407 protein-coding genes, 17 tRNA genes, 1 other RNA gene and 18 pseudogenes (2 of these 443 running past the window's edge) are annotated in these 457,420 nt (G+C 71.5%); 226 read left to right on the top strand and 217 right to left on the bottom strand.

From position 1 onward, the window contains the following. On the top strand, positions 1–166 hold the 3' portion of the coding sequence (locus QF032_RS21080) for a DUF1326 domain-containing protein (RefSeq protein WP_307044751.1). It extends 491 nt beyond the left edge of the window; 166 of the gene's 657 nt are visible here — the last part of the coding sequence; the start codon falls outside the window, past its left edge; it ends in the stop codon at positions 164–166. Positions 167–205: 39 nt separating this feature from the next. On the opposite strand, the gene QF032_RS21075 is transcribed toward QF032_RS21080, so the two are convergent. Next, a complete protein-coding gene (locus QF032_RS21075) occupies positions 206–1,039 on the bottom strand; it encodes a DUF2182 domain-containing protein (protein ID WP_307057056.1) in 834 nt (277 codons plus the stop codon). A 143-nt stretch (positions 1,040–1,182) separates the two neighbouring features. Between QF032_RS21075 and QF032_RS21070 the strand changes: the two genes are divergently transcribed. Continuing rightward, positions 1,183–1,689 carry a DUF5990 family protein gene (locus QF032_RS21070; protein ID WP_307044747.1) on the top strand — a complete coding sequence of 169 codons (507 nt, stop codon included), beginning with the start codon at positions 1,183–1,185 and terminating at the stop codon, positions 1,687–1,689. Between the two features lie 15 nt (positions 1,690–1,704). Further along, positions 1,705–1,956 (top strand): hypothetical protein, encoded by a 252-nt coding sequence (locus QF032_RS21065; RefSeq protein ID WP_307057054.1) that lies wholly within the window; start codon positions 1,705–1,707, stop codon positions 1,954–1,956. Here QF032_RS21065 and QF032_RS21060 read toward each other — a convergent pair. Genes QF032_RS21060 through QF032_RS21040 form a run of 5 tightly spaced genes read right to left on the bottom strand, consistent with a single transcriptional unit; the run spans position 1,946 to position 7,732 of the window. Further along, positions 1,946–2,554 carry a hypothetical protein gene (locus QF032_RS21060; RefSeq protein ID WP_307057052.1) on the bottom strand — a complete coding sequence of 203 codons (609 nt, stop codon included), beginning with the start codon at positions 2,552–2,554 and terminating at the stop codon, positions 1,946–1,948. The two genes, QF032_RS21065 and QF032_RS21060, sit on opposite strands and share 11 nt — an antisense overlap. Next, positions 2,551–4,104: an ATP-binding protein gene (locus QF032_RS21055; protein WP_373430364.1), complete on the bottom strand. Its 1,554-nt coding sequence runs from the start codon at positions 4,102–4,104 to the stop codon at positions 2,551–2,553. Before QF032_RS21055 ends, QF032_RS21060 begins: the two co-directional genes overlap by 4 nt. Further along, positions 4,101–4,784: a response regulator transcription factor gene (locus QF032_RS21050; protein ID WP_306950711.1), complete on the bottom strand. Its 684-nt coding sequence runs from the start codon at positions 4,782–4,784 to the stop codon at positions 4,101–4,103. The genes QF032_RS21055 and QF032_RS21050 overlap by 4 nt, the downstream gene beginning before the upstream one ends. 33 nt (positions 4,785–4,817) lie before the next feature. Beyond that, complete coding sequence (murJ, locus tag QF032_RS21045; protein WP_307057050.1) at positions 4,818–6,539, bottom strand: murein biosynthesis integral membrane protein MurJ; 1,722 nt, start codon at positions 6,537–6,539, stop codon at positions 4,818–4,820. Next, positions 6,536–7,732 (bottom strand): lipid II:glycine glycyltransferase FemX, encoded by a 1,197-nt coding sequence (locus QF032_RS21040; RefSeq protein WP_307044741.1) that lies wholly within the window; start codon positions 7,730–7,732, stop codon positions 6,536–6,538. The genes murJ (QF032_RS21045) and QF032_RS21040 overlap by 4 nt, the downstream gene beginning before the upstream one ends. Before the next feature lie 218 nt (positions 7,733–7,950). On the opposite strand from QF032_RS21040, the gene QF032_RS21035 reads away from it, so the two are divergent. Then, a complete protein-coding gene (locus tag QF032_RS21035) occupies positions 7,951–9,153 on the top strand; it encodes a L,D-transpeptidase (RefSeq protein ID WP_307057048.1) in 1,203 nt (400 codons plus the stop codon). Positions 9,154–9,207: 54 nt separating this feature from the next. Here QF032_RS21035 and QF032_RS21030 read toward each other — a convergent pair whose 3' ends face one another. Both QF032_RS21030 and QF032_RS21025 read right to left on the bottom strand, forming a co-directional pair. After that, entirely contained in the window at positions 9,208–9,669 is a 462-nt protein-coding gene (locus QF032_RS21030) for a ribosomal maturation YjgA family protein (RefSeq protein ID WP_373430363.1), read from the bottom strand. A gap of 33 nt (positions 9,670–9,702) precedes the next feature. Then, positions 9,703–10,650 (bottom strand): ACP S-malonyltransferase, encoded by a 948-nt coding sequence (locus QF032_RS21025; protein ID WP_307044735.1) that lies wholly within the window; start codon positions 10,648–10,650, stop codon positions 9,703–9,705. Positions 10,651–10,949: 299 nt separating this feature from the next. Between QF032_RS21025 and QF032_RS21020 the strand changes: the two genes are divergently transcribed. The 11 genes from QF032_RS21020 to QF032_RS20970 all read left to right on the top strand — a co-directional run bounded on the left by QF032_RS21020 (position 10,950) and on the right by QF032_RS20970 (position 23,597). Then, a complete protein-coding gene (locus QF032_RS21020; RefSeq protein ID WP_307060324.1) occupies positions 10,950–12,494 on the top strand; it encodes an acyl-CoA carboxylase subunit beta in 1,545 nt (514 codons plus the stop codon). Next, on the top strand, positions 12,491–12,724 hold the full coding sequence (locus QF032_RS21015; protein WP_307044732.1) for an acyl-CoA carboxylase subunit epsilon: 234 nt from the start codon (positions 12,491–12,493) through the stop codon (positions 12,722–12,724). Before QF032_RS21020 ends, QF032_RS21015 begins: the two co-directional genes overlap by 4 nt. A 144-nt stretch (positions 12,725–12,868) precedes the next feature. Then, entirely contained in the window at positions 12,869–13,918 is a 1,050-nt protein-coding gene (locus QF032_RS21010) for an AfsA-related hotdog domain-containing protein (protein ID WP_266723083.1), read from the top strand. Further along, positions 13,915–14,985 (top strand): 3-oxoacyl-ACP synthase, encoded by a 1,071-nt coding sequence (locus tag QF032_RS21005; RefSeq protein WP_307057046.1) that lies wholly within the window; start codon positions 13,915–13,917, stop codon positions 14,983–14,985. Before QF032_RS21010 ends, QF032_RS21005 begins: the two co-directional genes overlap by 4 nt. Positions 14,986–15,087: 102 nt before the next feature. Next, positions 15,088–16,905, top strand: coding sequence for an FAD-dependent monooxygenase (locus QF032_RS21000; RefSeq protein ID WP_307057044.1), 1,818 nt, complete (start codon positions 15,088–15,090; stop codon positions 16,903–16,905). Beyond that, positions 16,902–17,921, top strand: a complete 1,020-nt coding sequence (locus QF032_RS20995; protein WP_307057042.1) for a beta-ketoacyl-ACP synthase III — start codon at positions 16,902–16,904, stop codon at positions 17,919–17,921. Before QF032_RS21000 ends, QF032_RS20995 begins: the two co-directional genes overlap by 4 nt. A gap of 155 nt (positions 17,922–18,076) precedes the next feature. Further along, a complete protein-coding gene (locus QF032_RS20990) occupies positions 18,077–18,340 on the top strand; it encodes an acyl carrier protein (protein ID WP_307044724.1) in 264 nt (87 codons plus the stop codon). After that, a complete protein-coding gene (locus QF032_RS20985; RefSeq protein ID WP_306950686.1) occupies positions 18,337–19,581 on the top strand; it encodes a beta-ketoacyl-[acyl-carrier-protein] synthase family protein in 1,245 nt (414 codons plus the stop codon). Before QF032_RS20990 ends, QF032_RS20985 begins: the two co-directional genes overlap by 4 nt. 60 nt (positions 19,582–19,641) lie before the next feature. Continuing rightward, entirely contained in the window at positions 19,642–20,607 is a 966-nt protein-coding gene (locus QF032_RS20980; RefSeq protein WP_307044722.1) for an aldo/keto reductase, read from the top strand. Positions 20,608–20,767: 160 nt separating this feature from the next. Continuing rightward, positions 20,768–22,516 carry a 3-hydroxyacyl-CoA dehydrogenase family protein gene (locus tag QF032_RS20975; protein WP_307057040.1) on the top strand — a complete coding sequence of 583 codons (1,749 nt, stop codon included), beginning with the start codon at positions 20,768–20,770 and terminating at the stop codon, positions 22,514–22,516. A 328-nt stretch (positions 22,517–22,844) separates the two neighbouring features. After that, positions 22,845–23,597: an HAD family hydrolase gene (locus QF032_RS20970; RefSeq protein WP_307044718.1), complete on the top strand. Its 753-nt coding sequence runs from the start codon at positions 22,845–22,847 to the stop codon at positions 23,595–23,597. Here the strand turns inward: QF032_RS20970 and QF032_RS20965 are convergent. After that, complete coding sequence (locus QF032_RS20965; RefSeq protein ID WP_307057039.1) at positions 23,557–24,489, bottom strand: ScbA/BarX family gamma-butyrolactone biosynthesis protein; 933 nt, start codon at positions 24,487–24,489, stop codon at positions 23,557–23,559. The genes QF032_RS20970 and QF032_RS20965 overlap by 41 nt on opposite strands. A gap of 117 nt (positions 24,490–24,606) precedes the next feature. Between QF032_RS20965 and QF032_RS20960 the strand changes: the two genes are divergently transcribed. Further along, a complete protein-coding gene (locus tag QF032_RS20960; protein WP_307057037.1) occupies positions 24,607–26,025 on the top strand; it encodes a ScbR family autoregulator-binding transcription factor in 1,419 nt (472 codons plus the stop codon). A 179-nt stretch (positions 26,026–26,204) separates the two neighbouring features. On the opposite strand, the gene QF032_RS20955 is transcribed toward QF032_RS20960, so the two are convergent. After that, the gene (locus tag QF032_RS20955) at positions 26,205–26,975 is read right to left on the bottom strand and encodes an SDR family NAD(P)-dependent oxidoreductase (protein ID WP_306950671.1); all 771 of its coding nucleotides are present in this window, start codon (positions 26,973–26,975) and stop codon (positions 26,205–26,207) included. A gap of 181 nt (positions 26,976–27,156) precedes the next feature. Here QF032_RS20955 and QF032_RS20950 point away from each other — a divergent pair, with 181 nt between their 5' ends. The 3 genes from QF032_RS20950 (at position 27,157) to QF032_RS20940 (ending at position 30,280) form a co-directional block, all read left to right on the top strand. Continuing rightward, positions 27,157–27,864: a TetR family transcriptional regulator gene (locus tag QF032_RS20950; protein ID WP_307044712.1), complete on the top strand. Its 708-nt coding sequence runs from the start codon at positions 27,157–27,159 to the stop codon at positions 27,862–27,864. Between the two features lie 288 nt (positions 27,865–28,152). Next, positions 28,153–29,277, top strand: a complete 1,125-nt coding sequence (locus QF032_RS20945) for an IS701 family transposase (RefSeq protein WP_307044709.1) — start codon at positions 28,153–28,155, stop codon at positions 29,275–29,277. 196 nt (positions 29,278–29,473) lie between these two features. Beyond that, the gene (locus QF032_RS20940) at positions 29,474–30,280 is read left to right on the top strand and encodes an AfsR/SARP family transcriptional regulator (protein ID WP_306950666.1); all 807 of its coding nucleotides are present in this window, start codon (positions 29,474–29,476) and stop codon (positions 30,278–30,280) included. A gap of 192 nt (positions 30,281–30,472) precedes the next feature. On the opposite strand, the gene QF032_RS20935 is transcribed toward QF032_RS20940, so the two are convergent. Continuing rightward, positions 30,473–31,417 carry a LysR family transcriptional regulator gene (locus tag QF032_RS20935; RefSeq protein ID WP_307057035.1) on the bottom strand — a complete coding sequence of 315 codons (945 nt, stop codon included), beginning with the start codon at positions 31,415–31,417 and terminating at the stop codon, positions 30,473–30,475. Positions 31,418–31,558: 141 nt separating this feature from the next. Between QF032_RS20935 and QF032_RS20930 the strand changes: the two genes are divergently transcribed. Both QF032_RS20930 and QF032_RS20925 read left to right on the top strand, forming a co-directional pair. Next, a complete protein-coding gene (locus tag QF032_RS20930) occupies positions 31,559–33,031 on the top strand; it encodes an MFS transporter (RefSeq protein WP_307044707.1) in 1,473 nt (490 codons plus the stop codon). Between the two features lie 243 nt (positions 33,032–33,274). Next, on the top strand, positions 33,275–34,108 hold the full coding sequence (locus QF032_RS20925; protein ID WP_307057033.1) for an MBL fold metallo-hydrolase: 834 nt from the start codon (positions 33,275–33,277) through the stop codon (positions 34,106–34,108). 69 nt (positions 34,109–34,177) lie between these two features. Here QF032_RS20925 and QF032_RS20920 read toward each other — a convergent pair whose 3' ends face one another. Continuing rightward, a complete protein-coding gene (locus tag QF032_RS20920; protein ID WP_307057031.1) occupies positions 34,178–35,563 on the bottom strand; it encodes a phosphatase PAP2 family protein in 1,386 nt (461 codons plus the stop codon). Between the two features lie 416 nt (positions 35,564–35,979). Next, positions 35,980–36,240 (bottom strand): hypothetical protein, encoded by a 261-nt coding sequence (locus QF032_RS20915; RefSeq protein ID WP_307057030.1) that lies wholly within the window; start codon positions 36,238–36,240, stop codon positions 35,980–35,982. A 304-nt stretch (positions 36,241–36,544) separates the two neighbouring features. Between QF032_RS20915 and QF032_RS20910 the strand changes: the two genes are divergently transcribed. The 3 genes from QF032_RS20910 to QF032_RS20900 all read left to right on the top strand — a co-directional run bounded on the left by QF032_RS20910 (position 36,545) and on the right by QF032_RS20900 (position 38,910). Continuing rightward, entirely contained in the window at positions 36,545–36,748 is a 204-nt protein-coding gene (locus tag QF032_RS20910; RefSeq protein WP_057577987.1) for a cold-shock protein, read from the top strand. A gap of 179 nt (positions 36,749–36,927) precedes the next feature. After that, entirely contained in the window at positions 36,928–38,403 is a 1,476-nt protein-coding gene (locus QF032_RS20905; RefSeq protein WP_307057028.1) for a DEAD/DEAH box helicase, read from the top strand. A 108-nt stretch (positions 38,404–38,511) separates the two neighbouring features. Beyond that, positions 38,512–38,910, top strand: a complete 399-nt coding sequence (locus tag QF032_RS20900; protein WP_373430362.1) for a CBS domain-containing protein — start codon at positions 38,512–38,514, stop codon at positions 38,908–38,910. A 69-nt stretch (positions 38,911–38,979) separates the two neighbouring features. Here the strand turns inward: QF032_RS20900 and QF032_RS20895 are convergent, their stop codons facing one another. After that, on the bottom strand, positions 38,980–39,351 hold the full coding sequence (locus tag QF032_RS20895) for a hypothetical protein (RefSeq protein ID WP_306950653.1): 372 nt from the start codon (positions 39,349–39,351) through the stop codon (positions 38,980–38,982). Positions 39,352–39,701: 350 nt separating this feature from the next. Between QF032_RS20895 and QF032_RS20890 the strand changes: the two genes are divergently transcribed. Then, a complete protein-coding gene (locus tag QF032_RS20890; protein WP_307044697.1) occupies positions 39,702–40,040 on the top strand; it encodes a helix-turn-helix domain-containing protein in 339 nt (112 codons plus the stop codon). A gap of 118 nt (positions 40,041–40,158) precedes the next feature. Here QF032_RS20890 and QF032_RS20885 read toward each other — a convergent pair whose 3' ends face one another. Together QF032_RS20885 and sigJ are read right to left on the bottom strand one after the other, a co-directional pair. Continuing rightward, positions 40,159–41,484: an NAD(P)/FAD-dependent oxidoreductase gene (locus QF032_RS20885; RefSeq protein WP_307057026.1), complete on the bottom strand. Its 1,326-nt coding sequence runs from the start codon at positions 41,482–41,484 to the stop codon at positions 40,159–40,161. Between the two features lie 105 nt (positions 41,485–41,589). Further along, positions 41,590–42,534, bottom strand: coding sequence for an RNA polymerase sigma factor SigJ (gene sigJ / locus QF032_RS20880; protein ID WP_307044692.1), 945 nt, complete (start codon positions 42,532–42,534; stop codon positions 41,590–41,592). A gap of 323 nt (positions 42,535–42,857) precedes the next feature. On the opposite strand from sigJ, the gene QF032_RS20875 reads away from it, so the two are divergent. Continuing rightward, the gene (locus QF032_RS20875) at positions 42,858–45,305 is read left to right on the top strand and encodes a SpoIIE family protein phosphatase (protein ID WP_307044690.1); all 2,448 of its coding nucleotides are present in this window, start codon (positions 42,858–42,860) and stop codon (positions 45,303–45,305) included. Positions 45,306–45,371: 66 nt separating this feature from the next. On the opposite strand, the gene QF032_RS20870 is transcribed toward QF032_RS20875, so the two are convergent. After that, complete coding sequence (locus QF032_RS20870) at positions 45,372–46,241, bottom strand: polysaccharide deacetylase family protein (RefSeq protein WP_306950643.1); 870 nt, start codon at positions 46,239–46,241, stop codon at positions 45,372–45,374. 284 nt (positions 46,242–46,525) lie between these two features. Between QF032_RS20870 and QF032_RS20865 the strand changes: the two genes are divergently transcribed. Next, positions 46,526–46,990 carry a pentapeptide repeat-containing protein gene (locus QF032_RS20865; protein ID WP_307044686.1) on the top strand — a complete coding sequence of 155 codons (465 nt, stop codon included), beginning with the start codon at positions 46,526–46,528 and terminating at the stop codon, positions 46,988–46,990. Positions 46,991–47,022: 32 nt separating this feature from the next. Here QF032_RS20865 and QF032_RS20860 read toward each other — a convergent pair whose 3' ends face one another. Continuing rightward, the gene (locus QF032_RS20860; RefSeq protein WP_307057024.1) at positions 47,023–48,600 is read right to left on the bottom strand and encodes a carbohydrate-binding protein; all 1,578 of its coding nucleotides are present in this window, start codon (positions 48,598–48,600) and stop codon (positions 47,023–47,025) included. Between the two features lie 374 nt (positions 48,601–48,974). Between QF032_RS20860 and QF032_RS20855 the strand changes: the two genes are divergently transcribed. Next, the gene (locus QF032_RS20855) at positions 48,975–50,006 is read left to right on the top strand and encodes an SCO2400 family protein (RefSeq protein WP_444875852.1); all 1,032 of its coding nucleotides are present in this window, start codon (positions 48,975–48,977) and stop codon (positions 50,004–50,006) included. Positions 50,007–50,114: 108 nt separating this feature from the next. Here QF032_RS20855 and QF032_RS20850 read toward each other — a convergent pair whose 3' ends face one another. Then, positions 50,115–50,477, bottom strand: coding sequence for a DUF952 domain-containing protein (locus QF032_RS20850; protein ID WP_307044679.1), 363 nt, complete (start codon positions 50,475–50,477; stop codon positions 50,115–50,117). Positions 50,478–50,932: 455 nt separating this feature from the next. Between QF032_RS20850 and QF032_RS20845 the strand changes: the two genes are divergently transcribed. Then, complete coding sequence (locus tag QF032_RS20845) at positions 50,933–51,136, top strand: cold-shock protein (protein WP_057577999.1); 204 nt, start codon at positions 50,933–50,935, stop codon at positions 51,134–51,136. 104 nt (positions 51,137–51,240) lie between these two features. Beyond that, positions 51,241–52,800: a DEAD/DEAH box helicase gene (locus QF032_RS20840; RefSeq protein WP_307057020.1), complete on the top strand. Its 1,560-nt coding sequence runs from the start codon at positions 51,241–51,243 to the stop codon at positions 52,798–52,800. Positions 52,801–53,032: 232 nt separating this feature from the next. Here the strand turns inward: QF032_RS20840 and QF032_RS20835 are convergent, their stop codons facing one another. From QF032_RS20835 to QF032_RS20825, 3 genes are all read right to left on the bottom strand, one after another. Continuing rightward, positions 53,033–54,202, bottom strand: coding sequence for a sensor histidine kinase (locus QF032_RS20835; RefSeq protein WP_307057018.1), 1,170 nt, complete (start codon positions 54,200–54,202; stop codon positions 53,033–53,035). 370 nt (positions 54,203–54,572) lie between these two features. Next, positions 54,573–55,952: an LCP family protein gene (locus QF032_RS20830; protein ID WP_444875769.1), complete on the bottom strand. Its 1,380-nt coding sequence runs from the start codon at positions 55,950–55,952 to the stop codon at positions 54,573–54,575. 255 nt (positions 55,953–56,207) lie between these two features. Further along, a complete protein-coding gene (locus QF032_RS20825; RefSeq protein WP_307057016.1) occupies positions 56,208–56,699 on the bottom strand; it encodes a hypothetical protein in 492 nt (163 codons plus the stop codon). Between the two features lie 380 nt (positions 56,700–57,079). On the opposite strand from QF032_RS20825, the gene QF032_RS20820 reads away from it, so the two are divergent. After that, the gene (locus QF032_RS20820) at positions 57,080–58,246 is read left to right on the top strand and encodes a glycoside hydrolase family 26 protein (RefSeq protein WP_307050209.1); all 1,167 of its coding nucleotides are present in this window, start codon (positions 57,080–57,082) and stop codon (positions 58,244–58,246) included. Beyond that, entirely contained in the window at positions 58,159–59,022 is an 864-nt protein-coding gene (locus tag QF032_RS20815) for a M23 family metallopeptidase (RefSeq protein WP_307044671.1), read from the top strand. Before QF032_RS20820 ends, QF032_RS20815 begins: the two co-directional genes overlap by 88 nt. On the opposite strand, the gene QF032_RS20810 is transcribed toward QF032_RS20815, so the two are convergent. Continuing rightward, on the bottom strand, positions 58,982–59,470 hold the full coding sequence (locus QF032_RS20810) for a DUF7144 family membrane protein (RefSeq protein ID WP_307044669.1): 489 nt from the start codon (positions 59,468–59,470) through the stop codon (positions 58,982–58,984). The genes QF032_RS20815 and QF032_RS20810 overlap by 41 nt on opposite strands. A gap of 216 nt (positions 59,471–59,686) precedes the next feature. On the opposite strand from QF032_RS20810, the gene QF032_RS20805 reads away from it, so the two are divergent. Further along, positions 59,687–60,241 carry a hypothetical protein gene (locus QF032_RS20805; protein ID WP_307044667.1) on the top strand — a complete coding sequence of 185 codons (555 nt, stop codon included), beginning with the start codon at positions 59,687–59,689 and terminating at the stop codon, positions 60,239–60,241. Between the two features lie 205 nt (positions 60,242–60,446). On the opposite strand, the gene QF032_RS20800 is transcribed toward QF032_RS20805, so the two are convergent. Then, positions 60,447–61,151, bottom strand: a complete 705-nt coding sequence (locus QF032_RS20800) for a DUF6445 family protein (protein ID WP_306950619.1) — start codon at positions 61,149–61,151, stop codon at positions 60,447–60,449. A 189-nt stretch (positions 61,152–61,340) separates the two neighbouring features. Here QF032_RS20800 and QF032_RS20795 point away from each other — a divergent pair, with 189 nt between their 5' ends. After that, entirely contained in the window at positions 61,341–61,595 is a 255-nt protein-coding gene (locus QF032_RS20795) for a hypothetical protein (RefSeq protein WP_306950617.1), read from the top strand. A 109-nt stretch (positions 61,596–61,704) separates the two neighbouring features. Here the strand turns inward: QF032_RS20795 and QF032_RS20790 are convergent, their stop codons facing one another. Together QF032_RS20790 and QF032_RS20785 are read right to left on the bottom strand one after the other, a co-directional pair. Next, positions 61,705–62,544 (bottom strand): MOSC domain-containing protein, encoded by an 840-nt coding sequence (locus QF032_RS20790; RefSeq protein WP_307057013.1) that lies wholly within the window; start codon positions 62,542–62,544, stop codon positions 61,705–61,707. Positions 62,545–62,572: 28 nt separating this feature from the next. Next, a complete protein-coding gene (locus QF032_RS20785; protein WP_307057011.1) occupies positions 62,573–63,241 on the bottom strand; it encodes an O-methyltransferase in 669 nt (222 codons plus the stop codon). A 204-nt stretch (positions 63,242–63,445) separates the two neighbouring features. Here QF032_RS20785 and QF032_RS20780 point away from each other — a divergent pair, with 204 nt between their 5' ends. After that, entirely contained in the window at positions 63,446–64,258 is an 813-nt protein-coding gene (locus QF032_RS20780) for a DUF4142 domain-containing protein (RefSeq protein WP_307060322.1), read from the top strand. Between the two features lie 100 nt (positions 64,259–64,358). Here the strand turns inward: QF032_RS20780 and QF032_RS20775 are convergent, their stop codons facing one another. Next, positions 64,359–66,005, bottom strand: a complete 1,647-nt coding sequence (locus QF032_RS20775) for a glycoside hydrolase family 13 protein (RefSeq protein WP_307044661.1) — start codon at positions 66,003–66,005, stop codon at positions 64,359–64,361. 373 nt (positions 66,006–66,378) lie between these two features. Here QF032_RS20775 and QF032_RS20770 point away from each other — a divergent pair, with 373 nt between their 5' ends. After that, the gene (locus tag QF032_RS20770; RefSeq protein WP_307044658.1) at positions 66,379–67,320 is read left to right on the top strand and encodes an LAETG motif-containing sortase-dependent surface protein; all 942 of its coding nucleotides are present in this window, start codon (positions 66,379–66,381) and stop codon (positions 67,318–67,320) included. A gap of 128 nt (positions 67,321–67,448) precedes the next feature. Here QF032_RS20770 and QF032_RS20765 read toward each other — a convergent pair whose 3' ends face one another. Then, the gene (locus QF032_RS20765; RefSeq protein WP_307050206.1) at positions 67,449–68,411 is read right to left on the bottom strand and encodes a nucleoside hydrolase; all 963 of its coding nucleotides are present in this window, start codon (positions 68,409–68,411) and stop codon (positions 67,449–67,451) included. A 121-nt stretch (positions 68,412–68,532) separates the two neighbouring features. Beyond that, a complete protein-coding gene (gene thrS / locus QF032_RS20760; RefSeq protein ID WP_307057009.1) occupies positions 68,533–69,906 on the bottom strand; it encodes a threonine--tRNA ligase in 1,374 nt (457 codons plus the stop codon). A gap of 355 nt (positions 69,907–70,261) precedes the next feature. On the opposite strand from thrS, the gene QF032_RS20755 reads away from it, so the two are divergent. Continuing rightward, on the top strand, positions 70,262–71,095 hold the full coding sequence (locus tag QF032_RS20755) for a hypothetical protein (RefSeq protein ID WP_307057007.1): 834 nt from the start codon (positions 70,262–70,264) through the stop codon (positions 71,093–71,095). 133 nt (positions 71,096–71,228) lie between these two features. Here the strand turns inward: QF032_RS20755 and QF032_RS20750 are convergent, their stop codons facing one another. The 3 genes and pseudogenes from QF032_RS20750 to QF032_RS40900 all read right to left on the bottom strand — a co-directional run. Further along, complete coding sequence (locus QF032_RS20750; protein WP_307057005.1) at positions 71,229–71,573, bottom strand: ANTAR domain-containing protein; 345 nt, start codon at positions 71,571–71,573, stop codon at positions 71,229–71,231. Then, the gene (locus QF032_RS20745) at positions 71,548–71,955 is read right to left on the bottom strand and encodes a hypothetical protein (protein WP_307057003.1); all 408 of its coding nucleotides are present in this window, start codon (positions 71,953–71,955) and stop codon (positions 71,548–71,550) included. The genes QF032_RS20750 and QF032_RS20745 overlap by 26 nt, the downstream gene beginning before the upstream one ends. A gap of 1,486 nt (positions 71,956–73,441) precedes the next feature. Then, positions 73,442–74,062: pseudogene (locus QF032_RS40900) on the bottom strand (hypothetical protein); the annotation flags it as partial. Positions 74,063–74,351: 289 nt separating this feature from the next. On the opposite strand from QF032_RS40900, the gene QF032_RS20735 reads away from it, so the two are divergent. Then, positions 74,352–74,798 (top strand): hypothetical protein, encoded by a 447-nt coding sequence (locus QF032_RS20735; RefSeq protein WP_307044649.1) that lies wholly within the window; start codon positions 74,352–74,354, stop codon positions 74,796–74,798. An 80-nt stretch (positions 74,799–74,878) separates the two neighbouring features. Here QF032_RS20735 and QF032_RS20730 read toward each other — a convergent pair whose 3' ends face one another. Next, on the bottom strand, positions 74,879–75,412 hold the full coding sequence (locus QF032_RS20730) for an SH3 domain-containing protein (protein ID WP_307044646.1): 534 nt from the start codon (positions 75,410–75,412) through the stop codon (positions 74,879–74,881). A 133-nt stretch (positions 75,413–75,545) separates the two neighbouring features. Here QF032_RS20730 and QF032_RS20725 point away from each other — a divergent pair, with 133 nt between their 5' ends. Further along, entirely contained in the window at positions 75,546–76,466 is a 921-nt protein-coding gene (locus tag QF032_RS20725) for a hypothetical protein (protein ID WP_307057001.1), read from the top strand. Between the two features lie 149 nt (positions 76,467–76,615). Here the strand turns inward: QF032_RS20725 and QF032_RS20720 are convergent, their stop codons facing one another. Then, entirely contained in the window at positions 76,616–77,959 is a 1,344-nt protein-coding gene (locus tag QF032_RS20720; protein WP_307044642.1) for an aminotransferase-like domain-containing protein, read from the bottom strand. A gap of 95 nt (positions 77,960–78,054) precedes the next feature. Here QF032_RS20720 and QF032_RS20715 point away from each other — a divergent pair, with 95 nt between their 5' ends. From QF032_RS20715 to QF032_RS20695, 5 genes are all read left to right on the top strand, one after another. Then, positions 78,055–78,837 (top strand): alpha/beta fold hydrolase, encoded by a 783-nt coding sequence (locus QF032_RS20715; protein WP_307056999.1) that lies wholly within the window; start codon positions 78,055–78,057, stop codon positions 78,835–78,837. Positions 78,838–78,978: 141 nt separating this feature from the next. After that, a complete protein-coding gene (locus QF032_RS20710) occupies positions 78,979–80,937 on the top strand; it encodes an FUSC family protein (RefSeq protein ID WP_307056997.1) in 1,959 nt (652 codons plus the stop codon). A 197-nt stretch (positions 80,938–81,134) separates the two neighbouring features. Continuing rightward, complete coding sequence (locus tag QF032_RS20705) at positions 81,135–83,063, top strand: VWA domain-containing protein (RefSeq protein WP_307056995.1); 1,929 nt, start codon at positions 81,135–81,137, stop codon at positions 83,061–83,063. Between the two features lie 183 nt (positions 83,064–83,246). Further along, the gene (metG, locus tag QF032_RS20700; protein ID WP_307056993.1) at positions 83,247–84,977 is read left to right on the top strand and encodes a methionine--tRNA ligase; all 1,731 of its coding nucleotides are present in this window, start codon (positions 83,247–83,249) and stop codon (positions 84,975–84,977) included. Positions 84,978–85,118: 141 nt separating this feature from the next. Further along, positions 85,119–85,616, top strand: coding sequence for a hypothetical protein (locus tag QF032_RS20695; RefSeq protein WP_307044632.1), 498 nt, complete (start codon positions 85,119–85,121; stop codon positions 85,614–85,616). A gap of 23 nt (positions 85,617–85,639) precedes the next feature. Here QF032_RS20695 and QF032_RS20690 read toward each other — a convergent pair. Next, a pseudogene (locus tag QF032_RS20690) lies at positions 85,640–85,759 on the bottom strand (DUF397 domain-containing protein); the annotation flags it as partial. A gap of 252 nt (positions 85,760–86,011) precedes the next feature. On the opposite strand from QF032_RS20690, the pseudogene QF032_RS20685 reads away from it, so the two are divergent. The 3 genes and pseudogenes from QF032_RS20685 to QF032_RS20675 all read left to right on the top strand — a co-directional run bounded on the left by QF032_RS20685 (position 86,012) and on the right by QF032_RS20675 (position 87,642). Continuing rightward, a pseudogene (locus QF032_RS20685) lies at positions 86,012–86,951 on the top strand (helix-turn-helix domain-containing protein). Between the two features lie 89 nt (positions 86,952–87,040). Beyond that, positions 87,041–87,388 carry a hypothetical protein gene (locus QF032_RS20680; RefSeq protein ID WP_307044628.1) on the top strand — a complete coding sequence of 116 codons (348 nt, stop codon included), beginning with the start codon at positions 87,041–87,043 and terminating at the stop codon, positions 87,386–87,388. After that, the gene (locus QF032_RS20675) at positions 87,385–87,642 is read left to right on the top strand and encodes a hypothetical protein (RefSeq protein WP_307044626.1); all 258 of its coding nucleotides are present in this window, start codon (positions 87,385–87,387) and stop codon (positions 87,640–87,642) included. The genes QF032_RS20680 and QF032_RS20675 overlap by 4 nt, the downstream gene beginning before the upstream one ends. A 99-nt stretch (positions 87,643–87,741) precedes the next feature. Here QF032_RS20675 and QF032_RS20670 read toward each other — a convergent pair whose 3' ends face one another. Then, on the bottom strand, positions 87,742–89,085 hold the full coding sequence (locus QF032_RS20670) for a pectate lyase family protein (protein ID WP_307056992.1): 1,344 nt from the start codon (positions 89,083–89,085) through the stop codon (positions 87,742–87,744). A gap of 367 nt (positions 89,086–89,452) precedes the next feature. On the opposite strand from QF032_RS20670, the gene QF032_RS20665 reads away from it, so the two are divergent. From QF032_RS20665 to QF032_RS20650, 4 genes and pseudogenes are all read left to right on the top strand, one after another. Further along, on the top strand, positions 89,453–89,818 hold the full coding sequence (locus QF032_RS20665; protein ID WP_306950562.1) for a PH domain-containing protein: 366 nt from the start codon (positions 89,453–89,455) through the stop codon (positions 89,816–89,818). Between the two features lie 102 nt (positions 89,819–89,920). Next, positions 89,921–90,292 (top strand): annotated as a pseudogene (locus QF032_RS40650) (integrin alpha); the annotation flags it as partial. A 112-nt stretch (positions 90,293–90,404) separates the two neighbouring features. Continuing rightward, positions 90,405–90,818: an FG-GAP repeat protein gene (locus tag QF032_RS20655; RefSeq protein WP_307056988.1), complete on the top strand. Its 414-nt coding sequence runs from the start codon at positions 90,405–90,407 to the stop codon at positions 90,816–90,818. Positions 90,819–90,863: 45 nt separating this feature from the next. Next, positions 90,864–91,541, top strand: a complete 678-nt coding sequence (locus QF032_RS20650; protein ID WP_307056986.1) for a hypothetical protein — start codon at positions 90,864–90,866, stop codon at positions 91,539–91,541. A gap of 104 nt (positions 91,542–91,645) precedes the next feature. On the opposite strand, the pseudogene QF032_RS40895 reads toward QF032_RS20650, so the two are convergent. From QF032_RS40895 to aspS, 3 genes and pseudogenes are all read right to left on the bottom strand, one after another. Then, positions 91,646–91,789: pseudogene (locus QF032_RS40895) on the bottom strand (dioxygenase); the annotation flags it as partial. Between the two features lie 50 nt (positions 91,790–91,839). Beyond that, positions 91,840–92,301, bottom strand: a complete 462-nt coding sequence (locus QF032_RS20640) for a hypothetical protein (protein ID WP_307056984.1) — start codon at positions 92,299–92,301, stop codon at positions 91,840–91,842. Positions 92,302–92,580: 279 nt separating this feature from the next. Then, the gene (aspS, locus tag QF032_RS20635; RefSeq protein ID WP_307044618.1) at positions 92,581–94,344 is read right to left on the bottom strand and encodes an aspartate--tRNA ligase; all 1,764 of its coding nucleotides are present in this window, start codon (positions 94,342–94,344) and stop codon (positions 92,581–92,583) included. A gap of 176 nt (positions 94,345–94,520) precedes the next feature. Between aspS and QF032_RS20630 the strand changes: the two genes are divergently transcribed. Further along, complete coding sequence (locus QF032_RS20630) at positions 94,521–96,674, top strand: ATP-binding SpoIIE family protein phosphatase (RefSeq protein ID WP_307056981.1); 2,154 nt, start codon at positions 94,521–94,523, stop codon at positions 96,672–96,674. On the opposite strand, the gene QF032_RS20625 is transcribed toward QF032_RS20630, so the two are convergent. The 3 genes from QF032_RS20625 to QF032_RS20615 form a co-directional block, all read right to left on the bottom strand. Next, on the bottom strand, positions 96,647–97,690 hold the full coding sequence (locus QF032_RS20625; RefSeq protein ID WP_307056979.1) for an AI-2E family transporter: 1,044 nt from the start codon (positions 97,688–97,690) through the stop codon (positions 96,647–96,649). The two genes, QF032_RS20630 and QF032_RS20625, sit on opposite strands and share 28 nt — an antisense overlap. 455 nt (positions 97,691–98,145) lie before the next feature. Then, positions 98,146–99,117, bottom strand: a complete 972-nt coding sequence (locus QF032_RS20620) for a pirin family protein (protein WP_306950547.1) — start codon at positions 99,115–99,117, stop codon at positions 98,146–98,148. A 124-nt stretch (positions 99,118–99,241) separates the two neighbouring features. Next, entirely contained in the window at positions 99,242–99,724 is a 483-nt protein-coding gene (locus QF032_RS20615) for an SseB family protein (RefSeq protein WP_057578035.1), read from the bottom strand. A 189-nt stretch (positions 99,725–99,913) separates the two neighbouring features. On the opposite strand from QF032_RS20615, the gene QF032_RS20610 reads away from it, so the two are divergent. The 3 genes from QF032_RS20610 (at position 99,914) to QF032_RS20600 (ending at position 103,627) form a co-directional block, all read left to right on the top strand. Further along, the gene (locus tag QF032_RS20610) at positions 99,914–101,740 is read left to right on the top strand and encodes an acyl-CoA dehydrogenase (RefSeq protein ID WP_307044611.1); all 1,827 of its coding nucleotides are present in this window, start codon (positions 99,914–99,916) and stop codon (positions 101,738–101,740) included. 219 nt (positions 101,741–101,959) lie between these two features. Continuing rightward, a complete protein-coding gene (locus tag QF032_RS20605; RefSeq protein ID WP_307056977.1) occupies positions 101,960–103,282 on the top strand; it encodes a M18 family aminopeptidase in 1,323 nt (440 codons plus the stop codon). A 105-nt stretch (positions 103,283–103,387) separates the two neighbouring features. Continuing rightward, complete coding sequence (locus QF032_RS20600) at positions 103,388–103,627, top strand: DUF6458 family protein (RefSeq protein WP_307056975.1); 240 nt, start codon at positions 103,388–103,390, stop codon at positions 103,625–103,627. Between the two features lie 33 nt (positions 103,628–103,660). Here QF032_RS20600 and QF032_RS20595 read toward each other — a convergent pair whose 3' ends face one another. Beyond that, complete coding sequence (locus QF032_RS20595; protein WP_307044607.1) at positions 103,661–105,502, bottom strand: NHL domain-containing thioredoxin family protein; 1,842 nt, start codon at positions 105,500–105,502, stop codon at positions 103,661–103,663. 139 nt (positions 105,503–105,641) lie between these two features. Between QF032_RS20595 and QF032_RS20590 the strand changes: the two genes are divergently transcribed. After that, on the top strand, positions 105,642–106,142 hold the full coding sequence (locus QF032_RS20590; protein WP_306950536.1) for an LURP-one-related/scramblase family protein: 501 nt from the start codon (positions 105,642–105,644) through the stop codon (positions 106,140–106,142). A 104-nt stretch (positions 106,143–106,246) separates the two neighbouring features. Here QF032_RS20590 and QF032_RS20585 read toward each other — a convergent pair whose 3' ends face one another. After that, positions 106,247–107,065, bottom strand: a complete 819-nt coding sequence (locus QF032_RS20585) for a carbon-nitrogen family hydrolase (protein WP_307044605.1) — start codon at positions 107,063–107,065, stop codon at positions 106,247–106,249. A 194-nt stretch (positions 107,066–107,259) separates the two neighbouring features. Here QF032_RS20585 and QF032_RS20580 point away from each other — a divergent pair, with 194 nt between their 5' ends. Further along, positions 107,260–108,084 (top strand): maleylpyruvate isomerase family mycothiol-dependent enzyme, encoded by an 825-nt coding sequence (locus QF032_RS20580; RefSeq protein WP_307044602.1) that lies wholly within the window; start codon positions 107,260–107,262, stop codon positions 108,082–108,084. 92 nt (positions 108,085–108,176) lie between these two features. Here the strand turns inward: QF032_RS20580 and QF032_RS20575 are convergent, their stop codons facing one another. Continuing rightward, positions 108,177–109,079, bottom strand: coding sequence for a D-alanyl-D-alanine carboxypeptidase family protein (locus QF032_RS20575; protein WP_306950532.1), 903 nt, complete (start codon positions 109,077–109,079; stop codon positions 108,177–108,179). Positions 109,080–109,300: 221 nt separating this feature from the next. On the opposite strand from QF032_RS20575, the gene QF032_RS20570 reads away from it, so the two are divergent. Both QF032_RS20570 and QF032_RS20565 read left to right on the top strand, forming a co-directional pair. Beyond that, positions 109,301–109,984, top strand: coding sequence for a GntR family transcriptional regulator (locus QF032_RS20570; RefSeq protein ID WP_307044600.1), 684 nt, complete (start codon positions 109,301–109,303; stop codon positions 109,982–109,984). Positions 109,985–110,064: 80 nt separating this feature from the next. Next, on the top strand, positions 110,065–111,312 hold the full coding sequence (locus QF032_RS20565; protein WP_307044597.1) for an MFS transporter: 1,248 nt from the start codon (positions 110,065–110,067) through the stop codon (positions 111,310–111,312). Positions 111,313–111,418: 106 nt separating this feature from the next. Here the strand turns inward: QF032_RS20565 and QF032_RS20560 are convergent, their stop codons facing one another. From QF032_RS20560 to pdhA (QF032_RS20550), 3 genes are read right to left on the bottom strand one after another with little or no spacing between them, the layout of a single operon-like run. After that, positions 111,419–112,912, bottom strand: coding sequence for a dihydrolipoamide acetyltransferase family protein (locus tag QF032_RS20560; RefSeq protein ID WP_307056973.1), 1,494 nt, complete (start codon positions 112,910–112,912; stop codon positions 111,419–111,421). A gap of 10 nt (positions 112,913–112,922) precedes the next feature. Further along, on the bottom strand, positions 112,923–113,915 hold the full coding sequence (locus QF032_RS20555) for an alpha-ketoacid dehydrogenase subunit beta (RefSeq protein ID WP_306950528.1): 993 nt from the start codon (positions 113,913–113,915) through the stop codon (positions 112,923–112,925). Between the two features lies 1 nt (position 113,916). Further along, a complete protein-coding gene (gene pdhA, locus QF032_RS20550) occupies positions 113,917–115,140 on the bottom strand; it encodes a pyruvate dehydrogenase (acetyl-transferring) E1 component subunit alpha (RefSeq protein WP_307044593.1) in 1,224 nt (407 codons plus the stop codon). 558 nt (positions 115,141–115,698) lie between these two features. Here pdhA (QF032_RS20550) and QF032_RS20545 point away from each other — a divergent pair. Further along, a complete protein-coding gene (locus tag QF032_RS20545; RefSeq protein WP_307056971.1) occupies positions 115,699–116,748 on the top strand; it encodes a phosphotransferase in 1,050 nt (349 codons plus the stop codon). Positions 116,749–116,935: 187 nt separating this feature from the next. Here QF032_RS20545 and QF032_RS20540 read toward each other — a convergent pair whose 3' ends face one another. Continuing rightward, complete coding sequence (locus QF032_RS20540) at positions 116,936–118,513, bottom strand: protein kinase domain-containing protein (RefSeq protein WP_307060320.1); 1,578 nt, start codon at positions 118,511–118,513, stop codon at positions 116,936–116,938. 354 nt (positions 118,514–118,867) lie between these two features. Between QF032_RS20540 and QF032_RS20535 the strand changes: the two genes are divergently transcribed. Beyond that, positions 118,868–120,496, top strand: coding sequence for a Stk1 family PASTA domain-containing Ser/Thr kinase (locus QF032_RS20535; RefSeq protein WP_307044588.1), 1,629 nt, complete (start codon positions 118,868–118,870; stop codon positions 120,494–120,496). A 91-nt stretch (positions 120,497–120,587) separates the two neighbouring features. Here the strand turns inward: QF032_RS20535 and QF032_RS20530 are convergent, their stop codons facing one another. Further along, positions 120,588–121,133 carry a bacterial proteasome activator family protein gene (locus QF032_RS20530; protein WP_057578052.1) on the bottom strand — a complete coding sequence of 182 codons (546 nt, stop codon included), beginning with the start codon at positions 121,131–121,133 and terminating at the stop codon, positions 120,588–120,590. 279 nt (positions 121,134–121,412) lie between these two features. Here QF032_RS20530 and QF032_RS20525 point away from each other — a divergent pair, with 279 nt between their 5' ends. Continuing rightward, entirely contained in the window at positions 121,413–121,943 is a 531-nt protein-coding gene (locus QF032_RS20525; RefSeq protein ID WP_307056969.1) for a hypothetical protein, read from the top strand. Positions 121,944–122,022: 79 nt separating this feature from the next. Here the strand turns inward: QF032_RS20525 and QF032_RS20520 are convergent, their stop codons facing one another. Continuing rightward, positions 122,023–123,003 carry an NAD(P)H-quinone oxidoreductase gene (locus tag QF032_RS20520; RefSeq protein WP_307056967.1) on the bottom strand — a complete coding sequence of 327 codons (981 nt, stop codon included), beginning with the start codon at positions 123,001–123,003 and terminating at the stop codon, positions 122,023–122,025. Between the two features lie 155 nt (positions 123,004–123,158). Here QF032_RS20520 and QF032_RS20515 point away from each other — a divergent pair, with 155 nt between their 5' ends. Both QF032_RS20515 and QF032_RS20510 read left to right on the top strand, forming a co-directional pair. Further along, on the top strand, positions 123,159–124,178 hold the full coding sequence (locus QF032_RS20515; RefSeq protein ID WP_307044583.1) for an ATP-binding cassette domain-containing protein: 1,020 nt from the start codon (positions 123,159–123,161) through the stop codon (positions 124,176–124,178). Further along, positions 124,175–125,023, top strand: coding sequence for an ABC transporter permease (locus QF032_RS20510; RefSeq protein WP_307044582.1), 849 nt, complete (start codon positions 124,175–124,177; stop codon positions 125,021–125,023). The genes QF032_RS20515 and QF032_RS20510 overlap by 4 nt, the downstream gene beginning before the upstream one ends. Positions 125,024–125,174: 151 nt before the next feature. Here QF032_RS20510 and QF032_RS20505 read toward each other — a convergent pair. After that, a pseudogene (locus QF032_RS20505) lies at positions 125,175–125,876 on the bottom strand (potassium channel family protein); the annotation flags it as partial. A 117-nt stretch (positions 125,877–125,993) separates the two neighbouring features. On the opposite strand from QF032_RS20505, the gene QF032_RS20500 reads away from it, so the two are divergent. Continuing rightward, complete coding sequence (locus tag QF032_RS20500) at positions 125,994–127,124, top strand: potassium channel family protein (protein ID WP_307044579.1); 1,131 nt, start codon at positions 125,994–125,996, stop codon at positions 127,122–127,124. Positions 127,125–127,137: 13 nt separating this feature from the next. Here the strand turns inward: QF032_RS20500 and QF032_RS20495 are convergent, their stop codons facing one another. From QF032_RS20495 to pdhA (QF032_RS20475), 5 genes are all read right to left on the bottom strand, one after another. Beyond that, the gene (locus tag QF032_RS20495) at positions 127,138–128,538 is read right to left on the bottom strand and encodes a molybdopterin molybdotransferase MoeA (protein WP_307044577.1); all 1,401 of its coding nucleotides are present in this window, start codon (positions 128,536–128,538) and stop codon (positions 127,138–127,140) included. Beyond that, positions 128,535–129,521 (bottom strand): NTP transferase domain-containing protein, encoded by a 987-nt coding sequence (locus QF032_RS20490; RefSeq protein ID WP_307044575.1) that lies wholly within the window; start codon positions 129,519–129,521, stop codon positions 128,535–128,537. Before QF032_RS20490 ends, QF032_RS20495 begins: the two co-directional genes overlap by 4 nt. A gap of 72 nt (positions 129,522–129,593) precedes the next feature. Next, positions 129,594–131,072, bottom strand: a complete 1,479-nt coding sequence (locus QF032_RS20485; protein ID WP_307056965.1) for a dihydrolipoamide acetyltransferase family protein — start codon at positions 131,070–131,072, stop codon at positions 129,594–129,596. Further along, entirely contained in the window at positions 131,072–132,076 is a 1,005-nt protein-coding gene (locus QF032_RS20480) for an alpha-ketoacid dehydrogenase subunit beta (RefSeq protein ID WP_306950518.1), read from the bottom strand. Before QF032_RS20480 ends, QF032_RS20485 begins: the two co-directional genes overlap by 1 nt. Continuing rightward, complete coding sequence (gene pdhA / locus QF032_RS20475) at positions 132,076–133,209, bottom strand: pyruvate dehydrogenase (acetyl-transferring) E1 component subunit alpha (RefSeq protein ID WP_307044570.1); 1,134 nt, start codon at positions 133,207–133,209, stop codon at positions 132,076–132,078. Before pdhA (QF032_RS20475) ends, QF032_RS20480 begins: the two co-directional genes overlap by 1 nt. A 190-nt stretch (positions 133,210–133,399) precedes the next feature. Between pdhA (QF032_RS20475) and QF032_RS20470 the strand changes: the two genes are divergently transcribed. Beyond that, positions 133,400–134,038, top strand: a complete 639-nt coding sequence (locus QF032_RS20470; RefSeq protein WP_307060318.1) for an Lrp/AsnC family transcriptional regulator — start codon at positions 133,400–133,402, stop codon at positions 134,036–134,038. Positions 134,039–134,062: 24 nt separating this feature from the next. Here QF032_RS20470 and QF032_RS20465 read toward each other — a convergent pair whose 3' ends face one another. Both QF032_RS20465 and QF032_RS20460 read right to left on the bottom strand, forming a co-directional pair. Continuing rightward, entirely contained in the window at positions 134,063–134,653 is a 591-nt protein-coding gene (locus QF032_RS20465; protein WP_307056963.1) for a TetR/AcrR family transcriptional regulator, read from the bottom strand. Further along, positions 134,650–136,164, bottom strand: a complete 1,515-nt coding sequence (locus QF032_RS20460) for a 3-hydroxyacyl-CoA dehydrogenase (RefSeq protein ID WP_307056961.1) — start codon at positions 136,162–136,164, stop codon at positions 134,650–134,652. Before QF032_RS20460 ends, QF032_RS20465 begins: the two co-directional genes overlap by 4 nt. Before the next feature lie 159 nt (positions 136,165–136,323). On the opposite strand from QF032_RS20460, the gene paaN reads away from it, so the two are divergent. From paaN to QF032_RS20445, 3 genes and pseudogenes are all read left to right on the top strand, one after another. Beyond that, on the top strand, positions 136,324–138,018 hold the full coding sequence (gene paaN / locus QF032_RS20455; RefSeq protein WP_307044565.1) for a phenylacetic acid degradation protein PaaN: 1,695 nt from the start codon (positions 136,324–136,326) through the stop codon (positions 138,016–138,018). 205 nt (positions 138,019–138,223) lie between these two features. Beyond that, positions 138,224–138,637, top strand: a complete 414-nt coding sequence (locus QF032_RS20450) for an SgcJ/EcaC family oxidoreductase (RefSeq protein WP_373430359.1) — start codon at positions 138,224–138,226, stop codon at positions 138,635–138,637. A 130-nt stretch (positions 138,638–138,767) separates the two neighbouring features. Further along, positions 138,768–139,020 (top strand): annotated as a pseudogene (locus QF032_RS20445) (IS982 family transposase); the annotation flags it as partial. 14 nt (positions 139,021–139,034) lie between these two features. Here the strand turns inward: QF032_RS20445 and QF032_RS20440 are convergent. The 3 genes from QF032_RS20440 to QF032_RS20430 all read right to left on the bottom strand — a co-directional run bounded on the left by QF032_RS20440 (position 139,035) and on the right by QF032_RS20430 (position 142,157). Beyond that, positions 139,035–139,835 (bottom strand): TrmH family RNA methyltransferase, encoded by an 801-nt coding sequence (locus QF032_RS20440; RefSeq protein ID WP_307056958.1) that lies wholly within the window; start codon positions 139,833–139,835, stop codon positions 139,035–139,037. 118 nt (positions 139,836–139,953) lie between these two features. Continuing rightward, positions 139,954–141,240 (bottom strand): HTTM domain-containing protein, encoded by a 1,287-nt coding sequence (locus QF032_RS20435; RefSeq protein ID WP_307056956.1) that lies wholly within the window; start codon positions 141,238–141,240, stop codon positions 139,954–139,956. Next, on the bottom strand, positions 141,237–142,157 hold the full coding sequence (locus QF032_RS20430) for a DUF5819 family protein (protein WP_307056954.1): 921 nt from the start codon (positions 142,155–142,157) through the stop codon (positions 141,237–141,239). The genes QF032_RS20435 and QF032_RS20430 overlap by 4 nt, the downstream gene beginning before the upstream one ends. A 543-nt stretch (positions 142,158–142,700) precedes the next feature. Between QF032_RS20430 and paaA the strand changes: the two genes are divergently transcribed. From paaA to QF032_RS20400, 6 genes are all read left to right on the top strand, one after another. Continuing rightward, positions 142,701–143,729 (top strand): 1,2-phenylacetyl-CoA epoxidase subunit PaaA, encoded by a 1,029-nt coding sequence (paaA, locus tag QF032_RS20425; protein ID WP_307056952.1) that lies wholly within the window; start codon positions 142,701–142,703, stop codon positions 143,727–143,729. Next, entirely contained in the window at positions 143,726–144,013 is a 288-nt protein-coding gene (paaB, locus tag QF032_RS20420) for a 1,2-phenylacetyl-CoA epoxidase subunit PaaB (RefSeq protein ID WP_307044554.1), read from the top strand. The genes paaA and paaB overlap by 4 nt, the downstream gene beginning before the upstream one ends. A 113-nt stretch (positions 144,014–144,126) precedes the next feature. Next, the gene (paaC, locus tag QF032_RS20415) at positions 144,127–144,795 is read left to right on the top strand and encodes a 1,2-phenylacetyl-CoA epoxidase subunit PaaC (protein WP_307050198.1); all 669 of its coding nucleotides are present in this window, start codon (positions 144,127–144,129) and stop codon (positions 144,793–144,795) included. Further along, positions 144,792–145,334, top strand: a complete 543-nt coding sequence (gene paaD, locus QF032_RS20410) for a 1,2-phenylacetyl-CoA epoxidase subunit PaaD (protein WP_307044552.1) — start codon at positions 144,792–144,794, stop codon at positions 145,332–145,334. Before paaC ends, paaD begins: the two co-directional genes overlap by 4 nt. Then, positions 145,334–146,395 (top strand): 2Fe-2S iron-sulfur cluster-binding protein, encoded by a 1,062-nt coding sequence (locus tag QF032_RS20405; RefSeq protein WP_307056950.1) that lies wholly within the window; start codon positions 145,334–145,336, stop codon positions 146,393–146,395. Before paaD ends, QF032_RS20405 begins: the two co-directional genes overlap by 1 nt. Positions 146,396–146,514: 119 nt before the next feature. Next, positions 146,515–147,687 carry an acyl-CoA dehydrogenase family protein gene (locus tag QF032_RS20400; RefSeq protein WP_307056948.1) on the top strand — a complete coding sequence of 391 codons (1,173 nt, stop codon included), beginning with the start codon at positions 146,515–146,517 and terminating at the stop codon, positions 147,685–147,687. 40 nt (positions 147,688–147,727) lie between these two features. On the opposite strand, the gene QF032_RS20395 is transcribed toward QF032_RS20400, so the two are convergent. The 4 genes from QF032_RS20395 to QF032_RS20380 all read right to left on the bottom strand — a co-directional run bounded on the left by QF032_RS20395 (position 147,728) and on the right by QF032_RS20380 (position 151,151). Further along, positions 147,728–148,057: a rhodanese-like domain-containing protein gene (locus QF032_RS20395; RefSeq protein ID WP_306956014.1), complete on the bottom strand. Its 330-nt coding sequence runs from the start codon at positions 148,055–148,057 to the stop codon at positions 147,728–147,730. Positions 148,058–148,100: 43 nt separating this feature from the next. Beyond that, a complete protein-coding gene (locus QF032_RS20390) occupies positions 148,101–148,898 on the bottom strand; it encodes a J domain-containing protein (RefSeq protein WP_057578079.1) in 798 nt (265 codons plus the stop codon). A 158-nt stretch (positions 148,899–149,056) separates the two neighbouring features. Then, entirely contained in the window at positions 149,057–150,508 is a 1,452-nt protein-coding gene (locus QF032_RS20385) for a DUF2252 domain-containing protein (RefSeq protein WP_307056946.1), read from the bottom strand. A gap of 556 nt (positions 150,509–151,064) precedes the next feature. Next, positions 151,065–151,151, bottom strand: a tRNA-Leu gene (locus QF032_RS20380). Between the two features lie 461 nt (positions 151,152–151,612). Here QF032_RS20380 and QF032_RS20375 point away from each other — a divergent pair. The 7 genes from QF032_RS20375 (at position 151,613) to QF032_RS20345 (ending at position 160,619) form a co-directional block, all read left to right on the top strand. Next, on the top strand, positions 151,613–152,500 hold the full coding sequence (locus QF032_RS20375) for an FhaA domain-containing protein (RefSeq protein WP_307044543.1): 888 nt from the start codon (positions 151,613–151,615) through the stop codon (positions 152,498–152,500). Between the two features lie 10 nt (positions 152,501–152,510). Further along, positions 152,511–153,029: an FHA domain-containing protein FhaB/FipA gene (locus tag QF032_RS20370; RefSeq protein ID WP_057576678.1), complete on the top strand. Its 519-nt coding sequence runs from the start codon at positions 152,511–152,513 to the stop codon at positions 153,027–153,029. Positions 153,030–153,169: 140 nt separating this feature from the next. After that, positions 153,170–154,741, top strand: coding sequence for a Stp1/IreP family PP2C-type Ser/Thr phosphatase (locus QF032_RS20365; RefSeq protein ID WP_307060316.1), 1,572 nt, complete (start codon positions 153,170–153,172; stop codon positions 154,739–154,741). A 27-nt stretch (positions 154,742–154,768) separates the two neighbouring features. Then, entirely contained in the window at positions 154,769–156,211 is a 1,443-nt protein-coding gene (locus tag QF032_RS20360) for an FtsW/RodA/SpoVE family cell cycle protein (RefSeq protein WP_307056944.1), read from the top strand. Continuing rightward, on the top strand, positions 156,208–157,674 hold the full coding sequence (locus QF032_RS20355; protein WP_307044537.1) for a peptidoglycan D,D-transpeptidase FtsI family protein: 1,467 nt from the start codon (positions 156,208–156,210) through the stop codon (positions 157,672–157,674). The genes QF032_RS20360 and QF032_RS20355 overlap by 4 nt, the downstream gene beginning before the upstream one ends. Before the next feature lie 169 nt (positions 157,675–157,843). After that, positions 157,844–159,820: a Stk1 family PASTA domain-containing Ser/Thr kinase gene (gene pknB / locus QF032_RS20350; protein WP_307056942.1), complete on the top strand. Its 1,977-nt coding sequence runs from the start codon at positions 157,844–157,846 to the stop codon at positions 159,818–159,820. Positions 159,821–159,959: 139 nt separating this feature from the next. Further along, positions 159,960–160,619, top strand: a complete 660-nt coding sequence (locus tag QF032_RS20345; protein ID WP_307056940.1) for a restriction endonuclease — start codon at positions 159,960–159,962, stop codon at positions 160,617–160,619. Here QF032_RS20345 and QF032_RS20340 read toward each other — a convergent pair. The 6 genes from QF032_RS20340 to QF032_RS20315 form a co-directional block, all read right to left on the bottom strand. After that, a complete protein-coding gene (locus QF032_RS20340) occupies positions 160,612–161,364 on the bottom strand; it encodes a class E sortase (RefSeq protein WP_373430483.1) in 753 nt (250 codons plus the stop codon). The genes QF032_RS20345 and QF032_RS20340 overlap by 8 nt on opposite strands. A 69-nt stretch (positions 161,365–161,433) precedes the next feature. Next, positions 161,434–162,489 (bottom strand): class E sortase, encoded by a 1,056-nt coding sequence (locus tag QF032_RS20335; RefSeq protein WP_307056936.1) that lies wholly within the window; start codon positions 162,487–162,489, stop codon positions 161,434–161,436. Continuing rightward, on the bottom strand, positions 162,486–163,124 hold the full coding sequence (locus QF032_RS20330) for an aminodeoxychorismate/anthranilate synthase component II (protein WP_307056934.1): 639 nt from the start codon (positions 163,122–163,124) through the stop codon (positions 162,486–162,488). Before QF032_RS20330 ends, QF032_RS20335 begins: the two co-directional genes overlap by 4 nt. Then, complete coding sequence (locus QF032_RS20325) at positions 163,121–163,318, bottom strand: hypothetical protein (RefSeq protein ID WP_173985540.1); 198 nt, start codon at positions 163,316–163,318, stop codon at positions 163,121–163,123. Before QF032_RS20325 ends, QF032_RS20330 begins: the two co-directional genes overlap by 4 nt. 16 nt (positions 163,319–163,334) lie before the next feature. Beyond that, positions 163,335–164,018, bottom strand: a complete 684-nt coding sequence (locus QF032_RS20320; RefSeq protein WP_307060314.1) for a class E sortase — start codon at positions 164,016–164,018, stop codon at positions 163,335–163,337. Positions 164,019–164,050: 32 nt separating this feature from the next. Continuing rightward, positions 164,051–164,947 carry a DUF881 domain-containing protein gene (locus QF032_RS20315; protein ID WP_306950495.1) on the bottom strand — a complete coding sequence of 299 codons (897 nt, stop codon included), beginning with the start codon at positions 164,945–164,947 and terminating at the stop codon, positions 164,051–164,053. Between the two features lie 140 nt (positions 164,948–165,087). On the opposite strand from QF032_RS20315, the gene crgA reads away from it, so the two are divergent. Continuing rightward, positions 165,088–165,342, top strand: a complete 255-nt coding sequence (crgA, locus tag QF032_RS20310; RefSeq protein WP_306950494.1) for a cell division protein CrgA — start codon at positions 165,088–165,090, stop codon at positions 165,340–165,342. Between the two features lie 266 nt (positions 165,343–165,608). Here crgA and QF032_RS20305 read toward each other — a convergent pair whose 3' ends face one another. Together QF032_RS20305 and QF032_RS20300 are read right to left on the bottom strand one after the other, a co-directional pair. After that, a complete protein-coding gene (locus QF032_RS20305; RefSeq protein ID WP_307044524.1) occupies positions 165,609–166,502 on the bottom strand; it encodes a rhomboid family intramembrane serine protease in 894 nt (297 codons plus the stop codon). Positions 166,503–166,615: 113 nt separating this feature from the next. Further along, on the bottom strand, positions 166,616–167,149 hold the full coding sequence (locus tag QF032_RS20300; RefSeq protein WP_307056932.1) for a peptidylprolyl isomerase: 534 nt from the start codon (positions 167,147–167,149) through the stop codon (positions 166,616–166,618). Positions 167,150–167,493: 344 nt separating this feature from the next. Between QF032_RS20300 and QF032_RS20295 the strand changes: the two genes are divergently transcribed. Next, the gene (locus tag QF032_RS20295) at positions 167,494–168,201 is read left to right on the top strand and encodes a DUF5324 family protein (protein WP_307044521.1); all 708 of its coding nucleotides are present in this window, start codon (positions 167,494–167,496) and stop codon (positions 168,199–168,201) included. 127 nt (positions 168,202–168,328) lie between these two features. Here QF032_RS20295 and QF032_RS20290 read toward each other — a convergent pair. Then, positions 168,329–168,401, bottom strand: a tRNA-Ala gene (locus tag QF032_RS20290). Between the two features lie 181 nt (positions 168,402–168,582). On the opposite strand from QF032_RS20290, the gene QF032_RS20285 reads away from it, so the two are divergent. Then, positions 168,583–169,131: a helix-turn-helix domain-containing protein gene (locus QF032_RS20285; protein ID WP_306950490.1), complete on the top strand. Its 549-nt coding sequence runs from the start codon at positions 168,583–168,585 to the stop codon at positions 169,129–169,131. Between the two features lie 303 nt (positions 169,132–169,434). Then, on the top strand, positions 169,435–171,036 hold the full coding sequence (locus QF032_RS20280) for a serine/threonine-protein kinase (RefSeq protein WP_307056930.1): 1,602 nt from the start codon (positions 169,435–169,437) through the stop codon (positions 171,034–171,036). Here QF032_RS20280 and QF032_RS20275 read toward each other — a convergent pair. Then, a complete protein-coding gene (locus tag QF032_RS20275; RefSeq protein ID WP_307056928.1) occupies positions 171,000–172,427 on the bottom strand; it encodes a hypothetical protein in 1,428 nt (475 codons plus the stop codon). The genes QF032_RS20280 and QF032_RS20275 overlap by 37 nt on opposite strands. 261 nt (positions 172,428–172,688) lie before the next feature. Beyond that, positions 172,689–172,817: a DLW-39 family protein gene (locus QF032_RS20270; protein ID WP_003999697.1), complete on the bottom strand. Its 129-nt coding sequence runs from the start codon at positions 172,815–172,817 to the stop codon at positions 172,689–172,691. Positions 172,818–173,165: 348 nt separating this feature from the next. On the opposite strand from QF032_RS20270, the gene QF032_RS20265 reads away from it, so the two are divergent. Then, on the top strand, positions 173,166–173,531 hold the full coding sequence (locus tag QF032_RS20265; protein WP_306950487.1) for a DUF6344 domain-containing protein: 366 nt from the start codon (positions 173,166–173,168) through the stop codon (positions 173,529–173,531). 137 nt (positions 173,532–173,668) lie between these two features. Here the strand turns inward: QF032_RS20265 and QF032_RS20260 are convergent. Continuing rightward, positions 173,669–173,914, bottom strand: a pseudogene (locus QF032_RS20260) (glyoxalase/bleomycin resistance/dioxygenase family protein); the annotation flags it as partial. 45 nt (positions 173,915–173,959) lie between these two features. Here QF032_RS20260 and QF032_RS20255 point away from each other — a divergent pair. Further along, on the top strand, positions 173,960–174,427 hold the full coding sequence (locus QF032_RS20255; protein ID WP_307056926.1) for a GNAT family N-acetyltransferase: 468 nt from the start codon (positions 173,960–173,962) through the stop codon (positions 174,425–174,427). 6 nt (positions 174,428–174,433) lie between these two features. Here the strand turns inward: QF032_RS20255 and QF032_RS20250 are convergent, their stop codons facing one another. Continuing rightward, positions 174,434–174,961 (bottom strand): DUF6584 family protein, encoded by a 528-nt coding sequence (locus tag QF032_RS20250; RefSeq protein ID WP_307056924.1) that lies wholly within the window; start codon positions 174,959–174,961, stop codon positions 174,434–174,436. Between the two features lie 593 nt (positions 174,962–175,554). Here QF032_RS20250 and QF032_RS20245 point away from each other — a divergent pair. The 3 genes and pseudogenes from QF032_RS20245 to QF032_RS20235 all read left to right on the top strand — a co-directional run bounded on the left by QF032_RS20245 (position 175,555) and on the right by QF032_RS20235 (position 177,093). Continuing rightward, positions 175,555–176,025, top strand: a complete 471-nt coding sequence (locus tag QF032_RS20245; RefSeq protein ID WP_307056922.1) for an SPW repeat protein — start codon at positions 175,555–175,557, stop codon at positions 176,023–176,025. A gap of 499 nt (positions 176,026–176,524) precedes the next feature. Next, a pseudogene (locus tag QF032_RS20240) lies at positions 176,525–176,770 on the top strand (helix-turn-helix domain-containing protein); the annotation flags it as partial. Positions 176,771–176,892: 122 nt separating this feature from the next. Next, positions 176,893–177,093, top strand: coding sequence for a tyrosine-type recombinase/integrase (locus QF032_RS20235; RefSeq protein ID WP_307056921.1), 201 nt, complete (start codon positions 176,893–176,895; stop codon positions 177,091–177,093). Positions 177,094–177,263: 170 nt separating this feature from the next. Here QF032_RS20235 and QF032_RS20230 read toward each other — a convergent pair. The 9 genes from QF032_RS20230 to dnaA form a co-directional block, all read right to left on the bottom strand. Further along, positions 177,264–177,340 (bottom strand) — tRNA-Ile (locus QF032_RS20230). Between the two features lie 123 nt (positions 177,341–177,463). Further along, complete coding sequence (locus QF032_RS20225) at positions 177,464–178,309, bottom strand: DUF3566 domain-containing protein (protein ID WP_307044507.1); 846 nt, start codon at positions 178,307–178,309, stop codon at positions 177,464–177,466. 18 nt (positions 178,310–178,327) lie between these two features. Beyond that, positions 178,328–180,922 (bottom strand): DNA gyrase subunit A, encoded by a 2,595-nt coding sequence (gene gyrA, locus QF032_RS20220; RefSeq protein WP_306950484.1) that lies wholly within the window; start codon positions 180,920–180,922, stop codon positions 178,328–178,330. Positions 180,923–180,964: 42 nt separating this feature from the next. Beyond that, complete coding sequence (gyrB, locus tag QF032_RS20215) at positions 180,965–183,025, bottom strand: DNA topoisomerase (ATP-hydrolyzing) subunit B (protein ID WP_307044505.1); 2,061 nt, start codon at positions 183,023–183,025, stop codon at positions 180,965–180,967. Positions 183,026–183,435: 410 nt separating this feature from the next. Continuing rightward, on the bottom strand, positions 183,436–183,978 hold the full coding sequence (locus QF032_RS20210; protein ID WP_307044504.1) for a DUF721 domain-containing protein: 543 nt from the start codon (positions 183,976–183,978) through the stop codon (positions 183,436–183,438). Further along, a complete protein-coding gene (recF, locus tag QF032_RS20205; RefSeq protein ID WP_306950481.1) occupies positions 183,975–185,096 on the bottom strand; it encodes a DNA replication/repair protein RecF in 1,122 nt (373 codons plus the stop codon). Before recF ends, QF032_RS20210 begins: the two co-directional genes overlap by 4 nt. 65 nt (positions 185,097–185,161) lie before the next feature. Then, positions 185,162–186,037: a phosphogluconate dehydrogenase (NAD(+)-dependent, decarboxylating) gene (gnd, locus tag QF032_RS20200; RefSeq protein WP_306950480.1), complete on the bottom strand. Its 876-nt coding sequence runs from the start codon at positions 186,035–186,037 to the stop codon at positions 185,162–185,164. 203 nt (positions 186,038–186,240) lie between these two features. After that, positions 186,241–187,371, bottom strand: a complete 1,131-nt coding sequence (gene dnaN, locus QF032_RS20195) for a DNA polymerase III subunit beta (protein WP_057576638.1) — start codon at positions 187,369–187,371, stop codon at positions 186,241–186,243. Between the two features lie 1,069 nt (positions 187,372–188,440). After that, a complete protein-coding gene (gene dnaA, locus QF032_RS20190) occupies positions 188,441–190,438 on the bottom strand; it encodes a chromosomal replication initiator protein DnaA (protein WP_307056919.1) in 1,998 nt (665 codons plus the stop codon). A 377-nt stretch (positions 190,439–190,815) separates the two neighbouring features. Here dnaA and rpmH point away from each other — a divergent pair, with 377 nt between their 5' ends. From rpmH to QF032_RS20145, 9 genes and pseudogenes are all read left to right on the top strand, one after another. After that, complete coding sequence (gene rpmH, locus QF032_RS20185; protein WP_018846094.1) at positions 190,816–190,953, top strand: 50S ribosomal protein L34; 138 nt, start codon at positions 190,816–190,818, stop codon at positions 190,951–190,953. A 21-nt stretch (positions 190,954–190,974) separates the two neighbouring features. Then, complete coding sequence (rnpA, locus tag QF032_RS20180; RefSeq protein WP_306950478.1) at positions 190,975–191,346, top strand: ribonuclease P protein component; 372 nt, start codon at positions 190,975–190,977, stop codon at positions 191,344–191,346. Further along, the gene (gene yidD / locus QF032_RS20175) at positions 191,343–191,696 is read left to right on the top strand and encodes a membrane protein insertion efficiency factor YidD (RefSeq protein ID WP_306950477.1); all 354 of its coding nucleotides are present in this window, start codon (positions 191,343–191,345) and stop codon (positions 191,694–191,696) included. The genes rnpA and yidD overlap by 4 nt, the downstream gene beginning before the upstream one ends. Before the next feature lie 3 nt (positions 191,697–191,699). Beyond that, entirely contained in the window at positions 191,700–192,977 is a 1,278-nt protein-coding gene (gene yidC / locus QF032_RS20170; protein ID WP_307056917.1) for a membrane protein insertase YidC, read from the top strand. Between the two features lie 14 nt (positions 192,978–192,991). Then, positions 192,992–193,504: a Jag family protein gene (locus QF032_RS20165; RefSeq protein ID WP_107443022.1), complete on the top strand. Its 513-nt coding sequence runs from the start codon at positions 192,992–192,994 to the stop codon at positions 193,502–193,504. A 118-nt stretch (positions 193,505–193,622) separates the two neighbouring features. Then, positions 193,623–194,339, top strand: coding sequence for a 16S rRNA (guanine(527)-N(7))-methyltransferase RsmG (gene rsmG, locus QF032_RS20160; protein WP_306950475.1), 717 nt, complete (start codon positions 193,623–193,625; stop codon positions 194,337–194,339). A gap of 249 nt (positions 194,340–194,588) precedes the next feature. Then, a pseudogene (locus tag QF032_RS20155) lies at positions 194,589–195,663 on the top strand (AAA family ATPase). Then, positions 195,660–196,757: a ParB/RepB/Spo0J family partition protein gene (locus QF032_RS20150; RefSeq protein WP_306950474.1), complete on the top strand. Its 1,098-nt coding sequence runs from the start codon at positions 195,660–195,662 to the stop codon at positions 196,755–196,757. The pseudogene QF032_RS20155 and the gene QF032_RS20150 overlap by 4 nt, the downstream one beginning before the upstream one ends. A 327-nt stretch (positions 196,758–197,084) precedes the next feature. Then, positions 197,085–197,702, top strand: a complete 618-nt coding sequence (locus QF032_RS20145) for a GNAT family N-acetyltransferase (protein ID WP_306950473.1) — start codon at positions 197,085–197,087, stop codon at positions 197,700–197,702. 124 nt (positions 197,703–197,826) lie between these two features. On the opposite strand, the gene trxA is transcribed toward QF032_RS20145, so the two are convergent. From trxA to QF032_RS20110, 7 genes are all read right to left on the bottom strand, one after another. Continuing rightward, positions 197,827–198,159 carry a thioredoxin gene (trxA, locus tag QF032_RS20140; RefSeq protein WP_107443018.1) on the bottom strand — a complete coding sequence of 111 codons (333 nt, stop codon included), beginning with the start codon at positions 198,157–198,159 and terminating at the stop codon, positions 197,827–197,829. A 42-nt stretch (positions 198,160–198,201) separates the two neighbouring features. Then, entirely contained in the window at positions 198,202–199,170 is a 969-nt protein-coding gene (gene trxB, locus QF032_RS20135; protein ID WP_306950472.1) for a thioredoxin-disulfide reductase, read from the bottom strand. Between the two features lie 191 nt (positions 199,171–199,361). Then, a complete protein-coding gene (locus QF032_RS20130) occupies positions 199,362–200,291 on the bottom strand; it encodes an anti-sigma factor family protein (RefSeq protein ID WP_307056916.1) in 930 nt (309 codons plus the stop codon). Further along, the gene (gene sigM / locus QF032_RS20125; RefSeq protein ID WP_307044498.1) at positions 200,288–201,034 is read right to left on the bottom strand and encodes an RNA polymerase sigma factor SigM; all 747 of its coding nucleotides are present in this window, start codon (positions 201,032–201,034) and stop codon (positions 200,288–200,290) included. The genes QF032_RS20130 and sigM overlap by 4 nt, the downstream gene beginning before the upstream one ends. A 26-nt stretch (positions 201,035–201,060) precedes the next feature. Next, the gene (locus QF032_RS20120) at positions 201,061–202,776 is read right to left on the bottom strand and encodes a protein kinase family protein (protein ID WP_307056914.1); all 1,716 of its coding nucleotides are present in this window, start codon (positions 202,774–202,776) and stop codon (positions 201,061–201,063) included. 138 nt (positions 202,777–202,914) lie between these two features. Continuing rightward, complete coding sequence (gene murJ / locus QF032_RS20115; RefSeq protein ID WP_307044494.1) at positions 202,915–205,203, bottom strand: murein biosynthesis integral membrane protein MurJ; 2,289 nt, start codon at positions 205,201–205,203, stop codon at positions 202,915–202,917. Between the two features lie 44 nt (positions 205,204–205,247). Continuing rightward, positions 205,248–207,647, bottom strand: a complete 2,400-nt coding sequence (locus QF032_RS20110) for a DUF6049 family protein (protein ID WP_307056911.1) — start codon at positions 207,645–207,647, stop codon at positions 205,248–205,250. Between the two features lie 268 nt (positions 207,648–207,915). Here QF032_RS20110 and QF032_RS20105 point away from each other — a divergent pair, with 268 nt between their 5' ends. Next, positions 207,916–209,382, top strand: a complete 1,467-nt coding sequence (locus QF032_RS20105) for a CCA tRNA nucleotidyltransferase (protein ID WP_307056908.1) — start codon at positions 207,916–207,918, stop codon at positions 209,380–209,382. A gap of 110 nt (positions 209,383–209,492) precedes the next feature. Here the strand turns inward: QF032_RS20105 and QF032_RS20100 are convergent, their stop codons facing one another. The 4 genes from QF032_RS20100 to QF032_RS20085 form a co-directional block, all read right to left on the bottom strand. Beyond that, positions 209,493–210,011: an LppU/SCO3897 family protein gene (locus QF032_RS20100; protein WP_307056906.1), complete on the bottom strand. Its 519-nt coding sequence runs from the start codon at positions 210,009–210,011 to the stop codon at positions 209,493–209,495. Positions 210,012–210,120: 109 nt separating this feature from the next. Continuing rightward, positions 210,121–211,398, bottom strand: a complete 1,278-nt coding sequence (locus tag QF032_RS20095; RefSeq protein ID WP_307056904.1) for an MFS transporter — start codon at positions 211,396–211,398, stop codon at positions 210,121–210,123. Positions 211,399–211,493: 95 nt separating this feature from the next. Beyond that, positions 211,494–212,576: an inositol-3-phosphate synthase gene (locus tag QF032_RS20090; protein ID WP_307044485.1), complete on the bottom strand. Its 1,083-nt coding sequence runs from the start codon at positions 212,574–212,576 to the stop codon at positions 211,494–211,496. Positions 212,577–212,620: 44 nt separating this feature from the next. Further along, positions 212,621–213,304 (bottom strand): PadR family transcriptional regulator, encoded by a 684-nt coding sequence (locus tag QF032_RS20085; RefSeq protein WP_307056903.1) that lies wholly within the window; start codon positions 213,302–213,304, stop codon positions 212,621–212,623. 362 nt (positions 213,305–213,666) lie between these two features. On the opposite strand from QF032_RS20085, the gene QF032_RS20080 reads away from it, so the two are divergent. Then, complete coding sequence (locus tag QF032_RS20080; RefSeq protein ID WP_307044481.1) at positions 213,667–216,348, top strand: transglycosylase domain-containing protein; 2,682 nt, start codon at positions 213,667–213,669, stop codon at positions 216,346–216,348. Between the two features lie 142 nt (positions 216,349–216,490). Further along, a complete protein-coding gene (locus tag QF032_RS20075) occupies positions 216,491–217,990 on the top strand; it encodes a glycosyltransferase family 87 protein (RefSeq protein WP_307044479.1) in 1,500 nt (499 codons plus the stop codon). Positions 217,991–218,070: 80 nt separating this feature from the next. Here QF032_RS20075 and QF032_RS20070 read toward each other — a convergent pair whose 3' ends face one another. The 3 genes from QF032_RS20070 to QF032_RS20060 all read right to left on the bottom strand — a co-directional run bounded on the left by QF032_RS20070 (position 218,071) and on the right by QF032_RS20060 (position 220,851). Next, positions 218,071–219,102, bottom strand: coding sequence for an alanine racemase (locus QF032_RS20070; RefSeq protein ID WP_306950460.1), 1,032 nt, complete (start codon positions 219,100–219,102; stop codon positions 218,071–218,073). Between the two features lie 99 nt (positions 219,103–219,201). After that, complete coding sequence (gene femX / locus QF032_RS20065; RefSeq protein WP_057576592.1) at positions 219,202–220,323, bottom strand: peptidoglycan bridge formation glycyltransferase FemX; 1,122 nt, start codon at positions 220,321–220,323, stop codon at positions 219,202–219,204. Between the two features lie 216 nt (positions 220,324–220,539). Beyond that, entirely contained in the window at positions 220,540–220,851 is a 312-nt protein-coding gene (locus QF032_RS20060; RefSeq protein WP_307044477.1) for a hypothetical protein, read from the bottom strand. A gap of 287 nt (positions 220,852–221,138) precedes the next feature. Here QF032_RS20060 and rpsF point away from each other — a divergent pair, with 287 nt between their 5' ends. The 4 genes from rpsF to rplI all read left to right on the top strand — a co-directional run bounded on the left by rpsF (position 221,139) and on the right by rplI (position 222,898). Continuing rightward, the gene (gene rpsF, locus QF032_RS20055) at positions 221,139–221,429 is read left to right on the top strand and encodes a 30S ribosomal protein S6 (protein WP_006604399.1); all 291 of its coding nucleotides are present in this window, start codon (positions 221,139–221,141) and stop codon (positions 221,427–221,429) included. Between the two features lie 76 nt (positions 221,430–221,505). After that, positions 221,506–222,114 carry a single-stranded DNA-binding protein gene (locus QF032_RS20050; RefSeq protein WP_306950459.1) on the top strand — a complete coding sequence of 203 codons (609 nt, stop codon included), beginning with the start codon at positions 221,506–221,508 and terminating at the stop codon, positions 222,112–222,114. An 82-nt stretch (positions 222,115–222,196) separates the two neighbouring features. Further along, positions 222,197–222,433, top strand: a complete 237-nt coding sequence (gene rpsR, locus QF032_RS20045) for a 30S ribosomal protein S18 (RefSeq protein WP_020130672.1) — start codon at positions 222,197–222,199, stop codon at positions 222,431–222,433. Between the two features lie 18 nt (positions 222,434–222,451). After that, positions 222,452–222,898: a 50S ribosomal protein L9 gene (gene rplI, locus QF032_RS20040; protein WP_107443001.1), complete on the top strand. Its 447-nt coding sequence runs from the start codon at positions 222,452–222,454 to the stop codon at positions 222,896–222,898. Positions 222,899–223,039: 141 nt separating this feature from the next. Here rplI and QF032_RS20035 read toward each other — a convergent pair. Then, positions 223,040–224,378: pseudogene (locus QF032_RS20035) on the bottom strand (MATE family efflux transporter). A 457-nt stretch (positions 224,379–224,835) separates the two neighbouring features. On the opposite strand from QF032_RS20035, the gene dnaB reads away from it, so the two are divergent. Further along, positions 224,836–226,314 (top strand): replicative DNA helicase, encoded by a 1,479-nt coding sequence (gene dnaB / locus QF032_RS20030; RefSeq protein WP_057576581.1) that lies wholly within the window; start codon positions 224,836–224,838, stop codon positions 226,312–226,314. A 113-nt stretch (positions 226,315–226,427) separates the two neighbouring features. Here the strand turns inward: dnaB and QF032_RS20025 are convergent, their stop codons facing one another. Beyond that, positions 226,428–226,994 carry a dihydrofolate reductase family protein gene (locus QF032_RS20025; protein ID WP_307056901.1) on the bottom strand — a complete coding sequence of 189 codons (567 nt, stop codon included), beginning with the start codon at positions 226,992–226,994 and terminating at the stop codon, positions 226,428–226,430. A gap of 320 nt (positions 226,995–227,314) precedes the next feature. On the opposite strand from QF032_RS20025, the gene QF032_RS20020 reads away from it, so the two are divergent. Continuing rightward, a complete protein-coding gene (locus QF032_RS20020; protein ID WP_307056899.1) occupies positions 227,315–228,700 on the top strand; it encodes a serine hydrolase domain-containing protein in 1,386 nt (461 codons plus the stop codon). Between the two features lie 110 nt (positions 228,701–228,810). Here the strand turns inward: QF032_RS20020 and QF032_RS20015 are convergent, their stop codons facing one another. The 8 genes and pseudogenes from QF032_RS20015 to QF032_RS19980 form a co-directional block, all read right to left on the bottom strand. After that, a complete protein-coding gene (locus QF032_RS20015) occupies positions 228,811–229,263 on the bottom strand; it encodes a GNAT family N-acetyltransferase (RefSeq protein ID WP_307044467.1) in 453 nt (150 codons plus the stop codon). 15 nt (positions 229,264–229,278) lie between these two features. After that, positions 229,279–229,389: pseudogene (locus QF032_RS20010) on the bottom strand (MarR family transcriptional regulator); the annotation flags it as partial. Positions 229,390–229,525: 136 nt separating this feature from the next. After that, positions 229,526–230,392 carry a GNAT family N-acetyltransferase gene (locus tag QF032_RS20005; protein WP_307056897.1) on the bottom strand — a complete coding sequence of 289 codons (867 nt, stop codon included), beginning with the start codon at positions 230,390–230,392 and terminating at the stop codon, positions 229,526–229,528. Positions 230,393–230,681: 289 nt separating this feature from the next. Beyond that, positions 230,682–231,164 (bottom strand): NUDIX domain-containing protein, encoded by a 483-nt coding sequence (locus QF032_RS20000; protein ID WP_020130685.1) that lies wholly within the window; start codon positions 231,162–231,164, stop codon positions 230,682–230,684. 88 nt (positions 231,165–231,252) lie between these two features. Beyond that, the gene (locus QF032_RS19995; RefSeq protein ID WP_307056895.1) at positions 231,253–232,158 is read right to left on the bottom strand and encodes a LysR family transcriptional regulator; all 906 of its coding nucleotides are present in this window, start codon (positions 232,156–232,158) and stop codon (positions 231,253–231,255) included. 227 nt (positions 232,159–232,385) lie between these two features. Further along, a complete protein-coding gene (locus QF032_RS19990) occupies positions 232,386–233,543 on the bottom strand; it encodes a cystathionine gamma-lyase (RefSeq protein ID WP_307044461.1) in 1,158 nt (385 codons plus the stop codon). After that, positions 233,540–234,079: a low molecular weight protein-tyrosine-phosphatase gene (locus tag QF032_RS19985; RefSeq protein ID WP_307056892.1), complete on the bottom strand. Its 540-nt coding sequence runs from the start codon at positions 234,077–234,079 to the stop codon at positions 233,540–233,542. The genes QF032_RS19990 and QF032_RS19985 overlap by 4 nt, the downstream gene beginning before the upstream one ends. A 7-nt stretch (positions 234,080–234,086) precedes the next feature. Next, on the bottom strand, positions 234,087–234,464 hold the full coding sequence (locus tag QF032_RS19980; RefSeq protein ID WP_307044459.1) for a phage holin family protein: 378 nt from the start codon (positions 234,462–234,464) through the stop codon (positions 234,087–234,089). Positions 234,465–234,522: 58 nt separating this feature from the next. Between QF032_RS19980 and QF032_RS19975 the strand changes: the two genes are divergently transcribed. The 4 genes from QF032_RS19975 (at position 234,523) to QF032_RS19960 (ending at position 236,842) form a co-directional block, all read left to right on the top strand. Continuing rightward, positions 234,523–234,840 carry a cupin domain-containing protein gene (locus QF032_RS19975; protein ID WP_107442990.1) on the top strand — a complete coding sequence of 106 codons (318 nt, stop codon included), beginning with the start codon at positions 234,523–234,525 and terminating at the stop codon, positions 234,838–234,840. A gap of 183 nt (positions 234,841–235,023) precedes the next feature. Then, positions 235,024–235,236, top strand: a complete 213-nt coding sequence (locus QF032_RS19970; protein ID WP_057576557.1) for a DUF5326 family protein — start codon at positions 235,024–235,026, stop codon at positions 235,234–235,236. Between the two features lie 201 nt (positions 235,237–235,437). Next, entirely contained in the window at positions 235,438–236,295 is an 858-nt protein-coding gene (locus tag QF032_RS19965) for an IclR family transcriptional regulator (protein ID WP_307044457.1), read from the top strand. Positions 236,296–236,395: 100 nt separating this feature from the next. Then, the gene (locus tag QF032_RS19960; RefSeq protein ID WP_306950448.1) at positions 236,396–236,842 is read left to right on the top strand and encodes an SsgA family sporulation/cell division regulator; all 447 of its coding nucleotides are present in this window, start codon (positions 236,396–236,398) and stop codon (positions 236,840–236,842) included. Positions 236,843–237,256: 414 nt separating this feature from the next. Here QF032_RS19960 and QF032_RS19955 read toward each other — a convergent pair whose 3' ends face one another. Further along, positions 237,257–238,984 carry a YibE/F family protein gene (locus QF032_RS19955; RefSeq protein WP_307056890.1) on the bottom strand — a complete coding sequence of 576 codons (1,728 nt, stop codon included), beginning with the start codon at positions 238,982–238,984 and terminating at the stop codon, positions 237,257–237,259. Between the two features lie 658 nt (positions 238,985–239,642). Between QF032_RS19955 and thiC the strand changes: the two genes are divergently transcribed. Together thiC and QF032_RS19945 are read left to right on the top strand one after the other, a co-directional pair. Further along, complete coding sequence (gene thiC, locus QF032_RS19950; protein ID WP_307056889.1) at positions 239,643–241,451, top strand: phosphomethylpyrimidine synthase ThiC; 1,809 nt, start codon at positions 239,643–239,645, stop codon at positions 241,449–241,451. Positions 241,452–241,568: 117 nt separating this feature from the next. Continuing rightward, positions 241,569–243,053, top strand: coding sequence for a VWA domain-containing protein (locus tag QF032_RS19945; RefSeq protein WP_307056887.1), 1,485 nt, complete (start codon positions 241,569–241,571; stop codon positions 243,051–243,053). 290 nt (positions 243,054–243,343) lie between these two features. Here the strand turns inward: QF032_RS19945 and QF032_RS19940 are convergent, their stop codons facing one another. The 3 genes from QF032_RS19940 to QF032_RS19930 form a co-directional block, all read right to left on the bottom strand. After that, positions 243,344–244,237 (bottom strand): hypothetical protein, encoded by an 894-nt coding sequence (locus QF032_RS19940; RefSeq protein ID WP_307056885.1) that lies wholly within the window; start codon positions 244,235–244,237, stop codon positions 243,344–243,346. 203 nt (positions 244,238–244,440) lie between these two features. Next, positions 244,441–245,526 carry a metallophosphoesterase gene (locus QF032_RS19935; protein ID WP_307044447.1) on the bottom strand — a complete coding sequence of 362 codons (1,086 nt, stop codon included), beginning with the start codon at positions 245,524–245,526 and terminating at the stop codon, positions 244,441–244,443. Between the two features lie 668 nt (positions 245,527–246,194). Further along, a complete protein-coding gene (locus QF032_RS19930) occupies positions 246,195–247,307 on the bottom strand; it encodes a LacI family DNA-binding transcriptional regulator (protein ID WP_307044445.1) in 1,113 nt (370 codons plus the stop codon). 447 nt (positions 247,308–247,754) lie between these two features. On the opposite strand from QF032_RS19930, the gene hisC reads away from it, so the two are divergent. From hisC to cydD, 4 genes are all read left to right on the top strand, one after another. Continuing rightward, a complete protein-coding gene (gene hisC, locus QF032_RS19925) occupies positions 247,755–248,834 on the top strand; it encodes a histidinol-phosphate transaminase (RefSeq protein WP_307044443.1) in 1,080 nt (359 codons plus the stop codon). 170 nt (positions 248,835–249,004) lie between these two features. Then, the gene (locus QF032_RS19920) at positions 249,005–250,513 is read left to right on the top strand and encodes a cytochrome ubiquinol oxidase subunit I (RefSeq protein WP_307044441.1); all 1,509 of its coding nucleotides are present in this window, start codon (positions 249,005–249,007) and stop codon (positions 250,511–250,513) included. Between the two features lie 20 nt (positions 250,514–250,533). Further along, positions 250,534–251,538, top strand: a complete 1,005-nt coding sequence (cydB, locus tag QF032_RS19915) for a cytochrome d ubiquinol oxidase subunit II (RefSeq protein ID WP_306950439.1) — start codon at positions 250,534–250,536, stop codon at positions 251,536–251,538. Between the two features lie 60 nt (positions 251,539–251,598). After that, positions 251,599–255,225, top strand: a complete 3,627-nt coding sequence (gene cydD / locus QF032_RS19910; RefSeq protein WP_307056883.1) for a thiol reductant ABC exporter subunit CydD — start codon at positions 251,599–251,601, stop codon at positions 255,223–255,225. A gap of 277 nt (positions 255,226–255,502) precedes the next feature. Here the strand turns inward: cydD and QF032_RS19905 are convergent, their stop codons facing one another. Continuing rightward, positions 255,503–256,372 (bottom strand): Cof-type HAD-IIB family hydrolase, encoded by an 870-nt coding sequence (locus tag QF032_RS19905; RefSeq protein WP_306950437.1) that lies wholly within the window; start codon positions 256,370–256,372, stop codon positions 255,503–255,505. A gap of 572 nt (positions 256,373–256,944) precedes the next feature. On the opposite strand from QF032_RS19905, the gene QF032_RS19900 reads away from it, so the two are divergent. Next, positions 256,945–257,847, top strand: coding sequence for an LLM class flavin-dependent oxidoreductase (locus QF032_RS19900; protein WP_307044437.1), 903 nt, complete (start codon positions 256,945–256,947; stop codon positions 257,845–257,847). Positions 257,848–257,946: 99 nt separating this feature from the next. On the opposite strand, the gene QF032_RS19895 is transcribed toward QF032_RS19900, so the two are convergent. After that, positions 257,947–258,945 (bottom strand): helix-turn-helix transcriptional regulator, encoded by a 999-nt coding sequence (locus tag QF032_RS19895; protein ID WP_307044435.1) that lies wholly within the window; start codon positions 258,943–258,945, stop codon positions 257,947–257,949. A 302-nt stretch (positions 258,946–259,247) separates the two neighbouring features. On the opposite strand from QF032_RS19895, the gene QF032_RS19890 reads away from it, so the two are divergent. The 17 genes from QF032_RS19890 to QF032_RS19810 all read left to right on the top strand — a co-directional run bounded on the left by QF032_RS19890 (position 259,248) and on the right by QF032_RS19810 (position 274,909). Continuing rightward, positions 259,248–259,556 carry a hypothetical protein gene (locus QF032_RS19890; protein WP_307056882.1) on the top strand — a complete coding sequence of 103 codons (309 nt, stop codon included), beginning with the start codon at positions 259,248–259,250 and terminating at the stop codon, positions 259,554–259,556. A gap of 49 nt (positions 259,557–259,605) precedes the next feature. Then, the gene (locus tag QF032_RS19885; RefSeq protein WP_307044431.1) at positions 259,606–260,586 is read left to right on the top strand and encodes an LLM class flavin-dependent oxidoreductase; all 981 of its coding nucleotides are present in this window, start codon (positions 259,606–259,608) and stop codon (positions 260,584–260,586) included. A 195-nt stretch (positions 260,587–260,781) separates the two neighbouring features. After that, on the top strand, positions 260,782–261,816 hold the full coding sequence (gene mpaB / locus QF032_RS19880; protein ID WP_307056879.1) for a daptide biosynthesis RiPP recognition protein: 1,035 nt from the start codon (positions 260,782–260,784) through the stop codon (positions 261,814–261,816). Between the two features lie 11 nt (positions 261,817–261,827). Then, the gene (mpaM, locus tag QF032_RS19875) at positions 261,828–262,673 is read left to right on the top strand and encodes a daptide-type RiPP biosynthesis methyltransferase (protein WP_307056877.1); all 846 of its coding nucleotides are present in this window, start codon (positions 261,828–261,830) and stop codon (positions 262,671–262,673) included. Continuing rightward, positions 262,670–263,935: a daptide-type RiPP biosynthesis aminotransferase gene (gene mpaD, locus QF032_RS19870; protein ID WP_307056876.1), complete on the top strand. Its 1,266-nt coding sequence runs from the start codon at positions 262,670–262,672 to the stop codon at positions 263,933–263,935. The genes mpaM and mpaD overlap by 4 nt, the downstream gene beginning before the upstream one ends. Positions 263,936–263,939: 4 nt before the next feature. Further along, the gene (mpaC, locus tag QF032_RS19865) at positions 263,940–265,139 is read left to right on the top strand and encodes a daptide-type RiPP biosynthesis dehydogenase (RefSeq protein WP_307044423.1); all 1,200 of its coding nucleotides are present in this window, start codon (positions 263,940–263,942) and stop codon (positions 265,137–265,139) included. Between the two features lie 92 nt (positions 265,140–265,231). Next, positions 265,232–265,387: a daptide-type RiPP gene (locus QF032_RS19860; RefSeq protein WP_173985610.1), complete on the top strand. Its 156-nt coding sequence runs from the start codon at positions 265,232–265,234 to the stop codon at positions 265,385–265,387. Positions 265,388–265,560: 173 nt separating this feature from the next. After that, positions 265,561–265,719 carry a daptide-type RiPP gene (locus QF032_RS19855; protein ID WP_266722724.1) on the top strand — a complete coding sequence of 53 codons (159 nt, stop codon included), beginning with the start codon at positions 265,561–265,563 and terminating at the stop codon, positions 265,717–265,719. Between the two features lie 85 nt (positions 265,720–265,804). Beyond that, positions 265,805–265,963, top strand: a complete 159-nt coding sequence (locus tag QF032_RS19850; RefSeq protein ID WP_306950414.1) for a daptide-type RiPP — start codon at positions 265,805–265,807, stop codon at positions 265,961–265,963. Between the two features lie 136 nt (positions 265,964–266,099). Continuing rightward, the gene (locus tag QF032_RS19845; protein ID WP_173985607.1) at positions 266,100–266,252 is read left to right on the top strand and encodes a daptide-type RiPP; all 153 of its coding nucleotides are present in this window, start codon (positions 266,100–266,102) and stop codon (positions 266,250–266,252) included. A gap of 186 nt (positions 266,253–266,438) precedes the next feature. Next, positions 266,439–268,079: a daptide biosynthesis intramembrane metalloprotease gene (gene mpaP / locus QF032_RS19840; protein ID WP_307056874.1), complete on the top strand. Its 1,641-nt coding sequence runs from the start codon at positions 266,439–266,441 to the stop codon at positions 268,077–268,079. Positions 268,080–268,092: 13 nt separating this feature from the next. Next, positions 268,093–270,603, top strand: a complete 2,511-nt coding sequence (gene lanKC / locus QF032_RS19835) for a class III lanthionine synthetase LanKC (RefSeq protein ID WP_307056872.1) — start codon at positions 268,093–268,095, stop codon at positions 270,601–270,603. Beyond that, on the top strand, positions 270,600–271,982 hold the full coding sequence (locus QF032_RS19830) for a YcaO-like family protein (RefSeq protein ID WP_307056870.1): 1,383 nt from the start codon (positions 270,600–270,602) through the stop codon (positions 271,980–271,982). The genes lanKC and QF032_RS19830 overlap by 4 nt, the downstream gene beginning before the upstream one ends. A 73-nt stretch (positions 271,983–272,055) precedes the next feature. Continuing rightward, a complete protein-coding gene (locus tag QF032_RS19825) occupies positions 272,056–272,940 on the top strand; it encodes an ABC transporter ATP-binding protein (protein WP_307044414.1) in 885 nt (294 codons plus the stop codon). Then, complete coding sequence (locus QF032_RS19820; protein WP_306950409.1) at positions 272,937–274,199, top strand: ABC transporter permease; 1,263 nt, start codon at positions 272,937–272,939, stop codon at positions 274,197–274,199. Before QF032_RS19825 ends, QF032_RS19820 begins: the two co-directional genes overlap by 4 nt. A 147-nt stretch (positions 274,200–274,346) precedes the next feature. After that, on the top strand, positions 274,347–274,526 hold the full coding sequence (locus QF032_RS19815; protein ID WP_306950408.1) for a hypothetical protein: 180 nt from the start codon (positions 274,347–274,349) through the stop codon (positions 274,524–274,526). Between the two features lie 140 nt (positions 274,527–274,666). After that, entirely contained in the window at positions 274,667–274,909 is a 243-nt protein-coding gene (locus QF032_RS19810; RefSeq protein WP_307044409.1) for a hypothetical protein, read from the top strand. Positions 274,910–274,960: 51 nt separating this feature from the next. Here QF032_RS19810 and QF032_RS19805 read toward each other — a convergent pair whose 3' ends face one another. The 3 genes from QF032_RS19805 to QF032_RS19795 form a co-directional block, all read right to left on the bottom strand. Continuing rightward, positions 274,961–275,404, bottom strand: a complete 444-nt coding sequence (locus QF032_RS19805; protein ID WP_307056868.1) for a hypothetical protein — start codon at positions 275,402–275,404, stop codon at positions 274,961–274,963. A gap of 48 nt (positions 275,405–275,452) precedes the next feature. Beyond that, positions 275,453–276,031, bottom strand: coding sequence for an RNA 2'-phosphotransferase (locus QF032_RS19800; protein ID WP_307056866.1), 579 nt, complete (start codon positions 276,029–276,031; stop codon positions 275,453–275,455). A gap of 219 nt (positions 276,032–276,250) precedes the next feature. Then, positions 276,251–278,119 (bottom strand): SDR family oxidoreductase, encoded by a 1,869-nt coding sequence (locus QF032_RS19795; RefSeq protein ID WP_307060312.1) that lies wholly within the window; start codon positions 278,117–278,119, stop codon positions 276,251–276,253. Between the two features lie 239 nt (positions 278,120–278,358). On the opposite strand from QF032_RS19795, the gene QF032_RS19790 reads away from it, so the two are divergent. The 6 genes from QF032_RS19790 (at position 278,359) to QF032_RS19765 (ending at position 282,657) form a co-directional block, all read left to right on the top strand. Next, positions 278,359–279,336 carry an ABC transporter ATP-binding protein gene (locus QF032_RS19790; RefSeq protein ID WP_306956011.1) on the top strand — a complete coding sequence of 326 codons (978 nt, stop codon included), beginning with the start codon at positions 278,359–278,361 and terminating at the stop codon, positions 279,334–279,336. Continuing rightward, positions 279,326–280,234, top strand: a complete 909-nt coding sequence (locus tag QF032_RS19785) for an ABC transporter permease (RefSeq protein WP_306950405.1) — start codon at positions 279,326–279,328, stop codon at positions 280,232–280,234. The genes QF032_RS19790 and QF032_RS19785 overlap by 11 nt, the downstream gene beginning before the upstream one ends. Further along, on the top strand, positions 280,231–281,142 hold the full coding sequence (locus tag QF032_RS19780) for an ABC transporter ATP-binding protein (protein WP_057576491.1): 912 nt from the start codon (positions 280,231–280,233) through the stop codon (positions 281,140–281,142). Before QF032_RS19785 ends, QF032_RS19780 begins: the two co-directional genes overlap by 4 nt. 12 nt (positions 281,143–281,154) lie before the next feature. Then, on the top strand, positions 281,155–281,874 hold the full coding sequence (locus QF032_RS19775) for an ABC transporter permease subunit (protein WP_057576489.1): 720 nt from the start codon (positions 281,155–281,157) through the stop codon (positions 281,872–281,874). Between the two features lie 144 nt (positions 281,875–282,018). Beyond that, positions 282,019–282,264 carry an SGM_3592 family protein gene (locus QF032_RS19770; protein ID WP_306950403.1) on the top strand — a complete coding sequence of 82 codons (246 nt, stop codon included), beginning with the start codon at positions 282,019–282,021 and terminating at the stop codon, positions 282,262–282,264. Between the two features lie 307 nt (positions 282,265–282,571). Next, a tRNA-Ser gene (locus QF032_RS19765) sits at positions 282,572–282,657 on the top strand. A gap of 256 nt (positions 282,658–282,913) precedes the next feature. Here QF032_RS19765 and QF032_RS19760 read toward each other — a convergent pair. The 9 genes from QF032_RS19760 to QF032_RS19720 form a co-directional block, all read right to left on the bottom strand. Further along, positions 282,914–283,732 carry an HAD family hydrolase gene (locus QF032_RS19760; protein WP_306950402.1) on the bottom strand — a complete coding sequence of 273 codons (819 nt, stop codon included), beginning with the start codon at positions 283,730–283,732 and terminating at the stop codon, positions 282,914–282,916. Continuing rightward, entirely contained in the window at positions 283,729–285,006 is a 1,278-nt protein-coding gene (serS, locus tag QF032_RS19755) for a serine--tRNA ligase (RefSeq protein ID WP_307056864.1), read from the bottom strand. Before serS ends, QF032_RS19760 begins: the two co-directional genes overlap by 4 nt. A 538-nt stretch (positions 285,007–285,544) precedes the next feature. Then, on the bottom strand, positions 285,545–286,477 hold the full coding sequence (gene pheA, locus QF032_RS19750; RefSeq protein WP_307056862.1) for a prephenate dehydratase: 933 nt from the start codon (positions 286,475–286,477) through the stop codon (positions 285,545–285,547). A 183-nt stretch (positions 286,478–286,660) separates the two neighbouring features. Further along, positions 286,661–288,016 (bottom strand): iron uptake transporter deferrochelatase/peroxidase subunit, encoded by a 1,356-nt coding sequence (efeB, locus tag QF032_RS19745; RefSeq protein ID WP_307056860.1) that lies wholly within the window; start codon positions 288,014–288,016, stop codon positions 286,661–286,663. A gap of 7 nt (positions 288,017–288,023) precedes the next feature. Further along, the gene (locus tag QF032_RS19740; protein ID WP_307056858.1) at positions 288,024–290,126 is read right to left on the bottom strand and encodes a copper resistance CopC/CopD family protein; all 2,103 of its coding nucleotides are present in this window, start codon (positions 290,124–290,126) and stop codon (positions 288,024–288,026) included. Between the two features lie 13 nt (positions 290,127–290,139). Continuing rightward, on the bottom strand, positions 290,140–290,631 hold the full coding sequence (locus tag QF032_RS19735) for a copper chaperone PCu(A)C (protein ID WP_307056857.1): 492 nt from the start codon (positions 290,629–290,631) through the stop codon (positions 290,140–290,142). Between the two features lie 65 nt (positions 290,632–290,696). Further along, positions 290,697–291,341: an SCO family protein gene (locus QF032_RS19730; protein ID WP_307044393.1), complete on the bottom strand. Its 645-nt coding sequence runs from the start codon at positions 291,339–291,341 to the stop codon at positions 290,697–290,699. A 139-nt stretch (positions 291,342–291,480) separates the two neighbouring features. Further along, complete coding sequence (locus QF032_RS19725; RefSeq protein WP_307056855.1) at positions 291,481–292,251, bottom strand: YcnI family copper-binding membrane protein; 771 nt, start codon at positions 292,249–292,251, stop codon at positions 291,481–291,483. 118 nt (positions 292,252–292,369) lie between these two features. Then, positions 292,370–293,269 (bottom strand): hypothetical protein, encoded by a 900-nt coding sequence (locus QF032_RS19720; protein ID WP_307056853.1) that lies wholly within the window; start codon positions 293,267–293,269, stop codon positions 292,370–292,372. 241 nt (positions 293,270–293,510) lie between these two features. On the opposite strand from QF032_RS19720, the gene QF032_RS19715 reads away from it, so the two are divergent. The 3 genes from QF032_RS19715 to QF032_RS19705 all read left to right on the top strand — a co-directional run bounded on the left by QF032_RS19715 (position 293,511) and on the right by QF032_RS19705 (position 295,981). Then, on the top strand, positions 293,511–293,966 hold the full coding sequence (locus tag QF032_RS19715; protein WP_307056851.1) for an ATP-binding protein: 456 nt from the start codon (positions 293,511–293,513) through the stop codon (positions 293,964–293,966). 210 nt (positions 293,967–294,176) lie between these two features. Continuing rightward, the gene (locus tag QF032_RS19710) at positions 294,177–295,139 is read left to right on the top strand and encodes an intradiol ring-cleavage dioxygenase (RefSeq protein WP_307056849.1); all 963 of its coding nucleotides are present in this window, start codon (positions 294,177–294,179) and stop codon (positions 295,137–295,139) included. Between the two features lie 8 nt (positions 295,140–295,147). Beyond that, positions 295,148–295,981: a triphosphoribosyl-dephospho-CoA synthase gene (locus QF032_RS19705; protein WP_307056847.1), complete on the top strand. Its 834-nt coding sequence runs from the start codon at positions 295,148–295,150 to the stop codon at positions 295,979–295,981. 63 nt (positions 295,982–296,044) lie between these two features. Here QF032_RS19705 and QF032_RS19700 read toward each other — a convergent pair whose 3' ends face one another. The 4 genes from QF032_RS19700 to QF032_RS19685 all read right to left on the bottom strand — a co-directional run bounded on the left by QF032_RS19700 (position 296,045) and on the right by QF032_RS19685 (position 302,064). After that, positions 296,045–297,355 (bottom strand): MFS transporter, encoded by a 1,311-nt coding sequence (locus QF032_RS19700; protein WP_307056844.1) that lies wholly within the window; start codon positions 297,353–297,355, stop codon positions 296,045–296,047. Between the two features lie 67 nt (positions 297,356–297,422). Continuing rightward, the gene (pdxR, locus tag QF032_RS19695; RefSeq protein ID WP_307056842.1) at positions 297,423–298,790 is read right to left on the bottom strand and encodes a MocR-like pyridoxine biosynthesis transcription factor PdxR; all 1,368 of its coding nucleotides are present in this window, start codon (positions 298,788–298,790) and stop codon (positions 297,423–297,425) included. A gap of 130 nt (positions 298,791–298,920) precedes the next feature. Next, positions 298,921–300,414, bottom strand: coding sequence for an aminopeptidase P family protein (locus tag QF032_RS19690; RefSeq protein ID WP_306950389.1), 1,494 nt, complete (start codon positions 300,412–300,414; stop codon positions 298,921–298,923). Positions 300,415–300,507: 93 nt separating this feature from the next. Beyond that, on the bottom strand, positions 300,508–302,064 hold the full coding sequence (locus QF032_RS19685) for a PP2C family protein-serine/threonine phosphatase (protein ID WP_307050192.1): 1,557 nt from the start codon (positions 302,062–302,064) through the stop codon (positions 300,508–300,510). A 523-nt stretch (positions 302,065–302,587) separates the two neighbouring features. Between QF032_RS19685 and QF032_RS19680 the strand changes: the two genes are divergently transcribed. Both QF032_RS19680 and QF032_RS19675 read left to right on the top strand, forming a co-directional pair. Then, on the top strand, positions 302,588–303,253 hold the full coding sequence (locus tag QF032_RS19680; RefSeq protein WP_307044378.1) for a bifunctional DNA primase/polymerase: 666 nt from the start codon (positions 302,588–302,590) through the stop codon (positions 303,251–303,253). A 56-nt stretch (positions 303,254–303,309) separates the two neighbouring features. Continuing rightward, positions 303,310–304,044, top strand: a complete 735-nt coding sequence (locus QF032_RS19675) for a hypothetical protein (protein ID WP_307056840.1) — start codon at positions 303,310–303,312, stop codon at positions 304,042–304,044. 277 nt (positions 304,045–304,321) lie between these two features. On the opposite strand, the gene QF032_RS19670 is transcribed toward QF032_RS19675, so the two are convergent. The 3 genes from QF032_RS19670 to QF032_RS19660 all read right to left on the bottom strand — a co-directional run bounded on the left by QF032_RS19670 (position 304,322) and on the right by QF032_RS19660 (position 307,292). After that, complete coding sequence (locus QF032_RS19670) at positions 304,322–305,287, bottom strand: DUF5926 family protein (RefSeq protein ID WP_307056839.1); 966 nt, start codon at positions 305,285–305,287, stop codon at positions 304,322–304,324. Between the two features lie 178 nt (positions 305,288–305,465). Next, positions 305,466–306,104 (bottom strand): ATP-binding protein, encoded by a 639-nt coding sequence (locus QF032_RS19665; RefSeq protein ID WP_307044374.1) that lies wholly within the window; start codon positions 306,102–306,104, stop codon positions 305,466–305,468. A gap of 351 nt (positions 306,105–306,455) precedes the next feature. Further along, positions 306,456–307,292 carry a glycerophosphodiester phosphodiesterase gene (locus QF032_RS19660; RefSeq protein WP_307044372.1) on the bottom strand — a complete coding sequence of 279 codons (837 nt, stop codon included), beginning with the start codon at positions 307,290–307,292 and terminating at the stop codon, positions 306,456–306,458. Between the two features lie 245 nt (positions 307,293–307,537). Here QF032_RS19660 and QF032_RS19655 point away from each other — a divergent pair, with 245 nt between their 5' ends. Further along, entirely contained in the window at positions 307,538–309,196 is a 1,659-nt protein-coding gene (locus QF032_RS19655; RefSeq protein WP_307056838.1) for a S1C family serine protease, read from the top strand. Between the two features lie 106 nt (positions 309,197–309,302). Here QF032_RS19655 and QF032_RS19650 read toward each other — a convergent pair whose 3' ends face one another. Together QF032_RS19650 and QF032_RS19645 are read right to left on the bottom strand one after the other, a co-directional pair. Further along, complete coding sequence (locus QF032_RS19650; protein WP_307056836.1) at positions 309,303–309,809, bottom strand: DinB family protein; 507 nt, start codon at positions 309,807–309,809, stop codon at positions 309,303–309,305. Positions 309,810–310,396: 587 nt separating this feature from the next. Next, entirely contained in the window at positions 310,397–311,887 is a 1,491-nt protein-coding gene (locus tag QF032_RS19645; protein WP_307056834.1) for an ice-binding family protein, read from the bottom strand. 986 nt (positions 311,888–312,873) lie between these two features. Between QF032_RS19645 and QF032_RS19640 the strand changes: the two genes are divergently transcribed. Then, positions 312,874–312,960 (top strand) — tRNA-Ser (locus QF032_RS19640). Between the two features lie 118 nt (positions 312,961–313,078). On the opposite strand, the gene QF032_RS19635 is transcribed toward QF032_RS19640, so the two are convergent. Then, the gene (locus QF032_RS19635) at positions 313,079–313,411 is read right to left on the bottom strand and encodes a hypothetical protein (protein WP_307044368.1); all 333 of its coding nucleotides are present in this window, start codon (positions 313,409–313,411) and stop codon (positions 313,079–313,081) included. 285 nt (positions 313,412–313,696) lie between these two features. Between QF032_RS19635 and QF032_RS19630 the strand changes: the two genes are divergently transcribed. After that, positions 313,697–313,867, top strand: coding sequence for a hypothetical protein (locus QF032_RS19630; RefSeq protein WP_307044365.1), 171 nt, complete (start codon positions 313,697–313,699; stop codon positions 313,865–313,867). A gap of 28 nt (positions 313,868–313,895) precedes the next feature. On the opposite strand, the pseudogene QF032_RS19625 reads toward QF032_RS19630, so the two are convergent. Then, a pseudogene (locus QF032_RS19625) lies at positions 313,896–314,818 on the bottom strand (bifunctional DNA primase/polymerase). A 252-nt stretch (positions 314,819–315,070) separates the two neighbouring features. Between QF032_RS19625 and QF032_RS19620 the strand changes: the two are divergent. From QF032_RS19620 to QF032_RS19600, 5 genes are all read left to right on the top strand, one after another. Then, on the top strand, positions 315,071–315,976 hold the full coding sequence (locus QF032_RS19620) for a bifunctional MaoC family dehydratase N-terminal/OB-fold nucleic acid binding domain-containing protein (RefSeq protein ID WP_307056832.1): 906 nt from the start codon (positions 315,071–315,073) through the stop codon (positions 315,974–315,976). Continuing rightward, complete coding sequence (locus QF032_RS19615; protein ID WP_307044358.1) at positions 315,973–316,404, top strand: MaoC family dehydratase; 432 nt, start codon at positions 315,973–315,975, stop codon at positions 316,402–316,404. Before QF032_RS19620 ends, QF032_RS19615 begins: the two co-directional genes overlap by 4 nt. Then, positions 316,401–317,570, top strand: a complete 1,170-nt coding sequence (locus QF032_RS19610; RefSeq protein ID WP_307044355.1) for a lipid-transfer protein — start codon at positions 316,401–316,403, stop codon at positions 317,568–317,570. Before QF032_RS19615 ends, QF032_RS19610 begins: the two co-directional genes overlap by 4 nt. 368 nt (positions 317,571–317,938) lie before the next feature. Next, positions 317,939–318,487 carry a SigE family RNA polymerase sigma factor gene (locus QF032_RS19605; protein ID WP_306950374.1) on the top strand — a complete coding sequence of 183 codons (549 nt, stop codon included), beginning with the start codon at positions 317,939–317,941 and terminating at the stop codon, positions 318,485–318,487. Between the two features lie 118 nt (positions 318,488–318,605). Next, a complete protein-coding gene (locus QF032_RS19600; protein WP_307056831.1) occupies positions 318,606–320,288 on the top strand; it encodes a long-chain fatty acid--CoA ligase in 1,683 nt (560 codons plus the stop codon). Positions 320,289–321,062: 774 nt separating this feature from the next. On the opposite strand, the gene QF032_RS19595 is transcribed toward QF032_RS19600, so the two are convergent. The 7 genes from QF032_RS19595 to QF032_RS19565 form a co-directional block, all read right to left on the bottom strand. Next, entirely contained in the window at positions 321,063–321,566 is a 504-nt protein-coding gene (locus QF032_RS19595) for a winged helix-turn-helix domain-containing protein (RefSeq protein ID WP_307056829.1), read from the bottom strand. Between the two features lie 481 nt (positions 321,567–322,047). Further along, positions 322,048–323,478 (bottom strand): recombinase family protein, encoded by a 1,431-nt coding sequence (locus QF032_RS19590; protein ID WP_307044350.1) that lies wholly within the window; start codon positions 323,476–323,478, stop codon positions 322,048–322,050. A gap of 245 nt (positions 323,479–323,723) precedes the next feature. Then, positions 323,724–325,754, bottom strand: coding sequence for an N-6 DNA methylase (locus QF032_RS19585; protein ID WP_307056827.1), 2,031 nt, complete (start codon positions 325,752–325,754; stop codon positions 323,724–323,726). Between the two features lie 13 nt (positions 325,755–325,767). Continuing rightward, positions 325,768–326,388, bottom strand: coding sequence for a restriction endonuclease subunit S (locus QF032_RS19580; protein WP_306950372.1), 621 nt, complete (start codon positions 326,386–326,388; stop codon positions 325,768–325,770). A gap of 51 nt (positions 326,389–326,439) precedes the next feature. Then, positions 326,440–326,655, bottom strand: coding sequence for a hypothetical protein (locus QF032_RS19575; protein ID WP_307056825.1), 216 nt, complete (start codon positions 326,653–326,655; stop codon positions 326,440–326,442). A gap of 523 nt (positions 326,656–327,178) precedes the next feature. Continuing rightward, complete coding sequence (locus tag QF032_RS19570) at positions 327,179–331,813, bottom strand: response regulator (protein ID WP_307056823.1); 4,635 nt, start codon at positions 331,811–331,813, stop codon at positions 327,179–327,181. A 250-nt stretch (positions 331,814–332,063) separates the two neighbouring features. After that, the gene (locus tag QF032_RS19565) at positions 332,064–332,666 is read right to left on the bottom strand and encodes an SSI family serine proteinase inhibitor (RefSeq protein WP_307056820.1); all 603 of its coding nucleotides are present in this window, start codon (positions 332,664–332,666) and stop codon (positions 332,064–332,066) included. 156 nt (positions 332,667–332,822) lie between these two features. On the opposite strand from QF032_RS19565, the gene QF032_RS19560 reads away from it, so the two are divergent. Both QF032_RS19560 and QF032_RS19555 read left to right on the top strand, forming a co-directional pair. Further along, positions 332,823–332,913, top strand: a tRNA-Ser gene (locus tag QF032_RS19560). A gap of 203 nt (positions 332,914–333,116) precedes the next feature. Next, a tRNA-Arg gene (locus QF032_RS19555) sits at positions 333,117–333,189 on the top strand. An 80-nt stretch (positions 333,190–333,269) separates the two neighbouring features. Here the strand turns inward: QF032_RS19555 and QF032_RS19550 are convergent. Both QF032_RS19550 and QF032_RS19545 read right to left on the bottom strand, forming a co-directional pair. Further along, positions 333,270–333,434, bottom strand: a complete 165-nt coding sequence (locus QF032_RS19550; protein WP_307044313.1) for a hypothetical protein — start codon at positions 333,432–333,434, stop codon at positions 333,270–333,272. Between the two features lie 219 nt (positions 333,435–333,653). Next, positions 333,654–333,790 (bottom strand): annotated as a pseudogene (locus tag QF032_RS19545) (DUF3631 domain-containing protein); the annotation flags it as partial. 207 nt (positions 333,791–333,997) lie between these two features. Between QF032_RS19545 and QF032_RS19540 the strand changes: the two are divergent. Beyond that, positions 333,998–334,870: a helix-turn-helix domain-containing protein gene (locus QF032_RS19540; protein WP_307056819.1), complete on the top strand. Its 873-nt coding sequence runs from the start codon at positions 333,998–334,000 to the stop codon at positions 334,868–334,870. Between the two features lie 69 nt (positions 334,871–334,939). On the opposite strand, the gene QF032_RS19535 is transcribed toward QF032_RS19540, so the two are convergent. Together QF032_RS19535 and QF032_RS19530 are read right to left on the bottom strand one after the other, a co-directional pair. Further along, entirely contained in the window at positions 334,940–336,181 is a 1,242-nt protein-coding gene (locus QF032_RS19535) for a PP2C family protein-serine/threonine phosphatase (protein WP_307044309.1), read from the bottom strand. 612 nt (positions 336,182–336,793) lie between these two features. After that, complete coding sequence (locus QF032_RS19530; RefSeq protein ID WP_307060310.1) at positions 336,794–337,057, bottom strand: hypothetical protein; 264 nt, start codon at positions 337,055–337,057, stop codon at positions 336,794–336,796. Between the two features lie 803 nt (positions 337,058–337,860). On the opposite strand from QF032_RS19530, the gene QF032_RS19525 reads away from it, so the two are divergent. The 8 genes from QF032_RS19525 to QF032_RS19490 all read left to right on the top strand — a co-directional run bounded on the left by QF032_RS19525 (position 337,861) and on the right by QF032_RS19490 (position 344,204). After that, positions 337,861–338,490 (top strand): DUF5994 family protein, encoded by a 630-nt coding sequence (locus tag QF032_RS19525; protein WP_307056818.1) that lies wholly within the window; start codon positions 337,861–337,863, stop codon positions 338,488–338,490. A 5-nt stretch (positions 338,491–338,495) separates the two neighbouring features. After that, a complete protein-coding gene (locus QF032_RS19520) occupies positions 338,496–338,681 on the top strand; it encodes a hypothetical protein (RefSeq protein WP_307056816.1) in 186 nt (61 codons plus the stop codon). Between the two features lie 6 nt (positions 338,682–338,687). Then, positions 338,688–339,197, top strand: a complete 510-nt coding sequence (locus QF032_RS19515; RefSeq protein ID WP_307056814.1) for a DUF5994 family protein — start codon at positions 338,688–338,690, stop codon at positions 339,195–339,197. A 436-nt stretch (positions 339,198–339,633) separates the two neighbouring features. Beyond that, the gene (locus QF032_RS19510; RefSeq protein ID WP_307056811.1) at positions 339,634–340,887 is read left to right on the top strand and encodes an ice-binding family protein; all 1,254 of its coding nucleotides are present in this window, start codon (positions 339,634–339,636) and stop codon (positions 340,885–340,887) included. A gap of 163 nt (positions 340,888–341,050) precedes the next feature. Beyond that, positions 341,051–341,740: a DUF5819 family protein gene (locus tag QF032_RS19505; RefSeq protein WP_307044298.1), complete on the top strand. Its 690-nt coding sequence runs from the start codon at positions 341,051–341,053 to the stop codon at positions 341,738–341,740. After that, a complete protein-coding gene (locus QF032_RS19500; protein ID WP_307056809.1) occupies positions 341,730–342,896 on the top strand; it encodes an HTTM domain-containing protein in 1,167 nt (388 codons plus the stop codon). The genes QF032_RS19505 and QF032_RS19500 overlap by 11 nt, the downstream gene beginning before the upstream one ends. 235 nt (positions 342,897–343,131) lie before the next feature. Beyond that, positions 343,132–343,404 carry a hypothetical protein gene (locus tag QF032_RS19495; protein WP_307044293.1) on the top strand — a complete coding sequence of 91 codons (273 nt, stop codon included), beginning with the start codon at positions 343,132–343,134 and terminating at the stop codon, positions 343,402–343,404. A 44-nt stretch (positions 343,405–343,448) separates the two neighbouring features. Further along, on the top strand, positions 343,449–344,204 hold the full coding sequence (locus tag QF032_RS19490) for a DUF2637 domain-containing protein (RefSeq protein ID WP_307044292.1): 756 nt from the start codon (positions 343,449–343,451) through the stop codon (positions 344,202–344,204). Between the two features lie 71 nt (positions 344,205–344,275). Here QF032_RS19490 and QF032_RS19485 read toward each other — a convergent pair whose 3' ends face one another. The 3 genes from QF032_RS19485 to QF032_RS19475 form a co-directional block, all read right to left on the bottom strand. Continuing rightward, entirely contained in the window at positions 344,276–345,094 is an 819-nt protein-coding gene (locus QF032_RS19485) for an SGNH/GDSL hydrolase family protein (RefSeq protein WP_307044290.1), read from the bottom strand. Continuing rightward, a complete protein-coding gene (locus QF032_RS19480; RefSeq protein ID WP_306950358.1) occupies positions 345,081–345,650 on the bottom strand; it encodes a PadR family transcriptional regulator in 570 nt (189 codons plus the stop codon). The genes QF032_RS19485 and QF032_RS19480 overlap by 14 nt, the downstream gene beginning before the upstream one ends. A gap of 94 nt (positions 345,651–345,744) precedes the next feature. Further along, positions 345,745–346,272: a MarR family winged helix-turn-helix transcriptional regulator gene (locus tag QF032_RS19475; protein ID WP_307044288.1), complete on the bottom strand. Its 528-nt coding sequence runs from the start codon at positions 346,270–346,272 to the stop codon at positions 345,745–345,747. A 226-nt stretch (positions 346,273–346,498) separates the two neighbouring features. Between QF032_RS19475 and QF032_RS19470 the strand changes: the two genes are divergently transcribed. The 7 genes from QF032_RS19470 to QF032_RS19440 all read left to right on the top strand — a co-directional run bounded on the left by QF032_RS19470 (position 346,499) and on the right by QF032_RS19440 (position 355,396). After that, positions 346,499–346,927 (top strand): HGxxPAAW family protein, encoded by a 429-nt coding sequence (locus QF032_RS19470; protein ID WP_307056807.1) that lies wholly within the window; start codon positions 346,499–346,501, stop codon positions 346,925–346,927. After that, positions 346,845–347,846 carry a DUF2797 domain-containing protein gene (locus QF032_RS19465; RefSeq protein ID WP_307056805.1) on the top strand — a complete coding sequence of 334 codons (1,002 nt, stop codon included), beginning with the start codon at positions 346,845–346,847 and terminating at the stop codon, positions 347,844–347,846. The genes QF032_RS19470 and QF032_RS19465 overlap by 83 nt, the downstream gene beginning before the upstream one ends. Positions 347,847–348,126: 280 nt before the next feature. Further along, entirely contained in the window at positions 348,127–348,867 is a 741-nt protein-coding gene (locus QF032_RS19460) for a response regulator transcription factor (protein WP_307044282.1), read from the top strand. Further along, positions 348,864–350,489 (top strand): sensor histidine kinase, encoded by a 1,626-nt coding sequence (locus tag QF032_RS19455; protein WP_307044280.1) that lies wholly within the window; start codon positions 348,864–348,866, stop codon positions 350,487–350,489. The genes QF032_RS19460 and QF032_RS19455 overlap by 4 nt, the downstream gene beginning before the upstream one ends. A 14-nt stretch (positions 350,490–350,503) precedes the next feature. Beyond that, complete coding sequence (locus tag QF032_RS19450; RefSeq protein ID WP_307044279.1) at positions 350,504–352,168, top strand: bifunctional glycosyltransferase family 2/GtrA family protein; 1,665 nt, start codon at positions 350,504–350,506, stop codon at positions 352,166–352,168. Continuing rightward, a complete protein-coding gene (locus tag QF032_RS19445) occupies positions 352,165–354,435 on the top strand; it encodes an ArnT family glycosyltransferase (RefSeq protein WP_307056804.1) in 2,271 nt (756 codons plus the stop codon). Before QF032_RS19450 ends, QF032_RS19445 begins: the two co-directional genes overlap by 4 nt. A gap of 190 nt (positions 354,436–354,625) precedes the next feature. Further along, positions 354,626–355,396: a TetR/AcrR family transcriptional regulator gene (locus QF032_RS19440; protein WP_307056802.1), complete on the top strand. Its 771-nt coding sequence runs from the start codon at positions 354,626–354,628 to the stop codon at positions 355,394–355,396. Between the two features lie 97 nt (positions 355,397–355,493). Here QF032_RS19440 and QF032_RS19435 read toward each other — a convergent pair whose 3' ends face one another. The 4 genes from QF032_RS19435 to QF032_RS19420 form a co-directional block, all read right to left on the bottom strand. Continuing rightward, on the bottom strand, positions 355,494–355,970 hold the full coding sequence (locus QF032_RS19435) for a PPOX class F420-dependent oxidoreductase (protein WP_307044273.1): 477 nt from the start codon (positions 355,968–355,970) through the stop codon (positions 355,494–355,496). A gap of 106 nt (positions 355,971–356,076) precedes the next feature. Beyond that, positions 356,077–356,904: a YceI family protein gene (locus QF032_RS19430; RefSeq protein ID WP_307056801.1), complete on the bottom strand. Its 828-nt coding sequence runs from the start codon at positions 356,902–356,904 to the stop codon at positions 356,077–356,079. Positions 356,905–357,258: 354 nt separating this feature from the next. After that, positions 357,259–359,829 (bottom strand): MFS transporter, encoded by a 2,571-nt coding sequence (locus QF032_RS19425; protein ID WP_307056798.1) that lies wholly within the window; start codon positions 359,827–359,829, stop codon positions 357,259–357,261. 13 nt (positions 359,830–359,842) lie between these two features. Then, entirely contained in the window at positions 359,843–360,412 is a 570-nt protein-coding gene (locus tag QF032_RS19420) for a MarR family winged helix-turn-helix transcriptional regulator (RefSeq protein WP_307044267.1), read from the bottom strand. A gap of 448 nt (positions 360,413–360,860) precedes the next feature. On the opposite strand from QF032_RS19420, the gene QF032_RS19415 reads away from it, so the two are divergent. Then, a complete protein-coding gene (locus QF032_RS19415; protein ID WP_307044265.1) occupies positions 360,861–361,058 on the top strand; it encodes a hypothetical protein in 198 nt (65 codons plus the stop codon). Between the two features lie 541 nt (positions 361,059–361,599). On the opposite strand, the gene QF032_RS19410 is transcribed toward QF032_RS19415, so the two are convergent. From QF032_RS19410 to QF032_RS19370, 9 genes are all read right to left on the bottom strand, one after another. Further along, on the bottom strand, positions 361,600–361,842 hold the full coding sequence (locus tag QF032_RS19410; RefSeq protein ID WP_307044263.1) for a hypothetical protein: 243 nt from the start codon (positions 361,840–361,842) through the stop codon (positions 361,600–361,602). 656 nt (positions 361,843–362,498) lie between these two features. Beyond that, the gene (locus QF032_RS19405; RefSeq protein WP_306950342.1) at positions 362,499–363,407 is read right to left on the bottom strand and encodes an RNA polymerase sigma factor SigF; all 909 of its coding nucleotides are present in this window, start codon (positions 363,405–363,407) and stop codon (positions 362,499–362,501) included. Positions 363,408–363,889: 482 nt separating this feature from the next. Continuing rightward, entirely contained in the window at positions 363,890–364,927 is a 1,038-nt protein-coding gene (locus tag QF032_RS19400) for an RNA polymerase sigma factor SigF (RefSeq protein WP_373430356.1), read from the bottom strand. Positions 364,928–365,121: 194 nt separating this feature from the next. Then, positions 365,122–365,415, bottom strand: coding sequence for a Dabb family protein (locus tag QF032_RS19395; RefSeq protein ID WP_306950340.1), 294 nt, complete (start codon positions 365,413–365,415; stop codon positions 365,122–365,124). 30 nt (positions 365,416–365,445) lie between these two features. Further along, positions 365,446–365,622 (bottom strand): hypothetical protein, encoded by a 177-nt coding sequence (locus QF032_RS19390; RefSeq protein WP_173985603.1) that lies wholly within the window; start codon positions 365,620–365,622, stop codon positions 365,446–365,448. A 443-nt stretch (positions 365,623–366,065) separates the two neighbouring features. Beyond that, positions 366,066–366,150, bottom strand: a tRNA-Ser gene (locus QF032_RS19385). Between the two features lie 57 nt (positions 366,151–366,207). Further along, the gene (tadA, locus tag QF032_RS19380; protein WP_307056797.1) at positions 366,208–366,639 is read right to left on the bottom strand and encodes a tRNA adenosine(34) deaminase TadA; all 432 of its coding nucleotides are present in this window, start codon (positions 366,637–366,639) and stop codon (positions 366,208–366,210) included. A gap of 50 nt (positions 366,640–366,689) precedes the next feature. After that, the gene (locus QF032_RS19375) at positions 366,690–367,220 is read right to left on the bottom strand and encodes a tRNA adenosine deaminase-associated protein (RefSeq protein WP_307056795.1); all 531 of its coding nucleotides are present in this window, start codon (positions 367,218–367,220) and stop codon (positions 366,690–366,692) included. Positions 367,221–367,568: 348 nt separating this feature from the next. Next, positions 367,569–367,766 carry a hypothetical protein gene (locus QF032_RS19370; protein WP_107105143.1) on the bottom strand — a complete coding sequence of 66 codons (198 nt, stop codon included), beginning with the start codon at positions 367,764–367,766 and terminating at the stop codon, positions 367,569–367,571. Between the two features lie 196 nt (positions 367,767–367,962). On the opposite strand from QF032_RS19370, the gene upp reads away from it, so the two are divergent. After that, entirely contained in the window at positions 367,963–368,598 is a 636-nt protein-coding gene (gene upp, locus QF032_RS19365; protein WP_307044257.1) for a uracil phosphoribosyltransferase, read from the top strand. A 55-nt stretch (positions 368,599–368,653) separates the two neighbouring features. Here the strand turns inward: upp and QF032_RS19360 are convergent, their stop codons facing one another. Both QF032_RS19360 and QF032_RS19355 read right to left on the bottom strand, forming a co-directional pair. Continuing rightward, positions 368,654–369,337 carry a LytR C-terminal domain-containing protein gene (locus QF032_RS19360; RefSeq protein WP_307050181.1) on the bottom strand — a complete coding sequence of 228 codons (684 nt, stop codon included), beginning with the start codon at positions 369,335–369,337 and terminating at the stop codon, positions 368,654–368,656. Between the two features lie 253 nt (positions 369,338–369,590). Further along, on the bottom strand, positions 369,591–369,887 hold the full coding sequence (locus QF032_RS19355; protein WP_004943146.1) for a type II toxin-antitoxin system VapB family antitoxin: 297 nt from the start codon (positions 369,885–369,887) through the stop codon (positions 369,591–369,593). Between the two features lie 71 nt (positions 369,888–369,958). On the opposite strand from QF032_RS19355, the pseudogene QF032_RS19350 reads away from it, so the two are divergent. Together QF032_RS19350 and QF032_RS19345 are read left to right on the top strand one after the other, a co-directional pair. Further along, positions 369,959–370,475: pseudogene (locus QF032_RS19350) on the top strand (helicase HerA-like domain-containing protein); the annotation flags it as partial. A gap of 31 nt (positions 370,476–370,506) precedes the next feature. Continuing rightward, a complete protein-coding gene (locus tag QF032_RS19345; protein WP_307056794.1) occupies positions 370,507–370,770 on the top strand; it encodes a helicase HerA-like domain-containing protein in 264 nt (87 codons plus the stop codon). Positions 370,771–370,911: 141 nt separating this feature from the next. Here the strand turns inward: QF032_RS19345 and QF032_RS19340 are convergent, their stop codons facing one another. From QF032_RS19340 to QF032_RS19325, 4 genes are all read right to left on the bottom strand, one after another. Then, positions 370,912–371,037, bottom strand: a complete 126-nt coding sequence (locus QF032_RS19340; RefSeq protein WP_307044255.1) for a hypothetical protein — start codon at positions 371,035–371,037, stop codon at positions 370,912–370,914. A gap of 57 nt (positions 371,038–371,094) precedes the next feature. After that, positions 371,095–371,424 (bottom strand): hypothetical protein, encoded by a 330-nt coding sequence (locus QF032_RS19335; RefSeq protein WP_307044253.1) that lies wholly within the window; start codon positions 371,422–371,424, stop codon positions 371,095–371,097. A 188-nt stretch (positions 371,425–371,612) separates the two neighbouring features. Continuing rightward, the gene (locus QF032_RS19330) at positions 371,613–372,257 is read right to left on the bottom strand and encodes an HhH-GPD-type base excision DNA repair protein (protein ID WP_307056793.1); all 645 of its coding nucleotides are present in this window, start codon (positions 372,255–372,257) and stop codon (positions 371,613–371,615) included. Between the two features lie 24 nt (positions 372,258–372,281). Further along, on the bottom strand, positions 372,282–373,016 hold the full coding sequence (locus tag QF032_RS19325) for a siderophore-interacting protein (protein ID WP_307044250.1): 735 nt from the start codon (positions 373,014–373,016) through the stop codon (positions 372,282–372,284). Positions 373,017–373,093: 77 nt separating this feature from the next. Here QF032_RS19325 and QF032_RS19320 point away from each other — a divergent pair, with 77 nt between their 5' ends. The 3 genes from QF032_RS19320 (at position 373,094) to QF032_RS19310 (ending at position 378,345) form a co-directional block, all read left to right on the top strand. Beyond that, positions 373,094–375,274, top strand: coding sequence for a penicillin acylase family protein (locus QF032_RS19320; protein WP_307056791.1), 2,181 nt, complete (start codon positions 373,094–373,096; stop codon positions 375,272–375,274). After that, entirely contained in the window at positions 375,267–375,980 is a 714-nt protein-coding gene (locus tag QF032_RS19315; RefSeq protein WP_307056789.1) for a GNAT family N-acetyltransferase, read from the top strand. Before QF032_RS19320 ends, QF032_RS19315 begins: the two co-directional genes overlap by 8 nt. 115 nt (positions 375,981–376,095) lie before the next feature. Then, entirely contained in the window at positions 376,096–378,345 is a 2,250-nt protein-coding gene (locus QF032_RS19310; RefSeq protein WP_444875851.1) for a copper resistance CopC/CopD family protein, read from the top strand. 51 nt (positions 378,346–378,396) lie between these two features. Here QF032_RS19310 and QF032_RS19305 read toward each other — a convergent pair whose 3' ends face one another. Beyond that, positions 378,397–378,882, bottom strand: coding sequence for an acyl-CoA thioesterase (locus QF032_RS19305; RefSeq protein ID WP_307044244.1), 486 nt, complete (start codon positions 378,880–378,882; stop codon positions 378,397–378,399). A gap of 161 nt (positions 378,883–379,043) precedes the next feature. Further along, complete coding sequence (locus QF032_RS19300; protein ID WP_307056787.1) at positions 379,044–380,207, bottom strand: macrolide family glycosyltransferase; 1,164 nt, start codon at positions 380,205–380,207, stop codon at positions 379,044–379,046. Positions 380,208–380,505: 298 nt separating this feature from the next. Here QF032_RS19300 and QF032_RS19295 point away from each other — a divergent pair, with 298 nt between their 5' ends. Then, positions 380,506–381,867 (top strand): wax ester/triacylglycerol synthase domain-containing protein, encoded by a 1,362-nt coding sequence (locus tag QF032_RS19295; protein WP_307056785.1) that lies wholly within the window; start codon positions 380,506–380,508, stop codon positions 381,865–381,867. A gap of 73 nt (positions 381,868–381,940) precedes the next feature. On the opposite strand, the gene QF032_RS19290 is transcribed toward QF032_RS19295, so the two are convergent. Then, positions 381,941–384,469 carry an ABC transporter permease gene (locus QF032_RS19290; RefSeq protein ID WP_307056784.1) on the bottom strand — a complete coding sequence of 843 codons (2,529 nt, stop codon included), beginning with the start codon at positions 384,467–384,469 and terminating at the stop codon, positions 381,941–381,943. Between the two features lie 285 nt (positions 384,470–384,754). Between QF032_RS19290 and QF032_RS19285 the strand changes: the two genes are divergently transcribed. Continuing rightward, positions 384,755–384,883 carry a hypothetical protein gene (locus QF032_RS19285; RefSeq protein WP_307044236.1) on the top strand — a complete coding sequence of 43 codons (129 nt, stop codon included), beginning with the start codon at positions 384,755–384,757 and terminating at the stop codon, positions 384,881–384,883. Positions 384,884–384,971: 88 nt separating this feature from the next. Here the strand turns inward: QF032_RS19285 and QF032_RS19280 are convergent, their stop codons facing one another. Both QF032_RS19280 and QF032_RS19275 read right to left on the bottom strand, forming a co-directional pair. After that, positions 384,972–385,427, bottom strand: a complete 456-nt coding sequence (locus tag QF032_RS19280) for an ArsI/CadI family heavy metal resistance metalloenzyme (RefSeq protein WP_307044234.1) — start codon at positions 385,425–385,427, stop codon at positions 384,972–384,974. A 27-nt stretch (positions 385,428–385,454) separates the two neighbouring features. Next, entirely contained in the window at positions 385,455–386,819 is a 1,365-nt protein-coding gene (locus tag QF032_RS19275; RefSeq protein ID WP_307044232.1) for an FAD-dependent oxidoreductase, read from the bottom strand. Between the two features lie 137 nt (positions 386,820–386,956). Here QF032_RS19275 and QF032_RS19270 point away from each other — a divergent pair, with 137 nt between their 5' ends. Further along, positions 386,957–387,331: an ArsR/SmtB family transcription factor gene (locus QF032_RS19270; RefSeq protein ID WP_307044231.1), complete on the top strand. Its 375-nt coding sequence runs from the start codon at positions 386,957–386,959 to the stop codon at positions 387,329–387,331. Between the two features lie 97 nt (positions 387,332–387,428). On the opposite strand, the pseudogene QF032_RS19265 reads toward QF032_RS19270, so the two are convergent. Continuing rightward, positions 387,429–387,617, bottom strand: a pseudogene (locus tag QF032_RS19265) (aquaporin family protein); the annotation flags it as partial. 78 nt (positions 387,618–387,695) lie between these two features. Further along, on the bottom strand, positions 387,696–389,117 hold the full coding sequence (locus QF032_RS19260) for an ATP-binding protein (protein WP_307056782.1): 1,422 nt from the start codon (positions 389,115–389,117) through the stop codon (positions 387,696–387,698). A gap of 186 nt (positions 389,118–389,303) precedes the next feature. On the opposite strand from QF032_RS19260, the gene QF032_RS19255 reads away from it, so the two are divergent. Further along, positions 389,304–389,729 (top strand): tyrosine-type recombinase/integrase, encoded by a 426-nt coding sequence (locus QF032_RS19255; protein ID WP_307044228.1) that lies wholly within the window; start codon positions 389,304–389,306, stop codon positions 389,727–389,729. A gap of 174 nt (positions 389,730–389,903) precedes the next feature. Here the strand turns inward: QF032_RS19255 and QF032_RS19250 are convergent. Further along, positions 389,904–389,991, bottom strand: a tRNA-Ser gene (locus QF032_RS19250). Positions 389,992–390,062: 71 nt separating this feature from the next. Here QF032_RS19250 and ffs point away from each other — a divergent pair. From ffs to QF032_RS19220, 6 genes are all read left to right on the top strand, one after another. Continuing rightward, positions 390,063–390,161: signal recognition particle sRNA small type (gene ffs, locus QF032_RS19245), an RNA gene on the top strand. Positions 390,162–390,251: 90 nt separating this feature from the next. After that, positions 390,252–392,669 carry a DNA polymerase III subunit gamma and tau gene (locus QF032_RS19240; RefSeq protein WP_307056779.1) on the top strand — a complete coding sequence of 806 codons (2,418 nt, stop codon included), beginning with the start codon at positions 390,252–390,254 and terminating at the stop codon, positions 392,667–392,669. A gap of 92 nt (positions 392,670–392,761) precedes the next feature. Further along, on the top strand, positions 392,762–394,012 hold the full coding sequence (gene purD / locus QF032_RS19235) for a phosphoribosylamine--glycine ligase (protein WP_307056777.1): 1,251 nt from the start codon (positions 392,762–392,764) through the stop codon (positions 394,010–394,012). A gap of 352 nt (positions 394,013–394,364) precedes the next feature. Beyond that, positions 394,365–396,347 carry a hypothetical protein gene (locus QF032_RS19230; protein ID WP_307056775.1) on the top strand — a complete coding sequence of 661 codons (1,983 nt, stop codon included), beginning with the start codon at positions 394,365–394,367 and terminating at the stop codon, positions 396,345–396,347. Between the two features lie 349 nt (positions 396,348–396,696). Then, the gene (locus QF032_RS19225) at positions 396,697–398,220 is read left to right on the top strand and encodes a N,N-dimethylformamidase beta subunit family domain-containing protein (protein WP_307056773.1); all 1,524 of its coding nucleotides are present in this window, start codon (positions 396,697–396,699) and stop codon (positions 398,218–398,220) included. Between the two features lie 114 nt (positions 398,221–398,334). Further along, entirely contained in the window at positions 398,335–399,234 is a 900-nt protein-coding gene (locus QF032_RS19220) for a phosphoribosylaminoimidazolesuccinocarboxamide synthase (RefSeq protein ID WP_307056772.1), read from the top strand. 36 nt (positions 399,235–399,270) lie between these two features. Here the strand turns inward: QF032_RS19220 and QF032_RS19215 are convergent. The 8 genes and pseudogenes from QF032_RS19215 to QF032_RS19180 all read right to left on the bottom strand — a co-directional run bounded on the left by QF032_RS19215 (position 399,271) and on the right by QF032_RS19180 (position 404,179). After that, positions 399,271–399,346: transfer RNA gene (locus QF032_RS19215), tRNA-Gly, on the bottom strand. A 37-nt stretch (positions 399,347–399,383) separates the two neighbouring features. After that, on the bottom strand, positions 399,384–399,992 hold the full coding sequence (locus QF032_RS19210; RefSeq protein WP_307044216.1) for a response regulator transcription factor: 609 nt from the start codon (positions 399,990–399,992) through the stop codon (positions 399,384–399,386). 630 nt (positions 399,993–400,622) lie between these two features. Further along, positions 400,623–400,730: pseudogene (locus QF032_RS40645) on the bottom strand (hypothetical protein); the annotation flags it as partial. Between the two features lie 704 nt (positions 400,731–401,434). Further along, the gene (locus QF032_RS19200; RefSeq protein ID WP_307060307.1) at positions 401,435–402,178 is read right to left on the bottom strand and encodes an ABC transporter permease; all 744 of its coding nucleotides are present in this window, start codon (positions 402,176–402,178) and stop codon (positions 401,435–401,437) included. A gap of 86 nt (positions 402,179–402,264) precedes the next feature. Further along, entirely contained in the window at positions 402,265–403,299 is a 1,035-nt protein-coding gene (locus QF032_RS19195; RefSeq protein ID WP_307056769.1) for an ABC transporter ATP-binding protein, read from the bottom strand. Between the two features lie 197 nt (positions 403,300–403,496). Continuing rightward, positions 403,497–403,572: transfer RNA gene (locus tag QF032_RS19190), tRNA-Gly, on the bottom strand. An 80-nt stretch (positions 403,573–403,652) separates the two neighbouring features. Then, positions 403,653–403,724: transfer RNA gene (locus QF032_RS19185), tRNA-Gly, on the bottom strand. Between the two features lie 137 nt (positions 403,725–403,861). Beyond that, positions 403,862–404,179, bottom strand: a complete 318-nt coding sequence (locus QF032_RS19180; protein WP_107443208.1) for a histone-like nucleoid-structuring protein Lsr2 — start codon at positions 404,177–404,179, stop codon at positions 403,862–403,864. A 363-nt stretch (positions 404,180–404,542) separates the two neighbouring features. Between QF032_RS19180 and purS the strand changes: the two genes are divergently transcribed. From purS to purM, 7 genes are all read left to right on the top strand, one after another. Next, positions 404,543–404,815: a phosphoribosylformylglycinamidine synthase subunit PurS gene (gene purS, locus QF032_RS19175; RefSeq protein ID WP_057576348.1), complete on the top strand. Its 273-nt coding sequence runs from the start codon at positions 404,543–404,545 to the stop codon at positions 404,813–404,815. Next, positions 404,812–405,492, top strand: a complete 681-nt coding sequence (gene purQ / locus QF032_RS19170; RefSeq protein WP_306950843.1) for a phosphoribosylformylglycinamidine synthase subunit PurQ — start codon at positions 404,812–404,814, stop codon at positions 405,490–405,492. The genes purS and purQ overlap by 4 nt, the downstream gene beginning before the upstream one ends. Further along, on the top strand, positions 405,489–407,747 hold the full coding sequence (purL, locus tag QF032_RS19165; RefSeq protein WP_307044210.1) for a phosphoribosylformylglycinamidine synthase subunit PurL: 2,259 nt from the start codon (positions 405,489–405,491) through the stop codon (positions 407,745–407,747). Before purQ ends, purL begins: the two co-directional genes overlap by 4 nt. A gap of 135 nt (positions 407,748–407,882) precedes the next feature. Then, entirely contained in the window at positions 407,883–408,680 is a 798-nt protein-coding gene (locus tag QF032_RS19160; RefSeq protein WP_307044208.1) for a maleylpyruvate isomerase family mycothiol-dependent enzyme, read from the top strand. A 98-nt stretch (positions 408,681–408,778) separates the two neighbouring features. Continuing rightward, positions 408,779–409,267, top strand: coding sequence for an META domain-containing protein (locus QF032_RS19155; RefSeq protein ID WP_307044207.1), 489 nt, complete (start codon positions 408,779–408,781; stop codon positions 409,265–409,267). Positions 409,268–409,500: 233 nt separating this feature from the next. Next, positions 409,501–411,027 (top strand): amidophosphoribosyltransferase, encoded by a 1,527-nt coding sequence (gene purF, locus QF032_RS19150; protein WP_306950849.1) that lies wholly within the window; start codon positions 409,501–409,503, stop codon positions 411,025–411,027. Between the two features lie 75 nt (positions 411,028–411,102). Continuing rightward, positions 411,103–412,170: a phosphoribosylformylglycinamidine cyclo-ligase gene (purM, locus tag QF032_RS19145; RefSeq protein WP_307056767.1), complete on the top strand. Its 1,068-nt coding sequence runs from the start codon at positions 411,103–411,105 to the stop codon at positions 412,168–412,170. An 87-nt stretch (positions 412,171–412,257) separates the two neighbouring features. Here the strand turns inward: purM and QF032_RS19140 are convergent, their stop codons facing one another. After that, the gene (locus QF032_RS19140) at positions 412,258–412,512 is read right to left on the bottom strand and encodes a DUF3073 domain-containing protein (RefSeq protein ID WP_306950854.1); all 255 of its coding nucleotides are present in this window, start codon (positions 412,510–412,512) and stop codon (positions 412,258–412,260) included. Positions 412,513–412,822: 310 nt separating this feature from the next. After that, entirely contained in the window at positions 412,823–413,926 is a 1,104-nt protein-coding gene (locus QF032_RS19135; RefSeq protein ID WP_307056765.1) for a Leu/Phe/Val dehydrogenase, read from the bottom strand. Positions 413,927–414,115: 189 nt separating this feature from the next. On the opposite strand from QF032_RS19135, the gene QF032_RS19130 reads away from it, so the two are divergent. Together QF032_RS19130 and bldC are read left to right on the top strand one after the other, a co-directional pair. Further along, on the top strand, positions 414,116–414,958 hold the full coding sequence (locus tag QF032_RS19130; RefSeq protein ID WP_306950859.1) for a hypothetical protein: 843 nt from the start codon (positions 414,116–414,118) through the stop codon (positions 414,956–414,958). A gap of 631 nt (positions 414,959–415,589) precedes the next feature. Then, positions 415,590–415,796 (top strand): developmental transcriptional regulator BldC, encoded by a 207-nt coding sequence (bldC, locus tag QF032_RS19125; RefSeq protein ID WP_003949541.1) that lies wholly within the window; start codon positions 415,590–415,592, stop codon positions 415,794–415,796. Positions 415,797–416,255: 459 nt separating this feature from the next. On the opposite strand, the gene QF032_RS19120 is transcribed toward bldC, so the two are convergent. The 7 genes from QF032_RS19120 to QF032_RS19090 form a co-directional block, all read right to left on the bottom strand. After that, positions 416,256–416,543, bottom strand: coding sequence for a DUF6274 family protein (locus QF032_RS19120; protein ID WP_307056763.1), 288 nt, complete (start codon positions 416,541–416,543; stop codon positions 416,256–416,258). A 311-nt stretch (positions 416,544–416,854) separates the two neighbouring features. Next, positions 416,855–416,929, bottom strand: a tRNA-Asp gene (locus tag QF032_RS19115). A gap of 95 nt (positions 416,930–417,024) precedes the next feature. Beyond that, positions 417,025–421,035: an ATP-dependent RNA helicase HrpA gene (gene hrpA / locus QF032_RS19110; RefSeq protein ID WP_307056762.1), complete on the bottom strand. Its 4,011-nt coding sequence runs from the start codon at positions 421,033–421,035 to the stop codon at positions 417,025–417,027. 112 nt (positions 421,036–421,147) lie between these two features. Then, positions 421,148–421,224: transfer RNA gene (locus tag QF032_RS19105), tRNA-Phe, on the bottom strand. 24 nt (positions 421,225–421,248) lie between these two features. Further along, positions 421,249–421,323 (bottom strand) — tRNA-Asp (locus tag QF032_RS19100). 38 nt (positions 421,324–421,361) lie between these two features. Beyond that, positions 421,362–421,434: transfer RNA gene (locus QF032_RS19095), tRNA-Glu, on the bottom strand. A gap of 80 nt (positions 421,435–421,514) precedes the next feature. After that, positions 421,515–423,110, bottom strand: coding sequence for a metallophosphoesterase (locus QF032_RS19090; RefSeq protein WP_307056759.1), 1,596 nt, complete (start codon positions 423,108–423,110; stop codon positions 421,515–421,517). Positions 423,111–423,194: 84 nt separating this feature from the next. Here QF032_RS19090 and QF032_RS19085 point away from each other — a divergent pair, with 84 nt between their 5' ends. The 5 genes from QF032_RS19085 to QF032_RS19065 all read left to right on the top strand — a co-directional run bounded on the left by QF032_RS19085 (position 423,195) and on the right by QF032_RS19065 (position 428,695). Then, positions 423,195–423,545 carry a metallopeptidase family protein gene (locus tag QF032_RS19085; RefSeq protein WP_210582374.1) on the top strand — a complete coding sequence of 117 codons (351 nt, stop codon included), beginning with the start codon at positions 423,195–423,197 and terminating at the stop codon, positions 423,543–423,545. Positions 423,546–423,644: 99 nt separating this feature from the next. Beyond that, positions 423,645–424,187 (top strand): hypothetical protein, encoded by a 543-nt coding sequence (locus QF032_RS19080; RefSeq protein ID WP_307044199.1) that lies wholly within the window; start codon positions 423,645–423,647, stop codon positions 424,185–424,187. Positions 424,188–424,488: 301 nt separating this feature from the next. Continuing rightward, a complete protein-coding gene (locus tag QF032_RS19075) occupies positions 424,489–426,735 on the top strand; it encodes a DEAD/DEAH box helicase (protein WP_306950870.1) in 2,247 nt (748 codons plus the stop codon). 181 nt (positions 426,736–426,916) lie between these two features. Further along, entirely contained in the window at positions 426,917–428,470 is a 1,554-nt protein-coding gene (locus QF032_RS19070) for an amino acid permease (RefSeq protein ID WP_307056756.1), read from the top strand. Positions 428,471–428,622: 152 nt separating this feature from the next. Then, a tRNA-Lys gene (locus QF032_RS19065) sits at positions 428,623–428,695 on the top strand. Between the two features lie 257 nt (positions 428,696–428,952). Here QF032_RS19065 and QF032_RS40640 read toward each other — a convergent pair. Beyond that, positions 428,953–429,945, bottom strand: a pseudogene (locus tag QF032_RS40640) (site-specific integrase); the annotation flags it as partial. 392 nt (positions 429,946–430,337) lie between these two features. Next, on the bottom strand, positions 430,338–431,105 hold the full coding sequence (locus QF032_RS19055; protein ID WP_307056752.1) for a helix-turn-helix domain-containing protein: 768 nt from the start codon (positions 431,103–431,105) through the stop codon (positions 430,338–430,340). A gap of 124 nt (positions 431,106–431,229) precedes the next feature. Between QF032_RS19055 and QF032_RS19050 the strand changes: the two genes are divergently transcribed. The 14 genes from QF032_RS19050 (at position 431,230) to QF032_RS18985 (ending at position 441,497) form a co-directional block, all read left to right on the top strand. Next, on the top strand, positions 431,230–431,445 hold the full coding sequence (locus tag QF032_RS19050) for a hypothetical protein (RefSeq protein WP_373430482.1): 216 nt from the start codon (positions 431,230–431,232) through the stop codon (positions 431,443–431,445). 417 nt (positions 431,446–431,862) lie between these two features. Next, positions 431,863–432,057, top strand: coding sequence for a hypothetical protein (locus QF032_RS19045; protein ID WP_307056747.1), 195 nt, complete (start codon positions 431,863–431,865; stop codon positions 432,055–432,057). Further along, positions 432,054–432,491: a hypothetical protein gene (locus QF032_RS19040; RefSeq protein ID WP_307056745.1), complete on the top strand. Its 438-nt coding sequence runs from the start codon at positions 432,054–432,056 to the stop codon at positions 432,489–432,491. The genes QF032_RS19045 and QF032_RS19040 overlap by 4 nt, the downstream gene beginning before the upstream one ends. Next, entirely contained in the window at positions 432,488–433,825 is a 1,338-nt protein-coding gene (locus tag QF032_RS19035) for an AAA family ATPase (protein WP_307056744.1), read from the top strand. The genes QF032_RS19040 and QF032_RS19035 overlap by 4 nt, the downstream gene beginning before the upstream one ends. 170 nt (positions 433,826–433,995) lie before the next feature. Then, a complete protein-coding gene (locus QF032_RS19030; RefSeq protein WP_307056742.1) occupies positions 433,996–434,622 on the top strand; it encodes an SEC-C metal-binding domain-containing protein in 627 nt (208 codons plus the stop codon). After that, positions 434,619–434,927, top strand: a complete 309-nt coding sequence (locus tag QF032_RS19025; RefSeq protein WP_307056740.1) for a hypothetical protein — start codon at positions 434,619–434,621, stop codon at positions 434,925–434,927. Before QF032_RS19030 ends, QF032_RS19025 begins: the two co-directional genes overlap by 4 nt. 53 nt (positions 434,928–434,980) lie before the next feature. Beyond that, the gene (locus QF032_RS19020; protein ID WP_307056739.1) at positions 434,981–435,289 is read left to right on the top strand and encodes a hypothetical protein; all 309 of its coding nucleotides are present in this window, start codon (positions 434,981–434,983) and stop codon (positions 435,287–435,289) included. Positions 435,290–435,362: 73 nt separating this feature from the next. Then, positions 435,363–435,797 (top strand): DUF4326 domain-containing protein, encoded by a 435-nt coding sequence (locus QF032_RS19015; RefSeq protein ID WP_307056736.1) that lies wholly within the window; start codon positions 435,363–435,365, stop codon positions 435,795–435,797. A 56-nt stretch (positions 435,798–435,853) separates the two neighbouring features. Next, complete coding sequence (locus QF032_RS19010; RefSeq protein ID WP_307056734.1) at positions 435,854–436,189, top strand: hypothetical protein; 336 nt, start codon at positions 435,854–435,856, stop codon at positions 436,187–436,189. Positions 436,190–436,270: 81 nt separating this feature from the next. Continuing rightward, complete coding sequence (locus QF032_RS19005) at positions 436,271–436,903, top strand: hypothetical protein (RefSeq protein WP_307056732.1); 633 nt, start codon at positions 436,271–436,273, stop codon at positions 436,901–436,903. Further along, positions 436,896–437,258, top strand: coding sequence for a hypothetical protein (locus QF032_RS19000; protein ID WP_307056730.1), 363 nt, complete (start codon positions 436,896–436,898; stop codon positions 437,256–437,258). Before QF032_RS19005 ends, QF032_RS19000 begins: the two co-directional genes overlap by 8 nt. A gap of 221 nt (positions 437,259–437,479) precedes the next feature. After that, positions 437,480–438,358, top strand: coding sequence for a helix-turn-helix domain-containing protein (locus QF032_RS18995; protein WP_307056729.1), 879 nt, complete (start codon positions 437,480–437,482; stop codon positions 438,356–438,358). Continuing rightward, on the top strand, positions 438,355–438,702 hold the full coding sequence (locus tag QF032_RS18990; protein WP_307056726.1) for a hypothetical protein: 348 nt from the start codon (positions 438,355–438,357) through the stop codon (positions 438,700–438,702). The genes QF032_RS18995 and QF032_RS18990 overlap by 4 nt, the downstream gene beginning before the upstream one ends. Further along, positions 438,699–441,497 carry a hypothetical protein gene (locus tag QF032_RS18985; RefSeq protein WP_307056724.1) on the top strand — a complete coding sequence of 933 codons (2,799 nt, stop codon included), beginning with the start codon at positions 438,699–438,701 and terminating at the stop codon, positions 441,495–441,497. The genes QF032_RS18990 and QF032_RS18985 overlap by 4 nt, the downstream gene beginning before the upstream one ends. A 7-nt stretch (positions 441,498–441,504) precedes the next feature. On the opposite strand, the gene QF032_RS18980 is transcribed toward QF032_RS18985, so the two are convergent. Beyond that, on the bottom strand, positions 441,505–441,708 hold the full coding sequence (locus tag QF032_RS18980; RefSeq protein ID WP_307056722.1) for a hypothetical protein: 204 nt from the start codon (positions 441,706–441,708) through the stop codon (positions 441,505–441,507). Positions 441,709–441,733: 25 nt separating this feature from the next. Continuing rightward, positions 441,734–441,976: a winged helix-turn-helix domain-containing protein gene (locus tag QF032_RS18975; protein ID WP_307056719.1), complete on the bottom strand. Its 243-nt coding sequence runs from the start codon at positions 441,974–441,976 to the stop codon at positions 441,734–441,736. 167 nt (positions 441,977–442,143) lie between these two features. Here QF032_RS18975 and QF032_RS18970 point away from each other — a divergent pair, with 167 nt between their 5' ends. Then, the gene (locus QF032_RS18970) at positions 442,144–442,341 is read left to right on the top strand and encodes a hypothetical protein (protein WP_307056717.1); all 198 of its coding nucleotides are present in this window, start codon (positions 442,144–442,146) and stop codon (positions 442,339–442,341) included. Positions 442,342–442,719: 378 nt separating this feature from the next. Here QF032_RS18970 and QF032_RS18965 read toward each other — a convergent pair whose 3' ends face one another. The 12 genes from QF032_RS18965 to QF032_RS18910 all read right to left on the bottom strand — a co-directional run bounded on the left by QF032_RS18965 (position 442,720) and on the right by QF032_RS18910 (position 448,851). Beyond that, the gene (locus QF032_RS18965; RefSeq protein ID WP_307056715.1) at positions 442,720–442,944 is read right to left on the bottom strand and encodes a hypothetical protein; all 225 of its coding nucleotides are present in this window, start codon (positions 442,942–442,944) and stop codon (positions 442,720–442,722) included. 150 nt (positions 442,945–443,094) lie between these two features. Further along, positions 443,095–445,176: a cell division protein FtsK gene (locus QF032_RS18960; protein ID WP_307056713.1), complete on the bottom strand. Its 2,082-nt coding sequence runs from the start codon at positions 445,174–445,176 to the stop codon at positions 443,095–443,097. A gap of 84 nt (positions 445,177–445,260) precedes the next feature. Continuing rightward, complete coding sequence (locus tag QF032_RS18955) at positions 445,261–445,437, bottom strand: DUF6257 family protein (protein ID WP_307056711.1); 177 nt, start codon at positions 445,435–445,437, stop codon at positions 445,261–445,263. A gap of 15 nt (positions 445,438–445,452) precedes the next feature. Then, a complete protein-coding gene (locus tag QF032_RS18950; RefSeq protein ID WP_307056709.1) occupies positions 445,453–445,638 on the bottom strand; it encodes a hypothetical protein in 186 nt (61 codons plus the stop codon). Positions 445,639–445,721: 83 nt separating this feature from the next. Further along, complete coding sequence (locus QF032_RS18945; protein WP_307056707.1) at positions 445,722–446,054, bottom strand: hypothetical protein; 333 nt, start codon at positions 446,052–446,054, stop codon at positions 445,722–445,724. Next, a complete protein-coding gene (locus QF032_RS18940; protein ID WP_307056705.1) occupies positions 446,051–446,221 on the bottom strand; it encodes a hypothetical protein in 171 nt (56 codons plus the stop codon). The genes QF032_RS18945 and QF032_RS18940 overlap by 4 nt, the downstream gene beginning before the upstream one ends. Continuing rightward, positions 446,218–446,970 carry a hypothetical protein gene (locus QF032_RS18935; RefSeq protein WP_307056703.1) on the bottom strand — a complete coding sequence of 251 codons (753 nt, stop codon included), beginning with the start codon at positions 446,968–446,970 and terminating at the stop codon, positions 446,218–446,220. The genes QF032_RS18940 and QF032_RS18935 overlap by 4 nt, the downstream gene beginning before the upstream one ends. After that, complete coding sequence (locus QF032_RS18930; protein ID WP_307056701.1) at positions 446,967–447,164, bottom strand: hypothetical protein; 198 nt, start codon at positions 447,162–447,164, stop codon at positions 446,967–446,969. Before QF032_RS18930 ends, QF032_RS18935 begins: the two co-directional genes overlap by 4 nt. 70 nt (positions 447,165–447,234) lie before the next feature. Next, positions 447,235–447,615 (bottom strand): DUF6907 domain-containing protein, encoded by a 381-nt coding sequence (locus QF032_RS18925; protein ID WP_307056698.1) that lies wholly within the window; start codon positions 447,613–447,615, stop codon positions 447,235–447,237. Beyond that, a complete protein-coding gene (locus QF032_RS18920) occupies positions 447,612–447,884 on the bottom strand; it encodes a hypothetical protein (protein ID WP_307056696.1) in 273 nt (90 codons plus the stop codon). The genes QF032_RS18925 and QF032_RS18920 overlap by 4 nt, the downstream gene beginning before the upstream one ends. Continuing rightward, the gene (locus QF032_RS18915) at positions 447,881–448,378 is read right to left on the bottom strand and encodes a hypothetical protein (RefSeq protein ID WP_307056695.1); all 498 of its coding nucleotides are present in this window, start codon (positions 448,376–448,378) and stop codon (positions 447,881–447,883) included. The genes QF032_RS18920 and QF032_RS18915 overlap by 4 nt, the downstream gene beginning before the upstream one ends. Further along, entirely contained in the window at positions 448,378–448,851 is a 474-nt protein-coding gene (locus QF032_RS18910) for a hypothetical protein (protein ID WP_307056693.1), read from the bottom strand. The genes QF032_RS18915 and QF032_RS18910 overlap by 1 nt, the downstream gene beginning before the upstream one ends. Positions 448,852–448,999: 148 nt before the next feature. Between QF032_RS18910 and QF032_RS18905 the strand changes: the two genes are divergently transcribed. The 5 genes from QF032_RS18905 to QF032_RS18885 all read left to right on the top strand — a co-directional run bounded on the left by QF032_RS18905 (position 449,000) and on the right by QF032_RS18885 (position 454,883). Continuing rightward, positions 449,000–449,290, top strand: a complete 291-nt coding sequence (locus QF032_RS18905; RefSeq protein ID WP_307056691.1) for a helix-turn-helix transcriptional regulator — start codon at positions 449,000–449,002, stop codon at positions 449,288–449,290. 483 nt (positions 449,291–449,773) lie between these two features. Then, positions 449,774–450,721 (top strand): hypothetical protein, encoded by a 948-nt coding sequence (locus QF032_RS18900; protein ID WP_307056689.1) that lies wholly within the window; start codon positions 449,774–449,776, stop codon positions 450,719–450,721. A gap of 427 nt (positions 450,722–451,148) precedes the next feature. Continuing rightward, positions 451,149–453,383, top strand: a complete 2,235-nt coding sequence (locus tag QF032_RS18895) for a glycoside hydrolase domain-containing protein (RefSeq protein ID WP_307060305.1) — start codon at positions 451,149–451,151, stop codon at positions 453,381–453,383. A 38-nt stretch (positions 453,384–453,421) separates the two neighbouring features. After that, on the top strand, positions 453,422–454,243 hold the full coding sequence (locus QF032_RS18890) for a hypothetical protein (protein WP_373430355.1): 822 nt from the start codon (positions 453,422–453,424) through the stop codon (positions 454,241–454,243). A 190-nt stretch (positions 454,244–454,433) separates the two neighbouring features. Continuing rightward, positions 454,434–454,883 carry an HIT family protein gene (locus QF032_RS18885; protein ID WP_307056687.1) on the top strand — a complete coding sequence of 150 codons (450 nt, stop codon included), beginning with the start codon at positions 454,434–454,436 and terminating at the stop codon, positions 454,881–454,883. Between the two features lie 192 nt (positions 454,884–455,075). On the opposite strand, the gene QF032_RS18880 is transcribed toward QF032_RS18885, so the two are convergent. Both QF032_RS18880 and QF032_RS18875 read right to left on the bottom strand, forming a co-directional pair. After that, a complete protein-coding gene (locus QF032_RS18880) occupies positions 455,076–455,717 on the bottom strand; it encodes a GTP cyclohydrolase II (RefSeq protein ID WP_307044188.1) in 642 nt (213 codons plus the stop codon). 213 nt (positions 455,718–455,930) lie between these two features. Then, complete coding sequence (locus tag QF032_RS18875; RefSeq protein ID WP_307044186.1) at positions 455,931–456,485, bottom strand: MarR family winged helix-turn-helix transcriptional regulator; 555 nt, start codon at positions 456,483–456,485, stop codon at positions 455,931–455,933. Positions 456,486–456,555: 70 nt separating this feature from the next. On the opposite strand from QF032_RS18875, the gene QF032_RS18870 reads away from it, so the two are divergent. Then, positions 456,556–457,420 carry the 5' portion of a dihydrofolate reductase family protein gene (locus tag QF032_RS18870; RefSeq protein ID WP_307044184.1) on the top strand. 263 nt of this gene lie beyond the right edge of the window, so 865 of the gene's 1,128 nt are visible here — the first part of the coding sequence; its start codon is at positions 456,556–456,558; its stop codon lies off the right edge, out of view.

The following is a 457,420-nucleotide window of genomic DNA, read 5'->3' as shown; positions in this document are numbered from 1 at the left end:
CGCTCGGGTCCAGGTCCGCAACGCCCCGGGCGCCGAGGTCGGCCCCGGCCAGGTCGCCACCTGGGGACGGGCCACGGCCGACCGCGCCGACGCGTTCGGCTTCTCCTGGGAACGCTCGGGGAAGTCGAGCAAACACTTCACCTTCGACTGGAGCGGTCCTGACTGACGAGCAGCCGTCGCGCGCTCCCGGAGAGAGCCGAGCACGTCACATGTCGTCCATCGGCGGCGACCCCTGCAACCCCGGCAGGAGCCAGTCCTGGAACGGTGCGAGCACGGCGAGGACGAGGAACGCGACGCCCACGACCCGGCCGAGCAGCGCGCCACGGGGCCACAGCTTCTCCACGAAGATCACCACGGCCAGCAGGGCCATCGCCGCCACGTTCATCATGCCGAGCGGGACCAGGACGACCATCAGTCCCGCGCAGCAGCCGACACAGTAGGCGCCGTGGTGGCAGCCGACCCGAAGATCGCGCGCCGGCCGCCGGAACCCCGCGTAGCGCACGAGGTGACCCATGGGATCGCGGCAGTGCCGCAGACAGACGTACTTGAGGGGGCCCAGCTGGTACAGGCCCGCCAGCAGGAAGGCGATGGCGCCGATCCAGCGTCCGGCGGTCGGACGGTCGTCCACCAGGCCGCCGGTGAAGGCGAGGGCCGCATAGGCGAGCAGTCCGAAAGCGGTCCACACCAGCAGGTACCCGCAGACGAACTCGGCGGTGCGCACGGTCCGCGTCCAGCCGGAGGACTGCCGCCCGATCCCTCGCACCCACGTGAGGGCCACCGGCGCCATGGACGGCAGCATCATGGCCGCCATCATCGTCACCCACAGCAGCAGGAACAGCGGCAGCGCCGTCCCCATCGTGCCGGCCTCGACCCCCATGTCCCGTGCCTGCGCGATCGTGAGCGCCCAGGCGGGCACCGCGATCAGGACGACCAGGAACCAGGCAGCCGCGAGATCCCGCGCCGGCAACAGGCCTCCGCCCGCTCCGGTCGGCGCGGGCGACCGGGCGGGTACGAAGACGGAACTGCGGATATGGCGCATCGGCGTGTACTCCTGCGGACAGTTCCAGCACAGCACGCATCCCTGCGCGACGCGACCTGTTCACCCGGTCGGCGCGCCGGGCGGTGGCGCCGTCGCCGGGGGCGGCCTCGCCCCGCGGGGACGAGGGCGGGAGGATGGCCGGCATGCGCATCCGCATCGACGCCGTCGACCTGCCCGGACTGACCCGCCCCGCCTCCGCCGACGGCAGAACGCCCGCCTACGGCAACCTCCACGTCGCCGTGCAGCGCAGGGACCGTCCGGCCGAACTGCTCGACCCGCAGCCCGGCGACGCGGCGTCCGCGACCTGGACCCTGGAGTGCACGACGAGCGCCACGCCGGCCGGGACCGAGGTCGCGGGGCCCTATGTGCAGCACCGGCTGGGCCGGCGGTTCGTGTACCTGTCGTGGGGGACGGTCGACGAGGCGGGCGTCTTCACCATGTTCCGCCGCGCCAAGCTCATGCTCGACGTCGTCCCCGCCGACGTGCTCGCCGCCGCGGCACGCGAAGGGCTGCTGGTCGGACGGCTCGGCCTGACCGACGCGCAGGGCGGTCCCCTGTGCGCACGGGTCGAGCCCCCGCACATCACCTGGACCGCCGCACCCGACCCGTCCCGCAAACCCCACGCACCCGAGGGCCGGGACGCCCCCTAGCCAGCCGGCTGGGCGTTGTCCTCGTCGACGCGCATCCACCCGCTGCCCGTCGGCGGCGACGGCGGTGTACGCCTTCTCCCAGCCCGGCACGCCCTGTCCCGTCACCGACGGGCAAGACCTCGCCGGACGGCCGGTCGATCAAAGGCCTTCCGCGACGAGGTCAGCAGGCTGGCCGCCGCCGACCCCCGGCCGGCCCGGATCGTGATCGCGGCGGAGCTCACGACCGACGTGGACACCACCGCCGCGGGCGCGCTCGTCAGCGGGTGACGGCATCCGCGCCGGCGCTGCCGGGGGCGAGTCCGCAGGTGCCGGACGTCGTCGCGCCGTCCTGTCCCGTCAGCTCGACGACGGTCCGGCCGTCGGCGTCCATGCTGTAGGCGATCGTGCAGGTCAGCTGGCGCAGGGCGGTGGCGTCCAGGGCGTCCAGGGCGAGGGGCATGCGGGCCGTGGCCCTGCCGGCCGTCGGGCGCCCGATCCGGACCGGCACGCCGGGGAGCGCGGCGGGGAGGGCGGTGTCCAGGCCGGCGGCCCGGTCCTCCTCGCGCGGGCCGGCGAGCAGCATCATGACGACCGTCTCCGTCCGGATCGGTGCCGCCTCCGTGCCGGAGCCCTCGCGGCCGGGGCCCGCCCCGGCGGTCACGGTCGAGATCCTCACCGTTTGTATCACCGGCCGCACCCTGCCGTCGGGGGAGCGGAAGAAGAGCAGCACGTCGGTGTCGCGGGTGAGGAAGGCCTGGACGGTGGCGGGACCGCCCGCCTCGATGACGTCGGTCTCCGGGATGCCGCAGCCGCCGAGCATCGGAGCACCGAGCACGAGAGCCACCGCGACGGCCGCGGCACGCCGGCGCATCCGCGCACGCGTCATCCGCCGGCCTCCTCCGCCTGGAGCGGTATCTCGACGGTGAAGACGGCGCCGCCGCCCGGCAGGTTCCCCGCGTGGATCGTTCCGCCGTGCAGCTTCACGTTCTCCTGGGTGATCGCCAGTCCCAGGCCGCTGCCGGCCGAGCGGGTACGGGCCGCGTCGGCCTTGTAGAAGCGGTCGAAGATGTGCGGGAGGGACTCGGGGCGGATGCCGGGCCCGCTGTCCACGACCTCGGTGACCAGCACGGGCGGGCCCGGCGGACGCTCCTCGGTGCGCAGGCGCACCATGACGGGCGCGCCGCCGTGCCGCAGGGCGTTGCCGACGAGGTTGGCGACCACCACGTCGAAGCGGCGCGGGTCGAGGCGGGCCCGGATGCCGCCGGGCAGTTCGACGCGGACCCGGCCGTCGGTCCAGTGCCGGTGCTGCAGCGTCTTGCCGATGGCCTCGGCGACGTCGACCTCGTCGGTGTTCAGTTCGGCCGCGCGGGCGTCGAAGCGGGAGATCTCCATCAGGTCCTCGACGAGCACGGCGAGCTTTCCGGTCTCCGCGCTGACCAGCCGTACAGCCCGCGCGGTGTCGGCGTCCAGGTCGTCCGCGTCCTCGTCGAGGACCTCGGTGACGGCGAGCATCCCGGCGAGCGGGGTGCGCAGTTCGTGCGAGACGTCGGAGGCGAACCGGCGGGCGCGTTCCTCTGCCTCACGCAATTCCCTTACGGAACGCTCAAGTTGGGCCGCCGACTCGTTGAACGTGCGTGCCAGGTCCGCCAGTTCGTCGCTGCCGCGCACCGGGATGCGGGTGTCGAGTCTGCCGCTGCCCATGCTGCGGGCCGCCCGGCTCAGTTCCCGCACCGGGCGCAGCACGCTGCGGGCGGCGAGCAGGGCGGGGATCAGCGCGACGACGAGGCCGGGCAGGGCGCCGTCCCGGGCGGCGGTGAGGAGCGCGTCGACGTTGAGCTGCTCGTCGGTCATCCGCATGACGGCGTACAGGACGAGACCGCTGGGCAGCACGGTCGACGCGCTCGCCCTGAAGACGGTGGGCATGGCGATGGTGAGGTAGGGGACGCCGTCCTTGACGACCCGCTCGAAGCTGCCGTGCGGGTCGGCCGTCGCGGCGCGCCGCAGTTCGGGCGTGATGACGGTGGAGACGGGGTTCTCTCCCGAGGAGGCGCGCAGCGAGCCGTACTCGGCGAACACCACCCAGGGGTGCGGCTTGCCCTTGCGGGCGATGTCCCGCAGGACCTCTTCCAGGCCCTCCCTCCGCACGGGCAGCGAGAAGCCCGTCTGCTGGACCTGGTCGCGGAACGACGTGACCGCCGTGTCCTGGGCGGTCTCCAGCAGCGCGTTGCGGGCCTCACGGTAGGTCAGCGCGGCCGTCGTGCCGGCGCTGACGGCCGCGACCAGCAGGAAGGCGAGCAGCAGGCGCGTGCGCAGGCCGAACGCCCTGACCCGCGACCGCGAACGCTCTTCGGCGGGCGTGCCGCCATGTCGCTCGTCGCCGTCACCGTTGCCGTCGTCGTGGCGGCGCGGCCGGCCGCGCCGGGGGCCGGTGATCACAGCGGTCCGAAGCGGTACCCGAAGCCCCGCAGCGTCTGCACGTAACGCGGGCTGCCGGGCTCGTCCTCGATCTTGCCGCGCAGCCGTGCCACGCACGCGTCGACCAGCCGGGCGTCGGCGTGGTAGCTGTGCTCCCAGACGTGCTCCAGCAGTTGCTGCCTGCTGAAGACCTGCTCGGGGGCGGCGCACAGGTGCAGCAGGAGCTTGAGCTCCGAGGGGGCGAGGGCGAGCGGCCGGCCGGCTTTGGCGACGGTCAGTCCGACCCGGTCGACGGTGAGCGCGCCGTACACCTCGATGGCCGGGCGGCCCGGGTTGCCGTCGTCCAGGCGGCGCAGCACAGCCCGGATCCGGGCCTCGATCACCTCGGTGCGGGCGGGCTTGACGATGTAGTCGTCGGCGCCGGCCTCCAGGCCGATGACCACGTCGAAGTCGTCGCCGCGCGCGGTGAGCATGATGATCGGCAGCTGGCTGCGCTCGCGGACCTGCCGGCAGACCTGCACGCCGTTCATCCCGGGCAGCATCAGGTCCAGCAGCAGCAGGTCGGGGCGGAACTCGGCGAGCGCGGCGAGGCCGGCCTCGCCGGTCGCGGCCGCCCGTACCTCGTGGCCGCGGCGGCGCAGACCGAGTTCGACCCCCTCGCGTACGGCGGGGTCGTCCTCGATGAGGAGCACGCGGGGCATCGGTGGTTCTCCCTCGGTGGTGGTCGGTCGTGCTCAGGTCCGGCCCGGTCGCCGGCGCAGTCCGCGCAGCAGCGTGTCGAGTTCGGCGAGCCGCAGCGGACGGGCGAGCAGGGCGAAGGTGAGGACGACGACGACCGCGCCGGCAGTTGCGGCGGCCAGGGCGCCCGCCGCCGCCGCGCCGAGGGCGGCCAGGTAGCCGAGGGCGGTGGCGGGGACGGCGGCGAGCAGCAGCCGTCCGTGCGCGCCGACGGCGGACGAGCGCAGGGGGTGGGCGACGGCGAGCCGGCGGCTCAGCACCCGGCCGGTCACCACCCAGCCCGCGCACAGCGCCAGCGAGTACGCCGCCGCCATGCCGGTCACCGCCCAGCGGGCCGGCAGCAGGTGTGCGGCGGCCACGGACAGCGCCGCGTTGAGGGCGACGATCACGAGGTTGAGCAGGAACGGCGTCCGGGTGTCGGAGAGCGCGTAGAAGGTGCGGGACAGCACGTACTGGCCCGACAGGGCGACGAGCCCCGGCGCGAAGGCCATCAGGATCCCCGCCATGGCGACCGTGTCCTCGGCGCTGGTCCTGCCGTACCCGAAGACGAGGGCCATCACCGGCTGGGCCAGCGCGAACAGCGCGCAGGCGGCGGGTACGACGGCCGACGCGCTGACGCGCAGGGCGTGCGAGACGTCGCGCCGCACGGCGGCGGTGTCCCCGTCGGCGGCGGCCGCGCTCATCCGGGGCATCAGCGCGGTCACCACCGAGACGGTGACGATGCCGTGCGGGACGACCCACAGCACATAGGCGTTGTTGTACGCGCCGTAGCCGGGGTCGCCGTCGAGGCCCGCAGTCGTGGCCAGCCGGGTGGTGACCCAGTACGCGGCCTGGTTGGCCAGCACCAGCAGCACCAGCCAGCCGGCCGAGCGCAGCGGGCGGGTCAGTCCGCTGCCGCGCCAGTCGAAGCGGGGCCGCCAGCGGAAACGGGCCGCGCGCAGCGCGGGGACGAGGGCGAGTGCCTGGACGGCGATGCCGGCGGTGGTGCCCCAGCCGAGCACGGCGGTCTCGGTCGCGGTGAGCGTGTCGCCGCCGCCGAGGGCCAGCGCCAGATACCCGCCGAAGACGGCCATGACGACGACGTTGTTCAGGACCGGCGCCCACATCATCGCGCCGAACCGGCCCCGTGCGTTGAGGACTTGACCGAGCAGCGTGAACAGTCCGAGGAAGAAGATCTGCGGCAGGCAGTAGCGGGCGAACGCGGTGGTCATGGCCGCCTGCGGGCCGGTGTAGTCGGTGTACGCGTCGACGATCGCGGGAGCCGCCCACACCCCTGCCGCGGTGATCGCCAGCAGGGCGACGACGCAGACGGTGACCAGCCGGTCGGTGTAGGCCGCGCCCCCGTCGTCGTGCTCCTTGGCGGCCTTGACCAGTTCGGGCACGAAGACGGCGTTCAGCGCGCCACCGAGGAGCAGCATGTAGACGATGGTGGGCAGGGCGTTGCCGACGGCGTAACCGTCGGCGGTCGGCCCGATGGTGCCCACCGCCGCCGCGACCACGGCGGACCGGACGAAGCCGGTGGCCCGGGAGACGACGGACCCGGCGGCCATCACGGCGCTGCTGCGTCCCGCGGAGGCCGTCTCCGACCCCGTCGCCTTCGTCGTCTCCGTCGCCTTCGTCGTCTCCGGTGCCTTCGTCGCCTCCGGCGCGTCTGTGGTCTCAGGCGCTTCAGCGCTCCCCGCATCGGCCGCGTCGGCCGGTATCGGCGTCCGCTTCATCGGCGGTTCAGGTATGCCTGGAAGGCGCGGTGGAGCGCGTGGTTGGCGCTGCCGGTCATTGGTGTCTCCCATTCCCCGAGCGTCTCGACGACCTGTCCCCCGGTGCCGAGCTTCCAGCGCAGCAGTCCGTACGCACGTTCGTCAGGATCGAGAGTGGAGGGTACCCCTCGCATGTCGTAGACGTCGGCGCCGAGAGCGTGGGCGTCCAACAGCATGCGCCACTGCAGGGCGTTGGAGGGCCGGACCTCGCGACGGTGGTCGGCGGAGGCGCCGGTCTGGTACCAGGCCCGCCGGCCGACCGTGATCAGCGTGTGGGCGGCCAGGATTTCTCCCCGGTGACGGGCGAGGTACAGCCGCATGCGGCCCGGTTCCTCGGCGTTGAGCGCCGCGTACTGACGCTCGTAGTAGGCGAGCGAGCGGCCCAGCCGGAAGCCGTCGCGCCGCTCCGTGACGCCGAGCAGCCGGTGGAACTCGGGGAGGTCCGCCGCGCTGCCGACCACCACCTCCACGCCCTCCTTCCGGGCCCGGCGCACATTGCGCCGCCACTCCTGGTTGAGCCCGGACCACAGGTCCTGCGGGGTGCGTCCGGCGAGCGGCACCTGGAAGACGTGCCGGGGCTGGGCGTCGCCGTCCCCGCCGCTCCCGTCGCCGCCGCAGCGGCGCCAGCCCCGGGCCCGCAGCCGCTCGGCGACGGCGGTGCCGAGCGGGTCGACCTCGCTGGCGAGGACGTCGCCCAGGCGCCGGCCCGGGCCGGTGAGCGGCTTGAGCAGGGCGGCGTCCCAGCGCCGGTAGGCGGGTGACGGGCCGATGCGCACGGCGAACGCGCCCGCGCGGCGCAGGTGTTCGAGGAGCGGGTCGAGCCAGCCGTCGACGTCGGGGTCGTTCCAGTCGGCGACCGGCCCCTCGGGAAGGTACGCGAAGTACTTGCGGGTGCCGGGGAACTGCCGCAGCAGTACCAGGGCGACGCCGGTCAGCGCGCCCGCCTCCGGATCCGGTCCCCAGCCGAGGAGCCGGGCGCGCCAGCCCTCCTTGACGTCGGCCCAGGACGGGCACTGGAGGAAGCCGGCGCCGAGGGCCGCGCCGTCGGGGGTCGCGAGGAAGGCGCGGTAGGTCTCGGCGGTGATGGGGCGCAACGGCACGCCCCGGTCCCGGGCTTGGCACACACGGCTGGGCGGCACGAGCAGCGCTGACACGGTCTGAGCCTCTCCTTCTCCCCGGACCTGTGCGGGGACACCGCAGAGGCTCACAGCGGCCCATGACCGCTCCGCACGGTGAATGTGACCGGACCATGACCATTCCTCACCAGTCGCCGTCACATTGCTCCTGCGCCGCTGACCTCGGGTTTTCCGGCTCTACAGTCACGTTCATCGCCGACTCACCGACGCCGTTCGCGTCCTTCTCGGAGGTCCCGTTGCCTCGTATACGCGTACTCACCCAGGCTTGTGTCCGGGCCGCCGTCGTGGCCGCCCTGCTGGCACCGCTCGCCGCCTGCTCGTCGAGCGGCGACCCGGGCGGCCCCGACGCCAAGGGGCCGTCGGGCGCCGCCGGCCGTCCGGTCACGGTCACCGTCACGCCGACGGGAACGAAGGTCCAGGCGGGCCGGACCGTGACGGTCACGGCCTCGGGCGGCCGGCTCACCTCGGTGACCGTCGTCGACGCCGAGGGCCACCGGCTCGCCGGCAAGGTCGCCGCCGACGGCCGCTCGTGGGTCTCCGACCGCAAGGCCGTGCCCGGCGCGGCGTACACGGTGACGGCGGCGACCCGCAGCGAGGGCGGCACCGCCGGGAGCGCCAGGTCCGCCTTCACCACGGCCGCGGCGGACAAGGTCAACAAGGTCGACTGGCGGCCGGGCGCCGCCGCCACCGTCGGCGTCGCCCAGCCCGTCTCCCTGGTCTTCGACCGCCCGGTCAAGAACCGCGCCGAGGTCGAGAAGCAGCTGAGGATCACCACCTCGGACGGCACCAAGGGCTCCTGGGGGTGGCTGCGCGACTGGTCGGGCGGGGACAGGGTGGACTGGCGGCCCGAGGCGTACTGGAAGCCCGGGACCAAGGTCACGCTGAACGCCGAGCTGAACGGCACCGACGCGGGCCCGGACGGCGGCTGGTTCGTACGTGACTACACGACGAGCTTCACCGTCGGCGCCCGGCAGATCGTCAAGGTCGACCTCGACAGCCACCAGCTCACCCTGGAGCGGAACGGCGAGACGGTGCGGCGCATACCGGTCTCCGGCGGGACGCCCGGCGGCGACAAGCGCTCCTGGCGCGGCACCGCCGTGCTCATGGCGAAGGAGGGCACGATCAACATGAACTCCGAGACGGTGGGCCTGGGCAACGCCTACGACAAGATGGTCGACTACTCGATGCGGCTGACCTGGTCGGGCATGTACGCGCACGCCGCGCCGTGGAACGCCCGCTTCTTCGGCTCCGCCAACCACAGTTCGGGATGCATCGGGATGAGCGACGCGAACGCGGCCTGGCTGTACGGGCAGGTGCGGCCGGGCGACCCGTTCGAGATCACCGGCAAGGACACCAAGGGCGTGGTCGCGCCCGGCAACGGCTTCGGCGCGTGGAACCTCTCGTGGGCCGAATGGCAGCAGAAGAGCGCCCTGCGCTGAGAAGCGGCCGATCGCCCCGGCCTCGCCGGCGGGGCGGCCGCTGCGACGGACGCCTCAGCCGGGCCGGGGTCCGGGTCCGGGCCTCGGTCCGGGGTCACCGCCCGCGCGGCCGGCCCGCAGCGCGGTGTGGACGCCCCAGCCCGCCACCGCGCCGACCGCGTACCACAGCAGGTCCGGGGGATTGAAGGTGGAGCCGAGCACCAGGCGGGCGACGGCGCTGCGCCGGGAGAGGTCCGCCGGCACGGGGCTGAGCTGGAGGAACTCGACGGCCCAGCTGACCGCCAGCGCGCTGCCGGCGGCCGCCGGGGGAGACGCCCGGGGCGCGAGGGCGACGACGAGCGTGAGCAGCAGGACGGTGTACAGCGCGTCCCCGCCGTACTTGGCCACGTCGCCTGCCGCCACGGCCCGCAGCCCGAGCCCCGCGCCGACGGTCGCCGCCGCGGCGCAGGCCGCCGCCAGCCGGGTCCGCAGCGGGTCGGCGGCGGCGGTGCCGCGGGTCTCGGATATGCCGGTCACAGGGCCTCATACTGCCGGACGCCCGTGCGGTCGTCAGGCCGCCTGCGGGACCGGGACCTCGAAGCGGGGGGACGGCACCTTCGGCAGGGTCCGCTTCGCCAGGCCGGCGAGGGTGGCGCCGGGACCGATGTCCAGGAACGCCGTGGCGTCCAGCTCCTCGTGGAGGACGTGCAGGGTGTCCGCCCAGCGGACCGGGCCGACCAGCTGGCGGGCGCACAGGTCGCGCCAGTGGTCGCCGCCCCGGTGTGCCCGGGCGTCGACGTTGGCCACCACGGGGATCGTCCCGGACGCGAAGGGCGTCCGGTCGAGGGCGCTGCGCAGCGCCGTGCCGGCCGGCTCCATGTAGGGGCTGTGGCAGGCGGCGGTGACCGGCAGGACGGCGTAGCGCAGACCGGCTCCGGCCGCCCGGGCGGCGGTGGCCGCCACGGCCGTGCGGCTGCCGGCGACCACCGTCTGCCGGGGGCTGTTGTGGTTGGCCACCCACAGCTCGGCGCCGTCCCGGCGAGCCTCCTCCACCAGGGCCGTGACCTGCTCCGGGCCGCCGCCCATCACGGCGGCCATCGCTCCGGGCCGTTGCCGCGCCGCCGCCGCCATGGCCCGGCCGCGCTCGCCCACCAGCCAGGCGCCGTCGGCCGGCGACAGCACCCCGGCGGCCACGAGGGCCGAGTACTCCCCGAGGCTGTGCCCGGCGACGGCCGCCACGTGCGCGGACGGATCGTGCCGGCGGAACTCCGACCAGGCCAGCAAAGACGCGGTGAACACCGAGATCTGGGCGTGGTCGGTGCGCGACAGCGTTTCCTGGTCCGCCGTCAGCAGCAGCTCGGCGACGTCGAACCCGCTGGCCCGGGAGACGGTTTCGACGAGTTCCCAGGACGGCGTGGCCCGCCACGGCTCGCCCATGCCGGGGCGCTGCACCCCCTGGCCCGGGAAAAGGACGGCGTACCGCGGCTCGGCGGTGAATGCGTGAACGTGCGCGACCATGATCTGCCCTCTCGATGCTTCCGACAACGGCCGGAAACATCGTCCGGTGCCGCCGCTCAAGTTCCGGACCGTGTTTTCCTCACGCCCCGGCCTGCGCTTCGCTCAAGGCCGGGAAAAGGATTCGGCGGCTGTTTCAGGGCTTGAGTCAGGCATTGTCCGTGACCCCGAACCCTTCTTTCGGGCGGCCTCGGTCCAGAGGCGTCCGGATGGGAGGACAAGGCATGACGACCCTGGTCGAGAACCCCGTGGCGCACAGCCCGGCGCCGCCTGCCGCGCCGGAACCCGAGCGGCCCGACAGCATGCATGTGCGGGTGGAGGAGCTGCGGCGGCTGCGTGCGGAGGTGCACGCGGGTCCCGGACAGCGGGCCACCGAGGCACAGCACGCGAGAGGCAAGCTCACCGCCCGCGAGCGCATCGGGCTTCTGCTGGACGAGGGCTCGTTCACCGAGCTGGAGCCGCTGCGCCGGCATCGCGCGACCGGCTTCGGCCTGGAGCGCCGCAGGCCGCACACCGACGGTGTGGTCACCGGCTGGGGCACCGTCGAGGGCCGTCAGGTCTTCGTCTACGCGCACGACTTCCGCATCTTCGGCGGTGCGCTCGGCGAGTCCCACGCGGCGAAGATCCACAAGCTGATGGACCTCGCGGAGGCGTCCGGCGCCCCGCTGGTGAGCCTGTGCGACGGTGCGGGCGCCCGCATCCAGGAAGGGGTGACCGCGCTCGCCGGGTACGGCGGCATCTTCAGCCGCAACGCGCGCGCCTCCGGCGTCGTCCCGCAGATCAGCGTGATCCTCGGCCCGTGCGCGGGAGGCGCGGCCTACTCGCCGGCGCTCACCGACTTCACCTTCATGGTCCGCGGCGTGGCCCAGATGTTCATCACCGGACCGGACGTCGTGCGGGCGGTCACCGGCGAGCAGGTGAGCATGGACGAGCTGGGCGGCGCCGACGTGCACGCGTCGGTGTCGGGGGTGGCCGCGTTCGCGTACGACGACGAGGCGAGCTGCCTGGAGGACGTGCGCTACCTGCTGTCGTACCTGCCGTCCAACAACCGGCAGTCCGCGCCCGTGCTGCCCTGCGACGACCCGGCGGACCGGCGCACCGACCGGCTCGCGGGCCTGGTCCCCGCCGACCCCTCGCGCGGCTACGACGTGCGGGAGGTCATCGAGGAGATCGTCGACCACGGCGAGTACTTCGAGACGCACCCGACCTGGGCGCCCAACGTCGTGTGCGCCCTGTCCCGGATCGACGGCCACGTGGTGGGCATCGTCGCCAACCAGCCCCTCGCCAGCGCCGGGGTGCTGGACATCAAGGCGAGCGAGAAGGCCGCGCGGTTCGTCTCCCTGTGCGACGCCTTCAACATCCCGCTGATCACCATGCTGGACGTGCCCGGCTTCCTGCCCGGCGTGGACCAGGAGCACAACGGGATCATCCGGCACGGCGCGAAGCTGCTGTACGCGTACTGCAACGCCACCGTCCCCCGCATCCAGCTGATCCTGCGCAAGGCGTACGGCGGTGCCTACATAGTCATGGACTCCCGGTCGGTCGGCGCGGACCTGTCGTTCGCCTGGCCCACCAACGAGGTGGCGGTGATGGGCGCCGAGGGCGCCGCGAACGTCATCTTCCGCCGGCAGATCGCCGACGCCGACGACCCCGCGGCGATGCGGGCGGGGATGGTCGAGGAGTACCGGTCCGAGCTGATGCACCCGTACTACGCGGCCGAACGCGGTCTGGTCGACGACGTCGTCGAACCGGGCGAGACCCGCGCGGTGCTGGCGCGTTCCCTGGCCATGCTGCGGACCAAGCACCGGGCGCTGCCGCAGCGCAAGCACGGGATCACCCCGCTGTGAGCGCCGATCCCGGCGTGCCGTCGCCGTCCGACGCGCCGCGCGAGGCCGTGTTCCGCGTCGTCCGCGGCAACCCCGACCCCGCCGAACTGGCCGCGCTGGCCTGCGTGCTGACCGTGCTGCGGGCGCGCGCCGAGAGCGGCGCCGGTGAAGCGGCCGAGCCCGCGGCCGCCCGCGCGAACTGGGACCGGGCCGGCCACGGCTACCGCGGTCCGCTCGCCTGGGTGGGCTGACCGCCGGCCTCCGGGGCGGCGGACGCACTGCCCGCCCTTTGAGTCCGCTTTTAGTGAGCGCTTTGCCACCCCCCTCGACAATGAAATCAAGCGAGAGAAAAGGGAATCGACCCCCGCTCGCGCCGCATCAGGAGGACGAAGGAAATGACCTCTGAAGAAAAGAAGACCTGCCTGCCGGGTGCCGCCAACCTCGAATTCATGCGCACCGTGGACCGTTCTCTTCTGCACCGCTGGGCGCTTTCCGAGGTGTTCCTCACCGACGCCCGCAAAACCGGCGAGGAGGAATACCTCGCGGCCGCCCAACTGCCGCCGCTGCACGCCTACTACACCGAGCACACCTCGCGGCTCGGCACCCCGGACCCGATGCTGCTGCTGGAGTGCTGCCGGCAGGCCGAGACCTACGGCGGCCACGAGTACGCCGGGGTCTCGCGCAGCAGCAAGTTCCTGCTGCGGTCCTGGTCGATGGAGCTGCCGGGGCTGCTGACCCTCCCGCGGCAGGAGCGACCGGGCGAGCTGCGCATCTCGGTGCGCACGAGCAACCGCCGCGGCACCCCGGGCGACGTGCGCCGGCTGTCCTTCGGCGTCGACATGAAGCTGGCGCAGCGCTGCCTCGGCTTCGTGCGCATGGACGTCGGCTACATCCCCTCCGAGGTCTACGACACGGTCCGGCTGCAGGGCCGCGGCCGGCCGCTGGTGCCGTTCCAGGACCTGCCCCGGCAGACCGCGTACGTCGCCCCGCACCTGGTGGGCCGCAGCGACCCGGCGAACGTCGTCCTCAGCTCCGTCACCGTGGGCAGTGACAACGCCTCCGCGTCCGTGCGGGTCCCGCTGGACAACCGCAGCATGTTCGACCACGGCCAGGACCACGTGCCCGGCATGGTGCTCATGGAGGCCGCCCGCCAGCTGTGCATGCTCGGCGTGTCCGACCTGTGGGGCGCCTCGGTCAGCCGCAGCACGGTCGCCGGCTTCGAGTTCTCCTTCACCCGGTACGCCGAACTGGACGTGCCGACGACGGTGCACATCCGCAAGACCGAGCCGTACGCGCACGAGGACAACCTCAGCCTGATGCTGCCGGACCTGCGGACCTTCCACATCGACTTCGAGCAGGACGGCGACGTCATCGCCTCCGGGCGGATGCACACCACCACCGCCTCCACGGGCGTCCCGCTGCTCGACGGCGAGGAGTGCATATGACCTCCAATGGCACCCCCGACCGCGCCCCCGACGGCACACCCGACGGCATCTGGCTCGCGCCCGCCGAGTGGCTGCCGCCCACCGCGGAGAAGACGGTGGACGCGCTGGCCGCCGGCCGGGTCACCGCCGAGGAGGCGGACGCCATGGGGTACGGGCAACTGCCCGTCTCCCCCGACCTGTCCGCCCCCCGCATGGCGGTGCGCGCCGCCCGGCTCGCCCTGACCCGGGCCGGTGTCCCCGCCGGGGACCTCTCCGCCGTTCTGCACGCCTGGACGTACTACCAGGGCCACGACTTCTGGTCTCCGGCCCACTACGTGGCCGCCGGGGCCGGCGCGCTGAAGGCCGTCCCGACCGGCGTCCAGCAGATGTGCAACGGCTCGGCCGCCGCCCTGCGCGCCGCGGTGCACCAGCTCGTGGCGCGGCCCGGCGACGGTCCGCTCCTGGTGACCACCGCCGACCGCTTCGCACCGCCGGGCTTCGACCGGTGGGGCGGCGACTACGGCGTCTGGTACGGCGACGGCGCCACCGCGGCCGTGGTCGGCACCGGGGCCGCCCCGAGGGGAACGCTCGCCCTGCGCGCCCTGTGCACGCGGGCGGCGCCGGAGCTGGAGAGCGCCCACCGGGACACCGACGGCTTCCACCCGGCGCCGCACACCCGCGGTGCGGTCGTGGACGTCCGCCGGACCAAGAAGGCGTTTCTCGCCGAACAGGGCAAGCCGCGCTTCCTCGGCCGGCTGCGCCGGGAGACGACGGCCGTCCTGGCCGCCGCGCTGGCCGAGGCGGGCGTCGGCTCCGGCGGGGAGCGGCTGAGCGTCGTGCTGCTGCCGCGGCTCGGCCGGGCCACGGCACGGGACGTGTACGGCCCCGCCGTCGCCGAGGTCACCGACGCGCCGACCGCCGACCTGGGCGAGTACACCGGCCACCTGGGCGCCGGCGACCTGCTGTCGAACCTGGCCGCCCTGGCCTCGGACAGCGGCCCGCACCGCCTCGAACGCGGCGCGTACGCGGCCGTGCTGAGCGCGGGCGCCGGGTTCACGTGGAGCGCCGCCGTGGTGCGGCGGACCTGACCCGGCGGACTTCACCCGCCCCCCTCGCGGTGAACTCCGCTCCACCCCTTCGCACTTGCTGAACCTCTCCGCACCTAGCTGAACTTCGTCGAAAGGACTGTCATGGCGTTCCCCCAGCGCGAGGACCCCGGTGAGCGGCGTCCCGTCCTCGTCGTGGGCGCCGGCCCCGTGGGCCTGGTACTCGCCACCGAACTGCTCGCGCAGGGCGTCGCGGTCCGGCTGGTCGACCACTCGGCCGCCGGCCCCGCCCAGCACTCCCGGGCCAGCGTCGTGTGGCCGCGCAGCCTGGAACTCCTCGGCCGCATCGGCGCCTCCGAGCCGCTGATCGAGCTGGGCAACCGGCTGGACTCGGTGCAGTACTACTCCGACAAGCGGCACCTCGGCGCCGTCGAGATGAGCCGGCTCACCGACACCCCGTACCCCTTCGGCGTGGTCGTCCCGCAGGACACCACGGAGGAGGTGATCCGCACCCGGCTGGCCGCGTACGGCGGCGAGATCGAGTCCGGCTCCCTCACCGGGCTCGACACCTCGGGGCCCCGGCCGGTCGCGGAGGTGCGTCGGGCCGACGGGCGCACCGAGCGGATCGAGGCGGACTGGGTGATCGGCGCGGACGGCGCGCACAGCGCGGTGCGCCGCTTCGCCGGGATCGAGCTGCTGGGCGCCGGCGACGACGTGCTGTTCGCGATCGGCGACGGTCCCGTGGCCGGCGACCTGGACCAGCACGCGCTGGTGTACTGCTACTCCCGCTCCGGCGCCCTGGGGATCGCCCCCTTCGGCGACGGCCAGTACCGGCTCGCCATCAGCGTGCCGGACTGGCGGGGCGAGCAGGGGCCGCCGCCGGAGCTGTTCCAGCGGTTCCTGGACGAGCGTTCCCCGCGGCCCGGCGTCGTCGGCCAGCTCGACTGGTCCACCATCTTCCGGGCCCGGCGCCGGGTGGCGGAGACCATGCGCGCGGGCCGGGTCTTCCTCGCGGGCGACGCCGCCCACGTGTTCAGCGCCGCCGGCGCGCAGGGCATGAACACCGGCATCCAGGACGCCGTCAACCTCGCCTGGAAGCTGGCCGGCGTGGTCCGGGGCGCCTTCGAACCGGGCATCCTCGACACCTACGACAGCGACCGACGCCTGGCCGCGGAGCGCATCGTGCTGACCACCGCCAAGCAGACCGGCTGGGGGCTGTTCAAGCGGCGCCACGAGCTCGCCCTGCGCGACGTCACCGTACGGCTGGCGCACCGGACCGGGGTGCTGCAGCGGTTCGGCGGCCCGCTGATGGCGCAGCACGACGTCAGCTACCGCCCGGCCGAGTCCCTGCGCGACACGCTGCCGGGGCTGACCCGCAGGATCCGCGTCGGCGACCGGCTCCCCGTGTTCGCCGCGCACGACGACCCACAGCCGGGCGCAGAACGCTGGCCCTCGATCGACCCGGCCCGTCTGACGCTGCTGCTCTGGGCCGGCGACCGCCAGGACTCCACCTGGCTGGCCGCCCGTGCGTCCGTCTCGGCGGCCGCCCCCGACGGTGTTCCGGTACGGGACATCTCCGCCTGGCCGGGCTTCACCCCCCTGCTCGGCACCGCCCCGAGGGCCCTCGTGGTCCGCCCCGACGGCCATGTGGCGGCGATCGTCCCCCCTGAGCCGACAGCGGTCCGTACGGCACTGCGCAGGGCGGGAAGCAGCTTCCGGGCGGGGCACGACATCCGCGCGGGGGGCGGTCTCCGGGCGGGGAGCGCCTTGCGGGCGGGCAGTGCCCCTGAGCCTGCCGCCGAGGGCACGCCGGACGCCGGGGACACGCCCGGCGCCTCGGTCGCCGCGACGGCGACGGCTGCGGGTGCGGCGGTCCCGCGGACTCCGGCCGCGCGGCTCACGGCCCTGGCGGCGCACGCCGGCCGTTCGGGCGGCCACGAGCCGGGGGAGCTGGCCTCATGAGCCGCGTCGCGGTCCTGTGCGGCCTGGGGGGCGCCCTGCCGGCGACGGCCGTCTCCAACGAGAAGCTGGCGGAGCAGCTCGACACCTCCGACCGGTGGATCCGTACCCGGACCGGGATCGGCCGGCGTCATGTCGTCGCCCCGGGCGAGGCCACCTCCGACCTCGCCGTGGCGGCCGGCCGGGACGCACTCGCCTCGGCCCGCCGGACCGGTGGGGAGGACGCGGCCGGAGTGGACCTGGTGGTGCTGGCCACCAGCACGCCGGACCGACCGTGCCCGGCCACCGCGCCGGACGTCGCCCACCGGCTCGGCCTGGGGACGGTTCCCGCGTTCGACGTGTCCGCCGTCTGCACCGGGTTCGTGTACGCGCTGGCCGCAGCCGCCTCCATGATCACCGCGGGGGTCGCCGAACGGGCCCTGGTGATCGGCGCGGACACCTTCTCGACCATCCTCGACCCGGCCGACCGCACCACCCGGGCCATCTTCGGCGACGGAGCCGGAGCCGTGGTCCTGCGGGCGGGCGGGGCGGACGAGCCGGGTGCGCTGCTCGGCTTCGACCTGGGCAGCGACGGCTCGGGCGCCGACCTGATCACCGTGCGCGCCGGAGGCTCCCGGCAGCGCTCCACGCCCGGCCCCCCGGGCGACGGGGACCACTTCTTCACCATGGACGGCCGTCCCGTGTTCACCCGGGCCGTGCTGGACATGAGCCGGTCCTCGCAGGCCCTCCTCGACCGGATCGGCTGGACGCCCGCCGAGGTGGACAAGGTCGTGGCCCACCAGGCCAACATCCGCATCCTCAACGCCGTGGGCGAGCAACTCGGCCTGGAGGAGAAGCAGATCGTGGCCAACCTGGACCGGGTCGGCAACACCGTGGCCGCCTCGATCCCGCTCGCCCTGCGCGACGCCGCCGCCGACGGCGAGCTGCGGCCCGGCCACCGCGTGCTCCTCACCGGGTTCGGCGGCGGCCTCACCTGGGGCTCGGCCGCACTGGTCTGGCCGGCCCTGGAAACCGGCTGACCCCACCGGCGACACCGAGAGCCACCGGCCGCACCGAGGACCCCACGGCCCAGAACCCCACGCCCCCACAACCCCACAGCCCCACCGCTCCCACAAAACCGACAAGACCGACAGCACCCACAACACCGAGAAAAGCACCACGAGAGGAAACCACCATGAGCACTCCCGTCATCCAGGTCCAGGAGTCCCTCAAGCACCGCGTCTCCATCCTGATCAGCGAGAAGTTCGGCCTCGACGAGGCGGAACTGCTCTCCGGCGCCACCTTCGACGAGCTGGAGATCGACTCCCTGATCCTCGTGGAGCTGAGCCTGATCCTGCGCAAGGAAATGGGCATCGTCCTCCAGGAGGGCGAGCTGAAGTCCGCCTTCACCCTGGACGAGGCCGTCAACGTGATCCGCGCGAAGGCGGATCAGGCATGAGCGGCGTGGCCCGGGGCCGCGGAGTCGCGGTCACCGGAATGGGCCTGGTCACCCCGGCCGGCATCGGGGTGGCGGAGAACTGGCGGCGCGTGCTGTCCGGCGTCTCCGCCGGGGCCACCGACCCCGAGCTCAAGGGTGAGAGGGTCGACATCTCCTGCCGGGTCCCCGGCTTCGACCCCACGGCCGAGCTGGGCCGGCGCACCGCCTGGAAGCTGGACCGCTTCACCCAGCTCGCCGTGGTCGGCGCCCGGCAGGCGGTCGCGGACTCCGGTCTGGACACCGGATCCTGGGACTGCACGCGGGTGGGTGTGGTCATCGGCAACTCGCTGGGCGGCGCGGCCACCCTGGAGAAGCAACTGCGCACGTACTCCGAGGGCACCCCCGAGGACGTGTCCGCGCTGATGATCCCCATGAGCATGGTCAACATGGTCGCCGGATACGTCGCCATGGACCTGCGCATCCACGGTCCCAGCCTGGTCACCGCGACCGCGTGCGCGTCGGGGGCGTCCGCGATCGGCACGGCCCGCGAATGGCTGCTGTCCGGACTGTGCGACGTCGTCCTGGCCGGCGGCACCGAGTCGGCGATCAGCCCCGGCACGCTCAACGGGCTCTCCCGGATGGGCGCGTTGTCGGGCCGTACCGACGAACCCGGGGCGGCCTCACGGCCGTTCGCGGCGGACCGGGACGGCTTCGTGGCCGGCGAGGGCGCGGCGATCCTGGTGCTGGAGCGGTGCGCGGACGCCACCGCCCGGGGCGCCCGGCGCTATGCGGACATCGCCGGTTTCAGCGCCACGTCCGACGCGCACCACGCCACCGCCCCGCACCCGCGGGGCGAGGGCCTGGCCCGGGCGCTGCGGGCCGCCCTGGACGACGCCGGAGTGCTGCCCGACGAAGTGGAGCACGTCAACGCGCACGGCACCTCCACCCCGATGAACGACCTCACGGAGGCCCGTGCCCTGCACTCGGTGCTCGGCGACCGCGCGGCGGTCTCCTCCACCAAGGGCGTCACCGGCCACACCCTCGCCGCGGCGGGCGCCGTCGAGGCGGCGTACACGGCACTGGCGCTGTACCACGGCGCGGTGCCGCCCACCGCCAACGTGCGGTCGCTGGACCCGGCGATCGACGTCGACATCGACGTCGTCACCGGCTCGGCGCGGCACCGGCGGATGAGCGTCGCCGCGAGCACGTCCCTGGGGTTCGGGGGGCACAACGCCGCCCTGGTCCTCACCGCCGCGGCCTGACGGGCCGGGGTGTCCGCACCCCGGCCCCGGCCCACCCCACTCACAGGAAGGAACGTGCCCTTGAGCACGCGCAGCCTCGGTCCGACCGGATTCGACGTCCGTCCCGTCGGCCTCGGATGCATGGGAATGAGCTGGGGCTATGCCGAGTCCCAGCGCGACGACACGGTGTCGGTCTCGGTGATCCGGCAGGCGCTGGACGCCGGTCCGGTCCTGCTGGACACGGCCGACGCCTACGGCGAGGGCCACAACGAGACCCTCGTCGGCCGTGCCCTCGCCGGGCGTCGCGGCGACGCCGTGGTGGCGACCAAGACCGGCATCGTCGTGGACGACCTGGCCACCCGGGCACTGAGCCGCGACGGCTCCCCCGAGCACATCCGTCGCTCGGCCGACGCCTCCCTGCGGCGGCTCGGCGTCGACGTCATCGACCTGTACTACCTGCACCGCGTCGACCCCGCCGTACCGCTGGAGGAGTCGTGGGGCGCGCTGGCCGAACTGGTGCGCGCGGGCAAGGTGCGCCACCTCGGGCTGTCGGAGGTGACCCGGGAGCAGGCCGACACCGCGCACCGCGTCCATCCGGTGGCGGCGGTGCAGTCCGAACTGTCCCTGTGGACCCGCGAACCGCTCGACCCGGGTACCGGGATCTCCGGCTGGTGCGCCGCGCACGGCGCCGCCTTCGTGCCGTTCGCACCGCTCGGCCGGGGCTTCCTCACCGGCCGCTACACCCGGCCGGAGGATTTCGAGGCCGGCGACTTCCGGGCCGCGAACCCCCGTTTCACCGGGGCGGCGTTCACCGCCAACCTGCGCATCACGCACACCGTGGAGAAGGTGGCCGCCCGGCACGGCGCGACCGCCGCCCAGGTCGCCCTGGCCTGGACCCTCGCGCAGGGCGACCACGTCGTCCCCGTCCCCGGGACCAAACAGCCCCGCTATCTGACGGACAACCTGGCCGCGGCCGCCCTGCGCCTGACCTCGCAGGACCTACGGGACCTCGACACCGCCCCCGCCCCCACCGGCAGCCGCTACTGACGGCACACCCACTCCCCGGCAGCCGCTGCTGACCGCACGCCCACCCGCCGGCACACCCCCGGCCGACCCGCCCCGGACCCGCCGGCGGTCTCCGACCGTCCTCGACCGCCCTGGACGGCCGTCGGCAACCCCCGACCGCCTCGACAAGCAGGAGCACACCATGCCCGATCAGCCGGACGGCGTCCCCGCGCCGTCTCCGTACACCGTCGCCGTCGTCGGTCTGGGCGGCACCGGACTGGCCCTGGTGCGCCGACTCGCCGGCGCGGGGCTCACCGTCGTCGGCGTCGACGCCGACCCGGCGGCGCTGGGCCGCGTCCGGGACCTGAGCCCGTCCGAGCGCCCCCGCACCCTGACCCGCTTCCCGGCCGGGGTCGCCACGGCCGACCTGGTCATCGAGTCGGTGCCGGAACCGGCCGCGCTGAAGCGGCTGGTGCTCGCCAAGGTACGCCGTCACCTGCGTCCGGGCACCCCGGTGCTCACCACGGCGTTGACGACGTCCCTCGCCGACCTCGAGGAGGCCGCGGGCCCCGACCTGTTCGCGCTGCGCTTCCTGCGCGCCGACGACCTCGACGCCGTGGAGGTCGCCCGCGCCGCCCGCGCCGGGGATGCCGCCGCCGAGCGGGTGGACCGGATCCTGACGGCGGCCGGGATCACCGCGCACCGGGTCGTCGACCGACCCGGCTCGCTCGCCCCGGGTCTGCTGCTCGGCCTGCTGAACCGGGCCGCGTGGATGGTCCACGACGGGTACGCCACCGCCGAGGACGTCGACACCGCGATGCGGCTCGGCTGCGGCTGGCGCGAGGGGCCGCTGGCCGTGCTCGACGCGATCGGCCTGGACACCGCCCGTGACCTGCTCTCCCGCCTCGCCGAGACGGCCGACGGGCACACGTCGCCGGCCCCGGTGCTCGACGAGCTGATCGCCCGGGGCGCGCTCGGCCGCAAGACGGGCCGCGGCTTCCACCGCCACGACCGGGGCGCGGCGCCGGGCCGTCCGGCGGAGCCGACCGCCCCGCCCGGACGCCGGGTGGTGGTCGTCGGCTCCGGGACGATGGCCACCGGCATCGCGGAGTCCTTCGTGCGCGGCGGCTTCGACACCACGCTGCTGGCGCGGACCGAGGAGAAGGCGCGAGCGGCCGCCGAACGCGTGGAGTTCGCACTCCAGCGCACGCGCACGACCGTGGAAGCGGGCACGGGCGCGGACACCGGCGAGGAGCCGGGGGAGAGCCGTTTCACGGCGACCGCGGACCGCTCGGTGCTGGTCGCGGTGGACCTCGTCGTCGAGGCGGTGGTGGAGGACCTGGAGGTCAAGCGAGCGCTGTTCGCCGAGCTGGGCGAGGTCTGCGCGCCGCGCACCCTGCTGGCCACGTCCACCTCGAGTCTGTCGGTCGCCGACTGCACCGAGCCGGCGGGCCGGCCGGCGGACGTGCTGGGCCTGCACTTCTTCAACCCGGCCCCGGTGATGCGCCTGGTGGAGCTGGTCCCGGCGGAGGGAACCAGCGCGCACAACCTGGCCCGTGCCCGCGCGGTGGCCGAACGGCTCGGCAAGCAGGCCGTGCGGTGCGGCGACCGGGCCGGCTTCATCGTCAACGCGCTGCTCTTCCCGTATCTGAACCAGGCTCTCGAGCTGCTGGACGCGCAGGAGACGACGACCGCCGCGCTGGACGCGGCCGCACGCGGCGTGGGCGGCCAGCCGCTGGGTCCGGTACGGCTGCTCGACACGGTCGGCGCCGATGTGGCCCTGGAGGTGCAGCGCCGTCTCCATGCCGACCCGCGCTGCCGGGCGCCGCGGTCGGCCCCGCTGCTGGAGCAGCTGGTGGCCGCGCGCCACCTGGGCCGCAAGACGCCCGGCAAGAGCGCCCGCACCTACCTGGCCTCCCGAGCCGCCGCGCCGGTCCCCGCAACCGTCTGATCCCGCCGGCCCCGCCGGTTCTGGCGGCCCCGGCGGTTCTGGCGGCCCCGGCGGACCCCTCCGGTCCTGGCGGCCCCGCCGGCCCCGCCGGCCCCGGCTGTCCCGGTCCGACCCGGCCGCTCCCGGCGTCGTCCGGGACGCGGCGCCGCCGGCCCGCGCGCCCCGGGCCGGCCCGCCGGCTCCGCGTCCGGGCCGGCCCCGTCGGTGCGGCGGGCCCACCCGTGCCCGCCCAGACCGTGGGGGCCGCAGTACCGGCGCCGGCCGCCCCTCCCCCGTCACCCCTCCCCCGTCACCCGTCACCCGTCACCCGCACGGAAGGCCGTACCCCATGTCCGCTGTGTCCGATGTCCCCGGCGCACCGAGCGACGCCCCCGTCGAGATCGCCTTCTTCGACGTCGACGAGACGCTGATCACCGTCAAGAGCATGTTCCGCTTCCTCGAGTTCCACTACCGCGAGCGCGGTCTGCCGCCGTCCGCGTACGAGGAAGCGGCGGACACGCTGCGGCGCAGGTCGGCGGCGGGCGTCTCACGGCTGGTCACCAACCGCGAGTACTACCGCCTGTTCGCGGACCGGCCGCGCGAGGAGCTGTTCGCGCACGGCCGCGCCTGGTTCGAGGCGGAGCTCGCCGGCGGCGCGCTGCTGCACCAGCCGGTGGTGTCCGCCCTGCGCGGGCACCGGGCGCGGGGGGCGCTGATCGTGCTGGTGTCGGGTTCGTTCCGGCCCTGTCTGGAGCCGGTCGCGGAGTTGCTCGGCGCCGACGAGATCCTGTGCAGCGAGCCGGAGTACGTCGGCGGCCACTGCACGGGGCTGGTGGAACGCCCGGTCATCGGCGTCGAGAAGGGCCGGCTGGCGCGCGCGCTGATGCGGCGGCGCGCGGTGTCCCCCTCGCACGCCGCCGCCTACGGCGATCACGCCTCCGACCTCGACCTCCTGCGCTCCGTGGGCCGTCCCGTCGCCGTCGGCGACGACATGGTGCTGGGCGCCCATGTCGCCCGGGTGGGCGGAGACACGCTGCCGGGGGCCGGGCGGGACGCGAACGTCAGCCGGACTGCTCCTTGGCGACCGACACCAGCGCCGTGAAGCACAGCTGTCCTTCCTGATGCATCGTCACCAGGAAGCGGGCGCGGCCGAGTTGGTCGTCGGGCAGATGACGGGCTTCCACCCAGCAGGGGGAGTCGAGCTCGACGTAGCGGTGGAAGACGGTCTCCATCGCCTCGGCGAGGCCGACCCTGGGGTGCCGGACGGTGCGCACGGCCTGCTTGGCCGCCTCCAGCAGCAGGATGCCCGGGGCGTGGTCGGCGGGGTGGTCGAAGTACATCGGGTGGTAGGTGTCGATCCGCAGCTGCCAGCGGTCCGTCGCGTCGGTGGGGGAGAGCACCACGTCCCGGAACTCCTCGCCGGCGCCGGAGACCGGCGGCGGCAGCGGGCGGCTGCGGGCCAGTTCCAGCATGCGGTGGGCGTCGCCGTGGGAGCCGCGCAGCCGCTCGTAGATGGCGGGCGGCTGGATGGTGAACCGGGTGTGCGCGGTGGCCAACTGCTCGCCGTCGCGCAGCACGGTGACGTCCAGGGACAGGGCGCAGACCCGGCCGCGGCGGCGGACCACGTCGTGGCAGCGGATGTGCAGGTCGGGCCGGCCGCCGACGCCGTCCTCGCGCAGTGTCCCGAGGTTCAGCGTGTAGCGGTACTCGCTCCACAGCAGACGGTGGTCGAACGGGACGTCGTAACCGGCGTGCGACAGCAGCGGAAAGGTCTGCCGAATCGTTTCCGTGAGCAGTACGGCGCTGCCCTCCCCCCGGTCGCCGGCGGCCACGAGACGGCCCGCGTCCGTCCAGTCCGCCGCGACCAGGAACTCGTCCTCCGCCAGGCGCTTCAGGCCCGAGAGAAGCACCTGGCCGCCGTCGTGCTTGTGGACGAGATCCTTCGCGACCCGGACCGTTCTCGACACCGCGGCAGCCGTCACCGTCTCATTCATGTGGAACCCCCCTGGTTGTCCAGCGTCGACATGCGCTGCCCCCGCACGGTGGCGGAGGCGCGCCACGGCCAGTAACATAGAGGACGTTCTTTTTCTTGTCGAGACCGGGATGACGCCATGGCACAAGCGAACACGAATCGCGCGCCCAAACAGGAGCGCGCGATTCACACCCGAGAACAGCTGCTGCGGGCGGCCGCCGAGGTCTTCGACGAGTACGGCTACGCCGGCGCCGGGATCAACAAGATCCTGCAGCGCGCGGGGGTGACCGCGGGGGCCCTGTACTTCCACTTCAAGGACAAGCAGAACCTCGCGATGGAGGTGATGAACGCCCAGCGCGGCACGATCGAGCCGCATGTGCCCACGACCGGACTGCAGCGCCTGGTGGACATCACCCTCATCTGGTCGCACTCGCTGCAGGCCGACCCGATGCTGCGCGCCGGCGTCCGGCTCACCGGCGAGCAGGCCGCCTTCGGCCTACAGGACGCCACGCCGTACGCGGTGTGGGCCCGCAGCTTCGAGGAGTGTCTCGAAGCGGCGCGCGCGCAGGGCGAGTTGCGCGAGCACGTGCGCATCGGCGAGCTGGCCGAGTTCGTCGTCGGCGCGTGCACCGGCATGCAGGAGTACGCGCAGGTCGTCTCCCGGCGGGGCCGACCTGCCGCGCCGGACGGCGAACATGTGGCGCCTGCTGCTGCCCGGCGTCGCCACCGACGCGGCGCTCGGCGGGATCGAGAACAGCGAGGAGCGCGCTCTGTCCCTGTGGACGTCCGTGAGCGCGCCCGCCCAAGGGGAGGGACCCGCATCATGACCGACCGACCGCACCGCCCGCATCGCCTGCGCCTCGCCGCCGTCAACATCGACGGCGTGCTGCTCGCCGACACGTTCAGCCCGCTCATCCACCGGTTCGTCACCCGCCGCGGCGGCGTGTACTCGGCCGACGTCGAACGCAGTGTCTTCTCCCAGCGGCAGGCCGACGCCGGCCGCGCCATGGCGGCGGCGGTGCCGCAGCCGATGACCGGCGAGGAGGCCCTGGCCGCCTACTTCGAGGAGCGCGCCGCCCACCTCGCCGAGCACCCCGTGGAGGTCACCGAGGGAGCCGAGGCACTGCTGCGGCGGCTGCGCGCCGCCGGGCTCGAGGTGGTCTGCTACGGCGGCCTGGCCAAGACCCACTTCGACGAGCATCTCGGGGCGTACGCCGACCTGTTCACGCCGCCCCACTACATCTGCACCAACGACGTGCGCCCCGGGCTGCGGGAGATCACCGCCCGCTTCGGTCTGGAGCACGGCCAGGTGCTCTTCATCGACGACGTGGCCCGGGTCGCCGAGGCGGCGAGAGCGCTCGGGGCGCCGTTCATCGGCCGGCCCAGCCGGTTCGCACACAGCCACCAGGCCGAACTGATGCGAGAGGCCGGGGCACGCCATCTCGTGGACGGGCTCGACGAGATCGACCACACGCTGCTGCGCGCCCTGGACGAGGAGGCGGCCGCCGGCACGCTGTGGCCGGCCGGCACCGGCGAACGGGTGCCGACGGCACGCTAGGGCGTGGTTCCGGGCCGGAAGGGTTCCCCCGCTCGCCAAGCCTCTCCGGTCACGGGACGCGTGCCGTGACCGAGAAGTCCCGCCCAGACGGCGTCCGTTCGCTCCCGGGGCCGTCCGGGCGCCGCGATGAAGCGGGGTCCCGGACGGCCGTCGGGCCGCACCGACCGCGGTGCGGCGTCTCAGACGGCCAGCGTGCCGCCGTCCACCGGGACGGTCGCGCCGGTCACGAACGACGCCGCGTCGCTGCACAGCCACAGCGCCGCCTGCGCCACCTCGACGGGGGCGGCGAACCGCTTCTGCACGGCACGCGCGAAGAACGTCTGCTCCACGCCGGGCATCTGCGCTATGGCTGATTCCATCATCTCGGTGAGCGTGCTGCCCACCGCCAGGGCGTTGACCCGGATGCCCCGGTCCCCGTACGAGGCCGCCGCGGCCTTGGTCAGGCCGATCACCGCGTGTTTGGCGGCCACATAGGGCGCGCCCACCCCGGTGGCGATCAGGCCGGCCACGCTCGCGGTGTTCACGATGGCCCCGCCGCCGGTGCCCAGCATGGCGCGGATCTGGTGGCGCATGCAGTTCCAGACACCTCGGACGTTGACGTCCATGACGGCGTCGTAGTCGTCGTCCGACATCTCGTGCAGTTCGGTGCCGAGCGTGCCGTAGCCGGCGTTGTTGAAGGCGGCGTCCAGGCGGCCGAAGCGGCGCAGCGCGGTCTCCACGACCCGTTCGACGTCCTCGCCGCTGCGGATGTCCCCGGGGACGTACGCCGCCCGGCCTCCCTTGGCCTCGATCTCCTCGGCCACGGAGGCGAGTTGTTCCCGGCGGCGGGCCGTGAGCACGACCGCCGCGCCGTGCTCGGCGAAGAGCCGGGCCGCGGCGGCGCCGATGCCCGACGACGCTCCGGTGATCATGACGACCCGGTCACTCATCACGTACGGTTGTTCGATCATGGCACTCAGTCAAACAGGTGCCCGCCGGACCGTCAGCCGGATCGTGCAGCCCTTACCGGCCAACCTGCCAAGAACGTTCCGAGCTGCTGCTTCTCCCGATCTCTTGGTAATTCCTTGACCTAGGGTGGTCTCGTCGCGGGCCGGCCGCGACACACGGGGGCGGGAGGAGGTGCGCACACAGGTGGCGAGACAGGAGAGGGCCGAGCAGACCCGGCAGCGGATCGTCAGGGCCGCGTCCGCCGAATTCGCCGAGCACGGCTACGACGGCACCTCCCTGCACCGGATCGTCAGATCGGCCGGTGTCACGATGGGCGCGCTGACCTTCCACTTCCCCAGCAAGTCGGCGCTGGCGGACGCCGTCCAGGAGGCCGGCACGACCGCCACCCGCGAGGTGATGCGGGGCACCGCCGCCGCGCCGGGACTGCGGGCCGTGCTCGACGAGGTGCTGACCCTGGCCGACGCGCTGCGCGGCACCCAGAGCATCCGCGCGGCCGCCAGGCTCACCCGCGAGGGGCACGCCGCCGATCACGGCTGGTACGACTCCTGGGTCCCCGGCCTGCGCGAGGCACTGGAGCGGGCCTGGTACGAGGAGCGCCTGGACGCCGGACTGACCCCGGTGGCGGCCGCCTCCCTGCTCTCCCACATCCTGCTCGGCGTCGAAGCCGCGGCCACCGCCCCGGACGCACTGCGCACGGCCACCGGCGACGGTCCCGAGGAAAGCCTGGCGCAGGCCCTGAAGGCACTGGGCGCCCTGCTCGCCCCCTCGGCCGCTCCCTCACCCCCGGCCGCCCCCTCCCCCTCGGCCGCCCCGGTCCCCTCCCCCTCGGCCGCCCCCGCTCCCTCGGGCGCTCCCGCTCCCTCGGCCGCCGCCGGCCCGGCCACCGACTGACGGCCCTCGGCCCGGGGTGGAATCCCCTTCAGGACCACCTCCGGTGACGGAATGAACCGTTCCACACACGGGCCGTGTCACCCGGGCCGGGCCCGCATGCCGCCTCGTGTGCCGCGCACGGAATTTTCCGCGCCGGTCCGCCGCCCGGCACACCGCCTCCTGCCGCAGCTCAGAGGCCCCGGGCACCTCTCCGCGCACCCCTTCCGCACACCGCCGGTCCGATCACCGGCCTAGAAACATAGAGAATGTTCTGTATATTTGCCGCTGCCGGGAGAGAGGAGTCCGTCCATGCATCCGGCCACCGAGCGCGTTCCGCCGCCGGCCCAGCGGCTCTTCGCCCATCTGCCGCGGGCCGACCAACGACGGTGGGCCGGCGTCTACTTGCGGGGACTGCTGACCACCCAGGGCAAGAAGTCACTGCGGCGCATAGCGGCCTCGGTGACGCCGTCCCCGACGGCGCCCCAGTCGCTGCAGCAGTTCGTCAACGACAGCGCCTGGCCCTGGCGGCCGGTCCGCGCCGAACTCGCCCGTTGGGTCGCCGAGCACACCGCCCCGCACGCCTGGACGCTCGCCCCCGTGGTCATCCCCAAGCGCGGCGCGCTGTCCGCCGGCGTCCACCGGCGCTTCGTCCCCGCCGTCGGACGCACCGTCAACTGCCAGCTCGCCGTGGGCGCGTTCCTCTCCGGCGACCTCGGCGACCTGTCCGTGGACTGGCGGCTGTACCTGCCCCGGCGCTGGACCGAGGACGCCGCGCTGCGCCACCAGGCCCGTATCCCCGAGGTCACCGGCCACGCCACCGCGACCGAGCTGTGCCTCGCCCTGGCCGACCGACTGGCGCGTACCACGCCCGAGATGCCGCCGGTCGTCGTCCACACGGACGGACACATCGACGCCGCTGCCGTGATCGAGGGCCTCGACGCCCGCGGCCTGGACTGGATCGTGGCCCTCCCCGACACCCTGCCCCTGGCGCCCGCCCCGGTCACCGACCCCCACCCGGCCGACACGACCGGAGCGCACACGGTTCCGGAGCCGGCGGACGACCTGCTGCGGCGGCACGCCCGGCCCTCCGTGACCACCCCCCTCGCCCCCGGGCGGCCCCGGTTCGGCACCCTGCGGGTGCACCTGCCGGCGCACCACCGGCCGGCCCTGCTGGTCGGCGTCTGGACCACTCCCCGCCCACGGCCCGACCGGGTCTGGCTGACCAACCTGCCCCCGGCGTGGCAGAGCCGGGCCCTCGCGGTCATCGGCTCCGCCACGGCCGCGCGGGTCGGGGTCGCCGAGGCCGAACTGGGCCTGCACGACTTCGCGGGCCGGTCGTACCCCGGCTGGCACCGGCACGCCACGCTGGTGTCCGTCGCCTCGGCCCACCGCAGGCTCGGGCACGAGGTGTGCCTCGCCCCGGGCGGCGGCTGACCGCCGCACGCAGCAGGGGCCCGACCGCCGTCCGCGGTACGGCCGACGCCCTTCCCCCCACACGGCACCACACGCCCTGCCCTCCCCCACACACAGCACCACGGGAATCCCGCAGCGACGCGGAGTTCCTGCCGACCCGTTCGCCCGCACAGCGCCCGCCGTGCCGGGCGGTGACACCCGACCTTGAGGAGGGGCTGTGGAGTTCCGTGTCCTCGGACCGATCGACATCCGCGAGCAGGGGCGTGACGTCACCCCCAGCGCACCCAAGCAACGGCAGGTGCTCGCCCTGCTCATGGCGAAGGCCAACCACCGCGTCTCCGTGCCGGCGCTGCTGAGCGAGGTGTGGGACGGCGAGCCGCCCCGCACCGCGACCACCGCCCTGCAGACGTACATCGGGGCGATACGCAAGGCGCTGGCAGCCGGCGCCGGCGCCAGCGCCCGTGAGATCGCCGACCACCGGCTGGTCACCGACGGCAACGGCTATGTGCTGCGGCTGCGGCCCGACGAATGGGACCGGCCCCGCTTCGAGCGGCTGGTCCTGGAGGCCCGGGGCCTGCTGGACGGGCGCGAGGCGCACGCCGCCGCCGAGATGCTCGGCGAGGCCCTCGCGATCTGGCGCGGGGCGCCCTTCGGCAACGTCCGGCTCGGCAGCCGGCTCACCGTGCAGGCCCGGGTGCTGAACGAGGCGCACCTCGCCGCCTGCGAGGCACGGATCGACGCGCTGCTGCTGTGCCGGCGCTTCCAGGAGGCCGTAGGGGAGGCCGTCGCCCTGGTCGACGAACACCCGTACCACGAGAACCTGCACACCCAGCTGATGCGGGCGCTCTACGCCTCGGGCCGCCGGGCCGCCGCGCTGGAGGTCTACCAGTCACTGCACCGCCGGATGACCGACGACCTCGGCATCCCCCCGTCGCCCTCCACCACGACGCTCCACCACGTGATGCTCCAGGACAGCCCCGACCAGCGCTATCTCGCCGCCGCGGGCGCGGGAAGCCTCCAGTGAACCCCGCTCGCCGCACGCTCGGCCGATGACCTCGGCCACCGGTCACCCGCCCGCCGGCCGACGGCGACCTCGGACGCCGTTCCCCCGGTCGCCGCACGCTCGGCCGACGGCCTCGGACGCCGTCCCCCGCTCGCCGCGCTCGACCGGCGGCCTCAGACGCCCGTCCCCGCTCGCCGCGCTCGGCCGGCGGCCTCAGACGCCCTTCTCCCCCTCCGTCCACAGGCTCTCCACGGCGCGCGAGGGGCCGCCCACCGCGCGGACCCGCTCCATGGCCACCTGGACGAAGGCCCGTAGCCGCGCCGTCTCGTGGCCGGTGGGCCAGACGAAGGCGTAGTCGATGTCCGGGGCGTCCGAGAACGGCCTGAAGACCAGGCCGGGACGGCTGTAGTAGTGCGCGCCGGCCGCCGCCACCGGCGTCACGCCCTTGCCGGCGAGAACCAGGGAGAGCGCGTCCTCCCAGTGCGTCATCGCCTGCCCGTGCGGGATGGGCCGTCCCGACGGCGTCTGCCGCGGGAAGTGGTGGTCCAGCCAGTGCGTCGGCACGTTCCCGGCGACCGTCAGCAGCGTCGCCTCCGCCAGGTCCTCCACGCTCACCGACGCCCGCCGCGTGAACGGGTGCCCGGACGCCATCAGCAGCACCCTCTGCTGCGACACCAGCACCGGACCCAGCGTCAGATCCGGCTCCGACACCGGGGGTTCGGTGACCTGGAGCTCGACGTCCCCGGTGCGCAGCGGACCGTACGGGTCCGAGATCTGCACCTGCCGGATCTGCACGTCCACACCCGGGTACCGGCGCCCGAACCCCTCGGCGATGCTGTGCAGCAGATGGCCCGTGAACGCGCCGGAGAACCCGATGCGCAGCGAGCCGGTGATGCCCCGCCCGGCCGCCATGGCCCGGGCGACCGCTTCCTCGACCCCGCGCCACGCGGGCGCGAGATCGTCCCCGAGCTGCTCCCCGATGGGCGTGAGGACGACCTGACGGCTGGTGCGGTCGAACAGCTTGGCGCCGATACGGCGCTCCAGCCGGGCGATGGTCTGGCTGACCCGACTCTGCGAGACGCCCACCCGCTCGGCGGTCCTCCCGAAGTGCAGTTCCTCCGCGAGGGTCAGGAAAATCTCGATCTCCTGGCGTTCCATGACCGGTTCTCCCGCACCCCCTCACTCCTGCGACCTCGAACGATGAGCCCGGCGAATCGATCGTTGCACAGATCGTCCTTGTTGCGCAGGTCCGCCGATTCGAAGCTGGGACAGCCAGCGAGACACCAGGAAGGACCCCTCATGGCCGTCACCGAATCCTCACCCCCCGTCCACTCCGTCCAGGAGGCCGCCGCACCGCCCGCACCCGCCGCCGACGGCGCCGTCTTCGGCACACACGAGTGGCTGGTGCTGATCACCCTGTGCTGCGCCACCTTCATGTGCGGCCTGGACTTCTCCATCGTCACCGTCGCCCTGCCCGACATCGGCACCGCCCTCGGCTTCTCCTCCGCGGGCACCCTGGGTTGGGTGGCCACCGCCAGCCTGCTGCCGTCGGCGAGCCTGCTGCCGCTGTTCGCCCGGGTCGCCGACCTGATCGGCCGCAAGCGGCTGTTCACCCTCGGCGTCGCCGTCTTCACCCTGTTCTCCCTCGGCGCCGCCCTCGCGAACAGCCCCGGCATGCTGATCGCCGCCCGCATCGGCCAGGGCACCGCCGCCGCGATGATCGCCCCGTCCGCCATCGCCCTGATGACCGGCTACTTCCAGGAGGGCCCCAAGCGCGCCCGCGCCCTGGGTCTCAACGGCGCCGTCATGTCGCTCGGCTTCGTGTTCGGCGCGCTCGGCGGCGGTGTCATCACCAACGGCTTCAGCTGGCGCTGGACCATGGTCGCGCTGTGCGTGATGGGGGCGCTGGCCCTGGCCGGCGCGCTGGCCCTGCCGGCGATCCACGAGTCCGGCGCCGCCCGCCGCATGGACATCCCCGGCGCGATCCTGGCCACGCTCGGTCTGTTCGGCCTGGTCTACGGCATCTCCACCGGCGGCGACGAGGGCTGGACGCAGCCCGCGGCGCTCGGCCCGATCGTCGGCGGCCTGGTGCTGCTGGTCGCGTTCCTGCTGGTCGAGCGGCGCCACCCGGAGCCGCTGGTGCCGCTGTCCGTGCTGAACCGGCCGTCCGTGAAGTGGTCGGGGCTGTTCGGCGTCATCACCTTCGGCATGTGCGCCGGCACGACCGTCCTGCTGAGCCTGTACATGCAGGACGTGCTGGGCTTCACCGCCCTCCAGGCCGGTCTGAGCTATCTCGGCGAGGGCGCCGCCGCCACCCTCGGGGGCATGTACGTCGCCCGGCTGCTCGGCCGGTTCGGCGGGGTGAGGGTGCTGGCCGCGGGCCTGCTCATCCAGGGCGCCGGCACGGTGGCGATGTTCGCCCTGCCCCAGGACGTGAACCTGGCCGCCCTGCTCGCCACCTCCTCCGTCATGGGACTCGGCCACGTCTTCAGCGTCGTCTCCTTCATCACCGTGATGACCACCGGCGTCACCGAGGAGGACCAGGGCGTCGTCGGCGGACTGTCGCAGCTGCCGCAGTACGTGGCCGCGATCGGCGTCTCGGGTCTGAGCGCGATCGCCGCCGCCCGCACCAACGCCCTCTCGTCGGGCGCCGTCCCGTCCCGCGCCGACATCCTGGGCGGCCTGCACGCGGGCATGGTCACCGCCGGTGTCGTCGCCCTCGCCGGCGCCCTCCTCGTCGGCGTCGTACTCCGCAAGCGGACCACGGTCTAGGCCCGTCCCGTGTCCGGCACACGGCACCGCCCGCCGGAACCGTCCGCGCACCCGGCGCGGCCGTCCCCCGCCCCACGGCGGACGGCCGCGCCGCCCGCGTATCCGAGCCACCCGCCCGTCCGCCCCGCCCCGTGCCCGACCTGTGTCCGAGCCGCCCGCGTGACCGAGCCGCGCCCCTTTTCCCGGCCCGCGCCCGCATCCGGGCGCGGCCGGGTGCCATCGCCGCCCGCGAGGAGATCCTCCGTGAACGACAGCCGCCTGCGCAGGCCCTCCGCCGTGCGCACCCTGCGCGTGGGGGAGATGAAGGTCAGCTACGTGCCCGACGGGGCGATGCTGCTGAAGCCGGCCGGCATTCCGCCCGCCGCCGTCGACCGGCACTGGAGCAGGTACGGCGCCTATCTCAACGACACGCGCCGCCTCGTCGCCAACACCGGCGGTCTGCTCGTCGAGCACGGGGCCCGGGCTCTGCTGATCGACGCCGGGTTCGGGCCGCGCGCGGTACCGGAGGACCCCGCTCACCCCGACCGGGGCGCGGTGCACGGCGGGTCGCTGCCCGGCAACCTGGCCCTGCTCGGCCGGTCGCCCGACGACATCGAGACGGTGGCCTTCACCCACCTGCACCCCGACCACGTCGGCTGGGCCTGCGTCGACCCGCCCCTGTTCACCCGGGCGGCCTTCGTGATCCCCAAGGCCGAGTGGGACCACCGCGATCCGGCGCTCACCGCTCTCGAACCCCGGACCACGCCGGTGGTCCCCGGCGAGGAGATCTTCCCCGGGGTCCAGGCCCTGGCCCTGCCCGGCCACCCCGCCGGGCACACCGGCTTCGTCATCGCCTCGCACGGCGCCCGCCTGCTCGCCTTCGGCGACGCCCTGCTCTCCTCGCTCCAGATCCGGCACCCCGAGTGGTCCGCGGTGTCCGACGCCGACCCCGCCGGGTCCGAGCGCCACCGCCGCAGCCTGATCGCCGAACTCCTGCGCCCGGACACCCTCGGCTTCGGCATCCACTTCGCGGACGTGGTCTTCGGCCGGGTACGACCGCACGGCGACGGCGACGGCGCGGTCTGGCACCCGCTGTGACCCCAGGGCCCCGGCGCCCGCCGGGTCGCCGGCCGCGGACACGACGCGCCGACGCGCCGGCGACCCGGGCTACAGCGGTTTCACCGCGGACGCGTGTTGCTGCGGCTCCGCCTGGCGGGGCAGCACCGGCTTCGGTTCCCACGCCGCTGTGGTCCGCAGATAGGCGTAGACGACGGAGACCGTCGCCAGGACGAGGAGCGGTCCGTAGAACCACGGATGCCCGGCCATCTCCAGCGGCAGGTAGCGGTACGACAGCAGGAGCGCGGCGAACACCGTCGTGCCGTACGCGACCAGCCGGACGCCGGACGGCGACCAACCGCGATCGTGCGCGCGCAGGGCTCCCTCGATCGTGAGCGTGAACACCACGCCGGCGAGGATGTCCGCGCCGTAGTGGAAGCCGAACCCCAGCGTCGCCGCGAGCGTGGCGACCAGCCAGAACGCACCGGCGTAACGCAGCGCCCGCGGGCCCCTGCGGGTGTGTATGAAGATCGCGGTGGCCCACGCCGTGTGCAGGCTGGGCATGCAGTTGCGCGGGGTGACCCCGTCGAACGACATCGGGTGCGGGGGGCTGATCGGCGGCGGCGTCGTCGGCCACAGATCGGCCACCGCCCACTGCACGCTGGAGTGCGACTCCTGCCACAGGCTGACCGCGGCCCAGTGTTCGCTGCCGTCGCCGTAGGCGAAGACCGGCCCGACCACCGGGAAGATCATGTAGATGCCCGGGCCGAGGAGCCCGATCGCCAGGAACGTGCGCACCAGGTGATGGCGCGGAAAGCGGCGTTCGGCCGCCACGTTGCGGAGTTGGTACAGCGCGACCAGGACCGCCGCCACCGGCAGTTGACCGTAGACGAAGTCGAGGACGTTGAAGCCGATCGCGCCGGTGGCCGTGACGGCCCGGCCCACGAGCCACGACGGGTTGCCCAGCGCGTGATCGGCGATCGCCACGTACTGGTCGAGCACCGTCGGGCGGGTCGTGGAGGTGATCAGCAGCCAGGTGTCCCCGGTCTTGCGGCCGGCCATCAGCAGCAGGGCCAGCCCGGCGCCCTTCAGCAGCAGGGCGCGATCACGGCCGGTGCGGCGCGTGAGGGCGACGACCGCGCAGCCGAGGGTCACCCACAGCGCCCCGTTGCCGAAGGGATGGCCCTCCGTCACCTTGATGTCGGCCGCCCACCGGACCAGCAGGAAGCCGACGTCTATGGCGATCGCGGCGCCGACCGCGATGAACCGCTGCCGCCAGTCCACCACCACCAGCATCAACGCCATGCTGGCGTACAGCAGGCCGCCCGATTTGGGAGGGAATATCACCTCGCGCGCCTGGCTGGTGATCGGCCCCGGCAGGCCGTAGTGACGCGCGACGATCTCCAGCGCGACGAAGAGCCCGAGCGCCGCCACGCCGACCGCCGCCCACAGGACGGCCTGCGGCCCCTTGGTTCGCGAGAACACCCGTGACTGCATAGATATCAATTGTCTGACCAGTGTGTGAGATGCGGGCTGAACAGGTACTTTTTCGCGCTGGACGGCAGGCCCTCCCGGTAGGGGACGGACGAGGAGGGGCGTTCGTCGCGAGTTTCGAACATGTTATCGGAGCAGTGCGGGGACTTCGCCGGAATGTGTTTCGGTCCTCATTTCGGTCGTCATTTCGGTCGCGATATCGCCCGGCCCCGAGGCCGACCGCGCGCACGGCGCAGGTGCCGGACACGGCCCCGGACGGGGCCCGTGACACGGTCCGGACGGGGTCCCTGACACGGCCTCGGACACGGTCCCGGACGCGGTCCGCCCCGGTCAGGACGCAACCGGCCAGGGACGCTTGCGTCCAGCCCATCTCTCCCACCCCCCTTGCCCGCGGCGAGAGTCGCTTCTGCCCCCGGGCGTCACACCCACGAGAACCCGTCACAGCTGTACCTGCCGGGCAGCCGCTCGGGCCAGGGATGCGCCTTCGTCCGCTCGACTTCCCTGCCGCAGGAGAATCCCATGAAGCCGGGCAACGCCGTCCGCCGTACGTCCGCCGCCCTCGCCGTAGGAGCGATGTCCCCCGGGATCGTCACCGTGACCGGCGGAGCGGCGCCGCGGCCGACGACCTCGTGCCCGGCGACACCGACGGCCGTGACCTCCGCGCGGACCCCGGCGGACACCCACAGCCTGCGGCGGAGGCCATGGGGCGGCGGGCGGAACGGGGACGGCCGGGCCGGCAACGTCACGGCCCGGGAGAGCAATATCTGTTTTCGCGAAATGAGAAATGGGCGCAGCGCCCGAGGAACATTTCTGGGGCCACGAACGGCTCGAAGTTATTAGCCGCACAGGGTCGATCACGACGTGCTACTGTCGTTGTCAGTTGCAGGTGTGGTTGCCAGAAGGTTTTTCCGACGGCTGATCATCACGGCGACACGGAATCCGCACAGGGCGCATTCCTGACACCGTCTCCGAAGGAGAAACACAATGGCTACTGGCACCGTGAAGTGGTTCAACGCCGAAAAGGGCTTCGGCTTCATCGAGCAGGACGGCGGCGGCGCCGACGTCTTCGCCCACTACTCCAACATCTCTGCCCAGGGCTTCCGTGAGCTGCTCGAGGGCCAGAAGGTGTCGTTCGACATCGCCCAGGGCCAGAAGGGCCCGACGGCCGAGAACATCGTCATCGCCTGACACCGGCACAGACGCGTTCTTCGCAGCTGGGGCCCGCACCTGGGGGTGCGGGCCCCAGCTCGTTTTGTTTTTCCAGGGCGATTCAGCCCTGTCATCACCGGCTCGTTCTCGCGATTTTCAGCGTCGTTCACTTTGCTGCGGAAATCCCTTGATACGTGCCCGCATCGAGGAGATCCCGCATGAATCGCGACCGCACGAACCGCACATACGACCGCTCCGGAGGAAGCCGTGCCACCGGCCGTTCCGGTGTTTCGCGCCGCTCCCACGGCTACGGAAACCGGTCGACCGCGTCGGCCGAGTTCGCCCCGCCGAAGACGATCACGCCCGCGCTGCCGGCCGTCGAGTCGTTCGCCGAACTCGCGCTGCCCCAGCCGTTGCTGGACGCGCTCGCCAAGGAGGGCATGAGCGCGCCGTTCCCGATCCAGGGGGCGACGCTGCCGAACTCGCTGGCCGGCCGGGACGTCCTGGGCCGTGGCCGCACCGGCTCCGGAAAGACCCTCGCCTTCGGCCTCGCCCTGCTCGCCCGCACCGCGGGACAGCGCGCCGAACCCCGCGCGCCGCTGGCCCTCGTCCTCGTCCCCACCCGGGAACTGGCCCAGCAGGTCACCGATGCCCTCACCCCCTACGCCCGCGCCCTGCGCCTGCGCAGCGCCACCGTCGTCGGCGGCATGCCGATCGGCCGGCAGGCGAACGCCCTGCGCGGCGGCGCCGAAGTCGTCGTCGCCACCCCCGGACGCCTCAAGGACCTCATCGACCGCGGTGACTGCCGGCTCGACCAGGTCGCCGTCACCGTCCTCGACGAGGCCGACCAGATGACCGACATGGGCTTCATGCCGCAGGTCACCGCCCTGCTCGACCAGGTACGCCCCGACGGGCAGCGGATGCTGTTCTCGGCCACCCTGGACCGCAACGTCGACCTGCTGGTCCGCCGCTACCTGACCGACCCGGTCGTCCACTCGGTCGACCCGTCGGCCGGCGCCGTCACCACGATGGATCACCACGTGCTGCACGTCCACGACGCGGACAAGAACCGGGCGACGACCGAGATCGCGGCGCGGGACGGCAAGGTGATCATGTTCCTGGACACCAAGCACGCGGTGGACCGGCTGACCGGCCATCTGCTCGGCAACGGCGTCAGCGCCGCCGCCCTGCACGGCGGCAAGTCCCAGTCGCAGCGCAACCGCACCCTGGCCCAGTTCAAGGACGGGCACGTCACGGTGCTGGTCGCCACCAACGTGGCCGCCCGCGGCATCCACGTCGACAACCTCGACCTCGTCGTCAACGTCGACCCGCCCGGCGACCACAAGGACTACCTGCACCGCGGCGGCCGCACCGCCCGCGCCGGCGAGTCCGGCACCGTCGTCACCCTCGTCCTGCCGCACCAGCGCCGCGGTATGACCCGCCTGATGGCCGACGCCGGCATCAACGCGCGCGTCACCCCGGTCCGGTCGGGCGAGGCGGAGCTGAGCCGTATCACGGGGGCGCGGACCCCGTCCGGCGTCCCGGTCGTCATCACCGCGCCGGTCGTGGAACGCCCCCGGCGCGCGTCGTCGGCCTCCCGGGGACGCCGGGGCCGCGCCGGCCAGGGCCGGCCGGTCGTCGCCGCGGTGCGCCGCCGGACACCGGGCCGGGGCGACCTCGACTCGGCCGCCTGAGACCTGTTCCGCACCGGGGCCCAGGGAGCGCACTGCCTCCCTGGGCCCCGGCGTGCCCACGGCACTCGCCCGGCACAAGACCCGAACCCCTCATCGCAGGAGGCACCTTTGACGCCGGCTCAGACGCAGTACCGCACCACCGCACACCCCGCCCCCGCGACCATGGCCCTGACCGTGGCCCTGACCACCACCACGGCCATGGGGGACGGCGTAGACGCGCACGCGCCCCGGGTCAGTGACGACATGACCGTCGAGGTCGCCCTGGCCGTCATGGCGGGCGCCCGTGTCGGGTACCTGACCGTGTGCGACGGTGACGACCAGAGCACGGGCGTGGTCACCCTGGCCCGGCTCGCCGCCCTCCGCGGCAGTTCCGCGTACACGGACCGGATCCGTCTGCGGGACGTCCTGGACGGATCGCCGCGCTCGCGCGGGATCCGGGCCGGCGCCCGGCCCGGCGACGCCGGCGAGCACGCCCGGACCCCGGGCGGACTCGCCCTCTCCCACTGATCCGGTGCCTGGTTCACGTGACCGCCGGCCGCCGCCGCGTTCCTCGGGACGCGCGGACGGACCGGCGTCTCACCGGTCGAAGTAGCTGAAGTCGCCCACGGTCCACGCGCCCACGTCCTTGATGGCGACCCGGTACATGCCGCCCGCCTCGGGGATCCCCAGGTTGCCCTGCAGGATGCGGGCCAGATGGAAGTGCAGGTGCGTGGGCGCCTCGCCGCCGGTCCTGCTCTCGCGCGGGTCACGGGCGAAGATCTCGGAGAACGGGCCGAGCCGGTCGGAGTCCTTCAGGACCTCCGCCACCCGTTCCCTCCACACGGCCTCCGGCGCCAGCCGGCCGGTGATGACGGCGCCGCCCACGACCACGGTCAGCGACATCTGATTGCTCGGCTCGGACTCCACCGCGGCGGAGATGGCGACGAGCAGCTCATCGGGGTTCGACATGAGAGCACATTTTATGCAGTCGCCGGCCTCCCCACCGCCCCACGGTCGTGAACCCGTGGCCCGGGCGGCGCGGCCGACGCCGGTCGGCTCCTGATCGGAGCGCCGCGGGCCGGGCCGCCACCCGCCGCGCCCGCCCACCCGGCCACCGCTCCCGTCGCAGGTCGGCGGGGGTCCCGGGGCGCTTCAGAAGTGACGCCGACCGACGGCCCGCCGAGCTTCCCGCGCCGGGCCGACCGGCGGTAACCGAAGGTCGGCACAGCGGCAAGGCCGACAGATGGTGTTGAATTTCCCTCGGGGCCCTGGTGCCGTACGGCGCCGGGGCCCCTCGACGCGTTGCACAGCGAGGTGACATGACAACGGACAACCCTCTCGGTGATCGTCTGGACGACGACGACTACCCCGCATACACGATGGGCCGGGCGGCCGAGATGATCGGAGCCACCCCGGGGTTCCTGCGAGCCCTCGGTGAGGCGCGGCTGATCACCCCGCTCCGCTCGGAGGGGGGACATCGCCGGTACTCCCGGTACCAGCTGCGGATCGCCGCCCGCGCCCGCGAACTCGTCGACCGGGGGACGCCGATCGAGGCCGCCTGCCGCATCGTCATCCTCGAGGACCAGCTCGAGGAGGCCCAGCGCATCAACGCCGAGTACCACCGGGCCGCGAACGGGGCCTCCGGCGGTACCGGCTGAACGCTCGGGCGGGAGCCGGCGAGGGGACACACGTCCCGGAAACCGCCGCGACGCCCACGCGTGGGCCGCTCCGCGGGGGCGCCGCCCGGATGTCGACGGCGCCCGGTCCGGGTGCGCGTCACGCCGTCGCCTTGATCCCCGGGTCCGTCGAGTCCACCGGGCCGTCCGGGACGAGTGAACCGGTCGGGACGCGTACACCGGCCGCACCGGCCTCATCGGCCACCCCGCTCGGAGCCGCCTGCTCCCGCGCGGCCTCCCGCGCGGCCTCCCGCTCGGCGTCGCGCACGGCGTCCCGTACGACGGGCCGGCGGCGGGACGGCCCGAGCACCGGGTTGGCGACACCCCAGGCCGCGCCCTTGCAGACCAGTTCCTTGTAGACGGCGGCGAGCCGTCCCGTCAGGGCCGCCCGCACGGCGCGGTCGTCGCCGGTGACGTACTGGATCAGGCCCTCGCTGCGCCCCAGCGAGATGCACTGGTTGAAGTAGCGCAGCGGCGTGTTCGGGAGTTTCCCGCCGGTCAGGCGTGCCGCGACGGCGTCGGCGGCCTGCCAGGCCATGGGGACGCCCGAGGCGCACGACATCCGCAGCGGCTTGTCGCCGACGCCCTTCGCCAGGGCCGCGTCGCCGACTGCGTACACGTCCGGGTGCGAGACCGAGCGCATGGTGCCGTCGACCACGATCCGGCCGGTGTCGGTGACCTCCAGGGCGGTGGCCTGCGCGATCGGGTGGACGGCGAAGCCGGTCGTCCACACCGTGACCGCGGCCGGGACCGACCCTCCGTCGGCGGTGGTGACGCGGTCGGCCTCGACGCCGGTGACGGCGGCGTGCTCGTGCACGGTGATGCCGAGCCGGTCGCAGACCTTCCGCAGATGTCCGCGCCCCTTGGGCGACAGCCAGTCGCCGAGGCCCGCGCGGGCGACGAGGGCCACGTCGAGGTCCGGGCGGGCCTCGGCGATCTCGGTGACCGCCTCCACGCCGGTGAGACCGCCGCCGACCACGACCACGGGCTGCCCCGCGGGGAGCCCGGCCAGGCGCTCACGCAGCCGGAGCGCCCCGGGGCGGCCGGCGATCTGATGGGCGTGCTCGGCGACGCCGGGGACGCCCTGGTCGTTCCAGCCGCTGCCGAGGGCGTACACGAGGGTGTCGTAGGCGAGTTCCCCGGCGCCGTTCGCGTCGACGACGGTCACGGCCCTGCGGTCGACGTCGACGCCGGTGACCCTCGCGACCCTCAGCTCGACGCCGGTGCCCGCGAACATCTCGTCGAGCGGCCGGGGCGGAAGATCCTGGCCCACCGCGAGCTGGTGCATACGGACGCGCTCGACGAAGTCGGCCTCGGCGTTGACGAGGGTGACGGCGACGTCTTCCGGGCGCAGCCGCCTGGCGAGGCGGCCCGCGACGATGGCTCCGGCGTATCCGGCTCCGAGGACGATGATGCGGTGCTGCATATCCCTGCTCCTGTCTTGCGCGGATTCGCCTCCTGAACCGGACGGCCCGCCGTTTCCTGACAGGTACGGAGTGTGAAGCACCTCACATCGGCGCGCGGAAGGGGGTCAGAAGGGGACGACCAGGGGTTCGCCGTGATCGGCGGCCGCCCACCGCTCGGTCGCGCGTTGGAGCTTGTCGGGGTTGACCTGGTTGCGGAACGCGGCGATGCCCTCTTCGGTGACCTCCAGGCACATGACGCCGATGACCCGTCCGTCGACGACCGCCACGACCGCGGGGCCGCCGTTGGCGGTCGCGGCGTACATCTCGGCCGACTCACCGATCAGGGCGCGCTTGGCCTTGCCGGGCTTGAACAGGCCCCGCATGAACTTCGCGACGGCGAGGGCGCCCTCGAACGCCGTGGCGCGCGCCGGGACCTTTCCGCCGCCGTCGCCGACCGAGACGGCGTCCTGGGTCAGCAGCCGCACCAGCGGCTCGGTACGGCCGCTGGTCGCGGCCTCCAGGAACTCGTCGATGATGCGCCGGGCGGCGGCCTCGTCGATCTCGGTGCGGGTCCTGCCGTCCGCGACGTGCTTCTTGGCGCGGTGGAAGATCTGCTGGCTGCCCGACTCGGTGAGGTCGAGGATCGCGGCGATCTCCCGGTGCGGGTAGTCGAACGCCTCCCGCAGCACGTACACCGCCCGCTCGTTGGGGGAGAGGCGCTCCAGCAGGGCGAGCACCGCGTACGACACCGACTCGCGCTGTTCGGCCGTGTCGGCCGGGCCGAGCATCGGGTCCCCGGCGATCAGGGGCTCGGGGAGCCACTGGCCCACATAGGTCTCACGCCGTGCGCGGGCCGAGGTGAGCTGGTTGAGGCACAGGTTGGTGAGCACCTTCGTCAGCCAGGCCTCGGGGACCTCGACGCGTTCGACGTCGGCGGCCTGCCAGCGCAGGAAGGTCTCCTGTACCGCGTCCTCGGCCTCGCTCGCCGAGCCGAGAAGGCGGTAGGCGATGGCCCCCAGCCGGGGTCGTGCCGCCTCGAACCGGTCCACGTCGCTCATGGTCAGGGCCATGACCGGAATTCTAGGCGGAACCGGCGACGGGGACAGCGAGTTCGCCGCCGGACCGGCAACCAGGACAGCGGGTTCGCCGCCGGGGCACGGCAGGGCCCGCGCCGCACGCCCAAGATCCACCGAGCCGCCCGCAGAGTCGCCGTGCCGCTGCCAGACTGGACGCGGACGGACGCGTCAGGAAGTTCGGACTCCGGACGGGTGTTCCCCGGGCCGTGTGCGGAACACGGCCCGGTGGGGCGGCGGGCGCGGCCGCCCGGCACGCCGGGGCGCGGTCCCGGCGACCCGGCCCGCGACGGCCGGGCGAGAGCGAGGCGGAGTGGCCCATGAACGGTAGAGGTGTCACATCCCGGGGCACGGCGCCGGAACGCGTGCCGGAGGACTTCGCGGTCGTCGTCGACGACCGTGGGGCGATCACGGCGTGGAGCGCGGGAGCCGAGCAGCTGCTGGGGTACGGGGCCGCCGAGGTCGTGGGCCGGCCGGCCGCCGATCTGCTCGCCGCGCGGCTGCCCGAGTCGGCGCGGCGCCATGTCGCCGCCGGCCGCCGGACGGCCAGTGAGGTGGCGCTGCGGCACCGCGGCGGAGACCGTGTGGTGCTGCGGCTGCAGGCGATGCCGATGGCGGACGCGGGCCCCGGGCGGCTCTGGCTGGTGACGGGCGCCGGGCCGGTCAGCGAGCCCGGGCGGGCCGAGCCGGTCACGGCGGCGCTGTGGGACCTCACGCTCGCGCAGCTCCCCGTGCCGGTGGCGGTCTACGACCGTGCGGCACGGCTGGTGTCGGCCAACGCGTCGATGGCCCACGTGATGGGCCTGACCGTCGACGAGATGCGGGGCCGGACCCTGTGGGAGATCGAGCCCACGAAGCCGTTCGACGAGTACGACCGTCTGCAGCGGCAGGTGCTGCGCACCGGCGAGACGGTGTTCCACGAGGCGCACGGCAGGGCCCCCGGCGAAACCCGGGAGCACGCCTGGTCGATGTTCATCTCACCGCTGAAGGACGAGGCCGGCCGGGTGCTCGGGGTCTCGGCGGCCGTCTTCGACACCACCGAGGAGCACTGGGCGCGCCGCCGCCTCGCGGTCCTCAACGACGCCGGCGTGCGCATCGGCAGCGCCCTGGACGTGACCCGCACGGTGGAGGAACTGGCCGACGTCGCCGTCGAAGGGTTCGCCGACTTCGTCACCGTGGATCTGCTGGAGTCCGTCGTGCTGGGCGACGAGCCGGAGCCGCTGCGGCCGGACCGGCCCGTCGTGGTGCGCCGCGCGGCGCAGCGGTCGGTGCTGGAGGGCTGCCCGGAGTCGGTCGCGGCCCCGGGCGACGCCGTGCGCTACCCGGTCACAACACCGCCGATGCGCACGCTGATCGCCGGCCGGGGCACCCGGCACACGGCCGGCGAGCCGGGGATACAGGAATGGATCAGGTCCTCCCGGGCCCGCGCCGAGACCGTCTCGAAGTACATGATCCACTCGCTGATGCTGGTGCCGCTGCGCGCCCGCGGGGTGACCCTCGGTCTGGTGCACTTCCTGCGGCACCGCACGGGGGACGCCTTCAGCGAGGACGACCTGCTGCTCGCCGAGGAGATCGTCGCCCGGGCGGCGGTGAGCGTGGACAACGCCCGCCGCTACACGCGGGAACGCCGCACGGCGCTGGCGCTCCAGCGCAGCCTGCTTCCCGTGCGGCCCCGGGAGCTGACGGCGACGGAGGTGGCGTACCGCTATCTGCCCGCCGGGTCCGGCGCCGACGTGGGCGGCGACTGGTTCGACGTCATCCCGCTGTCCGGCGCCCGGGTCGCCCTGGTCGTGGGCGACGTGGTGGGCCACGGCATCCACGCCTCGGCCACGATGGGCCGGCTGCGCACCGCCGTGCGGACCCTCGCGGACGTCGACCTCGCCCCCGACGAACTGCTCACCCAGCTCGACGACCTCGTCCTCAGGCTGGACCGGGAGGAGGGCCCGGAGGCCCGCGGGCGCGCGCAGGACGCTTCGGGGGAGGTCGGGGCGACCTGTGTGTACGCCGTGTACGACCCGGTGTCCCGGCGCTGCACCATGGCCCGCGCCGGACATCCGCCACCCGCGGTGGTCACCCCCGACGGCGGCGTGCGCTTCCTGGACCTGCCGGCCGGGCCGCCGCTCGGGCTCGGCGGGCTGCCGTTCGAGTCCGTCGAGGTGGAGCTCGCGGAGGGCAGCCTGCTCGCCTTCTACACCGACGGCCTGGTCGAGGCCGCCGACCGCGACATCGACGCCGGCCTCGCCCTGCTGCACCGGGCGCTGAGCGCCCCGGCCGCACCGCTGGCGCCGCTGGAGGAGACCTGCGACGACGTGCTGCGCACGGTGCTGAGCGACCGTCCCGGCGACGACGTCGTGCTGATGCTGGCGCGCACCGCCGCGCTGGACGCCGGGAAGGTGCGCACCTGGCAGGTGGCGCGGGATCCCGCGGCGGTGGCCGGGGCGCGCAAGCTGGCGGGCGAACAGCTGGCCGCGTGGGGGCTGACGGAGGCGGCGTTCGCCACCGAACTGATCGTCAGCGAACTCGTCACGAACGCCTTGCGGTACGGCGGCGACCCGATCGTGCTGCGGCTCATCCGCGACACGTCGCTCATCTGCGAGGTCTCCGACGGCAGCAGCACCGCCCCGCATCTGCGGCGGGCCCGGGTCTTCGACGAGGGCGGGCGCGGGCTGCTGCTCGTCGCCCAGATCGCGGAGCGCTGGGGCACCCGTCAGACGCCCGCCGGCAAGACCATCTGGGCGGAGCAGTCCCTGCCGGCCGCCCCGGCCTGAGCCGGCCCAGGACAGCCGGGCCGCCCCGGGCCGAGTCGTCGGGGTGGGCCCTGAGCGGTCCCGGTCCTACAGGTAGTCCTCGAGGCGGGCGACGGTGAAGCCCTGTTCCTGGATGTGGCGCAGCAGGTTGGCCGTCATCTCGGTCATCGTCGTGCCCTTGAGCTCGGACGGTCCGCGGAAGTGGGCCAGGATGATGTCGCCCGGGTGGAGTTTCTTGTCGCCGCGCTGGTACTGCATGTTCGTGATCTGCATGGACTCGCGCCACAGCACGATCGCCTCGAGGCCGCAGGACGCCGCCGCGGCCCGGGTGTCCTCGTTCCAGTTGCCGTAGGGCGGGCGCAGCAGCCTGGGCGTGGTGCCGTACTCGGCCTTGAGCTTGGTCTGCTGGCCGCAGATCTCCCGCTTCTGGGCGCTCGCGCCCAGGGTGCGCAGGTTCGGGTGGGTCAGGGTGTGGTTCTGGACGCCGTCGCCGAGGTGCTGGAGCGGCTTGAAGTAGCCGTAGTCGGCGCGGATGGCGGCGTCCGTCAGGAACATCGTGAAGGGGATCTTCAGTTCCCGCATCATCGTCACGAACTTCGGGTCCTTCTCGGCCCCGTCGTCGAACGTGAGGAAGACGATCTTCTGCTGGGTGGGTATCTCGCTGATCACCGGTACCCCGCCGCCCTCGGCCGTCGGCCGGGACGGCTTGGTCGCGGGGGGCGCGGGCGGCGCGGCGAGCGGCTTCAGCCCCCACTTGCGGTAGGCGGCGGCGGTGGCCGACTTCGTGTCCGCCCGCGCGCCCGCCTCGCCCCGGCCGGCCCGCTCGGACGATGCCGAGGCGTCCGGGGCGGCGGAGGAGGACGAGGAGTCCGCGCGGGATTCGGTCGTGCAGCCCGTCGCCAGGCCCGCCGTCAAAAGGAGGCAGGCCAGCGCCGCCCCCCTGATCCGCCTGTCCACCGCGCGCCCACCCCATGTCGTTCCGTGCGTTCACCTGTTCGCGTGCTTCGCCCTTCTTGACGACGAACAGATGTCCGGGGTTCCGCCGTCCCCTCGGATGTCACGCACCTCACCGGAAGGGGCTTCGACCGTCCCCGCCCCGCTCTTCGCAGCGGAACCGGCCGTCCTGGCGACTGCGTCCCCGGCGCCGGCCCGGTCGGACGCCGCAACGACCGCCGCCCCTTCGGCCGGCTCACGGCATATCGGCGTGCCCGCCCGCCCCCGCGTCCGGCACGCTGGCCTCCATGACCACCCGCCCCAGCGCGAGGAACCGACTCGCGGCACTGCCTCGCTCCACGTCCCTCACCGCCGAGGACTTCGCCGGTCAGGACCTGGTCTCCGCCCTCCTGGCCCCCCTGCGGTTCACCCGCTGCTCGTTCGCGGGAGCCGACCTGCGCCACGCAGACCTGGACCGCTGCAGTCTGAAGTTCTGCGATCTACGCCACGCGGACCTGCGCGGCGCCTCCTTGCGCGGGACGCGCCTGGCCGGCTGCGACCTGAGGCACGCCGACCTCCGCGACGCCGATCTCACCGGCGCCGTGCTCGGATCGGTGAACACCGGCATTCCCCCGCACGGCCTCACCGACCTCACCGGAGCGCGTTTCGAGCGCGCGGTCCTGCGCGACGTCCGGCTGGAGGGGGTCACGGGAGAGCCCTCCTGGTTTCCGGGACAGCGGAGCAGGCCCGGGTCCTCCTCGACCGGGGCCTGATCCGTGCGCGGAGACGGCGTCGGCCGTGCCCGTTACAACGTCACCTGCCTGCCTCCCAGCGTCACGACCAGGCGGCCGTCCGAGGCGAAGGACCAGCCGAGGGCGCCCGAGTACGAGGCGCACCGGCTGCCGTTGGAGCCCGTCCAGAACTGGTTGGAGCCGTCCGCGTCGCCGACGGTCTTGTCGTTCGAGCCGCTCACCGCGAACCGGCAGGAGGTGTTGCCGCGGAAGACCGAGGTCCCGGCGTCCCACGAGTAGTTGCGCTGGGCGTTGTCGACGCTCAGGTTGTTCGACACCGCCATGGAGCCCGGGTTGCTGTTGTAGGTGAACCCGTGCTTGCCGTTGTGGAAGGCGATGCTGCGCCGCACGACGTGGTTCACGGCGATGTCGTCGCCGCCGAGCTTGTAACCGTTGCGGTCGCCGTTGGAGTTCACGGTCCCGTCGGAGAGGGTGCCGTTGTTGTAGGAGAGGGAGTCCTCGACGGTCACCGGGCCGATGGCTCCGGTGTCGGTCTTGGTGTAGAGGTCCCAGCCGTCGTCGATGTTGTTGTGCGAGACGGCGTACCGGAACACGTTTCCGGTGCCGGTGGTGAGCTTCGCGGCGAAGCCGTCGGCGTCCTCGCCGTCGGCGTCGGCGTTGTCGTGCGACTCGGCGCTCAGGATCAGGTTGCGGGCCGGCCACTGGGCGGCGGGCGTGGTGGAGGCGATCCGGCCGAGCTGGAGTCCCGTGTCGCGGTTGTAGCGGGTCACCGTGCGCTCGATGACGTTGTCGCTGCCGCCGACGTAGATCCCGTTGTCCCCGGCGCGTTCCACGACGAGACCCTTGACGTGCCAGTACGACCCGAACAGCTGAAGCCCGCGGTTGCTCGAACTCTCGCTCTGCGCCGAGAAGTTCAGCACCGGCGTCTCACCCGGGTAGGCGGCCAGCGTGGTGCGGGCGGACGCGGTGCCGTTGCTGGTGGCCGGGACGGTCACCGTCGACCCGTAGGCGTACGTGCCGCCGCGCAGGTAGATGGTCCCGCCGGCGGCGACCCGGCTGATCGCCGAGGTGAGGGTGGTCGGCGCGGACTGGGTGCCGGCCGCGCCGTCGGTGCCGCCCGGGGCGACGTAGAGCGCGGAGCCGGCCGGCGGTGTCGTGGTGCCCGACACGTCGGCGTCGAGACGGTCGACGTTGGGCAGTCCGGCGGACGTGGTGGGGCTGAGCCGGACCGTGTTGGCGCCGGCGTTCAGCGACACGGTGAGCGTCTTGGTGGCCCACGTCGACCAGGCGCCGGTGGCCTCGAAGGACGGCGTCTGCACGGTGGTGCCGTTGACGACCAGCGAGGCCGGGCGGGCGGCCGTGGCGCCGTTGGCGAAGCGGACGCTCAGCGTCGCCGTGCCGGCCGTGGCCGCGTTGACGGTGAACTGGGCGTATCCGCCGGTCGAGTTGGCCCCGTTGCAGAATCCGCTGCCCGAGTACCCGGTCCAGTCGGAGTCGATGGTGCCGGAGCAGAGCGCCGGGGAGGCCTCGGCCTCGTAGCGGGTGGTGGCGGCCTGGGCGGTGGTGCCGGACAACGCGACGAGCGCGCCTGCCACCAGGCCGGCGCAGGCGATGACGGGTCTCACAAGCATGTCGTTCTCTCCATCTCCAGGACGGTGCGGGTCGTCTGCCAGAGGTACGGAAAGCGCTTTCTCCGGGAAGCTAGGGCGTTGCCCTGAGCACGTCAATAGACGCGTACATGATTTCTGTTCACATGGATGTACAGGCGGGCGGCGGGGACGCCGCAAAAGCCCGATGCGGACCCGGGGTGGACCCGGGGTGGACCACGACCCGGGCGCGCGCGCACCGCATGCCGACATCCCTCAACACATTCGCGCAGGAGCATCACACAGGCTGCACACAGTCCTCCGCACGACTCGTTAGCGTGGCCGTTCGACCTCCCGTGCGAACGTGATCAGGTCGCGGCCAGGGCGGAGCGACGGCACGGCAAACAGGAAGACCGCAGATGGACTACTGCTCCTCGTGTCGTCGGCATCTCAACGGAGCCCTGGTGTGTCCAGGGTGTGGCGCCTACGCCCCGGACATCGCCCCCGTCCCGACCCACGGACACGCCGTCGGGGCCGGGACCGCAGGGACGACGTCGCCGTACGCGGCCACCGCGCACTTCACCCCCGCGTCTTCCACCCCCGCGCCCGTCACCGCCGCCCCCCTGGCCGGGCCGCTCCCCGAACGCGTTCCGGCGCGCGTTCCCGACCGGGCTCTCGACGTCGCCCTCGGTCTCGACGCCGACGCCTACCCCGACGTCGACCTCACGAGCGAGACGGCCTCGTCGGCCGTCGCGGCGGTGTCCGCGGCGCCGCAGGGCCGGGCGGCACGGCGGCGGCAGCTGGCCCGCTGGAAGAAGAACCAGCGGCGGGCCGTGGTCGTCACAGCCGTCACGCTCGTCAGCGGGCTGGCGGTCGCCGCGCTGGAGCGGCAGAACGGCGACCGGACCCAGGCGGCCTCGGCGCCGGAGACCCCCACCGCCGCCGGCGGCGAGGAACCGACCCTGGAGCACACCGTCCCCACGGTGAGCCGGTCCGACGGCCACCGCAACGCGCCGTCGGCCGCCTCCCCCCGGCAGTCGCCGGCCACCGGGCACGCCCGGAAGCAGGACACCCCGGCGGACAGCCGCCCGGACTCCGCCGCGGCACCCGCCGGCACGACGGCGCTGTCCACGCCGGAGACCTCGGGACAGCAGCGGGGACACGGATCGTCGGCCTACAGCTCGACGGTCGGCGCCCTGACCGGCACGGCCGGGCAGCAGTCCTCCGACTCGGCCACGACCGGCGGTTCGGGCTCCTCGACGTCGGGCTCGGGTTCGGGCTCGGGCTCCGACGCGGGCACCGCCTCCGGCACGGGCTCGAACTCGTCGTCCTCGTCCGCCTCTTCGGGTGCGTCGTCCTCGTCGTCCGGGACAGGTTCCGGCACGGGGTCCGGCACGGCGGTCACCTCGCCGTCCGACGTCTGCCTGCTGGGCCTGATCTGCCTCAGCTGACCTCGTTCGCCGCGGAGGGCCCGCGCCGGAGCCGGAACCCGCGGCCGGTGTCGGGTGGGGCGACGTCGACCGGCGTCCGTCGGGCGGCCGGTGTCGGGTGAGGCGACGTCAGCCGAGGTCCGCCAGGCCCGTCGCGCGGCCGTCCGCGTCCCAGCGGACCTCCAGGACGCGCACCACGGCGTCCCGGTCGAGCGGTCCGAACACGTGCGGGAACAGGGTGCCGGGGGAGACCCCGGGCGGCGGAGCGGGGTCGGCCGCCTCCCACGCACACCTCGCGGAGAGCCGTTCCTCGTCGAGGACCAGCGCCAGCAGGGGCCGGGAGCCGCTCCGGTAGAACGCGTTGACGACCGCGAGCGTGGTCTCCACGTCGGGCGAGCAGTGCACGAACCCGTCCTCGGCGAGCGAAGCGGGCGCGTAGGGCCGGCCGGCTTCGGCGTTCCACTCGTCCGGGTGCACTACGTGATAAATCATCATCCGTTTATACAACGGCGCCCGCCACGACACCCGCACAGCACCGGTACAGCACTCGTCGAGCACTCCTAGGGCGCACGGAGACCCCCTCCCGGCCTATTCGTCCTCCCCGACTCGATCGAACGCGCACTCGAATCCCGGTCTTCTCCGCGGTGGGCTCCTCCGACGGCCGAAGGTCTGGCTGCCGGTGCGGTCGGCCTGCCGCGAGAAGGGCCCTCGCCTCCTGAGTACGGGTACTCGACACGACGCGTACCGGAACCCGGAAAACCGTCCCGGCCCCCCATCCCGACCTGTGCTACCGTGAGAAAAGTGGCAGTTTCGGTTACCAGAGGCTTCAGAGTGCTCTTTCGACCTTCCGTCGACGGGCACTCTTTTTGTTTTTGGGGCTTTTCTGATGCTGCGACACCGGTTCCGCAAGGTGCGGGCACCGGGCATTGCCCCAAAGGAGATACAGCATGGCATCTGGCACCGTGAAGTGGTTCAACTCGGAAAAGGGCTTCGGCTTCATCGAGCAGGAGGGTGGCGGCCCGGACGTCTTCGCCCACTACTCGAACATCGCCACGTCCGGCTTCCGTGAGCTTCAGGAAGGCCAGAAGGTCACCTTCGACGTGACGCAGGGCCAGAAGGGCCCGCAGGCGGAGAACATCCTCCCCGCCTGAACCGTCGTCTGAGTCTGTTTCAAGCGGACGACACGACCGGGGCCCGCACTCCTGAGTGCGGGCCCCGGTTCATGGCGTCCGGCAGTTTTCGAGAAAGGCACCGGATGAACCGCAACAGCTCGGTCCGCTCCCGTACGGACCGGCGCCAGGGCGCGCCCTCCCGTACGGCCAAAGCCGGGCGGAGCGGACGCGGGAGCCGACCCGCCGCGTCCGGCGGCGAGTTCGCGGTGCCGGTGACCGTCACCCCGGCGCTGCCGCCGGTCGAGGCGTTCGCCGAACTCGACATGCCCGAGCGGCTGCTGGCCGCGCTCGACACCGAGGGCGTCACCACGCCGTTCCCGATCCAGGGCGCGACGCTGCCGAACTCGCTGGCCGGCCGGGACGTCCTGGGCCGTGGCCGCACCGGCTCCGGAAAGACCCTCGCCTTCGGCCTCGCCCTGCTCGCCCGCACCGCGGGACAGCGCGCCGAGCCCCGCCAGCCGCTGGCCCTCGTCCTCGTCCCCACCCGGGAACTGGCCCAGCAGGTCGACGACGCCCTCACCCCCTACGCCCGCGCGCTGCGCCTGCGCATCGCCACCGTCGTGGGCGGACTGTCCATCGGCCGGCAGGCGAACGCCCTGCGCGGCGGCGCCGAAGTCGTCGTCGCCACCCCCGGACGCCTCAAGGACCTCATCGACCGCGGTGACTGCCGGCTCGACCAGGTCGCCGTCACCGTCCTCGACGAGGCCGACCAGATGGCCGACATGGGCTTCATGCCGCAGGTGACGCGACTGCTCGACCTGGTGCGCCCCGACGGGCAGCGGCTGCTGTTCTCGGCGACGCTGGACCGCAACGTCGACCGCCTGGTGCGCAACTACCTGCACGACCCCGTCGTCCACTCCGTCGACCCGTCCGCGGGCGCGGTGACCACGATGGACCACCACCTGCTGCACGTCGAGGACGAGGACAAGCACGCCACGACGACCGAGATCGCCGCCCGCGACGGCCGGACGATCATGTTCCTGGACACCAAGCACGCGGCGGACCGGCTCGCCAAGAAGCTGCTGGCGGTCGGCGTCCGGGCGGCGTCCCTGCACGGCGGCAAGTCCCAGTCGCAGCGCACCCGCACGCTGACCCAGTTCAAGGACGGGCACGTCCGGGTGCTGGTCGCCACCAACGTGGCCGCCCGCGGCATCCACGTCGACAACCTCGACCTCGTCGTCAACGTCGACCCGCCCGGCGACCACAAGGACTACCTGCACCGCGGCGGCCGCACCGCCCGCGCCGGCGAGTCCGGCACCGTCGTCACCCTCGTCCTGCCGCACCAGCGCCGTGAGATGACCCGCCTGATGGCCGACGCCGGCATCACCCCGCAGACCACCCAGGTCCGCTCCGGGGGCACCGAGCTGAACCGGATCACCGGCGCGCAGACGCCGTCCGGCGTGCCCGTCGTGCTCACCCCGCCGCCCACCGCGCAAGCCCGGCCCGCCCGCAAGAACACGGCCCGTGGGGGCGGTTCCGAACGCGGCGGCTCCGAGCGCGGCGGTGCCCAGCGCGGCACCTCCGAGCGCGGCGGTGCCCAGCGCGGCACCTCCGAGCGCGGCGGGTCGGCCTCCCGCCCCCGCCGGCCCGCACAGGGTCGCCGGCGCTCCCCCGCCAAGGGCAGCGGCACGGGCGGACGCTGAGGGCACGGCCGGGCCCGGCCGGCGCCGGGGCCCGCCGGGCTCACGCCCTGGCGTCCTCCGCCAGGGTGTGCGCGACCAGCGCGTTGGCGTGACCGTGGCCCATGGCGTGACCGTGGCCCATGGCGTGCTCCGTCTTCAGCCAGTGATCGCGGCGCGGACGCGCGCGAACATGACTTACGTCACCCCCGCCTGTTCCCCGCGCGTACGACCGCCGGGACCGCCCCGCCCGTGTTCAGCGGGCCGGAAAGAGGGCGCGGACCTGCCATCCGTGGCCGGCCGGCAGCGGGCCGGTGCTCAGGTCGCCGCCCAGCGCCGTGACCCGCTCCCGCAGACCCACCAGGCCGAAGCCGCCACCGCGGGCCTCGGCGGGCAGGGGAGCGCCGCCGCGGCCGTCGTCGACCACGGTGACGTCGAGCCGCTCGCCGTCGAGCCCGAGGCGGACGGTGACGGCGGAGGCGTCCGCGGCGTGCCGCCGCACGTTCGTCAGCGCCTCCTGGACGACGCGGAAGGCGGCGGCCTGCACCTCGTGCGGGAGGTTGTCGGGGACGGCGGGGGAACGGTGGAGGACGACCCGTCGGCCGGGATCTCCCCCGAAGTTCTCGACGAGGCCGGTGATGCCGGCCAGGTCGCCGACGGGCCGCCGGTCGGCCTCGGGGGTGTCCCGCAGGACGCCGACCGTGCGCCGCATGGAGGCGAGCGCCTCGGTGGCCGCGCGTTCGATGCCGGCGAGGACCGGGTCGAGCTGTTCGGCCCGCTCGGGCCCCACGCTCGTCATCATGCGCGCCACCTGCGTCTGCACGAGGATCCCGGTGACGTGGTGGGCCACGAAGTCGTGCAGGTCGGCGGCGATGGCGAGGCGTTCCTCGCGGCGGGTGTCGTCGACGGCGACGGTGCGGCGGTAGTCGAGCGAGCGCAGGTAGGCGGCGAGCGAGCCGACGAGCAGGACGAACACCAGCCCCACGACGATGTACGCGAGCCCCGCGCCGTCCTGGGACCACAGCGGCCAGAACTGGCGGCACGGCGTGGCGAGGAAGGCGAGCGCGTCCAGCGCGGCGCACGCGACGAGCCGGTTCGGCGGGCAGTGCCGTACGGCGACGAAGAGCAGGCACAGCAGGATCACGAGCTCACCCGGCCCGAAGGGGGCCGTACGGTCCCGGACGACCGCGGCGGCCGTGTACAGGGCGGACAGCAGGGCGGGCACGGCGGTGCGCAGCTGCGGGGTGAGCCACGCGGGGCGGCGCGAGGCGGGCCACAGCACCGCGGTCAGGCCGACGGCGAGGAGGACCGCCTGACCCCACGGGCTGCCCTCCTCGCCGGCGATCATCAGGTCCAGGACGCAGGCCGCCAGCAGCGCGCCGACGGCCGCGCCCCGTGCACTGCCTCGTAGCCAGGCTGATCTCATGCCGTTCACGGTAGGCGCAGACACGGCGGGCGGTATCGGCCGAACGGTCGAGGCGGCGGGGCCGGGGCCGCGGATACCGGCGCGCCGACAGGTCCCGCTGTTCGTGCACACGTGCCGCGCGCCGGCAGGTCCCCGTGCCGTACCCGGCGGGGGAACGCGAACGAGCCCCACCCCGTGGAACACGGGATGGGGCTCGTTCCGATGGAGCGCCGGGCAGGCCTTGCACCTGCATTTCCCCGCAGGAAGCGGGGCGTCTTTCCTTGGACCACCAACGCAGAGGTCGTTCACCGTTTTTGTTTCCGGTGACCGGCTCAAGATCAACCTTACCCCATTTCCGGAGCCTTGTTGACCAAGAAGAGCCGAGAAGCGGTCAGGCGACGTCCTCGACCTTCAGTTCCGGTCCGACGACCAGGGTGACGACGCCTGCGGCGGCCGAACCGTCCGCCGTGGGGCGCAGGTTGGGCAGCCGGGACGCGAGGACGGCGGCCTTGCTCTCGAGCCCCGACGGATAGGTGACGGTCGTCCTGGCCACCGTCCCGGGGGCGTTGCCCGTGCCGGTGACGGTGTAGCCGGCCTTCCTCAGCTTCTCCGCGACGGCCGCCGCGCGACCCGGGACGCCGGTGCCGTTCAGTACCTGGACCCGCACGCTGGAGGCGTACACCACGTTCTTCTTCGACGCGTCCAACCGCGCCTTGGTGACCTCCTGGTCCTTGGCCAGGGAGGTGAACAGGTCGGCGGCCTGCGGGTACTGCCACACGACGTTGGCCTTGTCGGTGGGCTGGTCGGCGACGCGCCCGTAGTTGGGCACGGTGAGGAAGCTCAGACGGTCGCTCGGGATGCCCTTGAGCTCGTCCGCGAGCCCGTACAGCGGCTTGATGCCGGCCATGTCGGGGTCGGTGGTGAGGGACTTGGTGACCGACTGGAGGAAGCCGTACATCGCGTCGGGGCTGGTGAGCTTGGACTTGGCCTTCCTGGCCAGGGCGTCCATGAACTCCTGCTGCCGCCCGATGCGTCCGATGTCGGAGCCGTCGCCGACGCTGTAGCGGGTGCGGACGTATCCCAGCGCCTTCTCACCCTTGACGGTCTGACACCCCGCCTCCAGGTCCAGATGGGCCTTCTCGTCGTGGATGGCCTGCTTCGGGCAGACCTCGATGCCCTCCAGCGCGTCGACCATGCCCTTGAAGCCGGAGAAGTCGACCGACATGAAGTGGTCGATGCGCAGACCGGTGTTGGCCTCGACGGTCTTGATGGTGCACGCGGCGGCCTCGCCGACCTTGCCGTTGCTGCCGCCGATGGCGAAGGCCTCGTTGATCTTGAAGTGGTGCGGGGAGGACGACGTGCCGTCGCCCTTCTCGCACCCGGGTATCTCCACCCACGAGTCACGCGGGAACGACACGACCGAGGCCCACTTACGGTCGGCCGGTATGTGCAGCACCATCAGCGTGTCGGACTGCATGGTGGTCAGGTCCTTGCCGTACTTGGCGTTGGCGCCGTCACGGCTGTCGGACCCGACGACCATGATGTTCTTCGAGCCGGGGCTGAGGTTCTGCGGCCGGTCGCCGCCCAGCTTGTCGTCCACCTCGGCGGCGGTGATGTTGTCGTTGAGGTCGTACCAGATCCACGCGGCGGTCCCGCCGGCCCCGAGGAGGAGGACGGCGCTCACCCCCGCGCCCCAGGCGACGACGCGCCCGCGCCGGGTCAGCCGCGTCCCGCCGGACCGGCCCGCCGGCCCGCTTCCTCGCACCGGCACCTGCCCACGCCTTCTCGTTCCGCTCACCGGCGCTCGCCCCTCCCCCTCGACCGTTCCACCCCGTACACCGTGCTCGGATCGCCGGCGTCGATCGCCGCCCAACGTCGGAACCCTACACACGTGCAGGAATACGTCCGAGAAGGCACTGTCGCCTCACAAGACCCCCAACTCCCCACTTCCGGTTGCCTCACCCACCCCACCGCCGGGGCGACGGCGACGTCCTCGACGCCGACAGCATGGCCGACGGGGCACCGGTCAAGGGGCCGGACGGCTCGGCTCCAGGCACGTGTGACCGTCGTCCGGCAGGCCCAGCACGTGCAGCGTCGGCTCGCCGTCCTCGGGGACGACGAAGGTGAAGGCGGCCCGCGTCGACGGGACCCGCAGGGTGCGCTGGTCACGGAAGGTGAGGCCGGGGTCCAGCTCCCAGGGGCAGGCCGCGCGGTCCAGGGCGGCCACGACCTCCGCGTGGGTCGGCTCGCCGGGGAACGTGCCCGCGTGGCCGGGCAGGACGACCGTGTCGGTCCAGGTCTGCACGGACACCATCCGCACCTCACGGCACGGGCAGACGAACACCTCCAGGTCGCCGTAGCCGAAGAGGCGGGACCGGCGGCGGCTGCGGCGGCTCATCGGGACCACCTCGCGCGGCTCGCCCAGGGCCGCCGTCACGTCGTCCCAGGAGGCGCCGATGTGCACCGGGCCCAGGCGGGCGGTCAGGGCGACGGCGGCGAGGAGGTCGGCGAGCGTCATCGGCGGAGCGTCGCAGCAGGTCGGGGCCGCTGTCCAGCCGATTGTCCGCCTGCCGGTCCGCCGGTCCGCCTCGGCGGGCGCCTCCGTGGCCGCAACGGGCCGGTGCGACCGGTGACGTCGGTGCCACGGTGGGCCGCGCTCGGAGTGGTTGCGCCGTCGGTTGCGCCGTCGGTTGCTCCGTCGGTTGCGCCGTCGGTTGTTCTGGTCGGCCGTTCGTTCGTGGGTTGCCGTGGGGAGGGGCGAGGTTGGCCGGGAGGGGGGTCCCGTCCGGGTGGTTGTGGGGCGAGTTCGGGGTGAGGAGGGGGCGGGGGCGTCATCCTGTGCCGGTGTTCCGCTCCCCGCGCGCCCTCCATGTCCTGAGCACGCTGCTCGCCGCCCTCGTGCTGCTGGCCGGGCCCGCGTGCGTGCCCGTCGGGCGGGGGACCGGGGCGGCACCCGGGGCGTTCGGGGCGTACGTCGGGTACGACGACGCCGGGGTGCGGCGGATCGCCGGGCTGGACGAGTGGCTGGGCGTCGCCACGCCCCGGGTCGGGCACGCGTATCTGCCCGGCGACCGGTGGAGCAACATCGAGGGGGCGCCCGGCTACCTGGAGTACTGGGCACGGTGGCGGCAGGAGCGCGCCGACCGGATGTTCGTGCTCAACGTGCCGATGCTGGAGGGGACCGAGGACCACGTGTCCGACGCGGCCGTGCGGGAGGAGCTGCGCAGGGGGGCGCGCGGCGACTACGACGGCCACTTCCGGGCGCTGGCCCGGCGGCTCGTCGGGCTCGGGCTGCCGGACACGGTGCTGGTGGTGGGCTGGGAGATGAACGGGACCACGTACACCCATCGGTGCGGGCCCGATCCGCAGGCCTGGAAGCGGTACTGGGTGAGGATCGCGGAGGCCGTGCGATCGGTGCCGGGCGGGCGGCGGTTCCGGTTCGAGTTCACGCCCAGCCGGGGACGCGACGCCGTCCCCTGGACCGCGTGCTATCCGGGCGACGCGCACGTCGACGTCGTCGGCATGGACGCCTACGACCAGCCCGCCGGCATGTCCTTCGCGGAGCAGGTCGCCGAGCCCTACGGCCTGGCCGCGCACGTCCGGTTCGCGCGGGCGCACGGCAAGCCGGTGTCGTATCCCGAGTGGGGGCTGTTCCGCAACGGCGACGACCCGAAGTACATGCGCGGCATGCTCGACTGGTTCGCCGAGCACCGGCCGCTGTACCAGACCATCAGCGACTACTGTCCGCACGGCGTGTGGCGGTGCGCCGACAACCCCCGCTCCTCGGCCGTCTACCGCTCCCTGGTGGGCGCGGGGGCCGGACCGGCCGCGAGCGCGAGGACGGGGGCGGAGGCGGGGGCGAGGACGCGGCCGGAGGCAGGGCCGGGGGCGGGGCGGCGGGGCCGTTCGGCTGAACCTGGGGAGCCCGTCCGGCCGGGTGCCGCCCTCGGACGCGTCGCCGGTCCGATGATCCGGAAATGGGACGAGAACATCATGCGCGCTTCCCGCGGACGCGGGCGCGCCTCAGCGCCGCGACCGGGGCCGCCCTCCTCGCCCTCCTGGTGACGGCGCTCGCCGCCCTGCCCGCCGCGGCGGGGGGCGACGGAGACCGCCACCGGGCCGTCCGTGCCGTCCGCGTCCACGAGCAGGCGCGTGAGCGGGTCGACCGGCTGCGCGAGGCCGACGCCCTGCCCGCGGCCCTCGAAGAGGCCGAAGAGCGCCGAAAAGCCGTCCGCGACGACCTGTGGGACCTGCTGTGGGCGGGGGCCAGGGAGACCGGCGACCCGGTCGCCGTCGACCCCTCCGGGCGCGCGGGCCACTGTCCGTTCGGGGAGCGCAGCCGCGCGCCCGAGCGGCGCTCCTCCGCCTGGACGGCCCCGACCCGCCGCTACTGGCTCTCCGCCGGCTACGCCGCGAAGGGCTCCCGCTGGGCCCGCCGCCACACCGGCCAGGACTTCGCGGTGGACTCCGGCACCCCGGTGTACGCCGTCGGCTCCGGCGTCGTACGCGTCACCACCTGCGGGGACGGCTTCGGCAACCAGGTCCTGGTGCGGCATCAGGACGGCTACTTCACGCAGTACGCCCATCTGTCCCGCATCGACGTGCGCCGGGGCCAGCGGGTGGCGGCCGGCCAGCGCCTCGGACTGTCCGGCGCGTCCGGCAACGTCACCGGCCCGCATCTGCACTTCGAGGTGCGGATCACCCCGTACCTGGGGTCCCAGGTGCCGCCCCTGCCGTGGCTGCGCCGCAAGGCCGTGCGGGTGTCCGGAGCACCGGCGCTCCCCTGGCTTCCGGACCGGCCTAGGCCTGGAGAGGGCGGTAGGAGGCCAGGGCCCAGATGACGAAGACGTCGATGGCGATCTGGATGACCGCCCACACCGGTGCGTACGGCAGGAACAGGAACTGCAGGATCAGGCTCAGCGACGCCAGCACGATGCCGCTGATCCGGGCCCACTCCGCCTTCTCCACCCCCATCAGCAGCCCCCAGCCGGTCGCCGTGGCCACGATGCCCACGATCAGCAGGACCCAGCCCCAGCCGGTGAGGTTCATCTCGTAGACGTAGCTCCCGACCCGGGAGTAGACGTCGTCCTCGGCGATCGCGGCGATGCCCTGGAAGACGGCGAGGACTCCGCTGACGAACATCAGCACGCCGCCGAAGACGACCCCGCCGGCGGCCAGTCCGCCGCCGGCCGGGGGCGAGGTCCAGGCCGGCGTGCCGGTGCCCTGGTGGGACGGGTCCCACACCGGGGACCCGTGCGACGACGGCTGGGAGTGCGGCTGGTCGCTCATGGGGTTACCCCGTCTCTGTCTCGGCGACTGTCCCTCGACCATCCGTCCGGGTGGGAGCCGCCACCACGGGTGGTGCGCCGTTCGGGTGGGCCGGCATGCGGGCGGGACGGTCCGCGCCTTCACTGGAGATCCCGCGGACCGCGCACGACCCCCGACCCACCCGTGACCCGACCCGTGAACGACCCGCGACAGACCCGCGAGCGATCTGGAGGCGTGATGGCAGCGAACCGCAGGAGCCGGAAGAGGGGGCCCCGTCCGGCGGCGGTGCGGGGCGGCGCGGCCCTGCTGACGGGGCTCGCCGCAGTCAGCGCGCTCACCGCGCTCACCGGCTGCTCGGGGGACGACAGCCCGTCCTCCGTGGCCAGCAAGGCGGCCTCCGCCGCGCAGTCGGTGGGCGCTCAGGCCACCGCCGCCGCCTCCTCGCTCGCCTCGGAGGCCTCGGAGGCGTTCTCGTCGGCGACCGCGGAGGTGGGCCGCAAGCTCGACGGGATCGAGGGCGGCGTCGACGCCAAGGGCGACGTGAAGCTCGGCACGCCGACCGCCGACGGCGACCGCAGCGCGGTCGAGGTGACGGTCGAGAACAGCGTCGACTCGACGAAGTCCTTCGCCGTCGAGGTGGACTTCAAGGACTCCGGCGGCAAGCTGCTCGACTCCGTGCTCGTCACCGTCACCGACGTCCCGGCCGGCAAGACCGCCAAGGCCATCGCCCGCAGCCACCGCGCACTCTCCGGCGAGGTGAAGGCGGAGGCGGCCCGGGCGGTGCGGTACTGACGCGGTCCGGGGAGACGTCCGGCCCGCCCGCCGAACCGCTCCTGCTCGGTCCGCTGCCGCGCGAGATCGCCGCGGACCCGCGCCATCTCCCCGAGCTGCGCCGACGCGGTGTCCACGCCCGCGCCGTTGTGGCGCAGGGCCGTCCTGTGCGCCCTGGTCATGCGCGTGGCCCGGCTGCTCGGTCTCCGGCGGGAGGGCGGGCGCGTCAGGCCATCCAGAAGAAGACGGCCGTCATGCGCTTCTCCTCGAGCGTGGTGCCGGAGTAACCGGTCGCGCTGTGCACGAGGTTGGCGTTGTAGAGGAGCAGGCGGTTGTGCCGGTGCGGCACCCGTACGTCCTCCTCGAAGGCGTCCGGCGCGACGAACCGGGTGCCGAGGGCCTCGACGAGGTTGTTGTGCGGGGCCTGGACGACGTTGCCGCCGAGCCGCCCGCCCGGCAGTGACTGCCGGTAGAAGCTGGTGCCGCAGTCCTTGGGGACGGCCGGGTTGAGGTACAGCACGGCCGCGTACCGGCACAGCGCCCGCGAGTCGGAGTGCGGGCGCGGGGCGCTCTCCCCCTCACCCACGACCTGGACGCAGTTGTGGTTGAGGGTGCCGCCGCCCGGCGCCTGCTGCACCCACAGTTTCCGCGCCCCCGTCGCCCCGCGCACCAACCGCTCCACCCGGTCGAGTTCACCGGGTTCGAGACCGGGCATGGTGCGCAGTCCGGGCCAGCTCTCCGAGGTGTACGGATGGCCCATGACCCAGTCGTCCTTGGCGAGACAGCGCGCACGGATCGCGGCGGCGTCCGGCTCGGGGAAGACGTCGTCGATCACCCAGTAGTCCCGCCCCTTGGTGGGTTTGCGGTAGGGGAGGACCGGGAGCGTGGCGGCAGCCCTCGCGGGCTGATGGGGCCGCTGTGGCATGGACATGCAGCGAATCTAGGTCGGGGCATCCTCATGACTCGCCCTCCCGTTCGTCCGGACTCCGCCGTGAAGCGGTCAACGTTTCACCGGGGCGGTCAACGGTTGGCCAATTGCCTTCACATCACGCACACATGAACTCCCGGAATTGTGGCGTCCGTCACAGCAGGTGCGGGCCGGGGGTGCTGAAGTAGCCGGATGATCGGTCTCGTCATCCGCGTGCTCCCGTTCTGGGTGCGCGAACCCCTGCTCGTCGCCTTCGGCGTCCTCTTCAGCGGCTTCCTCTTCTATGCGGCCGTCCGGGACGGCGAGTGGCAGATGGCCGCCATCGGAGCGGCCGTCGTCCTCTTCACCGCGATCCGCGTGCACACCATCAACCGCGCCCTCCAGGAACGCCGCCAGACGAAGGCCATGGACGGTACGAAGCACGTCCGGCACGCCGAGGGCGTCTAGGAAGTCCGGGTGCCCCGGGCGTACGGGGCGTCCGCCGCGTACGGGGCTTCCGCCGCGTTCCAGGCATCCCCGGGTACGTGACGTCAGCGGCGTCCCGGATGCGCTCGGGTCAGGGTCCGACGGCCGGCCCGGAACGCACCGCCACCTCGTCGCCCACCGCTATCCTCCCCGGCCGACGGACCTGGAAGTAGGCGCCGAAGGCGATGCCGCCGGCGTCCGCCCGGCGGTAGTCCCCCAGGGTGCGCAGGGGTTCCGGACCGGCGCGGCGGCCGGTGCGCTGGTCGACCATGGTGATGGCGCAGCGGATCGTGTCCTCGGTGAAGGCCAGTTCCGTGCCGGCGACGGCGAGGCGGGCGGCGCGGTCCTCGGTGTGGGGGTCGTCCCAGCCGTCCACGACGAGGTTGGGGCGGAAGCGGTTCATCGGCAGCGGGGCGGCTCCCCGGGCGGCGAGGCGGCGGTTCAGGGCGTCCAGGCTGGCGCGCGAGACGACGTGCAGACGGTGGGCGTTGCCCGCCGGCGACGGGACGAGGGTGCTCGGGACGCCCAGGAACTCCGTGAGCCAGGCGTGCACGTTCGGACTGTCGGCCCGCACCGGGTCCCGGCCCGGGGCGCGCAGCGTCACCTCGCCGTCGCTCGACTCCGGGGAGATCAGCGCCATCCGGGGGTCCCCCCACTGCCAGCGCAGCTCGCCCTTCTCGTCGGCGATCGCGTAGGCGCGGTCGTGCGGCAGACCGGTCGACGTCAGCGTCGCCTCGGTGAGCGACGTCCCCGCGCAGCCCTTCACCGGGTAGTACGTGATCTCCGTCAGCCGTACGGTGCTCATCCCCATGTCCCCGCCCTCCATGTCCCCGCTCCCCATGTCCCCGCCCTCCATGTCCCCGCTCCCCATGTCCCCGCCCTCCGTGTCCCCGCTCCCCATGTCCCCGCCCTCCGTGTCCCCGCTCCCCATGTCCCCGCCCTCCGTGTCCCGTCGCGTCTCAGTCCGTCACCAGTGCCAGCACGAAACCGTCGTACCCCTTCTCGCCCACCGTCTGCACCGCGGTGGCCGTCAACTTCGGGTGCCGCGAGATCAGTTCGGTAAAGGTGCGGACACCCTGGACGCGCGGGTCGCTGCTCGCCGCGTCCGTCACCGCGCCCTCGCGCACCACGTTGTCGCCGACGATGACGCTGCCGGGGCGGGTCAGTCGCAGCGCCCACTCCAGGTAGAGCGGGTTGGACGGCTTGTCCGCGTCGATGAAGACCAGGTCGAACCCCTCGTCGCCGAGCTCCGCCGCGAGGAGCGGCAGCGTGTCCGACGCCTTGCCCACCCGCAGGTCCACCACGCCCCCGCATCCCGCCCTCGCGATGTTCGCCGCCGCCGTTCGCGCGTGCCGTTCGTCCGACTCCAGCGTCACCAGACGGCCGTCCTCGGGCAGGGCGCGGGCGAGCCAGAGGGTGCTGTAGCCGCCGAGGGTGCCGATCTCCAGGATCGTGCGGGCGCCCCGGAGGCGGGCGATCAGGTGCAGCAGCTTGCCCTGGTTCGGCGCCACCTGATGGGGCGGCAGACCGGCGGCCTCACTGCCTTCCCCGGCCGCGCGCAAGGCGTCGTCCTCCTCCACCAGCAGGTCGTTGAAGTAGGCGTCGACGGCGGTCCAGGTCTGCTGCACGGCAGGGTCCCCTCTCGATCCGGTGAGTTCCTTTTGGGAACTTACTCGCTCGCCCTGTGCACGGTCCATCAACTTTCTGGCGGACCGGATGAGTCCGAACGGCACCGCGTGCGTACTTCTCTACGTCCGGGTCCCCACCGGGCGACGACACGACGGCGGATTCCCCGACGGGCAGGAGGAACGGTGGCACTTTCGCGCAACATGATGGGAACTATTTTCGTGGGGGGCGCGCTCACCCTGACCCTCAGCGCCCTCGCGTACCCGTCGATGCTCGGCCTGGACACCGTGTCGACCTCGGGTGACCGGATCATCGCCAACACGCAGTGGGGACCGTTGACCGAGGGCGACAGAGACTTCGTGGTGAAGGTCCGGGCCGCCGGACTGTGGGAGTACCCACTGGGCCAGCTCGGGCTCCAGAAGAGCCAGACCCCGGCCATCCGCACCGCCAGCAACCACCTGATCGACGGTCACGGCGCGCTGGACACCAGCTGCCGCAAGATCGCGCCGATGCTGAACATCCAGCTGCCCAACGTGGCCAGCCCGCAGCAGGAGGGCTTCGTCACCCAGCTGAAGGCGGAGAGCGGCAAGCAGTTCGACACCGACTTCGCCAACATCCTGCGCATGACGCACGGTTCGATCTTCAACACGATCGCCAAGATCCGGTCGACGACGAAGAACACGCTCGTCCGCGCCCTCGCCGACCAGGCCAACGACACGGTGCTGGACCACATCACGGTGATGGAGAAGACCGGTCTGGTCGACTTCGACACCACGCTGTTCAACCAGACCACGCCGCCCAAGCTGCCCCAGTCGGACATGACCCCTCCGGTCCCGCCGGCCGGCCAGCCCATGGTCGTCCTCAATCCGCCCCCGACCGCCACCTCCACCCCGCTGGACCTCAGTGGCGTCGTGAACGGCAACCCCCAGCCCGGAAACGGCCAACCCGGAAACGGCCAGCCTGGCAACGGCCAACCCGGCAACGGCCAACCCGCCGGCCAGCCCGGCACCAGCCAGTAGCCGCGCCGGCGGCGTGGGCCGGCGGCCCACGCCGTCAGGGCGGCCGAGGCGAGCGTGCGTGCCAGGCGTCGCCGGGCAGCCGGGGCTTCTGAAAGACGCCCTAGGCAAGCCAGACCGTCGTGTCCGGGCCCAGCCGGCCGTCGCCGGACAGGGGCGTGCTGCTCAGCAGCACCTCCCCCGGCGGCAGCGGCACGGGCGCGTCCGACAGGTTGGCCACGCAACGCCAGCCGTCGCGGCGGGTGAAGGACAGCACGCCCGGCGGGGTCTCCCGCGCCCAGCCGAGCTCTTCGCCCTCCAGCAGCTTGCGGCGCAGGCGCAGCGCCGTGCGGTAGAGCTCCAGAGTGGAGCCCGCCACGCCGTCCTGCGCCTCCACCGAGTGATGCGCGAAGGACGGCGGCTGCGGCAGCCACGCGCCGGACGCGCCGAAGCCGTACGACGGACCCGTCGTCGTCCACGGCAACGGCACCCGGCAGCCGTCGCGCCCCTTGCGGGCCCGGCCGGTCTGCTCCCACACCGGGTCCTGGAGGACCTCCGTGGGCAGGTCGGCCACCTCGGGCAGGCCCAGCTCCTCCCCCTGGTAGAGATACGACGATCCGGGCAGCGCCAGCATCAGCAGCGTCGCCGCCCGGGCCCGGCGCAGCCCTGCCCGCTCGTCGACGCGTGGGGAGCGGCCGCCGGACAGCAGCCAGGCGTCGTGGTCCGTGCCCGGCGCGAGCATGAGGCGGGAGGCGTGGCGCACGACGTCGTGGTTGGACAGCACCCAGGTGGCCGAGGCGCCGACGGCCCGGGCGGCGGCGAGCGAGTCCATGACGACCGCGCGGATCTCCTCCGCGTCCCAGCCGGCCTGCAGGTACTCGAAGTTGAACGCCTGGTCGAGTTCGTCCGGACGGGCGTACAGGGCACGGCGGTCGCCCGGGACCCACGCCTCGGCGACGGCCGTGCGCGGCGGGGTGTACGCGTCGAGGACACGACGCCAGTCGCGGTAGATCTCGTGGACCTCGTCGCGATCGAAGAAGGGGTGGGTGCCCGGAGCCAGCCGGGCGAGGCCGGCGTCGCCGCTGAGCTCGGGCGCGCCCAGGTCGCGCAGGGGCTCGGCGAGGTCCTTGGCGAGGGCGTGGGCCACGTCGACGCGGAAGCCGTCGACGCCCCGGTCCGACCAGAAGCGCAGCGTGGTGCGGAAGTCCTCGCGGACCTCCTCGCGGTCCCAGTTCAGGTCGGGCTGCTCACGGGCGAAGAGGTGGAGGTACCACTGGCCGTCGGGGACGCGCTGCCACGCGCTGCCGCCGAACACGGACTGCCAGTCGGTGGGCGGCAGTTCGCCGCCCGGGCCGCGGCCGTCGCGGAACACGTAGCGGTCGCGGGCGGGGGCGCCGGGGCCGGCGGCCAGGGCCTCCCGGAACCAGGGGTGCCGGTGGGAGGTGTGGTTCGGCACGAGGTCGACGATCACCTTCAGGCCGAGCCGGTGGGCCTCGGCGACGAGGGCGTCGAAGTCGGCCAGGGAGCCCAGGCGCGGGTCGACGTCCCGGTGGTCGGCGACGTCGTAGCCGCCGTCGGCGAGCTCGGACGGATAGAACGGGGAGAGCCAGAGGGCGTCCACGCCGAGGGCGGCGAGATGGGGGAGCCGGCCGGTGACGCCCCGCAGGTCCCCGAGGCCGTCCCCGTCGGCGTCGGCGAAGCTGCGCGGATAGACCTGGTAGACGACGGCCTGACGCCACCAGTCGGGGCGGTGGGGGGAGAAATCGGTCATGCACGCAGTCTGTCCACTGTGCCCGAAAAGTGAACGTCGGACTCTTCGGAACAGATCATTCCGTACATGGGGAACATGTGGCGGAAACTTGAACTCCCCAAGGTTTGACGCAGGTTGACAGGCATCCGGCATGCACACGACGATGGACACACGCTGTGGCCTCTGTGACACGTGTGGCCTTCGTGGCAGCCGTGACCGATGAGCCCGGCAATCCTCTCCGCCGCTCTTCTCCGCTGTCCTTTCTCTCCGCTGTTGTTCTTCTGCTCCGCTGCTCTTCTGCTCTGCCGCTCCGCTGCTCTTCTGACGCCTCGGGCTGATGCCGTCTTCTGATCCGACCGGTCAGCCCCGGCGACTCGCCAAGAACGGGATCCCTATGTCCATAGCGAGAACTGTCACCGTGCGCCGCCTGCTGGGGGCGGGCGCCGTTTCGCTCACCCTGTGCGCCGCCTCCGTCGCCGCCGCCTCCATCGCCTTCGCGGACACCGGGACTCCCGGCGGCGACGGCTGGAAGTCCGGCGGCCACTACCGGCCGGGGACGGGCGCGGGCACCGAGACCCAGACCGACCGCTGCCAGTTCTCGCTCGACGGAACGCACTTCTTCGACTCGGTGCGCGTCGACGACCAGAACCTCAAGCCGACCGAGGACGGCAAGATCCACGTCAAGGTCCGCGCCGCCGGCGACGCGACGACGTGCACCGCCTCCCTGGCCTCCTACCTCGCCCACGGCTCCAGCTTCGGTACCTCCGGTGAGCAGGTCTTCGTCGACTTCGACACCGTGACGGTGAAGCCCGGCCAGACCGAGAGCCTCGACATCGCCGTGCCCGACGCGGGCTGTTTCGCCCAGATCGACCTCTACCGGGGCGCGGTCAAGTTCGACGGCAAGCTCGACGCGAAGGACGGCCTCGTCCACGGCGACCTGCCCAAGGGGCCGAACCGTCCCGTCATCAAGGACAAGCTGATCGCGGCCTGGAACGGCGGCACGAAGGACTGCACGGTCACGGAGCAGCCGCCGGTCACCCCGCCGACCACGCCGTCGGGCAGTGCGTCCGGCACCCCGTCCGGCACGCCGTCGACCCCGTCCGGGAGCGACTCCACGCCGCCGTCCGCGTCGCCCTCCGACAGCGGTTCGCCGACCCCGTCCGCCTCCGAGTCGACCACCGCGCCCGCCCCCACGCCCAACGGCGGCGGCGGCGACCTCGCGGAGACCGGCGCGAGCAGCGACACGCCCCTGATCGCGGGCGGCGCGGCTGCGCTGCTGGCGGGCGGCGCGGCGATCGTCGTCGCCACGCGGCGCCGCAAGGCCACGCGCGCCTGACGCGGAGGCCGGCGCGGGCCTGGCGTCGACGTCGGTGAAAACCCGGCGCCGGTGTCGGCCCGCGCCGGGTGACGGGACGGCCGTACCGGGTGACCGGACGGCCGTCGCGCTGTTCCTGGACGCTGTTCCTAGACGCCCTCCACCGCGGTCAGCCACAGCTTCACGTACCGCTCCACGTCCACGTCCAACGCCACATCCACGAGGGTCTGTTCGCGTACGCCCTCATGGATCTCGGACTCGCCGGGGCGCGGCCTGCGGTCGACGACCGTCTGGCCTCGGGCCGGGCCGGGGGCGAGGGAGACCTCGACCGGGAGGAGCTCGGTGGTCAGGCCCGCCGGGTCGGCCACCGCGCAGAGCGCGCCCGCGTCGCCCAGGCCCCCGGTGGGCGTGGGGTCGCCGGAGCTCGCCGGGTCACGGTGCGCGAGCAGCGCGCCCGCGAGCTTCAGACGCGGCTCCGTGCTCGCCCGCAGCCGCGCCACGTCCGCCGCCGGGACCAGGACCCGCTGGAAGACGTCCAGGCCGTACATCGTGATCGGCACGCCCGCGGTCAGCAGGACCGCCGCGGCCTCCGGGTCGTGCCACACGTTGAACTCCGCGACCGGCGTGGCGTTCCCCGTGGTCACCGCACCGCCCATGAAAACGATCCGCTCGATGTTGCGGGTCACCTCCGGGTGGGTGCGCAGCAGCAGGGCGATGTTCGTCAGCGGCGCGGTGGGGACGAGGGTGACCGGGCGCGGGGAGGCCAGGATCTCCCGGCGCAGCAGGGTCACCGCGTCCACGTCGACCGGACGGCGGGTGGGGACGGGCAGGCCCAGGTCGCCCATGCCGTCCTGGCCGTGCACGTGCGACGCCGTGCGGACGGGCTCGATCAGCGGCCGCTCGGCGCCCCGGGCGACCGGGATGTCCCTCGCGCCCGCGTGCTCCAGCACGGTCAGCGTGTTGCGGACCACCCCGTCCACGTCGGTGTTCCCGGCCACACAGGTCACCGCCCGCAGGTCCAGGCCGGGATGGCGTACCGCGAACAGCAGGGCGAGGGCGTCGTCGACGCCGGTGTCGCAGTCGATGATCACGGGAATGGGCTGCTCGGACAGTTCACTCGCCTCGTTCGCCTTGTTCGCCTCGGTCGCCTTGTTCGCCTCGGTCGCCTTGTTCGGCTCGGTCACCAGGGACTCCTTCCGCGCCACGGTCGTCCACGACCCTATGCGGGCGCGCTCACTCCCACAGGGCGGTACCGCGCGCCGCCGCCCGCTCGGCGATCCGCCCGACCAGGTCGCCGACGGTCAGCTCACCGGGCCGGCGGCCGTCGCGCAGCCGCAGGGCGGCCCGCTCCGCGCGGGCCTCCCGCTCCCCGATCACCGCCTGGTACGGCGCGAGCCGCGCCGCCCGCACCCGCGCGCCGAGGCTGCCCTGCTCCGGACCCGCGAGCTCCGCCCGCAACCCGGCGGCCGACGCCCGGCCCACCAGCTCCGCCGCCGCCTCCCGCTGCGCCTCCGACACCGGCAGCACGACCAGCTGCACCGGTGCCAGCCAGACCGGGAACGCCCCGCCGTGCTCCTCGATCAGGTGGGCGACAACCCGCTCCACACTGCCGACGACGCTGCGGTGCACCATCACCGGGCGGTGCTTCGCCCCGTCGGCGCCGACGTAGTGCAGGTCGAAGCGTGCGGGTTGGTGGAAGTCGATCTGCACGGTGGAGAGGGTCGCCTCGCGTCCGGCGCGGTCGGTGATCTGCACGTCGATCTTCGGGCCGTAGAAGGCGGCCTCGCCCTCCGCCTCCTCGTAGGCGACGCCGGCGCCGTCCAGGACCTCCCTGAGCAGCGCGGTGGCCCGCCGCCACAGCTCCGGGTCGGCCACGTACTTGCCGCCCTCGCCGGGCAGCGAGAGCCGGTGACGGGAGGCGCGGACGCCCAGGTCGGCGTAGGCGCGGGCGATCAGGCCGAGCGCCGCGCGGGCCTCGTCGACCGCCTGCTCCAGGGTGCAGAACACGTGCGCGTCGTTGAGCTGGATGGCCCGCACGCGGGTCAGGCCGCCCAGCACCCCGGACGGCTCGGAACGGTACATCCCGCCCAACTCGGCGATACGCAGGGGCAGTTCACGGTAGCTACGGGAGCGCGAGCGGTAGATGAGCGCATGGTGCGGACAGAGGCTGGGCCGTAGGACGACCTCCTCGGCGCCCAGTTCCATCGGCGGGAACATGTCCTCGCTGTAGTGCGCCCAGTGGCCGGAGATCTCGTACAGCTCGCGTTTGCCGAGGACCGGCGAGTACACGTGCCGGTAGCCGGCGGCCCGTTCGGTCTCCCGGACGTACTCCTCCAGGGTGTGCCGGACGATCGCCCCGTCCGGCAGCCAGTACGGCAGGCCGGCGCCGATCAGGGGGTCGGTGTCGAACAGGCCGAGCGCGCGGCCGAGACGGCGGTGGTCCCGCTCCTGACCCGAGTCGGGGCACGCGCCGTCCCCTTCCGGTCCGTGACCGGGGTCGAGGCGGTGGCCCGGGGCGGGGCGGTGGCCGGGGGCGGGGTGGTGGCCGGGGGCGGGGTGGTGGCCGGAGGCGGGGTGGTGGCCGGAGGCGGGGTGGTGGTCGTTCACGGGGGGCTCCCTCGCTCGGGGCGGGGCGAGGAACCGGGGACGCAGAAGCCCCGGGGCGCTCACCCCGGGGCTTCGGACATCCAGTCGTGGATCAGCGCGCCGGGACGGTCTCCGGCGTCGTCGTGAGGGACGACTGGGCGCGCTTCATGCCGACCACGCTAACAACGGCGGATCACGGCACGCCACCCTTTTCCCGCGGCCGCCCACCCGCCCGCACCAACGCCGGTAACCCGTACGGACCGCCGCGCTGGTCACCCCGCCGCACCGGTGCTGACGTGGGAGAAAGCACCCCGGTTCGCCGACGCGGACGCCGTCGCCGGCCCGGCGCCCGCGCCCACCCCTGGAGGCACCCCCGATGACCCGCCGTCCTCTCCTGGCCTCCACGCTCCTCCTCACCGCCGTCACCGCCCTCACCTCGGGCTGCGCCACCCTCGGCCTGGAGCATCCGCCGACCGCCGCTCCGGCCACCCCCACCGTGGAGCGGTCGTCGGCGAAGCCGTCCGCGCCGGCCGCCTCGAAGGGACTGACCAAGGCTCAGGCGCAGGCCGCCCTCATCACCGAGCGGGACCTCGGCGCGCCCTGGACCCCGACCCGCGGCGCCGCGACCTGGCGGGACGGGATGCTGAAGGCGACGGCCTCGCCCGCCGACTGCCAGCGGCTCCTCGACGACCTCTACGCCGACGAGCTGCTCGGCGGACCGGCCCGCGCGGTCGTCGCACTCGACGATCCGGACTCCGGCGCCCAGCTCCGCTACCAGCTCACCGCCAGCCGCCCGGCAGACGTGGACCGCAGCCTGGCCCGGCTGAGGACGCTGCCGCAGACATGCGCCCGGTTCACCGCCAAGGCGGCCGGCGACGCCGTGCTGGACGTGCAGGTCTCCGAGCTGCCCCTGCCGGAGGTGGGCGACGTGCGGCAGGGCCTGCGGGTCACGCTGACGCGCTGGGCGGGCGCAGCCGACAACGCAGCCGAGAACGCAGGCGAGAACGCCGGGGAGAACGCCGGGGAGAACCTCGGCGGCAACCCGACGATCCTCACCCTGGACGTCGCCGCCGTACGGGCCGGCGAGGACGCCTTCACCCTCACCAACGGCGGTCTCGACGACGCCCCCAACGCCGCGACCCAGGCGGCCGTGCAGCTGGGCGTGCGCCGGCTGGAGGACGTCAGGAAGCAGGGGCAGGTACAGATCTGAGCAGGCCGAGAGCAGACGGAGAACAAGCGGGCGGAGAGCAGGCGGGAAGGCAGGCGGGGAGAGAGGCTGCGGTCAGGCGGAGAGCAAGCGGGGGCAGACTGGACGCCGGGGGCGCTTCGGGGCGGTCACCCGCTCAGAAGTCCGGGTCGTCGTCGAACCGTGTGCGGTGCTCGACGACGTCGTGCGCGAGTTCCAGCACCGTGCGGTCCCCCGCGAAGGCGTGCCCCCGCAGGAGCGCCAGCGCCTCGTCCGCGGCGACGCCGAGTTGGGCCATCAGCATGCCGACGGCCTGGTACACCTCGCCGTGGTCGGTGGCCAGCGGGCTGAGCCAGAGGCCGGCGCCGTCCGGGCCGGCCTGATCGTCCCGGGGCAGCGCCAGCAGCGCCGCCGTCACGACGTCGGCCACCACCCGCGCGGTGCGCACCTCCTCGACGGCGAGCTCACCGGGAACGTCACGGTAGAGGTCGAGCGTGCCCACGCACACCGCGCGGTCGCCCAGCGGCAGCGCGTACACCGACCGGACCCCGGCGGCCGCCGCCCTGCTGCGCGAACACCGGCCAGCGGCCGGCGTCCCGGCTCGAGGTCAGGTCGGGGGCGACGACCACGGCGCCCGTCTCGGCGGCCTCCAGACCCGGCCCGTCCCCCAGGGTGACCTCCATCTCCAGCACGTACGCCGCGCTCTCCCCGCTCGCTCCCAGCGGCACCGGCATCCCCTCGCCGCGCAGCGACACGCTCGCGCCGCTCACCGGCAGCAGCTTCAGCACGGCGTCGCACAGCCGCTGCGGCACGTCCTGGGCGACGGCGTCGCCCGTCTCCCGGGCGACGACGCCGACGATCCGGTCCCATTCCTGGTCGCTCACGCCGTCACCTCCGTCCGCCGGGCCGCCCGCCCGGCCGCCCGGCGTGTGCTCCGCCCGCCGAGTACCCCGGGCACACGGCGAAAACCGGAGCCGCGGGGGTGGGCCGGCGGGGGAGGTGAGAGGTGGCGGGGCGGGGTGCGCATGAGCGGGGCGGTACGCGTCGGGCGCCGCCTTCACCCGCCCCGCCCGCCCCTCCGCGCCCTGTGCGAGAGCCCCTGCGGCGGCACTCCTGACCGTCGCGGCCCTGGTCACCGCCGCCAACGCGGGCCCGGCCGCCACCACCGACACGGCTCCGCCCCCGTCGACGGCCCAGCAGTACACGGCCGACCACCGCTGACACCGGGGCCGGGCGAGAACCGGTTCACCCCGGGGACGTCTGCAGCTGCCGCAACTGCCGCTGGACATGGTCCAGCGCACCCTCGCGCCGGCCCGGCACCCGGGCCCGCAACTCCGCGATAGCCCGCCCCAGCGCCCGGGCCCGCGCCACGTCGGGGATCCGCCCCCACTGGTGGTGCGCCCGGTCGGCCGCCGCCTCCACGGCGGGCGCGTCGACCGGCTGCCCGGCGTCCAGCCGGGCGAAGGCGACCGTCATCCAGGTACGGCAGCTGCGCTCGGCGTCCCCCGCGAACATCGCCAGGTCCGCCCGCACCTCGGCCCAGTGCAACGCCTCCTCGGACCCGGGCCCGTACGACGCGGCAGCGGCCTGCTCCAGCCCCGCGGCGAGAACGTCTGCGTCGGCGTGCCGTCCGGACCGGACGGCGGTGGAGATGGCGGCGTGCGGATCGAGGTCGCGCCTCTCCCGCCCACCCCTGGGCTCCCCCTCCCCGCCGGACGCCGGGGAGGGGATCCGGGGGCGGAGGGTCGAGGAGGTCGCGGGGGTCGCGTGCCCGACATGCGCGACGGGGGCGGGGGCAATGGCAGAGGCGGGGGCGGGGGATACGGCCGGCGGCGCAGGGGCGACGGCAGGCACCGCGGGCGCGGGCGGCCCGGCGTAGGCCGAGCGGGCGGGTGCGGGCACGCCGGAGGCGGAGACAGCGGGACCAGCCGGGTCGGCGGGCGTGCCGGACGCGGAAGCGGAAACGTCGGGCACCGGGTGTGCCGCCGGTCCGGCCGAGGCATTGGCCACAGCCGAGTCGGCGGGCGTGCCGGAGACGGCTGGCGCGGCAGAACCGACGGGCGTGCCGGAGACGGCCGGCGCGGCAGAACCGACGGGCAGACCCGGAGCGCCCGGACCCACCGGAACGGCGGGCGCGGCGGGCGCGCCGGAGCCGGCGGTTATGACGGAAGCGACCGGGGCGACCGGAACGGCGGAACCGGCCGGTACGCGGGGCCCGACGGGGACAGCGGCGCCTGTGGGGAACCCGGAGGCCGACGGCACGACGAAGGACGTGGGCCGGGCCCCGCCCTCCGGGGCAACCGGGGCAACGGGGCCCCCCGGGAAGGCCGGGGTGACCGGGAAGACCGGGGTGACCGGGGAGGCCGAGCCGGAGAGCACCAGGTCGCCGACCTCACCGTCCCCGGCGATCCGGGTCAGCGCCGCCTGGTGCAGCCGCTCGACGGCCGGACGGCCCCCGCTGCGCAGTATCGTCGCGACCGCCTTCATGTACGTCGGCGCGGCGACCTCCCGCCGGCCCGGCGGCGGCGCGATCCGCCCGTAGACGGCGGTGGCGGGCCCGCAGTCCAGCGGGTTGGCGCGCAGCCACTGCCAGGTCTCCGGGTCCGCGCGCAGATCGAGCACGGCCGTCGTGGACCCGGCCGCCCGCAGCCGCAGCTCCTCCCGGAACCAGTGCCAGGGGAACCCGGTGTAACGCACCGTGGAGGGCGTCGTCCGGGCGAGCGCCAGGTGCGGCAGTCGCTGCCGCCGGTCGAGCTGCAGCTGCCCCGCGACGAACAGGGTCAGCGGGCCGGGCGCGGCCGCGGCGGCCCGCAGCCGGGTGAGCACGGCCTGCGGCTCCAGCGGATCGGCGAGCTCGACGACGTTCGCGGTGTCGGCGCCGGCCAGCACGGGAGGCGGCACGGCCGCCAGCACGGGGAGCACGGAGGCGGCGTCGACCAGACACCCCTTGCCCCTGGGCGAGGCCGCGAGCAGCAGCACGGTTCCGGGCATGGTCCCCTCCCGCATGTCCCCTCCCCTGTCGATCACGTACCTCAGCACCGTAACCGCTGCTGCTGCGAAGGGGAGCCTCAGGACTGCAAACCTCCCCTTACGGGGCCTTCGTCGCCCGCCGCGGACCGGCAGGCCCGGCCCGGCACGAGGGATGACGCAGGGGCCGACACGGGGCCCGGGGCAGTGGCCCGGCACACGGCCCGTCGCACGCACTTCGTGCATCCGACTTGCCACCCCTCCCGCCCAGGTGTGCCCTGGAAGGCAGGGGCGAGGAGAGAGGAGTCCTCTCATGGCTCATGCGGCACCCGCGTCAGGCGTACGGACCCGGTCGGCACCGACCCGTACACCCGACGTCTTCAGCGAACGGACCCACCGGGCCGCGGAGTGGACGACAGCCGTGGGACTGGGCCTCGTCTACGGCTACTGGGTCGCGGCCAACAACCGCGCCGGAGGCCCCATCACCGGCTGGAACCTCCTGCTCGGCTTCGTGAGCGCGTTCGTGTTCGCGGTGCTCTGGCTGGGCGTGCACGCCGTCGCCCCGCGGCTGCGGCGCGAACTGCACTCCGTGCTGTGGGCGGTGTTCGCCGGCTGCGCCTTCGGCTTCCTGTACAGCGAGACCGGCGCGAGCGTGCTGCGGTCGACCGGCTGGGCGCTGGCGGTCGCGGCGTCCACCTTCGCGGCGCTGTTCTTCCGCTTCTACACGCGTGAGGACGCGGACGGACACCGCATCCGCTAGGACCCAGGAGGGACGGACGCATCCGCGCCCGGGCCCCGGCGGTGTTCCGCCGGGGCCCGGGTCTTCCCTCATCCCTCCACTCACCGGCCGGCCGGTACCCACTCCCAGCCGTCCGACGAGGCTTGTGACGATCCGGAGGCGCTGAAGCTCCAGGTGCCGGAGAAGCTGAACGACCCGGAGCCCGACACGGTGAACGAACTGTCGGTGAACGGGTCGTCCCAGTTCGTCCAGTCGCCGTCCTTCCAGCGCGGGCACGGGTCGGCGCAGTCGGGCACGTGTGCGCGGCCGACGTCCACGAAGGCGGCGCTCGCCCAGCCCTGCGCGCCGTAGAGCCAGTACCAGTCCGGGTCGCCGTTCACGCTCTGGCCCTTGACCCCGCACTGCACCAGGTCATGGCTGCCGGGCGCGAGCGCCGCCACGACCGGCGCGTGGGTCGTGGGTTCCTGTCGCACGTTCAGCTCGGTGCGGGAGACGACGGTGCCCCGGACCGGGTCGTCACCGCCGCCGCTGGTGGGCAGGGCCGGCGCGGCGGTGGCGCCGCTCGCCGCGACGGCGAGGGAGCCGCCGGCGAGCAGGGCCGCGGCCAGGGTCCGCAGGGCCACAGTGGTGCGCATGTCGGGCCTCCTTCTCCCCAGAACCAGGAAACACCCGTTCGGGTGAACCCTCCACCGGAGGGCATGACCCGGACGCCACCCGTTCGGCCGTCATGGGCTCGCGCTCCCCGCCCCGGAGCCATTGCCTGGAGGCGTGTCCCGAAGCCTGCGGACCGCTCTCTCGGCCGCCCTCATCGCCCTGTGCTGCCTGCTGGTGCCGTTCGGCGCACTCGCGGCCTGGGCCGCGTACGGCCTCACCGACACGCGCAGTTACGTCACCACGATGGCGCCGCTCGCCGCCGACCCCGACGTCCGGAACGCCGTCGCCGACACGGTGGGGGAGGGGGTGGCGCGCGAGGCCGGGATGAATGCGCTCTTCCTGCGCGACGCGTTCCGCTCGTTCACCGCGACCCGCGCCTACCGCACCGCGTGGGACGCGGGCAACGAGGCGGCGCACACCGCGGTCATGCGGGCGCTCCGGGACGACCGGGCCGGCCGCGACGGACGTCCCGTCACCGTGGACCTGGCGACCGTCACCACGCCCCTCAAGCAGCAGCTGACGGTGGATCACGTGCCGTTCGCCGCACGCATCCCCATCGAGCACACGCAGGTGGCGCTGCTCCCGTCCGACGACCTGGCCGCACTCCGGAAGGGCTACCACGTGCTCGACGTCGCAGGCTTCTGGCTGCCTCTGGCCGCCGTCGTGTTCGGGGTGGCGGGCATCGCGGTGGCGTCCTGCCGCCGCCGGGCCGTCACCGCGACCGCCCTCGGCACCGCGCTCGGCGGCGCGTTCCTGGGCCTCGCGGTCGCCCTCGGCCGCCGTCTGACCCTCGACGACCTCCCCGACGAGGCTCACCGGCCGGCCGCCGGCGCGGTCTACGACGCCCTCACCACCACCCTGCGCACGGCCTCCTGGCTGCTGCTGGCGCTGGGCCTGACGGTGGCGGCGGCGACCTGGCTCAGCAGCCCCGACTCGCCCCTGGCCCGCCTGCTGCGCCACCGGCGACACCCCGCGGCCCCCGCCGCGCCGCCCGTCCCGGCACCCCCTCCGGAGCCGACACACGTCAGTGCCTGACCACCCGGGGCGTGGCGGGCCCTGCCCCGACCGGAGCCCGACGCATCTCAAGACGCCACGCACGCACGCAAACGCGCCCCGGTGCGACACGGCGCAAGGCGACATGGCGCAAGGCGACACGGCTCGCGGCCGGTCCGGTCCGGTCCGGTTCAGCCCATCCCGCTCGCCGCGGGTCCGGCCGCCGCGACGGCGGCCAGCACCCGCAGCGCCCGTGCGAGTTCCCGCTCCGGGGCCGAGGCGAGTCCGAGCCGGACGGCGTCCGGGGTGCGGTGCGGGTCCACGGCGAAGGCGGCGCCGGGGGTGACGGCGATGCCGTGGGCGGCGGCCGCGGCCGTGAAGGCGTCCGCCCGCCACGGCGCGGGCAGTTCCCACCAGGCGTAGTAGGCGCGCGGATCGGTGCGGACGACGAACCCGTCGAGGTGCTCGGCGAGGATCGCCTGCCGACGTGCGGCATCCGCCCGCTTGTGCTCGACGAGCTGCCGCACCACGCCCTCCTGCGTCCACCGCACGGCCGCCTCCACGGCGAACCGTCCCGCGCTCCACCCGCCGGACCGGACCGCGGCCGCCGCCTCCCGGGTCCGGTGCTCCGGCACGACGAGGAAGCCGACGGCCAGTCCCGGCGCGACCCGTTTGGACAGCCCGTCCACCACGTGGACGAGCCCGGGGGCGTGGACGGCGAGCGGCACGGCGTCCGGGTGCAGAAAGGACCAGATGCGGTCCTCGACGACAGGCAGCCCCAACCCGACTACGAACAGCCCGAGTTCGCGCCGCCGGTCCTCGCCCGTGGTCACGGACGTCGGATTGTGGAGCGTCGGCTGGAGATAGAGCGCCGAGAGGGGAGCCGCGCGGTGGGCGGCGGCGATCGCGTCGGGCCGCACGCCTTCCGCGTCGCCGGCGAGCGGCACGAGCACCACGCCCAGCCGCGCGGCGATCTCCTTGACCAGCGGATACGTCAGCTCCTCCACCCCGACCCGGCCGCCCGGCCGGACCAGCGAGGCGAGCGCGGCGGCGATGGCCTGGCGGGCGTTGCCGGTGAAGAGGAACCGGTCCGGCTCCGGCCGCCAGCCGGGGACGGCGAGCAGCCGGGCGGCGGCCTCGCGGGCGGCCGGCGTGCCGTCGGCGGCGCCCGGACGCAGTGCCTCGGTCAGCACGTCGGGCCGCAACAGCGGCGCGAGAACCGGGGCGAGCAGCTCCGACTGGCCCGGCGCGGAAGGGTAGTTGAGCTCGAGGTTGACGGGTGCGACGGTGGCGGTCTCGACCAGCGCCCGCCCCTGCGCGGCGGGCGGCGCGGCCCGCACGAAGGTGCCCCGCCCCACCTCGCCCACCACCAGCCCACGCCGCACGAGTTCGCCGTACACCCGCCCGGCCGTCGACGGCGCGACGCGGTGCCGTCGGGCGAACCACCGCTGCGGGGGCAGCCGTTGGCCGGGACGCAACCGTCCGGCGGCGATGTCGTCGGCGATGCGGTCGGCGATCGACCGGAAGTCGGCCATCGGAACACGAACCTTCCTCGAGGGGCGCCGGCGTCATTGCACCGAGGGCAAAGATCTTATTGCACCGAGCAGCGATACCGGCCTACCGTCGCCGCATGGCACCCTTCCTCGCATACGAGGACAAAGGAGCGGATACGCCTCAGGCGCTCCCCCTCGTCCTCGTCCACGGCCACCCCTTCGACCGCACCATGTGGGCCCCGCAGATCGAGGCGTTCTCCGCCACCCGCCGGGTGATCGCCCCCGACCTGCGCGGTTACGGCGCGTCCCCGGTCGTCCCCGGCGTCACCCCGCTCTCCCGCTTCGCCGAGGACCTGGAGGAACTGCTCGACGGCCTGAAGGCGGAGGCGTTCGTCCTGGCCGGTCTGTCGATGGGGGGCCAGATCGCGATGGAGTGCTGCGCCCGCTTCGGCGACCGCGTCCGCGGCCTGGTCCTCGCCGACACCTCCCCCGACCCGGAGACCACCGACGGCCGGACGGCGCGCAACGACATGGCGGACCGTCTGCTCGCCGAGGGCATGCGCGGCTACGCCGACGAGGTGCTGGAGAAGATGGTCGCGCCCACCGCGCACCCCGAGGTCAAGGCGCACGTCCACCGCATGATGACGTCCACCGCCCCGGAGGGCGCCGCGGCGGCCCTGCGCGGCCGGGCCGAACGCCCCGACTACCGTCCCCTGCTGACCCGGCTCGCCGTCCCCGCCCTGGTCGTGGTCGGCGAGGACGACGCGTACACCCCGGTGTCCGACGCGGAGGCCATGCACGCCCTGCTCCCGCACTCCACGCTGCACATCGTCCGAAGCGCCGCCCATCTGCCGAACCTGGAACAGCCGACGGATTTCAACAAGGCCCTGGCCCGCTTCCTGACGACGATCGACGCATAGCCTCCGCCGGGACGAGGGGACGAGGGGACGAGGGGAGGAGGGGAGGACGGGACGAGGCCGAGAGGTCCAGGACGAGACGGTCCCGACCGACAGCCGAGACGGACTGTTCACGAACCGAGACAGGGTGCCCATAATGAGCGCATGTCCCGCGAGTTCCCCATCGGCCTCACTCCTCCCGACTGGCTGGTGCGGAACCTCCGGCCGCAGCGGGCGGCCCCCGTCAACCGGCCCGCCGTCGCCCGCGCCGCGCTCGCGATGACCCTGCCGCTGGCGATCGGCCTCGCCGTGGGACAGCCCGCGTACGGCGTGCTCGCCTCCATGGGCGCCCTCTCCGGAGTCATCGGCGACACAGCCGACGCCTACCGCATGCGGATCCTGAACATCGCGATCCCGCAGCTGTTCGGCGCGGTCGGCGTGACCCTGGGATCCGCCGTGTACGGGCTCGGCTGGCCCGCGGTGGCCACCGTCACCGGCGTCGCCCTGGTCTCCGGGATGATCTCGACGATCGGGGCCGTGGCGTCCGTGTCCGGACTGCTGCTCCTGCTCAACTGCGTCGTCGGGGCCGGGCTGCCCATGCCCGGCCCCTGGTGGCTTGCGCCCCTGCTGATGACCGGCGGCGGACTGCTCGTGCTCCTGCTCGCCCTGCTGGCCTGGCCGCTGCGCTCCGGGGTTCCCGAACGCAGCGCGGTCGCCGCCGCCTACCGCGCCGTCGCCGACCTGCTGGCGGCCTGCGGCAGCGACGTCCCCGACGCCTACGAGGACGCGCGGCACACCGTCACCCAGTCGCTGAACCAGTCGTACGACCTCATCCTGGCCCGCCGCACCCGCCACCACGGCCGCAGCCCCGAACTGACCCGGCTGGTCGCCCAGCTGAACGCCGTCACCCCGGTCGTGGAGGCGGCTCCCGCGGCCCATCAGGCCGGCCGCCCGCTTCCCCGGGAGGTCCCCGAGGCGGTGCTGCACCTCGCGCGGGCGGTGGAGACCGGCTTCACCGGCCCGATAGACCTGCGGCTGCCCGCCCCCGACTCGGAGACCTCGCGCGCCGTCGACCACGCCCTGCGGCACGCCGCCGAGGTGGTCGCCGCCCCCGACGTCGAACCCGGCGGCGCCGGCGCGACGGACGACCGGCTCGGCCGTCCGGCGGGGCTGCGGACACGGGCCGCCCGCGCCACCAGGGACGTCGCCCTGTCCGCCGCGTCCTGGCGCTACGGCCTGCGCCTCGCCCTGTGCATCGGGCTGGCCCAGGTCCTCGTCTCCACGGTCCCGGTGGCCCGGTCCTACTGGGTCGCCCTCACCATCACCTTCGTCCTGAAGCCCGACTTCGGTTCGGTGTTCTCCCGGGCGCTGCTGCGGGCACTGGGCACGGTGGCCGGACTGGTGGTCGCGGCGGCCGTGCTCTCCCAGGTGCCGAGGGGATGGTGGGACGTGCCGGTGATGCTCGTGCTCGCCCCGCTCATCCCCGCGCTCACCCCCCGCGGCTACGGCTACCAGACCGCCGCGATCACCCCGGTGATCCTGCTCCTGTCGGACACCCTCAACCACCAGGGCGCCGCCCTCCTGCTGCCCCGCCTCGCGGACTCCCTCATCGGCTGCGGCATCGCGCTCGTCGCCGGCTATCTGCTCTGGCCGGAGAGCTGGCACACCAGGGTCGGCGACAAGCTGGCCGACGCGGTCGCCGACACCGCCCGCTACGCGGACGCGGCCTTCGGACCGGACATCGACCCCGCCGCCCGCGCCCGCATGCGCCGCCGCCTCTACCGCGACCTGTCGGTCGTCCGCACGGAGTTCCAGCGCGCGCTGACCGAGCCGCCGCCGACCGGACGGCGGGCGGCCGCCTGGTGGCCGCTGGTCGTCGCGGTGGAGCGGATCGTGGACGCGACGACCGCGGCCCGGGTCCGCGTGAAGCACGGGGCCGAACCGCCGTCGGGGCAGGAGGTCGCCCAGGTCACGCTGCAACTGGACGAGCTGGCCGAGGGCCTGCGGGACACGGAGGTCCTGTATCCGGTCCGCACCGACCTCACCGGACCGCCGGACAGCGTCCTGCAGCCGCTGCGCCAGGAGATCGCGGCGGCACGGGCCATCGCCTCACCCACCGCGTGACGGCGGGACAGCGGGACAGGGGGACAGGGGGACAGGGGGACGGTGGGACGGTGGGACGGCGGGCTTTCGAGGCGGTGTTGACACACCGGGATTCCGCACACTCACCCCTGCCCAAGATCACCACCAGGGGCCGCTAACCTTACGTGTCCGTCCTGGCCAGGGATTGACGGCTACAACTCATGCGAAGGGTTGCGCAAATGGGCATTCTCACTCTCCTGCGGAATGCATTCGGCAGGTCCCGCAAGGGGCGCACGGCCGAGGCAGAGGGTGCGGAACAGGTTCCTTCGCAGGAACAGACCGCCGCCGCGGAGCCGTCCGCGCCGACGTCGACACCGACGCGGGCGCAGGAACCGACACTCCCCTCCCCCTCTTCCGAGCCCACTCCGACGGCCCAGGTCCCGGAACCCCGCACGGAGTCCCCGAACGAGCACGACCTGGTGGCGGCGGCCTTCGACAACGTCACGGTCCCCAAGCCGACGAGGTCCGAGGAGAACACCGCCACGGAGGCCGCCCCCGAGCCGGAGGCGTCCACCGACACCGAGGCAGAGCCCGAGGCATCCGCCGACACGAAGCCCGGGGCCGGCGGCACGCCCGAGGCGCCTGCCGAGTCCGAAGCCGTGAGTACGCCCGAGGCACCTGCCGAGGCCGCCGACACGACCGGGGCCGAAGCGACCACCGACGCCGAGACCGACACCCCTGCCGACGTGAACGCCGAGGCCGAAGCCCCGGCGGAGCAGACGGCGGAGGCAGAGGCCGAGCCGCAGGCAGAGGCCGAGCCGCAGGCGCAGGCGGACGAAGCCGAGGCCGAGCCGCAGGCGCAGGCGGACGAAGCCGAGGCCGATGCCTCCGCCGAGGAGCCTTCGGCGGACGCCGCCGTGGAGCCCGAGGCCGAGCCGCAGCCCCAGACCCAGACCCAGACCGAGGCGCAGAACACCGCCGCCACCCCGGCCGAGGCGGACGCGTCCGCCGAGGAGCCCGAGGTGGCGACGCCGTCCGCCGCGGACGAGGCCGAGGCCGAGCCGAAGGCCGAGGCCCCGACGGAGAACGCGACCGAGGAAGCCGAGGTGCCGGCGGAGCCGACGTCCGAGGTGCCGGCGGAGCCGACGTCCGAGGTCCCCGCCGAGGCCCCCGCCGAGCCGGAGGCAGTGGCGGACGAACCCGCCGCCGAGGTCCCCGCCGAGGCGGAGCCCGAGGCTGCCGCGGATGCCGAGCGGGCCGAGGCGGAGCCGGCGGCCGAGGTCGCGCCCGTCGAGGAGCCGGCGGCGGACACAGCCCCGGAGAAGCACGCCACCCCGGACAAGGACGCCGCACCGGAGACGGACGCCGAGCCCGCCCCCGAGCCCGCCGCGGCGGCAGCCGCACCCGCCCCCGAGCCTGCGGCCGCCGACGGCGAGGACGCCCCGCAGGAGTCACCCGCACCCGACGACGAGAGCCGCACGGATGGTGCGGGTGGGGACGACGAGGCCGAAGGCGAGGCCGAGGCCGGCGCCGCCGAGGTCCCCGCAACCCTCCGCACCGCGTTCACCGCCGCCGCCAGCGCCCTCGGGAACGTCGGCCTCGCCGACGCCCGCGCCAAGGTCTACCTCGTGCTCGACCGCTCCGCGAGCATGCGCGCGTACTACAAGGACGGTTCCGCCCAGGCGCTCGCCGAGCAGACCCTCGCGCTCGCCGCCCACCTGGACCCGGCGGCGACGGTCCCCGTGGTCTTCTTCTCCACGGAGCTGGACGGCACCGGCGAGCTGACCCTCGCCGACCACGAGAACAGGATCGACGAGCTGCACGCCGGCCTCGGCCGCATGGGCCGTACCAGCTATCACGCGGCCGTGGAGGAGGTCCTCGCCCGCCACGGGAAGGAAGCCCCGGGCACCCCCGCCCTGGTGGTCTTCCAGACGGACGGCGCCCCGGACGCGAAGACCCCGGCGACCCAGTCCCTCACGGACGCCGCGAAGAACCACCCGGCGGTCTTCTTCTCCTTCGTCGCGTTCGGCGAGCACGACAACAAGGCCTTCGACTACCTCCGCAAGCTGAAGACGCCCAACACGTCCTTCTTCCACGCGGGCCCGACCCCGCGCGAGCTGACGGACGCCGAGCTGTACGAGGGCGTCCTGGCCACCTGGCGCCCCTGACCCGCCCGCCCCGCCCGACCGGCCCGCCCGACCAGGGGCCGACCGGGCCGCCGTACCCCCGGCCGCCCGCCTCCCACCCCGTAAAACGGGAGGCGGGCGGCCCACCCGTGTCGGCTACGATTTCAAGTTCACGGCCATAAGACGACCGACCGCCGAAGAACGACCGACTGGGAGCAGCCTCCGATGGCTCGACACCTCATCACCAGCGCCCTTCCGTACATCAACGGAATCAAGCACCTGGGCAACATGGTGGGGTCCATGCTCCCGGCGGACGTGTACGCCCGGTACCTCCGCCAGCGCGGCCACGACGTCCTCTACATCTGCGCGACGGACGAGCACGGCACCCCCGCCGAGCTGGCCGCCAAGGCGCAGGGCATTCCCGTGGCCGACTTCTGCGCGCAGGCGCACGACGCCCAGAAGGCCGTCTACGACGGCTTCGCGCTGGCCTTCGACTACTTCGGCCGCAGCTCCTCCCCGCAGAACGCCGAGATCACCCAGCACTTCGCCCGCCGCCTCAACGAGAACGGCTTCATCGAAGAGCGGGCGATCCGCCAGGTGTACAGCCCGGCCGACGGCCGCTTCCTCCCGGACCGGTATGTCGAGGGAACCTGCCCGCACTGCGGCTACGACAAGGCCCGTGGCGACCAGTGCGAGAACTGCACCCGGGTCCTGGACCCGACGGACCTGATCGACCCGCGCTCGGCGATCTCCGGCTCCACGGACCTAGAGGTCCGTGAGACGAAGCACCTGTTCCTCCTCCAGTCCAAGCTGCAGCACGAGGTCGAGGAGTGGGTCTCCCGCCACGAGGCGGACTGGCCCCAGCTGGCCTCCTCCATCGCCCGCAAGTGGCTGACCGAGGGCCTGCACGACCGCGCCATCACCCGCGACCTGGACTGGGGCGTGCCGGTCCCGGCCGACACATGGCCGGAGCTGGCCGCCGAGGGCAAGGTCTTCTACGTCTGGTTCGACGCCCCGATCGAGTACATCGCCGCGACGAAGGAGTGGTCGGACGCGGCCCCCGCCGGTGAGACCCGCGACTGGAAGTCGTGGTGGTACGAGGTCGACGGCGGCGAGAACCCGGTCCGTTACACGGAGTTCATGGCCAAGGACAACGTCCCGTTCCACACGGTGATGTTCCCGGCCACCGAGCTGGGCGTGCGCGAGCCGTGGAAGAAGGTCGACTACGTCAAGGCCTTCAACTGGCTGACGTACTACGGCGGCAAGTTCTCCACGTCCCAGAAGCGCGGCGTCTTCACCGACCAGGCGCTCGACGTCCTCCCGGCCGACTACTGGCGCTACTTCCTGATCGCCAACGCCCCCGAGTCGGACGACTCCTCCTTCACCTGGGAGCACTTCACGGCCACGGTGAACAAGGACCTCGCCGACACCCTGGGCAACTTCGTCAACCGCGTCCTGTCCTTCTCGAAGAAGCGCTTCGGCGACGAGGTCCCGGCGGGCAACGCGCCCGGCGAGGCGGAGGCGAAGCTCGGGGAGCAGATCGCCGAGCTGCTCGGCGAGTACGAGTCGCAGATGGAGGCGCTCCAGTTCCGCAAGGCGGCCGCCGCGCTGCGCGCGCTGTGGTCGGCGGGCAACTCCTACCTGGAGGAGAAGGCCCCGTGGCTGGAGATCAAGACGGACAAGGACGGCGCGGCCCTCACTCTGCGCACGGCGATGAACCTGATCCACCTCTACGCCGTGGTCTCCGAGCCGTTCATCCCGGCGACGGCGAAGATCATGCGTGAGGCCTTCTCCCTCGCCGACGACACGGCGACCTGGGTGACGGCCGACGAGGCCCGCACCCTCGCCTCCGTCCCCGCCGGCACCCCCTTCACCGTCCCGCCGGTCCTGTTCGCCAAGCTCCAGGACGAGGACCTGGCGGCGTACAAGGAGCGCTTCGGCGGCACCGAGGAGTGACACACCGCGCGGGGGGAGGGACGTTCGCGCCGCTCCCCCCGCGTCGGGAAGAGAAGCCGTGGCGGAGAAGATGTAGAGGAAAAGGCGGACGGCGACTTCCCCCTCTTCGGCATGTTCTCGCCAAGCCGTATGGTTTCCGCCATGGCAGTCCCAGTCCCCGAGGTCATTCCGATCGCCTACGAACCGAGGCACCGCACCGAGTCCATCGGGCGGTACGCGGACGGTCAGTTCCTCGCGTCGGTCACCTACGCCTTCCCCCAGGGCTTCCGGCTCGACGACGGCTGGGAAGAGCACAAACGCCTCTACACCGTGCTGCACACCTTCGACGCCGGGGGCCACTACCGCGACTCGGACATCTGGTGCGCCGGCACCTGGGCCGAGCAGCAGCGCAACCCGGACGGCGACGACTCGGTCCTCACCCGTGCCCGCGTCCGCCTCGCCACCCTCCTGCGCAGCCTGCCCCGCCGCTCCTACACGGACATCGCCGTCCGCCCCTTCCGACTCACGTACGAGAACGTCCTGTTCGGCCTGGTGATCCGCGAGGACGAGGACGAGGACGGCGAACCGGAGACCTGGGCGGAGCTCTACCCGGACCGCCTCGCCTTCGCCGCCCCCTGGGACGGCGCCTACGACACCTGACCGCCCCCCGCGAGCCGTTCTCCTCAGTCCTGCGACGCGCGCGCCACGAAGTCCGCCCACGCGCCCGGCGTGAGCGCCAGGCGAGGTCCTTCGATGTTCTTGGAGTCGCGAACATGGACGGTGCCGGGGGTAACGGCAAGCTTCGGTGGCTCGGGCGACCTTCCCCAAGGAACACGAGGGGGAAAGAAACCTCACCAAGCCCCACCCCTCCCGCCCACGGCACACGCTCACTCTCGCGAGTGAACATCGCCAACTCAGCTGGATTCGGTACCGGTTGCCTGCTCTACGCTCAGCGCGACACAGCACAACGCACAACCCCCGAACATACGACGGCCCTCGCAGGGACTGGCATCCCGTTGCGAGGGCCTGACCACCAAGGAAGCAACACCTTCCCGATGGACACCCAAAACCCTAGCGCGCCCTCGCCCGCCGAGTCCCGTACCGGCGGAAAAAACCACCCGCCCCGTCACGCCTCCACGGAAGCGCACTCCGGCGGCGTCGTCCACGACAACACCCGCCACACCACCCGCTTCACGGTGATCGGCAACCACCTCGCGCAGCACCCCGACCTCTCGGGACTCGCCATCGGGCTGGCCGTGCACATCCAGTCCCTCCCCGCCGGCGCCCGCGTCGACATCAAGACCCTCGCCGCCCGCTTCCCCGAAGGCACGACCCGTATCGCCGCCGCCCTGCGCGAACTGGAGACCCACGGCTACCTGCGCCGCCCCCGCGAGCGCACCGAGAGCGGGCGCATCGTCACCCGCACCGTCTCCTGCAACCAGCCGGGCCGCCACGGCGGCGCACCAGCCGAGGCACCCAGACCCCCGGCCCGCCGAGCAGCGGCGGCCTCGCAGCAGAAACCCGCACGCCGCGCCCTCGCCGCCGTACCGCAGCCCGCATACACCTCTCCCACCCTCCTCCAGACCGCCACGGACGTCCTCGCCGGCCTCCGCCGCCACGACCCCCGCCTCCTCCTCTCCGCCACCGACGCCGAGCACCTCGCCCCCGGTGTCGCCGCCCTGGCTGGAGCGCGACCTCAGCCCCACCGCCGTACGCCATGCCCTCACCAGCGACCTGCCCCTGGAACCCCTGGTCCGGCCCGCCGCCTTCCTGGCCCACCGCCTGGCGGCCAAGCTGCCGCCTCTCCCACCGTTCCGCGCCCCGGAGCCGCCACCGCCCGTCCGGTACCCCATGCGGAACTGCGACACCTGCGACCTCGGCTACCGCGGCCCCGACCCCCGCCATTGCCAGGGCTGCGCGTCAGCGGGCGGTGGGTGCAGTGCCCCCGACGCCGGCATCGAGGAGTCTTCCTCCGCCGAACAGCGCCGACCGTGACAGGCCTCTCCCGGCCCGCCCAGCTCCCAGTCCGGCTCCTCCGCGGCCCCGTCTGGATACCCTGGCCAGGGCACCCTGTGGAGGACACCATGAGCACTCAGGCCGATCACGGACACGAGCTGATCCCGCGTCCCGAGCAGACTCCCGACGCCCTGCGCACGGCTCTCGCCGTCGTCGATCCCGGCCGCCTGGACGAGATGCAGGCCACGAAGGACGACGCCTTCGCCAAAGCCGTGGAGTGGCAGACCCTCAGTCCGGTGCGGAGCTGGGTTCTCACCTGGGCCAGGGACATCGAGATCGCCCGGCGCCCCGACCTGTCCTCCCGCTTCGCGCGGGCACGGAGCAAGCTGGAGCACGAAGATCCCGCCATGGCTCAGGAGGCTCTGCGGGAGCTGCGCGCCGTCCTGGACGAAGCCATGAAGGCAGTACGCGGTTGAGCTGGAAGTGGGAGTACGCCTTCGGTGCGGAGGAAAGCGCCGGCACCGCACCCGCCGGCTTCCTCGCCGCTGTGGAGCGAAAGGCGGACGAGCTGGTCAGAGCCGCCGAAGCCCTCCACATTCACGGCCGGGTCCATAACGGCGTCGACCCGAAGGGCGGCGACGTCATCGTCCCCGGCGGCATGTTCAGATACCAGGTCGTCGTACGCAGCGAACGTGTCCACGTCGTCCAGATCACCTACCTGGGGTACTGAAAGCTGTCCCCGAAGCGAGCCGCGCGTGTGAACCACCCGGCGGCATGGGGACGCGAGGGCCGGGGGCTCGTGGTCTCCCGGCCCTCGCGCGTACGGGGGTTACTTCAGGACGCCCGCGCCCGTCGTGGTCGCCAGGGAGGTCGGCAGGTTCTTCGCCGACGTCTCCAGGCCCGCCGTCAGGGTCGGGGTCCAGTTGACCGTCGTCTTGAGGTCCTTCGAGGACGCGGCGTTATAGGCGGCGACGACGTCGGTCACCGTGCCGTTGACGAGGTTGCCGGAGCCCTTGACCGCGCCGGTGCCGTCACCGCTGAGGAGCTTGGAGACCTTGCCGCCGGACGGCAGCTTCCAGTAGTTGTTCTCCGCGACGACCTGCGCCTTCGCGCGGGAGTTGATGCTGTACTGCGTCGTGTAGCCGTTGAGGGGCGTCACGTCGTAGAGGTTGTTGTAGATGTGCACCTGGCCGACGCGGGCCAGCGGGGCGCGCTGGACGATGCCCTTCCACACGTTGTGGTGGATCGAGACGCGCAGCTTGCCGGCCGGCTCGCTGTCGCTGCTGCCGATCAGCATGGTCTTGTCGTGGTTGGTGAACTGGTTGCGCGAGACGGTCACCAGGTCGGAGCTCTTGGTGATGTCGAGGGAGCCGTCGTGGATCTGGAACTCGCGGCCGTAGTACTTCGGGTTGACGCTGTCCAGGTGGGGCGCGTCGGTGAACGTGTTGTGGTCGGCCCAGACGTGGGTGGCGCCGCGCAGGGTGACGGAGTCGTAGTTGGAGTTCCAGTTGCCGGTGGAACCGTCGGTCGGGTCCCACTGCGGGAAGCAGTCCTCGGTGGCGGAGAAGTTCAGGTTGCGGACGATGACGTTGTCCACGTTCTGGATCTGGAGCATGCCGCCGGATATCCCGGCCGCCGTGCCCGGCACGCCGACCACGCTCGTGTTCGTGGGCACCTTGAAGACGATGTTCTTCGCCTGCTTGGACTGGGCGGCGGCGCGGGCTTTCTCCTGGGTGCCGGAGGGCAGCTTCGACCTGCCGTAGGACGAGGGGTCGTACGCCTTCAGGTACGCCGAGAGCGAGTACCCCGTGCCGGACGCGTAGCTCGCACAGGTCAGCTTCTTGCCCGAGTCGTCGGTGTTGGCGTCGATCGTGCCCTTGACCTTGATGATCCGGGGGGCGGTGTCGGACGCCGAGCCCAGCGCCTTCACCAGCTGTGCGCGGGTGGAGACGGTGAAGGTGTGCGCGGCGTCGGCCTTGGCGCCGCCGGTGGTGCCCGCGCCCGAGGCGGCCCAGCCGTCCTTGGCCGCGAGCGTCTGGTGGTACAGGTCGACGGGCGAGGCGTTCGCGTTCATCACGACGACACCGGCGCCGACGCCGGCGGCCACCGCGGCGGCGGTGACGACGAGGACGCGGCGCGAGCGGAGGGACCTGCGGTGGGAGGCAGCTGCCACGGGGGATCCTTACGGGGAGGAGCGGGCTTACGACCGGTCAGTGGTCGCCGTACGGTGAAGAGTTGCCGCTGATCGAGAATTTTTTGGGCGGGCCCGCACGCCGCGCGATCAAACGCCTTCACGATTCCCTCACCACCCCCTTAAGGTGCGCATCGGGGGCGAACAGCCCCCACGGGGGAGGGATCACCGCAGATCGGCGGTCCGGATCGGATGGGACGGGACCGGTCGGGACCGGCCCGGCTCGGACCGGCCCCGGGACAAGGGGCGTACGCGATACGGCGGCACGCCCACACACCGACGCGCTCACACGGGCACGCTCACACAGCGGTGCTCTCACACACCGGCACACATCACCTGGGGGACCCACATGGCACTCTTCGGCAACGCGCACCCCATCGACCCCGCACAGGCCCAGCAGGACTACGCGCGACTGCTGGGGCAGGGAGAGCAGGTGCAGGCCGCGTTCCTGCTGATCCGCGACACCATCCTGTTCACGGACCGCCGTCTGATCCTCGTCGACAAGCAGGGCATCACCGGCAAGAAGACGGAGTACCACTCCATCCCGTACCGCAGCATCACCCACTTCGCCGTGGAGACCGCCGGCACCTTCGACCTCGACGCCGAGCTGAAGATCTGGGTCTCCGGCTCGTCCATGCCGATCGAGAAGACCTTCACCAAGGGCGTCGACATCTACGAAGTCCAGGCGATCCTCACGCAGTTCGTGGCCAGATAGCGTCCTCGCCCCCGGCCGCCGCGCGGGGCGCGCCCGCGTCCCCCCTACACCCACCGGCGGGGCGCGGACGCATCGACGGTGCGCGCGGGACGGGGGATTCGCATGAACAAGCCTGCTCTCAAACGGACTTGGCGGACGGCCGTGGTGCTGCCGGCCGGGCTTCTGGGTGCGGCGGCGCTGCCCGCCGCACCCGCCACCGCCGTGCACGGCGCGGTGCCCGGCGATTTCAACGGGGACGGCTACCGCGACGCCGTGCTGCCCGCGCCGGGCGCCGACGTGGCGGGCAAGGAGCGGGCGGGGGCCGTCGTCGTGCTGTACGGGGCGAAGAAGGGGCCGACGGCGACCCGGCGGGCGCTCATCACGCGGAACACCGCGGGCGTCCCGGACACCGCGGAGACGGGCGACGGCTTCGGCTCGGCCACCGCCACGGCCGACCTCGACCGGGCCGGCTACGCGGACCTGATCGTCGGAGCGCCCTTCGACAGCACGGCGAGGGGCGAGGACGCCGGGTCCGTGACCGTGCTGTGGGGCAGCCGCAGCGGCCTCACCACGGGCACCGACCTGCCCCCCCTCGGCCGCGCCGGGCATGGACCCCTACCACTACGGTGCGGACATCGCCGCGATCCGCGGGGCCTCGGCCGCGCGGTCGGAGATCCTGGTCGCGAGCTGGGGCGGCGCCGTCCGCTTCACCGGCCCGTTCACCCGTACCGGCGGCCACGGCCCCGCCGCGGTCGCCCAGGACAGCGTCCCGGACGCCTCCGAGACCGAGGACCGGTTCGGCACCACGGTCGCGGTCGGGGACGTGACCCGCGACGGCAGGCCGGAGCTGTTCGTCGGCGCGCCCGGCGAGAACGACTACACGGGCGCCGTCTGGACCTTCCCCGGCTTCACCGCCGGCCCCGTCGCCGCCCGCAGCCAGGTCTTCACCGCCGCCTCGGTCGGACTCACCCAGCAGAGCCTCACCCTGCTGGGCGGGTACGGACTGGGCTGGGTGATCTGAGCCCAGGTCCCCCGCCGCGCCCCGCCCGCCTGGTACGACTACGCGGTGGACCTTCTCCGACCCCACCTCCGTCTCCTCGCCGAGGTCTTCGCCCCGGCCGCCCCCGGCGCCCCCTGGGCGCTGGCGGGCGGCTACGCCCTCCAGGCGCACGACCTGATCCAACGCCCGCACGCCAACGTGGACTTGGCGACGGAGAGCGCGGCGCCGATGCCCGGGCTCGCCGAGTCGCTGAGCGCGGCGCTCACCGCCGCGGGCCGTCACGGGGTGACGCTCGAGGACACGGACCCGCTGTCCGCGCACCTGTCCGTGCCGGACCGCGACGCGGACACGGTCCTCCGGTTGGCCCTGCACAAGGAGACGTTCTGGAGCCCGCCCGTCGCGACCCCGTACGGGCCGGCTCTCGCACTGGGAGACGCGGTCGGCACGAAGATCCGTGCGCTCTACGACCGGGGGCTGGCCGTCGACCTGATCGACGCGAGGGCGGCGTCCGCCCGCTTCACCCACCCCGAGCTGGAGGAACTGGCCCGCCGTCACGCCCGGGACGACTTCGACCTGCCCGCCCTGCGGACCCGGCTGGAAGGCACCGACCACTTCCCGGACTCGGCGTTCGAGGCGTACGGCCTGTCCGAGGACCAGCTCACGGACCTGAAGGCGTGGGCCCAGGCCTGGTCGACGGACATCGCGGAACGGCTGCTGGAGGAGGGGGCGTCACCGGACGAATGACCGGGACGCCCCCTGGAGCCCGGCCGCCGGTCAGCCGGACGAGGCCGACACGGCCGACACGGCCGGCTTCGAACGAGGCCGACGCTGACTACGAGGACGACGAAGCCGGTGTGGCAGGCGTGCCCGTCCTCGTACCCGGCGTCGGTCCACTTCCCGTCCACGTGCACCTTGGTGTGGATGTGGACGGTACGGCCCCGGTACCAGCCCGGGAACACCGTCTTGAAGGCGACGCGGCCCTGCCGCTCGGTCACCGGCACCGGTGCGGATGAGTTCCGCCGTGCTCGGCCCGCCACGCCGTTCAGGCCCACCGCGCGCCGGGCCGGGCAGCCGTGCAGTCGGGCAGCCGAGCCGGCCCCTGCTTGGCCGCCAGCGCCGACGCCCTGCGCGGTGCCGGTGCGGCCCGGCCCGGTCCCAGACCCGCGCGCGCCGCCGCGAGGTGCTCGAGACCGGCCTTCGCCAGCCGGGTCGCCTCCTCGTACTCCTCGGCGGTTCGGGCCGTGGCCAGTCGGGTCCGCGCCGCCCGGTGGCATTCCGCCGCGCGCGTCATCGAGCGCTCCGCCGCCGCGTCCGCCCCGGCCCAGGCCCGCACGTCCGGCGGGACGAGCCCTCCGGCCAGCCGGACCAGCCAGTGGTTGGCCTCGGCCTCCGCGTCCAGGCCGGACGGGGGACGCCGCCGGTCGCGGCGCTGGACCACCACGCACACCAGCGCGCCGACGATCAGCAGCGCCGACAGCGTGATCGCGGACCCCGTGGAATCCATCGCCGGCTCCTTTCCCGTCCCGGCCCTCGCCGGCCCCTGGTCTGGTCTCTTCTCCTCCATGATCCGGCGGCCCGCTGTGCCCGCCCCGGGGGATTCCTGTGGGACCCCGGTGAGGTCTGCAGAAGGGGGCGGGTGTCGGGCGCCCGAATGGCGAGTACCCCGGACGCGACCTGTCCAGTCCGCGGCCGTCGGCGCACACGGGAGTGGCCCGGAACCGATGTCGGTTCCGGGCCACTCCCGTTGGTTCCGCCCGCCCTGGCTGCTCGGGCCGGCCACCGCCTACTTCGGCTGCGGCTTGCGCACCGACAGGTGCAGCTCCCTCAGCCGGGCCTCCTCCAGCTCCGTCGGCGCGCCCATCATCAGGTCCTGGGCGTTGCCGTTGAGCGGGAAGGAGATGGTCTCGCGGATGTTCGGCTCGTCGGCCAGCAGCATGACGATGCGGTCGACGCCCGGGGCGATCCCGCCGTGCGGCGGGGCGCCGAAGCGGAACGCGCGCAGCATGCCGGCGAACTTGTCCTCGACCGTCTCCCGGTCGTAGCCCGCGATCTCGAACGCCTTGAGCATGATCTCCGGCTCGTGGTTACGGATCGCGCCGGAGGACAGCTCGACGCCGTTGCAGACGATGTCGTACTGCCAGCCGAGGATGTCCAGCGGGTCCTGGGTCTCCAGGGCCTCCAGACCGCCCTGCGGCATCGAGAACGGGTTGTGCGAGAAGTCGATCTTGCCGGTCTCCTCGTCCTTCTCGTACATCGGGAAGTCGACGATCCAGCAGAAGCGGAAGACGTTCTCCTCGAAGTGACCGGCGCGCTTGGCGGCCTCGACGCGCACCGCGCCCATGATCTTGGAGACCTCGTCGAACTCGCCCGCGCCGAAGAAGACGGCGTGACCGGCGGCCAGCGACAGGCGCTTGGTCAGCTCGGCGACGTTCTCCTCGGTCAGGAACTTCGCGATCGGGCCGGACAGGGAGCCGTCCTCGGCCACCCGCACCCAGGCCAGGCCCCTCGCGCCCTGCGAGACCGCGAAGTCGCCCAACTGGTCGAAGAACTTCCGGGGCTGCGCGGAGACGTCGGGCACCGCCAGCGCGCGCACGTGCTTGCCGGCGAACGCCTTGAACTCCGAGCCCTCGAAGACGTCGGTGATGTCGACGAGCTCCAGCCGGGCCCGCAGGTCCGGCTTGTCGGAGCCGTACTTCAGCATCGACTCGCGGAACGGGATGCGCGGGAAGGGCGAGGTGACATGGCGGCCGCCGCCGAACTCCTCGAACAGCTCGGTCATGAGCTTCTCGATCGGCTGGAAGACGTCCTCCTGCTCGACGAAGCTCATCTCGACGTCGAGCTGGTAGAACTCGCCCGGCGAACGGTCCGCGCGGGCGTCCTCGTCACGGAAACAGGGCGCGATCTGGAAGTAGCGGTCGAAGCCCGAGATCATCAGCAGCTGCTTGAACTGCTGCGGGGCCTGCGGCAGCGCGTAGAAACGGCCCGCGTGCAGCCGGGACGGGACGACGAAGTCGCGGGCGCCCTCGGGGGAGGTCGCGGACAGGATCGGCGTCGCCATCTCGTTGAAGCCCAGCGCCGTCATCTTGTGCCGCATCGCCGAGATGACCGACGTGCGCAGCATGATGTTGCGGTGCATGCGCTCCCGGCGCAGGTCGAGGAAGCGGTACTCCAGACGCCGCTCCTCGTTGACCCCGTCCTCGGCGTTGATCGTGAAGGGCAGCGGGGCGGCCGCACCCAGCAGCTCGACCTCGCCGACCTCGACCTCGACCTCACCGGTCGGCAGGTCCGCGTTGACGTTCTCGGCGCCCCGGGAGACGACCTTGCCGTCGATGCGGACCGTCGACTCCTTGGTCAGCTTGTCGAGGGCCTCGTACGCGGGCGTGCCCGGACGGGCGACGAGCTGCGTGATGCCGTAGTGGTCGCGCAGATCGATGAAGAGGATGCCGCCCAGGTCGCGCCGATTGTGCAGCCAGCCGCTCAGCCGGACGTCGGTGCCGACGTCAGAGGCGCGGAGCTCGCCGCAGGTGTGGGACCTGTACCGATGCATCGTCGTTCATCCAGTCTTCGCGGATCGGGGGCGTGTTTCACGTGAAACAACCCCCAGGGTACCGGGCACGCCACGCGCGCCTCCCCGCATTACCGGGCACCCGCGACGGGTCGGGCGCGGCAGGAACAGCCGGGGATCAGTGGCACTCTTCGTTCCGGTCTTCTTAAAGTGGGGCAATGCGCACTGGCGAGCCGCTGCCCGCCGTGGGGGATGTCCTCACCGCCCTCGCGACCGGCCTGTGGCACTGGGACACCGCCACCGGGCTGGTCACGGTCGACGCCGAGGCAGCCCGGCTGCTCGGTCTGCCCCGGGAGGAGACCGTCCTCACCGAGGCCCAGACCCGGGCCCGACTGCACCCCGTCGACTGGAACGAGATCACCGGGGTGATCCAGCTCGCCGTCGCCGAGGGCACCCTCGCCGAGGTGCGGATCCGCATCATGGACGACCGCGGACGGGTCGTCCGGGTCGTCCGCAGCCGTTCCAAGCCGTCCTTCGACCCGGTGAAGAAGGCGTACGAACTGATCGGCACCCTCCAGGAGGTGACCGAGCCGACCCCGGGCACCGCAGCCGGCCGGACCGCCGTCACCGGCGACTGGCGCCGCTCCCGGGAGGCCTTCCTGCTGGACGCGGGGCGGGCACTCGCGGAGGCGAGGTCCACGGCGGAGGTGCTGCGGGTCGCCGCCGGACTGTCGATGCCGGGCTTCTCACCGGACGGACTCGCCGTCTTCGGCGTGGAGGGCGACCGGCTGACGATCATCGGCCACCACGGACATCAGTCGGGCGACGACGACCCCTTCACCCAGATGTCCATCCATACGGACTATCCGGCCGCCGAGGTCGTGCGCACCGGGCGCGCCGTGTACCTGTCCTCGCCCGAGCGGTACAAGGAGCGCTATCCGCTCACCTGGCCGCTGGCCGCGCCCTTCGGCCGGCACTCCTGGGCGTTTCTGCCGCTGACGGTGGCCGGCCGCACGATGGGCGCCTGGATGGCCGGCTTCGCCTACCCGGTGGCGTTCACCCCCGACGAACGGTCCGTGCTCACGACGGTCGCCAGGATGCTCGCCCAGGCCCTCACCCGCGCGGGCGCGGCGGAGACGCAGCGCGAGCTGACCGACGGCCTGCAACGCTCCATGCTCCCCACCCTCGGCCCCGAGATACCGGGCATGACCCTCGCCGCCCGCTACATACCGACCGGCGGCGGCCTCCAGGTCGGCGGCGACTGGTACGACATGATCCCGCTGCCCGGCGGCGCCTCCGGGACGAACCGCGGCGGCGGCCGCTTCGCCCTGGTCATCGGGGACGTCCAGGGCCACGACGTCCGCGCGGCGGGTCTCATGGGGCAGCTGCGCATCGCGCTCAGGGCGTACGCCGCCGAGGGCCACCGCCCGGACGCGGTCCTCTCCCGCGCCTCCGGATTCCTGCACGGCCTCGCCGACGCGGACGGCGGCGCCGATCTGCGCTTCGCCACCTGCCTGTACATCGAGGTCGATCCGGTGACCGGGGTGCTGGAGGCCGCCCGGGCCGGTCACCTGGACCCGGCGGTCCGGATGGCCGACGGCACGGTACTGGTCCGCGCCACCGCGGGCGGACTGCCCCTGGGCATCGACCCGGACGCCGACTACCCCACCACCCGGCTCGTCCTGGAACCCGGCGAGGCGCTGATGCTGTGCACCGACGGCCTGCTCGAGACCGGCGGCCACGACCTCGACACCGGCTGGCGGCGCGTCCGCAAGATCCTGGAGGCGCACGAGGGCGACCTCGAGGAACTGGCCGACGCCCTGGTCCAGGCGGTGCACGGTCCCTCCTCGCACCACACCACGGGTCCGCTGGCCGACCGCCGCGAGGACGACATCGCCGTACTGCTGCTCTGCCGCCAGGGCGAGGGCGGCTGCGGTCCGAGCGCCGCGCCGCTGCCCGCCCGGCAGCCCGTGCGCCGCTCGATGCTGACGGTCGCGCAGGCCGAACCGGAGCGCATCGCCGTGGCCCGTCAGCAAGTGCGTGAACTGCTGCACGACTGGACCTGCGAGGACCAGGTCGACTCGGCCGTCCTGCTCGTCTCCGAGACCCTGACGAACGTCCTCGTCCACACCGACGCCGACGCGCTGCTGGTCGCCGAGGTCACCGGCGCGCCCGGGGAACGCCGGCTCCGCATCGAGGTCACCGACACCAGCGACGACCTCCCGCACATGCGCCGCCCCGGCGAGCTGGCCTCCTCCGGCCGCGGTCTGGTCCTCATCGAGCTGCTCGCGGACACCTGGGGGGTGGCGCCGCGGGGCGAGGGCAAGAGCATCTGGTTCGAACTCTACGAACCGTCGGCGACAGCCTCGTAACGCGTGCGCAGTTCGTGCAGGATCCCGAAGCCGGCCGCGGTCACGGGCACCGCGAGCAGCATGCCGAGGACCCCGGCCACGGACGCCCCGGCCGTGATCGCGACCATGACCACCGCCGGGTGCATCTGCACGGTCCTGCTCTGGATCATCGGCTGCAGCACATGCCCCTCCAGCACCTGCACCGCGAGCACCACGCCGAGCGCCCACAGCGCGATGACGACCCCCCGGTCGGCGAGCGCGACCAGCACCGCGACCGCTCCGGAGAGGAACGCGCCGAGATACGGGATGTACGCCCCGACGAAGACGAGGGCGCCCAGCCCGACCGCGCCCGGCACATCGAGGACGAGCAGCCCGACGGTGATGCACACGGCGTCGATGAAGGCGATGAACGTCGTCCCCCGCATGAACCCCTCGACCGCGCGGAAGGCCCGCCGGGCCATGGCCTCGAGGGTGTCGGCGCTGCCCCCCGGAGCGACGGACCGCAGGATGCCGACGGCCCGGTAGGAGTCCCGCAGGAAGAAGAAGACCAGCAGCAGCGCCAGCACGGCCATGGCGATGGTCTCGCCGACGACGCTCACCCCGCTGATGACATTGGAGGCGGCCGTACCCCCGAACTTGGTGAGCAGCTCTTTCGCGTTGGCGGCGAGGTCGTCGAGCGAGGTCCCGGCCGCCCCGAAGTGGTCGGCGATGCTCCGCGCCGCCGACCGGAGCGCGGCGACGATCTGGTCCCCGCTGTCGATCAGCGCGGCGACGACGATGTACACGGCCCCGCCGACCACGGCGACGACGGCGACACAGGTGATCCCGGCCGACAGCGACCGCGGCACCCCGGCCGCCACCATCCGCCGGTGCAACGGCCGCAGCAGCGCGGTCCCGAGCAGCGCGAGCAGCACGGGGGTGACGGCGGTGCGCAACTCCGCGCACAGCCGGATCCCGACGTACCCGACGCCCGACGCGAGCAGCACCACAGCGCACCAGGCCGCGAAGCGGCGGGCGGGAAGCGGGAGCAGGTGCACGGCCCCAGCGGATCACGACCCCGCCGACTTGTCCTGACCTGACGGCCGCCCGGGTGAACGGGACATGACTGGAACTCAGAATTCGAACGTCCGCGCCTGAAGGGTGAACATCCTTGCCAGCGCGGCCCTTTGCCCCGGCATATGCCGACCGTCCGAGACGGAGGTGATGCTTACGTGGCCCCAGCGCTGCTGCACGGCGGGGCCACGTATCGCGTGGAAGAGATCAGCGCCGACACGGGCCTCTCCCACAAGCGCGTACACGACAGCTTGGACCTGCTGTTCGAACGGGGTGTGTGCGGCATGCGGGTCCCACACCGGACGGCAGCCCGATCTGCGTACTGCCGTAGCGGCCAGGTGACATGAGACAGGCCCGAAGTCGCAAACCGATGTTGCGGGCTTCGGGCCTTGTCGTATCGTACCGGGGTTCCGGCGGGCCGGAGGGCTGAACGCGAGGGCTAGATGCCCTCCTCCGTCATCCCGTGCACGGCCGGGATCGTGCCCAGGCGGCCCTTCTGGAAGTCGTCGAAGGCCTGCTGGAGCTCGTCCTTGGTGTTCATGACGAACGGGCCGTAGTGCGCCATCGGCTCACGGATCGGCTGTCCGCCGAGCAGCACGACCTCCATGTCCGGCGTGTTCGCGTCCTGCTTCTCGTCCGCGCGGACCGTCAGCGAGGAGCCCGCGCCGAAGACCGCGGTCTGGCCCAGGTGGATCGGGCGTCGCTCCGCGCCGACCGCGCCCTTGCCCGCGAGGACGTACGCCAGGCCGTTGAAGTCCTCCCGCCACGGAAGAGTGAGCTCCGCGCCGGGCGCGAGGGTCGCGTGGACCATGGTGATCGGGGTGTGGGTGATGCCGGGCCCCGCGTGCCCGTCCAGCTCGCCGGCGATGACGCGCAGCAGCGCGCCGCCGTCGGGGGTGGTGAGGAGCTGTACGTGCCCGCCGCGGATGTCCTGGTAGCGCGGGGCCATCATCTTGTCCTTGGCCGGCAGGTTCACCCAGAGCTGGAGGCCGTGGAAGAGACCGCCGGACATGACCAGCGACTCCGGCGGCGCCTCGATGTGGAGCAGGCCCGAGCCGGCCGTCATCCACTGGGTGTCGCCGTTGGTGATGGTGCCGCCGCCGCCCTGGCTGTCCTGGTGGTCGAAGATGCCGTCGATGATGTAGGTGACGGTCTCGAAGCCGCGGTGCGGGTGCCAGGGGGTGCCCTTCGGCTCCCCGGGCGCGTAGTCCACCTCGCCCATCTGGTCCATCATGATGAACGGGTCGAGGTGACGGTAGTTGATCCCGGCGAACGCGCGGCGCACCGGGAAGCCCTCGCCCTCGTAACCGCTGGGCGCGGTCGTGACGGCGAGCACAGGGCGTGCCACGGCCTCGGCCGACGCGGTGACGCGCGGCAGGGTCAGCGGGTTCTCGACGGTCACTGCGGGCATGTCCGTACCTCCTTGGGCGGCGTACGTATCATTTTAGTTGAGCATTGAACTTTCTGCCACCCATAACCGCGAAAGCCCGGAGGGCATTCCCTCCGGGCCGCATCGCACCGCACGGGTGACCGTCTCAGCCGTACATCCGGCGCATCGCGAACTCGACCATCTGCTCCACGGCCTTCGCGTCGAAGACCATCCGGTGCTCGCCCTCCATGTCCAGGACGAAGCCGTAGCCGGTGGGGAGCAGGTCGATCACCTCCGCACCGGTGATCACGAAGTACTTGGACTCCTTGCCGGCGTACCGGCGCAGCTCCTTGAGACTGGTGAACATCGGGATCACCGGCTGCTGGGTGTTGTGCAGGGCGAGGAAGCCGGGGTTGTCGCCGCGCGGGCAGTAGACCTTGGAGGTGGCGAAGACCTGCTGGAAGTCCTCTGCGGCCAGCTGCCCCGTGGTGAACGCCCGGACCGCGTCCGCGAGGGACGGCGGGGACGGCTCCGGATAGAGGGGCGGCTGCTGGCCGTACCCGCCATGGCCGCCGGGCATCTGCTGCTGCGGCGACGCGTACTGCTGCTGGGCAGCACCGCCGTCCATGGGCTGGCCGTATCCGTACATGGGCGCAAGAGTACCGAGGCGCGCCGACGGCGGAGCGAGGTAGACCCTTCTCACACTTGCCCGACTGGGGGTTGCAACTTATTACCGACGGGTAGCATCATCGTAGGTACTTGCTACTTGTCGGTATGTGAACAGCGCGAGGATCCAGTGCCTCGCCCATCTCTCCAACGGATTCCGGGAGCCGTCGCCATGGGGCACTACAAGTCGAATCTTCGCGACATCGAGTTCAACCTCTTCGAGGTGCTCGGGCGCGACAAGCTGTACGGCACCGGCCCGTTCGAGGAGATGGACACCGAGACCGCGAAGAGCATCCTCGGCGAGCTGACCCGCCTCTCGGAGAACGAGCTGGCGGAGTCCTTCGTGGACGCCGACCGCAACCCGCCGGTCTTCGACCCGGAGACCAACACCGCGCCGGTCCCCGCCAGCTTCAAGAAGAGCTACCAGGCCTTCATGGACTCCGAGTACTGGCGGCTCGGCCTGCCCGAGGAGATCGGCGGCACCACCGCCCCGCCGTCGCTGATCTGGGGCTTCGCCGAGCTGATCCTCGGCGCGAACCCGGCCGTGTGGATGTACTCCTCCGGCCCGGCCTTCGCGGGCATCCTCTTCGACGAGGGCAACGACGTCCAGAAGAAGATCGCGCAGATCGCCGTCGAGAAGCAGTGGGGCTCGACGATGGTCCTCACCGAGCCCGACGCGGGTTCCGACGTGGGCGCCGGCCGCACCAAGGCCGTGCAGCAGGAGGACGGCTCCTGGCACATCGAGGGCGTCAAGCGCTTCATCACGTCCGGCGAGCACGACATGTCGGAGAACATCATCCACTACGTCCTCGCCCGTCCGGAGGGCGCCGGACCCGGCACCAAGGGCCTGTCCCTCTTCATGGTCCCGAAGACGCTCTTCGACTTCGAGACCGGCGAGCTGGGCGAGCGCAACGGCGTCTACGCCACGAACGTCGAGCACAAGATGGGCCTCAAGGCGTCCAACACCTGCGAGATGACCTTCGGCGACCGGCACCCCGCCAAGGGCTGGCTGATCGGCGACAAGCACGACGGCATCCGCCAGATGTTCCGCATCATCGAGTTCGCCCGCATGATGGTCGGCACGAAGGCGATCTCCACGCTCTCCACCGGCTACCTCAACGCGCTCGAGTACGCCAAGGAGCGCGTCCAGGGTCCCGACCTGGCGAACTTCATGGACAAGGCCGCGCCCAAGGTCACCATCACCCACCACCCCGACGTGCGCCGCTCGCTGATCACGCAGAAGGCGTACGCGGAGGGCATGCGCGCCCTCGTGCTCTACACGGCCTCGATCCAGGACGCCATCGCGGTCAAGGAGGCGGCCGGCGAGGACAGCAAGACCGAGCACGCGCTCAACGACCTGCTCCTGCCGATCGTCAAGGGCTACGGCTCCGAGAAGGGCTACGAGCAGCTCGCCCAGTCGCTGCAGACCTTCGGAGGCTCCGGCTTCCTCCAGGAGTACCCGATCGAGCAGTACATCCGCGACGCCAAGATCGACACCCTCTACGAGGGCACCACCGCGATCCAGGGCCAGGACTTCTTCTTCCGGAAGATCGTCCGCAACCAGGGCGCGGCGCTGAACTCCCTCGCCGAGGACATCAAGAAGTTCCTCGCGCTCGGCACCGGCGGCGAGCAGCTGGCCGGCGCCCGCGAGCACCTGGCCAAGGCGGCCGTCGAGCTGGAGGCCATCGTCGGCCTGATGCTGACCGACCTCGCGGCCACCGAGCAGGACGTCAAGAACATCTACAAGGTGGGCCTGAACACCACCCGCCTGCTGCTCGCCTCCGGTGACGTGATCGTCGGCTACCTGCTCCTCAAGGGCGCGGCGATCGCCGCCGAGAAGCTGGAGACGGCCTCCGCCAAGGACCGGCCGTTCTACACCGGCAAGATCGCGGCGGCGAAGTTCTTCGCGGCCAACGTCCTGCCGGGCGTCACCCTGGCCCGCAAGGTCGCCGCCGACGTCGAGCTGGACCTGATGGAGCTGGACGAGGCCGCGTTCTAGGACGCCCTCGGGTCCGACCCCAGCCCTGGTAGCGCGTTCCGGGTCACCTCCGGGACGCGTTCCGGCTCCTCTCCGGATCCGCCGCCGCGGGGCCGCTCCAGGACGCAATCGGACTCACCCGGACTCACCAGGACAACCGCGCCGCACTCCACACGGTCCTCACGAGGGCCCGCTCCCATCCCCGGGGGCGGGCCCTCGTACGTCGTTAAGGTGAACACCATGAGCGAACCCTCCCGCTTCGACCGCGGCCACACCGACGACCTCATGACGTATCTGACGGCGAGCCCGTCGCCGTATCACGCCGTGGCGAACGCGGCCGAGCGGCTCGAGAAGGCCGGATTCCGCCAGGTCTCGGAGACGGACGCCTGGGACGCCGAGACGCACGGCGTCTCCGCCTCCGGCAGCGGCGGCCGGTATGTGCTGCGCGGGGGCGCGATCGTGGCCTGGTACGTGCCCGAGGGCGCGGCGCCGCACACGCCGTTCCGGATCATCGGCGCGCACACCGACTCCCCGAACCTGCGCGTCAAGCCGCTGCCCGACACCGGCACGCAGGGCTGGCGGCAGGTGGCCGTGGAGATCTACGGCGGCCCGCTGCTCAACTCCTGGCTCGACCGCGACCTCGGCCTGGCGGGCCGGCTGACCCTGCGGGACGGCTCGACGCGCCTCGTCGACGTCGGACGCCCGCTGCTGCGCGTGCCCCAACTCGCCATCCACCTCGACCGGTCGGTCAACGCCGACGGCCTCAAGCTCGACAAGCAGCGGCACCTCCAGCCCGTCTGGGGCCTCGGCGGCGACGTGCGCGACGGCGACCTGATCGCCTTCCTGGAGGACGACGCCGGGCTCGCCCCGGGCCAGGTCACCGGCTGGGACCTGATGGTGCACCCCGTGGAGCCGCCCGCCTACCTGGGCCGCGACCAGGAGCTGGTGGCCGGCCCGCGCATGGACAACCTGCTGTCCGTGCACGCCGGCACCGCGGCGCTGGCAGCCGTGGCGACGAGCGGCGCGGAGCCGCCGTACATCCCGGTGCTGGCCGCCTTCGACCACGAGGAGAACGGCTCGCAGTCCGACACCGGCGCGGACGGCCCGCTGCTCGGCAGCGTGCTGGAACGTTCGGTCTTCGCGCGCGGAGGCTCGTACGAGGACCGCGCGAGAGCCTTCGCGGGCACCGTCTGCCTCTCCTCCGACACCGGGCACGCCGTGCACCCCAACTACGCGGAGCGGCACGACCCGACGCACCACCCGCGGGTCAACGGCGGGCCGATCCTCAAGGTCAACGTCAACAACCGCTACGCGACGGACGGCAGCGGCCGGGCGGTGTTCGCCGCGGCCTGCGAGAAGGCGGGCGTGCCGTTCCAGAACTTCGTCTCCAACAACTCCATGCCGTGCGGCACGACCATCGGCCCCATCACCGCGGCCCGGCACGGCATCCGCACCGTCGACATCGGCGTCGCCATCCTGTCGATGCACAGCGCACGGGAGTTGTGCGGCGACGCCGACCCGTACCTGCTGGCCAACGCGCTCACGGCGTTCCTGCGGGGATAGCGGCCGGTCGGCGGGCACGCCCTGGACGCATGGGAGTTGACCGCCCGGGTACCCGGAGTCCGGTGGTGACCGGAACGGCCGGTACACCGGACAGGAGGCAACACCATGGGCCTCGGCGGATGCATCATCCTCATCGCCGTGGGAGCCATCCTCACGTTCGCGACCGACTGGGACATGCAGGGCGTCAACCTCGACCTGGTCGGCGTCATCCTGATGATCGTCGGCCTGATCGGCGTGACGACCTTCAGCAGCATCGCCCGGCGCCGCCGCGTGATGGTGCCTCCCGCCTCGACCACCGTGGTCGAGACCGAGCGGCACCACCACCGCGACGGCTACGGCGCCTGACCGCGGTCGCCGTGACGTCGGCCGGACCGCAGGTCAGGCCTGCGGGTCCAGGCCGGCGAGAATCAGTGGCAGCCGGTCCGCCGCGCCTTCGGTGAGGCGGACCGGGACACCCCAGTCCTGCTGGTGGACATGGCAGGCCGGGTACTCGTTGGCCGGGTCGTCGTCGCACGAGGCCGCCATCGCGGAGACGTGCAGGACACCTTCCGGCACCGCCGGATCGAGCTCCAGCGCGCGGGTCAGGTCCGTGCCCGCGCCCTCACCCTTGAGCAGCAGCTCGGGCGGGGTGGCGGAGACCAGCAGCCGTGTCGACGGACCGTACCGCGTGTCCAGCTTCTGCCCGGCCGGCGCCTGGAAGATCACGTCCAGCCGCAGCGAGCCCGGCGCGACCTCGGTCGCCGCGCGCCGGGTGCGGTGGGCCACCGCGTCCACCGTGACGGCCTCCTCCGGCAGCCGCAGCCGGGTCAGCCGGTGCCGGGCCGACTCCACGACCACGATGTCCTCGCCGGCCAGGACGGCGTCGCTGGGCTCCCTCAGGTCCGTCGCCAGCGTGCTGACCTCCCCCGTCGCCGGATCGTAGCGGCGCAGGGCGTGGTTGTAGGTGTCGCTGACGGCGACCGAGCCGTCCGGCAGGACGGTGACGCCCAGCGGGTGCTGGAGCAGGGCCTGGCCGGCCGCGCCGTCGCGGTGCCCGAAGTCGAACAGCCCGGTGCCGACGGCCGTGCGCACGACACCCGCCCGGTCGACCCAGCGCAGCGCCGACGTCTCGGAGTCGGCGAGCCACAGCCGCTCCCCGTCCGGCGCGGCGGCCAGACCCGACGGCTGGGCGAACCAGGCCTCGGCGCCCGGTCCGTCGACGAGCCCCTCGTTGGTCGTGCCCGCCACGACGTCCACCGTGCCGTCGGCCGGGTCGTACGCCCACAGCTGGTGCACGCCGGCCATGGCGATCCACACCCGGCCGCCGAAGAGCGCCACGTCCCACGGCGAGGAGAGGTCGACCTCGCGCGCCGGGCCGGACGTCGGCGACCCCTGCCACCACTGCCTGCCGGTCCCGGCCAGGGTCGTCACGGCACCCGAGCCGAGGTCGAGGCGGCGCAGGGCGTGGTTGACGGTGTCGGCGACGACCACGGCGGAGTCGTCGAGCAGGGCGAGGCCCTGCGGTTCGTTGAAGGCGGCGGTGTGCGCCGTGCCGTCGGCGAAGCCGCGCACACCGGACCCGATCCGGCGCACCACCGTCTCCCCGTCCTCCGCGAGTTCCACGAGTTGGTGCCGCGTGGTGTCGCTGACCAGGATGCTCCCGCCGGGCAGCACCAGAGCCTTGCCCGGGAAGCGCAGGGTGGTCGGCTCGGGCTCCGGCGCCACGTACGGCCCGTCGCCGCGCCGCAGCGTGCCCTTCGCCGCGTGCTCGGCCTCCAGCTCCGCCACCAGCCGCTCGATGGCGTGCACATGCCCCTCACCGGCGTGCTGCGCGACGACGTACCCCTCCGGGTCGATGACGACGAGCGTCGGCCACGCGCGCACCGCGTACTGCTTCCACGTCGCCAGCTCGGGGTCGTCGAGCACCGGATGCTCGACTCCGTACCGCTCCACGGCGTCGACGACCGCCTGGTGTTCGGCCTCGTGCACGAACTTCGGCGAGTGCACGCCGACCACGACCACCGTGTCCCGGTGCTTCTCCTCCAACTCCCGCAACTCGTCCAGAACATGCAGGCAGTTCACACAGCAGAACGTCCAGAAATCGAGAACGACGATGCGTCCGCGCAGGTCGGCGAGGGTGTATTGCTGCCCGCCCGTGTTCAGCCAGCCGCCCTTGCCGATCAGCTCGGGGGCACGGACACGGACGCGACGGGGGGCCGGGGCCGGTGAGGAGTCGGTCATCCCTCAAGAGTGCCACCGGCCACCGACAGTCAGGTCGCGGCCCCCTTTCCGGCCGGTCGCTGCCGCAGTCGGGTCATTCCTCGCGGCATTTCCCGCCCGGGCCGGGAAGGTCCCGCCCGGCCGGGGAAGCGGTAGCGGTATGAGATTTCTCGTGCGTGACCGGCTGCTCGGGCTCGGAGACGACTACTGGATCGAGGACGACCGCGGCGAAAAGGTCTACCTCGTCGACGGCAAGGCGATGCGGCTGCGGGACACCTTCGAGCTGAAGGACACCCGCGGGCGGATCCTGATCGACATCCACCAGAAGATGTTCGCCCTGCGGGACACCATGGTGATCGAGCGGGACGGCGAGCCGCTGGCCACGATCCGGCGCAAGCGGCTGTCGCTGCTGCGCAACCACTACCGGGTGGCTCTGGCGGACGGCCGCACCGAGCTGGACGTCAGCGGCAGGATCCTCGACCGGGAGTTCGCGGTCGAGTACGACGGCGAGCTCCTGGCCGTCGTGTCACGGCGGTGGCTGCACGTGCGGGAGACGTACGGCGTCGACGTCGTGCGCGAGGACGCGGATCCGGCGCTGCTGATCGCCGTGGCGGTGTGCGTGATCCACCTCGCGGACAAGGAGCGGCACGACGACGACTGAGGCGCCGGCGCCCGTCGAGGCGGACTGCCGCGTCGGCGGGACAGCGGGCCATCGGGCCGGCGGATCGGCAGCTCTGCGGGTCGGCGGGCCGGCGGATCGGCGGGTCAGCGGGGCGGGGTGGGGAGGCCGAGGACGCGGTCCTTGAGGGCGGGGAACAGATCGCGGGTCGTGGCGACCGCGCCCGGGTCGAAGTCGACGGTCAGGATCTCCTCGCCGGGGCCGGCCTCGGCCAGCACCTCGCCCCACGGATCGACCACGATCGAGTGACCCGCCTGCGGAACTCCGGCGTGCGTCCCGGCCGTTCCACACGCGAGCACGAACGCCTGGTTCTCGACCGCCCGCGCCCGGGCCAGCAGAGTCCAGTGCGCCCTGCGGCGCTCCGGCCAGCCCGCGGAGAGCACGAAGGTCTCGGCGCCGGCGTCCACGAGGGCGCGGAAGAGTTCGGGGAAACGGAGGTCGTAACAGGTGGCGACGCCGACGGTCGTCCCGGGGAGGCGTACCGTCACCGGCTCCTCGCCCGCGCTCATCAGCACGGCCTCGCCCTTGTCGAAGCCGAAGCGGTGGATCTTGCGGTAGGCGGCGGCGAGCTCACCGGAGGGGGAGAAGACGAGCGACGTGTTGTAGAGGGGCCCCTCCTCCCCGGCGGAGCCGCTCGCGGCCGGCGCCCGCTCCGGGATCGAGCCGGCGTGCAGCCACACGCCCGCGTCGCTCGCCGCCTGCGCCATCGCCTCGTAGGTCGGGCCCTTCAACGGCTCGGCCTCGTCGGCGAACCGCTCGTAGGCGAACGCCCCCGTCGTCCACAGCTCCGGCAGCACCACGAGGTCGGCGGTGGCCTGTTCTCTTACCAGCGCGGCGGCCCGCAACCGTCGCACTTCGACCGATTCATCCTCATCTACGGCGATCTGGAGGAGAGAGGCGCGCACACTACCACCGTCCTGGCATTCGAGTAGTCCACACGGGCCTACGATCGTCACACGAAAGCACTGCCGGGGTGCCTCACAGCAGCGTAACTTAGCGTTTCGTAGAGACCCGCCGACACCTGCCGACACCCGCCACCTCCCGCTGGCAACGCCGCCACAGCCCACCCGAGTACCGACCGCCGAGGGGTCCCGTTTCCGTGAGTCTGCATCCCACCCTCCAGCCCTACGCCGACGCCTGGACCCACTCCATCGAAGCGATATCCGAGCTGGTGCAGCCTCTGGTGGAGGCGGACTGGAACCGCCGGACGCCGTGCCCCGGCTGGTCGGTCCGCGACATCGTGTCGCACGTCATCGGGCTGGACTGCGAGATGTACGGCGACCCGCGCCCCATCCACACCCTCCCGCGCGACCTGTTCCACGTGACCAACGACTTCCAGCGCTACATGGAGATGCAGGTCGACGTCCGCCGTCACCACACGGCGCCCGAGATGACGTCCGAGCTGGAGTACACGGTCATCCGCCGCAACCGGCAGCTGCGCAACGAGACGCGGCAGCCGCACCACGTGGTGCGCGGTCCGCTCGGCACCGAGCTCACGCTCGAGGAGTCGATGCGGCTCCACGCGTTCAACGTCTGGGTGCACGAGCAGGACCTGCGCACCGCCCTCGGCCGGCCGGGCAACCTCGACTCCCCCGGCGCGCACATCGCCCGTGACGCGCTGCTGGCCGAACTGCCGGCGGTCGTCGCCGAGAAGGCCGACGCCCCGCGCAGTTCCGCGGTCGTCTTCGACGTGCACGGCCCGATCGAGTTCCTGCGCACCATCCGCGTCGACATCCAGGGCCGCGGCACCCTGGAGACCGCGCCGGCGCTCGGCCCCGCCGCCGCGTTCACCCTCGACTGGGAGACGTTCGTCCGTCTGGCCTGCGGCCGGGTCACGGCGGACGCGGTCGCCGACCGGGTGAAGGCGGAGGGCGAACCGGAGCTGACGGCGGCCGTCCTGCGGAACTTCGCGGTCACCCGGTAGCCGGCCCCGCCCGGCAGCGGCGCCCGACGAGAACGGGCCCGTCGTGACGATCACGACGGGCCCGTTCTGCGTGCTCAGCGGTCGACCGGAGGTCAGCCCAGCCGGGCGAAGCCGTAGTTCAGCAGCTTCGTCGCGTCGGTGGCGCGCACCGTCGTGCTGGTGGAGGCCAGCACCGTGCCCACGACGGTCTTGCCGTTACGGGTGGCGGCGAAGACGAGGCAGTACTTCGCCTCCGGGCCGGAGCCCGTCTTCACGCCGATGGCGCCGCTGTAGCTGCTCAGCAGCGTGTTGGTGTTGATCCAGGCGCCCATGGTGCGGACGGACCCGGTCTTGGTGATCGTCTTGGCGGTGTACGACTTGGTCTTGACGACCGCGCGGAAGTTCGCGTTCTTCAGCGAGTTGCTGGCGAGCTTCGTCAGGTCCTTGGCGGTCGAGTAGTTCGACCCGTTGCCGATGCCGTCGAACGAGTCGAAGTGCGTCTTCGTCATGCCGAGCGTCTTCGCCTTGCTGTTCATCTTGGCGATGAAGCTCTTCACGCGGGCGGCGCGCGTCGTGCCCGTGCCGAACTTGTCGGCCAGCGCGTACGCGGCGTCGCAGCCGGACGGCAGCATCAGCCCGTAGAGCAGCTGACGGACGGTCACCTTGTCGCCCACGATCAGGCGGGCGGAGGACGCGGTGTTCGCGACGATGTAGTCGCTGTACGCCTTCTGGATGGTGACCTTGGCGTCCAGGTTCAGGTTCGCCTGCGACAGCACGACGTTGGCCGTCATGATCTTCGTGGTGGAGCCGGTGGACAGCTTGGTGTCCATGCCCTTGTTGTAGAGCGCCGCACCGTTCGCGTTGTTCATCACGAAGCCGGTCTTGGCGGCGATGGTGGGCGTGGCGACAGCCTGCGCGGGTGCCGCGGTGAGGGCTCCGGTCGCGAGCACTGCGCCGGCGGTGACGGCAACGGCGGCGGCCCTGCGGACTCGAATGCCCTTGATAGCGGTTATCAACTGAAATACCCCGATTACGTCGAATGCCCCTGCGGTGCGGCCAAGTTCAAGGGGGAAAGAGATGGGCCGCACATGTGTGACACGTAAGTAGCACACAAAGTTGTGCGTCTGCCGGGCAGAATTTCCGATTACTTGATCCATTCCTTACCCGGGCCCGCGCAGCGGGGTCCGCATCCTGGACCGGCCCCCCGTTGCGTACGTGTTGTATCTATCCTGTGGGCATGCAGTCCACCGCTCCGCCCGCCTCCCTCCCCGCCCCCGCCCCCGTCAAGCAGCCACCCGCCGCCGACCGTGTGTACGCCCACGTCAAACAGGGTGTCCTGAACCGCCGTTACCAGGGCGGCGCCCTCCTCACCGAGGGAGAGCTGGCCGAGGCCGTGGGCGTCTCGCGCACTCCGGTGCGGGAGGCGCTGCTCCGCCTGGAGGTGGAGGGGCTGATCAAGCTCTACCCCAAGAAGGGGGCCCTGGTGCTGCCGGTCTCCGCGCAGGAGATCGCGGACGTGGTGGAGACCCGGCTGCTGGTGGAGGAGCACGCGGCGCGCAAGGTCGTGCCCGCGCCGGCCGCACTGATCGAGCGCCTGGAGGAACTGCTCGAGAGACAGCGGGAGCAGACGGCGGCGGGCGACCTGGCCGCGGCCGCCGTGACGGACCGCTGTTTCCACGCCGAGATCGTCCGCAGCGGCGGCAACGAGATCCTGTCGCGGCTGTACGACCAGCTCCGCGACCGCCAGCTGCGGATGGGCGTCGCCGTGCTGCACTCGCATCCGGACAGGATCGCCAAGTCCCTCGCCGAGCACGAGGAGCTGCTCCGGGCGCTGCGCGCCGGCGACGCCGACGCGGCGGTGCGGATCGTGCACCGGCACATCGGCTGGTTCTCCCACCTGGCCCGCGGGGAGGTCCGATGAGCTCCGCGGCCCGCGGCCCGAATTCCACTCTTCCGGGTGACCCTCCCCCGGAGGGGGCACCCCCAGGTGGACGGCGCGCCATGGCCGTCTGGGGGATCGGCGTCTCGGTCTACTTCGTCGCCGTCATCTTCCGTACGTCGCTGGGGGTGGCCGGCCTCGACGCCGCCGACCGCTTCCAGGTGAACGCCTCGGCCCTGTCCACCTTCTCGATCCTCCAGCTCCTCGTGTACGCGGGCATGCAGATACCGGTGGGCCTGCTGGTGGACCGGCTCGGCACTCGGAAGGTGCTGGCCATCGGCACCGTGCTGTTCACCGCCGGCCAGCTCGGCTTCGCCTTCTCCCCGTCCTACGGCACGGCGCTCGCCTCGCGCGCGCTGCTCGGCTGCGGGGACGCGATGACGTTCATCAGTGTGCTGCGGCTGGGCAGCAGGTGGTTCCCGGCGCGCCGCGGGCCGATGGTGGCACAGCTCGCCGGCCTGGTGGGGATGGCGGGCAACCTCGTCTCCACCCTGGTGCTGGCCCGCCTCCTGCACGGCGTCGGCTGGACGGCGGCCTTCGCGGGCAGCGCACTGGCGGGTGTGGTGGTCCTGGTCCTTCTGCTGCTCTTCCTGAAGGACCATCCCGAGGGCCACGAGCCGGAGCCCTTCCCCCACCGGGGCGCCGCGTACGTGCGCCGTCAGATCGCCGCCTCCTGGCGCGAGCCGGGCACCCGCCTGGGCCTGTGGGTGCACTTCACCACCCAGTTCCCGGCGATGGTGTTCCTGCTGCTGTGGGGCATGCCGTTCCTGGTGCGGGCGCAGGGGCTGTCGCGGGCGACGGCCGGCGAACTCCTCACGCTGGTGGTCCTGTCCAACATGGCCGTCGGCCTGGTGTACGGGCAGATCGTCGCCCGGCATCACGGGGCGCGGCTGCCGCTGGCCCTGGGCACGGTGGGCGCGACGGCGGTGATGTGGGCGAGCACGCTGGCCTACCCGGGCGACCGGGCGCCGATGTGGCTGCTCGTCGTGCTCTGCACGGTGCTCGGCGCGTGCGGCCCCGCGTCCATGCTCGGCTTCGACTTCGCGCGCCCCGCGAACCCGCCCGAGCGGCAGGGCACCGCGTCCGGCATCACGAACATGGGCGGCTTCGTGGCCTCGATGACGACGCTCTTCGCGGTCGGCGTGCTGCTGGACGCGACAGGTGACGACTACCGGATCGCCTTCTCCTTCGTCTTCGTCCTGCAGGCCCTGGGCGTCAGCCAGATCCTGCGGCTGCGCGGTCGAGCGCACCGGCGGGAGCGGGAGCGGCTGGTGGCGAGCCGGGTCGAGGCGGTGCACGTGCCGGCCTGAGGACGGCTCGGCCGCCCTTCCCGCCTGTCGCGCGGGCAGCCGCGCCCCGGGTGTCCGGGGCGCGGCTGCCTGCGTCGGACCGGCCCATCGGCCGGGGGCCGGCCACTCAGCCCCAGGTGATCAGTTTCTTCGGCTGCTCCAGGATCGCCGCCAGATCGGCCAGCACCTTGGAGCCCAGCTCGCCGTCGACCAGGCGGTGGTCGAAGCTGAGCGCCAGCGTCGTGACCTGGCGGGGCTTCACCTTGCCCTTGTGGACCCACGGCTGGAGCTTGATCGCGCCGACGGCGAGGATCGCGGACTCGCCGGGGTTCAGGATCGGCGTGCCGGTGTCGACGCCGAAGACACCGACGTTGGTGATGGTCACCGTGCCGCCCTGCATGGCGGCGGGGGAGGTCTTCCCCTCCCGCGCCGTCGACACGAGGTCGCCCAGCGACTCCGCCAGCTGCGGCAGGGTCTTGGCGTGGGCGTCCTTGATGTTCGGGACCAGCAGGCCCCGCGGTGTGGCGGCCGCGATGCCCAGGTTGACGTAGTGCTTGACCACGATCTCCTGAGCCGCCTCGTCCCACGAGGCGTTGATCTCCGGGTTGCGCCTGATCGCGACCAGCAGGGCCTTGGCGACGAGGAGGAGCGGGTTGACCCGGAGGCCCTGCAGGTCCTTGTCCTGCTTGAGCTCCTCGACGAGCTTCAGGGTGCGCGTCACGTCGATCGTCACGAACTCTGTGACGTGCGGCGCGGTGAACGCCGAGCCGACCATCGCCGCCGCCGTCGCCTTGCGGACGCCCTTGACCGGAATCCGGGTCTCCCGAGCCGTGTCGTACGACGGCGCGGGCGCGGCCGTCGGCGCGGCGGCAGGGGCGGTGATCTGGGCCTGCGTCGGGGGCGACGCGGGCTCGGCCGCCGGTGCGGCCGGGGCCGTGGGAGTTGTCGGGGCCGCCGCGGCGTGGACGTCCTCACGGGTGATGACGCCGTCCGGGCCGGACGGGACCACCGTGGCGAGGTCGACGCCCAGGTCCTTGGCGAGCTTGCGGACCGGCGGCTTGGCGAGCGGCCGCTCCTTCACGCCCGACGCCGCGCCGTGGCCGTTCAGCTCGGCCTGGAGCGTGTCCGGGACGCGCGCGACCGTGATCTCCGGGCCCTTGCGCGGGCGGCGCTTGGTGGAGGACGCGGCCACGCCGTACCCCACGAGCACCGGCTGACGGCCCGAGCCGGCCGGCTTCGGCGCCGGCTGCGCCTCGGGCCGCTCCTCCGGGGCCGCCGGCGTCTGCACGGCGGCCTGCGCCGGCACCTCGGCGACCGCGGCGGCGGCCGGGGCGGCCGGCGATCCGGCGCCGCCCGTCCCGCCCGCCACGTCGACCGCGATGATCGACATGCCCACGTCGACCGTGGCGCCCTCGGGGAAGCGCAGCTCGCGCACCACCCCGTCGTAGGGGATGGGCAGTTCGACGGCGGCCTTGGCCGTCTCGACCTCGCACACCACCTGTCCGTCCGTCACCGTGTCGCCGGGCTGGACGTACCACTTGAGGATCTCGGCCTCGGTGAGCCCCTCGCCCACGTCGGGCATCTTGAACTCGCGTACGGACGCTTCCGTCATCGTCGTCACGACCCTCTCCTCAGTACGCCAGGGCACGGTCGACGGCGTCGAGCACCCGGTCCAGGCCAGGCAGGTACTCCTCCTCCAGGCGCGCCGGCGGGTACGGGGCGTGATAGCCGCCGACCCGCAGGACCGGGGCCTCCAGGTGGTAGAAGCAGCGCTCCGTGATCCGGGCGGCGATCTCCGCGCCCGATCCGAAGAACACCGGCGCCTCGTGGACCACGACCAGGCGGCGGGTCTTCTCCACCGACGTCTGGATCGAGTCGAAGTCCATCGGGGAGACCGAACGCAGGTCCAGGACCTCGAGGTTCTTGCCCTCCTCGGCGGCCGCGGCGGCGACCTCCTGGCAGAGCTTCACCATCGGGCCGTAGGCGACCAGTGTCAGGTCCGTGCCCTCGCGGACGACCTGGGCCTTGTGCAGCGGGCCGGGGATCGCCTCGGTGTTCACCTCGCCCTTGTCCCAGTAGCGGCGCTTCGGCTCGAAGAAGATCACCGGGTCGTCGCTCTGAATGGCCTGCTGCATCATCCAGTACGCGTCCGAGGCGTTGGACGGGGAGACGATCTTCAGGCCCGACACGTGCGCGAAGAGCGCCTCGGGGGACTCCGAGTGGTGCTCGACCGCGCCGATGCCGCCGCCGTAGGGGATGCGGACGACGACCGGCATCTTGACCTTGCCCAGCGAGCGCGCGTGCATCTTCGCGAGCTGGGTGACGATCTGGTCGTAGGCCGGGAAGACGAAGCCGTCGAACTGGATCTCCACGACCGGGCGGTAACCGCGCAGGGCCATGCCGATCGCGGTGCCGACGATGCCCGACTCGGCGAGCGGGGTGTCGATGACGCGGCTCTCGCCGAAGTCCTTCTGCAGGCCGTCCGTGACGCGGAAGACGCCGCCGAGCTTGCCGACGTCCTCGCCCATGACGAGGACCTTGGGGTCCGTCTCGAGAGCGCGGCGCAGCGACTCGTTGATCGCCTTGGCCAGGGCCAGGTTCTTGGTGGTCACGTTGTCCGCCATGTCAGTTTCCCCCCGTACCCGCGGCGAAGCCGCTGTCGGACTCCGTCGCGAACGACTCCTGGTACGCCGCGAACTGGGCGCGCTCCTCGTCGACGAGCGCGTGTCCGTCCGCGTACACGTTCTCGAAGATGGCGAAGTGGTCCGGGTCCGGCATGGCGCGGACCGCTTCGCGCACTCGCCTTCCCAACGCCTCGCTCTCCGCCTCGAGTTCCGCGAAGAATCCCTCGTCCGTGTGGTTTGACGCCTCGAGGTGGCGGCGCAGGCGCAGGATCGGGTCCTTCGCCTCCCAGGACTCGCGCTCCTCGTCGGCCCGGTACTTGGTGGGGTCGTCGGAGGTGGTGTGCGCGCCCATGCGGTACGTGTACGCCTCGACGAGGGTGGGGCCCTCGCCGTTGCGGGCACGCTCCAGCGCCCACCTGGTGACAGCGAGGCAGGCGAGGACGTCGTTGCCGTCGACGCGGACGCCCGGGAAGCCGTAGCCCTGCGCGCGCTGGTAGAGCGGGACACGGGTCTGCTTCTCGGTGGGCTCGGAGATCGCCCACTGGTTGTTCTGGCAGAAGAACACGACCGGGGCGTTGTAGACGGCGGAGAAGGTGAAGGACTCCGCCACGTCGCCTTGGCTGGAGGCGCCGTCGCCGAAGTAGGCGATCACCGCGCTGTCCGCGCCGTCCATGGCGACGCCCATCGCGTACCCGGTCGCGTGCAGCGTCTGGGATCCGATGACGATCGTGTAGAGGTGGAAGTTGTTGCCGTTGGGGTCCCAGCCGCCGTTGTTCACGCCGCGGAACATGCCGAGCAGGTTGGTCGGGTCGACGCCGCGGCACCAGGCGACGCCGTGCTCGCGGTAGGTCGGGAAGACGTAGTCGTCGTCGCGCAGGGCCCGGCCGGAGCCGATCTGGGCGGCCTCCTGGCCGAGCAGCGAGGCCCACAGGCCCAGCTCGCCCTGCCGCTGCAGGGAGGTGGCCTCGGCGTCGAAGCGACGAGTGAGCACCATGTCGCGGTACAGGCCGCGGAGGTCTTCGGGGGTGACGCCGGCGACGTACTGAACGAACTCGGCGTTCTTCGCGTTCTTGACCCGCTTGCCCTCCGGCGTCAGCAGCTGCACGAGCTCGGGCTCGGCGCTCTTCCCGGCGCCGGCGCGAGTGGTGCGCCCGGTGCCGGTGCCGCCGGCCTTGCTTCCGGCGCTGCGTCGCGGCTTGCGCGCGGCAGTGCTCTCCACGGTCACGTGTGCTCCTCCGTCGTTCCGGCCCCCGGGGTTGCCGGGTGGCTGGGGGTCCCCCGGCTCGTTGGGAGCCTGGGGAGCGGCTCACCTGGTTCCGACACCCGTGCACGGGGTGGGTGCCGCTCGGCCGGAACAGGCGTGACAGGTGCCCCGGCGAGCGCCCTGCAGTCATCACGTTACCCAGTGCTCCACATACTTGTGAAACACCTCCTGACCTGCGTTTTTGCTTGGATTTCCAAGTAAATCGGCAAAGTCGGGAAGGACCCTGGTCACAGCCTTGCAGGAGGCCGGAGCAACGGCACGTTAACCCGGCCACCCAGGCCACGGGAAGAGTCAGTATGTGAGACCGGGCGGGGGGACGGGCTCCACCGGGCGCTTCCGGGCGCCGCCGAACACCGCCGGACGCCACCCGCGGGCGGCCCGACGTGATCATCGGCGACCACCTGTGACCCGCGTTGACCTCGGGTGACAGCTCGTGACTTTCTGTGACAATGCCCAGCTCACGGGACCGCTCCGTGCCCTAGCATCGGGCGCGTGCCGCGCTCATGTGTACCACCGTCCATGCCTCACGCGCCCCCTTTGAGCGCTCTGCTCCGCCGATACGCCGCCGGTACGGCGCTCGCCTGCGAACCCGTTGACGAAGGTCTGCTCAACCGCGGATACCGGCTGCGCACCACCCGCGGCCGCTATTTCCTCAAGCACCATTTCGACCCCGACACCGCCGACCCCGTCTGCGTCGCCCGACAGCACCGGGCCACCGAGCGGCTGGCCGACCTCGGCGTCCCGGTCGCTCCCCCGCTGCCCGCACACGACGGACGCACGGTCGCCGTCGTCGGCGGCCGCGTCTACGCCCTGCACCCCTGGGTCGAGGGCCGGCACCGCCACGGCGCCCAGCTCACCGCGGGCCAGTGCGGCCGTCTGGGGGCGCTGCTGGGGGTGGTGCACGCCAGCCTGGAGCACGTGATGCGCACGGCGCGCGAGCCGGAGCGCACTCCCTGCGCCGCGCAACGCGCTCCGGCGCGCGGTCCCCAGGCGTCCGCCCAGCCGAGCGCGGACCCCGCCGACACCTTCGTCCTCATCGACGACCTCCTCGCGCGCGTGCGCCGCCGTCGCCCCGCCGACGCCTTCGACGAGCTCGCCCGCCACCGCCTCCTGGAGCGCCGCACGCTGCTGGAGCGGCACGCGGACCGACGGCCGCCGCACACCGGGCCGGTCGGCTGGGTGCACGGGGACTTCCACCCCTTCAACCTGCTCTACCGCGGGGACGCCCCCGCCGCCATCGTCGACTGGGACCGGCTCGGCGTGCAGCCCCGCGCCGAGGAGGCCGTCCGCGCCGCCGCGATCTTCTTCGTCCGGCCCGACGGCACGCTCGACCTGCCGAAGGCGAGGGCGTACGCACGCGCGTACCGGCGCACGGCAGGCGCCGCGCCCTGCGAACTCGCGGCGGCCGTGCACCGCGTGTGGTGGGAGCGTCTCAACGACTTCTGGATGCTGCGCTGGCACTACGAGCGCGGCGACACACGCGCGGACCCGCAGTTCCCGGCGGCCTCCGCGCTGGCCGTCTGGTGGACCCGGGAGTACCACGCGGTCTGCGGCGCGTTCACCGGCTGACCGGGACACCCGCGCGGCCCGCCGGCCGACGCCCCGCGCCGGACGGGCACGCGCGCGGAGCCCGTCAGGGGCCCACCCGTGCGGGGCGCAGGACGGCACGGGCCTGCGCGGCGGCCACCGGAAACCGCGGCGGCGCCACGGACGCGCCGCCCCGGGCCGTTCCGCGCGGGCCGAGCGTCCGGGGCGTTCAGTTGCCGAGGTTGCCGAGGGTGGTGGTGCCCTGGTCCGCGCCGCCCGTCGGGTCCGGCGAGGCCGGGGGACTCGGGTCGGTCGCCGGGTCGGACGGCTTGTCCGACGGCTGGGTGGCCGTCTCGTCGTCCGTCGGTTCGTCGCTGACGGACGGGGACGGCGAGGAGGACGCCGTGTGCGACGGCTTGTACGACGGCGAGTAGTTCTGGTTGTCGTTGGATCCCGTGCCGTCGTCCGTGCTGTCGCCCGTGGACGTGCCGGTCTCCTCGTCGCTCGGCTCCGTGCTCGGGGAAACGTTCGAGGCGGTCGGTGAGACCGAGGGCGCCGGGCTGGTCCCGCCGCCGCCGGTGCCGTCCCCCTTGTTGTTCAGTGCGAGCGCGACGCCCGCGGCGATGGCGATCACCGCGAAGACGGCGAGGATCCACAGCTTGCCGCGGCCGCTGCCCCTGTTGCCGTGGCCCTCGAAGCCGCCGTCGTCACCGCCGCCGTAGCCGGTGGGCAGGATCGGCTGCGGGATCTGCGAAGTGTGGGAGCCGTCCGCGCCGTGCGGCAGCACGGTGGTGCTCGCGAAGCCGCCGGGGGGCGTGCCGCGGCCGTCGGCGATGCCCACGGGTCCGGTGTTCCAGGTGCCGGTGTGCCCGCCCTGGTCGTACAGCATCTGCAGCCCGTACTGGACGAGGCCGCGCATCTCCTCCGCCGTCTGGAAACGGTCGTCGGGGTCCTTCGCCAGAGAGCGCATGACGAGCCCGTCGAGTTCCGGCGGGCACTCGCCGCCCGAGGTCTGCGACGGCGGCACCGGGATGTCCTGGACGTGCTGGTAGACCACCGACAGCGGCGTCTCACCGGTGAAGGGGGGCCGCAGTGCGAGCAGTTCGTACAGCAGGCAGCCCGTCGCGTACAGGTCGGAGCGGTGGTCGACGGCCTTGCCGAGCGCCTGCTCCGGGGAGAGGTACTGCGGGGTGCCCATGACCATGCCGGTCTGCGTCATCGTCGTGGACGCGCCGTGCAGGGCGCGCGCGATGCCGAAGTCCATCACCTTGACCGCGCCGTTGTGCGTGATGATCACGTTCGCCGGCTTGATGTCACGGTGCACGATGCCGTGCTGGTGCGAATAGGCGAGCGCCTCGAGCACGCCGGAGGTGATGATCAGGGCCTGCTCGGGCCCGGGCGCCTCGGCGTTGAGGAGGAGGTCGCGGATGGTGCGTCCCTCGACGATCTCCATCACGATGTACGGCACGCTCTGGCCGCCCACGAAGTCCTCGCCGGAGTCGTACACGGCGACGATCGCGTGGTGGTTGAGACCGGCCACCGACTGGGCCTCACGCGTGAAGCGGGCCTTGGACACCGGGTCCTCGGCCAGATCGGCGCGCAGCAGCTTGACCGCGACGGTGCGTCCCAGACGCACGTCCTCGGCTGCGAACACCTCGGCCATGCCGCCCCGGCCGAGTCTGCGGGTCAGCCGGTACCGGCCGTCCCCGACGAGCCCTCCGTTGCCCCAGTTCTCCGGCGCATCTGACATACCGCCGCCAGTCGCCTCGGGGTCGGACGGGCCCTGAGCGCGCTGCTGTGCCATCAGTCCTCGCCGTCGTTTCTGCCCGCGGTGCGCGCGGTGTTGTCACGGTCTCCGTCGGCCACGCTACAGCCTCCGCGCAATCCTCCGGTCCGGGACGATCGCCATGATGACGACCCGGACGGCCCCGGGCGCGGGTCCGGGACGGACGGGTCATGCAACCTCCACCCCGTGCCGGCGTGCAAATCCTGTGTACCTGCCGTACGGCAGCTGTAACGCTTCCGCGACGCTTCTTTCTCGTAGGGTCACGGAACGGGCACCGAACTTGACGTGTCGGTGCCCTGCGGCAGACTTGGCCGGGAATAGCACTTTGGATCAACGGCAGTCAACGGTGCCGAAGGCCTACGGGGGACGCAGAAGATGAGCCACGACGGCGGGCAAGGCCGGTACGCGGGGCGGGCGCTCGCCGCCGGCCGCTATCAGCTGCGCGACCTGCTCGGCGAGGGCGGCATGGCCTCGGTGCACCTCGCGTACGACGCCGTGCTCGACCGGCAGGTCGCGGTCAAGACGCTGCACACCGAGCTGGGCCGTGAGCAGGCCTTCCGCGAGCGGTTCCGTCGCGAGGCCCAGGCCGTGGCCAAGCTCACGCACACCAACATCGTCTCCGTCTTCGACACCGGAGAGGACGAGGTCGAGGGGCTGACGACCCCGTACATCGTCATGGAGTACGTCGAGGGCCGCCCGCTCGGCTCGGTGCTCGACGAGGACGTGCGGCAGCAGGGCGCGATGCCCGCCGACAAGGCGCTGAAGATCACCGCGGACGTGCTGGCGGCGCTGGAGATCAGCCACGAGATGGGGCTGGTCCACCGCGACATCAAGCCCGGCAACGTGATGATGACCAAGCGCGGCGTGGTCAAGGTGATGGACTTCGGCATCGCACGCGCGATGCAGTCCGGCGTCACCTCGATGACGCAGACCGGCATGGTGGTCGGCACCCCGCAGTACCTCTCGCCCGAACAGGCCCTGGGGCGTGGCGTGGACGCCCGCTCCGACCTGTACTCGGTCGGCATCATGCTGTTCCAACTGGTCACCGGTCGGCTGCCGTTCGAGGCGGATTCGCCGCTTGCGATCGCGTACGCGCACGTGCAGGAGGAGCCGGTGGCTCCCTCGTCGATCAACCGGGCGCTGCCGCCGGCCGTCGACGCGCTCGTCGCCCGCGCGCTGAAGAAGAACCCGAACGAGCGTTTTCCGACTGCGGTCGCCATGCGCGACGAGTGCCTGCGCGTCGCCGCGTCCTTCCAGCCGGCCCCGCCGAGCATCGTCCCGGGCGCGCAGACGGCGAGCGGCGCGGGCGTCGGCTCCGCGGTGTTCCCGCCGGTCGGCCAGGGCACCCCGGCGCCGCAGGGAAACGTCCAGACGCCCTACCAGCCCGCGCCGAACCCGAACCCGTACGGCACCCCGACGCCCGCCCCCTCCTACGGCTACCCGCAGCAGGGCGGCTATCAGACGCCCGCGCCGGCGTACAACCACCAGCAGCCGCCCACCCCGCCCGGATACCACCTGAGCCCGCAGACGTCGGCCGCGGTGACCCCGGGCAGCGCCCGCCGGAGCAAAACGGTGCTGATCTGCTCGGCCGTGGTCGCCGTGGTGGCGGTCGGCGGCCTCATCGGCAGCCTCGCCACGAACGCGGACGGTGACGACGCCAAGGGCGGCGGCGGGAGCAGCGCCTCGCCCTCGGCGACCAAGGCGGCGGGCTACCGCGCACCGGACCCCAGCAAGACGATCGAGGCGACGGAGTGCTCCGAGCCGAAGGAGTCGTACAACGACCCCGACAAGATCCAGGTCCCGAACTTCAGGTTCAAGTACATCGGCTCGGTCAAGCAGTGCTTCCAGGCCGCCAGCTGGAACTACAAGATCATCAAGGTGGACGAGAACACCTACGGCGACGGCGCGATCATGGACCAGTTCCCCGCCGCGGGTACGGACGTCGACCCGGACGACATGCCCGAGATCCAGTTGCGGGTGTCCTCGGGCAACCCGGCGTCCTGACACACGGGGCGCGGCAACCGATACGGGGAGGGGCCCGGCGTCCTGGACGCCGGGCCCCTCCCCGTATCGGGTCGGTTCGGGTGGTCGGGCTCTACAGGTACGGTCCGCCGGTGCGGCCGCCCGCGCGCGGGTCGTCGCCGCCCTCGTGGCCGACGCCCGGCGGCAGGGCGCGACGCATCTGCTCCAGCTGGGCGCGCGCGGCCATCTGCTGCGCGAAGAGGGTGGTCTGGATGCCGTGGAAGAGGCCCTCGAGCCAGCCGACCAACTGGGCCTGCGCGATGCGCAGCTCCGCGTCGCTCGGGGTCGACTCCTCGTTGAACGGCAGAGAGAGCCGCTCCAGTTCCTCGACCAGTTCCGGCGCCAGGCCGTCCTCCAGCTCCTTCACCGAGCTCGAGTGGATCTCCTTCAGCCGTGCCCGGCTCGCCTCGTCCAGAGGAGCCGCGCGCACCTCCTCGAGCAGTTGCTTGATCATGCTGCCGATGCGCATCACCTTCGCGGGCTGCTCGACCTGTTCCGTCACCGGGATCTCACGGGAGTCCTCGTCGGCGTCGATGCCGCCCAGCGCCATGCCGTCCTGGCCGACGACCAGGATCTTCTGGGCGTTCTCCGGCGACCTTTCGTTCCTCGACATCTCCATGCGGCCATTCTCGCGCACGCTCCGCCCCGCCATGGTCCTGCCCCCGTGACAGACGCCCGGCGATCCCGTTCGGCGGAGTCCGGAATGCGGCCCCATTTCACGAATGTGAGGCTTGTCGCGTCCTTTCTTGGCGACTAGGTCTCCTCCTCGGCGACCGGGTACTGGGAGGGGGTCACGGACGTGACTCCATGGCAGCGGACGTCGGGCGCGACGCGTACCGGCGATCGAGGGCGCGCGGCGGCGCGCGTACGGAAGCGGGCGCGGCGCACGGCCACGCCCGTGCGGACGCCGGCGGCAGGGGCGGTGGCCCTGGCGGGTGTGCTCCTGCTGCTGCCGGGCGGCGGCGTGTCGTACGCGGCCGCCCCGGCGCACTCCGGCGCACCGCGGTCCGCCGGCCCGTCCGCGTCTACCGCGCCCCCGTCGTCCCCGTCGTCCCCCTCGTCCCGTGAACCGGACCGGGCGGGCAGCCGGGCGGGCGAAGGCCGGCAGCGGCCCGGGCGGGCGCCCGACGAGACCGAGGCGGCGGACGACCCGTCCGGCGTGGGCGCGCTGCCCGACGAACCGGAGGAAGCGAGCGACGGCGACGCGGAGGCCGGGGACGGCGATCCCGACGACACCGCGTCCGCGTCGGCGGAAGCCGCCGTTCCCGCGACCCCGGCCGCGCCGCGGGACGACGTACGGCAGGCGGCCGCCCCGGGGGAGCGGGCCGACGGTCCCGTGCTGCAGATCCTGCCGCTCGGCAGCGGCCTCGTCCTCATCGGCCTGGGCATCGCCCTCGCCCTCGCGGCGCTGCGTCTGCGGCGCGGATAGCCACGGCTCCGCGGGGGCGGGTCGCCCCCGCGGTGTCGGGTTCGGGGCGTCCTCGGTTCGGGGCGTCCTGAAGGGGGCCTCAGGGGGCGATCAGCAGCACCTTGCCGACATGGCCGCTCTCCTCGACGACGCGGTGGGCGGCGGCCGCCTCACTCATCGGCAGTTCGCGGTCGACGACGGGACGGACATGGCCGCCCGCGACCAGCGGCCAGACGTGTTCACGCACGGCGGCCACGATGGCGGCCTTCTCCTCCAGCGGCCGGCCCCGCAGCGAGGTCGCGCTGACCGCGGCCCGCTTGCCGAGGAGCATGCCGATGTTCAGCTCCGCCTTGACGCCGCCCTGCATGCCGATGATCGCGAGCCGGCCGTTGACGGCGAGGGCCCGCACGTTGCGGTCCAGGTACTTCGCGCCCATGTTGTCGAGGATGACGTCGGCGCCGGCGCCGTCGGTGGCCTTCTTCAGCTCGTCGACGAAGTCCTGCTCGCGGTAGTCGATCAGGATGTCGGCGCCCAGCTCGGCGCACCGGTCCAGCTTCCCGGCCGTCCCCGCGGTGACGGCGACTCTCGCGCCGACGGCCTTGGCCAGCTGGATCGCCATGGTGCCGATGCCGCTGGACCCGCCGTGCACCAGCAGTGTCTCGCCCGGCCGGAGCTGAGCGATCATGAAGACGTTCGACCAGACCGTGCTGGTGACCTCGGGGAGGGCGGCGGCCTGCCGCAGGTCGACGCCCTGCGGCACGGGCAGCAGCTGGCCGGCCGGCACGGCGACCCGCTGCGCGTATCCGCCGCCCGCGAGCAGCGCGCACACCTCGTCGCCGACGTTCCAGCCGGACACCCCCGGGCCCAGCGCGGCGATTCTGCCGGAGCACTCCAGGCCCGGATGGCGGGAGGCCCCGGGCGGCGGTTCGTAGAAGCCCTGCCGCTGCAGGATGTCGGCCCGGTTGACGGCGCTGGCCACCACCTCGACCAGGACCTCGCCCTCGCCGGGTACGGGATCGGGGGCCTCGTCCCAGACCAGCGCCTCGGGACCACCGGGTTCGGGAATCGTGATCGCATGCATGCGGGCGACGCTACTCCTCCCCCGTCCGCCCCTCCGATCATGGTCCGCGGCCTGCGGACAGGGGGCTCCGGCGAAAAACCCACATGCGATCAGCGATGAGTTCCGGCGAAGGTAAAGGTCTCCCCATGCGTAGCCGAGTACGCGGAAGGAACCCCATGAGCGATCACACCGCCGGCCTGGCGATCGAGACCGCGGGCCTGGTGAAGACGTTCGGCGAGACCAGGGCGGTGGACGGCGTCGACCTCGCCGTGCCCACCGGCACGGTCTACGGCGTCCTCGGCCCGAACGGCGCCGGCAAGACCACCACCGTCAAGATGCTGGCCACCCTGCTGCGGCCCGACGGCGGTGAGGCCCGGATCTTCGGCCACGACGTCGTCCGGGAGGCCGACGAGGTACGTGGCCGGGTCAGCCTCACCGGCCAGTACGCCTCCGTCGACGAGGACCTCACCGGCACCGAGAACCTGGTGCTCCTCGGGCGGCTCCTCGGACACGGCAAGAAGGCGGCCCGGGAACGGTCCGCCCAGCTCCTGGCGGCCTTCGGGCTCGCGGAGGCCGCCGCGAAGCAGGTCAAGCACTACTCGGGCGGCATGCGGCGGCGCATCGACATCGCCGCCTCCATCCTCAGCACGCCCGACCTGCTCTTCCTCGACGAGCCGACCACCGGACTCGACCCGCGCAGCCGCAACCAGGTCTGGGACATCGTGCGGGCGGTGGTCGCCCAGGGCACCACCGTGCTGCTGACCACGCAGTACCTCGACGAGGCCGACCAGCTGGCGTCCCGGATCGCCGTCATCGACCGGGGCCGGGTCATCGCCGAGGGCACCAAGGGCGAACTGAAGGCGTCCGTCGGCGCCGGCTCCGTCCATCTGCGGCTGCGGGACGCCGGCCAGCGGGCGACGGCCGAGCAGGTGCTGCGGCTGACCCTGGACGCCGACGTCCAGCCCGAGCCGGACCCCGTGGCGCTGACCGCCCGGCTGAGCGCCGCCGCACAGGACGGCGCCGCCGAACAGGCCGCCCGGGCCCTCGGCGAACTCGCCCGGGCCGGCGTCACCGTCGACAACTTCTCACTGGGCCAGCCCAGCCTGGACGAGGTGTTCCTCGCCCTCACCGGACACGACACACAGGCCGACGACACCGACAGCCGGGCGGCCCGGGAAGGCGAGGAGGCGGCATGAGCACCACGACCACCACGGACGTCCAGGACCTCGCGCCGGTCAGCGCCGAGTCGCTGGCCGCCCTGCTCGTGATGAAGGAGCGGCCGCCGCGCCCGAGCGCCCTGTCCGCCTCCCTGACCTTCGGCTGGCGGGCCGTCCTCAAGATCAAACACGTCCCGGAACAACTCTTCGACGTGACCGCGTTCCCGATCATGATGGTGCTGATGTACACGTACCTCTTCGGGGGCGCCCTGGCCGGCTCCCCGGAGGAGTACATCCAGTTCCTGCTGCCGGGCATCCTGGTGATGTCGGTCGTGATGATCACGATGTACACAGGCGTCTCGGTGAACACCGACATCGAGAAGGGCGTCTTCGACCGGTTCCGGTCGCTGCCGATCTGGCGGCCGTCGACGATGGTCGGCTATCTGCTCGGCGACGCCCTGCGCTACGCGATCGCCTCCGTGGTGATGCTCACCGTGGGCATCGTGCTCGGCTACCGGCCGAACGGCGGGGTCGCGGGGGTCGTCGCCGGGATCGCCCTGCTGATCGTCTTCTCGTTCGCGTTCTCGTGGATCTGGACGATGTTCGGGCTGCTGCTGCGCACCGAGAAGTCGGTGATGGGCGTCAGCATGATGGTGATCTTCCCGCTCACCTTCCTGTCCAACGTGTTCGTCGACCCGCACACCATGCCGGGATGGCTGCAGGCGTTCGTCAACAACAGCCCGGTCACCCATCTCGCCTCGGCGGTGCGCGGCCTGATGGCGGGTGACTGGCCGGGCGCCGAGATCGCCTGGACGCTGGGCTGGGCAGGACTGTTCGTGCTGGTCTTCGGGCCGGTCACGATGCGGCTCTACAACCGCAAGTAGCGCGACCTACCCGGAGCCGGTCGCAGCGCCGGCCCCGGCGCCGGGGCGTCCCGCCGCACCGAAGCCGGCGACCCCTGGACCCCGCGGCCCCGCCCCCCCTGGGCCCCGCAGCCCACAGCCGCGCGACCGCCGCGCCTCCCGCCGGCCCGCCTCAGGCCGGCGGGAGCGGCGGGACGCCCGGCATGCCCGGCGTCCCGAGCGGGGCCCGGTCCGGGCCCGGGCCGATCCGCACGATCGCGACCAGCCGGTCCGTCGGCTCCAGCACCCCGATCGCCGGATCGTCGTAGGCGAGCACCCGGTGGCCGCGGACGACGCTCACCACCAGGTCGGCCGTCTCCCGCGGACCCCGGCCGACCTCGGCCTTGGTCACGGGCCGTTCCACGAGGTCGAGCCCGTCGCCCTGCCGGATGAGGTCCTCCATGACGCTGCCCGCCGCCGGGCTGAGCACGGACAGGCCGAGCAGCCGACCGGCCGCGCCGGCACTGGTGATGACCTCGTCCGCGCCGGACTGCCGGAGCAGCGGCGCGTTCTCCTCCTCGCGGACCGCCGCCACGATCTTCGCCCCGGGATTGAGCTGCCGGGCCGTCAGCGCCACCAGCACGGCCGTGTCGTCGCGCTGGGTCGCGATGACGATGCGCCCCGCCCGCTGCACCTCCGCCCGCCGCAGCACGTCGCTGCGCGTGGCGTCGCCGACGACGCCCTCGTAGCCCTCGGCCCGGGCCGCGTCGATCGCCTTCGCGCTCGGGTCGATCACCACGACCTGCTCCTTGCGCAGCCCGGAGGCGCAGGCCGTCCGGATCGCGGACCGCCCCTTCGTTCCGAAGCCGACGACGACAGTGTGGTCGCGCAAGGAGACCTCCGGGATCATGGACATCTGCGGGCTCATGGACACGTGTTGCAGCATGACGGGCACCGGCCCGCCGGGAACCATGGTGCCCACCGTTCGGATCACCATCACAGGGGGCACGGGTTGAAGGACCACGAACGACCGCCGGCACGTCCGGTCAGACTGTCCCTCTTCAGGTCCCTCTGGTACCGCTCACACACCGAAGCCCGGGACGACGCCGAGGCGGGCCGCTCCATCACGATGCCCGTACGGATCGGCGCACCCCCGCTGCTGCAGGTGCTGCGCCGCCTCAGCATCGCCCTGCTGGTGCTCGCGATCACCACCCTGATCGTCTACGCCGACCACGACGGCTACAACGACAACTCGGACGGCTCCGTAAGCCTCCTGGACGCCGCGTACTACGCCACCGTCACGCTCTCCACCACCGGCTACGGCGACATCACCCCGGTCAGCGACACGGCCCGGCTCATCAACATCCTCCTCATCACCCCGCTGCGCGTCCTGTTCCTGATCATCCTGGTCGGCACCACCCTGGAGGTGCTCACCGAACGCACCCGGCAGCAGGTCCGCATCCACCGCTGGCGGGTCCGCACCAGCGGCCACATCGTGGTCGTCGGCTATGGCACCAAGGGCCGTCACGCGGTGCAGACGCTGGTCGGGAAAGGCATCTCCAAGGACCAGATCGTGATCGTGGACGCACAGCGCAAGTCCGCGCTCGCGGCCGGCGACGACGGACTGGTGTCGGTGACGGGGGACGCCACCCGCTCGGAGACCTTGGTGAAGGCCGAGGTCCAGAACGCCTCCCGGGTGATCGTGGCCCCCCAGCGCGACGAGACCGCGGCCCTCGTCACCCTGACCGCCCGCCAGCTCAACCGGCGCGCCACGATCGTCGTCGCCGCCCGCGAGGACGAGAACGTGCCGCTGCTCAAGCAGAGCGGCGCGGACACCGTGGTCACCAGCTCCAGCTCCGCCGGCCGACTGCTCGGCGTGTCGATCGTCAGCCCGACCGTGGCTCAGACGCTGGAGAACCTGATGACCCTCGGCAGCGGCCTGGACCTCATCGAGCGCCCGGTCTCCAGGGCAGAGGTGGGAGAGGAGCCGCGCTCCTGCGCGGACCTGATCGTGGCCGTCGTCCGGGGCAAGCAGTTCCTGGACTACGCCGACCCCCGGCTGGCCCGTCTCCAGTCGGGAGACCGTGTGATCACCGTCAGCCGGGCCGCCCCGGCCGCCGACGAACAGGAGAGTTTCACGTGAAACACCGCCTGTTTCACGTGAAACAGGCACCGACCCCGGCCGTTGCCCACGGCAGGTCGAGGAGTTCGGCCTCCTGACCTGCCCGCGCACCCCCCGGCGGCACGACGGCGAGGGCATCGGCCGCCGCGATGCCGCGCAGCATGGCCGGCCCGTTGTAGTGCAGCGGCACGGCGTGGTCGCCCCGCAGGGACACCGGCACGAGCCGGGTGTCATGCGGATGCCCGTGCACCGTGTCCCGCAACGGCAGTGCGTACGGCTCGGGCGCAGGGCGGGCGGCCAGGGCCCGCAACAGCGGCTCCGCCAGCGTGAGCAGGCCGGAAACGGCGGCGAGGGGGTTGCCGGGCAGACCGACGAGGTGCTGGTCGTCCTTGGTGCGGGCCAGCAGCATGGGGTGGCCGGGGCGCACCTTAACGCCGTCGACGAGGAGTTCGGCGTCGATTCGGCGCAGTGTGGGGTGCACATGGTCGACGGGTCCCGCGGCGGTGCCTCCGGTGGTGACGATCAGGTCGGCGCCCGAGCCGGTGACCGCCTTGTGCAGGGCTTTCGCGTCGTCGCCGAGTCTGCGCACGGCGATGACGTCGGCGCCGAGCCCCCGCAGCCACGGGGGCAGCATCGGGCCGAGCGCGTCCCGGATGAGTCCGTCGCGCGGGCGGCCCTCGGCAAGCAGTTCGTCGCCGAGGACGAGCACCTCGACCCGGGGCCGGGGGACGGCGGTCAGCGTGTCGTATCCGGCGGCCGCGGCGAGACCGAGCACGGCCGGCGTCACCACCGCTCCGGCGAGCAGCAGCTGGTCCCCGCTGCGGCACTCCTGGCCCCGCGGCCGGATGTCCTGGCCGTGCTGCATCTCGCGGGTCGGGTGCAGCCGGTCGTTGGCGTCGGTGCGGCCGTGCTCGCTGCGCAGCACCGCGGTGGTGTCCGGGGGGATCCGGGCACCGGTGGCGATCCGGACGGCCTCGCCGTCGGCGAGGGGCGCGGGGGACGCGCTTCCGGCCAGCACGCCCTCGTCCCGGACGTGCCAGGGACCGGGACCGGCGACCGCCCACCCGTCCATCGCCGAGGTGTCGAACGAGGGCAGGTCGGTGAGGGCGGTCAGCGGGGCGGCGAGGACGAGGCCGAGGGCGTCGCCGAGGGTCACCGAGACGGGGGCGCGGCGGGCAGCCCGGGACCGTGCCGCCCGGGCGGCGATCGCGCGGGCCTCGGGCCAGGCGGTCGCCCGGTGACGGTGCTCCTGCGCGGCGGCCCGACGGCCCGTCTCCGGGGTGTGCGACGGCGGGGCGGCCTCGCTCGCACGCCGTCCCGGACCGTGGTCGCCGGTCGGGCGGGCGGGGCTGTTGCCGTCTTTCACGAGGGCGAGCGCCTCCTCGACGTCGAGGTCCTCGGCGTCGAGTCCCTGTCCCGTGCCGCCGGGGGTCATCCGGCGTCCGGTCGGGAGCGGGCGGGTTCCGTGCCCGTGGTGTCGGCGCCGGTGGTTTCCGTGCCGGTGGTTTCCGTGCCGGCGGGTTCTGTGCCGGAGGGTTCTGTGCTGGTCGGTTCGGCGGTTCGGTCCTGCTCGGCCTCCGCCTCCTGGGCCCAGCGCAGCGCGAGCGCGGCGGCCTTGCGGGCGGCTTCGGCGACGGCCTCGGGTCCCCCCTGGGCCCGCGCGGCCGCGTAGCCGACCAGGAAGGTGGTCAGCGGGGCCGCGGGCCGGGCCACCCCGTGCGCGGCGTCCCGCGCGAGGTCGAGCAGGAGGCCGGTGTCGACGTCGAGGTCGATGCCCAGTTCGTCCTTGACTGCGGAGATCCATTCGTCCAACACGTGGCCATGCTCCCTGATCCGTGCCCTGGCGGAGGCGATGTCGTCCCAGGTGTCGCAGTCGAACGACGCGACGGGGTCGGGGACGCGGGTGAGTTCGAGCCCGGCGGTCAGCCGGCGCAGGGGCAGCCCGGTGAGGCCGCCCCGGTCCGCGGTGAGCACCGCCAGTTCGCGGCGCAGCGCCGCCGTACGGTACGCGGCGACGAGCGGCTGGTCACGGCCGTCGCCGTCGGTGAGCAGCACGCCCTCGCCCGGTCCGGCGCGCAGGGCGGCCAGCAGCCGCCGCACGGTGTCCGCGGTGAGGAACGGCAGATCGGCGGAGAGGACGAGGACGTCGTCCGCCGCGGTGTGGCGCAGCCCGGCGTCGAGCGCGGCGACGGGACCCGCCCCGGGCGGGTCCTCGCGCGCCCAACGCACCGGCCGGGCGGTGGGGCGGGGCTCGGCGACGACGACGGTGGCGCGCGCGTCGGCACAGGCTCCGAGCACCCGGTCCAGCAGCGCGCGCCCACCCACCCGCACACCCGGTTTGTCGGCGCCGCCCAGCCTGCGGGCGCCGCCGCCGGCCAGCACGACGGCGTCGTAGACGGCGGACTCGTTCGAGGTCACCCCACGAGTATGCGGTCCGCTCCGGGCATCCGGTCCCTCTGGATCACCGGGAGCGCACGGGCCCGTCCGGGCTCACAGCTTGCGCAGCAGCACCGCCGGCTGCTCCACGCAGTCCGCCACGTGGCGCAGGAAACCGCCCGCCGTGCCTCCGTCGCACACCCGGTGGTCGAAGGTGAGCGAGAGCTGGACGACCTGACGCACGGCCAGTTCGCCCTCGTGCACCCATGGCTTGGGCACGATCCGGCCGACGCCGAGCATGGCCGCCTCGGGGTGGTTCACGATCGGCGTGGATCCGTCGACGCCGAACACGCCGTAGTTGTTCAGCGTGAAGGTGCCGCCGGTCAGGTCGCCCGGAGTCAGACGTCCGGCACGGCCGGCCTCGGTGAGCCGGGCGAACTCCGCGGTGAGGCCCTCGGCGTCGCGGGCGTGCGCGTCGCGGACGACCGGGACGACGAGTCCGCGCTCGGTCTGCGCGGCGAATCCGAGATGGACGTGGTCGAACCGGACGATCTCGCGGGCCTCCGTGTCGACGCTGGAGTTGAGCTCGGGGAACCGGGCCAGGGCCGCGGTGCAGATCCGGGCGAGCAGCGCGAGGAGCGAGATCTTCGGTCCGCCGGCCGCGTTCATGGCGGCGCGGGCGCGCATCAGTTCCGTCGCGTCGGCGTCCACCCAGCAGGTGGCGTCGGGGATCTCGCGCCGGCTGCGGGAGAGTTTGTCGGCGACGGCGCCCCGGACGCCCTTGAGGGGGATGCGGCGGCCGTCGGCGGCGGCGCCCGGAACGGGCGTCACGACGGTGTCCGGCTCGGGCCGCGCGGCCCGGGAGCCGACCGGTGCGGCAGAAGCGCGCAGGGCGTTCTCCACATCGGCCCGCAGGATCAGCCCCTCGGGTCCGGAACCGGTGAGCTGTCGCAGATCCAGGCCGTTCTCCCGCGCGAGGCGCCGCACCAGCGGAGAGATCACGGGGACGGGGCCGTCGGACGCCGTGTGCGGTGCGCCGACGGCACCGGCCTCGACCGGCGCGCCCGCGGGAGCCGGAGCGGCGTCGGTCAGGGCGCGCGGCACCGCCGCCGGAACCCTATCCGTCGCGGCCCGGGCGGGGGCGTGCGCCGCCTCCGCGGCGGCGGCCGGCCCGGTCGCCGCGGACGCGGTCGGCGAAGCCGGCTGGACCGGCCGTACCCGCCTGCGCCGTGCCGGGGCCTCGGACGTGCCGTACCCCACCAGCACGTTGCCCGAGCCCTCGGCCGGCCCGTCCGGCCCACCCCGTCCGGCCGGGCCGGCGGGTCCGAGCGCGTCGCCGGACGCGGGGGCGCCGACCGCGACCGTGATCAGCGGCGCGCCGACGGGCAGTTCCGTGCCCTCCTCGCCGAAGCGGGCCGTGACCACGCCGCCGTAGGGGCAGGGCACCTCGACCATCGCCTTGGCCGTCTCGACCTCGACGACCGGCTGGTCGACGGCGACCACGTCGCCGACCTGGACCAGCCAACGGACGATCTCCGCCTCGGTGAGCCCTTCTCCGAGGTCGGGCAGCTTGAACTCCAGCACCTGTGCCATCAGTTCCCGGCCTCCCACTGCAGCCGCGCCACGGCGTCCAGGATGCGGTCGACGCCGGGCAGGTGGTGGCGCTCCAGCATCGGCGGCGGATACGGCAGGTCGAACCCGGCGACGCGCAGCACCGGCGCCTCCAGGTGGTGGAAGCAGCGCTCGGTGACGCGGGCCGCGATCTCTCCGCCCGGGCCGCCGAAGGAGCCCGACTCGTGGACGACGACCGCGCGGCCGGTGCGCCGCACCGACGCGGCGACCGTCTCGTCGTCGAAGGGCACCAGGGAGCGCAGATCGACGACCTCGAGGTCCCAGCCCTCGGCCCGCGCCGCCTCGGCGGCCTCGAGGCAGACCGGCACCGACGGCCCGTACGTGATCAGGGTCGCGCTGCGGCCCGGCCGCCGTACGACCGCGCGGCCGATCGGCTCGACGGACTGCGGTTCCTGCGGGTTCCAGGAGTCCTTGGACCAGTACAGGCGCTTGGGTTCGAGGAAGACGACCGGGTCGTCGGAGGCGATGGCGGCGCGCAGCAGACCGTAGGCGTCGGCGACCGTGGCGGGCGTGACGACGTGCAGGCCCGGGGTCGCGATGTAGTACGCCTCGGAGGAGTCGCTGTGGTGCTCGACGCCGCCGATGCCGCCGCCGTAGGGCACGCGGACGGTGATCGGCAGCGGCATCCGGCCGCGGGTGCGGTTGCGCATGCGCGCGACATGGCTGATGAGCTGCTCGAACGCCGGATAGGCGAAGGCGTCGAACTGCATCTCCACGACCGGGCGCAGCCCGTACATGGCCATGCCGACGGCGGTGCCGAGGATGCCGGCCTCGGCGAGCGGGGTGTCCGTGCAGCGGTCCTCGCCGAACTCCTTCGCGAGCCCGTCGGTGACCCGGAAGACCCCGCCGAGGGCGCCCACGTCCTCGCCCAGGACGTGCACGGTCGGGTCGGCGGCCATCGCGTCACGGAGCGCACGCGTCAGGGCCTGCGCCATGGTGGCGGGCTTGAGGGCGACCGTCGTCATCAGTGCGCGCCTTCCTGCTCGGCCTCGAGCTCGGCCCGCAGGAGCGCCTGCTGCTCGCGCAGCTGCGGGGTGGGTTCGGCGTACACGTGGGAGAACAGGTCCATCGGGTCGAGGACCGCGTCCTGGTTCATCCGGGCGCGCAGGTCGGCGGCCATCTCCTCGGCGGCCTCCCGCACGGTGCGCCGCGTGTCCTCGTCGAGCAGCCCGCGCGCGTTCATTTCACGCTCGAGCAGCTCGATCGGGTCGTGCTCACGCCAGGTCTCGACCTCGGCGTCGGCGCGGTAGCGGGTGGCGTCGTCGGCGTTGGTGTGCGCGTCGATGCGGTACGTCACCGCCTCCACGAGGGTCGGGCCGCCGCCTTCGCGCGCGCGGCGCACGGCGTCGGCCAGCACCTCGTGCACGGCTGCCGCGTCGTTGCCGTCGACCAGCCGGCCCGGCATGCCGTATCCGACGGCCTTGTGGGCCAGCGACGGGGCGGCGGTCTGCTTGGCGAGCGGCACGGAGATCGCGAAGCCGTTGTTCTGCACGAGGAAGACGACCGGCGCCTGCCAGACGGCGGCGAAGTTCAGCGCCTCGTGGAAGTCGCCCTCGCTGGTGCCGCCGTCGCCCACCAGGGCGAGCGCGACCACGTCGTCGCCCTTGAGGCGGGCGGCGTGCGCGAGGCCCACGGCGTGCGGGAGCTGGGTGGCGAGCGGGGTGCACAGCGGCGCCACCCGGTGCTCGTGGGGGTCGTAGCCGGTGTGCCAGTCGCCGCGCAGCAGGGTGAGGGCCTCGACGGGGTCCACCCCGCGTGCGACGACGGCGAGGGTGTCGCGGTAGCTGGGGAAGAGCCAGTCCCGCTCCTGCAGGACGAGCGCGGCGGCGACCTCGCACGCCTCCTGGCCGGTGCTGGACGGGTAGACGGCGAGCCTGCCCTGCTTGGTGAGGGCGGTGGCCTGGACGTTGTACCGGCGACCACGCACCAGCTGCGCGTACAGCCGGCGCAGCAGCTCCGGGTCGGCCTGTGCGGCCGCCTCGGTGCCGAGAACGCGGTACGGCTCCGCGTCGGGCAGCAGCGGCGCGGGATCGGTACGGGGCTGCCAGGCCGGCGGCGGAGTCGGCCGGTACGCGCCCCGCTGCTCCATGACCGTCATGACGGCACCTCCTCGGAGGAGTGGCTACGGGCGGCGCGTCGGTTGTGATGCGCCTCACCTACCGATTGTTCGGTCGTCGGCACATTTTGGCTACAGGGCCCCTCAGGCTGTGGACAAACGGTTCTCCACAGCCTGAGATGGGTGCAGTACGTCCATACGGGAGAGGCGGGGGGACATGGCACCTGAACAAATGGCCGAAGGGCCGGATCCCGGTGCCGCGCTTCCGCCGGGCGGTTCCGGGTCGGGCAGCCCTCAGCCGCCGGGCGGTTCCGCACCGGGCAGCCCCCAGGCGTCGGCCGGCCCCCAGGCGTCGGCCGGCCCCCAGCCGTCCGTCGGCGCCGGTTCTCCGCCGTCGGCCGGGGCCGGGGTCCCGCTGCCGCCGCCGCGTCCGCTCGACGCCATCGACCAGGACATCCTGCAGATGCTCCAGGCGGACGGCCGCGCCTCCATACGCTCGGTCGCCGAACGGGTCCACGTCTCCCGGGCCAACGCCTACGCGCGGATCAACCGGCTCATCGAGGACGGTGTCATCCGCGGCTTCGGCGCCCGCGTCGACCACGAGCGAGCGGGCCAGGGCACGAGCGCCTACATCACCCTGACGATCGTGCAGAACTCCTGGCGGACCGTGCGCGAGCAGCTCAGACGGCTGCCCGGCGCCTCTCACATCGCGCTCGTCGGGGGCGACTTCGACGTCCTGCTCCTGGTGCACACACCCGACAACCGGGCGCTGCGCGAGGTGGTCCTCACCCGTCTCCAGGCCATCCCCGAGGTGCTCAGCACACGCACCCTGCTGGTGTTCGAGGAGGAGGACCTGGAGCCCCAGGGCTGAGGCCTGGCCAGGACTGAGCCCGCCCTAGCGGGCCGTGCGCAGCCCCTCGAAGACGAGCCGCACCACCGCGTCCGCCACCTCGCTCTCGACCATCCCCCGGCCGCCGGGCCGGTACCACTCGACGATCGAGTTGATCATCCCGAAGACCAGGCGGGTCGCGAGCCGCACCTCCATGTCGCCGCGCACGTCGCCCTCGGCCGCGGCCGCCCTCAGCAGCTCGGCGACCCGGTGGTCGAAGTCCCGGCGCCGCTCCAGGGCCCACCGCTCGGTGTCGGTGTTGCCGCGCACCCGCAGCAGCAGCGTCACGTACGGCAGTTCGCCGATGAGCACCTCGACCATGCGCCGCACGACGTACTCGAGGCGCTCCGAGGCGTGCCCCCCGCGCGCGTGCTCCTCGTCGAGGATCCCGAACAGTCCGTCCAGCGCGCGGCTGACGGCACGCCGCAGCAGTTCCTCCTTGCCGGCGACGTGATGGTAGATCGACGACTTGGAGATGCCGGCCGCTCTGGAGAGGTGCTCCATGGAGGTGCCGTCGTAGCCGCGCTCGTTGAAGACCTGGACGGCGACGGAGAGCAGGCTCTCCGGGGTGTACGTGTCGCGCTTGGCGGTGGTCACGAGGCGCCCTCCCGCTTCTCGGTGGCATAGGAGTGCCGGTAGAGCGCGAGGGACGGCGCGTAACGCCCGGAGGGGTCGCGTTCGTGGAGGTCGTCGAGGAGGGCGCAGGCCCAGGTGCGGCCGAGCCGGCGGCTCCACTCGAAGGGGCCGAGGGGGTAGTTCACGCCGAGGCGCATCGCGGTGTCGACGTCCTCCTCGGTGGCGACGCCCTTGGCGACCGCGTCGTGCGCGAGGTCGACGATCCGGGCGACCGTACGGGCGACGATCATGCCGGGGACGTCCCCGATGACGCTGACGTCCTTGCCGAGCGCCTGGAACAGGCCGACGGCCTCGTTCATGGTCTGCGGAGAGGTGTCCTGGGAGGAGGCCAGGGCGACGCGGGTGGCCTTGCGGTAGTCCAGGGCGAGGTCGAAGTAGACGACGTCGCGGAACTCCACGGAGGTCTGGCCGTCGGCGAGGGCGAGCTGGCCGCCGCCGGGCAGCACCAGGCGGGTGCCGTGGTCCTCGTCCTCCTCGCGGACCTGGATGCCCGCCTCCCGGATCAGCGCGAGCAGCTCCGACGCGGGGCCCAGGTTGCCCTCGGCGACGACGTACGCGGGCGGCCGGGCCTTCTCCGCGGTGTGCGGCTCGGCCGGCTCGGCGCCCTCCCGGTAGTCGTACCAGCCCTGGCCGCTCTTGCGGCCGAGGCGGCCCGACTCGACCAGGCGCCGCTGGGCCAGCGAGGGCGTGAAGCGCACGTCCTGGAAGAAGGACTGCCACACGGAGTGCGTGACCGACTCGTTGACGTCCTGGCCGATCAGGTCGGTCAGTTCGAAAGCGCCCATCCGGAAGCCGCCCGACTCGCGCAGGACCGCGTCGATGGTGGCCGGGTCGGCGCCCTGCGCCTCGTAGACGGCGAACGCCTCGGCGTAGAAGGGCCGGGCGATGCGGTTGACGATGAACCCGGGGGTGTCGGCGCAGGCCACCGGCGTCTTCCCCCAGGCGCGGGCGGTCTCGTACGCGCGCGTGGCGGAGGTGACGTCGGTGGCGTACCCGGAGACGACCTCGACCAGCGGCAGCAGCGGCGCCGGGTTGAAGAAGTGCAGCCCGACGAAGCGCCCCGGGTTGCGCAGGGCGCCCGCGACCGCGGTCACCGACAGGGAGGAGGTGTTGGTGGCGAGCAGGCAGTCCTCGCCGACCACGTCCTCCAGCTGGCGGAACAGCTCCTGCTTGACGTCCAGCCGCTCGACGACGGCCTCCACGACGAGGGAGCAGTCCGCGAGGTCGGCGACGCCCTCCGCGGGCCGCAGCCGGGCGCGTGCCTCGTCCCGGTCCGCGGCGGCTAGACGGTCCTTCTCGACGAGCCGGTCCAGGCGGGCGGCGATCGCGGCGGCCGCCTCGCGGGCACGGCCGGGAACGGCGTCGTACAGCCGCACGGGGTGTCCCGCGACCAGGGCGACCTGGGCGATGCCCTGGCCCATGGTGCCGGTGCCGACGACGGCGACGGCGCTGCTGGGGTCGAGTCCTGTCATGTGCGCGATCCTCCCGCACGGGGATTTCCACAGATGCGGCAGGCCCCCTTGTCCCGACCGATCGTTCGGTTACTCTAGCCGTGACTGGCTGTTCCTGCCCAGGTTTCCGCCAGGTCATGAGCTCGACGGAGAGTTCTCAAGACGAGGAGTTGGTCCCGCATGGCCGCCGCCGAACCGACCGCGCACGCTCTGATCGCCCAGCACCGGCCCACCCTCGACCAGGCCCTGGAAGCGATCCGCACACGCGCGTACTGGTCCCCCCACCCGGAACACCCCAAGGCCTACGGGGAGAACGGCAGCCTGGACGCGGCAGCCGGAAAGGCCGCCTTCGACGCCGTCCTGAACACCCGCCTCGACCTCGGCCAGCCCGGCACCGACGGCTGGGTGGGCGGCGAGGTCTCGCCGTACGGCCCCGAACTCGGCGTGTCCTACCCGCACGCGGACGTGGACACGCTGCTGCCCGCGATGCGCGCCGGACAGCGCGCCTGGCGGGACGCGGGCGCGGAGATCCGCGCGGTGGTCTGCCTGGAGATCCTCAAGCGGATCAGCGACCGCACCCACGAGTTCGCGCACGCCGTCATGCACACGTCCGGACAGGCCTTCATGATGGCTTTCCAGGCCGGCGGCCCGCACGCCCAGGACCGCGGCCTGGAAGCCGTGGCCTACGCCTACGCCGAGCAGGTCCGCACCCCCGGCACGGCGGAGTGGAGCAAGCCCCAGGGCAAGCGCGACCCGCTCGCGATGACCAAGAGCTTCACCCCCGTCCCGCGCGGGGTCGCCCTGCTCATCGGCTGCAACACCTTCCCGACGTGGAACGGCTACCCGGGCCTGTTCGCCTCGCTGGCCACCGGCAACGCGGTCCTGGTCAAGCCCCACCCGCGCGCGGTGCTGCCGCTCGCGCTGACCGTGGGCGTCGCGCGCGAGGTGCTCGCCGCGGCCGGCTTCGACCCGAACCTGGTCGCGCTGGCCGCCGAGCGCCCCGGCGAGGGCATCGCCAAGACACTGGCCACCCGCCCCGAGATCCGGATCGTCGACTACACCGGCTCGACCGCCTTCGGCGACTGGCTGGAGGCCAACGCCCGCCAGGCGCAGGTCTACACCGAGAAGGCCGGCGTCAACACGGTGCTCGTGGAGTCCACCGCGAACTACCGGGGCATGCTCGCCAACCTGGCGTTCTCGCTGTCCCTGTACAGCGGCCAGATGTGCACCACCCCGCAGAACCTGCTGATCCCCCGGGACGGCATCCGCACCGACGAGGGCCCGAAGACCTACGACGAGGTCGTCGCCGACCTCGCCCGCTCGGTCGACGGTCTCCTCGGCGACGACGCACGCGCGAACGCCCTGCTCGGCGCGATCGTCAACCCCGACGTCAAGGCCCGTCTGGAAGCCGCGGCGGGCCTCGGCGAGGTCGCCCTCGCCTCCCGCGAGATCGCCAACCCGGAGTTCCCGGACGCGATCGTGCGCACCCCGGTGATCGTCAAGCTGGACGGAGCCAAGCCGGACGACGAGGCCGCCTACATGAGCGAGTGCTTCGGCCCCGTCTCCTTCGCCGTCGCGGTCGACTCCGCGGCCGACGCGGTGGACCTGCTGCGGCGCACCGTGCGGGAGAAGGGCGCGATGACGGTCGGCGCGTACACCACCGACGACCAGGTCGAGCAGGCGGTCCAGGAGGTCTGTCTGGACGAGGCCGCCCAGCTCTCCCTGAACCTCACCGGCGGCGTCTACGTCAACCAGACGGCCGCGTTCTCCGACTTCCACGGCTCGGGCGGCAACCCGGCGGCCAACGCGGCCCTCACCGACGGCGCCTTCGTCGCGAACCGCTTCCGCGTCGTCGAGGTCCGCCGGGACGCCTAGAAGCCCGGACGGGAAACCAGGACCTGCCCTGGCAGGCGCTCGGGGCGCCCCCTGGCAACACCGGGGGCGCTACGGGGCCGAGGCTCCCTGGATGATCGATTCCAAGGGGGTCGGTGGACGTCAAGTGGACACCCTCACCGAATGCGCGCAGCCGATCCCTTGGACCGATAACTCTCTTGATCTCAACTGTGCTTGAGGTTGCAGCATGGTCCACATGACCACGGAATCCACGGCGTACGCCGCAGACATCGAAGCCGTCAAGCAGGTCGTTGCCACCGTTGAGCACTCTCAGCAGCACAAGGACCCCGACGAATTCCTCGCCCTCTTCCACCCCGACGCGGTCTGGACGACGGCCCACGGCAAGGTCCTCATCGGTCTCGACGCGATCTCGGAGTTCACCCGCAAGGTGCTCCCCGCGGCCAACTGGGACGGCAAGGTCAGCTATGAGGTGGTCCATGTGCTCTTCATCCGCCCCGATGTCGCGGCGGTCAAGGTTCGTCAGCGCTACCTGAGTTCGGACGACGAGAGCGAGGGCGCCCCGCTGTATGTGATGACCAAGCAGGACGACGGCCGCTGGCTGCTGACCGCCTGCCAGAACACCGGGGTCGTCGCCGACTGATCAATTCGGACGGATTGGCTGCGCGCACGCGGCGAGGGTGTCCAACGTCGGTGTGTGAAGCCAGAGTCGGACACCTCGCAACCGCACACCATGTGAAGACCGACGACCTGCTGAAGGCGTCTCCGTATCTCGCCCAATGCGGCCGGCCCACAAAGGGGGGCCGGAACGGCCCGGAGCCCCCCTGTTCAAACCGTTGCGACAGGTCATCGAGTCGGTCAACGAGACCTTCAAGGGCCAACTCGACCTCGCACAGCACCGAGGGCGCACGCCCGGCGGCGTGATGGCCCGCGTCATGCAGCGCATCCTCGCGCTGACCGCCGCGATCTGCACAACGACCACACCGACAGCCCGTCCTACGCTCACTGACCGCCCACGACCACTGAGCCCCTGGAATCGATCATCTAGGGGATCCCTGGAGGTAGTGCGATGCGCCCCCGGCGGCGCTCCAGTGGTACAGCGTCATGGCCACACTGGTCGCGAGGTTGTAGCTGGAGACCTGGGGGCGCATCGGCAGGGCGAGCAGACGGCCGGCCCGCGCGCGCAGTTCGGGGGAGAGTCCGCTGCGCTCCGAGCCGAACGCGAGGAGGGCGTCGTCCGGGAGCTCCACGCCCCGGATGTCGTCCCCCTCCGGGTCGAGCGCGAACACCGGGCCGGCCGGCAGCTCGTCGACCGTCAGCCGCTCCACGGCCGTCGCGAAGTGCAGCCCCGCGCCGCCGCGCACGACGGTCGGATGCCACGGGTCGAGCGTGCCGGTGGTGACCACCCCGGTCGCCCCGAATCCGGCCGCGAGCCGGATCACCGCCCCCGCGTTGCCCAGGTTGCGCGGGTTGTCCAGCACCACGACCGGGGTGGTGCGGGACGCCTGCCGGAGCCGGTCCAGATGGGCCTCGCGCGAGGGCCGGACGGCCAGGGCGGCGACCGCGGTCGGATGCGGACGCGGCACCAGGGAGGCGTACGTCGCCTCCGTGACCTCCGTCAGCAGCCCGTCCAGCGCCGCACGCACGTCGGGAGCGAGTTCCCCGGCCAGGGCGAGCGCGGCCCGCCGGTCGACGGCGACCGCCACCGGGACCTCCGCGCCGAAGCGCACGGCGTGCTTGAGGGCGTGGAAGCCGTCGAGCAGCACAGCGCCGTCGGCGAGCCGGCGCCACCTGCCGAGCGGGTCGAGCGGGTCGAGACCTGCGGTCACGGGGTCGGGCATGCGGTGAACCCTACGTGGGCCCACACGGCGCAAGACCTGCGCCGCAACCACCTGGCGCGCCCCCTGCCGTGCCACGTGGCCAACGCGTGGGCCCCTGCGCGCCGCGCCCGTGTGGGCCCTACGCGCGCGTGCCCGGCGTGGAAGCCGATGGTGCGTGCTCGGAGTCCGGGCCGTCCGGTTGGTCCAGGGCGTCCGGTCGGCCCGGGTCCCCCGACGCCCGCGGCTCGGCCTCCTCCGTCCGCGCGCCGTCGGCGCCCGGCTGCCCGCGGTCCGGGAGCAGCGCCTCACGCGCGCGTGCCGCCCATCCGCCGACCCGGTGCAGAAACGGCGTCGGCAGGAAGACGGAGTCCGTCGCGATCATCGCAAGCGAGAAGAACGGCAGGCCGAGCAGGACCGCGATCACCGTGTGCTCCGCGATCATCAGCGCCAGCAGCACGTTCTTCAGCCGCCGGTTGAACAGGGTGAACGGGAAGGCCACCTGCACGATGACGGTCCCGTACGTCGCGAGCAGGACCATCGTGCCGCTGGCGGCCAGCAGATCGGCGAGCGCGGGCCAGGGCGAGAAGTAGTCCAGGTGCAGGGGGTAGTAGGCGGCGGTGCCGTCCTGCCAGCGCGAGCCCTGGATCTTGTACCAGCCGGCCGTCGCGTAGATCAGACAGGCCTCGACCATGATCACGACCAGGGCGCCGTTGTGCAGGACGTTGCCGATCACGTCGAGCAGGATCCGCGGCTGCGCCGACCTCCCGAAGCGTCCGGCGACCCACCACAGACCCTGCGCGGCCCACGCCGCCCACAGCAGCGCGGGAATGGTCCACTCACTGTGGAATCGGTCCGCCACCGTCACCGTGACCAGCACGATCCCCGACGCCGCCCACAGGACGGGACCGACCCGGTCCGTGACCCGTTCACCCCGCGCGCGTGCCTCCTGCTCACGCGGCGCCCGCCGGGCGTCCAGCGACCACACCTGACCGCAGCGCATGAACATCAGGTAGATCGACATCAGGTGCAGGACGTTGTCGCCGCCGTCGCCCATGAAGACGCTGCGGTTCTGCAGCGAGAGCACGCCGACCATGAACAGCACCGACATCGCGCGCGTCCGCCAGCCCAGCAGCAGCAGCGCGGCGGCGACCAGCGCGAGCGCGTACACGGCCTCGAACCAGGCCTGGCCTGGCGACCACATCAGGACGGTGAACGCGCCGTTGCTGTCGATCAGCTGCCGGGCGAGCTCCCAGTCCCACGGACCGTCGGGGCCGTACAGCTCCTGGCGGTGCGGGAACTCCCGCAGCAGGAACAGCAGCCAGGTACCGCTGAAGCCGATCCGGACCACGGCGCTCTGATACGGCCCGAGCGCCGACTCGGTGAGACGGGCGATGGCGGCGGACACCGAGAGGGAGAACCGGTTCACCTCGTGCCTCCCCCGGTCGCGCCGTCCGGCACGGACCACCAGGACAGCACGCGGTACACCGGACTCGTCGACACCTTGTCGGTGCTCCACTTCGGAGGGGGCACATTGGTGGTCCGCGAGCGGACCTGCACCCGCTCCACGACACCGCCTTCGTCGACCGCGCCGCGCTCCAGCCGCATCACCACGATCCGGCGCAGATACGTCTCGGCGAGGGCGCCGCGCAGGCCGACCGGCCGGGCGGAGCTGTCGTGCGTGGCGGTGAAGAAGTCCCAGGCGCGGCGCAACTCGTTCTGCTGCGTATGACTCGGCACCAGGTTGCCGTCGATGTTCCGGCCGTCCTGCGCGGACAGGTCGTACCAGCCCGTGGTCCGCGACCCGCCGTCCCCGCCGCGGATCTGGGCCCGCACCTGGACGGCGATGTTCTGCTGCAACGGATTCGGCGCGAACAGCTTCCAGTTCTGTTCGAACTCCGGGTAGATCCAGTCGTCGATCGCCTCGCCGTGCGCCTTCGTGACGGTGTTCGACGGCGCGACGTGCAGGAACACCATCCCGACGTGCACGCACACGGCGACCGCGACGACGGCCAGCGCCAGCGCGGCGCCCACCTGGTAACGCGGCGAAAGCGCGGCCACACCGGTACGGGGCGGGAGGTGACGGAACGCTGTCGCGGAGTCGAGCTCCGGGCCGGGTTCCGGTCCGGGGCCGGGTCCGGGGCCGGGGCCGGGGCCGGGGCCCGTGGGAAGGCCTGGGTCCGGGCTGGATTCGGAGTCCCGGTCGGCGTCCGGGCCGAGGTCGGGGTCAGCGTCCGGGCCTAGGTCGGGGTCGGCGTCGGCACCGAGGCCGGAGGTCGGCTCGTCGGCGGCCGCCGCACTTCGGACCGACTCGGAGCCCCGGAGTTCGGCGCGCGGCGCGGGCACGGCGCCTTTGACCAGCGACGACTCCGCCTCCGGCCCGCCTGACGAAGTCGCCCCGCCCGAGGGGTCCGCCCCGCCCGGCGTGTGCCGGAGGCCGGAAGGGTCCGCCCCGCCCGATGTGTACGGCCCGGCTGAGGAACCAGGGCCGTCCGGCAGGGCCGCCGCACCCTCCGACAGGCCCGGTCCCTCCGCCGAGGTCGGTCCGCCTGACGTGTCCGCCCGCCGTGGAGCGCCTGAGCCTCCGTCGTACGCGTCCATTCCGCCCCGTTCCCCGATACCGGTCCTCTTCGCGCGCTGCGTCGCGCAATCGCGAACGGTACCCAGCCTCACCCGTCCGGCCCAGCCCTCCCCCGCAGTGCCCGGACCCCGGCCGGGCGGCGGGGCGGATCCTCCGCAGAGAACGCCCGCAGGTTATCCACAGCGGTTGACACCATACGACGGCCGTCCCACCATGGAATCGCACGGACCGAACGATCGGTCGGGAGAAGGCTCGGGCAGAGCCGAGGCCACGGCGCGCAGCCGAGGCCCGAGGTCAAGGGGGACCGCATGGCGACAGCAGCCGCCCACCAGACGGCCCGCACGGAGGAAGACGCCTCGCGGCAAGGCGGCGGGGCGTCCGACGACACGGCGCTCGAGGCGTACGAGCGCCTCTTCGACGCCACCGTGGCCGCGGACGAACGCATCGAGCCACGCGACTGGATGCCCGACGCCTACCGGGCGACGCTGGTACGTCAGATCGCCCAGCACGCCCACTCCGAGATCATCGGCATGCAGCCGGAGGCCAACTGGATCACCCGCGCCCCCTCCCTGCGCCGCAAGGCCATCCTCATGGCGAAGGTCCAGGACGAGGCGGGCCACGGGCTCTACCTCTACAGCGCGGCCGAAACCCTCGGCGCCAGCCGCGACGACCTCCTCGACAAACTCCACACCGGCCGCCAGAAGTACTCGTCGATCTTCAACTACCCCACGCTGACCTGGGCGGACGTCGGCGCGATCGGCTGGCTGGTGGACGGCGCGGCGATCACCAACCAGGTCCCCCTGTGCCGCTGCTCCTACGGCCCGTACGCGCGCGCGATGGTCCGCGTGTGCAAGGAGGAGTCCTTCCACCAGCGCCAGGGGTACGAGCTGCTGCTCGCCCTGAGCCGCGGCACCGAGGAGCAGCACGCGATGGCGCAGGACGCCGTCGACCGCTGGTGGTGGCCGTCGCTCATGATGTTCGGCCCGCCCGACGACGAGTCCGCGCACTCCGCGCAGTCGATGGCCTGGAAGATCAAACGCCACTCCAACGACGAACTGCGCCGGCGCTTCGTCGACATCTGCGTCCCCCAGGCCGAGTCGCTCGGCCTCACCCTCCCGGACCCGGACCTGAAGTGGAACGAGGAACGCGGGCACTACGACTTCGGTCCCATCGACTGGACCGAGTTCAAGGAAGTCCTCAAGGGCAACGGCCCCTGCAACGAGCAGCGCATCACCCAACGCAGGCGCGCCCACGACGAGGGCGCGTGGGTACGGGAGGCGGCCGCGGCCCACGCGGCCAAACGCCTTCCCCGGACGACGGAAGCGGAGCAGGCATGACCCACACCGACTGGCCCCTGTGGGAGGTCTTCGTGCGCTCCCGGCGCGGCCTCTCCCACACCCACGCCGGCAGCCTGCACGCGCCGGACGCGGAGTTCGCCCTGCGCAACGCCCGCGACCTGTACACCCGGCGCGGTGAGGGCGTCTCGATCTGGGTCGTGCCGTCCTCGGCGGTCACCGCGTCCTCGCCCGACGAGAAGGACCCGTTCTTCGAACCGTCCGCCGACAAGCCGTACCGGCACCCGACGTTCTACGAGATCCCGGAGGGGGTGAAGCACCTGTGACCACGTCCGAAACCACGACCGCGCACGTCCACGGCGACGTCGGCACCCGCAACGACACCGCCGCCACCGACGCCGACACGCGCACCGCCGCCCTCGCCCTCGGGGACGACGCCCTGGTGCTCTCCCACCGCCTGGGGGAGTGGATGGGCCACGCGCCCGTACTGGAGGAGGAGGTCGCCCTCGCCAACATCGCGCTCGACCTGCTCGGCCAGGCCAGGATCCTGCTCTCGATGGCCGGCGACGAGGACGAGCTGGCCTACCTGCGCGAGGAACGCGCCTTCCGCAACGTCCAGTTGGTCGAACAGCCCAACGGCGACTTCGCCCACACCATCGCCCGCCAGCTGTACTTCTCCACCTACCAGCATCTGCTGTACGCGCAACTGGCAGCCGGGACCAGCCCGTTCGCCGGCCTCGCGGCGAAGGCCGTCAAGGAGGTCGCCTACCACCGCGACCACGCCGAACAGTGGACCCTGCGCCTCGGCGACGGCACCGACGTCAGCCACGAACGGATGCAGCGTGCGTGCACGGCGCTGTGGCGTTTCACCGGAGAGATGTTCCACCCCGTGCACGGCCTCGAGCTCGACCGGGCAGGCCTGGAATCGGCCTGGCTGGAGTCGGTGCGGGAGGTACTGGGGCGGGCCGGCCTGAGCGTCCCGGAGGGGGCGCGCACCGGTGCCTGGAGCGCCGGCGCCGGCCGCGAGGGACTGCACACCGAGCCCTTCGGGCCGATGCTCGCCGAGATGCAGCACCTGCACCGCAGCCACCCGGGGGCGTCGTGGTGACGACGGCCACCGCGCTGGAGGCGGAACTCCTCGAGATCGCCGGTTCGGTCCCCGACCCCGAGCTCCCGGTGCTCACCCTCCAGGAGCTGGGCGTCGTACGCGCCGTCCACGTCCACGGCGCGGGCACCGTCGAGGTCGAACTGACCCCCACGTACACCGGCTGTCCGGCCGTCGAGGCCATGGCCCTGGACATCCGACGCACGCTGCACGAACACGGCATGCGTGAGGTGACGGTGCGCACCGTCCTCACGCCCGCCTGGTCCACCGACGACATCACCGCCGAAGGACGTCGCAAACTCCGGGAGTTCGGCATAGCCCCGCCCCGCGCCGTGCGCGAGCAGGGACCCGTACCCCTGGCGCTCGGGCCGACCCGTGCCCTCCGGGCTCCGGCCGCGACCTCCGAACCGGAACCGGTGCACTGCCCCCACTGCGGCTCCGCCGACACCGAACTGCTCAGCCGGTTCTCCTCCACCGCGTGCAAGGCGCTGCGCCGCTGCCTGGCCTGCCGCGAACCCTTCGACCACTTCAAGGAGTTGTGATGGCCCGCTTCCACCGGCTCCCCGTGGCCGCGGTGGACCGGCTGACCGACGACTCCGTCGCCCTCACGCTCTCCGTCCCCGACGAGCTGCGCGAGGAGTACCGGCACACGCCCGGACAGCACCTCGCCCTGCGCCGCCTGGCCGACGGAGCCGAGATCCGGCGGACGTACTCGATCTGCTCGCCCGCGCCCGACGCCGCCGGCGAGGGACCGGCCACGCTCCGCGTGGGCGTGCGACTGGTCGAGGGCGGAGCGTTCTCCACCTATGCGCTGAAAGAGATCAACGTCGGGGACGAACTCGAGGTGATGACGCCGGCCGGGCGGTTCACCCTCGCCCCGGCCCCCGGCCTCTACGCCGCGATCGTCGGCGGCAGCGGCATCACACCGGTCCTGTCGATCGTCTCCACCCTGCTGGCCCGCGAGCCCCGCGCCCGGTTCTGCCTGATCCGCAGCGACCGCACGGCCGCCTCGACGATGTTCCTGGAGGAGGTCGCCGACCTGAAGGACCGGTACCCGGAGCGACTGCACCTGGTCACGGTTCTCTCCCGCGAGGAACAGCAGGCGGGGCTGCCCTCCGGACGACTGGACCAGGACCGGCTGACCACCCTGCTGCCGGCGCTGCTGCCGGTGACGGACGTGGCGGGATGGTTCCTGTGCGGCCCGTACGGACTGGTGCAGGGCGCCGAACGGACACTGAGAGAGCTCGGGGTCGGCCGCACCCGGATCCACGAGGAGATCTTCCACGTGGACGGCGCGGCGCCCACCGTGCACCCGACCGCGCCCGCGCACGCCACCGTGACCGCCCGTCTCGACGGCCGGGGCGGCAACTGGCCGGTGCGCGACGGCGAGTCGGTCCTGGAGACCGTGCTGCGCAACCGGCCCGACGCGCCCTACGCCTGCAAGGGCGGAGTGTGCGGGACCTGCCGGGCCTTCCTCGTCGGCGGCGAGGTGCGCATGGACCGCAACTTCGCACTGGAGCCGGAGGAGACGGAGGCCGGCTATGTGCTGGCGTGCCAGTCGCATCCGCTGACCGAGGCGGTGGAGGTGGACTTCGACCGCTGAGCCGCGGGGCCTCTCGGGCCCCGGCTGCTGTTCCCTTCTCCTGGAACCTGTTCTATCTTGACGCTCCGTCAGATCTGGCAGCCCCTGTCAGATCGGCTGACCCGTCGGGAGGACCGGCCGTGGACTTCACCTTGACCGAGGAGCAGCAGGCCGCGGCCGAGGCGGCCCGCGGGGTCTTCGCCGGGGTCGCCCCCGACGGCGTGCCGAGCCCCGCGCTCACCCAGGGCGCCGCCGTCGCCGACGACCTCGACCGCGACCTGTGGAACAAGCTCGCCGCGGCAGGCCTGCTGAGCCTGCTGCTCGACGAGACGTCCGGCGGGGCAGGCCTGGACGCGGTCGCCCTGTGCCTGGTTCTGCGCGAGGCGGGCGCAGTGCTCGCGCGAGTACCGCTGCTCGAGAACAGCGCGGCCGCCGCGACCGTACAGGCCTACGGTGGACCGGAGCTGAGGGCCGCCCTGCTCGCCCGCGCCGGCCGGGGCGAGACCGTGCTGACCGTCGCCGCGAGCGGCCGCACCGGCCACGACGCCGCCGAACTCGCCGTCACCGCCCGCCAGGACGACCCGGACGGCGCGCCCGCCAACGACGCCGGAAGCGGCGGAACCTGGGTGCTGGACGGCGTACAGACAGCCGTGCCCTGGGCCTACGAGGCCGACCACATCCTCGTACCGGCACACACCGCCGACGGGCGCAGCGTCCTCGCCGTGGTCGCTCGCGGACAGGAGGGCGTCGCACTCGCCCCGCAGTTCTCCACCACCGGCGAGCGGCTCGCGCAACTGCGGCTGGAGTCCGCGCGGATCCCGGGCCGCGACGTCATCACCGCCGACGGCGCCTGGGACTGGCTTCGGTCGCTGCTGGCCACCGGCACCTGCGCGCTGGCCCTCGGCCTCGGCGACCGCGTCCTGGCCATGACCAGCGACTACGCCGGCAAACGCGAGCAGTTCGGGCACCCGATCGCCAGCTTCCAGGCGGTCGCCGTCCAGGCTGCCGACCGCTACATCGACCTGCGCGCGATGGAGGTCACCCTGTGGCAGGCCGCCTGGCGGATCGCCTCGGGAACACCCGGCGCACTGCCCGCCTCCGGAGACGTCGCCCTGGCCAAGATCTGGGCCTCGGAGGGCGTACGCCGGATCGTGCAGACCGCCCAGCACCTGCACGGAGGCTTCGGCGCCGACGTCGACTACCCCCTGCACCGCTACCACGCCTGGGCGAAACACCTGGAGCTCTCACTCGGCCCGGCCGCGGCCCACGAGGAGGCCCTGGGCGACCTCCTGGCCGCCCACCCTCTCGCCTGACCGCTACACGACGAGTGCGCCGAGAGCCCGGAAACGCCGGCTACAGGACGAAACCCTGCTCGCCCTCGTCGGTGACGACCGGACGTCCCACGGCCGCCCACACCTGCATGCCGCCGTCCACGTTCACCGCGTCGATGCCCTGCTGCACGAGATACATGGTCACCTGCGCCGAACGGCCGCCGGAACGGCAGATGACATGCACCCGCCCATCCTGGGGGGCGGCCTCGGTCAGCTCGCCGTAACGGGCCACGAACTCGCTGATGGGAATGTGCAGCGCCCCCTCGGCATGACCCGCCTGCCACTCGTCGTCCTCCCGGACGTCCACCAGGAAGTCGTCGTCCTTGAGGTCCCCGACCTCGACCGTGGGCACACCAGCTCCGAAACTCATGCCCCGACGCTACCCGCAACCGGATCTAGCCGACCAGCTCGGCCAGCTCGTCCTCACGGGCGGCGACATCGGCGAGCAGCTTCTCGGCGATCTCGTCCAGAAGGGTGTCGGGGTCGTCCGGAGCCATCCGCAGCATCGAGCCGATCGCACTGTCCTCCAGCTCCCTGGCCACCAGCGTCAGCATCTCCTTGCGCTGGGCCAGCCACTCGAGACGGGCGTAGAGCTCCTCGCTGGGGCTCGGGCTGCGCTCGGCCGGCGCCGGGCCGGCCGCCCACTCCTCCGCCAGCTCACGCAACAGCACCTCGTCACCACGGGCGTACGCCGCGTTCACGCGAGTGATGAACTCCTCACGCCGGGCCCGCTCCGCGTCCTCCTGCGCCAGATCCGGGTGCGCCTTGCGAGCCAGCTCGCGGTACAGCTTGCGGGCCTCCTCGCTGGGCCGCACCCGCTCCGGAGGCCGGACCGACCGGTCCGTCAGCATCGCCGCGGCCTCCGGGAACAGTCCCTCGCCGTCCATCCAGCCGTGGAACAGTTCCTCGACCCCCGGCATCGGCAGCACCCGGGCGCGGGCCTCTGCGGCCTTGCGCAGATCCTCGGGGTCGCCGGTACGGGCGGCACGGGCCTCGGCGATCTGCGCGTCCAACTCGTCGAGCCGGGCGTACATCGGGCCGAGTTTCTGGTGGTGGAGCCGCGAGAAGTTCTCGACCTCGACGCGGAAGGTCTCCACCGCGATCTCGAACTCGATCAACGCCTGCTCGGCGGCCCGCACGGCCTGCTCCAGCCGCGCCTCGGGCCGGGGCTGCTCAGCTTCGGGGGTCGTCACCCGACCAGCCTAGGCCAAGCCCCACGGAGCGTCGGCGCACACCGACCACGAAGAACCACCGCCGGCGTCCTGGCGGGGTCCCCTCCCCCGAAGCACTAAGCACGAAGCACGAAACACGAAACACTCCACGATGCCGTGCCCCACCGCACTGTGCCGTGTCACACCCCCGTCTCGGCCGCGATCCGCCCCGCCCGTACCGCCGCGACGAGTTCCGTGTGGTCCGCCTCGGTTCGGTCGGCGTAGGCGAGGGCGAACCCGGCGATCGCCTCGTCGAGCTCCTCGTTCTTGCCGCAGTAGCCGGCGACGACGCGCGGGTCGGCACTGTGGGAGTGGGCGCGGGCCAGCAGCGCGCCGGTCATGCGGCCGTAGTCGTCGATCTGGTCGGCGGCGAGGGCGGCCGGGTCCACGCTCCCCTTGCGGTTGCGGAACTGCCGTACCTGGAAGGGGCGTTCCTCGACGGTCGTCCAGCCCAGCAGGACATCGCTGACGACCTGCATGCGCTTCTGGCCGATCACCACCCGGCGGCCCTCGTGGTCCACCTCCGGCGTCTCGAAGCCGGCGGTCCGCAGGTGCGGAACGAGCGCCGAGGCGCGGGCCTCCTTCACCTGGAGGACCAGGGGCTCGCCGCGGTGATCGAGCAGCAGCACCACGTAGGACCTCGTCCCCACGCTGCCCGTGCCCACGATGCGGAAGGCCACGTCGTGGATCGAGTGACGAGCGAGGAGAGGATGGCGGTCCTCGGACAGGGTGGTCAGGTAGTGCTCCAGGGACGCGGCCACCGCCGCGGCCTCGGCGTCCGGGACCCGGCGCAGCACCGGCGCCGCGTCGACGAAGCGCCGGCCGCCGTCCTCCGTCGGTTCGGTCGACTTGGCGGCGAACCGCCCGCTGGTGTTGGCCCGCGCCTTCTCCGACACCCGTTCCAGGGTGCCCAGCAGGTCGTGGGCATCGGCGTGCGAGACGAGCTCTTCGTCGGCGATGGCGTTCCAGGCGTCCAGCACGGGCAGCTTGGCCAGGAGCCGCATGGTGCGGCGGTAGGAACCGGCCGCGCCGTGCGCCGCCCTGCGGCAGGTGTCCTCGTCCGCGCCGGCCTCACGGCCCGCCAGCACGAGGGAGGCGGCGAGGCGCTTGAGGTCCCACTCCCAGGGGCCGTCGACGGTCTCGTCGAAGTCGTTCAGGTCGATGACCAGTCCGCCCCGTGCGTCGCCGTACAGACCGAAGTTGGCGGCGTGGGCGTCTCCGCAGATCTGAGCGCGGATCCCGGTCATCGGGGTGCGGGCCAGGTCGTACGCCATGAGTCCCGCGGAGCCCCGCAGGAACGCGAACGGTGTGGCGGCCATCCGACCGACTCTTATGGGCGTCAGCTCGGCGATGCGGCCTCGGTTGGACTCCTCGACCGCGGCCACGGCGTCCGGCCGGGCGGCGTCCAGGTCGAGCCCGGCGTGCGCCGACCGCGGCACCATGCCGCGCAGTGCCCTGCCCGACTCCTTGGGGCCTTCCCCTTCGCCGGGCCGTACGTCGGACCGCTCGCCTCGGCGCACACCGGCCCATTCGGCGAACCCACGCACCCGGGGGATCCTGCGTGCTCCGACCGTTTCACTCGTCGGGGTCATCCCGGTCCTCCCGGTCGTCCCGCTTGCCCCGGTCCTGCCGCGCGTCCCGCTCGTTCCGGTCTCTGCACCACCGGTCCCGGTCATCATGACCGCCTCCCCCGCACCCATACGCCCAGCAGCTCTGTGACGAGCCCGACGAGGCGAACATCAACTTGTGCAGACCGTACAGCCGCTGGCTGAAAGTCGTCAGACCTTGTGGACAACTTCGAGATTGTGGACAACTGCCCTGCGACGGACACCGGGGGACACCCGCCGACAACCGGCACGTTTCACGTGAAACACTCTCCGCTTTTCGCCCGCGGCTGTGCCCGAGACCGCGCCCGCGGCTGTGCCCGAGACCGCGCCGCGAGGAGCCTGCGGAGACCGGCGGAGGCCTTCGGAGAGACCGGCGGAGCCGGCTCCCGCCCCACTCCCCACCCGCCGCACCCCTGAGACGTTCATCACACACGGTGAGCGGCCACTGACTCGCCCCGCAGTCTCCGGCTCGACCCTCTCAACCGTCGGGCCCGGAGAAACGCGAAAGTCCCGCAGGTCTGAGACCTGCGGGACTTTCGGCTGGTGCGCGAGGGGGGAGTTGAACCCCCACGCCCTTGCGGGCACTGGAACCTGAATCCAGCGCGTCTGCCTATTCCGCCACCCGCGCATTGGGTGTGTCTTCGGGTTTGTGGGCTTTTCGGCCTGTCGCCTTCCGACATGCAGAACATTAGCACGCGCGCCAGGGTGCGTTCACATCCCTTCCGGGCGGGCAGGGAGCAGGTGGGAGACCGTCGGGCGACCCCGTGCGATCGCGTACGTCTCCGCAAGGACTGGTTCACGTATCAACCTCGTACCTATGGCGGCCGTCTCCCCAGGAGCCGGACGAGGAGCACAGTCAGGTGCGGGACACTGGTCCCGGGCCGCCTCTACGATCCTGGACAGAAGCGAGCCTGTGCAGCAGGTGCGGAAGCGGGCCCTCGACACCTGTCGACGGGGCCGACAGGGGGAACCAGCCGATTCACCGGCGCGTGGATACGATCAGTAAGCAGTACAGGTAAGCAGCACCAGGCGAACAAACCAGGCAAGCAGTACGGCACGGGACAGCAGCCACGACGGAGGAGGTGCCCCATGGGAGTTCTGAAGAAGTTCGAGCAGCGTCTCGAGGGTCTGGTCAACGGCACCTTCGCCAAGGTCTTCAAGTCCGAGGTCCAGCCCGTCGAGATCGCCGGCGCTCTCCAGCGCGAGTGCGACAACAACGCCACGATCTGGAACCGGGACCGCACGGTCGTCCCCAACGACTTCATCGTGGAGCTGAGCACGCCGGACTACGAGCGGCTCAGCCCCTACTCCGGCCAGCTCGGCGACGAGCTGGCCGGCATGGTGCGCGACTACGCCAAGCAGCAGCGCTACACCTTCATGGGGCCGATCAAGGTCAACCTGGAGAAGGCGGACGACCTCGACACGGGTCTGTACCGGGTGCGCAGCCGTACGCTCGCCTCGTCCAGCAGCCAGGCGCCGGCAGAGCCGGCCGCCGGCGGCCGACAGCGCTCCGGCGGACCGGGCGGCGCCGCCTATCCCGGCGCCGGCGCGGCAGGCGCTCCGCCGATGCCCTCCGCACCGCCGCCCGGCGCTCCCGGAGCCCGTCCCGGCGGCTACGGCTACCCGCCCGCCGCCGGCGCACAGCGTCCCGGCGCGGCAGGCGGCGGCCTGGCCGGGGCTCCGCAGCCCGGGTCACGCACCCGCCACTGGATCGAGATCAACGGCGCACGCCACCAGATCTCCCGCGCGACGCTCGTGCTGGGCCGCAGCACCGAGGCCGACGTGCGGATCGACGACCCCGGCGTCTCCCGCCGGCACTGCGAGATCCGGACCGGTTCGCCCTCGACGATCCAGGATCTCGGCTCCACCAACGGCATCGTGGTGGACGGGCAGCACACCACCCGCGCTACGCTCCGCGACGGCTCGCGGATCGTCGTGGGCAGCACCACCATCATTTACCGGCAAGCCGAAGGGTGAAGCGGGGGCAATGTCAGAGCTGACCCTCACGGTCATGCGGCTGGGTTTCCTGGCCGTACTGTGGCTGTTCGTGATCGTGGCCGTGCAGGTCATCCGCAGCGACCTGTTCGGTACGCGTGTCACCCAGCGCGGTTCGCGCCGGGAGGCCGGGCGGGCGCAACAGCAGGCCCAGCGCCAGCAGGCGCCACCGCAGCAGCGCCAGCAGCCCGCCGCCGCGGGCCGCACGCGTCGCAACGCACCGACGAAGCTGGTGGTGTCCGAGGGCATCCTCACCGGCACGACCGTCGCGCTCCAGGGCCAGACCATCACGCTGGGCCGGGCGCACGACAGCACGATCGTGCTGGACGACGACTACGCCTCCAGCCGCCATGCCAGGATCTATCCGGACCGCGACGGCCAGTGGATCGTCGAGGACCTGGGCTCCACCAACGGCACGTACCTCGACCGATCGCGGCTGACGACTCCCACACCGATTCCGCTGGGCGCGCCGATCCGTATCGGCAAGACCGTCATCGAGCTTCGGAAGTAGTGCTGCATCATGAGTGAGCGCGAGCGGAGCGAGCACACGGCGGCGGCCGGCACTCAGGGCCCCGGTGTGCTCCCGACCGGAGGGTGGGCAGTGTGGCTCGACACGACCGGCTGTACCCGGAGCCGACGGGCGAGGTGCGCATGAGTCTGTCACTGCGTTTCGCCGCCGGATCGCACAAGGGCATGATCCGGGAGGGCAACGAGGACTCCGGTTACGCCGGTCCGCGACTGCTCGCCATCGCCGACGGCATGGGCGGCGCCGCCGCCGGTGAGGTCGCCTCCTCTGAGGCCATCTCCACCATCGTCGCCCTCGACGACGACGTGCCCGGCTCCGACGTCCTGACCTCGCTCGGCACGGCCGTCCAGCGGGCCAACGACCAGCTGCGCTCGCTGGTCGAGGAGGACCCCCAGCTCGAGGGCATGGGCACCACGCTCACCGCCCTGCTGTGGACCGGTCAGCGTCTCGGTCTCGTCCACGTCGGCGACTCGCGCGCGTACCTGCTGCGGGACGGCGTGCTGACGCAGATCACGCAAGACCACACCTGGGTGCAGCGTCTGGTCGACGAGGGCCGCATCACGGAGGAAGAGGCCACCACCCACCCCCAGCGTTCGCTGCTGATGCGGGCGCTGGGCAGCGGTGAGCACGTGGAGCCGGACCTGTCGATCCGCGAGGTGCGGGCCGGCGACCGCTATCTGATCTGCTCCGACGGCCTGTCCGGCGTGGTGTCCCACCAGACGCTCGAGGACACCCTCGCCAGCTACCAGGGCCCGCAGGAGACCGTGCAGGAGCTGATCCAGCTCGCGCTGCGCGGCGGGGGCCCCGACAACATCACGGTGATCGTCGCCGACGTCCTCGACCTGGACACCGGGGACACGCTCGCCGGGCAGCTGTCCGACACCCCGGTCGTGGTCGGCGCGGTCGCAGAGAACCAGCTCCAGCTGCACGACAACGGCATCATGCAGACCCCGGCAGGCCGCGCCTCGGGGCTCGGCCGCAGGCAGCAGGGCCACGGCGGGGGCGGCCAGTTCGGCCCGCCCGGCTCCGGCGGCGACATCACGGGCTTCATCCCCACCGACGGCTTCGGCGACTACACCGACGACGACTTCGTCAAGCCGCGCAAGGGCCGCCGGTGGCTGAAGAGATCCTTCTACGGGGTGCTCGCGCTCGCCGTCATCGGCGGCGGTCTGTACGGCGGCTACCGCTGGACGCAGACGCAGTACTACGTCGGCACCAGCGGCGAGCACGTCGCCCTGTACCGCGGCATCAGCCAGGATCTGGCGTGGGTGTCGTTGTCGAAGGTGGAGAAGGAACACCCCGAGATCGAACTCAAGTACCTCCCGCAGTACCAGCAGAAGCTGGTCGAGGCGACGATCGCCGAGGGCAGTCTGCCGAACGCCCAGAAGAAGATCGACGAGCTGGCCGTCCAGGCTTCCGCGTGCAAGAAGCAGGCGGGCGGCACCGCCGCGGGCGCCACCGGTTCACAGACCGCCTCGAAGCCCGGTTCCAAGACCGGTTCGAAGACCGGTTCGAAGACCGCCGAGGGCCAGGGGGGCGCCACCACGGGAACCGCCTCCGTCTCCCTCACGTCCAAGGCATCGCCGAGCCCCTCGGCAACCGCGTCCCCGTCCGCACCCGCGACCCCCACTCCCACCCCCGGTCCGAGCCTTTCGGAGGAGGAGCAGAAGGTCGTCTCGCGGTGCGGTGAGCAGTAGGCAAGCCGTGAGAGGCCCCGTCACACGATGAGCAGTACTACCAACTCGCCGACGCATCACACGTCCACGATCGGCTCGATCGGCACACCGAGCCGGCGCAACACCGAGCTCGCGCTGCTGGTGTTCGCCGTCGTCATCCCGGTGTTCGCCTATGCCAACGTGGGCCTGGCGATCAACGAGCAGGTGCCGTCCGGGCTGCTGAGCTACGGGCTCGGGCTCGGTCTGCTGGCCGGCGTCGCGCATCTCGTCGTCCGCAAGTTCGCGCCGTACGCCGACCCGCTGCTGCTGCCGCTGGCGACGCTGCTGAACGGGCTGGGGCTGGTCGCCATCTGGCGGCTCGACCAGTCCAAGCTGCTGAAGCGGATCGAGCAGGCGGGCACGGCCGCGCCGCGGCAGCTGCTGTACACGGCGATGGGCATCGCACTGTTCGTCGTGGTGCTGATCTTCCTCAAGGACCACCGCGTCCTCCAGCGCTACACCTACATCTCCATGGTCGGCGCGATCTTCCTGCTGCTGCTGCCGCTCGTGCCGGGCCTCGGGCAGAACATCTACGGCGCCAAGATCTGGATCTCGGTGGCCGGTTTCTCCATCCAGCCCGGTGAGTTCGCCAAGATCGTGCTGGCGATCTTCTTCGCCGGTTATCTGATGGTGAAACGCGACGCGCTGGCCCTCGCCAGCCGCCGCGTCCTCGGCCTGTACCTGCCGCGCGGCCGCGACCTCGGCCCGATCATCGTCGTCTGGATCATCTCGATCCTGATCCTGGTCTTCGAGACGGACCTCGGCACCTCGCTGCTGTTCTTCGGAATGTTCGTCATCATGCTGTACGTCGCCACGGAGCGGACCAGCTGGATCGTCTTCGGTCTACTGATGTCCGCGGCCGGCGCGGTCGGCGTGGCCAGCTTCGAGAGCCACGTCCAGCAGCGTGTGCAGGCCTGGCTCGACCCGATGCGCGAGTACAAGCTCAGTCAGTCCAACGCTCCCGGCATCCACTCCGAGCAGGCCATGCAGGCCCTGTGGGCGTTCGGCTCCGGCGGCACGCTGGGCACCGGCTGGGGCCAGGGCCACTCTGAGCTGATCCGGTTCGCGGCCAACTCCGACTTCATCCTCGCCACCTTCGGCGAGGAGCTCGGCCTGGCCGGCATCATGGCGCTGCTGCTGCTGTACGGGCTGATCGTCGAGCGCGGCGTGCGCACCGCCCTCGCCGCCCGTGACCCCTTCGGCAAGCTGCTCGCCATCGGCCTCTCCGGCGCGTTCGCCCTGCAGGTGTTCGTCGTCGCCGGCGGTGTGATGGGGCTCATCCCGCTGACCGGTATGACGATGCCGTTCCTCGCGTACGGCGGTTCGTCCGTCATCGCCAACTGGGCCCTGATCGGCATCCTGATCAGGATCAGCGACACCGCGCGCCGTCCGGCGCCCGCCCCCGCCTCCACCCCCGACGCCGAGATGACCCAGGTGGTTCGCCCGTCATGAACAAGCCCCTGCGCCGGATCGCGATCTTCTGCGGCCTCCTGGTCCTCACCCTGCTGCTGCGGGACAACTACCTGCAGTACGTCAAGGCGGACAGCCTCGCGAGCGACACCAAGAACCGCCGCGTCAACATCACGCGGTACGCCACCCCGCGCGGCGACATCATCGTCGACGGCAAGGCGATCACCGGTTCGGTGGAGACCACCGGCGACTACAAGTACAAGCGCACCTGGACCAACGGCGCGATGTGGGCGCCGGTCACCGGGTACTCCTCGCAGGCCTTCGGCGCCAACCAGCTGGAGAAGCTGGAGGACGGCATCCTCAGCGGCAACGACGACCGGCTGTTCTTCCGCAACACCCTGGACATGATCACGGGCAAGGAGAAGGAGGGCGGCAGCGTCGTCACCACCCTCAACGCCGCCGCGCAGAAGGCCGCCTACCAGGGCCTGGGCGACAAGAAGGGCGCGGTCGCCGCGATCGAGCCGTCCACCGGCAAGATCCTGGCGCTGGTCTCGACGCCGTCGTACGACCCCTCGAAGTTCGCCGGGTCCTCCGACAAGGACGCCGAGGAGTGGAAAAAGGTCCAGAAGAAGAACAACCCCGACGACCCGATGCTCAACCGCGCGCTGCGGGAGACCTACCCGCCCGGTTCCACGTTCAAGGTGGTCACGGCCGCCGCGGCGCTGGAGAACGGCGAGGTCGCGGACATCGACGACAAGACCGACACCCCGGACCCGTTCAAGCTGCCGCAGTCCTCGAGCAAGCTCACCAACGAGCACGGCGAGTGCAAGAACGCCACCCTGCGCTACGCGCTCATGGTGTCCTGCAACACCGTCTTCGCGAAGATGTCCGACAACGTCGGCAACGAGAAGATGATCGAGCAGGCGGCCAAGTTCGGCTTCAACGAGGCCGAGCTGGACACCCCGGTGCGCGCCGCCGAGTCGATCTACCCCAAGGACAACCCCCCGCAGAACGCGCTGGACGGCATCGGCCAGGGCTCCAACCGGGCCACCCCGCTGCAGATGGCCATGGTCGCCTCGGCGGTCGCCAACGACGGCAAGCTGATGAAGCCGTACATGGTGGACCAGATCTGGGCGAAACTGGACCCGCTGGAGACCACGAAGCCCCAGCAGCTGTCGCAGGCCGTCTCGGCGAAGACCGCGCAGGCCCTCCAGAAGATGATGGAGACGGTCGTCGAGGACGCGAACGGCACCGGCGGCAAGGCCAAGATCGACGGCGTGAAGGTCGGCGGCAAGACCGGTACCGCCCAGCACGGCCTCAACAACAGTGAGAAGCCGTACGCCTGGTTCATCTCGTACGCCAAGCTGTCCGACGGCAGCGCGCCGGTCGCCGTCGCCGTCGTCGTCGAGGACGGCGCGGCCGACCGCGGCGACATCACCGGCGGCGGTCTCGCCGGCCCGATCGCAAGGGACGTGATGAAGGCAGTCATCGGCAACAAGAAGTGACCCCCATCACGTCGCCTACACATCGGTGCACGTTGCGATACCGGTCTCGTATCGGGTGACGGGCTTGGCCAGGTCACACAGCTCCGTCCGGGTACGGTATGCCCGGACGGCAGCCTCCGTCCGCACATGTGTGCCGGGCGGGACCGACGGAGAGGGCTGGTAGGTAGCTATGGAAGAGCCGCGTCGCCTCGGCGGCCGGTACGAGCTGGGCCACGTGCTCGGCCGTGGTGGCATGGCCGAGGTCTACCTCGCGCATGACACCCGCCTCGGCCGCACCGTGGCGGTGAAGACGCTGCGCGCGGACCTCGCGCGCGACCCTTCCTTCCAGGCCCGGTTCCGCCGGGAGGCCCAGTCTGCCGCCTCGCTCAACCACCCCGCGATCGTGGCGGTGTACGACACGGGCGAGGACTACATCGGCGAGGTGTCCATCCCGTACATCGTCATGGAGTACGTCGACGGGTCCACGCTCCGCGAGCTGCTCCACTCCGGCCGCAAGCTGCTGCCGGAGCGGACGCTGGAGATGACCATCGGCATCCTCCAGGCGCTGGAGTACTCGCACAGAGCCGGCATCGTCCACCGTGACATCAAGCCGGCGAACGTCATGCTGACGCGCAACGGCCAGGTCAAGGTCATGGACTTCGGCATCGCCCGCGCCATGGGCGACTCCGGCATGACGATGACGCAGACGTCGGCGGTCATCGGCACGGCGCAGTACCTCTCGCCGGAGCAGGCCAAGGGCGAGCAGGTCGACGCCCGCTCCGACCTGTACTCCACCGGCTGTCTGCTCTACGAGCTGCTGACGGTGCGGCCGCCGTTCGTCGGGGACTCCCCGGTCGCGGTGGCCTACCAGCACGTCCGGGAGGAGCCGCAGCCGCCGAGCGTCTTCGACCCCGAGATCACCCCCGAGATGGACGCGATCGTCCTGCGGGCGCTGGTCAAGGACCCGAACTACCGCTACCAGTCCGCCGACGAGATGCGCCTGGACATCGAGGCCTGCCTCGACGGCCAGCCGGTCGCCGCCACGGCCGCGATGGGCTCGGTCGGCTACGGCGGGTACGGCGACGGCCACGCGACGACGGCGATGCGCCCGGCGGACGCCGGCGCCACGTCGATGCTGCCGCCCATGAACCCGGACGACGGCGGCTACGGCTACGACGACCGGCCCGACCGGCGCCGCCAGAAGAAGTCGAACACCTCGACGATCCTGCTGGTCGTCGCCGCGGTGCTGGTGCTGGTGGGCGCGGTCCTGATCGGCAAGTGGGTGGTCAGCGACGGCGCCGCGGACAAACCGTTCGCGGTCCCGAACTTCGTCGGACAGACCCTGGACCGCGCCAAGACGATGGCCGGCAACGTGGAACTGACGGTGCAGAGCACCGAAGCCGCCTGCGAGAACCAGCCCAAGGGCAGCATCTGCACGCAGGACCCGGTGGTCGGCAAGAACGTCAACAAGGGCGACACCGTCAAGCTCGTCGTCTCCACCGGCGCTCCGAAGGTGGTCGTCCCGACCGTCCTCGGCAAGAGCGTGGACGAGGCGAAGAAGATCCTGGACAGCGACCAGTACCAGTTCAACGTCGAGACGAAGGAAGAGGTGTCCACCGAGGAGGCGGGCACCGTCACGGAACAAAACCCCAGGCTCGGCGCGCAGGTGGAGAAGGGCGCCACCATCACCCTCACCATCGCCAAGGCCGAGGAGAAGTCCACCGTCCCCGACGTCTCCAACAAGAGCTGTGACGAGGCCAAGGCCCAGATGGAGCAGAACGGCCTCAAGGGCGACTGCGTGGAGGTCGACACCCAGGACCAGAACCAGGTCGGCAAGGTCATCCAGACCGTGCCGTCGATCGGCTCCCAGGCCGACAAGGGCTCCAAGGTCCAGATCCAGATCGGCAAGAGCACCCAGACCCAGGTGCCGGGCAACCTCCAGGGCATGTCCCTGAAGGACGCCAAGAAGGCGCTGCGGGACGCCGGCCTGAACGTCGGCAACATCGCCGGTTCCCAGGACGACGACGCCCAGGTCATCAACTCCGACCCGGCCCCCGGCAGCACGGTCAACAGGGGGCAGACGGTCAACCTGGTCGCCTTCAAGAACGGCAACAACAACGGCGGCAACAACGACGGCGGCGGCTTCTTCGGCGGAGCCGGCGGCTAGCCGAACGGAGAAACGCAGAGCGCGGGCCCCGCCGGTCGAGTTCCGGCGGGGCCCGCGCTCGGTTCTCCGACGGTCGAACGCTCGAACTCACGCTCATCAAACGATCGTGTCTTCACTTATGCCGACTCGTTTACCGGGCATGATCAACGAAACGGTGCTGCTGGAATCCAAGTCCCTGCGCGCGAGCGTGCGGGAGCGGACCGAGGTCCTGGACCGGGTGAAGGCCCTGTCGCTGCTGCCGGACGGGACGCATGTGACGACGGCGATGGTGGCGGCGTATTTTCAGGTGGGCATCAAAGCCGTCGAGTCCTTGGTTCTCGACCACCGGGACGAACTGACCGCCAGTGGCTACCGCGTTTTGACAGGTACGGAACTGACCTCCTTCAAGGAGGTCTGTCAGATCCAGTCCCGGTCACGAGCTTTCGCCCTCTTCCCCCGCCGGGCCGTCCTCAACGTCGCGATGCTGCTCAGGGACAGCGAAGTCGCACGTCAGGTGCGTGTGTACCTGCTGGACATGGAGGCCCAGGTCCGCGCACACCCTGTGGAAAACTCCGTCAGGAAGAGCGGCACCTCGCTGGACAGCCTCATCGACGACCGTATCGACGAGCGCATCGCCCACATTCTCGGCAAGACCGTCGTCCCTCTGTTCAACGCCCTGATCGAGGCGTCGGGCGAGCACCGCGGAGAGTTGATCGCCCTGCGCGCGGACGTGCAGGGTGTGGAGAACCGGCTGCGTCAGCACCGTGCCCGGCTGCGGAGGCTGGAGATCCGCAGCCCTCGGGGGGCCTCGGTCAGGTGAGTTCCTTCGGGGGGGTCCGGTTCGCGTCGACCTTCTCGACCCGCACCAGCTCCCCCCACACCACGTACCGGTACCGGGACGTGTACACGGGCGTGCAGGTCGTCAGAGTGATGTAGTGGCCCGCCTTCGTCTTGCCGGACTCCTTGGGGACCTGGGCGAGGACCTGCACGTTGAACTTCGAGGTTTCGTCGAGGATGTCGTACACCTTGTAGACGTACCACTTGTCCTTCGTCTCGAAGACGATCGGGTCGCCCTTCTCCAGCTTGTCGATGTTGTGGAACTTCGCGCCGTGGCCGTCGCGGTGGGCGGCGAGGGTGAAGTTGCCCTTCTTGCCCGTCATCGGCAGCGTCGCCTTGCTCGGGTCCGTGTAGTAGCCGGCGACGCCCTCGTTGAGGATCTTCGACGAGGTGCCCTTGGCCACCAGCACCTCCCCGTTCCGCATCGCCGGGACGTGCAGGAAGCCGATGCCGTCCTTGGTGTCGAGCGCCCCGGGGCCGGTGTCCTCCTGTGCCCAGGTGTCGCGCACCCTGTCGCCCTGCCGGTCCGCGTGCCGGTCGGCGACGACGTTGGTCCACCAAAGGGAGTAGACGACGAACAGGCCGAGCACCAGCCCGACCGTGATGAGGAGTTCCCCGAAGACGCTGACGGCCAGGGCGACGCGTCCGCCTCTGCGTCGCGGCGGGGGCCCGGACGCGTCCCCGCGCGCGTGCTGTTCGTGCTCGGTGTCGCCGGTGGTCGCTGCCACGTTCATCTGCCCCTACTCGCTGCACACCTGAGGACCGCACCCGGGGCGCACGCCTACCGGACCGCACGTCTATTCGACGAGTGCGTCCGGCTTGCCCTTGCTGCGCGGCCGTTCCTCGACCATCTTGCCCCAGACGATCAAGCGGTACTTGCTGGTGAACTCCGGCGTGCAGGTGGTGAGGGTGATGTACCGGCCCGGCCCGGTGAGCCCGGAGCCCGGCGGCACCGGATCGAGGACGCTGGTGTTGCTCGGCGCGGTCACCGGCAGCGTCGACGTCATCTTGTAGACGAAGTACTCGTTCTGCGTCTCCACGACGATGGCGTCACCCGCCTGCAGCCTGTTGATGTACCGGAACGGCTCGCCGTGCGTGTTGCGGTGGCCCGCGAGCCCGAAGTTCCCGGTCTTCGCGTCGGGCATCGCCGTCGCCAGCGGAGCCTCGCCGTAGTGGCCGACCATGCCCTTGTCGAGGACCTTCTTGTTGCTGACGCCCTCGGCGATCGGCACCACGACGTCCAGCTTGGGGATGTGCAGGATGGCGAAGCCCTGTCCCGGCGAGAACGCGCCGGGAGCGCGCTTGCCGCTGGCCCAGTCGTCCTGGAGGCTGCTCGCCTCCCGGTCCGCCTGCGCGTGGGCCCGCACGTTCGTCCACCACAGCTGGTAGGTCACGAAGAGCAGCATCAGCACGCCCGTGGTGATGAACACCTCGCCGACCGCCCGGCTGGCGACCACCGCCGGGCTGGGCTTGCGTGCCCGCTCCCGGCGGCGCGCCTCGACGCGTGACAGCGGCCGCTCGTCCTGCGCGGGCGCGTCGGACCCGTTGTGCGACTCGGAGGCCTCACCCGGACCGCCATGACGCCCACGGCGCCCCTTGGCGGCCTTCCTGCGGGCCGCTCGGCCGCCCGCAGGGGTTCCGGGGGGCGGAGGGCCGGCCGGGCCGCCAGAGGCGGGTACGGGCCCGCGGCCGAACGCGGCCGGCGGCGGTATCCGCAGCGCCACCGTCTCCTCGTCGGCGGGCGGCGGGTACGCCTGCTCCGCGTAGGGGTCGCCGCCGTACGGATCACCGCCGAAGGACTCGTACGACGCGGCGCCGTACGAGTCCTCGCGCTCGGGCCGCAGCGCGGTCACGCCGTGGCCCTGCCCACCACCGGGGCGAGCCCCGCCGACCTCGCCACCGCGCCCTCGTCGCCGCACTCCACCAGCCAGTTGGCGAGCATCCGGTGCCCGTGCTCGGTCAGCACCGACTCCGGGTGGAACTGCACGCCCTCGACGGACAGTTCCCGGTGACGCAGACCCATGATGATGCCGTCGTGGGTGCGGGCGGTGACCTCGAGCTCGGCGGGCACCGTCCCCGGCTCGGCGGCCAGCGAGTGGTAGCGGGTCGCGGTGAACGGCGACGGCAGACCGGCGAAGACACCCCTGCCCTCGTGCTCCACCGGCGAGGTCTTGCCGTGCAGCAGCTCCGGGGCACGGTTCACGACCCCGCCGTACGCCACCTGCATCGACTGCATGCCCAGGCAGACGCCGAAGACGGGGACGCCGGTGTCCGCACAGTGGCGGACCATCTCGACGCAGACACCCGCCTCCTCGGGCGTGCCGGGCCCGGGGGACAGCAGGACGCCGTCGAAGCCGTCCTGGGCGTGGGCCGTGGAGACGTCGTCGTTGCGCAGGACCTCGCACTCGGCGCCCAGCTGGTACAGGTACTGGACCAGGTTGAAGACGAAGCTGTCGTAGTTGTCGACGACGAGAATGCGCGCGCTCACTGGTTGTCCACCGTCACATCGTTGAAGGGAAGCAGCGGTTCGGCCCACGGAAAGACGTACTGGAAGAGCGCGTACACCACGGCCGTCACCAGCACGATCGAGATCAGCGCCTTCAGCCACGCGTTTCCCGGCAGATGCCGCCAGATCCAGCCGTACATGCCGTCCCTTCCGTCGCACCACGGCACCTGACTCACGCCGTACACCACCAGACTAACGGCGCAGAGCCCTCGGTTCGCCTGCCTCCACGGGCTGGGTGGAGTCCAGGTGCGCCCAGACGATCAGCCGGTGACTGTGGCCCCATTCGGGATCGCACGTGGTCAACGTCAGGTACCGGCCCGGACGCGTGTACCCCGACTTACGTGGCACAGCGTCGATCACCTCGACGTCCGAGGGCACTGTTTTGTAGGGCCCTTTGTCGATCCGATACGTGAACCAGGTCGTCCCGTCCGTCAGCACGACGGCGTCACCCGGTCTGAGCTCGGGAAAGTCCCTGAACGGGTCACCGTAGGTGCGGCGGTGGCCGGCGACGGAGAAGTTCCCGGTCTGCCCGAGCCGGGCCGTGCCCGCGTAGTGGCCCAGCCCCTTCTTGAGGGTGCCGGTCGACGTCCCCTCGAGCACCGGCTTGTTCCACGTGAAACCGAGACGCGGGATGTACATCACCGCGAAGGGGCGGCCGCCGCGGTAGGACGGCTGCGGCGCGGCGCCGGTGTGGCTCGCGCTCGGAGCGGGCGCCGCGGCCTGCCGGGCCCACTGATCGTGCAGGGCGTCCATCTGGTCGTCCATGGCCCGGTCGGCCCGCACCCCGGTCCAGAACAGTACATAGACCACGAACAGGACGATGACGGCGCCCACGGTGACGCACAGCTCGCTGAACGTCCTGACGATCACCCGCACCGACACAGGCGCCCCCCGGGGCCGCTGCTCCGCTACTTCACAGGCTTGGCGTAGTGCAGATCCACTGTGCCCGAGTAGCCCGGCAGAGTCACCGTCCCGTCCTCGGTGACTTTCCAGCCGAGGCCGTAGACGTTCACGTAGACCATGTAGTTCTGGATCGCCGGGGAGTCCGCGAGCGCCTGCTGCATCTTCTCCGGGTCCCCCACCGCCTGGATCTTGTACGGCGGGGAGTAGACGCGGCCCTGGAGGATCAGGGTGTTGCCGACGCAGCGGACGGCGCTGGTGGAGATCAGCCGCTGGTCCATGACCTTGATGCCCTGGGCGCCGCCCTGCCAGAGCGCGTTCACGACGGCCTGGAGGTCCTGCTGGTGGATGACCAGGTAGTCCGGCTGCGGTTCCGGGTAGCCGGGGAGCTTGGCGGTGGCGTTCGGCGGGGCGTCGTTGAGTGTGACGGTGACCGCCCGGCCCTTGAGTTTCTGGGTGCCGGCGCTCTTCTCCAGAGCGGCGAGCTTGTCGTCCTGGGCCTGGGTGCTGCCGTCGTCCGCCTCGGCCAGCGATTCCACGTCGTCCCGCAGGGCCCCGTTGGTCTCGTCCAGCTCGCCGTTCTTCTGGCTGCGCTCCTGGATGAGGTCGGACAGCTTCAGCAGGGAGGCGTCCGTGCGGATGTTGGTGCCCTTGGCGGTGGTGAAGCTGGTGAAGAAGAGGAGGCCGGCGAGGGCGAAGACACCCATCGTGAGCAGCCGCACCGGCCGGAAGCGGCCGAAGCCGCCCCTGCGGCCGGGTGAGGGAGCGGGCGGGGCGGGCGGGGCGGGCGAGGCAAGCGGAGTGGCCGCGTCCGGGGCCGCCGGGGAATTCGATGGAGAATCGTGTCCGGGATCGGGCGCGGAACCCGTTGATCCCGTCCGGGGGGAGTCGGCAGAATTGCTCAACGTACCCTTATCTCCTTCAGCGCCGTAGAAGCACTACGCTAACGGACGCCCGGGGGAGCCCAGCAGCCCCCTAGTACGCAGCCCCCGAGCCCGACCCAGCACCTGCGCGGCCACGCAGCGCATCGACAGGAGAGACCCTCGTGCCGAAGTCACGTATCCGCAAGAAGGCCGACTACACGCCGCCTCCGGCGAAGCAGGCGACCGCGATCAAGCTGAACAGTCGCGCCTGGGTCGCACCGGTGATGCTGGCCATGTTCATCATCGGGCTCGCCTGGATCGTGGTCTTCTACGTCACCGACGGCACCCTGCCCATCGACCAGCTGGACAACTGGAACATCGTGGTCGGCTTCGGGTTCATCGCAGCGGGGTTCGGCGTCTCCACACAGTGGAAGTGACGGGCCCCCCAAGGCCCGGACCAGCTCTGCCCATGGCTCTCCACAGAGTTATCCACAGCGGTTTCCACACTTGGGGAAAGAACGAAGATCTGTGGATAACCTCTCCGAGGTTGACGCCGGTGTGACGTAACTACCGACTGTCACCTTTACTCGAAAGACTGTTCGCCCCCTACCTGACCTGCGGAAACGCGGGTCGGCGGTAGGGGGCACAGCTGTTCCCGCACTTTGTGCACAAGATTCGCCACAGACTGTGGACAACACCGCGCTCAGGTGAGCTGGGCGGTCCTCAGGAGGGTGACGACGAGGACCACGCCCAGCATCAGCGCGCAGGTCCCGAACTGGACGAGAGCGCGGCGCTCACGCGGCGCGTAGACCATGGCGGCGCCGATGACGAGGCCGGCGACCAGGCCGCCGACGTGCCCCTGCCAGGAGATGTTCAAGCCAGGGCTGAAGGTGAAGATCAGGTTGATCACGAGCAGCGCGATGATCGGCCGCATGTCGTACCGCAGGTGACGCATCAGGACCGCGGTGGCTCCGAAGAGGCCGTAGATGGCTCCGGAAGCGCCGTACGTGGCAGTACCGGGCGAGGCGAGAAGGTAGGCCAGGGCGCTGCCGGCAAGCCCGGAGACGAAGTAGAGCGCCAGGTATCGCGACCGCCCCATAGCCCGTTCGAGGGGGCCGCCGAGCCACCACAGGCTAAGCATGTTGAAGGCGAAATGCCAGACCGCCTCATGCGTGAACATGGAGGTGACGAGGCGGTACCACTCGCCCTCGGCCACGCCTTCGGTCGGGTGGAAGGGTGCGGGCGGCCATTGGCCGATGATCGCAAGGCTCTCCAGCACCGAAGGACGCACCTGCACGAGCAGGAACACCGCCAGGTTGAGGCCGATGAGGATCTTCGTGACCAGGTGCGGGTCCTCGGCCACCGCGCCGCCCGCGATCGTGCGGGGCTGCGAGGCGCTCGGGGCGTGACCGGTGCCGGAGCCCTCCCGGACGCAAACCGGGCACTGGAAGCCTACGGAGGCGCTGACCATGCACTCGGGGCAGATCGGGCGGTCGCAGCGGGTGCAGCGCACGCCGGTCTCCCGGTCGGGGTGCCGGTAGCAGACGGGCAGGCCGCTGTGTGCGTCGTCCTGCCGGCTGCCGGACGCCTGGTCCATGTGGGCTCCCAGTGGGTGGTCTGAAGTCGTCGGAGCAGGTGAAGGAACCGCCCTGCTCATCCTTACGGACCAGCAGGGCGTTTGGTTCCCGAAGGCCCGCCGCGTATCCGGACTCAGGTCGTGCGGCGCTCCACGACGACCGACTCGAGGACGATGTCCTCCAGTGGACGCTCCGTGCGCGGGTTGGTCCGGACCGTCGCGATGGCGTCGACGACCTTCTGGCTCGCCGCGTCGGTGACCTCGCCGAAGATGGTGTGCTTGCGGGTCAGCCAGGCCGTCGGGGAGACGGTGATGAAGAACTGCGAGCCGTTGGTGCCTGGGCCGGAGTTGGCCATGGCCAGCAGGTAGGGCCTGTCGAATCGCAGTTCCGGGTGGAACTCGTCCGCGAACTGGTAGCCGGGGTCACCGGTGCCGTTGGACAGCGGGTCGCCGCCCTGGATCATGAATCCGCTGATCACCCGGTGGAAGACGGTGCCGTCGTAGAGCCTGGCCGTGGACCTCACGCCCGTCTTGGGATTGACCCACTCGCGCTCGCCCGTCGCAAGCTCGACGAAGTTCCTGACCGTCTTGGGGGCGTGGTCCGGGAAGAGCCGGATCTCGACGTCGCCAAGCGTGGTCTTCAGGGTGGCGTACAGGTGCTCGGCCACGATCTTGATCTGCCTTCCGTCGTCTTCCTGTGACTCCTCGATCCTCGCACGGTACGGGGCAGCGGAACCCGAACCGCCGGTTACGGGTCCAACGCTTCCGGCAGGGAAAACGCGCCGGACTCCTCCGGGTCGGGGGCGAGCGGGGCCGATCCGTGGCATCGTCGGTTTTGTCGCCCTGTCCGACCTCTGTTGCCATTGCCCTGAATGTGTCCCGGATACGTCCGCTATCGCACGTGATCGGCACCCGTATGCCCGCCCGCACATGCCGCGACCGCACTCGGCAGGCATGATCCGTAAAAGGGTGGAAAGTCGAAATACCGTACGCCACCGAGGAGGAGGAACCCGTGACCCGCATCGACAGCGTGCGCGCCGCGACCGGCTCGGCGAAGGGAAGCGTGCTGCACGCCGCGGAAGTGGTGGCGCCCTACGCCGACACGGCCAAGGAACGGGCCGCGCTCTACGCGCACGAGGCCCGTGTACGGCTCGCGCCCAAGGTGTCGCTGGCCGCCGAACAGGCCCGCGTCCAGTACGGCGCCCACGTCGCCCCGCGCCTGGAGCAGGCCCTGACGCACGTCCCGCCGAAGGTCGACCTGGCCGCGCACGAAGCGGCCGTCCGCACCCGCCTTGTCGCCCGGCAGGCGGCCGACTATTCCCGGCCGAAGATCGAACAGGCAGTGGCCGCGGCCGGCCCCGTGAAGGACGAAGCCGCCGCCCGTGGCGTCGCCGCGCTGGCCGCCCTGCGCGGTCAGGTGACGCCGAAGGAGATCGAGAAGCTGGTGCGCAAGCACCGGCGGCGTGCCAAGGCGGGCAAGCTCGCCAAGGCGCTGGCCGTGCTGGGCGCCGTCGCAGGCGGCGCGTACGCGGCCTACCGGTGGTGGGACAAGCAGGCCAACCCGGACTGGCTGGTCGAGCCGCCGGCGGCCACGGAGGTGCCTGCCTCGGGTGCCACCCTGACCTCGGTCGACGGCAGCGTCGATCCGGCCGTTCTGGACCCCGAGGTCCAGGCCAAGCAGGCCGAGGAAGAGGCCGCGCACCGCGACGACCGCGGCTGAGCGGGCCGTCGGCCGGTGGCCCGGCCGGTGGCCGCCCGACGGCCGCCGACCGGCTTCACCACCGCGCCCCAGCACGTCAAAAGACCCCTCCCATCTGCGTCTCCGCAGGTAGGAGGGGTCTTTGGTGTGGAGCCTAGGGGAGTCGAACCCCTGACATCTGCCATGCAAAGACAGCGCTCTACCAACTGAGCTAAGGCCCCGGAAGGTGACGTCCGGCCGGATCGAGCTCGTCCCGGCTGGCGTCGCAGACCAGAGTACCGGGTCACCGGGGGTATCTCGCAAAAAGATTGGGGTCCCCGAGGATGACCACTCTCCGTAGGATGCTCGGACGTGGTTCGCTACAGCGAACCGCGGTTTCTGGGGAAGCGATGGGGAGACGCAATGGACGCCGCACAGCAGGAAGCGACCGCGAGAGCGCGGGAACTGCAGCGGAACTGGTACGGGGAGCCGCTGGGGGCGCTCTTCCGTAAGCTCATCGACGATCTTGGCCTCAACCAGGCTCGTCTCGCGGGGGTGCTGGGACTGTCGGCGCCGATGCTGTCGCAGCTGATGAGCGGTCAGCGGGCGAAGATCGGCAATCCGGCCGTGGTGCAGCGGGTGCAGCTGCTCCAGGACTTGGCCGCACAGGTCGCGGACGGCAGCGTCAGCGCCGCCGAGGCGACCGAGCGCATGGACGAGATCAAACGGTCGCAGGGGGGATCGGTGCTCAGCAACGCCACACAGTCGACGACCAGTTCGGGGGCGCCCACGGTCAAGCGGGTCGTCCGCGAGATCCAGTCACTGCTGCGCTCGGTGTCCGCCGCCGGCGACATCATCGACGCCGCCGACACGCTCGCCCCGACCCACCCCGAACTGGCGGAGTTCCTGCGGGTGTACGGCGCCGGCCGCACCTCCGACGCCGTGACGCACTACCAGTCCCACCAGAGCTGAGCGCGGGCCCCGGTAGCCGAAGGGGGTTCGGCAGCCGGGAGGTCGGCAGCCCGCGGGGGCGGCAGCCGACACACTGAGGATCAGCACCGGGAAGCACCGGGAACGGCACCGCGTGACGGGGGACACGGGGGCCACCAGGGCCAGCGGGGACACGGGGGATACGGGGGCCACGGGGGATACGAGGCGTTCACGGGACGCATGGGGTTCGTGAAGTCCGCGGGGGACACGGGGGTCGTATCGCCCGCCACGGGGGTAGCAACGGGGAGAACCCGCAGGGGCGAGGGGGAGGAGCGACGCACTGCCATGGGTGAGGTCTTCGCCGCACGGTACGAACTGGCCGACCCGATCGGCCGCGGAGGGGTGGGCGCGGTCTGGCGCGCCTGGGACCATCGCCGCCGCCGTTACGTCGCCGCCAAGGTGCTCCAGCAGAGCGACGCGCACGCGCTGCTGCGCTTCGTGCGCGAGCAGGCGCTGCGGATCGACCATCCTCATGTGCTCGCGCCCGCCAGCTGGGCGGCCGACGACGACAAGGTCCTGTTCACCATGGACCTGGTGGCCGGCGGTTCGCTGGCCCATCTCGTCGGCGACTACGGGCCGCTGCCGCCCGTGTTCGTGTGCACGCTGCTCGACCAGCTGCTCTCCGGGCTCGCCGCGGTCCACGCGGAAGGCGTCGTGCACCGCGACATCAAGCCCGCCAACATCCTGCTGGAGGCCACCGGGACGGCCCGCCCGCGCCTCAGGCTCTCCGACTTCGGCATCGCGATGCGGCTGGGCGAGCCCCGGCTGACCGACACCGACCTCGTGGTGGGGACGCCGGGTTACCTCGCACCCGAACAGATGCTGGGCGCCGACCCAGACTTCCCGGCCGACCTGTTCGCGGTCGGACTGGTCGCCCTGTACCTGCTCGAGGGGGCCAAGCCCGACACCAAGGCCTTGGTCGAGTACTTCGCGGACCACGGAACGCCGGGCGCGCCCACGAACGTCCCCGAGCCCCTGTGGCAGGTCGTGGCCACTCTCCTGCAGCCGGACCCGCAGGCCCGCTTCCGTACGGCGACGGGGGCGCGAAAGGCCCTCGCGGCGGCCGCCGAACTCCTTCCGGAGCCGGGGCCGGACGACGAGCTGATCGAGATATTCGACCAACTCGGGCCGCTGCCCAAGGGGTTCGGTCCCGACGGCCCCGCGCCCCGGCCCGGTGACTCGACCACGCGTCCCGGAAACCCCGCGTCCCGGCCCGCCGGCCCACCGGGTCCCGCCCGCCCGAACGCCGCGTCCGTGCCGTCCCGGCCGTCCACCGCGCCTGCCCAGGCGCCGCCCCGGCCCGCCGCCCCTCCGCCCGGCCCCGCCCACGTTCCGGCTCCCGCTCCCGCTCCCGCTTCCGCTCCCGCTCCCGCTCCCACCCCGACTCCCTCGGCCGCCCCGTCGATGTCGGACACGGGCAGCTTCTCTCTGCCGCCGCCGCAGCCGACGACCGGCTCGTTCCCCTCCGCGCAGTCCCCCGCTCAGGCGTCCGCGCAGCCCCCCGCGTACCGTCCTCCCGGCCACACGCCACCGCCCGTCTCCCCCGCGCCCTCGTACCACCAGCCCGCGTACGAGCCGTCGTACCAGCCCACGTACCGGCCCGCGTACGAGTCCACGTTCGCCCTGCCCACCCGTCAGCCGGGAGCCGACACCTCCTCGACCGCCTCGTACACCGCCCGGGACCCCCGGCCTTCGCAGCCCCCGCAGCACGCGCAGAACCCCCTGCCCGCACCCGCGGTGCCGGCGGCTTCGTCGCAGACCGGCCGCCGGGGGCATCGCGCCGCCCGCCGGGGCCGCCCGGGGCCGCCGGTGAAGGTCGCGTTGCCCCTGCTGCTGCTCGCGCTCGCCTGTTACGCGGTGGGGTTCTGGGCGCTGGCCCGCATCTGAGCCGCGGCCCGGCGCCGCGCGGTCAGGGTCCAGACCCCGAGCACCGTGAGCAGCAGACTGCCGGCGCCGATGCCGCCCACCGCCACCGCCTTCATCGCGGGGTCACCGCCGCCCGGCGTCCCGCTGCTCGACGCGTCCACGGTGCCCGCTCTCCCGGCCGCCTCCGGCTCCGGATCCGGGGCGCCGACGTCGAAGATCCCGCGCGGCGCCGACCGCGCCGCGTACCCCGGCCCGTCCTGTGTCCGGCCGCCGACCCGGATCCGCAGGGTCAGCCCGTAGGGGCCGTTGCCGAACCGGTCGCCCACCTGGGCCGCGAGGTGCACCACGAGGTAGTACGCGCCGGCGAACCGCAGGGACTTGGTGGAGGTCGCGGAGGCGTAGCGGTTGGCGTAGCGGTTGGCGTAGCCGACCGGCGGAAGCGGGGGCAGCGCCGTCGACTTCTGGGTGCCGCCGTACCCCACGGCGGTGCCCTTGACCTCGGCTCGCACCGGGTTGTAGAGCGTCATGTCCAGGGCGTCGACCACATAACCGGAGTCCTTGTCGGCGCTCCCCAGGTCGACCGCGGCGGACACCTGGCGGCCCCAGTCGACGGGCACCTCGTAGAACAGGGTCTGGCCGGGGACGATCTTGTCGCTCCAGACGCCCTGCCGCACGGCCGTTGCGCCGGTGAAACCGGCTCCGCCCCGCACGGCCACCGGCTCGGTGACGGGGGGCGTGGGCGTCGCGGAGTCCCACGCCTCGGGCCCGCGCGTAGCGGCCGCCTTCCGCAGGGCGGGCTCGGAGACGGGGGCGAGCTCCAGCTCCCAGGGCTCGGCGGAGGGAGCCCTCTCCTCGCCACCGGTGCCCGAGCCGACACCGCTGTCACCGTCTCCGCGGCCGCTGCCCGCGTGGACGCCGGTGCGCTCCACGACCACGTAGTACGTCCCGGCCTTCTGGCACAGCCCCCTGCCGGGGAGAAGTTCACGCGCGCCCCACGCGGTGATCGGCTGCGGGCTCTTGGACGCCCCGACGGTCGCCGTGTCTCGGGAGCAGGACGCGCCGTCGGTGTTCTGCACGGAGACGCTGATGCCGTCGCCGACGGACAGCACGGTGTCCGCGCTGGGCACGGCCGTGACGGCGACGTACGCGTTCGACGTGCCGTCGAGTTCGAGGCGGTAGTAGGCCTTCCCCTCGCGCGCGAGGGAACTGCGGTAGGTCGCGCCGGGATCCAGGCTCACGGCGCCGGTGGTGACCGTCGCCGCAGGTGCGGGACGGACGTCGTCCGCGAAGGCGTAGGTCGGGGCGTCCGGCGCGTCAGGCGCGTTCGTCGCAGCCCGCGCAGTCGTCGCAGCCGGTCCGGGAAGCGCCGCCGGGGCCGCGCACAGCACCGCTCCCACGACGGCGGTCCGCACGGCGGTCCGCCACCCGGCCGTCCTCGCCCTCCCGAGCCCCGCACTCCAACGCCCCGCACGCCGGGTCATCAACGCCGTCCCCTCCCCTTGGACCGAACGTGGGCCATCCTGCCCGGCACGCGCGCGTGGCACCCGCGCATTGCGTACGGGCGTCCGAAAAGCCCGTCTCCCGCCGCCGGTATCGGCAGTCCGGGGGTTCCGCAACACAAGACCCCGACCGCGTGCTGCGGCCGGGGTCTGCTCAGTCTTCGGTATCGGTACTCACGAACCCGTGGGCACGGAGTCGGTCGCCTCCGTCCACAGATCCTGCTCGGCGCGGTCCGCCTGGATCTGGCGGTACACGAGGAGCCCGCCGATGGCGGCCAGTGCGACCAGGAGAAGCTTCTTCACCGCGCTACCTCGTCTTTCCTTGGCGTAGGGGATCTCTGGCGCCCGACTATACACACCGACCGAGACCGATCGGTGACCTGCGCCCACCCCCAACTCCCGCCTTCGGCAGCGCAGTAGAAGCGGATCGGACCACTCCGATCGGAGGGTGATCACATCTCCACAGCGGATGACTTTTGCCCCTGCTGGTACCGGTTGGCTGCTTTTCCTGGCTCTTTCTTCGCTCTTGCACCCATCCGAGTGGTGTTCATCAGAACAACGCCACGCCGCGAGCGTCGGTCCACCACTTCGCGGCCCCCATACACATCATGAGGAAAGTACGCAAATCGCCCAACCTGAAAGTGAGGGGCCATGACCGACAACCGCGTCATGAAACTGTGGACCGCCATCGTCACCGCCTTCCTCGCGCTGTGCACGGCGCTCGGACTCATCACGACGACCGCCGCGACGGCCGCGGCCCAGACAGGGCCGGCACGCAGCGCGGAGAGCTTCGGCGCCCCACAGGAGCCGGCCCGGCCGACGGCGTCGTCGTCGACCTGGCTCTGGTCCCAGGCCCGCTCCCTGCCCCCCACGATGAAGCAGCGCATCCGCGCCGAGGCACACGGCAAGTCCCCCAGCTGCCGCCACCACGGCCTGCCGGACACGGAAGCGGCCGAGCACCCGACGTCCTGCACGCCCGAGGACCCCGCCGAACCGGCCGTCCCCCAGCAGAACTGAGCCCCCGCCCCTCCCCGACGTGACGGCGAACTTGCGTACAGCCCGCACGAGCAGGCCCGGCAGCTCCCCAGGAGCCACCGGGCCTTCGCCGTGCCCCCACCCGTCTCCCCCTGCGCGCCACACCTGCGCGGCGGGGTTCAGCGGCAGGCGCACCCTGCGCTCGCCGGGGCCTCCTCGGCGACCTGGCCGGTGCAGCAGCCGTCGCCGGCGCCGTCGGGGTCGACGCCCTTGTCGAGCGTGTCGGCGTCGGCCTTGACCACGTAGACCTCCCAGGGTTCCCGCCCCGGACCGTGGACCCACACCGTGTCCTGGGGGGCGTAACAGCAGGAGGTGTCGTTCTCCTCGAAGGTGGCGAGGCCGGCGTCCTTGAGCCGCGCGGTGGCGAATCTTCTCACCGGGGCCGCCCTCGATCAGCACGAGCCACCGCCATGAACCCCGAGCACGCGAAGGGGATCCTGACGATCTACCGACTCGGCATCGACGAGGGCAACGCCACCTTTCGAGACCACCGCCCCCACCTGACAGAGTTCGACGCCGCCAAGCTGCCCCGGCATCGGTTCGTCGCTCTCGACGACTCCGGCGAGGTGCTGGGCTGGATCGCGGCGGCGCCGGTCTCGGACCGGTGCGTCCATGCCGTCGTCGAACACTCGGTGTACGTCCACCCTGCGGCACGCGGCCGCCGCTTCGGTGGGGCCCTGCTCCGTCGACTGATCACGTCGACCGAGGCCGCGGGCGTCTGGACCATCCAGTGCGGCGTCTTCCCCGGGAACACCGCCAGCCTCGCCCTCCACGCACGGGCGGGTTTCCGGGTCGTCGGAACAGGTGAGCGCGTGGGCCGGCACCACGGCGTGTGGCGTGACGTCGTCTTGATCGGACGTCGAAGCCCAGCCATCTGACCTGGGTCAGTCGAAGAGGGCCAGGACTCCGATCACCCAGACCCCGAGGAACGCGAGGGCCCCCACCAAGCAGCCGACGCCTGCCAGCACATCGCTGACCGACCAGGGTCCGGAAGGCTCCTCGCACTTCTCTTCCAGGTCCTCCCGGAAGGAGGCGAGGTCGTCCCAGTCGACGGGGCGCCCGAACGCCTCGGCGCAGGCGGCCCGCACCGCGACCAGCTGCCCCTTCGCGAAGGACGTGGCGGCCATCGCCTCCGGGCCGCGCCAGGCCAGGGCCTTCATCCGCCGCCCGGGGGACCCGTACCGCACCTCGAAGGCGGCGGTCTCGTCGGCGTCGCGGTCCTCTTCGAGGTACATCCATCGTCCAGCCTCGGCGGCATCGCCGTAGAGCCGGTACACCTCGGCCAGACGCCGACGGAGCGTCAGGTCGTACGGGAAGGACGAGACGAGACCACGCAAACGCTGGCGCGCGACGGGAACCCGGCCGGCGGCCAGGTCCGCCTCGACTCGGGCAAGGGTCTCTCGAAGGGGCATGAACGCATGATCGAATACCGCGGCGGCCGGTGTCGACCCGGTTTTCCCGCTCAGCACCCACTCGCCCCGACAGTGCCGACCGAGCCCCACTCCTGCGGCGGCCACGACAAGACCCGCTCATCGGCTGACCGCAGCCGTTCACCGCCGCGGATGGCGGACGTCGATGTCAGCCGCAGATGTCAAAGACCCCCCACCATGATCGGTTGGGGGTCTTCGTGCTGGGGGTCTTCGTGCTGGTGGGGCTAACAGGATTTGAACCTGTGGCCTCATCCTTACCAGGTCGATCACACGAGGTCGGCAACGTCGACCCACCTGCCCAGCGCCTCGGTCGATCGTGCACCGCCGTCCGGCGCCGACCGCCGCTGTTCGTCCTTGTTGGTGTCAGTCGCTGGTGTCAGTCGCCGTACGCGGTCTTGACACAGGCTCCCCTTTCGGCCCCAGCGCCACAACGAGACCTCAGGCGCTGGTGAAGTCCCGCAGGCCACCTCCTCCGCAGCATCTTCGGACTCGGACAGCTCAAGGACGATTACCCCGCCGTCGCGGGGTACTCGATTTCACGTAGTACATATAACGGGCAAATCGGAGGTACCGGAATGACGACACAGCCCGGGTCGGACATGGCAACGCATCCCGACATCCTCGCCATGCGGAATCGACACGAGATGGCCGAGCGTGTCGCGACCACTCCGAGGGCACAGGCCGTCGAGGCCATGGCCCTGATCACAGGCCTCTACCTGGCGGCCTCACCGTGGATCGCGGGTTTCAACGAGTTCTCCACCCTGGCGGTCAACAATCTGATCGTCGGCATCGCATACGCCGTGATCATGAGCGGTGGCTTCGGCCGGGCATACGAGCGCTCGCACAGCATGGCGTGGGCCGCTTGCGCGCTCAGCGTGTGGACGATCTTCGCGCCCTGGGTGGTAGCAGGCGACGTCAGCACCACCAGGACCATCGTCAACAACATCATCGTCGGCGTGATCGCGCTGTTGCTGGCCCTCATGGCCGCCGCAGCCGCCCGCCCGGTGGATCAGTCGTCCGGCGACCGCTCGTCCCCGCACCGGTGATCGTCCCCCACCCTTGGAAAGTCGTGGCACTCATCACGGTGCCACCGGCCCCGCGGTTGGGACTGCCTCGCGCCGACGGAACACCGATCTGCGTTGAGCCGGTAGCGGCACAACGCAGAGAGGAATAGCGATGGAAGCCTCTGAACTGGAAACCAAGGTCCAAACGCGGGACCTGGGCAGTGATGGGCGTCGGTAGCGTCGCACTGCCGGCGGGCATCTTCCTCGGCATGGGGATCGCCAAGCATTGACGGGCTTTCGCCTCTTACCGGGGCCGCCCTTTGGCGGTGCCCGGCCTGCCCCCGCTGGGCTATGGCCCGGCCCGGGTGGGTCGCGCGTGCGGCAGCTCCGAAAGGCCGCCACCGCGGCCGCACGGGGGTGTCCGGTCCCGGGAGGTGCCTGACACTTCGATCCCAGCTGATGGTTGACGGTGGCCGTGATCGGCTTTGCTGTGCACGTCGTGGTGGCGTGTGGCAGGAGGCCGGGATTTGCTCTGGTGGAGTTGTCGGTCGTCGAGCAGAGATACCGGGCTGTGCTTGCGGTCCTGGCGGGTGCGACGGTGACCGAGGTCGCCGCTCAGCTTGGGGTGTCACGGCAGACGGTCAGCGGGTGGAAGTCACGGTATGAAGCCTCGGGTCTGGCCGGGCCGGCGGACCGGTCTCGTAGGCCGGCTTCGTGTCCGCATCAGGCTTCTGCCGAGGCGGAGTCGGCGGTGTGTGAGCTGCGTCGGGAGCATCCTCGGTGGGGATCCACGGCGGATCCCGTCCGGCCGCATCAGGCCCTGGACATGGTGCTCCGCGTCTCCGTGACGCACTCAACCGGGCTGTCCGTGAGGAGCTGCTGACGCGCAACGTCGCCCTCCTGGTCGACATGCCCAAGGTCTCCAAGGACAAGGGCACGGCGTGGAACGCGCGCGAGGCGATCCCCTTCCTTCGCTCCGTCCGGGCTCACCGCCTCTACGCGGCCTGCGTCCTGGTCCTGGTGCTCGGTCTCCGCCGCAGTGAGGTCCTCGGGCTCCGCTGGCAGGACATCGACTTCGAGGCCGGCCGGTTCACAGTCAGATCAGCATGACCATGGACGTCTATACGCACGTCGTGGGGGACAGTGAGAGGGAGGCTGTGACGCTGCTCGCAGAGCTGCTGGGAGACCCACTGATCGGCTGACCGCAGCCGTTCGCCGCCCTTGGTGTCAACCACTGGTGTCAAAAGACCCCCGGACCGATGGTCCGGGGGTCTTTTCGCTGGTGGGGCTAACAGGATTTGAACCTGTGGCCTCATCCTTATCAGGGATGCGCTCTAACCAACTGAGCTATAGCCCCGCCGCGCTCTGCGGTGTGTGTCCCGCGCGCTGACTCCTGAAGATTAGCGCACGACGCGGGCAGTCCCAAAATCGATACGCACGGGGCCTCGGCCGGGATGCGCGACCGTGCCGACGGGCGAGGTCACTCGTCCTCGGCGAGGGTCAGTTCGACGCCTCCGACGAAGCCCGCGGAGAGGTTGTAGATGAACGCTCCGAGCGTCGCGAGGGCCGTCGCGAGGACGACGTCGATGACCGCGATGATCGACGTGAACATCAGAACGTGGGGGAGCGACAGGAACGACTGCAGGTCGAAGCCGTTCGACTCGTTCGAGCCGGTCGCCTCGGAGATCGTGCCGCCCACCGTCGAGAACACGCCCATGGCGTCCATGACCATCCACAGCATGGCCGCAGCGACGATCGTGCAGATGCCCAGCGCGATGGAGAGCAGGAAGCTCACCTTCATCACCGACCACGGGTCGGCCTTCGCCACGCGCAGCCGCGCCTTGCGCACGCGGGGCGTGGTGCGGGCGCCCGTCCGCGGCCGGCGTACCGTGTCGGCCGCCGTGGGCGCCTGGGTGGGATAGGCCTGCGGCGGGTGGTAGGGCCCCGCGGGCTGCTGGGACTGCCGTTCGCCGGGCAGCGGCGACGCCTCCCGCTTGCCCTGCGCGCCTCGGGTGTCCGTCACGGTTCCCCCCTGGGTCCCCTGAGGGCCCTTGGATCCTGCCTGAGAGGTCTGGGCGGCCCGCGCGCCGGAGGATCCCGGGGATCCCTTGGGCGGCTGCGGGCCGGTGGAGGGCGAAGGCGAGTCGGCGGCGGGGGCCTTGATGGCCTTCAGCTGGGTGGTGTGGGTGTCGGCCACACGCCCCTCGGCGCCCCCGGCGCCCCGCGCGTCGGTCGTCCGCGCGTCCCCCGCCGATGCGGCGGAGCCACGGCCGCCGCCGTTCTTGCCCGTGCCGGCAGACGTACCGGCGCCCGTGGCTCCGCTCACGATGACTCTCTCCTCGTGCTACTCGGCCGAGGGCGACTCACCCTCGTCCGTGCCGGCGGCCGTGGTCGCCTCGGCGGTGTCGTCCACGGCGATCCCGCCGTCGACCTCTTCCGCCTCGCGCCCCGCCTCGGCGTTACGGGCGATGCCGACGACGGCATCGCGCTTGCCCAGGTTGATCAGTTGGACGCCCATGGTGTCACGGCCCGTCTCCCTGATCTCGTTGACTCGCGTACGAATCACACCGCCGCCCAGCGTGATGGCGAGGATCTCGTCGGTCTCCTCGACCACCAGCGCGCCGACGAGGGAGCCACGGTCCTCGACGATCTTGGCGGCCTTGATGCCGAGGCCGCCGCGACCCTGGACGCGGTACTCGTCGACGGCGGTGCGCTTCGCGTACCCGCCGTCTGTGGCAGTGAACACGAACGTACCGGGTCGAACAACATTCATCGAGAGGAGCTGGTCTCCCTCGCGGAAGCTCATGCCCTTGACACCCGAGGTGGCACGGCCCATGGGCCGCAGACTTTCGTCCGTGGCGGTGAACCTGATCGACTGTGCCTTCTTGCTGATCAGAAGCAGATCGTCGTCCGCCGAGACGAGTTCGGCTCCGATCAGTTCGTCGTCGGAACCGTCCTCCGTCTCACGGAGGTTGATCGCGATGACGCCACCGGAACGCGGCGAATCGTAATCCTTCAGAGGCGTCTTCTTCACCAAGCCGCCCTTGGTGGCCAGGATCAGATAGGGCGCCACCTCGTAGGTGCGGATCGCGAGGATCTCGGCGATCGCCTCGTCCGGCTGGAAGGCCAGCAGGTTCGCGACGTGCTGACCACGCGCGTCCCGCCCGGCGTCCGGCAGTTCGTACGCTTTCGCCCGGTACACGCGGCCCTTGTTGGTGAAGAAGAGCAGCCAGTGGTGCGTGGTGGAGACGAAGAAGTGGTCGACGATGTCGTCTTCCTTCAGCTTCGCGCCGCGCACGCCCTTGCCGCCGCGCTTCTGGGCGCGGTAGTCGTCCGTCTTGGTGCGCTTGACGTAGCCCCCGCGCGTGACGGTGACGACGATGTCCTCCTCGGCGATCAGGTCCTCGATGGACATGTCGCCGTCGTAGGGCACCAGCATCGTCTTGCGGTCGTCGCCGTACTTCTCGACGATCGCGGCGAGTTCGGCGCTGACGATGCCGCGCTGGCGGACCGGCGAGGCGAGGATCGCGTTGTACTCGGTGATCTTCGCCTGGAGCTCGTCGTGCTCCTGGATGATCTTCTGGCGCTCCAGGGCGGCCAGTCGGCGCAGCTGCATCTCGAGGATGGCGTTGGCCTGGATCTCGTCGATCTCCAGCAGCTGCATCAGGCCCGTGCGCGCGATGTCGACGGTGTCGCTGCGCCGGATCAGCGCGATGACCTCGTCGATGGCGTCCAGGGCCTTCAGCAGGCCTCGCAGGATGTGCGCCCGCTCCTCGGCCTTGCGCAGCCGGAACTTCGTCCGGCGGACGACGACCTCGATCTGGTGCGCCACCCAGTGGCGGATGAACGCGTCCAGGGACAGCGTGCGCGGGACGCCGTCGACGAGCGCCAGCATGTTCGCGCCGAAGTTCGTCTGCAGGTCGGTGTGCTTGTAGAGGTTGTTCAGCACGACCTTGGCGACCGCGTCCCGCTTGAGCACGATGACCAGGCGCTGGCCCGTGCGCGAGGACGTCTCGTCGCGGACGTCCGCGATGCCGCCGATCTTGCCGTCCTTCACCAGGTCGGCGATCTTCTGCGCGAGGTTGTCCGGGTTGACCTGGTAGGGCAGCTCCGTGACCACCAGGCACTGGCGGTTCTGGATCTCCTCGACCTCGACGACCGCCCGCATGGTGATCGAGCCGCGGCCCGTGCGGTACGCCTCCTCGATGCCCTTGCGGCCCACCACCAGGGCGCCGGTCGGGAAGTCGGGGCCCTTGATGCGCTCCATCAGCGCGTCCAGGAGCTCCTCGTGCGAGGCCTCCGGGTTCTCCAGGCACCACTGGGCGCCGGCCGCGACCTCGCGCAGGTTGTGCGAGGGGATGTTGGTCGCCATGCCGACCGCGATGCCGGCCGAGCCGTTGATCAGCAGGTTGGGGAAGCGGGCCGGCAGGACGGTCGGCTCCTGGGAGCGGCCGTCGTAGTTGTCCGTGAAGTCGACGGTCTCCTCGTCGATGTCACGGACCATCTCCATCGACAGCGGCGCCATCTTGCACTCGGTGTACCGCATGGCCGCCGCCGGGTCGTTGCCCGGGGAGCCGAAGTTGCCGTTGGAGTCCACCAGCGGCATGCGCATCGACCACGGCTGCGCAAGGCGCACCAGCGCGTCGTAGATCGAACTGTCGCCGTGCGGGTGGTAGTTGCCCATGACGTCGCCGACCACGCGGGCACACTTGTAGAAGCCGCGCTCGGGCCGGTAGCCGCCGTCGTACATGGCGTACAGGACGCGGCGGTGGACGGGCTTGAGGCCGTCGCGGACGTCCGGCAGCGCACGCGAGACGATGACGGACATCGCGTAGTCGAGGTACGAGCGCTGCATCTCCGTCTCGAGCCCCACGGGCTCGATGCGCATGACGATGTCGCCGCCCTCTTCAGGGCTGACGGGAGTGTTCTCGTCGGTCATTGCTGGGGGGAATCCTTTCTGACGCGGTCAGCTGAGACCGACTCAGATGTCGAGGAAGCGGACGTCCTTGGCGTTGCGCTGGATGAAGGCGCGGCGCGCCTCGACGTCCTCGCCCATGAGGACCGAGAACAGGTCGTCGGCCTGCGCGGCGTCGTCGAGGGTGACCTGGCCGAGGACGCGGTGCTCCTGGTCCATCGTCGTGACGCGCAGCTCCTCGGCGTTCATCTCGCCGAGGCCCTTGAAGCGCTGGATGGAGTCCTCGCGCACCCGCTTGCCGCGCTGGCGGCCCATCTCGATCAGCGCGTCGCGCTCGCGGTCGGAGTACGCGTACTCGATGTCGTCCCGGCCCCACTTGATCTTGTAGAGGGGCGGGCGGGAGAGGTACACGTGCCCGGCCTCGACCAGCGGCCGCATGAAGCGGAACAGGAAGGTCAGCAGCAGGGTGCTGATGTGCTGGCCGTCCACGTCGGCGTCCGCCATCAGGATGATCTTGTGATAGCGGAGCTTCTCGATGTCGAAGTCCTCGTGGACCCCGGTGCCGAAGGCGGAGATCAGCGCCTGGATCTCCTGGTTCTGCAGGATCTTGTCGATCCGCGCCTTCTCGACGTTGAGGATCTTGCCGCGGATCGGGAGGATCGCCTGGTACTGCGGGTTGCGACCGGACTTGGCCGAGCCGCCGGCCGAGTCGCCCTCGACGATGAAGATCTCGCACTTGGTGGGGTCGTTCGACTGGCAGTCGGACAGCTTGCCCGGCAGGGACGCCGACTCCAGCAGGCCCTTGCGGCGCGTCAGGTCGCGCGCCTTGCGGGCCGCCACGCGCGCGGTGGCCGCCTGGATGCCCTTGCGGACGATGTCCGCCGCCTCGACCGGGTTGCGGTCCAACCAGTCGTTGAGGTGCTCGTAGACCGCCTTCTGGACGAAGGTCTTGGCCTCCGTGTTGCCCAGTTTGGTCTTGGTCTGGCCCTCGAACTGCGGCTCGCTCAGCTTGACCGAGATGATCGCCGTCAGACCCTCGCGGATGTCGTCACCCGTGAGGTTGTCGTCCTTCTCGCGCAACAGCTTCTTGTCGCGCGCGTACTTGTTGACCAGGTTGGTCAGCGCCGCGCGGAAGCCCTCCTCGTGCGTACCGCCCTCATGCGTGTGGATGATGTTGGCGAAGGAGTACACGCCCTCGCTGTAACCGCTGTTCCACTGCATGGCGACCTCGAGGGACAGGCTCTTGTCCTTGTCCTCCGCCTCCAGGTCGATCACCGTCGGGTGCACCGCCTCCCCCTTGCGGGAGTTGAGGTACTTCACGAAGTCGACGATGCCGCCCTCGTAGTGGTACGTGACGGTCTTGACCTCGTCCTTCTCGTCCGCACCCGCCTCGTCCGCCCCGGCGGTGGCCTTCGCCGACTCGCGCTCGTCGGTGAGCTTGATCGTCAGGCCCTTGTTGAGGAACGCCATCTCCTGGAAGCGCCGCGACAGCGTCTCGAAGGAGTACTCGGTGGTCTCGAAGATGTCGGCGTCGGCCCAGAAGGTGACCGACGTGCCCGTCTCCTCGATGGCCTCGTGCTGGGCCAGCGGCGCCGTGGGGACGCCCATCTTGTAGTCCTGCGTCCAGCGGTGGCCGTCGGTGCGGACCTCGACGGCGACCTTGCTCGACAGGGCGTTGACGACGGAGACGCCGACGCCGTGCAGACCGCCGGAGACCGCGTAGCCGCCGCCGCCGAACTTGCCGCCCGCGTGCAGCACGGTCAGCACGACCTCGAGGGCCGGCTTGCCCTCGGAGGCCACGATGCCCACCGGGATGCCTCGGCCGTTGTCGGTGACCCGCACGCCGCCGTCGGCGAGGATCGTCACGTCGATGGTGTCCGCGTGGCCGGCCAGGGCCTCGTCGACCGAGTTGTCGACGACCTCGTAGACGAGGTGGTGCAGACCGCGCTCGCCGGTCGAGCCGATGTACATACCGGGTCGCTTGCGGACCGCGTCCAGACCCTCGAGGACGGTGATGGCGCTGGCGTCGTACGAGGCGGTGACCTCGTGGCTCGAGGTGCTCGCCTCGCTGTTCACGCCGGCGTCGGTGGACGGGATGTTCTCGTTGGGGTTGCCGGAATCGGCCACGAAGCGCCCTTTCTGGCACAGCACTAGCCAGGCTCTGGGGACCCCTCCGGGGAGGGTTGCCGGAGCGGCTGCGGCATGTTGCGTTGGTCAGCCTTGATCAGCGTTGCTCGACTTCTCCCGGGCGGTCCCCACGTTCGGGGCGGGATTGGCTTCCAGTCTACCGGTAGCACTGACACTGATGGGGGTTTGCCGGTACCTGAGTCCGCATGTGCCGCCCTCAACCGGCGTCTTCCGGGTCCCGATATACGGAAGGGGGCTCCAAGAGGCTCACAGCGGCACTCAGCGCTTTCAGGTGTCAACCCTTGGCTACTTGGGAGTCAGGTCGCCGCGCGCACCCGTGCGCGGGCGCGCGAAACGGAGGCCGGGCGATCACGACAGAACCGCCCGGCCTTACGAAGACGTGACGCACCTCACCCGTAGGTGTCGCCCGGACCGGTGCTTCCCGGGGCCCTCAGAGGGCCGTAACGGCGCACCGGGCCGCCCGGGCCCAGCACCTTGATCAACCGCACCGCGCCGTGCCCCAGATCCTCGTTGAGACGCGCCACCAGCGTCGGGGCGAGCAGCCGCAGGTTCGTCGCCCAGGCCGTCGAGTCACAGCGCACGACCAGCGTCCGCTCCTCGTCGTCGTACCTCTCGGGCACACAGTGCTTCGCCACGTCCTCGCCGACGATCTGCGGCCACCGGCCCATCACGCCGCCCACCGCGGCCGGCGCCTCCCAGCCGCGCTCGTTGAGCAGCCGGTTGATCGCGGCGCCCAGCGCCATCGGGTCGCGGCCGTCCGCGCGCGCCCCGGAGCGCAACCCGGCCCCGCGCCGGACCTGCTTCCTCTGCTGCGCCGCGTCCCCGCGCGCGCGTGCCTGCTCCCGCGCCGCCCTGAGCGCCACGCGCGCGAGGTCGACTCCGGACGGCTCGGGCGCCCGCTTCTTCGGGGCGGGCTCGTCGGCGCCGCTCATACGCGCTCCACCGTCCCCTCGGACACCGTGTACCGCGCTCCGGCGAGCACATGCGGCACGTCGTCGTCGACCGCGGCCGTCACCAGCACCTGCTCGCCGGGCGCGACCAGCTCCGCCAGCCGCTCCCGCCGGCGGGCGTCCAGTTCGGCGAAGACGTCGTCCAGGACCAGGACCGGCTCGTTGCCCTCCGCCCGCAGCAGGTCGTACGAGGCCAGCCGCAGCGCCAGCGCGTACGACCAGGACTCGCCGTGCGAGGCGTACCCCTTCGCGGGCAGCTGTCCGAGCTTGAGCAGGAGGTCGTCCCGGTGCGGCCCGACGAGGGTGACGCCCCGCTCGATCTCCTGCTTGCGGGTCTCCGCGAGGGCGGCCGTCAGCTGTTCGTAGAGGTCGTCACGCGTGTGCGCCTCGCCCGGCGCCGACGGCCTGTACTCCAGGGCCACGGGCCCGCCGCCGGGCGCAAGCTGCTCGTACGCCTTGTCGGCGAGCGGCTGGAGGGCGGCGACCAGGTCGAGGCGCCGGGCGAGCAGCTCGGCGCCCACGCGCGCGAGGTGCTGGTCCCACACGTCGAGCGTCGACAGGTCCATGGAACGGCCGCCGTGCCGGCGCGCGAGCGCGGCGGACTTCAACAGCGTGTTGCGCTGCTTGAGCACCCGCTCGTAGTCCGAGCGCACCCCCGCCATCCGCGGGGAGCGCGCGGTGATCAGCTCGTCGAGGAAACGGCGGCGCTCGCCCGGGTCGCCCTTCACCAGCGCGAGATCCTCCGGCGCGAACAGCACGGTCCGTACGATGCCCAGCACGTCACGCGGTCTGACCTGCGACGACCTGTTGATGCGGGCCCGATTGGCCTTGCCGGGGTTCAGCTCCAGTTCGATCAGCTGCTGCCGCTCGCCCTGTCTGACCTGCGCCCGTACGATCGCGCGGTCGGCGCCCATGCGGACCAGGGGGGCGTCCGAGGAGACCCGGTGGCTGCCGAGGGTGGCGAGGTAGCCGACGGCCTCGACGAGGTTGGTCTTGCCCTGCCCGTTGGGGCCCACGAAAGCGGTGACGCCCGGGTCGAGCGGAACTTCGACCCGGGCGTACGAGCGGAAGTCGGCCAGCGACAGATGCGTGACGTGCATGGTCGTTCGCCGACCTCCCCAGGGTGGTGAATCGCGGTGGTGGATCGCGGGGGCGACCCTGTGGATTACTTCTTCTCGACGGCGTGGCCGCCGAACTGGTTGCGCAACGCGGCGATCATCTTCATCTGCGGCGAGTCGTCCTGCCGGGAGGCGAACCGCGCGAACAGCGAGGCCGTGATCGCGGGCAGCGGCACGGCGTTGTCGATGGCCGCCTCGACCGTCCACCGGCCCTCGCCCGAGTCCTGGGCGAAGCCGCGCAGCTTGTCGAGGTGCTCGTCCTCGTCGAGGGCGTTGACGGCCAGGTCCAGCAGCCAGGACCGGATGACCGTGCCCTCCTGCCAGGACCGGAAGACCTCGCGCACGTCCGTGACCGAGTCGACCTTCTCGAGCAGTTCCCAGCCCTCGGCGTAGGCCTGCATCATGGCGTACTCGATGCCGTTGTGGACCATCTTGGCGAAGTGGCCGGCGCCGACCTTGCCGGCGTGCACCGCGCCGAAGGCGCCCTCGGGCTTGAGCGCGTCGAAGACCGGCTGCACCTTGGCGACGTTCGCCGCCTCGCCGCCGTACATCAGCGCGTAGCCGTTCTCCAGGCCCCAGACGCCGCCGGAGACACCGCAGTCGACGAACCCGATGCCCTTGGCGGCGAGCTCCTCTGCGTGCTTCTCGTCGTCCGTCCAGCGGGAGTTGCCGCCGTCCACCACGACGTCGCCGGGCTCCAGCAGCTCGGCGAGCTCGTCGACGGTCGACTGGGTGGCGGCGCCGGCCGGAACCATCACCCAGACCACGCGCGGGCCCTTGAGCTTGCCCACCAGCTCTTCGAGGCTGTGGACGTCGGCGAGGTCCGGGTTGCGGTCGAATCCGACGACGGTGTGGCCGGCGCGGCGGATCCGCTCGCGCATGTTGCCGCCCATCTTGCCGAGGCCGACGAGACCGAGCTCCATCAGTTGTTCCTTAGGTCGCTGTGTGGCGTGTGAGGCACCTCGTGCCCCAGTCCGAGCCTAGACCCGGACCCTCACGCACACCTGTGGGCATACGCGCTCAGACGTACCACCCATCCCGCCGCTCACCTGCGGCTTCGTCCACAGTCCGTGGACCGTTCGGCCACAGCCTGTGGACGACCTCGGGCGACCGGGCCGCCGACCGCTCAGCCGCTCAGCCGCACCGGCATGATCAGGTACTTGTAGGCGTCGTCCGCCTCCGCGTCCAGCGCGGGCTTGCCGCTGAGCAGCGCGGGCTTGGTGGACGTCGTGAAGGACAGCTGGGCGACCGGGGAGTCGATGGCACTCAGGCCGTCCAGCAGGAAGGTCGGGTTGAAGGCGATCGAGATGTCGTCGCCCTCGAGCTGGGCGTCGACCCGCTCCACAGCCTGTGCGTCGTCGCTGGAACCGGCCTCCAGGATGAGCACGCCCTGCTCGAAGCTGAGCCGCACCGGGGTGTTGCGCTCCGCGACCAGCGCCACGCGCTTGACGGCCTCCACGAAGGGGGCGGTCTCGATCACGGCGACGGAGTTGAACTCGGTCGGGAACAGCGTGCGGTACTTCGGGAGGTCGCCCTCCAGCAGGCGCGTCGTGGTGCGCCGGCCCGCGCCCTCGAAGCCGATCAGGCCTTCGCCCGAGCCGCCGCCCGACAGCGCCAGGGTGACGCTGTCGCCGCTCGTGAGGGCCTTGGCGGTGTCCAGGAGCGTCTTGGCGGGCACCAGGGCGACCGCGGAGGCCTCGGGGTTCTCCGGCTTCCACAGGAACTCGCGGACGGCGAAGCGATAGCGGTCGGTGGAGGCGAGCGTGACGGTGTCGCCCTCGATCTCGATGCGCACGCCGGTCAGCACCGGCAGCGTGTCGTCGCGCCCGGCGGCGATGGCGACCTGGGCGGCCGCGGAGGCGAAGACCTCGCCGGGGACCGTGCCCGTCGCGTTCGGCATCTGCGGCAGCGACGGGTACTCCTCCACCGGCAGCGTGTGGAGGGTGAACCGCGAGGAACCGCAGACCACCGTCGCCCGTACACCGTCTGTGGAGATCTCCACCGGGCGGTTGGGCAGAGCGCGGCAGATGTCGGCGAGGAGCCGGCCGGAGACGAGGACCGTGCCCTCCTCCTCGGTCTCGGCGTCCACCGAGACCCGGGCGGAGACCTCGTAGTCGAAGCTGGACAGGCTCAGCTGCCCGTCCTCCGCCTTCAGCAGCAGGCCGGCGAGGACCGGCGCCGGCGGGCGGGCCGGGAGGCTGCGCGCCGCCCAGGCCACGGCCTCCGCGAGTACGTCGCGTTCCACCCGGATCTTCACTCTTGCCGCCTCCTGCTGTTGCCGGCGCTTCTCGCCCTGCCTGGCTTCCGTCGCTGTCTCGGTGTGGTCGGCCCCGGTGAGGGGCAGGACCAACGGGGACCAGTCTGACGCACCGCACTGACAGTAGGTGCCCCTCGGGGTCAAGTCGTGACGAGGGGCGGCCGGGCACCGAAGAGCGAGTTGTGCACAGGACCCCCTTCTAAACGGATTTCTCGCTCTCTCTAGTCGGGAGTAGTAGTAGGGGCTGTGGATACAGTGGATAACCGCGTTTCCGCAGCTCAGGGGCAATATTTTGTCCACCGACCCTGTGGGTGGAGCCGGTGGACAACCGGGCCCTTCTGTGGAGAACAGAAAGTTCTGCACACACCGTGCACAGGGAGGGCCGAGTTCTCCCCAGCCTCGTCCCCAGGTTTGGCGCCGTTTCCCACAGGGCGCTCCGGCACCTTCGTGTGACGCCTTTCACTCGAGCCGGTGAGAACGCGCGGCGAGTTGCCGAACAGTGGACAGACATGTGGAGAAGCACAAGATCGCTGGGGACAACCGGCCGCAGCCTGTGGGCAGTCGGTGGACAACTCCGTGCACAGGCTGTGGACCGATTCCTTGTCCACAGCCTGTGGACAACCTTTGTCCACGAATCCACAGCCAGGTGACCTGGTGAGATCCTCCCGCACCCCGTTCACCTGTGGACACAGTCTGAACAACTTCCCGGTCCCCAGGGTGTGGACGGGAGAAAGTCACCGAATCTGTGGAGGGAGGCCGTAACCCTGGCTCGTATTCGAACAGCGGGTGAGCGGTGTACGGCCGGCGTACGACCGGCGGATGTGCCGGGGGGACGGCGGGCGGCCCGCGAGCGACCCGCGAAGGGGCTGCGGACGGTCGCCATGGGGCCTCGGAGGGGCCGCGGACGGTCGCGGGGCGCGGGGCGCGCCTCGGAGAGAGACGGCCCGGCGATTCCCGCGCGACCCGCGGAACGACGAGAAGCGCCCCCGGAAGCCTCTCCAGGGGCGCTCTAGGCGAGTAGGCGACGCCGCTCTCCCGGCGCGAGCACGCGATGGTGCCCTGCGCCGTGTCAGCCGTTCTTGATGCGGTTCGTCAGCTCGGTCACCTGGTTGTAGATGGAGCGCCGCTCGGCCATCAGATTGCGGATCTTGCGGTCCGCGTGCATCACGGTCGTGTGGTCGCGGCCGCCGAACAGCGCGCCGATCTTCGGCAGCGACAGGTCCGTCAGTTCGCGGCACAGGTACATGGCGATCTGCCGGGCCGTGACCAGCGCGCGCCCGCGCGAGGTGCCGCAGAGATCCTCGATGGTGAGGCCGAAGTAGTCGGCGGTCGCGCCCATGATGGCCGTCGAGGTGATCTCGGGGGCCGAGTCCTCGCCGCCGGGGATCAGGTCCTTGAGGACGATCTCCGTCAGGCCAAGGTCCACCGGCTGCCGGTTGAGCGACGCGAACGCCGTCACCCGGATCAGCGCGCCCTCCAGCTCACGGATGTTGCGGGAGATCCGCGAGGCGATGAACTCCAGCACCTCCGGCGGGGCGTTCAGCTGCTCCTGCACCGCCTTCTTGCGCAGGATCGCGATGCGCGTCTCCAGCTCCGGCGGCTGGACGTCGGTGGTCAGGCCCCACTCGAAGCGGTTGCGCAACCGGTCCTCGAGGGTCACCAGCTGCCGGGGCGGCCGGTCGCTGGAGAGCACGATCTGCTTGTTGGCGTTGTGGAGGGTGTTGAACGTGTGGAAGAACTCCTCCTGCGTCGACTCCTTGTCCGCGAGGAACTGGATGTCGTCGACGAGCAGGATGTCCATCTCGCGGTACCGCTTGCGGAAGCTGTCGCCCTTGCCGTCCCGGATGGAGTTGATGAACTCGTTGGTGAACTCCTCCGAGCTCACGTACCGCACGCGCGTCCCCGGGTACAGGCTCCGCGCGTAGTGCCCGATGGCGTGCAGGAGGTGCGTCTTGCCGAGGCCCGACTCCCCGTAGATGAACAGGGGGTTGTAGGCCTTCGCGGGCGCCTCGGCGACGGCGACGGCGGCCGCGTGTGCGAACCGGTTGGAGGCGCCGATGACGAACGTGTCGAAGAGGTACTTCGGGTTCAGCCGCGCGGTCGGCTCCCCGGGACCGGCCGTCGCCGGCGACTGCGAGGACGGCCCTGCGGACCCGCCCGCGCCGCCCTGGCCGGGGCCTGCCGGACCGCCGCGGTGCGGGCGCCCGGGACCGGCCTGCGGCTCGGACAGCTCACGCCGGCCGGGGTCGCGCTGGTCGTAGTCGGAGCGCGACGGCTCGTACTCCGAGCGCTTGCGGTCGTACGGCGGACGGTCCACAGGCTGGGGGCGGTAGTCCTGGGACGTCGGGCCGTAGGAGTCCTGCGAGGGCGAGCCGTACGGGTCCTGGGCCGGGGGCCCGCCGTAGGAGTCGTGGGACGAGGGCGACGCGTAGGGGTCGCGCTCCGGGAAGCCGAGCCGCTGCTGCTGCCAGCCGTACTCGTCCTGCTGCGGCCGCGGCCAGGCGCCCGGCTCGGGGCGCTGGTACTCCGACGGGTACGCCGGGCGCGCGGTGGGCAGCTGGTCCGGGCGGGAGCCGGGCGGCTGGTCGGCGCGTGAACCGGGCAGCTGGTCGCCCGGCCCCGGGGGCAGCTGGTCGGCGCGGTGGCGGCCGTAGCCCTCGTAGCGGCCGTCGTACGCGGACTGGTTCCCGGATTCGTACCGGCCGTCCTGACCGTCGTAGGGCCCGGCGGGGAGCTCGGGCTCGTCGTAGCGCGCGTGCTGGGCGGGCGGTGCCGGCGGCGAGGGTTCGCCGACCGAGTCGTCGACGGTGATCGCGATGCGGATGGGGCGGCCGCACTCGCGGCTCAGCGTCTCACTGACGATCGGCGCGAGCCGGCCTTCCAGCACGGTCTTGGCGAACTCGTTCGGCACGGCCAGCAGGGCGGTGTCGGCGACCAGCGCGAGCGGCTGGCAGCGGCGGATCCAGCGTTCGTCCTTCCCCTCGACGCCCTGGGCGCGTCCCTCCCCGAGGAGCTGCTCCAGTACTCGTGGCCACACTGCGGCAAGATCGGCAGGCACGTCAGCCACAGGGCACGCTCTCTCGTGGGTCCCACGAACGTGTGAGTGTGGGACGGTCGGGATTCATATCGGGCGGGGGCAGGGACAAAGGAACGAATCGGAGTTCAGCCACGGTAGTCAGGGCGACGGGTACGGTTCAAGTTGTTGTCCCCAGGCTGTGGACAGTGTCTCCCTGTGACCGCCCGTTTGACCGGATGGCGTAGCCGCGCGTACCGTAACCAGGTCGAGTTGTCGATGGCTGCTGCCGCCTGCCTCCGATGGGCACAGATCGCGTCAGGTGATCGGGAAGCGGTGCACTCGGGCGTTGACCGCGAGCTACCTCGTGGGCGCACGGTGACAGCCAGGACGGCACCCCGCCACCACCGATTGATTTCTGGAGCCCCCGAGTGAGCAAGCGCACCTTCCAGCCGAACAACCGCCGTCGTGCCAAGACCCACGGCTTCCGCCTGCGGATGCGCACCCGTGCCGGTCGCGCGATTCTCGCGAACCGCCGCAGCAAGGGTCGCGCGAACCTGTCCGCCTGAGCCTGATCAGGTCATGACGTCGTGCTGCCTACCGAGCATCGGCTGAGGCGGCGCGAGGACTTCGCGACCGCGGTACGACGAGGTCGTCGGGCCGGCCGCCCGACCCTCGTGGTCCATTTTCGAAGCGGTGCCACGGACCCGCACGCGCCTGGGGAGAGCGCTCCCCCGACGCGTGCGGGTTTCGTCGTGAGCAAGGCTGTGGGCGGCGCGGTCGTGCGCAACAAGGTCAAGCGCAGACTGCGTCACCTGATGCGCGAGAGAGTCACCCGGTTTCCCCCCGGTAGCCTGGTAGTCGTACGGGCGTTGCCCGGGGCGGGCGACGCCGACCACGCACAGCTGGCCCAAGACCTGGATGCCGCCCTCGAACGGCTACTGGGAGGGGGCGCGCGATGAAGTACCCGCTGCTGGCTCTGATCAAGCTCTACCAGTGGACGATCAGTCCGCTGCTCGGGCCGGTGTGCAAGTACTACCCGTCGTGCTCCCACTACGGCTACACGGCCATCGACCGACACGGTGCGATCAAGGGAACGGCACTCACCGCCTGGCGCATCCTGCGGTGCAACCCGTGGTCGCTCGGCGGCGTGGACCATGTTCCGCCGCGCAAGCGCCCGCGGTGGCACGAAATGTTGCGTGACGCCTGGCGTGCACGCAGGGGCGGGACCTCCGCCGCCGAAACGGCCACCGAGGGCCCGACTGCTTCGAGCCCGGCCGCAGAGACACCGTCCCATGCCCAAGGAGCATGATTAGTGGACACGATTGCCAGCCTCTTCAGCTTCATCACGACACCTGTCTCCTGGGTCATCGTCCAGTTCCACAAGGTGTACGGGTCCATTTTCGGCCCCGACACCGGGTGGGCCTGGGGCCTGTCGATCGTGTCCCTGGTGATCCTGATCCGTATCTGCCTGATCCCGCTCTTCGTGAAGCAGATCAAGTCGACGCGGGCCATGCAGACGCTCCAGCCCGAGATGAAGAAGATCCAGGAGCGCTACAAGAACGACAAGCAGCGTCAGTCCGAAGAGATGATGAAGCTGTACAAGGAGACGGGCACCAACCCGCTCTCCTCGTGCCTTCCCATCCTGGCGCAGTCCCCGTTCTTCTTCGCCCTGTACCACGTGCTCAACGGCATCGCGACGGGCGACACCATCGGCGTGATCAACCAGAGCCTCCTGGAGAGCGCGCAGAAGGCGCACATCTTCGGTGCTCCGTTGGCCGCGAAGTTCACCGACGGCGCGGCGAAGGTGGAGTCGCTCGGCGCCTCGCTGACCGACGTCCGCGTAGTCACCGCGATCATGATCGTCCTGATGTCGGCCTCGCAGTTCTTCACGCAGCGCCAGCTGATGACGAAGAACGTCGACACCTCGGTGAAGACGCCGTTCATGCAGCAGCAGAAGATGCTGATGTACGTCTTCCCGGTCATGTTCGCCGTCTTCGGCATCAACTTCCCCGTCGGTGTCCTCGTCTACTGGCTGACCACCAACGTGTGGACCATGGGCCAGCAGATGTACGTGATCCGCAACAACCCGACGCCGGGTTCCAAGGCTCAGGCCGCGTACCTGGAGCGCCTGTACAAGCACGTCACGCACCACGGCAAGACCCGCAGCCGCAGCGAGAAGGCCATCGTCAAGGCCATCGTGGCCAAGGGCCGCGACCGCAACGACGCCGAGCGCAAGTTCATCAACGGTCTGACCAAGGTGGGCTTCGCCGCCCAGGCCGACGGCACCGTGATCAAGAACGAGGCTCAGGCCGCCGCGCAGGCCGAGGACGGCGCGCAGACGAGCACGGCCGCCAAGCGGCAGCAGCCCAAGCGGCAGTCCAAGTCCCAGCGCCAGTCCACCGCCCCCAAGGCGGCCGGCGAGACCACCTCGCTGACCAAGTCCGACGAGCCGGAGGACGTCAAGCCCTCCCAAGCCGCCGGCGACCCCAAGCAGGCCACGCCCAAGCCCGGTAGCGCCGGCCGCAGCAAGGCCCAGTCCGGGCAGCGCAAGGGCGGCCCGCAGCGCCCCAAGTCCCCGTCCAAGAAGTAGAAGGAGCCCATCCCGTGACGGAAGGCACCACCTCCGCCGCCGCCGAGGGTGCAGACACCCTGACCCGCCTGGAGAACGAGGGCGAGATCGCGGCGGACTACCTCGAGGGTCTGCTGGACATCGCCGATCTGGACGGCGACATCGACATGGACGTCGAGGCCGACCGCGCTTCTGTGTCCATCATCAGCGACGCCGGTACCCGCGACCTGCAGAAACTGGTCGGCCGTGACGGCGAGGTGCTGGAGGCGCTGCAGGAGCTGACGCGCCTGGCCGTGCACCGGGAGACCGGCGACCGCAGTCGGCTGATGCTGGACATCGCGGGCTACCGCGCCAACAAGCGCGCCGAGCTCTCCGAACTGGGCGCCAAGGCTGCCGCCGACGCGAAGAACAACGGCGAGCCGGTGAGGCTGAAGCCGATGACGCCCTTCGAGCGCAAGGTCGTCCACGACGCGGTCAAGGCCGCCGGCCTGCGCAGCGAGTCCGAGGGCGAGGAGCCGCAGCGCTTCGTCGTCGTGCTGCCCAACTGATTCGGTACGAACATCACCCCGGCCCCGTCTGTTGTGCAGACGGGGCCGGTCTTTGTCAGCCTGGTAGTTCTGGTGGTCGGCGCTCGAAGCGCTGATGCGGTACGGAAGGACGGTCCCCGTGACGGAGGCAGCGGAGCTCCCCTCTGCGCCCGATGTGGCACGCGAGGTATTCGGCGATCGCTTCGATGATGCGGTCCGATACGCCGAGCTGCTGGCCGAGGCAGGCGTACAGCGTGGGCTCATCGGCCCGCGTGAGGTGCCTCGCCTGTGGGAGAGGCACCTGTTGAACTGCGCGGTGCTCTCCGAGGTCGTGCCGGAAGGCGTGACGGTGTGCGACGTGGGCTCGGGGGCCGGGCTGCCCGGTATCCCCCTGGCGCTCGTACGGGAGGATCTGAAGATCACCCTGCTCGAGCCACTGCTGCGCCGCACCAACTTTCTCACCGAGGTCGTCGAACTTCTGGGCCTGGACCATGTGACCGTCGCCCGCGGTCGCGCCGAGGAGGTCATGGGCTCGATGCCACCCGTCCATGTGGTGACGGCCCGGGCTGTGGCGCCCCTGGACCGGCTTGCCACCTGGGGCATCCCGCTGCTGCGGCCCTACGGTGAGATGCTCGCCCTCAAGGGCGACACCGCGGAGGAGGAGCTGAAGAGTGCGGCCACCGCCCTGAGCAAGCTGGGCGCGGTGGGCACCTCCATCCTGCAGGTCGGTGAGGGAGTGGTCGACCCGCTGTCTACGGTGGTGCGGGTCGAGGTCGGGGAGAGCCCGGGCGGCGTACGGTTCGCGGCCAAGCGGGCCAAGGCGGCGCGGACCGGCCGGACGCGCCGACGCCGCTGAGGCGTACTCCACACAAGCTGCCCATCCTCCTTGTCGCGGAGTGTCGCAGGGGTCCGGCCGCAGGCGCTGTGCATCGTGTTTCACGTGAAACGTCGCTCACTGCTCCACGGCATCATCAGTCGCGGTCGCGCCGCAGCCGAACCCCGCGATCGCAAGCCTCTCGGTTCACTCGATGAGGTGCGCGAGTTGTCCACAGAGGCGGATTTCTCCACAGAAGACCAGGCCTCACTGGTTCACGACCCCGAAGGCATGGGAGGCTCTGTGCAGTGCGAGCCTGAAGTCGAGGAGAGTGAAGCCTTGCGGTCCGACGCCAACATCGCGGGACCGATGACCGATCCGGTCCCCGGTCCCCGTACCGAGTCGTTCGGGGAGGATGTTTCACGTGAAACACCGCCCCCGATGGACGACACTCCGATCGGTCGTGCTGCCCAGCTCGCGGTGGAGGCTCTGGGCCGCGCCGGCGAGGGTCTGCCACGCCCTGAGCAGACCCGTGTGATCGTCGTCGCCAACCAAAAGGGCGGTGTGGGCAAGACGACGACGACCGTCAACCTTGCCGCATCTCTGGCCCTGCACGGCGGCCGCGTCCTCGTGGTCGACCTCGACCCGCAAGGCAACGCGTCCACTGCGCTGGGGATCGATCACCACGCCGAGGTCCCGTCCATCTATGACGTACTGGTGGACAGCCGCCCGTTGGCGGAGGTTGTCCAGCCCGTCCCCGATGTAGAAGGCCTCTTCTGCGCCCCGGCCACCATCGACCTGGCCGGCGCGGAGATCGAGCTGGTCTCCCTGGTGGCCCGTGAGAGCCGACTGCAGAGAGCAATTCAGGCGTACGAGCAGCCGCTGGACTACATCCTCATCGACTGCCCGCCCTCCCTCGGCCTGCTGACGGTCAACGCGCTGGTGGCCGGTGCCGAGGTCCTGATCCCGATCCAGTGCGAGTACTACGCACTGGAGGGACTGGGGCAGTTGCTGCGCAACGTCGACCTGGTGCGGGGGCACCTCAACCCCACCCTGCATGTGTCGACCATCCTGCTCACCATGTACGACGGCCGGACGCGCCTCGCGTCACAGGTCGCGGAAGAGGTGCGCACCCACTTCGGTGAGGAGGTGCTGCGGACGAGCATTCCCCGCTCGGTCCGTATCTCCGAAGCGCCGAGCTACGGACAGACGGTGCTGACTTACGATCCCGGATCGAGCGGCGCCCTCTCCTACCTTGAGGCAGCACGAGAGCTCGCGCTGAAGGGCGTCGGGGTCAGTTATGACGCCACGCACGCCCATATCGGCGCTCAGAACAAACCCGAACATGGCGGAGGGCGTCCAGTGAGTGAGCGACGGAGGGGGTTGGGCCGTGGCCTCGGTGCGCTGATCCCCGCTGCCCCGACAGAGAAGACGCCGGCTCAAGCCGCGATCGGCGGAGGGTCCACCTCCCCCGCGGCGATGCCGGTGCTGACGACCGACCGGGGGGTGGCCGCTGCGAAGGTGGCCACACTGCCGGCGGTTTCACGTGAAACAGAGGACTCGTCAGCGAGTGGCGTCCTCGAGACACCTGCGCCGCCCATCGGCGCACACTTCGCGGAGATCCCCCTCGACCACATCACGCCGAACCCGCGCCAGCCGCGTGAGGTCTTCGACGAGGATGCCCTGCATGAGCTCATCACCTCCATCCAGGAGGTCGGGCTCCTCCAGCCGGTCGTGGTGCGTCAGCTCGGCCCCGGGCGCTACGAGCTCATCATGGGCGAGCGGCGCTGGCGGGCCTGCCGCGAGGCCGGCCTGGAGGCGATCCCGGCGATCGTGCGGGCCACGGACGACGAGAAGCTGCTCCTGGACGCTCTCCTGGAGAACCTCCACCGGGCTCAGCTGAATCCGCTGGAAGAGGCGGCCGCCTACGACCAGCTGCTCAAGGACTTCAACTGCACGCATGACCAGCTGGCGGACCGGATCGGGCGGTCCCGTCCGCAGGTCTCCAACACCCTGCGCCTGCTGAAGCTCTCGCCGGCGGTTCAGCGCCGGGTCGCAGCCGGGGTGCTCTCCGCGGGTCACGCCCGGGCGCTGCTCTCGGTCGACGACTCGGAGGAGCAGGACCGGCTGGCCCATCGCATCGTTGCCGAGGGGCTCTCGGTGCGAGCGGTCGAGGAGATCGTGACCCTGATGGGCTCGCGTCCGCAGACGGCTCAGCGGGCCAAGGGACCGCGGGCCGGCGGCCGGTTGTCGCCGGCACTGACCAACCTCGCAACGCGGCTCTCGGACCGCTTCGAGACGCGGGTGAAGGTCGATCTCGGACAGAAGAAAGGCAAGATCACCGTGGAGTTCGCCTCCATGGAGGACCTCGAGCGCATCCTCGGCACGCTTGCTCCCGGCGAGGGGCCCGTGCTGCAGAAGGGGGTCGTGGACGGCGGCGCGGAGGAGACGGAAGACTGAGCGGTCACTCGGCCCGGCACTGCCGGGCCGAGGAGCCGGTGAGCGAGCCGTGTCCGGTTGTGTACCGGAACACGGCTCGCTCTTTGCTTGCGGGCAGTGCCGATGGTCTCGCATGGTGGATACGATGCGGAGGGGTTGGGGCCCATCCACCTGGCAGTACCTCGGAGCGGGAGGCGAGGGCATGCGAACGATGAGCCGGACCGGACTGGTGAGCGCGGGACTGGGACTGGGGGCGGTCGGCGGATTCGTCGGCAGTCTGCTCAGAGAACGGGGCGCTCTGACAGCCGCTCGCGAAGCCGCGGGCGTAGGAAGCGAGGAACAGCCTTCATGGGGCGTCGGCTCGTACCGCTCACGCTGGACAACCTTCAGGACCTTCCCAGACGCTGTCGCTCGTGTGTCTTCTGGGAGCTGGACCCCGTCAGGGGTGAGGCCGCGGTAAAGGCGGGGACATCCGCCCTCGAGAAGGAGTCCTGGATCTCCGCCGTCCTGCTGGATTGGGGATCGTGCGGCAGGGTCGTCTATGTGGACGACGTCCCTGTGGGCTTTGTTCTCTATGCTCCGCCCGCTTATGTGCCCCGCTCGACGGCTTTTCCCACCAGCCCCGTCTCGCCGGACGCCGTGCAGTTGATGACAGCGTTCATCATGCCGGGATACCAAGGACAGGGACTGGGCCGTGTGATGGTCCAGACGGTCGCCAAGGATCTACTGCGACGGGGCTTCAAGGCGATCGAGGCGTTCGGCGATGCCCACTGGTCGGGGCCGGCCTGTGTGCTTCCTGCCGATCATCTGCTGGCGGTGGGCTTCAAGACGATGCGCTCGCATCCCTCGCATCCCCGCTTGAGGCTGGAGCTGCGGACGACGCTCTCCTGGAAGGAAGACGTGGAGATGGCGCTCGACCGGCTACTGGGGGCGGTCCAGAAGGAGCCCGCGTTGCGGCCTTTGTAGAAGCCCGTCGAGACGCCGGCTCTTTTCTGCGGATCGATGTTTCACGTGAAACACGTGTGGGCCGACCCTCCCGGGCCGGCCCACACGCACGTCGTGTAGCTCGCGAGACGTCACTCGCCATGCGTCACTCGGAGATGAAGGTCTCCAGGTCGCGCACGAGCGCGGCCTTCGGCTTGGCGCCGACGATGGTCTTGGCGACCTCGCCGTCCTGGTAGACGTTCAGGGTCGGGATCGACATGACGCCGTACTTGGCAGCCGTGGCCGGGTTCTCGTCGATGTTGAGCTTGACGATCTCGATCTTCTCACCGTGCTCGGCGGCGATCGCCTCGAGGGAGGGAGCGATCTGGCGGCACGGACCGCACCACTCGGCCCAGAAGTCCACCAGGACGGGCTTGTCGCTCTTGAGGACGACCTCTTCGAAGTCGGCGTCGGTCACATTCTTCAGGGTGCCGGCCACAGGGGGCTCCTTACTTCTCTGTGCAGGGGGGCGGGGAGGGGGTCAGACGGTGGTCTTCTCGGGCTCGGCCTGCTCCTCGTCCGCGAGCGCGGCGAGGTAGCGCTCAGCGTCGAGAGCGGAGGAGCAGCCGGTGCCGGCTGCGGTGATCGCCTGGCGGTAGGTGTGGTCCACGACGTCGCCGGCGGCGAAGACACCGGTGAGGTTGGTGCGGGTGGACGGCGCGGCGACCTTCAGGTAGCCCTCTTCGTCGAGGTCGAGCTGGCCCTTGAAGAGCTCGGTGCGCGGGTCGTGGCCGATGGCGATGAACAGACCGGTCACGGCGAGGTCCGACAGTTCGCCGGTCTTGAGGTTGCGCAGCTTCAGCCCCGCCAGCTTCGGGTCACCGTGGATCTCCGCGACCTCGCTGTCCCAGATGAACTTGATCTTCGGGTCGGCGAAGGCGCGCTCCTGCATCGCCTTGGAGGCGCGCAGCGTGTCCCGGCGGTGGACGATCGTCACGGACTTGGCGAAGCGCGAGAGGAAGGTGGCCTCCTCCATCGCGGTGTCGCCGCCGCCGATCACGGCGATGTCCTGGTCCTTGAAGAAGAAGCCGTCACAGGTGGCGCACCAGGAGACGCCGCGGCCGGACAGGGCGTCCTCGTTGGGCAGGCCGAGCTTGCGGTGCTGGGAGCCGGTGGTCACGATGACGGCCTTGGCGCGGTGGATCGTGCCCGCGGTGTCCGTGACGGTCTTGATCTCACCCGTGAGGTCCACGGAGACGATGTCGTCGGGGATCAGCTCGGCACCGAAGCGCTCCGCCTGGGCGCGCATGTTGTCCATGAGCTCGGGACCCATGATGCCGTCCTGGAAGCCGGGAAAGTTCTCGACCTCGGTGGTGTTCATCAGCGCACCGCCCGCGGTGACGGCGCCTTCGAAGACCAGCGGCTTCAGCGATGCGCGCGCGGTGTAGAGCGCGGCGGTGTAGCCGGCAGGACCGGAGCCGATGATGATCACGTTACGGACGTCGCTCACGGCTGGATTCCTCGTCTCTGGGGACTGCATCGGTCGAGCGGTGGGAGCTACTTGGACTCTCACCCCACCCAACGGATCCTAAGGGGCGCGCATTCCCGGTGTGTCCGGGCACACGGAGGGACGAGACCGCAGGGAACGCAGAAGGAGAGACGATGCAGGACGGCGGGTGTCGGTGACGCGGGAGATCCGCGTCAGTGACGAGGGTAAGAGGTCGTCAGGAGAACGTCGGCCGGACTCGTCGACGGGTGATTCACACAGGTGCTGTCCACGATGTAGGCGTCGACCCGTGTGCTGTCCGAGGTGTCGGGAAGGATGACGAGCAGAGCTGCCTTCCCCTGATACGTGCCCTCTTCGGTGGCGAGAGCCGAGTCTCTGCGTCCGATTCCCTGCTGTACGCACGATGGGACCGTGGGCTGGCGCAGGACCCGGGGCGATCCGTTGCCGGTCTCGCTGCCGGTCTCTCCCAGGATGCCCTTGCTCTGCGGAGTGCGAGAGCCTCCGGCCTTGGTCAGGAGAGCGGCGACCTGGCCCTCGAGCTTGCTCGTGGAGAAGGTGTCCGGCACGGCGGTCTGATGCGCCGAGGTGCCCGGACTCCCGCCGCCCGCGAGGGACGACACCAGGACCGAGCCGAGGCCCAGCGCCGCCACGGTGAAGACCGCGCCGAGGACAGCTACCCGACGACGACCGAGCCGCGTGCGGTCCCTGCCGCCCTTGTGGTCCTTCCGGCCCGGCCCCGTGGTGGCGCTGCGGGCATGCCCCGAGGGGCGGCCCGATGCCGCCGCTGTTTCACGTGAAACACCGGCCGCTTCCGCGTCGGCGCCGACCGGGATGGATGGCGCGTGGGTATCGCCGCCACTGGGAGCTGCGGCGCTCAGCAGGGCCTCGGCGGCGAGGGCGGCGTCGATACGGCGGGCGACGTCGTCCGGCATGCGCGGTGGTTCGGGCTGACTGCCGAGGAGGTGTTGGATCTCCTCCAGCGAGGCATGCACGTCCGCGCAGAGTGTGCAGGTGTCCAGGTGCCGACGGACCGCAGCGCTCCGGGCGGGATCGAGCAGGCCCTCGGTGAGGTCGGAGATCTCTGCGACGTCCGGGTGTCCGGTCGTGTCCGTCGTCGATGTCACGCCCGCCCACCTCCGCCCTTCACAACAGCTGAATCGCCTGTGCCGGCGCTGTCCGGACCCTCGACGTGAGTTTCCGCTGCCGGTGGGACGGATGCCCCCTGCGCCCGGTTCCGTCCCGGGCCGCTTTCCCTTCCGCCGGCGTCGGGGTTCTTGTCGGTGCCACCGCCGTCCGGCCGTAGATGGGTGAGCAGGGGCAGGAGTCTCGCTCTGCCACGGGCGCAGCGGCTCTTGATCGTTCCGGTCGGCACATCGAGCACGCGGGCGGCTTCGGCGACGGGGTAGCCCTGCATGTCCACGAGGACCAAGGCGGCCCGCTGGTCGGGCGGGAGGGTGCCCAGCGCCTCGATGAGCTGGCGGTGCAGGTCGTTGCGTTCCGCGGGGGCGGACGCGGACTCGTGCGGCTCGAGCAACTGCTCCAGCCGCTCGGCGTCGTCGACCGGCGAGGTCTTGCGGGAAGCGGCCTTGCGCGCCCGGTCCAGGCACGCGTTCACCGTGATGCGGTGCAGCCAGGTCGTGACGGCGGACTGGCCGCGAAAGGTGTGGGCGGCCCGGTAGGCGGACACGAGGGCGTCCTGGACGGCGTCAGCGGCTTCCTCACGGTCTCCCAGCGTCCGCAGTGCCACCGCCCAGAGGCGGTCACGATGACGCCGTACGAGCTCACCGAAGGCATCGGGGTCGCCCTCGACATGGCGGGCGAGGAGGTCCATGTCGCTCATCGCGTCGTGTGCGGCGTCGTCCGCCATGGGCCTCCTCCCCCTCCGGTGAGACGTCAGCCCGTGAACTTCACGTCGGTGATGGCCTGCTTGTAGCCGGCGCCGGTCCACTGGTCGCCGGCGTTGTTGGGCGCGGCGGTGATCCATACGAGAACGTACCGCGTCTTCACCGCCGTCTTGGCGGGAATCTTCAGTTCCCGGCCGGACGTCCGGGCTTCGGCGATTTTCTTCATGGACGACAGAGGAGCCGACGACGAGAGCGAATCGGCCGCGTACAGGCCGGCGGCGGTGTAGTCGCCGCTGTAGAGAAGCCCTATGGAGACCGCCGAGACGTCCTTCTCCGAGCCGAGGTCGTAGACGATGCCCACCCCCTTCTTGTACGGAGCGAGCACGGGCCCTGCGTCGAAGGAGCGCGACCGCCAGTACGTGGAACTGTCGCCGTCGTAGGTGAGCTTCGCGTCGTTGGCGTGCTGCGGGGTGCCGTCCGGGTAGTACTCGGCGGCGTCGTGGATCTTGAGCGCCGTGACCGGCTTGGGCGCCGTGCTGCTCTTGTCGCCCTCGTCCGTCGTCTGGGTCTGATTGGTGTCGTCGGGCTTGCTCCGGTCCATCAGGGCGTCCGCGAGCTGCCAGCTGCCGAGTCCGAGGGCGGCGATGAGGAGGGCGGAGACCGCCCACTTCAGGGCCTTGCCGGTGCGGCTCTGCAACGGAGGCGGCGGCACCGGCACACGCTGTGTGGCGCCGGGGTGCGGCGCGGGGCGGCCGTAGGTGCCCTGCTGGTACGTCGTGCGCTGGTACTCGGGCGGTGCGGTGAACGCCGGCTCCGGCGGGCGGATGCGGGGCAGCTCACCGATTGCCTTCACCAGCTCCTCCGGCGTGGTGCAGGCGGCCTCGTGCCGGGAGGCGGTCGCGCCGTCGTTGACGAGCGCGCGCATGGAAAGCTCCGACAGCCCGCGATGGACGCCGGCGCGTACCTGGTCGGGTGCGATCAGTCCGACGTCCTTCGGCAGGCCCGACAGCCCGTAGGCGTCGTTCTCGTAGGGCCAGCGCTGCGTGAGCGCCGCGTAGAGCAGGGCGCCGATCGCCTCGGTGTCGGTGCGCTGGGGGGTGTCGGTGGCGACGCCGCGCAGGGCGGCGTTCACCGCGAGGCCGCGGATGCGCCACTGCCCCGAGGAGGTGCGCAGCACGGCGTTGGGGTTCAGCCGCAGGTGCGACAGGCCTTCGCGGTGTGCCGCGGCCATCGCGGAGGCGATCTGACTGACCATCTGGTAGGCGTCGTGCGGTTCCAGCGGACCGGCCGCGAGCAACGCGGTCAGTTCGGTGGCGTCGGGAAGCCATTCGTGGACGACGTAGACGAGGTCGTTCTCCTCGACGGCGTCCAGCACCTGGACGAAGCGGGGATCGCCGAGCAGGGCGGAGGAGCGGGCCGCGGCCAGCACCGAACGCGCCCGTGAGTGGTCCGCGGGCAGGATGTGGACGCCCACGGCCCGGCGGAGTTTCTCGTCGACCGCACGCCAACTGCTGAAACCGTCCAGACGGGTGACGCACTCTTCGAGGCGGTAGCGTCTGGCGAGCTTGTGACCGCTGTGCAGTTCTGGCGGTGAGGCCTTTCCGGGACGTTCCGTCCCGCCGCTCCCCTGTGCCTCGTCGCTGTCCGTGTCCTGCTCCCGGTTCTTGACCACCCCGTCGGCCGTGGACTGGTCCGCTTGTGCGGTCAGCGGCTCGTCACCGCTGTTGTCTGCCACGTCGACGGCAGCTGTGCTCCGTTCCGCCACCGTCGTTCCTGCCTCCCCATCCATTGCGCGCCGTCCGACCCCGTGCGCGCCGTCCGACGCCGAACCCAATTGTGCCCACAGTCCGCCGCTATGCACGACACGCGGCGGGGGGCGATGGTTGTGCGCCTACCCCTTGTCTCAGCGACCCAGGCGTCCGCGCACCATACCGACGAGCGAGTTGAGCTCCTCGATGCGCATGCGGCGGGCGGCGACGAAGAAGACACCGAGCAGCAGCGCCCCGCCCGCCAGCAGCGCGGCGAACGATCCCAGGACGCCCTGACCGAGGCTGTGGCCGATGCCGTAGCAGGCCGCGCCGCTGATGAGGGCGGCCGGCACGGAGGCGATGCACAGACGGGCGTACGTGCGCAGGACGTGGGAGCCGTCGAGGTCGCCGCCGAGCCGCTTGCGCAGCCGGTTCCAGGCGACGCCGACGCCGATCGCATAGGCCAGGCCGTAGGAGGCCGCCATGCCGACCACCGCCCAGCGGGCGGGCAGGACGAAGTAGCAGAGCGCCGAGGCGCTCGCGTTGACCGCGGCCACGATGACCGTGTTGTAGAAGGGGGTGCGGGTGTCTTCGTAGGCGTAGAAGGCGCGCAGGACCACGTACTGCACGGAGTAGGGGATCAGGCCGAGGCCGAAGGCCATCAGCATGAAGCCCATGTTGGTGGCCTCACTGGTGCCCGAGGAGCCGAAGATCAGCGTGCACATCGGGATGCCGAGCGCGAGGAACCCGAAGGCGATCGGCACGATCGCGACCGCGGTGGTGCGCAGGCCCTGCGAGATGTCGTCGCGGACCGCGCCGCCGTCGCCCTCGGCGGCCGAGCGGGAGATGCGGGGCAGCAGGGCGGCCATCAGGGAGACGGTGATGATGGCCTGCGGCAGGCCCCAGATGAGCTGGGCGTTGGCGTAGGCCGCGAAGCCGGTGCCGTCGACCGGCGAGCCCTCGCCGGCCGACGTGGACAGCTGGGAGACGACGAGCGCGCCGGCCTGGTTGGCCAGGACGAACAGGACGGTCCACTTGGCGAGGGTCGCGGCCTTGCCGAGGCCGTGGCCCTTCCAGTCGAAGCGCAGCCGCAGCCGGAAACCGGTCTCCCGCAGGTACGGGATCATCGCGAGGGCCTGCACGACCAGGCCGAGCAGGATCCCTACGCCGAGGAGCCGCTCGGCCTCCGGCGGGATGGTCGTGACCTTCATGCCCGAGTCGGCGGAGGTGCCGTAGACATAGATGAACATGCCCAGCGTCACGATGATGACGACGTTGTTGAGGACCGGCGTCCACATCATCGCGCCGAACTTCCCGCGCGCGTTGAGGATCTGACCCATCACCACGTGGACGCCCATGAAGAAGATCGAGGGCAGGAAGTAGCGGACGAAGGTGACGCCGACCTCGTTGGCCGCCGGGTTGCTGGCGACCGAGTCGGACAAAAGGCGGATCAGGACGGGGGCCGCGGCGATCGCGGCGACCGTGAGCAGGCCCAGCGCCACCATGACCAGGGTGAGCAGCCGGTTGGCGAAGGCCTCGCCGCCGTCCTCGTCCTCCTTCATGGCGCGCACGAGCTGCGGCACGAAGACGGAGTTGAGGCCGCCGCCGACGGTCAGGATGTAGATCATCGTCGGCAGCTGGTAGGCGACCTGGAAGGTGTCGCCGAGAACACCGACGCCCAGTGCCGAGACGATCAGCGCGGAACGGACGAAGCCGGTGAGGCGGGAGACCATCGTGCCCGCCGCCATGACGGCGCTGGACTTCAGCAGACCCGCCGCCCGTCCGCCCTTCTTCGGGGCGGCCGCGGCGTCGGGCACGGGAGCGGCGTCGGGCGTGGCGGTGAGGTTCATCGTCTGGTCCACCGCGGGGGGAGGGGACGCCGCGGCCTGATAGCGGGCAGCCCCCACCGGTCCGCCGGGAGCCTGGGCCGGGCCCGGTACAGCCGGGGGCTCCGCCGAGCCGGCCTGCTGCGGGTGACCGCTGTGCTGCTGGTCCCGGAAGAGGTGGGCGAAGGCGTCGGGCTGGTGCTGCTGCTCGCCGGAGTGCGTCACCAGGTCGTCGACGCCGACGAACTGGGTGGTGCGCGGGTCGTCGCCGTAGGGCAGGTACTGGGTGGGGCCCTCCGGCTCGGGCGCCGGGGTCTGGGCCCACATGCGCGGGTCGGGGGCGTACGGGGACTGCGGAGGCGTGCCGTAGAGCGGCTGCGGCGGCTGGTGGGCGCCGGGGGGCGGCGGGGGGTGCGCGGCACGGTCGTAGAGCGCCTCGGCGACCGGGTCCTGCGCGGTGAGGTCCTGGGACCGGTAGGGGTCCTGGTCGTAGGCGTCCTGGAGGTACATGTCCGCGGGGTGCTGCGGCGGCACCTGCCCCTTCTCGGGCGGCATGCCCTCGGGAGGGCCCGAGCCGCCCGCGGCCTGGCCGCGGTCACCCTCGTACGGCGCGTTCATGGTTACCCCACCTCATCGTCCCGGGCCCACCGGCCACGACATCCTCAACGGTCCACTCTCTCACCCGTGCCGGACGGGTCCGCGCTTTCCGCTGCGGTGTCCGGTGTCCCGTCACTCGGCTGCTGCGGGGCGTCCGGTCCGGTCGGGACGCCGGACTTCTCACCGGTGTGATCCTCGGCATCCCCGGGATTCTCCTGCCCGGCGGCGGGCTCGCCCGCAGCGCCGGAGCCGGCCTCACCGGTCTCCCGGGCCTCGTCCGGTTCCTCGGTCGCCCGGGCCGCGGCGCGCTTGCGCTGGGTGTACATACGGAAGCCTGCCAGCACGAGGAGCAGGACGCCGCCGCCGATGACCAGCATCACGGTGGCCGTGATCTCGGTGACCTTCACCTCGAAGGCGACCGCCTGGCCGTATTTCTGGCCGTCCTCGGTGTACAGCTGCGCGATCACCCGTGTCTGGCCGTTGACGTTGGCGGACGTGGGGAACTTCACCGTCGACGTGTGTCCGCCGGAGACGGTGATCCGCTGCTCGGCGTAGTCGTCGCCGTCGATCTCCAGACGGGTCGGGTTCGTCGAGGTGAGCCGCAGAATCAGGTGGTCGACGCCCTGCACCAGGTTGTTCTGCACCGTCACCGGGATCGTGGCGCTGCGCCCGGAGAGCTTCGTGTCCGACTTGTCGATCAGCTTGACCTGGCCGGTGAGCGTGTCGAGGTAGGCCCGCACGCTCTGGCGGAACGTGCTCGCCGCAGTGCCGTGGCCTCGCCAGGACGTGGACATCTCGCGGTTTATGGCCCGCCCGAAGGGGGTCACCACGCGGGCCTCCCGGGCGAGGATCACCTTGAAGTTGTCGAGTTCGTCCTGGGTCTCGGCCATCTGCTCGAAGGCCGACCGGGGCAGTTGCTGCTTGCGCAGCGCGGTGGGGTACGACTTGTTCGACGGCACCCTGGTGCTGGCGCGCGGATCGGGCTTGGCCTTGGCGGCCGCTGTGAGCGGTTGGGACTGCGACCAGGTGCCGGTCTGGAGCGTCGTGAGGGCCTGTGACAGTGCCCGGGCCTGGGAGGCGGTCTGCATGCGCTGCGGGGCGACGACGATGCTGCGCTGCTTGTCCGTCTGCAGGTTCAGCTCGAGACTCTGCGCGAGGAACTCCTGCACGGCGAGCGTGGTCGCGGAGGCCCTCGTCAGATCGCCCTGGAACGCCGTCGACAGCCGCGCGTCCGCCACCACCGCCGTGGTGCCGCCACCGATCGGCCGGGCTGCGGACGGGGTGTAGGAGAGGTCGCCGTCGGTCAGGCTGTCGCTGCGCGCGATCACCTTGTCGGCGCCGGCAGAGGTGGCGACCTTCACGATCGAGGGGTCGACGGCGCCTTCCACCGGCCAGGCGAAGTCGGTGTTCGGGGTGACGTGGAGCACCGTCTCCACGGTGGTGGCGGCGACGTCGGTGGCGGCCTTGAGCTGGTTGAGCGAGCCGGTGACGCCGGTGCCGTTGTGTGCGAGCGAGGCCAGGTCGGGGTCGGCGAAGGGCAGTGCCACGACTTCCTTGCCGGTCACCGCGCTCTGCAGATCGGCGAGCCACTGCTTGGCGACCGCCTGCCGGGTGCCGGCCGTGGGGGTGTCGCCCTCGCCGCGGATCCGGTAGCTGCCAGTCATGGCGTCGACGGATGCCAGCAGGTCCGGGTCGATCACCCAGGTGACGTCGAGTGCCCTGCCGAGGCTCAGGAGCTGGTCGAGGCGGCCGCCGGGAGCGATCTCATGGGCCAGGTCGTCGTTGAGGAAGACGGGCGTCTGCTGGGCGTTCGAGCCGGTCTCCGCCGTCATGTGGACGCCGGAGGTCAGCGGCCACAGCACGGTCGTCCGGGTGCGGGTGTCCGCGGTGTCGGGCTGCCACGGCAGGAACGTCCGCTGGACGCCGAGCACCTGCTCCCACTGCCTGGCCGACGTCTCGCCGGACAGGGTGACGCTCAGTGGGTAGACGCCGTCCTTGTCGAGGTCCAGCTTGTCGACCGGGACGGCGATGGTGAAGTGCTCGGCGACGCCCGGCGTGAGCGTGGTGAACTCGGCGACGTACTTGCCGCCCACCTCGGTGCCGTCGGCGGGAAGGGCGTCCGCGTGGTCGGCGGCACTGTCGATCGCCGAGCGGGTGGTGAGCGGGGAGCCCACGCTCAGGCCCACATGGGCGTCGGTGACCGCCTGCTTGCCGTTGTTGGTGACCGTGCCGGAGACGGTCACGGTGTCACCGTCGCCGGGTGCGGCGGGAGTGAGCGAGTCGACGGCGACGGCCACGGTTCCCGCGTCGGAGGAGTCCTTGGCGTCGGACGGGCCGGCGGCCTGCGCGGGCAGCTGAAGGAGACCGGCCAGCAAGGGCGCCCCGGCGAGCAGTGCGCCGGTGCGCCGCAGCCACCGGCGGGCAGGTGAGGGATGCATCCCCGGGAAGTCTGCCGCCTCGGCCACGCGTTCGCCCGTCCCTCGTCGTCGTCAGTGGTCGTCGGAATGTGCGTCCACGCATGGTAACGATGCGCGCTGAGGGGAAGTGCCGCGGAGTGCGCCACAAGATCGTGAAAGAACGGTGGGCCGTCCGCTGCGTGCCGGTATGCGGTCGGACGTTCTTATCAGGCCTTATGAGCTGCAAAGCCCGGGTCTGAACCCTTACCCCAGGGTACGTCCGGCGGTCGCGAAACAGGGCGGCCTCGGCTCGCCGGGCCACGTACCCTCTTTTGTTGTGCCGAACGCCAACGAAGACAATCTCAGCGCCCTGAGTCAGGTGCAGCACCGCGCGGTGAGCGAGCTCCTGCGGGTCGCCCCGGTCGCCGACGACCTCGCCCGCCGATTTCAGGAGGCCGGGTTCTCCCTCGCCCTGGTCGGCGGCTCGGTACGGGACGCTTTGCTCGGCCGGCTCGGCAACGACCTGGACTTCACGACCGACGCCCGGCCCGAGGACGTCCTGAAGATCGTGCGGCCCTGGGCGGACTCCGTGTGGGAGGTCGGGATCGCCTTCGGCACCGTGGGGCTCCAGAAGGAGGCCCGCGTCGAAGGCGTCGACCGGTGCTTCCAGATCGAGGTCACCACCTACCGCTCGGAGGCGTACGACCGCACCTCGCGCAAGCCCGAGGTGTCCTACGGCGACTCCATCGAGCAGGACCTCGTCCGGCGTGACTTCACGGTGAATGCCATGGCCGTGGCGCTGCCCGAGAAGACGTTCATCGACCCGCACGGCGGTCTCGGCGACCTCGCGGAGCGGGTGCTGCGTACCCCGGGCACGCCGGAGGAGTCCTTCTCGGACGACCCGCTGCGCATGATGCGCGCCGCCCGTTTCGCCGCTCAGCTCGACTTCGAGGTCGCTGCCGACGTCGTCACGGCGATGACGGAGATGGCCGGCCGCATCGAGATCGTCTCGGCGGAGCGGGTACGGGACGAATTGAACAAGCTGATCCTCTCGGCGCACCCGCGCAAGGGGCTGGCCCTGCTGGCCGACACCGGCATCGCCGGCTATGTGCTGCCCGAGCTGCCCGCCCTGCGGCTGGAGAGCGACGAGCACCACCGGCACAAGGACGTCTACGAGCACACGTTGATCGTCCTCGAGCAGGCGATCGACCTGGAGGAGGACGGCCCCGATCTCGTGCTGCGGCTCGCGGCGCTGCTGCATGACATCGGAAAGCCGCGCACCCGCCGCTTCGAGAAGGACGGTCGCGTCTCGTTCCACCACCACGAGGTGGTCGGAGCGAAGATGACCAAGAAGCGCATGACGGCCCTGAAATACTCCAACGAGCTGGTGAAGGACGTCTCACGGCTGGTCGAACTCCACCTGCGCTTCCACGGGTACGGCATGGGCGAGTGGACGGACTCCGCGGTCCGTCGCTACGTCCGGGACGCCGGGCCGCTCCTGGAGCGCCTCCACAAGCTGACCCGCTCGGACTGCACCACGCGGAACAAGCGCAAGGCGGCGTCGCTCTCGCGGGCGTACGACGGGCTTGAGGAGCGCATCGCCCAGCTGAAGGAGAAGGAACAGCTGGACGCGATCCGCCCCGACCTCGACGGCAACCAGATCATGGAGATCCTGGGCATCGGCCCGGGTCCCGCCATCGGCAACGCGTACAAGCATCTGCTGGAGCTGCGCCTGGAACACGGGCCGATGGAGCACGACGCCGCGGTGACAGCCCTCAAGCAGTGGTGGTCCGAGCAGGGCTGAGGTCGGGGCAAGGGTCATGTTTCACGTGAAACATGACCCAGCGCGGTCCGGCCGCACAACGTGAGAAGGGGCGGTGTTTCACGTGAAACACCGCCCCTCCGTGCGCTGCCCTACTTCTTCGTGTAGTCCTTCAGGCAGAGCAGGAAGTTGCTGCCGTCGCCGGTCTCGGTGTACGAGTACTGGAAGTCCTTGGCCTCTGCCTTGCACTTGCTGTCGGCCGTGAGCTCCGTGTACGTGCCCTTGACCTTCGCGAGCACGATGTACTGCGCCTGCGAGGAGTCGCACTTGACGACCTCGAGGTCGGGGTCGTTGTCGCTGCTGCTGCCGCGGTGCATGCAGTCGCCGACCGCTGCCGTGTTGGCGTCGTCCTGGCTCGATATGTAGGCGAAGATGGCCGCACTGATGACCGCGACGACGATGACGATGTTCTTGATCAGCTTGAAGCTGACCTTGCGGCGCGGCGGCTCCGGCGGAACCGCGCCGTAGGGGGCGGTGGGGTAGCCGGGCTGGCCGGGCTGCTGGGGGTAGCCGCTCTGCGGCGGGTAGGGCGCCTGGCCCTGGGGCTGGCCGTAGGGCTGCTGGCCCTGCTGCGCAAACGGGTTCTGGCCCTGGGGCGGCGGAGTCGACACTTGGGGGTCCCCCTAGAAACTTAGGTGTGGCGCGAAATCACTCGCGAAGTAAGACGCACGTAAGTTACCGGGCCCCACTGACAACGCCGTACCGGAGGGGGAGTCTGTGTCATTGATGTGACACGCGGCGACGTACAAAGCGGGCTATAGCGCAAGCATTTGCTCCGTAGATAACGGCGATCGTGACCACCAACGCAGCGGATCGGCCGTCAGGCGGCAGCATCAGGGCGGAGATTGCGGCGGCGCCGACGAACGCGACGTTGAACAGAACGTCGTAGAGAGAGAAGATCCGGCCGCGGAAGTCGTCCTCCACACGGGACTGGACGACGGTGTCGGTGGCGATCTTCGCGCCCTGGGTGACCAGCCCCAGCGCGAACGCGGCGACGAACGCGGCGGTCCGGGCGAAGGAGAGCATCAGCAGGGGCTCAAGGACGGCGGCCGTCGCGGAGCAGACGATGATCCAGCGGAGCGGGCCCAGCCGTCCCACCGCCGCGGGCGTCACCACCGCCGCGACGAAGAAGCCGGCTCCGGAGACGCCCACCGCGACTCCCAACAGGGCGAGCCCGTCGTCCGGGTCGGACGACCAGGCGTACCGGCACAGCATCAGCACCATGACGGTCAGGGCGCCGTAGCAGAACCGCGTCAGTGAGATCGAGACGAGCGCCCAGGCGGCCTCTCTGCGGCGCGGCTCGGAAAGATGCCGCACACCGGCCGAGAGGCCGCGGGCGGTGCCCCTGAGCGCGGTCACCAGCAGGGGGCGAGCCGGCGCACGGTCGGGCCCGAGCAGATCCGCCGCCATGGACAGGGACATGAGCGCGGCGCACAGATACAGCGCGCACGCCAGCAGGACCACCGCAGCGTCGGAGTCCGCGATCACCAGCCGTACGGCGAAGGCGAGACCACCGCCCGCGACCGCGGCCAGCGTGCCGGCCGTCGGCGAAAGGGAGTTGGCCATCACCAGCCGCTCGCCGTCGACCACGCGCGGAAGGGCCGCGGACAGGCCGGCGAGGACGAAGCGGTTGACTGCGGTGACGCACAGCGCGGAGACGTAGAAGAGCCAGTCGGGCACCTGGCTGACCATCAGGGCGGCCGTCGCGCAGGCCAGCAGGGCGCGCAACAGGTTGCCGTGGAGGAAGACCTGCCGGCGGCGCCAGCGGTCCAGGAGGACACCGGCGAAGGGACCGACCAGCGAGTAGGGCAGCAGCAGGACCGCCATGGCGGAGGCGATCGCGGTGGCCGAAGCCTGCTTCTCCGGGGAGAACACGACGTAGGTGGCGAGCGCGAGCTGGTAGACACCGTCCGCGCACTGGGAGAGCAGCCGCACGGCGAGCAGGCGACGGAAGTTCCCGAAGCGCAGCAGGACGCGCAGATCACGGACGACGGCCATGGGCACAGCCTCACACAAGGGAAAGGGTCCCCGGGTCGGATGACCCGGGGACCCTTCTCAGCCCTGGCAGGAGCGAATTTCCGTTCGGGGTCGGGCTAGCGCTCGACCTCGCCGCGGATGAACTTCTCGACGTTGGCGTAGGCCTCGTCGTCGAAGTACTGGACCGGCGGGGACTTCATGAAGTAGCTCGACGCCGACAGGATCGGGCCGCCGATGCCGCGGTCCTTCGCGATCTTCGCGGCGCGCAGGGCGTCGATGATGACACCCGCGGAGTTCGGGGAGTCCCACACCTCGAGCTTGTACTCGAGGTTCAGGGGGACGTCGCCGAAGGCACGGCCCTCGAGGCGGACGTACGCCCACTTGCGGTCGTCCAGCCAGGCCACGTAGTCCGAGGGACCGATGTGGACGTTCTTCTCGCCCAGCTCGCGGTCGGGGATCTGCGAGGTGACGGCCTGCGTCTTCGAGATCTTCTTGGACTCGAGGCGGTCGCGCTCCAGCATGTTCTTGAAGTCCATGTTGCCGCCGACGTTGAGCTGCATGGTGCGCTCGAGTCGGACACCGCGGTCCTCGAACAGCTTCGCCATCACGCGGTGCGTGATGGTGGCGCCGACCTGGGACTTGATGTCGTCGCCGACGATCGGGACGCCCGCCTCGGTGAACTTGTCCGCCCACTCCTTGGTGCCGGCGATGAAAACCGGGAGGGCGTTGACGAACGCGACCTTGGCGTCGATGGCGCACTGGGCGTAGAACTTCGCCGCGGCCTCGGAGCCGACGGGCAGGTAGCAGACGAGGACGTCCACCTGCCGGTCCTTGAGGATCTGGACCACATCGACCGGGGCCTCGGAGGACTCCTCGATGGTCTCGCGGTAGTACTTGCCGAGACCGTCCAAGGTGTGGCCGCGCTGGACCGTGATGCCCTTGTTCGGGACGTCGCAGATCTTGATGGTGTTGTTCTCGCTGGCGCCGATGGCGTCCGAGAGGTCGAGGCCGACCTTCTTCGCGTCGACGTCGAAAGCCGCGACGAATTCGACGTCACCGACGTGGTAGTCCCCGAACTGCACGTGCATCAGGCCCGGCACCTTGGTCGCCGGGTCGGCGTCCTTGTAGTACTCGACGCCCTGCACCAGCGATGCCGCGCAGTTGCCCACGCCGACGATGGCTACGCGAACCGAACCCATTCCGGTTGCTCCCTGTGTGTACGAGTGAGGCCCTGAGTGGGCGCTCACGTGGCGGTGTCGTCGGGCGAATCCGTCCCGGGGGTGTCCCCGGGACGGGGCAGGACGCCCGTCGATCCAGATGTGATGTTCTGCTGAGCGGGCCCCCCGGAGTCGGAACCCTTCAGGTCCCGTCCGGCCCGCTCGCTCTCGATGAGCTCGTTCAGCCAGCGCACTTCGCGCTCCACGGACTCCATTCCGTGGCGCTGGAGCTCGAGCGTGTAGTCGTCGAGGCGCTCCCGCGTGCGCACCAGGGAGGCGCGCATCTTCTCGAGGCGCTCCTCCAGCCGGCTGCGGCGGCCCTCCAGCACGCGCATGCGCACATCGCGCGACGTCTGCCCGAAGAAGGCGAAACGAGCGGCGAAGGTCTCGTCCTCATACGCGTCGGGGCCGGTCTGCGACAGCAGTTCCTCGAAGTGCTCCTTACCCTCCGCCGTCAGACGGTAGACGATCTTGGCGCGCCGCCCGGTGAGGGGAGCGGCAAGGGCGTCCTCGGAGGTGTGCCCCGGCTCTTCGATCAACCAGCCGTTGGCGACCAGCGTCTTGAGGCAGGGGTAGAGCGTGCCGTAGCTGAAAGCACGGAACACGCCCAGTGACGTATTGAGTCGTTTGCGCAGCTCATAGCCGTGCATCGGGGACTCGCGGAGCAGCCCGAGGACGGCGAACTCGAGGATCCCGGAACGCCGGCTCATCGTCGCCTCCCCTCGGTTCGTCTCTGAGTATCTCGCGCTGATGTATCGACTCGATACATCTCGACGATAGAACGGCCTTCCGGATGCGACAAGAGGGGAAACGGTGAACGGGATCACATCGCGGATTAGTTGGAGGCAGGTTGTCTGATTTGGGATGAACTTCGGGGCTAGGCGGGTTTTGGCGGTGCGTAGTCTGTGCGCCATGCACACCACCGGGACCCATGAGACGCCGGGGGGCGTCGAGGTCCTCGGTGCAGTACGGGTGAATGCGCGACCGACCGCGTCCGTACTTTGGGGGGACAGGAAACCAGCCGCCTTTTCCAGGCGCGCACGGATGCGCCTGCCCGAGGAGTAATCGTTCGATGAGCGAGCACCGTCGCAAACCGCCGCAGCCGCAGGGAGGCGGACGTGCCGCGGCCCGACGCGGCCAGTCCGGTCCGTCCTCCGGCCGCCGCGCGGCACCGCGAGGCGCCACCGGATCTCCCTCCGACTACGGGTTGGGGCAAGGGGCCGGAGGCGAGGAGCAGCCGCTCGGCAGCCGCGCCGACGCCCGACGCACGTCCCAGAGGAACGCGGGCGGACGGCGTAGAGCGGCCGAGCCCGCGGGGGGCCGCCGTGGCGGCTCCACCGGCCCGGGCCGGGGCAGAGGGCGTGCCACGCCCGACCGGAAGCGTCTGATCGACTATCCGCGCGCCGGGAGAGACGGCTGGCAGCGCTGGGTGCCGTCCTGGAAGCTCGTCGCCGGCCTGTTCGTCGGTTTCGTCGGCAGCCTGGTGGCCGTGGCGGGCATCGGTTACGCGATGGTGGGCATCCCGGACATCGCCAAGACGGCGACGGCGCAGAACAACGTCTACTACTGGAAGGACGGCAGCCAGATGGTTGCCACCGGTGGGGAGACGAACCGGCAGAACATCGACCTCTCGCAGATCCCGGAGGAGATGCGCTGGGCGGTGATCTCGCAGGAGAACAAGACCTTCTACGACGACAGCGGCATCGACCCCAAGGGCATCGCCCGCGCCGTGTTCAACATGGCGCGGGGCGGACAGACGCAGGGCGGATCGACGATCACCCAGCAGTACGTCAAGAACGCGATGCTCAACGACCAGTCGCAGACGATTTCCCGGAAGTTCAAGGAGATCTTCGTGTCCATCAAGGTGGGCGCCGAGGTCGACAAGAACCAGATCATGGCCGGCTACCTGAACTCGGCGTACTACGGGCGCAACGCCTACGGCATCCAAGCCGCCGCGCGCGCCTATTTCGACAAGGACGCGATCAAGCTCAACCCGGGTGAGTGCGCCTTCCTGGCCGCCATGCTGAAGGGCGCCACGTACTACGACCCGGCCGGCGCGACCTCCGTCGACCCGGTCGGCGCCACGCCCGCCGCCAACAGCAAGCGGGCCCTGCGCCAGATGCAGGACACGCTCGACAAGATGGTCGAGTACGGCCATCTGGACGCCTCGGTGCGGGCCAAGTTCACAACCCTCCCCAAGTGGGAGAACCCCCGGTCGAACACCGACCTCAAGGGTCAGGTGGGCTATCTCGTCGACCTCGCCAACGGTTACCTGGTCACCAACAGCAAGAAGACCGGGATCACCCAGGAGTCGCTGCAGCAGGGCGGTTACTCGATCTACACGACCTTCGACCATGACAAGGTCACGAAGCTCGAGGAGTCGGTCAAGAAGGTCCAGAAGGCCAACATCAAGCCGAAGCAGAGGCCGGATACGGACACCCACGTGCAGTTCGGCGGGGCGTCCGTTGAACCGTCCACCGGTGCCATCCGGGCCATCTACGGCGGTGAGGACGCCACCAAGCACTTCACCGACAACGCCGACCAGACCGGCGCGCAGGTCGGTTCGACGTTCAAGCCGTTCGTGCTGGCGGCCGCGATGACCTGGGGTGTGCGCGACAAGGATCTAGGGTCGTCGCAGGCGCAGGACGAGCGCACCATCGTCTCGCCGAAGAGCCTGTTCAGCGGCCAGAACAAGCTCAAGATCAGGAACTATGACGGTTCGGTCTGGAAGAACGAGAAGGGCGAGGAGTGGCTGCAGACGAATGACGGAAACGTCTCGCTCGGCACCCCGCCCAAGTTCAAGATCGACCTGCGTGAGGCGATGCGCGAGTCGGTGAACTCCGCCTTCGTGCAGCTGGGCATGGACGTCGGGCTGGACAAGGTGAAGGACTCCGCCACGAGTGCGGGTCTGAAGCCGTCCAGCCTGACCAACAGCGGCTTCCCGTCGTTCTCGATCGGTATCTCCGACCCGAGCGCGATCCGGATGGCGGGCGCGTACGCCACCTTCGCCGCCAGCGGCAAGCAGCGCGACCCGTACTCCGTGGAGAAGGTCACGAGCGAGAAGGGCCAGATCTTCACGCACGAGAACGAGACGAAGCAGGCGTTCACCGAGAAGGTCGCCGACAACGTCACGGACGTGCTGAGGACCGTGGTCGAGAAGGGCACCGGTACCAACGCCCAGCTTCCCGGCCGTCAGGTCGCGGGCAAGACCGGTACCACCGACGGCAACAAGTCGGCCTGGTTCGTGGGCTACACCCCGCAGCTGTCGACCGCGGTGAGCATGTTCCGCTACGACGACGACGAGTCGAACAAGAACCGTACCTTCCTGAAGATGTTCGGCACGGGTGGCCAGAAGAAGATCCACGGCGCCTCGTTCCCGGCGCAGATCTGGCACGACTACATGGCCGAAGCGTTGGAGGGCACCCCGGCGAAGGACTTCCCGGAGCCCGAGCCCATTGGTGAGGTGGTCAACGCGGATCCGTCGCCGTCGCCGTCGCCGTCGGCTTCCGAAACCGAGGAAGAGAAGCCGTCGCCGTCCCCGACGCCCAGTCAGCCACAGGTCGAACCCTCGCCCTCCGTGTCGGAGACCTGCAACCGCTTCTTCGGGTGCGACGACGAAAGCAACGGCGGGACGAACAACGGCAACGGCAACGGCGGCAATGGCGGTAATGGCGGCAGCAGCCCGTCGCCGAGTACGTCGGATCCCGAAGGCGATAGCAGAGGTACCGGGTTCTTCGGGGGGCCAGCCGGTTAGCCGTAGACCGGCCGGCTCGTCGTCCGGCTTGGGTGTTTCACGTGAAACATGCGCATGTTTCACGTGAAACGAGGGCCGGTCCACCGCACCAGGTGGGGCGGCCCTCGGCGTTTACCTAGGTCTGTACGGCAGGATGTCGCCCATGCCCAGTGCAGAATCGACGCCGGCCCGCGTGAATGAGCCGGATCCGGTAAAGCCGACGAGCGACGACCCGGTGGCCGCGGCCGGCAGTGAGCTGATCGGCGGTCCCCTCGGCCGACGAGCCCTGCTGGGGACGTCCTGGTGGACCCCCGTACGGATCATCGCGCTCGTGGCGATCGGGATGTTCGCCCTAGGACTGATCCAGAAGGCGCCCTGCTACAACGGCGGCTGGTTCTTCGGCGCCAGTTCCCAGTACACGCACGCCTGCTACTCGGACATCCCGCACCTCTACCAGGGGCGCGGCTTCGCCGACGGACTCGTGCCGTACTTCGACAAGCTCCCCGGCGACATGGACTACCTCGAGTATCCGGTGCTGACCGGCGTGTTCATGGAGGTGGCCAACTGGCTCACGCCGGGCAGCGGCAGCATCCAGCACCAGGAGCAGTGGTACTGGATGGTCAACGCCGGGATGCTGATGGCGTGCGCCGCCGTCATCGCCGTCTGTGTGACCCGCACGCACGCCCGGCGGCCGTGGGACGGTCTGCTGGTCGCCCTGGCACCCGCCGTCGCGCTAACCGCGACCATCAACTGGGACCTGCTGGCGGTCGCTCTGACGGCCCTGGCCATGCTCATGTGGTCCAGGGGGCGGGCGCTGGCGTTCGGTCTCCTGCTGGGGCTTGCCACAGCCGCAAAGCTCTATCCGGTCTTCCTGCTCGGTCCGCTGTTCGTGCTGTGCTGGCGTGCCGGGAAGTGGCGGGACTTCGGCAAGGCGCTGGGGGGTGCGGCCGTGGCCTGGCTCGTGGTGAACCTGCCGGTCATGCTCTTCGCCTTCGACGGATGGTCCAAGTTCTACCGGTTCAGCCAGGAGCGGGGCGTCGACTTCGGCTCTTTCTGGCTGATCCTGGCCCAGAACTCCAGCGACCCGCTCACCACCGGCAGCGTCAACACGCTCGCCACGCTGCTGGTCGTGCTGTGCGCCGTGGGTATCGCGGCGCTCACGCTGACCGCGCCGCGCCGTCCCCGCTTCGCTCAGCTGGCCTTCCTGATCGTCGCGGCCTTCATCCTGACCAACAAGGTCTACTCGCCGCAGTACGTTCTGTGGCTGGTGCCGCTGGCGGTGCTCGCCCGGCCGAAGTGGCGGGACTTCCTGATCTGGCAGGCCTGCGAGGTCGCGTACTTCCTGGGCATCTGGATGTACCTCGCGTACACGACCAGTGGCGACGCCCACAAGGGCCTGCCGACCGACGGCTACCACTGGGCCATCGGCGTCCACCTGCTGGGGACGCTCTACCTGTGCGGCGTGGTGGTGCGCGACATCCTGATGCCGGAACGGGACGTGGTGCGTCTGGGCGGCGACGACGATCCCTCGGGCGGGGTGCTCGACGGAGCGGAGGACGTCTTCGTCCTGGGCTCGGCCGCCCATCCGCCCCGGCACGCCTCACACTTCGACGGCCCCCAGGTGGACTGGGGCAAGCAGGACGTCATCGAGGGTTCGCCGTGAGCGAACACCACACCGGACGGACCTGACAGAGGCCGTACGCGGAGGTTCCGCGTACGGCCTCTGTTCCGTCCGTCAGCCGCTCAGCGGTCCACGAGCCGGTCGAACTGGGTGGTCGTGTGCCGCAGATGGGCCACCAGCTCGTCGCCGACGTGCGGCTCCGGCGCGTCCGACGGCACGAACAGGATGGAGACCTGCATGTGCGGCGGCTCGGCGAACCAGCGCTGCTTGCCGCCCCAGACGAACGGCGAGAGGTTCCGGTTCACGGTGGCGAGACCGGCGCGTGCGACGCCCTTGGCGCGCGGCATGACGCCGTGCAGGGCCTTGGGGGCCTCCAGGCCCACCCCGTGCGACGTACCGCCCGCCACGACCACCAGGAAACCGTCCGAGGCGGCTTTCTGCTGCCGGTAGCCGAAGCGGTCCCCCTTGGCGACCTTGGTGACGTCCAGGACGGCGCCGCGGTACTCGGTGGCGTCGTGGTCCCCGAGCCACAGCCGCGTGCCGATCCGGGCGCGGAAGCGGGTCTGCGGGAACTGCTGCTGCAACCGGGCGAGTTCGTCCGCCTTGAGGTGGCTGACGAACATCGTGTGCAGCGGCAGGCGGGCCGCCCGCAGCCGGTCCATCCAGCCGATGACCTCCTCGACGGCGTCGGAGCCATCGGTGCGGTCCAGCGGCAGGTGGATGGCGAAGCCCTCCAGCCGGACGTTCTCGATGGCCGCGTGCAACTGCGGCAGGTCCTGCTCGCTGATGCCGTGCCGCTTCATCGACGACATCACCTCGATGACCACACGGGCCCCCACGAGCCCGTACACGCCGTCGACCGACGACACCGAGCGCACGACCCGGTCGGGCAGCGGCACGGGCTCCTCACCACGCCGGTAGGGCGTCAGCACCAGGAGGTCGCCGCCGAAGAAGTCCTTGATGCGCGCGGCCTCGTACGTCGTGCCGACGGCGAGGACGTCCGAACCCAGCCGGGTGGCCTCCTCCGCCAGCCGGTCGTGCCCGAAGCCGTAGCCGTTGCCCTTGCAGACCGGTACGAGCCCCGGGAACTGCTCCTGCACGTGCTTGTGGTGCGCCCGCCAGCGCGCGGTGTCGACGTAGAGCGTGAGCGCCATGGCCGGACCTGGGACCTTTCTCGTGGCTGCGGTTGTGGGGGAGGTGCGTCAGAGATGTCGGAGGTGTCAGAGACATGCAAGCACTGAACGTGACTGACGTCAGCGGCGCGACATGTAGATGTCGAGCGCCTTGTGGAGCAGCTTGTTCAGCGGGAAGTCCCACTCACCGAGGTACTCGGCGGCCTGGCCGCCCGTACCGACCTTGAACTGGATCAGGCCGAAGAGGTGGTCGGTCTCGTCCAGCGAGTCGGAGATGCCCCGCAGGTCGTAGACGGTGGCGCCGAGCGCGTAGGCGTCGCGCAGCATGCGCCACTGCATGGCGTTCGACGGACGGAACTCACGGCCGATGTTGTCGGAGGCGCCGTAGGAGTACCAGACGTGTCCGCCGACGATCAGCATGGTGGCCGCCGAGAGGTTCACGCCGTTGTGGCGGGCGAAGTACAGCCGCATCCGGTTGGGGTCCTCGGAGTTGAGGGCCGTCCACATGCGCTGGAAGTACGACAGCGGGCGCGGCCGGAAGTGGTCGCGCACGGCCGTGATCTCGTACAGCCGCTGCCATTCCTCGAGGTCGTGGTAGCCACCCTGGACGACCTCGACGCCGGCCTTCTCGGCCTTCTTGATGTTGCGGCGCCACAGCTGGTTGAAGTTCTTGTGGACCTCTTCAAGGGAACGGTTCGCCAGCGGCACCTGGTAGACGTAGCGCGGCTGGACGTCGCCGAAGCCGGCTCCGCCGTCCTCTCCCTGCTGCCAGCCCATGCGGCGCAGTTTGTCGGCCACCTCGAAGGCGCGCGGCTCGATGAAATCGGCCTCGATGTCGCGCAGCCGCTTCACGTCCGGGCTCTGGATGCCGGCCTTGATGGAGGTGGCCTCCCAGCGGCGGATGATCACCGGCGGACCCATCTTCACCGAGAACGCGCCCTGCTGCTTGAGGTGCGCCAGCATCGGTTCCAGCCACTCGGTGAGATTCGGCGCGTACCAGTTGATGACCGGGCCCTCGGGCAGATAGGCGAGGTAGCGCTTGATCTTGGGCAGCTGGCGGTAGAGGACGAGACCCGCGCCGACCAGTTCCCCGGTCCGCTCGTCGAACCAGCCGAGGCTCTCCGACCGCCACTCGGCCTTGACGTCGGCCCAGGCCGGAACCTGCATGTGGCTCGCCGACGGCAGGCTCTGGATGTATGCCAGATGCTGCTCGCGGCTGATCGTCCTCAGGGTCAGGCTCATTCGGGGCGCTCCTCGGGCTGGTGTGTCCCCATGGGTTCAGGGGCTCCGGCTCTCGCGCCGAAGCCTACTGCGCCTTTCGAGCGGCCTGACTGGGCGTAGGGAACCTGCGCCCCGGCCCGTGCGCGGCCGGGGCGTTCCGTCTGGGTTCGTGGGTGTTCCGGGTGTCCTACGGGACGCGGGAGACCCGGGGCGCCGCGGCCGGCGGCGCCGGCCGGGTCACCAGAGTCCGCCGAAGAGTCCGCCGTGCGCCATGCCGATGAAGAAGCCGAAGCCCGCGGCGCCTAGCCCCAGGATCAGACCGAAGCGTTCACGGGTGGTCTCGGAGACCCACTGCCCGTACGCGCCCGTCAGGATCCCGACCAGGCCGGTCCAGGAGCTGAGCAGATGCAGGCTGTGGAAGAACGACGTGATGAAGGCCGTCAGTCCGAGCACCAGCGTCACCGCGAGCAGCGCGTCCTGGAGCGGATGGGGTCTGTCGTCGGTGGCGAAGAGAGATCCGGCGGTATTGGGTCGCAATGCCTGTGCCATACGGCACCTCCTGCGGAAGGCGGCGCATCGTAGCGCCATACACACCCGACGTGTACAGATTGACGGTCCCCCACGCCGGATTTCAACCGGAAGCGTGTGTGCAGGTACTCTGTACCCTCTGCACCGGTGTCTGCCCAGGCCATGCCAGGGAGTCCGCCCAGCTCAGATCGAGGATGTCGCCAGCCGACCCCCGATTGTCAGTGGCGGCCGATACCGTTGCGAACGCATCACAACCCTCCTGCCACGGATCGACCGTGGCCGCTGAGTCCAAAGGAGGTGGGTTCCACATGCGTCACTACGAGGTGATGGTCATCCTCGACCCCGATCTCGAGGAGCGCGCTGTCTCCCCGCTGATCGAGAACTTCCTCTCCGTCGTCCGTGAGGGCAACGGAAAGGTCGAGAAGGTCGACACCTGGGGCCGTCGTCGTCTCTCGTACGAGATCAAGAAGAAGCCCGAGGGCATCTACTCGGTCATCGACCTGCAGGCCGAGCCTGCGGTCGTCAAGGAGCTCGACCGCCAGATGAACCTGAACGAGTCGGTCCTCCGGACCAAGGTCCTCCGCCCCGAGACCCACTGAGCTCACGCTCAGCTGATCTCGGGATTCCGAGTAGCAGCACCAGCAGCCAGCAGCAAACCCGCCGAGAGGTTCCCCCATGGCAGGCGAGACCGTCATCACGGTCGTCGGCAATCTTGTCGACGACCCCGAGCTGCGCTTCACCCCCTCCGGTGCGGCGGTCGCGAAGTTCCGTGTCGCGTCCACTCCCCGCACCTTCGACCGCCAGACGAACGAGTGGAAGGACGGCGAGAGCCTGTTCCTGACCTGCTCGGTCTGGCGTCAGGCGGCGGAGAACGTCGCGGAGTCGCTCCAGCGAGGCATGCGCGTCATCGTGCAGGGCCGGCTGAAGCAGCGGTCCTACGAGGACCGTGAGGGCGTCAAGCGCACGGTCTACGAGCTGGACGTCGAGGAAGTCGGCGCCAGCCTGCGCAGTGCCACGGCCAAGGTCACCAAGGCCTCCGGCCGCAGTGGCCAGGGTGGCCAGGGTGGTTACGGCGGCGGTGGCGGTGGCGGCCAGGGTGGCGGCGGCTGGGGTGGCAACTCCGGCGGCGGCCAGCAGGGCGGCGGCGCTCCGGCCGACGACCCCTGGGCGACCGGCGCTCCCGCCGGCGGCCAGCAGGGCGGCAGCGGTGGCGGTGGCGGCGGCTGGGGTGGCAACTCCGGCGGTGCCAGCGGCGGCGGCTACTCGGACGAACCCCCCTTCTAGGCCTTCGGGCCCGGCTTGTCCGGGCCCGACCGGGTCGAAGGCGGGTCGTATCCCCACTTCTTGATCACACAGGAGAAACACCATGGCGAAGCCGCCTGTGCGCAAGCCTAAGAAGAAGGTCTGCGCTTTTTGCAAGGACAAGGTCACGTACGTGGACTACAAGGACACGAACATGCTGCGGAAGTTCATTTCCGACCGCGGCAAGATCCGTGCCCGCCGCGTGACCGGCAACTGCACGCAGCACCAGCGTGACGTCGCCACGGCCGTCAAGAACAGCCGTGAGATGGCGCTGCTGCCCTACACCGCCCAGGCGCGATAAGGGAAGGGTGACCGACAAATGAAGATCATCCTCACTCACGAGGTCTCCGGCCTCGGCGCCGCGGGTGACGTCGTCGACGTCAAGGACGGCTACGCTCGCAACTACCTGATCCCGCGGAACTTCGCGATCCGTTGGACCAAGGGTGGCGAGAAGGACGTCGAGCAGATCCGTCGCGCTCGCAAGATCCACGAGATCCAGACCATCGAGCAGGCCAACGCTGTGAAGGCCCAGCTCGAGGGCGTCAGGGTTCGTCTGGCCGTCCGCTCCGGCGACGCCGGTCGTCTCTTCGGTTCCGTCACCCCGGCCGACGTCGCCTCGGCGATCAAGGCTTCCGGTGGCCCCGAGGTCGACAAGCGCCGCATCGAGCTCGGCTCGCCGATCAAGACCCTGGGCGCTCACGAGACTTCCGTGCGTCTGCACCCCGAGGTTGCCGCCAAGGTCAACATCGAGGTCGTCGCGGCCTGATCGCTGCGCTCGCCCGGCTCGCAGAGCCGGGAATCGGCTTGAGAGCTGAGGAGGGGCCGTACCCATAGGGGTGCGGCCCCTTCCGCTTGCCTGTTTCACGTGAAACGCCGACCGGGCGACCCGCGGTTTCACGTCAAACAGTCAACGGGCCGCACCAGTGATGACCCAGCGCCCCGAGCGGGCCCGCAGCCAGAGGGTGACCATCCGCACGGTCATCATCAACGTCATCGCTCCCCATACCGCGGTCAGGCCGCCGCCGAGGACCGGAACCAGCAGTGCCACGGGAGTGAAGACGGCCAGCGTGGCCACCATCGCCCAAGCCAGATAGGGGCCGTCTCCCGCACCCATCAGCACACCGTCCAGTACGAAGACGATGCCGCAGAGGGGCTGGGAGAGCGCCACCAGGAGCAGAGCGGGCAACGCGGCGTCCTTCACCGCCTGGTCGCTGGTGAACAGTGGCAGGAACAGCGGCCGGGCGACGACGACCAGCAGGCCGAGGGCCACACCCACGGCGATGCCCCACTCGACCATACGACGGCAGACATCCCGCGCGCCCTGGGCGTCATCGGCCCCCAGGTACCGCCCGATGATGGCTTGGCCGGCGATGGCGATGGCATCGAGGGCGAAAGCGAGCAGGCTCCACAGCCCCAGAGCGATCTGATGGGCTGCGATGTCGTCGTCCCCGAGACGGGCGGCCACGGCGGTGGCGATCATCAGAATCGCTCGCAGGGACAGCGTGCGGACCAGCAGGGGGGCCCCGGCCTGGGCCGACGCCCTGATGCCGACGGCATCAGGCCGCAGTGACGCACCGTGACGGCGGGCTCCCCGGACCACCACCGCGAGATAGACCACGGCCATGGCCCACTGGGCGATGACGGTGCCCCAGGCGGATCCTGCGATGCCGAGATCCGCACCATAGACGAGTGCGGCGTTCAGTGCGCCGTTGGCGATGAATCCGCCGACGGCGACGTAGAGGGGTGTCCTCGTGTCCTGGAGTCCGCGCAGAACTCCGGTCGCCGCCAGGACGACGAGCATGGCCGGGATGCCGAGGGCCGAGATGCGCAGATAGGTCGTGGCGTATGGCGCGGCCGTGTCTGATGCGCCGAAGAGGTCAACGAGAGACGGGGCGCCGGGAAGGACGGCGATGATCACGGCGGCGCCCAGCAGCAGCGCCAGCCAGATGCCGTCCATGCCCTGCCGGATGGCAGCCGGAAGGTCGCCGGAGCCGACGCGGCGGGGCAACGGCTGCGGTGGTGGCGTAGGCGAGGAAGACGAAGACGCTGACGGCGGTCGTCAGGAGGGCGGAGGCGATGCCGAGCCCGGCCAGTTGGGCGGTGCCGAGATGGCCGACGATCGCGCTGTCGGCCATGACGAAGAGCGGCTCGGCGACGAGTGCGCCGAACGCCGGCACGGCCAGTGCGAGGATCTCGCGATCGTGTCGGCGCCGGGGGGCCTTGGCGGGCGCGGGAGCCTGTGTCATGAGCACTAATCTAATCGTCCACAGGTAAGAGATGCAATTGTTCAGTGACCCTTACTCGGCGTTGTGTTCCGCTCCTTCTCGCGCGCCGTTCGAAGGGATCTTGGTCCGACCGGGCAACTTTTTCTTCTGCACAGCCCGTGGACGGGGAAAGCGCAGGCCAGGGGTGTTGGCCGAGAAAAATCGAGGGCTTGTTCACAGGCCTGTCCACCGGGTCGTGCACAGGTTTGGCGGGGTTCTCCACAGCATCAGGGCCGTCGTCCACATGGCCTGTGGATAACCAGATTGGCTGACGGTGCCCGCGGGCCTACCGTGGTCCGGCGCCCGCTCCGTCCGTCGGCCGATGAAAGCTCACAAAACCGACGCACCACAACCGGAGTTGGGCCTCTCAATTGTCAGTGTCGTGCCGTAGAACAGATGCACGGCGAGGTCCGCTCGGCGGACGGGAGGAGGTGGCTCGGTGAGCATTTCCGAGCCCTTGGACGACCCGTGGGCCGACAGCGGTCCCAGTGATCGTCTGCCCGCCTCCCGCCGACGAGGGGACGGAGGCCGTGGACGCGAGGAGCAGCACGAGCGGGGCCGGGACAGCGGCGACTGGGAAGGCGGCGGGACGCCTTTCGAGCGGGTGCCGCCGCAGGACCTCGACGCCGAGCAGTCCGTCCTCGGCGGCATGCTCCTGTCGAAGGACGCCATCGCGGACGTGGTGGAGGTCCTCAAGGGCCATGACTTCTACAAGCCGGCCCACGAGACGATCTACCAGGCGATTCTCGACGTCTACGCCAAGGGCGAGCCGGCCGACCCGATCACCATTGCGGCCGAGCTGACCAAACGCGGCGAGATCAACAAGGTCGGCGGGGCCTCCTATCTGCACACCCTCGTCCAGACGGTGCCGACGGCCGCCAACGCCGAGTACTACGCGGAGATCGTCCACGAGCGGGCGGTACTGCGCCGCCTGGTCGAGGCAGGCACCCGCATCACCCAGATGGGATACGCGGCCGACGACGACGTCGACGAGATCGTCAACCGGGCCCAGGCGGAGATCTACGCCGTCACCGAGCAGCGCACCAGTGAGGACTACCTGCCCCTCGGCGACATCATGGAGGGCGCTCTCGACGAGATCGAGGCGATCGGCTCGCGCAGCGGTGAGATGACAGGCGTGCCCACCGGGTTCACGGACCTCGACTCGCTCACCAACGGCCTGCACCCGGGCCAGATGATCGTCATCGCGGCCCGTCCCGCCATGGGAAAGTCCACGCTGGCGCTGGACTTCGCGCGAGCGGCGTCGATCAAGCACAACCTGCCGAGCGTCATCTTCTCCCTCGAAATGGGCCGCAACGAGATCGCGATGCGTCTGCTGTCCGCCGAGGCCCGCGTCGCCCTGCACCACATGCGCTCCGGCACCATGACCGACGACGACTGGACCCGGCTGGCCCGCCGCATGCCCGAGGTCTCCTCCGCGCCGCTCTACATCGACGACTCCCCCAACCTGTCGATGATGGAGATCCGCGCCAAGTGCCGTCGGCTGAAGCAGCGCAGCGACATCAAGCTAGTGATCATCGACTATCTGCAGCTGATGCAGGCGGGTGGCTCCAAGCGCTCCGAGAGCCGTCAGCAGGAGGTCTCGGACATGTCCCGTAACCTCAAGCTGCTGGCCAAGGAGCTGGAGGTGCCGGTGATCGCGCTCTCGCAGCTCAACCGTGGCCCGGAGCAGCGCACGGACAAGAAGCCGATGGTGTCCGACCTGCGTGAGTCCGGCTCCATCGAGCAGGACGCCGACATGGTGATCCTGCTGCACCGCGAGGACGCGTACGAGAAGGAGTCCCCGCGCGCGGGTGAGGCCGACATCATCGTGGGCAAGCACCGTAACGGCCCGACGGCCACGATCACGGTCGCCTTCCAGGGCCACTACTCCCGGTTCGTGGACATGGCCCAGACCTGACCCGCGCTGTGGTGCAGGATCTCGCGGCTGATGTCCGTCGTCTCATGGGCCGTGTCGTACCGACCGATGTCGTTTACGGCGTCACCGTGAGCCCAGCGCGTGGGTGCTGCTGTTCAGCGCCTCGTCTCGTACCTGGTCAGGACCACGCCGCCGGGAAGCGTCCGCGTCTCCACCAGGTTCAGGTTCACCCAGCTGTCCAGCGCGGTGAAGAACGGCGTGCCGTCGCCCACCAGGACCGGATGGGTGACGATCGCGTATTCGTCGATCAGCCCGGCACGCATGGCCGCCCCGGCGAGCGTTGCGCCGCCGATGTTCATGGGGCCGCCGTCCTCGGCCTTGAGCCGGGTGATCTCGGCGATCGCGTCGCCGGTGACCAGGCGGGTGTTCCAGTCGACCTTGTCGATCGTCGAGGAGAACACCACCTTCGGCGTGTCCCGCCAGTTCCGCGCGAACTCGATCTCCGCCGGGGTGGCGTCGGGCCGCTGGTCGCCGGTCGGCCAATAGGAGCTCATCGCCTCCCACAGCTTGCGCCCGTACAGCGACAGGCCGCTCTCCCGGTCGTGGTCGAGCCACCACTGGAACAGCTCGTGGCTCGGCGGTCCGCTCCAGCCGATGTCGTCACCGGCCGCGGCGATATAGCCGTCCAACGTCAGGTTCATGCCGTAGATCAGTTTCCGCATGGCCGGCCTTCCGTCCGTGGGTGCCTGGCGTATGGACCAGCCCGGTGCGGGAAACTCATCGGTGCGCGATCCGGGCTCGCCGGTAGTCCTCGTGCTGAGGGCTCAGCGTGGTGCACTCGGTCGACTCGGGCAAGCCGCCTGATCTCGATCTCGACCTCGCGGGGAAATGCCGCCGACTGGGACTGATCATGGGCGACAGGGCCGTGAGACGGCCAAGAACGCCCAGGTCACGCGAGAGCGACATGTCACGAGCGGAGAGACCCCGCAGCCCCGGATGAAATGAACTCGACGTCGAGGGTTCCGGCGGGTGGACTGAGGCCATGACGACATCTCAGGAAGGCCTGCTGGCCGGCACCCGGCGGGCGCTGCTCCACCGGATCGCCGTGGCCCAGGCGGAAGGCCGGGCCCCGTCGCTCGTCGCCGCGGTCGTACGGGACGGGCGGGCCGTGTGGCACGGGGCGCGGACCTCGGTCGAGGGACACGCACCGGACGAGAACGTGCAGTACCGGATCGGCTCGATCACCAAGACCTTCACCGCCGTCCTCGTACTGCGGCTGCGTGACGAGGGACTGCTGGGCCTCGACGACCCGCTGGAGAAGCACCTGCCCGGCACCGGCGCGGGCGAGGCCACGGTGGCCGAACTGCTGTCCCACACCGCCGGGTTGGCTGCCGAGTCGCCGAGCCCGTGGTGGGAGCGCACCCCGGGCTCACTGCGTCCCGAGCTCGCTGACGTCCTGGGCGACCAGGGCGCTCCCTGCGCGGCCGGACGGCGGCATCACTACTCGAACGTCGGCTACACCCTCCTGGGCGCCCTTGTGGAGAAGCTCCGCGGCGTGCCCTGGGAAGAAGCGGTGCGGTGTGAGGTGATCGAACCCCTGGGGCTGGAACGCACGGGCGTCCGGCCCGGGGTGCCGGCCGCGGGCGGCTGGGCCGTGCATCCCTGGGCCGACGTCATGCTGCCCGAGCCCGCCGAGGACTTCGGGCGGATGGCCTGCGCGGGACAGCTCTGGTCCACGACCGGCGATCTCGCACGCTTCGCCACCTTTCTGACGCACGGCGACGACCGGGTGCTCGGTGTAGAGACCCTGCGCGAGATGCGGACGCCGTCCGCGCCCGCCGGGCCGGGAGATCTGGCCGAGGGAGCCACCTACGGTCTCGGGCTGCAGATCCAGCAACGGGACGGCCGCCTGCTCATGGGTCACTCCGGGTCGGTGCCGGGCTTCCTGGCGTCCCTCACCATCGGGGTGGCGGACGACGTGGCCGCGGTGGTGCTCGCCAACTGCACCTCCGGCCTCATGGTGTCCCAGGTGGCGTCCGATCTCGTGCGCATCGTCGCCGACGCCGAGCCGCGGATCCCCCAGCCGTGGCGTCCGCTGACGGAAGTCGACTCGGCCGTGCTGGAGTTGGTGGGGCCGTGGTACTGGGGTACGAGCGCTTTCGCCCTTCGCCTCACGGCCGACGGGCTCGTCTCCCTGGGGCCGCTGTCCGGCGGCGGCCGGCGTTCCCGGTTCCGGCCGAACGGGGACGGTACCTGGACCGGCCTGGAGGGCTACTACGCCGGAGAGCTCCTGAAGGCCGTACGGCGGCCTGACGGGAGTGTGGACCACCTGGACCTGGGGTCGTTCGTGTTCACGCGCCAGCCGTACGACGAGGGAGCCGCAGTGCCCGGTGGAGTCGACCCCGAGGGATGGCGGGGGATCGCCTGACCCCCCTGCGAGCGGAACGGGCGGGTGACGGCCGACGAAGAGGAGGTGCCCTGTTTCACGTGAAACAGGGCACCTCCCCGACGTGGTGTTCCGCTTCCGAAGCCCAGGTCTCAGAGGTTCATTTTGAAACCGACGTGTGAGGCCGTGAAGCCGAGTCGTTCGTAGAACCGGTGGGCGTCGGTGCGGGTGCTGTCCGACGTCAACTGCACGAGTTGGCAGTTCTCCCTGCGGGACTCCTCGATCGCCCACTCGATGAACCGTGTCCCCAGACCGCTGCCGCGCTCGTCGGCGTGTACGCGCACTCCTTCGATGATCGACCTCGTCGCGCCGCGCCGGGACAGACCCGGAACGATCGTCAGCTGCAGGGTGCCGACGACGCGTCCCTCGCGTACGGCGACGACCAACCGCTGGTTCGGATCGGCGGTCAACCGTTCCAGAGCGGCCAGATAGGGGCTCAGATCGTCCGGTGACTCGCGCTGGGCACCCAGGGGGTCGTCCGCGAGCATGCCGACGATCGCGGGAACGTCCTCAGCGACGGCGGCTCGTATTTCAAGATCTCCCATGGCGTCACCCTAGATTCATGCGGCGGCAGCGGGTGCCTTGAGCGACTCCACGACCCGGACCAGGGGGGCCAACTCCGGGGTCTCGGCGGCTTCGGCGAGGGCCTCACGCAGGGCGGCGTCGTTGGTGCAAAGCGCCGGGGGAGCGGCTCCGGGCGACCGTGCGTCGTGGTCGCCGAGGGCGCCGGCGACGGACGGCAGGCTGCTGTCCGTCACTGACCGGGCGGTGGACGCCCGGCTCTCCTCCCGGCCGCGCTCCGCTTCGTCAGCCGGCGGCCACGGTCAGTGGAGCGAAACGCCGGCGCCAGTCCCCCGGCAACTCCGGGATGCCGTAGGTCATCACGGAGTTGAAGGCGATCGGCTCCAGGCCCCGTGCTTTCGCCCACGCCAGCAGTTCCTCGTGCCGTACATCGATGTCCGTGCGCAGGGGCCGGTCGGTGCTGTCCGCGAGGGAGGCCAGAAGGGACTGGGCGGTCGTCGTGTCCCGGGCGATCAGCGGGCCGACGACCTGCGTGTCCATGTTGGGCCAGGCCGCGGCGTAGCCGATGATCCGGCCGGCTTCCTCGGCGACCCGGAACTGGTCGGCGAAGGCGGGCAGGCGGGTGATCACGTGCGTGCGGTCGGCTCCGAAGACCTCCTCGTCGAGGCGGAGGATCGAAGGGAGGTCCTCGGCCGTGGCGGCACGGGTGGCGACGCCCGTAGCCGTCACGCCCGGCGTGAAACACCCGCGCAGCATCTCCGCCCGGCCGGTGGCCTTGAAGCCCAGCTCCTCGTAGAGCGGCCGGCCGTTCGGTGTCGCGTGCAGGGTCAGTGGTGTGGTGCCCATCAGGGAGACGATGTGCCGCATCAGGCGCCGACCGATGCCTCGCCGGGCGTGTCGCTCGGCGACCAGCACCATGCCGACGGCCCCGAAGGAGGGGTTGCCGTACGGGCCGTATTCGGTGACGACGCAGGCACTGACGAGGCCTCCGTCGGGGTCGTCGATGCCGTAACCCGTCCCGGCTGACAGGAGAAGACCCCACTTGTGCTCCTCGCGTGGCCACCCCCGATCCTCGGACAAGTCGGCGCAGGCGGCGAGATCGCGGTGCGTCAGACGGCGGATGGGCAGATCAGAGAGGGAAGGAGTCGGCACGCCGTTCAGGCTGTCCGACCAGCGCTGTCGGCGTCCACCCGTTTCCTCTCGAGCGCAGGTGCTTTTGGCCATACCCTGCCCGGGAGCGGGAAGCGACGACATGTTTCACGTGAAACGTGGAACGGCACCCGCGGTGTTCTACGGGTCCCGGTGCCACGTGATCTCAGTGACGGCGATGCGAAGCCGAGTACGACGCTCCTCGGACCGGACCGGACCGGGCCGGGCCGGACCGCTGACGCCCGGTCCCGCACGCCCTGTACCCCGCGTCGCGCGGTGCAGGGTCCGGACGTCAGCCGAGGTCGGGTGCGTGCATGGCGCGGACGCCCTCGATGTTGCCGTCGAGATAGTGCCGCAGTGACAGCGGAACCAGGTGGACGGAGGCGATCCCGACGCGGGTGAACGGCACGCGGACGATCTCGTACTCGCCGGCGGGTTCCTCGATCTCGGGGCCGTGCCGCTGTGCCGGGTCCATGGACTCCAGGCGGCAGACGAAGAAGTGCTGCACCTTCACACCGGTCGCACCGCCGTCGTCGCCGATGTGCTCGACGGTGTCCACGAAACAGGGGACCACATCGGTGATCTTGGCGCCCAGTTCCTCGTGGACTTCGCGGTGCAGGGCGTCCACGACGGTGGCGTCGTCCGGCTCGACCCCGCCACCGGGCGTGACCCAGTAAGGATCCACACCGGGCTTGGTGCGTTTGATCAAGATCAGGTTGTCGCCGTCAAGCAGAACGGCTCGTGCGGTGCGCTTGACCACGGGTCGGACGGTCATGGGAGAAATGTGGCCCGGCTGGTTCCACGTGAAACATCGTGATGCGTGACCGGACCGAGCCGGACTGTGACATCGCACGGAAAAGGCGTCAGCACCACTCGGCAGCGGCCGTCAGCAAGCGCTCGTGTGCCCTTGCCACCTGGGGCACCGCGAGCGTTCCGGTGCGCACGACCAGGACGTAGGTTCGCAGCGGAGGCACCGCCGGCTCATGCAGCGCGACGACCTCACCGCGTTCGAGAGCGGCCGCGCACAGATAGCGCGGCAGCACCGCCAGGCCCGCCCCGGCGATCGCGCAGGCGAGCACCGCGCGGAGGTCGGGAACGATGACGGCGCCCGAGGCCGCCGCGCGGGAGTCGAAGACCGCGGCCCAGTAGCGGGACACCAGGGGAAGCGACTCATGAACCTCGACGACGGGCAGGTTTTCCAGCGCGGACGCGCCCTTGCGGCACAGCTTTCCGGCGTCGATCAGCTCGTCCCACTGGGGCGCGGCAACCAGGACGTGTTCCTCGTCGCACAGCGGGGTGGCCGTGAGGAGCCCTCCGCGTGGTCGGGCCGTACTGATGGCGAGGTCATGGTGCCCGGCGGCCAGGCCCTCCAGGACCTCCTCGGCATTGCCGAAGGAGGCGCGCACGGTGAACCCCTGTCCGTCGTCGAGGGACGGCCCGGTGAGCGCGGGCAGGGCTCGCTCGGCGGTGAACTCGGGAGGTCCGGCGAGGTGCAGCGTGCGCTCGGCGGACTCGTCGTCCAGGCCGGTCTGAGCGATCTCCGCGAGGGCGTCCAGATGTGGAGCGGCCTTGTGGGCGAGCTCGTCGCCGATGCTGGTCGGGGTGACGCCACGAGCCTGGCGCAGGAACAGCGGTCGACCCAACTGCCGCTCCAGAGTCCGGATCTGAGAGGTGACGGCCGGCTGGGACAGGCCCAGCAGAGCGGCGGCGCGGGTGAAGGAGCCGGCCCGGTGCACGGTCACCAATGTGCGCAACAAGGCCAGATCCATGGCGCTTCCTCCTCTTTTCCGACTCCCTCCCGGCTTTGAGGCAGGGCTCAACTATAAATAAGTCGATAGGTCTCTGTCGCCAGAGTGATTGGACACTGACACAGAGTCAACTAGCCTTGTGGACGCGGTTCTTGCCGCGCAGAACCGCGGGCGGTCCGAGCCACGAGGGGGGAGGCTCGGACCGTCCGTCGTGACCGGAGGGCGCGCGGAGGGGGTTCGTAAGCCGGTCATCGCGCCGACTCCGCGAGCGCACGCAGCACGTCCGCCACCAGGTCATCGGCGTCCTCGGCACCCACGGACAGCCGGATGAACCCCTCCGGTACCGCGTCCCCGCCCCAGCGTCCACGCCGTTCCGCGGTGGAGCGGACACCGCCGAAGCTCGTCGCCTCGTCCACCAGGCGCAGGACATCGAGGAAACGCTCGGCACGCGCGCGCGTGGGCAGCGCGAAGGAGACCACGCAGCCATAGCGCCGCATCTGCTGCGAGGCGACCTTGTGAGAGGGGTCGTCCGGCAGTCCCGGATATCGCAGCCCGCTCACCTCCGGCCTCCCCCGCAGCGCCTCGGCCACGGCCAGTGCGCCGGCGCTCTGCCGGTCGACGCGCAGCTGCAAGGTGGCGATCGACCGGTGCGCGAGCCACGCCTCCATGGGCCCGGGAATCGCCCCGACGATCTTGCGCCAGCGCCGTACGGCAGCCATCGGCTCGCCGCTGCGCCCGGTGACGTAGCCGAGGAGGACGTCGCCGTGTCCCGTGAGCTGCTTGGTGCCGCTGGCCACCGAGAAGTCGGCGCCCAGCGCCAGCGGACGCTGGCCGAGCGGGGTGGCCAGTGTGTTGTCGACAGCCACCAGCACGCCGCGCGCGTGTGCCGCCTCGACCAGTCGGCCGATGTCGCACACGTCCAGCCCGGGGTTCGACGGGGACTCGATCCACAGCAGCTTCGCGCCGTCGAGGAGGGCGAGTTGCGCGTCGCCGGCCGTCGGCGCGGTGCGGACCTCGATGCCGAACGCCTCCAGCTGTGCGCGTGCCAGGGGCAGCGCCTGGTAGCCGTCATCGGGCAGCACGACGGAGTCGCCGGCGCGCAGCTGGGAGAAGAGCACCGAGGAGATCGCCGCCATGCCGGAGGCGAAGACGAGCGTCTCGACCCCGTCCTGCCCCGGCGCCTCGAGCTCGCCGATCGCGTGCTCGAGGAGGGTCCACGTCGGGTTCTCGTCGCGTCCGTAGGTATAGGGACCCGTGGGCTCGCCCGGCAGGTGGAAGTGGGCTGCGAACACCGGCCCGGGGAGGGTCGGCTCGTACTTCACGGGCTCGGGCAGCCCGGCCCGCACCGAGCGGGTCCCCTCGCCGTCGCCAGCCGGAGGGCCCCCGCTCGCAGCGGAATCGTTCATGCCACTCGTCCTTCCACCTCGTCCCGTACGGCGGCGAGCAGACCGTCGCTCGCCTCCTCCACCATCTCAAGACACTCCTCGAAGCCGGCCCGGCCCCCGTAGTAGGGGTCGGGGACGTCGAGGCCGGCGTGGGCCGGGCCGGAGGAAGCGGGCGAGGCGGCCCCTGGGTGACGGCCGGCCTCCTGGCGGGCGTAGGACCGCAGCAGCCGTACCTTCGCCGCGTCCTCCTGAGTGGGGGCGAGCCCGCGCAGCGCCCTGAGGTGGCCGGAGTCCAGCGCGATCACCAGGTCGAGGCGGGCGAACCAGGACGGCTCGAACCTCCGGGCCGTGTGGTCGAGGGTGTACCCGTGCCCCGCCAGGACGGCGAGGGCACGCGGGTCGGCGTCCTCGCCCTCGTGCCAGTCACCCGTGCCGGCGCTGTCGACCTCGACCAGAGCGTCGAGGCCGGCCTCCGCCACGCGCGCGCGGAAGACCGACTCGGCCATCGGCGAGCGGCAGATGTTGCCGGTGCAGACGAAACAGACGCGGTAGGTCATCGACCGGTCAGTCCCCGTCCGGCAGGACGACGTTGAGCGCCCAGGACACGACCGAGATGATCAGACCGCCCAGGACCGCGGTCCAGAAACCCTCGACGTGGAAACTCAGGTCGAACGTGTCGGCCAGCCATGAGGTGAGCAGCAGCATCAGCGCGTTGACCACCAGAGTGATCAGACCGAGCGTGAGGATGAACAGGGGGAAGGTCAGCACCTTCACTATCGGCTTGACCAGGGAGTTCACCAGGCCGAAGAGCAGGGCGACAAGGATGAGGGTGCCGATCTTCTTGCCCGTGCTGTCACCGGTCAGGGTGATCTTGTCGAGCAGCCAGACGGCGATCGCCAGGGCGCCTGCGTTGGCGATCGTCTTGACTACGAAATTCTTCATGTGTCTGATCGTGGCAGAGAGATCGGCAACGAGCACCGGACGAGGGCGGACTAGGTCGATGAAGGCATTCCGGTTGGATGAACTGGAGGCGGAACGCGCCGCCAACGATGGGGCCTACCTGCAGTTTCTGCGTGAACGGAACATGTCGGTCGGACTGTACGCGCTCGATGCCGGCACGCATGATCCACAGAACCCGCACAATCAGGACGAGGTGTACTTCGTCGTGAGCGGGCGGGCGTCGATCACCGTCGGCCTGGAGACCACGCAGGTGGCGCGCGGCAGCGTGGTGTACGTTCCGGCGGGCGTCGCCCACAAGTTCCATCACATCAGCGAGGACCTGAGGGTCCTCGTCGTCTTCTCGCCGCCGGAGGGTTGACCGCCTCCGCCTCGCAGCCGAGTCCCGGCCTCGGGGTTCCCTAGGGGATCGGTCAGGGGAGGACAAGGGGTGCGAGGCCCCCGCCGGCACCCCCCTCGGCCCTAGCATCGACGGCAGGACATCGAAATGATCCGGCCCGACAGGGGTGCCGGACTTCGACCGAAGAGGATGAGGGTCAGGGCGATGCAAGAGATTTTCTCGGGACTGCCGTGGTGGGTGAAGTGGGTTGCGGTGCCGGTCATCGCCCTGGTCGTGTTCGGCGGGCTGATAGCCAGCGTCGTCGGGTTCGTGATCGGCCTGCTCTTCAAGCTGCTGGTCTTCGTGGCGCTGGTCGGCGGACTGATCTACGTCGTCCGGAAGTTCCTGTCGAGTTCCTCCTCGCGCAGCGACTGGTGAGCGGTGCGGGAGACCGGTGAGCGGTAACACGAGTCGCCGGTTCCCTCGCCCGGGGGAAGTTTTCCTGACAGCCCGTCTGCATGCGGTGGCAGCCGGTTAAAGTCCGGAACTCGACGCGGGACGACCCCGCGAGAGGCGTACACCCCCACCCGTGTTCCCCGCACGGACCACCCCCTCGCCCTTCGAGAGTGATCCTTGGCCATGGCTGACACCGCATCCGCAGAGCCGCACGCGCCTCCCGACCAGCCGCGCTCCCCGGCGCCTCCCCTCCAACGCCCGCCGAACACCGGGGTTCCCGGCCCGCCGCATCCGGCGGGCACCCTGATCGGCTCGGTGCAGCGCGCCATGCGGCTGCTGGAATCCGTCGCCGAGCACGCCTACGGAGCTCCGGCCAAGCAACTGGCGCGGGAGACCGGCCTGGCACTGCCCACTGCCTACCACCTGCTCCGCACCCTGGTGCACGAGGGCTATCTGCGCCGGGACAAGGGACTGTTCTTCCTCGGCGAGGCCGCCGAGCGGCTCGGCAGCAGCGGAGCGGCGCAGAAACGTCGCAGCACGGTCGCCGACACCCTCGCACAATGGCGCGATTCGATCGGTGTGCCCGTGTACTACGCCCGCTACCGCGAGGGCGAGATCGAGATCATGTGCGTCTCGGACACCCCGGGAAACCCGGCGGTGGAGGAATGGGCCGACTTCCGCGAGACCGCGCACGCGCACGCCATCGGCCAGTGCCTTCTGTCCCAGCTGGACGAGGACACGCGCCGCGACCATCTGGGCCGCTACCCGGCGCAGTCGATCACCCCATACACCGTGCGGGACAACCACGCCCTACTGCGGCGCCTGGAACGCATGCGGCGCATGGACCCCGTCCTGGAGCGGCAGGAGTACGCGCTGGGCACGGTCTGCGCCGCGATTCCGATCACCGTGGGTACCACGGCCGCCACCATGGCGATCTCTCTTCCCGCTCATCACGCCGACCGGTTGCTGCCCGCGGCCCGGGAGCTGCAGAACGAGGTGGGGCGGCTCCTGGGGTCGCTCGCCATCTCTATCAGCATCTGAAAACTCACTCCTTGTGATCTGTTGTGTACTTTCTGCAAGATGCGTGCAGTGTCAGATGGTCCATTCCCGGCCAGTCGAAGGCAAATGACGGGGTAAGGCGATGCGCGAGTCCGTGCAGGCAGTACAGGCAGAGGTCATGATGAGCTTCCTCGTCTCCGAGGAGCTCTCGTTCCGCATCCCCGTGGAGCTGGAATACGAGTCGTGCGATCCCTATGCCGTGCGGCTCACTTTCCATCTGCCCGGCGACGCCCCGGTGACCTGGGCTTTCGGGCGCGAGCTGCTCATCGACGGAGTGGGCAGGCCGTGTGGGGAGGGAGATGTCCGGGTGTCGCCCGTGGAACCCGACGTGCTGGGCGAAGTTCTGATCCGGCTTCAGGTCGGCGGCGACCAGGCGTTGTTCCGCTCCTCGGCGGCCCCGCTCGTGGCCTTCCTCGACCGCACCGACAAAGTGGTCCCGCTCGGCCAGGAGGGTGCGCTCGCCGACTTCGACGCGCATCTGGACGAGGCGCTGAACCGCATCCTGGCGGAGGAGCAGAACGCCGGCTGAGGTGACGGTGACGGAGGGTGCCGGATCGGGATGCCCCGCTGCGGACGGCGTTGCGCAGGAACGGTTCTTCGTCTCCTGGCGGGCGTGGCAGGGTGGGCGTCGCCGGTTCCATGGCAGCCCGCACCGCCCTGCTTGCGCGCCGGACCGCGTCGGCCGTGTCGTTGAGGCCTGCGGGGCGGCCGCAACGCAGGGCGCGCCCGCGCTGTTCGTGCCATCCACGCTGCTCGCACTGCGCGTGCTGCCGGGCTGCCCCCCGTCCGGTTGCCTCCGGTCCGGTTTCCTCCGGTCCGGCCGCTCCGCGGTCCGGCCGCCAGCGGGCCGCCGCCCGGACGACGGACCGCCCGGCCGCGGAACGTCGTCCGGGCGAGGTCTGCGCAGTCGGTGCCGAGGAGGCTTCCCGGTCCGGCGGTTCGATCAGTGCTTGCGTCGTCTGCCCCGGCTGCCCCGGGCCGGGGACGAACCGGCGGGCGCCGCCCCGGCGGAAGCCGTCGATGCCCCTGGAGGCGCACTCTGAGCCGTCGTCGGCGCCGCGGCCGAGGAGGGGCGGTCCGAGGCGACCACGAGGGCCGCCAGGGCCGTCGTGACGGGCACGGAGGCGACGAGGCCGATCGAGCCCACCAGCGTCCGCACGATCTCCTCGGCGACCAACTCGCTGTTGGCGACCGTCCCCACGCTGCTCTGCGCGATCGAGAAGAGCAGCAGCAGGGGCAGCGCCGCACCCGCGTAGGCGAGGACGAGCGTGTTCACCACGGAGGCGATGTGGTCCCGGCCGATGCGGATGCCGGCGCGGTAGAGAGCACGCCAGCCCATCGACGGGTTGGCCTCGTGCAGTTCCCAGACCGCCGATGTCTGGGTGACGGTCACGTCGTCGAGGACACCGAGCGAGCCGATGATGATGCCGGCGAGCAGTAGACCGCTCATGTCGATGGACGGGTACAGGCCGTGGATCAGGCCGGTGTTGTCGTCCGTGTTGCCGGTCAGGAAGGCCCAGTCGATGAACAGCGAACCGAGGACGCCGATCAGCAGCAGCGAGATGAGCGTGCCGAGCACCGCGACGGAGGTGCGGGCCGACAGGCCGTGACAGAGATACAACGCGATCAGCATGATGGCGCTCGACCCCACCACCGCCACGATCAGTGGGTTGGATCCCTGCAGGATCGCGGGGAGAACGAAGAAGTTCAGCACCATGAAGCTGATGGCCAGCGCGATCAGCGCCATGACGCCGCGGAGCCGCCCGACGACCACGACGGCGACCGCGAAGATGATGGCCAGCAACGCCATCGGCACACGGCGGTTCACGTCGGCGACCGAGTACTGGAGGTCCTTCGGCGCGGAGGGCTCATAGGCGACCACGACCTTCTCGCCCTGCTCCAACTGCCGTGACTGGTCGGGCTGGACGATCTCGGTGAACGTGCGGCCCTTGTCGTCACCGGTGTCCACCCGGATCGTGGCCTTCTTGCAGGTGCCGCTCGCCTGCTGTTGGGCGGAGGATCCTTCGGCCGTGGAGGTGTCCCCGGTGGGGGCGTCGCCGGAGGCGTTCACCGACGCGCAGCTCACGCGCAGCACCTTGGTGACCGTGGCCTGCTGGGTCTGCCGGTCGAAGCCGACGCCGGTGCGCTCGTGCGCGGGGGCTCCGCCGGGCCACAGCACCACGAGCCCGACCAGTACCGCGGCTCCGAACGGGATGAGGATGGCCGCGATGACCTTGCGCAGGTGCTGGGAGACGGGGGCGGCGGGACCGTGGCTGTGGCTGTGACCGTGCGTATGCCCGGGCCCGTGTCCGCCGCTCCCGCTCCCACCGCTGCCGTCGCCGTCGGAGCCCAGTCCGGCAACGGCATCGTGACCGTGGTCGGCATCGTGACCGTGCCGGGAGGCATGGCCGTGACCGTGGCCGGACCCTTGCGCGTCGCCGTGGCCGGCCCTTTGAGCGTCGTCGTGGCGGTGCGCGTGGCCGCTGTCGTGCCGCTCGGCGGGGCTGTTTTCCCAACCGCTGTGACGAGGTGGGGCGGGGAAGGGTTCGTGACCGTTGCCTGGATTCTGTCCCCGCCCGTACCCGGACGGCTGCCCCGGCGGGTTTCCCCGCTCGGGTGGGACGTGTCCGTACCCGGCCACGTGTGCGCGGTCCTGGTCGTAGCCGCTCATGGGACCGGGGCCGGTGGGCTGGCCGGAACCCGCCCCGGCCCGCTCTGCCGGGCGGTTTCCCTGCCCGTCCCCGCGACCCTGCGCAGGAGCTCCACCGGGACTTCCGTCCTGGTCGCCCGGAGCCGCACCACGACCCCGACGGCGCAGACCGCTCAGGCCCCCCGACCCGCGGGCGTATCCCGGTGGCTGATCAGGGCCGGAGCCGTGGGGGCGCTCGTGAAGGTGACCGCTGCCGACACCGGTGTCCATGCCGCTGTCGACACTGCGGTCATCTCCGGGGCCGCGTCCGGGGCCTGGTTCGAAGCCGTTGGCGGCACCGGTGCCCGGGCCACCGCCGGGACCGTTTCCGGCGGCAGGCCGGCGGGGCGGCTCAGGCGGTGGGTACGGGGGCTGGTGTGTCGTCACCGCCCGATCATCGCAAGAACGAAAGAGGCCCACTGTTCACCGCGCCACATAAACCGCTAGCGTGGAGCCACCTTTTGCACACGCGGGAGCTCGGAGCACCGGGCTGAGAGGACGCTGACCTCCGTCTTCGCGATGTTTCACGTGAAACGTCTCTCGAATCGAGTGATGTTTTCCATGGGCGTCGGGAGACGGTAGCCGCTGCGTCGACCGCCGAACCTGTTACCGGGTAATGCCGGCGTAGGGAGTAGGTCTCATGACCAACAAGGACGCACGCACGCCTGCCTCCATGCAGGACGTCACCAGCGACAACGCGGTCGACGTCGACGATGTGGAGGGCGGGAGGTCCATCGGCTGGCACAAGGGATACGTCGAGGGCGATCGCCCTGACCTCCGGGTGCCGGTCCGACAGGTGCACCTCACCAACGGCCGGTCGGTCACGCTGTACGACACGTCCGGCCCGTACACCGATCCGCTCGTCGAGACGGACGTGCGCAGGGGACTGCTGCCGCTGCGCGAGAACTGGATCATCTCGCGTGGCGACACCGAGGAGTACGCAGGCCGTCCCGTTCGTCCGGAGGACGACGGCATCAAGCACACCTCGCCCCGTGGAGGGCTGCGCAACCTCGACGCGGTGTTCCCGGGCCGGCCGCGTCTGCCGCGCCGTGGACGGGACGGCAAGGCTGTCACCCAGCTCGCGTACGCGCGCCGTGGGGAGATCACCCCCGAGATGGAGTTCGTGGCCATCCGGGAGAACGTTTCTCCCGAGGTGGTGCGCGAGGAGATTGCGGCGGGCCGGGCCGTGCTGCCGGCCAACGTCAACCACCCGGAGATCGAGCCGATGATCATTGGCAAACGGTTCCTGGTGAAGGTCAACGCCAACATCGGCAACTCGGCGGTGACGTCCTCCATCGAGGAGGAGGTCGAGAAGATGACCTGGGCGACCCGCTGGGGCGCCGACACGGTCATGGATCTGTCCACCGGGCGCAACATCCACACCACTCGCGAATGGGTGCTGCGCAACTCCCCCGTCCCCATCGGCACGGTGCCGCTGTATCAGGCGCTGGAGAAGGTCGACGGCCGCGCCGAGGAGCTGACCTGGGACATCTACAAGGACACGGTCATCGAGCAGGCCGAGCAGGGCGTGGACTACATGACGGTCCACGCGGGCGTCCGTCTCCCGTACGTCCCGCTCACCGCCAACCGCAAGACCGGCATCGTGTCGCGCGGCGGCTCGATCATGGCCGCCTGGTGTCTCGCCCATCACAAGGAGTCGTTCCTCTACGAGAACTTCGAGGAACTCTGCGAGATCCTCGCCGCCTACGACGTCACCTACTCGCTGGGCGACGGGCTGCGGCCGGGATCCATCGCGGACGCCAACGACGAGGCGCAGTTCGCCGAGTTGAGGACGCTCGGGGAACTCAACAGGATCGCCAAGCGTTTCCATGTACAGACGATGATCGAAGGCCCGGGGCATGTCCCGATGCACAAGATCAAGGAGAACATCGACCTTCAGCAGGAGATCTGTGATGAAGCTCCGTTCTATACCCTCGGCCCGCTGACGACCGACGTCGCGCCCGCGTACGACCACATCACCTCCGGCATCGGCGCCGCGATGATCGCCTGGTGGGGCACGGCGATGCTCTGCTACGTCACGCCCAAGGAACACCTCGGTCTGCCCAATCGCGATGACGTCAAGACCGGTGTCATCACCTACAAGATCGCCGCCCACGCCGCCGACCTCGCCAAGGGACACCCCGGCGCGCAGGAATGGGACGACGCGCTGTCCGACGCACGCTTCGAGTTCCGTTGGGAGGACCAGTTCAATCTCGCCCTCGACCCGGACACGGCACGGGAGTTCCACGACGAGACCCTCCCGGCCGAGCCCGCGAAGACGGCGCACTTCTGCTCGATGTGCGGGCCGAAGTTCTGCTCGATGAAGATCTCCCAAGACATCCGTCGGGCTCACGGCGGCAGCAGGGCGGAGATCGAGGAGGGCATGGCGCAGAAGTCCAAGGAGTTCGCGGAGGGCGGGAACCGGGTGTATCTGCCCCTGGCCACCTGACGGCGGGGGTCGACGTACGACCCGGGCCGTCCTGAGGCCCGGGTGCGGTTCACCGAAGTGCCCGGCCGGGGAGGCTCACCCGGCCGGGGACCGGGGTCGCGGTGCTTCACTGGGCTCATGACTGCGCGATCCATGAGCAAAGGCGCCAACCTGGCGGTCGACTCGCACGCCGTTCGTGTGGAACTCAGCTGGTCCGAGGGGGCCGCAGGGCCGGACGTGGACGCCTCGGCGCTGCTGCTGACCGCCGACGGACGGGTGCGGGACGACGGTGACTTCGTCTTCTACAACCAGCCCCGCCATGCATCCGGCGCCGTGCGGCACCTCGGCAAGCAGCGCGCCGGCGGCTTCACGACCGACACGATGGAGGTGGACTTCGGTGCGCTGGAGGGCGTCATCACGCGGGTGGTGCTGTGTGCGTCGGCCGACGGCGGCGTCTTCGGACAGGTCAGCGGTCTGACACTGCGGGTGCTGCACACGGACGGGGGATCCGAACTGGCTCGCTTCGAGATGCAGGCCGATACCGAGACGGCGTTCATCGGCGGTGAGCTCTACCGGCGTGAGGGCCGCTGGAAGTTCCGGGCGGTCGGGCAGGGGTACGCGTCCGGGCTCGCGGGGCTGGCCACCGACTTCGGGATCACGGTGGACGAGGAGCAGGAAGAGGCGCCCGCTCAGTCGACGGCGCCGCCTCAGGTCGGCAGCCCGGGCACGCCGCGGGTCGGCAGTCCGGATGCGCCCAGGGTCGGCAGCGCGGGTGTGCCCCCGGCCGGTCCGCCGGCCCCGCGGGCACCCGTTCACCCGGGCCTGCCGGAGGCGGTCGCCGGGTCCTCGGGTCCCCGGCTGTCCAAGGGTGAGGAGCGGCTTCCCGTGGACATGCGCAAGCGCCTGTCGCTGCGCAAGGAGCAGGTCGCCGTCAGCCTGAGCAAGCGGGGGGCGGCCGGGATCAGTGCCCGGGTCGTGCTCGTCCTCGACGCCTCCGGTTCCATGGCGTTCCTGTACTCCCGGGGGGTGGTGGCGGACGTCGTGGAGCGGATGGCGGCGGTGGTGGCGCAACTCGACGACGACGGCGAGATGCAGGCCTGGACGTTCGCCAGCGAAGCCGCTCGCCTCCCCGACCTGCGTCTGGGGGAACTGCCCGAGTGGCTGCGGCTGCATGTGCGCGGGGGAGAGATGAGCCTGTTCCGGCGCGGCAAGAAGCCCCGCAAGGGGATGGAGCCGGGCCAGGTCGACATGCGCTCGGTCGGCATCCAGAACGAGGAGCAGAAGGCGATCGCGCAGGTCAGGTCCTACGTTCGGGAGAATCCGGCGCCTGTTCCGACGCTGGTGCTGTTCTTCTCCGACGGAGGGGTCTACCGGGACGCAGCGATCGAGCGGGAGCTGCGGGCCGCGGTCGAGGAGCCGATCTTCTGGCAGTTCGTGGGACTCGGGCGGTCCAACTACGGGGTCCTGGAGCGGTTCGACACGCTGCCCGGGCGCCGTGTGGACAACGTGGGCTTCTTCGCCGTCGACGACATCGCCGGCGTCCCCGACCAGGAGCTGTACGACCGGCTTCTCTCCGAGTTCCCCAGCTGGATCACGGCTGCGGGGCAGGCCGGCATCCTCTGACTGCCTTTGACCGCCCTCCGGTCATGGGACGCGCCCCTCCCATCACCGTCCGCGCCTGGGGCCGGGCAGAGGACACCCGAGCCCCCGCCCGGGCGCGGCATCAGAACCTCGGCGCCCCTGACCCGGGCGGTCCCTGGTACCGCCTGAGCCGGTGTCAGTGGGGCCGGCGCTGTCCCGGTTCCGGCCGTCCCGGCCCTCGGGCGTCGCACCGTCCTCGGCCCGCGCTCCCGGCATCGGGTGGCGGACCTGACGGCGCGGCGGCCGGGTCGCCGGGGCGTGAACCGGACGCCCTACTCCGGCTGGTGGTCCGGTCCGCCGAAGTCCGGGCTGGAGTAGTCCGGGCTGCTGAAACTGGGCCGTGAGCCGGCCGAGCGGCCGTCGTCGGGGCTGCTGAAGCCCGGGCGGTCGTAGCCGATCTTCGGGAGGCGGCTGACGGGCGCGGGCGGAACCGGGTCGCTGTGCACGGGGGTCACCGCACCGGGAGCGGCGAGCGCCTCCCGGAGGAACGGCAGGATGCCGCGTTCCAGCAGGGCTTCCCGCCAGGCCTCTCTGGCCTGGTCCACCTCTTCGCTCAGTTCGCTGTACGGTCCGGCCTCCAGGGAGGGCCGGTTGCGCAGGGCGGTGAGCAGCAGCGCGACGGTGGCGACCAGGATCGCGGCCGCGGCGACGGCCCCGAAGGCCCAGCCCGCCGTGAGCATCGTCCGGGCGAACGCCTGTTGGGGGTCGAGCACTCTGAGGATGTAGCCGACGAGGAGGAATATCGCCGCGGCGGTCCCGGCGAGGACGGGGGTGAGGACGGCGGCGACCGCGCCGGCGCCGGCGGCTTCGGCGGCCTGGGCCGCCTCCCCCATGCTGGTGGCGATGCCCATGGCGGTCGCGCCCGGCTCCGCGGGGCCGGTCCCTGCGGAGGACGAGGGGCCCGACACGGTCGTCGGGTTCGTCGGCGCGGGGTGGCGCAGTTCCTCGCGGATCTTCACGTAGTGCTGGTATTCGGCCGCCGCGGCCACCGCGATGAGCGCGGAGGCGTTGAGGGCCATGGTGCGCAGTTGTTCGGGGTTGAGCCGCTGTCCGACAGCAGCCAGTTCCGGGTGGTGTGGGGCGGAGCGCAGCGCCTCGTCGAGGACCCGCTCGTACTCCTGGCGGTCCTCGCTGTGCAGGTGCTGCGGAACGCTGTTCATGTGCATCCCCCGATGCTCCGTAGGGCTTGGGGCTCGCATGCCAACGAGCCGTCGGGCAGAAACGGAGGGGAGCCTGCTACGGATGAACCGATGGTAGAGCGGCGACGGCATGGCGTGACAGGGGGTTTGCCGAAATTGGCCCCTGACCTGCGGCCCTGCCGACGGGTCGACAGCGGCATGGGTGACGCACCGCGAGCATCCCGTAACGCTCAGATACCCAAGGGCAATTGCTGGACCAGGAGTTTCCCGGCCATCGTCACGCCGCCGTCCATCGCGATGGCCAGCCCGTCGGCGTAGACGTGCGGTCCTTCGACATGCGGCCCGCTGTTGTCCTCGCCCTCCTCGGAGCCGACTTCGCCGAGCAGGTAGGGAATCGGGCTGTGGCCGTGAACGATGCGGGTGCCGCCGTACGTATCGAGGAGGGAGCGCACGGCGTCGGCGCCGCCCTCGTCGCGGAAGGAGAAACGCTTCGTGAACTTGCGGAACAGATCCCACACCTCGTCCGCGTCGTTACGCGTGATCGTTTCGCGGACGGTGTCGTTGACCGCCTCGATCGAGTCGCCGTAGTCGAGGTAGGCGGTGGTGTCGGAGTGGACGAGCAGATGACCGTCGACCTCCTCCATGGCGTCCAGACGGGACATCCACTGCAGGTGGTGGTCCTGGAGCCGGTCCATGTCGTACTTCTGGCCGCCGTTGAGCAGCCAGGCCGCCTGGAAGGTGGCGGTGCCCGCGCCGGAGTTGACCGGGGTGTCGCCGAACCGCTTGGCACCGAGCAGCAGCAGTTCGTGGTTGCCCATGAGCGCCTTGCAGTACCCCCCGGCCGCGGCGGCTTCGGCGGACAGCCGCATGACGAGGTCGATGACGCCGATGCCGTCCGGACCGCGGTCGGTGAAGTCGCCGAGGAACCAGAGGCGGGCCGTGCCCGCGCACCAGTTGCCGGCGGCGTCGACCAGGCCCTTCTCCCGCAGAGCGGCCATCAGGTCGTCGAGGTAGCCGTGCACGTCGCCGACGACGAACAGCGGGCCCGGGCCGGTCGCGGTCACCGAGGCCTGCACGGCCGTCGGGTCCACGCTCACCTGGAGGGTGTCGCCGCGACGGTTGATGACGGGCAGGTCGCGCTGGGTCGGCGTGTAGCCGTCCGGGTGCTCGAGCGGCTCCTCGAGAGGCGGTGCGGCGTTCCCGGGATGGATGTCGTGGTCGTACGGACCGGTCTCGTTGACGTACGCGGGCACCCGGAAGTCACGCAACGTCGCCGTCCGCTCCACCTCGGGTCCCTGACCGGCCCCCTGAGTCATCAGACCCCTCCACCATCGCGCCGCATCTGCACCCTTCGGGCTGCCTGGTCGCAGCGGCCCGCGGTGCCGTGCGCCCATCATAGGAATGCGGATCGCGCCGTGTGATGACCCAGGGGTGGGGAATCGAGACGCGGCTCCGGTTCGTCGCGGCTTTCGCCCCGATTGGCCCGGGCTTCGGCAGTCCCCGCCCATCCCACGCACACCGTGTCCGCACCACGGCACCACCGGATGGCTCCGCCGGTCGGCGGGGTCGGCGCCCGATGGGGGACCGGTGAGGCGCAGTGCGTCGGCCGGGGCGCATGTGACTTCGGTGACTGCTGAGGACGGGTGGCCACAGAGGACGAAGTGAAGCAACGTGACAAGTGAAGAGCGGGAGAGCTGCCCGGGTCTGCCGCACCGGCCGGCCGGGACCATGGTCCCTGTCTGACGGGCCGTCGGGCACTCCGTCGTCCGAGGCGTTGCCCGCCCGCCGGAAAACGCCCGTACGTGCTGCGCGCTCACCGGCGTTGACGCGACGCGGCCCACCCCGGGACCGAGTCCCGCGCCCCGGGTTCACCCGCTCGGCACGCATCCGCTCGGCACGCACCCGCTCGGCACGCACCCGCTCGGCACGCACCCACTCGGCACGCACCCACTCGGCACGCACGCCCCCCGGCGGGTCGTCCCGCTCACCCCTTCTCGGGTGCCCGGGGCGGGCTGACCGTCGTGCGGGGCGGGCGGCGCTGGGACGACGTGCGCACCATCAGCTCGGTCGGTATCACCTGCTCGACCGTCCGTTCCGACTCCACGCCCTCGATCGCGTCGATGAGGAGCTGCACCACCGCCGTCCCGATGCGTCGCGGCTTGAGGGAGAGGGTGGTCACGGGCGGCTCGGTGTTGGCGTACACCGTGGACTCGCTGCAGCAGACGATCAGCAGCTCCTCCGGGACGCGCAGCCCGTAGCGGCGGGCGGCGGCGAGGAGGTCGGTGCCGTTGGGGTCGAACAGGCCGTAGACGGCGTCGGGGCGGTCCGGGCGGGCCAGCAGTCGGTCGGCGGCCACGGCGCCCGCGCACGGGTCGTGGGCGGGGTAGGCCTCGTAGACGGGGTCCTGGCCCACCCGCTCGCACCACTGGAGGTAGGCGCTGGTCGACAGGTGCGTGTAGGTGTCGGTCGTGGTGCCGGTGAGCAGGCCGATGCGGCGGGCGCCGGCGTCGGCCAGGTGGTCGAGGATGTCGAGGACGGCCGCCTCGTGGTCGTTGTCCACCCACGCGGTGACCGGGAGCGTGCCGGCCGGGCGGCCGTCGGAGACGACCGGTAAACCCTGCCGGACCAGCTCGCTGACCACCGGATCCTGGTCGGAGGGGTCGATGACGACCGTGCCGTCCAGGGCGACGTTCGACCACACGTCGTGGCGCGAGGTCGCGGGGAGGATGACGAGTGCGTAGCCGCGGGCCAGCGCGGCCGACGTGGCGGCCCGCGCCATCTCCGCGAAGTACGCGAACTCGGTGAAGGTGAAAGGTTCATCCCCGTACGTGGTCACGGTCAGGCCGATGAGGCCCGACTTGCCGGTACGGAGGGTTCGGGCGGCCGCGGAGGGGCGGTAGCCCAGTCGGTCGGCGACCTCGCGGACATGGCGTCGGGTGGCGTCGGGGAGCCTGCCCTTGCCGTTGAGGGCGTCCGAGACGGTCGTGATGGACACTCCGGCGGCGGCGGCCACGTCCCTGATGCCCGCCCGGCCCGGCCGGCTGCCTCGGCGTGAGGTTTCCGCGCGGCTCACCTGGTGCTTCCCTGCTGCTGTCATGGCGAGCCGATAGTAGGGCTCATTCGGTGGGGTAGGGCGGACGCATATGCACGCATTGACAGGCACGTTTCTGCAAGGCGATAGGGGGTCAAGTGCGCTAGAAACAAAGTCAGTTGGCGGTTTCAACCCCAGGACGTGACGTGTCGGCGCGGATGAGCCTGCCAACGCACCGATGTTTCGAAGAGGTCTCAACTCACCTGCACGAGGGATGCGCGCCACGGCGTGAGCCACCGGCGCATAGATATATGCACGGCGCGCCCCCGGGTGTCCACCCCTTCGTCCGCCTTCGTCCCCAGAAGTCGCGGAGGTCCTGGCGTCCCGAGGGGACCGGACGGGCCGCTCGCTCCTGTCCGTCCTCCGTCACCGGCTCCTCGGCTGTTCGCACCGGGGCCGAATCCTCATAAGGTGAGCAGTATTGAAGCCGGTGGTGTCACGAGGAGGACTGCGGTGAGCGAGACGAGCCCCAAGCTGCGCGCCGAGCTGGAGGGTATCCCCACCTACAAGCCGGGCAGGCCGGCTGCGGCGGGCGGTCCCGTGGCCTACAAGCTGTCCTCCAACGAGAACCCCTATCCGCCGCTGCCCGGGGTGATGGAGAGCGTGACGGCCGCGGCCGCCGCCTTCAACCGCTACCCGGACCTGGCCTGCACGGCGCTGGTGAACGAGATCTCCGAGCGCTTCGGTGTGCCGGCCGCGCATCTGGCCACCGGCACCGGCTCGGTCGGCGTCGCCCAGCAGCTCGTCCAGGCGACCTCCGGCCCCGGCGACGAGGTGATCTACGCCTGGCGGTCCTTCGAGGCGTACCCGATCATCACGCGGATCAGCGGCGCGCGTGCCGTGCAGGTGCCGCTGACGCCGGGGGACGTCCACGACCTGGACGCCATGGCCGACGCGATCACCGACCGGACGCGGCTGATCTTCGTCTGCAACCCCAACAACCCCACGGGCACCGTCGTCGGGCGGGCCGAGCTGGAACGTTTCCTGGACCGAGTGCCGCGGGACGTGCTGGTCGTGCTCGACGAGGCCTACCGCGAGTTCATCCGCGACCCCGAGGTGCCGGACGGCGTCGAGCTGTACCGCAAGCGGCCCAACGTGTGCGTGCTGCGGACCTTCTCCAAGGCGTACGGCCTGGCCGGTCTGCGGGTGGGCTTCGCCATCGCCCACGAGCCGGTCGCGGAGGCGCTGCGCAAGACGGCGGTGCCGTTCGGCGTCAGCCAGCTCGCGCAGGAGGCCGCGATCGCCTCCCTGCGCGCCGAGGACGCGCTGCTCGGCCGCGTCGGCACCCTGGTGTGCGAGCGTCTGCGCGTGGTCGAGGCCCTGCGCGCGCAGGGCTGGACGGTGCCCGAGACGCAGGCCAACTTCGTGTGGCTGCGGCTGGGCGACCAGACGGCGGCCTTCGCTGGGGCGTGCGAACAGGCCGGCGTCGTGGTGCGGCCGTTCCCGGGCGAGGGTGTGCGGGTGACGATCGGCGAGACCGAGGCGAACGACATCTTCCTGAAAGCGGCGGAGGGCTTCCGTAAGGAGCTGTAGCGCCCGGTACGGGTGTTCAGCGCCTGTCGGCAGTACGTTTCGGCTGTTCAGGTGGGGTGTGGGGGGTTTCCGCGACAGGGCGGGGACCCCCCTTCTCATGTCGAAAGTCCGTGCGGCATAATGGCTTGTGAATGTGAACGCATTCACAAGCGTGAGTAAGGAGCGGCGACGTGGACCTGGCTTTGGCGCCGGAGACCCTGGCGCGCTGGCAGTTCGGCATCACCACCGTCTACCACTTCCTCTTCGTCCCCCTGACGATCTCCCTGGCGGCCCTGACCGCCGGACTGCAGACCGCGTGGGTGCGCACGGAGAACGAGAAGTACCTCAGGGCGACGAAGTTCTGGGGCAAACTCTTCCTGATCAACATAGCGATGGGCGTCGTCACCGGCATCGTGCAGGAGTTCCAGTTCGGCATGAACTGGTCCGACTACTCGCGCTTCGTCGGCGACGTCTTCGGCGCCCCGCTCGCCTTCGAGGCCCTGATCGCCTTCTTCTTCGAGTCCACCTTCATCGGTCTGTGGATCTTCGGCTGGGACAAGCTGCCGAAGAAGATCCACCTGGCCTGCATCTGGATGGTCTCGATCGGCACGATCCTGTCGGCCTACTTCATCCTCGCGGCCAACTCGTGGATGCAGCACCCCGTGGGCTACCGGATCAACGAGAAGAAGGGCCGGGCCGAGCTGACCGACTTCTGGGCCGTGCTCACCCAGAACACCGCGCTCGCCCAGGTCTTTCACACGCTGTCCGCGGCCTTCCTCACCGGTGGCGCGTTCATGGTCGGCATCGCCGCCTTCCACCTGTACCGCAGGAAGCACATCCCGGTGATGAAGACCTCGCTGCGGCTGGGCCTGGTCACCGTGGTCATCGCCGGTCTGCTCACGGCGGTCAGCGGCGACGTCCTCGGCAAGGTGATGTTCAAGCAGCAGCCGATGAAGATGGCGGCTGCCGAGGCACTGTGGGACGGCGAGGCGCCCGCTCCCTTCTCCGTCTTCGCCTACGGCGACGTCGAGAAGGGCCACAACACGGTCGCCGTCGAGATCCCGGGTCTGCTGTCCTTCCTCGCGAACGACGACTTCAGCTCGTACGTCCCCGGCATCAACGACGTGAACAAGGCCGAGCAGGAGAAGTTCGGGCCCGGCGACTACCGGCCCAACATCCCCGTCGCCTACTGGGGCTTCCGCTGGATGATCGGCTTCGGCATGGCCTCCTTCACCATCGGGCTGGCCGGGCTCTGGCTCACCCGCCGCAAGTTCCTGCTGCCGCAGCACCTGAGGGTCGGCGAGGACGAGGTGCCGCACGTGGTGCTGTTCCGGAAGAAGGCGCTCGGCCCCAAGCTCACCAGGCTCTACTGGCTGGTGGCGATCTGGACCCTGGGCTTCCCGCTGATCGCCAACTCCTGGGGCTGGATCTTCACCGAGATGGGACGCCAGCCCTGGGTGGTCTACGGCGTCCTGCAGACCCGGGACGCGGTCTCCCCCGGAGTCTCCCAGGGCGAGGTCCTCCTCTCGATGACCGTCTTCACCGCGCTGTACGCCGTCCTCGCCGTCGTCGAGGTCAAGCTGCTGGCCAAGTACGTGAAGGCCGGCCCGCCCGAGCTCACCGAGGCCGACCTCAACCCGCCCACGAAGATCGGCGGCGACCCCCAGGACGCCGACAAGCCGATGGCCTTCTCCTACTAGGCCGAGGGAGCTGCACAGTCATGGAACTGCACGACGTCTGGTTCGTCCTCATCGCCGTCCTGTGGACCGGCTACTTCTTCCTGGAGGGCTTCGACTTCGGGGTCGGGATCCTCACCAGGCTGCTCGCCCGCGACCGGCCCGAGCGGAGGGTGCTCATCAACACCATCGGGCCGGTCTGGGACGGCAACGAGGTGTGGCTGCTGACGGCGGGCGGCGCGACGTTCGCCGCCTTTCCCGAGTGGTACGCCACGCTCTTCTCCGGCTTCTACCTGCCCCTGCTGCTCATCCTGGTCTGCCTGATCGTGCGCGGTGTCGCCTTCGAGTACCGGGCCAAGCGGCCCGAGGAGAACTGGCAGCGCAACTGGGAGACCGCGATCTTCTGGACCTCGCTCCTCCCGGCGTTCCTGTGGGGTGTTGCCTTCGGCAACATCGTGGGAGGCGTCAAGATCGACCGGAACTTCGAGTACGTGGGCGGCTTCTGGGACCTGCTCAACCCGTACGCGCTGCTCGGCGGGCTGGTGACGCTGACGCTGTTCACCTTCCACGGGGCGGTGTTCACCGCCCTCAAGACGGTGGGCGACATCCGGGAGCGGGCCCGGAAGCTGGCGTCGAAGGTCGGAGTGGTGACCGCCGTCCTCGCGCTGGTCTTCCTGGCCTGGACGCAGATCGACAGCGGTGACGCCAAGAGCCTGGTAGCCCTCGTCGTGGCGGTCGCCGCGCTGACCGCGGCCCTCGTGGCGAACCAGGCGGGGCGGGAGGGCTGGTCGTTCGCCCTCTCCGGCGTGACCATCGTGGCCGCCGTGGCGATGCTCTTCCTGTCGCTCTTCCCGAACGTCATGCCGTCCTCGCTCAACGAGGACTGGAGCCTGACGGTGACCAACGCCTCGTCAAGTCCGTACACCCTGAAGATCATGACCTGGTGCGCAGGCGTCGCCACCCCGCTCGTCCTGCTCTACCAGGGCTGGACGTACTGGGTGTTCCGCAAGCGGATCGGCACCCAGCACCTCGCCGAGCCGGTGCACTGAGTCCGAGGACTGAGGGTGTGTTTCACGTGAAACGCATCCGTCGAGGAGAGGGTGTTTCACGTGAAACCGATCGACCCGCGTCTCCTGCGATACGCCCGGGCCACCCGCCTCTTCCTGGTGGCGGTCGTCGTCTTGGGCGCTGTCGGGGCGGCGCTGGTCATCGCGCAGGCGATGCTGATTGCCGAGGCGGTGGTCGGCGCCTTCCAGCACGGTATGGCGGTCGCCGAACTGCGCACCCCGCTGGTGCTGTTGGTGGCGGTGGCGGCAGGCCGTGCGCTGGTCGCCTGGCTCACCGAACTCGCCGCGCACCGCGCCAGCGCCGCCGTGAAGTCCGAGCTGCGAGGTCGGCTGCTGGAGCGGGCCACCGCCTTGGGACCCGGCTGGCTCACCGGGCAGCGCACGGGGTCCTTGGTCGCCCTCGCCACGCGTGGCGTGGACGCTCTCGACGACTACTTCTCGCGCTATCTGCCGCAGTTGGGTCTCGCGGTGGTCGTGCCGGTCGCGGTGCTCGCGCGGATCGTGACCGAGGACTGGGTGTCCGCCGCGATCATCGTCGGGACCCTGCCGCTGATCCCGGTCTTCATGATGCTGATCGGCTGGGCCACGCAGTCGCGGATGGACCGGCAGTGGCGGCTGCTGTCCCGACTGTCGGGACATTTCCTGGACGTCGTCGCCGGCCTGCCCACGCTGAAGGTGTTCGGGCGGGCCAAGGCACAGGCCGAGTCGATCCGCCGCATCACCGGTGAGTACCGGCAGGCGACCATGCGGACGCTGCGGATCGCCTTCATCTCGTCGTTCGCGCTGGAGTTGCTGTCGACGCTCTCCGTGGCCCTGGTCGCCGTGACGATCGGCATGCGGCTCGTGCACGGTGAGATGGACCTGTACGTCGGGCTGGTGATCCTCGTGCTCGCCCCCGAGGCGTATCTCCCGCTGCGGCAGGTCGGAGCGCAGTACCACGCGGCGGCCGAGGGCCTCGCGGCCGCCGAGGAGATCTTCGAGGTACTGGAGACGGCGGTGCCGGCGGCGGGCACGGGCGCGGTGACCGGAGGCGGCCTGGCCTTCGAGGAGGTGAGCGTCCGCTACCCCGGGCGGACCACCGACGCCGTCTCGCACGCGTCCTTCACCGTCCGGCCCGGTGAGACCGTCGCGCTCGTCGGTCCGAGCGGCGCGGGCAAGTCGACCCTGCTGAACACGCTGCTAGGTTTCGTGCGGCCGGCCGAGGGCCGCGTACTCGCCGGGGGAGTCGACCTGGCAGAGGCCGACCTGGAGCAGTGGCGGTCGCGGATCGCCTGGGTGCCCCAGCGCCCGCACCTTTTCGCAGGGACGATCGCCGAGAACGTCCGGCTGGCGCGTCCCGGTGCCGACGACGCGGACGTGCAGCGGGCGCTGGCGGACGCGGGGGCGCGGGAGTTCGTCGACGCCCTGCCCGCGGGGGCCGGCACCGTGCTCGGTGAGGACGGCGCCGGGCTGTCCGCCGGGCAGCGGCAGCGGCTCGCGCTGGCCCGGGCGTTCCTCGCGGACCGACCTGTGCTGTTGCTGGACGAGCCGACAGCGGCGCTCGACGGGGAGACCGAGGCGGAGGTCGTGGCGGCCGTGCGGCGGCTGGCGGCCGACCGGACGGTGCTGCTGGTCGTGCACCGGCCCGCGCTGCTCGCGGTGGCGGACCGTGTGGTGCGGCTGGAGCCGGCCGGAGGCGGGGCCGACATCACAGCCGAGACCGAGACCGAGGCCGGCCCCGGAGCCGGGCCGGACGCGGCGGCCGGGGAGGTGGCGCGCCATTCCCTGAAGACCGCCCTCGCGGACGATCAAGCCCCTTCGGCGGAGACGGCGGTCGCGGCCGTCCCGGGTCCGCTCGGGACGCACCGCGACGGGAACTGCGGCGGGAACGGCGACGGGAGCGATGGCGGGAACTGCGGCAGGAGCGGCGGCGGGAACGGCGGCGGCGTCCTCGCCCGGGTTCGTGCCATGGCCGGGGCGAGGCGCGGGCGGCTCGCCCTCGCGCTGCTGCTGGGCAGCCTGGCTCTCGGCAGCGCGGTGGGCCTCATGGCCACGTCCGGCTGGCTCATCTCACGGGCTTCGCAGCAGCCGCCCGTGCTGTACCTGATGGTGGCCGTGACGGCGACCCGCGCCTTCGGTATCGGGCGGGCGGTCTTCCGGTACGCCGAGCGGCTCGTGTCGCACGACGCCGTGCTGCGGATGCTGGCCGACACCCGGGTGGCCGTCTACAGGCGGCTGGAGCGGCTGGCGCCCGCCGGGCTGCGCACGACGCGCCGCGGCGACCTGCTGTCGCGACTCGTCGCCGACGTGGACGCCCTCCAGGACTACTGGCTGCGCTGGCTGCTGCCCGTCGGCGCCGCCGTCGTCGTGTCGACGGGGTCCGTCGCCTTCACGGCGTGGCTGCTGCCGGAGGCCGGGGCCGTCCTCGCCGCCGGGCTGCTGGCGGCCGGGGTGGGGGTCCCGCTGGTCACCGGCGCGGTGGCGCGCCGCGCGGAGCGCCGGCTGGCCCCTGCCCGGGGCACGCTCGCCGCCCGCACGGCCGACCTGCTCACGGGCACGGCCGAGCTGACCGTGGCGGGCGCCCTGCCCTCCCGTATCGCCGGGGTGCGCGTGGCGGACTCCGTGCTCACCCGGATCGCCTCACGCACCGCGACCGCCACCGCGCTCGGCGACGGACTGACCGCGCTGGTGTCCGGGCTCACCGTGACGGCCGCGGCACTCGTGGGGGCCCGGGCGGTCGCGGACGGGCGGCTGGCCGGTGTGATCATGGCGGTGGTGGTCCTGACCCCGCTGGCCGCCTTCGAGGCCGTGCTCGGACTGCCCGCGGCCGTGCGGTACCGCCAGCGGGTGCGCCGGAGCGCGGAGCGGGTGTTCGAGGTGCTGGACTCCCCCGAACCGGTGCGTGAACCCGCGCGGCCCGTCGAGACGCCCGCGTCGCCGTTCCCGCTCGTGGTCCAGGGGCTGGCGGCCCGCCACGCCGGGCAGGACCGGGACGCGCTCAACGGCGTCGACCTCACGCTGACACGGGGGCGCAGGATCGCCGTCGTGGGCGTCTCAGGCTCCGGCAAGACCACGCTCGCGCAGGTGCTGCTGCGGTTCCTGGACCCAGGCGCCGGCTCGTACACGCTGGCCGGGGTGGACGCGCGCTCACTGGACGGCGACGACGTGCGCCGGTTCGTCGGGCTGTGCGCCCAGGACGCGCACCTCTTCGACAGCTCGGTCCGCGAGAACCTGCTGCTGGCGCGGAAGGAGGCGAGCGAGGCGGAGCTGAGGGACGCGCTGGCGCGGGCCCGGCTGCTGGAGTGGGCCGACGGTCTGCCCGACGGGCTCGACACCCTGGTGGGCGAGCACGGGGCCCGGCTGTCCGGCGGCCAACGGCAGCGGCTGGCGCTGGCCCGGGCACTGCTCGCCGACTTCCCGGTCCTGGTGCTCGACGAGCCCGCCGAGCATCTGGACCTGCCGACCGCCGACGCGCTCACCCACGACCTGCTGGCCGCCACCGAGGGCCGCACGACCCTGATCGTCACCCATCGGCTGGCCGGCCTCGAGGCGGTGGACGAGGTGGTCGTCCTGGACGGGGGCCGGGTGGTGCAGCGCGGCCGGTACGCGGAGCTGACCGCCGTGGCGGGCCCGCTGCGCCGCATGACCGAGCGGGAGGAAGCCGCGGAGCTCCTGGCTGCGGCACCGTGAGCGGACGTCCGTGGCCGGACGGCCCGTCCGGCCACAGCCGCCGTCGGCACGGGCGTACCGCACGGCGACGGCCATGGCCGTCGGGACGGCGAGCGGCACGGCTGTCGGGACGGTCCGTCGGGACGGTCATCGGGACGGCGGTCGGCGGCGCACGGGCTGCCCGGGAGGGGAGCCGCGTCCGCGAGTGACCGAGCCGGTCGAGTCGGTCGAGCCGTCCGGGCCGATCGCGCCGGCCGAGCCTTCCGCGCCGACCGAGGCGGCTGCTCGCCGGGCCGGGCTAGCTCCGCTCGGCGAGGAGCCGCTCGATGACGACGGCGACCCCGTCCTCGTTGTTGGCGACGGTGTGTCCCGAGGCGGCCGCGAGCACGTCCGGGTGGGCGTTGCCCATCGCGTACGACCGGCCGGCCCAGGTGAGCATCTCGACGTCGTTCGGCATGTCCCCGAACGCGACGACCTCCTCGTGGGAAATGCCGCGCTCCGCGCAGCACAGGGCGAGCGTGCTGGCCTTGGAGACCTCGGGGCCGCTGATCTCCAGCAGGGCGCTGGGGCTGGAGCGGGTGACGTTGGCACGGTCGCCGATGGCCAGCCGGGCGGCGGTGAGGAAGGCGTCGGGGTCGATCGTGGGGTGGAACGCGAGGATCTTCAGCACCGGCTCACCGGCCCCCGGCGCGTCCGGGGCGAGCAGCTGCTCGGCCGGAGCGAGGTGGTCGGGGATCTCCATGTGCATCTTGGGATACTCCGGCTCCTGGTAGAAGCCGTACGTCTGCTCGACGGCGTACATGGTCCCGGGCGCGGCCTCGCGCAGCAGCCGGACCGCGTCCAGCGCGTTCTCCCGTGCCAGTTCGCGCACCTTGACGAAGCGGTGGGCGCCGGGGCCGCCGTGCAGGTCGACCACGGCGGCGCCGTTGCCGCAGATGGCGAGGCCGTGCCCGTGGACGTGGTCGCTGACGACGTCCATCCAGCGGGCCGGGCGGCCGGTGACGAAGAAGACCTCGATGCCCGCCTCCTCGGCCGCGGCGAGGGCGGCCACCGTGCGCGGGGACACGGACTGGTCGTCGCGCAGCAGTGTGCCGTCGAGATCGGTGGCGATGAGCCGCGGCGGGAGGGCGGCGGCCGGGGTCTCGGGCTGTCGGGTCGCTGAGGTCACCGGGCCATTCTCCCGCAGTCGCCCCGCACGACCGTGCGAGGGTCCGCACACCAGCGGGACCGCCGCGGCCTGGTCGGCCCGATGCCGGGGGCCGCGCGGTCGCTCCGAGGCCCTGCCGGGCGTGCCGCGGTGACCCTCCGGTGGCTCGGCCGGGTGCGCGGCCATTGGCGCTCCGGGGCTGTGATCGGGCGTGGGGCCGTGGCGCTGCGGGGCCCTGCCGGGTGGGCGGCCCTGCCGTTCCGTGGCCGGGCGGCTGTTGGCGCTCCCGGGTTTCGACCGGGCGTAGGGCCGTGCCGTTGCGGGACCCTGCCGGGCGTGCCGCGGTGGCCGGTGGCCCTGCCGGGTGGGCGGCCCTGCCGTTGCGGTGGCGCTGCCGGGTGTGGGGCCGTGCTGCCCCGGGGCCCTGCCGGCGTGCTGCGGTGACCTTCTGGTGGCCCTGCCGGGCGTGGGGCCGTGGCGCTGCGGGGCCCTGCCGGCGTGCGCTGTCGTGCTGTTCCGGTCGGCCCGGTGCGTGGCCGTGGGGTTTCGGGGGTGGGGGGAGGCACTTTCGGACCCGACGTAGGCTCGGGGGCATGAACCTGCGGCTGAGTACCGTGATCCTGCCCGTCGACCGCTGGCACGAGGGGGGCCGGGCCAAGTGGCGGCGCGCCGAGGAGCTCGGCTTCCACGCCGCGTACACCTACGACCACCTGTCCTGGCGGTCCTTCCGGGACGGCCCCTGGTTCGGGGCCCTGCCCACCCTCACCGCCGCCGCCACGGCCACGGACCGCCTGCGTCTGGGCACGCTGGTGACGTCACCGAACTTCCGCCACCCGGTGACCCTCGCCAAGGAGCTGATCTCGCTCGACGACATCTCGGGCGGCCGGGTCACACTGGGCATCGGCGCGGGCGGCAACGGCTTCGACGCCGAGGTGCTGGGCCGGGAGGCATGGACGCCGCGGGAACGCGCGGACCGCTTCGGTGAGTTCGTTCCGCTGCTCGACCGTCTGCTCACCGAGGACGCGGTGAGCGACCGGGGCACGCACTACTCCGCCGAGGAGGCCCGCAACATCCCCGGCTGCGTCCAGCGGCCCCGGCTCCCCTTCGCGGTGGCCGCGACCGGGCCGCGCGGGTTGAAGCTGGCGGCCCGGTACGGGCAGGCGTGGGTGACGACCGGCGACCCCAAGCTGTACGAGGCGGGAACCCCGGAGCAGTCGGATGCGGCCCTGCGCGGCCAGCTCGACAAGCTCGCCAAGGCGTGTGCCGACGCCGGGCGGGACGGGGCGGAGCTGGAGAGGATCCTGCTGACCGGGTTCACGCCGGACCGGAGCCGGCCGCTGGAGTCCGTGGAGGCCTTCGTCGACTTCGCGGGGCGCCACCGCGAGCTCGGCTTCACCGAGATCGTGGTCCACTGGCCGATCGCGGACTCCGACTTCGCCGCGGACCAGGCCGTCTTCGAGGACATCGCGACCGAGGCGCTCACCCGGCTGGGCTGAGGGGCGGACGCGGCCCGGCCGGAGACCGCGGACCGGTGAACGGGGTGCCGGTCCACGGGCCTCGGCAGCCGGGCGCTCTCGCGCGCTGGGGACCTCGGGTCAGTTCAGCCAGCCCTTTTCGAGGGCGATGAGCGCCGCCTCCACCCGGTTCGCGGCGCCGAGACGGCGCATGATGACCGCCAGATGCTTGCGGTAGGTGCGCACGGACACGCCGAGGCGGCGCGCCGCCGTCTCGTCCTTGTCGGCTTCTCTGAGCATGACGAGGATCTCGCGTTCGATGTCCGACGGCAGGTCCGTGTCCTCACCGGGGAGTTCCTCCGCGGCCGCCCACATGCGCTCGAAGAGTGTGACCAGGGTGGCCACCAGGCCGGGCTCGCGCACGAGCAGCGCTCCCACCGAGGTGTGGGCCGGGTCGATGGGGGTCAGCGCGGCCGACCGGTCGACGATGATCACGCGCTCGATCGGGTGGTGGGAGATCCGCACCTCGGCCCCGTGCGAGACCAGGTCACGCATGTAGGTGAGGGTGGTGTCGTGCTGCAGGATCGCCGACCCCATGATCATGCGCATGCGCACGCCACGGCGCAGCAGCCGCATGTTGATCGGGTGTGACACGGCGATCGACTCCTCGGTGAGGCGGCCGGTCGGCTCCGTGGTCAGGTCCTCGGTCCGGGCGAAGAAGGTCAGCTCGTCGATGGCCTCCCGGACCGCCTCGATCCCGTGCAGCTGAGTGATCATCCGGCTGTGGTCGTCCGTGTCCGCGCGGGGCGACGGAGCGGCGGTCAGTCGCTCCCGGAACAGGGACTCGATGACCGAGTGCCGGGCGGCCTCGCTCTCCAGGTCCTCCCGCAGTCGGCGCAGGCGGCCGTCGATCAGGGTGTCCACGGCCCGGGGCGGCGGGACCGGGCGTATCGCGCCGTGGGTGTTCCGGGTGGCGAGCCCCAGCGCCACCAGGCCGTCCAGGGCCGACTGCTCGGACGACGTGGGCTCGTCCCGACCGGACTCCTCGGACCCGGACGCGGACGAGTCACGACGCAGCAGAGCGCGGTACAACCGCTCCTCTTCGTCGTTCACGCCTAGGAACGCGAGCAGATTGCCCATGTTTTTCCCCCTGTTGATGATCGATCACACCGCGGTCCCTGGAATCCTGAGACGCCCGTACTCGACTGTCAACGACGGATTGACGTCATACGTCCCCTGGTTGCGCATCCGATGCGGACTCGGGCCGGGGTGAGCCCGGTGGGGCGGGGGAGCCGCTGCAGCTTGAGGAATCCGCGGGTGCAGCAAGCTGCGCGCAGATGGCCTCGTGGCGGCCCCCGCCAGACGGCAGAGTCGTTCTCGCAAGGAAGCACGAACACCGCAGAACGAACCAACGCCGCATCGACCATCCGAGGAGACATCCTGTGAACCGTTCCACGTCCCGCAGCGCGCTGTCGTCCCGTCGTCGTGGACACGTCGTCGCCGGTCTGCTGACCGCGGTGACGATCGCCCTGGCCGGCCAGGGAACGGCCGCCGCCGCCGAACAGCCGGCGCAGAGCCGGACGGCGACGGAGACCGTGGCGGCGCACGGGACCGGGAACGGGACGGCGAACGGGACCGGGAACGGGACGGCGCACGCCGCCGGGTTCGGCCCCCTCGGGTTGCTCCACGTCCTCGGCGGTCTGCTGCCCGACGGAGTGACGCTGCCGAAGAACAACAACGACTGGCAGTAGTCCGCGGCCGAGGCCGGCCCGACCCGACGACCGAGGAGAACCCGAAGCCATGACCGACTACTCCGTGCTCCTCCCCTGCGTCCCCCGCCGCCTGGAGCAGGCCCTCCCCTTCGCCGGACTCGTCCGGTGGACCGGGGCGACCCGCCTCTGGCAGGGACAGGCCATGGTGATGGAGCCTCATCAGACCTTCACCGGTCTGGCCGGGGCCGGGTTCCGGGTCCCGACCGGCTTCGGCGTCACGCTGATGCCTCTGCGCCACCCGTACGAGGCCGCTCTGCAGGCGCGGTCGGTGGCGCTGGCCACCGGGGAACCGGTGATCGCGGGCTTCGGGCCGGGATCGACGGCCTTCCAGGAGAACATCCTCGGAGCCCCGTACGAGAAACCGCTCCAGGTGGCACGGCAGTACGTGACGGCGGTGCGCCGTCTGCTCGACGGCGAGACGGTCGTCATGGACGGTCCGCACCTGACCTTCCGGGGACAGCTGGCCCCCGTCGCGGCGCCCCGGGTCGACGTGGGTCTGGGAGTGCTGCGGCCGGCGATGGCCCGGCTGGCGGGCGAGGTGGCCGACGTGGTGATCACGTGGCTGACGCCGCCCGGATATCTGCGGGACGTCATCCTGCCCGCGGTGGCCGAGGGCGCCGAACGCGCGGGGCGGACGTCACTGCCCCGGATCGTCGCCATGGTCCCGACGGGACTGGAGAAGGAGGGGCGGGAGGGGGCCGGGCCCGCGCGGCTGGCGCTGGCCGGCAACGCGGCGCACATGCAGGCCCCGCACTACCTCGACATGCTCGGCCGGGCGGGAGTCGACGTGGGCTCCGGGCGGCTCGAGGACGTGGCGCGCGGTGTCGTGGAGACCGGTGCGTTCGCGGGCGGTGATCTGCCGCAGGTGGTCAAGGCGCTTCGGGTCTACGAAGACGTGGGAGTGGACGAGATCGTCCTGAACACCACCGCCGTGTGCAAGCTCTTCGGCGCCCAGGAGTCGCTCGCGGACCTGTCGGCGATCCTGCGGTCCGTCGCGGCGCCGCACTGACCGACCGTTCGCCGTCGGCTGCGCAGGCCGCCGACCGTTCGCCGTCGGCCGTCCCGGCCGACCGTGCGTCGACAAGTGCTCGTCGCCGGCTGTCGCCGTCGGCCGGTCGCGTCGTGACCGGCACCCCCGCGCCGCACCCGATTCCCTGCTGCCCCAAGGCAGAGGGGGAAGCAGACCAGTAAAGGATCACCTGGCATGGACATGACTGAACGTGGGCGTCTGAAGCAGCACCTCATCTCCTGGGCCACCGCCTCCCCGCTCGCCGGGCCCCCCGGCGCAGGCGTCGGCACGCTCGTCCTGGCCGACGCGGCGCACCTTCCCGCCGTCACGGCCGCCGGACTCGTCGGCCCCCGCACCCTTCTCCTGGCACCGGACGACGGCACCCGCGACCTCGCCCCCGCGGTCGGCTACCAGGGCAGCCTCACGGAGCCCGGCGACGAGTTCTCCAACGGCCAGGACTTCTTCCTGCAGACCCACGCCTACGCCGCCAGCCCCTTCATGACCGTCTTCGGACCGACCGTCGTCCGCGTCTTCGACCACAACGACTTCGAGGTCTTCCTCGCCGACGCCGACCGGGCGCTCACCGAAGGCGTCTTCCCCGAGTTCCTCCTCACCTCCTCGGTGCTGCTGGCCGACCCGGCCGCCCTGAGCGGTGCTGACGACCCGGCGGACGGACCGGCCCTGCGCCTGTACGCCGACCGGAACGGGCAGGTGTCCACCAGCCCCACGGGAGCGGTGCTCGGCACGGTCGAGGACAGCCTCGACGTCCTCGCCGAGAGCTTCGCCCGGGCCGGGAACCGCGCCGCCGCGCTGGACGCGGCACTGCCGGCGCCGATCCGGGCCGAAGCCCTGCGCAGCCGCCCGTTCCTGGCCCGCTACCTCGCGGCGGTCGCCGCGCTGCGCAGCCTCATGGCACGCGGAGCCACCGGCCTGAAGGTCTCCGGGTTCGGCTCCCGGCTGACACCCGGACTCGCCGTGGCGGGCGACGACCTGGCGGACCCCTCGCTGCCGATCGTGCTGTACGGCGACGAGGACTCCTACGTCGTGGCCGGCAGCCGGCTGTTCGCCGTCGACCGGCGGGCCGCCCGGACCCTGGAGTGCCTGCTCGCCACCTCCGGAGCGGTGGACGACCGCGTCCCCGCCGACCACGTGGACCAACTGGCCGACCTGCTCGCCTCGCACGGCCTGGAGCTGCCCGTACCGGTGCGCGTCCCGGCGGCCGCCCGATGAGCGCCCCGGCCATGCCCCTCACGACGACCGCGGCAACCACGACGGTGAACGCGGCCACGACGACCGCAGGGGGCGTCCTCGCCGCCCGCCGGACGGCGGAGCTCGGCGACAGGGTCCGCGTCTGCGGCCTGTACGACGCCCTGGGCGCCCCGCTCTACCACGACCTCGCCACCTACGACGACCCGGAGACCCGGGCCCTGCTGACCGCCGTGCGGACGACGCCCGGCCCCCTGCTCGACCTCGCGGCCGGCTCGGGACGGTTCACCCTGCCGCTGCTCGCCACCGGCCGGGAGGTCACCGCCCTCGACCTGTCCACCGACATGCTGGCGCTGCTGAGGACCCAGCTGGACCGGGCCCCGGCGTCGATGCGGGCCCGCTGCACCGTGGTGCAGGGCGACATGTCCCGGTTCGACCTGGGGCGGACCTTCCCGCACATCCTGCTCGGCACCACCTCGCTCTCGCTCCTGGACGAGGACGGCCGCGCGGGTCTGTACCGCAGCGTCCTGGCACACCTGGCCGAAGGCGGCCGGTTCCTGCTGACCGTCCTGGAACGGGGCGACGCCGACGGCCCCGACGAGACCGTCGTCCGGGCCACCGGAGCCGGCGGCACCGTGTACGAGCTGTACGAGCACTGGCCCGCCGGCGCCGACAGCCGCACCGTCACCCTGTTCCCCGCCGACCCGCCGCAGGACGACAGCCCCGTCACCGTCTGCACGGACCGCGTGGCCGTCCTCGACCTGCCCCGCCTGGAGGAGGAACTCGCCGCGTCCGGCCTGACGGTCACCTCCCGCCGGCTCCTCTCGCCGCCCGACGAGCGTCACCGCGTGACACTCCTGACCACGGAAGCCTCCCGATGACCGCGCTCTGGCCCTACCTCATACCGCCCTCCAGCCACGGCGACGACAGCCTCTGCGCCGTCGGCGCGGCCGGACACCGCGTCACCTTCGCGGACGGCAGCACCGCCCTCGACGCCGACAGCGGGCTCTGGAACGTGAACCTCGGCTACGGCAACGCGGCGATCGCCGAGGCCGTCGCCGAAGCCGCCGCGCACGCCTCCTACCTCGGGGCCTTCCGCTTCGAGAACAGCTACGCCCGCCGCGCCGCCGAGGACCTGCTGCGGGTCTGCGGGCCCGACCACTACGCCCGGGTGCTCTTCTCCACCGGCGGCGGCGTCGCCAACGACGCGGTCATGAAACTGGCGCGGATCCACCACGCCGTACAGGGCAGGCCCGGACGGAACCTCGTGGTCGCCCTGCGGGGCAGCTTCCACGGACTGACCTTCGGCGGCTTCGCCCTGACCGGGGAGGACCTCGGGCAGCGGGTCTACGGAGTGGACCAGCGGCTGATCCGCCACGTCACCCCGAACGACACGGCCGAGCTGGGCCGGCTGATGACCGCCCTCGGCGGCCAGGTCGCCGCCGTCGTGGTGGAACCCGTCGTCGGCACCGGCACCGTCCCGCTCGACGAGTCGTTCGTGGCCGAACTGGGCCGTCTGCGCGACGAGTACGGCTTCCTCCTGGTCGCCGACGAGGTCGCCACCGGCTTCGGCCGCACCGGAAGCTACTTCGCCTCCGAGAGCTGGCCCGGCCTGCCCGACGTGCTCGTCACGTCCAAGGGCCTGACCAACGGGGCCTGCCCCGCCGCCGCCCTGGTGATGTCCCACCGGGTGACCCGGGCCCTCGTCGAGCACGACACGGTGTTCGCCCACGCCGAGACCCAGGGCGCGACCGCGATCGCCTGCGCCGCGATCAGCGCCACGATCGCCGAGATGGAGCGCCTCGACGCGGTGAACGCGGGCCGAGACGTCGCCTCCTGGCTCCAGCAGGGGCTGGCGGAACTGGTCGAGCGGCACCCGCTCGCCAGGCACGCCACCGGCGTCGGCTGCTTCCGCACCCTGCACCTGACACACCCCGACGGCCGCGCCCTGACCGGAACGGACGTCGCCGACCTCATCACCCGGATCCGGCACGCGGGCGCCCTCGTCCACCCCGGTCCCTCCGGCATCCAGCTCGTGCCCTCCCTGACATACAGCCGCGCCGAGATCGCCGAGCTCATGACCTGCGTAGAAGAGGGCCTCGCCAGCCTGCTGCCGGCGACCTCCCTGGCCGCGAGGAGCTGACCCCATGCCCGTCTCTCTCGATGCCTACGACCGGATTCCCCCACTGCTGCGGGAACTTCGCCCCACCGGCGTGACCGTGCTGGCCGACCCGGCCGTGGCCGACCACGCCGTCACCCGGAACGTCACCGCCGAGATCGTCCGCGCCGGGTTCACGCCCACCGTGGCGGTCACGCCGGCGGACGGAGGGATGCGGGCCGTGGAGGCGCGCGCCTCCCGGTTCTCTCCCGGTGAGCTGGTCGTCGGCGTCGGCGGGGGCAGCACCCTCGACTTCGCGAAGCTCTCGGCCGCCGTCGGCCGTCGCCCCGGACTCCTGCGCTACCTGACCTCCGCGCAGCGCAGCGGCCTCGTGGCGCTCCCGCTCACCGAGGGAGAGCACGCCGAGGTCCTCGCGGTCCCCACCACCCTGGGCACCGGCAGCGAGGCGGGACCCGTGGCCTGCTTCCCGCACGAGGACGGCAAACGCATCGCGATGGGGGAGTGCCTGCGCCCCCGTGCCGCGCTCCGGGTGCCCGAGGCCACCGAGACCCTCCCGGGGCCGCTCGTCCTGGACGGCGTCCTCGAAGCGATCTTCAGGACCGTCATCCCGTACAGCAGCGACACCCTCGACCTTCCGGAACAGGACGCCGCTGTCGAGGAGTTGGCGGGCGAACTGCTGACGGCCGGCGACGCACTGGCCCGGCGTCTCGCCGCCGGCCTGCCGGCCCCCGCACCGGAGCGGCTGCGGGTCGCCCGGCTCAGCGCCGAGAGCCAGCGCGGAGCCATCAACGTCGGCCGCAGCCCGTACGCGGTGAAGTGCTGGGCCCTCGCCAACGAGCTCTCCACCACGCTGGGTCTGGCCAAGATGCGCGCGGTCGCCGCCCTGTGGCCGATCGTGTGGCGGCAGGCCCTGCGGGGGGACACCCGCTTCGGCAGCGCCGACCGCGTCCACCGGCTGTGGGAGCGCCTGGGGCAGCGGGCCCCGTGGCTCGCGCCACGGCCCGACGACGGCCTCGAGCAGCTGATGCGCCGCTGGCGGATCGACCGCACCGTGCACCTCGCCCCGCACCTGCGCCACCACGTCGCCCTGCGCAGCGTGCGCGCCTGGGGCGCCGGACTTCCCACCCTCGCCGGGTTGAGCGCCGACGACGTCGTCGCGCTCCTCGCCGAGGCCACCGAGCCGACCGCCTTCCCGGCCGGCTCCCCCGAACCCCTCCCGGCGGCCTGAGCGCCGACCGGGAGGAGCACAGCACCACCCGCACCACCCCACCGGACAGCACCCCGGAGAAACCGGGGCGCACCGAACACGAGGAGAACGTCATGGCGAAGCACACGCTGGTCGAGCAGGAGCTGCAGGAGCTCGGCACCGAGCTGGAGATGCAGGAGCTCGAGGCCGTGCAGGCTCCGGGCTGGGCCACCAGCGTCGGCGTCAGCGTCGGCATCTCGATCGTCTCCGTCGCCTGGAGCCTCACCTGATCGAGCCGGCTCCGGCCGTCCGATCCACCGTGCCGTGCCCCGCGTACGGCCGGACGCCCCCCGACGGCTGCCGCACGGTCCCGTAGGCCGCGTGGCAGCCGGGGGAACCCCGGAACCCCGGGTCAGCACGCAACGCAGCACGTCCGCCGCAACAGCCGAGAGAGGCAACTGACATGAGCGAGAACCCGGGCACCGTCGAGAGCTTCGACAACGCCGACCTGGTCGAGCTGGAGATGCAGGAGCTGGAGGCGCTGGAGGCCCCGGGCTGGGGCACCATCAGCGCCGTCTTCTCCGCCGGTGTCTCGGTCGGTGTCTCGATCACGCTGACCTGATCCGTTCCGCACCACACCGCACAGTTCCACACCGCACCGCACCACCCACCCGACACCCGTCGAACCACCGAGAGAGGCAACCGACATGAACGAGAACCCGGGCACCGTCGAGAACTTCGACAAGGCCGACCTGGTCGAGCTGGAGATGCAGGAGCTGGAGGCGCTGGAGGCTCCGGGCTGGGGCACCATCAGCACCGCCTTCTCCGTCGGCGTCTCCGTCGGCGTCTCCGTCACCCTCACCTGAGCCGCACCACCGGCACCACCTGCTCCACCGGCACCACCTGCTCCACCGCATCACCTGCTCCACCGCATCACCTGCTCCACCGCATCACCCGCACCACCCACATCAACCCGTAGAACACCTCGGAGAGGACACCACCATGGCTGAGAACCTGGGCGCCATCGAGAACGCCGAGCTCGTCGAGCTGGAGATGCAGGAGCTCGAGACCCTCGAGGCCCCCGGCTTCTGGACCGGCGTCTCCATCGGCACGGCCATCAGCGCCTCCGTCGCCACCTCGATCACCCTCACCTGAGAGCGACACCGGCGAGCGCGCTGACGCGGTGGGAGACGGAGTGACCGGATTCCCTCCGCACCTCGGAACCCGACCCGGGTGAGACCGAGGATCTGCGGTGGTCCGGCCGGCTGCGGCCGGCCGGACCACCGAAAGGGTGCCGCGCGCTCTCCCACTCCCCGCCGCCGTCCCGCAAAGGAAACGCCAGTGAGCGCTGTCACGAGCCCCCCGCCTCCCACCGTCCCGGCCCACACGAGGCGCCCCCGCCTCGCCCCGAGCGCCGAGGTCCACTCGCCCGCCGACGGACAGGGCGACTGGGTTCTCCAGCACGGCGCCCGCTACGTACGGATCACCGAACACGTCGCGGATCTCGTCCAGGAGCTGGACGGGGAGCGCGACCACGAGACCCTCGCCGCCCGGCTGGGCGGCGCCTGGAGCACCGAGCGGGTGGGCAGCGCGATCTCGCGGCTCGACTCCCTCAGGCTGCTCGACGACGGCGAGACCCCGGCGCCCGCCGTCGCCCCCCGCTTCCAGATCGTCCCCCCGATGACGCTCCAGCTCACGCTGCTGCGGCCGGGACGCACGATGCAGGCCCTGCGCCCCGTGTTCGCCCGCCTCTTCTCCCGGGGGGTGGTCGCGGCCGGGATGCTCTGCGTCCTGCTCGGCGCCGGCGCCCTGATCGCCCAGCGGGACGCGGTCGCGGTCACCCTGAACAGCCCGCTCTCCGCGGTCTCGTTCACCGGAGTGCTCGTCGCGCTGCTGCTCGGCGTCTCACTCCACGAGCTGGGTCACGCCGCCGTCCTCATCCGCTACGGGGGCCGGCCCTCGCGCATCGGCGTCATGCTCTTCTACCTGATGCCGGCGTTCTTCTGCGACGTCTCGGACGCCTGGCGGCTCCCCGACCGCCGGCAGCGGGTGCACACCGCCCTCGCCGGGCCCGCGGTCCAGACGTCCCTGGCGGCCGCCTCGGCCCTCGCCGCCTGGCCCCTCGCGGACGGCACCGCCAAGACCTGCCTGCTGTTCTTCGCCGTCACCAGCTACGGAACGGCCCTGCTCAACCTGACGCCGTTCATCAAACTCGACGGCTACATCGCCCTGATGAGCCACGTGGACGTCCCCTACCTGCGCGACCGCGCCATGTCCGACGCCCGCCGCGCCCTCGCCCGCTTCCTGTTCGGCGGCACGTACCAGCGCGAACTGCCCACCCGGTGGACCGTCGTGTACGGCTTCGCCTGCCTCGCCTTCCCCGTGTACTTCCTGAGCACCGCCCTGCAGACCTGGCTCGACACCCTCCAGCGGGTCGGCTGGGTCGGACTCCTCCTGGCCGCCTCCGGCCTCTCGTACATCGTGTGGATGCTGGTCCGCGGCGCCCTGCGGCTGTCCGCCGAGGTCAAGGCCGCCGGAGTCCGCCGGGTCCGGGCCCGGGCCGTCTGCGCCACGCTCGCCGCCGCCGGCTGCGCCGCGCTGTTCCTGCCCGTCCAGCAGACGGTGGCCGCCGCCTACGTCACCGACGCCTCCGGCACCCGGCTCGTCCTGCCGCAGGGCTCCTCGGCCGAACTGATCCACGCCGGGCAGCGCGTGACGCTGAAGACGAACGGCCTGGTGCTCCAGGACGACGTCGCGACCGCCCGGGTGGGATCCGCTCCGGCCGCGCGGACCGAGGTCCCGGTCTCCACCTACTTCCCCGTCGACCTCGGAAGCGCCGTGGGCATGGACTCGACGGCCTTCTCCCTGGACCTCGACCGCACCCCGACGCCGGCCACCGGCACCGCAGAGGTCGAGCTGGGCGACGTGCCCCTGTGGAAGTCCCTCCACCGCACCTACGTGCTCCCGTTCCTGCCCTTCTGACTCTGGAGACACCGTGCTCGACACCCGGTTCATCAACTTCTGCCGCGCGGACTCGCTCTTCTACGACGCCCCCGCCGCCGAATCCACCGGCGCGGACTTCCACGAGGGCCGGACCCTGCCCGAGGGCTGGACCGCCACCCGAGGACGGGAGTGGACGGTCTGCGTCCCGCCGGACTCCCGGATCCCCGACCAGGGCTGGAAGATCCACGTCGCGGCCTCCCCCGGCAACGCCGCCGAACTCCTCGACGCCGTCGTCCCGTACTGCGTCGAGCACGGGCTGATGTTCAAGTACATCTCCGACCTGGAGACGCTCGGCCGGCGCGGCAGCAAGTACGGGGACCGCACCGCGAGCGGGAAGTTCATCACCGTCTACCCCGTCGACGAGGCGGCTCTGCGCACCGCCCTGGACGACCTCGACGCCCTCGTGGGGGGGACGCCCGCACCGTCCGTGCTGAGCGATCTCCGTTGGAAGCAGGGGCCGTTGTACGTGCGTTACGGTGGCTTCGTGCTGAAGACCACCCGCCTCAAGGATGGCACCCTGGCACCCGCGATCACCGCGCCGGACGGCGAACTCGTCCCCGACGAGCGGCGCCCCGGCTTCCGTCCCCCGGCATGGGTCACCCTCCCCTCCTTCCTGCAGGAGGCGGCCGACGAGCGGCGCCGCGGCACCCTCACCGACTTCCCCTTCCGCGTCTACAAGGCCCTCCACTTCTCCAACGGAGGCGGCGTCTACCGCGCCGTCGACAAGCGCGACGGAACCGAGGTCCTGCTCAAGGAGGCCCGCCCGCTCGCCGGTCTCGACGCGGCCGGCGACGACGCCGTCACCCGCCTCGAGCGCGAGCACTGGGCGCTCTCCCGGCTCTCCGGTCTCCCGTCCGTGCCCACCCTGAGGGACGTGCGCAAGGGCAACGAACACCTCTTCCTGGCCCGCGACTACGTGGACGGCACCCCGCTCACGGAGCTCGTCCGCCTGCGCCACCCCTACGGCACCACCGACAACACGGCGCGGGCGCGGGCGGAGTACACGGCCTGGACGCTGCACATCCTCGAGCAGGTCGCCGAGGGTGTGGCCGCCATGCACGAGCGCGGGGTCGTCTTCGGCGACCTGCACCCGGGCAACGTCCTCGTCCGCCCCGACGACACCGTCGCCTTCATCGACATGGAGACCGCCACCCCCGCCGAGGAGATGCGCGCGCAGGCCATGGGCTCGCTCGGATTCCGGGCCCCCGACCACCTCCGGGGCCCCGACGTCGACCTGTTCGCGCTCGACGTGCTCCGGCTGACCATGTTCGTCCCCATGCCGCACGTCGTGCCGTGGGGCACCGAGAAGATCCGCACCCTGATCGACGTGGCCGCCCGCGACTTCCCCCTCCCCGAGTCCTTCGTCCGGCAGCTCGAGCGCGGCCTCGGTGACGACGTCCTGGGCGCGCGGACGGAGTACGGCGTGCGCTGGCCCGCCGCCGGCGAGGACACCGGGGGCCTGATCGCGGACATCGCCGGCTCCATCGTCGAGGCGGCCACCCCCGAGCGGACCGACCGCCTCTACCCGGGCGACGTCTCGCAGTTCATGGTCGACGACGGGGGCGTGACCTTCGCGTACGGGGCGGCGGGCGTGCTCTGGGCGCTGCACCGCGCCGGCGCCGAGGCGCCCGCCGAACACGTCCGGTGGTTCCTCGACCAGGCCGAGCGGGTCACCGGCGACGGCCCGGGCTTCCTGACCGGCCTCGCCGGCGTCGCGTACACCCTGGAGGAGCTCGGCCATCCCGACGCCGCGGACGCGGTCCTGGACCGCGCCTTCGCCGGTTGCGACGCCAACGTGGGGTCCACCCTGGCGACCGGTCTCTCCGGCCTAGGCCTGACCGCGCTGCACCTGGCCGGCCGGCGCGGCGACGACCGGCGTCTGCGCCAGGCGCTCGAACTCGCCGACCGGCTGCCCGACACGCCGGCGCCCCAGCGCGTGGGACTGCTGCACGGTCGCTGCGGCCGCGCTCTCCTTCTGCTGCGCCTGTACGAACACACCGGCCGCACCGACCTGTTGGAGCGGGCCCTTGCCGAACTCCACGCCGAACTGGAACGCCTCGGGGGCGACGACTTCGACGACCGTTTCCTCAGCGCCGGACTCGAAGGCTCCGCGGGCATCCTGATCACCCTGCGCGCCGCACTGCGGCACACCCCCGAGGACGCACGGATACGTGCCGCCGTGGACCGGCTGCGGACCTTGCGGCGCGGCGGGTTCGCCACCTCGTGCGGCCTCCTGCACGGCCGTAGCGGTGAGCTGCTCGCCCTCGAGGACGGCGGCAGCGAGATCGAGCGGGACGTCCTGCGCTTCCACCTGGACGCCCTCGGCTGGGAGGCGATAGCCGCCGAGCCCGGCCGCATCGACTTCCTCGGCAACTACGGCTACCGCCTCTCCACCGACCTGGGCACCGGTTCGGCCGGGGTCCTGCTGGCCCTCGCCGCGCTGCGGGACGGCGCCCCGGCCCTGTCCTTCCTCGCCCCCTCGGCCGCCGGGGTGCGACGGTGATCGACATCCCGGCCACCCTCGACCCGGATTCGGGCATCGCCCTGCGGTACGCGGTCACACCGCCGCACGACGGCGATCCGCTGTGGAGCAGCGCGGTCGAACTCCACCCGGTGGAGGGGTTCGAGGGCATCGTCGGCTCCCCCGCCGCCGCGGGCTCCGCGGGCGCGGGGGGTGCCGCGGACGCCGGGGCCGCTCGCGCGGGCGGCCCCGCTTCGGCCGGCACCGCCACCGCCCCCGACACCGCCGGGCCGGGCACCGACGTCTGCGACCTCCCGCTGTCCGCCCGGTTCGCCGGAGCCAGCGGCGCGTCCCGGGTCGACGCGCTGCTGCGCGGAGCCGGTGAGGCCGTCGAGCGGCGCGCCCTGCACCCCTCGGCCGCCCACCCCGCCCGCTTCGGCGCCGCCGCCGGCCTGGCCGCCACGACGCTGTACGCGCACCACCCGGACCACGCCCTGTCGCACCCGGACGCCGAGACGGCCGCCCTGTCCTGGTACGAGGCCCGCGACCTGGACACCGGCGTGCCCGTCCTGGTCCCTGCGGACCTCGTCGACTGGCCCGCGCGCCGGGCCGACCTGTTCGACCCGAGCCCGTCCGGGGCGGCGGCCGGCGCGAGCCACGAGACCGCTCTCGCCGCGGCGATGATCGAGGTGACGGAGCGGGACGCCCTCACCGTCGCCTGGGGCCGCCTGCTGCGCCTGCCGACGTATGTCCCGTCGCCCGCCGACACCGGGCTGTCGGCGATGTGGCGGCGGGCGCGCGCGGAGGGACTGGACCCCGTGCTCGCCCGCATTCCCACCGCCGTGCCCGGCCTCTGGTGCATGACCGGCTTCCTGATCGATCCGGAGGGTCCGGGCGCGCTGGCCGCCGTCGGCATGAAGGCGTCGACCAGGCCGGCCGAGGCCGCCGCCAAGGCGTTCCAGGAAGCGTGGCAGGTACGGGCCGCGCTGCGGGCGCTGCGCGGCCAGGGCGAGACCGGGCGCGTCGCCCCGATCGTGACCGAGCACGACCGGCTCAGCCACATGCTGACCCGCCCCGCCTACGACAGCGTGCGCGACTGGGTCGCCGGCTTCCGGGAGCCGGACCCGCTGCCGGCTCCGTCGCCGGCGCGGGACCTCGGGGCGGAGGAGATCCGGCGGGCCCTCACCGCCGACGGCGCGGGTCTCCTCGCCGTGGACCTCACGCCGCGTCTCCCGTCGGCCGTCGCCGCCATGGGCTGGCACGTCGTCAAGGTGCTGGCGCCCGGCTACCAGAGCCTGCGGATGGACGAGACGCACCGGTGGAGCTGGCACCTGCCCCGCCTGGCGTCGGCGCCCGAGCGCACCGGCTGCGCCGCGGGCCTGGACGACCCGCGCGAAGCGGCGCCGCACCCGCTGCCCTGACCCGACGGTGGTCCGCCACCGCTCGATTCCCCCCACCAGAGCAACCGATCAACCGAGCTGAGAGAAGACACAGATGTTGGAACTGGAAGAACTCGTACGAGACTTCGGCGATCACCGTGCCGTCGACCGGGTCTCCTTCCGGGTGTCCAGAGGCCGGTTGACCGGGTTCGTCGGCGGGAACGGCGCGGGCAAGACCACCACCATGCGCATGATCATGGGCGTACTGGCCGCGAACGGCGGCGAGATCCGCTGGGACGGCGTCCCCGTCACGGCCGCCGACCGCAGGGACTTCGGCTACATGCCGGAGGAGCGGGGCCTCTACCCGAAGCAGACGGTCCTCAGCCAGCTCGTCTATCTGGCCCGGCTCCGGGGCCAGAGCGCCGCCGACGCCCGCAGCCACATCCTCGAACTGCTCGACCGTCTCGGTCTCGCGGAGAAGAGCCAGGCCCGGCTTGAGTCACTGTCCCTGGGTAACCAGCAGCGTGTGCAGATCGCGGCCGCCCTGCTCGGCTCCCCCAAGCTGCTCGTCCTCGACGAGCCCTTCTCCGGGCTCGACCCGCACGCCGTCGACACGATGGCCGAGCTGCTGCGCGAGTACGCCGCCGCGGGCATCCCCGTGCTGTTCTCCTCCCACCAGCTCGACCTGGTCGAGCGGCTCTGCGACGACCTGGTGATCATGGCCACCGGTCACGTCGTCGGCAAGGGCACCGCGGACGAGCTCCGGCACCGCGACAGGCTCCGGTACCGCCTGGTCACCGGTGCGCCGGCCGGCTGGGCGGGCGACGTCCCCGGCGTGACCGACGTCGAGGAACTGCCCGACGGAGCGAGTGTCGAGCTCGCCGCCGACGCCGATCCCGGCGCGCTCCTGACGGAGGCTCTGCGACGCGGACCCGTCCACGCCTTCACCCCTGTCGTTCCCAGCATCGCCGACGTCTACCGGGAGATGACCTCCGCATGAGCACCGTGACCTCGAACCCCGCACACCGGTCCGAGACGGCGCCCGATCCGCAGGGCACGCCCGCGGCCTCCGGTACCCCGCCCCGTACGGCCACCGCGTCCGCCTGGCGGATCGTCGCCGCCCGCGAGATCTCGGTGAAGCTCACCAACCGCGGCTTCCTGCTGTCGACGCTGGTCACTCTCGCCCTGATCGTGGGCGCGATCGGACTGCAGCTCTACCTGGCCGACTCGATGGGCAAGATCACCGTCGCGGTGGCCGACCAGCAGGCCGGCCGGATCGCCGGCCAGGCCGAGCAGCTGGCCGTCCGGGCGGACCAGGACGTCGAGATCACGGTCCGGCAGGAGTCGTCCGCCGATCTGGTCCGCGAGGCCGTGCGGTCCGGCGACGCCGAGGCCGGGCTCCTGCTCGAAGGCGGCCGCTGGGTCCTGCTGGGCGACACCGGTCAGAACGACATCGCCGCCACCTGGATCGGCGCCGCCGTGCAGTCGAACGCCCTCGCCGAGAACGCGCGGGCCGCCGGAACCAGCCTGACGGCCCTCAGCCAGGGGGCGGAGGTCAAGCACGTCCTGCTGTCGGCCGACAAGACGCCCGAGGGCGCGGTCCAGATGACGACGTACTTCTTCGGCTTCCTCTTCTACCTGGCCGCGGTCCTGCTCGGCGCCGCGCTGGCGACCAGCGTCGTGGAGGAGAAGCAGAACCGCATCGTCGAGCTCATCGCCAGTTCCGTGCCGCTGCGGTCGCTGCTCGTCGGCAAGATCGTCGGTTCCACGCTGCTGGCGCTCGCCCAGATGGCGCTGTTCTGCCTGGTCGGCATCGGCGGCCTGGTGGCCACGGGCGAGCAGGACTTCCTCGCCGACATCAGCTCGGGACTGGGCTGGTTCCTCGTCTTCTACGTCGTGGGCATCGCCGTCCTGGCCTGCCTGTTCGCCGCCGCCGGAGCGCTCGCGACCCGCAGCGAGGACATCCAGTCCACCACGACGCCGGTGAACGCGATCACCGCGCTCGTGTTCATCGTCGGCGTGACGGTGTCCGGCAATGTGCGCGAGATCCTCTCCTTCATCCCGCTGACCTCGACCGTCACCATGCCGGCCCGCGTCTTGGCGGGAGAGACCGCCTGGTGGGAGCCGGCCGCCGCGCTCGGCCTGTCGATCGCCGCCGCGGTGCTCATCGTGGGGGCGAGCAGCCGGGTATACCGCCGGGCGCTCCTGCAGACCGACCGCAAGCTCTCGTTCCGCCAGGCCATGAAGCTGACGGACTGACCGCCCGGCGCCACCCACGCCACCGCGTCACCACCGCGTCATCCGTGGCATCCGCCGGTGGCACCGCATGACCTGCATACCCGCATCACCTGCTCAGACCCGCCCGTACAGCGAGACCCCCATCCACCTCATCCGGAAGGAACCCCGATGACCGCCTCCCGTTCCCGTGCCACCCTCGCCGCGCTCCTGGCCGTGCTCGCCTGCGTCGAGGTGGTGCTGATCAGCAGTGACACCTCCGACGGCGTCCGTTACGGCGTCGGCGCGGCGCTCGCCGTCGGCATCCTCGTGCTGGTCGGCCGGCTCGCCAAGGGCGGGTCGTCCGACTGACCGCTGATGCGACTCCTCGTCCGGGGCCGGCCGTACCCAGGTGGCCGACCCCGGATCACGGTCGGCGCACGGACCCCGGGGGTGGGGGACGGCAGCCTGCCCCACCACCCTCCTTCTCACTTCGTCATGCGGAGCCGTCCATGAGCTTCTCCCATCAGGTGTCGATCACCGGTCCGTCCGGGGCGCCACCAGAGACCGCAGTGATCCGTTTCGTGGCTCTCCTCCCGGAGGGCTGGCATGCCGAGGTCGGCGAGTTCCAGGGCGACCTCGCCCGTCTCCGGATCACGGCCCCGCCCGGAACCACCCCGTCCGAAGCCACTCGGATGGCCGCCGACATCCTGTCCCGGCCGGGCCTCCAGGGCTGGCGTCTGGCCGACCACTGACGCACGCCCGGTTTCACGTGAAACCATCCGCGCCGGTTTCACGTGAAACCGTCAGCGTGCGTGCCCGCCGAGCCACGGGCTGAGCCCGACCAGGATGAACTCCTTGTGCACCCGGTCCTGCGGCAGCGGCACCATCAGGAAGTGGGCAGGGGGAAAGCGCCGGGTCTTCACCCAGGCGTGGCCGTCGTAGAGGGCGCGGAGGAAGGCCGGGACGTCGTCACGGCCGACGTCGGGGCACTCGACGCCGTCGACGGTGATCAGGGCGTCGTCGTCGGGGTAGAGCCGTACGCTCACGTTCGGCCGGCCGCCCAGCTCCACGTAGGCCTCGTGCGGCAGCGAGCCGTCGGGGTCGGCGGTGACGCCCACGCCGGCGGCGCTGCGGCGGGAGGTCTGGTCGGCGCCGATGTCATGGGTGACCTCGATCTCCAGCGCATACTCGGCGGCCAGGGCACGCAGGACGGTGACAGCCGCTTCGGTGGTGGGCAAGTGGTCCATACCAGTAATCATGTCAAGTACCGTCCGGCGCGGCGGCCGGAACGCGCTTCAGTGGCGCTCGGGAAACCGCAGGTACTGCGGGGGCACGGCCTTCGTCAGCCACACGCCGTTGGCACTGAGATGGAAGACATGACCGTCCTGGTGCATGGCGCCCGCGTCGACCGAGAGCACCACGGGGCGGCCCCGGCGGGCGCCGACCCTGGTCGCGGTCTCCCGGTCGGCCGAGAGGTGCACGTCGTGCCGGTTCATAGGCCGCAGCCCCTCGGCCCGGATGGCGTCCAGTGAGCGGGCCACGGTGCCGTGGTAGAGGTACGACGGCGGCACGGCCGGCTCCAGCCCGAGGTCGACCTCGACGCTGTGGCCCTGGCTGGCGCGGATCCGGGTGCCGTCGATCGCGAAGCGCTTCTTGTCGTTGGCCGCGACGACGTGGTCCAGCTCTTCACGGGTGAAGCGGAAGCCGTGGGCGGAGCACGCCGAGATGAGCTCGTCGATCTCGACCCAGCCGGCCTCGTCGAGAGTGAGACCGATGCGCTCGGGCTGGTGACGCAGGTGCTTCGAGAGGTACTTCGACACCTTCACGGTGCGTCTGTCGTCCCTGCCGTTGTCAGGTCCGTCCTTTTCGTTCATCCGGTCAGCATGGCGGGAGAGACGCGCATCACGCATTCTGTTTTGACGTCGAGGTTTGATCCACAACCAACTGTGGTTATCCACAGGCTATTTGACGTTTCTGTGGACAACTGGACTCCCTCACACCGGACTTCCCCAACCAGGCGGTGACGCCCCCTCACTTGGGGACGCACCGACCACCGCACCTGTGAACGCATCCTGTTCGGACGGGCAACCTTGTCACCGGGGCGGGCCCACCCGCGCCAGCGCCCTCAACACCCTGGGGAAGAAGCGGGACAAGGCGTGCGCGGTCCTCGCCTCCGGAGTGACCGCGACCATCGCCTCGTCGTGCACGACCGCGCGCAGGATCGCCTGCGCGACCTTCTCCGGCGGATAGTTGCGCATTCCGTACAGGCGCGCGGCACGCTTCTGCCGACGCCGTTCCTCCGCAGCGTCCACTCCCACGAAGGACGCCGTCGACGTGATGCCGGTGTTCACCAGACCGGGGCAGATCGCCGTCACCCCGATGCCCCGGCCCGCCAGTTCGGCACGCAGGCACTCGCTCAGCATCAGCACCGCGGCCTTGGAGGTGCTGTAGGCCGGCAGTGCCCTGGAGGGCTGGAAAGCCGCCGCCGACGCGATGTTGACGATGTGGCCGCCCTGCCCGCGCTCGGCCATCGGCCGGCCGAGAAGACGGCAACCATGAATGACACCCCACAGGTTGACGTCCAGCACCCGGCGCCAGTCGTCGGACGTCGTGTCGAAGAAGGAGCCCGACAGGCCGATGCCGGCGTTGTTCACCAGCACGTCCAGCACTCCGTGGTCGGTGTGCACCTTCACGGCGAGCTTCTCCATCGCCTGCTCGTCGGAGACGTCAACCGCCTCCGCCCAGGCATCCGGTGCGCCGACCCGGCGGGACAGCTCGGCGGTGCGGGCCGCGCTGTCCGCATCCCGGTCGACGGCGATGACGCGTGCGCCCGCCTCGGCGAACGCGAGCGCCGTGGCCCGTCCTATGCCGCTGCCGGCGCCGGTGACGAGCACCAACTGCCCGGCGAATCGCTCGGCATACCGTTCGGCGGCACGCCTGCCCCTAGGTGTGCCGCCGTTCCTCCGGCGCCTTCCGACCGCCTCGAGAGCCCCGGCGGTCGCGCCGACCCCGCCGCCCTCGTCGTGTCCGGTCCCGGGTCCGCCTCCCGCAACGCTTGCGGGCCGCTCGGTGTCGACCGACATCACGAAGTCGTCGATCCAGGACGCGAGTCGGTCGGGGCGGGTGCGCGGGATCCAGTGCCCGGCCGGCAGGGTGCGCCGCGTCAACCGGGGGACCCAGTCCTCGAGTTCGTCGTACAGCCGCTCCGACAGGAACCGGTCGCCGAGGGGCGTGATGAGCTGCACGGGCACATGCGCGTGCGCGTCGGCGCGCGGACGGCGCAGCCGGTTCCTGACGTTGTCCCGGTAGAGCCAGGCGCCGTTGGCCGCGTCCGACGGCAGCGACGGCGTCGGATAGTCGTCGGCGGGAACCTTCTCCATCCGACGCAGGATGCCCGGCCAGCGCTTGCCGAGCGGCCCGCGCCAGGCGAGTTCGGGCAGCGCGGGGGTGTGCAGCAGGTACACGTACCAGGACTTGGCCCCCTGACCGAGGAGTTGGCCGACCCGGCGCGGGGTCGGCCGGTTCACGCGCGCGGCGATCCAGTGGCCGAAGTGGTCGAGGGACGGCCCGGACAGGGAGGTGAAGGACGCGATACGGCCCTCGGTGCGCCGGACGGTCGCGAACTCCCAGGCCTGCACCGAACCCCAGTCGTGCCCCACCAGGTGCACCGGCCCGTCCGGGCTGACCGCGTCCGCGACCGCCAGGAAGTCGTCGGTCAGCTTCTCCAGGGTGAACCCGCCCCGCAGCGGCTTGGGCGCCTCGGACCGCCCGTGGCCCCGGACGTCGTACAGCACCACGTGGAAGCGGCCGGCCAGCCGGGACGCGACCTCGGACCACACCTCCTTGCTGTCCGGGTAGCCGTGCACCAGCACGACCGTCGGCAGCCGCGGATCGCCCAGTTCGACGACGCACAGCTCGATCCCGCCGGTTCGCACCCGGCGCTCGCGCGCGCCCTCCAGCATCGTCACTTCTCCTCCGCCCCGGCCGACGCCGACCGCAGTACGCGCCCGTATCCCGACCAGGCTGAATCTGGCACTTGTTAGAGAAGTCGTCAACAGGGCGGGCGCGCTGCGACGAACACGTTCCGTAGCTCTCAGGCATGGGATCCCCTACGGGCCCGTACATCTGAGGTCTGAGGCGAAGACGGCTCTGAAGTCTGACGAAATTCGTGGCGTGCGTCACTAATTTTGTGGACGTGACTGTGATCGCGACCGAAAGCCTGAGCAAGCGGTTCCCCCGGGTGACCGCTCTTGACCGGCTCTCCGTGGACGTCGGGCCCGGTGTGACCGGGCTCGTCGGAGCCAACGGAGCCGGCAAGTCCACACTGATCAAGATCCTGCTGGGTCTGTCGCCCGCCACGGAGGGCCGCGCCGAGGTGCTCGGCCTCGACGTCGCGACCAAGGGCGCCGACATCCGCGAGCGGGTCGGCTACATGCCGGAGCACGACTGCCTGCCGCCCGACGTCTCGGCCACCGAGTTCGTCGTGCACATGGCGCGCATGTCCGGCCTGCCGCCCACCGCCGCGCGCGAGCGCACCGCGGACACCCTGCGCCACGTCGGTCTGTACGAGGAGCGCTACCGCCCCATCGGCGGCTACTCGACCGGGATGAAGCAGCGCGTGAAACTGGCGCAGGCCCTCGTCCACGACCCGCAGCTGGTCTTCCTCGACGAACCGACCAACGGCCTCGACCCGGTCGGCCGCGACGAGATGCTGGGCCTGATCCGCCGCATCCACACCGACTTCGGCATCTCGGTCCTCGTCACCTCCCACCTGCTGGGCGAACTCGAGCGCACCTGCGACCACGTCGTCGTCGTGGACGGCGGCAAACTCCTGCGCTCCAGCTCCACCACCGACTTCACCCAGACCACCACCACCCTCGCCATCGAGGTCACCGACACCGACGACCACCCGGACGGCACCCGCGCGGTCCGCGAAGCGCTCCACGCGCGCGGGGTGGAGGTCGCCGAGGCCGGCAGCGGCCTGCCGGGCGCCGGTCACATCCTGCTGCTGACCGCGCAGGGCGAGGAGACCTACGACGTCGTCCGCGACACGGTCGCCGATCTCGGACTCGGCCTGGTGCGCATGGAACAGCGCAGGCACCACATCTCCGAGGTCTTCAAGGACAGCGACGCGAGCAGCGACCAGCAGCGGAAGGAGGCCGTCGGCCATGGCAGCTGAGCACTCGGTCACCGCCCCCTCGGGCGACCAGACCCGTATCCACAACATCGGCTACCGCAGCTACGACGGCCCCCGCCTCGGCCGCGCCTATGCCCGCCGCTCCCTGTACTCGCAGTCCCTGCGCGGCGCCTACGGCCTCGGCCGCTCGGTGAAGTCCAAGGTGCTGCCGATGCTGCTGTTCGTGGTGATCTGCGTGCCCGCGGCCATCATGGTCGCCGTGGCCGTCGCCACCAAAGCCAAGGAACTGCCGGTCGACTACACGCGGTACGCGATCATCATGCAGGCCGTCATCAGCCTGTACGTCGCCTCGCAGGCGCCCCAGTCCGTCTCCCGCGACCTGCGCTTCAAGACCGTGCCGCTGTACTTCTCGCGGCCCATCGAGACCGCGGACTACGTGCGCGCCAAGTTCGCCGCACTGGCCTCGGCACTGTTCGTCCTCACCGCGGCCCCGCTGCTCGTGCTGTACGTCGGCGCGCTGCTGGCCAAGCTCGACTTCGCCGACCAGACCGAGGGATTCGGTCAGGGACTCGTCTCCGTGGCACTGCTCTCCCTGCTCTTCGCCGGCATCGGCCTGGTCATCGCCTCGGCGACCCCGCGACGCGGCTTCGGCATCGCCGCCGTCATCGCCGTCCTGACCATCTCCTACGGCGCCGTCTCCACACTCCAGGCCATCGCCGAGGCCCAGAACAGCACCGGCTCCATCGCCTGGATCGGCCTCTTCTCGCCGGTCACGCTGATCGACGGCGTGCAGTCGGCGTTCCTCGGCGCCACCTCCGCCTTCCCGGGCGGGGTCGGTCCCACGAACGGAGAGGGCGTGGTCTACGTCCTCGTCCTCCTCGGCCTGATCGCCGCGAGCTACGGCCTCCTGATCCGCCGCTACCGGAAGGTGGGCCTGTGACCACGCTCAGCATCGACCACGTCTCCCGCTGGTTCGGCAACGTGGTCGCCGTCAACGACGTCACCATGACCATCGGCCCCGGCGTCACCGGCCTGCTCGGACCCAACGGCGCCGGCAAGTCCACCCTCATCAACATGATGGGCGGCTTCCTGGCGCCCTCCACCGGCACGGTCACCCTCGACGGACAGCCCGTCTGGCGCAACGAGGACATCTACCGGCACATCGGCGTCGTCCCCGAGCGCGAGGCGATGTACGACTTCCTCACCGGCCGCGAGTTCGTGGTCGCCAACGCCGAGCTGCACGGCCTGGGGGCCAAGGCGGCCCAGAAGGCGCTGGCCACGGTCGAGATGGAGTACGCGCAGGACCGCAAGATCGCCACGTACTCCAAGGGCATGCGCCAGCGCGTGAAGATGGCGAGCGCCCTCGTCCACGACCCGTCGCTGCTGCTCCTCGACGAGCCGTTCAACGGCATGGACCCGCGCCAGCGCATGCAGCTGATGGACCTGCTGCGGCGCATGGGCGACGAAGGCCGCACCGTGCTGTTCTCGTCGCACATCCTCGAAGAGGTCGAGCAACTCGCCTGGCACATCGAGGTGGTCGTCGCGGGCCGGCACGCGGCCAGCGGCGACTTCCGCAAGATCCGCCGCCTGATGACCGACCGGCCGCACCGCTACCTGGTGCGCTCCAGCGACGACCGCGCCCTCGCGGCCGCGCTGATCGCGGACCCGTCGACCTCCGGCATCGAGGTCGACCTGGCGGAGGGCGCGTTGCGCGTCCAGGCCGTCGACTTCGGCCGCTTCACCACGCTGCTGCCGAAGGTCGCCAGGGACCACGGCATCCGGCTCCTCACGGTCTCGCCGTCCGACGAGTCCCTCGAGTCCGTGTTCTCGTACCTGGTCGCGGCGTAGGAGGCCTTGGAGATGTACGACCCCACAGTCGCCCGGCTCACATACCGGGCTCTGCTCGGCAAGCGCCGGGCCCTCATCCTGGGCGCCCTGCCCCTGCTGCTCATCGCGATCTCCGTGGTCGTGCGCGGCCTGGCCGGAGCCGACGACCAGACGGCGTCGGACCTGCTCGGCGGGCTCGCGCTCGCCACGATGGTCCCGATCATCGGCGTCATCGCGGGCACGGGCGCGATCGGCCCGGAGATCGACGACGGTTCCGTGGTCTATCTGCTGTCCAAGCCGCTGAAGCGGCCCACGATCATCTTCACCAAGCTGATCGTGGCGATCGCCGTCACGATGGTCTTCTCGGCCCTGCCCACGCTGATCGCCGGGTTCATCCTCAACGGCAACGGCCAGCAGATCGCGGTGGCCTACACGGTGGCCGCGCTGGTCTCCTCCATCGCCTACGCCGCCCTGTTCCTGCTGCTGGGCACGGTGTCCCGGCACGCGGTGGTCTTCGGTCTGGTCTACGCCCTCGTCTGGGAGGCCCTGTTCGGCTCCCTGGTGCCGGGAGCCCGCACGCTCAGCGTCCAGCAGTGGTCGCTGGCCGTCGCCCACAAGGTGGCCGGCGGGGACCTGGTCACCTCGGACGTCGGACTGACCACGGCCACGGTGCTGCTGGTCGCGGTGACCGTGCTGGCCACCTGGTACGCCGGCCAGAAGCTGCGGACGCTGACGCTCGCGGGGGAGGAGTGAGCGGCCCCTGCCGGGGGTGCCGCGGTCGTTCCTGACGGTGGCTTCACCGGCGTCTGCGCACACTGGGCCGAGCGAACACCGCCCGGCCCAGCTCGGCTCGACATGACACGGCAGGACACGGCAGGACACGGCGAGGAGGACGGAATGGCGGACGACATAGCGGCGGACGACGGCCGTGGACGGTCCGGGGAGGGCGAGGTCTGGGACGACCTCGTCCTGGACGAGGACTTCGTACGGGCCGCCGGGACCTCCGAGCCGTCCGCCCGGGCCCGGATGCTCGCCGCACGGTGGCGCGCCGAGGAGCCGGAGCCGCAGCCCTGGCGGTCGGACGAGCCACCCGCCGGCTGGTTCTTCAGCAAGGCGCGCCGGCGCAGGTGGCGCCGCCGGTAGGGCCGGGTCCGACCCGCTTTTCGCACGACTGTTTTATTCGGTGGCGTCCGACTCGCCTCCCGGGCACAGTGGTTGTACGCGCCGGGCGCAAGGCGTGCGGCGCGGACGGCCGGAGGGGATCCGGCGTCACCAGACCGGGAGAGGAGTTCGGCGATGTCCATGCACGGCAGTGCGTCGAACTCCCTTCAGGGCAGCCCGCGGCGGGTTCCGGAGTAGTTACCCCTCCGACGAACCGCACCGCATACGGGAACTGCCCGGGGCGGCCGCTTCGAGCACGCGATGTCGCTCTCGCGTGGGCCGCCCACCCGGAGGATTGGCCGAGAGGCAAGGCACCGGCTTGCTAAGCCGTGGTCGGGGTGACCCCCCGCGCACGTTCGATCCGTGCATCCTCCGCGAGACGTTGTCACTGGGACTGAGTGGGTTCCCGCGGCCGGTGGGGGCTGGTCGCGCAGTTCCCCGCGCCCCTGATCGCCTGCGGCGGTCGCTGCGCAGTTCCCCGCGCCCCTGTGTGCGCCCCTGATCGCCTGCGGCGGTCGCTACGCAGTTCCCCGCGCCCCGGCCTGCGCCCCTCGCCGCGGCGGTCTTCGCAGTTCCCCGTGCCCCCAGCCGCGCCCCCTGGCCGCGCCTCGCTCCGGGTGCTCCTGGGGGGTCAGGGGAGGAGGGCTTCCAGGGTGGTGGCGATGCCGTCGGCGTCGTTGGAGGCGGTGATCTCGTCCGCCACCGCCTTCAGTTCCTCGTGGGCGTTGGCCATGGCCACGCCGCGGGCGGACCAGGCGAACATCGGGACGTCGTTGGGCATGTCGCCGAAGGCGATCGTGTCGGCGGCCTTGAGACCCAGGCGGCGGGCGGCCAGCGAGAGGCCGGTGGCCTTGGAGAGACCCAGCGGGAGCAGCTCCACGATCCCCGCACCGGCCACGGCCACCGTGACGAAACCTCCCGCGGCTCTGCGGGCCGCCTCGGCCAGCGCGTCGTCCGAGAGCTCGGGATGCTGAATGAAGATCTTGTTCAGCGGTGCCGACCACAGGTCGGACGCGTCCGTCAGCGGGGTCGACCGCAGGGCGCCCCTGAGCGCGTAACCCGGCCCCACCAGCACTTCCCCGTCCAGACCGCCCCGGCTGGCCGCCAGGTGCAGCGGGCCGACCTCCGCCTCGATCTTGGCGAGCGCCACGCCGGCCAGCTGCCGGTCCAGGGTCACCGACGTCAGCAGACGGTGCTCGCCCGCGTGGTACACCTGGGCGCCCTGTCCGCAGACCGCGAGGCCGTCGTAGCCGAGGTCGTCGAGGATGTGCCGGGTCCATGGGACCGCTCGGCCGGTCACGACGATGTGCACGGCCCCCGCCGCGGTGGCCGCGGCGAGGGCGTCACGAGTGCGCTGCGAGACCGTGTCGTCGGAGCGCAGGAGCGTCCCGTCGAGGTCGGTCGCGATCAGGCGGTGGGGGAACTGTCCGGCGGCAGGCTCGGTGCTCACTTGGCGACCGGCTCCAGGACCTCCCGGCCGCCGAGGTACGGGCGCAGCACTTCGGGCACGTACACGGAGCCGTCGGCCTGCTGGTGGTTCTCCAGGATGGCGACGATCGTGCGCGGGACGGCGCACAGCGTGCCGTTCAGCGTGGCCAGCGGGCGGACCTGCTTGCCCTCGCGGACGCGGATCGACAGGCGACGGGACTGGAACTCGGTGCAGTCCGACGTCGAGGTCAGCTCGCGGTACTTGCCCTGCGTCGGGATCCAGGCCTCGCAGTCGAACTTGCGGGCGGCCGAGGAGCCGAGGTCACCGGAGGCGACGTCGATGACGCGGAACGGCAGCTCCAGCGCCGACAGCCACTGCTTCTCCCACGCGAGCAGCCGCTGATGCTCGGCCTGCGAGTCCTCGGGCGTGACGTACGAGAACATCTCGACCTTGTCGAACTGGTGGACGCGGAAGATGCCCTTGGTGTCCTTGCCGTGCGAGCCGGCCTCGCGGCGGAAGCAGGGCGAGAAGCCCGCGTACCGCAGCGGCAGCCTGTCCGCGTCGATGATCTCGTCCATGTGGTACGCGGCGAGCGGGACCTCGGAGGTGCCGACCAGGTAGAGGTCGTCCTTGTCGAGGTGGTAGACGTCCTGGGCGGCCTGGCCGAGGAAGCCGGTGCCGGCCATCGACTGCGGGCGCACCAGCGCGGGAGTGAGCATGGGCGTGAAGCCGGCCGCCGTGGCCTGCGCGATCGCCGCGTTCACCAGGGCCAGCTCCAGCAGGGCGCCGACGCCGGTGAGGAAGTAGAAGCGGGAGCCGGAGACCTTGGCGCCGCGCTCGACGTCGATCGCGCCGAGGATCTGGCCGAGTTCCAGGTGGTCCTTGGGCTCGAAGCCCTCGGCGCCGAAGTCGCGGATCGTGCCGTGCGTCTCGAGGGTGACGAAGTCCTCCTCGCCGCCCACGGGCACGTCGGGGTGCACGAGGTTGCCGAGCCGCTGCAGGAGCTCCTGGGTCTCGGCGTCGGCGGCGTCGCGCTCGGCGTCGGCCGCCTTGACGTCGGCGGCGAGCCGGCTCGCCTTCTTCAGCAGCTCGGCCTTCTCGTCCGCGGAGGCCTTGGGGATGAGCTTGCCGAGCGACTTCTGCTCGTTGCGCAGCTCGTCGAAGCGGACGCCGGACGACCTGCGCCGCTCGTCGGCGGAGAGGAGGGAGTCGACGAGCGCGACGTCCTCTCCACGGGCACGCTGGGAGGCGCGCGCACGGTCGGGGTCCTCACGGAGCAGACGAAGGTCAATCACGCGGTCAAGGCTACCCGTGCGGGGTCGGCGCTCACGACTCCCATTCCGAGTCGCCGTCCGGTCTTCCGAATCACTCCTTACGTTGCGTTATGGGTGAATTGCCCAACGTGTCAATAAATCGCGTCTCACTCCCTGGGACGGATTATGTGACGGGCGTCTCATTGACCCGATTTCCTTGCGGTGTACGGGATTTGAGGGCCGGGTTGTCCACAGGGGTTCGCGCCTCGTGTGAGTTATCCACAGGGTGTGCGAAAGGTCTGTGGACATCGGAATGGATCATTCCGAAGCCCGTGGGTTCCGCGTCGAATTCCTTGCCCGAACGCCGCCCGCAGCCACTTTCGGGTGGAATTGGGTCGCCCCAAAGGATTGATCGAAGGAAACAGGTGGACGAAGGGTGACGTGCGGGTTGCGAGTCGGCTTGAGGGGACACAGGCCGATTTGTCGACTGCGTGATACTTCGTTGTCGACTTGTCCCCAGGTCGAGAAGCCCGCCTGTGGATAACTTCTGTGGATAACGAAGATATGCAGGTAGGACTGGCTAGAAACGGCCGTCCTGGCAGCGCGCCACCCAGTCCGAGGCCGCCATGAACTCCCCGTCCGAGGTCCCCGGCAGGGGCGCCGGGACGTCCGCCGCGCTCATCTCCGCACGCGGGTAGGAGCCCAGGAAGCGCACCTCGCGGCAGATCCTCTTCAACCCCATGAGAGCCTCGGCCATCCGGCGGTCGGTGATGTGCCCCTCGGCGTCGATGCAGAAGCAGTAGTTGCCGATGCCGGCGCCCGTCGGCCGGGACTGCAGCAACATGAGGTTGACGCCCCGGGTGGCGAACTCGCCCAGCAGGTCGCGCAGACCGCCGGGATGGTCGTCCCGCTGCCACAGCACCACGGACGTCTTGTCCGCACCGGTCGGCGCGGCGGGCCGGGCGGGCCGGCCCACCAGCACGAACCGGGTCTGCGCGTTCTCGGCGTCGTGGATGCCCGTCTCCAGGGCGGTGAGCCCGTACCGGGCGGCCGCGAACTCGCCGGCGAAAGCGGCGTCGTAACGCCCCTCCTGGACCAGCCGGGCGGCGTCCGCGTTCGAGGCGGCCGACTCCCACACGGCGTCCGGCAGGTTCGCCTTCAGCCAGTTGCGCACCTGCGGCTGCGCCGCCGGGTGGGCGGAGACCGTCTTGATGTCCGACAGCTCCGTGCCGGGCCGGGCGAGCAGCGCGAAGGTGATCGACAAGAGCACCTCGCGGTAGATCATCAGCGGTGTGCCCGCGACCAGCGCGTCCAGCGTGGTGGTGATGCCGCCCTCGACGCTGTTCTCGATGGGCACGAACGCGGCCTCGGCCTCGCCGGCGCGCACCGCGTCGAGCGCGGACTGCACCGACACGTAAGGGATCAGCTGTCGGGTGGCCGCCTCCGGAAGCGTGCGCAGGGCGACCTCCGTGAAGGTGCCCTCGGGGCCGAGATACGCATAGCTCGCTGGCATGACCTCACCCTAATGGCCCTTGCGTATCGGGGCGCAGGCGTCTCACCACTCCCCCTCGCAGGAATGAATCCGCCCGCGAAGGCGTAACCTCCCGCGACCGCCGCGACCGCCGCGACCGCCGCGACCGCCGCGACCGCCGCGACCGCCGGTCTTCCTCGTCGAGCCGGGTGCGGACCGCCCGGCTCACGCCTCCAGCAGTCGCTGCCCCACGTACTCGCCCTTCGCCGCCCCGCCCGGCACCGCGAACAGTCCGCTCGACTCATGGCGGATGTACTGCGACAGGGCGTCCCCGCGGTCGAGCTTGCGCTGCACGGTGACGAAACCGCGCACCGGGTCCGCCTGCCAGCAGACGAACAGCAGGCCGGCGTCCGGAGTGCCGTCCGGGTCGATGCCGTCGTGGTAGGAGAAGGGGCGCCGCAGCATCGCCGCGCCGCCGTTCTGGTCGGGGCGGGTGATGCGAGCGTGCGCGTTGAGCGGCACGACCAGATCCCCGTTCGCGTCCGTCTTCTCCAGGTCCATCTCGGTCGTCTCGGTGCCCCCCGACAGCGCCGCTCCGTCAGCCTTCCGGCGTCCGATGACCTGCTCCTGCGCCTTCAGCGACAGCTTCTCCCAGTCGTCGAGGAGCATCCGGATCCGGCGGACGACGGCGTAGGAGCCGTTCGCCATCCACGCCGGGTCCTTCCCGCTGTCCGCCGGGACGAAGATGCGCTCGTCGAAGTCGGACTCGGACGGCTTGGGGTTGCGGGTCCCGTCCATCTGCCCCATCAGGTTGCGGGCCGTCATGGGGTGGGCGGTCGCACCCGGCGTCCGGTTGAAGCCGTTCATCTGCCAGCGGACCTTCGCCGCGCTCCCCGCGTCCTTCTGGATCGCCCGGAGGGCGTGGAAGGCGACCAGGGCGTCGTCCGCGCCGATCTGCACCCAGAGGTCGCCGTTGCTGCGGGTCGCGTCGAGATGGTCGGAGGAGAAGGCGGGAAGCGGGTCCAGAGCGACCGGGCGTTGTTTCTCCAGCCCGGTGCGGGTGAAGAAGCTGTTGCCGAAACCGAAGGTGACCGTCAGCGAGGACGGTCCGGCGTCCCGGGCCACATCCGTGTCGTCGTGTGCGGTCGCCTCGCCCGCCATCAGCCGCCGGGCCGTCTCCGACCAGCGGCGCAACAGCGCGGCCGCCTCCTTGCGCCCGGCGCCGGCCGCGAGGTCGAAGGCGACGAGGTGGCCGCGGGCTTGGAGGCCCTGGGTGATGCCGGGCTGATGTTTCACGTGGAACATCGCCTGCCCCGCCCCGACCGACGACAACGGCGTAGCCCGGGCGGGAGCCGTCGCGTATCCCGCGGCCGCGCCTGCCGCGCCGAGGACGAGTCCGGAGGCGCCGGCCGCGCCGAGCAGTCGGCGTCGCGTCAGGTCCTTGGCGGGGGACTCCGCCGAGGCGGGCCGCTGGGCGCTCTCGCCGTCCGGGCCGGCGGCGGGGGCAGGGGATTCCGGCGCGCGGGCCCGGGTGGAACGGGTCGCGGGGGTGGGCGCCTCGGGGAGGGACTGGTCGGGCATGTGGGGGTCAGCCGATCTGCGCGTTCTTGGAGACGGTCACCTGGTCGATGTCGGAGGTCCGCACGGTCACGGCGATCTTCCATTCGCCGGCCAAGGGGATCTGCACGCCGTTCGCCGACCAGTGGCCGGTGGTGATGTGGTCGGGGGCGACGGGCAGCGGCCCGATGCTCTTGGCCTCGAGGGTGAAGGCGACCTTCACCTCGGGCACGTCGAAGGCACGGCCGTTGGGCCGCGTCACGTACACGTGCATCTCGTTTGCCCCGGCGCGTGCGGGATCGAGGTCCACACTCACCACGCCCTTGCCGTCGGTGCCGCCGGTGTCGAACGGCATGTCCAGGGTCAGGGCGCCCGAGGAGGAGTCCGCCGCGGAGGCCGAGGACGAGGCGGACCGGGTGGCCCTGGCGGCGTCCTGCTCCGTACGGCCCGGCTCGGTCGACGTCAGGACGGTGGTGACGGCGAGCAGGACGACGGCGACGGCGGTCTCGGCGAGCACCGAGCGGCGCAGGCCGAATCGTTCGCCGTCCGCGTCCCGCAGCCGCTTCTGCCGTGCCGTGTCCACGGCTGCCCGCTGACGGGCCAGCTGTGCGGCCCGCTCCCCGCTTTCGGATCCGGCCGTCCCGGCGTCCCCGGAACCGTTCTTCTCCTTGCCCTGTGAGCCCTGTGAGCCCTTGGCGGGCTTGGGGCTCTCGACGCTTCCGGCGGTGTCGCCCGAGGCCGCCGCGGCCGCACCGCCGCTTCCCCCGGCAGCCGCCGGGACACGCTCTTTCCCGCGCGCGGACTGTCTGGACCCGGATTGTCCGGACGCGGGCTTCCCGGACGCGGGCTCCCCGGCGGCCGAGGTCCCGGGGGCGGACTTGCGAACCGCCGTCTCGGTGGCCGTCGGAACCGCCAGTCGAGCCGTCCACCGACGGGAGATCCAGGCGATGCCGACGAGCAGCGCCACGAGCCCGATCTTGACGAGCAGCAGCTGCCCGTAGCGGGTGTCGGTGAACGCGGACCAGGAGCCGAGCTGACGCCAGGACTGGTAGACGCCGGTGGCGACCACGACGAGGACGCTGCCGAAGGCGACCTGGGAGAAGCGCCGCACGGCGGCGGCGTCGACGGGACGGTCGGCGGGCGCGCGGTACAGCGCGACGAGCAGGGCGGCGAGCCCGCCGAGCCAGGTCGCGACCGCCAGCAGGTGCAGCACGTCGACCGGCATCGCGATGCCCGGCTGCAGTCCGGTCGAGGCGTGCTCGGCCATGGCCCAGCTCGCCGCGAGTCCGGCTGCCACGACGGTTCCGCCGATGGCGAGCCCGAAGGTCAGGTCCCGCTTCTCCTCGTCCTCCCGCTTGTCGTAGGCGCCGAAGAGCACGGCGATGAACAGGGCGGCCGCGGCGAGCAGCAGCAGCCGGGAGACCAGGGCGGCGCCGGTCTTGGTCTGCAGGGCCTCCCCCAGGAGGTCGAGGTCGAAGACGTCGCCGAGCGTGCCCGAGCGGCTGTAGGAACCGCGCAGGAGCAGCAGGAACAGGGTGGCCGCGGTCATCGCGAGCCAGCCGGAGACGACGAGCCGCTGCAGGGACCGCAATCCGGTGCCGCGCTGCCAGCAGGCCAGCACGAAGGCGGCCCCGCCGACCATCACGAGGAACCCGGCGTACGACACGTACCGGCCGAAGCCGTACAGGCGGCCGACGACACCGCCGCCGGCCCCCTGGTCGGACACCGAGACGCTGGTCTCGGAGGGGGAGCCGATGGAGAAGGTGTAGGCGCCGGCGACGGGATGGCTGTCGGCGGAGACCACCTGGTAGGTCACGGTGTACGTGCCGTCGGGCAGCCCCGAGTGCAGCTGGACGGCGTAGGTGGTGCCGCTGACCTCGGAGGGCTTGCCGTCGTCGACCCGGGCGCCCTTGGGGTCCAGGACGCGCAGGGAGTCGTCGTTCATCGAGACGGTCTCGGAGAAGGTCAGCGTCACCTGCGTGGGAGCCTTGTCGACCACCACCCCCTGCGCGGGGTCGCTGCCGGTCAGCGCGGCGTGCGCGGAGGCGGGTCCGGCGCCGGCGAGGAGCACGCCGGCGACCGCCAGGAACAGCAGCACGAGCATCCGGACGCGCGGGGCGATGGTCTGCGTCAAGGTGGTCCCTCCCTCAGTGGCCGGTCGTCGGGTCGTACGTGGCGGATTTCACCGGGATCTCGACCTCGAGAGGGTCGGACGAGGCGAAGTGGAGTTCGACGGTCACCTTCGCGCCCTGCACCGGCTTGCTCTTCAGCATCTCGAACATCAGGTGGTTTCCGCCGCTCTTGAACACGAGTTGACCGTGCGCGGGGACGTCGAGGGAGGCGACCTCCTCCATCGACGTCCCGACGGTCTCGTGGAGGGTGACGCTGCCCGCCGCGGTGCTGGTGACGGACGTCAGCTCGTCCTTCGCGTCGCCCTTGTTGACGACGGTCAGGAAACCGGCCGCCATGGTGGCGGAGACGGGCTGCGGAATGTAGGCGTCACGGACGGACAGTTCCGCCCGGCCGTCCGCGTCCGATCCGCACCCCGCCAGCAGCAGCGTCCCGGCGACGACCGCGCAGGACGCGGCGAGCGACCGCGCCCGCCCCGCCCGGCCGGACCTTGTCCGGCCGACCCTCATCCTGCCGGACCCCACCCGACCGGACCCCACCCGACCGGACCTCTCCCGGCCCGGGGGTGCCGGACTCACGGGTTCTCGCCCTTGATGATCTTGGGTAGGTCCTTGATGTAGTCGTCGACCTTGGCGTTCTCGCCGTACAGCAGGTAGCCGCCGTTCGTCTTCGGGGAGAAGGCGACGACCTGGGTGCCGTGGGTGGAGACGATCTTGCCGTTCTTGTCCTTGTGCGGCGCCTCGACGGAGATGCCGAGCGAGCGGGCGGCGGCCTGGATCGTCGCGAACTTCCCGGTGAGACCGACGACCTGGGGATCGATGCCCTTCAGCCAGGCGCCGAGCGCGGCCGGGGTGTCGCGGTCCGGGTCCGTGGTGACGAACACGACGCGCAGCTCGTCCTGCTCCGCCTTGGGCAGCTGCTTCTTGGCGACGGCGATGTTGCTCATCGTCAGCGGGCAGACGTCCGGGCAGTTGGTGTAGCCGAAGTAGACCAGCGTCGGGTGGCCGTCCGTCTCCTTGCGGAGGTCGTACGCTGCGCCCCGGGTGTCGGTGAGGACCAGGGCGGGCTTGGCGAAGGGCTGGTCGAGCACGGTCGCGGCCTGCTGCTTGCCCTCCTCGGAGACCACGGCCACGGGGCTCGTGCCGTCGTCGCTGCCGCAGGCGGAAAGGGTGAGGGTGGCGGCGAACAGCGCGGCCACGGCGAATGTCTTCTTGCGCATAGAAAAATGTCCCAGATGTGTGAAATCGGGCGGGCGCCGGGTGTACGGAGAGAGCGCCGGCCGAGCCGTGCACCCCGGTCGCACGCCGTCGAGGAGCCGGCGCGGGCGGTGGTGGTGGCCGCCCGCGCCGACCGGGGGCTCAGGCCTGGGTCGTGGTCCGGCGGCGGCCGGCGAGCACGCCGTACGCCACACCGGCGATGCCGACGACGATGCCGACCACGCCGAGGACGCGGGCCGTGGTGTCGCTGGCGTCCCCGTCGGAGGCGGCCGCGGTCGTCTTGGCGGCGGCCTTGGCGTCGTCGGACTCCTCAGCGGCGTCCGAGGCGGTCGTGCCGTGGTGGCCCTTCTCGGACGCGGCGGTCAGGGCGAGCACCGGGGCCGGGTTCTCCGGCTCTTCCGCGCCGTCCCCCTGGACCTCGATCCAGCGCACGACCTCCTTGTTGGAGTACGTCTGGATCGCCTTGAAGACCAGTTCGTCGGCGTCCTCGGGCAGCGCGCCCACGGAGACCGGGAACTTCTGGAAGAAGCCCGGCTTGACGCCGTCGCCGGTGGCGGTCCAGGTGATCTTGGAGACCGCCTCGGAGATCTGCTTGCCGTGCAGCTCGATGGGCTTGGCGAGCTTGGCCTTGGTGACCTGGATCGTCCAGCCGTTGATCGGCTCCGGCATCGCGGAGGCCAGCGGGTGGTCGGTCGGGAAGGCGACCTCGAGCTTGGTGGTCGAGGCGTTGTCCCGCTCGTTGGGAACCTTGAAGTCGACGACCGCGTAGCCGCCCTTCGCGGCGGCGCCCTCGGCGGCGACGCTGACGTGCGCGAAGGCGGGCGAGGACAGGACGAGCACGGCGCAACCGGCGGCAGCGCCGGCGGCGGCGACCCGGCAGGCGGTACGGGAAGCGAAACGTGAGGCCTTCATGACAGCGAGCACTCCACTCTGAGTGAGTCCGAGGGTGAGGCGCGGGCACGCGGGTGCGTACGCGCGGGTGCCGCGCGACGGCGGCCGCCCCCGGGTGTGGAGTGCTGGTCGTGTCGCGTCAGGCAGTGAGGACGAGTACGGACCCGTCCGGCGGACCTCGTCTGATCACCGAGTGCTGGAGTGCGATGGTCCGGGGTGAGTCCGGCGTGAGGAGAGCGGTGCGCGGGAGGCGCACTCCCGTGCCCGGCGCGGCGGGCAGCCCCGCGAGCAGGGCACGCACCAGCGCGAGCGCTCCGCGCAGGGACCGCACGAGCGCCCCCTCGGCGACTCCGTGGGCGGACAGGGCGAGCAGGCGCAGCAGAGCCGTGTCGCCGCGCCGCAGCAGCCACCCGGCGGCGACGGCCGCGAGGACGTGGCCGAGCACCATGGGCAGCGACGGCAGCGGCGACATCGTCGAGCCGGCGGTGGCGAGGGCGTCCGCGGGATGCCGCATCGAGCCCATCCCGCTCATCCCGTGCATGCCGCTCATACCCGTGCCGCCCGTGCCGCCGCCGGGGGAGTAGAGCCGCGCGTCGACGAGCATCTTCTGGGCCTGGGCCGGACTGATCGGCGCCGCCGTGGCCCCGCACACCAGCCGGGCCGCCCGTTCGACGAGCGAGGCGTCGGACGCGGACAGTGCGGCGGAGGCGGAAGCGGAGGAAACGGAACGAGTAACAGACGTCGACGCGTCGGCGGAGACGGAGGCGGCGTGCTGCCCGAGCCCGAACAGGGCGTGCAGCACGGTCTGTCCGACCGCGAGAAGCGCGGCGATGCCCGGCAGCGAGCGTGCGCGTCCCGCGAGCGGCGCCGCCACCGCGAGCACGGCCAGGAAGCCGGCGCCCAGGGTCCACAGCGGAACGGCGGCGCAGGAGGCCGTCGTGTGCCCGACCGCGGCCAGCACGACGCAGACCGCGGCGAACACCGCGGCCCGCAGCAGCCGGAGATCGCGACCGGAGCGCGCGCTGGAGGGGGCAGTCATGGCGGGCTCATCATCGCACTGGCCGCACCGCCGCCCTACGGCAGGTCCACACGATCCACACGATACGGAAGATCATCTTCTGTGGTGAGTGGTGTGACTGATGCCGCTGCGTCCCACATACACCGATTCCCTGCCTGCGGGCATCCCCCATATGGGCGGCATCACGCGGAATTCACGCTTACATACGGCTGCGGGCGGCAATACGTATCGGTATGTCGAGCCGCAGCCAGGAGGCTGGAGCATGAGCATCTGGTGGTCACTCCATCTGCGGCGCGAAGCCGCGAGCGTGCCGCTCGCCCGCCGCCTGCTGCTCGGCACGATGGAGACGGCGGGCGTCGATCCCGACGTCAGCTACGACCTCTCCATCGCCCTCAGCGAGGCCTGCGCCAACGCCGTCGAGCACGGCGGGGACACCGCGATCGGCGGCTGTTCCGAGGCGTACCGGGTGACGGCCTACCTCGACGGCGAGACGTGCCGCATCGAGGTCGCCGACTCGGGCCCCGGATTCGTCGGCGAGCGCCCCGCTCCCGCGCCGGTGCGCACGAACGCCGACGCCGAGCAGGGCCGGGGCCTGTTCCTCATCCAGGAGCTCGCCGACCACGTCCACATCGGCAACAAGCCGGGCCTCGGCGGGGCGGTCGTGAGTTTCGACAAGATCCTGAAGTGGCGCAAGGACGCCCCGCTGATGGCCGTGTGAGCCCACAGCGCGGTGCGAGTGGGCAGGGCGGTGCGAGCCGACGCCGTGTGCCGGCGGCACCCGTGTGCGCGCCCTTGTGCGTGGGCGGCGTCCACTCTTCGGACCGTCAGACCCGCCAGGCGGACCGGTACTTGAGGTCTCCCGGCGCTCACAGGTTCCTCTCAGCGGGCTTTCAGCCCACTGACGGGCGGCGTTCCTACCTTCATGCCCATGACGGGACTTCACCAGGACACCTCCATCACCCGGCGGCGCGCCCTCGCGGTCACCGGCGGCACGGTCGCGGCCGGCGGACTCGCCGCCGCCGGCTACCAGGCCGCCTTCGCCGACACCGGCACGACGACCGGCACCACGGCCGGCACCACGGCCGGCACGACTGCCGGGGCGAGCGCGTCGGCCTCCGCCGGTTCGACCGCCGGCGCCTGCATGACCCTGATGACGAGCGTCACGGAGGGGCCCTACTACCTGGACGGCGCCCTGGTGCGCAAGGACATCACCGAGGGCAAGAGCGGAGTGCCGCTGACCCTGCGGCTCACCGTCGTCGACGCCACCGACGGCTGCACCCCGGTCGCGGGCGCGGCCGTCGAGATCTGGCACTGCGACGCCTGGGGCTACTACTCCGGCTACACCACCGCCAACCCCGGCGGTTCCGCGCCGGCGGAGAGCGAGGACGGTTCCACCGCGAACGACGGCACGTATCTGCGCGGCTATCAGATCGCCAACGCCAACGGGGTCGTCAAGTTCGAGACGATCTTCCCCGGCTGGTACACGCCCCGCACCTGCCACATCCACCTCAAGGTGCACACCGGCGGCCAGAAGGAGGACGGCACCTACGAGGGCGGCAAGGTCAACCACACCGGCCAGTTGTTCTTCCCCGACGACGTCGCCGAGGAGATCTTCGCCCTGGAGCCGTACGCCAAGCACACCGGCAGCTACACCGTGCTCGCCGACGACATGGTCTACGACGGCGGCGGCGCGTCCAGCGGGCTGCTGACGCTCAAGTCCGTCCACAAGGCCGACCCGGCCAAGGGCTACAAGGGGTCCCTCACCCTGGGCGTGGACCCCGACGCCGAGAACACCGGCGCGGGCGGTGGCGGCGGAGGCGGCACGCCCCCGGGCGGCGCCCCCACGGGAGCCCCGCCGAGCGGCGTCCCGACGGCGTCCGCGTCCTCCTGAGGCGGGTCATGCCCAGCCGTGAGGACGAGGCGCTCGCGCGGGCCGCGGTGGCCGCGCTGACGAGCCAGCTGGCACTGGCCCCCAAACCCGGCCTTCCCGATCCCCGCGACCTGGCCGCCCGGGCCACCCGCAGGGACCACCGCGGGCTGCGCTGGTCGGCCAAGGCGCTCGCACCCGGACTCGCGGCGATGGCCGCGGCCGCCCGCCGCACCGGCGAGCCGACGCCCCGCCTCCGCGCGGAGCTGGGCGCGATCGGACGGTGCACCGAGCACTCGGTGGGCCTCGCCGGCGGCGGCCACCGGGGCGCCCTGTGGACGCTCGGCCTGCTGGTGGCGGCGGCCGCCCTCGCCCCCCGGGCGCGGGGCGCCGAGGTCACCGCGACCGCCAAGCGGATCGCCGCGCACCCCGACCGGGCGGCCCCGCGACGGCCCTCACGGGGCGCGACGGTCTCGGCGACGTACGGCGCGGCCGGCGCCCGCGGTGAGGCCCGTGCCGGATTCCCGCATGTGCGCCGGGCGTTGGACGCCCTTGCGAGGGCGCGCACGGCCGGCGCCGGCGAGGCCGAGGCCCGCCTCGACGCGCTGCTCACCGTGATGTCGACCCTCCAGGACACCGAACTCCTGCACACCGCCGGCCCCTTGGGGCTGCGGCACGTCCAGGCGGGCGCCCGCGCGGTCCTCGACGCCGGCGGGACGTCGGCGGAAGCGGGCGCGAAGGCCCTGGTCGCCTTCGACACCGACCTCCACGCGCGCGCGTGGAGCCCCCGCGGCAGCGCGGGTCTCCTGTCGGGCGTCCTGTTCGTCGACTCCCTCCCGGCCGCCGCGGCGACGGGAGCCGCGTGAGGCGGTCACGGCACGTCCGGCCACCCCGTCCAACCCCCGTTGCCTCATCACCCCGTCACCCCGTCACCCTGTTGCCGGTGCCGGTGCCGGCACCCCGGCCGTCTCCGCGCACCGTCCTGCGGCGTCCCGTCCCGCCGCCGCCCTGCGTGCCGCCGGGCCCATGGCGTACGACGCCGCCACCGTCGCCGCGCCCAGCAGCAGCCAGCCCGGCGTGCCCCACTCGACCAACAGCCAGGTCAGGACCAGCGGGCCGAGGGTGCGGGCCACGGTGACACCCGTGCCGAACAGGCCCTGGTACTCGCCGACGCGGTCGGCCGGGGCCAGGTCGAAGGAGAGCTGCCAGGAACCCGCGGACTGCCCCATCTCCGCCGCCACCTGCAACACCGACCCCAGCACCAGCACGCCCGCCGCCACCCACGGGGACGCCCCCGCGGACAGGGCGAACACCGCGCAGGCGGCGCACATCACCCAGCCCGCGCGGCGCACCGCGCGCGTGGCGCTCTCCAGCCCGGTCACCCCGCGCGCCGCCCGTACCTGGAACACCGTCACCGCGGCCGTGTTGAGGACGAACAGCGCGGAGACCAGCCAGGCGGGCGCCCCGGTCCGCTCGGTGATCCACAGCGGCAGCACGAGGCTCAGCAGCGGCATCCGCAGCAGCAGCACGGTGTTGAGGAGCGCCACCAGCGCATAGGGACGGTCCCGGAGCACCCCCAGGCCGCTCCCGCGCCTCCCGCGCGGGCGGACCGGCCGAGGCTCCACCCGGGGCAGTGAGGCGAGCAGCAGCGCGCACACCAGGAAGCTCGCCGCGTCGACGGCGAACACGCCGAGGTACGCCTCCCGGGTGCCGGCGTGCAGCGCGAGACCGCCGAGCCCGGCGCCCACGGCCAGCCCCGCGTTCAGCGTCGCCTGCAGGCGCGCCAGCAGCCCCGTCCGCTCCGCGGCCGGCACCAGCCCGGCCAGGAGGGCCTGCCGGGCCGCCGCGAGCCCCGACTGGGCGGCCGCGTAGCCGCACGCCACGAGGACGAACGGCACGAACCCGCGCACCAGGGTGAAGGACGCCACCGCCAGCCCGGTCGCCAGCGCCAGCAGCACCGCCGTCCCCCGTGCCCCGTGCCGGTCGGCCAGCCGGCCCAGGGGCATCCCGGCCAGCGAGCCGACCGCCCACCCGAGGGTGAGACCGAGCCCCACGCGCGCGGGGGCGAGCCCGATCATCTGGGTGAAGTACAGGGCCGACGTCGTGTAGTACGCCCCGTCCCCGACCGAGTTGCTCAGCTGGGCGAGCGCGAGCAGGCGCCTGGGTCCGGTCCGCCGGGGGCGGGTCCGCTGGTGACCGGTCCGGTGAGGGCGAGTCGGCTGGTGGCGATTCTTCGGCATACCCATGACGCTAGAACCCGGGTGGGCCGCTCGACAGCACCAATCACGGCCCGGGAAAGTGGTCCAATCACTCCCCGTCCAGCACCTTCACCAGCACGTCCAGCGCCTGCGGGTAGACCCGCTCCCGGGGGGTGCCGTACCCGACGACCAGCCCCTGCGCGGGCCCGGCGCCGGGGGTGTGCCAGTGATCGCCGAGACGGCCCACCGCCAGCCCTTCGGCCTCCGCCCGGGCGATCGTCGCCGCCTCGTCGCCGACGTCCACCAGCGCGTGCAGTCCGGCCGCGATCCCGCGGACGCCCCGGCGTTTTCCCAGCCGTTCCAGCAGCATGTCCCGGCGGCGCCGGTAGCGCAGCCGGGAAGCGCGGACGTGCCGGTCGTAGGCGTGGCTGGCGATCAGCTCGGTGAGCGCCAGCTGGCCGATCGACTCGGTGTGGTGGTCGCTGTGCAGCTTGGCGTCCGCGACCGCGTCGACCAGGTGCGGCGGCAGCACCATCCAGCCGAGCCGCAGCGCGGGCCCGAGGGTCTTGGAGGCGGTGCCCAGATAGGCGACCTGTGCCGGCGCCATGCCCTGGAGCGCGCCCACCGGCTGCCGGTCGTAGCGGAACTCCCCGTCGTAGTCGTCCTCCACGATCAGCGCGTCGTGCGCGCGTGCCCACGCGGTGAGGGCGCGCCGCCGTCCCGGGGCCAGCGTCACGCCTGTGGGGTACTGGTGGGCGGGCGTGACGACCACGGCCCGGGCGTCGCCCAGGCCGGCGACGCGCACCCCCTGCTCGTCGACCGGCGCCGGCGTCACGGTTCCGCCGTTGCGCGTGACGACCTCGCGGTGGAAGGGCAGCCCCGGGTCCTCCATCGCGACCCGGCCGCCGTCCAGCACGCGCGTGAGGAGCGCGAGGCCCTGCACGTAGCCGGAGGTGACCACGATCCGCTCGGGCGGCGCGATGACGCCCCGCGCCCGCCCCAGGTACTCCGACAGCGCGGTGCGCAGCTCGATGCGGCCGCGCGGGTCGCCGTAGTCGTACGCGAGCGAGGGCGCCGTCGCGATGGCGCGGCGCAGCGCGCGCAGCCAGGCCGCCGCCGGGAACGTCCCGACGTCGGGGCTGCCGGGGCGCAGGTCGAAACGCGGCTCACGCGCGCGCGTGGCGGCGTCCAGTGGGTCGGGCGCGGCGGTCGGGAGGGCGGCGACCCGGGTCCCCGAGCCCTGCCGCGCCGTCAGATAGCCCTCGGCGACCAGCTGGTCATAGGCGGCCTTCACGGTGTTGCGGGAGATACCGGTCTCGGCCGCGAGCCGCCGGGTGGCCGGCAGCCGGCTCCCCGGCGCCAGCCGCCCCTCCCGCACGGCGTCCCGCAGCGCCCGCTCCAGCCCGCTCCGCCGCCCCTCGCCGCCGTCGGGCTCGAGATGCAGGTCGACGCCGACCCCGGACCAGAAATCGTTCACCAAGTCCCCCCTGGACCCTGGACGTGAAACCCCGGACGGTGCGGTCGCCCGGACACGGGAAGGGCCGGACACGGGAAGGGCCGGGCACTCACCGGTACCCGGCCCCGCTGCCCGGCCGTCGTCCGGACGGTCAGCCCTTCAGTGAAGCCATCCAGGCCTCGACCTCACCGGAGCGGCGCGGCAGGCCGTCCGACAGGTTCCGGTAGCCGTCCCGCGTGACGAGGATGTCGTCCTCGATGCGGACCCCGATCCCCCGGTACTCCTCCGGCACCGTCAGGTCGTCGGCCTGGAAGTACAGACCGGGCTCGACCGTGAGCACCATGCCGGGCTCCAGCGTGCCGTCGACGTACGACTCCACGCGCGCGGCGGCGCAGTCGTGGACGTCCATGCCGAGCATGTGACCGGTGCCGTGCAGCGTCCAGCGGCGCTGCAGACCGAGCTCGAGGACGCGCTCCACCGGGCCCTCGACCAGGCCCCACTCGACGAGCTTCGCGGTGAGCACGCGCTGTGCGGCGTCGTGGAAGTCGCGGTACTTGGCACCCGGCCGGACGGCCTCGATGCCGGCCTCCTGGGCCTCGTACACCGCGTCGTAGATCTTCTTCTGAATCTCGGTGAAGCGGCCGTCGACGGGCAGAGTGCGCGTGACGTCGGCGGTGTAGTACGTGTGCGTCTCGACGCCGGCGTCGAGCAGCAGCAGGTCGCCGGAGCGGACCGGGCCGTCGTTGCGCACCCAGTGCAGGGTGCAGGCGTGCGGGCCGGCCGCGGCGATCGTGCCGTAGCCGACGTCGTTGCCCTCCACGCGCGCGCGGAGGAAGAACGTGCCCTCGATGTACCGCTCGCTCGTGGCCCGGGCGGTGTCGAGGACCTTCACGACGTCCTCGAAGCCGCGGACGGTGGAGTCGACGGCCTTCTGCAGCTCGCCGATCTCGAAGTCGTCCTTGACCAGACGGGCCTCGGAGAGGAAGACGCGCAGCTCCTCGTCGCGTTCGGCGGTGACCTTGTCGGTCAGGGCCGCCTCGACGCCCGCGTCGTGACCGCGCACGACGCGCACCGGGCCGGTGGCCTCGCGCAGCCGGTCGGCCAGCTCGCGCACGTCGGAGGCCGGGATGCCGTACAGCTTCTCGGCCTCGGTGAGCGAGTGCCGGCGGCCGACCCACAGCTCGCCGTGGCCGGACAGCCAGAACTCGCCGTTCTCGCGGTCGGAACGCGGCAGCAGGTAGATCGTGGCCGTGTGGCCGTCGTCGACCGGCTCCAGCACCAGGACGCCGTCCTCGGTCTGGTTGCCGGTGAGGTACGCGTACTCGACGGAGGCGCGGAAGGCGTACTCGGTGTCGTTGGAACGGGTCTTCAGGTTGCCCGCCGGGATCACGAGTCGCTCGCCCGGGAAACGCGCGGAGAGGGCGGCGCGGCGGGCGGCGGTCTCGCCGGCCTGGGCGATCGGCTCCAGGTCGCGCAGCTCGGTGTCCGCCCAGCCGGACTTCATGTTCTCGGCCAGCTCGTCGGAGACGCCCGGGTACAGGCCGTTCTTCCGCTGCTTGACGGGCTCCTCGGGCTCAGTCTCCGGGCCCGCTGCGGTGGCAGCGTCATCCGGCGCAGCCGGGGTGGGCTCGTCGGCCATGGTCATCCTCCTAGATACGGCACTGGACCCCCTCCATCGTACGGTCGTACGGAAGGGGGCCCAGGCCCGAATGACCTCTTACCGGCTGTCGCCGCGGCCCTACTCGAAACGGGCCGCGAGCAGCACCACGTCCTCGTCGCTGTCCTGCTCGTACAGGCCGTCCGGCAGCATCGTGCGCAGTACGTGGTCGGCGACCGCCCCGGGGTCCTGGCGCAGCGGCTTGGGCACCCCGGCGGCCGCCGCGTGCAGCCGGGCGAAGGCGCGGTCGGCGGGGTCGCCGGTGCGGTGCAGCAGTCCGTCGGTGTAGAGCAGGACCGTCTCGCCCGGTTCGGCCTCGAGCTCGACGCTCGGCGCCTCCCAGCAGGCCAGCATGCCCAACGGCGCGGAGACGGAGGTCTCCACGAATTCCGTGCGCCGCTCCCCGACCAGCAGCGGCGGGCAGTGCCCCGCGCCGGCCAGGGTGATCTTGCGCAGGGCGGGTTCGCAGTACGCGAACAGCGCGGTGGCCGACCGCGCGGGCTCGGTCAGCCGCAGCAGCAGTTCCAGGTCGGACAGGACGGCGACGGGGTCCTCGCCCTCCATCACCGCGTACGCCCGCAGGGAGGCGCGCAGCCTGCCCATCGCGGCGACGGCGCTCGGCCCGGACCCGGTGACGGAACCGACGGCCAGACCCAGTGCGGCGTCCGGCAGCGGCAGCGCGTCGTACCAGTCGCCGCCCCCGCGCGGGCCGGTGCGGTGCCGGGCGGCGAGCTGGACGCCGGGCACGCGCGGCAGCCGGGACGGCAGCAGCTCCTCGGACATGGTCTTCATACACGCGCGTGTGCGCTCGAGCTCCACCAGCCGCGCCAGGTGCTCGGCGGCGTACCGGACGTACAGGCCGATCAGGTGGCGCTGGCGTTCGCCCGGCTCGGCGGGCTCGTCGTAGAGCCACACGGCCGCGCCCAGCCGGCCGGAGGCGTCGTCCGCCTCCAGCGGCAGCGCGTAGCTGGCGGCGTAGCCGAGGCGGGCGGCCACCTCGCGGTGACGGGGGTCGAGGCCGTCCCCGGAGAGGAGGTCGGGCTCGGTGATCTCCCCTTCGCCGCCGGGCAGCCCGTCGAGGATGCGGCCGTAAGACAGGGCGCTGCGCGGGACGGTCTCGATGTGGCCGAGGTCGGCACGGCCGAGGCCCAGCCCGATGGTGGTGTCGGGGCCCAGCCGGTCGGCCGGTTCGAGGACGACGAGACCGCGGCGGGCGCCCACGAGGGCGGCTCCGGCGTGCAGCAGCTCCTGGAGGGCGTCGTGCAGCACGGCCGTACGGGCCAGGCGTTCGGTGAGTTCGTGCAGCGTGGTGAGGTCCGAGACCCAGCCGGCCAGCCGGTCCGTCAGCAGGGCCCCCGCTCCCGGCATGCCGGGAGCGCCGGACGACGGATCCGGGGGGACGGAGGCGGCCACGGGGACGGCGGAACCGCCCGGGACGGCGGGCGCGGGCGGGACAGTGTGTGCGGGCGAAGGAACCGTGGGATCGATTCCGGCCACTTTCGGAGGGTGAGGGGCGTTCATGGCGTCCGGCTCTCGGACCGGAGCGTATTGCTCAAAAGCATCGCAAACCCCCATGTCATTCTGCGCCGCTAGCGGTGTCTCCACATGTACACGCACTCGTGAGGGGATGTCCAGCATTGTCCTGCCGGGGTCGCTGGTGTCCACGGGGTCTTTGGGAGAATCGCGCACGGTTCTTCCGGCTCCCTTGCGAAATTGCAAGATTGGCTTAAAACTGCCTCGGGTAACGGTTGATTGCGGTCGACTGGCCTTGCTCAACGGAGCGTCACAGCGGTCGTGATGGGTACGTACTCGGTAAGGGCCAGGGGTCGTCGGGAGCTCGTGAGGAGCCTCCGGAACCTGGTGACCGCACCGGGCGTCATAGTCATCGACGACCGTGCCCCATCCTCCCGTGGCGGAGGCGGAGAGAAATACGTGCGACGTTAAACGCCAGACTTCGCCACCCCACGCCACGCCCGGCATTTAGATGGACGCGAGTCGGATCGAGTGGCCGCGCGAGCAGCCACCGCTCGACCCTGAGGGGTTCCCCTTGTCCAGTACAGGGGTGTGATGCGCCAAAAGGTACGCACAGTGAAGTGATCGACACATGGTGTGATGTGGCCCACGGTGTTGCCAGCGGTGCAACGGAAAGGAACGAGCGCTCATGCGCGAGATCCTCGGAAAGCGACGCAGGCTCCTGTCCCAGTCCGGCGACGCGGGACCTGAGTTGATCGACTCGGCACTGACGTTCGCGGAGGACTGGCAGTGGCCCGTCCTCCCGGGAGCGGCGGCCGACCAGCGGAGCACCTCCCGCTGCACCTGCCCCGACCCGGAGTGCACGGTCCCCGGTGCTCACCCCTTCGACCCCGGCCTCCTCGCCGCCACCTGCGACGCGCGCATGGTGCGCTGGTGGTGGGGCAACCGGCCGGCCGCACCGATCATCCTGGCCACCGGGGGCGCCGCCCCCTGCGCGGTCAGCCTCCCCGCCCTCGCGGCGTCGCGCGCGCTCGTGGCGCTCGACGAGCAGGGCATGCGCCTCGGGCCGGTCGTCGCCTCGCCCACGCGCTGGTTCATCCTCGTCCGGCCGTACTCGATGGAGCAGCTGGGTGAGCTGCTCTACGCCAAGGACTTCGTGCCGGGCTCCCTGCGCTTCCACGGCGAGGGCGGCTATCTCGCCCTGCCCCCGTCGGTGACGGGGAACGGGGACATCCGGTGGGAGCGGGCTCCCCTGCCCGGCTCGGCCTCGCCCTGGGTGCCCGACGTCGAGGCCGTGGTGGACGCCGTCGTGGACGCCCTCACTCGTACGGGTGTGAGCGCTCCCGAGTTGTAGGGGTGTCGGGTGCGCGCCGGCCGGGACGCCCGTGTCCGCCCTCTATCTTCCGCTACATGAACCTTCGTCTGCTCGCCCTCGGGGGCGTCGTGACCGGCGCGATCGCCCTGCCCCTGGCCATGGCGTCCGCGGGGCCGGCCGGCGAAGACGGACGCGCGTCCGACCGGGCCGACGTGCATGCCGCCGGCCCGCGCTCTTCCGGCACGGCCGCCGAGCGGGCCGTCGGCGCGGCGGACCGGCGCACGGGCGCTGCCGGCGCAGTGGGCGAGCCGCGTGCGGTCGAAGGGGCTGTCGGGGCCGAGCGGCGTGCGACCGACGGGACCGATGCGACTGCCGGGACCGATGGGACTCGTGGGACCGACGGGGCTGCCGGGCGCGGTGCCGACACCGATGGGCCTTCCGGCGGCCCCTCCAGGTCGCCGCTGCTGCTGGGGATCGGCCTGGCGACCGCCGCCCGCTGCGGTCCAGAGCTGACCTCCCCCGACGGGGTCGAGGCGCAGACCTGTGTGCTCTCCCGGGGCGAGGACACCTGGGCGCGCACCTACTACCGCAACGCCACGGGGCGCGCCCTGGACGCCTTCCTGAGCCTCATGGGCCCCGCGGGCCGCACCGTGCGGACGCGGTGCACGGTGGCCGCCGAGGACGAGCCGCAGTCCTGTGAGACGCCCCATGAGCCGAGCCGCGGCGAGCCGGCCGCGTACACGGCGGTCACGGAGTTCGCCGAAGCGATCGGAGACAGTCCGCTGCTACTCCGCTCCGGCAGCAACTTCCCCTCGGACACGGGCAGTTGACGTGCGGTGTCGGCGCGTGAGCGGGGCCGGAAACAGAAGAACCCGGTTGCTGGCGACGGGGGATGCACCAGCAACCGGGCTCCTCGAACGGTAACAAGAGATCGGCGCTACGCAAATTCGATCTCTTGTTTTCATCGGCTTTCCGGACACCGGCGAATCGGCGCTCGAGGCGCCGACTCGCCTTGTTCCGGGGGCAGTTGTGAGCGGGCTCACGCCGGCCGCCGGCGTCCGGGCCGCTGGCCGGCCGGTCAGCGCGGCCGTCTCCCGTACCTGTGTGTCAGCTGAGCGTCACCTGTCGGTTGGTCAGGCCGCCACGCGCGCGACGCTCGTCGGCGGTGAGCGGCGCGTCCGAGGCCAGCGCCCCGGCGAGGCGCTCGGCGAACTCGGCGGCGGGCTTCTCCACGTCGTCCGCGGTGACCGCGCTCGGCAGGTCCCAGACCGGCACCGTCACGCCGTGCGCCCGGAACGAGCCCACCAGACGCGTGCCCTCGCCGAGGCCGGAGCGGCCCGCCGCGTGCAGCCGCGCGAGGGCGTCCAGAAGCTGCTCCTCCGGGTGCGGCATGACCCAGCGCAGGTGGTTCTTGTCCGGGGTCTCGCACCAGTACGCGGCGTCGACGCCGGTCAGCTTCACGGTCGGGATCGCCGCGGCGTTGGCGCGCTCCAGGGAGGCGGCCACCTCCGGCGCGGCGTTCTCCGGGTCCGGGACCCAGAACTCGAAGCCACTGTGCACAACTGGCTCGAACGCGCCTTCGGCGTCGAGCAGATCCTGCATCCGCGGACCGTCCGCCGGGGCGCGGCGCGCCTGCACCGGAGTGCCGGGGTCCGACTCCAGCGCCCGCTGCAGGGTGTCCGCCAGGTCACGGCTGAGGTCGCCCGACGGCGTGTCGTTCTGCAGGCCGAGCAGCACCGAGCCGTCGTCGCGGCGCAGGGCGGGCCAGGCCATCGGCAGGACGGTGGCGAGCGTGACGGACGGAACGCCCTCGGGCAGACCGCCCTTCAGCGCCAGCTCCACCGTGGCGGCCGGCACCAGTTCGCGCAGCGCCACCCAGTCGCACTCGCCCGGCAGGCCCTCGAAGGGACGCTGCACCAGCTCGGTCACCGCGTGCGCGGCGGCCCGGCCGTGGCAGGCCTTGTAGCGGCGACCGCTGCCGCACGGGCAGGGCTCCCGCGCGCCGACGACCGGGATGTCCGCGTCGGTGGGCTGCGGCCGCTTTGCGGTCGTCTGGAGTCGCTTCTTGGCCATCTGGGTGTCTCCCGGTTACGGCTCGTCTGGTACGGCGGGAGCCTAGCCGTTCGTACGCTCCGTCACGGGAACCTGTGGACGACGTGGACGACGCGGCAGTCGTGCGCGACGTTCCCCGCGACGCCCCGCGTGCCCGTTCTTCACGTACCGGTTCGTCAAGTCCCGGACCTTCGCGTCCCTAGTCCAGGTCGTCGAAGGCGTCCGCGAAGTCGAGGCCGGGGATCGAGGCCACCGACGGGGCGGCGACCCGGCTCGCGAAGTCGTCGCGTCGACAGCCGGCGTCCGGGTCGTACACGTCCGCGTGGACGACGGCCCACACCGTCACCTCACCGCGGGCGTCGTCCCGTACGCCCCAGTCGTCGGAGAGCGCCGTGATGATGTTGAGCCCGCGACCGCCGTGGGCGGTGACGGAAGGAGTGGCCGGGGCCGGGCGGGTCGGGCCGCCGCCGTCGGTCACCTCGACCACCAGCCGGCCACCCGGGTCGACCCGCCACGCGGCCCGGACGTCGCCGTCCCCGGCCAGGGCGTCGCCCAGCGGTCTGCCGTGCTTGCAGGCATTGCTCAGGAGTTCGGAAAGGATCAGTACGGCGTCGTCGATGACCGATTCCGACACTCCGCCCCTGCGCAAGTGATCGCGCATGCGGTGTCTCGCGTTTCCCACGCCCGCAGGGCCATGGGATACGGCCATGCTCGACGACGCGGGCACCTCCTGTGCCACCACCAACGCCACCCCCGAGACCTCCTTCGCCCCACGCCACGGAGTGGATGCCCCATTGGCCTGTACCGGAAACCGGCCAATGCAGGTCCGGCGACGCATTCGGAACGACCGAATACGCAGCGAACGCGCCGGAGCACTCCCTGTGAGCGCCTGTTCAGTGCGTGGCTGAATTTGGACGGTATGGCTGGAACGGAGAATGCTGTAGACGCACGGTGTGGTCAAGAGGTGTGGATGGGACACGTGGGACTTCTGTGACTTTCTCCGAACGGACTCAGGCCCCCTCTCGGGGCTTCGGGCCGGGCGCGCGGGCCGAAGGAGGCACGGGTGAAGGAGGCAGGGGCCGAAGAGGGCAGGGGTTGAGGCAGGCACGGGTCAAGGCAGGCACGGCTCAAGGCAGGCACGGGCCGAAGGGGGTGCGGGCTCAAGAGTCATGGGCCCGCGTCCCCTGGGTCAGCGGCCGAGTCGTCCGAGCACCGCGCGCGGGCGGTTGGTGATGATGGCGTCGACGCCCAGTTCGACGCAGAGGTCGACGTCGCCGGGCTCGTTCACCGTCCACACGTGCACCTGGTGCCCGGCTCGTTTCAGCCGCTGGACGTAGGCGGGATGGCTGCGCACGATCCGCATGGACGGGCCCGCGATCCCGACGCCCGCGGGCAGTCGGCCGTCGCGCAGCCGGGGCGAGACGAACTGCATCAGGTACACGGTCGGCATCGTGGGAGCGGCGGCGCGCACCCGGTGCAGCGAGCGGGCAGAGAAGCTCATGATCCGCACCGGGGACTCGGCCGCCGAGGCCGGCGCGTCCAGGCCGAACTTCTTCAGCAGCGCCAGCAGTCGCTCCTCCACCTGCCCGGCCCACCGCGTCGGATGCTTGGTCTCGATGGCCAGTTCCACCCGGCGTCCCGCGTCGGAGACGAGTTCCAGCAGACGCTCCAGGGTCAGGACGGAGGTCTCCTCGCGGTCCTCGGGCCGGACCTCCCAGTCCGGGTCCTCCTCGCGCGTCTGCCAGGCGTCGCGGGCCTCCTTCGTCTTCCAGGAGCCGAAGTCCAGCGCCGCGAGGTCGGCGAGCTCCAGGGCGGAGACCGCGCCGCGTCCGTTGGACGTACGGTTGACGCGACGGTCGTGCACGCAGACGAGATGACCGTCCGCGGTCAGCCGTACGTCGCACTCGAGGGCGTCCGCCCCATCCTCGATCGCCTTCTTGTACGCGGCCAGGGTGTGCTCGGGGGCCTCCTCGGAAGCGCCTCGGTGAGCGACGACTTGAATGTGGTGCTGCCGTGCGTGAGTCACCGCGTCATCGTGCCACCGGCACGCAGTCGTCTGAGAACCCTCTGAGATGTTTCGAAGATGCGCGCTTATTGTGCGTAATACCCCTTATAAAGAATGGTCAAGGACCCACAGCCACCGCTTATGGTGCTCTGACGGCCCGTGGGAAAAGCTGAGACGTACACAGGAACACCTGTACTGCTTCAGCGCGCGACGAGCGTGACCTGAGTACGACCGACGACAACAGCCGTGGATCGAGGAGAAGAGCTGTGAACACCGAGAACGAGGGCAAGAACGAGGGCACCCAGGTTCCCCCGGCCCCGTCCGCACCCCCCGTGCCGGTGGATTCTCCCTCGGCCTCCGCGCAGCAGTCCGCGCCGGACGCGGGTGCGCCCACCACCGAGCTCCCGGCGACGCACGTCCAGGCGCCGGGAGCGCCCGCCCACGCGGCGGGCGCTCCCGAGGCAGGCTGGCCGCCGCCCACCGCGCCGCAGGGCGCACCGGCGCCGACGGACGGCGACTGGCCGCCGCCGGCCCCGTCGCAGGCCCCCTCGGCGCCGCACACGGGCACGGCCCCGCCCCCCGTCGCCCCGCACGGCTCTCCGGCCGCCCCCGAAGGCGACTGGCCCGGCCCGGCCCCGGTCACGCCGGTGTACGCCGACGCGGGCAGGCACGCGTACGGCGACGGCGGTGCGGGCACGCACGCGTACGGCGACGGCGGCTCCGCGGCCGCCGGCGGGGCCGGTGGTGCAGGCGGCGCCGGTGGGACCGTCTGGGGCGCGTCCTATCAGCAGCCCGCCCCGAAGTCCGGCAAGGGCCGTGGCGGGCTCGTCGCCGCGATCCTGATCGCCGCGCTGGTCGCGGGCGGCCTGGGCGGCGGCCTCGGCTACACGCTCGCCAAGAACGACGACGACACCGGCTCGACCACCGTCTCCTCCTCCACCAACGGCGGCGAGGTCAAACGCGACCCGGGCACCGTCGCCGGCGTCGCCGCCAAGGCCCTGCCCAGCACGGTGACCATCCAGGCCGAGTCCAGCAGCGGCGAGGGCGGCACCGGCACCGGCTTCGTGTTCGACACCCAGGGCCACATCGTCACCAACAACCACGTGGTCGCGGAAGCGGTCGACGGCGGCAAGGTGACGGCCACCTTCCCGGACGGCAAGAAGTACAACGCCGAGGTCGTGGGGCACGCCCAGGGCTACGACGTCGCCGTCATCAAGCTCAAGAACGCCCCCTCGAACCTCAAGCCGCTCACTCTCGGCAACTCCGACAAGGTGGCGGTCGGCGACTCGACCATCGCGATCGGCGCGCCCTTCGGCCTGTCCAACACGGTCACCACGGGCATCATCAGCGCGAAGAACCGCCCGGTGGCCTCCAGTGACAGCACCGGCAGCTCGGCCTCCTACATGAGCGCCCTGCAGACGGACGCCTCCATCAACCCCGGCAACTCGGGCGGCCCGCTGCTGGACGCCTCGGGCAACGTCATCGGCATCAACTCCGCGATCCAGTCCACCGGTGGCGGCGGTCTGGGCGGCACCAGCCAGTCCGGCTCGATCGGCCTCGGCTTCGCCATCCCGATCAACCAGGCCAGGTACGTCGCCCAGCAGCTGATCAAGACCGGCGAGCCCGTCTACGCCAAGATCGGGGCGTCGGTCTCCCTGCAGGACTCCTCGGGCGGCGCGACGATCACGCCCACGGCCAAGGGCGGAGCGTCCGCGGTCGAGGCGGGCGGCCCGGCGGCCAAGGCCGGCCTGAAGCCCGGCGACGTCATCACCAAGCTCGACGACATGGTGATCGACAGCGGCCCGACCCTCATCGGCGAGATCTGGACCCACCAGCCCGGCGACAAGGTCACGATCACCTACGAGCGGGACGGCAAGTCCCACACCGTCGACCTGACCCTCGGCTCCCGCAAGGGCGACAACTGATCGTCCCCCCCCCGCCCCCCGTCCCCCCGTCCCGGACGCACGCGCGCGTGACACCCCGGCCTCAGCGCCGACGGCCCCGCGCGCGTGCGGCTCATCACCAAGACGCCTAGACGCCCGTCCGGCCGTCGATCAGTTCGCGCAGGACGTCGAGGTGGCCGTTGTGCCGCGCCGTCTCCTCGACCAGGTGCAGAAGGATCCAGCGCAGGTCCACATGACGGCCGTCGCGCGTCGCCCGCTGTGCCGTGGCATCGAGGCCGTGCCCGGCGACCAGCGCGCGGTGCTGCTCGGCGTGCCGGGCGTACTCCTCGAGCAACCGCGCGAGCGGAAGGTCCACGGCGACGCGCATCTCGCGGTCGGGGTCCTCGTCGGTCCACGGCCCCTCGTCCTCCTCGCCGAGGAACACCACCCGGAACCAGTAGTACTCCACCCAGCGCAGGTGGCTGATCAGGCCGCTCGGCGTCATCAGCGGTGACCCCGGCAGGGGCGCCTCGCGGGCCTGCGCGTCGGAGAGGTCCTCGCACTTGGCGCGAGCGGTGTCGCGGGCGTAGTCGAGGAAGGTGGTGAGCTGGGTCCGCTCGTCCCACGCGGAAGGCATGTCGTCAGTTCTGGTCATCACGCCGAGCATCCCGGCCCACCGCCGGACGTGTCGAGGCATTTCCGCCGCCCCCGGACCACCCCCGAGCACCGCCCGCCGGGAACTCCGTACCCGCGAGAGAAGGCAGCGCGGAGGGAGGACGGAATCGACCATTGCCGCGCGGATCTGTCAGGTCCTCCTCGAACTGCTTGGCTGTCGAGGTGACCAGCTCATGCAGATCGCTCGTGTCGTCCACTCCGACGTAGATGGTTATCAACTTGCGGCTCCTAGCCGAGAGGCGAGAGTCGGGATAAGGCTCGTACCTCTAGGCGCGGGCGCCCGGCCTACCGGCAAAAAATCTTGAGGGCGATGGTGTGGCGATCGTCACGCCACTGCTTCCTGCCGCGGTGCACATGGCCGACGGGTCCTATCTCGGCCTCCAAGGCCCGCTCGATCTGTTCGTTCGAGCGCTGTTGGCTGCGGTGAATGGCCTTGGTGTACAAGCGGAACAGGACTGCGATGCAGCCGTCAGATTGGCTCGTCAACGTCTGTAAGGGGCGCCTTCCTGGAAGGCGCCCCTTACTCGTCTCGACCGTCGCCTCAAGGAGATGCGGACGAGGTTTCGCTTAGTCCCTGCACGCCGCCGGGGACGTCAGCGACACGCGCTTCCCGTCGTGCCTCCAGGGCTGTTTGCCTTGGTGCTCTTGGCAGTTGGGCTTGTGGTTACCGTGGTCGCCGTGGTCGCCGTGGTCGCCGTGGTCGTTGTGGTGCCCGTGATCACCTTCACCACCAGGTCCCGCGGGACCCTGGGGTCCTTTAGGGCCTTTAGGGCCTTTAGGGCCGACCGGGCCGGTGTCCCCCTTAGGGCCCTTGGGTCCGGCAGGTCCGGTGTCCCCCTTAGGACCCTTAGGGCCTTGAGGTCCGGCAGGTCCGGTGTCCCCCTTGGGTCCGGCAGGTCCGGCAGGTCCGGTGTCTCCCGTGGATCCAGCAGGTCCGGCGGGTCCCTGGGACCCTTCAGGGCCTTGAGGTCCGGCAGGTCCGGTGTCTCCCGTGGGTCCGGCAGGTCCGGTGTCCCCCTTGGGCCCGGCAGGTCCGGCAGGTCCGGTGTCTCCCGTGGATCCAGCAGGTCCGGCGGGTCCCTGGGACCCTTCAGGGCCTTGAGGTCCGGCAGGTCCGGTGTCTCCCGTGGGTCCGGCAGGTCCGGTGTCCCCCTTGGGCCCGGCAGGTCCGGCAGGTCCGGCGGGTCCAGCGGGTCCAGCGGGTCCAGCGGGTCCAGCGGGACCCGTGGGTCCAGCGGGACCCGTGGGTCCAGCGGGACCCGTGGGGCCGGTGGGGCCGGTCGCGCAGATCGGCGTTGTGATGACGTTGTCGTCCAGCGTTACCGCGCCGATCCTCGCAAGGGCACGGCCCTGGATCTTGGCGCCCGTTGTTACGGTGATCGACTGGTCGGCCATGATGGTGCCCACGAAGGTGGAATTGGTCCCGAGAGTAGCGGAACTGCCCACCTTCCAGAACACGTTGCAGGGCTGTGCACCGTTGACGAGGATGACGCTGCTGGCCGAAGCGGTGGTCAGTGTCGATCCGGCCTGGAAGATGAAGACGGCGTTGGGGTCACCCTTGGCGTTGAGGGTGAGGGCTCCGGTGAGTCCCATTGACGTCGAGGCCGTGTAGACGCCGGGGACCAGTACCTGTCCGCCCAGATCGGCCGTAATAGCGGCTCCAGGGCCTCGGCCGGCCGCATCGTTGTAGGCGGTGGTCAGATCCGTCTTTGCCTGAGCGGCCTCGGCGTCGGCCACATGCAGGTCGCCGAAGATCTGCCCGGGGCCGGAGGGCGTCGACGATGAGAAGCCCGTCACCGAAGAGCCCGGACTCAGTCCCACGTCGCCGTTGATGACGGTGGGGCCGGTGTTGGTGATCGTGGAACCGGCCAGGACCGAGTAACTCGTGGCCGTCCCCAGTTCGACGGGGGCTTCTGCGGCGTGCGCGACGCCTGAAGTGAGCGCGACCGTGGCCGTGGCCAGCAGCGCTACACCCGGCAAGAGTGAAAGACGGGTCTTGAGGCGATGGAGTATGCGGATTTTGCCTGGCGAACGGGACGAGTTGGCAACCACTGCCATGGGGGTGACCTTTCTTGTCGCCGTTGAGCTCATCGCCCCGGCAAAGGGGTTCCGAGCTCCGTAGTGAGTTCCGGTCAGGCCAGAAGTCGTGTCTCGTGTCGAGGTTCTGCGGCCTCGGCCGTAAATGGACGTCCGCGGCGCGAGTGCTTGCAGATGGGGTGATGAATCATCACTTACCGATCGAAAACTAGCAATAAGCTTATGAAAGTACATAAAGATAAGAGGCTGAAGGGGGGTAGGGGGTGCGCTTTTTCACCCTGTCGGTGGTGTCGGTGCTTGATTCCGAGCCATCGGCTTGGTCTCGGGAGGCCGGGGCGTCGGCCGGATCAAAGCCGCACCGACCGGCTCGGACGGGCCGTTCCGGGTTCGGCCCTTTCCCGTTCGGCGTAGGTGGTATCGGCTCAGATGCGAACGAGCAAGGTTGCCGTGAGTGCGAGCAAGGCCGGTGTAGCGGCTTGGGCTGGAGCTGCTTCGGCAGGAGTGACAGGCCCCTTAAGCCTCCGGCGCGTTGGGAGCCTGTGGGCTTGCCAGGTGAGCACGACGCTGGGGCCGTGATCTTCGAGACTCGCGCCCAGTGGGTGCGTAGGGCCTTGGAGCCGACAGCCCCAGCCACGGCATATCCCTTCTCCAGCATCAGGCGGCCGATTGCTGAGCGTGCGGCCCGGACGCCGGCAGGGCTGGAGCGGGGCGGAGACCTGAGCGCAGGTCGACCGGGGGGCCGGGCCGCGGGCGCGGAGCGAGCCACCATGAATCAGTAGGCAAAGTCGTAACTCGGTAGACACGGACGCTCTGGGGATGCAAACAAGGCCAGCACAGCCTCTGGCTCGCCCGCGTCGGCTGGGTGACGCGGAGGCCGGGTGCTGGTGATCGGCGCATTGGGCATGGGGTGTGGACAGAGCCAGTGGACCCCGTGTGGGCCACGCCCCCCGAGCGGCCCCCGCGCCGGGTACTCTGTACCCGCTCCGCCCCAGGTGGGCCGGGGCATGGGTGGGTTGCCCGAGCGGCCTAAGGGAACGGTCTTGAAAACCGTCGTGGCAGCGATGTCACCGTGGGTTCAAATCCCACACCCACCGCAGGTGAACGGCCCCTGACCAGGAAATACGGACGGGGGCCGTCGTCGTGTGGGTTGCCTGCTGGTGACCGCCGTTCCCCGTGAGTCCCCGGTCTGTCGGGCACGGATGGGGCACGACGCTAGGGCGTGATCCAATCTGCCCAACCAAAGGTGAACTTGTATGCGGTGCGTACGGCGTACTGCCCTCGGCGACCGACCAGGAGTGTTACAGCCAGGGCGACGACGAACAGTGCGGCAAAGGCACCAGCGATGATCCCGCCTGTCCTCGGCGACCAGACCACTCCCACAAAGACGCTTGCGATGATCGTGATCGCCAAGCCCATGTGGGCAACGGGCACTTCCACACGAAACAGATTCCGCACCGCACGTCGTGAAGCCCGCATGTCTGCGTTGTAGCGCTCTCTGGCCGCATCGGGATCAGCGTTCGGTCCTTCCGGCCACTGCTGGTTCAAGCGTCCTCCCCCATTGCCGCCGGCCGGGAGCCCAAACCTCGGCCGTGGCTCCCCGCGCACGCCACCCATAGGCCTGCACTAGCGAACGGTTCCCCCGCCATCCTGGACCGTGAGTGTGTCCTGAGGGGCACCCCTTCCCCTGCTTGTCCGCGTGTCGGTCGCACGCGGCGTCGGCCTCGGCGTCGGAGTCGTTCCTCCGCGTCTCCGTCGGCTTCGGCTTCTGCCTCGGAGTCCGCCGCGCCCTCCGACGAGGGGTCCTCGGAGTCCTCGGCCTCGGCCGCTCCCGTGGCCGCCGCGTCGCCGGCGGGCGGCGGCGTCCGGCTTGCCGAGACCGGTGGGGGCGGCGGGAGCACGGTGATCGCCGGTATCGCCGCAGGTCTCGTCGGGGTCGGCGGTGGCATCGCCCTCGCCGTGCGCCGACGGGCGGCCGTCCGGGGGCAGCGCTCCGGGGACTGACGACCGCTGCGCCGGCGGGCGGGCGCGTTCACGGGGCCGGGCGGTGTGCCGTCATCCGGGCCGCCGACGCGATCGTCCCCCGGCCTCCCGGGCCGTCAGGCCGGTGTGGACGGCCGCGGTGATCAGGTCCTCGGTCAGTTCCGTGCCGATGCCGTTCTCGTGCGCCCGGCAGGCCGCCCAGAACAGCCGGGTGTTGCGCTGCCCCTCGTGGGCGGCCAGGACGAACTGGATCAGGCCCCGGCCGTGCGCGCCGCCCGCCGGCGGCTGCCTGCCCGGGCGGGCGGAGCGCGGCGGGGGGACCAGCAGACGCAGCAGGGAGGGCGGGCAGGGCGCCGGCGGGAGGTGGGCGCTGCCCGGGTCGGCGGCGTAGACGCCGTGTGCGGTGCGGGATCCGGGGCCGACCAGGTAACCGCCGGCGCCGCGGATGTCGATGCCGGGGGCGAGCCGGCCGGCCGAGTTGGGGACGACGACGTCCGGCGGACCGGTGAGCCAGAGGTGCCGTCCGCCGGACGGAGTGAGGACGACGACCGTCGGCGGGATCGTGAAGAGGTGCCGCAGGGCCAGTTCGCGCAGGGCCGCCGAGGAGTCCGTGTCGGACTTGGTGTCCAGGTCGACGCCGATGAGGTGGTGCGGGGGCAGCCCGCAGGCGATGCCGTATCCGGTGGCCCAGGGGGCGGCGGCGAAGAGCGCGCGGATGCGGACGGGGTCGGTGGTGGCGTCGTACACGCCGTGGCCGGGGCGGCCGCATTCGCCGTGGCAGGGCGGGGCGGCGGGGTCGTCCGCGTGGCCGTCCCGGAGGTTGTCGCGGTGTTCGTCGCGGTGGGGGGAGCGCAGGGCCGGGAGCTTGGTCCTGGACAGGGGGATGACGGCCAGGCCGCGTTCGGCGGCCGACAGGGCGTGGGCGAGGGCCAGCGTGGTGGCCTGCCGGGGGAACCGGTCGGTAGTGGCCATGCCTCCATTGTCGTACACTTGTTCGAAATAAGGAAGGGGGGAGCGCGCCAGGCGAGTCGGGGGCGCGCCGTTCCCCCCAGCTTCGACAGAGGCCGCGCCGCCCCCGGCCTTGGCGAAGGCCGCGCCGCCCGACCTCGAAGGAGGCTCGGCAGAGGCTTGACAGAGGGACCGTATCTGACGGACAGTCAGAAACCGTTCTGTCACCGGCAGTCCGCCCGCTTCGCCCGTCCCGGTCCCGGAAGGAGTGCGGTCGTGGACGACGACGATCTCCACGCGCGGCTCAAGGCCTACGAGGGCCGCCCCGCCGCGGTCGCCGGCGCCGGCCGGGACCCCGTCAACGCGCCCATGATCCGGCACTGGTGCGAGGCGATGGGCGACCGCAACCCCGCGTACACCGGCCCCGGCGCGATCGCCCCGCCCACCATGCTGCAGGCGTGGATCATGGGCGGCCTGAGCGGTCACCAGGGGCGCGCGCAGGCCTACGACGAGCTGCTCACCCTGCTCGACGACGCGGGCTGCACCTCGGTCGTGGCCACCGACTGCGAGCAGGAGTACCTGCGGCCGCTGCGGCCCGGCGACGAGGTCGCCTTCGACACGGTGATCGAGTCGGTGTCGCCGCGCAAGACCACCAAGCTGGGCGCCGGGCACTTCGTCACGACGCGGACGGACGTGCGCGTGGCCGGGACGCTCGTCGGCACGCACCGCTTCCGCGTCCTCAAGTACGCCCCGGCGGGGCGCACTCCGCGGCCCCGCGAGCGCCGTCCGCGCCCCGTCGTGAACCGCGACAACGCCGGTTTCTGGGAGGGCGTCCGCGACCGGCGCTTCCTCATCCAGCGCTGCGCCGCCTGCGACACCCTCCGCTTCCCGTGGCTGCCCGGCTGCAACGCGTGCGGCGGGCCCGAGTGGGACGTCGTCGAGGCCGGCGGCGAGGGGACGGTCTTCTCGTACGTGGTGATGCACCACCCGCCCTTCCCGGCGTTCTCCCCGCCCTACGCGGTGGGCCTGATCGAGCTCGCCGAGGGCGTCCGCGTCATCAGCGACGTGGTGGACGTCCCCTACGACAAGGTGCGGGTCGGCATGCCCGTGGAGCTGGAGTTCCGCACGTACGACGACGAGTTGACGCTGCCCGTGTTCCGCGCGCGGGAGGGAGCCGTATGAAGGCCGGTGACGTGCTGCCCCCGTTGGAGATCGAGGTCACCCGGACCCTGATCGTGGCCGGCGCCCTCGCCTCGCGCGACTACCAGGACGTCCACCACGACCCCGAACTCGCCCGGCAGAAGGGGTCGCCCGACATCTTCATGAACATCCTCACCACCAACGGCCTGGTAGGCCGCTACCTCACGGACTGGTTCGGCCCGACGACCGTGCTGCGCAAGGTGGCCATCCGGCTCGGGGCGCCCAACTACCCGGGCGACACGATGGTGTTGCGGGGCCGGGTCGAGAAGGTCGACGGGGACACCGCCGTGGTGCGGGTCACCGGGGACAACGGCGTCGGCCGCCATGTCACCGGCACCGTCACACTCACCGTCCCGGGGCCAGGGTCGGGGTCGGGGCCTGGGTCGAGTTCGGGGTCGGGGGTTCGATGAGCGTGCGGGAGCGCGATCGGCTCGGGGGGCGGGCCGCCGTCGTGGGGATCGGTGCGACGGAGTTCTCCAAGGACTCGGGGCGCAGCGAACTGCGGCTGGCGGCGGAGGCCGTACGGGCCGCACTGGACGACGCGGGGCTCGTGCCGGCCGACGTGGACGGCATGGTGACGTTCACGATGGACACCAGCCCGGAGATCACCGTGGCGCAGGCCTGCGGGATGGGCGAGCTGTCCTTCTTCTCGCGGGTCCACTACGGCGGCGGGGCGGCCTGCGCGACCGTGCAGCAGGCGGCGCTGGCGGTGGCGGCGGGCGTGGCCGACGTCGTCGTCTGCTACCGCGCCTTCAACGAGCGTTCGGGACGCCGCTTCGGCTCGGGGGTGCAGCGCCGGGAGCCGTCGGCGGAGGGGGCGGCGCTCGGCTGGTCGCTGCCGTTCGGGCTGCTCACCCCCGCGTCCTGGGTGGCGATGGCGGCCCAGCGGTACCTGTACGCCTACGGGCTGACCGCGCAGGAGGCCTTCGGTCCGGTGGCCGTCACGGCCCGTCGGCACGCGGCGGGCAATCCGGCCGCCTACTTCCACGGCCGGCCGATCACCCTCGCCGACCACGCGGCCTCCCGCTGGATCGCCGAACCCCTGCGGCTGCTGGACTGCTGCCAGGAGACCGACGGCGGTCAGGCCCTGGTCGTGACCTCCGTGGAGCGGGCCCGCGACCTGCCGCACCCGCCCGCTGTGATCGCCGCGGCGGCGCAGGGGGCGGGCCGGGCCCAGGAGCAGATGACCAGCTTCTACCGCGACGACCTGACGGGCCTGCCGGAGATGTCCGTGGTCGCCCGTCAGCTGTGGCGGACCTCCGGGCTGGCGCCGGCCGACGTCGACGTGGGAATTCTGTACGACCACTTCACCCCGTTCGTGCTGATGCAGCTGGAGGAGTTCGGCTTCTGTGCGCCGGGCGAGGCCGCGGGCTTCGTGGCGGAGGACCGGCTGCCGCTGAACACCCATGGTGGCCAGCTCGGCGAGGCGTACCTGCACGGGATGAACGGCATCGCGGAGGCCGTACGGCAGCTGCGGGGCACCTCCGTGAACCAGGTCCCGGACGCCGCACGGGCGCTGGTGACGGCGGGAACCGGCGTGCCGACCTCGGGCCTGGTACTGGTCGCGGACGGCTGAGAGCCCGGGACGCCCCGGGAGTCCACACCCCACTCACGCCCCGGGAGTCCACGCCCCGTGCACGCCCCGGAGTACACGCCCCGTCACGGGCTGAGGACGGCCTGCGCACGCGGGGGACGGCGTACGCACGGCCCGGGGGCGGCCTACGCACGGCCCGGGGGGCCACGGCCGGGAGGACAAGGGCCCGGGGACGTACGGCTGAGAGTGCGGGACGGCTGCCCGGGCCCCAGGGGCATCCCCGACGGGCGGTGAGGGCTCGTCCACCTGTAGGAGGTGGAGCAGGCACCACCCCTACAACCTGAGAGGGACGCGTCTTAGGGACCTGCGGCCGATCCGCCCGCCCGGCAGGCGAACCTAGCGTGGGAGCCATGACCACACTCGTCTGCACCAGCGCGTCGAACGGCAGGACGCGGCCCGCACCGTATCCGTCCTTCGCGTCGTACGTCAGAGCCCGTCAGCCGGTGCTGCTGCGCACCGCCAGGTCGCTGACGGCGAACCCGAACGACGCGGAGGACCTGTTGCAGACCGCCCTCGCCAAGACGTACGTCGCGTGGGAGCGGATCGAGGACCACCGGGCGCTGGACGGCTACGTCCGCCGCGCCCTGGTGAACACGCGCACGTCGCAGTGGCGCAAGCGCAAGGTCGACGAGTACATGTGCGACGAGCTGCCGGAGCCGGAGCCGGTCACCGGCGGGAACGACCCGGCCGAGCAGCAGGCGCTGCACGACGCGATGTGGCAGGCGATCATGAAGCTGCCCGCGCGGCAGCGCGCGATGGTCGTCCTCAGGTACTACGAGGACCTCAGCGAGGCCCAGACGGCCGAGGTGCTCGGCGTCTCGGTGGGTACCGTGAAGTCGGCCGTGTCACGGGCGCTCGGCAAGCTGCGCGAGGACCCTGAACTGGGGCTTGTGCGATAGCGGGCCGACATGGTGTTTTGACCGGGGCTTGAACGTGACCTGATCGATCACCGCCTCCTAGTGACATACCGCGCGGTATGTGCGCAGAATCAGCACAACCGTTACCACCGCGCAGGCAATGTCGCCGCCCTGGGAGGACGCCGTGCTGAGCACCATGCAGGACGTACCGCTGCTGATCTCGAGGATCCTGACGCACGGGGCCACGATCCACGGCTCGTCACAGGTGACCACCTGGACCGGCGAGGGCGAGCCGCACCGCCGCTCCTTCGCCGAGATCGGCGACCGCGCCGCCCAGCTGGCGCACGCCCTGCGCGACGACCTCGGGGTGTCCAGCGACGACCGGGTCGCCACGCTCATGTGGAACAACGCCGAGCACGTCGAGGCCTACTTCGCGATCCCCGCGATGGGCGCCGTGCTGCACACCCTCAACCTGCGCCTGCCTCCCGAGCAGCTGGTCTGGATCGTCAACCACGCGGCCGACAAGGTGGTCATAGCCAACGGATCGCTGCTGCCGCTGCTCGCCCCGCTGCTCCCGCACCTCAGGACGGTCGAGCACGTCGTCGTCTCCGGACCCGGCGACCGCTCCCTCCTCGACGGCTCCCACGCGCGCGTGCACGAGTACGAGGACCTCGTCGCGGGCAAGCCGGCCGCCTACGACTGGCCCGAGCTGGACGAACGCCAGGCCGCCTCCATGTGCTACACCTCGGGCACCACGGGCGACCCCAAGGGCGTCGTCTACAGCCACCGGTCGATCTACCTGCACTCCATGCAGGTCAACATGGCCCAGTCGATGGGCCTGACCGACCAGGACACCTCGCTCGTCGTCGTCCCGCAGTTCCACGTCAACGCCTGGGGCCTGCCGCACGCCACCTTCATGACCGGCGTGAACATGCTGATGCCGGACCGCTTCCTGCAGCCCGCGCCGCTCGCCGAGATGATCGAGAGCGAGAAGCCGACGCACGCGGCCGCCGTGCCCACCATCTGGCAGGGCCTGCTGGCCGAGCTCACCGCCAAGCCGCGGGACGTCTCCGGCCTCACCCAGGTCACCATCGGCGGCTCGGCCTGCCCGCCGTCCCTCATGACCGCCTTCGACGGGCTGGGCATGCGGGTCTGCCACGCCTGGGGCATGACGGAGACCTCCCCGCTCGGCACCATCGCCCGTCCGCCGGCCCACGCGGTCGGCACCGACGAGGAGTTCGGCTACCGCCTCACCCAGGGCCGCTTCCCGGCCGGCGTCGAGGCCCGCCTCACCGGCCCCGGCGGCGAACGCCTGCCCTGGGACGGCGAGTCGGCGGGCGAGCTGGAAGTGCGCGGCGCGTGGATCGCGGGCGCCTACTACAACGGCCCCGACGCCGAACCCCTGCGCCCCGCCGACAAGTTCAGCGAGGACGGCTGGCTCAAGACGGGTGACGTCGGCACGATCTCCCCCGACGGCTTCCTCACCCTCACCGACCGTGCGAAGGACGTCATCAAGTCCGGCGGCGAGTGGATCTCGTCAGTGGACCTCGAGAACGCGCTGATGTCCCACCCGGACGTCACCGAGGCCGCCGTCGTGGCCGTCCCCGACGAGAAGTGGGGCGAGCGCCCGCTGGCCACGGTCGTCCTCAGGGAGGGCTCCACCGCCGACTTCACGTCCCTGCGCGCCTTCCTCGGCGCCGAGGGCGGCATCGCCAAGTGGCAGCTCCCCGAGCGCTGGACGATCATCGAGGCCGTCCCGAAGACGAGCGTCGGCAAGTTCGACAAGAAGAAGATTCGCGAATCACTCAGATTGGGTCAGTTGGACGTGACCAAGCTGGACTGAGCCAGCAGAGGCCCCAGAGCCCCCAGAGCGCGACACTGGGGGCTCTGTCGCTCCCCTCGGCCGCGAGGGCGCGACAGGCGGCCGCGCGGCCCCTCCTGACACCGGTTTATGCGACAACGCGCATAGTCGCGTGAACGCATAGACGCTCCGACACGCCCCCTCGTACCGTCGTGCATGACGGCCCAACCGGGGCCATGTAGCAGGGGGTTTCGCTATGGCGCGCGAAGAACTGACTCGGCTCACGGGAAACGGGAACGGCGAGTGCGGTGAAGACGACTGCCCGAACGTGTACGCCACGAAGCGGGGGACGTTCGTCCGGGCGAAGGTTCTCAAGGTCGTTCGTTTCACCTCGGCTAAGCGGAACAATTCGATCGGCCGTCGCAGCCGGCCAAGTAGAGCCATTCAGCCGCTGCCGAAGACGGCTGAATGCTCGTCTGGCGTTCCGGGTTCCGGCTCCTCTTGCGGAGTCGTTCACTCTGCCTTGGCGGTTAGAGACTCCGAGGGTGACAAGCCGAAGGGGTCGTGTTCTCTCTGCTCTCAGCTTTGCTTCGCAGCTTCGAGCTTTCGGCCTAGGCCAGAGACAGGCTCCGTCAGGATGCCTGTCGGTCTCTCACTTCGTTCGGCCAAGGCTAGGTGTACCCGAGGGGGTACACCTTCTTTATGAGCTATTAGCTATGGGATCTCTAATGAGATCCCTATGAGATTGTGTACCCGTAGGGGTACATCCCCTGTACCGCCTGGGGGATAGCCCGTGTACCCGTACGGGTACACGGGCTAGGAAGTCGCCTTACCGGTGTACGACCGGTAGGCATCTTCGGCTACGGCGTAGGGAATATCCGTCCACGGCCAGGACTGCTGATTCTCTCCGCCAAGGAACCAAGTCTTCTGCTCAAGGGTGAGTTCGATCGGCCCTACGGGTGCCGTAGAAGGTCGATCTCCGGCCGAGGGGGCCGAGTGGTCGAGGCTTGCCGTAGCGGCCTTCGAAGGGCCGTTCGGGGGCTTCCTGCGGGTGCGGGTTTCTCGTCCGGCCTTGACGGCTGCAACAACCTCAGCCGGGGCAGTGAGACGGTAGACAACCGTGTCGGCGGACGAATGCGCGCCGGTGTCGGTGAGATAGCCGTACTCGACCAGCTTCTTACGGTGCGGGTGAACCTTCGTCGCGCTGGATAGGCCGACCATCTCGGCAATGGTCGCCATGGACGGAAAGACATCGGTTCCGTCTGTGTAGTCGCCGAACATGGCAAACGCCATGGCGACGGCATACGTGTTCTGCTTCACCCTCGGGTCATGCGATATAGACCGCCGCCACAAGTCATGGTCGACGCGAGAAGTCTGAGGCACGGGTACTCCGGTCGGGGTTGGGCAAAAGAAAGCCCGGCTATCGCCGGGACTGGCTAAACACGGTATGCAGTTCTAACCCGCCCAGGGTGGCGGTTTCAAGTAAGGGCGTTTAAACAGGCCGATCGTTGAGCGTTTAAACGCTGCCTTTGACTTCGCCAGGGGGTTGCGATGCAACCTGTCTCCATCAGTCGATAGGATGAATGGAGACGGCCAGTATTGAGCCGCTATACGCCCGCTGAAGAGCGCACGCCGGAAATGAGCGCGTGGATTGAACGACAGCTATCGGCTGCCCCGGTGAGGGGCGAAGATTGGACGAGGGAGCTGTACCGCACCTACGGATGCGAAGTGCAGCCGAAGTGACAAGCAAAGCAAGAGGCCCCGCTCTGAGAGCGGGGCCTCTTTGGGTTCACTGAGACGGCTACGCGGCCCACACAACGTCTAGCAAATCGGGGTTGAACTTGCGGGCACCTCGGCCCGCCGAGTGCACCACGATTGCCCGTACGTGCTTCAGGATTACTGCGCGCTGCCGCTCAATGGGTAGGCGCTCAAATTCCTCTGACAGGTCCACAGTGGCGGCAGTTGCTTTGATCTTCTCGACCGTGTGCTTGTTGCGCTCGTATTCCAATTCGTCGCGTTCGCGCTCCAAGGGTTCCAGCATGGCGATAGCCGTAGTGGCGGAGATTCGCTTAGTGTTCATGGCGGCGATCAGTTCGCTGATTTCTTGGGTTACCTCGGCGAGTCGGACAGCTCCGGACCATTCGGCCGCCTCGCTTTTAGGTGCCTTCAACTTCGCCTCGGCGTCGTGAATCAGATTGATGACGTGCCTGTCGATCGGTTCACCGGCGCGGGACACCTTCCCGCACCCCCCATCACTGACGGCAGGGCATCGGTAGAAGAAGCGGCTTCCCTTGCTCCCCTCTTTCCACGAAGAACGCATGTTGGCAAGCATTCGCGTACCGCATTCGGCGCAGCGCAGAATGCCGCTCAATAGGTACTTGTGGTTGTTGCTCTGGTTGCTCGTCGTGTACTGCGTCCGGACACCTTCCAGAACGGCAATCACGGCATCAAGCTTCTCCGGGGTGCAGATCGGTTCCCAAATGCCCATGACGGGCTTGCCGTCCGCCCCGATGTGCTTTTGGTGCTTGACGGCACGGAAACCGGCCAGGCGCGGATTTTTGAGGATGCCCTTTACGGCGACGCGGGTAATCGGCTTTCCGGTATTGCGAGACGTCTGCACGTTCTTGGCTTGCCACTCCGTCACAATCGTAGAAAGCCGCGTACCCGCCAACAGATCGTCATGAGCCTTAGTAATCAGGGCCGCCTGGTCCGGGTCAATCGTCACCCGATCCTCTTTCCAGCCGAACGGCGGGAAGCCTCCGCCGTTCTTGCCAGCGTCCGCAAGCTCACGATGCTTACGGGCTACGCGCCTGCCGGTGTCGGCGCTGGACTTGTTGGCGAAGGCGACCATGACTCGCGCCATCGTGCGCCCGTCCGACGTCGACAGGTCAATGTCGTTCGTGACCGTGCAGAAGACCAGTTCCGGCCGCTCCTCGAATACGTCGATCAGCCGTTCAAGATCGCGCGGTTGCCGGGCCAACCGGTCAAGGTCATAGGCGATCACACCGTCTATGACACGCGACTGGAGATCCACCAGCAGCCGTTCGAACTCGGGGCGAACCACGTTGCGCTTGAAGGCGCTTACGTCGTTGTCGACGTAGTCGCGCGCGACCTCCCAGCCGGGCCGCACCCCGGCAACCTGCCTGTAGTCCCGGCGCTGCCGCTCCACGCCCAGTTCCTCGCCGTTCTTGTCGAGGCTGATCCGGGCGTACCCCCCGAGTCTCACGACCACCGTGACCCCTCTCCCCACCCCTGCGGGCGCACACTTGGCACGCTAGGTGCCTGACCTGCACTGTTCGTTGATCTTGAGACTAGCGCAGAACTAGTGTGATCAGTGAAGGTTCTTGAAGAAGGTGCTCCGCAGGCAGTACGCCGAGGGCGACCTGGACGTCACGCGCCTCTGAGGTCGGGTACGGCGATCCGGCCGTCTGGCCGTACGGCGGAGTGTCTGCCGCCGTACGGCCGTCGTCATGTCCCTCAGAAGTAGCCGAGACCGGTCATGCGATCACGTAGCCGGTCGGCGGCGGTCTGGTACCGACGCTCGAGGTCTGCCATGGAGACCGCGTACCGCTCGCCCCACCGCAGGTACGCGTCGACCAGCTTCTGACGCTCCCCCGCGACGAGTTCCTCGGTGTGGGCCCGCAGGTCGGCGCCCAGCCAGTCGAGCACGAAAGCCGCCTCCTCTCCCCGCGGAGGCGGGGGCGGCTTACGGTAGACGCGTCCCGGCGCGTCCTTCGGAGACGACCGCACACGCCGGACCACCCCGTGGTAGCCGAACGCGGTGAGTGCCCTGAAATCGTCCTCGTGGGACGACCACCATGCGGCCAGGGCGCCGAGCAGTTGGTAGCGGTCCAGGATCTCCATCGGGATCAGCCTGCGACAGAACGTCTCCTCGAGGTGTGACCGCGCTTCGGCGAGGCACGCCTCGCCGCCGGTCACCTTCCTGAAGAGCGGGCGCTGATCCGCCCACCAGGAGCGGACTTCGCGCAGGAAACCCTCTTCCGCCGCAGAGGCGAGGCCGGGGATGCGGAGCGCCGCCGCCTCGTGGCCCTCGGGCGGGAACCTCCAGTAACCCGGGCGAAAGGGGTGCAGGAGGTCGTCCGGGGCGATACGGAAGGCATGGAAGCGGCGGGCCTCGGCCTGGACCTCCCGTCGGGGCACACCACCCGTGAGCGCCGCGCCGATGTCCAACAACGGCTCGGCGGGCGGGGCGCTGTCCACGTACCGGCCGATGTTCAGGTTGTAGTCGTGTTCCCTGATCTCCGCCAGGGAGACGGCCCGGGAGAAACCGGGCACGTCCCGCCAGCCGAGATAGACGTCCGCGATCTTCGCGACATGCTGGGCGTCGAGCCTGTTCTGTGAGCGTCCGGTGGTCACCTCACGCTCCGCGTCGACGAACAGCACGCGGTTGCGGCGCTCCTCGGGCGGATCACCCGTACCGCGCAGCACCAGGATGCATGCGGGGATGCCGGTGTTGTAGAAGACGTTCGCTCCGATGCCGATCACGGCCTCGAGCCGATTGTCCTCGACCATGCCCCGGCGGATCTCGCCTTCCGCTCCCCCTCGGAAGAGCACGCCGTGAGGCGTGACGACGGCGCCCAGGCCCTGAGGCCGCAGAGCGGCGAGGACGTGCTGCACGAACATGAGGTCAGCCTTCTTGCCGCCTTCCGGGACCCAGCCGTACCTCATGCGTTCGGGGTGGCCGACCTCGTTCTGTTTGTAGCTCGTGGAGAAGGGCGGCGCGGTGAGCACACGGTCGAAACGCATGAGCCCAGATCCGTCGATCAGCGGGTCGGTGAGCGAGTCGCTGTTGTCCATGGTCGCGTCGACGATGCCGTGCAGCAGGAGGTTGAGCCGTCCGGTGCGCCAGGTCGAACCGTTCTTCTCCTGGCCGTACAACGACAGGTGCGCTCCGCTGCCGCCGTGCTCAGCGAGGTGGTGTACAGCGCTCAGCAGCATTCCGCCCGAACCGGCGTGGGGGTCGGCGACGGATTGCCCGCCCTGGGGGCGGACGAGCTCTGCCATCAGCCGGCACACGGCCCGGGGCGTGAAGAACTGGGACGAGCCCTTGCCCGCCGAGGAGGCGATGCGGGTGAGGAAACGGTCGAAAGCCCGGCCCACCTCGTCACCGAACTCGAGATCGTCGTCGCTCAGGGGCAGTTGGTCGAAGTGACGCAGAAGTCGTACGGCGATCCGTTCGGCCGACGGGCTGTTGAAGTCGACGGGGTCGAAGAGATCGGCCAGGAGTCGGGGGTTGTTCTGTTCCAGCGCCGCGAGCGCCCTGTTCAGGGTGTCTCCGGCGGAGAGCCGGGCGTGGTCCACCACGTACTCCCAGCGCGCGACGTCTGGGACGCGGAGGAGGCCCGGCTGGTCGGAGACGCGTTTGAGCAGCAGGAGCGGTCCGATGAACTGGGTGAGCTCCGAGGTGTTGACCTCGCCGCGCAGGAGATCGGCGGCCTGCATGAGGTGGAAGTCCAGGCTGTCCACCGTGAGCGGCCTGGAGAACATCGCGTCCACCGAATCATTCTCCCTTGGTGAGCTGCTCGAAGACCGACGGCCGCAGGGCGACCAGGCGGTCCAGCATCATTCTCTGTACGGTGATCTGTTCGTCGATGTCCGCGAGCGCCGCGACGACGTCGTGCTGCCGGTCCATCGGGGGAACCTCGACGGGGAACTCCGTCAGCATGGTCGAGTTGAGCGAAGGGACCGTACCGGACTGCGCCTGGGCGATCAGCTCCCGTTGCACCGGGGGGTGGGTCAGATAGGCGGCCAGGTACGCCGGGAGGACCAGGCTCTGGTCCACGCGGATCCTCAGGCACGACGAGCTGTACAGCCAACCGGCCTGCTCGTCCTTCACCAGTGCCAGCCGGCCGAGGGTGCCCTGCCGTACCAGGAGCACGTCCCCCGCCCTCAGCTCGAACCGGGCGAGCCGTTCTGCCTGGGGGTGGGACACCCGGCGCAGGCGCCGGGTGTCCACGGTGAAGTGCTCGGTGAGGTCGGGGGGTGCGATGACCGGAACCCCGTTGGGGCCTTCCTGGAGGTTGTCGAGCAGCGAGCCGGACGGACCGGCCGTGACACGACAGAAACGCCCCAGGGGGATGCGGCCGTCCCCGGAGGTGGGCCAGGCCTGCTCAGGAGCCATGGATGTGCGACCTTCCCACGTGGAGAGCCCGTCCTTCCTCGGCGACGTCGCTCAGGCGACGCGCAACCAGTACTTCAGAGCCGCGCGCAGCAGCTCCTCCACGGCCACGGTCAGGGCGGCGAGAGCGATCGCTCCGACCACCGCTGTTCCGTGACCGGTCAGCGTGGCCGCGACCACGGCCACGACGACGATGACCACCAGTGTGACTGTGGCCTTCCTGGTCTCCTTGGGCCAGGGCCAGGCATCATGGGTGTGGGTGATTCTCACGGGAATCCTCCTTCTGCCCCTTCTGGGGGGTGGTCGGGCCGCACCGCCCTGCTTGGATTGAGCCCCGGGTCGGGTGGTGCGGCAGTTTTTGATGATGGCTACAGCCTACCAGGGGATGGGTGCGAAGTCACCTTCGCATGTCGCGTGGAGTTCTTCGCACGGAGCCTACGGTGTCCGGTGTCGCCCCTCGAGACGTGTCGAACGAGGGGCACATCGGTCTCTGTGACGCACCGCTGGTGAATGAATGAATCAATACGGGTCGGGCACAGCGCCATGGGGGAAGGATGCGGGCCGGGAGCGGAAAGGGTGACCCCCTCTGCGCCCGGCCCGCGACCTGCTCCTTCTGCTGATCACACTCGCCGACCGAGCCACCGTCGTCCCTCAGATGAGCCGCATCCCCGCGGGCGACCCGCGCCGAAGGCCTGAACGGGCTCAGGGCCTTTCTTTCGGATCAGGCCGGCCTCGATCGGCGGCACGTTCTGGTGCCCCCGCGACCCCGCAAGATCCGAAAGCGAGGGCCTAGCTAGTTCGTGCCGATCCGTGCCAGCAGGTCCACGATCCTGCTCTGCACCTCCGGGCTGGTCGACCGCTCGGCGAGGAAGAGGACCGTCTCCCCCGACGCAAGCCGCGGCAGGTCCGCCTGGTCGACGGCGGCCGTGTACACGACGAGCGGGGTGCGGTTGAGCTGCCCGTTCGCCCGCAGCCAGTCCAGGATCCCGGCCTGCCGACGATGCACCTGCATCAGGTCCATCACCACCAGGTTCGGCCGCAGCTGTCCGGCGAGCGCGACGGCGTCCGCGTCGCTCGCCGCACGCGCCACCTGCATTCCGCGCCGCTCCAGCGTCGAGGTCAGCGCGAGCGCGATCTCGGCGTGCTCCTCGATGAGCAGCACCCGTGGCGGGTGCTGCTCGCTGTCGCGCGGCGCGAGCGCCTTCAACAGGACGGCGGGATCGGCGCCGTACGCCGCCTCGCGCGTCGCCTGCCCGAGCCCGGCCGTGACCAGCACCGGCACCTCGGCGGCGACGGCGGCGGTGCGCAGCGACTGCAGCGCGGTGCGGGTGATCGGCCCGGTCAGCGGATCCACGAACAGCGCCGCCGGGAACGCGGCGATCTGCGCGTCGACCTCCTCGCGCGAGTGCACGATGACGGGACGGTAGCCGCGGTCGCTGAGCGCCTGCTGGGTGCTGACGTCGGGCGCCGGCCACACCAGCAGCCGACGCGGGTTGTCCAGCGGCTCCGGCGGCAACTCGTCGTCCAGCGGCTGCGGTCGCGGCGGATCCGCCACCTCGACGGCCCCGCCGGGACCGTCCAGCGGTTCGGGGCCCTCGGCGGCGTTCTCGTCCGGGGCTCCTATGGCGTACGACCGTCCGGCCCCCTCGGTGCCCGTCCCACCGGCCACGAGCCGCGACTGACCCGCGAGGGACGGCTGCGGCTGCTGGGACTGCTGTGCCGACTGCGTCGACGGGACGGGAGCGGGGGCGGGCGCCGGTGAGGGCATGGGCGCAGCGACGGCATGCGGTGCCGGAGCCGCCGCGGCCTGCGGTGCCCCGGCCGGCTGCGGCAGGCCGGGCTGAGCGACGGCGCTCTGCGGGACGGCGGGCTGAGGAACGGTGGGCTGAGCGACGGCGCTCTGCTCGGCCGACGGATGCGGCCGGGCCGTCTGCTCCGGACGCGTCGCCGGGTCGGGCGGGGTCCCCAGCTTGCGGCGACGTCCGGACCCGCCCGGGGTGTGCGGGGCGGGGGTGGCGGTCGGCTGAGGGGACGGCAGGCCGGGCTGGGGGCGCTGCACCGGCTGAGCCTGATGGGCGTGCTGAACCTGGTGGGCGTGCTGGACCTGCTGGACCTGCTGTACCTGGGCGGCCTGCCGGGTGAAGGGCACACCTTGCCCCAGCGTCCGCACGCTGATCGCCCGTCCCTGTGTCGAGTTGGGGTCGATGGGCGGGACCGCGGCGGCCTCGGCGGGCAACGGCTGTGCCGCCCGCGGCTGTCCGGCGACGGCTTCGGGCGGAAGCGGCGTGCCGGTGCCGGGGGTCGACACGGCGGGTACGGCCGGGGACGCCGCGGCAGGCGCCTCGGCGGGGAGCGGCAGTCCCTGCCCGGGCAGCGCCGGCGCGACGGGACCGGGCTGCACACCCTGTGCCTGTGCCTGTGCCTGTGCCTGGGCTTGTGCCTGGGGTGGGGTCTGGAGCTGGGCCGGGACGGCTTCCGCGGGCTGCCCGACGGCCCGTCGCCGGCGACCGGTGGGCGCGCTGGTCGGGTGCGGCTGCGGCGGAGTGTGGTCGTCGGCCTGGTCGTGCGGGACGGCGTCGTGACGCCCGTGGTCGGCTCCCGGGTCCGCGAAGGGGCCGGAACCCGGTGCGGGCGCCTGGGCCTGCGCGGGAACCGGGGCCTGCGCCGCACCCGGGGCCTGTGCGGCCCTCGGTGCCTGCCCGGGTGCCTGGGCCATGCCCGGAGCCTGCATCACGCCCGGAACCGGGACCGGAACGGGACCACCGGGCTGCACCTGTGCCTGCCCGTGGGCCTGCCCTTGTCCCGCGACCTGCCCCTGCGCCGGCACCTGCCCCTGGGCCTGCGCCGGCGCGGCCGCGTGCGTCATACCGGAACCGTCGGCGAGGCCGTCGCCGGACCCACCGGAAACGGGACCGCCGGAAACGGGAGCGGCAACGGAACCGGAACCGGAGCCCGGGTCCATACCGGGAACGGGGCCGGTAACAGGGCCGGGAACGTTGCCGGCCACGTCCGTCGTCCGGTCCGCCTCGGCGGGCGGCAGGGCGAAGACCGTGCGGGGCCCCGCCTCCTGCGCGGCGGCACGCTCGTTCGCGGCGGCCAGGGCACGCCGACGGCGCCCGGTCGGCTGTCCGCCCTCCGCCTCGGCGTCACCCTGGGAGCCCGTACCCGTACCCGTAGCGCTACCCATGTCCGCGCCGGTGGTCCCGGGGGTCGCCTCGGCCGGCGGGCCCGCGAGGGCCGGCAGCGCGGGCGGCAGGGCGTTCTGCGGCTGCTGACCGTCGGGCGCCTGCAGGGCCCGTCGTCCGTCCGGAGCCGGCACGCCCTGCGGCGGAACGGTGCCGCCGAGTCCCGTCCCCGAAGCCGCCGTCCCGGACGCGTGCTCCGCGGCCATGACGACGGCGCCCTCGCTCACCCCGGAGTCGGCCCCCGCCACGGCGAGCTCGGCGGAACGCCCGCGCCGCCGTCCGGTGCCGCCGGAGCCCTCCGGCCCCTCGGCCTCGGCCACCGCCGACGGCGACTCGCCCGGCGTCTCCGCGGCGGGCGCGCCACGCCTGCGCCGGCGTCCGGTCGGAACCGCCGCATCGGCGTCGGCGACGCCCTCCGCCTCGGGGACGTCGCTCTCCAGGAAGGCGTCCACGGAGGACCGCCGGGCCCGCCGCCGTCCACCGGCGTTCGGCTCGCCCGGGACCTCGTGCCGCACGGCTCCGTCGCCCGTCGGCAGGGCGGGCAGCGCGGCGGCCGGCGGAGCCGCGACGGCCCCCGCCCCGCCGCCCAACGGCACCTCGAGCACATACGCGCTGCCGCTCATGCCCGGCACCTCGTGCGTCTGCAGCACGCCCCCGTGGGCCCGGACGATCCCCCGCACGATCGGCTCGTGCACGGGGTCGCCGCCGGCGTACGGACCGCGCACCTCGATGCGCACGACCTCGCCGCGCTGAGCGGCCGCCACCACGACCGTGTTGTCCATGTAACCGCCCGCAGAGACGGGCGCGTTGCCGGTGGCGTCGACGCCGGCGACGTCCGCGACGAGATGCGCGAGCGCGGTCGCGAGGAGCCGCACGTCGACCTCGGCCTCGATGGGAGGCGCGTGCACGGCGAACTGGACCCGGCCGGGCCCGATGAGCTCCACCGCGCCGTCGACGCCCGCGGCGACGACCGCGTCGAGCATCACCTTCGTCCGGACGACGGTCTCCGCGCCGGTGTCGAGCCGCTGGTATCCGAGCACGTTGTCGATCAGGGTGGTGATCCGCGAATAGCCGGCGGACAGGTGGTGCAGCACCTGGTTGGCCTCCGGCCAGAGCTGTCCGGCGTCGTCCGCGGCGAGCGCGGCCAGCTCCCGGCGCAGCTCGTCCAGGGGTCCGCGCAGGGAGCCCCCGAGCAGGGTGAGCAGCTGTTCGTGCCGCCCGGCGAGCGCCTCGTACCGGTCCTTCTCCCGCTCGCCGAGCGCGGCGTAGCGCTCCTCGGCGGCCGCGATCTCCTCCTCGTGCAGCTCGCGCAGCTCCTCGAGCTCGGCCACGTGCTGCTGGCGCAGTGCGGTGAGGTCGGAGGCGTGCTCCTCGGAGAGCTTCTCCAGCTCCTTGGCGTGCCGCTGCTCGACGGACTCCTTCTCCTCCGCCAGGGCGTCGTAGGGCCGGCGGTCCGTGAAGGTCATGACGGCGCCGACGAGTTGGTCGCCGTCGCGCACGGGCGCGGTCGTCAGGTCGACCGAGACCCGGTCACCGCCCTTGGACCACAGCACCTGCCCGCGTACCCGGTGCTTGCGCCCGGAGCGCAGGGTGTCGGCGAGCGGCGACTCGTCGTACGGGAACGGTGAGCCGTCCCCGCGCGAATGCAGCACCAGGGTGTGCAGCTCCTTGCCGCCGAGATCGCTCGCCCGATATCCCAGTATCTGGGCGGCGGCCGGGTTGACGAGGACGATCCGCCCGTCGGTGTCGGTGCCGACGACGCCCTCGGCCGCAGCCCTCAGGATCATCTCGGTCTGCCGCTGCGAGCGCGCCAGCTCGGCCTCGGTGTCGACGGTGCCGGAGAGGTCGCGCACGACCAGCATCAGCAGCTCGTCGGAGGCGGAGGAGTATCCGTAGCCGTCGTAGGCCTGCTGGCCGTTCTCCAGGTTGGCGCTGGTGACCTCGACCGGGAACTCGGTGCCGTCGGTGCGGCGCGCGACCATCCGGGTCGGCTTGGTCCGGCCGCGCGGGTCCATGTGGTCGGGGCGCCGCATGGAGCCCGGGATGAGCTTGGAGTCGAACTGCGGCAGCAGATCGAGCAGCCCCCGCCCCACCAGAGCCGTACCCGGCGTCTCGAACGCCTCGAGCGCGATGGTGTTCGCGTTGACGACCGTCCCGTTCGCGTTGACCAGCACCAACGCGTCGGGCAGCGCGTCGAGTATGGCTGCGAGGCGAGCAGCGCCTCGGGATGGCCTGCTGCTCACGAGTCGCTTCCTCCCTGTTACCGCACTCTGCCGACCGCTCGGGCCATATTGCCAACCGGTCCGCAGCGTGTCACGCGAGGGAGTCTAAGGGCTGGGGTCGCGCCGGTGACGCCGGATGAGAGCGAGCTCGCACGACGAGGTGACCCAGAACGTATGTCCCGGCCCGCCCTGACCGGTCCCCGCGCACGTCGGCCCGCTCCGAGTCCCGTGCCCGGGGCCGCCCCGACTTCGCGGTACCTCCGCGCGACCTTTACGGAACCGGTGCTTCCGCCATGCCCGCCACGCCCGCCATGTACGCCATGCCCGCCGAGCTCGCCGCGCTCGCCGGACGCGGGCCGGGCAGGAGCGGCACGAACCGGTCCCACCGCTCGATCTGGCAGCCGTTGCTGCGGTCGAACGTCGCGTCGACGGGACGTCCGGCCCAGCGGCCGGTGACGTGGGCGGTGGCCGGCCCGCCGTATCGCATCGTGCAGAGCTCGCCGCCCGGTACGGGTGCGAAGGCGTCCCGGCCCCACCGGGTGTTGCGGTCCACGGCCCCGCAGGCGCCGCCCGGGTCCGGGTGGCTGCCGCGGTCGGGGTGGCAGTACACCTCGAACGTCCCGTCCGTCCGCCCGCCGCTGTGCCGGACGGTGACCGTGAGGTGATCGCCGCTCGTCCGGTCCTCCTCCCGGACCGGCGGCGGCGCGAGCGGCGCCCGTCCGCCGGCGGTGGCGGGGGCGCCCGCCGTCGTCCCGGCGCTCCCGGGACGTGCGGCGTACGCGCTGACGGGGCCCGCGGCCGACGAGGCGATCACGGCGGCGCAGACGGCAAGGGCGGTGACGGCGAGGCGTCGGAGCGGGGTGACCTGGACCATGCCGGGACTAACGCCGCGCCGTCGGTGACGTTGCGCCCGGGGAAGTGCTTTGCCCGCGACCCGAGTGCCTAGTACCGTGGACGTCGATTGGTGACACGACGCTCGACTGTGTCATCATCTGCACGCACCACTCGCACGCACGCGAGCGGTTGTGCTGGAGGCGTCGCCTAGTCCGGTCTATGGCGCCGCACTGCTAATGCGGTTTGGGTCTTAAAGCCCATCGAGGGTTCAAATCCCTCCGCCTCCGCTCGATCACCGAAGCCCCGGTCCCCGCGATCGGGGCTTCGTCGTTCCCGACCTCGCCCAGAGGCCCGTTCGGGCCGTTTCTGCAGGTCACAAGGGGTACGACTAACGGATTTCACATGTCGGCGGCAGTCATGTAATGTTCTTCCTGTCGCCGCGAGCGGGCCGGAAGGGCCGGGAAGCGAAGACAGAAAAACCGAATAACAAGCACTCGTAGCTTAACGGATAGAGCATCTGACTACGGATCAGAAGGTTGCAGGTTCGAATCCTGCCGAGTGCACACAGGCCAAAGGCCCCGCCGGTTCATCCGGCGGGGCCTTTGGCATCAACGCCTGACATCAACACCCCGGAACGGGCTGTTCAGCCGCCGAGGATGCCGTTAGGCAAAAGCGTGCTGATGGCGTTACCGCTCTGGACGCCCGACAGGATGTTGCTGACCTGCGGGAGCAGGCTCTCAAGAAGACCGGAGCCAGCGGACGGGGCCAGAGCGTCGGCAGCTTGGGCGCCCACGACGCCGATGATCAAGAGTCCCGCTGTGAGACCGGCGACTGTCGTTGTGCGTACCGCGGTCCGCCGAGCGGTGGTAGGGGTGGCCATTTTTCCTCCATGTGGTTGCAGGTCGGCGGGCGTCGCCCGGCCCACCTGATCAACCTGACAACTGTGGGGCGCGCCATGGGTTACTCCGGACTTCGGCCGACTCTCAGACACGGGTTCAGGCGTGGCCCTGATCCGGGTGCCCCGGGGCAGGCTGCCACTTTGGTCGGCGCGGGAGGCTTTGACCAGGGTCAGGCAGGCTTCGCGGGCCCGGCGGCGCCGGTCGCCCCGGCTGCGTCCGCGACGGCGAGCAGGGGTTTCCACACGTCCGCCGGACAGTCGGTGACCCGTCGGAGTGTCCGCCTTTCGGTTCCTCCTCGCCGGCAGGAGACGCCGGCTGCTCATCGCGGGGATCTTGCGGCCAAGGCAATTGCCAACGTAAGAGTCCGTTTCGGCTGCTGGCGATCACGGCGGCATTGCGCATCGCCGCCAACCCCCGTGCCATGGCAACCTGCGTGCCCACACACCCATTTGGATCCGGAGGTACACCGCGCGTGGCGGCGAAGACCAATCCCACTGTCAGGAGACGCCGTCTCGGCGCCGAGCTGCGTCGGCTCCGTGTGCTTCGTGGGTTGAAGAGCACAGAAGTGGCCGAGCGGCTCATGGTCTCGCAGCCCAAGATCAGCCATCTGGAGAACGGCAACCGTGCCATCAGCCCCCGTGATGTGCGCGATCTGTGCGTGATCTACGAAGTGACGGACCAGCAGGTCATCGACTCCCTGATGGAGATGGCCAGGGAATCCGGTGAGCGGGGATGGTGGCACCCCTATGGCGAACTCTCCGGCAGCGTCTACATCGGCCTGGAGACGGACGCCGCTTCCCTGCACATCTACGCGCCCATGATGGTGCCCGATCTGCTGCAGACCCCTGGCTACGCCCAGGCTGTCATCGGAGAGACCATCCCTCGGCTCTCTGCCGAACAATCCGCCACGCAGCTCAAGGTGCGGCTGCGCCGCCAGCATCGGATCTACGACCTTGCCTGCCCGCTGCGCCTGTGGGTGGTCATCGACGAATCGGCCCTGCGCCGAGTCGTCGGCGGCCCGGACGTCATGCGTGAACAGCTGGAGCACCTGAAGGCACTCAGCGCGGAGTCGCACATCACGGTGCAGGTCCTTCCGTACACGGCCGGCGCTCATCCGGGTCTGTCAGGGCAGTTCTCCATCCTGCGGTTCGCCGACAGTCCCGAGGCGGGGGTGGTGTACGTGGAGCGGTTCGCCAGCGATCTCTGCCTGGAGAAGCCGTCCGACGTGCGGCACTACAACGTGAGGTACGGCCACCTCCAGGCGCAGGCCCTCACCCCGGACAGCAGCCGCGCGTTCATCACCGACATCGCCAGGACGTACGTCGACGCGCCGATCCCGTCCTGAGCGACCTCGCGTACGGACCACGGGGCAGCGGCAGGCTTCGGCGAGAGAGCCGGTGGATCGTCGGCGGGCTCAATCGAGGGTGGTGAGGTGATGGGCGTCGCCGCCTCGCCACTCGATGAGGAAGATGGTCGCGTCGTCGGTCGTGGTGCCGCCGCGTTCCTGTTTCAGGGCGTGGGAGAGCGCTCGTACCACCGCCCGTACCTGGGGGCGGTCGCGGAGGACCCGATTGGTCCACTCGATCAACTGCTCCTCACCGAACTGTTCTCCACCGGCCTGGTGCTCCTCGAACAGGCCGTCGGTGAAGCACAGCAACCGGTCCCCGGGTTCCAGCATCTGCTCGCTGACCACCGGCTCCTCACCGCCGAAGCCGACCGGCAGCGTGGTCGGGCTCTCCAGCCGGTCCACCACAGCGCGGTCACGGATCAGGAAGGGAGCCGGGTGGCCGGCGTTGACCCACTGCAGCCGGCCCGTGGTGACGTCGAGGATCATCATCTGAGCGGTGACGAAGTGGTCGGGGCCGAACTGCTCGTTGATGGCGCTGTCCATGAACGCGTACACCTGGGACAGATCCGTATGGGCCCGTCGCGTGTGGCGATAGGCGCCGATGGCCACCGTCGCCATGGTCGCCGCGTCCAGTCCGTGGCCCATCGCGTCGATCATGGCCATGTGCAGGATGTCGCCGTTGAGGGCGTAGTCGAAGCTGTCGCCGGCCACGTCGTAGGCGGGCTCCAGGATGCCGGCCACCTCGACCTGCGGCACCGTCATGGACAGCGGGGGCAGCAACGACCACTGGATCTCCGCGGCCACACTCATCGGGGCACTGCGGCGGGCCTGGAAGAACTGGTCGGTGTAGGCGTCCTTGGTGACGATCATGTCCGCGACCAGGCCGGCGAGTCTGCGCAGCAATCGCCGGTCGTCGTCATCGACGCTGTCCAGGGTGACGGCCATCACCCCGATCTGGTCGCTGCCGTCCAGCAGCGGCAGGTACATCCGCACACTGCCGTCCTGCGGCACCTCCACGGTTCTGCGGCTCAGGAACGCGTCGCCCGCGGGGGAGTTCTCGACCGGCTCGGGGCCGCCGAGCTTCAGCCTCCGGCCCGGCAGCGGCACCAGCAGCACCTGCTCGTAGTCCTGCAGGAGGATGGAGACGTCCCGTCCCCCGACCCTGGCCACCTCTTCCGCGACGAGTGGGGCGATCAACTGCGGCGGCATCTCGTGGGAGCGGTCCAGCAGCACCCCCAACAGCCGTTCGCCGAATCCCTCCGACCGGTCCACCCCGACCCGGTCCGGCTGCCGCCCACCGTCCGTCATGGCTGTCTTCTTTCCTTCGTCCCGGACAGAGTGAAATCACGGGGTGGCAACGTCCGCGCGGTGTTCACCGGATGGCCCGGTTCGCCTGGACTCGTCGGACCGGGCCGGTGCCGGGCGGTGACGACCGGACGGCGTCGGCGCTTCCGGCATTCCGACCACGTGTCCCGACGCGGTGCCCCTACGCGCCGCGCACCCTGCTCCTCTCGGATCCACGCGGCAGGCGACGGCGAGCAGCGAGACACGACGCAGTCGACCGGCACAGGCTCGCATCGCCGACCGGCGCGACGAGCGATTACTCCATGGGGTGGGCATGTCGCCCGAACATCGGTCACCACAAGAGCCTTGGGCGGCTGCGGCTGGGGCGGGAGCACGTCGACCGAGGAGCGGGCCAGGTCAGGGAAACCGGCCTTGGTCCAACGGGCCGTCGGTGGCCATGGGCGCAGCGGATCACGTTCTGCTCCCGGCGGCCGTGTCCGTCATGCTTCAACGACCCCGGCGTAGACACACCGGGGTCGCCCTTACGGGCCGGTCGCACGTGAGAGTGTGCCGACCCGCTTTCATGGTAGTCCTGGTGCACATTTAGGGCATATTGTGCTTTTCGGTTCTCGTTGGTCAGGTTTCGTCAGTCTGCGTACGGCCGTTTCCGGAGGACCGACTGGTGACCAGCCAGGAGCGTGCAGGCTCGGCCGCGCGAGCGGTGTCCACCGTGAGGTGGAGGCGGGTTCCGCCGGCCACCGCGCCGACGGGATAGCTGCGCTGCTCCGACGAGGCGAAGCAGCGGCGGAGAACCTCCGCGACCTGGCGCGCGGCCTCCGGGGACGAGGCGACGAGACGCACGTCGACGTTACCGGCAGGGGGCGGGTCCGGTGACTCCACGGGGTGAAGCCGTTCCGGCCTGCCCACGGCTCGTCTCGGAGCGCGGGCCGCGTCATCCGCGGTGCCGCCCGGCTCGGCGTCGTCGACGGCGGGCGACGCGGCAGGCGTCGCCGCTCGTCGGTTCTTCGCCCGCAGGCGGCCGGTGCCCGGCAGCGCCTCTCCGTAGCGGTAGGCCGCGATCCTTGCGTCGTGCTGCGCGTTGAGCCTATGGATCAGGGCGATTCCCATGGCGATCACGGCGATGATCAGTACCGCTGTGACGACGATCTCCACGTTCTCACCTCCCTCGGGCCGAGCACGCCGGGGCGGTCCTGTTGGGTGGGGGTCGTACCTCTGCTGGTCGCGGTCATGGCGCGAACCTGTCCCCGGGTTCGTCCTGGACGTTCCGGTCCTGTCGCTCGCCGACAACGGCACCGGCATGGGAGCCGGTGCGCGAAATGCTCCCGGTATTCCGACCCTACTCCGCCCGAAGCCCCTGTGGGTGCGGGTGACCAGCCGTTCTCCCGGACAGTGCGTCCTCCGGGCCGCCGCGCGGGGACGTCGCCTCGATACCGGGCACCGTTGCCGCGCCTCCGGCCGGGTGATCACTCGTCCTCTCCGGACAGTGCCCTTGGAGCGGGGCCGTGCGCAGGAGGAGCACAGGGGGACGGCCTCCCCGCCGACGGCCGGGTCCGTTCGGCGCGGGCCGGGGAGTAGGCTCGAAGTACCGAGGATATTCCGCGCACCGGCTTCCATGCTCGTGTCGTTTTCGGCGATCGCATAGTCCGGGCCGACCGCGGTCGGCCCGGGGCAGGGTTCGCGTCATGACTGCGACCATTTCCCTCTCGCCGATACTCGAAGATCGGCTGTCCTCCACTACTTCTTCCTCTCTCCGCCTGTCGCTGGCCCCCGTCGGCGCCGCGCCGGCTCTTCTGGACGGCGCCTGGTGGCCCCGCTCCCGCGATCTGGCGGCGGAACTGCCGATCCTGACAGCGGTACTTGATCCGCTGTGGGGGCGGATCACCAGGGTCACGGTGAACCCCACCCAGTGGCCGGTCCTCCCGCGCAAGGTGCCCGTCGCCGGTCACGTCGTGAAGGTGGGCTGGTTCCTGGCCGAGCAGGACGCGCACGAACTGCTGCTGCTCTCCTACCGCACGGGCCGCTGGAACCTGCTGGTGGTTCCGCCGTGGACGGACCCCGTCATGGCCTCCTGGCTGATGGCCGCCGCGAGTGACCCACGGGGCACGTCGACCGCGAGCCGGTTGATGGAGGAGGCCGTACGCCTGCGGACGGCGTCCGAGACCGACCGGGCCAGGGAAGCGGTCTGGGACTCCGAGGGAGGGCAGGGCGCCCGTGATCCGGCCGCGCGTCCACGGATTGCGGGAGTCATGGCCGAGGGCGCAGTCGAGCCGGTGCACCCGTCGCGGCCCGCTCCTGCGCTGATGAGGATGTGAGGACCATGGAGACCTTCGTGACCCTGGTCGCCGTCATGGCGACGATCGCTCTGGGCGTGCTCATCGTCCACCTGGCGAACCGGCAGCACGCGATCGCACCGCCGCAGCCTTCCACCAAGACCGCCCCTGGGGCGACCTGGCGGAGACGCAGCACCTGGCGGAGGCGCAGCACCTGGAAGTCAGTGAGGTGAGTCCCCGTGATCCCCACGACCCCCCTGCTCCCGGTCAGGCTCCTGGCGGACACCGGCAGGGAGCCGATACTCCCCGGCACCGCAGTCCTGCGGATGGAGACCACGTCCCGGCGCACGGGGACGTTCGACGGTGCGTGGTGGCCGCGTTCACGTGACCTCGGGAGTCAACTGTCCGGACTACTCGCCGTGTTGAGCGCCCGGCTGGGTCCACTCGCCCGTGTCGGCCTCGACGCGGGCGCCTGGGACGAGAGGCCGGGCCAGCTGGTCCTCGACGGTCGTACCGTCCGCATCGACTGGTCGGCCGTCAGCGACGACACCATGATCGTCACTCGGGGCGACCAGGACCACTTCATGTTCCTGGTGATCCCTCCGCAGACGGCTCCCTCGCTCGCTCGCGCCGCGATGGCCATGGCCGTACGGGACGACAACGACGCCTCGGCCGAACGGATTCTCGCCGCCACCGGCGTCACCCCCGCCGACCGGACGCCCGTACTGCCCGGCACTGCCGGCTGGTAGCCCGGCGGGTCGCACCTCGCGGGTCCGGTGCCAGTACGACGCCCACCCGGACGGGCTCGCCCACGACAACCGCACCCCGCAGCCCGGCTGACGAACGCCGTCCAGTGCGGTGTCTGGCGGGGGCGTCGTGTTGCCGACGAATCCGCGTATTCGAGGGACGGCGCTTAGTCGGAAATGCGAATCAGAGTATTTACGCAGCACTGTCCGCTGTTTGCGTGAGGGAGAAATTCCCCCCGTTGCGTTGCGGCCGGGGCAAGGATATTTCTGCGTAATATGCGGCAGCAGTGAAAAGGCTTCCGGGTGATCGGTAGGGCCCGGTACGCCACGGCCCTCACAGAAAATGGCTTTGATGAAGCTGAAGATCCCTCAAGCAGCTGACCGCCGCACTCTGTCCGCCTTGCTGGCCTCCTCCCTCGCGGCGACAGTTTCCGCTGCAATGGTCTTCCTGACGCCGACGGCCGCGTCGGCGATCGCATTGCCCGTGCCTCTGGGCACCGCCGCCACTTACTCCGTTCTGGCGGGTCAGGGAGTCACCAACACCGGCAACTCGGTGCTCGCGCACGACCTCGGGACGCACCCGAATGGGGCCATCACCGGATTCCCGCCCGGTCAGGTGGGAGGCGCCATCCACCCTGCGGACGCCGCGGCCCTCAAGGCCAAGGCCGACCTGCTCGTGGGGTACAACAACGCCGCCGGCCAGGCCGTGGACTTCCCGCTACCGGCGGGAATCGGCGGAGGTCCGGCGCTGCTTCCCGGCGTTTACCACGCCACAGCCGGTGTCGGCATCACCGGCGACCTGGTCCTGGACGGCCAGGGCAGCTCCGACGCGGTCTGGGTGTTCCAGATTCCCGAGTCCCTGACGACGGCGACCTCCAGCCGGATTCTCCTCACCAACGGCGCTTCGGCGTGCAACGTGTTCTGGCAGATCGGCGAGGACGCGTCGCTCGGCGTCACGACCAGCTTCGTGGGCACCCTCATGGCCGAGAACTCGATCACCGTGAACCAGGGAACGAACGTCGAGGGCCGGCTGCTGGCCGAGGTGGGCTCTGTGACCCTCAACAACAACCGGGTCTTCCTCGGCAGCTGCGCGGCCGCCACCGCTGGTGGAGCGACTGCGGGCACCGGCGGCCCCGCCGCCCCCACCACCAGTGGAGGGCTCCTCGGCGGCGGCCTCGTCAGCGGTGGCCTCGTGACCGGTGGCGTCCTGGGCGGGCCCATCGTCGGGACCGGCGGCACCTCGGGCATCACCGCCGGCAACTCGTCCGGAAACACCTCGGGCAACACGGCCGGGAACAACGCCGGCAACACCGCCGGGAACACCACCGGCGGGAACACCGCAGGCAACAGCGCCGGAAACACCACCGGCGGAAACGGCCCCGGCGGGAACGACCACGCGCCGGGCGGGCCGGGCACCGGCGGCAACGGCGGCAACGGAAAGCATGACCACGGCGGCAAGCTCGACCTCGGGCAGTACATCCACCCCGGTAAGCCCGACCACGGCCGGGAAGACCACGGCCGGGAAGACCACGGCCAGGACGATCACGGCAACTACGACCACGGCCAGGACGATCACGGCAACTACGACCACGGCCAGGACGATCACGGTAAGCAGTCGGACGAGAACTTCGGCTACGACGACGTGCCCAAGAGCCACGGGGGCGACGACCACTCCCAGAGTTACGAGGGCTAGGCAGCGCACCCCGGTCGGTCCGCTCACCGGATGACGGCGCGCGGCGGAATTCTCATCGATTCCGCCGCGCGCCGTCGGGGGCAGCCGACGCGGAAAGCAGGTGCGACCAGCTGAGACGAGAAAGACAGGGTGCGCGGTGTCGAGCGGAATTGACTCAGCGGACGTGAAGGAAGTTCAGCACTCCGAATCAGGTCCGGTCGTGCAGGAATGTCCTGACGCAACGGCCGTGCCGCCCAAGCTGCCGAGAGGTGCCCGTGCGCTGAAATCCGGACTGTGCGTCACCGTGGTCCTGTGCCTGGCGGCGAGTGTCGTCCATGTGTCTCTGGTGTTTCTCCACGTGGCGCCGGCCAACACCATCTCCAAGAGATACAGCCCGTTGATCAATTCATGGGTGTACCCCTTCTTCGAACAGAATTGGCGGCTTTTCGCTCCGGACCCCGAATCCGTCAACCGGCAGATTCTGGCGAGAACCGCACACACCGGCTCCGACGGATCGTTCCAGGTGAGTCCCTGGTTCGACCTGACCGCCGTGGACCGTTCCGCAGTCGTGCATGACCCGTTCCCGAGTCACACGGCACAGAACATGTTGCGCCGCGCCTGGGCCGGTTACGTCGACTCGCATGGAGGAGACGACAAGGCGCGCACCGAACGCGCCCTGATGATGCAGAAGTACCTCGGCAACATCGCCGCGGACCGCGCTGCCGCCCGGAGGAGCGACCCCTTCGACTTCATCCAGCTGCGCGTCGTCACCCTGCCCATCCCCGTGAGCGGCCCCGCCGCCGGCAATCGCCCGCCGATGCCGGCCGACAACCGGCTTCTGCCCTGGTGGAAGGTGACCCGCCATGGAAAATGAGGCGCAGAGGTCCGTGTCCGCCGGCGTCGACCGATGGCTCGCCGACCGGATCACCGTCGTGTGGAACCTCCTGACCGGCCGTCCGGTGTCCCTGTACGCGGCGTCGGTGCTGCGTATCGGCTACGGACTGCTCTACCTGATCTTTCTGCTGCGTGAGTTCCCGCACCGTGACGAGATCTGGGGTCCGGGTTCTGCGTGGACGCCCGCCCTGGCACACCAGCTCTTCGAGCAGACGGGCTGGTTCAGCGTTCTGGTCCTGTCCGACAGTCGCGCCTACTTCGAGCTCTGCTATGTGCTGGCGCTGGTCACGGCCGCACTGTTCATGCTGGGCTGGCGAACCCGTGTCCTGTCGGTCATCTTCGCCGTCGTGGTGACCTCGTTCCACGGCCGGGCGATCTTCATGACGGACGGGGGCGACAACCTGGTCCTGCTGATGTCCATCTACCTCGTCCTCACCGAGTGCGGCCGGCGCTGGTCCCTGGACGCACGCAGAAACGGGCGGAAGGCGGCGCGTGCGGGCAGCGCGCCGGCACCGGCCGGGAGTCCCTTCGCCCGGCAACTCCGTGATGCCCGAGCCACTTTGATCACGGCGGTGCACAACTGCGGCATGCTCGTCATCGCGGCGCAGGTCTGTTTTCTCTACGGTTCAGCCGGCCTGTACAAGGTCCAGGGTGCCTTCTGGGGCGGTGGCACCGCGCTCCATTACGTCCTGAACCTCGAACTGTTCCAGCCCTGGCCCGCCATCTCGCACTTCGTGGACGAACACACGCTCGTGGTCGCCGTCGCCGGCTACCTGACCGTGCTCTTGCAGGTGGCCTTCCCGTTCGTGCTCTTCGGCAGGCTCAAGTATCCCGTCCTGGCCATGCTGCTGGGCATGCACACCGGCATCGCCGTGCTGATGGGGCTGCCTCTCTTCTCCGGCGCGATGATCGTCGCCGACGCCGTGTTCCTTCCCGATCGCTTCTACACCTTCCTGCCCCACCTCTGCCGACGCGCGGTGCGGCGGACGGACGGCAGCCGGCCGACGCCCGGACCAGCGGGACGCCCCGGAGCCGTACCCGCGCAAGGCGGGCCGGGCCGTGTGACCGGCCCGACGCATCGAGTCGTGCTCCCGACGGGGCGGGAAGACACCACGCCTGCCGCCGAGTCCGCGTAGCCCCGGCGCGATCGAGCGTGGAGCGCTGCGAGTCGAGGTGGACGATGGGGGGCGAAGGGTGGTGGTCGGCGAATCATATTTCCGATCGGAGGTGTGAGAGGAAAATTCGCTCTGCTCATAACGTGCGGAGTGCGTGAATTACATTAATGACGAGACGTTCTCCCCAGTAATTCCTTTACGGCGGCGTCACTCATTTGCCGCGCATCTGGAGGAGGGGTGGCGACGTTAGCTGAATATGACGAAAGCAAGGCCCCAGAGCCTGCCTCAACGCAACACGAGGACGGAAAATCTGACTGCGGGCCATGATCTGGCCATGGGGAAATGTGGCTTTTCACCCGGTGTGACATATTCCGCGACGGCGGTGCAGGGTGCGGTGATCGAAGACGGAGCGTGGGTCGAACGTCACGTCGCCGAGCCGCTGCTCCGCGAGTTCCTTGCCCTGCTGGAGGAAATCCAGGAGGAACTCAATTCGCGGTGGAACGGCCCGGAACGCTCCGGCCGGCCGTGACGTGGACCGCGCCCGACGGGCACATTCCTGTGAATCACGACTACGTGGACCCTTCGTTCGCGCGGCGTGAATGGTATTCCGACGCCTACTCCTACGGGGCGGGCGCCGGATGGAACGGCGGACCTGCCGACAGCGTGCACACGGGGGGTCCCCCGGCGGCGTCCGACCCGGGCTGGGATCCGGTGGAGGAACTCGCCTATCTCATGCAGGAGGCTGTCACCGCGGAGCAGACGGCCAGGGTGCCGCCACCGCGCGGCGAGCCCGCGTCGGGCGGCGACTTCCTCGACCCGATGGAGAGCCTCGCGCAGATCACCGCCCAGTTGCCGCCCCCTCGAAGCTCTTCCGCCGGTCATCGCAGGATCCGAGGCGGGAAACTCCGGCTCAAGTGGTTGCAGACGGGCAGCTTCGTGATCGTCGCACTCGTCGCCGTCATCGTGGCGATGGTCAGTGTCTTCGGCGGCATGGTGGCCTACAGGCCGCTGCAGAACATCACGTCCGGAGCGGGCCACGGAATGGTCCCGTCGTGGCCTCTCCTCGTGTACGGGCCCTGGATGGTGGCCTCTCTCTCCATCCTCCGGACCGCTCTGCATCAGCGCCGAGCCGTCCACTCGTGGTTCATCGTCCTGCTCTTCTCCTCCGTCGCGATAATGCTGTGCATCGCGCAGGCGGACAGGACCTTCACCGGCATCGCCGGGGCTTCGCTGCCGGCTCTCGCGTCCCTCGCCTGCTTCCAGCAGCTCGTCCGTCAGATCACCCTGACCCTGCCACCGCGACAGGGCACGCGCCGGCACCGCCAGTAGCCGCGGCGTCCGCCCGGGGAGCGGAGTCCGCCCCCGGGGGGCGGGGACCGCCCGCCCGGGCGGCGCCGTCTCTACGGGGAGTCCCGAGGGCCGGTCTGCGCGGCGGAGTCGGGCGGGGGACTCAAAGGCAGGAGGCGGGGGCGTCTGGCGGTGCGGCCGTCGCCGGAGGACCGGCCGCGCAGTCGGCGGCCGAGCCAGGGGCCGAGGTGGGCGGCCGCCCAGCGCAGCTCGGCCCCTGCGGCCTGCCGACGCGAGGGAACCCGCTGTGGGGGGAGGGGGAGTGTCCAGGCGTCGTCCGTTCCGGGCAGGTGGATGGCGTGGGCGAGGGCCGCGGCGATCCGTTCGTGGCCGAGGGGGCTGGCGTGGAGACGGTCCTCGGTCCACATCCGCGGGTCGGTGGTGACGGCCTGGCGGCCGGTTTCGGCGACAGCGACGCCGTGACGGGCGGCCGCGGCACGGATACGGGTGTTGAGGTCGAGCACGCGGGACCTGACCGGCCGGGCCAGCGGCATGATCTTTCCGACGTCGGGGAACGTCAGTGTCACCACATGGGTCCCGGCGTCCGTGAGCGCGGCGAACATGTCCTCGAGGTGTCCCGCCACCTCCGCGGCGTCGTACCGGGGCCGGAGCAGGTCGTTGACGCCGGCGACGACGGTGGCCAGGTCGGGGCGCAGGGCCAGGGCGGGCCCCAGCTGTTCGGCGCGGACCTCGCCGGCGGTGCGTCCTCGTACGGCCAGATTGGCGTACTGGAGACCGGGGTTGACGGCTGCGAGGTGCTCGGCGAACCGGTCGGCGAAGCCGCGCAGGCCGACGGTGTCGTCCCCGTCGCCCACCCCTTCGGTCTGGCTGTCGCCCAGGGCGACGTAGCGCACGTAGTCACCGCTCGGCATGAGTCGTCCGCCTTTCCCGCAGGACTGTTGCGATCCGCAGGCACCAGTCCCGGTGGCCCTGCTCGAAGTCGAGGCCGCGCAGACAGGTCAGATACGGCCCGATCCGCTCGCCTCGGCGAAGGAAGTCCTCTTCGTCGGTGTCGCCGCGCAGTTGGTGCAGCAGCTTGCCGAGCAGCTCGATCTTGGCCTCGGCCGCCGACGCCCGCTCCTCCAGCTGTTCGATCACCGATGCGGTGCCGATGCGGTCGGCGACCTGGACCTTGACCAGCAGATCGTCACGGATGAACGAGGGCTTCGCGACGGCCGCGGCGAACTCCTCCAGTTCGGCGCGTCCGGCGTCGGTGACGTGGAACAGGCGCTTGTTGGGACGGGTCTCCTGGATCACCTGCCGACCCGCGACCAGCCCTTCCTTCTCCAGTTTGGCCAGTTCGGCGTACAGCTGCTGGGGCAGGGCGTGCCAGAAGTTCGCCACGCCGACGTCGAACGCCTTCGCCAGCTGGTATCCGCTGTACTCACCGTCCAGCAGCGCCGCCAGCACGGCGTGTCGCAAGGCCATCGAAGCGGCCCCCCTCCTTCTCCGTCCGCCTTCGCTTCCTCCCCCACAGGTTACTCAAGAAAATGACTAATCGCATCATTGAATACTGGTGGGGTCACTCGCTCGGGTCGTGCCGGAGGCGCAGTTCCTCGCGGTAGGCGTTGGCGAGGGCGGTCGCGCGGGTGAACCAGTCCGTCAGGACGGCGATCTCCTCCGGCGAGTAGTCGGCGAAGAGGGCGTTCAGGCGGACGTAGTGCGGCTCGTAGAGGGCGTAGGCCCTGGCCACCGCCGAGGGGACGGCCGCCACGCGGACCCGGCGGCGGTCCTTGGGGTCGGCGCGACGGGTGACGTAGCCGGCGCGTTCCAGACGGTTGAGGATGCCGGTCACCGCACCCGTCGTGACCTGGACGCGTGCCGCGAGGTCCCCGGCCGTGAGGAGCTCCTCGCCGGCCTGGAGGACGTAGCCGAAGCAGGTCAGGTCCGTGACGTTCAGGCCCAGGCGCTGGGCCATCTCCTGCTGCCCGATCATGCTGGCCGCGATGAGGTCGTCCATCGCGGAGAGCGCCTGGGCGGGGGTGGCGGCGGGGCGGGGGGGCGAGTGCGGGGACGGGTGCGGGGGCGGAGGCGGCGGCTCGGGTGTCATCGCGGGGCCGGTTCCTCTCCGGGGTGTTCGAGTGCGTGGGCCGCACTGTGTCGTGCGGGCCGGCTGTGGTGGATGGGGGCGCGGGCTAGGGGCTCGTGGGTGGTGGCGCCGGCGGGCGGTCCACGGGCTGGGTGACGGGTTCGTGCTGGGTCCTTGTTATCTGCTTTCTGTTTGTCTTACCTTGTAAGAGGTTTCCATTCTGAACTTCTTAGATGGTGAGGGATTCATGGCCGGGCATGGATACGACGAGGGGCACACGATCGCCGGATGGACCGGCGTGGCGATCGTGGCCGTCGGGGGCTCCGCGGTGGGCGTCGGCGTGTGCGTCGGCTCGGTGCCCGCGCTGGCCGTCGGCGGCGTCGTCCTCGGATTGGCCGCGCTGGTCACCTGGGGGCTGCATCTCGCCGGGTGGGGCAAGCCGCCGGGGGTGCGCCCGCGGTCGGAATGGGGGATGCGGGTACGGGACCCGTGGGCCCGGGAGGGGCATCCGGGGTGTGTCGGGTGCCGGCTCGCCGGGCGCGGGCGCACGGCCGTCACCGCGCTGTCGGTGCCGGGGCCTACCGTTGCGGGTGATGGCACAGGCATGGAGGTGCGCGGGGCTGCGGTGGTCGGCGGCGGAGGGTTCCGCGCTGATCTGGGACGGGGCCCGTCCTAGCCCGCTGACCTGGGGCAAGCGGGTCTCGTTCGGCGTGGTGGCGGGCGGTGTGCGGCAGTGTGTCGGGGCTCGGGGGAATCCGTGTCCGGTGCGGGCGGCCGTGCCGGGGAGGAGCACGGGGGCCCGGTGCGAGGAGTGCGCGCGGCTGGACCGGGCGCACTCCGTCGCGGCGGACGGGATCGCCGACGACCCGCGCCCCTACCGGGTGTATCTCGCCTGGTTCGGGCCCGGGCTCGTCAAGGTGGGGATCACGGCCGCCGAGCGGGGGCCGGTGCGACTGCTGGAGCAGGGCGCGGTCTGCTTCAGCTGGCTCGGCGTCGGGCCGTTGATGGCCGCCCGCCGCACCGAGGAACTGTTGCGGGCCGCGCTGCGCGTGCCGGACCGGGTCCCGTACGCCGTCAAGCGGGCGGTGCGGTCCACGCTGCCGACGGGGGAGGAGGAACGGGCGGGTGAGCTGCGCGAGGTGTACGGCCGGGCCGTGCAACTGGGCGAGTGGCCGCAGTCGTTGGAGCGCGCGCCGTTCCAACCGGTGGATCATGTACGGGCCTTCGGGCTCGCCGGGGCTCCGGCCGTGCTCGGCGAGGTGAGCGAGCTCGTGCCCGGCGGCTCGGTGAGCGGCGAGCTGGTGGCGGCCGCCGGCCCCGACCTGCATCTGGCCACCGACCTGCATCTGGCCACCGACCTGCATCTGGCCACCGGCCTTCCTCCGGTCACCGGCCGTTCTTCGGTCACCGGCCTTCCTTCGGCCGTCGGCCCCGCTTCCGACGCCGGCGCTCGTTCCACCGGCCGGCGAGGGGTGGTCGTACTCGACACACGGTTGATGCGGGGGTGGCGGCTGGTTCCCGCGGGAGACGGCGAAGTGAGCTTCCCGGTGCGGCAGTTCAGAGTGGCCGAGCATCGGCAGGACGGACTGTTCTGACGGGGTGTGATCCCGCGTGTTCCTGTGTGTCGCCAAGGTGGATCACAGCCGGGCTCCCCGTCGTGGGCCCGCGGGGTCGTCGGGGGACGGGCCCTCGACGTCGGGCCGCGACGCGGTGCGTACCAGGGCATTCGCGGGTGATCCGCCCCGCACGGCAAGAGCGGGGTGAGAGCGGGGCAAGCGCTTCCCAGGTGTTGCCTGAGAGACGCCTGTGCGTTTCTCAGGGAAATCACAGACGAGTGAAAGAGTGCTCTCAGCGGGCCCCGACAGGGTGCTCACCATGACCACGACCTCGCCCCAGGGGCGCACCGAACTGCTGAGGCCGGACGGGAGCCCCGTCCGCGTGCTGGTGGTGGACGACGAGCTGTCGATCACCGAGCTGCTGTCCATGGCCCTGCGCTATGAGGGATGGCAGATCCGGAGTGCCGGTGACGGCACGGGTGCGATCCAGACCGCCCGTGAGTTCCGGCCCGACGCCGTCGTCCTCGACATGATGCTGCCGGACATGGACGGGCTGACCGTCCTCGGGCGGCTGCGGCGTGAGCTGCCGGACGTCCCGGTGCTGTTCCTCACGGCCAAGGACGCCGTCGAGGACCGGATCGCCGGGCTCACCGCCGGCGGCGACGACTACGTCACCAAGCCGTTCAGCCTCGAGGAGGTCGTGGCCCGGCTGCGGGGGCTCATCCGGCGCTCCGGCGCCGCCGACCGGCGGTCCGACTCCATGCTGGTGGTCGGGGACCTGACCCTCGACGAGGACAGCCACGAGGTCTCACGGGCCGGCGCCAACATCCACCTCACCGCCACCGAGTTCGAGCTGCTGCGCTTCCTGATGCGCAACCCGCGGCGCGTGCTCAGCAAGGCGCAGATCCTGGACCGCGTGTGGTCGTACGACTTCGGCGGCCAGGCCAACGTCGTCGAGCTGTACATCTCCTACCTGCGGCGCAAGATAGACGCCGGACGTGAGCCGATGATCCACACCCGTCGTGGGGCCGGCTACCTGATCAAGCCCGCCGCGTCATGAGCGGGCGACGACGGCCGGGTCCGCAGAAGAGACGAGCGGGAAAGCCGCGCACCCTGCGGACCCGGCTCGTCGTCGTGTCCGTGACCCTGATCGCCGTCGTCTGCGCGGTGATCGGCACGGTGACCACCCTGGTGCTGCGGGACCACCTGTACGGCCAGCTCAGCGAGCGCCTGGGTGAGGTGGCGGCGCGTGCGGCGCCCCGCGACGGCTTCGGGGTACCGCCCGACGAGGCGAAGAACGGTGCCACCACGCACGGCCAGCAGCAGGGCAAGGCGCAGGCGACCGACCTCGATCGGTTGGTCAAGGGCCCCCAGTCGGACAGCACCGTCGCGGCCAAGGTCGTGAACGGCACCATCACCGAGTCCGCGCGCGGCGTGAAGTCGCAGGACGACTTCTCGATGAGCAGCAAGAAGCTCACGAAAGCCCAGAGCAAGGCGCTCAACTCCGTCTCCCGGGACGACAGGACGCACACCGTGACGATCCCCGGACTGGGCGACTACCTCGTCAAGTACGCCAGCAACGACACCTCCGCCTACTACGTGGCCATCCCCACGGCCGACGTCGACAAGACCATCAACACCCTGATCGTCGTCGAGATCAGCCTCACCGTCGCCGGTCTCGTCGCGGCCGGTCTGGCCGGCACCGTCATGGTCGGCGTCGCCACCCGGCCGCTCCGCAAGGTCGCCGCCACCGCCACCCGGGTCTCCGAACTCCCCCTGCACACCGGCGAGGTGAACCTCAGTGAGCGGGTGCCGGAGTCCGAGACCGATCCGCACACCGAGGTCGGGCAGGTCGGCGCGGCCCTCAACCGGATGCTGAACCACGTCCACGGCGCGCTGCACGCCCGCCAGGAGAGCGAGACCCGGGTGAGGCAGTTCGTCGCGGACGCCAGTCACGAGCTGCGGACGCCCCTCGCCTCCATCCGCGGCTACGCCGAGCTGACCCGGCGCGGACGCGAGGAGGTCGGGCCCGACACCAAGCACGCGCTCGGCCGCATCGAGTCCGAGGCCGGCCGGATGACCCTCCTCGTCGAGGACCTGCTCCTGCTCGCCCGGCTCGACGCCGGCCGCCCGCTGCAGTTCGAGCAGACCGACCTCGTCCCCCTGGTCATCGACACCGTCAGCGACGCCCGCGCCGCCGGCGACGAACACGTCTGGCGCCTCGAACTCCCCGACGAGCCGGCCCTGGTCTCCGCCGACTCGGCGCGACTTCAACAGGTCCTCGTCAACCTCCTCGCCAACGCCCGGACGCACACCCCGCCCGGCACCACCGTCACCGCGCGCGTGCAGCGCCGCGGGCCGTGGCTGTGCGTGGACGTCCAGGACGACGGGCAGGGCATTCCGCCCGACCTGCTGCCGCACGTCTTCGAACGGTTCGCGCGCGGCGACTCCTCGCGCTCCCGCGCGTCCGGCTCGACCGGCCTCGGACTCGCCATCGTGCAGGCCGTCGCGACCGCGCACGGCGGCGCCGTGACCGTCGACAGCGTCCCCGGACAGACCGTGTTCACCGTGCACCTGCCCGCGCTCGGCCCGGTCCTGCCCCAGCCCGCCCCCGAAACGAACTGGCAACTCGACTCACAGGTCGAGCACAGTGCCACCACATGGGTGCAACAGGGCGCCTGACCAAAGTCGGCGACATGCGAACCGACTCTTCTCCCGGCACGCTGCCGGCGCGGGAGCACCTCCCGGCCGCCACAGCCGGTACGCCTGTCCTGGACGTAGTGATCCCCGTCTTCAACGAGGAGAAGGACCTCCAGCCCTGCGTCCAGAGACTGCACGACCACCTGACGCGTACGTTCCCCTACTCCTTCCGCATCACGATCGCGGACAACGCGTCGACCGACGCGACCCCTTCGGTGGCGCGCCGGCTGACGGCGCGGATCCCGGAGGTGCGGAACTTCCGGCTCGAGCAGAAGGGCCGCGGCCGAGCCCTGCGGACCGTCTGGTCCGCCTCGGACGCCCCGATCCTCGCGTACATGGACGTGGACCTGTCCACCGACCTCAACGCCCTGCTGCCGCTGGTGGCGCCGCTGATCTCCGGCCACTCCGACCTGGCGATCGGCTCCCGGCTCGCTCATGACTCCCGTGTGGTGCGCGGGCCGAAGCGGGAGTTCATCAGCCGCGCCTACAACCTGATCCTGCGCGGCTCGCTGCAGGCCCGCTTCTCGGACGCGCAGTGCGGGTTCAAGGCGATCCGGCGAGACGTCGCACAGATTCTGCTCCCCCTGGTGGAAGACACCGGCTGGTTCTTCGACACCGAGATGCTGGTGCTCGCCGAGCGCGCCGGCCTCCGTATCCACGAGGTGCCGGTCGACTGGGTCGACGACCCGGACTCCACGGTGCACATCGTGAAGACGGCGACCGACGACCTGAAAGGGGTGTGGCGCGTGGGCAGGGCCCTGGCCACCGGTTCGCTGTCCCTCGACCGGCTCCGCCGCCCGTTCGGCGACGACCCGCGCGACCGCGACATCCAGGACGTGCCGGGGGGCCTGGCCCGTCAGCTGGTCGGGTTCTGCGTCGTCGGCGGTCTGTCCACGCTCTTCTACCTCGTTCTCTACAGCGGCTTCCGCCAGTTCGGCGGCTCGCAGATCGCCAACGCGCTCGCCCTGCTGGTGTCCGCGGTCGCCAACACCGCCGCCAACCGGCGTCTCACCTTCGGGGTGCGGGGGCGCGGCGGGGCCGTCAAGCACCAGGCGCAGGGCCTGGTCGTCTTCGGCATCGGCCTGGCGCTGACCAGCGGCTCGCTCGTCGCGCTGAACGCGGCGACCTCCGACCCCGCGCACGCCACCGAACTGGCGGTCCTCGTCGCCGCCAACCTCGCGGCGACGGTGCTGCGTTTCCTGCTCTTCCGCGTGTGGGTGTTCTCCGACCGGCGCGACGGTGAGGACCCGGCGACGACGACCGGGGCCCCCGCCCCCGTCGAGACCCCCGCCGCTGCCGGGGGCCCGTCCTCCGCGACGTACCCGACCGCGGACGCGGGCCCTGCGACGTACCCGACGGCGGACGCGGGCCCTGCGACCTACCCGACGGCCACGCCCACGACGTACCCGGTGGCCTCGTCCGTGCAGGCGGGCGGCCCCTTCGGGCCGCTGCCCCAGCGCTCGGGCCCGCCGCAGCGGCCGGTCGCCCATCCGCACGGCGCCGCCCGGACCACGACCTCGTCCACGACCTCGTCCATGACCTCGTCCACGTCCACGACCCACCTCCGCGCCGACGACGCCGCGGACGGCACCTGGAGGGACGCCACCCTGCGGACGCAGCCGGTGCGCCCCCACGACACCGAGCCGGGGGACGCCCGATGACCACCCACCTCGACCAGCCGACGACCGCCTGGGGCGCGCCGCCGGAGAACTCCCCGGCGTCCGCGCGCGAAACCGCCGTCCCGGCCCCCGACTCGGGTGAGCCGAAGCAGCCCCTGCACCGCAGACTGTGGCGAGGCCGCCCCGAGGACCCGCGCTGGGCCCGCCCGGCGTTCCTCGGCCTGCTGGCCGCCACTCTGCTCCTCTACCTCTACGACCTGAGCGCCTCCGGCTATGCCAACTCCTTCTACTCGGCGGCCGTCCAGGCGGGCAGCCAGAGCTGGAAGGCCCTGTTCTTCGGCTCGCTGGACGCGGGCAACGCGATCACCGTCGACAAGCCCCCGGCCTCCCTGTGGCCGATGGCGCTGTCGGTGCGGATCTTCGGCCTGAACTCGTGGGCGATCCTCGCGCCCGAGGTGCTGATGGGCGTCGGCACGGTCGCCGTCGTGTACGCCTCGGTTCGCCGCCGGTTCAGCCCCGCGGCCGGTCTGATCGCCGGCGCGGTGCTGGCCCTGACCCCCGTCGCCGCCCTGATGTTCCGGTTCAACAACCCGGACGCGATGCTGGCCCTCCTGATGGCCGTGGCCTGCTACTTCACGGCTCGCGCGATCGAGGACGGGCGGACGAAGTGGCTGGTGTGGGCCGGCGTCGCGATCGGCTTCGCGTTCCTCGCCAAGACCTTGCAGGCGTTCCTGATCCTGCCGCCGCTCGCGCTCGTCCACGCGGTCTGCGCGCCGGTGCCGGTGAAGAAGCGGCTGGGCCAACTGGCCGTCGCCACGGGCGCGCTGATCGTGTCCGGCGGCTGGTGGGTCGCGATCGTCGAGCTGTGGCCCGCCTCCTCCCGCCCGTACATCGGCGGCTCTCAGAACAACTCCTTCCTGGAGCTGACCTTCGGCTACAACGGTCTCGGCCGCCTCAACGGCGAGGAGACCGGCAGCGTCGGCGGCGGCGGTGGCGGCGGGAACACCGGTCAGTGGGGTGAGACCGGCTGGGACCGGATGTTCAACTCCGAGATCGGCGGCCAGATCTCCTGGCTGCTGCCGGCCGCGCTGGTGCTGCTCGTCGGCGGTCTGGTGGCGACCCGGAAGCTGCGGCGGACGTCGACGACCCGGGGCCTGTTCCTGGTCTGGGGCGGCTCCCTGCTGATCACCATGGCCGTCTTCAGTTACATGGCGGGCATCTTCCACCAGTACTACACGGTGGCCCTGGCCCCCTACATGGCGGCCGTGATCGGCATGGGCGCCGGCGTCCTGTGGGAGAAGCGGTCCGAGATCTGGGCCTCGCTGACCCTCGCGGCCTCGGTCGTGGCGGCGGCGGCCTGGAGCTACGTCCTGCTCAACCGCACGCCCGACTACCTGCCCTGGCTGAAGTGGCTGGTGCTGCTCGGCGGGCTGACCGCCGCGCTCGGCCTGGTCTTCGCGGGCCGGATCAACCGGCAACTCGCGCTCGCCGCGGCGTCCGTCGGCCTCGTGGCCGCGCTGGCCGGCCCGGCGGCGTACACCCTCAGCACGCTGCAGGAGGGCCACACCGGCTCCATCGTCACCGCCGGTCCGGCCGGCGCGAGCAGGATGGGCGGCGGTCCGGGTGGCGGCGGTGGCCGGGGCGGCTTCGGCGGCAACGGTGGCGGCCCCGGCGGCCAGAACGGCAACGGCACTACGCAGAATCAGGGCCAGAATCAGGGCCAGAATCAGGGTCAGGGGCAGAACCAGCCGGGCGGCGGCGCGGGCGGCTTCCCCGGTGGCGGCATGCCGGGCCAGAGTCAGCAGAACGGCAACGGCACCACCCAGAACGGCAACGGCAGTACGCAGGGGCAGGGCCAGAACCAGCAGGGCGGCACGCCCGGCGGGCAGACCGGTGACGGCGGCGGCATGGGCGGCGGCGGTGGCGGCCTGCTGAACGGCGCGAGCGTCTCCGCCGAGGCCAAGAAGCTGCTGGAGACCGACTCGGGGAAGTACACGTGGGCCGCGGCGGCGATCGGCGCCCAGAACGCCGCGAGCTACCAGCTCGCCACGGGTGACGCGGTCATGGCGATCGGCGGCTTCAACGGCACCGACCCGTCCCCGACGCTGGCGCAGTTCAAGCAGTACGTGGCCGACGGTGAGATCCACTACTTCATCAGCAGCGGTTCCGGCGGGGGCATGGGCGGGGGCATGGGCGGCAGCAGCAACGGCACGTCCTCGCAGATCACCTCCTGGGTCGAGGCCAACTTCAAGAAGGTGACGGTCGGTTCGTCCACCTTCTACGACCTGACCCGGAAGGCGAGCAGCTGACGAGGGCCACGAGGACGGGTCCGAGGAAGCGGGTTCGCGGGGACAGGGCGGTGGCGCGGCGCCACCGCCCTGTCCCCGTCTTCCGGGACGGTCGAATCCCCAGCCCGGGCGGGGCCCCGCCCTCCTGCGGAACGCCGGCCACCGCTTAGCATCGTCCCCAGTGACCGGGAGTTCAGGAAGGTGCCGCGCGATGGCCGAGACCGCCAAGGATCCCGCCGCGCACACCAGCGTGTGGCTGGAAGGCAAAGCGCGTCGCCGGGGCCGCGGCGGGGGTCAGCTCTCCGGACTCGACCGGGACCGGATCACCGAGGCCGCCGTGCGGCTGCTGGACGCCGAGGGGCTGGCCGGGTTCTCCATGCGGCGGCTGGCGGCCGAGCTGAACGTGACGGCGATGTCCGTCTACTGGTACGTCGACACCAAGGACGACCTGCTCGAACTCGCCCTGGACGCCGCCTTCGGCGAGTTGTCGGAGCTGCTGCCCGATCCGGCGGACGACGACGTTGACTGGCGCGACCAGCTGCGCGCGCTCGCCCGGGCCTACCGCGACCTGCTGGTCCGGCATCCCTGGCTGTCGCCGCTGGCCGGCACGTTCCTCAACGTCGGCCCCGAACACCTCGCCTTCTCCCGCGTCGTCCAGCGCGTCGTCCGCCGCACCGGGATCCCGACGCGCGGCCTCGGGGCGGCCATCGCCGCCGTCTTCCAGTTCGTGTACGGCTTCGGCACCATCGAGGGCCACTTCCTCGCCCGCTGCACGGCCGTCGGCATGACCCCGGACGACTACTTCCGCCGCGCGATGAGCGAGGCCGGCCAGGTCCCGCCGGCCGCCGAAGTGGTCAAGGAGGCCGGAGACATCATGGCGGCGCGCGGCGACGACACGGTCGAGGAGATGTGGGAGCGCGACTTCGCATTCGCCCTGGACCTGCTGATCGCGGGCATCGAGGCGATGGCCGAGCGCGGCTGACGGACCACACCCGGCGGCGCCCCGCCCTCCGCCGGGATCCGGCCTGCTCGGCCTGCTCGGCCTGCTTGGTCTACTCGGCCTGGTCGTCCGGGCCGGCCTACTCGTCGGCGCCGGTGACCAGGCGTGCCGGGAAGCCGCCGGTGGCCACCGGGCCCCACCGCTCCGGAGTGATCCGGATGATCGACTTGCCCTGCTTGCGCATGGCCCGGCGGTACTCGTCCCAGTCGGGGTGCTCGCCGGCGATGTTGCGGTAGTACTCCACGAGCGGTTCGACGGAGTCGGGGGCGTCGACCACCTCGGCGGCGCCGTCGATCTGGACCCACGGCCCGTTCCAGTCGTCGCTGAGCACGAGGACGCCGACGCGCGTGTCCCGCTTGGCGTTGCGCGTCTTGGCCCGCTCGGGATACGTGGAGACGACGATGCGCCCCGAGTCGTCGACCCCGCAGGTCAGCGGTGAGGCCTGCGGGCCGCCGTCGGCACGCCGGGTCAGCAGGATCGCACGGTGGCGTGGACGGACGAAGTCCAGCAGCTCGTCCAGGGAGACCGTGGTGTTCGTCGCGATGTTCGGTGCCATGCCCTCAGCCTAGGCCGCGGGACGCCCCGCCCGGCTGACCCTGCGGTGCGTACGCCTGTGGCGGTCGCGGTGCCCGTGGCCGTCGTCGTCGTGCGGCTGCCCGTCGCTAGGCCTCGAGCTGCGGCAGCGCGTCCCCCTGCACCGCCTGGACGTCCAGCTCCACCTTCAGCGTCGTCCCGATGGCCGCGATGCCGGCCTGGACGACCTGGTTGTAGTTCATGGCGAAGTCCTCGCGCCGCAGCTGCGCGGTCGCGCGGAAGGCGGCCCGGGTGCCGCCCCACGGGTCGGAGCCCGTGCCGAGGTAGGCCAGGTCCAGCTCCACGGGGCGGGCGACGCCGCGCATGGTCAGCTCGCCGTGGACCGTCCAGCGGTCGGGGCCGGCCGGGGTCAGTCCGTCCGAGCGGTAGACGATCTCCGGGTACCGCTCGACGTCCAGGAAGTCGGCCGAGCGCAGATGGGCGTCGCGCACCGCGTTGCCGGTGTCGATGGAGGCCGCCCGGATCACCGCCTCCACCCGGGACTTCGTGACGTCGTCCGGGGCGACCTCGACGGCCGCCGCGAACTCCGTGAACCTGCCGTGCACGCTGGAGATGCCCAGGTGCTGGGCGACCGCGCCGACGGCGGAGTGCGCCGGGTCGACGGTCCAGGGGCCGGGCGGGGGCAGCTCCGAACCGCCCTGCCGGGCCAGGGTCACGGTCCCGACCTCCGCCCTTCCGCTCGCCGTGACGATCGCGCTGGAGGCCGCGGGTGCGTACCCGACGGCGGTGACGATCACCGTGTAGGCCCCGGGGGCGAGTGCGGTCGCGTCCCGCACGGCCCCTTCCGCGTCGGCCTCGGCGCGCAGCACCTGTCCGCCCGTCATGTCGGTCACCGTGACGACCGCGTGCGACACGGCCCATCCGTCCCGCGTGCGGATCTTCGCGGTCAGTCCCATCTCACGTACTCCTCGACTGGAACCGGCCCGGTGCGAGGCGTACCCCGCACCGGGCCGGAGCGATGTCTGCGACAACTGGCCGACCGGTGTCGACCGGTGTCGACCGGTGTCGACCGGTGTCGACCGGTGTCGACCGGTGTCGACCGGTGTCGACCTGCGGCCGATCGGCGGTCCTGCGACGGCAGGTGGCAGGTGGCAGGTGGCAGGTGGCAGGTGGCAGGTCAGCCGGCCGATGGCCGGTGCCGCTGACCGGCTGCCTGCCTGCCGGGTGCCTGCCCGGCACCCGCCCGCCTCCGGCCCGCCCGGGTGCCTGCCCGGCACCCGCCCGCCTCCGGCCCGCGTCCCGGCCCGCGACTACTCGCCCGGGTGGGCGAGCTCGATGTCGTGGCCGTCGACGTCGGCTCCCGCGACGGTCAGCGCGGTGGCCACCGGCGGGTAGCCGGTCGCGATGACCGTGTAGTCGCCGCCGTCGAGGTCGGCGAAGGCGTAGGCCCCGTCGACGCCGGTGGTGGCGGTGCCGACCACGTTGCCCGCCGCGTCCACGAGCGTCACGCGCGCGTCGGCCAGCGGTCCGTGCGGCGCCCGGACGACGCCCTGGAGCTGGGCGCCCGCGTCGAGGACGATCTCCGCGCGGGTCACGCCCGTGACGCCGATCTCGACGGGCAGGGCGTGCGGCCGGAACCCGGCGGCGTTCACCGCCACGGTCACCGCGCCCGGCACCAGCTCCGTGAAGGAGAACCCGCCCTGCTCACCGGTGGTTCCGGTGGCCAGCAGATCACCGCGCACATCGGTGACGATCACCATGGCGTCCTTGACGCCCTCGCCCGACTCGGCGGCCCGCACCACACCGGTGAGCCCGCTGGTCCCGCTGAGCAGGATGTCGTACGCCACCGGCTCCGCGCCGTTCACCACGATCGTGGAGGCCTGGGGCTGGAAGCCGTCCGCGGAGGCGATCAGCACGTACGAACCCGTGCCCGGCGCGTCCACCGCGTAGGAACCGTCGGTCTGCGCGACCGCCCGGCCGAGCTGCCGTCCGGTCAGCGAGATCAGGGTGACGGCGGCCTGCGGGACCGGCGCGTTCTCGGCACCGCGGACGAAGCCGTGCACGGGGACGCCGTTCGAGCGGGCCTCCCGGGACTCGGCGGCGCCGATGGCGGAGAGCTGCTGCGTACCCTGCGGACCGGCCTCCCGGCCGGGTTCGCCGGCCGGTTCGGCGACCGCCCAGCCGGGGACGTGCTCCCCTCCGGCGGCCGTGACCGCAGCTGTGCCCGTGCCCGTGCCCGTGCCCGTGGCCGGGACCGCGGCGGCGGCCGGGGTGTCGCCCTCCGCCGCCTGCGCCAGCGCGCCCTTGGTCCGCAGCGGGACTTCCTTGATGAAGAGGGTGATCAGGAAGGCGAGCAGCGCCAGCACCGCGGCGATCATGAAGACGTCGGCGATGCCGTGGCCGTACGCGCTCTCCATGACCGTGCGCAGCGGCACGGGCAGCTTGTCCATGTCCGGGATCTGACCGGAGGAACCGGAGCCGGACGCGAGCGCGGCGTACTTCGGGTCGAGGCCGGCGATGCCGTCCTCGGCGTAGTCGGTGATGCGGTTCGCCATGACGGCTCCGAGCGCCGAGACGCCGATCGCACCGCCGAGCGAACGGAAGAACGTGACTGTGGAGCTGGCCGATCCGAGGTCGGACGGGTCCACCTGGTTCTGCGTCGAGAGCACCAGGTTCTGCATCATCATGCCGATGCCGAGACCCAGCAGCGCCATGAAGAGCGCGGTCTTCCAGTAGTCCGTGTCGTAGCGGATCGTGCTGAGCAGGCCGAGGCCCGCGGTGATGAGCACACCACCGCTGACCAGCCAGGCCTTCCACTTTCCGGTGCGGGTGATGAGCTGCCCGGAGACGGTGGAGGAGACGAACAGACCGCCGATCATCGGGATCGTCATGATGCCGGACATCGTCGGGGACTCGTCCCGGGCCAGCTGGAAGTACTGGGCGAAGAAGACGGTCCCGGAGAACATCGCCACGCCCACGAACATCGAGGCGATCGACGACAGCGTGATGGTGCGGTTGCGGAACAGGCGCAACGGGATGATCGGCTCGGCGGCCCTGGCCTCGACGACCACGAACAGCAGCGCGAGCAGGACCGAGCCCGCGATCATCGTGTACGTCTGCCACGACAGCCAGTCGTACTTGTCACCGGCGAAGGTGACCCAGACCAGCAGCAGCGAGACCGCGGCCGAGATGAAGAAAGCGCCGGCCCAGTCGACCTTCACGTCCCGCTTCACGACCGGCAGGTGCAGCGTCTTCTGCAGCACGATCAGCGCGATGACGGCGAAGGGGACGCCGACGTAGAAGCACCAGCGCCAGCCCAGCCAGGAGGTGTCCGTGATGACGCCGCCGAGCAGCGGACCGCCGACGGTCGCCACGGCGAAGGTGGCCCCCAGGTAGCCGGAGTAACGGCCGCGCTCACGCGGGGAGATCATCGCCGCCATGACGATCTGCGCCAGGGCGGAGAGACCGCCCACGCCGACGCCCTGCACGACACGGCAGGCGATCAGCATTCCCGGGTTCTGCGAGAGCCCGGCGGCCGCCGAGCCCAGCACGTAGATGACGAGCGCGATCTGGACGAGCGCCTTCTTGCTGTACAGGTCGGCGAGCTTGCCCCACAGCGGGGTCGTCGCAGTCATCGACAGCAGGGTGGCGGTCACGACCCAGGTGTAGGCGGACTGTCCGCCGCCGAGGTCACCGATGATCTCGGGGAGGGCGTTGGAGACGATCGTGGACGAAAGGATCGCCACGAACATCCCGAGCAACAGCCCGGAGAGCGCTTCCATGATCTGCCGGTGGGTCATCGGAGCGTCCGCGGCGGAGCCGTGGGACCCTCCGCCGTGCTTCGCGTGGGCCCGCACACCGGTTGGTGTGGTCGTTGCCATGAGCTTCCTTCTCCTACGTCGCTTGTGCGGGTGTACGGGTGGTCTCGGTGGCCTGCATCCGTTCGCCTTCGCGAACGGGAGGCGGGGGTTGGGGCGGCCGGTGCGCCACGGGCGGCGGCGACTCGGGCGGGGGCGGTGGCCGGTGGGCGACGGTCCGGCAGTCGCCGAAGCTGGCGCGCAGCCGGGTCAGCAGTCCGACGAGCCGGCCGACGTCGGCGTCCGTCCAGTCGCCCAGCCGCTCGGCCAGGAGCTCCGTGCTGCGGCGGTGGAGGTCGGCGAGCATCGCCTGGCCCTCAGGCGTGAGGTGCAGGATGCGCGAGCGTTTGTCCGCCGGGTCGGGTGAGCGCAGGATCCAGCCCCGCTCGGCCAGGTGCGCGGCGTGCCGGCTGGTCACGGACATGTCGACGGCGAGCAGTTCGGACAGGTTGCTCATGCGCATGTCGCCGTGGCGGCCCAACAGCGTCAGCACCGCGGCCGAGCCGGCCGAACAGTCCTGCGGCAGGATCCGCCCGAGGTCACGCTTCACGGCCCCGACGGCACTGAGCTGATGCGCCAGCTCCGCGAACTGCGCCTGCTCGGCCATCACACCTCCCGAATTTGTTGCTTGGGGCAACCATAGAAGCCATTGGTTGCTACAGGCAAATAAAACGGGCCACCGCGGCCGCAAAAAGTTGGCAAAGGCAAGTATTACGGTGGTAAATCGGCAGGTGGAGTCCGAGGTGGGCACTCCGGCTGCACCGGCTGCACCGGCTGCACCGGCTGCACCGGCTGCACCGGCTGCACCGGCTGCACCGGCTGCACCGGCTGCACCGGCTGCACCGGCTGCACCGGCTGCACCGGCTGCACCGGTCGCACCGGTCGCACCGGTCGCACCGGTCGCACCGGTCGCACTGGTCAAGACCTGCCGAGACCTGCCGAGACCTGCCGAGAACGGTGGAACCGGTCGGGACCCGGCCGAACCTGCTGCGGGAAGGCGCTCCGCACGACCCCCACTTGGGTCCGACCGCCCGTTTTCGCTAGTGTCTCGGCCCATGGCTAACACCCAGGGCCCCCAGGGCAACCACGACCCCGCCGGCAGCACCCAGATGTTCCGCGCGTTCGTCGACGAGGGCGCTCCCCGGGCCGCCGCGCCGGCTCCCGCGCCGGCCGGTCCCCGTATCGGCCTGATCGTGGGCGTCGTCGCCGTGCTGGTGATCGTCGCGGCGGTCGCCTGGCTGGCGCTGAAGTAACGCGAGCGTCTCCGTGCACCCGTGCACCCGTGCTTACGGGTGCACGGTGCGCCCGCCCCCACCAGCCGCCGCGGTGGCCCCGGCGGGCGGGTGCCCGGCCGCGCCTGCCGCCGGGCCACCCGGCGTGCCGGCGAACGGCTCCGCCGGGCCCTCCCGACCCGGCAGCCCCGGCAGCCCCGACGGCTCGCACCGCGCTGCCGTCTCAACCCCTCGCGCCCAGGACACGGCGGACGCGCAGGATTGCGCGTCGCGCCGCCGGCACTCGCGCCCGCGCCGAGGCGCATCCGGTGTCATGGTGCCGCCGTGTCATCAGCGGTGCGGCGCCGGGCCGTTCCCCCCTCGCAGGCCCCCGCAGGGAGGCCCCGGACGCCGCCACACTCAAGGCGTCCTGGAGGCGGCTTCCGCACCGCACGGGAACACTCCCTCATCGCGTCGCCGTCGGCGCACAGGATTCCGCATCGCGCCTTCGTGAGCAGCTCCGCGCCGGGCGCAAACCGGCATCGCGCCGACGCCCGCGCAGGCACGCCGCACCGGAGCGCCGTCAGTGCCACTGCACCGAGACGTCACGGGTCTCGATGTGCATGCCCAGCGGTACGCGCCACGCGTCGACGCACACCGTCCAGGTCTTCTCCGTCCGTGCGCCCGCGCGGATCGGCGTGGGGAGCGGGACCGTCGACTCGCGCGTGGCCCAGTCGATGCCGAGTCCGTCGACGACATGGGTGCCGAACACGACCGTGCCCGAACCGACCGCTCTGCCACCGGAGTTGTGGAAGACGAGGGTCACGTCCTCACACCACCGCTGTTCCGTGCCCGCGCGGACCGGCTCACTCACGGTGAGGGCGGCCGGTGCCGGGGACGAGGGCCCGGACGGGGCCGTGGGGCCGGGCGAGGACGGAGCCGTGGGCGGATCCGTGTGCGGGTTCGAGGGCGAGCCGCCGACTGGATCGCCCGAGGCGCCCGCCGCCTTGTCTCCCCCGGCATCCGCATCGACACGCGCATCGGCACCCGCATCGGGAGCCTGGGCCGTCGTCCCCGGACGAGGGCCCGAACCCGAAGCTGAATCCGAAGCAGAACCCGGATCCGAGCCCGGTCTTCCGGTGGGGGAGCCGCTCTCGCCGTCCAGCGGAACGAGGCGTATCCCGCCCGTCGGCCCTCCGGGGCCGCCCGTGCCCGGACGGGCCGAGTCGCCCGCCGAGCCGAGAGCGACGTAGTCGTCACCACCGCCGTCTCCGCCGCATCCGGCGAGCAGGCCCGCCGCTCCCACCGCGAGTACGGCGGCCGCCGACGCGCCCCAGAGGGCGCCCCGGCGGCCATGTGCCCGTGTCGGACTGCGCATCGCGCCAGTGTGTCTGACGCACCGTCAGTGAGGAACCCCTGTGCGTGCGCCGCTGCTTCCCGACGACCTGACCGGCCGGTCAGGCCCGGGTGCCGTGACCGGCCCTAGTCGGAGATGAGGCCCTCGCGCAGCTGGGCCAGCGTCCGGGTGAGGAGACGGGAGACGTGCATCTGGGAGATGCCGACCTCCTCGCCGATCTGGGACTGGGTCATGTTGGCGAAGAAGCGCAGCATGATGATGCGGCGCTCGCGCGGCGGGAGCTTGGCCAGCAGCGGCTTCAGCGACTCGCGGTACTCCACGCCCTCGAGCGCGGTGTCCTCGTAGCCGAGGCGGTCGGCGAGAGAGCCCTCGCCGCCGTCGTCCTCCGCCGCCGGGGAGTCCAGCGAGGAGGCCGTGTAGGCGTTGCCGACGGCGAGGCCGTCGACGACGTCCTCCTCGGAGACGCCCAGCACCGCGGCGAGTTCGGCCACCGTCGGGGAGCGGTCCAGCTTCTGCGAGAGCTCGTCGCTGGCCTTGGTGAGCGCCAGCCGCAGCTCCTGCAGCCGGCGAGGGACGCGCACCGACCAGGACGTGTCGCGGAAGAAGCGCTTGATCTCGCCCACGACCGTCGGCATCGCGAACGTCGGGAACTCCACGCCCCGTTCGCAGTCGAAGCGGTCGATCGCCTTGATCAGGCCGATGGTGCCGACCTGGACGATGTCCTCCATCGGCTCGTTGCGCGAGCGGAAGCGGGCCGCCGCGTAGCGCACGAGCGGGAGGTTGAGCTCGATGAGAGTGTCCCGGACGTACACGCGCTCGGGGCTGTCCTCGGCGAGAGTGGCCAGTCGCAGGAACAGAGAGCGGGACAGGGTGCGGGTGTCGATGGCCCCCGTGGCCGTGAGAGCCGGGGCCGCGGGGGCCTCGGGGGCTGTGACGTCGTCGAGCACGTCGGGCTCGACAGGCGCGACGGGCGCGGACTCGCTCGGCGTGAGCGTGAGCGTGAGCACCTTCGAGCTGCCCTGTTCTGCGGACATGCCACCCCCTTTGGGTCGCGGGACGGTCGCGGCGCAACGCCCCCGCTTGAGGAACGTCAGCCTTCACCTGAATACCGGAGCCGAAGCCCCGGCAAACGCTCTTCCGGCAGAATGTCACATGTCGGCAACACGCTGTAGTGACATGTCGACATGTGAGTGACGAATCAGCCCTGGAAAAAGGGGGTGTGACGGTTTTTCAGCGGAGATCCACCAGGAAGAGCGAAGGTGAGCGATTCGCTCCCAACGGTGACCTGTCGGTCGTGCTTGCGACACCCCATCGAGCTACGTGTCGAGCGGCGCCGAAGGGGGATGCGGGCCGGGAGCCGGGAGCCGGGAGCCGGGAGCCGGGAGCCGGAAGCCGGAAGCCGGAAGCCGGGAGCCGGGAGCCGGGAGCCGGGAGCCGGGAGCCGGAAGCCGGAAGCCGGAAGCCGGACCCAAGGCTCAGGAATCGGGGCTCAGGGATGGGGGATCAGGGGGTCGCGTCACGCCTCGATGCGGTTGGCGGAGCGCAGTCGCTGGAAGCTGCGCGCCAGCAGGCGGGAGACGTGCATCTGGGAGACGCCGAGTTCCGCGCTGATCTGGGACTGCGTCAGGTTGCTGTAGTAGCGCAGCAGAAGGATGCGCTGCTCGCGCTCCGGGAGCTGGACCAGGAGGTGGCGGACGAGGTCGCGGTGCTCCACGCCGTCCAGCGCCGGGTCCTCGTAGCCGAGGCGGTCCAGCAGGCCGGGCAGGCCGTCGCCCTCCTGGGCGGCCTCGAGTGACGTGGCGTGGTACGAGCGGCCGGCCTCGATGCAGGACAGCACCTCGTCCTCGCCGATGCGCAGCCGCTCGGCGATCTCCGCTGTCGTCGGCGTGCGGCCGAAGGCGGTCGTCAGGTCCTCGGTCGCGCTGTTGACCTGCACCCACAGCTCGTGGAGCCGGCGCGGTACGTGCACGGTGCGGACGTTGTCCCGGAAGTACCGCTTGATCTCGCCGATGACCGTGGGCATCGCGAACGTCGGGAACTGCACGCCCCGTTCCGGGTCGAAGCGGTCGATGGCGTTGATCAGGCCGATGGTGCCGACCTGGACCACGTCCTCCATCGGCTCGTTGCGGGAGCGGAAACGGGCGGCCGCGTAGCGCACGAGCGGGAGGTTCGCCTCGATGAGCGCCCCGCGCACGCGGTTGTGCTCCGGCGTGCCCGGCTGGAGCTCCTTGAGCTCCCCGAAGAGCACCTGGGTCAGTGCCCGGGTGTCGGCGCCGCGGCGTCGCTCCGGGGCCGGAGCGGCCTCCACGGCCTCGGCGGCCTGCGCGCCCTCGACGGCCGGCGGAGTCTCGCCGCCCTGGGCGGCCTGCACGGTCTCCGTGAGCTGGGGGGCCTGAACGGTCTGGGGAGCCTCCACGGCCTCCATGGCGGGCGCGGGAGCGGGGGCCGGGGTCGAGGCCGCGCCCGGGCCCGGAACGGATGCGGGGGCCGACGCCGTGACGGGTGCCGGGGGCGCCTCTGTCTGAGGCGGCGCAGTACTGGCCGACAAGGTCAACGCCACCTCTTCGTCAGGTCAACATCGGTCAACTCATCCGTCAAAAGCGGTCATAGCATCACAAGACATGTGCACTGTGTGCAAGCACCCCATAACGCCGTGTTGAGCGGCGAGGAGGGCGCCGGCCTTGAACGAGGGCACGCAAAAACCCCCCGCCGGTCCGGCGGAGGGCTCCGTTCGGCAGGAGGGTCGGTTCAGACCTCGTAGTCCGCGACCACCCACGTGGCGAACTCCCGCCACAGCGCGACGCCCGCCTGGTGGGCCGGGTGCTCGAGGTACCGCTGGAGGGCGTCCGCGTCCTCGACCGCCGAGTTGATGGCGAAGTCGTAGGCGATGGGCCGCTCGCTGATGTTCCAGCCCAGCTCCCAGAAGCGCAGCTCGTCGATCTGTCCGCCCAGGGCCCGGAAGGCCGCCTCGCCCTGCACCACCCGGGGGTCGTCGCGCTCGACTCCCTCGTCGAGTTTGAACAGGACCAGGTGGCGGATCATGGGCACTCCCTGTGCGTGCGACGGTCTCGGCTACCGCGCCCCGTCGGCGAGCCAGGTGAAGAAGTCGCCGATGGCCTGGGCCGCGTCCGATATGCCCTCGAAGCCTATCTGGACGTAGTCCGCCGCCTTCGCCGGGTCCGTGATGATCACGTAGAGCACGAACACCACGAGCACGTAGACGGCGATCTTCTTGGCGTTCACCGCCACCTGGCCTCCCCTGTATGTGGCCGCTCGGGCCCCGCTGACGGCGGCGAGTGTATCCGTAAGTGCGATTTACTCACCGCTTTTGATCGTCTGTGGCGCGTTCATGAACCGTTCCGGGGACTCCGTCGATGGCTGTGGCGTGGCTGCCGCTCGCGGCCGAGGCATGGTGGTCGGTGCGGCATGCGGGAGCGCACGGCGCCGACTCCGAGGGCGCTGGACGCAAGGGTCCTGCGGGCGAGGATGCAGGCGCAATCCGCGCTCGCAATCCGCGCTCGGCATTCCGTGTTCGCAATCCGCGCTCGCATTCCGTGTTCGCACAGCGTCCGCGGCAGGTGCGTCGCCGCCGACGACGAGACTCGGCCGGGTCCGGCGCGGAAGAAGTCGCCGACCAGGGCGAGATGCCGAAGAGGCGCCCGGTTCGATGAACCGGGCGCCTCTCCTATCAGCGGTAGCGGAGGGATTTGAACCCTCGGTGACTTGCGCCACACTCGCTTTCGAGGCGAGCTCCTTCGGCCGCTCGGACACGCTACCGAGGGAGACCTTACAGCAAGGTGCGGCCCGGTTTGAAATCGATTCTGGGTGGGCGGATCAGCGCTCGCGGAAGAAGTCCGTGAGGAGTTGCGCGCACTCCTTCGCGAACACGCCCTCGATCACCTCGGGCCGGTGATTGAGCCGTCGGTCACGGACGACGTCCCAGAGGGAACCGGCCGCACCCGCCTTGTCGTCGCGGGCGCCGTAGACGACCCGGTCCACCCGCGACTGCACGAGGGCGCCCGCGCACATCGTGCACGGTTCGAGGGTCACGACGAGCGTGCAGCCGGACAGCCGCCACGCGCCGGTCGCCTCGGCCGCCCGCCGGACGGCGAGCACCTCCGCGTGGGCCGTCGGATCGCCGCCGGCCTCGCGTTCGTTGTGGCCTCTGGCGAGGACCGTGGTGCCGTCAGGAGCCAGCACCACGGCGCCGACCGGGACGTCTCCGCCCCGGGCGGCCAGCCGGGCCTCGTCCAGGGCGAGCCGCATCGCGGTCCGCCAGCGGTCGCGTACGGGGTCGGCCGGCGCCTCCGGTGCGGTCAGCGGACCGTCTCCAGGACCGCCGACGCGCCCAGGGCGTCGGCGATCTCGGTGAGCGCGTCGTCGGACAGCGCCCTCAGCTCCTTCTCGGTGACGCCGAGGTCGTCGAGGATCCCGGCGTCGCCGACCGGGCCGTGCGGCACGGCCTCCGCGGAGCCGCCGCTCGTGGCCCCGTCGGAGCCCTCGTCCTCGTCTTCACCGTCCTCGGTGCCGTCGAGATCCAGGGCGTCCAGGTCGACGTCATCCGGATCCCTTCCGAGCAGTTCGTCGGTGAGCAGGATCTCGCCGTACGAGCTGCGGGCGGCGGCAGCGGCGTCGGAGACGAAGATGCGAGGATCCTCCTCGCCGTCGATGCGGACGACCCCGAACCACGAGTCCTCCTGCTCGATCAGCACGAGCACCGTGTCCTCGTCCGGGGAGGCCTCCCGGGCCAGGTCGGCCAGATCCGACAGGGTCTCCACATCGTCGAGCTCTGTGTCGCTCGCTTCCCACCCGTCTTCGGTGCGCGCGAGCAGTGCGGCGAAGTACACCGTGACTCTCCCACTGGTCCTAGGCGTGCCGGTTGGGGGTCCCCCCGGCGGAGGTTACGGGCGGAGAGCTCGGCTCCGAGCCCCGCCCACTCGGAATCGTGGCAGAAACAAGGCGTCCAGGGGACGTCTTCGGCTCCCTGTGTTCGGTGGTTTTGATCGCACGTCCGCGGTCACCTCCGTGGTCACGTCCGTGAGCGACTCACCAGCGCGCTCGTTGCCGCCACGAGCGGATCGTACGCGGCTTTCCCGTGCGCCCACGCACGCCTGCCCGTGCGGCACCCGCGGGACACCCGTGACGGTGGTGATCTTCCCCGTATGCCCCAAGTCCGCTACGCCGCACGGCCGGGTCTACCAGCGGAACGTGCGCATCCGCATCGCGTGGCGCAGGCGGGCGGTCTTGGCGCGTCGCGGCTGGACCCGGTCGCGCAGTTCACGGGCCTCCGCCAGCTCGCGCAGAAACCGGGCGCGGCGCCGGCGGCGCTCCGCGTCGGTCTCGGGAGGCCTCGTCGGCGAGTCGCCGTCGGTCGGGTCGGGCAGGTCAGGCATCAGCACACCACCCCGGGTACCCCGGTCCGTCTCCATACCTGCCTCCCACTTTCCCTCCGACGGCCGGTGCCGTGCCAGCGAACGGCCGAAGCCGGGGAAAGTCCGGGAAGTCCGGGGAAGTCCGGGGAAAGTCCGGGGGAAAGGTTCACCGAGTGTGGGGACGCCGGGCAGGACGGCCCCGGTTACTGTTGTCGACATGCGTCTCCACGTCGTCGACCACCCTCTGGTCGCCCACAAACTCACCACGCTGCGCGACCAGCGCACCGACTCCGCGACCTTCCGCCGGCTGGCCGACGAGCTGGTCACCCTGCTCGCCTACGAGGCCACGCGGGACGTGCGCACCGAACAGGTCGACATCAAGACGCCGGTCGCCTCGACCACCGGCGTCAAGCTCTCCTACCCGCGTCCGCTGGTCGTGCCGATCCTGCGCGCGGGCCTCGGCATGCTGGACGGCATGGTCCGGCTGCTGCCGACGGCGGAGGTGGGCTTCCTCGGCATGATCCGCAACGAGGAGACGCTGGAGGCGTCCACGTACGCCACGCGTATGCCGGAGGACCTCTCCGGCCGCCAGGTGTACGTCCTGGACCCGATGCTGGCCACCGGCGGCACGCTGGTCGCCGCGATCCGCGAGCTGATCCGCCGCGGCGCCGACGACGTCACGGCCGTGGTGCTGCTCGCCGCGCCGGAGGGCGTGCAGATCATGGAGCGGGAGCTCGCGGGCTCTCCGGTCACCGTCGTCACGGCGGCGGTCGACGACCACCTCAACGAGCACGGCTACATCGTCCCGGGCCTCGGCGACGCGGGAGACCGCCTGTACGGGGCGGCGGAGTAGCGTCCGGACGTGCCGACGGCCGGTGAGCCGGCCGTCGGCAGCCCTTCTTCGGCCGTCAGCACCTCTTCTTGGTGGTGGCGCCTGCCGTCGGGTGCGGGGCGGCCAGCGCCGCCAGGGCCTTGGTCGCCTCCGCCTGGCCGGTCAGCGCCTTGAAGCCGTTGCCGATGATCAGGTCGACCGCCGTGCCCTTGCGGGCGGCGTCGGTGCGGCGCTCTGCGGTGCCGAGCTGCGTCGCGAGGACCGGCAGCGAGGTGTTGAGCGAGGACGCGGGCCCGAGCAGCATCCCGGTCCCGGGGACCTTCTTGTCGTACTGCTTGGCGGCGTTGCCCACTTCGCCGATCTTGAAGCCGCGTCTCTTCAGCTCGTCCGCGGTCGTCTTCGCGAGGCCGCTGCGGGTGGTGGCGTTGAAGACGTTCACCGTGATCTGCGCGGGCTTGGGCACCGCACCGGGCACCGCGCCCGCTCCGGCTGCCGTGCCCGCACCGGCGCCGCCGCTCGGGGCCGCGGACGGGGAGGCGGAGGCCGCGGGGCCCGCCTTCGTCGTGTTCTTCGAGCAGCCGTCCGCCGCCGTCGCGGTGCCCCCGCCGCCCGTGAAGACGTCGATGAGCTGCAGGGTGCCCCAGCCGGCCACGCCGAGGACGGCGCCGCAGGCGACGACCACGACGGCAAGCCGGCCGCGTCGACGATGGGGGCGCATGCGGGGGTATTTGTCCCCCGTGATCCGGTACTTGCCGCCCATGCCGGGGGGAGTCAGCATGCTCATGGGCGCAGCGTAGTGCGCCCGGGCAGCCGTGACTAATAAACGATCATCCGACACCGCGCGGGGCGTGAGAAAGAACCCGAAAGGGTCAATCCGGAGGTCGCCCCAGGCCTCGTCGCGGCCCCCACGACGGTCCGACGGCGGCCCGAAGGAGCCTGACGACGGTCCGGGCAGGGTCCGACGAACACCCGGCCGCGGCATGGCGGAGGCCCGGGCGACGGCCCGGCGGGGCTCAGTCCAGCTCGAGCACGCGGGCGTGGAGCACCTGTCTCTGCTGGAGCGCCGCCCGCACCGCGCGGTGCAGTCCGTCCTCCAGGTACAGGTCGCCCTGCCACTTCACGACGTGCGCGAACAGGTCGCCGTAGAAGGTGGAGTCCTCCGCGAGCAGGGTTTCCAGGTCGAGCTGCTGCTTGGTGGTCACCAGCTGATCGAGGCGGACCGGGCGCGGCGCGACGTCCGCCCACTGCCGGGTGCTTTCCCGGCCGTGGTCGGGGTACGGCCGGCCGTTTCCGATGCGCTTGAAGATCACACGGAAAGCCTACCGGTCCCGACGTTCCGGGCGCAGCCATGGCGACGGAGTGCGACGCTGGAAAAGACGTGATGAACGGGGGGAAAAGGGAACGAGGAGCTGACGATGAGCGAGTCGACGCGCGCCGGTGACATCGCCGCCGGCTACGCCTTCAGCGGACCCGCCCTCGACCTCGGCGCCCTGCTGTGGGAGGCGGGAAATGTCTGCCCGAGGCCCCGGTCCGCATCCCCCTCCCCATGCTGAACAGGCACGGTCGGGTCGCCGGCGCCACCGGCACCGGGAAGACCAAGACGCTCCAGCTGATCGCCGAACAGCTCTCGGCGCAGGGAGTGCCGGGTGTTCCTGGCCGACGTCAAGGGCGATCCGTCGGCGGTCTCGGCACCTGGGGAGGCGAACGACCGAATGCGAGGGCGGGCGGCGGAAGTCGGCCAGAAATGGACGGCAACGGGTTTCCCCGCCGAGTTCTACGCCCTCGGCGGCCTCGGGCACGGCGTCCCGCTGCGGGCCACCGTCACCGGTTTCGGGCCGGTGCTGCTGTCCAAGGTGCTCCAGCTGAACCGGACGCAGGAGCAGTCGCTCGGCCTGATCAGTCGCGCTGTACGGGCGGTATGCACAGGCTGTGGACAGAGAGTCGGCGTTCGAGAAGCTGTCCGCCGCCGCCCGGCCGCCCGGCGGGAACACCCCGGCGGCGACGAAGAAGGCCCCGCCCCCGCCCCTGGCGTGGCCGAGCGCGACCCCTCCTGGCGTGGCCGAGCGCGACCCCTCCGTCGTGGAACAGGTGGTGGGCAGCGGGATCTTCAAGTCGCCGGCCTGCTCGGTCGGGACCCAGCTAGGCCGGGAGATCACCCGTTCCCTCTTCGGGACGACCCGCAGAAGGCGTTAGCCCCTGACGGGGGCGGGTCGGGGCCTGACAGGGCCGGGCTCAGAGGTGGCCGGGGCCGGGGACGGGGGCCATTCCCGTCCCGCTGTTTCCTGGGTGCCCCCGGACCCGGCTCCCCATCGGTGATCTCCGCTACCGCTACCGCTACCGTTCCCGCTTCCGCAAAGGCTGCTGCGGGTGGGCCGGTTGCTGGGCGGGGGGCTTGGGAGCGCTGCGTGCGGCTTCCGCGCGGAGCAGGGCGCGCAGGACGGCGTACGGGTCTGTGGGCATGGTGATTCCTCGCAGGGTGCAGGGGTGCTTGCTGACGGGTCCGGGGGACGGCGTCGGTCAGCAGCGCAGGACCACCGTGCGCAGGGCGGACAAGAGGTGCGGGCGGTGCGGGGTGTGTGAGGACGGTGGCGGCGAGGAGGGCGGCCGGGTCGGTGGGCCGCCCGGTGGGAGGGGGGCCGGCCGCAGCGGGGCGGCGGGGCGGTGACCACAGGAGGCCGGGCGCAGCGGCGTGTCGAGGACGTCGTACTCGACGATCTCCGAGGCGGCGGCCGGCGGCGCGGCCGGCTCGGCGGACCCGGCGGGAGCGGCCGGCGCGAGCAGGGCGAGGAGCACGACGAGCACGCGCAGCCAGGTGTGGCTGCGGGGGTGCCTTCGTGTGGTGCTCATGGGAGGTCATCTCCCCGCGACACGCCCGGCGTTCAGCACGCCGGGCGGGAGAATCACCTGTTCGGAGCAGGGATGCGGGGGGCGAAAGCGTTACCGCCGACCAGGACCAGGACCAGGACCAGGGGCAGGACAGGGGCAGGACAGGGGCAGGACCAGGACCACGGGTAGGACCGGGGGCAGCGGGCGGGTCAGTCGGTCGGTTCCTGTTGCTCGACCTGTTTCCCCGCTTTTCCTGCCTTCCCGGCTTTCCCGGCCTTGGCGGCCTTCGCCGCCGCCTTCATCTCCTGTTTGTGCGCCCGGACCTTGCCCAGCGACTCCGGGCCGGTGATGTCGGCGACGGACCGGAAGGACTCCGGCTCCCCGTAGGGGCCGGCCGCCTCCCGCCAGCCCGTGGGCCGCACGCCGAGCTGTTTGCCCAGCAGCGCGAGAAAGATCTGCGCCTTCTGCCGCCCGAACCCGGGCAGCTCCTCGAGACGCCGGAGCAGCTCCTTGCCGGTGTCGGCGTCCTTCCAGACGGCGGCTGCGTCCCCGTCGTAGTGCTCGACGAGGTACTGGCAGAGCTGCTGGATGCGCTTGGCCATGGAACCGGGGTAGCGGTGCACCGCCGGCTTGTCGGAGAGCAGCGCGGCGAAGGCCTCCGGGTCCTGGACGGCGATGTCCTGCGCGTCCAGGTCGTCGGCGCCGAGCCGGTCGGCGATCGTCCGGGGGCCCTTGAACGCCCACTCCATCGGGACCTGCTGGTCCAGCAGCATCCCGACCAGCGCGGCGAGCGGGGACCGCCCGAGGAGCTCGTCGGCCTCGGCATCCTGGGAGAGGTGAAGGGTGACGTCCATGGGTCGATGATCCCGCCTGGGCGGTCAGTCCGCGCGCCAGTACCCCAGGGCGTGCACCCGCTCCTTCGGGACGCCCAGCTCCTTGCGCAGGTACGCCGACAGCGTCCTGGTGGTGTGGGTGTCGCAGGCGATCCAGACGTACGGATCGGGTGTGGCCCGCAGCAGTCCGGGCAGCTCGGCCCTGACCCGCTCGACCAGCTCCGCGCCGGCGTCGCGCCGGGGCACGTGCCGTATCTCGTGGCGGGCGGGGTCGGTCCGGAAGGGCAGGCCGTCGGCCTCGCCCTCGAACCAGACGGTGGCCGGTGCGGAGCCGAGCGCGCCCTCGCCCTCGCCGAGCAGCGAGTTGACGGCGGGCAGCGAGGCCGGGTCGCCGATGACGAAGACGTGCGAGGGAGCCGGTGCGGGCGGCGCGAAGCCGGTGCCCTGGACGGTCGCCTCGACGGTGTCGCCGGGCTTCGCCGCCCTGGCCCAGTCGCTGGCGGCGCCCTCGTGCAGGGCGAACTCCAGGCTGAAGGCGCCGGACGCCGGGTCGGGGTCGACCAGCGTGTAGGCGCGCTGATGCGGCCGGCCCGCGTTGTCGAACCAGAGCCGCACCCACATCGTCGGGTGGACGCCGGTGGCGGCGAGCAGTCCGCCGTCCGACAGACGCAGCCGCCGGTAGTCGCCGGTGACGTCCTCCGCGGCCGTCACGGTGAGGGTGAAGTCCTTCGCCCGCATCAACTTGAGGACCGCGCCCTCCCAGCCCCGCCCCTGTGCCATTCCTTCTTCACCCTTCACGTACGATTCCGCCGCGAGTACTTAGGAAAGCCTAACCTTATGGGAAGCTGGGACGCAGGGTGACCACCGAGATCTACCGCGACGCGTGGGGCGTCCCGCATCTGCGCGCCGACGACGCCCGATCGCTCGCCCGCCTCCAGGGACTGGTGACCGCACGGGACCGCGCCTGGCAGCTCGAGGTCGAACGGCACCGCGCGCGGGGCTCCTCGGCGTCGTTCCTCGGACCGGACGCCCTCTCCTGGGACCTGCTCGTGCGCCGCGCCCGCCTCGACGACACCGCGCGACGCTGCTTCGACGACCTGGCCGGGCGTGACCCCGAGACGGCCGACTGGACGCGCGCGTACGTCGACGGCGTCAACGAGGGCCTGCGGGAGACGGCACGCGCCGGCCATGCCTGCGGCCTCGCCCCCGAATTCGCGCGCGTCGGCCTCGCGCCCGGCCGCTGGGAACCCTGGACGCCGCTGGCCGTCTGGCTGGCCACGCACCTCCTGTTCGCCGGGTTCCCCGCCAAGCTGTGGCGCGAGGAGGCCGCCCGGCACCTCGGCCCCGAGGCGGTCGGGCTGTTCGCCACGGACGGGCCCGGCACCTCCGGCAGCAACGGCTGGCTGGTGAGCGGCGACCGCACGGTCACCGGGCAGCCGGTCATCGCCGGCGACCCGCACCGGTTCGTCGAGGACCCCGGCGTGTACCAGCAGATCCGCCTGGCCTGCGACGAGTTCGACGTCGTCGGACTCGCGGTCCCCGGAGTCCCCGGCATCGCGCACTTCGGGCACACCGGCACGGTCGCCTGGGCCATCACCAACGCCATGGCCGACTACCAGGATCTCTACCGCGAACGCCTGCGCCGCACCGGCACCGGCACCGGCGTCGAGGCGCTCGGCCCGGACGGCTGCTGGCGGCCGGTGGCCCGGCACACCGAACTCGTGCGGGTGGCGGGGGAGGAGTCCGTCGAGGTGGAGGTGCTCGAGACCGAGCGGGGTCCGGTGATCGCCGGAGGACCGGAGGGCCTCGACGGCACCCCCGGCTCACGTGACCGAGCCCCCGGCACCCCCCCAACACCTGGCGCCCCCGAGGCCCCCGGCGCCCATGCCTCCCCCGGTACCCCTCCGCTCGCGGTGAGCCTGCGCTGTCCGCCCCGGGTCACCTCCGACCTCGGCTTCCAAACCCTGCTCCCGCTGCTGCGGGCCCGCCGGGTCGCCGACGTGGACCGGGCCTTCGACCAGTGGGTCGAGCCCGTCAACGTCGTACAGGCCGCCGACACCGAGGGCGGTCTGCTGCACCGGGTCGCGGGCCGGGTGCCGCGCCGTGCCACGGCCAATGGCACCCGCGTCGTGCCCGCATGGGAACCCGGCCACGAGTGGACCGGCTGGCACGAGACGCCCCGCGCTGGAGTGACCGACGGCGTCGCGGTGATGGCCAACCAGCGCGGTCCGGCGGCGCGGCTGGGCGTCGAGTTCGCCGCGCCGCATCGCGCCGACCGCATCCGGACGATGCTGGCAGGCCGGCGGCAGTGGTCCGCGTCCGACATGCGGGCCGTCCACACGGACACCCGTCTCGCCTCCGCCGAGCCCCTGCTGGAACGCGTGTCCGCGCTCGACGGCCTGACCGGCCCGGCCGCCGCACTCCGCGAGCGGCTGCTGCGCTGGGACCGCCGGATGGACGCCGACAGCGAGGACGCCGGCCGGTACGCCGCCCTCCGCGGCGCCGTCGTCCGCCGACTCGCCGCGCATCCCGCCTTCGCCGCCCTGACGGCCCCGCCCGCCTACCCGGACGTCCTCCTGCCCTGGCTGGCGCTCCTCCCGCGGATCGGCTTCGCCCTCGAACACCTGCTGCGCGCCGAGGAGTTGTACGGCGTCGACCGGCAGCGGCTGGTGCGGGAGGCCCTCGAGGAGACGGCCGGGCAGCCGGCCGCCCCCTGGGGCGACACCCACCGCCTCGCCCCCTGGCGGGCCCTGCCCGACCCCTCGTACCGGGGACCGGCCCTCGCGGGCGACCACGACTGCGTGCTGTGCACCTCGTCCGTGCCCGGCGCGACCGATCTCGCCGCCCGCGGTCCCGCCGCCCGCTACGTGTGGGACCTGGCCCGGCGCGAGGACAGCCTGTGGGTCGTCCCGCACGGCGCGTCCGGCGTTCCCGGACATCCCCATCACCACGATCAGCTCCCCTTGTGGCTCGAGGGCGAGCTGGCTCCCGTCGTCACCGACTGGGCGCAGCTGACGAAGGAGAGCGACCATGGCTGACCGTTCCGCAGCGGGGTACGACCGTTCCGTACTGGCGGACGACTCCTCGGCGCCGGAGGGCGCACGCGGTCCCGCGCCTCAGCACGCCCCCGGGGACGCCCCCCACCACATCCCCGCACCTCCGTACGTCCACCGGCAGACGGTCGGCGGGTTGGGCGTCGTCGGCATCCGTCCCCTCGACGCCGAGGCCGACGCGGACGTCGTCCACGGGTGGGTCCGCGAGGAGCGGGCCGCGTTCTGGGGCATGAACGGCCTGACGCGGGACCAGGTCGCCGACATCTACGCGCACATGGACGGCCTCGACACCCACCACGCGTTCCTGGTCGAGCTGGACGGCGTCCCGGTCGCCCTCTTCCAGACCTACGAGCCGGCCGCGGACCGGGTCGGTGACTGCTACGAGGTGGCCGCCGGCGACCTCGGCATCCATCTGCTCCTCGCGCCGGCGGGTGCGCGGGGCGCGCGGAGCGGCTGGTCGTCGGCGCTGATGGGCGTGCTCGCCTCGTACGTGCTGCTGGGCCTCGACCGGCCGCGGGTCGTGGTGGACCCCGACGTGCGCAACGAGAAGGCGATCGCCCGCTTCCTGCGGCAGGGTTTCGAGGCGGGCCCGGTCGTCACCCTGCCCGAGATCGACCTGCCGGACGTGTATCTGCCCGAGAAGAAGGCCCGGCTGGCGTTTCTGCGCCGGGAGGTAGCCTTCCCCGCGTGACGGCCCGGCCCACCCCGTAAGGCCTCGTGGTGAACCGGATGGCCCTTGCACGCGTACGTATCCGCAAGTACGGGAGTACGCGGGTCTCGAGTCTCGAGCAAGACGGAGCGGTGACGTGAGCGAAGGGCGCGATGGCGGGCGACCCCAGGGCCGGCACGGCGACGGGCCCGGCCCCGGACCCGACGGCGGACCGGGCGGCGGCCCCCTCGGCCGCTCCCGCCGCGCGTGGTTCGGCGGAGGGCGGTTCGACGGTGTGCCGCCGGCCGGTCGACGGCGCCGGCTGCGGGGGCTGGTGCTGGTGGGCGCCGTGCTCGTCCTGCTCGGCCTCGGCGCCGGACCGGCCTCGGCTCACGCGGCCCTCCGCAGCGCCGATCCGGTGGACGGAAGCGTCGTCAAGACGTCCCCCGGCTCGATCACCCTCACCTTCACCGAGTCGGTGGGCCTGCTCGACGACTCCTTCCGCGTCTTCGACCCGGACAACCAGCGGGTGAAGACGGGACGGGCGGGGCACGCCGACGGCCGCGCCGACACCGCGCGCGTCACCCTGCCCCGCAGTCTCGGCACCGGCACGTTCACGGTGGCCTGGCGCGTGGTGTCCGCCGACAGCCACCCGATCGCCGGCGCCTTCACCTTCTCCGTGGGCAAGCCGTCCGCCGTCCCGCCGGTCCTGCCCAGCACCTCCGTGGAGGACCCGGCCACCAGCGGTCTGTTCAACATCGGCCGCTACCTCGCCTACCTCGCCGCCGCCCTCCTCATCGGCACCGGCGTCTTCGTCGCCGTCTGCGGCCCGCCGGACGTCCGCCCACTGCGCAGGCTGCTGCTGGCCGGCTGGTGGGCGCTCGCCGGATCGACGGTGTTCCTGCTCCTGCTCCGCGCCCCCTACGAGACCGGCGCCGGCCCGGCGCAGGCCCTGGACCTCTCGGGCCTGACCCGCACCCTGGGCACCCGTCCCGGTTTGGCCCTGGTGGCGCGGCTCGTCCTGCTGGCGGCGGTCGCGGCGCTGCTCCTGCGGCAGCGCGCGCTCCCCCGGGGGGAGCGGCCCTCGCGCGCTTCGCTCGTGACCGGCGGCGCGCTGGCCGTGGCCCTGACCCTGACCTGGGCCGCCGCGGAGCACGCGTCGGCCGGCATCCAGGTCCCGGCGGCGATGACGTCCTCGGTGCTCCACCTGCTGGCGATGGCGGCCTGGCTGGGCGGTCTGACGGCCCTCCTCACCCTGCTCCACCGCGCCTCCGTCCCCTCGTACGTGGTCACCCGTTTCTCCCGGACGGCCGGCCTCTCGGTCGTCGTCCTGGTGGTCACCGGCGTCTACCAGTCCTGGCGCGGTCTCGGCTCCACGTCCGCGCTGACGGACACGACGTACGGCCGGGTCCTGCTCGCGAAGCTCGCCGCGGTGACGCTCCTGCTGATGGCGGGGGCATGGTCGCGCCGGACGGTCCGCGACGCGACGGCGGTGTCGGCGACGAAGACGGCGAAGCCGGCGACGAAGACGGCCGACGCGGTGAGCACGGCGACGACACCGGGGAACGTGACGACCGAGGCGACCGAGGCGACCGTAACGACCGAGGCGGCCGCGGTCAGGGAGGCGACCGCGAAGAGGGACGCCCGGGTGCCGCAACCCGTGGGAGGACGGGCGGCCGTGGCGGCCGACGCCGACGCCGACCGCGCCCCCCACCGGGCCGTCGCCGACTCCGGCACGGACCGGCCCCAGGCCGACGACGACACGGGAAGCCGTCCCACCGACAGCGACCCGAAGGAGGCCGCGCCCCCGGCCGACGCACCGTCCGCCGACGACTCCCCCGCCGGATCGCCCCGCACCGCCGCCCCCACCCGCACCTTCGCCCCCACCCGCACGCCGGTCGACCCGCGGCGGTCGCTGCGGCGGTCCGTGCTGGTCGAGGTCGCCGTCGCGGTCGTCGTGCTCGTCCTGACGACCGTCCTCACCGGCACCCTGCCGGGCCGGGCGGCGGCCGAGGCGGCGAGCGAGGCGGCGGCCGGGCAGGGCATCGGACTGCCCGTGGCCTCCGTGGTCGACGTCCCCTTCTCCTTCGGCTCACCGGGCGTCAGCAACGTCCGGGGCAAGGCGCAGGTCACCCTCGACCCGGGGCGGGTCGGCGACAACAACGTGCAGGCCGTGGTCTACGGCCCCGACGGCGGCTTCGTCAGCGTGCCCGAACTGCGCATCTCCTTCACCCTCCCGGACCAGGACGTCGGCCCCCTCGACGCCAAGGTCACCGACAAGGGCGGCTACTGGGCCGCCGAGGCCGTCAACCTGCCCATTCCCGGAGACTGGGAGATGAAGGTGACCGTGCGGGTGTCGGAGGTCGACCAGGTGAGCGTGACGAAGCCGGTCCGCGTCGAGCGCTGAGGCCGCCCGGCGCCCCCGGCGCCCCCGGCGCCGCCCGGGGCGCACCCGAGGTCAGCGCCCCGGCTCCGGAGTGGCGTGGCGGGCCGCCAGGGCGAGTTCCTCCTCCTCGAGGCGGCGCGAGCGGCGCGCGTCGGGGTCGTACGCGACGGCCGTGCTGACGCAGGTGCAGAACACCCGCGCGTCACGGGTGACGCGGCTGGTGACCCGGAAGGACGAGCGGCGCAGGTCGCCGATGGTGGTGACGATGGTGACCGGCTCGGGCTCCAGCACGAGCGGCTCGGTGTAGTCGAGCTCGTGGCGCGCGTACACGAACCGCGGGCGGATCTCCTGCCCGGGCAGCCCGGGGCGCAGGTAGAACAGGTCGATGTGGGCGTCCTGGATCATCTCGAGCAACCGTGCGTTGTTCACATGCTGCATGGAGTCCAGGTCGCTCATGCGGACCTGCCGGAGATACAGGTGCGGCCGGCGGTCCGGCGCGTCGTGGGGAGGGCGCGCGGTGCTCGTGCGGCGGACGTCGGACGCCAGGGCGTGGCTCAAGGGGTCGCTCCTCGGAACAGGGTCCCGGCCTCCCGGGCCGGCGTGTGGTCCCGGCGCCGCGGCTGCCGGGACGGCGGGCCCCGGCGACGACCGCGGCCCCGTGGTGGACGGGTCTCGGCGACCGCGGTCTACAGGGCCCGTTCGATCAGGTCGGCCGCGGTCTACAGGGCCCGCTCGATCAGGTCGGCCGCGGCGCCCGCCCCGCCGGCATCTGTGATCTCCCGGCGCATGGCTGCCACGCCCGCCCGCACGTCCCGGTCGGACGACACCCGCAGGACGGCCTCGCGCAGCGCCTCGGGCGTGACGGTCTCGCGGGGCAGATGGACGCCGAGCCGGAGCTGTTCGATCCGGGCGGCGTTGACCCGCTGCTCGGCCATCTGCGGCACCGCCACCAGCGGCACGCCGTAGTGCAGCGCATCCATCGTGCCGCCCATCCCGGCGTGGGTGACGAAGGCGTCCGCGTGGGCGAGCACAGCCAGCTGGGGCACGTGCGGATGGACTTCGACGGTGTCCGGGAGGGGCCCCAGCTCGTCCGGCGCGACGGCGTGGCCGACGGACATCACCACATGCCAGGGCAGCTCCGCGAAGGCCTGGACACAGGACCGGTAGAAGTCCGGCCGCCGGGTGAACTGGGAGCCCAGCGACACCAGCAGGACCGGCAGGTCCGGCCGCGGGGGCTGCCAGGAACCCTGGTAGGAGCGGTCGCCGAGCGCGGGTCCGACATACGCGACGTCGCGTGCCGCGACGGTGTCCGCCCTGCGCTGGAAGGCGCGGGGGAAGAACGCGACGGCGTGCTCGGGGTGCACGAGCTCGAGGATCCGCGCGCTGTCCACCCCGTGCTCCGCGAAGGCGGCCGTCAGCTTCCCGAAGCCCGGGATCTGGGGCAGCCCGGGCACGCCGAAGAACTCGGGGACGATGCCGTCGTAGGCCAGATGGGTGGGGGACGCCACCACGACGGGCGTCTGCCGGCTCGCCCCCAGCAGCAGTCCGGCGAAGGCGTAGACGTCGCACAGCACCAGGTCCGGACGGTCCCGGTCGAACGCCCGGGTCAGGGCGGGAAGCGAGGCCAGCGCGGTGTCGACGACCCGGGCGAACCCCTCGCCCATCTCCTCCGGCGCCTCCGAGCCGTCCCCGGCGTCCGGGTAGAGCACGGGCTCGGCTCCGGCCGCCTTCACCTGGTGCACGAACTCCTCGGTGACGGCGTACGTGACCCGGTGCCCCCGCCGTACGAGCTCCTCGACGACCCCCAGCGTCGGATTGACGTGCCCGTGCATCGGAACGTTGAACACGGCGATGTGCGCGGGATGCGGTTGAGGACCAGGCACGACAGACAACTCCTGTCCGGCGCGGGGCCGGGGCGGTGGACGGGGAACAAGGAACGGCGTGCCCGAAGGCGGACGCAGGATCCCGATTAAAGGTGCTCCGACACGGTCCGCGTCCGCAAACCTGCTGCAGTGTCACCCCATCAGGGAGCCGTCACGGCCGTGCGTTGACACCCGCGGGCCGCGCAGGACGTGACCGCCGCCCGGATCGGCCGTTGGAGGGACAGGACCCCGTCCTCCGATGGCCGGCCCCGCGCGCGGGGCGGCCCCCGCCGGGGACGCCCACGACAGGAGCAGTCTCATGCCCGGATCGCATCTGCCCTTGATGGAAGAAGGCATGGCCCGCTGGCCCTTCGGCCCGCCCAACGCCGGGATCGCCCTGGATTTCACGGGCGTCCCGCCCACGCTGGACGAGCTGCGGGCGCTGGTCGGCGACCGCTGGAAGGCGCTGCCCCGGCTCACCCAGACGCTGGTCGCCCCCGGCCGACCCCGGACGGGCCTCGCCTGGTGGACCGGCCGGCATCGCTGGGCGCGACGGGACGGCCACGATCTGGGCCGGCAGGTCGACGAAGCGGACGGCACCCTGCGGGACGCCGTGCGGCTGTGGTTCCACACGCCGTTCCCCGCCGGCCGGCCGCCGTGGAGCCTGCACCTGCTGCGGGGCTCCGCCGAGGGGGAGTTCTCCCTCCTCTTCCGGATGCATCACAGCCTGCTGGACGGCCGTTCGCTGACGACCCTGCTGCGGGCCCTGTTCGACGACGGCGGCCCGCTGGACGGCGCCGCCTCCCTGGCGGTGCCGGGCCCCCGGCGACGGACGGTCCGGCCGGCCCCGGCCGTGGGGGGCCCGCCGGGGCTGCTCACCGCGGGACGCGCGGTCCCCCTGCCGCACCGGGGGGCGCGGGAGCCGGCCTACACGGTCGTGCGGCTGCGCGCCGACGTGCTGCGGGCCGCGCGCGAGGCCGCGCCCGCCCGCACGGCGACCACCAACGAGGTGTTCCTGGCGACGGTCTCGGGCGTCCTGCGCTCCTGCCTGTCCGCCGCGGAGACCGACCCTCCCGTCTCCGTCTCCGGGACGGCCTCCGACGGCGACCGACCCCGCATCGGCGACCGGACCCGCAACGCCGACCGGGGTCGGCGGAGGGAGAGGGGGCGGGAGCCCGGGCCGGTCTGGCTGTCGGTCCCGGTCGACGAACGCCCTGACGACTGCGGTGAGTTCCTGGGCAACGCCTTCGCCAACGTCCGCGTGCCCGCGCCGGTGACCCTGTCCGACCCCGCGGCCCGGCTCACCGCGTGCACCGGTCTGCTGACCCCGGTCACCCGGCCCCGGCGCACCTCCGAGAAGCTGTTCGAGGGCACGCTCGCGGCGGTGCCCGGGGCGACCATGGCCCTGGCCGGCGGGAAGATCTTCGCGCCCGCGTACGCACCGGCCGCCTGCTCCTACGTCCACCTGCGCGAACAGGGCCAGACCCTGGCCGGACGACCGTTGCGCCGCCTCACCATCGTCCCCATGGTGCCCCCGGCCGACACGGCCACCTTCGCGCTGGGCGGCTGCACCCGGGGTCACACGCTGAGCGTCGCCACCAACTCGGGCAGCCAGGACGCCGAACTGCTGGCGGAGGCCTTCCTCGACGAGCTCACCCTCCTCGCCGAACGCACCCCCTGAACGCCCAGCCCCGTCGGGCCCCATCGGGCCGCGCCGCGCAGCGCCGGCGACCCGGCGCTCCGCAGGGCGTCCTTCATTCCTTGGCCGTCGCCACCGTCACCGCCCGGACCCTCAGGGCCACCCGTCCGGGCAGGGCGGTGGCGACGAGCGCGAGGAGTCCGGCTCCTGCGACCACCGTGACGTACACGAGCGGTGTGACCGCCGGTGCGGCTCGGCCCGTCATGCCGATGCTGAACGAGGTCAGGACAGCCAGGGCGATGCCGCTGCCGAGGGCGGTGGCGAGGAAGAGGACCGACAGGGCCTCGGTGCGCAGCATGCGCAGCACCTGCCGGCGGGTCGCCCCCGCGAGCCGCAGCAGCGCGAACTCCCGGACGCGCTCCGAGACCGACATGGCGAGCGTGTTGACCGCGGCGATGGCCGTGAAGGCCAGCACGAGCCCCATGGCGAGGAAGCCGACCTCGGCGTCGGTCTGCCGGCGCTGCGCCCGGAGCGAGTCGGCGGCGGCCGGGGAGAGAACCTCGAGCCCCGGAAACCCTCGCAGGTCAGCCACGAGTTGTGCCCGCGTGCGGTCCGTGCCGACGAGGAGGGAGCGAGAGAGCGGGTTGTCGACGTGGCGGGCGAGCAGGTCGTGCGCGAACGTGAGGTCTCCGAAGCCGAGGCCCTTGGCGTAGACGGCGGTGACGGTGAGCGTGGCGGGCGTGCCGTCGCCGAGCGTGAGCTTCAGGGGGCTTCCGGGTTTCAGGTGGAGCCGGTCCGCGGCCAGTTCGCTGACAGCGACGGTGTGCTCGGTGAGCCCGCCGAGGGACCCGGCGGTGACGCCCGGGTCCCAGGTGCGGGCGAGGCCGGCGGGGGTGACTCCCTGGGCCGCGTACTTGTCGAGGCCGACCCGGACGGTCGTAGGGACCACCTCGGTGACGACGGCGTGCTCCGTACGCAGCTGCCGTGCCGCCTCGGACGGGACACCGGGCCCCCGGGCGGCGACCACCCAGTCGGCGCGGATGCCCTCACGGGTCTGGGCACGGGCCGCGTCGCCGAGGGTGGGTTGCACGAACAGCACCGTGCAGGTCATGCCGATGAGCAGTGTGAGGGGAGTGACGACGGAGGCCATGCGGGCGGCGTTGCCGCGGAGGTTGGCGGTGGCGAGCCTGCCGCCGGGGCCGGTCAGGCGCAGCGGGCCGGTGAGGAGGAGGGCGGCTGCTGTGACCAGCAGCGGCCCGAGCAGGGCGACGGAGGTGGACAGGACGACGACGGCGAGGAACGTCACCGGGGTCGAGGCGGGCTCGGTGTGCAGGACGCTGAGCAGGGCTACGAGGACGGCGCCCCCGGCGAGCAGCAGCAGACCGGCGAGAAGACGGCCCCAGGCGGGCCGGGTGCGTTCGGCCCGGGCCTCGGCGAGCGCCTCGGCCGGACGGATCCGGGCCACCCGGCGTGAGGCGATCCGGGCGGCGGCCCAGGCCCCGAACAGGGTCGCGGTGACGGCCGCGAGCGGCGGGAACACGCCGACGGTGTGCTGCAGCGTGTCGGGCACCGCGCCCAGGGCGACGAACCTGCCGTGCAGCCAACCCCCCAACGGAAGACCCGCCAGGGCCCCGGCCGTGCCCGCGCCCGCTCCGACGATCAGGGCCTCCCGACCGAGGAGCCTGCGGATCTGCCCGGAGGTGGCGGCGACGGCGCGGAGCAGGGCGAGTTCGCGCAGACGCTGCTGGACGGAGAGCGCGAACGTCCCTACGACCACGAGGATCGCCACGAGCAGCGAGGTGCCGCCCATCGCACCGCCCATGCTGACCAGCTTGGTGCGCGCCGCAGCGGCGTCCAGGAACTCCACCGGGCCACGGTCGTCTCCGGAGCCGACCTGGGCCCCGGTGCCGCGGAGAGCCTCGGACACGGCATCCCGCAGCCGGCCCGGATCGGTGCCCGCGTCCGCGATCACACCGAACGCGGTGACCTGCCCGGGGCGGGCGGCGAGACGACGGGCCTCGGCCGTGGAGAAGAAGAGGGACGTCTGATGGCGAACGGCTGTGGCAGGGGCGGCGATGCCGGAGACGCGGTAGGAGCGCGGCGCCTTGCTCGACTGGACGGTGAGGCGGTCACCGGGTTCGAGACGGGCGCGCTCGGCGAGGTAGCGGTCGACGACGACATCGGTGGCGGCCGTGGGGGCTGTGCCGGCGGTGAGCCGGTACGGCGTCAGCGCGGCGGACTCCCAGGCGTGCCCGTGGGCGGTCCTTCCGCCGGTGCCGTTCGCTGTCAACGGCTCGGCCATGAAGGTGAGTTCGGGGATGACGCGGGCAACGCCGGGCGTGCCGGCCAGGGTGCGTCCGATGCCGGCCGGGAGCCAGGCGCGCTCTGCGACGGGTTTCGCCTTGTGCTTGACCTTGGTCTTGCCCTTCTTCCGCTTGACGGTGCTCTGGTGGACGTTCTGGTCGGCGGAGACCACAACCGGTGCCGCGGCGTAGCGCTCGGTCCGAATGGTGCCGCGCAGCCCCGTCTCGAGGAGCGTGCCGCACGCGGTGATCAGGGCGGCCGCGCACATCAGGGCGAGGAAGGCGCCGAGGAAGCCCGCCTTGCGTGCGCGGACGGTCTTCAGGGCGTAGCGCAGCATCATGAGGGATCGGCCTCTCCGGTGTTGTCTGCGAAGGCCCGCTCGAACAGTTCCAGGCCGGCTGCGTACGCAGGGTGGTCCAGCGCGTCCACGACATGCCGCACCTCAGGACTCCGCCGACTGCCCGGCGGGAAACGCCGGTCGCCGGGAACCGCCCGCTGACGGCGTGGGTGGGCGAGTGCCCTGAGCGCGGCGAGATCACCGAGTTCTACGGGTGCGACGGGGGTGCGTTGCGCCTCTGGGGATGTGTCGGCGCCGGGTTCCTGTGGCATGCCCACACAGTCGTCTGTGCACAGGCATCCGTGCACTGCGGCGACCCGGCGTCCTCGACGGGGGGCTGCCCCCACCCTCGTCGGACTCACCGTCGAGGAGGCCGCCCGCCGCCTCGGCATCGGCCACACGAAGATGTACGAGTAGCAGGTGCCGGCGGCCAGGGTGCCCGCAGCGCGACTGGTCCCCCGCTCCGGTCGCGGCCTCGCTGGTGTGGAGGCGGGGCATCGGCGGATCAGCAGCAGCCGCTCGCTGCGGCCGGTTCCTTCGCCTCAGTGTCGGCCCGTTCGGCGCAGCAGGTGCTGCCCTGCTCGGCCAGGGTGCCGGCGTCGGCCTTGACGACATACACCTCCCAGGGCTCCTGGCCGGGGCCGTGGACCCAGACCTTGTCCTGGAGGGCGTAGCAACAGGTGGTGTCGTTCTCCTCGGTGGTGGCCAGGCCGGTCTCGCTCAGGCGGGCGGCGGCGGCATGCACGCTCTCTGTCGATTCGACCTCGACGCCGAGGTGGTCCAGGCGGGTTGTCTCTTCCGCCGTGCCTTCGATCAGGACGAGCTTGAGCGGGGGCTCGGTGATGGCGAAGTTGGCGTAGCCGTCGCGGAGTTTGGCGGGCCCGGTGCCGAAGAGCTTGCTGTAGAAGGCGATGGAGGCGTTCAGGTCGGGGACACGGAGCGCGAGTTGTACGCGGGACATGGTGAACCTCCTTGATGAGTAAGGCGATCAGCAGCCGCCGGTGGTAGCGGCCGGGGCACCGATGCCGATCTGAAGGGCGGCCGGAGCTGCACAGCAGCCGCCACCCTCGACGCTCTGGGCGGCGTCGGGCTCCTCCAGCAGGCCCCCACCGCTGCACACCCCGGTCTCCGGCAGGGTCAGTTCGACACGCTCCGCGGCTTCCCGGTCTCCGGCGATCGCCGCCGCGATGGAGCGGACCTGCTCGTAGCCGGTGAGCGCGAGGAACGTGGGGGCGCGGCCGTAGGACTTCATTCCGACCAGGTAGACGTCCTGCTCCGGGTGGGACAGTTCGGTGGCACCGTGCGGGTAGACGGTGCCGCAGGAGTGGATGTTCGGGTCGATGAGCGGGGCCAGCACGGTCGGTGCCTGGAGGCGCTCGTCGAGGCCGAGCCGGACCTCGGAGAGAAAGGACAGGTCCGGGCGGAAGCCGGTCAGGACGATGACCTCGTCGACCGGGTCGATGCGGCGGCCGTCCTCCGCGACCAGGATGAGCCGGTCGCCGTCACGCTCGACTGCTCGGGTGCGGAAGCCGGTGACAGCGCTGGCGTGGCCGTTCTCGACCGCGGCCTTCGCGGCCAGGCCCAGGGCGCCGCGGGCGGGCAGCTGGTCGGCTTCGCCGCCGCCGTACGTGTTCGCGCCGATGCCGCGGCGCAGGACCCATGCCGCGTGCGTGCCCGCCTCTTCCTCGGCCAGGTCGGCCAGGTATGCGAGCGCGGTGAAGGCGGAGGCGCCGGAGCCGACGACTGCGGTGCGCTTGCCCGCGTAACGGGCGCGGACAGCCGGGTCCCTGAGGTCGGGGACTCGGTAGGAGACGCGGTCGGCCGCCGCTTTCTCGCCCAGGGCGGGCAGGCCGTCGGCGCCGAGCGGGCCGGGGATGGACCAGGTACCGGAGGCGTCGATGACGGCGCGGGCGCTGATCCGCTCCTCGCGTCCGTCGGCGAGCTCGAGGTGCACGGTGAAGGGCTGCTCGTCGCGGTCGGCGTCGACGATGCGGTCGCGTCCGGCGCGGGCGACGCCAGTGACCGTGGCGCCGTAGCGGACCTTGTCGCCGAGGACATCGGCGAGCGGCTGGAGGTACTGCTCGGCCCAGTCGCCGCCGGTGGGGTAGGCGCCGTCCGGGCGGACCCAGCCGGTGGGGGCGAGGAGCTTCTCGGCGGCCGGGGAGGTGACCTCGGCCCACGGAGAGAAGAGGCGGACGTGCGCCCAGTCGCGTACGGCCGTGCCAGCGGACGGGCCGGCTTCCAGGACCAGCGGGTCGAGGCCGCGCTCGACCAGGTGGGCGGCGGCAGCCAGGCCGACGGGACCGGCGCCGATGACTACGACGGGCAGCTGGTCGGTGGTGGGCGCGTTCACGAGGTTCCCCTTTGTTTCGACGTTTGTCGATGTTCTGTGCCATCAGGATGGCATCTGTATCGACAAGCGTCAACATAGACATCCATCGAATCCGCAGCCCTTCGGCCTTCTGATTCGACATGTGTCAACATAGATGCATGTCGAACACCGAGGCGCTGCCGCTGATCGAGTCCGAGTCCGACGCAGTGGTGCCGTGCTGCCCGCCACTCACCGAGCGGCCGTTCTCCGCGGAGGAGGCCGAGACGGCCGCGCGGATGTTCAAGGCACTCGGCGACCCGGTGCGACTGCGGCTGTTCACGGCGGTCGCCTCCCACGAGGGCGGCGAGGCGTGCGTGTGCGACATCTCCGACGTCGGCGTCTCCCAGCCGACCGTCTCCCACCACCTGAAGAAGCTCAGGGAGGCCGGCCTGCTCACCTCCGAGCGGCGCGGCACCTGGGTCTACTACCGCGTCGAGCCGTCCGTGCTGGCCGCGATGGGCAAGCTGCTGACGATCGCGCCGGTCGCAGCCTGAAGGCCACCGGCAGCCAAGGGAACCCACCGTCCGGTCGGCCCGATGAGCGCATGGCCGGGCTCGACGAGTGCCGCGGTCCCACCACCCGCTGAATGCCCAGCTGGAGGCCGACGTCCTTCGTCAGCTCGGTGGCCTGGATGCCGGAGCCGACCACGACCGCTACGAGTGCCGCGGTGCCGACCAGTTCGGCGGCCGCCTTGGCGAGCAGGGGAGGGGCCTGGGGCGGGGTGGCGCCTGGGGCGGGCTGAGGCTCAGTGGCCTGGGCTACGGAGGGCTGCAGGGGAATGGGGTTGGGGGCAGGTAGCGGACCGTGCTGAACAGCGGCGAATGCAACCAGAACTGCAACCTAGCCCTCGGTTCCTGCTCATGCCCTGCGCCATGAGTTGAGCAGTTCCTCGGGGCCGTACACCGCCTGAAGGCCGGAACAACCGACCCCGTTGCGGGAGACCGCCACGAGGGGTACCGGCTCGTCGGTGATCGCTGCCCGGTGCTTCTGCAGTGCGGTCAGGTCGTGGCTGTCGAACGGGGAGTTCTCCAGCCACTTGACCGAGCCGAGGAAGAGCAACTGCTTGGCCACCGGTTGCCGGTCGGCGCCCACCAAGTCGATTTCGATGTCGTTGCTGCGGGTCCAGTACCCGCCGATCGCCGGGGCGGCAGGCAGGAGCCCGTCCGGCAGGAGGCGGGCGAGGGATTCCCGCACCAGGGGCTCGATGGCGCGGCCCCGCCAGCTCGTCCACTGCTCCTGGATGCGGCTCAGCGTGAGATCCCCCCGCATCCGTTCGATCTCCGCCATGTGCGGATCCAGAAACGCGAGCCAGAACCGCAGGTAAGGGTCTGCCACCCGGTAGCGGCGTTCCTTCGACGGCCTCAGGGAGAGGGGAAGTTCGGCGGCCACGACCCGTTTCTCGGTCAGCACGTGGGTAGCTCGGGTGAGAGTGGTGTGGGCGATGCCGCCGGCCGCGCGCGCGATGTTGGTGAAGGTCCGTTCCCCGGATCCGATGGCCCGCAGTACCTCCCTGCTCATCGCCTGTGGCGGAAACTCCGCGGCCAGTGAGCGTTCGGCGGAGACCAGCAGGGCCGAGATGGGGTTGTCCAGCGAGTCGCGGAGGAACTCCCAGACGTCGGCCCCGGCCTGCCACTCCGCGCAGATCAGGGGGAGACCCCCCGTGACCAGCGCGGCGTCGAACGCGGCCGCCGGAGACAGGCCGAGCATCTCGCCGATGTCGGCGGGGTTCAGGGGCCCGACGATCATTTCCCGCCCCCGCTGGTGAAAAGGACGTGCGTAGCTGTTCAGCGCCTCCATCATCGACAGATCGGACCCGACCAGGAGGAGAAGTACCGGCTTTCGGCTGAGCAGCCGGTCCCATGCCCGCTGGAGCATGCCCTCGAAGGCGTCGATGCGGTCCATGAGATACGGAACCTCGTCGATGACCACCACGCTCGGGGTGTCGTCGGGAAGCATCTCCGCAAGGAGCCTCAAGGCCGCGTTCCACTGCGCCGGGGTCTCCTCGGTGAACAGTTCCCGCTCCGGCAGGTTGGATCTGGCGACGGCGTCGAGCAGCTCCGTCAGTTCGTCCTCCGCCGTGCCGCCCGCAGCGGTGAAAAAGAGGTACGGCGTCCCGGTACGCCGGAGGAACTCCTCGACGAGGCTGGACTTGCCGACTCGCCGTCTTCCCCGCATGAGGACGCATTGCCCCGGTTTCGCCGACCCGACGGCATCGTGGACCGCCCGCAAGGCGGTGTCGAGCACGTTCAGTTCGCGATTCCGCCCGATGAAGCGACGCATGGCAAGCCTCCCGAGAGGGATAGTATCGGCAGAGATACTATCTCTCTCGATACCATGTTCCAGGGTCGTCGGTGGGGCGGCCAGCGGGCCAGCTCGTGGGGCTGCACTGGGAGGACGTCGACCTCGACACGGGGTACGTCCGCATCAGTAAGAACCGGCTGCGCCCCAGGTAAGCCGACGGCTGCGGTGCCAACCCGTACGGCCGGAAGGCGGGCTACTGCCCTCAGAAGGAGCAGACGCGGCCGCGAGCACAAGTCCACCAAGTCTCGCGCGGGCCGGCGCACCATCGGCCTGCCCGATCCGCTGATCAAGATTCTCCGTCAGCACCAGGAGGCCCAGGAGCGGGAGCGGATCGCGGCCGGTGCCGACCGGGAGGCCAAGGGGTACGTCTTCGCCTCGCCGGTCGGCGGACCGCTGAGCCCCAACACCGACTTCCGCGTCTGGAAGCGACTCCTGAGGGACGCGGGCGTACGGGACGGCCGTCTCCATGACGCTCGCGACACCGCCGCGACCGTCCTCCTGATCCTCGGTGTCCCGGACGTCGTGATCGACTCGATCACGGGCCGGGAGCCCGGGGAGCGGCCCGCATGCACGCCCGCTACACGCAGGTGACGGCGACCATGCTCCGCAAAGTCGCGCAGCAAGTCGGCGACGCTCTCTGGGAGCTCCCGGAAACGGACTCAGAGACGAACGGAGACGGAAACTGAGACGGAAACCGAGACGGACAACGACGAAGGGCCCCACCGCGAACGGTGGGGCCCTTCGACATCGTGCCCGGTGAGGCACTGGCGGAGGATACGAGATTCGAACTCGTGAGGGGTTGCCCCCAACACGCTTTCCAAGCGTGCGCCCTAGGCCACTAGGCGAATCCTCCGCGGCAAACAATACAAGACGTTGAGGAGTGCTCGCGAACTCGTTCCCCCCGCTCGGATCCTGTAGCCTGTGCGGAGCCCCTCACGCGGCGCTATCTGACTGAACTCCCCCAGGGCCGGAAGGCAGCAAGGGTAGGTCGGCTCTGGCGGGTGCGTGGGGGGCGCTTGTGTTCCCGGGGCCCGGGTCGGGCCGGGTCGGGGCGGGTGGGCGGCGGGACCGGGCGTGGGTCCGATGTCGGTGGTCGCCTATAACCTCGTATGCGTGTCTTCCCTCGCGCTGTACCGCCGCTACCGCCCGGAGTCGTTCGCCGAGGTCATCGGGCAGGAGCATGTCACCGACCCGCTGCAGCAGGCGCTGCGGAACAACCGGGTCAATCACGCGTACCTGTTCAGCGGGCCGCGTGGCTGCGGGAAGACCACCAGCGCGCGGATCCTGGCCCGGTGCCTGAACTGCGAGCAGGGCCCCACGCCGACCCCCTGCGGGGAGTGCGAGTCGTGCAAGGACCTGGCCAGGAACGGGCCGGGATCCATCGACGTCATCGAGATCGACGCCGCTTCGCACGGCGGTGTGGACGATGCGCGTGACCTGCGGGAAAAGGCCTTCTTCGGGCCGGCCCGCAGCCGCTACAAGATCTACATCATCGACGAGGCCCACATGGTCACGTCGGCCGGCTTCAACGCGCTCCTCAAGGTCGTCGAGGAGCCGCCGGAGCATCTGAAGTTCATCTTCGCCACCACTGAGCCCGAGAAGGTCATCGGGACCATCCGGTCCCGTACGCATCACTACCCGTTCCGCCTCGTGCCCCCGGGGACCCTGCGGGAGTACCTCGGCGAGGTGTGCGGGCAGGAGGGCATTCCCGTCGAGGACGGCGTGCTGCCGCTCGTCGTGCGCTCCGGCGCGGGGTCGGTGCGTGACTCCATGTCCGTCATGGACCAGCTGCTCGCCGGCGCCGGCGACGCCGGTGTGACGTACGCCATGGCCACCTCCCTCCTCGGGTACACGGAGAGCTCGCTGCTCGACTCCGTGGTCGAGGCCTTCGCCACCGGCGACGGGGCCGCCGCCTTCGAGGTCGTGGACCGGATCATCGAGGGGGGAAACGATCCGCGGCGGTTCGTCGCCGACCTGCTGGAGCGGTTGCGGGACCTCGTCATCCTCGCGGCCGTCCCGGACGCTGCGGAGAAGGGGCTGATCGACGCCCCGGTCGACGTCATCGAGCGCATGCAGGCCCAGGCCGGCGTCTTCGGCGCCGCCGAGCTGAGCCGTGCCGCCGACCTCGTCAACGAGGGCCTCACGGAGATGCGCGGCGCCACCTCGCCCCGTCTCCAGCTCGAGCTGATCTGCGCGCGCGTGATGCTGCCCGCCGCCTACGGGGACGAACGATCGGTCATGGCACGCCTCGACCGCATCGAGCGCGGGGTGCAGGCGGCGGCGCAGGGCGCACCCGTCATGCAGACAGCGGCGTCGCCGATGCCGCCCACGACACCGGCCATGGGGTATGTGCCGGGGCCGGAGGTGCACGGCGGCGGGGCCGCGGCGGCCCGTGCGGCCGTCCGGGGCCAGGGGCAGGCACCGGGACAGCCGCAGGGCCCGGGACAGGGACCTGGGCAGGCACAGCCGCAGGGGCCTGGGCAGGGGGGCGGCGGTTTCGGGCCGGCGCCCGTTCAGTCCGGCCCGGCCGCGACACCGGCCCCGCCCGCCGCTGCCGCCGCCCCTGCCCCCGCCGTCCAGCCTGCTGCTCCGGCATCGGCTCCGGATACGGCCGCGCCGCCCGCGGAGGCGGCTCCCGTCCAGTCCGCTCCCGGCGCCTGGCCGACCGCCACCGCGGCGGGCAGCGGGCGTCGGCCCGGCGGCTGGCCCACCGCCACGCCCGCGGGGGGCGGCGGTCGTCCTCCGGCGGCACCGGCGGCGAACGCCCCGGCCGCCTCGGCCGCTCCGGCAGGCACCCCGGCCGCGCCGCCCGCACCGGCCACCGCGCCCGGCGGCTACGCGCCGCCCGCCGGCGGCCCGGACCCCCGGATGCTCTGGCCGAACATCCTGGACGCGGTCAAGAACCGCCGTCGGTTCACCTGGATCCTGCTCAGCCAGAACGCCCACGTCGCCGGGTTCGACGGCACGACACTGCAGATCGGCTTCGTCAGTGCCGGCGCCCGGGACAACTTCGCGAGCAGCGGCAGCGAGGACGTGCTGCGGCAGGCGTTGTCCGAGCAGTTCAACGTGCAGTGGAAGATCGATGCGGTCGTCGACCCGTCCGGCGGTTCGGCGCCCCCGCCCGCCGGAGGGTTCGGCGGCGGATTCGGCGGTGGCGGTGGAGGCGGCGGTGCCGCGGGCGGTGCCCCCGGCGGTTACGGCGGCTCCGGCAACGCCGGTGCGCACGGCGGCTCCGGTGGTCCGGGCGGCTACGGCGGCGGCGGTTCGACAGGGCCGTCGGCGATGGCCGCGGCCGCGTCGCCGGCGCCGGCCGCGTCCGCCGGTCCCGCTCGCCAGGCGTCCCCTCCCGGGCCGGCGGCCGACGCCTCCAGACCCGCGCCGTCCCGCCCGGCCGCCCCCGAGCCGGTGGCCCCCGAGGACGACACCCCGGAGGACGACGACCCCGACCTCAACGAGTCGGCCCTCTCCGGATATGAACTGATCGTGCGCGAGCTGGGCGCGACGGTGGTGGAGGAGTTCACCAACGACTAGCGGTCGGCTGGAGGAACGCACAAGCCCGGACTCCCCCGCTCTTCGGAAGCCCGCACAAAGCGCCGCGTCCTCCGCCCGTTAGGCTGACCCCCGTGAACGTCCTCGTCATCGGCAGCGGCGCCCGCGAACACGCCCTGTGCCGCTCACTGTCCCTCGACCCCGCCGTCACCGCGCTGCACTGCGCGCCCGGCAACGCCGGCATCGCCGAGGTCGCCGAGCTGCACCAGGTCGACGCCCTGGACGGCGAGGCCGTGTCGGCGCTGGCCGTCGAGCTGGGCGCCGAACTGGTCGTCGTCGGCCCGGAGGCGCCGCTGGTCGCCGGGGTGGCCGACGCCGTGCGCGGGGCCGGCATCCCGGTCTTCGGTCCCTCGAAGGAGGCCGCGCAGCTGGAGGGCTCCAAGGCGTTCGCCAAGGACGTGATGGCGGCGGCCGGCGTGCCGACCGCCCGCTCCTACGTCTGCACGACCCCGGAAGAGGCGGCCGAGGCGCTCGACGCGTTCGGCGCGCCGTACGTCGTCAAGGACGACGGTCTGGCGGCCGGCAAGGGCGTCGTCGTCACCGACGACCTGGAGGCCGCCGCGGCGCACGCGGCTGCCTGCGACCGCGTCGTCATCGAGGAGTTCCTCGACGGCCCGGAGGTCTCCCTCTTCGCGATCACCGACGGCATGAGCGTCGTCCCGCTCCAGCCCGCCCAGGACTTCAAGCGCGCGCTCGACGGCGACGAGGGTCCCAACACGGGCGGCATGGGCGCGTACTCGCCGCTGCCCTGGGCCGACCCGAAGCTGGTCGACGAGGTCCTGGAGACCGTTCTGCAGCCGACCGTGGACGAGATGCGCCGCCGCGGCACCCCGTTCTCCGGGCTGCTCTACGCGGGCCTCGCCATCACCGGCCGCGGCGTCCGCGTCATCGAGTTCAACGCCCGCTTCGGCGACCCCGAGACGCAGGTCGTCCTGGCCCGTCTGAGGACGCCGCTGGCCGGTGTCCTGAAGGCCGCCGCCACCGGCGACCTCGCCGAACTGCCGCCCCTGCGCTGGAGCGACGACGCGGCCGTCACCGTCGTCATCGCCTCGCACAACTACCCGGACGCCCCGCGCACCGGCGACCCCATCACCGGTCTCGCCGAGGTGGCCGCCGAGGACGCCCCGCACGCCTACGTGCTGCACGCGGGGACGAAGCAGGACGGCGACGCGGTCGTCAGCGCAGGCGGGCGCGTGCTGTCCGTCACCGCTGCCGGCGCCGATCTCGGTGAGGCGCGCGAGCGTGCCTACCGGGCGGTCGCGCGCATCGGACTCGACGGATCCCAGCACCGTACGGACATCGCCGCGCGGGTGGCGGGCGCGTAACGCTCCGCCCGGGGTCCTGCCCGCCCCACGCGTCCCACCAGGCAACTCGCCGACAGAACCGAGGCCCCGGGCCTCCATGGAACCCCTCACCGAGGGGCCGTGGAACCCGGGGCCTGTTCGTTGCCCTGCGTCATACACCTTTCCCCAAAGCCATTCCATCGAGTGAGCGCTGAGCTATCCGGCTGACGGGGGCCTGAGCGCCAACTAGGGTGCGGCGCAAGCGTCCCGGCCGTCGTTCCGGCACTTGGCCCACCGGCATTGCGATGTCGGTGGCGGGTGCCACAGTGGGGGAGTGAGCACTGCGAAGACGGCCGGGGGACACAGGACTGCAGGGAGGGGGTGAGCTCCGGTCATGACCGGTATGGGTGTGGAGATGGGCGCGCAGGCGGCGCGCGCCCGGGCACTGGCCGTGCTGCGCATCCGCAGCCGCGCCCTCGCCCTGGCGCTGCTGCCCTCGGCCGCCGCCGTGATCCTGCTCGTCGGAGGGACCACCGGCCATCTCGTGGGCGCGGGCTGGGACGCGGCGCGCTGGGCGGTGTCCGTCGTCGCGGTCGGCGCCCTGCTCTCGGCCGGGGTGATCGCGCTGGTGGTCGCCCGCGCCCGGCCCGCCGTCAGCCCCACGGTCACCGTCGCCGAGCAGGCGGCCCCCGACCTGTACCGGCTGGTCCGCGACCTCGCCGACCGGCTGGACGTCCCCGCGCCCTCCGCGATAGCCCTCACGCCGGACTGCGACAGCTGGCTCGAGGACCGCACCCACCGGGCCCACGGCTCGCCGCCGCCCCGCCGGGCCGACGAGATAGCCGGCCCGGGCGGCTCCCGCGGCACCCTGCACCGCCGTACGGCGACGGCGCCCGTGCTCGTCATCGGCTCCCCGTTCCTGTGGTGGATGCGGGTGGGCGAGCTGCGGGCGGTCCTGGCCCCGGTCGTCGCCGGCACCGGCCCCTCCGCCCACCCCGACATAGCCGCGGCCCGGCGGTACGTGCGCGGGCTGGACGCCGCGGTGGCCGTCTGCGCCGAGCGCGCCGGCCGGAGTGCCGTCCTGCGCCCCTTCTGCTCCGGCATCGGCTGGGTCGCGCGGCTGATGCTGCGCGGCTGCCAGGTGCACGCCGGTGAGATGGAGCGGGGGGTGGCCGCCGCGGCCGCCGAGCGTGCACAGGCTGTGGACTACGGGCTGCGCATCGTCGCCCAGGAGCAGGTGGGCCTGGCGTACGCGGGCTGGGACCGGCTCCTGACGCGGGTGGCGCTGCCCGCCTGGCGGATGGGCCGCTGGCCCTCCCGGCTGGACGCGGGAGTCGTCGCCGCCCTCACCGAGCTGTCCCGCCGCGACCGGCTGGCCGAGGGCTTTGCCTCCCGCCTCGGCGAACGGCCCGCCTGTGACCTGCTGGAAGAGCCCGGCGTGGTCGACGAGGCCGCGTCGCTGCTCGCCGCCCGCCTCTTCCACGGCGGTCCCGCCGAGCCCGGCCCGCACTGGTCGCCGGTGGCCTGGGACGACTACCCGGACGAGGTCGTGGACCGTAAGTGGCGCACCGACGCGGCCCGCCTCCACCGGGTGCTGGACGCCCTCGGGGTCCGCCGGGCACCCGACCCCACGGCCGCCGCCCACGCCGGCGGGCCCACCCTGGCGCGCGTCCTGGACCACCTGACCGACCCGGCGACCCCGGCCGACGGCCGTTTCGCGGCGGACGCCGTCCGCCCGACGCCCGCGCCCCCGCCGGAGGACCCGTCCCCCGCGCCGCCGCTGCCGCTGACGGACGCGCTTCGGGAGGCGCCGGGCGCGCCTCCCGGCACCGGATCCGCCCCGGCCGCGGAATCCGCCGGTGCAACCGCCGCCCGTTTCGCCACCGGCCCTGCTCCCGCGCCGTTTCCGTCCGCGGACGCGGCCCCGCGGCCCGAGGCCGGTCCCGACGGCGACGAGCCGGCCTCCAACCCCCGCAGCGCCGCCCTCGCCGCACGCATCGGCGCCGAGGTCGGCAAGGAGGAGGCGGCGACCGCGAAGGCGGCTCCCGTCGGCCCTCCGGCCCCCGGGCAGGGTCCCGACGCGGCCCTCTGGGACGACGACGCGCTCCCCCTGTTCCCCCTCCAGCCGCCGCGCACCGACCGGGAGCTCCTCGCCGACCACGTCACGGCGATGGTGTGCTGCGCCGCGATGGACACCGTCGGCGCGACTCCGGGCCTCGACTGGCTGGACGGCCCGACCCTCCTGGTCGACGGCGAGCGCGTCGCGGACCTCGCCCCCCGGGTCCTCAGCCTCGTCGAGGACGGCGACGCGGTCCCGTTGCGGACCTGGCTGGTGGAGCTGGGGATACGCCCCGAGAAGCCGGTGCGGTTGGGCTGAGCGCGGCGAGGGCTCGGCGAGGGCCTCGACGCTCCGCCCGGCGGGACCGCACCGGAGCACCGTCTTCCACTTTCGGCCAATCCGCAACGAATCGTGACTGTCTGCGCGCGTTATGTGATGTGCTGGGATCGAACGAGCCCATGGCAAGGGCGCGGGACATAGGACAAGCCGCAGGGGCGGACGGCGCACGACGAGCGGCGCGGTCCGACGAGCGGGGCAGGCTGCCGACCGCCGCGCATCCGGCGCCGCGCACAGCGCTTTCGTGCGCGGGAGCTGCCACCAGGCAGAACGAGCACGAGGCGCCATGAGTCACCACGAGCCACCACGGGGCACAGGGGAGGGGAGCACCATGGCACCCGGACCAGGACCGAAGCACACCCGCCGATGGGAGTCGGGAGCGCTGGCCCACGCCGTGACGGACCCCTTCGGCCAGGGCCCCGTCCCCTGGCTGCGCGGCAGCGAGACGTATTTCGACGACACCGGCCAGGTCGTCCCCTGGTACGTGGACCCGAACCCGGCCCCCGGCGCGGCACAGGGCGCCGGCGGCCCCCGCGTCCCCGCCCCGCGCACCGCGCCCGGTTCCGGCGCTCCCCGGTCCGCCGACGACGTCCGCCGTCAGATCAAGGGGTTCGTCTCCACCGGCGCGGTCGCCCCGGGCGAGGCCGTCGACTTCCACATCACGGTCGACCCGCCGCAGGAGTTCAGCGTCGACGTCTACCGCATCGGCCACTACGACGGCGACGGCGCGGCCAAGATCACCACGAGCCCGCGCCTCTCCGGGATCGTCCAGCCTCCGCCGCTGACCGCCGACCGCACGGTCTCCTGCCACCACTGGTGGCTCTCCTGGCGGCTGCAGGTCCCGTCGTACTGGAACGTGGGCGCGTACGTCGCCGTCCTCACCACCGTCGACGGCTACCGGTCGCACGTGCCCTTCACGATCCGCGACCACCGTCCCGCCGACCTGCTTCTGGTCCTTCCCGACGTCACCTGGCAGGCCTACAACCTCTATCCCGAGGACGGCCGCACCGGCGCCAGTCTCTACCACGCGTGGGACGACGACGGGCGGCTCCTGGGCGAGGCCGACGCGGCGACCACGGTCTCCTTCGACCGTCCGTACGCCGGCGCGGGCCTCCCGCTGCACGTGGGCCACGCCTACGACTTCATCCGCTGGGCGGAGCGCTACGGCTACGACGTCGCCTACGCCGACGCCCGCGACCTGCACGTCGGCGCCGTCGACCCCACCCGCTACCGGGGTCTGGTCTTCCCCGGCCACGACGAGTACTGGTCGACGCGCATGCGCCGCACCGTGGAACTCGCCCGTGACAGCGGCACCTCGCTGGTCTTCCTCTCCGCCAACTCCCTCTACTGGCAGGTGGAGTTGGGCCCGTCACCGTCGGGCGTTCCGGGCCGTCTGCTCACCTGCCGCAAACGCCGGGGACCCGGGCGGCCCGTGCTGTGGCGTGAGGTCGACCGGGCCGAGCAGCAGCTGATCGGCATTCAGTACGCGGGGCGGGTGCCCGAGCCGCACCCGCTGATCGTCCGCAACTCCGGACACTGGCTGTGGGAGGCGACCGGGGCAGGCGAGGGCGACGGCATCGAGCACCTGGTCGCGGGTGAGGCCGACCGCTACTTCCCGCGGACCGCGCTGCCGCCCCACGAGGACCGCATCCTCCTCGCCCACTCCCCGTACAGCGACACCCAGGGTGTCCTGCGCCACCAGGAGACCTCCCTCTACCGCGCCCCCTCAGGCGCCCTGGTCTTCGCCTCCGGCACCTTCGCCTGGTCCCCGGCCCTGGACCGCCCCGGCCATGCGGACCCCCGTATCCAGCGGGCCACCGCCAACCTCCTGGACCGCATCTGCAAACGCGACTGACATCCGTACGCGCCTCACTCCACCCCGTTGCCCCCTCACTCCACCCCGCTGTCCTCGGCCGATCCCGATGTACGGGACAATCAGCCCACTGAGACAGAACCACGGGGAGGAACCGTGTCCGGATTCGTAGAAAAGCCCGAGCCCCTTCAGGTGCCGGGCCTGGTGCATCTGCACACCGGCAAGGTGCGCGAGCTGTACCAGAACGAGGCGGGCGACCTCGTGATGGTCGCCAGCGACCGTACGTCCGCCTTCGACTGGGTGCTGCCGACCGAGATCCCCGACAAGGGCCGCATCCTGACCCAGCTCTCCCTGTGGTGGTTCGACCAGTTCGCCGACCTGGTGCCGAACCACGTCCTCAGCACGGAGCTGCCCGCCGGCGCCCCCGCCGACTGGGCCGGTCGCACCCTGGTCTGCAAGTCGCTGCGGATGGTCCCCGTCGAGTGCGTGGCCCGCGGCTACCTCACCGGCTCGGGCCTCGCCGAATACAAGGACTCCCGCACGGTCTGCGGGCTCGCCCTCCCCGAGGGCCTGGTCGACGGCAGCGAACTGCCCGCCCCGATCTTCACCCCGGCCACCAAGGCGGCCGTCGGCGAGCACGACGAGAACGTCTCCTACGAGGAGGTGGCCCGTCAGGTCGGCGCCGACACCGCCGCCCAGCTCCGCCAGGCGACCCTCGCCGTGTACGGCCGCGCCCGCGACATCGCCCGGGACCGGGGCGTCATCCTCGCCGACACCAAGTTCGAGTTCGGTTTCGAGGGCGAGGACCTGGTCATCGCCGACGAGGTCCTCACCCCGGACTCGTCCCGTTTCTGGCCGGCCGACCAGTGGCAGCCCGGCCGCGCGCAGCCCTCGTACGACAAGCAGTTCGTGCGCGACTGGCTGACTTCGGCCGAGTCCGGCTGGGACCGGCACAGCGAGCAGCCCCCGCCGCCGCTGCCCCAGCACATCGTGGACGCGACCCGCGCGAAGTACGTCGAGGCCTACGAGCGCCTCACGGGCGTCGGCTGGGAGTGACGCGAAAGGCCCCGGTCGGTGACCGGGGCCTTTCGATGGAGCGGACGACGAGGCTCGAACTCGCGACCTCAACCTTGGCAAGGTTGCGCTCTACCAACTGAGCTACGTCCGCAACGCGCCGGTGTGAAGGTGCCGTGGCGCGAGGCCAACTATACCCAACCCCGCTCCCGCGCGAGCCGCACCGCGGCATGCCGGTTCTCCGCCCCGAGCTTGGAGACGGCCGACGACAGGTAGTTCCGTACGGTGCCCTGCGAGAGGGCGGCCCGCTCGGCGATCTCCGCGACGGGCGCGCCGTCGGCGGCGAGTTCCAGCACCTCCGCCTCGCGCGAGGTCAGCGGCGAGTCGCCTGCGGAGATCGCGTCGGCGGCCAACTCCGGGTCGACGTAACGGTTCCCGGCGTGCACCGTGCGGATGATCTCCGCGAGCCGCTGGGCGCTCACCGTCTTGGGGACGAACCCGCGCACACCTGCCGCAAGCGCCCGCTTGAGATGCCCAGGCCGTCCGTGACTGGTGACGATCAATGCCTGGCATCCAGGCAGTTCGGTGCGCAGGGATGTGGCGACCTTCACACCGTCCGCGCCGGGCATCTGCAGATCCAGGACGGCGACGTCGGGGCGGTGGGCCCGGGCCATCGCCAGCGCCTCCGGACCGGTGGCCGCCTCGGCGACGATCATCAGGTCGTCCTCGAGGGAGAGCAGCGCGGCCAGGGCACCCCGGATGAGGTGCTCGTCGTCGGCGAGCAGCACCCGTACCGTCATGAAATGACCTCTTTCACAGCGTGCTTCCCGTTCAACGGCACCTGGGCGACCACCCGGTACCCGCCCGTCCCGACGAACCCCGCCTGCAGCGTCCCGTCGACCCTGAGCAGCCGCTCCCGCAGCCCCGCGAGCCCCGGACCCGCCACGGCCCTCGACGCCAGGTCCCGTGCGGCTGCCGGAATGCGTGCCCTTCCCGGAGCCCATGCCGCCGCCGGAGCCAGTGCGGCCGCCGGGGACGCGGCCGGCGGCGCCGCCGGACCCGGAGCCGTCCCGGACGGTGTCGTCCCTGCCCGTGCCGTCCCGGGCGCTGTCGCCCTGCTGCGTGCCCGGTGGGGCGTCCGGCCGTACACCGTCGTTCTCCACCGTGAGCACCACGTACCCGTCCGTCCTCCGCAGGGCCACCGAACACCGCTCGGCGTCCCCGTGCCGCAGCACGTTCGTGGTGCTCTCCCGCACCACCCAGCCGAGCGCCGACTGCACCTCGGCGGGCAGCGCCCCGGCGTCCCCGGTCACCGCGCACACGATCCCCGCCGCCTCCAACACGCCCTGAGCTCCGGCGAGTTCGGCCCCGAGGTCGGCCTCCCGATAGCCCCGGACGACGGCCCGCACCTCGCGCTGCGACTCCTGCGCGATGCGCTGCACCTCGATCATCTGCTCCACGGCGTCCGGCCGCCCGCGCCGGGCCAGCTGCACGGCCAGCTCGCTCTTCAGCGCGATCACCGCCAGGTTCCGGCCCATGACGTCGTGCAGATCCCGCCCGAAGCGCAGCCGCTCCTCGGCGACGGCGAGCCGGGCCTCGACCTCGCGGGCCCGCTCCGCCTCCCAGAGCACGGACAGGTTCCAAGCGCCGCAGCGACAGACCACCAGCGAGAACAGAGTCCCGAACGCGGTGAGCACCCCGACCGCCACGATCCCGGCGGGGGCCGGTGAGGTCCAGGCGAACGCGGCCATGAGGACCACGGCGAGCGCGGCGGACCGGCGCAGGAACACCGGGACGGGTGCGACGAGCCCGTACAGCAGTCCGAAGGGCAGCAGCGCGGCCCCGACGAACAGCCTGACCCCCACCGCGTCGGTGCCGCCCAGCGCGCCGAGAGCGAGGGCCAGCGCCAGTTCCAGGGCCAGCAGGACGGCCGCGGGGCGCAGCGCGCGGGACGGGAGTTCGGCCCGGCCCAAATAGTGGTCGAGCGCCGACCGGGTGAGCCGGTTCGTCTCCACGCACTGCAGGGCGCCGACGAGGAGCAGCGACCCGCCGAGGGCCAGCGGCAGGGGCCTGCGGTCGATCTCGCCCACCAGCGGCAGCGCCAGCCAGAAGAGCGAGAAGCTCCAGGTCGTGACGTACCAGGTGAGCACGCTCTGGAGCTCGACCCGCTCCGCCTTGCTGCGTTCGCGCCAGTGGCGTCCGTGCCACCTCCGGATCCAGCCGAACACCGTTCCACCGTTCCTCAGTGCCTCGGCTCCCAACGGAACCACCGTCGTACAGCAAACACCGCGAGCACGGTCCAGGCCAGTGCGGTCGCCAGGGCGCCGAGAGCCTCGTAGGCGGACAGGCTCCCGGTCCAGCCGCCCCGGATGAGGGTGATCACCGGGGAGAGCGGCAGCAGTTCGCAGACGGACGCGAGCCGGTCGGGGAGCAGTTCCAGCGGGACGGCCATCCCGGAGCCGGTCATCGACACCAGCACCAACGGCGCCGTGGTGACCTGCGCGCTCTCCACGGTCCGGGTCAGGGCCGCGGTGAGCGCCGCGAGCGCCGCGCACATCACGAGCCCCGACAGCAGCCCCAGGACGGCGAGCTGGGGCGCCTTCGGGGCCGGTACGTCCAGCAGGGCGGTGCAGCCGGCCACCAGCGCCAGAGACTGCACCAGCCCCACGGTGAGCACCGGCAGCGCCGATCCGCACAGGATCTCGGCGTCCCGCAGCTCGCCGGTGCGCAGCCGCTTCAGCACCAACTCCTCGCGACGGGCGGTGAAGACGGACGACAGCGCCTGGTACACGCCGAACAGCAGCGAGAAGCCGATGGCGGCGGGCAGCAGGACCAGGCCGGCGCTGAGTCCGACGTCCGCCACGTCCATTCCGTCGACCACCGAGGCGAGGCTGACCGGCAGCACGAGCGGCACGAACAGGGCCAGGGCGAGCGTGCTCCTGCTGCGCCCGAGGAGCGTCAGCTCGGCCCGGCCGAGGGCGGCCATCCTGCCCAGGGGGGTGGTTTCCGCACCCCTGACGGCCCGACCGGCGGCGCCCTCCACCGTCGTCCCACCCCGCTGGTTCGCCTCCCTCATGCCGCGACCTCCGTGTCCCGGTCGCCTGGACCGCCTGGATCTCCTGGACCCCGTCGACCGTCTGGACCGCCTCGGTCGTCCGGGTGGCCCCGACCGCCCTCCGGGTCGTCCGACGCCTTCCGGGCGATGCCGAGGAACGCCTCCTCCAGCGATGCCGACCGCACGTCCAGTCGGCGCAGTCGCACCCCGGCCCGGTCGGCCCACACCAGCAGCCCGGTCGCCGCCCGCTGCAACTCCCGGGTGCGCAGCCGTACGACGCGACCGTCGACCTCGTGGCCGCACACGCCGAGTTCCCCCAACGGCGGCAGGTCGCCCACGAAGTACCCCTCGGGCAGCTCGAAGGCGATCCTGGAGGGCTGGGCGGCGGTCACCTCCGCGGGCGTTCCGGAGGCGGCGACGCGGCCCCGGTGCAGGATGGCCAGCCGGTCGGCGAGAACCTCCGCCTCCTCCAGGTAGTGCGTGGTCAGCAGGACCGTCGTACCGGCGTCGCGCAGGGCGCGCACCAGGTCCCAGGTGTCGCGCCGGCCCTCGGCGTCCAGGCCGGTCGTCGGCTCGTCGAGGAACACGACCTCGGGGTCGCCGAGCACCGCGAGCGCCAGGTCGAGCCGTCGCCGCTCGCCCCCGGACAGCTGCTTGACCCGGACGTCCGCCCGTTCGGCGAGTCCGACGAGGGCCAGCGCCTGCCCGGCCGGACGGGCGCCGCTCACGCAGCCGGCCCACATCCGCGCGGTCTCGGCGGCGGTCAGTTCGGAGGGGAAGCCGCCCTCCTGGAGCATCACGCCGGTGCGCGGCCGTACGGCGGTCCGCTCGCTGTACGGGTCGTGCCCGAGGACCCTGATCCGGCCGCCGTCCGGACGCGCGAGCCCCTCCAGCAGTTCGACGGTCGACGTCTTCCCGGCCCCGTTGGTGCCCAGCAGCGCGAAGACCTCACCGCGGCGCACGTGGAAGGAGATGCCACGGACCGCTTCGAACTCGCCCCCGTACACACGCCGGAGGCCGGTGACCTCGATCACGTGCTCATTCGTGTCCATGTCCCGAGCGTCCCCGCGAAGGGGAGGGCCCGGCAGTGCGAGGTGTCACCGGTGCGTATGACAAATGTCAGACGACCGCTGCGGCGCGCGCCCATGGCGATACGGGCGGCCGCAGCACACGGACACACCAACACCGGGACACACGAACACATGGGCACACGAGAAGACCCCGGTCCACTGGACCGGGGTCTTCTCGATGGAGCGGACGACGAGGCTCGAACTCGCGACCTCAACCTTGGCAAGGTTGCGCTCTACCAACTGAGCTACGTCCGCATTGCCTCCGACCGGCTTTCACCGATCGGCGCGAGCACCAGCCTACCTGATCCACAAGAGTGGTCAGATCGGCGGTGCAGAGCGGGTGACAGGAATTGCACACTGCGCCTTCCCCCTGGAAGGGGGATGTTCTACTACTGAACTACACCCGCGTGTACTCCGTGAGCTGGGCCTTTCGGCCTCGCCCGGCGGCGTGCTCCAGACTCTAGCTGACCGGGAGGGGTGCAACGCAAGTCGGTTCCCGCCGGGGGCGGGTGACCGGCCGTCGGCCCAGCACTCGGAGCGGAGCTCACTGTGCGTCGGTGAACGCCTCGTAGACCTTCTTGGGGATGCGGCCGCGGGCCGGCACGTCCATCTTGTTGGCCTGGGCCCAGGCGCGGACGGCCGCGGGGTCGGGGGCGACCTCCGTCTGCTTGTACGCCTTGCCGGACCTCGACCGCTTGCGGCCGGCGTCCACGTAGGGCGCGAGCGCCTTACGCAGTTTCTCGGCATTGCCTTCATTCAGGTCGATCTCGTACGACTTGCCGTCCAGCCCGAAGGCGATCGTTTCCGCCGCTTCCGAGCCGTCGATGTCGTCAAAGAGAGTGACCACGACCTTCTGCGCCACGAATATCGGTCCCTTCGTGCGACAGCTCTGCGGTGACGTGCCGAGACGCCACGGAGATGTCGACTGTTCGCCTGTTATGGGGCAAAGTATCGGCTATTGACAATTCATTTGTACAGTGCCCGGCATTGGAATGTGAAGCCCGACTAAATCTGTCCGCGTGTCCCGGGGCAATAGGGAACGTGGACGCACCCCGGATCTTTCCCTGAAATTTCCACGAAGGCACTGGTCCGATACCTGATCGTGATGGCGCTCACGTAGTTTCCTACAACTCTACTCGCGTAGAAATTTTGTGCGGGTAGTCTGAAGACACCTGTTGGAGACACCTGCAGGAGCCTGCTCAGCACCACACCACCGGGAGTGCCAGTGGCACGCGTCGTAGTCGACGTCATGCTCAAGCCGGAGATCCTCGACCCCCAGGGCCAGGCGGTGCAGCGCGCACTGCCGCGGCTGGGTTTCGAAGGCATCTCCGACGTACGTCAGGGAAAGCGATTCGAACTGGAAGTTGACGGGCCGGTCGACGAGGCCGCCCTCGCCCGCATCCACGATCTTGCGGAATCCTTCCTCGCCAACACCGTGATCGAGGACTTCACCGTCCGGGTCGAGTCGGAAGAAGCCGTCGCGGGGGCCGCGAAGTGACCGCTCGTATTGGCGTCGTCACTTTTCCCGGCAGCCTCGACGACCGGGACACCCAGCGTGCGATCCGGCTCGCGGGCGCCGAGCCCGTCGCCCTCTGGCACAAGGACAAGAACCTCCACCAGGTCGACGCCGTGGTGCTGTGCGGAGGTTTCTCCTACGGCGACTATCTGCGGGCCGGCGCCATCGCGCGTTTCTCCCCCGTGATGGAGCCCCTCATCGAGCAGGCGAAGGCCGGTCTGCCGGTCCTCGGCATCTGCAACGGCTTCCAGATCCTCACCGAGGCCCACCTGCTGCCCGGCGCGATGCTCGGCAACGACCACCTCCACTTCATCTGCCGCGACCAGAAGCTGCGGGTGGAGAACGCGGACACCGCCTGGACCACCGACTACACGGCCGGCCAGGAGATCCACATCCCGCTGAAGAACATGGACGGCCGGTACGTCGCCGACCAGCACACGCTGGACGAGCTGGAGGCGGAGGGCCGGGTCGCCTTCCGCTACCTGGACGTCAACCCGAACGGCTCGCTCAACGACATCGCCGGCATCACCAACGCGGCGGGCAACGTCGTGGGCCTGATGCCGCACCCGGAGCACGCCGTCGAACCCCTCATCGGGTCCGGCCGCACCGACGGTCTCCCCTTCTTCACCTCGATCCTCAAGAAGCTGGTCAACGCATGAGCCGGACGCCTCTGGACACGGTCGAGCACGCGACCGAGACCCCCGACGTCGAGCTGCCCTGGGCCGAACTCGGCCTGAAGAAGGACGAGTACGAGCGCGTGGTCGAGATCCTCGGCCGTCGCCCGACCGGCGCCGAGCTGGCCATGTACTCGGTCATGTGGTCCGAGCACTGCTCGTACAAGTCCTCCAAGGTGCACCTCCGCCAGTTCGGCGAGAAGGCCCCCCAGTCCGACGCCCTCCTCGTGGGCATCGGCGAGAACGCGGGCGTCGTCGACGTCGGCCAGGGTTACGCGGTCACCTTCAAGGTCGAGTCGCACAACCACCCCTCGTACGTCGAGCCCTACCAGGGCGCTGCCACGGGCGTCGGCGGCATCGTCCGCGACATCATCGCGATGGGCGCGCGGCCGGTCGCGGTCGTGGACCCGCTGCGCTTCGGTGCCGCCGACCACCCCGACACCAAGCGTGTCCTGCCGGGCGTGGTCGCCGGCATCGGCGGCTACGGCAACTGCCTGGGCCTGCCGAACATCGGCGGCGAGGTCGTCTTCGACGCCTGCTACCAGGGCAACCCGCTGGTCAACGCCGGCGCCATCGGTGTGATGCGACACGAGGACATCCACCTCGCGAAGGCGTCCGGCGCGGGCAACAAGGTCATCCTCTACGGGGCCCGCACCGGCGGCGACGGCATCGGCGGCGCGTCGATCCTGGCCTCCGAGACCTTCGACGACGCCAAGCCGTCGAAGCGTCCGGCCGTGCAGGTCGGCGACCCGTTCCAGGAGAAGCTCCTCATCGAGTGCACCCTGGAGGCCTTCAAGGAGAAGCTGGTCGTCGGCATCCAGGACCTCGGCGCGGCCGGCCTGTCCTGCGCCACGTCCGAGCTCGCCTCCAACGGCTCCGGCGGCATGCGCGTCACGCTGGACGACGTACCGCTGCGCGACTCCACGCTCTCGCCCGAGGAGATCCTCATGAGCGAGTCGCAGGAACGCATGTGCGCGGTCGTCGAGCCCGGCAAGGTGGACCGGTTCCTCGAGATCTGCGACAAGTGGGACGTCATCGCCACCGTCATCGGCGAGGTCACGGACGGCGACCGCCTGGAGATCTTCTGGCACGGCGGCAAGATCGTCGACGTCGACCCGCGCACCGTCGCCCACGACGGCCCGGTCTACGAGCGCCCCTACGCCCGCCCGGACTGGCAGGACGCCCTCCAGGCCGACGACGCGAACAAGCTGCCGAGGCCGACGACGGGCGAGGAGCTGAAGGACCAGGTCCTGAAGCTGGTGTCCTCCCCGAACCAGGCGTCCAAGAAGTGGATCACCTCGCAGTACGACCACTTCGTGCAGGGCAACACCGTCCTCGCGCAGCCCGAGGACTCGGGCATGATCCGGATCGACGAGGAGACCGGCCTCGGCGTCGCCATCGCGACCGACGGCAACGGCCGGTACGCCAAGCTCGACCCGTACGCGGGCGCGCAGCTGGCGCTCTCCGAGGCGTACCGCAACGTGGCGACGACCGGCGCCAAGCCGCTCGCCGTCTCCGACTGCCTGAACTTCGGCTCTCCCGAGGACCCGGCGGTGATGTGGCAGTTCGCGGAGGCCATCCGCGGCCTGGCCGACGCCTGCCAGCAGCTCGGCACCCCGGTGACCGGCGGCAACGTCTCCCTGTACAACCAGACGGGCGAGGCGGCCATCCACCCGACCCCCGTGGTCGCGGTGCTGGGCGTCATCGACGACGTGGCGCGGCGCACGCCGGTCGCCTTCCAGGAGGAGGGCCAGCTGCTCTACCTCCTCGGCGACACCCGTGAGGAGTTCGGCGGCTCGGCCTGGTCCCAGGTCGTCCACGACCACCTCGGCGGTCTTCCCCCGAAGGTCGACCTGGAACGGGAGCGGCTGCTCGCCGAGATCCTGATCTCCGCGTCCCGCGACGGCATGATCGACTCCGCGCACGACCTGTCGGACGGCGGTCTGATCCAGGCGGTCGTCGAGTCGGCGCTGCTCGGCGGCAAGGGCGCGCGGCTGGTCGTCCCGGACGGGCTGGACGCCTTCACGCTCCTGTTCTCCGAGTCGGCGGGCCGTGCCGTGGTGGCCGTCCCGCGGTCCGAGGAACTCCGCTTCAACGACATGTGCGGGGCGCGCGGCCTGCCCGTGACCCGCATCGGCGTCGTGGACGGCGACACGGTCGAGCTCCAGGGCGAGTTCGAGCTGTCCCTGGAGGAGCTGCGCACGGCCCACGAGGACACCATCCCGGCGCTCCTCGCGTAACCGCCGCGGTACCCGCACACCGGTGAAGGCCCCGCCCGTTCCCACGGGCGGGGCTTTCGTCGTGACGCGCGAAGGCGGTGCCCCCGCTCGCCGGGGGACGGCCCGGTGTCACCGGCGGCCACTACGCTCGTCGTCATGCCACCCGCCAAGAAGCGCGCCCGCACCTACGACCCCGCCAGGACCCGTGCCGCGGTGGCGGCCCAGTTCGGGAACGTGCGGCGGGCTGTGGGCTCCCTCACGCCCGAGCAGCTCGCGCTGCCCACGCGGCTGCCGGGATGGACCGTGCGGGAGCTGGCCGCGCACATGACCATGGCGGTGGAGACCGTCAGCCGCAACCTCGACCGCGACGAACCCGCGAAGGCTGAGCTCACGCTCCTGGAGTGGCCGTTCGCCACCGCCGCCCGCGCGGCCGACATCGGCGAGCGCACCCGGGAGCTCGCCGCGGCCGAACCCGATCTGGACGCCCTCTACGCCCGCACCGAGGAGCGCGTCGCCGCCGCCCTCGCCGCCGTCCCCGGCGACCGGCTGCTGGCGACCCGCACCGGCGCCATCAGCCTGGCCGACTACCTCGTCACCCGCACCGTCGAGCTGGTCGTGCACACCGACGACCTGAACGCGGCCGTCCCCGGTCTGGACGTCCCCTACGACCGCCAGGCGCTCGCCGCCGCCACCCGGCTCCTCGCCGACGCCCTCGCCGCCAAGGCGCCCGGCGGCGCGACCGAGGTGCGGATCCCGCCGTACGCCGTCGTGCAGTGCGTCGAGGGTCCCCGGCACACCCGGGGCACCCCGCCCAACGTCGTCGAGACCGACCCGCTGACCTGGATCCGGCTGGCCGCCGGCCGGGTGACCTGGGAGGACGCCGTCCGGCAGGCGAAGGTCGCGGCTAGCGGCGAGCGGGCGGACCTCACGGCGCTGCTCCCCCTGATGGCCTGAACCCGGTGCCGGTGCCGGTGCCGGTGCCGGTGCGGGTGCCGGTGGGGGCGGGGTGGCCGGGACGGAACCGACCACCCCACCCGCCCCGTCGAACCGGCATGTCCAGGCAGAGGCACAGCCCCACGCACGCGCACCCGTACCGGCGCCGCACGGCGTTGACCGCCGCCGTCCTGCTCGTCCCGCTCGCCGCGGCCTGCGGCAGCGAGAAGGCGGGCGGCGAGCAGTCCGGCAGCGGGGAGGTGCGCGTGGAGCAGCCCGTCACCGGGGTCCGGTGGAACGTCGACAGCGTCACCGTCGACGGGGCCGTCCACCGCGCCCCCTCCGGCGCGTACCTCGAGATCGAGGACGGGAAGGCGGCGGGCGACTACGGCTGCAACCACTTCACCGCGAAGGCCGCCGTCCAGGGCGACCGCGTCCGGTTCGGCGACGCCCGGTCGACGAGGATGGCCTGCGAGGAACAGCGCATGGCGTTCGAGCGCACACTGGCCGGCACGCTCGCCGACGGGACCCTCACCGCCGAGGTCGACGGCGCCACGCTGACCCTCGGCACCGCCGACGGCGACCAGGTCCGGCTGACCAGGGAATGAGACCCGGCCGGCGCCCACCGCCCCTATTGGTGTGCGACAGCTCACTCATGCCCGCGCAAGGGGCGCCCGCCGGGTCGCTCGCGTGGCCCGCCCGATCCCCGAGTGGATCACCAAATCCCATTGCTGACCTGCGGAAACGCGTCGATCGCGGGTGTCGTGGCCGTTCGGTGATCCAATTAGCGGCGGGTATCCCCAATTCGGACCAGTGGTCGATCTCGCCTACACTCGGTGGCGTGCCACGTGGTGACGGTCGACTCAGTCATGATCTGCTCCCCGGTGAGAAGGGCCCCCAGGACGCCTGCGGCGTCTTCGGTGTCTGGGCTCCCGGTGAAGAGGTCGCCAAGCTCACTTACTTCGGGCTCTACGCCCTACAGCATCGAGGTCAGGAATCCGCGGGGATCGCGGTCAGCAACGGCTCGCAGATCCTCGTCTTCAAGGACATGGGCCTGGTGTCCCAGGTCTTCGACGAGACCTCACTCGGTTCGCTCCAGGGTCATATCGCGGTCGGTCACGCCCGCTACTCGACCACCGGCGCGTCCGTGTGGGAGAACGCCCAGCCGACGTTCCGCGCCACCGCGCACGGTTCGATCGCGCTCGGTCACAACGGAAACCTCGTCAACACCGCCCAGCTCGCCGAGATGGTCGCCGACCTGCCCAAGCAGGAGGGCCGCACCCCGCGCGTCGCGGCGACCAACGACACCGACCTGCTCACCGCCCTCCTCGCGGCCCAGGTCGACGAGAGCGGCAAGCCGCTGACCATCGAGGAGGCCGCCCACCAGGTCCTCCCGCAGGTCAAGGGCGCCTTCTCGCTCGTCTTCATGGACGAGCACACGCTCTACGCCGGTCGCGACCCGCAGGGCATCCGCCCGCTCGTCCTCGGCCGGCTGGAGCGCGGCTGGGTGGTCGCCTCCGAGTCCGCCGCCCTGGACATCTGCGGCGCCGCCTACGTCCGTGAGATCGAGCCCGGCGAGTTCGTCGCCATCGACGAGAACGGCCTGCGGACCTCCCGGTTCGCGGAAGCGAAGCCGAAGGGCTGTGTCTTCGAGTACGTGTACCTGGCTCGTCCGGACACCGACATCGCCGGGCGCAACGTGTACCTCTCCCGCGTGGAGATGGGCCGCAAGCTCGCCAAGGAAGCGCCGGTCGACGCCGATCTCGTCATAGCGACACCGGAGTCCGGCACCCCCGCCGCGATCGGCTACGCCGAGGCGTCGGGCATCCCCTTCGGCGCGGGCCTGGTGAAGAACGCCTACGTCGGCCGGACGTTCATCCAGCCCTCGCAGACCATCCGCCAGCTGGGCATCCGTCTGAAACTGAACCCGCTCAAGGAAGTCATCAAGGGCAAGCGCCTGGTCGTCGTCGACGACTCGATCGTGCGCGGCAACACCCAGCGGGCCCTGGTCCGGATGCTCCGTGAGGCGGGCGCGGCCGAGGTGCACATCCGTATCTCCTCGCCGCCCGTGAAGTGGCCCTGCTTCTTCGGCATCGACTTCGCCACGCGCGCGGAGCTGATCGCCAACGGCATGACCATCGACGAGATCGGCACCTCCCTGGGCGCCGACTCGCTCTCGTACATCTCCCTCGAAGGCATGATCGAGGCGACCACCATCGCCAAGCCGAACCTGTGCCGCGCCTGCTTCGACGGCGAGTACCCGATGGAGCTTCCCGATCCCGAGCTGCTCGGCAAGCAGCTCCTGGAGACCGAGCTGGCCGCCGGTCCGGCCGCCACGGCCGCGTCCGACGCGATCCGCCGTCCGTAGACAGCCCGGTCACAGCCCGTCTAATCCCGTCACACCTCGTCACACCCGCCGTACGACACGAAAGTTCTCACCGTCATGTCTGAGACAACTGGTGCCAGCTACGCAGCTGCGGGCGTCGACATCGAAGCCGGCGACCGCGCCGTGGAGCTGATGAAGGAGTGGGTGAAGAAGACGCAGCGCCCCGAGGTCCTGGGCGGCCTCGGCGGCTTCGCCGGCCTCTTCGACGCCTCCGCCCTCAAGCGCTACGAGCGACCCCTGCTCGCCTCCGCCACGGACGGCGTCGGCACGAAGGTCGACATCGCGCGCCGGCTCGGCGTGTTCGACACCATCGGCCACGACCTGGTCGCGATGGTCATGGACGACATCGTGGTGTGCGGCGCCGAACCGCTGTTCATGACCGACTACATCTGCGTCGGCAAGGTCCACCCGGAGCGGGTCGCCGCCATCGTCAAGGGCATCGCCGAGGGCTGTGTGCTCGCCGGCTGCGCCCTGGTCGGCGGCGAGACGGCCGAGCACCCGGGCCTCCTCGGCGAGGACGACTTCGACGTCGCCGGCGCCGGAACGGGCGTCGTGGAGGCCGACCGGCTGCTCGGCCCGGATCGCATCCGCACGGGTGACGCGGTGATCGCCATGGCGGCCTCCGGCCTTCACTCGAACGGGTACTCGCTGGTCCGGCATGTCCTGCTGAACCAGGCCGGCCTGTCCCTGGACGCGCGGATCGACGAGCTCGGCCGCACGCTCGGCGAGGAGCTCCTGGAGCCCACCAAGATCTACTCGCTGGACTGCCTGGCCCTCACCCGCACCACGGACGTGCACGCCTTCTCGCACATCACCGGAGGCGGTCTCGCGGCCAACCTGGCCCGCGTGATCCCTGACGGGCTGCACGCCGTCGTGGACCGCTCCACCTGGACCCCGGCGCCGATCTTCGACCTGGTCGGCAGGACCGGTTCGGTCGAGCGCCTGGAGCTGGAGAAGACCCTCAACATGGGCGTCGGCATGATGGCGATCGTGCCCGAGGAGTCGGCGGACGTCGCGCTCGCGACGCTGGCCGACCGCGGCGTCGAGGCCTGGATCGCCGGCGAGATCACCGGGCGCGGCGAACACCCGACCGGCGCGGAGCTGGTCGGGGACTACGCCGCGTAGGACCGCCGGACGGCGGGCGGTCACGCAGGCAGCACAAGACCCGGTCGGTGACCGAAGTCACCGACCGGGTGAGTGCTCAGTACAAGGTCAAGCGCCGCGACGGTGTTGCGAGGAGTCCTCGCCGTCATCCTCGTCATCGGCCCCGTACAGCTCGGCGTACCGTGCGTACGGGTCGTCGTCCTGCTCATCGTCATCATCCTCGAACGGTTGACCGTTCGGCGGAATGTTCGATGGCGATGCGCCCAGCTCTTCGGCCAGGCGCGAGAGATCAGTCCCGCCGCTGTTGTACTTCAGCTGGCGGGCGACCTTCGCTTGCTTGGCCTTGGCCCGGCCGCGCCCCATGGCTCGACCCCCTCAACGACGGGGCTCGACGGCCCCAGGTTGACACGCGTTCATGATCCAGGACGGCCTCTCCATGGAGAGCCCGTCGTAGGGCTCCCACGGTACCTGAGCCCACGCCCGTACGGTACGTCGCCCGTACCACGCGCGTGTGCGCAGCACCCTTCGAGCGCCCCGTCCTCGCTGGTCAGTGGCGATTTTAACCACTTATCGGCGGGCGACCCGCCGGGAGGAGTGAGAGTTCTCTCTAACTTTCCACCGGCCGGTACCGCCGAAACCCCGGGACGGGACGCCCTGAGGCCCCGCCCGAAGATCACCAGCCGCGCGCCCGAGCCGCCTCGTGCATCCGCTGCTCGGCGATCCGGTCGGCTGCGGCGGCCGGCGGAATCCCGTCCTCCTTCGCACGTGCGAAGATTCCGAGCGTGGTGTCGAAGATCTTCGCCGCCTTCGCCCTGCACCGGTCGAAGTCGAAGCCGTGCAGCTCGTCGGCGACCTGGATGACCCCGCCGGCGTTCACCACGTAGTCCGGCGCGTAGAGGATCCCGCGGTCGGCGAGGTCCTTCTCCACGCCCGGGTGGGCGAGCTGGTTGTTGGCCGCGCCGCAGACGATTCTCGCCGTCAGCACCGGCACCGACTCGTCGTCGAGCGCCCCGCCGAGAGCGCAGGGGGCGTAGATGTCGAGACCCTCGACCCGGATCAGCGCCTCGGTGTCCGCGACGGCCGTCACGCCCTCCGGATGCCGCTCGAGGACCCTGTGCACCGCGTCCGCGCGGACGTCCGTGATCACGACCTGGGCGCCCTCCTCGCGCAGATGCCCGACGAGGTGGTGGCCGACCTTGCCGACGCCCGCGATGCCGACGGTGCGGCCGCGCAGCGACGGGTCGCCCCACAGGTGCTGTGCGGAGGCCCGCATGCCCTGGTAGACGCCGAAGGCGGTCAGGACCGAGGAGTCGCCCGCGCCGCCGTTCTCCGGCGAGCGCCCGGTCGTCCAGCGGCACTCGCGCGCCACGACGTCCATGTCGGCGACATAGGTGCCGACGTCGCAGGCGGTCACATAGCGACCGCCGAGGGAGGCCACGAAACGGCCGTACGCGAGCAGCAGCTCTTCGGACTTGATCGTGTCGGGATCGCCGATGATCACAGCCTTGCCGCCGCCGTGGTCCAGCCCGGCCATGGCGTTCTTGTACGACATCCCGCGCGCGAGGTTCAGCGCGTCGGCGACGGCCTCCGCCTCGGTCGCGTACGGATAGAAGCGGGTGCCGCCGAGGGCGGGGCCCAGAGCGGTGGAGTGCAGGGCGATGACGGCCTTGAGGCCGCTCGCACGGTCCTGGCAGAGCACGACTTGCTCATGACCACCCTGGTCCGAGTGGAACAGGGTGCGCAGTACATCAGCAGGTGCGCCGGATACGTCGGTCACTGTGGTGACTCCCGGGTAACTAGCGGCGGTCGGGACACAGGCACCGTAAGGGTGGCGGGGCCTGTGTCCTGAGCGTAGAGCCTGCACGGCCCGCCGATCTCGCAGTGCGGGGGATCACCTTCTCCCGGAGTACCGCCGTGGGACGATTCGCAGGGGTTTCCCCGTCGGCCGAAGGGGGAGGGAGCAGGCGTGCCCAAGGTGTCCTCGGTGATCGTTCCGTACGCGGTCTATCTGCGCGTGTACGAGCCGCTGGCCGCTTTCCCCGAGCCCGAGCGCACCCACTGGGCCCGCTACGCCCGCCGCCCCGACCTGCCCTCCTACCAGGACGAGCTGCGCCGCTCGCTGGCCGGCCTGCTGCCCACCCCGCCGGTCGCGGCGCCGGTGCAGGAGAGCGACGACGCGTTCGTGACCGAGGTGGACGGCGTGCTCTGCGTCTGCCCCTGGCGCACCCGGCTGCGCGGCTGGCTGGCGCTGGCGGAACTCGACGAGGAGCTGCCCCGGCCGGTGCTGGAGGCGGCGCTCCCCGAGGTGGTGCGCCGGCAGGCCGCCCAGGACCACGAACGCTGGCTGGAGAGCAACCCCGACGCCCGCCCGTGGATCCGTACGGCGGTCTGGCAGGTGCCGCTCCACTGGTTCGTGCTGGTCTCCGACGAGGAGCGCGCGTGCGAGAAGGGGACCGGGGAGGTCGCCCCGGTGCTGCGCTACCGCACGCCGATGGTGCAGGCGCGCCGCCGGGTGGCCCGCTCGCTGCGCACGCTGAAGGACTCCATGGACGAGGGGCCGCTCATCGAGGGCCTGCTGGACGTGGGCCGCTGGCTGGAGGAGTTCCATCCGCGTTCGCTGGTGGAACTGGATTACGGCGGCCTGGTGCACGTGCTGCCGGCCGGAGATCTCGAGGACGATCACTCGGCGAGGGACGTGGCCGAGGGCATCGAGGCACTGCGGACCGGGGACGGCGCGGCGGCCGGCGAGGCGTACGCGCGGCTCGTGGAGCGGTGGCGTTCGGTACGGGACCGGCGTTCGGCGAACTGACCGAGCTGCGGACCGGCCCGGCTGTGGACCGACCGCGCTGTGGACCGACCGCGCTGTGGACCGACCGCGCTGTGAACTGACGATGTGACAGATATGACAGCGCTTTCATAAGTGACGTGCGTCACGGCCATGCAGAGCTCGAACAGCGTACGGTCGGCGGCACTTCACGGAACTGACGGGACGTAGATCCCCGATCCGGGCTTTTGTCGCAAGGGTGACGGACCGCACGTACACGGCCCTTGCGCCGGTTGCCCCTCCTCGTGCCAAAATAGGACAAGGAGTCCGGGGAGGACTCCGTCCGCCTACTTATGCTCCATCGTGGGGGGAAATCTCGGCATTGCACGCTTTGCGGGGTCTGGTGGCTCGCGATCACCCTGTGACTGATCGTCACAGTGGTGTGACTGTCCGCTATGGCATGGTCCATCGGCTTCCGTCGCCGATGAACACCTGGGGGGCAATTCCATCGGTTTGGCCGACGCGGCTGGACGGATGGTGTAGTTGTAGTGCCGAGGACAAGCCGTTCGTCCTATAACCGACTCGACCCGCATCCGCCATTTCGGGCAACGCGGGTCAAGGTGCAGAATTTAGAGGAAAGAACCGAGAACGATCGGTTCTCCCGAGGAGGCCGCTCATGACCGCTCGCACCCCTGATGCTGAGCCGCTGCTGACCCCGGCTGAGGTCGCCACGATGTTCCGCGTCGACCCCAAGACGGTCACGCGGTGGGCGAAGGCCGGCAAGCTCACGTCGATCCGCACGCTCGGCGGGCATCGCCGTTATCGCGAGGCTGAGGTCCGCGCACTGCTCGCGGGTATCCCGCAGCAGCGCAGCGAGGCCTGACAACCGCATATCGGGCAATCCGTCAGGTTCCCCCACCTGAGCGCACGCCCGAAACCTGGCATCAAGCGACGTGGGCCCTGCCCCAACAGGCCCCGCATCCTTAGGGAAACGTCGTCGATCGCGCCGGACTCCGCCGAGTCCGGCGCGATCTTTTTTGTGCGCTCGAGCGCACCTGGGGCCGCCCCTCGGGTGGTATCAGGTGGCTCTGTGAGTGACCTTGTCGGAGTCTGGGGAGGCTCTGGGAGGGTTCCGGGGAACATCCTCCGGAGTGGTGCAATTGCACATATTAAATTGACCGGTTGTAGGAGCCTGGTAAGAACCCGGGTTTTCAAAACTCATGCAGTGACACCCATCACATACCGAAGGGCTTGTTACCGATGAGTCACGTGCGCTAGTAGACGATTGAACTTCACTGTGCCACAGGAGCCCCGTTGTGGGTACGGTCCGCGGCCCACCGCGTCACACCGGGCGGACATCGGGGGCGCCCTTCGTGTCGGCCGCGCGGGAAGTGGGGGCAGGGTTCGCGGCGCCGGCCGCGTCCGTGCCGTGCGGGGAGGGGCTCTCGCCCGCGGCGCTCCCCTGGGCGGCCTCTTCGGGGGCCTGGGCGGCCCAAGGCGCGCCGTCCATCGCCAGTTTCAGCAAGCGGTGGCAGATCGGGCAGTGGCGGGTCAGGTGCCGGTAGGACGACGCGGCCGACAGGTGCGCGCGGAGCAGGGCCCGCGTCTCGTGCCTGACCGATGCCGTCATGCCCCACCTCCACGCGGGCGCCGTGGGGAACGGGCCCTGAGTTCTGGGGTACCGGGCGAATGTGACGCCGTCAAGGGCGTCGCCGGGCCCTCGCGCGCGTCGGGGCATGTGAAAAGCGCAGGGGACCGTGATGAGGACCCGGATCCGAAGACCCGGGCCCTCATCACGGTCCTGACGGGAACTGCTGTATCCGATGGCGGCTCCGCCGCGGGCACGGCCTCCGGCTGGGCCGCGTGGGGCCGGCGCGGGTCGTCCGTCACATGAATGAGGCCCGCCTCCCTTGTCGGGAAGCGGGCCTCGGTCGTTCACTGCGGTCCTGACGGGATTTGAACCCGCGGCCTCCACCTTGACAGGGTGGCGAGCACTCCAAACTGCTCCACAGGACCTTGCTTTTGCGGCACTTGATGCTGCGTTGTGCTGCGAGAAGGACTGTACAGGAGGGTGAGCCCGATGGTCGAACTCACTCTCCGTGCATGATTCGTCACGGCGCCGCGGCGTCGATCGCCTTCACGATCCGCTTGTCGGAGACCGGGTACGCGGTGCCCAGCGCGTGGGCGAAATAGCTGACCCGGAGCTCCTCGATCATCCAGCGGATCTCCAGGACCTGCTGGGGCACCGGCCGCCCCGCGGGCAGCTGTTCCAGCAGCCACGCGTACTCGTCCTGCATCTCGTGGACCTTCTCCATGCGCGCGGTGTCCCGCTGCGCGCCGGTCGGCATCTGCTGCAGCCTGCGGTCCGCGGCCACCAGGTAGCGCATGAGGTCGGGCAGCCGGCGCAGCCCCGCCCAGGTCACGAAGCCGGGCTTCACGAGCGCGTCCAGCTGGGTGCGCACGTCCGTGAGGTTCGCCAGCAGCACGGGGCTGCGCAGCCCCTTCAGTCGGCGCTCACAGGACTGCCAGGCCGCGAGGACCTGCTGTACCTGGGAGACCGCCCGCACGGTCGTGTCGACGATCTCCGCGCGCACCTTCTCGTACAGCTTGCGGTACGACTCCTCGTCCCAGGCCGGCCCGCCGAAGTCGGCGATCAGCCGGTCCGCCGCGGCCATCGCGCAGTCGTCGAACAGCGCCTGGACGGAGCCGTGCGGATTCGCGGACAGCGCCAGCTTTTGAACGTTCGTCAACTTCTCGGATGCGAACTTTGCCGGGTTGACGGGGATGGTCCGCAGGATCAGCCGGCGGGTGCCCTTCCACATCGCCTCGGCCTGTTCCGCCTCCGTGTCGAAGAGGCGTACGGAGACGGTGTTCGCCGTCGGTCCGTCGTCGACGAGTGCCGGGTACGCCTTCACCGGCTGGCCGGCGCGGCGGGTCTCGAAGACGCGGGTGAGGGTGCCGATCGTCCAGTCCGTCAGGCCCGAGCGCTCCAGGGACTCGCCGCCCTGCCGTTCGGCGGTGGCCGCGGCCGCCTGGGAGATGGCCTGCCGTGCCTTCGGCTTCAGCCGCAGCTTCAGGGACTCCAGGTCCTTGTCCTCGGCCAGCTTGCGGCGCCGCTCGTCGACGATCCGGAACGTGATCTTCAGATGGTCGGGGAGCCGTGACCAGTCGAAGTCGTCGGCCTCGAAGGGGACGCCGACCATCCGTTTGAGCTCCCGGGCCATGGCGGTCGTCAGCGGCTCCTGCAAGGGGACCGCCTGGTCCAGGAAACGCCTCGCGAAGTTCGGCGCGGGCACGTAGTTGCGCCGGATCGGCTTGGGGAGGGAACGGATCAGCTCCGTGACGACCTCCTCCCGCAGTCCGGGGATCTGCCAGTCGAAGCCCTCGTCCGTGACCTGGTTGAGCACCTGGAGGGGGATGTGGACGGTCACGCCGTCCGCGTCCGCGCCCGGCTCGAACTGGTACGTGACACGGAACTTCAGGGGGCCCTGCCGCCAGGAGTCCGGATAGTCGGCCTTGGTGACCGCCTCCGCCGACTCCCGGATGAGCATCTCGCGTTCGAAGTCGAGGAGGTCGGGCTGCTCGTGCCGCGCGTGCTTCCACCAGGAGTCGAAGTGCGCCCCCGAGACGACGTGTTCCGGCACCCGCTGGTCGTAGAAGTCGAACAGCGTCTCGTCGTCGACCACGATGTCCCGGCGCCGCGCGCGGTGCTCCAGCTCCTCGACCTCGCTGAGGAGCCGGCGGTTGTCGGAGAAGAACTTGTGGTGCGTGCGCCAGTCGCCCTCCACCAGCGCGTTGCGGATGAACAGGTCGCGGGAGGTCTCCGGGTCGATCCGGCCGTAGTTGACCTTGCGCTGGGCGATGATCGGGACGCCGTACAGCGTGACCTTCTCGTCCGCCATCACGGCCGCCTGGTCCTTCTCCCAGCGCGGCTCGCTGTACGTCCGCTTCAGGAGGTGCCCGGCGAGCGGCTCGACCCACTCGGGCTCGATCTTCGCGTTGACGCGGGCCCACAGGCGGCTCGTCTCCACCAGCTCGGCGGACATCACGAAGCGGGGCTGCTTCTTGAAGAGGGCCGACCCCGGGAAGATCCCGAACTTGGCGCTCCGCGCGCCCAGGTACTCGTTCTTGGCTGTGGTTTTCCCACCCTCCCCTCCGGCGGTCTTCACGTCCTTCATGCCGATGTGGGACAGCAGACCCGCGAGGAGGGAGACGTGGACGCTCTGCTCGGGCGCGTCCTCCTCGTTCAGGTGAATGCCCATCTGCTTGGCGACCGTGCGCAGCTGCGAGTAGATGTCCTGCCACTCACGGATGCGCAGGAAGTTCAGGTACTCCTGCTTGCACATGCGCCGGAAGGAGGAGGAGCCCCGCTCCTTCTGCTGCTCGCGGACGTACCGCCACAGGTTGAGGTAGGCGAGGAAGTCGCTCGTCTCGTCCCGGAAGCGGGCGTGCTGCTGGTCGGCCTGCGTCTGCTTGTCGGCCGGGCGCTCGCGCGGGTCCTGGATGGAGAGCGCGGCGGCTATCACCATGACCTCGCGCACACAGCCGTTCTTGTCGGCCTCCAGGACCATGCGGGCCAGGCGCGGGTCGACCGGCAGCTGGGCCAGCTTGCGGCCGGTCTGGGTGAGCCGTCTGCGGGGGTCCTTCTCGGCCGGGTCCAGCGCGTTCAGCTCCTGGAGGAGCTGGACGCCGTCGCGGATGTTGCGGTGGTCCGGCGGGTCGATGAAGGGGAACTTCTCGATGTCGCCGAGGCCGGCCGCGGTCATCTGCAGGATGACGCTCGCCAGGTTGGTGCGCAGGATCTCCGCGTCCGTGAACTCGGGGCGGGCGAGGAAGTCGTCCTCGTCGTACAGCCGGATGCAGATGCCGTCGCTGGTGCGGCCGCAGCGGCCCTTGCGCTGGTTGGCGCTGGCCTGCGAGATCGGCTCGATGGGCAGGCGCTGGACCTTGGTGCGGTGGCTGTAGCGGCTGATGCGGGCGAAGCCGGGGTCGATGACGTACTTGATGCCCGGGACGGTCAGGGACGTCTCGGCCACGTTCGTCGCCAGAACGATCCTGCGGCCCGTGTGCTGCTGGAACACCCGGTGCTGCTCGGCGTGCGAGAGCCGGGCGTAGAGGGGCAGCACCTCGGTGAACCTGAACTTCTTCTTCTCCAGCGCGTCGGCCGTGTCGCGGATCTCCCGCTCGCCGGAGAGGAAGACGAGGATGTCGCCCTGCCCCTCGGCCTGGAGCTCCTCGACCGCGTCGCAGATGGCGGTGATCTGGTCGCGGTCGGCGTCCTCGGAGTCCTCTTCGAGGAGCGGCCGGTAGCGGACCTCCACCGGATACGTCCGCCCGCTGACCTCCACGATCGGGGCGTCGCCGAAGTGCCGGGAGAAGCGCTCCGGGTCGATGGTCGCGGAGGTGATGACGACCTTGAGGTCGGGGCGGCGCGGGAGGAGCTGGGCGAGGTAGCCCAGCAGGAAGTCGATGTTGAGGGACCGCTCATGGGCCTCGTCGATGATGATCGTGTCGTAGGCGCGCAGCTCGCGGTCGGTCTGGATCTCCGCGAGCAGGATGCCGTCCGTCATCAGCTTCACGAAGGTGGCGTCCGGGTTCACCTGGTCGGTGAACCGCACCTTCCAGCCGACGGCCTCGCCGAGCGGCGTCCGCAGCTCCTCCGCGACGCGCTCGGCCACGGTGCGGGCGGCGATACGACGGGGCTGGGTGTGCCCGATCATGCCGCGGACGCCGCGCCCGAGCTCGAGACAGATCTTGGGAATCTGCGTGGTCTTGCCGGAGCCGGTCTCACCGGCGACGATGACGACCTGATGATCACGGATGGCGGCCGCGATCTCGTCCTTCTTCTGGCTGACCGGAAGCTGCTCGGGGTACGACACGGCCGGCACGCGGCCGCGTCGCAGGGCCGCCCGTTCCTCGACCTGTGCGACCTCCGCCCCGATCTCGGCGAGGACGGCGGCACGGGCCTCCGGCTTGCGGATCCGGCGTGCGCCTTCGAGCCTGCGTCCGAGGCGGTGCGCGTCGCGCAGGGACAGCTCGGCCAGGCGGGAGGCGAGGCCGGCGAAGCCGTCGGCGGCGGGTGTGCCCGGAACGGAGGCGCCGGGGGCGGGGTGCGTAGACATACGCGGTCCAGGATCTCATCCCGGCCGAAAAAGCGGCGAGCGCTTTTGTGCGCGGCCGCTCCGGCTCATCATGACGAAAACCCCCTCCGGATCCCGGAGGGGGTTTTCGTTCTGGTGGCTGGGGCCGGGGTCGAACCGGCGACCTATCGCTTTTCAGGCGATCGCTCGTACCAACTGAGCTACCCAGCCACGAGGTTTCACGTGAAACCTCAGCGGTCCTGACGGGATTTGAACCCGCGGCCTCCACCTTGACAGGGTGGCGAGCACTCCAAACTGCTCCACAGGACCAAGCTGTTGCGTACGACAGTGTCGCACACGGTGTTGCGTGCCCCCAACGGGATTCGAACCCGTGCTACCGCCTTGAAAGGGCGGCGTCCTAGGCCGCTAGACGATGAGGGCTATCGGCCCGCCTGGGCGCTTCTCAGCGCGTCGGGGACGTCATGAGCATATGGGATGCCGGGGGGTATCGCCAAAACGGTTTACGGGGCCTTCCGGGAGGCGGTCCCGGAGGGGACGGCGGACGGGCTCGGCGAGGGGCCGGAGGGCGAGCCGGGGGACGGGCTGGACGGGCTGGGGGACGGAGCGGCGCCCGGCTGGTTCTCCTTCGGGAGGTGGCGGCTGACCTCGGCCGTCGTCAGGCCCAGACCGCCGAGCTTGATCTCGTCCCAGGCCTGGAGGCGGCGGGTGCCGCGGTCGAAGTAGAGGATCGACGCCTCGATCGGGTCGGGGTACTTGCCCTCCACGGCCCGCAGACCGCTGCCGCCGGTCGACCCCTCGACGCGCAGCCGGGTGCCCTTCTTCATGACCTCCGTCTGCTCGTGGTGGAGGTGGCCGGACAGGACGAGGGGCACCTCGCCGTCGGTGCCGCGGGCGGCGGAGGGCTCGTGGACCACGGCCACGTCGGCCGGGACGCCGGCCGCCCGCTGCGCGCGCAGGGCCTCGGCCAGCCGTGCGCCCGCCGCCTCCTGCGACTCGGCGGCGCCCGGCGCGGTGGAGCGGTCGGGGGTGAACTGCGGGTCGCCGATGCCGGCGAAACGCAGACCGGCGATGCTGACCGCGCGGCCGCCGTCGAGGACGTGCACGTTCTTCATGCCCTGCAGATAGCGCTGGGTGACGAGGGAGTCGTGATTGCCCCTGACCCACACGTACGGCGCGCCCAGCGTGGCGATGGGGTCCAGGAAGCCGTTCTCCGCCGCCGTCCCGTGGTCCATGGTGTCGCCGGAGTCGACGATCACGTTGACCTTGTACTGCTCCACCAGCGACGAGATGATCTTCCAGCTCGCGGGGTTGAGATGGATGTCGGAGACGTGCAGGACGCGCACGGTGGTCGGGTCCGGCGAGTAGGCCGGCAGCGTGGAGGTCACGTCGTAGAGCTTGGTGACGTTGGTGACCAGGCGGGCGAGTTCCTGCTGGTAGACGTCGAACTCGGTGACGATGCTGCGCGCGTTGCCGACGAGCGACGGCGCGGAGGACAGCAGCCCGGAGAACCGGGGCTCCAGCACCGACTTGGGGTTCCAGGTGGCGTAGGCGGTGGCGCCCGAGGCGGCCAGCAGGGCGAGCGCCAGGCCGCCGGCTGCGAGGGCGCGGCGCGGTCGGCGGTAGACCACGAGGCCGAGCGCGGCGGCCCCGGAGACGACGGCGACGCAGGAGCGGAGCGCGAGGTCCATGGTGCCGTGCTCGACGTCCCGGGCGACCTCGTCCTGGAGACCGGAGAGGCGTTCGGGGTGGTCGACCAGGGCCTGGGAGCGGGCGGGGTCGAGCTGGTCGACGTTCACGTCGAGGCGGACCGGCGCGAGGTGGCTGTCCAGGCTGAGCGCGCCCAGCGGAGAGACGTTGATCTTCGTCCCGCCGGTGAAGGAGGGGCGCAGGGTCATCGTGGTGTCCATGGGGCCGACGGGGACGCGGACGTTCCCGACGACCAGCAGCCCGAGCCAGGCGCCGAGCAGGACGACGGCGGTCATGCCGAAGGCGCGCAGCCAGGGCCGTGGGGGAGCGGCGAGTTCGGGGACGGTGTTCCGGCGCCGGGCGGGCTTGAGGCGTCGCAGGGCTGCGGTGGGGAGGCGGACACGGACCATTGGTGCCGTATGCCCCGGTGCGGGCGCGGTTATGCGGGCCGTTCATGCCCTCCCCCCGGCGGCGGCGTGCCCGACAATGGGCCTGTGCTGGAGATGACGCGCGAGGAGTTCGAGGAACTGGTGGCCGAGGCGCTGGACCGGATTCCGCCGGAACTGACGCGGCTGATGGACAACGTCGCGGTGTTCGTCGAGGACGAACCGCCGGCGGACGATCCCGAGCTGCTCGGGCTGTACGAGGGGACTCCGCTGACCGATCGCGGCGAGTGGTACGCCGGCGTCCTGCCGGACCGCATCACGATCTACCGGGGGCCGACGCTGCGGATGTGCGAGTCCCGGGCGGAGGTGGTGGAGGAGACCGAGGTGACGGTGGTGCACGAGATCGCCCACCACTTCGGCATCGACGACGCCCGGCTGCACGCCCTCGGGTACGGCTGAGCCGTCCGGTGCGGGGGCGCGCACGACCCGCGCGTGTCCTCTTGCGGGCGGCGGGAGTTGGGCACCGTGACTCCTTGCGTCTGCCCCGGAGGTGGCCCTGTGCGCCCCTTGTACCTTCCCGTCCGTCTGGCTGTGACGGTCATGGCCGTCGCCGCGGCCGCCGGCTGTATGAGCGTGGGGGACGACGACGGCGGCCGGGCGAAGCCCTCGCACTCGGCCGGCCGGCAGGGCGGTGAGGCCGGGGGCGGCGACGGGCGGGGCCCGGGCGGCGGGTTCGGCGTGGGCGCGGCGGGCGGCGACGGCAGGCACGGGCACGGGAAGGGCGCCGGGGAGCGGGCGAGCGCTTCGGCGTCCGCGGGAGCCTCGCCGTCGGCGGGCGGGAGCGCCGCGGCCTCACCCGGAGCGGTCAGGCCCGGGCAGACCGACGGGCCGGGCGCGCCGACGCCGAGCGGGGCGCAGCCGCCCGCGCCCAGCCGGTCCCCGGACCCGGTGCCGCCCGTGCCGACGCCGGAGCCGCCGTCCCCCACGCCGGAGCCGACGGTCGCCGAGCCGTCGGCGTCGGCGCACGAGGACGGCGGCGGGACGGCGCCCCAGCTGCTGGACCGGGAGCCGGCGCCGCAGGCCGGTCCAGTCGTGCCGTGACCGGAACGGTTCGCCGTACCCGGAGGGGGTACGCGGGCCTCGGTGCGGCGGGAGCCACGCGGACCGCGGTCTCGCTCGGCCGGGGCGGCTGAGCTGCGACGATGGCCTCGGTTTGCCTTCCACGGCCGAGGTGCGTATGGTAGTAGATCGTTTGATCCCATTTGCCCGGCGCCACTGCAGAGCGCGCCGTGTGGCGCGTACTCTCCCTTGCCGTGGCTGACCGCATAGAGGCGGTCCTTGCAATGCGAACACGGAGTTGACGGGCGCGTGCCGAAGAGACTCCGGAAGGTTTCGCATTCGCATGTCCATTTCCAGTACTGATCACGCCGTCATGCCCGAGAACGACGGCGCGACGATCGACGAAGCGGCGATCGAGGTCACCGAGGCCGCCGAGGCCTCCGTCGAGACCCCCGAACTCACCTTCGCCGACCTCGGTCTCCCCGAGGGCGTCGTGCGCAAGCTCGCGCAGAACGGCGTGACCAGCCCCTTCCCGATCCAGGCCGCGACCATCCCGGACGCCCTGGCCGGCAAGGACATCCTCGGCCGTGGCCGCACCGGCTCCGGCAAGACCCTCTCCTTCGGTCTGCCGACCCTGGCCACGCTGGCCGGCGGGCACACCGAGAAGCGCAAGCCGCGCGCCGTCATCCTCACGCCGACCCGTGAGCTGGCGATGCAGGTCGCGGACGCGCTGCAGCCCTACGGCGACGTCCTCGGCCTGAAGATGAAGGTCGTCTGCGGCGGTACGTCGATGAGCAACCAGATCTACGCCCTGGAGCGCGGCGTCGACGTCCTCGTCGCCACCCCGGGCCGGCTGCGCGACATCATCAACCGCGGCGCCTGCTCCCTCGAGAACGTGCAGATCGCCGTCCTCGACGAGGCCGACCAGATGTCCGACCTGGGCTTCCTGCCCGAGGTCACCGAGCTGCTCGACCAGATTCCGGGCGGCGGCCAGCGGATGCTGTTCTCCGCCACGATGGAGAACGAGATCTCCACGCTGGTCAAGCGCTACCTGAGCAACCCGGTCACGCACGAGGTCGACAGCGCCCAGGGCAACGTCACGACCATGTCGCACCACATCCTGATCGTGAAGCCCAAGGACAAGGCGCCGGTCACCTCCGCGATCGCCTCGCGCAAGGGCCGCACCATCATCTTCGTCCGCACCCAGCTGGGCGCCGACCGTATCGCCGAGCAGCTGCGCGACGCCGGTGTGAAGGCGGACGCGCTGCACGGCGGCATGACCCAGGGCGCGCGCACCCGCACGCTGGCCGACTTCAAGGACGGTTACGTCAACGCGCTCGTCGCGACCGACGTCGCCGCCCGCGGCATCCACGTGGACGGCATCGACCTGGTCCTGAACGTGGACCCGGCCGGCGACCACAAGGACTACCTGCACCGCGCGGGCCGCACGGCGCGCGCCGGCCGCACCGGCACGGTCGTCTCGCTCTCGCTGCCGCACCAGCGCCGTCAGATCTTCCGTCTGATGGAGGACGCGGGCGTCGACGCCGGGCGTCACATCATCCAGGGCGGCTCCGCCTTCGACCCGGCGGTCGCCGAGATCACCGGCGCCCGCTCGATGACGGAGGTCCAGGCCGAGTCCGCGGGCAACGCGGCGCAGCAGGCCGAGCGTGAGGTCTCCGAGCTCACCAAGGAGCTGGAGCGCGCGCAGCGCCGGGCGACCGAGCTGCGCGAGGAGGCCGACCGTCTGGTGGCCCGCGTGGCGCGTGAGCGCGGCGAGGACCCGGAGGCGGCCGTCGTCGCGGCCGCCGAGGCGGTCGTCGAGCAGGACGCCGTGGCGGAGGCCCCGGCCGAGGCCGCGGTGGCCGTGGCCGCCGAGCAGCCCGCCGAGCGTCCCGCGTACGAGCAGCCGCGTCAGCGCCGTGACGAGCGGGGCAACTACGAGCGCCGTGACGACCGTCGTGACGACCGTGGCGGCCGTTCCTTCGAGCGCCGTGACAACGACCGCGGCGGCTTCAACCGCGGTGACCGTGGCGGCTTCAACCGCGACGACCGCGGCGGCCGTTCCTTCGAGCGCCGCGACGACCGTCGTGACGACCGCGGTGGCCGTTCCTTCGAGCGCCGTGACGACCGCGGTGGCTTCAACCGCGACCGTGACCGTGACAACAACCGCGGCGACCGTGGCGGCTTCAACCGCGACGACCGCGGCGGCCGTTCCTTCGAGCGTCGTGACGACCGTCCCTCGGGCGGCTTCCGCCGCGACGACCGTCGTGACGAGCGTCCCTCCGGTGGCTTCCGCCGCGACGACCGTCCCTCGGGCGGGTTCAACCGTGACCGTCGTGACGAGCGTCCCTCCGGTGGCTTCCGCCGCGACGACCGTCAGTCGGGCGGCTTCAACCGCGACCGCCGCGACGAGCGTCCGTCCACCCACCGTGGCAGCGACCGCCCGTTCAACCGTGACCGTCAGGGCGACCGCCCGGGCTTCCGCTCCGGTGGCCACGAGCGTCCGTACGGCCGTCGTGACGACCACCGCGGCACCGCGCCCGGCGCCGGCCGTCGCGACGACAAGCCGCGCTGGAAGCGCAACGGCTGACGCACCCGCTGACGCCGGCTCACCCGCGTGAACGCCGTGGCCCCCACCGACCGACCGGTGGGGGCCACGGCGTTTTCGCATGTCCGCGCGCACCGGCCGGTAGGGCTAGAAGTGCTACAAGGGCATTTTCTAGCCAAGTTGTGACGTGTGTCACGCGCTTGGGGTGGGAATTGCTGGGGGCATGACAGATCACGGCACAGTGGGCGGCGGCCCTCCCGGGAACCTCTCGGACGAAGAGCGGCTGGCCCAGCTCGGCTACACCCAGGTTCTCGCCCGCCGCATGTCGGCGTTCTCCAACTACGCGGTCTCCTTCACGATCATCTCGGTCCTGTCGGGCTGCCTGACGCTGTACCTGTTCGGCATGAACACCGGCGGCCCGGCGGTGATCATTTGGGGCTGGGTGGCCGTCGGCCTCATGACGCTGTTCGTGGGCCTGTCGATGGCCGAGATCTGCTCGGCGTACCCGACGTCGGCCGGCCTGTACTTCTGGGCGCACCGGCTGGCGCCCCCGCGCTCGGCCGCGGCCTGGGCCTGGTTCACGGGCTGGTTCAACGTGCTCGGGCAGGTCGCGGTGACCGCCGGCATCGACTTCGGGGCCGCGTCCTTCCTCGGCGCGTACCTGAACCTCCAGTTCGACTTCCAGGTGACGCCCGGCCGCACGGTCCTGCTCTTCGCCGGGATCCTGCTGCTGCACGGCCTGCTGAACACCTTCGGGGTCCGCATCGTCGCCCTCCTCAACAGCGTGAGCGTGTGGTGGCACGTGCTCGGCGTGGGCGTCATCGTGGGCGCGCTGGCCTTCGTCCCCGACAAGCACCAGTCGACGTCCTTCGTGTTCGGCGAGTTCGTCAACAACACGGGCTGGGGCAGCGGGGTGTACGTCGTCCTGCTCGGCCTGCTGATGGCCCAGTACACCTTCACCGGCTACGACGCCTCCGCCCACATGACGGAGGAGACGCACGACGCGTCGACGGCCGGGCCCAAGGGCATCGTGCAGTCCATCTGGACCTCGTGGATCGCCGGCTTCGTCCTGCTGCTCGGCTTCACCTACGCCATCCAGTCCTACGACGCCGCCCTCGCCTCGCCGACCGGCGCGCCGCCCGCCCAGATCCTGCTCGACGCGCTCGGCGCGACCGCCGGCAAGCTGCTGCTGCTCGTCGTCATCGGCGCCCAGCTGTTCTGCGGGATGGCGTCGGTGACCGCCAACAGCCGCATGATCTACGCCTTCTCGCGCGACGGGGCGCTGCCCTTCTCCCACGTCTGGCACACGGTCAGCCCGCGCACCCGCACGCCCGTCGCGGCGGTCTGGCTGGCGGCCGGCGGCGCGCTGGTGCTGGGCCTGCCCTACCTGATCAACGTGACCGCGTACGCGGCCGTGACCTCCATCGCCGTCATCGGCCTCTACATCGCGTACGTCATCCCGACGCTGCTGCGTGTCCGCAAGGGCGACGCCTTCGCGCGGGGCCCGTGGCACCTGGGTCGCTGGTCGAAGGCGATCGGCGTGGTGTCGGTCGCGTGGGTGGCCGTCATCACCGTCCTGTTCATGCTGCCCCAGGTCTCCCCGGTCACCTGGGAGACGTTCAACTACGCCCCGATCGCCGTCCTCGTCGTCCTGGGCTTCGCGGGCGGCTGGTGGCAGCTCTCGGCGCGCGACTGGTTCCTCAACCCCGAGCACGAGAAGACCCTCGCCAGAGAGGCCGCACGGGCGGGCACGCCCGGCAAACCGCCCAACCCGTGACGGATTCCGGTCGCTTCCGGTCCGCTTCGGGTCTGCCCACCCGCCTGCGGTCCGCTTCCCGGCCGCTTTCCGACCTTCGACGCGGCCGTGTCGCCGATACCCGATCGGAGACACGGCCGCGTCCCGCTATGCTCGGGGAGGCAACATCACCGGGGCCCTTAGCTCAATTGGCAGAGCAGTGGACTTTTAATCCATTGGTTGTGGGTTCGAGTCCCACAGGGCCTACCGAACGGATCGGCAGGGAAACCCTTGTTGACCAGCGGCGGAGCGCTCCGACCGAACTTACTCGGTTGGGGCGCTTCCGTCGCTCGGGGCCGAGGTGAGCCCGAGGTGAGCCCGCCGGTTTCTCCGACCGCCTCTTTGCGCGCCCGAGGAACCAGGCCTGCAGCCTTCTCCGACACCTCTCGGTCGACCTCAGGAAGCAGCGACGTGTACGTGTCGGACGTCAGCACGATCGTGCCGTGCCGCAGCGTCTCCTTGATCGTGTGAAGGTCGCCGCCGCCCGCGTGAATCAGCGTTGCCGCGACGTGCCGCAGATCCCGAAGATTGATCGGCGGGAGATCCGTGCGGGCGCAGATGCGGCGGAACGCCTCAGAGACAGCCTCGGGGTGCAGCCAAGAGCCGTCCTCGCGCGTGAACACCTTGCCCGTGTCCTTCCACGCCTCGCCCCACTGCAGGCGCTCCCGATTCTGCCGGGCTCGGTGCGCACGCAGCACGGCCACCGTCGCCGTGTCGAGCCCGATCGTGGCCGCGCTGCTGTCCGTCTTGGGCGCCGACTCGTATGGCGTCCAGCCGTCCGTCACGATCTCCGTGGACACCGTGAGTTCCCCGCCGTCGAGGTTCACCTCAGTCCAGCCCTGGCCGACCGCCTCTCCGCGGCGCAGCCCTCGGAACCCCATCAGGTGAAACAGCGGGGCCAGCCGTTCCTTGTCGGCCTCGGCCTGGTCGAGGAACACGCCGAACTGCTGCGGCGTCCACACCATGACCGAACACGGCTTCTCGCCGCTCTCGCGCCACCGACGTACACGTTCCTCGGTCCACAGCAGCGGCTTCGGACGCTTGCCCGACTCCAGCTCGACATACGCAGCCGGATTGAAGGTGATCAGTCCGCGGGCGATCGCAGCGTTCAGTGCGGTCCGCAGCGTGCGACGGACCGCCTGCCGGGTGGCTGGCCCATTCGTCTTCCGGTACGGCTTCATCTCGGCGAGCTTTGCCCGCTCCTCGGCGAGCCGCCGGCGCTCCGCCATCTTTGGCGCACCTTGCTTTCCCGGCCGGCACCGCGCCTCCTGCTCGCGACGCTCGGCATTCTCGGTCTCGATCACCTCGTTGTCGTCGGCGATCGCGTCGAACATCTCCGTCAGATGATCCACGTTCAGTCTGTCCAGCCGGACGTGTCCGATGCGGGGCTTCAGGTGCACGCGGATGTGGGACTTGTAGCCGTTGTTCGTCGTCGGCCGGGTCTTCTTCTTTGCCATCCACGCGTCGAGCCACTCGCCCACAGTCATACGGCTGGTGAGCGACTGACCACGGTTCAGCTTGCGGCGCGTCTCTTCGAGGTCGGGCAGCGAGGACCGATCCTTGGCCACCTGCTCCAGCAGTTCAGCGATGCGGGCACGGCCCTCGTCGTCGTCCTCCTCGGGGAGCGCAAGCAGCGCGCGGACTTTGTCGAGGTCGCTCTGTGCGTCCGTCGCGGATGCGTAGCCGCCTCGGCGGAAGTTGCGGCGGGTGCCGTCCTCGCGGGGCGGGAGTTCCTGCCGAAGTGCCCAGAGGCCGTGACGCTTCTGTTTGAACTTCGGGCACGCCTGCCCGTACTGCTTGCCGGTCTCCGGGTTACGGCAGGCGCACCTGCGGAAGGTCGAGCCCTTCATCAGTGCGCCCCTGTCCCACCACTCGGCGGTGGTTCTTCTCCGATGCGTCCGTAGACCACGCGGAGCGCCTCCTCGAAGCTGATCCCTTTGGCGCTCGCGTAGGTGCGAGCCGTGTCCTCCAGCGTGACGCCGTCGATGGCTGCACCCATGGGGCCAAGGTCAGGCGGAATGAGTCCCTGGTCCCGCATGGTCTGGCGCACAGTACGAAGTGCGTCCTCAGCGCTTTGCATGCTCTGCCGGAACAGTTCCACGAGCGGGGGCGCTCCACCACCGGCCTGATCGGTTTCGGCCCGGAGCTTCGCCATCTCTGGGTCGCTGCTGCTGAGGAGGCTCAGCATCTTCTCTCGGCTGCTCAGCCAGTCTCCGAGTCGGCGGTCGTGGTCCCGGTACAGGCGCACGACCTCCGTGTCAGCGGGCTCTGTGCTGCCCGGGAGTCGGTCGGTTTCGCCGGTGAGCCACTTGAGAGCTGCCCATGGGGGGGCCGACTGGCCCGGCAGGGGGGAGACGACGTCCTCGTGTCCCAGTGGGAAGACGAGGAGGGCCGGCGGCACCTGAAGCGCCTGAGCAAAGACCAGCAGTTCGGGGACTGAAACGGTCGGACGTCGGCCGCTCTCGAAGTTGGCCAGCACGCCCCGTGCGATCGGGTGTCCCAACTGGGCACAGGCGTCGGATAGCTGCTGCGCGCTCATGCCGCGGCGCTGTCGATGGCGGCGGACTTCGCCTGCAACGACCTTCGCGACTTGGGCTGCCCACGGTTCGTCTGTCACGGACGATCACAATACGCGGATGTTCTGGCATCGTCCAGCATCACACGGTATTGTGATTCACGAGCAGTGAACTGATCGGAGTTGCCACGTGAAATCACATGCCCGTGTGAAGACTGCGCGCGCCATGACCCCGGGAGAGCTTCTGCACCTCCCGGTTTCCTTCCCCCTGGAGACGGCGAACCGGGCGCTTCATCTCGGTCGCACGACCGGATATGAGCTGGCCAAGCGCGGTGAATACCCCGTGCGAGTGCTGCGCCTCGGAAACGCGTACCGCGTCACCCGCGCCGACCTTCTCCGGTACCTCGGTGTCGACGACCGCGCGCTGCCCGAAGGCGCATGAGAGCGGCCCCCATCTGGACGGCAATCCAGACAGGGGCCCACGCCCACCCATGACGAAGCCCCGGCCATCGCTCGCCAGCAAGATCCGGGGCCACGTCTTCTCGACTCAAGCAGGAGGACGTATGTCCCAGAGTACGGGCGTACCGCCCGACCCGGCCACACCGATCCGGCTCGACTGGTCTCGCGCCAAGGTCGGCGACCCGGCCCCGTGCATCGCGTGCGGACGCCCCGCCCTGCTGCGGCACCCCGAGACCGACCAGCCGCACCACAGGAACTGTGACGAACCCGCCGCGTCTGCTCCCGCAGCGCAACAGGAAGCAGCGATCCGGCCGTGCCGCTTCTGCGGGAACCCGGCCAGTCTCCGCGGTCCTGAGGGCAAGTCCGAGCACTGGTCGTGCCGCAGGAAGGCGGCTGTCCGGTGAGCGGCAGCAAGGACATGGGTGCGCTGCTCGACAAGGTCCGCGAGCAGGGGTTCCGTGTCCGTCTCTGCGGGTCGGGCCACTACGTAGTAGCCGGCCGTCGCGGGGTCGTGTCGGTGTCGAAGACGCCTTCCGGTGGCAGGGCGGTGGCGAACACGAGGGCCGCGTTGCGCCGGATCGGGGCAGTCCTGTGAACGGGCCGCGCACGGGGGACGACCCCGTCGCCCTGTGGGCTAGCGCGCGGGTGACCGAGCTCCTCGACGGCCAGGACGTCACGGTGCGGCTGCCCAAGTACGGATCCGCCGCATGGCGGCAGCTCGCTGGCGACGACCCGCGCAGGTACGCCGCCACCATCACAGCCGCCGAAATGTGGCGCCGCTTCGGAGACGAGGACGACCTCTTGCAGTGGTTCCGCGAGGCACACCACGCACGGCCGCCGCTGGCCAGCAGGAAGACCCTCGCCGAGCTCAACAAGGCAGCGAAGCCGAAGCCGGCGCACCAGCTGCGTGCTGCTCCCGGATGGCCGCCGGTCGCAATCCCGGGACGGCCCGGCTGGTCGCGGCACCTGGTCAACGGCGAGCAGGTCGACCTTCCCCACAACAACCGGTCAGGAGCGGCAGCAGCGTGACCACCTCGTTCGACTCCACTCGGTTCTGCGCGCACCCGACCGGCGATGGCCGGCCCTGTGACAACACCGAGCCCACGCACCGCGGCGGGCAGCTCGGGCACGCCTTCCAGGCACCTGGTGCGGACGGCCCGCTGTGGCTTGACGACGGGCAGGCGGAGGAGATCGAACCTGGGCAGGAGAAGCTCCGTCAGCTCGTCCTCACCCCTGCGTCGAAGATCCGTATTCGGCCCGTGCGCTGGCTGTGGGACACCACTCCCGAAGGTGCGCCGCCCACCAGCCACGGCCGGATTCCGCTCTACTCCCTGGTCATCGCTGCGGGTGGCCCCGGTTTGGGCAAGTCCCAGTACGCCGTATGGATGACCGCGCGGATCACGACTGGGACTCTGCCGGGCGAGCTGTGGGGCCAACCGCGTGGCGTCATCTACGCGGCGAGTGAGGACTCATGGTCGTACACGATTGCGCCCCGGCTGATCGCTGCCGGCGCTGACATGGACCTCGTGTTCCGCATCGACGTCAAAGACGACGAGAAGCTGAACGCCAGACTCACGCTGCCGCTCGACACGTCACTCCTCGGGAAAGCTGCCGAGCTGTACAGCGTGGCCCTGCTGGTCGCGGATCCGCTGCTTTCGCTGATCGACAGTGGCATCAACGACTACCGGGCCGCTGAGGTCCGGCAGGCTCTCGAACCGCTCGTAGCCGCAGCGGAGCGCCACAACTTCACCATCCTTGGGCTGGCCCACTTCACGAAGGCAGGTGTTGCCGACCCGCTTTCCCGGATTGCGGGTTCGGGTGCCTTCGGGCAGCTCATCCGGTCGTTCATCGCGTTCGCCCGCGAGGACACCGACGACGGCGATCAGCGGTTCGTGATGTCGCTGGAGAAGAACAACCTCGGTCGTCTCGGGTTGCCGTCGCACTCATACGTGATCCAGCCGGTGACCGTGGACACCCCCGAAGGACCTTCGTATGTCTCTCGGTTCGTGCTCGGGCCTGAGACGAACACCTCCGTCCGTGACGTCATGCGCGACGAGTCCAACCCAGGCGGCGTCGACAGGGCTGAACGTGGTGAGGCAGTCGAGTGGCTGGAGGACTACCTCACTGCGGGCGACCGCTGCGGCGAAGCCCTTCCGAGGGAGATCCAAGACGCGGCGAAGAAGGCTGGCGTCTCCGCCAACGCGCTACGAGAAGCGAAGGCGAAGCTCGGCGTGAAGAGCGTCAAGCCGAAGGGCGTCATGAACGCCCCGTGGCTCTGGCAGCTGCCGGGATTCGCACCCACAGAGTCAGTAGAGGCCCCCCCTTCCCATACGCAGTCCGCATCTTCCCCATCTTCCTACTGACCTGCATATATATCCCCCTCATCTTCCCCCCACCTTCCCCTCATCTTCTAGAAGATCCCCACCTTCGAAGGTGGGGAAGGTGAGGCGAAGGCGAGGCGAAGGTGCGGGAGAGAAAACGCAGGTCACTACGAAGATGCGGAAGGTGAGGCCACCTAGAACAGGAACCCCTCATGCCCGACCGCACGTTCCTCGACGACGATCAGCTTGACGCCCTCTTCAACGCCATGCCCGGCACGGACACGATCCCCGTAGGGACCCTCGACCAGCTGAACGCCGCCACCCGCGACATGGCCGGCATCGGCAGCGACATCGCCCTCTCCGCCGTCGCCCTCGGCGGCTGGGCCTACCTGGGTGCGCCACCCGAGGACATCGCACTCCGTAAGCGCATGCTCCGCCCCGTGGTGAAGATGCTCCTCGCCGCCGTCTCCGCGGGCATCACCGACTTGTGCGAGCACTCCCGGCAGATCCGCCCGGTGCTGCTGTACTGCGACCCGCCGTCCCTGGTCTGCCTGGAGCCCGCCTGTCTGGCCAAGGTCGACCAGCATGCGAAGGCTGTGGGATTCCGGTGGGACAACCACTGTGACGGGTGCGGTGTGTACACGAAGGTCGTGACCCCGTACCTGACGACGCTCGGGCCGCTCAGTCTGAGCGGGCATCTGTGTCAGGCGTGCGCGGACGCGGCGACGAACGATGTCGTCCAGGCCGCCGACGAGGTCCGTCCCATCAGCCGCAAGAGCCCGTGTCCGTGTGGCTCGGGTCGCCGCTTCAAGCGCTGTCACGGAGGGGAGCCGTCGTGACCGAGTCGACCAGCCATGTCGAGTTGGAGATTCAGCGGCGGATCCAAGCCGCCCGCGTCAAGGTGCAGGCGGCGCGGGAGCGGAGGGCGGGTTTCGCCGAAGCCCGCCGCGCCGGCCTCGCACGACGGCACGCGGCGAAACTGCGCGCGTTGGCCGAAGCCGAGGAGCGGCGCGCCTTCTGCGACGGCTGCAACGGCACCGCCGAAACGCACGAGCAGATCACCCACGACCCCTGGTGCTCGGACGACCTCCGAGACGTGTCCGGATCCGGACACGTCTCCGTGCCCGACACCACCGCCGACTGACCCCAGCCTTCCGGCCGTCGACCGGCGGCCGGCCCAACCCGAAGGAGACCGACATGCACCTCAGCGAGAACTGCGACTACGAGATCGAGCCCGGCCACTTCTGCGACAAGCCCGCCACCTGGCTCGCCCTCTCCGGCGAAGCCCCCGAGTCGTGGGCCGACCAGGGCGCGGGCAATGCGTCCGTCGCCTCGTTCTGCTCGTACTTCCACGCGAAGGCGGAGCCCCGGCCGAACCTTGCTGCGGCGAAGCGGGCCGCTGCGGTGATCGCCGAGCAGCTGGCCGGTGGTTACGACTACGGGATCCCCGCCGTGTGGCAGCGCCTTATCGACGCGTACCCGAAGCCCGTTCCGTACACCGACTGACCCGCACACCAAACGGCCGGCCCGCGGGGAATGCGGGCCGGCCACCCCTCAGCACACCACGAAGGAGAACCCGATGCCCACCACCGTCATCAACCTCAAGGGCCGCATCCACGACTACGGCCCCCGCCTCGAGCACGCACCCAAAGGGCTCGTCTACGTCGGCCGGCGGATGGCACCCCGCCGCGCCGGAAGCTGGGACCTGCGCGCTCACCCGCTTGCGAATCCGTACTCCGTGAAGGCGCTCGGCAGCAACGAGGCGGCCGTCTCCGCGTACTGCCGGCACCTACTCAGTGAGCCGACCCTGCTCGCCTGTGTGCAGCTGCTGCGCGGCTCCACCCTGGCCTGCTGGTGCGCACCGGAGCCCTGTCACGCGGACGTTTTGGCGGTGTTGGCGGAGGCGGACCGGGGCGAGTATCCGGCGCTGCTGGAGGCGCGGGCCGCCGACGGTAAGGCGGAGCAGGACGCGGCTGCTGCGGAGGCGTGGCAGCGGCGGGTCAACCGGAAGTGACCACTTGGGCCCGGCTGTCGACCGGCGGCCGGGCGCCCCGACGGAGGAGCAGCATCGTGGAACCGCAAGAGCAGATCATCCTGACCATGGCCGGCCGTATCGCCGAGCTCGAGGCGAGCATCCCGGAACACCTCGCCGCCGGCGATCCGGCCTGCGCCGACATGGCCTTGTACGGGGCCCGTGAGCTCCGCAACGTCCTCGACGTGATCGTCGGTCCGCGCTGGCCGATCTGGGTCGCTCAGAAGGCGGGAGCGCTGCTGGCGGACGACGACGATGGCCCGTCGCTTACCGAGGAGTTGCACATCACGTTGGCGCACAACAAGTACGCGCGTGAGGAGCTGGCCCGCCAGATCGACGAGGCTCGTGAGCGGGATGAGCGCGGCGACGGGTGAGGAGCCGGCCGGGCCCGGTCGTCTCCCGGACGGCCGGGACTTTCGCGCGTGTCAACCTGCCAGTGTCAACCGGAGGTGCCTGTGAAGACCGATCCCGCCCGTGCCGTGCAGGACGAGGAGATCCTCCGTCTGCGCTGCGCCGGCTTGTCGCTGCGTGCGATCGGCGCCCGTGTCGGGCTTTCGCATCAGGGCGTGTCCGACCGGATCACCGCGGCGCTTGCTGAGCTGGTGACTCCGGTGGCGTCGGAGTTTCGGGAGTTGGAGGCCGCGCGGCTGAACGACCTTACGTTCCGCGCCTATGAGGTGTTGGACGGGGCGGAGGGTGACGAGGTGAAGCTGAGGGCGATTGATCGGCTGGCCCGGCTGTCGGAGTCTCGTAGGAAGCTGCTGGGTTTGGATGCGACGGAGCCGATTGCGGTGACGTTGTCGCGGCGTGCTGATGTTGAGGGTGAGGCGGTGGCGGACGCGATTGCTGCGGCTCTGGAGGTGCTCGGCTTGGATGAGGGGCAGCGCCTGTTGGCGGTGGCTGCGGCGGTGGCGCGGTTGTCGGGCGGGGAGCCGCCTGTGCCGGTGTCCACAATTGTTGACAGCGAGGTGCTGGCGGATCCGCGGGTGGTGATGGAGGAGCGGTTGCGGGATCTGACGGCGGATGAGGGCATCGACGTCGAGGCGCTGCTCGCCGAGGTTGATGAGGAGGACGGTAGGGATGGCTGAGGATGCGGCGGAGCGGTTGGCGCGGATGCGGCGGGTGATGGTGAGGTTGCGCCGTCAGGGGCGGGTGGAGGAGTTCGAGGCGGTGGCGGCGGCGTACAGCGCGCTGAAGCGTCAGCAGATGGAGCGGGCGGAGGAGGAGGGGCGGGCGGCTGTGCGGGCGCGTAGGGCGCAGCAGCGGGCGGAGGAGCCTGTTCGGTCGGGGGCGTGGCGTCTGCCGTATGGCTTCAGTAGCCCGTTGGCGCGGGAGCGTGCGCGTTCGGGGTGGCGTGCGCGGGAGGAGCCGGTGGTGCCGGCGGGTGGGCTCAGGCCGTGGCGTTCGAGGTCGTTGGCGCAGACCCGCATCTGGCGGCCGTAGTCGCACGGGGGCCCGCCCCGGGAGGACGCCGTGCCTGAGCGTGTCGGGGCGGGCCTGGTGCGGTCCGCCCGTCGTACACCGGACGGCCCTGGCTGCTGTCTGGTGCCGGGTATCGCGCCGGCTCGGACGTGCAGCGTGCTCGGAGGATAGGCCTGCTTCCGTAAGGGTCCTTCCGGAACCACCGGAATGATCTTCGTGGGTGTGGTTCTACCGTCCGCGACATGGACGAACTCACCGCCGCCGGGGCCGCGGCGTACCTCGGTGTCTCCCGCGAAGCTGTCGACCGTGCCGCCCGTGAGGGGCGCCTGCCTGCGCTCGGCGGGGACGGTCCGCGCCGGTTCTCCCGCGAGGGCGTCGAGGCGTACCACCAGGCGCGAACGCGGGAGAAGATTGCTGCTCTGGCGCGGGTGCGAGAGACGCCGGTGTCGGTGGCGAAGCGTGTGCGTCTGGCGCTTCACGAGCGTGGGAACGGGCTGCCGAGGTCGTTTGATGAGCGGCTGTCGGCGATGCCTCTTCTGTGGCGGTCGCTGTTCTCGCGGGCGGAGTTGGCGGCGGCGGGCGTTCCCGACGGTGGGGGCTGCCGCTGGTGTCGGGCGGTGGAGTTCAGCCGGTTCCTGGGGACGCGGCCAGTGGAGTACGCGCCGGCGTTCGCGGAGCTGTTCGGTGCGCAGCCGTGCGGGACGTGTGGGCCGGGGCTGCTGGCCCCGTACTGGGCGTCGTTGCGGGCGCGGGTGCATCCGGACGGTGTGGCCCCGTCTGGGGCTGCTGTGGCCCCTACGGCGGACGAGCGGGCGCGGGCTGCGGAGTGGGTGCAGCGTCGTCCTGTGACGCCCGTGGCGCGGCCTGTGGGCGATGACGACGGGCGTGCGCTGGTGGCGGCGGGGCTTCGTACCGCGCGGGCACGACTGAAGGATGCGAAGCGTCGCGGCGATCAGCGGCACGTGCTGCAGATGGCGCAGACGATCCGGGCTCTGGAACGGGATGCGGCGGTCGTTGACGGGCGGGCGGGTGCGGCCGTGAAGCCGGGCCGGCTGAAGTGCGGTCACGCGCTGGCCGCGAACTGTGGGTGTCCGCGGTCGTCGGCGCGGGGGCAGCGGTGAACGCGCGGGAGCAGCTGCTTGCTGCCGGGCGGGCTGCTCTGGCCGAGCTCAACTACGCGCATGACGCCGCGGTGGAAGCCGTCGTGTCTGAGGTGCAGCAGCAGACCGGCGAGCAGCTCCTCGTCCGCAGGCCCGGCGTCCTCGACGCGGGCTGGGCGGACCTGAGCCGGATGTCGTGGCAGTGCAGCAATTTTGAGGCGGCGGTGCGGCTGCTGCGCCCGCTGCTCGAGCATGATGGGCGAACGCTCGGCGCGGTTTTGAAGACTGCGGATCCGCTGCTGGTGCGGGACGTGCAGCGCCACCTCGTCGAGGCTGGCGTGCTGCCGCGGGAGGTGGCGTCATGAGCACCCCTGCGGGTGGTGGTGTCGTCGGTAGCGCCACCATCATCGTCACCGCCGACACGACTGCGGCGGCCCTCGCGATCCGCGGCCTGACCCGCGACGCCGACGGACGACTCCGGGACTTGCGCGGCCGGTTCGTGTCCGAGTCCCGCGCCATCAACAACTCCCTCAACTCGGTCACCACCAGCAGCGACAAAGTGTCCGAAGCGATCAGCGGGATCCAGTCCGCAGCGCTCCTCCTAGCCCCGGCGCTCATCCCGATCGCCGTGCAGGCCGCACCCATCGCGGCGAGCATGGGCGCGGCAGCGGTCGCCGTCGGCGTGTTCGGTGCGGCCGCAGCCGGACAGGCCACCGCGATCACCGAAGCCGCCGACGCCGAGAAGAAGTATCAGGACGCCGTCGACGAACACGGCGCCACCTCCAAGCAGGCCGCCGAGGCACAGACCGCCTACGTCAAACAGATCCAGAAGATGCCGCCCGCCACCCGCACCGCGGCCGCCGCCCTGTCGTCGCTGAAGGACCAGTACCAGAACTGGTCGGACGCCCTGGCTGGCGACACGATGCCGGTGGCGACGAAGGCGTTTCAGACGTTCTCTGCGGTGTTCCCGAAGCTGACGCCGCTGGTGCAGGGCACGAGCACGCAGCTGGACCGGTTCGTGACGATCGCCGCGGGCAGCATCAACACGCCCGGCTTCGACGCGCTCATCGACCGCTTCACCACCTTCGCGACCGGCGCGCTCGCCAAGGCGAACGACGGGCTTGTGCATTTCCTGAGGACCGCGGACACGGGCAAGGTGTCCGGCGCGGTCTCCGAGTTCATGGACTACGTCCGCGCCAACGGGCCGTTGGTGAAGGAAACGTTGGCGAACGTGGTGCAGGCGCTGGCGAACATCGCGCAGGCCGCCGCGAACGCCGGCCCGGGACTGCTGACGCTGGTGAACGCGTTCGCCGGGCTGGTGGCGTCCGTCCCTCCCGGTGTGATCACGACGATGCTGCAGCTCGCGCTCGCCCTGAAGGCGGTGCGGATCGCGGCGGCCGGGGCGGAGGCGATCTCGCTGGGGCTGACCGCGTTCGCGACGGGAATCGGCGCGATGCGCACGGCGGCGGCGGGCGCGTCGGGAGTGCTGCCCCGTCTCGGCGCGGCTATGGGGGCGCTGTCGCGGTCGGCGAAGGTCGCGGTCGCGGGTACGGGTATCGGGCTGCTCGTCATCGCCTTGTCGGAGTTGGCGCAGCGGGGGCGTGAGGCTCCGCCGGATGTTGATGCGCTCACCTCTTCGCTGCGCCAGCTGGCTGCGACGGGCAAGGCCACCGGGGAAGCAGCGAAGGTGTTCGGCTCCGACCTCGACGGCCTGTACGGCAAGGTGCGGTCGCTGACGGACCCGACGACGACGGACAAGGTGCAGCAGTTCCTTGTCGGCTGGACGGGCTGGGATTCCACGCCGGTGAAGGAGGCGACGGAGAACCTTGACGCGATTGACCAGACCCTCGCAGGTTTGGTCAAGAGTGGTCAGGCGGATGTGGCTGCTGCCGCGGTGAAGCGGCTGACCGCCGAGTACGGGGAGGGCGGGAAGAACACGGCGGAGTTCACGTCGAAGCTCGAGGCGTACAAGTCGGCGGTCTCTGATGCCACGTTCGAGCAGCAGCATGGGGCCGCTGCGATGGGGATTTTCGGGGCGCAGGCGCAGTTGACGTCGGCGAAGCTCGACGTGCAGAAGGCCAGCGCCGAGGGACTGCGGCTCGCGATCCAGGCGCTGAACGATGTGAACCGTGGTGCATACGACGCGCAGATCGGGTTCGAGTCCTCGTTGGACGCCCTGACGGCGAGCTTCAAGGAACATGGGGCGACGCTCAACATCGACAGTGCGGCGGGCCGGGCGAACGGTCAGGCGATGTCGGCGGCGGCGAAGGCGCAGGATGAGCTGCTGGCGTCGGGGGTCGCGGCGGGCGGGTCGCTGGAGTCGATGACGCAGAAGTCGAACACGCTGCGCGCGACGATGTTGAAGCTCGCCACGGATGCGTTCGACGGGAACAAGAAGAAGGCGCAGGAGTACGTCAACACCCTCCTCGGTACGCCGGACAAGATCACGACGCTGGTGAAGGCGGAGAGGGCGGATGCGATCTCCGGGCTGAAGCAGGTTCAGGCGGAGATCAACAAGACTCCGGGTGCGAAGAAGGTGACCGTCAGCACGCTGTCCGCGGCGGCCATCAAGGCGCTCGAGAATGTCGGGCTGAAGGTGCGGCAGCTCCCGGACGGCAAGGTGGAGGTGTCGGCGGGGGGCAATGCGCTGGGCAACATCTACTCGGTCGGGCAGGCGTTGAACAACATCGACGGGAAGACCGCGAACACCTACGTCGTCACGCACTACAAGCGTGATGACGGGGCGAGCTTCCTTGGTCCGTCGGGCCGGTACGCGACGGGCGGTCTGGTGGGGTTCCCGTCCGGAGGGCGTGTGCGGGGTGCGGGGACGGGCACGTCGGATTCGATCCTGGCGCGGGTGTCGAACGGGGAGTACGTGATTCCGGCGCGGCGTGTGCAGGAGTACGGGCCTGCGATGTTCGATGCGATTCGTGCCGGCACTCTGTCGACGGCCCGGCCCGCCGCTGCTGCTCCGTCGTGGTCGTCGCTGGGAGTGGGGAGTATGCGGACTGCTGCCGCGGCCGGTCCGACGAACATCAGCCTCACGGTCAAAGTCACGAACTCCGGTGTGCTGGGTTCGCAGCGTGAGGTGGAGAACTGGCTGACCATGTCCCTCGACCGGCTGAAGAGGCAGGGCAGGCTGAACGGGCTGATGAGGTGACGCCGGTCTACGGGCGGGTGGCGGTCCAGTAGGCGGGGCGTTGTCCGCGGGTGCGGGTGGCGGCCCCTTCGGCTTCGAGTTGGCGGAGGGCGCGGCCGGCTTGTAGCGGTGTGGTGTCGATCCGGTCGGCGATGTGGGCGATGGTCAGCGGCCGGTCGGCGGTGTTGAGGAGTCGGCGGGCGCATTCACGGACCGTGTTGTGGAAATCCATGCAGCCGAGGATGCCGTGCACACCGTCATTCGGCATCCGTCTGCGGGGCGATCACGAACGAACCCTTGTTCGGCAACGTCGCGACCAGGCCGCGGTCACGGAGTTCCTGCACAGCCCGCCGCGCGGTGCCGGGTGCTACGCCGTACTGGGCGCCCATGTCGCGCTCGTTGGGGAGGCGTGCGCCGTGCGGCAGGCGGCCGGCCCGGATCTCCGCCTCCACCTGGTCGGCGACACGCACGTAGACGTAGGTGAACGGGTCTTCGCTCATGGTCCGGAACGTATGGCGGCACCCTGCGCCCGGCATCCGTAGGTGGCCCCATACGGCGGTATGGGGTGCCCTGTAGTGGCCTATAGCGGTAGCGTCCGACCAGCGGAAAGCCCCCGCGACCGTGCGACCGGTCCGAGGGCGTGGACGACGCTTCGAGGAGCATCGACATGGAAGACCCTACGGGCGGCACCCCCGCCGAGACCATCCCCAGCACCTTCGCCTGGTGTTCCTGGTGCCACGCGTTCAGCGGCACGGCCAGGCTGGTCCGCATCGTCGAGCAGGGGTCCGGGCCCGGCGGTGGGGTGTTCGCGTGCCGTTCGTGCCGCAGCGTGCACGGTCTCACCCCGGTCGCGGACCAGCCGTGAACCCCGGCTTCGTCAACGCGGTCGAGATGCTGCCGATGCCGAAAGCCTGCGACCTTCCACCGGAGCGGGTGGACGGTACCCGCTGCGTGTGGTGCGGCCGGCCTCCGACGGTGGGGCTCGGCCCGCGTATCAGCCCTATCGGCGGGGCGCTCACGAGGTGGACGCCGCAGGGGTGTGGGCCGTGTGTGGGCCGGAAGGCGGCGCGCGTGTACGGGCTGCACGTGGGGACGTGTCCGCGTTGCTCGCATGGGGAGTATTGCCCGGACAGTCGGGCGCTGCACAAGCTCGCCGTGGACTGCCGGTGACCGTCTGACCCCAGACATACGGGAAGGCCCCCACGACGTCCGTCACGGGACGCGGTGGGGGCCTTCGGCTGTGTCAGCGTGTACCGGCTTCGTGGGTGCGCCGCCACGAGTTGTGTGCGCGCCGGCCGACACGGAGCCGCAGCCGTTTCCCACGGCAGCGGGGGCAGACGCGGGGCTTCCCGAACCGCAGGATCCCGCCCGTCCCGTGGCAGCGACGGCAGGATGCGAACGGCTTCACCGCGCACAGCACGGCGTAGTAGCCGAGGGCCGCGACGAGCACGGCGCTAGCGATCAGCATGGGGTGTCGATCCCTTCTGGAGGGCGGATTCCGGGGGTGCGAGGGTCCCTGCTGCTAGACGCTAGCCAGCAGGTCAGGGGCGTATTCGGGTGCTAGCGGGGCTGCTAGACCTAGCGGGGCGGCCTGCTAGGTCTAGCGGCGGTGTACGGGTCAGGCGGCGGTCCTGTCGGCGTCCCTGCGGGCGATGGCGGCGACGACGTCGGCACGCTCGATACCGCGCCGGTTCTTGCCCTCGCCCTCGTCGGTCTGCCCCCACACCTGCCCGGTCTTGATGCCCCACGGCTTCAGGGCGGCGGTGACGTTCTCGCCCTTCCACTCGCCGTAGACGTCCGGCCGCAGCTCGCCCAACCGGACGGCCAGGCGCTCGCACCACACGGCTTTCTCGTCGGCGCCCATCGACTTGAGGACGTCGGCCAGGACGTCGAGGCCGGCGGTCTCCGCGGGGCCCTCGCCGAGGGCGTGGCCGGTGACGTTGCCGTACTCCTCGCGCATCTTCCGCGCCCGGGCCACGATCCGTTCGGCACCGGGGGCGTCGACGAACGCGGAGGACACGATGCGCGGGTCGTCGCCCTCGCCGGACATCCAGCAGATGCCGCGATCGGAGCGGGAGAACATGGTCGCCTTGATGCCGGACTTGTAGGCGCCCGTGCCGAGGACCATGTCGTTGGCCTGGTGGTTCATGACCTTCAAGCAGAAGCGCAGGACGGCGTTCGCGGAGATGCCGGGCGGCAGGCTCTTGGCGTCGGGCCGCTGCGTGGCGAACAGGCCGACGATGCCCAGCGCCGGCCCGCGCTTGGTGATGTCCGTGCAGATCGACTCAAGCTCGGCCCCGTACTTTTCGTCCTCGAACGGCACCTGGCACTCGTCCAGGCCCACGACGATCGGGTGCAGGCCGTACTTCTTGTCGCTGGCCAGGGCAGGGGTGACCTTCGACTCCGGGCACACCGACCGCGGCAGGGACCGGATGACCTTCGCCCGGCGGCGCAGCTCGGCCTTGATCTCCCGTAGGGCGTGCAGCACGTACAGGATGTCCTCGTCCTCGTCGCCGGCCCGGTAGCGGTGGCAGACCGGCTCGAGCGCGCCGAGGTCGCCGGTCCCCTTGAAGTCGAAGGCGTGGAGCTCGGCCCGCGGGTCTAGGGCGGCGATCAGCAGCAGCAGGCGGAGCAGGAAGGTTTTCCCCATGCGGGGGATGGAGCCGATGACGATGGCCGCGAACATCAACGTCACGGTCATGTTCGCCATGCGGTAGTCGTTACCAAAAACAACCGGCTTGAACAGGTCCACCTGCCCGTCCTTCAGCAGCGGCCAGGGCGGCTTGGTGGTGGCGTTCATCGGCTTGTCGCCCACCCACAGGATGAGGCGGCCCTCGTGCCCGTCCGGGCCGTCGGGGTCGCCGGACGGCCAGACGCAGCCGAGCTTGCGGCGCAGGCCTGAGGCGAGGGCCTCGCGCTTCTCGACGACGTCGTCGGGGGTGACGCCGAACGGCAGGTCGAGTTCGGCCCGGTAGCCGGGGCCGTCGCGGCAGATCTCCGAGGTGAAGCCCATGCCGTGCGCCGTCTTGTTGCCGAAGTCCTTCACGGCGGCGGTGATCTTCGGGTTGCCGATGGCTTCGAGGGCGCGCAGCACGATGGTGCCGGTGAGCTTCTGCAGCTCGGTGCGCATGACGGCTGGGCCGATGACGGGGGCGTCGGGCTGCTGGCCGAAGTAGCCGAGGGTGAGGACTCCGCCGGCGGCGAACACCCACAGGAACGCGGGGGCCATGACGTAGAGCCAGAGAGCGAAGCCCGTCCCGAACACGCAGGCCACGACGGTGACGAGGCCGCGCAGGCGGACGCGGTTGCCGCGCAGCCGGGCCAGGCGCATGTACTCCTCGACGTCGTCGGTGCGGACGGCGTAGTCGCGCAGGGGGGCGGCCTCGCGGTCCCACACCCACCGGTTCGTGGAGGTGACCAGGCGGGCGCTGCCGCGGGGGGCCATGGCCGTGAGCTGCAGCCCGTACCAGGGAAGGCGCACCCCGTGGTAGGCGGTGGCGTAGCCGAGGCGGCTGGCGGTGTGCTTGGCGGTGGTGGTGAACTCGCTGCCGTCCTTCAGCCAGGTGGGGAGGATCGGGCGGCGCTTCTCGCTGGTGACGCCGGGTGCGGGCAGTTTGGGGTTGTCGACGAAGACCGGCGGGGCGGTCGGTTCGGCGGTGGTCGGCGCGGGCTGTGGCGGGTGCTCGGCGATCTCGGTCATGCTGGGGCTTCCTGCCTCTTGTTGGGGTGTGGAGGCCCGGGGCGGCCGGTCTGCCTGGCCGGTGACGGCCGCCCCGGGGCGTTACTAGCTCTTGTTCTTGCGGCGCAGCGCCTGCTGCTCGATGCGCTCGACCCTGCGCTTCAGGTCGGAGAGGTCGACGGCGTCACCGGCGAGGCCGCGCTTCGCCATACGGGCCGTCAGGGCGGCGATGCGGGCCTTCTCGCCGAGCGTGAAGTCAGCGAACGCGGGTCCGTTGGCCATGGGGTTTCCTCCTGTTCAGTGGCTGCGGAGGATGCGGCCGAGGAGGCTGCTGACCTCGTCGGTGCGGTCGACGACCTTCCCGGAGTCCAGACGGTCCGCGTAGGCCTCCATCCGCTGCGCCTTCTCCTCGTTGCCGCGGTCACGAACGGTCTTCGCCGCCTCGCGCGCCTTCTCGGCCTGCTTCTTCATGCGGTCGCTCATCGGGGTTCCTCTTTCGTTACGGGCCGGGCTGTCCGGTCCTCCGCTCCCGCACGGGTGAGCCGCGCGGGACGGAGGGCCGACAGTCAGCGGCCCTTCTGCATGTCGCGCCACAGGTCCCGAAGGACCAGGACGACGATCGCGGCGACGCCGCCGAGGATGGCCAGCGCAAGCGACGCGAACGCGATCCCGACACCGCCGACGCACACCGCGCAGGCAATGCCGACCCACTCGCCGGCGGACCGGCCGGGCTTGTGCTGCTGGTGCTGTTGGCAGGTGTGCGGCTGTGCGGTCTGCTGTTGTGCGGTGGCGGCTTTGGCGAGCTCGACCGCGGCCAGGGCGAGTTGCACGGCGACGGTGTCCGTGTGGGCTTCCCGCACGGCGGCCTCAGCCTTGGCAAGGGGGGTCGGCTCGGTCACCGCAGCCACCTGCCACCGACCAGGTACGGACGGGCGACGACACCGAGGGCGAACGCGACGACGACCGGCTGCAGGAGCGGGCCGGGCACCGTGACCGGCGTGGTGTGCGGCAGTCCGAGGACGAGCCACAGCAGGGCGAGGACGGCACCGAGGAGGATCGGCTTCATGACCGGTCGCCTCCGCTCTGGGTGACCACCTGGCGGCGCAGCTCGGCGGCCTCACGTCGGGTCAGGCTGAACTCTTCGCGGAGTCGCTCGATGGTCACCTGCCGGTTCGTTGAGGTGACCAACTCGCGATTCAGCTTCGACGCCCTACGGCGCAGCTCAGACGGGGTGAGGGTGACGACCTCGGTGACCACCTGGCGGGGGGTCTCGGCGGGTACCGCGCTGGTCACCTGTCGGGGCATCTTGTGGTCGAGGTCGAAGGGTTCGGCGGTGGGGCCGTCGGGGTCCTTCCATGCCAGGCGGATGGTGTCGGGGATGACCACCTTCGGGGGTGCGGGGAGGGCGCGCGGCTGGTCGTCGGCGACACGCTCCACGGTCACCGGAGCGGCCACCTCCACAGCAGTGACACCAATTGGTGTCACGGGCTCGTCGTGACCAGCACCGAGGGAGTGGACGCGCCACAGCACCAGCGGGGCGATCGCGGCGACCGCTACGACCAGCCACACGTTCACGGGCAGAAGCCCGGTCGTGACGAGGTGGGAGGCGGCGTTGACGCCGATCATCGCGGCGACCGCGGCCAGCACCTCCCGGTGGGCTCGCAACGCCCGCACCGTGTACAGGTCCAGCGCGGCCGGCACCGCGGCGGCCACCCACTCGTTGAAGCCGACCGCGCGGGCCAGCTCGTATTCGGCGGACGCCGTCGCGACGAGCGCGGCTGCCAACGCCCCCCACTTCAGCAGGTCGTTCTTCATTCGCCCACCTCGGGCTCGGAGGCGCGCACGACGAGGTGCGCGCACAGTTGGACGCCTTCACGGTCACGGCGCTCGTTCGCGACGAGCAGCGCGGCCAGCAGGCTGGTTACGGGCGGGAGCCGCCGGGGCGACCGGGTGGCCGCGCGGATGGCGGCCGTCTCGGTCGGCCGGCGGACCGGGCGGGTGCTGTTCACCGCGGCCGCTCCTCGGAACGTTTGTTGGCTTCCTTGACGCGGCGGGACAGCTCGGCGCGCTCGGCGTCCGTCACCGGTTCTCACCCCCGTCGAGGACGGTGGCGAGCTGGTCGGCGAGGCTGCGCAGCTGGTCGGCGTACCGGTCGAGGTCGGCGGCGAGGCTGTACATCTGGACGGGGTCGAGGGTCCGGGAGAGCGGCCACACGGACACGCCGGGGGTGCGGCCGCCGAGGAGCGGGCTGCTGGACTCGGCGTAGGGGGACTGCACGAGTTCGGCGGAGAACAGGTTCGCGCCGAGGTGGGTGCAGTCGACGGTGGGGCCGGCGTGGACGAGGTCGACGCGCAAGCTCTCGGGGTCGTGGTGGACGTGGCCGGCACACCAGGACGGCTCAGGGAGGACGACGTTCCCGTGGTCGCTGGTGGCCAGGGTGATCAGGCGGGGCTCGGTCACGGCTGCTCACCCCGCTCGGCGTGCAGGGCGGCGACGAGGCTACGAAGCCGGTAGTCGAGGCGGACGGCCGTCACCAGCATCTCGGTGTGGTCGTGGATGTTGGCGGCGGCGACCTCGTCGAGGAGTCGGTGGGCACCCCTCAGTTCGAAGCGGACGTCACCGGGCTCGTGTCCTTCCTCGCGGTCGGGGTCGTACAGCGGCGTGTAGGAGGCCGGGGGCAGGGCGCCCACCACGAGGGTGGGCGCCTGCTCGGCCGGGGTACCGGTCACCGGCTGGCCGCCATATCGGCGAGATGACCGGCGATGCGGTGGACGTCGGCCTGAACGGTGGCCGGGTCGGAGCCCTTCTTCAGACCGTCGGCCAGGACGTCCAACACGTATCCGTAGTCCGGGTCCCACGTGGTGCGGGCGCGCTCCACGACGGTGAACGCCTGCACCCGTTCGGCGACGGCGGGCAGGATGACCGCGGCCACGTCGGGTTTCGTGTCCAGTCCCGCGAAGATCTCGGGCATGACCTCGGGGAGGTTGTCGGCGATGACGGCGAGTGTGGCCGCCGGGTCGGGCATGGCGAGGGCTTCGCGGTAGGCGGCGCGTGCGATGAACACGGCGGCGGCGAGGGCGGTGATGGTCTCCTCGTCGTCGTTGATGGTGTTGCGGGGTGCGGTGATGGCGGCCGGGCGGGGGGTGTCGGTGGCCTTGGGTGTGGTCGGGAGGTGGGGGAGGCAGTGGAGGGTGAGGGCGGCGAGGCCGATGATCAGCGACATCAGACCGTCACCTCCGTCAGGGTCTCGACGGCGGCCGGGGTGTCGATGCGCTCGACGCGCAGGGACGGGGCGGTGTCCCGCATCGGGACGTCGCCGAGGCCGTGGGTCTTGAAGATGACGCGGACGGCGTCGAGGTCGACGGTCTGCCGGGAGGAGGAGACGCGGCGCACGAGCCAGCTGCCGTAGGTGCCGGCGGGGAGGCGGTCGAGGAGCTTGCGGTGCTTGCGCTTGGCGCGGTCGGCGGAGCGGGCGGAGTCGGCGGCAAGGTCGTAGCCGAGGGCGGCGGCCTCGATGCTTTCGAGCGGGGGCATGTCGTCGGTGGTGTAGAGGCCGGCGGGCTCGACGGGCGCGGGCTCGGCCTGGCGCTCGACGAGGGCGGCGGGGTTGGTGACGCTGCGGACCGCGTCGGCGAGGGTGCCGATCAGGCCACGCACGGTGCGGGCGGTACGAGGGGACATGAGAAGCTGAAGCATCGGTTCTCCCGGTTGAGTCGGGTGGTTCCGTAGGCCCTCGTTCGGTGCGCTAACACCGGCGGGGGCCGCTTGCGTCAGTGCTGGTGAGAGGACTCACCTTGTCGCTCTGACATTGACAAAGTTACTCGCTTCCAGGAACCTTGTCAACATGAATGAAGCGAAGTTGCGGAGCGTCGACGTGGCAACCTGGTGGGACTTTGTCCACACCACGAAGACGATGAGGCAGGGCATGGCCGACCCGAACGCGGACTACTGGAGCATCAGCGACGTCGCCGAGTATTGGGGCGTCACGTCGCAGACCATCCGCACGTACCGATCCCGCCGGCGCGGAGAGATGCCCGAGCCCGATGCGGTGTTCGGCCGATCGCCGGTATGGAAGCCGAAGACCATCATCGACTTCGAGCGTCCGGGGCAAGGCAAGCGGACCGACCTTACGTAGCCACCGGCCGCCGTGAGCCCGAGTGAGCCCGCCGTGAGCCCGGACGCCTTTGGATGGATCGTCAGGCTGCGGCATGCGTAACGCGAGAATCGGCCCCTGACCTGCACAGACGGGACGCATTCGTATCATGCGTCACCGTCCGACATGAACTCATCTGGACTTTTAATCCATTGGTTGTGGGTTCGAGTCCCACAGGGCCTACCGGTGCGGGGGAGGGGTCACCCCCTCTGACCTGCCGAGCGGCGCCCGGATCGGCTTCGGCCGACCCGGGCGCCACTGCGTTGTCGGGGGCTGCGCGAGCGGATGCGTCCGTGGCCTGCGGATCACGGTCCGGCTCAGGAAGCAGACTCGTGTACGTGTCCGAGGTCAGCGTGAGCAGGCGAGTTGATTGCCCCTGGTGAGCGGGGTGCCAATCAACCTGCGGGGCGACAGCCTCGGTCGTGGCATCGACCCTCTGTCTCACCGCTGGGAGAACAGCACGCAATGCAGACGAACGAAACGCCCCTCCTCCGCAGACCGACGATCCTGTCGGTCCTGTCGGTCCTCCTGCTGGCGGTGTGCGCCACGTTGCTCGGCCCACTCGGCACGCTGTCCGGCGCCCATGCCACCGGCAACATCTGCCCCGGAGGAAGCAACTCCGGGGAAGGGTCCTCGTCCAGCAGAACCTGCCCCAACCTGCACAACCGCTTCCTCGGAAACCAGCCGACGATGCCGCTCACGCTGGTGCGCGGCGACTCCCGCTCACCGTCGGACATCTTCAGCCACGGCTTCTCGTCCGTCGGCGCCAACGATGATCTCGTGGCCCATGTGCACGGGCAGGACGGCAGCAACTACATCTCGACCACGGGAACGCTGGGCGTGGCCGAGACCTTCGCGCGCAGCCAGGGCGGGCGCAACCTGGACCGTCTCGCGGGGCAACCGCGCTGCTCCACCGCACGCATGGCTTTCTACGCCTTCATCCCGGGACTCGGGCAGTACCTGCTGTCGGGCTGCACCCATGGCACGATCACCGCGCGGACCTTCGTCTACGAGATCGACACCAGGTGGGCACAGAACGCGGTCCATGTGCCCAGCCAGCTCGCGGCCATGGGGCGCGGCGACATGGCCCGGACGTACGCCGGCCAGGACGAGTGGGCGTTCGTGCACCACATCCCGAACTACGCGGTCCGAGGCGTCCGCATCTACGAGACGACGGCGCACGAGACGAACGGGCGTATCGATTTCAGGACCCAGCGCACCACGTACGTCGGTCACGCGAACAACCCGAACCACGTCGCGCCCCATGTGATCTACAACCCGTCTCACGACCCGAACGGCCACTTCGATTTCTGGTCGGACCTCGACGGTCCCGGGGGACAGGCGAACCCGTGGACCCGTGGGTGCAGCGAGATCCAGCGCTGCGAGCGTGACGGCGGCAGCGGCGGCAACTGAGCCGGGCACGGACAGACGAGCCGGCGCCCTCACTCAAGACCCGCACCCGGCCCGGTCGGCATCGACATCCAGGGTGCGGGTGCGGGACTCGTCGTGGTCCGGGGGAACGCCGCGGATGCCCGGTCGCAGGACGGCCGCCGAAGAGTTCCCGGATCAGCCGAAGCGCTTGATCACCCGGGCGGGAACGGAAGGCGGCGGCCGCTGTCGGCGGTCGGGGCCGCCGCCGTCCGACTGCGGGATGAACCGGGGGTTCTCCGGTGATCACAAGAACCTCCTCGAATCCTCCCAAGTGCCTCACGGTCAGAGGTTTGACCCGACATACGATCAACCTCACCACGAGATCGACCATTCGCCCGGCGCCGGGGGGGAACCTGGTCACAGGGCTGCGACGGGCTCGGTCACTCCCTCGAAAGTGAGTGAACCCCCCATGCGCGACGCGATGGTGCTCAAGGCCCAGAGGTTCGTGAACTCCGTCTACGGCAGCCGTACCGGCACGACCGTGGAGGAGAGCGGCGAGGCCGACTGGGCCACCATGTACGCCCTGACCCGTGCCCTGCAGTACGAGCTGGACATCACCCCCATGTCCGACGGCTTCGGCCCCGGCACGCTCTCCACGCTGACCGCCAAGTTCCCGAAACTCGATCAGGACACCGTCCCGTCCCCGGACTTCTGCCGGATCATCCAGGCGGGCCTGTACTGCAAGGGGTACGACGGAAGTGACCTCGACGGTACGTACGGCGCACGCGTCCAGGCGGCCGTGACCAGACTGAAGACCGACATGGGCGTCGAGAAGGCGTTTCCCGGCAGTGAGCTGACGCCCAAGGTGTTCAAGGCTTTGCTGACCATGGACGCGTATGTCGTCACCGGTTCCGGCTCCGACCAGGTCCGCGGCGTGCAGCGGTGGCTCAACGGCCGGTACGTGAACCGCCAGGACTACTTCGTCGTCGCCAGCGACGGGCAGGTCTCCGGAGCCACCTTCAAGGGGCTGCTTTTCGGCGTCCAGTACGAGCTGGGCATGGCGGACGGCACCGCCAACGGCAACTTCGGGCCCGGTACCCAGGGGGGCCTGAAGTCGCACCCCGTGAAGCAGGGCGACCAGGGTGTGTGGGTGTCCCTGTTCTCGGCGGGGATGGTCCTCAACCGGCGGCCCGTCGCCTTTTCCGACTCCTTCGAGTCTCCTCTGGCCGCCGCTGTCCGGGCATTCCAGACCTTCGTCGCCCTCCCGTCGACCGGTGACGGCGACTTCTCCACATGGGCGTCCCTGCTGGCGTCGTTCGGCGACCAGGCCCGCCAGGGCCAGGCCTGCGACGGCATCGCGAAGATCACGCCCGCACGCGCGGCGACGCTGAAGGCGGCCGGCATCAAGTACGTCGGGCGCTACCTCACCAACCCGAGCGGCAAGTCCCTGCCGGAGAAGGCGATCCAGCCCGGAGAACTGCGGACGATCGCCGAGAACGGCCTGCGCTGCTTTCCCATCTACCAGACCACCGGCGGCGACGCCTCCGACTTCGACTACGCGGCCGGGCGGACCGCCGGGTACGGCGCGGTCAACGCCGCTTTGGACCACGGCTTCAAGAACGGGACGCGGATCTTCTTCGCCGTCGACTTCGACGCGGTCGACGACCAGATCACCGCGAACGTCCTGCCCCACTTCAAGGGCATCAACGACGCCATGGCGGACTCCGGCAATCCGTACGAGATAGGCGTGTACGGCTCCCGCGACGTCTGCGCACGGGTCGGCGCGGCCGGCTACTCGACGGCGAGCTTCCTGGCCGACATGTCCTCGGGCTACGTGGGCAACGCCGGTCATCAGCTGCCCGACGACTGGGCCTACGACCAGTTCGTCATCCGCACCCTCGGCTCGGGTGACGCGCAACTGGACATCGACATCGACATCGCCTCGGGGCGCGACACCGGGCAGGGCTCCTTCAACCCGCCGCGCCCCGCCGTGCCGGACGTCGCCCTCGACCGCAGCCATCTGCCGGCCCTGCGCGCCGACCTCTCCCGGTACATGCAGTCGATCGGCTACCCCGACATGGGCGGCATCGGCAGCGACGCGAAGCTCTACTCCAACTCCCAGGCCGTCGACGCGCTCCAGGACCAGGACGAGCTGATCACCCAGCTGTCGAACACGTACGGCATGCGCAAGGCCCTGATCCAGACGGCGGTCTACTGGGCGATGCGCGAGTACGGCCTCGCCGACCAGGCCGCGGACCAGAAGGTCGTCGGCTATCACCTCTCCGGTTCCGGCACCGTCAAGGACTCGCACACCGGCATCGCCGAGATCAGCGGCACCGACGCCATCCAGGCCTGGAACCACTGCATCGGCTGGGGCTACACGACCGGCAAGCACCTCGATGCGGGTAAGGACGCCGACATCTGGTCCGTGTGGCAGCGGCTGAACAAGGACAACGCGTTCACCGTGCGCACCGTAGCCCTGATCCACCTGTGGGACGTACGGGGCCGGCCGGGCGGCCGGCTGCCCCCCGGCGACCGCGTCACCACCCCGCGGACCATGCGCCTCGGCCTCGCCGAATTCGAGATCACCGAACTCCTGCGCCGCTACCGCGCCTGGGACCCCGACCAGGAGGCGCAGACGCACCAGAGCCTGGCCGTCTACCAGCTCTTCGAGAAGTACAACAGCATCGCGCGCAACGCCTGACCCCTGCGCGCCCGTCTGAACTCCGGAATGAGACTCCGTTGAAGCTCAACATCCCCCAGTTTCCCCGCAGCAGCAGCCGGCAGTCGTCGGCGCCCTCGCACCGCCGTGGCATGGGCCGGCGTGCTCTGCTCGGCCGTGCCGCCGCCGTCACCGGCGCCGCCGCCGTCGCCGCCCTGCCCTTCTCCCGCTTCCTCTCCTCCGCACAGGCCGACCAGGACGGCACCATTCCGTCCCGCGTACGGGACGCCGTCAGCAGCGCCCGGGACCGTACCCGGCGCGTGCTGGCGGGTACGCGCTCCCACAACGGCTGGGAGATGGAGAACGTCGCCGACGACGGCGGCACCGTCTACACCCGCCCCGTGCCTGGCACCCCGCTCAAGGGTGTCGCCGTCCGCATGGGCGACGTGGAGACCGTACTCGTCCACCTGGTACGCCGGTTCCACTACGAGGTCGACCCCCTGCGCCAGGGTGACGTGACCGGCTGGCACGCCCCGTCAAAGGTCCGCAAGGGCCGCGCGGAGTCCAACCTGGCGTCCGGCACGGCCGTGCGCGTCCGGCCGGGTTTCTACCCGGTGGGCGTACGCGGCGGCTTCTTCCCGCAGCAGGAGGTCGTGATCCGCGACATCCTCGCCGAACTCGACGGCGTCGTCCGCTGGGGCGGCGACGACCGTACGCCCGACGAGGCGCTGTTCTCCATCGACGTACGGCCCGGCGACAAGCGGCTGGCCCGGGTCGCGGCGCGGATCCGCGACTGGCGGCTGGAGCCCGGAGCCGGGGCGGGCGCCCCGGTGAACGTGCTCTCCAGCAGCCGGCGCAAAGCCTCCAAAGCGCTGGCACGGCGCCAGAGCACTGCGGCGTAAGGGGCACGCTGCTGCCGGACTGCGTGCTGGAGCGGGGAGGGTGCGTCGTCCTCACCGAAGAGCCGTGGCGCGGGGAGAGGGGGGTAACCCCCTCTGACCTGCCGGGCGGCGCCCGGGCTCCCGTGTTCCCGCGGTGAGCCGGTGCGCAGGCCCGAGAGACGTCGCACAGACGGTTCTACGATCTCGGTTCATGACGAATTCCGACTGCTACACCTGCGGCAAGGAAGAAGAGTTCGACGACCTTCCACCACGCGAGTGCGTCGTGCACGACCAGCACTGGCGGGTGGCCCACGCCTTCAACACGGCGGTCCCCGGCTGGCTGGTGCTGCTGCCCCGCCGCCACGTCGCCGCTGTGCACGACCTCACCGACGCCGAGGCGTCCGCCCTGGGGATGTGGCAGGTCAGACTCTCCCAGGCGCTCCGGAGCATCACGGGTTGCACCAAGACCTACGTCGTCCAGTTCGCCGAAGCCGAAGGCTTCGCGCACGTGCACTTCCACATCGTCCCGCGCATGGCGGATCTGCCGCCGGAACACCGTGGGCCGGGCGTCTTCGAACTGCTCCGGCGGCCCGAGGAGGAATGGGTGACGCCCGACCGGGCCGACCAGGTAGCCCGTCTTCTCCGGGCTCGACTCCAGTGAAGGCCGCCTGCGTGCGTTGAGGTCGACCCGGCCGCCCGCGTCGTTCGTCAGGCGTCCGGTTCCCTCGTCCTGGCCGCCGACTCAGGGATCGACCTGGACGGGCACCTGATCGGCGCACAGGAGGTGGCCGCATGACGAAGCCGGCCTTCTCCTCGTCCGCCCGACCGCTGCCCTGGCCGTACCCCGAAGGCGTCAGACCGCGCTGAGGCCGGTGAGGGAGGCCAGCGGCAGCGTGTGCTGGGTCTGCAGGACCTTCGCGCGCAGGTAGCGGACGTTGTGCGGGGTGGTGAAGACGCCGGTCGGCACGCGGTCGTGGACGTCGATGCCCAGATCCCGCAACTGCTCTGCCTTGTCAGGGTTGTTGGACAGCAGGTCCAGGCTCGTGATGCCGAGAGCGCGCAGCATCTGGGCGGCCGACGTGTAGTCACGGTCGTCCTCGGGCAGGCCGAGCGCGGCGTTGGCCTCGTAGGTGTCGAGGCCCTGGTCCTGGAGGGCGTACGCGTCGAGCTTGTTGTAGAGGCCGATGCCGCGGCCCTCCTGGCGGAGGTAGAGCAGGACACCGCCCGTCGCCGCTATCCGTTCGACGGCCTCGCGCAGCTGGGGGCCGCAGTCGCAGCGGGCGGAGCCGAAGGCGTCGCCGGTCAGGCACTCGGAGTGCAGCCGGACCAGCGGGACCGAGCCCGGGGCGGGCTCGCCGAGGACGACGGCGACGTGCTCCTGGCCGTCGACGAGGCCGTGGAAGGTGACCAGTTCGGCGTCGACGCAGTAGCCGTCGTGGAAGCGGAGCGGTACCCGGACGCGGGCGCGCTGGGTGGCGGCGGGGGTGTCGGGCATGCGGGTCTCCCGGGTCCGGAGGGCGGTGGGCCGGGCGTCGCCGGGGCGTGAGCCGGGTGCTGCCTGACCGCTGTCTACGCTGTCTGCTTCAGATTTGAAGCAGTTCCAGCGAAACGAGACCCTACCCATGCTTTAAAGTTGAAGCAACTGCTTTGTGGCCCGCCTCACCCGACACGCCCTCACCGCCTCACCCCCCTCATCCGGGTCGGCGGCTCACTCCGTCCTGGAGTCGGTCCCGGAGCCGGAACCGGAGCAGGGCGACGAGCGCCTGCGCCACGGCAGGTCCTCGGGGGAGGTGGAGGCCTCGCCGCCGCCCTCGCTCTGGAAGCCTGCCGCGACCTGGGTGAAGATCTCCTCCAACTGCCCCACCTGCTCGGGCGTGAGCCGGTCGAAGAGGGTGGCGCGGACCGTTTCGACATGGCCGGGCGCTACGTCCTCCAGCACCGCCAGGCCCTCGTCCGTCAGGACGGCGACGCTGCCGCGCTTGTCCCAGCGGCACTCCTCGCGCCGCGTCAGGCCGTCCTTCTCGAGGCGGGTCACCGCGTAGGTCAGCCGGCTGCGCGTGATCTTCAGGCGCTCGGCGAGATCGGTCATCCGCAGCCGCCGCTCCGGACTCTCGGACAGGTTGGCGAGGATGGAGTAGTACAGGTGGGGCATGCCGGCCTCCTGCTGGAGGTGCCGGTCGATGGCGTCCTCGAGGAGGAGGTAGCCGGCCATGTACGCGCGCCAGGCGCGCTGCTCCTCGGGGGTGAGCCAGCGGGTCGTCATGACCCCAGTGTAGTTTTGTTTCAAACTTGAACCAAGATCGCCGTCGGAAGACCAGCCCGGGAGCACGTCGATGCCGTACCCGTACGTCCTGCTGTCCGCCGCCGTCTCCCTCGACGGCTTCCTGGACGACACCACGCCCGAACGCCTGCTGCTCTCCAGCCCCGCCGACTTCGACCGCGTCGACGCGGTACGGGCCTCCGTGGACGCCATCCTCATCGGCGCCGGCACCATCCGCGCCGACAACCCCCGCCTCCTGGTGAACTCCCCCGAGCGCCGCGCCGCCCGGGTCGCCGCCGGCCGGCCGGCCTACCCGCTCAAGGTCACCGTCAGCGGCTCCGGCGACCTCGACCCGGCGGCGAACTTCTGGCACACGGGCGGCGAGAAGGCCGTCTACACGACCGAGAAGGGCGCCGAACGGGCCCGCGCGCTCGGCATCGCCGCGGACGTCGTCCCGCTCGGCCCCGAGCTGGACTGGCGCCGCCTCCTCACGCACCTCCACGACGAGCTCGGCGTCCGGCGCCTGATGGTCGAGGGCGGCGGAACCGTCCACACCCAGCTGCTCCAGCAGGGGCTCGCCGACGAACTCCAGCTCGTCCTCGCCCCGCTGTTCGTGGGCGACCCCGACGCGCCCCGCCTCTTCGGGCCGGGCGCCTACCAGGGCGGACGGCTGCGGCTGGTGGAGACGCGGCGCATCGAGGACGTCGTCCTGCACCGCTACGAGCCCACCGCCCCCGGCGCCGGACCGCTCGCCGCCGCGGCCGACCGGCACTGGCTGGCCCTCGCCTGCGAGCTGGCCGCCCAGTGCCCGCCCTCGGACACGGCGTTCAGCGTCGGCGCGGTCGTCGTGGCCGCCGACGGGACGGAACTGGCCCGCGGGCACTCCCGCGAGGCCGGCGACCCGGTCGTGCACGCCGAGGAGGCGGCGCTCGCCAAGC

This window comes from Streptomyces achromogenes, from assembly GCF_030816715.1.
GTDB lineage: Bacteria > Actinomycetota > Actinomycetes > Streptomycetales > Streptomycetaceae > Streptomyces > Streptomyces achromogenes_A.
The sequence above is the reverse complement of the archived record's forward strand: the minus strand, read 5'-3'. Positions and strand labels throughout refer to the sequence as shown.

Excerpts from the sequence above, each read along its gene's own strand:
- QF032_RS21075 (WP_307057056.1), bottom strand. The coding sequence starts at position 1,039 with ATGCGCCATATCCGCAGTTCCGTCTTCGTACCCGCCCGGTCGCCCGCG.
- QF032_RS21070 (WP_307044747.1), top strand. The coding sequence starts at position 1,183 with ATGCGCATCCGCATCGACGCCGTCGACCTGCCCGGACTGACCCGCCCC.
- QF032_RS21060 (WP_307057052.1), bottom strand. The coding sequence starts at position 2,554 with ATGACGCGTGCGCGGATGCGCCGGCGTGCCGCGGCCGTCGCGGTGGCT.
- QF032_RS21050 (WP_306950711.1), bottom strand. The coding sequence starts at position 4,784 with ATGCCCCGCGTGCTCCTCATCGAGGACGACCCCGCCGTACGCGAGGGG.
- murJ (WP_307057050.1), bottom strand. The coding sequence starts at position 6,539 with ATGAAGCGGACGCCGATACCGGCCGACGCGGCCGATGCGGGGAGCGCT.
- QF032_RS21025 (WP_307044735.1), bottom strand. The coding sequence starts at position 10,650 with ATGGTCGCGCACGTTCACGCATTCACCGCCGAGCCGCGGTACGCCGTC.
- QF032_RS21020 (WP_307060324.1), top strand. The coding sequence starts at position 10,950 with ATGCATGTGCGGGTGGAGGAGCTGCGGCGGCTGCGTGCGGAGGTGCAC.
- QF032_RS21010 (WP_266723083.1), top strand. The coding sequence starts at position 12,869 with ATGACCTCTGAAGAAAAGAAGACCTGCCTGCCGGGTGCCGCCAACCTC.
- QF032_RS21005 (WP_307057046.1), top strand. The coding sequence starts at position 13,915 with ATGACCTCCAATGGCACCCCCGACCGCGCCCCCGACGGCACACCCGAC.
- QF032_RS21000 (WP_307057044.1), top strand. The coding sequence starts at position 15,088 with ATGGCGTTCCCCCAGCGCGAGGACCCCGGTGAGCGGCGTCCCGTCCTC.
- QF032_RS20995 (WP_307057042.1), top strand. The coding sequence starts at position 16,902 with ATGAGCCGCGTCGCGGTCCTGTGCGGCCTGGGGGGCGCCCTGCCGGCG.
- QF032_RS20990 (WP_307044724.1), top strand. The coding sequence starts at position 18,077 with ATGAGCACTCCCGTCATCCAGGTCCAGGAGTCCCTCAAGCACCGCGTC.
- QF032_RS20985 (WP_306950686.1), top strand. The coding sequence starts at position 18,337 with ATGAGCGGCGTGGCCCGGGGCCGCGGAGTCGCGGTCACCGGAATGGGC.
- QF032_RS20975 (WP_307057040.1), top strand. The coding sequence starts at position 20,768 with ATGCCCGATCAGCCGGACGGCGTCCCCGCGCCGTCTCCGTACACCGTC.
- QF032_RS20970 (WP_307044718.1), top strand. The coding sequence starts at position 22,845 with ATGTCCGCTGTGTCCGATGTCCCCGGCGCACCGAGCGACGCCCCCGTC.
- QF032_RS20965 (WP_307057039.1), bottom strand. The coding sequence starts at position 24,489 with ATGAATGAGACGGTGACGGCTGCCGCGGTGTCGAGAACGGTCCGGGTC.
- QF032_RS20960 (WP_307057037.1), top strand. The coding sequence starts at position 24,607 with ATGGCACAAGCGAACACGAATCGCGCGCCCAAACAGGAGCGCGCGATT.
- QF032_RS20955 (WP_306950671.1), bottom strand. The coding sequence starts at position 26,975 with ATGATCGAACAACCGTACGTGATGAGTGACCGGGTCGTCATGATCACC.
- QF032_RS20945 (WP_307044709.1), top strand. The coding sequence starts at position 28,153 with ATGCATCCGGCCACCGAGCGCGTTCCGCCGCCGGCCCAGCGGCTCTTC.
- QF032_RS20935 (WP_307057035.1), bottom strand. The coding sequence starts at position 31,417 with ATGGAACGCCAGGAGATCGAGATTTTCCTGACCCTCGCGGAGGAACTG.
- QF032_RS20930 (WP_307044707.1), top strand. The coding sequence starts at position 31,559 with ATGGCCGTCACCGAATCCTCACCCCCCGTCCACTCCGTCCAGGAGGCC.
- QF032_RS20920 (WP_307057031.1), bottom strand. The coding sequence starts at position 35,563 with ATGCAGTCACGGGTGTTCTCGCGAACCAAGGGGCCGCAGGCCGTCCTG.
- QF032_RS20910 (WP_057577987.1), top strand. The coding sequence starts at position 36,545 with ATGGCTACTGGCACCGTGAAGTGGTTCAACGCCGAAAAGGGCTTCGGC.
- QF032_RS20905 (WP_307057028.1), top strand. The coding sequence starts at position 36,928 with ATGAATCGCGACCGCACGAACCGCACATACGACCGCTCCGGAGGAAGC.
- QF032_RS20895 (WP_306950653.1), bottom strand. The coding sequence starts at position 39,351 with ATGTCGAACCCCGATGAGCTGCTCGTCGCCATCTCCGCCGCGGTGGAG.
- QF032_RS20890 (WP_307044697.1), top strand. The coding sequence starts at position 39,702 with ATGACAACGGACAACCCTCTCGGTGATCGTCTGGACGACGACGACTAC.
- QF032_RS20885 (WP_307057026.1), bottom strand. The coding sequence starts at position 41,484 with ATGCAGCACCGCATCATCGTCCTCGGAGCCGGATACGCCGGAGCCATC.
- sigJ (WP_307044692.1), bottom strand. The coding sequence starts at position 42,534 with ATGGCCCTGACCATGAGCGACGTGGACCGGTTCGAGGCGGCACGACCC.
- QF032_RS20875 (WP_307044690.1), top strand. The coding sequence starts at position 42,858 with ATGAACGGTAGAGGTGTCACATCCCGGGGCACGGCGCCGGAACGCGTG.
- QF032_RS20865 (WP_307044686.1), top strand. The coding sequence starts at position 46,526 with ATGACCACCCGCCCCAGCGCGAGGAACCGACTCGCGGCACTGCCTCGC.
- QF032_RS20860 (WP_307057024.1), bottom strand. The coding sequence starts at position 48,600 with ATGCTTGTGAGACCCGTCATCGCCTGCGCCGGCCTGGTGGCAGGCGCG.
- QF032_RS20855 (WP_444875852.1), top strand. The coding sequence starts at position 48,975 with ATGGACTACTGCTCCTCGTGTCGTCGGCATCTCAACGGAGCCCTGGTG.
- QF032_RS20850 (WP_307044679.1), bottom strand. The coding sequence starts at position 50,477 with ATGATTTATCACGTAGTGCACCCGGACGAGTGGAACGCCGAAGCCGGC.
- QF032_RS20845 (WP_057577999.1), top strand. The coding sequence starts at position 50,933 with ATGGCATCTGGCACCGTGAAGTGGTTCAACTCGGAAAAGGGCTTCGGC.
- QF032_RS20840 (WP_307057020.1), top strand. The coding sequence starts at position 51,241 with ATGAACCGCAACAGCTCGGTCCGCTCCCGTACGGACCGGCGCCAGGGC.
- QF032_RS20835 (WP_307057018.1), bottom strand. The coding sequence starts at position 54,202 with ATGAGATCAGCCTGGCTACGAGGCAGTGCACGGGGCGCGGCCGTCGGC.
- QF032_RS20825 (WP_307057016.1), bottom strand. The coding sequence starts at position 56,699 with ATGACGCTCGCCGACCTCCTCGCCGCCGTCGCCCTGACCGCCCGCCTG.
- QF032_RS20815 (WP_307044671.1), top strand. The coding sequence starts at position 58,159 with ATGGGACGAGAACATCATGCGCGCTTCCCGCGGACGCGGGCGCGCCTC.
- QF032_RS20810 (WP_307044669.1), bottom strand. The coding sequence starts at position 59,470 with ATGAGCGACCAGCCGCACTCCCAGCCGTCGTCGCACGGGTCCCCGGTG.
- QF032_RS20805 (WP_307044667.1), top strand. The coding sequence starts at position 59,687 with ATGGCAGCGAACCGCAGGAGCCGGAAGAGGGGGCCCCGTCCGGCGGCG.
- QF032_RS20800 (WP_306950619.1), bottom strand. The coding sequence starts at position 61,151 with ATGTCCATGCCACAGCGGCCCCATCAGCCCGCGAGGGCTGCCGCCACG.
- QF032_RS20795 (WP_306950617.1), top strand. The coding sequence starts at position 61,341 with ATGATCGGTCTCGTCATCCGCGTGCTCCCGTTCTGGGTGCGCGAACCC.
- QF032_RS20790 (WP_307057013.1), bottom strand. The coding sequence starts at position 62,544 with ATGGGGAGCGGGGACACGGAGGGCGGGGACATGGGGAGCGGGGACACG.
- QF032_RS20780 (WP_307060322.1), top strand. The coding sequence starts at position 63,446 with ATGGGAACTATTTTCGTGGGGGGCGCGCTCACCCTGACCCTCAGCGCC.
- QF032_RS20775 (WP_307044661.1), bottom strand. The coding sequence starts at position 66,005 with ATGACCGATTTCTCCCCCCACCGCCCCGACTGGTGGCGTCAGGCCGTC.
- QF032_RS20770 (WP_307044658.1), top strand. The coding sequence starts at position 66,379 with ATGTCCATAGCGAGAACTGTCACCGTGCGCCGCCTGCTGGGGGCGGGC.
- QF032_RS20755 (WP_307057007.1), top strand. The coding sequence starts at position 70,262 with ATGACCCGCCGTCCTCTCCTGGCCTCCACGCTCCTCCTCACCGCCGTC.
- QF032_RS20735 (WP_307044649.1), top strand. The coding sequence starts at position 74,352 with ATGGCTCATGCGGCACCCGCGTCAGGCGTACGGACCCGGTCGGCACCG.
- QF032_RS20730 (WP_307044646.1), bottom strand. The coding sequence starts at position 75,412 with ATGCGCACCACTGTGGCCCTGCGGACCCTGGCCGCGGCCCTGCTCGCC.
- QF032_RS20720 (WP_307044642.1), bottom strand. The coding sequence starts at position 77,959 with ATGGCCGACTTCCGGTCGATCGCCGACCGCATCGCCGACGACATCGCC.
- QF032_RS20715 (WP_307056999.1), top strand. The coding sequence starts at position 78,055 with ATGGCACCCTTCCTCGCATACGAGGACAAAGGAGCGGATACGCCTCAG.
- QF032_RS20710 (WP_307056997.1), top strand. The coding sequence starts at position 78,979 with ATGTCCCGCGAGTTCCCCATCGGCCTCACTCCTCCCGACTGGCTGGTG.
- QF032_RS20705 (WP_307056995.1), top strand. The coding sequence starts at position 81,135 with ATGGGCATTCTCACTCTCCTGCGGAATGCATTCGGCAGGTCCCGCAAG.
- metG (WP_307056993.1), top strand. The coding sequence starts at position 83,247 with ATGGCTCGACACCTCATCACCAGCGCCCTTCCGTACATCAACGGAATC.
- QF032_RS20695 (WP_307044632.1), top strand. The coding sequence starts at position 85,119 with ATGGCAGTCCCAGTCCCCGAGGTCATTCCGATCGCCTACGAACCGAGG.
- QF032_RS20680 (WP_307044628.1), top strand. The coding sequence starts at position 87,041 with ATGAGCACTCAGGCCGATCACGGACACGAGCTGATCCCGCGTCCCGAG.
- QF032_RS20665 (WP_306950562.1), top strand. The coding sequence starts at position 89,453 with ATGGCACTCTTCGGCAACGCGCACCCCATCGACCCCGCACAGGCCCAG.
- QF032_RS20655 (WP_307056988.1), top strand. The coding sequence starts at position 90,405 with ATGGACCCCTACCACTACGGTGCGGACATCGCCGCGATCCGCGGGGCC.
- QF032_RS20640 (WP_307056984.1), bottom strand. The coding sequence starts at position 92,301 with ATGGATTCCACGGGGTCCGCGATCACGCTGTCGGCGCTGCTGATCGTC.
- aspS (WP_307044618.1), bottom strand. The coding sequence starts at position 94,344 with ATGCATCGGTACAGGTCCCACACCTGCGGCGAGCTCCGCGCCTCTGAC.
- QF032_RS20630 (WP_307056981.1), top strand. The coding sequence starts at position 94,521 with ATGCGCACTGGCGAGCCGCTGCCCGCCGTGGGGGATGTCCTCACCGCC.
- QF032_RS20620 (WP_306950547.1), bottom strand. The coding sequence starts at position 99,117 with ATGCCCGCAGTGACCGTCGAGAACCCGCTGACCCTGCCGCGCGTCACC.
- QF032_RS20615 (WP_057578035.1), bottom strand. The coding sequence starts at position 99,724 with ATGTACGGATACGGCCAGCCCATGGACGGCGGTGCTGCCCAGCAGCAG.
- QF032_RS20610 (WP_307044611.1), top strand. The coding sequence starts at position 99,914 with ATGGGGCACTACAAGTCGAATCTTCGCGACATCGAGTTCAACCTCTTC.
- QF032_RS20605 (WP_307056977.1), top strand. The coding sequence starts at position 101,960 with ATGAGCGAACCCTCCCGCTTCGACCGCGGCCACACCGACGACCTCATG.
- QF032_RS20600 (WP_307056975.1), top strand. The coding sequence starts at position 103,388 with ATGGGCCTCGGCGGATGCATCATCCTCATCGCCGTGGGAGCCATCCTC.
- QF032_RS20595 (WP_307044607.1), bottom strand. The coding sequence starts at position 105,502 with ATGACCGACTCCTCACCGGCCCCGGCCCCCCGTCGCGTCCGTGTCCGT.
- QF032_RS20590 (WP_306950536.1), top strand. The coding sequence starts at position 105,642 with ATGAGATTTCTCGTGCGTGACCGGCTGCTCGGGCTCGGAGACGACTAC.
- QF032_RS20570 (WP_307044600.1), top strand. The coding sequence starts at position 109,301 with ATGCAGTCCACCGCTCCGCCCGCCTCCCTCCCCGCCCCCGCCCCCGTC.
- QF032_RS20565 (WP_307044597.1), top strand. The coding sequence starts at position 110,065 with ATGGCCGTCTGGGGGATCGGCGTCTCGGTCTACTTCGTCGCCGTCATC.
- QF032_RS20555 (WP_306950528.1), bottom strand. The coding sequence starts at position 113,915 with ATGGCGGACAACGTGACCACCAAGAACCTGGCCCTGGCCAAGGCGATC.
- QF032_RS20545 (WP_307056971.1), top strand. The coding sequence starts at position 115,699 with ATGCCTCACGCGCCCCCTTTGAGCGCTCTGCTCCGCCGATACGCCGCC.
- QF032_RS20535 (WP_307044588.1), top strand. The coding sequence starts at position 118,868 with ATGAGCCACGACGGCGGGCAAGGCCGGTACGCGGGGCGGGCGCTCGCC.
- QF032_RS20530 (WP_057578052.1), bottom strand. The coding sequence starts at position 121,133 with ATGGAGATGTCGAGGAACGAAAGGTCGCCGGAGAACGCCCAGAAGATC.
- QF032_RS20520 (WP_307056967.1), bottom strand. The coding sequence starts at position 123,003 with ATGCATGCGATCACGATTCCCGAACCCGGTGGTCCCGAGGCGCTGGTC.
- QF032_RS20515 (WP_307044583.1), top strand. The coding sequence starts at position 123,159 with ATGAGCGATCACACCGCCGGCCTGGCGATCGAGACCGCGGGCCTGGTG.
- QF032_RS20510 (WP_307044582.1), top strand. The coding sequence starts at position 124,175 with ATGAGCACCACGACCACCACGGACGTCCAGGACCTCGCGCCGGTCAGC.
- QF032_RS20495 (WP_307044577.1), bottom strand. The coding sequence starts at position 128,538 with ATGACCCCCGGCGGCACGGGACAGGGACTCGACGCCGAGGACCTCGAC.
- QF032_RS20485 (WP_307056965.1), bottom strand. The coding sequence starts at position 131,072 with ATGGCACAGGTGCTGGAGTTCAAGCTGCCCGACCTCGGAGAAGGGCTC.
- QF032_RS20480 (WP_306950518.1), bottom strand. The coding sequence starts at position 132,076 with ATGACGACGGTCGCCCTCAAGCCCGCCACCATGGCGCAGGCCCTGACG.
- pdhA (WP_307044570.1), bottom strand. The coding sequence starts at position 133,209 with ATGACGGTCATGGAGCAGCGGGGCGCGTACCGGCCGACTCCGCCGCCG.
- QF032_RS20470 (WP_307060318.1), top strand. The coding sequence starts at position 133,400 with ATGGCCGAAGGGCCGGATCCCGGTGCCGCGCTTCCGCCGGGCGGTTCC.
- QF032_RS20460 (WP_307056961.1), bottom strand. The coding sequence starts at position 136,164 with ATGACAGGACTCGACCCCAGCAGCGCCGTCGCCGTCGTCGGCACCGGC.
- paaN (WP_307044565.1), top strand. The coding sequence starts at position 136,324 with ATGGCCGCCGCCGAACCGACCGCGCACGCTCTGATCGCCCAGCACCGG.
- QF032_RS20450 (WP_373430359.1), top strand. The coding sequence starts at position 138,224 with ATGGTCCACATGACCACGGAATCCACGGCGTACGCCGCAGACATCGAA.
- QF032_RS20440 (WP_307056958.1), bottom strand. The coding sequence starts at position 139,835 with ATGCCCGACCCCGTGACCGCAGGTCTCGACCCGCTCGACCCGCTCGGC.
- paaA (WP_307056952.1), top strand. The coding sequence starts at position 142,701 with ATGGCGACAGCAGCCGCCCACCAGACGGCCCGCACGGAGGAAGACGCC.
- paaB (WP_307044554.1), top strand. The coding sequence starts at position 143,726 with ATGACCCACACCGACTGGCCCCTGTGGGAGGTCTTCGTGCGCTCCCGG.
- QF032_RS20405 (WP_307056950.1), top strand. The coding sequence starts at position 145,334 with ATGGCCCGCTTCCACCGGCTCCCCGTGGCCGCGGTGGACCGGCTGACC.
- QF032_RS20385 (WP_307056946.1), bottom strand. The coding sequence starts at position 150,508 with ATGACCCCGACGAGTGAAACGGTCGGAGCACGCAGGATCCCCCGGGTG.
- QF032_RS20375 (WP_307044543.1), top strand. The coding sequence starts at position 151,613 with ATGGGAGTTCTGAAGAAGTTCGAGCAGCGTCTCGAGGGTCTGGTCAAC.
- QF032_RS20370 (WP_057576678.1), top strand. The coding sequence starts at position 152,511 with ATGTCAGAGCTGACCCTCACGGTCATGCGGCTGGGTTTCCTGGCCGTA.
- QF032_RS20365 (WP_307060316.1), top strand. The coding sequence starts at position 153,170 with ATGAGTCTGTCACTGCGTTTCGCCGCCGGATCGCACAAGGGCATGATC.
- QF032_RS20360 (WP_307056944.1), top strand. The coding sequence starts at position 154,769 with ATGAGCAGTACTACCAACTCGCCGACGCATCACACGTCCACGATCGGC.
- QF032_RS20355 (WP_307044537.1), top strand. The coding sequence starts at position 156,208 with ATGAACAAGCCCCTGCGCCGGATCGCGATCTTCTGCGGCCTCCTGGTC.
- pknB (WP_307056942.1), top strand. The coding sequence starts at position 157,844 with ATGGAAGAGCCGCGTCGCCTCGGCGGCCGGTACGAGCTGGGCCACGTG.
- QF032_RS20345 (WP_307056940.1), top strand. The coding sequence starts at position 159,960 with ATGATCAACGAAACGGTGCTGCTGGAATCCAAGTCCCTGCGCGCGAGC.
- QF032_RS20305 (WP_307044524.1), bottom strand. The coding sequence starts at position 166,502 with ATGGACCAGGCGTCCGGCAGCCGGCAGGACGACGCACACAGCGGCCTG.
- QF032_RS20285 (WP_306950490.1), top strand. The coding sequence starts at position 168,583 with ATGGACGCCGCACAGCAGGAAGCGACCGCGAGAGCGCGGGAACTGCAG.
- QF032_RS20280 (WP_307056930.1), top strand. The coding sequence starts at position 169,435 with ATGGGTGAGGTCTTCGCCGCACGGTACGAACTGGCCGACCCGATCGGC.
- QF032_RS20265 (WP_306950487.1), top strand. The coding sequence starts at position 173,166 with ATGACCGACAACCGCGTCATGAAACTGTGGACCGCCATCGTCACCGCC.
- QF032_RS20255 (WP_307056926.1), top strand. The coding sequence starts at position 173,960 with ATGAACCCCGAGCACGCGAAGGGGATCCTGACGATCTACCGACTCGGC.
- QF032_RS20250 (WP_307056924.1), bottom strand. The coding sequence starts at position 174,961 with ATGCCCCTTCGAGAGACCCTTGCCCGAGTCGAGGCGGACCTGGCCGCC.
- QF032_RS20245 (WP_307056922.1), top strand. The coding sequence starts at position 175,555 with ATGACGACACAGCCCGGGTCGGACATGGCAACGCATCCCGACATCCTC.
- QF032_RS20235 (WP_307056921.1), top strand. The coding sequence starts at position 176,893 with ATGCCCAAGGTCTCCAAGGACAAGGGCACGGCGTGGAACGCGCGCGAG.
- gyrA (WP_306950484.1), bottom strand. The coding sequence starts at position 180,922 with ATGACCGACGAGAACACTCCCGTCAGCCCTGAAGAGGGCGGCGACATC.
- QF032_RS20210 (WP_307044504.1), bottom strand. The coding sequence starts at position 183,978 with ATGAGCGGCGCCGACGAGCCCGCCCCGAAGAAGCGGGCGCCCGAGCCG.
- recF (WP_306950481.1), bottom strand. The coding sequence starts at position 185,096 with ATGCACGTCACGCATCTGTCGCTGGCCGACTTCCGCTCGTACGCCCGG.
- gnd (WP_306950480.1), bottom strand. The coding sequence starts at position 186,037 with ATGGAGCTCGGTCTCGTCGGCCTCGGCAAGATGGGCGGCAACATGCGC.
- yidD (WP_306950477.1), top strand. The coding sequence starts at position 191,343 with ATGAAGTACCCGCTGCTGGCTCTGATCAAGCTCTACCAGTGGACGATC.
- QF032_RS20145 (WP_306950473.1), top strand. The coding sequence starts at position 197,085 with ATGGGGCGTCGGCTCGTACCGCTCACGCTGGACAACCTTCAGGACCTT.
- sigM (WP_307044498.1), bottom strand. The coding sequence starts at position 201,034 with ATGGCGGACGACGCCGCACACGACGCGATGAGCGACATGGACCTCCTC.
- murJ (WP_307044494.1), bottom strand. The coding sequence starts at position 205,203 with ATGAACGCGCCGTACGAGGGTGACCGCGGCCAGGCCGCGGGCGGCTCG.
- QF032_RS20095 (WP_307056904.1), bottom strand. The coding sequence starts at position 211,398 with ATGGCCGTCGTCCGTGATCTGCGCGTCCTGCTGCGCTTCGGGAACTTC.
- QF032_RS20090 (WP_307044485.1), bottom strand. The coding sequence starts at position 212,576 with ATGGGTTCGGTTCGCGTAGCCATCGTCGGCGTGGGCAACTGCGCGGCA.
- QF032_RS20085 (WP_307056903.1), bottom strand. The coding sequence starts at position 213,304 with ATGAGCCGGCGTTCCGGGATCCTCGAGTTCGCCGTCCTCGGGCTGCTC.
- QF032_RS20080 (WP_307044481.1), top strand. The coding sequence starts at position 213,667 with ATGAGCGAGCACCGTCGCAAACCGCCGCAGCCGCAGGGAGGCGGACGT.
- QF032_RS20075 (WP_307044479.1), top strand. The coding sequence starts at position 216,491 with ATGCCCAGTGCAGAATCGACGCCGGCCCGCGTGAATGAGCCGGATCCG.
- QF032_RS20070 (WP_306950460.1), bottom strand. The coding sequence starts at position 219,102 with ATGGCGCTCACGCTCTACGTCGACACCGCGCGCTGGCGGGCGCACCAC.
- femX (WP_057576592.1), bottom strand. The coding sequence starts at position 220,323 with ATGAGCCTGACCCTGAGGACGATCAGCCGCGAGCAGCATCTGGCATAC.
- QF032_RS20060 (WP_307044477.1), bottom strand. The coding sequence starts at position 220,851 with ATGGCACAGGCATTGCGACCCAATACCGCCGGATCTCTCTTCGCCACC.
- rpsF (WP_006604399.1), top strand. The coding sequence starts at position 221,139 with ATGCGTCACTACGAGGTGATGGTCATCCTCGACCCCGATCTCGAGGAG.
- QF032_RS20050 (WP_306950459.1), top strand. The coding sequence starts at position 221,506 with ATGGCAGGCGAGACCGTCATCACGGTCGTCGGCAATCTTGTCGACGAC.
- rpsR (WP_020130672.1), top strand. The coding sequence starts at position 222,197 with ATGGCGAAGCCGCCTGTGCGCAAGCCTAAGAAGAAGGTCTGCGCTTTT.
- rplI (WP_107443001.1), top strand. The coding sequence starts at position 222,452 with ATGAAGATCATCCTCACTCACGAGGTCTCCGGCCTCGGCGCCGCGGGT.
- QF032_RS20025 (WP_307056901.1), bottom strand. The coding sequence starts at position 226,994 with ATGCGGAAACTGATCTACGGCATGAACCTGACGTTGGACGGCTATATC.
- QF032_RS20020 (WP_307056899.1), top strand. The coding sequence starts at position 227,315 with ATGACGACATCTCAGGAAGGCCTGCTGGCCGGCACCCGGCGGGCGCTG.
- QF032_RS20015 (WP_307044467.1), bottom strand. The coding sequence starts at position 229,263 with ATGGGAGATCTTGAAATACGAGCCGCCGTCGCTGAGGACGTTCCCGCG.
- QF032_RS20000 (WP_020130685.1), bottom strand. The coding sequence starts at position 231,164 with ATGACCGTCCGACCCGTGGTCAAGCGCACCGCACGAGCCGTTCTGCTT.
- QF032_RS19995 (WP_307056895.1), bottom strand. The coding sequence starts at position 232,158 with ATGGATCTGGCCTTGTTGCGCACATTGGTGACCGTGCACCGGGCCGGC.
- QF032_RS19990 (WP_307044461.1), bottom strand. The coding sequence starts at position 233,543 with ATGAACGATTCCGCTGCGAGCGGGGGCCCTCCGGCTGGCGACGGCGAG.
- QF032_RS19985 (WP_307056892.1), bottom strand. The coding sequence starts at position 234,079 with ATGACCTACCGCGTCTGTTTCGTCTGCACCGGCAACATCTGCCGCTCG.
- QF032_RS19980 (WP_307044459.1), bottom strand. The coding sequence starts at position 234,464 with ATGAAGAATTTCGTAGTCAAGACGATCGCCAACGCAGGCGCCCTGGCG.
- QF032_RS19975 (WP_107442990.1), top strand. The coding sequence starts at position 234,523 with ATGAAGGCATTCCGGTTGGATGAACTGGAGGCGGAACGCGCCGCCAAC.
- QF032_RS19970 (WP_057576557.1), top strand. The coding sequence starts at position 235,024 with ATGCAAGAGATTTTCTCGGGACTGCCGTGGTGGGTGAAGTGGGTTGCG.
- QF032_RS19965 (WP_307044457.1), top strand. The coding sequence starts at position 235,438 with ATGGCTGACACCGCATCCGCAGAGCCGCACGCGCCTCCCGACCAGCCG.
- QF032_RS19960 (WP_306950448.1), top strand. The coding sequence starts at position 236,396 with ATGCGCGAGTCCGTGCAGGCAGTACAGGCAGAGGTCATGATGAGCTTC.
- QF032_RS19955 (WP_307056890.1), bottom strand. The coding sequence starts at position 238,984 with ATGAGCGGCTACGACCAGGACCGCGCACACGTGGCCGGGTACGGACAC.
- thiC (WP_307056889.1), top strand. The coding sequence starts at position 239,643 with ATGACCAACAAGGACGCACGCACGCCTGCCTCCATGCAGGACGTCACC.
- QF032_RS19945 (WP_307056887.1), top strand. The coding sequence starts at position 241,569 with ATGACTGCGCGATCCATGAGCAAAGGCGCCAACCTGGCGGTCGACTCG.
- QF032_RS19940 (WP_307056885.1), bottom strand. The coding sequence starts at position 244,237 with ATGCACATGAACAGCGTTCCGCAGCACCTGCACAGCGAGGACCGCCAG.
- QF032_RS19935 (WP_307044447.1), bottom strand. The coding sequence starts at position 245,526 with ATGACTCAGGGGGCCGGTCAGGGACCCGAGGTGGAGCGGACGGCGACG.
- QF032_RS19930 (WP_307044445.1), bottom strand. The coding sequence starts at position 247,307 with ATGACAGCAGCAGGGAAGCACCAGGTGAGCCGCGCGGAAACCTCACGC.
- cydB (WP_306950439.1), top strand. The coding sequence starts at position 250,534 with ATGGAACTGCACGACGTCTGGTTCGTCCTCATCGCCGTCCTGTGGACC.
- QF032_RS19900 (WP_307044437.1), top strand. The coding sequence starts at position 256,945 with ATGAACCTGCGGCTGAGTACCGTGATCCTGCCCGTCGACCGCTGGCAC.
- QF032_RS19895 (WP_307044435.1), bottom strand. The coding sequence starts at position 258,945 with ATGGGCAATCTGCTCGCGTTCCTAGGCGTGAACGACGAAGAGGAGCGG.
- QF032_RS19885 (WP_307044431.1), top strand. The coding sequence starts at position 259,606 with ATGACCGACTACTCCGTGCTCCTCCCCTGCGTCCCCCGCCGCCTGGAG.
- mpaB (WP_307056879.1), top strand. The coding sequence starts at position 260,782 with ATGGACATGACTGAACGTGGGCGTCTGAAGCAGCACCTCATCTCCTGG.
- mpaM (WP_307056877.1), top strand. The coding sequence starts at position 261,828 with ATGCCCCTCACGACGACCGCGGCAACCACGACGGTGAACGCGGCCACG.
- mpaD (WP_307056876.1), top strand. The coding sequence starts at position 262,670 with ATGACCGCGCTCTGGCCCTACCTCATACCGCCCTCCAGCCACGGCGAC.
- mpaC (WP_307044423.1), top strand. The coding sequence starts at position 263,940 with ATGCCCGTCTCTCTCGATGCCTACGACCGGATTCCCCCACTGCTGCGG.
- QF032_RS19860 (WP_173985610.1), top strand. The coding sequence starts at position 265,232 with ATGGCGAAGCACACGCTGGTCGAGCAGGAGCTGCAGGAGCTCGGCACC.
- QF032_RS19855 (WP_266722724.1), top strand. The coding sequence starts at position 265,561 with ATGAGCGAGAACCCGGGCACCGTCGAGAGCTTCGACAACGCCGACCTG.
- QF032_RS19850 (WP_306950414.1), top strand. The coding sequence starts at position 265,805 with ATGAACGAGAACCCGGGCACCGTCGAGAACTTCGACAAGGCCGACCTG.
- QF032_RS19845 (WP_173985607.1), top strand. The coding sequence starts at position 266,100 with ATGGCTGAGAACCTGGGCGCCATCGAGAACGCCGAGCTCGTCGAGCTG.
- QF032_RS19825 (WP_307044414.1), top strand. The coding sequence starts at position 272,056 with ATGTTGGAACTGGAAGAACTCGTACGAGACTTCGGCGATCACCGTGCC.
- QF032_RS19820 (WP_306950409.1), top strand. The coding sequence starts at position 272,937 with ATGAGCACCGTGACCTCGAACCCCGCACACCGGTCCGAGACGGCGCCC.
- QF032_RS19815 (WP_306950408.1), top strand. The coding sequence starts at position 274,347 with ATGACCGCCTCCCGTTCCCGTGCCACCCTCGCCGCGCTCCTGGCCGTG.
- QF032_RS19810 (WP_307044409.1), top strand. The coding sequence starts at position 274,667 with ATGAGCTTCTCCCATCAGGTGTCGATCACCGGTCCGTCCGGGGCGCCA.
- QF032_RS19805 (WP_307056868.1), bottom strand. The coding sequence starts at position 275,404 with ATGGACCACTTGCCCACCACCGAAGCGGCTGTCACCGTCCTGCGTGCC.
- QF032_RS19800 (WP_307056866.1), bottom strand. The coding sequence starts at position 276,031 with ATGAACGAAAAGGACGGACCTGACAACGGCAGGGACGACAGACGCACC.
- QF032_RS19795 (WP_307060312.1), bottom strand. The coding sequence starts at position 278,119 with ATGCTGGAGGGCGCGCGCGAGCGCCGGGTGCGAACCGGCGGGATCGAG.
- QF032_RS19785 (WP_306950405.1), top strand. The coding sequence starts at position 279,326 with ATGGCAGCTGAGCACTCGGTCACCGCCCCCTCGGGCGACCAGACCCGT.
- QF032_RS19775 (WP_057576489.1), top strand. The coding sequence starts at position 281,155 with ATGTACGACCCCACAGTCGCCCGGCTCACATACCGGGCTCTGCTCGGC.
- QF032_RS19770 (WP_306950403.1), top strand. The coding sequence starts at position 282,019 with ATGGCGGACGACATAGCGGCGGACGACGGCCGTGGACGGTCCGGGGAG.
- pheA (WP_307056862.1), bottom strand. The coding sequence starts at position 286,477 with ATGCCAGCGAGCTATGCGTATCTCGGCCCCGAGGGCACCTTCACGGAG.
- efeB (WP_307056860.1), bottom strand. The coding sequence starts at position 288,016 with ATGCCCGACCAGTCCCTCCCCGAGGCGCCCACCCCCGCGACCCGTTCC.
- QF032_RS19735 (WP_307056857.1), bottom strand. The coding sequence starts at position 290,631 with ATGAGGGTCGGCCGGACAAGGTCCGGCCGGGCGGGGCGGGCGCGGTCG.
- QF032_RS19730 (WP_307044393.1), bottom strand. The coding sequence starts at position 291,341 with ATGCGCAAGAAGACATTCGCCGTGGCCGCGCTGTTCGCCGCCACCCTC.
- QF032_RS19725 (WP_307056855.1), bottom strand. The coding sequence starts at position 292,251 with ATGAAGGCCTCACGTTTCGCTTCCCGTACCGCCTGCCGGGTCGCCGCC.
- QF032_RS19720 (WP_307056853.1), bottom strand. The coding sequence starts at position 293,269 with ATGACTGCCCCCTCCAGCGCGCGCTCCGGTCGCGATCTCCGGCTGCTG.
- QF032_RS19715 (WP_307056851.1), top strand. The coding sequence starts at position 293,511 with ATGAGCATCTGGTGGTCACTCCATCTGCGGCGCGAAGCCGCGAGCGTG.
- QF032_RS19710 (WP_307056849.1), top strand. The coding sequence starts at position 294,177 with ATGACGGGACTTCACCAGGACACCTCCATCACCCGGCGGCGCGCCCTC.
- QF032_RS19705 (WP_307056847.1), top strand. The coding sequence starts at position 295,148 with ATGCCCAGCCGTGAGGACGAGGCGCTCGCGCGGGCCGCGGTGGCCGCG.
- QF032_RS19700 (WP_307056844.1), bottom strand. The coding sequence starts at position 297,355 with ATGCCGAAGAATCGCCACCAGCCGACTCGCCCTCACCGGACCGGTCAC.
- QF032_RS19690 (WP_306950389.1), bottom strand. The coding sequence starts at position 300,414 with ATGACCATGGCCGACGAGCCCACCCCGGCTGCGCCGGATGACGCTGCC.
- QF032_RS19685 (WP_307050192.1), bottom strand. The coding sequence starts at position 302,064 with ATGCTGGACATCCCCTCACGAGTGCGTGTACATGTGGAGACACCGCTA.
- QF032_RS19680 (WP_307044378.1), top strand. The coding sequence starts at position 302,588 with ATGCGCGAGATCCTCGGAAAGCGACGCAGGCTCCTGTCCCAGTCCGGC.
- QF032_RS19675 (WP_307056840.1), top strand. The coding sequence starts at position 303,310 with ATGAACCTTCGTCTGCTCGCCCTCGGGGGCGTCGTGACCGGCGCGATC.
- QF032_RS19670 (WP_307056839.1), bottom strand. The coding sequence starts at position 305,287 with ATGGCCAAGAAGCGACTCCAGACGACCGCAAAGCGGCCGCAGCCCACC.
- QF032_RS19665 (WP_307044374.1), bottom strand. The coding sequence starts at position 306,104 with ATGCGTCGCCGGACCTGCATTGGCCGGTTTCCGGTACAGGCCAATGGG.
- QF032_RS19650 (WP_307056836.1), bottom strand. The coding sequence starts at position 309,809 with ATGACCAGAACTGACGACATGCCTTCCGCGTGGGACGAGCGGACCCAG.
- QF032_RS19645 (WP_307056834.1), bottom strand. The coding sequence starts at position 311,887 with ATGGCAGTGGTTGCCAACTCGTCCCGTTCGCCAGGCAAAATCCGCATA.
- QF032_RS19615 (WP_307044358.1), top strand. The coding sequence starts at position 315,973 with ATGAAGGCCGGTGACGTGCTGCCCCCGTTGGAGATCGAGGTCACCCGG.
- QF032_RS19610 (WP_307044355.1), top strand. The coding sequence starts at position 316,401 with ATGAGCGTGCGGGAGCGCGATCGGCTCGGGGGGCGGGCCGCCGTCGTG.
- QF032_RS19605 (WP_306950374.1), top strand. The coding sequence starts at position 317,939 with ATGACCACACTCGTCTGCACCAGCGCGTCGAACGGCAGGACGCGGCCC.
- QF032_RS19600 (WP_307056831.1), top strand. The coding sequence starts at position 318,606 with ATGTCGCCGCCCTGGGAGGACGCCGTGCTGAGCACCATGCAGGACGTA.
- QF032_RS19585 (WP_307056827.1), bottom strand. The coding sequence starts at position 325,754 with ATGTTCTCCAGGCCGCTCACGGTGGACAGCCTGGACTTCCACCTCATG.
- QF032_RS19580 (WP_306950372.1), bottom strand. The coding sequence starts at position 326,388 with ATGGCTCCTGAGCAGGCCTGGCCCACCTCCGGGGACGGCCGCATCCCC.
- QF032_RS19565 (WP_307056820.1), bottom strand. The coding sequence starts at position 332,666 with ATGGTCCAGGTCACCCCGCTCCGACGCCTCGCCGTCACCGCCCTTGCC.
- QF032_RS19535 (WP_307044309.1), bottom strand. The coding sequence starts at position 336,181 with ATGACGGACGGTGGGCGGCAGCCGGACCGGGTCGGGGTGGACCGGTCG.
- QF032_RS19525 (WP_307056818.1), top strand. The coding sequence starts at position 337,861 with ATGACTGCGACCATTTCCCTCTCGCCGATACTCGAAGATCGGCTGTCC.
- QF032_RS19520 (WP_307056816.1), top strand. The coding sequence starts at position 338,496 with ATGGAGACCTTCGTGACCCTGGTCGCCGTCATGGCGACGATCGCTCTG.
- QF032_RS19510 (WP_307056811.1), top strand. The coding sequence starts at position 339,634 with ATGGTCTTCCTGACGCCGACGGCCGCGTCGGCGATCGCATTGCCCGTG.
- QF032_RS19500 (WP_307056809.1), top strand. The coding sequence starts at position 341,730 with ATGGAAAATGAGGCGCAGAGGTCCGTGTCCGCCGGCGTCGACCGATGG.
- QF032_RS19495 (WP_307044293.1), top strand. The coding sequence starts at position 343,132 with ATGACGAAAGCAAGGCCCCAGAGCCTGCCTCAACGCAACACGAGGACG.
- QF032_RS19485 (WP_307044290.1), bottom strand. The coding sequence starts at position 345,094 with ATGCCGAGCGGTGACTACGTGCGCTACGTCGCCCTGGGCGACAGCCAG.
- QF032_RS19480 (WP_306950358.1), bottom strand. The coding sequence starts at position 345,650 with ATGGCCTTGCGACACGCCGTGCTGGCGGCGCTGCTGGACGGTGAGTAC.
- QF032_RS19475 (WP_307044288.1), bottom strand. The coding sequence starts at position 346,272 with ATGACACCCGAGCCGCCGCCTCCGCCCCCGCACCCGTCCCCGCACTCG.
- QF032_RS19470 (WP_307056807.1), top strand. The coding sequence starts at position 346,499 with ATGGCCGGGCATGGATACGACGAGGGGCACACGATCGCCGGATGGACC.
- QF032_RS19465 (WP_307056805.1), top strand. The coding sequence starts at position 346,845 with ATGGCACAGGCATGGAGGTGCGCGGGGCTGCGGTGGTCGGCGGCGGAG.
- QF032_RS19460 (WP_307044282.1), top strand. The coding sequence starts at position 348,127 with ATGACCACGACCTCGCCCCAGGGGCGCACCGAACTGCTGAGGCCGGAC.
- QF032_RS19455 (WP_307044280.1), top strand. The coding sequence starts at position 348,864 with ATGAGCGGGCGACGACGGCCGGGTCCGCAGAAGAGACGAGCGGGAAAG.
- QF032_RS19450 (WP_307044279.1), top strand. The coding sequence starts at position 350,504 with ATGCGAACCGACTCTTCTCCCGGCACGCTGCCGGCGCGGGAGCACCTC.
- QF032_RS19445 (WP_307056804.1), top strand. The coding sequence starts at position 352,165 with ATGACCACCCACCTCGACCAGCCGACGACCGCCTGGGGCGCGCCGCCG.
- QF032_RS19440 (WP_307056802.1), top strand. The coding sequence starts at position 354,626 with ATGGCCGAGACCGCCAAGGATCCCGCCGCGCACACCAGCGTGTGGCTG.
- QF032_RS19435 (WP_307044273.1), bottom strand. The coding sequence starts at position 355,970 with ATGGCACCGAACATCGCGACGAACACCACGGTCTCCCTGGACGAGCTG.
- QF032_RS19430 (WP_307056801.1), bottom strand. The coding sequence starts at position 356,904 with ATGGGACTGACCGCGAAGATCCGCACGCGGGACGGATGGGCCGTGTCG.
- QF032_RS19425 (WP_307056798.1), bottom strand. The coding sequence starts at position 359,829 with ATGGCAACGACCACACCAACCGGTGTGCGGGCCCACGCGAAGCACGGC.
- QF032_RS19420 (WP_307044267.1), bottom strand. The coding sequence starts at position 360,412 with ATGGCCGAGCAGGCGCAGTTCGCGGAGCTGGCGCATCAGCTCAGTGCC.
- QF032_RS19415 (WP_307044265.1), top strand. The coding sequence starts at position 360,861 with ATGGCTAACACCCAGGGCCCCCAGGGCAACCACGACCCCGCCGGCAGC.
- QF032_RS19405 (WP_306950342.1), bottom strand. The coding sequence starts at position 363,407 with ATGTCCGCAGAACAGGGCAGCTCGAAGGTGCTCACGCTCACGCTCACG.
- QF032_RS19395 (WP_306950340.1), bottom strand. The coding sequence starts at position 365,415 with ATGATCCGCCACCTGGTCCTGTTCAAACTCGACGAGGGAGTCGAGCGC.
- tadA (WP_307056797.1), bottom strand. The coding sequence starts at position 366,639 with ATGCGGCTCGCCCTGGACGAGGCCCGGCTGGCCGCCCGGGGCGGAGAC.
- QF032_RS19370 (WP_107105143.1), bottom strand. The coding sequence starts at position 367,766 with ATGCCTGACCTGCCCGACCCGACCGACGGCGACTCGCCGACGAGGCCT.
- upp (WP_307044257.1), top strand. The coding sequence starts at position 367,963 with ATGCGTCTCCACGTCGTCGACCACCCTCTGGTCGCCCACAAACTCACC.
- QF032_RS19360 (WP_307050181.1), bottom strand. The coding sequence starts at position 369,337 with ATGGGCGGCAAGTACCGGATCACGGGGGACAAATACCCCCGCATGCGC.
- QF032_RS19340 (WP_307044255.1), bottom strand. The coding sequence starts at position 371,037 with ATGCCCACAGACCCGTACGCCGTCCTGCGCGCCCTGCTCCGCGCGGAA.
- QF032_RS19335 (WP_307044253.1), bottom strand. The coding sequence starts at position 371,424 with ATGAGCACCACACGAAGGCACCCCCGCAGCCACACCTGGCTGCGCGTG.
- QF032_RS19330 (WP_307056793.1), bottom strand. The coding sequence starts at position 372,257 with ATGGACGTCACCCTTCACCTCTCCCAGGATGCCGAGGCCGACGAGCTC.
- QF032_RS19325 (WP_307044250.1), bottom strand. The coding sequence starts at position 373,016 with ATGGCACAGGGGCGGGGCTGGGAGGGCGCGGTCCTCAAGTTGATGCGG.
- QF032_RS19315 (WP_307056789.1), top strand. The coding sequence starts at position 375,267 with ATGGCTGACCGTTCCGCAGCGGGGTACGACCGTTCCGTACTGGCGGAC.
- QF032_RS19295 (WP_307056785.1), top strand. The coding sequence starts at position 380,506 with ATGCCCGGATCGCATCTGCCCTTGATGGAAGAAGGCATGGCCCGCTGG.
- QF032_RS19290 (WP_307056784.1), bottom strand. The coding sequence starts at position 384,469 with ATGATGCTGCGCTACGCCCTGAAGACCGTCCGCGCACGCAAGGCGGGC.
- QF032_RS19280 (WP_307044234.1), bottom strand. The coding sequence starts at position 385,427 with ATGTCCCGCGTACAACTCGCGCTCCGTGTCCCCGACCTGAACGCCTCC.
- QF032_RS19270 (WP_307044231.1), top strand. The coding sequence starts at position 386,957 with ATGTCGAACACCGAGGCGCTGCCGCTGATCGAGTCCGAGTCCGACGCA.
- QF032_RS19260 (WP_307056782.1), bottom strand. The coding sequence starts at position 389,117 with ATGCGTCGCTTCATCGGGCGGAATCGCGAACTGAACGTGCTCGACACC.
- QF032_RS19230 (WP_307056775.1), top strand. The coding sequence starts at position 394,365 with ATGACCGGTATGGGTGTGGAGATGGGCGCGCAGGCGGCGCGCGCCCGG.
- QF032_RS19225 (WP_307056773.1), top strand. The coding sequence starts at position 396,697 with ATGGCACCCGGACCAGGACCGAAGCACACCCGCCGATGGGAGTCGGGA.
- QF032_RS19210 (WP_307044216.1), bottom strand. The coding sequence starts at position 399,992 with ATGACGGTACGGGTGCTGCTCGCCGACGACGAGCACCTCATCCGGGGT.
- QF032_RS19200 (WP_307060307.1), bottom strand. The coding sequence starts at position 402,178 with ATGGCCGCCCTCGGCCGGGCCGAGCTGACGCTCCTCGGGCGCAGCAGG.
- QF032_RS19195 (WP_307056769.1), bottom strand. The coding sequence starts at position 403,299 with ATGGACACGAATGAGCACGTGATCGAGGTCACCGGCCTCCGGCGTGTG.
- purL (WP_307044210.1), top strand. The coding sequence starts at position 405,489 with ATGAGCCGGACGCCTCTGGACACGGTCGAGCACGCGACCGAGACCCCC.
- QF032_RS19160 (WP_307044208.1), top strand. The coding sequence starts at position 407,883 with ATGCCACCCGCCAAGAAGCGCGCCCGCACCTACGACCCCGCCAGGACC.
- QF032_RS19155 (WP_307044207.1), top strand. The coding sequence starts at position 408,779 with ATGTCCAGGCAGAGGCACAGCCCCACGCACGCGCACCCGTACCGGCGC.
- purM (WP_307056767.1), top strand. The coding sequence starts at position 411,103 with ATGTCTGAGACAACTGGTGCCAGCTACGCAGCTGCGGGCGTCGACATC.
- QF032_RS19140 (WP_306950854.1), bottom strand. The coding sequence starts at position 412,512 with ATGGGGCGCGGCCGGGCCAAGGCCAAGCAAGCGAAGGTCGCCCGCCAG.
- bldC (WP_003949541.1), top strand. The coding sequence starts at position 415,590 with ATGACCGCTCGCACCCCTGATGCTGAGCCGCTGCTGACCCCGGCTGAG.
- QF032_RS19120 (WP_307056763.1), bottom strand. The coding sequence starts at position 416,543 with ATGACGGCATCGGTCAGGCACGAGACGCGGGCCCTGCTCCGCGCGCAC.
- hrpA (WP_307056762.1), bottom strand. The coding sequence starts at position 421,035 with ATGTCTACGCACCCCGCCCCCGGCGCCTCCGTTCCGGGCACACCCGCC.
- QF032_RS19090 (WP_307056759.1), bottom strand. The coding sequence starts at position 423,110 with ATGGTCCGTGTCCGCCTCCCCACCGCAGCCCTGCGACGCCTCAAGCCC.
- QF032_RS19075 (WP_306950870.1), top strand. The coding sequence starts at position 424,489 with ATGTCCATTTCCAGTACTGATCACGCCGTCATGCCCGAGAACGACGGC.
- QF032_RS19070 (WP_307056756.1), top strand. The coding sequence starts at position 426,917 with ATGACAGATCACGGCACAGTGGGCGGCGGCCCTCCCGGGAACCTCTCG.
- QF032_RS19050 (WP_373430482.1), top strand. The coding sequence starts at position 431,230 with ATGACCCCGGGAGAGCTTCTGCACCTCCCGGTTTCCTTCCCCCTGGAG.
- QF032_RS19030 (WP_307056742.1), top strand. The coding sequence starts at position 433,996 with ATGCCCGACCGCACGTTCCTCGACGACGATCAGCTTGACGCCCTCTTC.
- QF032_RS19020 (WP_307056739.1), top strand. The coding sequence starts at position 434,981 with ATGCACCTCAGCGAGAACTGCGACTACGAGATCGAGCCCGGCCACTTC.
- QF032_RS19015 (WP_307056736.1), top strand. The coding sequence starts at position 435,363 with ATGCCCACCACCGTCATCAACCTCAAGGGCCGCATCCACGACTACGGC.
- QF032_RS19000 (WP_307056730.1), top strand. The coding sequence starts at position 436,896 with ATGGCTGAGGATGCGGCGGAGCGGTTGGCGCGGATGCGGCGGGTGATG.
- QF032_RS18995 (WP_307056729.1), top strand. The coding sequence starts at position 437,480 with ATGGACGAACTCACCGCCGCCGGGGCCGCGGCGTACCTCGGTGTCTCC.
- QF032_RS18985 (WP_307056724.1), top strand. The coding sequence starts at position 438,699 with ATGAGCACCCCTGCGGGTGGTGGTGTCGTCGGTAGCGCCACCATCATC.
- QF032_RS18980 (WP_307056722.1), bottom strand. The coding sequence starts at position 441,708 with ATGGATTTCCACAACACGGTCCGTGAATGCGCCCGCCGACTCCTCAAC.
- QF032_RS18975 (WP_307056719.1), bottom strand. The coding sequence starts at position 441,976 with ATGAGCGAAGACCCGTTCACCTACGTCTACGTGCGTGTCGCCGACCAG.
- QF032_RS18970 (WP_307056717.1), top strand. The coding sequence starts at position 442,144 with ATGGAAGACCCTACGGGCGGCACCCCCGCCGAGACCATCCCCAGCACC.
- QF032_RS18965 (WP_307056715.1), bottom strand. The coding sequence starts at position 442,944 with ATGCTGATCGCTAGCGCCGTGCTCGTCGCGGCCCTCGGCTACTACGCC.
- QF032_RS18960 (WP_307056713.1), bottom strand. The coding sequence starts at position 445,176 with ATGACCGAGATCGCCGAGCACCCGCCACAGCCCGCGCCGACCACCGCC.
- QF032_RS18955 (WP_307056711.1), bottom strand. The coding sequence starts at position 445,437 with ATGGCCAACGGACCCGCGTTCGCTGACTTCACGCTCGGCGAGAAGGCC.
- QF032_RS18950 (WP_307056709.1), bottom strand. The coding sequence starts at position 445,638 with ATGAGCGACCGCATGAAGAAGCAGGCCGAGAAGGCGCGCGAGGCGGCG.
- QF032_RS18940 (WP_307056705.1), bottom strand. The coding sequence starts at position 446,221 with ATGAAGCCGATCCTCCTCGGTGCCGTCCTCGCCCTGCTGTGGCTCGTC.
- QF032_RS18935 (WP_307056703.1), bottom strand. The coding sequence starts at position 446,970 with ATGAAGAACGACCTGCTGAAGTGGGGGGCGTTGGCAGCCGCGCTCGTC.
- QF032_RS18915 (WP_307056695.1), bottom strand. The coding sequence starts at position 448,378 with ATGTCGCTGATCATCGGCCTCGCCGCCCTCACCCTCCACTGCCTCCCC.
- QF032_RS18910 (WP_307056693.1), bottom strand. The coding sequence starts at position 448,851 with ATGCTTCAGCTTCTCATGTCCCCTCGTACCGCCCGCACCGTGCGTGGC.
- QF032_RS18905 (WP_307056691.1), top strand. The coding sequence starts at position 449,000 with ATGAATGAAGCGAAGTTGCGGAGCGTCGACGTGGCAACCTGGTGGGAC.
- QF032_RS18900 (WP_307056689.1), top strand. The coding sequence starts at position 449,774 with ATGCAGACGAACGAAACGCCCCTCCTCCGCAGACCGACGATCCTGTCG.
- QF032_RS18895 (WP_307060305.1), top strand. The coding sequence starts at position 451,149 with ATGCGCGACGCGATGGTGCTCAAGGCCCAGAGGTTCGTGAACTCCGTC.
- QF032_RS18885 (WP_307056687.1), top strand. The coding sequence starts at position 454,434 with ATGACGAATTCCGACTGCTACACCTGCGGCAAGGAAGAAGAGTTCGAC.
- QF032_RS18880 (WP_307044188.1), bottom strand. The coding sequence starts at position 455,717 with ATGCCCGACACCCCCGCCGCCACCCAGCGCGCCCGCGTCCGGGTACCG.
- QF032_RS18875 (WP_307044186.1), bottom strand. The coding sequence starts at position 456,485 with ATGACGACCCGCTGGCTCACCCCCGAGGAGCAGCGCGCCTGGCGCGCG.